Below are 458,442 nucleotides of genomic sequence, written 5' to 3'. Positions count from 1 at the left end.
TCGATGCCGAACTGCGATGCCGTCTTCGCGGACACCGCGGCGATCTCACCGAGCTGCTGCGCAGTCGGGTTCGGGTTGACGGCACAGTCGCCGAATGCCCACAGGCGATCACGCATAACCATGAGGAAGATCGAGGAGACAACCGATGCGCCCGGCACTGTCTTGATGATCTGGAAAGAAGGCTTGATCGTGTGCGCGGTGGTGTGGGCCGCCCCGGAGACCATGCCGTCGGCGATGCCCTTGTGCACCATCATGGTGCCGAAGTAGGAGATGTCCTTCATCGTCTCGCGGGCGTCGTCAAGCGAAATGCCCTTCTTTTTGCGCAGCTCGGCGAAGTCGGCTGCGAACTCCTCGAGCAGGTCGGACTCGAGGTGGTTGAGGATCTGCGCAGCGGACAGGTCGAGGCCGAGGTCGGCGGCGCGGCGGTCGATGTCGGCCTGGTCGCCGAGGATGGTCAGGTCGACGACCTCGTCCTCAAGCAGCTGCGCGGCGGCCTGCAGGATGCGGTCGTCCTCGCCCTCGGGCAGCACGATGTGGGCACGCTTTTCCTTCGCGCGCTCGATCAGCCACGACTCGAACACCACCGGGGACATGACCTGGCGCGCCTCGACTGCGGCGATCTCGGCGTCGGCAAGCTGCTCAGCGGAGAAAACTCCGGCGACAATCGCGCCGAGCTCCTCCAGGCGTCGCTCCGCGAGTTCGACGTTGGCATCTTCAGCGGTGACCAGCACAACCGGAATCCCCAACGCGGCGGCAAGCTCGCCGTCAAAGCTCACATCGCCCGTACCAACAACCAGCGCCGGCTCCTCGGCCAGCAGGTGCGCGTCGTACATCTCCTGGAGATCCGTGCCGTACGAGTCGAGCCGAACGACGCGCAAGCCCCGCTTGGAAGCGAAACCTTCCACGTCGATGCCGTCGTAGTTGCGGTTAGCGAGTGTGATGAGCAGCGATTGGTCCGCCATTGTGCACCTTTCGTAGCCGAGTAAAGAATTCGTCGGAAGCAAAACAGTGCCCAGTGTAGCGATCAGGAAAGAAAATGCGCCGCCCGTTCGGCTTGCACACGTGCTTGCTGCACATCTTCAGCCGTCGAGCGCACCACCGTTGTCTCCTCAAGAACGTGGATCGTCGTCTCCTCGACCGTGAGCGCGCGTGCCAGCGCCTCGCCCGAGTGCGCCTTGCCCGCCACGTAGCAAGCTGCGCCCGGGGTCATCAACGTGACGTCGATAGGCAAGCCTGCCACCGCACGGGCATGCAGGTCGAACTGGTCGATGCGCTGCGTCGCGAGTGTGACCATCCCATCCGGGCTGGGGCGCGGGTTAACGTCGGAGAAGTAAACCTCGTCCCCGTCGACAAACAACTCGATAGAGTACACGCCCTGCGCCCCGATCCGACCAGTGATTCGCGCGGCGATCGAACGCGCGTTGTCCATCGCGGCCTCCGACAGCGGCGCCGGCTGCCAGGCCTCGACTAACCGCCCCGCCTCGTGGCGGGTGCCGATCGGTTCGCAGAACCATGTGGCCAGCTCGCCCGTCTCCGGGTCCACCGAACGCGCGGTGATGATCGTGACCTCGAAGTCGAAATCGACGTAGCGCTCCACAGCCACGGAGCCCTCCGGGTTAGTCTCGCGGGCGCGCCGCCACGCGGCGTCGAGGTCATCCGGCCCGTGCACCACCGTGTGCCCGCGGCCGCCTGCGCTAATCGACGGCTTGACCACGCACGGATACCCCACGGCCTCGGCACAACCGGCTAGCTCATCAACACTTTTGGCGAACTCGTAGGCCATCGTGGGCAGGCCCAGTTCCTCAGCGGCGGTGCGGCGAATCCCCTCGCGGGTCCGCGTGATACTGCATGCGTCGAGCGAGGGCACCAGGTACGTCCCGGTCTCCGCGACAAGCTTCTCCAACTGCTGCGTCGTGGCGACCTGCTCGTCGCATACCACCGTGATCTCCGGGCGGGCCCACTGCGGCAACCCCTCCTCCAAGGTGCCCACGTAGGCGTCGAAACCGAGGTCGGCAAACGCGGATGCGGAGGACTGCGCCACTGGGCCTGTGCCGAGCACGAACACCTGGCGCTGAGTCAGAGAATCCATGTTCCGCTAGCGCTCCATCACGTCGTTGCGCACGATCGTCTGATCGCGGCCCGGGCCGACGCCGATATAGCTCATCGGCGCACCGGAAAGCTCCTCGAGGCGCAGCACATAATCCTTCGCCTTCTGCGGCAGGTCGTCGAAGTCCGTGATCCCGGTGATGTCCTCATCCCAGGCGGGCATCGTCTCAAAGATCGGCTCCGCGTGGTGGAACTGGGTCTGGGTCAAGGGCATTTCGTCGAAGCGCTCGCCGTCGACGTCGTAAGCCACGCAAATCGGGATTTCACCGATGCCGGTGAGTACGTCGAGCTTGGTCAGGAAGTAATCGGTAAAGCCGTTGACGCGGCTGGCGTAGCGCGCAATCACTGAATCGTACCAACCGCAGCGGCGTTTGCGGCCTGTGTTCACCCCGACCTCCCCGCCGACGGTTTGCAAGTAGTCGCCCCACTTATCAAAGAGCTCGGTCGGGAACGGGCCCGCGCCCACGCGCGTGGTGTAGGCCTTGATAATGCCCAGGCTCGCCGTGATGCGCGTCGGGCCGATGCCGGTGCCCACACACGCCCCTCCCGCGGTCGGGTTCGAGGAGGTAACAAAGGGGTAGGTTCCGTGGTCGACGTCCAGCATGGTGGCCTGTCCCCCCTCCATGAGCACGTGTTTCCCCTCGTCGAGCGCCTTGTTCAGGGTGTACTCCGCATCGATCACCATCGGCTTGAGGCGCTCTGCGTAGCCCATGAAGTAGTCCATCATCTCGTCGACCTCGATGGCTTTGCGGTTGTACATCTTCACCAGCATCTGGTTCTTCACGTCGAGGGCCGACTCAATTTTCTGCCGCAGGATCGACTCGTCGAAAATGTCCTGGACGCGAAGCCCCACGCGCGCGACCTTGTCGGCGTAGGTCGGGCCGATGCCGCGGCCGGTGGTGCCGATCGCGCGTTTGCCTAAGAAGCGCTCCTGCACGCGGTCGAGCGTCTGGTGGTACGGCGCGACCAGGTGCGCGTTGCTGGAGATACGCAACCGGGTGGCGTCGGCACCGCGAGCAACCAGCCCGTCAATCTCCTCGAACAGCGCCTCGAGGTTGACCACCACGCCGTTGCCGAGGATGGGCACGGCGTTTTCCGACAGCACGCCGGCCGGCAGAAGCTTGAGCTCGTACTTCTCACCGCCAACAACGACGGTGTGCCCCGCGTTGTTGCCGCCGTTGGGCTTGACCACGTAATCGACTTTGCCGCCGAGAATATCCGTGGCCTTACCCTTACCTTCGTCGCCCCATTGGGCACCAACGATGACGATGGCGGACATGCTTACTCCTTATATAGGGGGGATTACTCGGGTTATTGTAGCGTGATCGCATGCGGCTTCTTCATTGCCAGTGTGGCGAGGGCGCGCCAGCAAACGCCCCCACCCTGTCGCTTCCGCCCATTCCCTCGCGGGCGGACTTGCGCCCCTTGGACGAATTGGCCAAGGAGCTTTTGCTTGTCGACGACACCCCCTCCCTCGCCGAGATCCAAGCTTCGCCGAACGTGCCCCACATGGGCGAGCCGCAGTTTGCCTCGCAGCGCCCTGTAGAGCGTCTGCGAGTGATTGTCTCCGGCTCCGACGCCGCGCTCGGCGCCGTGCTGACCCGCATGATGCGCGGCGACTACCTGTGGGCGGAGGTAGCGTACGTACCCACCGACCCGACCTCCCCGGCAGCCGCGTTATGGGGAACACCGACCTTCGAGGAGGCCGCCACCGCGCCCGTGGTGCCTTCGCCGTGCATCCGCAACGATTTCGGCCAGGTCGTGGCGGGCTCGGCGACGCTGACGCACATCAACCCGGCCTCCGAGTTCGTCGGCGAGATCGTCGTCGACTCCTCCGTGTTGCTGTTTCGCTCCGGCGAAGAGGCATCGGCGAGGTTTTTTGGCTCCTTCGGCGCGAAACTCGTTCCCGCCGCTTCGGCCCCCGGAATTGCGGCCGCGCCGCTCGTCACCCCTTTGGACACCTCCGGTACGCCGTCGCGGCGCTCGCCCGAGTTGTTGGAGCGCCTCCGCTCTCTGCCCGGCGGGCGGTTCCTCACACGAAACGCGAGCGTTTTCCCAGGTCTTGCCGACGGTTCACGAGTTCTTACCGGACGGGCGCTGCAGGCGGGCGGCCACGAGATCGCGGTGACGGTGGACGGGGTGCGGCGCCGCCGAGGCGTCGACAAGGCAACCTTCTACAGGCATCTGCGCGACATCCAAAGCGTGCGAATCACCGAGAACTAGCCGGGTGTGATTTTTATCACATTCGCCGTTCCTTAAGCGTTACATCAGGGGTTCTTAACCGATCTGAGACTTCGCCGCTACCGCCGCTGTCGTTCTAACAGCACTTTTGCGCAGGTCATCGGGAAAGGATTGGCAATGATACCGATAAACCTGAGCATACACCTCCAACTTTCGGATGATCCCGACTTCCCGGACACATGTTCCGGCGCCACCTCCGAGAGCGTGGCTACATTCGGAATTGTTCAAGCGAACGACCGGCACGGGCCTTGTCACGGGAATTATCCTAAAGGCAGACGGGCCGAAGCAAATTACCAAAGGAGAATCAGACTGATGGCTGACTACAACCGTATTGAAGACCTTGCAAACGCAACCGCATTCGACGTTGATGGCGACAAGGTAGGCGGCGTCAAGGACGTTTACGTTAACGACACCACCGGCCAGCCGGACTTCGTGTCCGTCAACCACGGCCTCTTCGGCGGCGGCGACTCCATCGTTCCTCTGCGCGGCCACACCCTGCGCGACGGCGAGCTGCACCTCGCATTCCCGAAGGAGCGCATCGACAACGCTCCGAACTTGGACGAGGACGGCCACCTGACCAACGAGGACCAGGAAGCGTTCTACCGCCACTACGGCCTCGAGGGCACCCAGGATGTAACCGCCTACGAGACCGACGCACGCCACGCTGCACCGGTTGCTGGTGTCGCCACCGACCGCGCAGCCGTTGATGTTGATCGCGCAGACGTTGACAACGACGCCATCGTCCGCTCCGAGGAGCAGCTCAACGTTGGCAAGGAGCGCGTCGAGTCCGGCCAGGTCCGCCTGCGCAAGTACGTTGTCAACGAGACCGAGACTGTGGAGGTTCCGGTTCAGCGTGAAGAGGTTCGCGTTGTCCGCGAGCCCATCACCGAGGCCGACCGCGCAAACGTTGACTCCCGCATCGGCGAGGCTGAGGCTTCCGTGACCCTCTCCGAGGAGCGCGTCACCGTGAACAAGGAGACCGTCCCGGTGGAGAAGGTTTCCCTGGACAAGGAGACCGTCCAGTCCACCGAGCGCGTCACCGAGGAGCTCCAGAAGGAGCGCATCGAGACCGACGGTGTCGTCGTCGACGAGAACCGCCCGGACACCGACTTCGGTGCTAACCGCTAAATCGCCACTCCCCGCTTAACAGCCCCAGCCCTTCCGGCTGGGGCTTTTCGCGTGCCTGCGCAAAGCCCTGTGCGCTTCCGCGGGTACGATGGCCTCCGAACTAGCGCTAGCATCTCTTGCGGAAAGGACCCGCCCATGACCACCTACCTGGAGAACCTCACGCGGGAGTCAGGAGTTTGGCAGGGCGTAGAGCCCGACGAGGAGTGGGCGCGCGAGATCGCACGACTCAAGCACGAGCGCAACGCGGTGATCCTGGCGCACAACTATCAGATCCCCGCCATCCAGGACACCGCCGACTTCACGGGGGACTCGCTCGCCCTGTCGCGCAAAGCCGCAGAGACTGACGCCGACGTCATCGTGTTCTGCGGTGTGCACTTCATGGCCGAGAGCGCGAAGATCCTCTCCCCCACCAAAACCGTGCTCATCCCCGACAAAGACGCCGGGTGCTCGTTGGCGGATTCCATCACCGCCGACCAGCTGCGCCAGTGGCGCAGTGAGCACCCCGACGCCGTGGTGGTTTCCTACGTCAACACCACCGCCGAAGTCAAAGCACTCACCGACATCTGCTGCACCTCCTCCAACGCCGTCGACGTCGTCGCGTCCATCGACCCGGGCACGGAGGTGCTGTTCTGCCCGGACCAGTTCCTCGGCGCGCACGTCAAGCGCGAGACGGGCCGCGACAACATCCGCATCTGGTCCGGTGAGTGCCACGTTCACGCCGGGATCAGCGCCACCAAACTCGCCGAGCAGGCCGAAGCCAACCCCGACGCCGACCTTTACATCCACCCCGAGTGCGGCTGCGCCAACTCCGCCATCTACCTCGCCGGCGAGGGCATCATCGACCCGGAGCGGGTGCACATGCTCTCAACCGGCGGAATGCTCGATCTGGCACACACCGCCAGCCCGGAGCGCACCGTGCTCGTTGCCACGGAGATCGGCATGCTGCACCAGCTGCGCGGCGCCGCGCCCGAGGTCAACTTCCAACCGGTCAACGACCGCGCCTCCTGCCGCTACATGAAGATGATCACCCCGGCCGCCCTGCTGCGCTGCCTGGCCGAGGGCAAGGACGAGGTCGACGTGCCCACCGACATCGCGGATAAGGCGCGCGCCTCACTCGAGGCGATGATCTCCATCGGCGAGCCCGGCGGCGGGGAGTAAGCCCGTGGAGCCGCTTAGCGAGTCCTACCTGCGCTCCCTGATCGCCGCGTCGCTGGAGGAGGACCTGGCGTTCGGGCCCGACGTGACCACGCTCGCAACCATCAGCGCCGACGCCACCTCGCGCGCCCGCTTCGTCTCGCGCGCCGAGGGTGTGACCGCTGGTCTCGACGTGATCCGCTATGCCCTGGACACGCCCGGCTGCGAGGTCACGCAGCGCGTCGACGACGGCGAACGCGTGGCCCCCGGAAACGTCCTCGCCGAGGTCACCGCGCCGACGCGCACGCTGCTCACTACCGAGCGCACGATGCTGAACATCCTCAGCCACGCCAGCGGCATCGCCACCGCTACTCGACGCTGGGTCGACGCCGTCGAGGGCACCGGGGCGCGGATCCGCGATACGCGCAAAACCCTGCCCGGCCTGCGCGAACTGCAGAAGTACGCGGTGCGCGCCGGCGGCGGCGTCAACCACCGCATGGGGCTTGGCGACGCCGCCATGATCAAAGACAACCACGTTGCGGCGGTGTCGCGCGGCGTCGTCGCGGCTCTCGCGGCGGTGCGCGCCCACGCCCCGGATTTGCCCTGCGAGGTGGAGGTGGACACCCTCGATCAGCTCGATGCGCTTTTGCGCTTAAGCGAGCCCCCGCAGCTGGTGTTGCTGGATAACTTCAGCGTCGCCGATACCGCCGAGGCCGTGCGCCGCCGTGACCAGGTTGCCCCGGGCTGCGAGCTCGAGTCCTCCGGCGGGTTGACGCTCGAGCGCGCCCGCGCGTATGCGGAGACGGGAGTGGCCTACCTCGCCGTTGGGGCCCTGACCCACTCGGTGTCCGCGCTCGACATCGGGCTGGACTACTTGGGCGACTAGCTGTATTGCTCCGGCGGGTACTTCGGGCTGGTTGAGGTCGGTACGAGCACCGCTGCTGCGGACACGCGGGACATCCCGCACACCTGCAGCAGGTCCACGATGAGCGAGCGCGTCTGCGCGAGGATGGCGTAGGCGGACAGCACGCCGTTGTCACCGACCACGTCCATCCCGGCGCGGCCACCGAGGACGCGCAGGTCGTTGACGATGCGCGGGATCGCCACAGACTGCAGCTTGCGCGAATCCACCTCGTAGACGTCGGAGATCTCGAGGGATGCCTTGGCGAGGGCGTCGATAAGCTCAATTTGCTCCGGCGTAACCCGGTCGTTGTCGCCGCAGAGGATGTGGGCGCGGCGGGCGAGGACGCGGGTCGTGCGCACCGCGGTGTCCACTGGCGGGATCACCATCTCCAGGGAGTGGACGTAGCGGCGCGAGCCCCACAGAAACGGCGAGAGGCGGGCGGATTCCGCGCCGGAGGCGACGGCCGAGGACATCGCGTCGATGTCGGTCTGGGAGCTGCGGATTAGGTCGAGTGCCTCGTCGATGACGTCGGCGTTGCCGGAACGCAGGCCGTCGGCGACGTCGTCAAGCACCGAGGACATCAGCTCCATGACCTTGGAAATCTCCTGGCGTGCCTTGCCCACTGGGCCCTGCGGGATCAGTGCCAGGGTGACCAGTGCAACCGCCGCGCCGACGAAGGCATCGATGGTGCGGTCGATGCCGGTGACTTCGGCGCCCGGGGGCATGATCGTGGCGATGAGCACCGAGCCAATCGCGACCTGGTTGTTCACCAACTGAGAGCGCGAGAAGAACGACGCAATGAGCAGCGCGCAGGCCACAATTACCGCGATCTGCCACCCGCCCGAACCCAGCCGATAAAACAGCAGGTCGCCGACCGCGACGCCGATGACGCAGCCGAGTGAAATGTCCAGCGCCTTGGAAATGCGCTCGCCGCCGGTCATGCCGACGATGATGATCACCGAAATCGGCGCGAAGAACGGCTGCGCGTGCCCGAAGACCTCGCTGGCGATCCAGAACGCGACACCAGCGGCGATCGCCGTTTGCAAAATCGGCAAAAGGCGCTTGCGCACCCGCGTCACGCGGGCGGACAGGGATTCGTTGACCGCGAGCAAACGCGCCCTTGTCCCCATCCTCTCCTTAGCCATACCCCCAGCCTAGCGTGCACAAAGGCACCCCGGAGCCGGGACGCCTTGACGCTTTTTCTTACTTGGACAGGGTCTTGCCCACGGAGTGCAGGTCCTCGCACGCCTCGATGACGCGCTCGGACATGGACTGCTCCGCCTTCTTCAAGTAGGAGCGCGGGTCGTAGACCTTCTTGTTGCCCACCTCACCGTCGATCTTGAGCACGCCGTCGAAGTTGGAGAACATGTGGCCGGCGATCGGGCGGGTGAACGCGTACTGGGTATCGGTGTCCACGTTCATCTTCACCACACCGTAGGACAGGGCCTCCTCGATCTTCTCCTTCTCGGAGCCGGAGCCGCCGTGGAAGACGAAGTCGAAGGGCTTGGAGCCCTCCTCGAGGCCGAGCTTGGCAATCGCGGCCTTCTGGCCCATGTCCAGCACGTCCGGGCGCAGCTTGACGTTGCCCGGCTTGTACACGCCGTGGACGTTGCCGAAGGTGGCGGCCAGCAGGTAGCGGCCGTGCTCGCCAATGGCCAGCGCGTCGATGGTCTTCTCAAAGTCCTCCGCGACGGTGTAGAGGTTCGCGCCGGACTTCGCCTCGACGCCGTCCTCCTCGCCGCCGACAACGCCGATCTCGACCTCGAGGATGATGTTCGCCGCGTGCGCCTTGGCCAGCAGCTCCTTGGCAATCTCGAGGTTCTCATCGATCGGGATGGCGGAGCCGTCCCACATGTGGGACTGGAACAGCGGCAGCTCGCCGCGGTCGACGCGCTCCTGGGAGATCGCGATCAGCGGGCGGACGAACTCGTCGAGCACTTCCTTCTGGCAGTGGTCGGTGTGCAGGGCGATGTTGACGTCGTAGTGCTTGGCAATCTCGTGCGCGAAGGCAGCCAGCGCGGTCGCGCCAGCGACCTTGTTCTTCACGCCCAGGCCCGAGCCGAACTCGGCGCCGCCGGTAGAGAACTGGATGATGCCGTCGGACTCAGCCTCGGCAAAACCCTTGATGGCCGCGTTGATCGTTTCGGACGAGGTGCAGTTGATGGCGGGGAAAGCGAAGCCGTTCGCCTTCGCCCGGTCGAACATCTCGTTGTAGACCTCGGGGGTTGCGATGGGCATGGAATAAACCTCCAGGATGGTTGTTCGTGTGCACCCCCAGTATGCCCGTTTTGGACCGTCGTCGCAGTCGCTGCCGCCCTTATTCGGAGTCCTCCGGCTCCCCGCCCGCGATCCGCGCCGCCGCCTCAAGCAGCATCCAGCCGGAGAGCTGCACGGAGAGGTCGCGCTCGTCGATACGCACAAGCCCCACCGCCTCGCTTATCGACGACGGCCCCAACCCGTAGTTGTGCGGCAAGCGAGCGTCGTCAGACCACTCGGAGGCGAAGATGGGCAATCCGTCGACCTCGAGCCGGTGGTTCCACAGCGACTCCGCCGACGCCATCACCATGCGCGCGGCGACTTTGCGTGTCGCGATGTTCTCGCGCGAATCCTCCGGCAGGCGCAGCGCAACATCGGCAAGGTAGCGCGCGAGGATCCCCTTGAACAATGCGCCGTCACCGTCGCGCGTTTCATGCGGCGGGCAGAGAATCACACCCTGCGGGGTGGCCAGGTGCAGGGCGATCGCCTTGACCAGTTCGCGAATGTGGGTGATGTAGAACACCGAGGCATCAGCGCGGTGGGAGTGGTCGAAGGAATCAATGGGGTCTGTGTTGCCCAGGCCGACGTCGTCACGCAGCGCAAGCGCGATCTCGAGGGAGGCACCGAGCACGGTGCCCTGGTTGTAGGTGTAGATCTTGTCCACCACCTCGGGCCCATGCATGCGCATGCGGATTCCGTCGTTGACCAAGCCGGAGTCGGCGCTGAGATTGTCGTAGATCCAGTCCGTCATCGCGCGCGCCTTGTCCAGGCGGCCCGTGCGGGCGAACAGGATCGATGCCGGCCCGTTCGACGGCACGTTGTAGTAGGTCTCCCCGGCGCGCCACGGCAGGACCCCGGTGACGGGGTCGATGCCGGCGAGGATGTTGAACTCGAGGGCGTCAAGTGCCTTGGTCCGCTCAATGCCCTCAAGCGCTGTTGCGCGGTTCCAGGCGAGCGCGAGCCACGACTTGTCGTCGTAGTACTTGTTGCTGGCCAGGTCGCCGCGGCTGCGCAGGCGCATCGCGCGCAGGGTGTCGCCTATGCGCTTGCGGCGCGTTTTGGTGGGGCGTCGGCACGCGGCGTCGATCTGGCAGTCGAGATAGTGGGCCTGCCACCAGTAATGCCAGTGCACGAAACCGCGCTCCGGGGAGCGTGGCGGCCAGGCGACGACGGCGAGGTTGGTTCCGGGCAGGCTCCACAGGCGGGAGGCGTGGCGCTCATTAATCGCTGATTCCGCCAAGTCAGCGCGATGAGACCACTTCTCGGCCATCAGAGCACCTCATTTCAGTTGGACACCCACAAAGATATAAGACGAATCTACCAGGATTGCTCAAGGTCTCCGTGCTGCCGGATCCAGGCGTGCATGGCGATGCCCGCCGCCACGCCCGCGTTGATCGAGCGCGTCGAACCGAACTGGGCAATCGAGCAGGTCATCGCCGCGGCACTTGCCGCGTCGTCGGTGATCCCGGGGCCCTCCTGGCCGAACACCAGCACGCACTCGCGCGGCAGATGCGCCGTTTCCAAGGGGACCGAGCCGGGCGTGTTGTCTATGGCCACGATCGCCAGATCCCGCTGCGCAGCCCACTGCGCCAGATCCGCCACGGTGTCGTGGTGGATGATGTGCTGGTAGCGGTCGGTGACCATCGCGCCGCGCCGGTTCCAGCGCCGCCGCCCGACGATGTGCACCGCTGCGGCGAGGAAGGCGTTGGCGGTGCGCACGACGGTGCCGATGTTCATGTCGTTCTCGAAATTCTCGATCGCCACGTGGAACGGGTGGCGGCGCTTGTCCAGCTCGGCGCGGATCGCCTCGAGCGAGAGGTAGCGGTAGGCGTCGACCACGTTGCGGCGATCGCCGTGTTCGAGAAACTCCGGGTCGTAGCGCGGATCCTCCGGCCACGGGCCCTGCCACGGCCCGACGCCGTGGCGGCCCTCGCCCCATTCGGTGGGGCCTTTAGCTGAGTCCAAGGTCCTCGAGTCCGAGCAGGTAGCGATACTCTAGGCCTGCCTCGCGCAGCACTTCGGCGGCCCCGGTGGCGCGGTCGACGACGGTGGCCACGGCAACGACCTCCGCGCCCTCCGCGCGGCACGCCTCGACCGCGGTCAGCGGCGAGTTGCCCGTAGTCGTGGTGTCCTCCACGACGAGCACGCGCTTTCCGCTAATCGACGGCCCCTCCACGCGCCGCTGCATCCCATGCTTTTTCGCCTCCTTGCGCACCACGAAGGCGTCGATGTCGCGGCCCGGCGCGTGCATGATCGCCGCGGCCACCGGGTCGGCGCCGAGGGTGAGCCCGCCGACGGCGTCGAAGGTGAGGTCGTCGGTAAGCTCGCGCAGAAGCTGCCCGATGAGCGCGGACGCGCGGTGGTGCAGCGTCGCGCGACGCAGGTCCACGTAGTAGTCGGCCTCGCGCCCGGACGACAAGGTGACCTTGCCGTGCACGACGGCGAGGTCTTTGACCAGCTGGGCAAGCTCGTTTGTGGCATCGTTCATGGGATTAAACCTTACTCGTTAGCCGAAAATGGACGGCGGGGTCTGGTCGCGGCGCACACGCGTGAGGTCGGCGCCGGTCGGGCTTTCAAGCTCCTCGGCGATCGGCGCGACCTCATCTGCGCCCACCGCACGCGGCTGAACCGTCCCGCGCACCGCACCGGTCGTGCGCGTCGGCATCGCCCGCGGCTCCTCGGGCCGCGTCACGCGGGTCGAACCCGACGCCTGCTGCTTCTCGACGCCCTCACCAACGACCCCACTTACCGCCATCTCGCGCGTCGGGTGCGCGAACTCGACCGCCGCCCAGCTGCGCGGCGGCAGGACGCGGGCGGCGTCGGCAAGCAGGGCGAGCGGGGCGAGCATGGCGTCCCAATCCTGCGGGGTGGAGTTCTTCGCGGTCTGGGCGAGCACCCACTCCGATTCGCACCACGCGGCCAGCACTGCGTCGGGGAACTGCTCGAGCGCGGTGCGCACGCGGATGTCGAGGAAGCGCTGCACTGGCGCGACCTCCGTGGCGAAGACGCTGAAGTCTTCAACGCGCTCGACCTCCATCAGGTCGGCGGAGGAGTCGGCCACGAAGCCGTCGCGGCGGAAATCGACCACGATATCGCTGACCTCGCCTGTGCGCATCGCCATCACGGTCACCCCGCCGAGGTCCATGACGTGGGTGTCGTGGCCGAACACAGTGCCGGACGCGATGTCCTTCGGCGTCGCGCCGGAGGCCGCGGCCCCGCGGGTCCACTCCCCGCCGAGCAGCTCGTCGCTGCGGGAAAACTCCAGGCCCTTCGCCTGCGCCCACGCGCGGCGCTCCCGCCGGCCGCGGCGACCCGAGCCCGGGAGCTGGAGCCCCGAGCTGCGGTGCGGGGTGGCCAGTTTCACCGGCTCCGAGGCGGGTTCGGGTGCGGGTTCTAGCTGGGGCTCCGGCAGCGCTTCGGGCTCGGACTGCGGGGCTTCTAGCGCTGCGGGCGGTTCTGGGGCACGCCGCGGCTCCGGCTCAGCGGGGCGCTGCCGCGAGTCCGCGTACCACAAAGCGCCGGCGGCGAGAAGCGCCACCACAGCGAGGAAGATCAATACGTAGGCCATCGCATGATGATGTTACTGCGTGGCTGTGCCAATTAGAGGTTGCGGGCCACCGGGTTTGTCGGATCCCCGCTCCACTGCGACCACCCCGCCACGTAGTGCGAGGCCACCGGCAACCCGGCGTGGGCCATCGCCGCGATCAGCAGCGCGGAGTGGTTGCCCGAGCCCGAGTACACCACGACGTCCTCCGGCGCGGTGTTCTGCGTGACCCCGAGCTGGGCGAACCGGTCCCGAATCGTGTCGATGCCGACCACCTGGCGCGTCTGCTCATCCAACAGGTCGCCCACGGGGAGGTTGAGCGCCCCCGGGATGTGGCCCGCTTTGAGGTCGAGCAGCTCGCGGCGGCCTTCGTAGCGCGCGGCGTCGCGGGCGTCGATGAGCAATCCTGCGAAATCGCGGACCTGGTCGATCTCCACCATCGGCAAGCTGCCCGGCCGCGCGGTATAGGAGGCGCGCACGGTGACGTTGCCGGGGCCCGCAACGGTGTCGAAATCGGCGGCGTCCCAGGCGCGGAAACCGCCGTCGACGATGAAGACGTCCTCCACTCCCATCCAGCGCAGCGTCCACCACGCGCGCGCGGAGAAAACCCCGGCACCCGTGTCGTAGATGTAGACCGGACGGCCCTGCTCAATGCCCCACTCGGCGAGGAATTGCTCCAGCGACTCCAGCGTCGGGTGCGGGTTGCGGCCTGACTCGCGGCCCGGCATGCCCGCCAAGGTCACGGCGGGGTCGCAGAACATGGCGGTGGGAATGTGCTCGGATTGGAACTTGGACCACGCTTTGCCCTCAACCGGCTCCCACAAGACGGCGAGGATAGTTTGCTTTTGACCGGACCGGATACGCTCGTTGAGCTCGCTGGCGGAGACAAATACCGTCATGGGCCCCAAGCATAGGGAACCGATGCTGATCCCGCCGGGTAAGTTACGCCGTGTAACCAGGCGCCTGCTCGATCACGCCCTCGGCCTCGAGGCCATCGAGCCACTCCATAATTCCCTCGCGCGGGCAGTCCGGGCCGATGCTGGCGGCCAACATCCCGCCGGGTCCGAGCTCCACGCGACACCCCAGAGCTAGAAGCGTCTCGGCGATGTCGTCGTTGGAGTACTCGTTCGTGGGCATGATCCGCACGGTCGACGAGCCGCCGCGCACAACCACGCGATCAACGTGGTAGCACCGGTTGACCAGCACACATTCCACAATGTCGCCGAGCGCCAGCGTCGTATCCACGAAGGGGACGCTGGCCACGACAAAGATATTCGGCCCCAGCTGGTGTGCAGCCAATTGCTCGTTCTCCACTCCCGGAACGGCCACTCGGGTGATGATCATCGTCGTCGGCTGCATGGTTGGCAGTGTAGTGCCTCGGCGGGTCGCTGGTGGAGCCAACCCATCGCGCCCGCCGCGCGTGTCTACTTCACAGCGTCGACGCTCAAGGCTTCGCCGCCCTCGGCCACATCCACTGCCACGGTGTCACCGTCGCGGACGTAGCCTGCCAGCAACTCCTTGGCCAGGCGATCGCCGATGGCCTGCTGGATCAGGCGGCGCAGCGGGCGCGCGCCATAGGCCGGGTCGTAACCGCGCTCGGCCAGCCACGCCTTGGCCGCATCCGACACCTGCAAGGTCAGGCGGCGAGAGGCGAGGCGCTCTGCGAGCTGCTCGAGCTGGATGTCGACGATGCCCACGAGCTGGTCGGCGGACAGCGGCTCGAACACGACGACGTCGTCAAGGCGGTTGATGAACTCCGGCTTGAAGTGGTGGCGCACCGCCTCCATAATCTGCTCCTGCGAACCGCCCGCACCCAGGTTCGAGGTCAGGATGATCACGGTGTTACGGAAGTCCACCGTGCGGCCCTGGCCGTCAGTCAGCCGGCCCTCGTCGAGCACCTGGAGGAGGACGTCGAAGACATCCTGGTGTGCTTTCTCCACCTCGTCGAAAAGCACGAGCGAGTACGGGCGACGCCGCACGGCCTCGGTGAGCTGACCGCCCGCGTCGAAGCCGACGTATCCCGGAGGGGCACCGACCAGGCGTGCCACGGAGTGCTTCTCGCCGTACTCCGACATGTCGATGCGCACCATCGCGGTCTCGTCGTCGAAGAGGAACTCGGCCAGCGCCTTCGCCAGCTCCGTCTTACCCACGCCTGTGGGCCCGAGGAAGAGGAAGGAGCCGATTGGGCGGTTCGGGTCGGCCACCCCAGCGCGCGAGCGGCGCACCGCATCGGACACCGCGGTGACCGCGTCGCCCTGGCCGACGACGCGCTCGCCCAGCACGGACTCCATGTTGAGCAGCTTCTCGGTCTCGCCCTGCATCATCTTGCCTGCCGGGATACCCGTCCAGCTCGAGACGACATCGGCGATCACATCCGGGGTGACCTCCTCGGTGAGCATCGTGCGCGACGCGTCGTTCGCCTGGCCCTCGGCCTCGGCGACCTCCTGCTCAAGCTCGGGAATCCGGCCGTAGCGCAGCTCGGAGACCTTGGCGTAGTTGCCCTCGCGCTCGGCGATCTCGGACTCATTGCGCAGGCGCTCGAGCTCCTCCTTCGCGGACTGGACGCGGTCGATCTCGCTCTTCTCGTTCGCCCAGCGCGCCTTCATCTCGCCCAGAGTCTCGCGCTGGTCCGCGAGCTCCTGGCGCAGTGCGCTCAGGCGTTCCTGCGACGCGGCGTCTGACTCCTTGGCCAGCGCGATCTCCTCGATCTCAAGGCGGCGCACGATGCGCTCGAGCTCATCGATCTCCTGCGGGGAGGAGTCGATCTCCATGCGCAGGCGCGAGCCGGCCTCGTCGACCAGGTCGATGGCCTTGTCCGGCAGGAAGCGGTTAGTGATGTAGCGGTTCGACAGCTCCGCGGCGGCGACCAGGGCGGAATCCTGGATGCGCACGCCGTGGTGCACCTCGTAGCGCTCCTTCAGGCCGCGCAGAATTCCGATCGTGTCTTCTACCGTCGGCTCACCCACGTACACCTGCTGGAAGCGGCGCTCCAGCGCGGCGTCCTTCTCGATGTACTTGCGGTACTCATCCAGGGTGGTCGCGCCGACGAGGCGCAGCTCACCGCGGGCGAGCATCGGCTTAATCATATTGCCGGCATCCATCGCACCCTCACCGGACGCTCCGGCGCCGACGATGGTGTGCAGCTCATCGATAAAGGTGATGATCTCGCCCTCGGAGGAAGTGATTTCCTCCAGCACGGCCTTGAGTCGCTCCTCGAACTCGCCACGGAACTTCGCGCCCGCGACCATCGAGCTTAAGTCGAGCGAGATCAGCGTCTTGCCCTTCAGCGACTCGGGAACGTCGCCAGCGACGATGCGCCGCGCCAGGCCCTCGACGATGGCGGTCTTGCCCACGCCGGGCTCTCCGATGAGCACCGGGTTGTTCTTGGTGCGGCGGCTGAGCACCTGCACCACGCGGCGGATCTCGGAATCGCGTCCGATCACGGGGTCGATCTTGCCTTCGCGGGCACGCTTGGTCAGGTCCGTGGAGTACTTCTCCAGGGCCTGGAACTGGTCCTCCGGGGACTCGGAGGTGACCTTTTTGTTGCCGCGCACGGAGGGGAAGGCCCCCTTGAGCACGTCGAAGGTAGCGCCGCGCTTTTTCAGCAGCTCGGCGGCCTCGTCGCTGCCGCGCGCAATCCCGGCGAGGAGTACCTCGGTGGAGACGTACTCGTCGCCAAGCTCGCCGGCGAGCTCCTGGGCGGTGTTAATCGCGGTGAGCGCGTCGCGGTTAAAGTTCGGGTTGGCCATGTTCTGGCCCTCCGCCTTGGGGTAACCCGCGACGATCTCACCCGCCTCACGGGCGACGACCTCCGGATCGACGCCCGTGGCCTTCAGCACCGGCGCGGCGATGCCGTCTTCTTGGGTAAGAATCGCCTCGAGCAGGTGCGCGGGGCGGATATCGGGGTTACCGGCAGACGACGCCTTCTGCAGCGCCTGCTGGATTGCCTCCTGAGTTTTGGTGGTGGGGTTAAACGATGCCAATGTGGCCACGTTCCTTTCGTTCTAGTTTTTGTTATCCACCATCTCCAACGCCACAGAAGTTGAGTCTGTTCCACTCAAGGTGAAAATTTTCCCGCGGCGACGGACCTAGTCCGCCTTCGTCACCGTTTGAATCCGCGTCGACCTGCCTTGAAGACCCCCATTTCCTTTGCCATGTTTCTTCGCGGGCACCCACTTCAGCGCGAAGCTCATGATGAGCACACCAACCGCAATGGCGAAGGAAGCCCACCCGAAACCAGTTGTGAATCCCGCAATCACCGCGATCGGCGCGAGGATGGTCATGCCGATTTCAAAGGGCGCGAAGCCGACGTAGGCCACGCCGTACTCGTTGAGCGTGCCGGATTTCAGCTTCGGGTCGACCATCTTCAGCAGCGCGATACCTGTTGCGACTGCGGCGGTGGCCCAGCCCCAGCCGAAGATGCCACGCTCGAGCCAGTTCTCGCCGAAGAACAAGGGCCCCGCCCACAGCATCCACACCACACAGAAGAGAGTGCCCAGAACGAACATGAGCACGAGCGCCTGCCAGTAATCGGCGAGCGCCGCGGGAACGATCGAGGCGATACCGAAGGCGATCATGTAATCGGTGGCCGCGCCCGAAATCGAGCTGACAGTGTCGCGGTCAAGGTAGTTTTCGCGACCGGCAACGCGCAGCAGCATGCGACCAATCAGCCCCACGACGAAGGACATGGCAAACAGCGGGATGGACACGTTTGGCCACTGGTCCTTGATAAGTCCGTTGAGCAGGTAGGCAATTAGCACCGTAAACACGATGAAACCGCCGTGCAGCGCAAGCGGCTCAATCGACGAGGGGTTGGTGGTTGCCTTGCCGATGGACGGGCGATCCACCTCGTTCTCGATATATCCTGTGCGCAGGTCCGCCGGGAGCTCGCCTTTGAGCTCGGTGGCCCGGCCCGCGCGGATGCCCAAGTTGGCCACGATGACACCGCCCACAATCGCCACCAGCGTGCCCACGGTCGCGGAGGTAAAGCCCAGCGAGGAAGCCTCCGCAATACCGATGCCCTCCAGCGAGGACCCCACTGCCGCGGCGGTGCCGAAACCGCCGACGAAGCCGACGGGCAGCATCATCCCGAACCAGGGCTCGGTGCCGAACAGCGGCGCGAACAGGTACAGCCCGAGAAGTATGAATATGCCCCACTGCCCCATGAACATCGCGGTGGAGTAGGCCCACATATTGCGGGCCCCGGAAGCAATGGAGCCACCGAGATCCATGGAGAAGGCCATAGAGGCGAACACCACAGCGATAAGCAGCGTGGTGTAGGTGCCCACCTGGTCGGACCAGTTGATCAGTCCGAGTACTTCGGGGCCGATCAGGAGCCCGATCAACCCAGCGGTGATCGGTGCGGGTAGAAGCAGTGCCTGAAGAACCTTGAGTCGGTTGCGCAGGACGTTGCCGACGATGAGCAGGATGGAGATCCAGCCGATATCCGTAAGCAGTGTGTAAGGGGTGTATTCCACAGCTACGACGATATCCGAGCCACAGCACTTGTGAAGCATTAGTAGGCTAAAAACTATGGATCGGTTCTCACAGGAAGTGCGCACGCTGCGCAGCGAGCGCGAGCGCGTGCGCGAGCAGCTTTTCAGCGCCATCATCGCCGAGCTGCCGCAGGGCGCCGGCATGTTTCCGCGGGATTCGAACAAGGTCTCGCACGAGCTTATCGACGCTCTGACCTACATTTTCCTGACCTCAAGCCGTACGGCGACCCTGCCCGAATCCACCCTTCACACGCTGCGCGCATGGGCCCTGGACCTGCGCCGCTACGGCTTCCCTCCCACCGCCTACGCGGTGTTCGCACGCCTGATCCGCCAGGTACTTTCGGCGGGCATCGAGGCGCGCTTCGTGCTCGAGGACGCCGCAGCCGAGATGGCGCGTACCGCCCACGCCGCCGATGTGGAGGGGGTCCCGGCGGCCGCCGCGGCGCGGGTGACGGCGGTGCGCCCTGAAGGGGGCATACACGTGGTTCGCCTCGAAGCGGGGTTTCCCCTGGGCTACCGTCCGGGCCAGTTCATGCCGGTGTTGCAGGTTGGCCGCCAGGGTGTGTGGCGCAACCTCGCCCCGGCGCTGCCGGCGAACCCGTTTAGCCAGTTGGAGTTCCATGTCACGTGCGAGATCGAGGTACAGGTCGGCGATTACGTCACGCTCGGCGCGGCGCGAGGCATGTGGCCGAGCTTCGCGCGCAGCGAGCTCAGCGTCACCGCGGTGGGCTCAGGCACGGCCGCGGCGAAGGCGATCGTGTTTCACGCCCTGGAGATGCCGCAGCCGCCGCGGGTCCGCCTTGCGCTGCTCGGCGAGGTCGCGCAGCGCTCGACCTTCGAACGTCTGGCCGCGGTGTGCGAGTGGTTCAGCATTGTCGAGACCCCCTCGACGTCCGGGGAGGTTGTCTACTGCGGCCCGGAGGTCGACATCGCCGCCTTGAACCCCCCTCCCGGGGTGCTGCGGGTCTGCCCCGATGCCCCGGAGAAGTGGTCGGTGCCGGCTTCCTAGCTGGCGTGGTGAAGCAGCGGCAGGCTGGCGCGGGCCTCGGCGACTGCCGCGATGTCAATGTCGGCGTAGACGATTTCGGGCCCGTAACCTGCCTCGGCGATGCGCTGCCCGTTTGGTGCGACGACGACCGAGTGACCGATGCCGGTCGGCCCGCTGGCCTGGCCCGCGTGGGCCTCTCCCCCGGGCCTAGCCTGGTCGGCCGCGACGATGAACACCCCGGTGTCCAGTGCGCGCGCGACAGTGAGGGTGCGCCACTGCTCGCGCTTGTTCTTCCCGTCGGCCCAGCTCGTGGGCACGACGATCACCTCCGCACCGAGCCGGGCGAGGTTTTTGAACTGCTCCGGGTAGCGGATGTCAAAGCACGTGGCCACGCCCACCACGGCACCCTCGTGGACGAAGGTGACCAGCTCGCCCCCGGGCTTGACCGTGGCGGATTCTGTGTAGTCGGCCACGTCGAAGGTGTGGATCTTGTCGTAGCCCTTGTGCACCCCATCGCCGGTGATCAGCGCAGTGTTGTAGACGCGGTTGAGCCCGTCCATTTCATCGGCGGGGCGGAACATTCCGGCGACGATGGTCACGCCAAGCTCCTCGGCCAGCTCGCGCAGCCCGGTGGAAAACGGGCCGTCGAGCTCTTCAGCCTGGGTGTCCAAGCGCCCCTCGTCGAAGCCCTGGCTGGTGGCCTCGGGCGTGACAATCAGCGTCGCCCCGTTCGCGGCCGCCTCCCGAATGCCGACGGACACGTTGGTCAGGTTCTCGCCTTTATCAGGCCCGGTGGTCACTTGCAATAGCGCGATTTTCATAAGCTCAAGAGTATGTGGATAACCCGGGGTTATCCACAGCCGGGCGCATGCGCGGTTGTGCTTCGACCTACCGCCGGTATATCTGCGCCTATGAATTACATCGAACTCAACACCGACACCGCCGACACCGCACGCACCGCACTCCCGCCGTTCACTCCCCTGCCCCGCACGAGCCTGCCTGCAGGCCTCACCGCGGTGGCCCTTGAGCGCTTCCAAGCAAGCGCCCACATGCTTATCGACGCCCACCTCAACGCCGCCGCAACCCGCTGCAGCGCGATCGCCACCTTCGCCGACCGGGTCCATGCCGTCGACGCCGATACCGCCACCACGTTGAAGGCCACGTTGAAGGAGGCGCGCGATGTATAACCCACGCCTCAACCCGGCCGCCCTGCGCGCGGCGGCGATGGTGCTCGGGCACGCAGCGGCGCAGAGCCGGGACCGGGCAGCCCGCGTCGAGGCGGCGCCCGGGGCGATCGCGGCCACGGGATTCGCCGGGGCCACCGCCGTCCTCGGCCTAGCCGGCTTCCCGATCTGGGCGCTTCGGCTGTTCTCCGTGGCGGCGCTATTTGAGCACGCCGTGGTGATCCTGGAGTCGTCGGCAAGCGCGCAGGAGAAGCTCGACGCCCTGGCGCACGTTGCGCTCAACCTCCACTTCGCCGAGCTGGTCTACCAGCTCAACGTCATTGCCCACCTGCTTGACCTGCACACCGCGCGGGCGTTGCGCGGCCTGCTCGCCGGGGAGGATGGCCCCGCCGACACGCTGGCAGACCACCTCGGTGAGCCGATCGAGGTCATCGACGCCCGGCTCGCCCCGACGCTTCCCGCGGCCACGCTGCGCGATATCCGCGACGCCGGCGGGATGGTGCTGGAGACGGGCCCTGGTGGGACGACGGTGGTCATCGGCGACACCGTGGACCCGGCGCGGGTGACCACGATGGTTGCCGGGGTATCCACGGGAGCGCCCGAGGAACTCGGCGCTGAACTGGCCAATGCGCGTTCCATCGCCTCCGCCACGGGAGGCGCCGTCGTGGTCTGGCAGGGGTATAAACCCCCGCCGAGCGTAATCCACGGCATCGACCCCTCGGCTGCGCGCACCGGCGGGGTGGCGCTCGCCGAGTTCCAGGCCGCGCTGCGCGAGCGCTACCCCGACGCGCGGCTGACCGTGCTGTCGCACAGCTACGGCACTGTCGTGGCGACCCGCGCGGCCCAGGGTCCGGGGCTTGCGGTGGACGACCTGTGGCTGTTGGGCTCCCCGGGCGTTGGGGTGTCGAGCGTCGATAAGCTTGAGCTCGTGGGGCCCGACCCGCAGGTGTTTGTGGCCGACGCCGACAACGACCCGATCATTGCCACGCGGTTTCGCCACGACGCGGCCCACGGGTACTCCCCCTCCGCCGAGTCGTTCGGGGCAACCCGCGTCGACGGCGTGCGCGGCGACCACGGCGCATACTTCACGGACCCGGCGCTGCTCAGGGCCCTTTCCCAGCCCAGCTAAGCGTGCGCGGCCGTATCATCAGACCATGGTTACCAACTTTGTCCAGCAGCTTGTTGAAACCCTCGAACGCCTCGGTGTTAAACGCATTTACGGGCTCGTCGGGGACTCCCTGAACCCGCTGTCCAATGCCGTGCGTACCTCCAGCATCGAATGGATCCACGTCCGCAACGAGGAGGCCGCCGCCTTCGCCGCCGCCGCAGACTCCCTCTCCACCGGCGAGCTCGCGGTGTGCGGTGCCTCCTGCGGGCCGGGCAACACCCACCTCATCCAGGGTCTGTACGAGGCGCACCGCAACGGGGCGAAGGTCCTCGCGATCGCCTCCCACATCCCGTCGTTGGAAATCGGGTCCGAGTTTTTCCAGGCCACCCACCCCGAATACATCTTCCAGGAATGCTCGGGCTACCGGGAGGTCGTGCACTCGGGCACCCAGGGCGCGCGCGTGTTGCACAACGCGCTGCAGTCCACCCTCGCGGGCGGCGGGGTATCCGTCATGGTGGTGCCAGGCGACGTGTTTAACGACGAGGTCGTCGACTCCACCACGGTGAGCTCGACGTATGCCACCGGTACAGCCAAGCGCGTCTTCCCTGACCCCGCCGAGGCCGCAGCGCTCGTGCGCGCGATCAACGAGGCCGATACCGTCACCATGTTCTGCGGCTACGGCGCCCGCGACGCCCGCGAGCAGGTCTTCGCGCTGGCAGAGAAGATCAAGTCCCCCATCGGGCACTCGTTTCGCGGCAAGATGTTCATCGCGCACGACAACCCCTTCGACGTGGGCATGTCGGGCCTGCTCGGCTACGGGGCCTGCTACGAGGCGTCGAAAGAAGCTGACCTCTTCATTATGGTCGGCACCGATTTCCCGTACACCGAGTGGCTGCCACACAAAAACGTCGCCCAGATCGACATCGACGGCACGCACATCGGTCGGCGCACGAAGGTAGCGGTGCCCGTGGTGGGCGATGTGGCCAGCGTGATTGACAACATCCTGCCCCACATCGAGGAGAAGGAGGACCGCTCCTTCCTCGATCGCATGCTCACCCGCCACGCGGCACTGCTCGAGGACGTGGTGAGCAAGTACACCACCCCGGCGCGCGAATCGCGCACCCCGATCCACCCGGAGTTCGCCGCGTCCGTACTCGACGAGGTCGCCGCCGACGACGCGATCATCACCGTCGATACCGGCATGTGCAACGTGTGGTCCTCGCGCTACTTCACCCCCAACGGCCGCCGCGCGGAGCACGCCTCCTACCTGCACGGCACCATGGCTAACGCGCTGCCCATGGCGATCGGTATCCAGGCGGCCAACCCGGACAGGCAGGTGATCTCCTGGTCGGGCGACGGCGGCTTGAGCATGCTGCTCGGCGAGCTTCTGACCGTGAAGCTGCACAACCTGCCGATTAAAACGGTTGTGTTCAACAACTCCTCGCTCGGCATGGTGAAACTCGAGATGATCGTCGAAGGCTTCCCCGATTTCCAGACCGACCACGAACAGGTCAACTTCGCCGCCATCGCCGAAGGCGTTGGCATAAAGTCCTTCCGGGTCGAAGACCCCTCCGACCTCAAGCAAGCGCTTGTCAACGCCCTCACCCACGACGGCCCCGCGCTGGTCGACATCGTCACAGACCCCGACGCGCTGTCTCTGCCGCCGGACATCAGCTGGGACATGCTCAAGGGATTCACAACGGCCAGCGTGAAGACCGTCCTCGACGGCGGCGTGGGCCGCATGGTGAACCTGGCCCGGCGCAACATTCGTCAGATTGGCGCGGCGACCGCGATTGTTAAGCCGTAGAGGTTACGTAACCACAATATGAATGTTTTGTTATCCAATCGGAACACGTGCGCCTGTGGTTTGCCTGTAACTTAATTAAAGGACGCATTTTGTTCACAATTGAAATGAAAGGTTGTTTTCAACATGACTACACCGCAGAACCCGAACGAGACCGGTCGCGTCGCACGCGTGCGCCAGACCACCACTCGCCGCGCTACCGGCCAGGCACCGGCTGGCTCCGAGTCTCACGCATACGAGACCGAGACCACCGCAGCTGATAACGACACCACCGGCCAGGAGGCCTGGATCGGCACCGACGCCACCGACGTCTCCAACGGCAACGTGTCCTGGGGCGCGATCTTCGCTGGCGTGGTGACCTTCCTCGGCCTCATGATCCTGCTCGGCGTCGGCGCCGCAGCAATGGGTCTGCAGGGCTCCTCCGCTGCAGCAACCGGCGTCTTCACCGTGATCTCCCTGGCCATCGCCTTCGCTGCAGCTGGCTACGTCGCCGGTGCACTCGGCGTGCGCGCTGGCTTCTTCCACGGCTTCGCCGCATGGGCCACCTCCCTTATCGCCGCTCTGGTTCTCACCGGCTGGCTCGGTGCTTCCGTCGTCGGCGGCCTCGGTTCCGCACTCGGCACCGTTGCTCAGTCCGCTGGCAACGCCGTGAGCGTTAACTCCCAGGACGCTCAGGCAGCTCAGGATGCTGTCGACCCGCAGGAGGCTCAGAACGCTGCACAGCAGGCTCAGCAGACCGCACAGGAGGCTGCACAGCAGGCTCAGCAGACCGTTCAGGAAGTTGCCCCCGAGGTTGCCGCTGGCTCCTGGTGGACCTTCGCCGGCCTGATCATCGGCGCACTGATCTCCGCTTTCGCTGGTGCCGCTGGTGCTCGCTCCGTGCTCAACCGCGACGAGAAGCAGGTTGTTCGCCCTGCAAACCGCTAAGCACTAACACAAAAAACTGCACCGGGATCATCCCGGTGCAGTTTTTTTATGCCCTTAACGCCGGCGGCGGCGCATCGACGGATCCCACGCCACGATCGCGGTTGAGCGCGGCACGTGAACGAGTTCCCCGCCGCGTCGAGAAGCAAACTCGGCGCGCTTGCGCAGCTCGTCGTTTTCCTCCTGCAGCTGCTCGATCTGGCTGGTGAGCTCGATGATTGTCTTGATACCCGCGAGGTTCACGCCTTTTTCCTGCGACAAGTACTGGATGCGGCGCAGCAGGGTGATGTCGCGGCGCGAGTAGCGCCGGCCACCACCGCTGGTGCGCATCGGCGTCACCAACCCCATCCGGTCGTAGGTGCGCAGCGTTTGCGCGTGCATCCCGGTCAGCTCCGCGGCGACCGAGATGACGTAATACTCCTGGTCATTGTTGTGGTAAGCCACCGTAGATTGACACCCCCCTTCCGCTTACTTCAGCCCGGCCCACCCGGCGCGCGGGTCGAAGCCGGAATCCTTCTCGGCTTGCGCGTAGGCGCGCAGGGCGGAGGTTGCGGCCGCATCCAGAGTGGACGGGACCGCCACTTCCACGGTCACCAGCAAATCCCCCGCGGTGCCCGACTTCTTGGGCACCCCGCGGCCCTTGACCCTCAGCGTCCGGCCGTTCGGAGTGTTGCCCGGCACCTTGACCTTCACCGGGTTGTCGAGCGTCGGTACGGTGACGGTTCCGCCGAGCGCGAGCTCGCTGAAACTTACCGGCACGGTGACCTCAAGGTCGTCGCCGGTGCGCGTGAACACGGGATCCGGGCGCACGTTGACGGAGACGAACAGGTCTCCCGCCGGCGTGCCGTTCGGGCCCGCCTCGCCCTGGCCGGCGAGGCGCACCTTTTGGCCGTCGATAACCCCCGGCGGGATGCGTACCGTAATGGACCTGGTGCGGCGCACGGTTCCCGTGCCCGCGCATGTGGTGCACGGGTCCTCGATGATCTCGCCCGTACCGCCGCAGTGCGGGCAGGGCCGCGCCATGCCGAATGCTCCGCTGTTCTCGCGGAGGTAACCGGAGCCCGAGCACTGCGAACACGTCGTTGTCGTGCCCGACTTCGAACCGGAGCCGTGGCAGGTGGTGCAGGGCGCGTCGCCGGTGAGCTCCACCGGGATGGTGGTGCCCTTCGCCGCCTCGCGGAAGTCGAGGGTTATTTCCGTTTCGACGTCGGCCCCCCGCGTCGGCCGAGCATTCCTGCCAGCAGCGCCGCCGCGGTTAAAGAAGCCACCGAAGATATCACCAAGGCCGCTGTCTCCAGCTTGTCCACGAGATGCGGCTGATCCGAAGATGTCGCCGAGGTCGAAGTCTTGCGTCGACGTGGAGCGAAACCCGCCCGGGAAGCCCGAGCCTCCTGCCCCTCCGAAGCGGCCGAAGCCGCCGGAGTTCACCATAGATTTCAACTCGTCGTACTCTTTGCGCTTCGCCTCGTCGCCGATGACGTCGTACGCCTCGGCTACGCGCTTGAATTTTTCCTCCGCTGACTTGTTACCGGGGTTGCTGTCAGGGTGGTTCTCGCGCGCGAGCTTGCGGTACGCCTTTTTAATGTCAGCGGCGCTCGCCGTCGATGAGACGCCGAGGTCGCCGTAGTAGTCCTTGTTCACCCAGTCCTGCTGCATCGCCATGTCACACCCTCCTTTCACGTGATCAGTTTGTGTGTGTTGGGGCTAAGTAGTTTTCGTTGAATCTAATCGTGATGAAGGCCGGGGATAAGGCCCCGCGTTGGCGTGTCCTCAGTCCCCGGCCATCTCAACCCTTTAAGTGGAGGGGTTAAACTCCAGTGCCGCTAGCTGGGTCGGCCGGGTCGGTGATGATGACCATGGCGTTGCGCACGAGCCGGTCGCCGACGCGGTATCCCCTGCGCAGCACGGTCCCGAGAACCTTCGTGTCGCCCTCGGAGAGGTCCTGTACCGCCTCGTGGATTTCCGGGTCGAAGTCCTCGCCTTCCTCTCCGAAGGCGACGACCTTGTGGCTGCCGAGCGCGGAGCGGAACTTGTCCGCGAACACTTTCAGCGGACCTTCATTGAGGTCGCCGTGCTGCTCGGCGAGGTCGAGGTCATCGAGAAGCGGCAGCATGTCGGAGAGCACGCGCGCTTTCGCCTGCTCGGCGATCTGGCCACGCTCGCGCTCGGTGCGGCGCCGGTAGTTCGCGTACTCGGCGCTCACCCGCTGCAAGTCTTCGGTGCGCTCCGCGAGCTTGAGCTCGGTTTCCGAGATCACTCCGTCACCGTCGGCATCCGGGTTGACCTCGCTCGCCAGAGCGTCCTCGATCTCGGCGTCGGTGATGTCCTCGAGGGGGTCCTCGTCCGCATCGAGCGCCGCGGACTCAGCCGCCTCGTCCGCCAGGGTCTCAGCCTGGTCGGGGGAGACGTACTGCTCGTCCGTGTTCTCTGGAGCGCCGGGGTCATCCGGCATCTGAGAGTTGGTCGGGTTCGTCATCAGTTACGTCCTTCACTTGTTGTCGGAGTCGCCGGTGGTGCCGGTCTCCTCGGCGTCGTCCTCGACGACCTCTGCATCGACGACGTTGTCGTCGGCCGGGACGTCAGCCTGGGTGGCACCGGAGTTGGCCTCGGCCTCGTAGAGAGCCTTGCCCAGCTCCTGGGACTCGGTGGTGAGCTTCTCCACCGCGGACTTGATTGCCTCCAGGTCGTCGCCCTTGAGCGCCTCGTCGACCTCGTCGGCTGCGGCGCTGACGCGGGTCTTGAGGTCCTCCGGCAGCTTGTCGGTGTTCTCGTCCATGAACTTGCGGGTCTGGTACGCCATGGTCTCCGCGTTGTTGCGGGTCTCCTGCTCCTCGCGGCGCTTGCGGTCCTCGTCGGCGTGAGCCTCGGCGTCCTTGATCATGCGATCAATGTCCTCCTGGGACAGCTTGGAACCATCCTGGATGGTAATGGTGTTTTCCTTGCCGGTTCCCTTGTCCTTGGCGGACACGGAGACGATGCCGTTGGCGTCGATATCGAAGGTGACCTCGATCTGCGGCACGCCGCGCGGTGCCGGTGCGATGCCACCGAGCTCGAAGGAGCCGAGCAGCGTGTTCGCGGAGGCGATTTCACGCTCGCCCTGGAAGACCTGGATCTGCACCGAGGGCTGGTTGTCCTCAGCGGTGGTGAAGGTCTCCGAGCGCTTCGTCGGGATCGTGGTGTTGCGCTCGATGAGCTTGGTCATCACGCCACCCTTGGTCTCGATGCCGAGCGAGAGCGGGGTGACGTCGAGAAGCAGCACGTCCTTGACATCGCCGCGCAGGACGCCGGCCTGCAGGGCAGCGCCGACAGCGACGACCTCGTCCGGGTTAACACCCTTGTTGGCGTCCTTGCCGGAGAGCTCCTTAACCAGGTCAGCGACGGCGGGCATACGGGTCGAGCCGCCGACGAGGACCACCTGATCAATGTCGCCGACGGACATGCCGGCGTCCTTAATCACCTGGTTGAACGGCGCCTTCGTGCGGTCGAGCAGGTCAGAAGTGATCTTCTGGAACTCGGTGCGCGTGAGCGTCTCGTCGAGGAACAGCGGGTTCTTCTCCGCGTCGACGGTGATGTAAGGCAGGTTGATGGAGGACTGCTGCTGCGAGGACAGCTCGATCTTGGCCTTCTCCGCGGCCTCGCGCAGGCGCTGCAGGGCCATCTTGTCCTTGGTCAGGTCAATGCCGTTTTGGGCCTTGAACTTATCGACGAGCCAGTCAACGATGCGCTGATCCCAGTCATCGCCACCGAGCTCGTTGTCACCGGCGGTGGCGAGCACCTCGACGACGCCGTCACCGATCTCGAGCAGGGACACGTCGAAGGTGCCGCCGCCCAGGTCGAAGACGAGGATGGTCTGTTCCTTGTCGGACTTCTCCAGGCCGTAGGCCAGAGCCGCTGCGGTGGGCTCGTTGACGATGCGCAGGACGTTGAGGCCCGCGATCTGGCCGGCTTCCTTCGTGGCCTGGCGCTGGGCGTCCTCGAAGTACGCCGGGACGGTAATGACGGCGTCGGTCACCTCATCGCCGAGGTAGGCCTCCGCGTCGCGCTTGAGCTTCATCAGCGTGCGGGCGGAAATCTCCTGCGGGGTGTACTTCTTGTCGTCGATGTCAACCGTCCAGTCCTCGCCCATGTGGCGCTTGACGGAACGGATGGTGCGATCGACGTTGGTCACAGCCTGGTTCTTTGCCGACTGGCCAACGAGCACCTCGCCGTTCTTGGCAAAAGCGACAACCGACGGGGTGGTACGCGAACCCTCGGAGTTGGCGATGACGACGGGGTCGCCGCCCTCAAGTACCGCGACGACGGAGTTGGTGGTACCGAGGTCGATGCCTACTGCACGTGACATGTAAGTCTCCTTGTTAGATAGAGTTTGTTCCTAAGTTGAATGCGCTTGACTCAACTTCTGACCCCAGTATACATACCAGACTCAGAACCTTGAGTTGATCACACTCAAGCTATCTAACAGGGCGCCCAGAGGATTTGTTCCCGCAGCCGGAAAAATCTTTATTGCCGGCGCCCAACGGACCGAACGGCTCGGCGGTTAGAGGCGTTTAGAACAGTCCCGTCGGCTGGTCCGCGTAGCTAACAAGCAGGTTTTTCGTCTGCTGGTAGTGGTTCAGCATCATCAGGTGGTTCTCCCGGCCGATACCAGACTGCTTGTACCCGCCGAATGCCGCGTGCGCCGGGTAGGAGTGGTACTGGTTCACCCACACGCGACCGGCCTTGATCGCGCGCCCGGCGCGGTACGCCACCGTACCGTTGCGCGACCACACACCCGCACCGAGGCCGTAGATCGTGTCGTTCGCAATCCGGATCGCCTCGTCGAAATCGAAGAACGTAGCCACCGACAACACCGGCCCGAAGATTTCTTCCTGGAAGATGGTCATGTCGTTGGTGCCCTTGAACACCGTCGGCTCAATATAGAAGCCTCCTTCCAGGCCCTCGATGCGGTTGATGTTGCCCCCGGTGAGCGTCTCCGCACCCTCCTCCGGACCGAGCTTGAGGTAGCTGGTGATCTTGCCCATCTGCTCCTGCGACGCCTGAGCGCCCATTTGCACGTCCGTATCCAGGGGGTTGCCGGTCTTGATCTGCTTGACCCGCTCTACCCCGAGGGCGAGAAACTCGTCGGCGATGGATTCGTGCACCAGCGCCCGTGACGGGCAGGTGCACACCTCCCCCTGGTTGAGGGCGAACATGGCGAAACCTTCGACCGCTTTGGCCCGAAACGCGTCATCGGCATCCATGACGTCGGCGAAGAAGATCGACGGGGATTTGCCACCGAGCTCGAGCGTGACCGGAATAATCTTGTCCGCGGCCGCTTTGTTGATGATCTTGCCCACTTCGGTGGAGCCCGTGAACGCGATTTTGGCAATCCGGTCGGAACCGGACAAGGCGGCGCCGGCCTCGTCACCATAGCCGTTGACGATATTGACCACGCCGGCCGGGATGAGGTCTCCGATGAGGTCCATCAGGTACAGGATCGACGCCGGGGTTTGCTCCGCCGGCTTCATCACCACGGCGTTGCCGGCGGCGAGTGCCGGCGCGAGCTTCCACACCGCCATCAGCAGCGGAAAGTTCCACGGGATGATTTGGCCCACCACGCCCAGAGGCTCATTGAAGTGGTACGCGACCATGTCGTCGTCAATTTGCGACAGCCTGCCCTCCTGGGCGCGGATCGCGCCCGCGAAGTAGCGGAAGTGGTCGATGGCCAGGGGGATATCCGCCGCCAACGTCTCTCGGATGGCCTTTCCGTTCTCCCACGTTTCCGCGACGGCGAGCTCTTCGAGGTGCTCCTCCATCCGGTCGGCGATCCTGTTCAACAGCCGCGCCCGCTCCGCCGGGGTCGTCGCGCCGAAGGCGGGGGCAGCGGCGTGCGCGGCATCCAGCGCCTTGTCGACGTCGGCGGCCGTGCCTCGTGCAACCTGGCAGAACACCTCCCCGGTGACCGGGGTGATGTTGTCGAAGTACTGCCCCATTGCGGGCGCGGCCCACTCACCGTTGATGTAGTTGTCGTAGCGCTTTTTGAAGCTGACCTTTGAACCCTGGGTACCCGGGTTGGGATAGACAGTCACTCCCGCCTCCTTTTTCTAGCAAAACTATGGACTGTGACCGAGGTTACATGCGCGGGCTGAGAGTGCGCTACCCACTTATTCTCGGAAACTCGTTTGACACCACCTTGTGGCAAGATGACTATCCGTGAATACCGAAGAGACGAATGAGAGGCCCCACCAGGGCTCATCGGGCGACAACAGTCGCGACCCACAGGCAGTGAAAAACGACCGAGATTTCGTCGGCGCGCTAGACACGCCAGCCGACGAGCCGGAAATGTTCCCCACCCCGGCGGACGCCGCCCAAGAGCTCTCCGGCCAGGAGATCGACCGCGGCGACGTCATCGCAGCGGACGGTCGCGCCGCAGCAGCGTGGGCACTGCGCTTTATCATCATCGTCGCAGCCACAGCGCTTCTGTTCTACCTGCTGCGTTACGTCTGGTTCGGCCTGCTTCCCATCCTGCTCGGGCTGATTATCTGTACGGTGCTGTGGCCCCCGGTGCGCGCGCTGCGACGCGTCGGCCTGCCCTCAGCACTGGCCGTGTTCATCGTCCTCGTCGCGTCCTTTGCCATCTTCGGCGGCGTTATTGCTGCGATGGCGCCGATTGTGCGCGATCAAGGCAGCACGCTTATCCTCCAAGCCCAAGCAGGTTTCAACGAACTTCTGCGCCTGGCCGAGGAGAACCTCCAATTTATCGAGGCGGAGCGGGTCCAAGAGGGAGTTGCACAGTTCACCAACTTCGTCCGCGGTCAGGCCTCGACCATCGCCTCGGGCGTGTTTAGCGGCCTCGGCGCCGTCGCCAGCGTGGGCACCACCTTGGTGCTCACCCTGATTCTGACCTTCTTCTTCCTTAAGGACGGCGACCAGTTCCTGCCGTTCGTGCGCAAGTACGCAGGCGTGCGCGCCGGCTGGCACCTCACCGAGGTGCTGATGCGCTCCTGGAACACCCTCGCCGGATTCATCCGCACCCAGGCGATCGTGTCCGCGGTCGACGCCGTGTTCATCGGTATCGGCCTCATCCTGCTCGGCGTCCCGCTGTGGCCAGTGCTCGCGGTGATCACCTTCTTCGCTGGCTTCATCCCCATCATCGGCGCGTTTACCGCTGGTGCCCTGGCCGTCGTGGTCGCCCTGGTGTCCAACGGTTTCACGAACGCGATCCTGGTCCTGCTGCTCGTCGTCGCTGTCCAGCAGTTCGAGGGCAACGTACTGCAGCCAATCCTGCAGTCCCGCGCCATGGGCCTCCACGCAGCCGTCGTCCTGCTCTCCGTCGCTCTTGGCGGCACACTGTTCGGAATCATCGGTGCCTTCCTCGCCGTGCCGGTCGCAGCGGTGGCCGCTGTGTTCCTCGGTTACTGGGCGGAGATGGTCTCGCTGCGCGCGGGCCACATCTCAGCAGACGACATTAAGATAGCGACGCAACAAAGCCAGACACTGGACTCCAAGGAGGCCTTCCTGGCCGTTCGTGAGCGGATGCGCACCCTCGCGCGCCCAGGCTTTAGCAAGAAGGACAAGAAGGCAACCAAGTCCGGTTCGACTCGTATCCCTTCCGACAAGAAGGTGCCGTCCAAGAAGTACGACCGCCAGGTCCCAGGCAAGTCGCGTGCGACAGAGCCCGTGGATAAGGACTCCGAGAAGTAGGGGCCCTCGCGCATATAAAACCCGGTGGCGCGCCCCATTAATGCGCGCCACCGGGTTTTTGCCTACTGTGGGAAGAAGAAATCAGAAGAAAGGATTCATGTAATGGCTGATCTCAACGGCAAGCGCATCGCAATCATTGCAACGGACCGATTCGAGGACTCCGAGCTGACCTCCCCGAAGGAGGCGGTCGAGGCTGCGGGTGCAACGACCCACGTCATCTCCACCGAATCCGGTGAGATCGAGGGCAAGAACGGAACGAAGGTTTCCGTCGACATCATCAGCGCTGAAGCGAAAGCTGACGATTACGACGCACTCATTCTCCCGGGCGGCACCAGCAACGCCGATACCATCCGCACCGACGCGAACGCGGTCGAGCTGGTGAAGACGCTGCGCGAGGCGGGCAAGCCCGTTGGCGTGATCTGCCACGGCGGTTGGATCCTTACCGACGCTGACGTGATCAAGGGCGTTAAGCTGACCTCCTTCAAATCGCTGCAGACTGACCTGCGAAACGCAGGTGCGACCTGGGTTGACGAGGAGGTCGTGGTCGATTCCGGCTTCGTCTCCTCCCGCACACCGAAGGACCTGCCAGCGTTCAACAGCGCGATCGTCAAAGAGTTCGCGGGCTAGAGCACTTTCGCTTATCGACGCCCACCCCAACGCCTCGACCCACTAGAAAAAGGCCAGCCCCCTTTTAAGGGGACTGGCCTTCGTTTTTCGCGCCTAGCTGCTCAAACTCGCCGAGCTTCCCGCGACTGCTCCGGCGATGCCTTCACCCGCCGAGCTGAAGCGCTCACTGGAGCCCTCGGTGAGCTCGTCTGATTTGAGGGGGTTCGCCACGTCAGCCTGGGCGTAGCTCGGCAGCGGTGGCTGGGAGGCGTAGCGCGGCTCGCCGAGCGCGGCAAGGTATTCCCCGATCAGGGTTGCTACCCAAGATCCCCACATGTCCCACTAGGTGGGTGGGGCAGACATCCTGCACGGCGATGTTCGCGGCGCTAGCAATCGAGCTCACCTGGGTGGCCGGCTGAATCCCCTCGTCGGTCAGGCTGTAGACGCTGGTGACGTCGATCGAGTCCGGCAGCGGCTTTGCGTGGAGCGCCTGGACGAAATCCGAATTCGGGTGCATCTGCCACGCGATCACGGGGCAGTTGCCCACGGCCTTGCACGCGGGCTCGACCAGGTCGGTGCCCCGGTTTGCACCGGCCACGGAGATGAAGTCGTCCACAAGCGAGGCGGCCTCGGTGTCGTAGCGCAGCGCCCACATGATCGCGGGCGAGCCCGCGCTGTGACCGATCGCGGCGACCTTCTTGTCCAGCCGCTGGTGCGCCAACTTGATGCCGTTAGCCACGTACAACGCGGTCTGCGTGAGGTCGCCGCGGCCGCTGTGCGGGGGCTGAACCCAGCAGACGTCGTAACCCTGAGCGCTCAGCTGCGGGATGTAACCCCAAGCATACGTTGCTTCGACCGACAGGCCCACACCGGGCACTAGGACCACGGTCTTCTTCGCGGCCGGGTCTGCCGTGGGCTGCGTGCACCCGAACGCCGCGTCGAGCTCCGCCTGCGGCGGGACGTTGTCGCCCATCACGCGGGCATCGAGCCCGTACTGCGTCAACGGCGCCACTAGACCCGAACTGCCGTTCGCTACCTCTTGGGCGCGCGCTGTGCCACCCATGTTTGCCATGAGTAGCGCCGCTGCCGCGGCACTGCCGCGACGCGCCGTGAAAGTGTGCTCAATGGTCTCTCCTATCGCCCGTGGATATTTGCTTATACATCGGGCGGTGTTACCCAACCGTTACGGTAAGTGGGCGGCTGAAGAGGTGTCGATAGTTAAAGTTCCCTTGTTAGCGCGACTTCGCGTGGTCCTCCACGTCCTCGGGCGCGTGCAGGGCATGGCCGATCTGCTCGCGGTCCGAGGCAGCCTTCGAGTGCTGGCGCGCCTTGACCACACCGCGCCACGACAGCACCAGGCCGATGCCCAAGATCAGCAGACGGGGGATCCACAGGTGGCTGTCCAGGCCGATCGCCTTGAGCACGACGGGCAGGTTCAACATCACAATGAGCGTGCCCACGATCCCGCCGAGCAGGATCGGGTTGAGGCGGGTGACCAACCACGCGGCCAGGGGGGCGGCGATGACGCCGCCGATAAGCAGCGCGATCACGGCGGCCAAGTTGGCCACGAGGTCATCCCACATGCCGATGACGAAGCCCAAGGTCGCGGCGAAGGTGACGAAGAACTCCGCGGTGTTAACGGTGCCGATGATGCGGCGCGGCTCCGAGCGGCCTGCGGACAGCAGCGTCGATGTGGTCACCGGGCCCCAGCCGCCGCCACCGGTGGCGTCGACGAAGCCGCCGAAGAGTCCCAGGCTGCCGAGGAAACCGCGGGAGTGCGGCTTGACGTCAAGCTTGCGCCTGGTCAGGCCGCGGGAGAAGCGCAGCATCAGGTTCGCGCCGATCAGCGCGAGGATCAGGGACATGATCGGCTTCGCCGCCTCCGTCGAGAGGTTCGACAGCACCGTCGCGCCGGCGAAGGCGCCGACCGCGCCGGGGATGCCGATGGAGGCAACAACCTTCCAGTCGACGTTGCCGAAGCGCCAGTGGGAGAAGCCGGAGACAAACGTCGTGCCCAGCTCTGCGGTGTGGACAACCGCAGACGCCTGGGCCGGGCCGAGGCCGGCGAGCATGACCAGGATGGTGGTGGAGGTTACGCCGAAGCCCATGCCGAGACCACCGTCGACAAGCTGGGCCGCGAGACCGGCGAGCGCAATGAGTGTCAGCGTCGTGAGGTTTTTCATGAGAGATCTGAGCTTTCGCCTAGGGCTTCGCGGTAGCGCGAAGCGACAATGTCCGACAGATCTGTGGTCAGAGGTGCCGAGTGGGTCAGGATTGAACCGGTTGCGTCCTGGATGCGCCCCAGGTCGCGCGTTGCGCGGTCGAGCAGGAGTCCGTCAGTGACGAACAACGGAAGCAGGTGCATTCGCTCCCGATCCCGCGCGGCCGCCTCGATGCCGGAATTGCCGATGAGGTCGCCAGCACCGGTCGCCGGAACGACGGTGACGTCGCGGTCGATCTTCTCCGCCAGCGCTGCGCCAAGCGCCCGGGTGCGCGCCGCCGCCTCGAGGTTGGACGTACCCACCGGGTAGAGAACAACCGGCACCGATGGCAGCGAATCGCGCAACACCCGCCGGGCGAGCACATCGACAATGTCGGCGCCCTGGCCGAGGCCGTTCGCCAACGTGAGCTGCACGCCGGTCGCGGCGCGGGCTTGGCTTAGCGCGGCCGGAACGTCGACGGTGGCGTGGAAGGCGCGGGTGAACAACAGCGGCACGACGACGGCGCTTGTGTAGCCCGCATCCGCCGCGACCTGGGCGGCACCGGCCAGGTCGGGGGTGTTGAACTCGAGGTGCGCGTCGACGGCCTCGACACCGAGCGTGATCGCCGCTGCCGCGGTGAGGCGTTCGACACCGCGCTGGGCGACGTCGTGCCTCGAGCCGTGTGACAGGGTGATCAGTGCCTGCATCGCGCTTACCTCAGCCGCGTTCCCACAAGACCCGCGGCAAGTGTGCTGCCCGAGGCTTGGTCGATCAGCAGGAAGTTGCCCACGGCGCCGCGCGCGGCGTAATCCTCCACCGGCAGCTCCTGCGCGGTGTGGATGGTGACGTGGGCGATGTCGTTGAGGCCGAAGGCGTCCGGGTAGTCGACATCGCCATCGGCTGAATCAATGTCGATCACCTTATCGACGCTTGCGACACGCGCCCGCACGATCGAGGTGCCCAGCCGCAGTTTCACAGCCTGGCCCGCGGAAATGTTCTTCTCCGTCAGGCCCACGACGGTGGCCGCGAACTCTCGCACCGGCTCGGGCGGGTTCGCCCCGGCAATCAGCTCGCCGCGCACCAGGTCGATTTCGTCGGCCAGGCGCAGGGCCACGGAGTCGCCGGCCTGGGCCGTTTCCTGCTCTCCGTCGGCGGTGTCGATGTGGGTGACGGTGGTGCTGCGCCCGCCGGCGTGGACGGTGTCGCCGACTGCCACGCTGCCCGCGTTGACCCGCCCGGCGTACGCGCGGTAGTCGGTGGCGTGCTCGCGCAGCACGTACTGGATGTTGAAACGGAAGTCGAGCTCGAGCGCGCGGCCGGAGGTGACGGGGATGGATTCAAGGAGCTCCAGCACCGTCGGGCCGGTGTAGAAGTCCATGTGCGCGGAGCGCTCGACCACGTTGTCGCCCTTGAGCGCCGAGATGGGAACCACGTGCGGGTCCTCGATGCCGAGCTCGGCGGCCTTGGCTTCGAACTCAGTCTTGATGGTGTTGTAGATCTCCTCGGAGTAGTCGACCAGGTCGATCTTGTTCACGCCGAGGATCACGGTTTTCACGCCGAGCAGGGCGGCGACGTTGAGGTGGCGCACGGTTTGTTCGACCACGCCGTTTCGGGCGTCGACAAGCAAGACCACGACCTGGGAGGTGGACATGCCCGTGACCGTGTTGCGCGTGTACTGCACATGGCCCGGGGTATCGGCGAGGATGAAGGTGCGCTTGTCGGTGGCGAAGTAGCGGTAGGCGACGTCGATGGTGATGCCTTGCTCGCGCTCGGCGCGCAGACCGTCGACAAGCAGGGAGAGGTCGAGCCCGTCGAAGCCGCGGTCTGCGGAGGTGCGCTCCACCGACGCGAGCTGGTCAGCGAGCACGCTTTTGGTGTCGTGCAGCAAGCGGCCGACGAAGGTGGACTTGCCGTCGTCGACGGAGCCGGCGGTGCACAGGCGCAGCGTCTGGCGCTGGGCGAGCAGTTCAGTGGCGCTCATCAGAAGTACCCCTCTTTCTTGCGGTCTTCCATGGAGGACTCGCTCAGTCGGTCGTCGGCACGCGTGGCTCCGCGCTCCGTCAAGGTGGAGTTGGCGATCTCCGCGAGCACGGCGCTAATCGACGTCGCGTCCGACTCAACCGCGCCGGTGCACGACATGTCGCCCACCGTGCGGTAGCGCACGCGGCGCACCTCGAGCTTCTCGCCCTCGCGCGGCCCGCCCCACTCGCCCGCCGTCAGCCACATGCCGTCGCGGTTGAACACCTCGCGCTCGTGCGCGAAGTAGATCTCCGGCAGGCGGATCCCGCGCGCGCCGATGTATTCCCACACATCGGCCTCGGTCCAGTTGGAAATGGGGAACACGCGCACGTTTTCACCCGGGAGCTTCTCGCCGTTGTAGAGATCCCACAGCTCGGGGCGCTGGCGGCGCGGATCCCAGCCACCGAAGGTGTCGCGGATGGAAAAGACCCGCTCCTTCGCGCGCGCCCGCTCCTCGTCGCGGCGCGCCCCGCCAAGCACGGCGTCGTAGCCGACCTCGGCGATGGTCTCCACCAGTGGGACGGTCTGCAGGGGGTTGCGGGTGCCGTCTGGGCGCTCCACGAGGTCCCCGCGGTCGATCCAGTCCTGCACCTCGGCGACGCGCAGCCGCACCCCGTACTCGGCGACGATGGAGTCGCGGAACTCGATGACCTCCGGGAAGTTGTGGCCCGTGTCAACGTGCAGCAGCTCAATCGGCATCGCCGCGGGCGCGAACGCGCGGCGCGCCAGCTCCAGCACCACGCAGGAGTCCTTGCCGCCGGAGAACAGCAGCCCGATCTTGTCAAACTGCCCCGCCACCTCGCGCAGGATATGGATGGACTCGTCTTCCAAGTCCTTGAGGTGGGGCGAGATGCCGCCCGCGTATGCAGAAATATTCATGTTCATAGCAACAGTCATCTATAGCCTTTATTCGTGGAGTCCGCATTCGGTCTTGGCGCTAAACGCCCAGCGCCCCGCGCGCGGGTCGTTGCCCTCGGCCACAGGAAGCGTGCAGGTGGCGCAACCGATGGAGGGATACCCCTGCCTGGTCAGCGGGTGAATGATTAAGTTGTTGCTTTCCTCGAACGCGTCGGTGTCATCCAACGACCACGTCACCAGCGGAGAAATCTTCAGCCGCCCGGTGGCGTCCAGCGACAGTGCCGGCGCGTTCGCGCGCGTCGGGCCGTCGGCGCGGCGCAGGCCCGTGATCCATCCCACGTAGGGGCTCATGTGGACAGCCAGGGTCTCAACCTTGCGCATGCGGCAACAAGCCTGCGGGTGGGAGCGGTACAGGTTCGGGCCGTAGGTCTCGTCCTGCTCCTCGCGCGAGAGCACGGCCGTGGCGCGCACCAGCTCGTGGTTGGGGTAGCGTTGCTCCACTTCGTCGGCCACCTCGAGGGTTTCCGGGAAGTGGTACTCGGTGTCGAGGAAGAGGAAGTCCGCATCCGGCAGGTGGCGCTCGGCGAGCTCCGCGAGCACGGTATTTTCCATGGACAGGGTCACCACGAGCGGGCCCGGGGCGTGCTCGTGGGCCCAGTCGAGGATGACGTCGGCGGGGGCGTCGTAAAGCTCGCGCGCGTGCTTATCGACGAGCTCCTCGTTGCGCTTTCTCACCTCGAGCGCAAGCGGTGTCGTCTCGCGCGGGCCGTCGGGGCTGACCTCGGGGTCTGCGAAGTTGCCGGAGGATCCTGAGAGCAGGTTAATCATTGCTAATCCCTTTCAAACGTTTCTCTCCAGTGTTACCTACTTCGCGCAAGACCGCAGCGTGACCGTGCTTGCGCAACGACGCCTGGAAGGCCTCCTCGGTAGACGGCGCTGGAGCGGGGGCGGTGTGCGGGTCGTCCTGGCCGAAAAACTTCACCTCGAAGATGCGCAGGCATTCCCCGCACTTCCAGGCGAAATCGGTCTCCTCGTTGGGGTAGAGATCCTCCCCCGCGCAGTAGGGGCAGTGCGTGGGGAAATTCCGGTTCGGATTCGGGGCCCGGCGCACACTCACCTCAGGTCCTCCTCATCGGCGCGCAGTAGCCAGTCGCGGAAGATCTCGCCGTCGTGGCGCCGATCCACGTAGTTCTGCACGACGCGGCTGACGTAATCGGTCAGCTCGCTGGAGAGCACCTTGTGCCCGCGCAGTTTGCGGCCGAAGTTCGCGCCCTCGCCGATGGTGCCGCCGAGGTGCACCTGGAAGCCCTCGACCTTCTCGCCCTCGGAGTTGACCACCATCTGGCCTTTGAGCCCGATGTCGGAGATGTGGTGGCGGGCGCACGCGTTCGGGCAGCCGTTGAGCGAGATGGACACGGGCGAGTCGAGGTCACCGAAGCGTTCCTCGAGCTCGTCGGCAAGCTCGATGGCGCGGGACTTGGTGGTGACGTGCGCGAGCTTGCAGTACTCCAGGCCCGTGCACGAGAGCAGGCCGCGGCGGAACTCGCTCGGCTGCGAATACAGGCCCATCTGCTCTAGGTCGCCGCGTAGCTTATCGACGTCCTGTTCACGCACGTCCAAAAAGAGCATCTCCTTGAACGGCGTAAACCTCAGGCGGGTTAGCCCGTAGGATTCCGCCAGCTCGGCAGCGGCGATGAGCTGCTCGCCGGACATGTGGCCGAGCGTCGGCTTGACCCCGATGTAGAAGTTGCCGTCCTTTTGCTCGTGGACCCCGATGTGGTCGCGGTCCACGAGGTTGTTCGGCGCCTTCGGGCCGTCGGGAAGCTGGTAACCGAGGTAGTCGCGCTCGAGGATCTCGCGGAACTTCTCGACACCCCACTCGGCGACGAGGAACTTCAGCCGCGCGCGGTTACGCAAGCGGCGGTAGCCGTAATCGCGGAAAATGCGCACCACGTTCGCCCATACCTCGGGCACCTGCTCGAGGGTGACAAACGCGCCAAGCGACTGAGCGAGCATCGGGTTGGTGGACAGGCCGCCACCGACGTAGCACTCGAAGCCAGGGCCGAGCTCGGGGTGCTCGACGCCGATGAAGGCGAGGTCGTTGACCTCGTGGACGACGTCTTGGCGCGAGTTGCCGGAGATTGCCGACTTGAACTTACGCGGCAGGTTCTGGAACTCCTCGTCGGTGACAATCTGCTGGATCTTCTCGATCGCCTCGGTGGCGTCGACGATCTCGTCCTTCGCAATGCCGGCGACCGGGGAGCCCAGCACGACGCGCGGCACGTCGCCGCAGGCGTCCCAGGTGTTCAGGCCGACCGATTCGAGCTTCTCCCAAATCGCTGGGACGTCCTCGATGGCCACCCAGTGCAACTGGATGTTCTGGCGGTCGGTCAGGTCCACTGTGGAGCGGGCCCAGTCCCGCGAGATCTCGCCGACGGCGCGGGCCTGCTCGGTGGAGCAGCGGCCGCCGTCGAAGCGGATGCGCATCATGAAGTACTCGTCCTGGAGCACCGAGTTGTCCTGGCCGGTGAACTCGCCGCCGAGGTTCTGCTTGCGCTGGGTGTACATGCCCAGCCACTTGAAGCGCGGCGCGAGGTCCTCCGGCGGGATGGAGGCGAAGCCCTGCTTCGAGTAGGTGTCGATGACGCGCTGCTTGACCTGCATCACGGGCTCGAGCTGCTTGAGTTCCTCGTCGTGGTTCAGGGGCGCGGTGCCGTCGATAAGCCACTGCCCTTCGGGCTTTTTGGCCCGGGCCTTGACTGCTCGCGTTTTCGCGGTGGGGGCTGTCATAACACTCCTTAAATATAGACCGGATGGTCTATTAGATAGCCAGATTTCGGCGCTGCCACGGCAGTTTGCCGGACTACTTTGTCTATTGCAACAGCAGAGGGGGGCTAACCGGGTTTGAACAGGGATTTTTGAGATGAATTTAAAAGATTACCCTGGCCCGATGAATGTATTTATACGTTGAAACTTGACATGCTGGGGATCGTAGGTAAATTTTCAGACCAAGCGGTCTATGGTTTACCATGGATGAATATAAAACATTGAAACCCCGAAAGGACCCACCCTCTATGAGTCTGCGCGTCGCCGTCATCGGCGCCGGCCCCGCCGGTATCTACGCCTCCGACCTGCTAATCCGCAACGAAGAGCTCGACATCTCCGTCGACCTGTTCGAGCAGATGCCTGCGCCGTTCGGACTGATCCGTTACGGCGTGGCGCCCGACCACCCGCGCATCAAGGGCATCGTCACCTCCCTGCACAACGTGCTGGACAAGCCCCACCTGCGGCTGCTCGGCAACATCGAGGTGGGCAAGGACGTCACCATCGAGGAGCTGCGCGATTACTACGACGCGATTGTCATCTCCACCGGCGCGGTCCGCGACCGCGAGCTGCTCATCCCCGGCGGAGACAAGTCGATCGGCGCCGGCGAATTCGTGGGCTTCTACGACGGCAACCCCCGCTTCGAGCGCGACTGGGACCTCTCCGCCCGCGAGGTCGCCGTCATCGGCGTCGGCAACGTCGCCCTCGACGTCTCCCGCATCCTGGCCAAGACCGGCGACGAGCTGCTGGTCACCGAGATCCCGGACAACGTCTACGACTCGCTGAAAGACAACAAGGCCGAGGTGGTGCACATGTTCGGCCGCCGCGGCCCCGCCCAGGCGAAGTTCACCCCGAAGGAGCTGCGCGAACTCGACCTCTCCGACACCATCCAGGTGCTCGTCGACCCCGAGGACATCGACTACGACCAGCTCTCCGAAGAACTTCGCCGCGCCGACAAGTCCATCGACCTCAACTGCCAGGTGCTCGAGCAGTACGCGATGCGCGAGCCGGATGACGCGCCGCACAAGATACACATCCACTTCTTCGAAGAGCCCGTCGAGGTACTCACCGAAGGTGACGCCATCGTCGGCGTGCGCACGGAGCGCCAGGAACTCGACGGCGAAGGCGGCATCCGCGGCACCGGCACGTTCACCGACTGGCCGGTGCAGCAGGTCTACCACGCGATCGGCTACCGCTCCGAGCCCGTCATCGGCGTACCCTTCGACCACGACCGCAACGTTATCCCCAACGACGGCGGCCACGTCCTCAACGAAGAGGGCATCGAGAACTCCCTCTACGTCACCGGCTGGATCAAGCGCGGGCCCGTCGGCCTGATCGGCAACACCAAGTCCGACGCCAAGGAAACCACGGACATGCTCTTCGAGGACGCCGCCGCCGGCAAGCTGCACGCCCCGAAGTACCCCGACCCCGACGCTATCATCGCCCTGCTGCACGAGCGCGGCATTGCCTACACCACCTGGGACGGCTGGTACCGCCTCGACGCCGAGGAACGACGCCTCGGCGAGACCAGCGATCTTTTGCCGCGCGAGCGCCGCAAGATCGTCGAGTGGGAAGAGATGGTCGCCCACGCCCGCGCCGTGCCGCAGGTGCCCTGACTGCAGCCCTTAGCCCTGGCGCTCCAGCGCGGCGGCGATGAGGCCGTCGAAAAGCGGGTGCGCCTTGGTCGGGCGCGACTTCAGCTCGGGGTGAGCCTGGGTTGCCACCAGGTACGGGTGGACCGACTTCGGGTACTCGACGAACTCGACCAGCGTGCCGTCGGGTGAGGTGCCGGAGATGACCAGCCCAGCTTCCGCGAGCTTGTCGCGGTAAGCATTGTTGACCTCGTAGCGGTGGCGGTGGCGCTCGGTGACGTCGGTGGTGCCGTAGACGTCCGCGACAACGGAGCCCTCCAACAGTGTCGCCGGGTAGGACCCGAGGCGCATGGTGCCACCCAGGTCGGCCTCCCCGGAGACCGCGCGCAGCTGCTCCTCCATCGTCGCGATGACCGGATCGGCGGTGGTCTCGTCGAACTCGGTGGAGGACGCACCCTCCACACCCGCCGCGCGCGCGGCTTCAATCACGATGCACTGCATGCCCAGGCAGATCCCCAAAAGCGGTGTGCCGGTCTGCTTTGCGTAGCGAACCGTCGCGATCTTGCCCTCGATGCCGCGGCCGCCAAATCCGCCCGGGATGATGATCGCGTCGATGCCCTCCATGTTCTTAGCCAGGCCCGCCTCGGTTTCGCATTCGTCGGAGCCGACCCAGCGGATGTTCGCCTTCACGCGGTGGGCGAAACCGGCCGCGCGGACGGCCTCGGCGACGGAGAGGTAGGCATCCGGCAGGTCGATATATTTGCCCACGAGAGCGACGTTGACCTCACCTTCCGGGTTGTGCACGCGGTCGAGCAGGTCACCCCACACGGTCCAGTCGATGTCCTGGAACGGCAGATTCAAACGGCGGATGATGAAGGTATCCAGGCGCTGGTCGTAGAGGACTTTGGGGATGTCGTAGATGCTTGGCGCGTCCGGGCAGGACACCACGCCTTCGCGGTCGATGTCGCACATCAGCGCGATCTTGTCTTTAAGGCCATCGCCCACCTCGCGGTCGCTACGCAGCACCACCGAGTCCGGGACGAGGCCGATGGAACGCAGTTCCGCCACGGAGTGCTGGGTGGGCTTGGTCTTCAATTCCTTCGACGGCCCGAGGTACGGAACCAAGGAAACGTGCAGGTAAAAAACGTTTTCTCGGCCGACATCGTGGCGGATCTGGCGGGCGGCCTCCAAGAAAGGCTGGGATTCGATATCGCCGACAGTGCCGCCGATCTCGGTGATGACGACATCCGGCTTTTCACCGTGTGCGTCCGGGTTTCCCATCGCGATGATGCGGGACTTGATTTCGTCCGTGATGTGCGGGATGACCTGCACGGTCTGGCCGAGGTACTCGCCGCGGCGCTCCTTGGCGATGACCGAGGAGTACACCTTTCCGGTGGTGACGTTGCCGCCGGCCGAGAGGTTGCGGTCCAAGAAGCGCTCGTAGTGCCCCAGGTCGAGGTCGGTCTCGGCACCGTCCTCGGTGACGAAGACTTCCCCGTGCTGGAAGGGGTTCATGGTGCCCGGATCCACGTTCAGGTAGGGATCGAGCTTCTGCATGGTCACCTTCAGACCACGAGAGGTGAGCAAGCGGCCGAGCGATGCCGCGGTCAGGCCCTTTCCGAGGGAGGAGGCGACGCCTCCGGTAACCATGATGTATTTCGTGACCATGGAACTTCAGACTATCAAGTGACAGGCTGCACTGGCAATACGAATGCGGCATCCACCGAGCCTGCGCGCACGCACGACGAAATGCCTGTCCGCCCCGGCGTGTAGGCTGATAGAGCCTTACTCCCGCTCACGGAAGGGCCATCCCCCAGTGGACCTCGTCAGAATCCTCGCCCGCAGTTCGAAACCCTACGCGGGCTACATCGTCACCGTGGTGGTGCTCCAGCTGATTACCACGCTGGCCACCCTCTACCTGCCCGACCTCAACGCGAGAATCATCGACAACGGCGTGGCCCGCGCCGACATCCCCTACATCTGGCGCGTCGGCGGTGTCATGCTCGTCGTCGCGCTGGTCCAGGTCATCGCCGCGGTCGTCGCCGTCTATTTCGCCTCCCGCACGGCGATGGGAGTCGGACGCGACGTGCGCCGCGCTGTGTTCCGGCACGTCAGCCGGTTCTCCGCCGAAGATATGAGCTACTTCGGCACCCCGACGCTGATCACCCGCGGCACCAACGACGTGCAGCAGGTGCAGATGGTCTACCTGCTCTTCCTCAACTTCATGGTCGCCGCGCCGATTATGGCCGTCGGAGGCATCATCATGGCGGTGCGTCAGGACCCAGGGATGAGCTGGCTGGTCGTCGCGGCCGTCGGCGCGCTCGCCGTCGTCGTCAGCGTGCTCATCGCCCTGCTCATGCCGCTGTTTCGCAGCATGCAGGACAAGCTCGACAACGTCAACGGGGTGCTGCGCGAGCAGATCACTGGCATCCGCGTCGTGCGCGCCTTCGGGCGCAAGGAGTACGAGACGCAGCGCTTCACCGCCGCCAACGACGACATCACCCGGGTTTCGCTGAACATCGGCCGCATCTTCGTCATGCTCTTCCCGGTGATCATGCTCATCCTCAACGTCGCCACCGCCGCCGTGCTGTGGTTCGGCGGCCACCGGGTCGACGCCGGGCAGGTCGAGGTCGGCTCGCTCACCGCGTTCATGCAGTACTTGATGCAGATCCTCATGGCGGTGATGATGGGAACCTTCATGGCGATGATGCTGCCGCGTGCCATCATCTGCGCGCGCCGCATCGAGGAACTGCTGGACCGCCGCCCGACGATCGAGGAACCTAGCGTGCCCGCAAAGGCGCCGTCGCGCGCGGGCGTCGTCGAGCTCGAGGGAGTCTCCTACACCTACCCCGGCGCCGAGGAACCCGTGCTCAAGGAGGTATCGCTGAGAGCTGTGCCGGGGCAAACGACGGCGATCATCGGCTCCACCGGGGCGGGCAAGTCGACGCTGCTCTCCCTCATCCCGCGCCTTACGGCGGCCACGTCCGGGCGCGTGCTTCTCGACGGCGTCGACGTGACCGACATGGCGCGCGCCGAGATCGTCGAACGCGTCAGCATGGTCCCGCAAAAGCCCTACCTGTTTTCCGGCACGGTGGCGTCCAACCTGCGCATGGCCAAGCCGGATGCCACCGACGCCGAGATGTGGGAGGCGCTGCGCACCGCTCAGGCGCACTTCGTCACCGACTTGGACATGCCCATTTCCCAGGGCGGCACCAACGTCTCCGGCGGGCAGCGCCAGCGGCTGTCCATCGCCCGCATGCTGATCAGCCGGCCGAGGATCTACCTCTTCGACGATTCCTTCTCCGCCCTGGACGCCATCACCGACGCCAAGGTACGCGACGCGATGCGCGCCTACACCGCCGACGCGACAACCATCATCGTCGCCCAGCGGGTTGCCTCCATCGAACAGGCCGACCAGATCATCGTCATGGAAGCCGGGGAGATCGTCGCCCGCGGCAGCCACGCGGAGCTGCTCGAGAGCTCGGAAACCTACCGCGAAATTGTCGAGTCCCAAAGAACGGTGGACGCCTAACATGTCTGAGACACGCACAACCACCCCGGCCGACCCCGCCGATATGACCGATGAGGAGCTCGCCGCCCTCGAGGCGAGCATGGCCGGTGACGACTTCTCCGGCAGCGCACCGCGCCAGGCGAAGCAGTTCTGGCCCAGCGCCAAGCGACTGATCGGGCTGCTCATGTCCCATCGGTTCAAGCTCGTCCTGGTGCTGGCAATGAACATCGGCTCCGTCGTCCTCGCGGTCTACGCCCCGCGCGTGCTGGGCCACGCGATGGACGTCATCTTTTCCGGCGTCATCTCGCGCGATCTCCCCGCGGGGGCGAGCAAGCAGCAGGTGATCGACGGCCTGCGCGCCTCCGGGCAGGAACGCTTCGCCGACATGGCCGAGGCGATGGACCTGCGCCCCGGCTTCGGCATCGACTTTGACCGGCTCGCGCAGCTGATCACCTTCGTCATCGTCCTCTACGTCGTCTCCTCCCTGCTCATGTGGGCCCAGGGTGCGATTTTGAACCGGCTGACCATGGCGACCGTCTTCGACCTGCGCCAGTCCGTGGAACGCAAGGTCAACCGCCTGCCGCTGAACTACTTCGATTCCCGCCAGCGCGGTGACCTGCTCTCGCGCACCACCAACGACGTGGACAACGTCCAGCAGGCCCTGCAGCAGGCGATGTCGCAGATCCTCAACGCCGTGATGATGGTCCTGGGCATCATCGTGATGATGTTCTGGATCTCCTGGCAGCTCGCTCTGCTGGCGCTGGTGGCGATCCCGCTGACCGGCGCGGTGATGGGGATCATCGGAACCCGCTCGCAAAAGCATTTCGCCGCGCAGTGGAAGTCCACGGGTGAACTCAACGGGCACGTCGAGGAGTCCTTCTCCGGCCACGAGCTGGCGCTGATCTTCGGCCGCACCGAGGAGCTCAACCGCGTCTTCGACGAGCGAAACTCCGCGCTCTACGGCGCCGCCTCGCGCGCGCAGTTCCTCGCCAATTCGATGCACCCCATCATGCAGTTCATCTCCTACCTGTCGTATGTGGCCATCGCCGTCGCCGGCGGGCTGCGCGTGGCCTCCGGGCACATGACGCTGGGAGATGCGACGGCATTTATTCAATACTCGCGTCAGTTCAACCAGCCGCTCGGCGAGATCGCCGGCATGGCGCAGATGGTGCAGTCGGGTGTGGCCTCGGCCGAGCGCATCTTCGAGTTCCTCGACGCCGAGGAGGAGGTCACCGACACGTCCGCGGACGCAACCCTGCCCGGGCGCGCCCGCGGCCTGGTCGAGTTCGACAACGTCGACTTCTCCTACTCCCCCGACACCCCGCTGATCCAGGATCTCTCGCTGCGCGTGGAGCCGGGGCGCACAGCCGCGATCGTCGGGCCCACCGGCGCGGGCAAAACCACTCTCGTCAACCTCATCATGCGCTTCTACGAAATCGACGCCGGGGCGATCCGCATCGACGGCGTGGACACGCGCGCGATGACCCGCAGCGAGCTGCGCTCCAACATGGGCATGGTGCTGCAGGACGCGGTGCTGTTCAAGGGCACCATCATGGACAACATCCGCTACGGCCGCCTCGACGCCACCGACGAGGAGGTCATCGCCGCGGCCAAGGCCACCTACGTCGACCGCTTCGTCCACGCCCTGCCCGAGGGTTACGACACCGTCATCGACCAGGACTCCGGGGCGATCTCCGCGGGTGAGCGCCAGCTGATCACCATTGCGCGGGCGTTTCTTTCCCAGCCAACGATTCTGATTCTGGACGAGGCCACGTCGAGCGTCGATACGCGAACTGAAGTGCTGGTCCAGGAGGCGATGAACGCGCTGCGCGCCGAGCGCACCTCGTTCGTGATCGCGCACCGGCTGTCCACGATCCGCGGCGCCGACTTGATCATCGTGATGGAGCAGGGTCGCATCGTCGAGCAAGGCACGCACGCTGAGCTTCTCGACGCCCGCGGCGCGTATTGGAGGCTCAACCAGTCGCAGTTCTCCGCGCAGGACTAAACCGACGCGCTACTTCGCTTAAACTTCACCCTCTTTTTACTGGCAGTTTCCTTGGCGCGGGTTAAGTAGGCCGTATACCGCGCGCAGCTGCGCTTTAAGGGAAAGAGGCGACGATGCAGAAGGAAGAGCAACCCGGTGTGCGCACGCTCGATGAGGCCGAGGGGTACGAGGAGCGCAACCGGTGGAACGAGGAGGCCGAGCCGAAGGACTCGGAGGATTCCGATGACACCGTAGACGGCGACGATTCCGACGACAGCGACAAGAAGGACCCGCTCGGGTTTTTGCCGCTGAGCGGCCAGGCCAAGAAGATCGCCGAGTGGCTCAGCGTCGTCATCGCGATCTGGCTGCTGCTCAACGCCGTGGGCATGATCGGCTCCGGCTTCAACATGGCGGCAGGCGACCGCGCGGAAGAGCTCTTCTCCTTCGCCGAGAACCCGTTTGTGGGCTTGGCCATCGGTATCCTCGCCACCGCTATCCTGCAATCCTCCTCCACCACGACCTCCATCGTGGTGGGCATGCTCGCCGGCGGCCTGCCGCTCGAAGTCGCAGTGCCCATGCTCTTCGGCGCGAACATCGGCACCACGGTGACCTCCACGCTGGTGGCGCTGGGCCTGTCCGGCAACAAGAAGCAGTTCCAGCGCGCGTTCTCCATGGCTACCGTGCACGACTTCTACAACCTGCTGGCGCTGTTGATCTTCTTCCCGCTGGAGCTGTTCACCGGGTTCCTCTCCCGCGTTGCCGGGGCCATGGCGGGAGCCTTCACCGGCCAGGGTGACGGAGTACTCGATAGCATCTTCAGCGCCATCGGCGACTTCGTCGACGCGGTGACGGAACCGCTCGTCGGTGTGGCCGAAGGCCTTGCCGAAAACATCGGCGGTGTCTGGGGCGGCATCGCCCTGACGATCGCCGGCGTCGTACTGATCTTGCTGGTGATCGGCTTCATCGGCCGCATGCTGTCGCGACTGCTCGTCGGCCGCGCGAAGGAAATCCTGCACAATGCGCTGGGCAAGGGCACCCTGAGCGGGATCGTCTCGGGCGCGGTAATCACCACGGCCGTGCAGTCCTCTTCGACCACGACATCGCTTACCGTCCCGCTCGCCGCTTCCGGCAAGTTCGAGATGCGCCGGCTCTTCCCCTTCGTCGTGGGCGCGAACATCGGCACCACGGTGACCGGTTTGATCGCCGCATTCTCCGCCTCCGGGGTGGAAGCGGAAGCCGCCATGACCGGCGCCCTGGTGCACACCATGTTCAACACCTTCGCCGCAATCCTGATCATGTCCATACCGCTGCTCCGCGCACTCCCGCCGCGCGGCGCGGAGTGGCTGGCTGCGCTCGCGACGAAGAACAAGATCTACGTCTTCATCTGGGTCGGCGGGGTCTTCTTCATCGTGCCGCTGCTCGCTGTCTTTGCTACCAATTCTCTGTTCTAAAGGATGGATCACCCCGTGACTACCTCTCTCCCCGACGACGACTTCAACGCCCGCGCAGACGAGCTAATCCTGTCGTCCGCGCCCGATGCCGAGCTCCGAGAACTGCTCGCTGAGCTCGACGAGACCTCCACGCTGCTGCGCGCCGAGCTGGACAAGCGCCGCACAACGGGAGGGTTGACCCCGGAGCAGCACGCCGAGATCGAGCGCATTCCGGAATATCTCGAACTCACCCGCGCACGCTGGTCCAGCGCCGTGACATTGTGGCGCGAGTTCCGCGATGAGTTGCGCAAGGAGGGGCGCCGATGAAACGACTTACGCTCTGCCTTGCCGCAACAGTTGCGCTTGCTGGCTGCGCGGCGGAATCAGAGGAACCGAACACGCCGGCAGCAGATGGTGCGATTCGGGTGACGGGCTCGGCCACCGTGGAGCCGATCACGTCGCTCATCGCCTCACGAACCGGGCATAACGTGGAAATCAGCGCCGACGGCTCGACCGACGGGTTTGAGGCGTTCTGCGCCGGCGAATCCGACATCAACGATTCCTCGGTTCCCATCCCCGGCGAGGGCGAGGACATCGACTACCAGACACAGTGCGCGGACAACGGTGTCGAGTTCATCGAGCTGCCGATCGCACTCGACGCCATCACGTTCGTGAAAAACGACGCCAACGATTGGGCCAGTGACCTAACGATCGAGCAACTGCACGACATCTGGACCTCGGAATCGCCCGTGAGCACGTGGTCCGACCTCAGCCCGCAGTGGCCGGGGTCCGAAATCACCCTTTACGGCCGCCCGCCGGGCTCCGGCACGCTTGGGGTGTTCCAAAAGATCGTGCTTGACGACGACCCGATCCGCGACGACTACGCCGCTACCGACGACATGGACGAACTCACCGAGTGGATCGCCAACGACCCCGACGCGCTCGGCTTTATGGGCGTGGGCAACTACCTTGCCGCCGAGGGCGAGGTCCGCAGCTCGATGGACAATATCGCCGTCGACGGCATCTTGCCCAGCTTCGAGCAGACACGCGATGGTCAATACCCGCTGTCCCGCCCGCTGTTTCTCTACGTCAACGTCGAGTCGCTCGACAAACCCGAGGTGGACAGCTTTGTTACGGAGTACCTCGATCGCGTCGAGGCAGTGCTGCCGCGCGTGTACTTCTACCCCTTGCCGGAGCAGGAGTACGACGCCGCGCGCGAGCGGCTGAAATCACGGACAATGGGCACCGACGACCGCTGGACGTCGTAAAAACCAGCGCGGTGGCGCGTGTCCGCACTGCCACTAGGATAAGAACCGTGACCTATGATCCGGGAATGTTTCGCCTCAGCGACGAGGAGCGCCACGCCGCCCTCGGTGCGCTGAGTTCTGCTCTGGCGGAGGGCAGGCTCACCATGGACGAGTTCGACTCGCGTTGCCAGGCGGTAACCACCGCGGAGTTCCACAGCGACCTCGACCCGCTGTTTCGAGACATCCCGCACAACCCGGCCACGTTTGTGCAGCAGGGTGGCGCAGTCGAGATGTACAGCGCACGGGAGATCACTGCAGCGCGCCGCGACGGACAGAAGATGCGCGCGGGAACGTTTTGGCTGGGCACCTTCGGCACGCTGGCCGCCGCCCCCGCCGTGGCGGTGGCAACCGGAAGCGGGTTCGGGTTCCTCCTGCTCTTGCTCATCCCCACCTTGTTCGTATTGCTCTACGTGATGAAGGTCGGCCCCGATTCCTGGTATACCCCGAGCGTGCGCCAGCTCGAGCGCAGGCGCCGCGAGCTCGTGCGCATCCGCCAGCTCGAGATCGAATCCGCCCGCGCCCACGAGGAGGCCGCGCGGCGCGCCGCACGCAAGCAGCAGATGAGCCAACTCACCGACGAAGCCTTGAACGTGGCCCAGCAGACCGTGAAACGCTTCAAGGGCAAGTAGAAGTAGGATTGCCTCCATGAGCAAGAAGACTGAGCAGGACGAAACGCCCACGACGAAAAGCGGGACGGAGACGTCGGCGGGGGCATCGACAAGCAAGAAGCCCCCGAAGAAGCACCGCCATTTCGACGAAGCGGACAAGCTCAAGAACGTCTTTTACGACATCCGCGGCCCGGTGAGCACCACGGCCGAGGAGATGGAGCGCGACGGGCACACCATTCTCAAGCTCAACACCGGCAACCCGGCGATCTTCGGCTTCGAGGCGCCCGACGTGATCATGCGCGACATGATCGCCGCGCTGCCGACATCGCAGGGCTACACCACCTCGAAGGGCATCATCCCGGCGCGCCGCGCGATTGTCACGCGCTACGAGATGGTGGACGACTTCCCGCCCTTCGACATCGACGACGTCTTCCTCGGCAACGGTGTCTCCGAGCTGATCAGCATGGTCACCCAGGCCCTGCTTAACGACGGCGACGAGATCCTCATCCCCGCCCCCGACTACCCGCTGTGGACCGCCGCGTCCACGCTGGCCGGCGGCAAGGTCGTGCACTACCTGTGCGACGAGGAAGACAACTGGAACCCCTCGCTCGAGGACATCCGCTCCAAGGTCACCGAGCGCACGAAGGCCATCGTGGTGATCAACCCGAACAACCCCACCGGCGCGGTGTACTCGCGGGAGGTGCTCGAGGGCATCGCCGACATCGCCCGCGAGCACGAGCTGATGGTGCTTGCCGACGAAATCTACGACCGCGTCCTCTACGACGGCGCGCAGCACATCTCCATGGCCGAGGTCGCGCCCGACCTGATCACGGTGACTTTCAACGGGTTGTCCAAGACGTACCGCGTGTGCGGCTACCGCGCCGGCTGGATGATCATCACCGGCCCGCGTCGCCGCGCCACCGGGTTCATCGAGGGGCTCAACCTGCTGGCGGGAACCCGCCTGTGCGCGAACGTGCCCGGCCAGCACGCCATCCAGGTTGCCCTCGGCGGGCGACAGTCCATCTACGAGCTCACCGGCGAGGGCGGGCGCCTGCGCGAGCAGCGCGATGTGACGGTACGCAAGTTGCGCGAGATCCCCGGCGTGTCCGTCGTCGAGCCGAAGGGGGCGCTGTACTGCTTCCCCAAGATCGACACCGAGATGTACAACATCCATGATGACGAGCGCTTCATGCTGGACCTGCTCAAGTCGGAGAAGATCCTCATGGTGCAAGGCACCGGGTTCAACTACCCCACCCCCGACCACTTCCGCGTGGTCACGCTGCCGTGGGCCTCGCAGCTGGAAAACGCCATCGAGCGCCTGGGTAACTTCCTGGCCGATTACCACCAGCACTAGTTTGCTTGACGACGAAGCGCTGCCTGCCTGAAGGCGCTGGGTGAGATCCCGACGCTGCGGGCGAACGCTTTGGAGAAGGCGGATTCGGAAGAATACGACACCGAAGAACCAACTACTGCGATCGGCTCGTTGGTCTCAATCAACCGGGTTTTTGCGACCTCCATGCGCCAGTTCGTCACGTACGCTGCCGGCGCTACTCCGACGACCTCGCGGAACTTCTCGATAAACGATGTGCGTGACATGGCGGAAATTTTTACCATATCTGCGATCGCCCACGGTTTTTCTGGCTCATCATGGATTGCGTGTAGGACTCTCCCGATCGCAGGATCAGCTAATCCCGCGATGAGCCCAGGTTCGAAGGAGCTTTCCTCGTAGAACCATTTTCGAATGATCTGCACCACGATGATGTCGGCCAGCCGAACCGCTACGGCCTCCCCACCCAACCTGTCTGCGGAAAGTTCGTCTGCCAAGAGGCCGACTAGCTTCACGACGGACGAAGCGTCGTTCAAATTCATACCTCTTGCGGAGACCACAGGGGGAAGGGCTTGCACGATGTTGTGAACATCTGGAGCGTCAAAACTCACCATCCCGCAGAGCAACCGTGTGAATGATCCGTCGCAACCTACGTTGACGATTGAGTAGTTCTCGCTGAGATACCTCTGGGGCAATTGATCGACCCGGGGAGCTACCGTTCTATCCGGGCTGGCGGAGAGCATGTGCTCCCTTCCGAGCTGCACGAGAGCAACATCCCCTTCCCGGAGTTGGAGCTTCGGTATGCCGTCCGAAATCAACCAGCATGAGCCCTCGGTGACCACATGAAAACTCAGACATTGGGGATCAACTGGCATCCGCAGACCCCAATCACCGCGGGCAGTCGTATCGCAGTAGAACACACCGCTCATACGCAACTGCCTCAGGAAGTGCGCTACCTCCGGTTTCACATTCATAGAACTATGATCGCACCCTCGGAGTTGTCAACTCCACATATCCGGACGATCGGCAAAGAAAAATGGACTGACGGGCCTACTGACGGTCGCTGGCGATTCCTAACGTGAATTGAGCCAGTCTCCGTAACCCTCCCTACTTTGAGAAAAGAGGCCCCGATGTTTGCTATTTCCGGTTCGACGGGACGCGTTGGATCCAACGTTGTCGCCGAACTACTCAAGCACGACCAACCCGTTCGAGCTCTCGCGAGATCGGAAGAATCCTTGAAACAGTGGTCAGCGCAAGGCGTCGAGACTGCAGCGGTTGACCTGCTCGACAGCGCGGCATTGTCCGAGGCGCTGAAGGGTGCGGAGGGATTCTTCGCATTGCTCCCGTTCCACTTCGGTGCAGACGACCTTGACCGCTACGCAGATGCAGTCATCGCATCAGTGCGCTCTGCGGTCGAATCCGCAAACGTTCCTCACGTCGTCATGCTCTCGTCGGGAGGCGCCCAACACGAGCATTCAACGGGCCCAATCACAGGACTGCACCGAATGGAGCAGGCACTCCTGTCCGCTACTCCCCTGCTCACCGCCCTTCGGCCGGGACATTTTCAAGAGAAGTTTCAGGATGTGCTGCCCGCAATTCTCCAGGAGGGCGTGTACCCCGTTTTCGGCGCAGCTGATGAGCCGAAGCCGATGGTCGCGACCAAGGATATCGGTGTTTTCGCCGCACACAACTTGATGAATCCTCCCGTCTCTCAAGAGCCGGTTGACATCATCGGTCCGAGCTACACCGAACGGGACGTGGCCGGTGTGATTGCGGAGCAGCTTCACAAAGACGTGGCGGTCGTCGAAATTCCCGATGAGGCGTGGGAGTCCGAGCTCGAGCGGGCTGGTTTTTCAACCGGCGTCGCTCACAGCCTTGCCCAGATGTACCGGGCGGACAGTGATGGGTTGCTTGCACCTTGCGCGTCGAAATCGATCTCGGCCCCGACGCCGCTTACCGAGACGGTCAGCACCGTCCTGCAGAATCGGGAGGGCGCGTAGATGAATCTTCCCATCATCACCAGTGCAGTGGCGCTTTGCGCAACCGTCACCGGCGGGCTGCTCAGCGGTCTCTATTTTGCCTTTGAGGTCAGTACTCGGAAGAGCTTCGCACGTTTACCCGATGATCAGTACGTCGAGGTCTTCGCAGGCATCAACCAGGCGATCCTCAACCCCCGATTCCTGACAGTATTCGCGCTTGCACCACTGTCCTCAGTATTACTGGCCATCCTCGTACCGACCAGATGGACGATTCTCGCTGCAACAGCGTCGCTCGTCGCACTGGGCATCACCGTCGCGGGAAATGTCCCACTGAACAACTACCTCGACAATGCGTTCACAAGTCAGAATGCGGTGTCCGAGATTCGCGCGAACTTCGAGTCCCGGTGGAACTCGCTCAACGCTGCCCGATGCGTAGCGCAGACGGTCGCTGTTGGAGCGACGCTGCTCTTTGCGCTGAACACGAAGGGATAAAAACCCCTTACAGGCTGCGCCCCAAGGCGTGGATCTCCCAGCCTGCGGCCTGCCACGCGTCGACGGGCAGGACGTTGCGGCCGTCGATAATGCGCTGCTCGGCCACTAGCTCGGCGGCATGCTTCGGATCGAGCTTCTTGAATTCGGTCCATTCGGTAGCGAGGATGACAAGTTCCGCGCCACGGAGAGCGTCGTCAAGCGAGGTGGCGTAATCCAGCGTCGGGAAGACCTTCTTCGCGTTGTCCATCGCCTCCGGGTCGAACACGCGCACCGCCGCGCCCGCCAGGGACAGCTGACCCGCGACAGCGAGGGCCGGCGAATCACGCACGTCGTCGGAGTTCGGCTTGAACGCCGCACCGAGGACGGTGACGCGACGGCCGATCAACGACCTCAGCTCCTCGCGCGCCAGATCGACGACTCGCTGGCGGCGGCGCATGTTAATCGCGTCGACCTCGCGCAAGAATGTGAGGGCCTGGTCGGCGCCGAGTTCGCCCGCGCGGGCCATGAACGCGCGGATGTCCTTGGGCAGGCAGCCGCCGCCGAAACCCAGGCCCGCGCCGAGGAACTTGCGGCCAATGCGGTCGTCGTAGCCGATGGCGTCGGCAAGCTGGGTGACATCCGCCCCGACGATCTCGCAGACCTCGCTGACGGCGTTGATGAAGGAGATCTTGGTGGCCAAGAACGCGTTGGCGGAGACTTTCACCAGCTCCGCGGTTTGCAAATCGGTGACGATGAACGGCGTGCCCTTGTCAAGCGGGGTGGCGTAAACCTCACGGGCGATTTCCTCGGCCCGGGTGTCCTCGGCGCGGCTGCCCAGCACGATGCGGTCCGGCTCGATGGTGTCCTGCACCGCGTATCCCTCGCGGAGGAACTCCGGGTTCCAGGCGATCTCTACCTCTGTACCCTCGGTGGCGAGCGTGTTCGCGCGCTCCTGCAGCGCGGCCGCCGTGCCCACGGGAACGGTGGACTTGCCGTAGATGATGTGGCGGCCACGTAGCTGCGGCACTAGGTCGTCGATCACCGCCTCCACGTAGCGGGTATCGGCGGCGTAGGAACCACGCTGCTGCGGCGTGCCCACGCCAATGAAGTGGACGTCGGCGAACTCGGCGGCGCGGGCGTAATCGGTGGTGAAGTCAAGGCGGCCGGCGGCGATGTTACGTTCAAGGACCTCCGGCAGGCCCGGCTCATAAAACGGGACCTTGCCCGCCTTGAGTTGCTCGATTTTTCTCTCGTCCACGTCCACGCCCAGCACCTCGTGGCCCAACTCCGCCATGCAGGCGGCATGCGTTGCCCCGAGGTAGCCGGTCCCGATCACCGTCATTCGCATGGGCGCTACTCTAGTCGCGGAAGTTCAAGTACGCGCGGGATGGAGTGGGGCCGCGCTGCCCCTGGTACTTAGAACCGAGCGCGCCCGAGCCGTAAGGGGTCTGTGCCGGCGAGGACATGCGGAACAGCGCGAGCTGACCGACCTTCATGCCGGGCCACAGAGTGATCGGCAGGTTGGCCACGTTCGACAGCTCTAGCGTGATGTGTCCGGAAAAGCCGGGGTCGATAAAACCGGCGGTGGAGTGGGTGAGCAGGCCCAGGCGGCCCAGCGAGGACTTCCCCTCGAGCCGGCCCGCGAGGTCGGCTGGCAGCGTGAACGTCTCCAAGGTGGAGGCGAGCACGAACTCGCCGGGGTGCAGGACGAACGCGTCGCCGTCTGCCACCTCGACCAGCGTGGTCAGGTCCGGCATCTCCTGCTTCGGGTCGATGTGCGTGTAGCGCGAGTTGTTGAACACGCGGAAGAACTTGTCCATACGCACGTCAATCGACGACGGCTGCACGAGCTCCGAGTCGTACGGCTCAATGGCCAAGCGGCCCGAATCGATGGCGGCGCGGATGTCATGGTCGGATAAAAGCACGCCTGCAAGTCTAGCTGTCAGCGGTTTTACGTTCGGGGTTTGACCGGTGCTACAGTGTTTTCCACTGTGTTTTACGTTTTACGCTGCCGGCGTAGTTTAGTGGTAGAACATCAGCTTCCCAAGCTGAGAGTGCGAGTTCGATTCTCGTCGCCGGCTCCAATTTTCTGAGTACACGGGCAAAAGTGGTAAACCGGCCCCCTGGCTGTTTAAGCTGGGGCGCCGGTTTTCTTCAGTCGGTGGCGGTTTTTGCCGCGACCCCCTCACCACACCAGCCCCGACTTAAAAGTTTTCTGTACCAGTGGCGGTGAGATTGGTGACCCAACCCCCCGACATGACCACAGGCTGCGGCCGACAGCTTTAGAGCTAGCCAAGCGTTTCCATCCACTCCTTGACCTGCTGCTCAGACTCCTCGTCACTCAAGTCTTCGACGCGCGTCATGATCGTCCACCGAACCCCGAAGGGGTCACGAATACTGCCATAGCGATCGCCGGAGGCGAAGTAGGCCACTGGCTCGCGAAGTGTGGCTCCATGGGCAATGGCCAGTTCAACTACCCGATCCACGTTCGTGCAGTACAAAGCTAGGGAGAATGCCACCGTATCCGACTCTGGTTCAGAAGCAACGGTGTTGTAGTCAGAGGACGCTTCGCCCAGCTCGAGTCGCCCATTGTCGAATTGGATTTCTGCATGGACCACTGCCTCGTTGTTTGTCATGGCGGTGATGATCTTCGCGTCGAAGACTGAAGCGTAGAAATCCAGTGCCGCTTTCGCGTCTGTGACGGTCAAGAAGGGGGTGATAGTGGAGTATCCGTGTGGCACGCCGTTTGTGGTGTGCGCGCCATCGGCTGGCGTGGTGTTATCGGTCATGAAAATCAAAGTAGAGGGCCCAAGCGACGCTCGCTTGTATATTTGTGCCATGAATGATCCGCTATCTCGCGCGGAGCGGGGAGTACTCAGGCCGGACTTGCTGCCGGTTGCTTTCCGACGACTCGCTCCCGCCGAGAGCATTTCCGGGCTCGTTCGCTGGTGGTGGTTCTCTTCGTGGGACCTTCCACATGGGCAATCGGCGACGCAACAAATTTTGGCCTTTCCATCTTCAAACGTGGTGGTTGAGCCCCACATGGTTGGAATATCCGGGCCCACAACGAAGAGCTCCACCCGAACGTTGGAAGGCAGTGGCTGGGCCGTCGCCGCGCTTTTGCAACCCGCGGCAGTTCCCGCAGTGGTCGGAGATCCCGCACGATACCGCGATAGCTACCGTGCATTGGCCGCCCCGGGACTACTCAAGGATGTGGGGGAAAGCGTCGCAAAGCTTGACGTGGAGGCAGCCTTCTGCGCGTTTGAACATTGGCTGACCAGCACAGTTGGGCCCGTAAGTAGCAATGGCTTGTTGGCCAACGCAGTGATGGAGCGAGTTGAGTCTGATCCCCCGATCCGCAACGTCACGGAGTGGGCAGGCGCCGCGCATGTGTCAGTGCGCACGCTGCACCGGCTCACTGCGAAGCATGTAGGGTTAACGCCCCTAGCCATAATCCGGCGCCGGCGGCTTCAAGATGCCGCCCATGAGCTGCGCGCAACCCCGGCGCCGGTGGGAGCCATCGCCGTTCGCATGGGATACGCGGATCAATCGCATTTCACGCGCGAGTTCCGCGCTACGTTCGGGACCACACCATCCGACTACCGGAGGACGGCGCATACCCTCTAGGAAGCAGACGCCACCGTATGCCCTTCCATCACCTGAACCTGGTCACAGGACAGAGTCGGGTACTTCTGCGGCGCGGTGCACGGCGCGATCGGCGTCGGCGAGACCCAGAAAATTGCGTGGCTGCCGTTGGGCCGCTTCTTACCTTGCAACAAACTGAACCGCGGGTGGTACGCGACAGCATCATCGTGGTCCAGCACGAAGTGGTTGTAGACATCGAGTGTTTCCTCTGGGGTGCTAAGCGTGACCCGGTTGCCATCCACTTCGATGATCTCGACCGGTACCCAATCGGCGGCCGGGACTCGGGAAGCGCCTCGGATGCCGGCGATGGAGGGGAGATGGCCCCGGGAAGGCAGGTCGCATTCGCGGGGTGTGACCTGCACACGTTCGCCATTTGGCTGCGGCAGGAGGACAACCTCGCCATCGTCGAACCGCACGGCGTTTCGGGCGGGAGAATAGTCAAACTTTCGCGTGAGTGAGGTGGCGAAGTTCAGCGCGGCCGGTTCAGTAGCAAACGCCCTCGCCACAACTTCGATCTCTGAAGAGAACGTCACCTCTGTTGAGTTGAGGTTTTCCATCCTCACTGGCACCTAATCTTCGGGCAGGTCATCGGGAAAGAACATGGACATGTCGTCGGACATGGAAATCTCCTAGAAATATCGCACTTCCGGCGCGCGGTCGCGTCGCCGGCCGATCTTCCCCCGGGAGCACCGTGCGCGATTGCGCGGTTGCTAGTCGACGGGCCGGGAGACCCGAAAATGCGTCGAACTTCTTGATCGCACCGACCACCCTAACAGACAGCTCGGTCTAGTGCAGCTTAACCCAGGCACCCACGCTCAACCAGCCACTGGTGCGCGTCGCGCTCGGGGCCGTCGTTAAGCAGCGGCGACAATTACCCCAAAAACCTTCGCTACCGTCTTTGCCATACGCCCTCCCTTACGCGCGTCAGAGTCTAGCGCCTTCGCGGAACCCGCATCATTAACGACTACGGTTATCAGCATGGGAAAGCACGCAACAATAATGCCGCCGCGCACACGCTCTACCGCCCGGCTCATCCTCGCCGGGGTCCTCGTCGCAGCCTTCGTCGCGACACTTGTCGCGCTCGCCGTCCTCTGACCGACCGGGCCCGCCCCCACCCCCGGGCCGGGTTTCAAGCAGTCCCAATCCATGGCCGCCGACGCGGTCAACGGCACCGTCATCGACCACCGCCAGGGCCCCTGCTCCTCCCCCGACGTGGGGCGCGTCTTCGAGGGCGAACCTCGCCCCGCCACCCCGCAGCCCGTGCCGCTGGGCACCATCGCCGACGAGCCGGTGTGCGAGCTCTCCATCGTCGAGCTGACATCCGGCCCTGACGTGGGCAAACGCACACTTCTTTCAAGCTCCGGGCTGCCCGGGGAATCCACCCTAGCCACCGGCGACGCGATCACCCTGGCAACCAACACCGACGGCGACACCACCACCTACACGCTTTTGGACATGGAGCGCAGCCAGGCAATCTGGCTGTGGATCGCCGTGGCGGTGATACTCATCGTGGCCATCGGCGCCCTGCGCGGCCTGCTGGGCCTCGTCGGGCTGGTGCTGACCGGGTTGGTCGTGTTCGGCTTCCTCATCCCCGCGCTGCTGCGCGGCACCGACCCCACGGCGGTGGCGATGGCCGCCGGCGCCGCGATCCTCTTCCCCGTGCTGTTTTTGGTTCACGGCGTCAATTGGAAATCAGCGTCAGCGCTCGCCGGAACACTGGCCGCGATGGCGCTGGCGGCGGTACTAGGCAACGTCGCGGTGGACACCTCTCAACTGCGCGGCCTGGGCAACGAGGACAACCTGCTCATCCACCTCTACCTGCCTGAGGTATCCGTCCCCGGGCTGCTCATGGCGGGTTTCATCATTGGAGCGCTCGGCGTGCTTAACGACGTCACCATCGCGCAATCCTCCACCGTCCACGAACTCTTCCTCGCCTCCCCGGAGTCCTCGGCGCGCTCCACCTTCGCCGCGGCATTGCGCGTCGGCCGCGACCACATCGCCTCGATGGTCTACACCCTCGTGCTGGCGTACCTGGGCACCGCGCTGCCGCTGGCCATGCTGCTGAGCGTCTCCGACCGCCCGCTGATGCAGGCGCTGTCCTCCGACGTGGTTGCCACCGAGCTGATCCGCTCGGCGATCGGCGCGATTTCGCTGGTCCTGGCGGTTCCGATCACCACCTTCATCGCCGCGCACACCGTCCGCGCACACAAGCCCCAATTAGCAGCGAAAATTTGAAAACGCTATGGTTGAGTGTCGGCCTGGAACACGAGACATGTAGCGCACCACGCGCGTAAACCTGATGACGCCACCGAAGCCACTGGTCAGTAACTCGTCTTCTCACGTCACAAGAGGTTCCATGTCTGCTTCGGTTCCCCACCGCCACACCGGCGGTTCGCGCTTCATCATGGTGGCGGCCGCGCTCGCCGCGTTCATCGCCACTTTCAACGAAACATTCCTCAACGTCGGGTTCACCCCGATCATGACTGATCTCGGCGTCACCGTGCCCACCGTGCAGTGGCTCGCCACCGCCTGCATGCTCGGCGCCGCCGTGATGACGCCCACCGCCGGGTTCTTTATCACCCGCTTCGGCACCAAACCACTCTTCCTCGCCACCACATCCACACTGGTGATCGGCGGTATCGTCACCGCGCTGGCACCGAACTTCCCCTTCTTGCTCGCCGGGCGCATCATCCAGTCCATCGGCACCGGCTTGTTGGTCCCGATCGGCATGATGATCGCGCTCACGGTCTCCCCGAAGCCGAAGATCGGCAAGTACATGGGAATCATGGGCTCCATGACCACCCTCGGGCCGTCGATAGCTATCTTGGCCTCGGGCTTCATTTTGGAGCTGACCGACAGCAACTGGCGCGCCCTGTGCTGGGCCTTCACCGCGCTATCCGCGCTGGTCTTCGTTGTCGGCGCAGCCACGGTGTACAACATTTCCGAGTCCGAGAAGGCGCGCCTGGATTACCCCTCGCTCGTACTCGTCGCGATCGGCCTGATCGGCCTGCTCTACGGCATTTCCACCATCTTCGGCCCGGCGAAGCTCACCGCGGCCGCCGCATTCTTCGTCGGCGCGGTGGCGCTGGGGCTGTTCGTTAAGCGCCAGGGCACGATTGCCAACCCGCTGATCAACCTCGCCCCGCTGAGGGTCTTCCCGTTTACCGCGGGCGTGGTCATCAACGTCGTCGCGCTGATCATCGTGTTCTCCATGAACATCCTCGTGCCCACGCACCTGCAAAGCGTGCAGGGCACCTCGGGGCTCACCGCCTCGCTCGTGCTTTTCCCCGCGATTTTGTGCGCGGCCGTGTTCGGCCCCATCGCCGGTAACATCTACGACGCGCGCGGCGCGCGCTGGCTGCTGCCCGCCGGCATGACGCTGATGGCCATCTTCGCGCTCGCCACCGCGTACACCATACGTGTCGACGCCCTGTGGATGATCACTCTGGTCTACATCCCCGCGATCGTGGGTTCTGCCCTGACCATCGGCCCAGTGCAGTCCTTCGCGCTGGGCTCGCTGCCCCGCCAGCTCAACCCGGACGGCGTAACGATCTTCTCGACCAGCTTCCAGATCGCCGGCTTCCTCGGTACCGGGCTGTCCACCGGAATCTACGGCGCGGTTCTTGCCCGCGGTGAGGGCACTGACACCGCCAACACCGGGTTCTTTCTCGTCGGCGCGGTTCTGTTCGCCCTGGCCCTTGCCGCAGCCGTGCTCGGCTACACCGGCACGCGCGCCACCGCGGACGCCCCGCGCACGGAAGCAACGCCGGTCGCTCCGGACTCCCTGGTCAGCCGCCTAATGAAGACTGACGTCTACCACCTCGCACCCGACGCCACGATCCGCGAGGCCCTGCACCTGTTCGTGTCCAACCGCATCTCCGGCGCCCCGCTGATCACGAACGGGACGCTGCGAGGCTTCGTCTCCGACGGTGACGTGCTCAACGCCATTAGCGATTCGGTGCCCGCCTTCACCACCCCGTACGCACTGTTGAAGAACGAGGACTCCCCCGAGTTCTCCACGGATGTTTCCACCGTGCTGGACCGGAGGGTTGCGAGCATTGCCACGGAACCGGTCATCACCGTCAACGTCAACGACGATCTCGGCCACATCTCCGCAGCGCTCGCGGACCGGCATCTGAAGAAGGCCCCCGTGGTCGACGACGCAGGCCATGTCGTCGGCGTGATCAACCGCTCCGACATCAACCGCTTCCTGGTGAGCACCTACATCGACGCCTAGCTCATCGCGCCCCCGCGGCACTAGGCTTTAGGTATGAAGCTCACCCACCTCGCGCTCCTCGGAATGTACGCCGCTGGCGTCTACATCGGCGCCACGCGGCGACCCGAGCTACCGTTTAATGACTCGGACTTCTCACCTTCCCACCCGACCCCGGTGCTGTATGTCCACGGGTTCACCAGCGCCACGAACACGTTCACCGTCAACGCCCTGTACCTGCGCGAACACGGTTATTGGACGTGGGGCTTCGACTACGGCACCAACGATCGCGCGAGTCTGGCCGCGATCATCCCCGTGCTGCACGGCTTCGGCGACCTCAACGACCTCGTTCGCGAGCTCGCCGACAACGTGGAAAGGGTCAAAGCCGCGACAGGCTCAGACAAGGTCGACATTGTTGCCCACTCCCAGGGCGGGCTGCTGACCAAGCTCTACATCGCCGGCGGCGGCGCCGAGAACGTCCGCCGCGTCGTGGCCATCGGGGCGAATTTCCACGGCACCGACATCGGCGGGTTGGCCGAGCGCGTCATCCCGTTTATCCAGCGCCGCCCCGGCATCGCCGAGGCCGTCGCCAGCACGAGCGCGCTGCAGCAGCTGGCGGGCTCGCCGTTTTTCGAGGAGATCGGGGACCTGCCCGATTCCGACCCGCGGGTGGTCTACACCTCGATCTACACCCCGGCCGACCGCACGGTCACCCCAAACGAGGCGTCCATCCTCGACAGCGTCGACGGGGCGGACGTGATCAACATCGACCTGGAAAAGGCCTACCCGGGCTTCGCCCCGGTGATCCACTCGCTGCTTCCGCGCGACCCGAACGTCGCCGAGCTGACGCGGTGGGGACTCGAGCGCGAGGCCCACACCCCGCAGTAACACCGGCACTTACGCCGCGCAGCGGAACCCGATATGCGTGGTCGCAGAGTCCCCCGACTGGCCTTGGCGCGCGGGCGGGCGGTAGCGGTGGCAGTACTCGGGCGCACACAGGTGCGAGCCGCCCTTGACCACCCGGCGCGGGTAGGTCTCGCCCGGAGCCGTCGCCACGCGGCGCGCCTCATCCAGGGCTGACGACGGCGCACAGCACGAGCCGGCTCGCTCGACGACACCGCGCGCCGCACCGGACGCGTAGTAGGTCGAGCTCCACTGCCACACGTTGCCAATCAGGTCAGAAAAACCCCACGGGTTACGGCCGAACTGGCCCATCGGCGACGTCGTACCCCATCCCTGGTTGTCGTAGGGGAAGCGACCCTGCCAGGTGTTGGCGCGGACGATCCCGTCCGGCGCGTACTCCTCACCCCAGGCGTAGGTGGTTGCCGCGCGCCCGGCGCGGGCAGCGCACTCGAGTTCCAGCTCGGTCGGCAGCCGGCGCCCCGCCCACCGCGCGTACGCCACGGCATCCGGGTAGGCCACCTGGACCACCGGGTGATCCGGAATGTCCTCGTGGCTCACGCCGGACGGCCCGTACGGCGCGCGCCACGACGCCCCAGGCTCGAAGCGCCACCACTGCCGCCAGTCGCGCAGGTCCACCGGGCCCGTGGTGGGCTGAAACACCAGCGCGCCCGCGACCAGCAGCTCCAGGTCGACGCCGGGGAATTCCTCCGCGGATGGCACCCGCTCGGCCACGGTGACGTAGCCCGTCTCTTGGACGAACCGTGCGAATCGGGCATTGGTGACGGGGTCGGCCTCCAGCGCAAACGCGTCGACGCGGACTGTTCGCTGCGGGGACTCCTCAGGGTAGAAATCGTTAGACCCGGCCGTAAAGGTGGTCGGCGCGACGTCGATTAGCTTTGTCAGCCTGGCCATGTCAGCGACCCTACCAGTGGCGAGGTCAGCCCATGTTTGAGTTCTTCCAATCCTTAGCGAGTACGCTCACCACGCTCTTCGTACTCACCAGCATGTTCAACGTGGGCCTTACCCAGCACCCGGCGCGCATTGCCAAGCACCTGCGCGACTGGCAGTTTCTCACCCGCATGGTTGTGGCTAACTTCCTAGTCGTGCCCGGTGTGATGCTGTTGTTCATCATCATCACCGGCATCGGCGCGCCGTACTCGACGGCGCTGATCCTGTTCGCCTGCGCCGCCGGGGCCCCGCTGCTGATCAAGCTAACGCAGGAAAGCGATAACGACATCGCTGCCGGCGCGACCATACAGATGGTACTCATGGTCTCCACCGTCGGCTTTTTGCCTTTCCTGTTGCCCCGCCTTATCGACGGCATCGAGGTCGACGTGTGGCAGATCGCCCAGCCGCTACTTCTGCAGATGATCCTCCCGCTGGCGCTCGGCATGGTCTGCCACGTTGGCGTCGAAAAGCTCGCGGCGACCGTGCAGCCCTGGGTGGCGAAGATTTCTAACCTGGCGCTCTACGGGCTGCTCATCTTCACCATCATTGGCTACCTGCCCGAGATGGCGGACGTTGACCTGTGGATCGCGATCATCATCGGTGTCGTCGTGCTTCTGATCGCCTTCTACATGGGATACGGTACTGGCCAGGGCAACACGAACCACGCTCAGCTCGGTGCATTGGGCACCGCGCAGCGCAACACTGCCGCAGCAATGATCACGGCGCAGAGTTTCGACGACCCGCTGGTGTTTGTCACCATCGCGCTGCTCAACACGTTGATGATGTTTGTGCTGCTCAAGCTCGCTACTCGCTTGGGCAACGACTCCGCCATTGCGTTCTTAGAACCCCTTGAAGCGGACATGCCCGGCGGCATCACCCGCCCCTATGCCCAAAACTAGCCACGTAAAGGTCGATACTATGGGGTGGCATAACACAATCCAACATTCTCATTCTCTGCATGGACCAGTGAGACATGCGCATGGAACTTCCCGACGACGTCGAGCTTCCCGCACTGCAGTCGCTGATGGACAAAGGCGTCACCCTCGATCAACACTATTGCACGGTTCCGCAGTGCACACCGTCTCGTACCGCGATGTGGACCGGCCAGCACGCGAAAACGCTGGGCACGTGGGACAACACGGACTTCGCCTGGATCAAGCCACTGACACCGGACACCCCCACGCTCGGGCACATGATGCGCGAACAGGGCTATTACACCGCGTTCAAGGGCAAGTGGCACCTCTCGGACACCGGCTTTGGCACCTCGGAGGTGCTCGAGAAGTTCAGCTTCTCCGACTACCAGCTCTGGGGTGACAACTGGGGCCGCCCGCTCGAGGGCCAGGTCAAGGACGGCACGGTTGCGATGGAGACAGTCGATTGGCTGCGATACAAAGCACCGAAGGACCAGCCCTGGCTGCTGATCTCATCCATGGTCAACCCCCACGACATTATGTACTACCTGGCGGATCAGGACGAGCTGGGCCACGAAAATGGCGTGATGCGCCCGAAGCTGCACGGTTTGCCCTCCATGGCGGAGCTCGAGCGCTGGTGGGACCCTGCCCTTCCGGAATCGGTCGACGACGACATGGCGCAGCAACCGCTAGGCCCGCACAACTACAAGGAGTTCGCGCAGCTCAACTACACCGACGTGCCGAAGGGCCGCGCCGATATTTGGAAGCAGCGTCGCAACTACCTGATTAACTGCATGCGACTTGTCGATGCCGAGTTCGGCAAGATCCTCGACGAGCTCACCGCCCAGGGCCTGTGGGACAACACGGTGGTCATCTTCACGTCCGACCACGGCGAGATGAACGGCGCCCACGGCATGACGCAGAAGGGTGGCATCCACTTCGACGAGGCGACCGTGGTGAATATGACAGCCGTGGTCCCCGGCGGGGCGCAGGGCGTCGAGAGCACCGCTGTCGGTTCGCACATCGATCTCGTGCCCACCGCCCTCGCTTTTGCCGGGCTTGACGACGCCACCCGCACTAAACGCTACCCCGCTCTACCGGGCCGCAACCTCTCCGCAGTGCTGACCAACCCAACCTCGACGGTACCGCCGCGCGGCAGCGCCAGCGAGCCCGGTGACGGTGCGCTGTTGATGTGGGAAGGATTGCACCAACTCGACCCGGCGTGGGCTGTGACAGGCGCACTCGGCGAGTTGGTGGACCTGCCGCTGGACACAGAGTTGCGCGAGGAAAAGATGCGCGAAGCGGGTGAGAAGTTCGGCGCGCCCGACTTCACGCGCCGATCCTTCTTCCGCGCGGTCGTCGATGGCGCTACAAACTGGTGCGTTGGTTCTCACCGGAAGAGTACTGCACCCCGTCCACGGTTGAGGAGCTCTACGCCACCTCGGATGTGTCCCTGCACGATCTGGTGGAGGACCCTAATGAGCTGGAAAACCTGGGCAACCCGGAGCACCCTCGCTACGACGAAGAGCTAGTCGCCACGCTGTTGGCCAAGCTCAACGCGCTGATCGAACGTGAGCTTGGCGACGACACGTGCCCGATGGACCTCGACATGTTCGGCACCCGCGACGTGACCTACTAGCGCGGCGCGCTACCCGCAGCGCACGATGGGCTGCGGGTCGTAGACCGTGGTGGAGGTGTTGCGACTGATCTCATTGCCGCTGAGGTCACGCACAATCCGGGTATCGGAGGTGGTAAAGCCCTGCGCCCCGCCCGAGGGAATGCAGTCACCGCTCGTCACCGTCACGGGCTTCGGCGAGGTGTAGGCCCAGCGCCCTCCGTTGATGGACTCCACCTCGACGGTCTTGGTGCCCATCAGGCTCACCGTCACCTCGCCGCCCCCGACGCTCGTGGAAATCTTGACCGGGTGGGGCGAATCGTTGCGGAATTGCAGGTCAATCGCCCCTTCATACACGGTCGCCTCCCTGCCAGCCGGGTAGCGTGAGATGTAGTAGGAGTGCGGGGTGGAGGCGACATCCGTCATGCCGGCAAAGTAAGCCGCGTTGTACAAGGTCGTGGCAAATTGGGAGATTCCGCCACCCACTGCCTTGCCGGGGCGTCCATTTTCGATGATGACCGACTCGACGTAACCCTGCGCGGCACCGCGCGCGCCGGTGTAGCCGTTGAGCGAGAAGGTTTCACCGGGGTTGACAATTGCGCCGTTGACAACGCGGGCCACCGTAGCGATGTTCGTGCCGGATGCGCCCCTGTACCCGCCGGTGGTGAAACTTCCCACCACCTGGTCGAAGGTGGCACGTTGGGCTTCCTCTGTAGTGAAGTCTGCCGGGCGGGCCTTGTATTGCGCGTCCCAGGTGCGCTCGGCGGAACCGATCAACCGCTCGTCGAAACCGTCCATCGCGGCCTCCCAGTCGATAATGGAGCCGTCGACGGACGGTTCCACCCCGCCGCCGGGCAGCACGCGCGCGTTTTTCATCTGCGTCTCGGTCGCAGCGAGCTGCTCGCCCAAGATGCCCTGGGCGCTTTCCACGTTCACCTCGGGGGCGATTTTGCCGTCGACGTTGGGGAACTGGACGACCTCGCCGATGCGCTCTTGGGCAATGACACCGTCGACGCCGTCGCGACCGTGCAGTGTCAACGCTCCGGACAGCGCCGCCTTAACCGGCCCGTCTAAGGCTTCCTTGATCGCCTGGTCGCCGATAGCGGGTTCGATCTCGCGCGGCTCGACCTCCACACCGTCGGGGTTGAGCCAGCCGGTGGTGACACGTTCGAACAGCTCGGTTTTGTCAACCTCCTGGCCCGGCACCGGTTCGGTCACTTTCGCCTCGCCGCCTTCGATGGCGATCGCGCCGTCGGCGGGGTCGAGGTGCAACTCGCCGGCCACTCGCTCAAGCTGCGGGGTGAGAGCGGCCTCGTTCACGGTCGACACAATGTCGACTTCGCGTGTGCGAAACAACCCGGCGAGGCGAGTGAACGGGTTCGCGGACTCTTCGCCCGCGCTTGCTACGGTCGCCTCCCAGTCGATGCCGAGGCCGGATTCGGCGGGCACGAGCTGCGAGCTTTGCGTCGCCGCCTTCACCGTCACCGGGTTACTCGCCGTCTCGCCGAGCTCTGCTTCGAGCTTCGCGGTGGCCTCGTCCTGGCTCATGCCGCCGATCTCGACACCGCCGACGGCGGTGCCACGCGGCACGTTCCCGCGGTTCATTGCGAGGTCGGCGAGGTAGATCGCGAGCAGCACCGCGAGCACACCGAGCAGCACACCGAGGAGAATCTTCCCGGTGCTGACCCCGCGCCCACCACGGGCACCTGTTGCATTTACCGTAGTCACCTCAACAAGATTACCTTAGAGCCCGACATCGATTAACTGCTGCTGCGTGCGCACCGCGGCGGCGTCGATGCGCTCGGGCGCGATTGTCCCGTCCGCGGCGGCCGAGGTAACCAGGTCGATAATTGCCACGAGGTCCTCCCCCGATGACCACAGTGCCTGATCCGCCCCGGCGGCGATCGCGTCGCGCACCGACTCCGGGGTGGGGCGGTAGTCCGTGATGCCGCGCATCCCCGACAGGTCATCGGTGACGATCACCCCGTCGAAGGGCTCGCCGCCCGGGTAATCGCCCTCGCGCAGGATGCGGTAGGCCTCCGGGTTCAAGGAGCTGGGCACGTCGCCGCCGCCAAGGCCCGGCACGATCATGTGGCCCATCATCACCGACGCCGTCGGGCGGGAAGGCAGCACCTCTGCGTAAGGCTGCATGTCCGAGCCCTCCAGCACGTCGAGGGGAGGTGTCGTGGCCAGCGTCAGGTGCGTGTCCCCCGTGGCGCGGCCGTGGCCGGGGAAGTGCTTGAAGGTGGGGGTCACGCCGGCGTCGACAAGCCCTTGCGAGAACAGCCCGCCGACGCGCGCCACGTCGCCCGGCTCCGCGCCGAAGGAGCGGTCGCCGATGATGTTGAGGCCGGTGACGTCGAGGTCAAGCAGCGGGGCGTAGTCGACGTTGACGCCGCGCTCGCGCAGCGAGCGGCCGATGTCGTAGCCGGAGCCCTGGATTACTTCGTCCGGTTGCCCGGCCAGCGCGCGCGGCGGCATCCACTGCCCGAAGACCTGCGTGTGGCGCTGCACTCGCCCGCCCTCGAAATCCACGGCGACGGAGAACGGCCGGTCGTACTCGGCGCGCAGGGCGTTGATGTCGCGGCCCGGCTCGACAAGCAGCGCCGGGTCCGCCCACGAGGGGATGAACAACCCGCCGGCGCCCTGATCGAGGGCGAAACGAGCCTGGTCGTAATTGGCTACACCGACGACCATCAACGAGGCGACCTTCGCGCGCAGGTCGTCCGGGACGCGCTGCGCGGCGCTCGGCGGGGGCGGCGGGGCCGTGCTGGTTACAGTCTGCGTGGAGGTCACCGTCAGCGTCGTCTCCACCACGTGCGGCGCCGGCGCACACGCCAACACCGTGCTGACCAGGGCCGAAGACGTCACCGTGGCCACAGCGATGCGCACTCGGCCCATCCGCGGCCTCCTTTCCTCCCGTGACGCGCACTTACTCTACCTGCCACGGCAAGGCTGCTACGATTGGTCACCATGTCTAGCGCAGTTGCCATTGACGCCACAGGGGCCGCCTCCGCTCCGCGCCGCGCCGCCACCAGTGTGCTTGCCAGCGCCGTGGTGGGTATCGTGCTCGGCGCCATCGGTGTGATCGGCATCGCCGCGTTCTCGGGGCAGTCCACGGTCCCGGCGGGCAACGCGGTCACCGCCGACCAAGCCGTGCTGGGTGGCCCGGAGTACGGCTCCCGCCAGTAGGCGCTCCGCGTGCGCGCCCACCTGCAACACCCGCTCGCCGCCCACCTGCTCGGCTGGTTGGCGCTGGCACTCGTTTCCTTCGCCCAGCCGCCGGGCCAAGTCGCGGCGGACACCAAGTTCAACCTCACCCACAACCCCGGCGCGTTCCTCGCCTCGGCGACGCGCGCGTGGACGGATCACTTCACGCTCGGCCAGATTCAGAACCAGGCCTACGGCTACCTCTTTCCGCAGGGACCGTTCTTCCTGCTGCCACTGCCTGATTGGGTGCTGCAGAGACTGTGGTGGGTGCTTGTGCTGTGCATCGCGTACTCCGGCACGCTCGCCGTGGCGCGGCGCATGGGTGTGCCGGGGGTGATACCCGCGCTGCTCTACGCGCTGAGCCCGCGCATCGTGACGACGCTGACGGCGATTTCCTCCGAGGCGTGGCCGGTGGCGTTGGTGCCGTGGACCATTTTGCCGCTGCTCAACCGGCGCCCGCAGGTCGCGCCGGCTCTCGTGGCGGTGGCCCTGATGGGCGCGGTCAACGCCACGGCCACCATCGCGGCGTGCCTGCCGGCGTTCGTGCTGCTTGTGTGGCGCCGCGAGTTCTCGCGCGCGGCGCTCTACGTCGCGGGCTGCGTCCTTGTCAGCGCCTGGTGGCTCGGGCCGCTGCTGGTGCTGGGGCGCTACTCCCCGCCGTTTACCGAGTTCATCGAGTCGGCGTTTGTCACCTCTTACTGGCTCAACCTGGCCGAGGTGCTGCGCGGCACGACGAGCTGGGCGCCGTTTGTGGATACCGAGCGCACTGCCGGGTTCCTGCTGGTCTCGGAGCCGGTCTTTATCCTGGCGACCATGGCCGTCGCCGCGCTCGGGCTGGCCGGGCTCGCGCGCGCGGACATGCCCTGGCGCGGCTTTCTCGTGGTTGTGTTCTCGCTTGGGGTGGCCATCTTGGCCACCGCGCACTTTCTGCCTTCGCTTTACGACGGCCCCCTGGCCCCGTTTCGCAACCTGCACAAGTTTGATCCGCTGGTGCGCCTGCCGCTAGTGCTGGGCGTGGGCTGGGTTGTTTCGAAGGTGCGCGCCCCCGGTGTGGTGGCGGTGTCTCTGGTGGTTGCCGCCGCCGTGGCCCCGGCGTGGTCGCTGCGGCTGTTGCCGACCGGCACGTGGTCTAAGGTGTCCCCGGACTGGGTTGCCGCGGGGCACTGGCTTGACCAGCACGTCGGCGCAACCCGCACCGTGGTCATCCCGCCGGCGTCGTTCGCGCGGCAGACGTGGGGGTGGACACGCGACGAGCCGATCCAGGCCGTGGCACACGTTCCCTTTGCCGTGCGCGACGCGATCCCCCTGGTGGATCCGGAGGCGATCCGCGGCCTCGACGGCCAGATGGAGGCCCTGGATACCGACGCGCTGCGCTCCATCGGCGTTGGCGCGGTGGTCGTGCGCGGTGATCTCGACTCCGGCGCGCGCGCCGAGTGGCCGGGTGAGCCGGACGCGACGTTCGGCGAGCTGGAGATCCACCTCATCTCCCCCGAGCGCGGCATGATGGCGACCTCGGATGCGCCCGTGCGCGTCGATGGCGGTGGCGAGGTGCTGGCCCTGTTGTGGCAGCGCTACGGCTACTTCCCCGCCCAGCTGGTGGATTCGGAGGCGCAGATTGTCACCGACACCCCGGCCGCCGCGGTGCGCAACTACGGCACCCTCGATTCGGCCGTCTCGGCGCACCTCGCCTCGCCCGAGGAGGGTGCGGACGTGCGCAACCGCCTGCCGGACTACCCCTCCGCCGGCACGCGCGTCGGGGTGGACATGTCGGGCGGCACCGCTTCGGCGTCGAGTTCGGCCGCTGACGCCACCGCTTTCGGCGGGGCGAACCCGTCGCGCTCGCTCACGGCCGCCTTCGACGGCCTGGAGGACACGGCCTGGTGGCCCGCGCCGGGCGATACCGGCTGGATTTCCTCGACCGTTGCCGACGGGAACGTCACGATAACCGCGACCGACTCCACGGTGGTGCGCGTGGTCTCCGACGGTCAGTCTCGGGATCTTTCCCTGGTGGCGGAGCAGCCGCGCACGGTCAGCGTCCCCGGCGACACGGTGCGCATCGAGCTGACGGAACCGGTCGGGATCGCCGAGCTGGACACCGGGGTGCGCCGCATTGTCGACGTCCCCGGCACGGCCGACACCTACTTCTTCCAACGCCTGCTCCCCCACACCGACGTGTTGCAGCGCCGGTTCACCACCGCCGCCGACGCGCGCTGGAAGCTCAGCGCCCCCGCCACCATCAACGGCGAGGCGGTCGAGGGCGAGGTGTTCCTCCCCGCCGGGGCGCACGAGCTAGTCACCGACGCCGAGACCATCACCATCACGCGCGGCGAGGTGCCCACGGCTCGCGCGGAGGCTTTCGGGGGCGTGGTGGGGGCGTCGGCACGCGAGCAGCTCATCCTCACCGCGCGCGGCTTCAACGAGGGGTTGCGCGCGAGCGTCGGCGGAGTCGAGCTGGAGCCGGTGCGTATCGACGCCGGCATGCAGGCGTTTCGCGTGCCAGCGGGCGTGAGCGGAACGTTTGAGATGCGCTTTGCCGGCGACGCTCCGTACCGGTGGAGCCTGCTGCTCGGCGCCGTGGTCTCTCTACTCACCGTGGCGTTGTGCCTGTGGGTGCGGTGGCGCAACATCTCGCGCTTCACTCCGTCTTCCGCGTCGACGCCGATATCCCCGCTGCTCACGGCGCTGGCGGTGGGCCTTGTTCCCGGCGCGGTTGCGGTGGCGCTGGCGTGGGCTGTGCGGCGCTTCACCGCCATCCCGGCGTGGGGCTTAAGCGCCGGCGCCGCCGGTTTCATGGGGCTGTGGCTGGCGCGCGCCCCGTGGCCGGGGGAGAACTACGCGGGTTCTTCCGTGCTGGTGCTCTTCGCCGGGTGCGTGGCCGTGGCGGCGCTGGCGTTTCCCGACGACTAGCGCTGCCCTCCCCTTCCCCCTAAACCCGGACGCCTAAGAGTGCGCCGGTTCCACCGAAACTCGGACCAGGTTAGGGGTGTCCGAGTTTCGGTGGAACCGGGAGGTGACCCAGCGCGCACCCGGCACCTCCACGAGCTCGTAAGAGACGTAGGACACGGCCACGCTAAACGCCACCGTAAGTACCAGCACCGCGGCGAAATGCCCGCCAAAGACGGGCACCCCGAGCAGCGGGAAGGCAAACGACAGCACCCAGACGTGCCACAGGAAGATCGAGTACGACCACCTCCCGAGACGTCGCATCGCGCTCGAAGCCAGTACGCCATCCTCGCGCGGCGAGAGGGCAAACGGCGCAACCACCAGCGCCGCGAACAGGGCGCCCAGGATCACGCGCGCGTTGAACTCCGCCGGCGAGGGGTGCTCCAACCCCGCCGGCCCCACGACACCCGCGAACCACGCAACGGGTAGCGCCACAAGTGCGAATGGCAGGCGGGGGCCGCGGTAGCTCACCCCGATCCGCTCCAGCTCCGCCAGGATGAGACCGACGGCGAACCACAGCACGTACGACGGCGGCCAGATCTGCATGTTCACTGCCGTAACACCCGCAATAGCCCACGGCCACGCCAGTGACAGGGGGATCGTCACGGCGAGGGTGAGCGTGCGGTGGGGCGTCGATAAGCGCAGGTACAGGGGCAAAACCAGGTAGAAGGCCACTTCCACGCAGAGCGACCAGATCTGCGTCAACCCGGCGACGAGGCCGTCGGGAAGGTAGATCTGCACCATGAAGACCTGCGCCAGAACCTGCGGCGGCGAGATGTGCGCCAGCTCCGGCAGCGTCGCCAGAACCACTGCGACGCAGACGAGATAGGCAGGCGCGAGCCGCGCTAGGCGACGACGGTAGTACCCCGAGCGCTGTCCCCCGCGCGTCAGCAGGAACGCCGACAAAGCGTAAAACACCGCGACGAAGTAATCGAAGCGCTCCAGCACCGGGTGGTACGTCGCGGTCTGGAAGGCGACGTGCGTGACGACGATGCCGAGGGCGGCGACAGCGCGCAAGCCCTCGAGCTCGGGAAGTAGAGTGTTAGCGATATGAACAGTGTAGGAGTCAGGCGGACGTTAGCGAAGTGCCTCGTGGTGCTCGTCGCCGGCTTCGTCCTGAACTTGATCTCGCCGGTGGTGATCGCGCAGCAGCGCACGATCCACCCCGGGGAGACCTCCGTGGTCACTTTCGATGGACCGGCGGAGCTGACGAAAAGGTTCTCGACGTCCGAGGGCCCCGAGTCCGGCCAGGTTGTCATCAACGCCATGACCGTGCTCGGCGGGAACGAGTTGGCTGACTCCTACACCGTCCACGCCAGCACCGCCCTGCCCGTCGATGGCCGGGCGGGGCTGACCTACGTGTTTCCCTACCGCCCAGAGCGGATCTCCTACCCCTATTCCGACCCGTTCGCGCCCGGGACGTTCGACACCCCGGCGCGGCTCGACTACCTCGGCCCGGGCAGCGTCGGCGGACTGGACACGTACAAGTACCGCGCCAACATCACCGCGCCGGGCTACGAGGCGCAGCGGATCATCGACCTGCAGGTCAGGACGGGTGAGGTCCTGGACGAGACGTGGACGGTACGCGAGGGCCCCGTTGCGGGGCTGTACCGCATGTCGGAGCAATCCCGCGATGTGGCGTGGCAGCGGGCCGCGGCGGAGGTGCATGTGCTGCGGGGACTGCAGGTACTTGCGTGGGTGACGCGCTTTATTGCGGTAGTCGCGCTCGCGTGGGCGGCGGTGGCCGTTGCGCGCCGGTAGCTGGCTGGGCGCGTGGGCCGCTGTCCTCGTTGTACCCGCACGGTGCCGCCGTTCCAAAAAGTCGAACGTTCACTTTTGTTAAACGTTCGTCAATAGCAAACGACTGCTACCATGAGCACCATGGACCACGTGAACTGGGAGAAGTGGAATGACAACTTCGCCAGCGCTTCCGTGCCACTCCGGATAATCCTCTCCGAGGGCAAGCCGCTGCTGGAAATCAGCGGAGAAGGCGCAACTTTCCACATCCGGTATGAAGAAAACCCCGACCAGCAACCCTCTTCCCAAACCAGGGTAGCCTCCCACGAAATTCTCCTCGCACCTGCAATTACGCCCCGGGTTGCGGAGCGATTTCGCGAACTCGACCAGGCTTTCGCCGATGGCCGCGGAAATTGCTACATCAACCGGCCAAACCTCTATATCGATGTCAGGGGAAGAACGACCGCCGGCAACAGCCAGGTGAGCTCATCGCGGCGGCGCCGGGGAACGGCCTCCCTCTTCACGCCCCAACGAGCGCAAGTCAGCGCGGCCCTGATTACCACACCAGAACTGCTTCGAGCCCCCATCCGGGAGCTCGCCTCGGCAGCGTGCACGTCCGTCGCAACAGCCCATAAGACTCTTTCCCTATTGGTGGATTCGGGCTACCTCGAAGGCGAACCAGCTTTCTACCGTTTCGCCAACGTGAGGGGCCTCATTGACGCCTGGGTACACTCCTACGCCGGCGGCCTCGGTGCACGCCGGGAGTTGTTTCGAGGGTCGGGAGATACCGAGCTGTTCAAACAAGGTCCGCCGCTTGGGTGGATAAGTGGAGAACCAGCCGTCTCAACTGAAATCCTGGGAGGGCAGAGCGCGCACTTCTACGTCGAGAACCCCGCTGAAATGGCCCGCATTGTTAAAAGCGCCCGGCTGCGCGCTGATCCACAAGGAAATGTGGTGATCAGGAGTTCTTTCTGGAGCCCACGGACTCGTAACACCTCCGCGTTGACGCAGTCCACTTGGTCGTGGCCTGTCGCCCCTGCGATCGTGGTACTGGCAGATCTTCGGTCAGTCGGCGACCCGCGGGTATCGGAAATCGCTGGAGAGCTGGAGACGAGGATCGCCGGGGACCTCGGAGGGTCAGATGACATCTGACGCTGATGATGTCCGCCGGGTGCTGAAGGGAATCTCCGGTGTGGTCGATGTGGACAATTTCATGCTGATCGGGGCGAAATGCCGCGATATCCTCCACGCGGATTTTTCCTGCGAGACCCCGCTGCGGATGACGCGCGATGTCGATCTGGCCATGGCGGCGCAAGGCTTAGAATCCTTCGCCAGGTTGAAGGAGCATTTCTCCACCAAGGACCGACCCTGGCAGGAGATTTGCGTCGACGGCATGCGTTCAGATGTCGTTCCCTTCGGTGCTGTGGAGAATCCTCCTGGTGAAGTTTCACCAGTCGATGGCATACGCTTCAACGTCAGCTGCTTCAAGGAGGTTTTTGATTCCGCTGAGCACAGGGACTTCGGTGATGGACTGTGTATCCGGGTACCGTCCTATCCCGGTTTCGCGGCGCTTAAACTCCACGCCTGGTTCGACCGTGCGCCCGGAGGTGTTTACAAGGACGCATCCGATCTCGCACTGGTGCTAACTTGGTACGAATCCAGGCAAGACCTGTGGGATCTGTTTCCCGATGATGACGAAAACTTCGGGGTTGTCGCCGTTATGACGGCATGGGTATTGGGCAGTGAGATCGCGAAGACTTTGGGGCAAGAGAGAACCGCGGAGCTTCTGCAGCGTTTTGCACAGCACCAGGGGCCGCACCTCGCGGACAAGCTCTTCGAAGGCCGCGGCCCAAGCGCCCCGCTGCAGAGCCGAATTGAGAAGGTCGATGCACTACAAGATGGGTTAAGGCAGGGGTTGGACTGTGAGTGAGCTATACACTCGGTGTGCGGACAGTTCTAAGAACTCTCACCCGCAACGTAGCGCGGTCGCGCTCGCGTGGGCGGCGGTGGCCGTTGCGCGCCGGTAGCTGGCTGGGCGCGTGGGCCGCTGTCCTCGTTGTAGCGGTGACCTGGCCTTTCATGGTGCCCGGCGAGGCGTTCGCGCTGCGCGACATGGTGGTGCTGCCCGAGATGGCGCTCACCCACGCGTCCTTGGGGTTCGGGGACCTACCGGCGCGCAACGTGCCCCAAGACGCGGTGCTGTCGCAGTTGGTCTTTCCCGTCCTTGCGGTGCGCCTGATCGTTGTCGGGGCGGCGTGCGCGGCGGCATGGGCGGGATACCGGCTCGGCACGTCGCCCTTCGCCCGCGCCGCCGCGATGACGGTGGCGGTGTGGAACCCCTTTGTCATCGAGAGGCTTCTACAGGGCCAGTGGTCGCTGGCGGTGGCGGCCTGGCTCATGCCGTTCATCGCGGTCACTGGATCAGTGACAGCAATGTGGGTGGCCTCGCTGACACCGACCGGGGCGCTGGCGGCTGCGAGCCTGTCCACGCGGCCGCGCCACCTCGTCGCCACCGCGTTGTTCTGCGCCCCATGGGTCGTCGCCGGGTGGGCGGCCGCGGGCGCGGGCACGGCGAGCGCGGCGTCGGCAATGGCGTTCGCGCCGCGTGCCGAACAGTGGGTGGGCACCCTGGGCGCGCTGGTTGGCCTCGGCGGCATCTGGAATGCCGCGGCGGTGCCACCCTCGCGTTCGATCGGTTTTGCTTTGTTCGGCGTGCTGCTCGCCGTGGTGCTGGCCTGCGGGTGGCGCGCTGTGCCACGGCGCCTGCTCATCCTCGCCGCGGTCGGGTTCACCGTGGCGGTGGCGTCCTGGCTCGGTGGGATCGCCGCCGTGGTCGAGTGGCTTCCCGGTGCGGGCCTGCTTCGCGACGGCCAGAAGTGGGTGATCCTGGCCGTTCCCGCCTACGTTTCTGCCGCCGGCGGCCTCACCCCGCGGCTCGCTGCGGCCGCGTGCGCGTTCGCGATGCTGCAGGTTCCCGACGCCCCCGCGGCCCTGTCGCCGCTGACTCCCTCCGTGGTCGACGTGCCGCGTATCGACGCCCGGGGCCGCGACATCCTCTTCGTCGACCGGCCGACCCTGCTCACGCGCTCCGACGGAATCCCCGTGGTCGACCCGGCAACCAAGGTGGTCAACGTTGTGGAGTCCGGTGAGTTGCGTATCGGCGGCCACGTGGTCGACGAGGCGTCGACACGCTGGGCGCTCGCCCAATCCAACCCGGACGACACCGCGCTACTCGCCTCCCTCGGCATCGGTCTCGTGGTTCATCCCGACGGCACCGTGGTGGACACCGGTGCGCCGGCGCGCGAGCCGTCGGTGCTGGGGCGAATCCTGTTGTTGGGTTGGTTCGCGGTGCCGCTTGTCGCCTGGTGCGGGTGGGTCCGACGGGCCGGGGTCGAATGTTCGCCGCGAGTGGCGGAGCACCGACCTGTTGTTAACTCAACGTTAACTCTCCCAGCAACACGGAAATAGCTCCCGCCAAGCTGATGTGATATAAATCACAGTTTGACTTTCTCCCAGATTAGAACCTTGTTTACCTGCATCTTTACGCAATTTAGTAGGCTTTCACCCATTACTTGATCGCGCCAATTGAACGGCGCCTTGACCCCGCAGCACCCTACCTCTAAAGTTAACAGCAGTTGAACAACAGGTTACTAAAACCAGTTTCACGAGATTCACTTCCAGACCGGCAGAAAGGACAAGGATCAATGACCGAAGCTCTCATCGACAAGGCCGCATCCGCGCCTCGCACTGCCCGAGCCGTTCACACAGCCCTGGCGAAATGGCCCGAGGATCCGGCCCCGGAACCCGACACACCATTTCTCGAATCCACCACCCCGCTCATTACTGCCATCGCAATGGCAAACATGCGCAGCTAAACATCCATTCACCAAACTTTCGAAACAAGGAGAAAGACCATGACCAACAAGACCACCAAGACCAACGACATCGACTTCAGCATCATCCGCGAGCGCGCACTGCGCAACATCCGCGAGGACCTCATCACTGAATGGTCCAGTGTGTACCCGAGCGAGCTCATCGAAGAGTCCTTCGACGCCGTCAAGGCCCAGCACAAGGACCGGGCAAACATCGAGGACTTCATCCCCGTCCTCGTCGAGGCGGAAATGAAGGAACGTCTCCGCTCCCGGGACCTCGACGTCCCCGCATAACCGCGTAACCTACTGTTCAACGCATTCCAACGCCCGCCCCACCCGCGCAACCGCGCCACCGGGGGCGGGCGTTGGCCTGTGCACACCCCGGGCGCGCCTACCGGGATCCTTCGCTCCCCGCAATGAGCTCAGAGAACCTGCGGCCCGTCTCCTCCCAGGAGAAGCGGCCCGCCCACTGTCTCGCGTTTTCTCCGAGGCGGGCACGCAGGACGGCGTCGTCAAGCAGGCGCTCAATAGCACTGCGGAACTCGTCCTCGGACTCCACCAACAGGCCGGTTGTACCGTGGACAATTGAATCGCCTAAACCCCCGGCCTCGACGTAACCGACGGTGGGCACGCCATGCTGCGCTGCCTCGATGACCGCGATCCCCCAGCCCTCCTTGACGCTCGGCATCAAGTGCAGTGCCGCGCGTGCGAGCACGGCGTGCTTGTACTCGTCGCTGACGTGTCCGTGGAAGATCACGCGCCCCTCGAGCCCCGCAGCGTAGGTGCGCAGCTCGTCCTCCCACCAGCCGGAACCAAGCACGTCGAGCACCACGCCGTCGAGCTCGCGCACGACGTCGATCGCCTGCTCAATGCGCTTGTGCGGCACTAGCCGCGACAGGGTGACCAGGTGCGTTAGCCCGTCATCAGGCAGGTAGGGCACGACCTGCGGCACCGGATCGACCCCGTTGTGCACCACCGCGATGTCGGCGTCGCGCACGCCCAGGGCGATGAGGTCCTCGCGCGAGGCGTCGGACACGGTGACGTACTGCGCGCCGCGGTAAACGCGCGGGGCGACGCGGCGCTCCAGAAACGACCCGAGCCGCCCAATAAAAGGCCCCGCGACTGGCCATTGCCGCAGGTGACTGTGGTGGGTGAGCAGCACCGTCTCCGCCCGCGAGTACAACCGCGCGAAAAACGGGATGCCGTTTTGAGTATCCACAATCACGTCCGGGCGGTGCCGCCACGCCGCCAGCGGCGCGAGCAGGTAAACGCCGTACTTGCCGCCGGAGCGCTCGATGCGCACCCCGTTTTTGACGCTGCGGCGCGGCGCGTCAGTGTACGCGGCCGTGCGCAGCACCACGTCGTGGCCCTGGCGCGCGAGATACTCACCGACGCGCTCGATGTAGGCTTCCGATCCACCCCCCTGAGGGTGGGACATGTCGCGCCAACACAGCAGCAGTATCTTCATACGTGTGTACCGTACCCGCCGCCTCGCCACCTGGAACCGCTCAGTGCGCCTTCTCCGCTCCTTTGTGTACGAGCAGTTCCGGCCAGCCATTTTCTACGGCGGCCTCGCCCGCGACACCGCGCTGCTTATCGACGCCCTCTCCAACGACCTGACCCACTCACCGCTGAAGGCCAAGAACGTCCTCGACGTCGGGGGCGGCCCGGGCTACTTCGCCGCGGAGTTCGCCCGCGTCGGCGCGCACTACGTCGGCCTTGAGCCGGACGTGTCCGAGATGTCGGCGGCGGGCCTCAGCGGCTACGGCGCGGTGCGCGGCGACGGCGCCGCACTGCCCTTTGCCGACGCATCTTTCGACGTGGTGTATTCCTCCAACGTCGCCGAACACATCCCGAACTGGCGCGACATGGCCGATGAGATGATCCGGGTGTGCGCCCCGGGCGGGCTGGTCGTGCTCAGCTACACCGTGTGGCTCGGCCCGTTCGGCGGCCACGAGACCGGCCTGTGGCCGCATTATGTGGGCGGCGAGTACGCGAGGCGTCGTTACGCGCGCAAACATGGCCGCCAGCCGAAGAACGTCTGGGGCATGTCGCTTTTCGACGTCTCCGCAACCGACGGCCTGAGGTGGGCGCGCGAGCAAAACCTTGAGTTCGTGGCGTTCCCACGCTATCACCCGTCGTGGGCGTGGTGGGTGGCGCAGGTGCCGCTGCTGCGCGAGTTCGCGACCTCCAACCTGGTGGTGGCGCTGCGCGTGCCACCCGAAGTCGACCGGTGAACTACTTCGCGGCCTTGACGCGGTCGGAGAGCTTGTCCAGCTGGTCGAAGATTTCGCTCGGGACCCGCTCGCCGAGGCGCTCAAAGTAGCGGCGCGAATCCTCGATGTCGCCGGACCACAGCTTCGGGTCGGCGTGGAGGGCCTCCTCCACATCGGCGAGCGGGGTGTCCAGGCCGGTCAGGTCGAGGTCCTCGGCGCGGGCGGTATGGCCCACGACGGTTTCGTCGGCGCCGACCTTGCCCTCGATGCGGTCGATGATCCACTTCAGCACGCGGGAGTTCTCGCCGAAGCCCGGCCACAGGAAGCGACCGTCGTCGCCGCGGCGGAACCAGTTGACCAGGAAGATCTCCGGCATGCGCTCTCCGCCGCGGTTGCCCATGTCGATCCAGTGCTGGAAGTAGTCGCCCACGGCGTAACCCATGAACGGCAGCATGGCCATCGGGTCGTGGCGCAGGCTACCGACCTTCGCCTCGGAGGAGGCGGCGGTCTGCCCGGAGGAGAGCATCGCACCGATCATGGTGCCGTGCTCCCAGTCGAGCGCCTGGGTCACCAGCGGCACGGTGTCGGGGCGGCGGCCACCGAAGAGAATGGCATCGATCTTCACACCGTTCGGGTCGTTGAACTCCGGCGCGGCGGTCGGGCACTGCTCGATCGGCACGCAGTAGCGCGAGTTCGGGTGGGCGGCGTCCTGGCCGGAATCCGGGGTCCAGTCGGCACCGCGCCAGTCGATCAGGTGCGCGGGCTCTTCACCGTCCATGCCCTCCCACCAAATATCGCCGTCGTCGGTGAGCGCGACGTTGGTGAACAGGGTGTTGCCCGGCTCCATGGTGCGCATCGCGATCGGGTTGGAGGCGTAGTTTGTGCCCGGCGCGACGCCGAAGAATCCGTTCTCCGGGTTCACCGCGTACAGGCCGTCCTCCTTGAGGTGCATCCAGGCGATATCGTCGCCGACGACCTCGGCGCTCCAACCCTCGAGCGTCGGGGTGATCATCGCGAGGTTGGTCTTGCCGCAAGCCGAGGGGAATGCGCCGGTGATGTGGTAGCTCTTGCCCTCCGGCGAGGTCAGCTTGAGGATGAGCATGTGCTCCGCCATCCAGCCTTCCTCCTTGGCCATAACGGAAGCGATGCGCAGCGCGTAGCACTTCTTCGCCAGAATTGCGTTACCGCCGTAGCCGGAGCCGAAGGACCAGATCTCCTTGGTCTCCGGGAACTGGGAAATGTATTTCGTGGAGTTGCAGGGCCACGCCACGTCCCGCTCACCCTCGGCCAGCGGGGCGCCGACGGAGTGGAGGCAGTGCACGAAGTTGTCGCCCTCGATCTTGTCCAGCGCTTCCTGGCCCATGCGGGTCATGATGCGCATGGACATGACAACGTACTCCGAGTCCGTGAGCTGCACGCCCAGCTTCGGGTCGGGGTCGGTGATGGGGCCCATGCAGAACGGCACGACGTACATGGTGCGCCCCTTCATGGAGCCGCGGAAGTGCTCGCGCATCTCGTCTTTGAGGGCCTCGGGCTTCATCCAATTGTTGGTGGGGCCGGCGTCCGCCTCAGCCTCGGTGGCGATAAAGGTGCGCGACTCGACTCGTGCGACGTCGGACGGGTTGGAGCGCGCCAGGTAGGAGTTCGGGCGCTTTTCCTCGTTGAGCTTGATCAAGGTGCCCTTCTCAACCAGGTCGGCAGCAAAGGCGTCCCACTCCTCTTGGGAACCGTCTACGAAGACCACGCGCTCCGGCTGGAATAGATCCACAGCCTCGTTAACCCAAGCGATGAGGTGTTCGTTGTCGGTGGGCGCTTCCTGCGCCATCCCCTTGATTGCGGTGGTCATGTACTCTCCTGTGCCTTCGTTGTCGTCGGGTTGTCGTGGAGTTTGATCAGCGTGATGCACTTGCACTCGCTCTCCCCGGAAACGTTTCCGCGAAGAACTTTCGTGTAGGCTACTAGCCTATCGAAAACCAGCGTCTACGGGCACTAACGCTACAATTCGCGCCGACATTCCACCGCCGCCCAGTGACCCATAACACGCAAAACCCGCGCCGACATGCCCGTTTGCCACCCCCGTTTTAGGGCGCCCAAAACCCCCGCCCACCCCGCAAAACGGCGCACATCCTGCACAAACGCCACGCGCTACCCAGTCAAACATTTCGACACTCGTCGGTTGACCGATTCCCTACCCCGTTCGGGGGTGGAGAGGTGGCGGGGGGACGGGCGTCGATAAGCAGTGGCGAGAAACTTGCATTTGCGCATGTCATGTGCACAATTGACGTGATGAATAATTCTGATTTTTCCCAAACCGAACGCTCAGGCACGGGTGAACTTCCAGCCGGGCGCCCGCCCCAAACCGAGTTCACCACCGGGCTCGATTACCCGCGCCTCGGTTCCGTCACCTTCCGCCGCGGCACGCTCACCGACAACCAGGAAGCCCTCTTCGACGAGCACTGGCCTCGGCTGGGCCGCCTGCTTGACGACGCCCCCCTCAACGTCGACGAATGGTTCGGCCGCGCCGGGCACCCGACGATCGTGGAAATCGGCTCCGGCACCGGCACCTCCACCGCCGCGATGGCGCCGCTTGAGGCGGACACCAACATCGTCGCCGTCGAGCTGTACAAGCCGGGGCTGGCGAAGCTGCTCGGCGCGGTCGTGCGCAATGACATCGACAACGTGCGCATGATCCGCGGCGACGGCGTTGAGGTCCTGGCCCGCATGTTCGAGCCGGAATCGCTCGACGGCGTGCGCATCTTCTTCCCCGACCCGTGGCCGAAGGCGCGCCACCACAAGCGCCGCATCATCCAATCGGGCACACTGAACTTAATCGCGACCCGGCTGAAACCTTCCGGGGTGTTGCACGTGGCCACCGACCACGCCGATTACGCTGAATGGATCGACGAGCTGGTGGACGTCGAGCCAATGCTGGAGTTTAAGGGGTGGCCCTGGCCCGAAGCGCCGCTTCTGACCGACCGCCAAGTGATTACCAAGTTCGAGGGCAAGGGCCTGGACAAGGACCATGTCATCCGCGAGTACCTCTGGGTAAAGAAATAGAACCGGGAAGCAGGACGAGAATGCACGACCTCCACGAGATGACCCACCCGTACACCCCGGGCGCGCAGGCCGGCCCCGACAGCTTCCTGCTGGTCTGGGATGCGCCGAACCTTGACATGGGCCTCGGCGCCATCCTCGGCGGGCGCCCCACCGCCGCCTACCGCCCCCGCTTCGACGCGATCGGCCGCTGGCTCATCTCGCGTGCGGAAGACGCCACAGCCGAAACCGGCGAGCGCGTCGAGCCCGAGGCGACCGTGTTCACCAACATCGCAGCCCAGGGCGCCGACGTCGTGCGGCCCTGGGTCGAGGCGCTGCGCAACGTCGGCTTCGCCGTGTTTGCCAAGCCGAAGAACGGCGACGACTCTGACGTGGACCAAGACATGCTGGCCCACATTGAGCGCCGCCGCGACGAAGGTGTGCTGCGCGGGCTCGTCGTCGCCTCGGCGGATGGCCAGAACTTCATGTCCACCATCGAGGACCTGCTCAGCGAGGGCGTCCCGGTGACCGTCCTCGGCTTCCACGAGCACGCCTCGTGGGCGGTGATCAACGAGGAGATCGACTTCGTCGACCTCGAGGACATCCCGGGAGTCTTCCGCGAGCCGCTGCCGCGCGTCAACCTGGACCAGCTCCCGGAAGAGGGCGCCTGGCTGCAGCCCTTCCGCCCGCTCACGGCGCTGCTGCACAGCTCGCGCGGCGAGCGTACAGAGCGCAGCAACGCGCACTCGGCCCAGGCGTAAGGAGAAGCACGCGTGTTTTACAACTGGGGCGCTTTCGCGTACCGCCACCGCAAGATCATCCCCGTGGTGATCATCGCGATCATCATCGCGATGCAGGTGCTCTTCGGCTCAAAGCTCGCCGACCGCCTCTCGCAGGAGGGCTGGGAGGACCCGGGCGCCGACTCCACCGCCGCCGCTGTGATCGAGCAGGACACCTTCGGCCGCGACAACTCCGGTGACGTCATCCTCCTGGTGACCTCGCCTAACGGGGTCGCCGAAGGTGAGGTGTTCGACGCCGCGAACCGCCAGATCGAGGCGCTGCGGGACCAGTTCCCGGAGGAAATCGAAAGCATAAGCAGCTACTTCGCCACCCCCAACCCGCAGCAGATCACCGAGGACGGCACCAAGGCGTTCGCAGCGATCGGGCTTGCCGGCGACGGGGAGCAAACCCTGCGCGACTTCCGGACCATTCAACCGGCACTTGAAGCCATTGAGCTTCCCGGCGGCGCGGAGATCGAGATCGCCGGCGCCACCGCGGTCGCCGACGCCCTGGACAAGGGCATGGCCGACGACATCGCCCGCGCCGAGAAGATCGGCCTGATCTTCGTCGCGCTGATCCTCCTGTGGGTCTTCGGCAGCGTCGTCGCCGCGGCGATGCCGCTGATCGTGGGCGTGCTCTCCATCGCCGGGTCGCTGTCGCTTCTGGCTATCCTGGCGCAGTTCCAGCAGGTCAACGTGTTCTCCCAGTCGGTGATCACGCTGCTGGGCCTCGGCCTGGCGATCGACTACGGACTGTTTATGGTCTCGCGCTTCCGCGAGGAGCTGGACAAGGGCCTCGACGTCGACGAGGCGGTCGCGGTCACCACAGCCACCGCCGGCAAAACGGTGTTCTTCTCGGCGCTCATGGTCGGCGTTGCGCTTTCGGGCCTGCTTATGTTCCCGCAGGCGTTTTTGAAGTCGGTCGCCTACGGCGCGATCGCCGCGGTGGTGCTCGCCGCGGTCATCTCCGTCACCGTGCTGCCCTCCCTGTTCGGTCTCCTCGGCCGGCGCATCGACCTGTGGTCGGTGCGCAAAACCGCGCGCGTGGGCCGGCGCATCGAAGACACCGTCTGGTACCGCATCCCGCGGTGGTCAATGCGCCACGCTAAGGGCGTTGTCGTGAGCACCACGGCGCTGCTGATCCTGCTCACCGTGCCGGTGGTCGGCATCACCTTCGGCGGCATCAACGAAACCTACCTGCCTCCGAGCCAGGAAACCCGCCAGGCCCAGGACGATTTCAACACCTCCTTCCCCGCCTTCCGCACCGACCCCGTCAAGATCGTGGTCACCGGTGCGGATAACCAGCAACTTGTCGACGTCGTCATGCAGGCGCGCCAGATCACCGGCCTGGCAAAACCGCTTGCTCCCTCGCACCCGACGCAGGACGGGACGACGATCCTGTCGGCGCCGCTTGAGGACCGCAACGGTGGGGCGGACGTCGTCAAGCAAATGCGCGCGATTGAAGCCCCGGAGGGCGTTGAGCTGTACGTCTCGGGCACACCCGCGATGGAGGTCGAGTCCATCGAGGCGCTGCTCGCGCGCCTGCCGTGGATGGCGCTTTATATGGTCGCCGCGACGTTTATCCTCATGGCGCTGCTGTTCGGCTCGATGATCCTGCCGGCGAAGGCCGTGATCATGAACCTGCTCGGCATCGGCGCGACCCTGGGCTTCCTCACCCTCGTCTTCGTCGACGGCGTCGGCGCGGGGCTGCTCGACTTCACCCCGGGGCCGTTGATGAGCCCGGTGCTGGTGCTCATCATTGCCATCCTCTACGGCCTGTCCACCGACTACGAGGTCTTCCTGCTCTCGCGCATGGTCGAGGCCCGCCACAACAACGCCTCGACCGACGGCGCGATCGCCTACGGCACAGCGCGCACCGGCGGGATCATCACCGCCGCGGCTGCCATCATGATCGTCGTCGCCGCCGCATTTGCCATGAGCGAGATCGTGATGATGAAGTACATCGCCTTCGGCATGATCTTCTCCCTCGCGCTCGACGCCACCGTGATCCGCCTGCTCCTCGTGCCCGCCGTGATGCACCTGCTGCGCGAGGACAACTGGTGGGCCCCGCGCTGGGTCAAGCGCGTCTACGCACGGATCGGCGAACACTCCGAGCACGTCCCCGCCGGCGCGAACGCCCTTTCCCCGGCCCTCGCGCCCCTCGCGCTGGAGGCCGCGCACACCGAGCTGCACAATGGTGACATCGCAGTCGCCGACACCGTGGTGGACAACCAACCCGCGCGCGGCGGCAGGTCCGTTGCAGACGACCGCGAGCTCATCCCCTTCCAGGAGCTGATGAGGCGGCTTAACGACGAACACGGCGACGGTCGCTAACCCGTGCGCTCGCAAGTGTGGCGGTGGGTCAGGTGGCTGGCCCCGCTCGCGGTGCTCGTGCTCCTCGCGTTGGTGTTCCGCGACGAGCTTTCGTTTATCGGCGAGGCGGCCCGCGCGCTTGCCGACGCCCCTGCCGCCCCCGTCGCCGTCGCCATCGCGTGCGCGCTGCTGTCGATCGTGTGCATGGCCGCCGTCATGCAGTTGCTGATCAACGTGGAGCGGCCCGTCGCACACCTCCCCCAGGCCAGCGCCATCACTTTAGCCTCAAACGCCTGGTCCACCTCCATCCCGGGAGGCCCCGCCGTCTCGGCGTGGCTGACGTTTCGGGTGCAGCGCTCCTGGGGCGCGAGCGCGGGTGTGTGCGGCTGGTTCTTCGTCGTCTCTGGGGCCCTGTCCACGGTCTGGCTCGTCCTCATCGGCATCGCCGCGGTGATTTTTCTCGGGGCCTCTCTCTCGCTGGCGGCGCTAGGAGTCTCACTCGCCGTCGCGGTCGGTACGACGCTGGCCCTCTACTGGGCAACCCGCAACCCCGAGCTTCTAAAAAAGTGGGTGCGCTACGTTCCCGAGCGCGTGCGCGGCAAGCTCATCTCCGTGATCGACGAGGTCTCGCGCATCCGCATGTCCGCCGGGCGCTTCGCTCTGACCGCCCTGCTCACTCTGCTCAACCGCCTTTTCGACCTCGCGGTGCTGTACTTCTCCGTCTGGGCCACCAGCGGGGAGGTACCGCTGAGCAACCCCGGACTGAACCAAACCACGCTGGCAGGGGTCACCCTCGCATTCGTCATGACCAAACTCGTCGGCGCCGCCCAGGTCACCCCCGGCGGAGTGGGCACCGTCGAAGCAATCGCCGCGGGCACCCTGGTGGCCGGCGGGCTCCCGCTTGTCGACGCCACCGCGGCCACACTCATCTACCGCGGAGTATCCTTCGCCCTGATCACCGCGATCGGGTGGGTGGTTTACCTCGCCACCTACGCCGGGCGCGGGTTCATGATCGGCGCACCGCAGCCCGACGCGGCGCCCCGCGTAAGCTCGTGAGCATGATTCGCAAGAGCTACGCCATCGCAGCAGATTTCGTCGCCATCGCCGCCTTCGCACTCCTGGCCCGCGCCGCCCACCAGACGGAGGAGATGAAGTTCAACTTCGCAGGTTGGCTGGAGACTTTCCTCCCCTTCGCCGTCGGCGTCGCCCTCGCCTGGCTGATTACCCGCGAAAACCGCGGCTGGCTGATCTGGCTGATCACCCTCGTCGTCGGCCTGATCATCTGGGGCTTCTACCGCGATAAGCTCCCCCACTGGTCCTTCGTCATCGTGGCGTCGTCCATGTCGGCGCTGCTCATGCTGGGCTGGCGCGGCGTCGTCGCCCTCGCGCAGAAGCGCCGGTAGGTGTTAGCCCCATTTTTCAGCGCAGCCGATTACGGTGAGGTTCCACACCGCGCTCGCCCCAATGAAACCCAAAGCGGGGCACCAACGGGCGGTAGCCGCCGTCAGTGCCCCGCTTTCGAGGGTCGTAACCTGGCTTACTTGAAGCTGGAGCCCCACGCGTATAGCGGGTCACCCGAGGACAGGCCGGATAGGAACCACACGACGTAGTTGAGAGCTTCGCCGGCGATGTCAAGTGCGCTAGAAATCATGATTAACCTTTCGTTTTTCTTTACAGAGGGCTGATTGCGTGCTTCTTGGGTAGGTCAAATACCTGTTTCGAAGCAAGCTGGCGTAACGCCCGTCGGAGAGCAAGTCTAGTCTCCGACGGCTGGATCATGGAATCGATGAACCCGCGTTCGGCGGCGACGTAGGGAGAAGTCATGGTTTCGTCGTAGAAATCCATGAACATCTTCTTCATCGCGGCGCGCTGTGCCGGGTCCTCCACGGCGGCGAGCTGCTTGCCCTGGATCATCACTACCGCGGCCGCTGAACCCATCACCGCGATCTGTGCGGTGGGCCAGGCCAGGTTGATGTCGCCGGTGAGGTTCTTCGAGCCCATCACAGCGTAGGCGCCGCCGTAGGCCTTGCGCACGATCAGCGCGACCTTGGGCACGGTGGACCCGGCCACGGCGAAGCCAAACTTGGCGCCGCGGTGGATCAGACCCACCTTCTCCTGCTCCACACCTGGCAGGTAGCCGGGGGTGTCCACCACGAACACGAGCGGGATGTTGTAAGCGTCGCAGATGTGGATAAACCGCGCGCCCTTGTCCGCGGCGTCGGCGTCGATGCAGCCGGCGTAGTGCATGGGGTTGTTCGCCACGAAACCGACCGTGCGGCCGTCGATACGCCCAAAGGCGCAGATGAGGTTCTCGGCGTAGTTGGCCTGGATCTCCACGACGTCCTCGTCATCGCCAAGCTGGACCAGCAGGTCCATCATGTCGTAGCCGGCGTTGGTGTCGTCCGGCATGAAGGTGTCGAGGTCGGAGTCGTCGAGCTCGTCGTCGGCGGGCGCCCACGCCACCGGGGCCTCGTCGAAAGTTGAGGTGGGCAACAGCGCCAGCAGCTCGCGGACGTAGTCGAAGGCCTCCTCCTCGCTGCCGACAACCGCGGAGACGTTGCCGTTGAGCTCCTGCTGGGAGGCTCCGCCGAGCTCGGCAGAGCTGATGTTTTCCCCCGTAACCTCGCGGATCACGGCGGGGCCCGTGACGTACATCTCGGCCTGGCCCTCGACAGCGACGACGAAGTCGGTGGTCACCGGCGCGTACACGGCGCCCCCGGCGGACTTGCCCAGCATGATCGAGATCTGCGGGGAGCGACCACTCAGCGGGAACTGGCGCCGCGCGATCTCCGAGTACATCGCCAGCGACGTCACCGCGTCCTGGATGCGCGCACCGCCGGAGTCTTGGATACCGATCACCGGGCAGCCGATCTTGATGGCCATGTCCATGATCTCGGTGACTTTGCGTCCGAAGGTGACGCCGACGGAACCGCCGTAGACGGTTTTGTCGTGGGCGTAAATGGCCACGGGGCGGCCGTCGATACGCCCGTAGCCGGTGACCACACCGTCGGAGTAGACGGCGTCCGGGTCGCCGGGGGTGCGAGCGAGCGCGCCGACTTCGACGAAGGTGCCTTCGTCCAAAAGCGCGTTGATGCGCTGGCGCGGCGTGGTTTGGCCAGCGTCGTCGCGCCTCTTGCGTGATTTCTCCGAGCCCGGGTCCTGCGCCTTGTCCAGGCGCGAACGCAGGTCGGCGAGCTTAGCGGCGGTTGACATTATCAATCCAATCGTTCATGTGCTTGCCGACGATCCCCACCGCCGGCTCGTCGACTACCGCGAGGTGGTCTCCGGGTAGATGCACGATTTCCAGGTCGTCGACGATGGCCCCCCAGCCACCGTCCTCGTCAATGTGGGCGTAGGCCGGCTCGAGGATGATCGCGCCCTCGTGCATCCGCTCCGCGCGGAACAGCAGCACCGGCACCTTCACCCCAGCCCAGCGGGCGAAGTCGAGGTTGCCCAGGATCTGGTTGTCCACGAACGATGCCCGCTGGTGCTCCAGCACACCGGCAGCCAACCCGTGGGCGGAGGCGTCGGTGGTGGCGAGGAACTCGCCGAGCATGTTCAACACGGCGTCCTCACCCGCGCTGTCGAGCAGGTCGTAGGGCACCGGGAAGTCGAGCCCGTAGGTGTCCTTGGCAAACTGCGCGTAGCGTTCCCAGCGCTTGCGCGTCTCCTCCTTCGTCTTCGGCGCGGGATTAGACGGCCGCGTGGTGTCCAGCAGCGCGATGAAGGCGACCTTGTCGTCGCCGAGCTGGTGGGCGACCTCATAGGCCAAAGCACCGCCGAAGGACCAGCCGGCGAGGACGACCGGGCGCCCGTCGGAAAGCCGCTCAATGTCCTCGACGTAGGCCGCGGCGCGCTCCTCGAGCGTGCCCTCAAGCCGCTCAATGCCGTAGACGGGCACGTCGCTGGCCAGCCGGCGCGACAAGGGCTCGTAGACCGAGCTCGATCCCCCGGCCGGGTGGAAGACGAACACGCTTGGCTTATCGACGCCCTGACCACGCTCCCGGAACACCCGCACGTTGCCATCCACGGGCGTTTCCAGGCCCTCGCGGACCTTGTTGGCCAGGGTCTCGAGCGTTTCCGCAGCGCTGACCTCGGCCGCGGTGACCTCGATGCCGGAGCGCTCGAACAGGTGCGCGGCGATCTCGGCGGCGACGGCGTCGTCGATTGCCGGCAGCGGGGAGGTCACACCGGCAGCAGCTGCGCCGGCGTACTTCGCCCAGGCGCCGAACACCATGCGCTCGGAGGCGTCGCGCGGAGCAACGCCCACCCCAGTTGTCCCGGCGGCCTCGGCCTTGGCCACCTCGGAAGCGACGTCGCGGGTCGGCGAGTTGTCGGGGCGCGGCTGCGGGGCGTCGCTGTTGCCGGCGACGGCCTGCTCGACGATGCGGACCACGTCGGCCACGGAGGCGTCGCGAAGCGTCTGCACCTGCAGCGGTGGAATCTGGAAGTCGTTTTCGACGCGGTTTTTAATGCGCATGCCCATGAGCGAATCCAACCCGAGGTCGATCAGCGGCAGCTCGTCGGGCAGGTCATCGGCGTCGTAGCCCATCGTCTCGGAGACGATCGCGCGCAGGCGCTGCGCCACCGTTTCACCCGAGCTCGGGTCCCAGCGCACGGCGTCGACCTCCTCGACGCTGCGCAGCGGTGCTGCCTCGGCGGGCTCGGCGACCTCGGCCACACCCTGCGGCGAGCGCGGGCCCGCCAGATCGAGCGTGGTAGCGAAGCCTTCTACGAGCAGCGTGTCACCGCTGTAGACGGAAACGCTGGTGCCGCCGAGGGAGTGCGCCGCGATCGTGGTCAGCTCGCCGTGCGCGGGCAGGACCCCGTGCTCCTGGGTGGCCACAACGCTCGCGCCCGGGCTGACCTGCTCCGCCACGGCCTCGATGAGCTGGTGCGGGCTGTAGACCTGGTCGGCCTGCACCGCGTACGCCACCTTGCCGTCGGGCAGTGCGACCTTGGTGCCCAACAGCGACGCGCTGCCGGACAGCGGGCGCGCGGAGGTCCACAGGCGGTTGCGCTTCATCGTCGTCGCGGGTGCGGCAAGAAGCGGACCCGGACCGTAGAAGCCGGTGAAGTCCACGGGCACGCCCTGGACGTAGAGCTTGGCCGCTAGATCACGCAGCGACTCAACCTCATCGACCTTGCGTTTGGTGGAGAACAGAAGCTGAACGTCCGGCTTGCCCGCGCTAAACGCGGTGTTCATCATGCCTATCACGGCCACCGGGTTCGGGGCGATTTCAACAAACGTGGTGTGCCCGGCGCGCAGGGCCGCTTCCGTGGCGTCCTGGAAGAAGACGGGTTGGCGGGTCATGCGCAGGAAGTACTCGTCGTTGTGCACCGTCTCGCCGGCGGCGTACACCACGCCGCGGTCCACGGAGGAGTACAGGGGCACGCGCAGCGGCTGGCCGGTCAACCCGGCGAGCTCACCGGCGAGTTCGCCCATAATGGGATCAAGCATGCTTGTGTGTCCCGCGCCCTTGACCTGCAGTTTGCGGACGAACTTCTCCTCGGCCTCAAGTGCACCAACCAGCACGTCGACCGCCTTTGCGGGCCCGCCCACAGTGGTCATGCCGGGTCCGGCATAGACCGCGGGCTCCACGCCCTCGGCCTCGGGGTGGGTGCGCACGAACTCGGCAAGCTCCTCGCACCCGAGCTCGACGACGGCCATCGCACCCTCGGCATCGGTGCCGGCGATCTGCTCCACGCCCTCGTTCATCAAACGGGCACGGTGGCACGCGATGCGCACGGCCTCTTCACCCGTTAACCCGCCCGCGCCATAGGCCGCGGCCATCTCGCCCATTGACATGCCCATCGTGGCGGCCGGGGTGATACCAAAGCTGGCCAAAAGGTCCGTCTGCGCGACCTGGATCGCGGTGATCGCCACCTGGCCGGTTTCGGTGTCGTAGGTCTTTTCGTCGTCGGTGATCAGGTCCATCAGGGACCAGCCGGACTCGAACGTGACCACCTGGTCGAGCTGCTCCAGACGGCGGCGGAACAGCGGGGAGATCTCCACGAGCTTCTTCGCCATCAGCCTGTGCTGCGAGCCGAATCCGGAGTAGACGAACACCGGGCCGACGGGCGCCGGGGAATCGGCCACAGCGATGCCCGGCCCGGTCTTGCCCTCCGCCACCTGGCGCAGCCGCTTGACGGCTTCTGCGATGCTCGCCGCCTGCACGACCGCGGCGGAGCGAGCGTGGTTGCGCTTTGCCAGCGAGCGCGCCACGGGCACGAGGTCCGCGTCCTTGCGGCCCTCAAGATAGTCAGCCAGAGCGGCCGCAGCATCTTTGCGTCGCGACGGCAGGTGGCCGGAGACCGGCAGGGCGACCGCGGCGCTGTCGCTGTGGGCGCCGACAAGCTCAGCTGGCGTCGAAACAGGTTCCGAGGAGTAATCGGCGGGGTCGAAGTCACTCACCACAACGTGGGCGTTTGTACCGCCGAAGCCGAAGCCGGACACGCCCGCGATGCGGCGGCCCGAGTAGCGCGGCCACTCGCGCGGGTCCTGGACCACCTCGATGTGGGCGGCGTCGAAATCGACGTACTCGTTCGGGGCGGTGTAGTTCACCGACGCCGGGATGGCGTCGTTCTTGAGTGCTTCGACCACCTTGATCAGGGCGGCTGCGCCCGCGGCGGACTCGGAGTGGCCGATGTTCGATTTCGCGGAGCCGAGCAGCAGCGGGGCGGCGTTCGTGCGCTTTTGCCCGAGCACGGCTCCGAGGGCGGTGGCCTCAATCGGGTCGCCGAGGATTGTGCCGGTGCCGTGCGCCTCGACGAGATCGACCGTGGCCGGGTCGATGCCCGCATCCGCGTACGCGCGGCGCAGGACATCGACCTGGGCCTCCGGGTTCGGTGCGGTCAGCCCGTTGGAGTGCCCGTCGGAGTTGGTGGCCGAGCCCTTGATCACACCGTAGATTGTGTCGCCGTCGTTCATCGCGTCGTCAACGCGCTTGAGCACGAGGAACCCGGCGGCCTCCGAGCGCACGATGCCATCGGCATCGGCGGAAAACGCGTGGATGCGCTCGGTCGGGGAAATCACCCCGAGCTCGGAGAACATTAGCGACGCGTGCGGGCTGGCCATGATGTTGACACCACCGGCAAGGGCGACGTCGCACTCCCCGTCGCGCAGCGCGCGGACCGCGTGGTGGGTGGACACCAACGACGCCGAGCAGGCCGTGTCCACGCTGACAGAGGGTCCGCGGAAATCAAAGGCGTAGGAGATACGGTTCGGGATGATCGCCGAGGACGCGCCCGTCAGTCCGTAGGGGTGCGCCGTGGTGGGGTCCGAGGACATGAGAAGGCCGTAATCGTTGTTCGAGGAACCGACGAACACCCCGACGGGGGCACCCCGCAGGGAGCTGGCGGGAATGTGCGCGTCCTCGAGCGCCTCGAACGCCAGCTCCAGCATGATGCGCTGCTGCGGGTCCATGTTCTCGGCCTCGAGCGGGCTGAGACCGAACATTTCGTTGTCGAAGGACGCGATGTCGCTCAAATACCCGCCGGCGGTGCTTTCGTCCTCCAGCTTGGTGCGCATGAGGGGGTCGGCCAGGTACTCCGACCAGCGCCCCTCGGGCAGGGGTCCGGTGGTCACCTGGCCGTCGATAAGCAGCTGCCAAAACTCGCTGACGCTGTCCGCGCCGGGGAAGCGGCCCGCGGTGCCGACGATGGCGATGTCGCGGGTGCCCGGTGAATGATCCGCGCGATTGCGCGCGGCCTGATACTGCGGAGCGTCCGGGGTCTTCTGCGCGGTCAGCGCGGCAGCCAACGAAGCGATCGTCGGGTACTGGTAAGCGATCGTCGGATCGATCCGCGTGCCAAGCAGATTCTCCAGCTCACCCGACATGATCACAGCGTCGCGCGAGGACAAGCCGAACGTTTGCATGGGCTTGGCCGGGTCGATGTCGGCGATGTCGGCTCCCGTGGTCTGGGCAACCCACTCGCGCAACCAGGTGATCAGCTCAGTTTCGTTCATAAGCATTGAGCCTATCGCTCCTCGCTTCTTTCTATCGGTTGAGGTACTTCTGCATGTTCACGCGGCGGGCAATCTTGCCGGAGGACGAGCGCGCAATCTCATTCGGGGCGTAAAACTCCACCACATCGGGCGACACACCATGCTTGGTGGTCACCGCGGCGCGAATGGAGTCTTCCGCAGCGAGGTCGCCTTCGGGTGAGGCGCCGTCGGCGCGCTCGACGAACAGCACCAGGCGCTCAACGTCCTCGCCCGGAACCGCGAAGGCCGCGACCGAGTCCGCCCGGACGTGGTCGGTGGCCTCCATCACGGTGGCTTCGATGTCCTGCGGGTAGTGGTTGCGCCCGGCGACAACCACCAGCTCCTTGAGACGGCCGGTGATGTAGACCTCGCCGTCGTAGATGGTGCCCAGGTCACCGGTGGCAAGCCACGAGTCGCGCAGCAGGCCCTCGCGCAGCGTCTCGTTGATGGAGTTGTCGAAGGAATCCTTGGTTTCTTCCTCGCGGTCGAGGTAGCCCCCGGCAACGTTGGCGCCGTGGATCCAGATCTCGCCGATGGAGCCGTCCTCGAGCTCGTTGCGGGTTTCCGGGTCGACGATCGCAAAGTCCATCCAGCGCACCGGGTGGCCGGTCGAGGCCATGGCCAGGCCATCTTCGGCTTCCACGGCGCGGCCCAGGGCGAGCTGCTCGCGGTCAAACCTGGTAAACCGCGGCTCGTCGGCGAGCGTGACAATCAGCGTCGCCTCGGCCAGGCCGTAGCCGGGACGAAGCGAGTCGCGGCGCATACCGGCAGGCTCGAAGGCCGCCATGAACGTGTCCACACCGGCCTGGGTGACGGACTCGGAGCCGATGATCAGCCCCTCGACGCCGGACAGGTCAATGTCGTCCGATTCGGTGACCGGGGCGTAGCGTGCGGCGACGTCGAGGGCGAAGTTTGGGATCACCGAGTAGACGTGCATGTCGTTGGGCTCGTCTGCGCGGCGTGCCAGCTGTTTGATGAAGCGCTTCGGCTGCTGGATGAAGTCACGCGGGGCCATTAGTTCAACCTCGTTGCCCAGCACGACGAGCAGCATCGACACGATAATGCCCATGTCGTGGTGCAAAGGCAGCCAGATCGCGCCACGCAGCGGCTGCTTGAGCTTGCCGGCGGTGTAAATCTGGATCACGTTGGTGACAATTGACTCATTAGTCAACACCACGCCCGCCGGCATGCGGGTTGACCCCGAGGTGTACTGCAAAAACGAAGTATCCAGCGCGGTATCGGTGCCCTCCGCCGTCTCCAGCGGCTCCCACGACTCGGCGAGCGAGTCCGGCAACGAATCCACCAAGAGAATTCGGGGGCGTTCGGCCGCCGGCAGGTCCGCAAAAAAGGCGCGCACGGCAGGCGCGCCCGCCTTGTTCGTCAGGACGGTTTTCGCAGCCGAATCCGCGAGCACGGCCTTGAGGTGCTCGCCATGTCCCGGCTCGTTGGGGTCATAGAGCGGGATCGGGACCTGGCTGGCGTACATCGCCCCCATGAAGCCGAACAGGTACTCCGGGGAGTTCGACGCCAGGATGGCGACGCGATCGCCGGGCTCGCCGACCTGCATGAGACGCGCGGCCACGGCCTTGATGCGAGTGTTGACCTCGCGGCGGGAGTATTCAACAACCGTGCCCTCCGCACTCTCGGAGTAATCCCAGTAGCGGATGTTGGTGTCATCGATGTTGCCCATCTGGGCACCCATGAAGTACAGCATCTCGGTCAGTGCCGGGATGGTGAAGTTTTGGGGGAGGACGATGTTTCCGTCTTCGTCGATGAAGCGCTGGATGATGACTCCGAGATCCATGGGACTCCTTTGCGTGAGTTTCGGCGGGCGGGGTGTGTAGACCCATTACTATATAGTTTCGTTATCAAAATTGTTACCTTGAGCGCAACTCCTCGTCGATCACGCCACGCGCCCAATCTACCGTCCATTGCGGAGCCGTAGTGCCGTCGATCACATTGGGGTTGGACGCGTACATCGCGTGCGTGCCGTTAGCCAGCATCAAGTCGCCCGCGCGGGCAATCAAAGTGCCGATATCCTGGGGCGCGTCGCAGATGGAGTCGTCGGGCGCGCAGATCTGAAACGCCCAGTCGGAGACCTCGCCGAAGCCGCCCGGGCGCGGCCCGCGCATCGTCGCACCCGGGGTCACCGCCCCGACAACCCCCTGGACGGGTTGCAGCGCGATCTCCGCGCCAACGCCCGGAAGCTCGCCGCCGGGATTTATGCCCACACCGTTTTCCCGGCGCCCGTCAGCGATCATCACCGCACCGAGCAGCTTCTCCGGCGGCACCGGGTGGTTACGCGTGCCAATCTGGTTAGCAATGTCGCCGGCGATCACCGCGCCCTGGGAGAACCCGGCGATGATGAACTTCGTGCTGGGGCAGGTGGCGTTGACGAACTCGAGCTCGCCGTTGGTGCGCACCGTGCCTTCCTCGCGGGACTGGTCGTAGGTCATCTCCTGGCGGCCCTGTTTCGACTGGATGTTGCGGAACTGCGCGGTGTACGGGGTCGTCCACACGCGCACCTGCCCGATGTCGTAGGCCTCCTGGAGAGGTCGGCTGATCGAGAGCATGAAGCTGTAGGGGTTCGCCTGCGGGTTGAACGGGTCGTCGTCAGGCGAGCTCTCCCACGTGCCCGGAATCGAGACGAACTGCACCGCGGGGCACCACTCGGGTTCCGCGGGTGGCTCCGGCGAGTCGTCGGTCGGCAACGCAATCGGCGGCTCCGGCAAGGTCGGCCCCTCACCGGAGCGCCACTGGGCGATGCCCATCGCGATGAGGATCACCACAATGACGACGGAGACGACGATTAACAGCTTGCGCACAAATGCTCCTTAAAAGAGGCGGCTAGCGTGAGCTAGCACAGGTGCTCGTGCGCGGAGTCGTCGATAAGCGTAGAGACGTCGTCGGGGGCGAGCTCGGTGCGACGCTGCTCGATGAGCTGCCCGGCTACCGCGTCACGAGTGATGGTACTTCCGTCGCAGACACTAACCCCAGTGGCTGTGAGTTGGGCTTCAACCCCGTGGACGTTGATGCCCTGGTTCCTGAGCGCTTCCAGGTAGGCGTCTTCCTCAGGGGTGAACGCCGGGCCCTGCTCCGGCACAGACTCAACTTCCTGGGCGGGCACGTCTGCACCCGGGGCCGGCGCGGCGGGGCGCGGGGCAGCAGAGGTGGTCGTCGTCGACGTGGTCGCCGTCGTTTCGGTGGACTCGGTCGTCGTCGCAGGCATGCTTGACGACGTCTGCACCGACGTCACCTCCGAGCTGTCCACGGTGCTGGACCCGCACGCGGTAAGGGCACAAGCCGCCGAGATCGCGGCGGCTGCAAGAAGATGTTTCATGCCCTAGCGCATCCGCTCTACAACGCGGCCGTTGATCTCATCGAGCGACCCGTTCTGGAAGTCGATGGTGCGCCCGCCGGCGGGGATGTCGCGCTGGTCGGAGACCGGCCAGCCGAAGCGGCCCTGCTCCCAGCTGTTCTTGCCCCACTCGTCGAAGATCGCGCCGTAGTAGATCACGTGTGCGCCGGTTTCCGGCGACCAGTAGAAGTTGCCGTTCTGGAACTCCTGGTAGACGCCGCCGTTGATCTTCCTCTCGTTGCTCCTCGGGTACCCGAGCGGGGAGGCGGCGGTGTTCATCTTGCCGTACTTCGCGCCGATCGCACCGTGGAGAATGTTGTGGCTGCCATCCGGGTTCCGGGTGAGGTAGCCATTTTGGAACTTCTGCACGTAGCCGTCGCCGATCTGCTGGGACTCCGCGACCGGGTAACCCAGGTCGCCGCGCTCGTAGCCGTTCTCGCCCCACGCGGTGAACATGTCGCCAGGGATGGCGTACGCACCGGTGGACGGGGTCCAGTAGATCGAGCCGTTCTGGAAGTGGACGTAGCGCCCCACCCCGTCCGGGGTGGTCATCTCGCCGGTCTTGGGGAAGCCGAGCCAGCCCTGCGGGCCACCGAGGCTGTTGTACTTGGCCAGGATAGCGCCGAAAAGCGCGTGCGCCCCGGTGTCCGGAGTCCAGTACGCGGTACCGCCGCGGAAGTCCTCGGCCTTACCGCCGGCGATGTCGTACTCGTTGTTGACGCACGAGCCGATGACGCCGGACTTGGTGGCCTCGGCGATCGCGCCGATGGGCGCGCAGTCTGCGCCGCGATCGTCCTTGGACAACCCGAGCGAATCCGCGATGTACGGCCACGCCTGGACCATCTCGAACTGCCAATACTCCCAAGAGTGAACGCCCGAGGGACGGAAGTGGACGATCGGCTTGACTGAGGTGCGCGCCGCGTAGTCAAGGAAGGTCTGCGTGGACATGCGCGAGATCACCTCGAGGCCGACGCCCGCCAAGTTCGCCGGGCCGTTGGCCACGGAATCCGGCTGGCCGTAGTCGTCACGGCCGTTGCCCGCCGAGACATAGACCGTCATGTCCTTGAGGTTCTCGATGCCCAGCTTGGGATCGTGGTCGATCCAGTCCTGGGAGCCGGGAGGGCCCCACATGGCCAGGGAGTCGTACCCGCCGGCATCCATCTGTGCCGCCTGAATGGCCTGGGGCATGCCCGCCGTGGTGGTGTCCAGGTAGCCGGAGAAGGAGCCGACGAAGTCGAACAGGTGGGGGTTGCGCTCCGCGAGGTTCATCGCGGCGGTGCCGCCCATGGAGAGGCCGACCACGGCTCGCTTGCCGTTGGAGCGGAACTCGTTGTCGAGGATCGGAACGAGTTCCTTCGTCAGGAAGGTCTCCCACTTGTAGTTCTTGCCGTTGTTCGGGCGCTGCCAGTCGGAGTAGAAGGAGGATTCGCCGCCGACAGGAAGGACGACGTTGACGTTCTTATCGGCGTAGAACTGCTCGATGTTCGTCTCGATGGTCCATCCGTTTTCGTCGTCACGCGCGCGCAGCCCGTCGAGCGCCCAAACCTCGGGGAACGTCGCCTCCGGGTTGGAGTGCCAGTCGCGGGCGAGCAGGATCTGCACCTGCATGAGCTGCTCCGGCATCGCCGCCGACTTGATAAAGACGGCGACGCGGCGGTTGGTCAGCCACTCGATGCGGTCGACCGACACCCCGGCGGGAAGGCCCGGGATCTGCGGATTCCTGTCCACCTCGATGGGGGTGCGCTGCGGCGGGTCGGACGGGCGGATGTTGTCGGAGAATCCCGAGCTCGACAGCCCCGGCAGGCTGTTTTGGGCGACAGCGGGAGCCGCGGATGCGCCGACCACCAGCGCGGTGGGGATTGCGGCCGCGATGAGCCAGTTGCGGCTCTGAGTGAGACGCGGGGAACGAAGTTCACGCATGAATATCCTGCCTTTTCCTGTTTGTGGGTCCGTGAAAGGTACGTCATGCGCCCGTTCCGGGGGTTCCCCTCCCCCGGTACGCATGCACAACGAGTTAATCGGTCGCACCGGTGTACTTGTTACGGTACTCGAAAGCTTAAGTTTTACTTGAGAGTTTATACGTGTGACACGCCGCAACCAATGTGACTAAAGCGCATGTTTGCGAGAGATGAGGTTGAGCATCCACTGTCGAGGCACAAGCCGCGACACCGGAAACGCCAGCCACGCTGCCGATCCGCACGCATAGAACGGCTTCGGCTTATCCGCCTCAACTACCTGAGCAATTTGCTTGGCGACGCGCTCGGCACTGATCCCGGAGCGCTCATTGGTGTCAAGCTTGTGCAGCATCCTGGCAAATTCCTGGGCAAACGGCCCGCCCTCGTCGACGTACTTCGTGCGCCGCGCGGACAGGCCCGTGGCGATGGAGCCGGGCTCGACGACGCTAAACCACACCCCGAACGGCGAGTACTCGCGCCGCGCCGCAAGCGCGAAACCCTTGATCGCGGCCTTGGAGGCGACGTAGCTGGAACGGTACGCCAGCGGGAAGCTGCCCAGCATCGAACCGACCATAACCACTCGACCGCGCCCGGCGTCGCGCATTGCGGGCGCGAGGCGCTGGGTAAGGTCCACGTGCCCGATCACGTTGACTTGGAACAATCGCTCGAGCGCTTCGCGCGGCAGCTCCTCGAACGGCCCCGACTGCGACTCCCCCGCGTTGTTGGCCACAACCTCGGGCGTGCCCACAGCGAGGATCTCTTCCGCGCAGCGCTCGATCGAGTCAGGGTCTTGCAGGTCAAGGCCGAGGTAGGTCACCCCGGCAATCGCGTCGGAGACCGACTCCGGATTCCGGGTTGTGCCAATGACGTGGTAGTCAGCGCAAAGCCGCTGCGCTGTGGCGCGGCCGATTCCTGAGGTGGCACCGGTGACTACAGCGAGCGGCTTCATGGCGTGATCTGGGTCCTTCTTACCAGGCGTTCATGACATCGAGGACGCGAGGCTTCGTCGCCTCGAGCTGGCTGCCGAACTGCACCCAGTTGTGCACACCGGTCGGGGTGTAGACCTCGGTGAAGTTGATGCCGGAGGCGCGGGCTTTCAGCCCCCACAGGCGGGTGGTGAAGTTCGAGTACGCCTCCAGCGCAACGCCCGAGGCGATGTGCTGCGGCAGGTAACCCGCGTCACCCGGGCCCGGCACGGCCGCGCCCGCGGAAACGTAGACGTCCGAGTTACGCAGGCCATCCATGTTCAGGAACGGGTCGTTCTCAAAGCGCTCCGGGCTCAGGATCGAGCCGTACATCGCGTTGATGTTGAAGCCGCCACCGTCGAGAAGCGCCAGGCGCAGGGCGGTCTGGCCACCCGGGATCGTTGTGGCGAGGTAGCCCGAGAAGGACAGGACCTGGCGGAACTGATCCGGGTGCTTCGCCGCGAGGTTCATCGCGGCTGTGCCACCCATGGACAGGCCGAGGATGGAGTTGTTGTTCGGCGCGACCCCGAAGTGCTGCTGCAGATAGCCGGGCAGCTCGGAGGTGAGGAAGGTCTCCCACTTGTACACGACCGGGTTGTTGAAGTCGTACGTCGCCGGGGCCCTCCAGTCGGCGTAGAAGGAGGACTTGCCGCCGACGGGCATCACCAGGGTGATGTTGGAGTCGACGTAGGTCTGCGCGGCGTTGACGTCGCTCAACCACGCGTTGGTGTAATCCGTCGCGCGCAGCCCGTCGAGCAGGTAAAGACCGGCGTTGCCGCCGCGTGCCGCCGGCTGGATCTGGACCGGGATGTTGCGACCCATCGAGTCGGACCACACGTCGCAGCGCTGCACCCAGAAAGCGACTGGGTCCCAGTCGCAGGTGCCGGTTGCGTCGGGGCGCAGCCAATCCCGGTTAGCCGCGTGGGCTTTCGGGGCGGCGACAACCATCGACGCTGCCATCGTCGCGATGACGAGCAGCGCCATCATGGCGCGCTTGATGGAAATGCTTGCGTACACAGGAGCCCCCTAAGGCGTTGACACTAGATAGTGACGTTGACGTTATCAACTTGTTGCGTTTGGCGCCAATAGTAAAGTTGCCCTGCCCTCTCATCGAGGGGTAGGCCACGCGATTTGCGGGCCGTGCAGGCCGACGTCTTCCCCGGCCTTTATCCTGCTCAGCGTTTCCTCATCGAGATAGGTCGCGGGGTCGTCGTCAAGCTGCAGGCTCCTCCCCCCGCTTAATGCGAAGGCGATGTTCTTCGCAAACCTGCCCGGGCTCATCGGCTCGCGGGAGGACGCCAGCAGCTCCCGGATCTCGGGTGTGCGCAGCGCCGCGCGCGCCTGAAGCACGCCTTGCTTATCGACGCCCTCCGGCAGCGCATCAACATCCACAGCGGTGTCCGCGATCTGCCACGTAAACGGCAGCCACTTGTCGTGGCCGATGCGCCCCTCCGGGTCGCGGGGCATGCGTGCGGCCAGCGGCGTGGCCAGTCCCACGGTGTCGAGCACGCGCGTGTCAAGGCCCGAGTTCATGCTGGTCATACCAAGGTTGAGCAGGTAGAGGCTCAGCGGCAGGTTGTTCAGATCGGTTTGCGCCTGCGTGCGCGGGCGGGGGTACCAGAAGAAGGTTGCCGGCTCCTCGTCGGTTTGCCCAATTTCCATCTGCGCCGCGTTGAGTCGGTGTGACTCCTCGAGGGCCTGCGGCCAGTTCGACATCAGCTCCCAGGCAAGGAAGTCCTCGGCGTACTTGGGCGCGTCGCCAGGATCGTGTTTCGTGGCCCAGGCCCAAAATCCCCGTTCGTCCACAATCCAGGTCCCGTCTGGGGCGAGCGAGTCCGGGTCGTACGGGTGCGACTTTGCCACGATTGCGCCCGCCCACAGCGCCACAACCAGCACCACCGCACCGATGCGGCGCGTCAGTGGGACAACCATCACCGGCAGCAGAAGGGCAAACAGCGGCAGCAGCAGCATGCGGCCGTGCATGAAGTCGCCGCCGACACGCAGTACGTAAAGGACGTGGACCACACCGCACCCCAGCGTGAGGAGCACGATCGTGCGCTCGCGACCGTGGGCGCCGCGCATCAACACGATGCCGATCGCCAGCACAGCGGCAATGACCAGCCACAGAGCGTACGGACCGACGAAATCCCACAGGTAGACAAACCCCTGCCCCCAGGCGGAGTCAGACGCCGACTTGGCCACCGCGGTGTGCGGGGTGAGAAGGCCGTAGTAGCCCATCCGGAAAATTTGGTAGGCCGCCGGAAGCGGAATCGCCACCAACAAAATCCTCCACCACTTGCCTGGACTCGCGGCCAAAAGCACGATGCCCGTCACACCGCCGTAGAGTGCTAGTTCGGGCCTGACCAGCCACGACAGCCCGCACCAGAAGGCAAGGAAGTAGCCCACCTGCGTGGACTGCACCCCGCCGACCGGGCGCGCCCACCGGACCAACAACGCCCACCACACCGCGAACCAGAAGATGGATAGGCCCCACTCCAGCCCGGAGGTGGCAAAGTCGCGCGCCGGGGGCAGGGCGAGGTAGATGATGACGCCAAAAGGCAACACCGTATCCGCCCAGAAGCGGCCCGTTGCCCAGGTCGCTACTGCGCAGGCGGCGACGGTGAAGGCGAGTGCGAGCCACATAGCGACGGCTTCCAACCGCGCGCCCGTTAACCAGGCGGCGGCGCTGATCGCGTACTGCCACAGCGTCGACGTGTTCGCTTCCACCCGCTCGCCGACGTTGAAGACGGGGCCGTTGCCAACGAGGATGTTGCGCACGGTGCGCAGCACGATCAGGCCGTCGTCGCTGATCCAACGTCGCGTCCATCCGCCCCAGAACGCGAAAACACCCGCCACCACGGTGGACGCGATAAGTGAGAGGCGGACGTTGTGAGTCATTGCTGAAAGTCTAGTGGGTCTTTGGCCATGGAAAGTGAATGCTGCGGCCTTGGGCGTGGCAGAAGATATCACGGCCAGGGTTGGTGGGTTGGTGTGATGTTTCGGGGGGTGAGATGTCACGGTGGACGGTGTCGGTTAATCCGTGACCCGCTGTTTTGCTCCTGGGTGTTGGTTGAGTGTGACACTTCGGCGGTTGAGATGTCACAGTCAACGCCCTGGGGCGATGGGTGACCTGCGGTTTTGCGGCCGGCCGCTCGCTGACCGTGACATTCCGAAGCCCGAGATGTCACAGTCAACGGCGTTGGCCGATCGGCGACCTGCGGTTTTGCACCCCATAACCCGCTGACCGTGACATTCCACAGCCCGAGATGTCACAGTCAACGCCATACGGCAATCCGTGACCTGCGGTTTTGCGCCCTGTAACCCGCTGACCGTGACATTCCACAGCCCGAGATGTCACAGTCAACGGCGTTGGCCGATCGGCGACCTGCGGTTTTGCACCCCGTAACCCACTGACCGTGACATTCCACCGCCCCAAAAATCACGGTCAACGCCGTTGGCTGTTAAGCAACCCCGGGAGCAACTACCTCAGAGCAGGGATGACGTAAACGGCCATCACAATGCAGAGGATCCACGCCAGGGCGAGCAGCTGGAGCACGCGGTCTTCCAGCGCGATCTCGTCCGGGGCGCCGCCGTGGCCGGAGTCGACCTTCGCGGCGTAGCGCAGGATCGCGATGACGAACGGCACCATCGAAATCTGGTACCAGATCGACGCGGCGCCGTTGATCGCGTTGGCGAGTTGGAAACCCCACAGCCCGTACGACATCACCACGGCGGTCGCGGACAGAGTCCACACAAACCGCAGGTAGGTCGGCGTGTAGCCTTCAAGTGCCTTGCGGATCTTCACGCCAGTCTCCTGCGCGAGCAGCATCTCCGCGTAGCGCTTGCCGGAGGCCATGAACAGCGAACCGAAGGCGGCGACCAGCAGGAACCACTGCGACAGGTCAATCCCTGCCGCGACGCCGCCGGCCATGGTGCGCAGCATGAAGCCGGAGGACACCAGCGCGATGTCGATCACGGGGATGTGTTTCCAGCCGAAGCAGTAGCCAAGCTGCAGCACGATATAAATGCCAATCACCCACGCCAGGGCGGGGTCGGTGGCGAGGAAAGACAGTCCGATCGCCGCGACGATGAGCACGACAGCCATCGAGTACGCGAGGTTGATCGGCAGCATGCCCGAGGCGATCGGGCGGAACCGCTTGGTGGGGTGCTCGCGGTCGGAATCGACGTCGCGCGCGTCGTTGACCAGGTAGATCGCGGAGGCGCCAAAGCAGAACACCACGAACGCGATGAGGACGTCGATAAGCGAGCGCGAGGTCAAGCCGTCGAGGCCAGCGGCGAGCGGGGCCGCGAGGACGAGGACGTTTTTGACCCACTGCTTGGGCCGCAGGCCCTTGATCATCGCGTCGGCGAGGTTCTTCGGCGGCGTCTTTTGGCGCGCGATGTCGACGCCCTCGGTGTGGGGTTCGGACTTCAGAAACGGCTCTTCATGGCCAGGCGTCGGGTTGACAGTGCTCACCGTGTCTCCTTCTCCAGGCCAATGGCCACTTTCGCTACCCTGGCCCCGATGAGGGACCCGATCAAGGTGTCTGTCGGGTAATGCACGCCAAGCACCATACGCGAAAGCATCATGATCGGAATGCCGACATACGGCACCTTCGAGCCAGAAATGTCCGCCAGGTGCACCATCGCGGCGGCCGTCGAGGTGGAGTGCGAGGACGGGAAGCTGAGCCGCGATGGGGTGGACACCCCGATTGTGATGCGCGGATCGCTCGGCCGCGCGCGGCGCACGATGCGCTTGAGCACCACCGATACCGCGTGCGCGGTGAAGGTGCCCGCGGCCATCGCTGCCCACTTACGGCGGTTTCGCTTATCGACGCCCGCCCCAACGCCGGCCGTAGCCAGCCAGCCCAGATCGTGCTCGCCGAAATGGCTCAACGCCCGTGCCCCAGCGGCGACGCGGTCGCTGAGCAGCGCCTTTTGAACGGCGACGAGGATGTCAGCCTCACGCTTGCTCATCGAAAATCCTCCCCCAGTTGTCGTGGCTGGTCAGCTCAGCTTTGGCGGCGGTGTACTCGCGCTGTAGCTCGGCCCAGCGGCGCCGGATCTCCTTGTGCAGCTGCCGGGTCTGCGCCACCAGGTCGTCGGCAAGCTGCTTGTCGCGCTTGCGGAAGGCGACCCCGGTGCCGCCGGCGGTAGACACGGTCGCGGAGTCCACGCGCGAGAGGGTGAACCAGCGCGCCTCCCCGGCGGTGAGGTTGAGCTGCGGCGCCTCCCAGTGCTCACGGTCCTCGCTGTGCGCCAGGTGCACCAGCGACTTCGCCACCCACGGCAGCTTCTTCAGCTTCCCCAGCCGGCCGCCGATGTTGGCGGTGGGCACGCCCGGCGCGCCGGTGGCGGCGGGCAGGTCGGCCGCGGACGCGACGACCTGGGCATCGGAATAGTTGCTGCGCACGCCCTGGATGCGCGGCAGGGAGCTCTCCAAGATGTCGAACAGCTGGTCGGGGCCGGCGAGGAAGTCCTTCATCGCCTCGATCTGGATCGCCATGGTGGAGTACTCCATGCACATAGCGTGCTTGGCGGTGGCCTTCAACATGTTGCGCTGGATGCCGCGCGGGTCGTCGGGGCCGTAGATGGCGGCGACGATCAGGCGGTTGCGGACGTGGAAGTAGGCCTGCCAGTCAATCGCGTCGTCCTTGTCGGCCCAGGCCATGTGCCAGATCGCCGCCCCCGGCCACGTCACCGTGGGGTAGCCGGCGGCCTTGGCGCGCAGGGCGTACTCGGTGTCGTCCCACTTGATGAACAACGGCAGGGGCAGCCCGAGCTCCTCTGCGACGACGCGGGGGAAGAGGTTCATCCACCAGCCGTTGTAGTCCACGTCGACGCGCCGGTGCAGTGCGCGCGAGGTGATCTTGCGCGGGTTGGCCTGCTCCTCCGGGGTGCCGAGGTACCCCAGCGGGTAGGCGGCGAAGTCGTGGTCGTAGACGGCGTGGGGGGCGGCGCCCCACATGAAAGTCGCGCGGTCCACCGCCTCGCCCGTGGTGCGCAGCTGGGCACGGTTCTGCAGGTTGAGCATCTGCCCACCCACCAGGATCGGGCTCTTCGCGTAGCGGGCGGCCTGGACGGCTCGCAGGATGGAGTCCGGCTCAATCGCGATGTCGTCGTCCATGTACAGGATGTAGGGCGCATCCGTGCTGCCCACCCCCTCGTACATGATGCGCGAGTAGCCGCCGGAGCCGCCCAGGTTGCCCTGCGGGAAAATCCGCAGCCGGCCGCCGAGTTTCTCCTCGGCCTCGGCGAAGTCCGGTTCATCCGACGGGTGCTGGTTTCCCTGGTCCGGCATGAGCACGTCGGTGATGGCTGCCAGAACCACCGGGTCCTCCGCGAGCGCGTGGAGCGCGTTGACGGCGTCGCGCGGGCGGTTGAACGTGGGGATTCCGACGGCGACTTTCTTGTCTTCGGGGCCCGTGGTGGAGCCGTCGGCAAGCAGCTGCGGCCCGGGAAGGTGCGGCGCGCACCAGGCGGCGTCGGTGATGGTGACATCGGTTTCGGCGGTGACGTCGAACCACAGCCAGCCGCCGTCCTCGAAGTTGCGCAGCTCCAGCGGAATTTCGACGCGGCCACCCGGCGCCTCGACGCTGGTGACGGCGATGCGCTGGCCGTCCTCCTTCGAGCGGTAGACCGAGAGGGTGGCGCGGCCGTCGACCTCCATGGCCAGGACGACGCTGCCGAGCTGTGACCAGCGGCGCCAGTAGGAGGCGGGGAAGGCGTTGAAATACGTCTGCAGGGAGACCTCGGCGCCCTCCGGCACGGTCAGCGTCGTGCGGTCGGGCCACGTGACGCGGGCTTTGTTCAGCTCGCCCTCGAGAAGGTAGAGCATGCGCACGTCATGCGGCTCGCCTTTGCGAGGCATGAGGATGCGTTGGAGGACGTCGACTGCCAGTGTGTCGCTCACAAATCTCACTTTCGACTCATTGATAACGAGATACGTAGTTCAACACTACTGGCACGGCCGGACAAGACGGCGCCTCGACGCGACGGTAGCTACCTGTTCGACCGGAACGCGTTTTCGCGGCCCGAAAAACGGATTTCCGGCGTTCCGGTCGAACACGCGGGCGCGGATGCGCCGCGGCGGCATCTCCGATACGCCGCATCGCGACCCGATACCCTAGAAACTATGCCCACAACACACTTCGCTATCGGCGGCGCGCTCATTGTGGTGGCCGTCGGCTCCTTCGTCTTCCTCGACGGCTCGACCGCCGTGTTCATCGGCATCGCTTCCGCCATCGCGGGCGCGCTCTTCCTTGTCATGGGCGCGCAGGGCCCGAAACAAGACCCGGACGTCGGGCTGCCCTCGCTCGACGGGACGGTCGTTGAGCCCGATCTCTGGGCGCAGTTCGACCGCGAGCACGGCCTGGGACAGGATTTGCCCGATTTCCCCGATATCGACGACGAGCCGCGCCGCAACACGTAACTTTCGCTAGTGCCCGCGCGCCTGCTCCAGCGGCTCGCCGTTTTCAAAGTGGGGGCGCAGGTGGTTGTCGAACAGCGACAGCGCCGCGCCGATGGCCATGTGCATGTCCAGGTACTGGTAGGTGCCCAGGCGCCCGCCGAACAGGACGCCGTTGTCGCGGGACTCGGCGGCGGCGAGGCGTCGATACGCGAGCAGCTTCTCGCGGTCCTCGGGCGTGTTGATCGGGTAGTAGACCTCGTCATCCTCGCCGGCGAAGCGGGAGTACTCCTTGACAATGACGGTCTTGTCGGCCGGGTACTCGCTGCGCTCCGGGTGGAAGTGGCGGAACTCGTGGATGCGGGTGTACGGCACGTCCGCGTCGTTGTAGTTCATCACCGGGGTGCCCTGGAAGTCGCCGGTGGCAAGCACCTCGCGCTCGAAATCGAGGGTGCGCCAGCCCAGCCTGCCCTCCGCATAGTCGAAGTAGCGGTCCAGCGGGCCGGTGTAAACGGTGGGGATGCCCTCGTATTCGTCGCGCATGTCAAAGTAGTCGGTGCCCAGTTGCACGTCGATCAGCTCGTGGTCGGCCATCTTTTCCAACCAGGCCGCGTAGCCGTCAACGGGCAGGCCCTCATAGGTGTCGTTGAAGTAGCGGTTGTTGAACGTGTAGCGCACGGGCAGCCGCGAGATGATCTCCGGCGGCAGGTCGGTGGGGTCGGTTTGCCATTGTTTGGCGGTGTAGTGCTTGACGAAGGCGTGGTACAGCGGTTTGCCGATCAGCGCGATGCCCCGTCCTCCAGAGTGTCGCGATAGGCAAGGAATCTCTTTAGGTTGCGAATGTAGGTGATGTCGAGGAGCTCGGCACCACCGTACCGACCGGAGTCAGCGTTGAAGTCCTTAATGACGCGGACGCAATGAGGGCACTGGTGGTGGACGAAAATTTCATCAGCATGCGTCTGCATGTGCCCGACGATACAAGGAAGTTAAACGCCGAAAATCAACCGCAGGCCGTCGCGGAGGTCCCCGACAACACGATCCGCCTCCGAAGCGGGTGCCCCCAAATTGTCGATCGTCAAGCCGTTCACCAACGCCGTGACCAGTCGCGCCTTTCGCTCAGCTTGGTCCACGTCGCCCAGTGCCTCTACGACCGTTTGCTGGAAGCCGCGGAGCACCTGACTGTAAAGGTCGGCAATCCACTCGCGCGTTGCTGACGCGGAGCCGTAGGTAACCCACATCGCCGCGTCCTCGAGACGCTCGCCGCCAAGGGGGAGAAGTTCAGACAGCCGCACCACCCAGGCCTCGTATTCATCGTCGGGCACTTCTGCCCCGACCACGCGGGCGTTCTGCCGCTGAATGGAGCGGATGAACGCGTGAGCAAGCAGGGTCTCTTTGTTCGGGGCGTGGTACTGCACGGATCCCGCCGCGAATCCGGATTGTTTGGCCACTTCGCGCACGCTGACTGCGTCAAGGCCCCGCGACGCGATGATGCGGATGGTCGCATTCGCAACGGCAGCGGACGATTCCGAGAACTGGTGGTCCAACGAGAACTTGTTCATGGTTGCACACCAGCCTAGCCCGCCGTACATTCGTAAGGGTCCCTTACGTTCGTACGACAAAGAAGGCGCCCGCTATGCAGTCCCTCCTTCCGCTCGTCGGTCTGGCCCTGCTCGACAGTTTGAGCATCGGCACCCTGGTCATCCCGTTGGCACTCATTCTCCTATGGCGAAACGTGCGCGTGCCCGCGCTCGCTGCGTACCTCCTCACCGTCGCGGCAGTGTACTTCGCCCTTGGAGTGGCCATGCTCCTGGGGTTCACCGGCCTCAGCTCGTACGTAGAACGAATCACCGACACCCCCGCTTTTCCCTGGATCACGTTGATCCTCGGCGCGATTCTGGCCGCCTATGGAATCTTCGGACCCGATCCAGTCAAACCTACGCCGGGTGAACTGCCGAAACAGCTGAACAAGCCCATTCAAACCAGCCTGCCCAAGATGGTCCTCTTGGGCTTAGGCGCTTCGCTGACAGAAGCGGCGACGATGCTGCCCTACATCGCAGCGATGGGAATCATCAGCGACTGGGATGCGCCGATGGCGGGACAAGTAGCAGCCATCGCCACATACTGCGGCGTCATGATTGTGCCGACGGTGATTCTGGCGGCGATCGCTCTCGTGGCCGGGCAGAAATTCTTCCCCCGCCTCGAGAAGGCCGTTCCCCGCCTTCAGTACGAGGCCAAGGTGACTCTGCTCTGGATCGCGGCGATCGTCGGCATCTACATGGTCGTCAACAGCGTGGGCGCGCTCCGCTAACCGCTAGTGCCCGCGCAGCTGGTCGATGGGCTTGCCGCCCTCGAAGTAGAGGCGGACATGGTTGTCGAAGACGGAGAGGGCGACGCCAATGGCCATGTGCATCTCCAGGTACTGGTAGGTGCCCAGACGGCCACCGAAGAGGACCTTGTTGTCGCGAAATTCGGCGGCGGCGAGGCGTCGATAAGCTTCTAGCTTCGCGCGGTGGGCTGTTGGTGGCGTACGCGCCGCTCATCGATAACCTCCAGGCGGCCATCGCCGAGTTCACCAAGAGCTCGTCCACCGGGGATGAAAAGGTGATCGGCCAAAACATCGAGGAAGCGCTGGTGATCGTGCGTGGGTTCGTCGAGAAGCTCAACGCCCTCGCAGGCGAGGAATGGCGCAAGCTCGAAGCCATCGGCGAGCAACGCCAAGCGCGCCTGCGGTTGCTGGCCAAATTGCGCAACCCGCACACGGTTGATGAGAACGGGCGCTACCCGCTGGCGAAGGAGTTCAACTCGACCGCCGGCAAGTTGGCCAGGGCGTGGGCGCTTGCGTCCGGGAGCCCGAATGCAGCCGAGTACCGCTCAGACGTTCGGTTTTACTCGGACGTGCGCAACCAGCTCATCAAGATGGAAGCCGCCGATCGCCGGGCTAGCGGGGAGCCGCTGAGCGAGGAGATCATCACCTTGCTCAGCCAACTCGTCGTGGAGTCCACTGCGTCCTCTCAGGTGATCGACGTTTACGGTGAGATTGGCCGCGAGCTACCCAACTTGCAGGACCTGAACATCGAGGCACTCAATCTCAGGTCCAGGGACGAATCCGAGACCGCATTGCTTATCGACGCCCTCCGGCGCGCCCTCCTCCAAGAATCCCGCAACGCCACCGGAAATAACGAGGTACGAGCCAAGCAGTTCTCCGAGCGCATCCGCGAGCTGATGAACCGGTACACCAACCAGCAACTCACCTCCGCGGAAGTGATCGCCGAACTCATCGAGCTGTCCAAGGAAATCGTCGCGGAGAGCAATCGCGGTGAACAGTTCAGCCCACCCTTAAGCAACGACGAGCTCGCGTTCTACGACGTGATGGCCACCAACGGGTCTGCCGGCGAATTGCTCGAAGACGACGTTCTGGCGCAGATCGCCCGCGAACTGGTGACCGCCCTTCGGCGCGACGCTAAAACGGACTGGACAGTACGCGACGACGTCCGCGCCAAACTGCGCCGCTCCATCAGAACCCTCCTGCGCAAGCACAAGTACCCGCCGGAACAGCGCAACGAAGCCGTCGTGCTAGTGCTCGAACAGATGGAGCGGTTTGCTCCACGGTGGTCGGAGGCAGCGTGATGGATAGAATAGAACCGATTCCTCCCGCGCCAAAGGCACAAGCTGAAGAAATCATCACTCTGCGCCAGATTGAAGCCATCAGAGTGAAACTCCGACTTTTTGACGGTCAGTTGGAAGCTAGCGCTCAAGCAGCAGCATCAGGAACCCCCCAGGAGTTAGCTTTTAAGACAGCCTGCACAAAATTTCTGGATGATCTTTCGAGCATTCGTTTCGGATTGCGCAGCGAAGAGATTCGCAACCAAGTTAAAAAGTCCCTGCCTAATTCCGACCCAGCTTCCGAGAGAGAGCCCATCGTCCACCTAACAGCGCCGGGCGGGCAACAGAAGAAAAATAACCCCGCGAAAAAGGTCAGTGGCGGGTCGCCCAGAAGCGATTACGCAGAGCAACCCGCGCCTCCGAAACGCGTGAAACCTTCACCCGACTCAGACACCCCAGCAGGTGAGAGCTCAAAGAAAACTGCGAAGTTTACACCGCTAGATCGTGCTCAGCTCCTAGTGGATCGAGAAGCCGTCGATGCGCGCCTCGCCTATGAAGAGGAACGCACGGTTTTACTCGAAAAGCTCAAGGCAATCCGAGACGGAGATCTCGATGCTGGTCTGAAACCGGAAGTTCTCAGCCAGCTTGATGAGGTCGAGAAGAATTACTCCAGCATCTGGCGCCGGCTGGAATCGGGTGTCCGGGGTGCGGAGATCCTCGCTTCTATCACCAAGACGAAACGCAAAACCGGAAAGAAACGCGGAGGCAGAAACCAGCAAGCGCCCCCTCCAAGAACGCGAATCAAAAGGAACTCGTCCTCAAACGATTTCGTGCGGGCGATTCGAGCACTCGATCGCGAAGCGAGGGAGCAGGCCCGACTCGCGGCCCAACATCGAGAATTCAAATCGATGGTCCAATCCCATCCCTACCGGCCGAATAGCGTTGCCGCAGACAGGGTCTACTTAACATCGGGATTCAAAAATCCACGCGCCCGCAAGTAGGCTCTAGTCAGCCCGGGCATCCTGGCTTAGCCAAGTTTTGCACTCTAGCTAAACCTACGGACCCAGAGCCCCAATAGGAATTACTGCAACCCCGTCGCTCCGGCGTAGTGCGGGTCCTCCCGAGGTGATGACCACCAAGGCTGGGTCGTCCTCAAGGTGCCCTGCAAACCGCTTGAGTGTGCCGGCTGCATGCTCAATCACCTCCGGGGTGTAGCCCAATTTCACTTCAACAAGCACGTCTCGGCCGCCAACGTTCGCGACAGCGTCGACCTCTAGTTTCGTGTTTAGCCGAGCGTGGTGCACCGTTCTTCCAGTTAGCGCACGAAGTTCGTGCACCACTAATGACTCAAAGAGTTGGCCGAAGTAAGCGGGATCCCGAAGTAGATGCTCAGGCCCTCGGTCCAACGCTGCCATAGCAAAGGAGGGATCAGCGAGATGGCGTTTCGGTGCCTTCCTCAACGTCGCCTTGGAACGTAAGTGCGTGAACCAAGCAGGCTGATCCACGGAGACGAAAATGCTCGCAAGAGCGTCGAGATAGTCGCGTGTTGTTTCCCGTGAGGTATCTGAATCTGTGGCGATGGTTTGCAGCTCCAGTTCGGTGCCCACACCACGAGCTAACGAACGGATCATTCTCCGCACTCGCTCTGAATCACGATTCACGCCGCCAACTGTGTGGATGTCCACGTTCGCAACGGTTTGTACGTAGTCCCGGACGTTCTCCAACGAATCATCAGTCGGGAGACCAACGTTGTAAGGAAGGCCGCCCCGGCACACGCGTTCCGCCAATTGAGGCAGTGTTAAGTCCGGTGTCGAAAACGGCAATGGGTCACCTGCAACCGCAGCGGCAAGTGAAACCGACCCATCCGATTCCCCGGTTTCAAAGAGGGTCATAGTCGACATCGTCATTCGCGCGAACCGGCCCGCACCCGAGTGGCTCGTCGCGTCCGCCCCAGGGGCCGTGGACCCGGTGAAGATGAACTGCCCCTTCGCCTGACGTTCATCAATAACGTGCCGCGCGAAATCCCACAATCTCGGCTGCAACTGCCATTCGTCGATGAGTCTCGGTGTGGCACCTTCAAGCAGTAGCCGCGGGTCATTATCCATAGCGAGGGTGACTCCGGGATCAGTCTCTACATTAAGAAAACTCGCTGCTTGCTGTTTCGCCGTCTCTGTTTTCCCACAGCCTTTCGGCCCCTGTATAAGGACACCACCCTGTCTGCGGAGCGATCGCTCCAATTCGGCATCCGCCAATCGTGGAATATACCCGTTCACCATACGGCAGCATAGTAGCAGCTACGAGCATCTACTTGGCGTTTTGAAAGGGGCTTGCTTGGCGTTTTGAAAACAGACCACTTGGCGTTTTGAAAGCGGTTTACTTGACATTTGGGAAACGGGGCGGGCCAGAGGCTCGTCGATAGGCAAAGGCCCCTTACTTCTCCCACATCGAACTCGGCGCGGCGCGGGCCTTGCGGTCGCGCGCGAGGATGAGGCGGTCCAGGTCCGCGATCACCGCATCAACGTCCGCGGGGTTGTACTTGCGCTCGCGGCGCGCCTGCTGCAGTTCGCGGCTGGCAGCGCGCAACGCGACCTCCTGCAACTGCGCAGCCCCCGCGCGGGCACGGTCGAAGGCAGCCTTGCGTTCCTCCGAACCCTCGGGGTCCTGCAGGCGCTGCTCCGCGATCGAGTCGAGGCGCTCCTGCATCATCGCGTACGCCTCCGGCGCGTACTCCTCGCCGTGGTCGCGGACCGCCTTGCGCGCCGCGTCGAAGGCGCGCTGGTTCAGCTCCTCGAGCGCCTTGTCGCCGGCGGGGCCGTTTTGCAGGTCAAGCTTATCGACGAGCCACGGCAGCAACAGCCCCGGCACCACCATCGTGCAGGTGAGCACGGTCAACGCGATGACAGAGAGCTCGTGGTGGTAGCTCGTCGCCGACGCCGGGACGCCAGCACGACCGCCAGCGTGACCAGCCCGCGCATGCCCGCCCACGCCATGAGCAAGACCTCCTGCAGGCGCAGCGGGGAGACGTTTGTGTGGTGCTTTTTCTGGTTGATCTTGTACAGCACCCACATCCAGACAAAGCGCACCGCGAACGCGACGACGGACAGGACCACGCCCACCTTCACCGCCTGCCAGATGTGCGTGCCGGCGGTGTCGATGGCGTCGCGCACGCTCATGCCAATCAGGCCGAACGCCACGCCGGTGAACAGCAGTTCCACCGTCTCCCAGAAAGAGTGTCCGGTAAGGCGGTCCTCGGCGGTCATGGCCGAGCGCGAGGACATCTCCACCGCGGCGATGACGATCGCGATGACGCCGGAGGCGTGAATGGCCTCGCAGCCGGCATAGATGGCGAATGGGAGCACCTAGGTAAACGCGGTGCGGATCACGGAATCGGGTACGGAGTTGGCGAACATGGCGGCCAACCTGCCCACGACCAGGCCGATCAGCACCGCGGCGATGGCGGCGTAAAAGAACTGCAGGGCGCCTTTGCCGAAGTCGACCTCGCCGTGCGCGACCGCGGCTGCCATGGCGACATTGAAGGTCACGATGGAGGCGGCGTCGTTGAACAGCCCCTCCGTCTGCAGCGTGCCGGTGATGCGCTTCGGGATGCCCGCCGGGCCCGCCACTGCGTCCACCGCCACCGGATCCGGCGGGGCGATCGCGGCGGCGAGCACCATCGCGGTAGTTAGGCTCAGCCCCGGCAGCATCAACATCGCCGTGGCGGTCAGCGCCGCGACGGTGAGGAACACCAGGATGATCGACATGGTCAGCACCACGTTGATCTGGGAGCCGATTTGCCCCCAGCTCGTGCGCCGGGCCAGCGACCACAGCAGCGGCGGCAGGAAGATCGGCAGGATCAGGTGCGGATCGATGGACACCGTGTCGATGCCGGGGATAAAGATCACCGGCACGACCACCACGGTCAGAAGCGCCGGCCACGGCAGGCCGGTGCGCTCACCTACGGCGGCGACGAGGACGGTGGCCAGCAGCAGGCAGATTAGTGCTATGAAAGTTCCCACGGTGGGTCAGTTTACGGTTTCCGATATACACCCCGCTGCTCTAGTTGACTCGGCCCGCTTGCGTTATTATCCTTGTGTTCATCAGCTGGCTAGGAGGCGTGGTTATTTTCCACAACCTGGTCGGCGTCTTGCTTTACATGGGGAAATAGGTTTTGGATCCAGCGGAGTTGGAACTCGACGTTCTTTTCGGGGACGGTCGCATGGATCCGTTCATGCTTCACACCGAAAACGATGTGATTAAGGCGCAGCGCGCTTACATGTGGAACGCCGCGGTCGCATCGCGCTACCTGACACGAACCGGATTCGTCGAGGTCGGTCTGCGAAATATTCTTGACGGGTCCCTCACTCACATCACGGGTTCCGACCACTGGTGGGAGGACTGCTACACGGAGTTTTCTCCGCATTGCCAGAAGAGCATCGATAAAACACTGTCGCACAAGGTCTTCGAGGGCGACTACCCGCGCGACCGCTTTGTCGCCAAATCTGAGTTTGGGCTTTGGACCTCGCTGCTGCACAAGAACAACGCCACGAACTTCCACCAGCTGGCCAACCACGCGTTTGAGGCAAAACGCGGGGAGATCTACCACTGCATGAACAGCGTGCGCCTGCTCCGGAACCGTGCTGCGCACCAAGTCTGCCTCCTTGGAGATGACCACCAGGCAAACCTTCAGAAAATTGATGTCGCTTTGGAGTACATCGATCTGGACCTTCGCCGGTTTGTCGGTCAAGCGGACGACCTACAAAAGCTGTTGAATAGTTACGGCGCTTTCCTCGCCGGCAACTGTCATCTTTAGAAGCGAAGAACTAACGAAAGCGGCCTTCTGGGCGACGGCACTCAGTAACCCATTTGGAAAAATGCAGGTCAGCCTCTCTGAGGCTCAGGCTCCGCAGTCCTTTCAATATCTTTGCAACCTCGCCACGGTCGCCCCAGGCATACGCAATCGTTCCCGGCGCCACTAAACCGTGAAATGCTAGGTGCCTGATGCCCGTTGCCAGCGGCCGCACTTCAGAACCGCCTTCGACCAAGTCAGACAGCTGTTTCTTCAGCTCATCCCTCTTCAAAAAATCGTCCAGGGCCTTGCGCAACTTGATCGCCTCATCCAGGCGGTACCAGTGCGCGATTTCCGGTGAGTCCAGTCGCACCTTCAAGTATCGCTGTCGAGCTCGTTTGCTGCGGATTCGCCGAATCCGTTGGTCCTCATCCAGTGCCGCTTCGAGCGACTCCACGGTGGAATAGGACATAGCAACCTGCAGCAGGTCGCTGTACCCCTGTGCTGTGTCGGACGTAAACCCGAACGAAACTTCCATTGTGGAGGCTGCTCGATACCGGTTCGCAAAACGCGACACCTTCGTAGGGAGATCGTTTTTCCACGGCTTGCCGGGAAAGGAATCTACATAAGTCCTATAGGCTCCCCATGCAGACGGATACCCAACTGGATAGTCGGGTTTCACCGATTCCACCCCCTAGTGGCCGCGGGGCTGCGACAAAAGCTCGCCGTCCTCGTAGTGCGGGCGCAGGTGGTTGTCAAAGAGTGACAGCGCCGCACCGATGGCCATGTGCATGTCCAGGTATTGGTAGGTACCCAGGCGCCCGCCGAAGAGCACGCCCTTGTCCTGGGACTCGGCGGCGGCGAGGCGTCGATACGCGAGCAGCTTCTCGCGGTCCTCAGGGGTGTTGATCGGGTAGTAGACCTCGTCGTCCTCGCCGGCGAAGCGGGAGTACTCCTTGACAATGACGGTCTTGTCGGCCGGGTACTCGCTGCGCTCGGGGTGGAAGTGGCGGAACTCGTGGATGCGGGTGTACGGCACGTCCGCGTCGTTGTAGTTCATCACCGGGGTGCCCTGGAAGTCGCCGGTGGCAAGCACCTCGCGCTCGAAATCGAGGGTGCGCCAGCCCAGCCTGCCCTCCGCATAGTCGAAGTAGCGGTCCAGCGGGCCGGTGTAAACGGTGGGGATGCCCTCGTATTCGTCGCGCATGTCAAAGTAGTCGGTGCCCAGTTGCACGTCGATCAGCTCGTGGTCGGCCATCTTTTCCAACCAGGCCGCGTAGCCGTCAACGGGCAGGCCCTCATAGGTGTCGTTGAAGTAGCGGTTGTTGAACGTGTAGCGCACGGGCAGCCGCGAGATGATCTCGGGCGGCAGCTCGGTGGGGTCGGTCTGCCACTGCTTGGCGGTGTAGTGCTTGACAAAGGCGTCGTAGAGCGGCTTTCCGATCAGTGCGATGCCGCGTTCCTCCAAGTTCGTAGCGGCTTCGGGGTCCTTGCCCTCGCGCTGCTGCTCAATCAGCGCGCGCGCCTCGTCCGGCGAGTAGTACTTGCCGAAGAACTGGTTGATCAGGCCCAGGCCCATCGGGAACTGGTAGGCCGTGCCGTCGTGCATGGCGAAGACGCGGTGCTGGTAGTCGGTGAAATCCGTAAAGCGGTTGACGTAGTCCCACACGCGCTTGTTGGAGGTGTGGAACAGGTGCGCGCCGTAGGTGTGCACCTCGATGCCGGTGTCCGGGTCCTTTTCCGAGTAAGCATTACCGCCGATGTGGCCGCGTTTTTCGATGACGAGCACGCGCTTGCCCAGCTCGCTCGCGGCTTGTTCCGCGACGGTGAGGCCGAAGAACCCGGATCCAACAACGATGAGGTCGTAAGTCATGGCGCCCATTTTCGCACATTCGCGTATCTACGCCTCACGGCCCGACACACCCAAAAGTCTCAATACTTCCTTTAGAGTTCTTTCTCCCCTAGAATGCACTTTGATTAACTTTATCCCCATACGTAACAGGAGCCTTACCGTGCAACAACGTCGACGTCTCACCCGGCCCGCGCCGGGGAAGAACCCGGTCCTGGCCGCCCTGACGACCCTGACAACACTGGCGCTCGTCGCCGCGGCCGCGTTTGGCGGCAGCAACATTGTCAACGTCCAATCCCTCGGACCTGGCGGCGGCGTTTCTGTCAACCTCGCCAGCGAATCCCTCGCTGCCGGTGACAACGTCGCCGTCGACGACGCGGCTGTCATGACGCAGGGCGGTGAGCAGGTCGAGCACCGCGTGGTCAAGGAATTCACTCGCGAAAAGCCCTTCTCCGTTGTCGGCCTGACCTGGGAAGATGAGCGCGACATTGTCGCCTACGTCCGCGCCCAGCGCGCCGACGGCACCTGGTCCGAGTGGTACCAGATGGATACGGCCGCCAACGCCGCCGGCGACACCACGTCTGGCACCAAGCACGGCACCGACCCCATCTACGTCGAGCCGACCACCCGCATTCAGGTCTCCACCGCGAACGTCGATTTGCTTGAGGACGGCCGCACCGAGTCCGAGGCGGCGACCACCGCCAACGAGATCGAGGCAGTCTTCGTCGACGGTGGCGAAGGCACCGTCGGTGGCGACATCGCACCGGTGGCCGAGTCCTATGCCGCCGGCATGCCCAAGGTCGTTTCCCGCGCCGCGTGGGGTGCCCAGGGGTCACGCCAGAACCCGTACTACACCGAGCCGACCAAGGCGATCACCGTCCACCACACCGCCGGTTCTAACAACTACACGGCGGCGCAAGCACCCGGTATCGTGCGCAGCATCCAGGCCTACCACCAGGGCCAGGGCTGGGGTGACATCGGCTACAACGCCCTGGTGGATAAGTACGGCAACATCTACGAAGGCCGCGCCGGCGGTCTCGACCGCGGGCCCATGGGCGCCCACGTCGGTTCCTTCAACAGCAACACCTGGGGAATTTCCATGCTGGGCAACTACGAGACCGCACAGCCTAGCGCGGCAGGCGTGAAGGCGATGGGCGACATCATCGGCTGGAAGTCCGCGCAGTCGAAGATCAACCCGCTGGGTTCGACCCAGCTCACAGCCTCCGGAAACTTCACGGGAAGCAAGTACGCCGCCGGCCAGACCGCGACCTTCCCCACGATTAACGCGCACCGCGACTTCCACTACAACGCGTGCCCGGGGCAGTACCTCTACGCTCAGATGGGCGCGATCCGCACCGCGGCCGCCGCCAAGGCAACGCAGATCACCTCGGGCCAGGTTGTCGCTCCTTCCTCACCGAGCGCCAAGAGTGAGACCACGACCGGCGCGAACAACGTCACCACGACGGTAACCAACCGGGTCAACGGTGCGTTGTCCAACATCTCCCTGTCCAAGCTCGCCGAGGGCGACCCCACCGCAATCGCCACGGCGGCGGGCACGGTTGCCGGCGTTGTCATCCTTTACATGCTCCAGTCTGGGACGCTGTCCGACGGCGTGGAGAAGGTCGCGGATGTTGAGCTCGTTCCGGGTCTGACGCTGTCCGCCCTGACCCCGCAGATTGGCAAGATCCTGCAGTTCGTCGGCGGCGATCAGGCGGCCGACACGTGGAAACAGTTCGAGCCGATCCTCGGCACCCTGCAGGGAGCTGCCACCGGTATTGGCGGCAACAATTTCGCCTTCTACTCCAACGGCATCGCCGTGCAGAACAACCAGGGCGACATCTACACCCTGGTTGGCGAACTCGCCGACGCCTGGCTGCAGCAGGGCCTCGACGCCGGCCTGCTCGGCTTGCCGACGTCCCAGCAGTACAACCCGGTTGAGGACGAAGTGAAGGTCGACTTCGAAGGCGGCTCGATCTCCTTCAACCCGACCACCAGGGAAGTCAACATCGACGTCAGCTCCCTGCGCTAACGCCTAGCCCAAACCGTAGGAGCGCTGAACCGCGTCCTCCCACGCCGCAATGAGCCGGTCCCGATCGGGGCCGGCCATTGTGCTGTGCCAGGTCGTAGTATCGCCCAGCGTAAGCGGCGCAGTGAGCAGCCCCGCCCCGATGCCGGCCGCCGACGCCGCGCCCATCACGGTGGTCTCGATGTTGTCCGGGCGGGAGACACGGGAGTTGAGCAGATCTGCCTGCATCTGCATAAGGAGCTTATTGTCGGTCATTCCGCCGTCGACACGCAGCTCGGCGATGGTCGTTCCGGAGTCTTGCTCCATCGCGCGCACGACCTCGCACGTTTGAAAACATGTCGCCTCCAGCGCGGCGCGCGCCACGTGACGACGATCCGCGAAACGCGTCAGGCCCGTAATCACCCCCCGCGCATCCGCACGCCACCGCGGCGCGAACAAGCCCGAGAACGCGGGCACGATGACGACGCCTGCACTGTCGTCGACCTCGGAGGCGAGCTTCTCGCTTTCCGCGGCCGTGCGCAGCACCCCAAGCTGGTCGCGCAGCCACTGGATAAGGGAACCACCCACCGCGACCGAGCCCTCCAACGCGTAGACGGGATCCCCCCCGGCGCGCTGGTACGCCACCGTCGTGAGCATCCCGTTCTCGCTGTGCTGCGGGGTCGCGCCCGTGTTGAGCAACATGAACAGGCCAGTTCCGTAGGTCATCTTGGCGTCCCCGTGGTCGAGGCACCCCTGACCAAACAGTGCGGCCTGCTGGTCACCCAGCACCCCCGTGATGGGCACGCCTGAGAGCTGGCCGCGGCGGCGCACGACACCGAACTCGCCCACCGACGGGCGGATCTCGGGCAGCATCGCCCGCGGCACCCCGAGCTCCTCGCACAGCGTGTCGTCCCAGGTAGCGTCTCAAGGTTCATCAGCAGCGTCCGGCTGGCATTCGTCACATCGGTGACGTGAACCGCCTCGTGCCCTTCATCACCGCGGGCGCCACCAGTGAGGTTCCAAATCAGCCACGAATCAATCGTGCCGGCCAGCAACTCGCCGTTTTCTGCCCGCTGCCTGGCCCCGGGAACATTGTCCAGGATCCAGGCCCATTTCGGCGCAGCCGGGTACGAGTTGTGCAACAGGCCAGTGACTTTCTTGTAGCGTGCGGGGTCGCCCTCGTGGTGGGTACGGGTGTCCTGCCACACGATCGCGTTGTAAATCGGCTTACCAGTGGATTTCTCCCACACCACCGCCGTTTCACGCTGATTGGTCACCCCGAGCGCCGCGATGTCTTCCTCTGTGATGTCATGGCTGGCCATCGCCTCACCTGCGGCCCGGCGCGCGTTCCGCCAGATTTCCATCGGATCGTGCTCGACCCAGCCCTGGCGCGGCATGATCTGCTTGTGCTCGTATTGAGCGTGGGCGACAACCTTGCCTTCTACGGTGGTCAAGATAAAACGGGTCGTCGTGGTCCCCTGATCGATCGCGGCGATAAACGGCATGCCGACAGTGTAGTGGTGGCTCCGGCGGTGACGTGACGGGTTTGAGGTATAGCTCTAGGCCGGGAAATCCAGTTCACCTGTGGCGCCTCGCCCGCTGAGGTATAGCTGCTAGACCTCAGCGCGCCCCAAAGTTATCCACAATCCCGAGTTATCCACAGCCCGACCCCGCAAAACCGGAAAATCAACAGCCCGGGGCACAATCAGGGCCATGAACTCGGGGGAGGAAATGGCACTAACCACGTCGGTGGCACAACGCTGCCGCACGTCAGTCATCACGGGCCCGGCAGCGCTGCGCCTGCACGGGATCAACACATTTCAGTGGGTATCCAGGGTAGACGTCGCGCTTCGTGGACGCGCCCGGGCATTCGAGAAACCGAGCCCCCGCCAAAAGTGGGTCTACCGCAGTGGCGTCCTGCACCCTAAGACAATCGTCCAAATCAACGGGATCGACACGGTCGACGGGATCCGCGCGCTGTTCGACACCTACCGCTACCACGGCCGCACCGATGCACTCGTCGCGATTGAGTCCGCCCGAAACTCCCTGGACCTCACCGCCGCCGACCTGCTCCAACGCGCCGGGTCACTGCCCCGAGCCAAGGGCCTGCGCGGCTTCCGCCAGCTCATCGAGTATTCCGCAGCGACCTCCGAAAGCCCGCTGGAAACCCTCGGCCGGGATCGAATCCTCCGGGCAATCGAGTCCGGGGCCTTAACCAACGTGGGATCGGTGGCGTTTCAGGTCGAGCGCCGAATCATCTCCAGGTTCGGCGAGTACCGCAAGGCGCTTATCGACGCCATGCTCACCAACGTCATCGGAATCGAGTTCGACGGCAAGATCAAACAATCGGGCACGTTCGGAGACCCAGATTTCATCACCGAGGAAGAGCGCTGGCGCGAGAAGCAACTGCAAAACCAGGGCCTCGTGATCTGCCGTTTCGGCTGGTCCGAGGTGATATCAGGACAGTTCATCCGCACCGTCCAAAACCTGCTGGGCGCCTACCCGCGTGATCCCTAGAACCACCGCTCCAGAACCGCGGCCACACCATCTTCGTCGTTGCTCAGGGTCACGGCGTCCGCGGCGTCGGTGACGACGGGGCTGGCGTTGCCCATCGCCACCCCGAGGCCAGACCAGGCGAGCATCTCACAATCATTTGGCATGTCACCGAACGTCACCACTTCCTCGGCGCTCACCCCGTAGCGCGCCGCGAGGAGCGAAGCGCCGGTGGCCTTGTTCACCCCGGGGCAGGAAATTTCGATCAATCCCTCGTCCATGGAGTACGTGACGTGCGCATCCGAGGCATCCACCACAGGCGCGATGATGTCGAACATCTCGGCCGAGTACATTGTGGGGCACCGCACCAAAAGCTTCGCGGCGGGCTGCGAAATCAGCTCCGCAACCGGGGCAACGCCGAAGCGGGAGTCCCACGCGTCGGGGTTGTAGTCCGGGGTGACCAGGAATACCTCATTCTCGGGGTCGAGGGCCGATTGCCCGACGCGCTCGACACCGTAGCCCCACGCCACACCGAGGGCGCGAAAAGCCGCGTCAACATCCGCGACGACCTGATCCATCAGCTCGGGCTCGAGCTCAAAGGAGCGCAGGACCTCGTCGCGGGCGGGGTCGTAGAGCACCGCACCGTTCGCGCACACGCAGATCGGGGTGATCGGCAGTTGGTCCAGCACCGGCATGAGCCAGCGGTGCGGCCGCCCCGTAGCCAGCCCAAAGTGCGCGCCGGAGCGCACGGCCCGCATCACGACCTCGCGCAGACGCGGCGTCACGCGCCCCGCACTGGTTATGAAGGTTCCGTCGATGTCGCTGATGATAAGCCGGGGTGCCATAGCACCTTAGCTTATCGACGCCCCCGACACGCGGCTCACTTTTCGCGCTTAGCTGCGGCCTTGGCGGCCTTACGCTCCGCGCGCTCCGCCTTCTCGCGCTGGTAGATCTCCTCCGCCTCCTCCAGGGTCGGCGCGGATCCGCCGAGCGATGCCGGCATCCACCGCTCCCCTTCCGGGAAGGGGCCGTACTTCTCCTCGTACTCAGCACGGTTGGCGTCGAGAAGCTCCTGAACCGCAAGCTTGAGTCGAGCGGTGACCTCTTCGGGGGTGCCCTCCAGGGATACTGGAGCACCGTAGCGGATGATCACGGGGGTGTGGGTGCGGCCCAGGCGACGCGGCAGTTCCTTTGTCCAGATCCGCTGGGAGCCCCAGATTGCGCAGGGGATCAGGGGGGCGTCGGCACGCTGCGCGATGCGTGCGGCACCTGTCTTGAAATCGGAGAGCTCGAAGGCGCGGGAGATGGTGCCCTCGGGGAAGATTCCCACGAGGCTTCCCTTTTTGATCCAGTCGACGGCCGAGTCGATGCTGTCGGCGCCGGCGGCGCGGTCGACGGGCACGTGCCGCATGCCGCGCATCATCGCACCGATCACGGGCGCGGAGAACACCTCTTTCTTGGCCATGAAGCGCACGAGCCTGCGGCCAGCAATGTGGGGGCCCATCCCAGTGAAGATGAAGTCGAGCCAACCGGTGTGGTTCGCCGCGATGAGCGCGCCGCCTTCGGCAGGGATGTGCTCTAGTCCGTGAGAAACGGCGACGGTGCCCTGAGCACGGAAAACCGTCTTAATCACGCGGATCACGTTGTGGTAGAACGGGTCCCGCTTCGCCTCCTCGTGGACTGGAGGGATGACGTAATCCGAGGGGATCTCGAACAGACCTTGAATCTTTTTCATGTTTAGGGCTCCAGAATCTCTTTGCCGACCCACGGGCGCAGCGCTTCTGGCACCACGACGGAACCGTCCGCGCGTTGGTTGTTCTCAAGAATAGCGACAAGCCAGCGCGTCGTGGCCAAAGTTCCGTTGAGCGTTGCCGCGATCTGGGTTTTGCCGTCCGCGTCGCGGTAACGCGTGGCCAGGCGCCGGGCCTGGAAGGTGGTGCAGTTCGACGTCGAGGTCAGTTCGCGGTACGTGCCTTGCGACGGCACCCACGCCTCGGTGTCGAACTTGCGGGCCGCCGAGGACCCGAGGTCGCCAGCGGCGACGTCGATAATGCGGTACGGCACCTCGACAGCGGAGAGCATGTCGCGCTCAAGCTGCAGCAACCTGCGGTGCATCTCCTCGGCGTCCTCGGGCGCGCAGTAGACGAACATCTCCAGCTTGTCGAACTGGTGCACGCGCAAGATGCCCTTCGTGTCCTTGCCGTAGGAGCCCGCTTCTCGACGGAAGCACGACGACCAGCCGGCGTAGAGCAACGGCCCGTCGGATAGGTCGATGATTTCGCCGGCATGGTAGCCGGCCAGGGCGACCTCGGAGGTGCCCACCAGGTACATGTCGTCGCGCTCGAGGTAGTAGATCTCCTCGTCGTGCGCGTCCAAAAAACCGGTGCCGGCCATGATCTCGGGGCGCACGAGCACTGGCGGGATGACCACTTTAAAACCGGCCTCGCGCGCTTTTTGGGCGGCGAGCATGAGCATGCCGAGCTGCATCCACGCGCCGTCATCGACGAGGTAGTAGAAGCGCGCGCCGCTGACCTTCGTGCCGCGCTTGACGTCGATAATGCCCAGGCCCTCGGCCAGGTCGAGGTGGTCGCGCACCTCGAAATCGAACTCGGGGATCTCGCCGGCGTGCTCGAGCACCACGAAGTCTTCCTCCCCGCCGGCCGGGGCGCCCTCGATGACGTTGGAAATGCGGTACTGCAGCTTAGCCACCGCTTCCTCGGCCTGCGCCTGCGCGGCTTCGGCCTCCTTGACGCGGGCCTTGAGCTCGTTGGAACCCTCGAGCAGCGCCGGGCGGTCCTCGGGGGCGGCCTGGCCGATCTTCTTGCCAAAGGCCTTCTGCTCGCTGCGCAGCTCGTCCGCCGCCTGGATGGATGAGCGGCGGGCTTCGTCCGCCTCCAGCAGCTGATCCACCAGGGTCGGGTCTTCGCCGCGGGCTCGTTGAGACTCGCGCACGACGTCGGCATTTTCACGCAGGAATTTGAGATCAATCACGCTGAGCTATCCTACCGTGCGCACTGAGCTGGGCAGCGCCAACTGCTTAAAAACGTGGCCACCAACCGGGACTCTAAAGCGCTGTAAGGCACAATAGGCCACATGGTCTCGACAACATCAGCAACGCGCAGCGTTCTCGTCGCCGTGGTGGCGGGCGCCGTGGCGGCAGGGTCCTACTCGTTCGTTTCCGAGTCGGACGCGGCCTCCTCCGCCGCGTCAACCCCGTCCGCTTCGACGACGGCGGCGTCACCCAGCACGCCCAACTCAACCTCGAGCGTTGCCTCGTTCACCACCGCTGACCAGGGCGCTTGCCTGACCTGGGACGTGGTCGAGGGCGGCTCGATCGCGGGATTCGAGCAGACCCCGTGCGAGCAGGAGCACCGCTTCGAGGTGTCCGCGCGAGAGGACCTCGCGGCTTTCCCCTCCTCCGAGTTCGGCCCCAACGCGGAGATCCCCAGCCAGACGCGCCAGGCCCAGCTTCGCGAGGAGCTGTGCGGGGCCTCGACGCTGAACTACCTCGCCGGGGTCTACGACCCGAACGGTCGCTACTCCATCGCGTCCATCCTGCCGCCTGCCGACGCGTGGGAGCGCGGGGATCGCACGATGCTGTGCGGGCTGCAGGTCACCGACGCCTCCGGCACCCCGACCCTGACAACCGGGCGCGCGGCCGAGCAGGATCAGGCTCGCGTCCTTGCCGCCGGCCAGTGCGCGGCAGCGGACGCATCGAACACGCTGCGAGTCGTCGACTGTGCCGAGCCGCACCAGCTGGAGGTGACCTCGGTGGTCTCCATGGCGGAGGTCTTCCCCGACCACACCCCGAGCGTAGAGGAGCAGAACAATTACCTTGGTGATGTGTGCACCACCGCCGCTCACGATTACCTCGGTGGGGAGGAAAACCTCTACCAGGTCGCGCTGCAGCCGTTTTGGACCACCCACTCGCCCGCCGCCTGGGAGGGCGGCAGCAAGAGCGTCAACTGCGGGTTGGTGTTTGCCAACAACGGGCAGTTCGCCACACTCACCGGGTCAGCAACCGCCGGCCGCGACGGGCTGCGTATCGACGGCAACCCCCCACCCGAGCGCCCCGAGCGCCGCCCGCTGCGCCAAAACCCCGATGCGAACGCTCCCGCCGCGTCCGCGAACCAGGAACCCGGCGCGCAGTAACACCATGCTGGCCAGCTACGACGAGTTCGAGGAGATGATCAACGACGCCCTCGACCTCATCCCGGAGCCGTTTGCCCGCGCCATGACCAACCTGGTCATCCTGGCGCGCGACTTCAACCCGGACGAGCCGACCATGCTCGGGTTGTTCGAGGGCGTGCCGCTGACCGAGCAGTACTCCAACCACACAGGTTTTCTGCCCGACACCATCTTTGTTTACAAGGACGCCCACGAGGCGGTGTGCTCAAGCGTCGCTGAGCTGCGCGAACAGGTCAAGGTCACGGTCTTTCACGAGGTGGGCCACTACTTCGGTATGGAGGAAGACCAACTTCACGCCCTTGGTTGGGGCTGAGGTCTAGTAGCTATACCTCAGTGCCCCGGCCGCCACACCTGCAGCACGTGAACCGCCCTAGTCCAGCGGGTACTTGCCCCACTTCACAACCCGCCACGAACCGAACTCTCCGACCGGGTCAATGACCACGTAGTGGCAGTTGGGAAGGTACGACGCCTCCGCGAAGGCCGGGTCGACGTCGGTGGCGTTGGCGGCGAAGGCACGGATCGCGCCGCCATGGGAGACCACCACGGTGTCGCCACCTGCCTCGACGAGGGGGTCGATCGCCGCGCGGTAGCGGGTGAGGAAGATTTCGAGGGAGTCACCGCCGTCGATAAGCGAATCAAGCTGCCGCCGGTAGAAGCCGCGAAACGCGCCGTGGTAGGCCGTGTGCGCCTCGCGGGTGTTGAGCATTTCAAAGCGCCCGGCCTGGACCTCGTGGAGGCCATCGAGTGCGGGGATGGAATCGAAGTGCTCCCCGAAACCGATCTCGCCGGTCTGCTGAGCACGCAGCGCCTTGGATGTGACCACCCGCGCCGGCGCATAGGTGTCCATGATGTCGCGCCCCGCCGCGGCGGCCTGGGTGCGCCCCAGCTCTGTGAGCTCCGCGCCCGGCAGGGCGGTGTCGAGGTGGCGGCCGACGTTCGAGGTGGTTTGCCCGTGCCTGAGCAAAATGAGCATTTACTTGCCTTCCCGGGCCCTGTCGACCCACTCTTCCGCGGCGCGCAGGCGCGCGGCGTCCGCGTCTGCGTCCGTTCCCGGCTCGCATCCTAGCTGATCCGCGCGCGGCCAGGAGCCGAGGAAGGTAATCGAGCTCGCCCGTAGGTAGAGGTTGCGCAGCGCCTCGGCAAGCGCGACGTCGTCAATGTGGCCGACGAGGTCGACGAAGAAGTTGTAGGTGTTGCGCGTCGCTTTCGTCGGGCGCGACTCGATTCGGCTGAGATCCACGCCGCGGTATGCGAACTCCTGCAGCGCACCGACCAGGGTGCCCGGCTCGTTCGGCAGTTGAAACACGACGAAGGTGCGGTCGTTTCCGGTGCGGGGTGTCGGCGTACCCGCCGGGCCGACGAGCACGAAGCGGGTGCGCGCTGCCTCGATGTCAGCGATCCCCTCGGCGTGGATCTCAAGGCCGAACAGGTCCGCGGCCCGGCGCGGGGCCGCCGCCACATCGACCTCGCCCGAAGCGACGAGCTCGGCGGCGGCCGCGTTCGACGACGCCGCGCGGAACTGCGCGGCCGGCACCTGCGTCGCCATCCAGCGGCGAACCTGCTGGTAGCCGACGGGGTGCGTGGCAAAGCTCGTTGCGCTGGCGAGCGTTTCGCCGGGCCGGGTCATAATCGCGAACGAGATCTCGAGTTCCGTCTCACCGTAGATCTGCACCCCGGGGGCCTCAATCAGCGCGTCGGTGGTGGAGGTCACGGCGCCGTCGACGGAGTTCTCGATGGCAACCACGGCCCACTCGACCTCGCCGGAGCGCACCGCGGCGAGCGCCTGGGAGGGTGAATCGACGGGAACCAGGTGGGCGTCGTCAAGCTCGAAATCCCACACTGCTTGCTCAGTAAACGTGCCGTGCGGGCCAAGGAATGCGACGCGGTTCATGCCTTAAAGTTACTGCATGCGCACTCGTGGAGAGCGGATCCGTGTGGAGATCCTCATCGTGCTCGCCGTCACGTTCGGCTTGTCCGGCGTGCGCTCGCTGTTGAGGCTTGTCGACGCCCTGCTGGCCGAACCCGCCCTCAACGAACAACAGGTGACGCTCAACGACGCCGCCTCCGACGTCTCCTGGCTCGACCTCGCCCTGCAGCTGTGCTCCGCGGCCTCGCTTCTGGCGTGGGGCGCGCTCGCGCTGTTCCTGCTGGATAAGTCGCTGCCGCGGCTGCGGTGGCGCGACTGGCTGCACGGCGCGGGGCTCGCCGCGCTGATCGGGCTGCCGGGGCTTGTCCTCTACGTCACTGCGCTGAACATGGGCTTGTCGAAGCAGGTCATCCCCACCACCGAGGCCGTGCAGGTGCCCACGCTGTTGCTGTGGTCCTTCGCCAACGCCTTCGGCGAGGAGACCGTGGTGGTGATGTGGCTGATCACGCGGCTGCGCCAGCTTGGGTGGGGGCCGTGGCCCGCCATCGCCGCGTCCTCGGTGCTGCGCGGTAGCTACCACCTTTACCAGGGAGTTTCGGCGGGGTTTGGCAACATCGTGATGGGCGTCGTCTTCGGCTACTTCTACCACCGCACCGGGAAGGTGTGGCCGTTGATCCTGGCGCACTTTCTTATCGACGCCGTCGCGTTCGTCGGCTACCTGCTCGTGCCCGGGTCGCTACTTTCCTCGTTGGGTATAGCGGCGGGTTAAACTGCTGCACATGCCGACCACACCTCACTCGAACGACCCCAGGGACAACCTGGGCGACTACGTGCTGGGCAAGGACGGGAAGCCCATCGTGGACCGCTACGGTCGCCCCGTACGCCGCCGCGTCGAACGCGCCCCCCGGCCCGAGCCCCGCCCGCGCGAGGAGGTGCCCCGCTTCGAGCGGGTGCAGCGCCCGCCGATGGACCACACGCGCCAGTACCAGCCGCGGCGCACCCCGCAGCTGCCCGAGCGCGACAGGCCCGCACCGCAACCGCGGCCTGTGCAGCAGCCGCCGCGGCGCGTCAGCCGGCCGGTAGAGCCGGCGCCCATGGCCGTGTCGCGCTCGCGCGTGCGCCAAGCGCCGCCCGCGGCGGCGCAGGCTCCGGTGCGTGCGCGGAGGCGTCGAAAAGCACCCGGCTGCTTCTCCGTATTCGCACTCGTTGTCGTGCTCCTCATCGCCGGGGTCCTCTTCACCGACGCGCGCCTGAACCGCGTCGACGCGCTTCCCGACGAGCGCATCGCCAACACCGCCGGCACGAACTGGCTGCTCGTCGGCTCCGATTCGCGCCAGGGCCTCAGCGAGGACGACATCGCGCGCTACGGCACCGGCGGCGACCTCGGCGTCGGCCGCACCGACACGGTGATGCTGCTGCACCTACCGCGCACGGGGCCGGCGACCCTGGTGTCCATCCCGCGCGACTCGTACGTCTCCATCCCAGGCTACGGCATGGACAAGATCAACGCCGCCTTCGCCTACGGCGGGCCGAAACTGCTGGCGACGACCGTGGAGCAGAACACGGGGCTGCGCGTGGACCGCTACGCGGAGATCGGCATGGGCGGGTTTGCAGGCGTGGTCGACGCCATTGGTGGCGTCGAGATCTGCGTCGCCGAGCCGATCCAAGACCCCCTGGCTAACCTGGACGTCCAGCCCGGCTGCCAGAAGATGGACGGCGCGACGGGCCTGGGCTACGTGCGCACCCGCGCGACAGCGCTGGGCGATCTGGACCGGGTGAACCGCCAGCGCGAGTTCCTCTCAGCGATTGTCAACGAGGTCACGTCGCCTGCCGTGCTTCTCAACCCGTTCCGGCTCATCCCGCTCATGTGGGCTGTGCCGGGGATGTTCACCGTCAACACGGGCGACCACGTGTGGAACTTGGCGCGTATCCCGCTCGCGATGCGCGGCGGGCTGAAAACGGAAACGGTGCCGCTCGGTGGCTTTTTAGACACCGAGGTCGGCAACGTTATGTTGTGGGACGAGGCTGGCGCCGAGGCGCTGTTCTCGTCGCTGCGTTAAACCGTCTTCTCAGTCTTTACCGCAGCGGCAGGCAACTCGGTCCACGTGCCGGCCGCGACCATGTCGGCCTTTCGCTTGACCCAGAAGTCCGCGCCCTTGATGCCCAGCGCCTCGGGGTCGAACTGCGGGTCGAGCCCGGCCTTCTTCTGGCGGCGGTAATCCCACAGGCACTTCAGGGCCGGGCCCTGGATGACCAGGATGGCCAGGATGTTCAGCCACGCGGTCGCGCCGACGCCGATGTCACCCAGCGCCCAGGCGGCACCCGGCGTGCTGGTCGCACCGATGTAGACAGAGATGAGGATGAGCACTCGCAGCACCCAGATAATGACCCGGCGGGCGGTCTCGTTGTTCACCCAGCGGTTGAGGTAGGTGAAGTTCACCTCGGCGAGGTAGTAGTAAGCAAGCACGGTGGTAAACGCGAAGAACATAATCGCGATAGCCACGAACGACGGTCCGATGCCCGGCGCGAGGGTGTTCAGGCCCTCCTGGACAAACCCGGGTCCGACCTCGACGCCGTCGGGAAGCGAGCCTGCGTAGCGCACGGGGCCGTCCTCAGACTGGCCGTCGAACACCTTGTACATGTCGGTGGAGATGATGATGAACGCCGTCGCGGAGCAGACGAACAGCGTATCGACGTACACCGCAAAGGCCTGCACAAAGCCCTGCTTGGCGGGGTGGGAAACCTCGGCCGCAGCCGCGGACTGCGGGCCCGTGCCCTGGCCAGCCTCGTTGGAGTAGATGCCGCGCTTGACGCCCCAGAGGATCGCGGCGCCGAGCATGCCGGAGAACATTGCCTCCTGGTCGAAAGCGGAGCGGAAGATCAGGCCGAAGACCTCGGGGATCTGCCCGGCGTTGACCGCAAGGATAACGATGGCCGCGATGATGTACAAAACCGCCATCACCGGAACGACGAGGGAGGCGAACATCGCGATGCGCTTGACACCACCGATGACGATGATGCCGAGCAGAACCACCATGGCCACGCCTGAGATCCAGGTCGGCACGGTCCAGGCGTTTTCAACCGCTGCGGCAACGCCGTTGGCCTGGATGCCGGGGAGGAAGTAGGAGGTGGCCAGAATCATGCTGATAGCGAAGATCACAGCGTAGACCAGGGCAAACGGCCGGGCGGCGGTGTGCGCTGCGGCCTTTTCAATGTAGAAGGCCGGGCCGCCGCGGTACTCGCCGGTGTCGCGGTCCTTCTCCTTGTAGATCTGCGCCAGGGTGCACTCCACGAACGAGGTTGCAGATCCCAGCAGCGCAACAAGCCACATCCAAAACACCGCGCCAGGCCCACCGAACGCAATGGCGGTGGCGACACCTGCGATGTTGCCCACGCCCACACGTCCGGCGAGCGAAATCATCAGCGATTGGAACGAGGAAATGCCAGATTCCGATTTTTCACCCTGCGTGATTTGCTTCAGCATGTCGGGAATGCAGCGAATTTGCAGGAACAGCGTGACGATGGTGAAGTACGCGCCGGCACCGAGGCACAGGTACACCAGCCAGTTCGACCAGATCAGGCCGTTAAGCGTGTCGATAAACCCCTCCATAGCGGGTTCCTCCCAGTATCCGAGTATTAGGTTGGCAACATCCTGTGTGAATGTTGGGGTTAAGAATAGACTTTTCGCCTATTAAGCGATAGGTTTTTGCCGAAAAAATTTCGCTTGCTTGTCGACGCCCACCTCAACGCCCACTTCTACACCGCACGTGCGCCGCCACGATGTCGTGGATCAGCCGCGCCGCGGTGCGCGCCGTGCGCGCGTCAATGTCGTAGCGTGGATTGAGTTCGACCACGTCGACGAGCACCAACCGCCCTGTGCCGGCCACGGCGGTGGCGATGGCCCGGATTTTTTCCAGGGCGACCCCGAACCCGGCCGGCGCGGAGACCCCCGGGGCGGTCGAGGCGGGCAGAACGTCTAGGTCGATGCTCAGGTGGATCGGCCGCTGCCCAGCAACGCAGTCGAGCGCCACGCGTGCGCACTCGGCCGGGCTCAGCTGCGCGAGCTCGGTGTCGAGCACGGTGCGCACCCCGAGCCGCGCGGCGGTATGAAACAGCGTTGCGGTGTTGTTCGGCTCGGAGACGCCCAGCACCGAGTAGTTGAACTGATCTCCGCACAGCTGCGCGATCTGGGCAAACGGGGTGCCCGACGTGGGGTATGGGGCATCGCGCAGGTCGAAGTGGGCGTCGAGGTTGATGATGCTCATCTCCCCGCGCGCCTCACGCACCCCGCGGTGGGTGGCAAACGAGGTTTCGTGGCCTCCGCCGAGCACGACGACCAGGTTGCCCGTGGCAGCGAGGTCGCGCACGCGCTCGGAAAGCTCGCGCTGCGCGGATTCCAGGTCCTCGCCCTGGGTGGTGACCGTGCCGACGTCGAAACGCAGGGCCTCGTCGTGGATGGCCAGGTCCGCCAGGGCGTGTCGCAGCGCGGCGGGGCCTTCGGCGGCGCCGGCGCGACCGCCGTTTCGCTGCACGCCCTCGTCGGATGAGAAACCAATCAGTGCAACCCCGCCCGCGGCCGCCTCCCGGCGGATCACGCTGTGCCAGCGGGCGTGGTCGGGCCCGGGGCCGTCGTCACGCCCACTCCACGGCTCGGCGGGGCTGTAGAGGGGAGCGCAGACCGTGTTCATGAGGCTGATCCTCCAGTGGTGTTGCGGACAAAGCCGCCGGGGACGGGGTTGTTCACGCCCTCGACCCGGTAGCGGCCGGTGGCGTAGTAGGTGGCGATGCAGGCGACGGAGAACACCACACCGACGGCGAGCGGCATGCGGAACTCCGGCAGCCACGCCATCACGCCGAAGGTGAACAGGATGAACGCCAGCGCGAAGTACTGGCCGAGCGGCCACAGCGGCACGCGGTAGCCCAGGGTCTGCGCCTCGGCGGATGGCATGTGGCGTCGAGAAGCAAGGTGGGCGAGCAGGATCATCATCCACACGAAGATGGTGGCGAAGGTGGCCAGGGCGGCGATGATGGCGAAGACCGACTCCGGGATCAGCGCGTTGAGCACCACGCCAATGATCAGGACGCCGAGCAGGATAAAGGTGGTCATGACCGGCACCCCGCGCACCGTTTTCGCCATGGCCTGCGGCGCGAGGTGCTGGTTGGCCAGGCCCGCGAGCACGCGGCCGGCGCCGAAGATGTCGGCGTTGATGGCGGACAGCGCTGCAGTGATCACGATGACGTTGAGCAGCGCGGCGGCCCAGTTCACACCGAGTGCGGTGAAGATCTGCACGAACGGCGACTCATCGCCCGTGATCGTGTGCCAGGGGTTGATCATCAAAATCACGAGGATCGCCAGCACGTAGAACAGCAGGATGCGGGCGGGCACGGTGTTAATCGCCTTCGGGATCGCGCGCGAGGGGTCCTCGGCCTCGGTACCGGCCACGCCGATGATCTCCGTGCCGCCGAAAGCGAAGAGCACGAGGATGAAGGATGCCGCCATACCGGAAATACCGTTGGGGAAGAACCCGCCCTGAATGACTAGGTTGGCCGGGCCGGTGGTCTCCGCTGAGGACAGGCCAAGGATGAGCACGGCCGCGCCCGCGACGATCATCGCCACCACGGCGCCGACCTTGACGATGGTGAACCAGAACTCCAGCTCGCCAAAGACACGTGTCGACGCCACATTCGCCGCGCCGACGATCAGCAGCGCCACGACGATCCACACCCAGCGCGACACGTCCGGAAACCAAAAGCCCATGTAGATGCCAATCGCGGTGAGGTCGGCCATGGCGACGATGACCATCTCAAACGCGAACATCCAGCCAGTGAGGAAACCCGCCGAGCCGCCCAGGTGGGCTCGCGTGTACTCGGCAAAGGAGCCGCGCACGGGGTGGCGCACGGCCATCTCACCGAGGGCGCGCAGCACGAAGTACACCACCGCGCCGCCGAGGAGGTAGACAAGCAGCACCGCAGGCCCCGCGGCCTGGATCGCCCCAGCCGAGCCGTAGAACAGGCCGGTGCCGATCGCGGAGCCCAGCGCGATGAAGTGGAGGTGGCGCGAGGTCAGTCCGCGGCCCTGCGATTGGCCGGCCGCGCCACTGGGGTGAATGGTCGTCATAGGTATCGAAGTTTAAATCCCCCGATCACGTCGCCGCGAAACTCTCTCGCCGCCTAGTCTCGTATGCCAGACTTTAAGGGTATGGCCACACCACATGTTCCCGCCGCGCGCAACGCCCTGCGCATCCTGTCGCTGCTGTCGCAGTCCGACGCCCCCTTGTCCGCAGCGCGGATCCAACGAGAGCTTGAGCTGCCCCGCTCGTCGACCTACCACCTGCTGCGCGAGCTCGAGCGCTGCGGGTTTGTGGTGCACCTCGCCAACCCGGGTACCTACGGCCTGGGACCTGCGGCGTATGAAATGGCCGCCGCCTACACCACGCAGCAGCCGCTTGTGCGCCTCGCCGCGAAAGACCTCGAGGCCATCGCCGCGCACATCGGCGGGTCCACCCACCTCTCGCGCATGGCGGGCTCCGAGATCGTCTACGTCCACGAGGCCCGCGCACCCAAGGCAGTCTCCCTGGTCACCGAGGTTGGGGTTCGCCTGCCCGCCTTATCGACGGCCTCCGGACGCGCCATGGTCGCCCACCTCCCGGACACCGAGGTCAAGGCGGTGTTTTCCACCTCGGGCGAGCACGGCACATTCCGCGCGGTCAGGGCGCGGCTAAAACTTGTGCGCGAGCGCGGCTGGGACGAGGAGCGCGAGGAGGTCTCGCGCGGGCAGGAATCCGTCGCCGTGGCGGTACTCGACCACCTGGGCAGGCCCGCAGCGGCGCTCGCAGCGACGTTCGCGGTAGGCAGCCGTGACGAGGAGCAGCGCGCGGAAGTGATCCGGCGCTTGAGCACGGCGGCGGGGCGGGTGTCGGAGCGGTTCTTTGGTGGGGTGTGAGTCAGCGCGAAGCGGTGCACCGCATGACAAAACCCCTCCGCAGCCAGTCCGCTGAACGGGTGACTTATCGCAAGAGGGGATTACATGGATTATTCTATCTACAAACGGGGATTCTTTCAACACGCTGGGGGGAGGCACTTTTCGGTTGATTAAAATCGAATGGGTGTCGGAGGACCGTCTGACACCATACATCGATAGAACTTGGGGTTGTCCGGATCGGGCACGCGAGCTCTACGAGCTAGACCGCCGACTCAGCGCACTATTATTCGAGGCGATTTCGTATATAGAAGTTGCCCTGCGAAACTCGATTAATGCTTATTTAACCGAGACGTATGGCGATGATTGGTACACGCAGGTCGAAGTTGGTTTCGACAATCGAGTACGAGCGAACATCACCGAATCCTGGGAGAGTTTACCTAAGAGATTCACTTCGGTAAACGCGGATCGGAACAGGAAATTGGGCGGCCGGGTTGTTGCTGCGTCAATGTTCCGAACCTGGACAAACATGCTGGATAAGGGAGACGTCTCGGCGCTTCCCGCTCCGTTCGATCGGGCTGACCACGATAGAATCTGGGACGCTATGGCCCTAAATCGCGTGTTTCCCGGAGCACGGCAACTTGCGCGGCAACAAGATCCCGATTTCGAGCATCACGGCCTTACTCGCCAGTGGGTCTACACGAAAGTATTTCCGGTAAGGCAAATAAGAAACAGAATTGCTCACCACGAATCCTTAACCCCGAAAGGCGTTCCAATTACAGGGACGAATACCCGGCTGACTCCGCGCGAATGCCATCACGCTTGTCTCGAACTCGGTGCCATGATTGACCGAGACCTGCGTTCTTTCCTGGAAAATCTTGCAGTCACTAATGCTCTGAATGAGCTGGATTCCTTCACCGGATCGCTGCAAACGTAGACCCAACCCCGAGCACCCGCTACACTATCCCTCGTCGCGTCTGGCTGTCGCGCGTTGAACTATCCCGCGCCCTGCTTAGAGGGCGGGTTTCCCACGCAATCATAAAGAGGACAGCCATGACCACCACTTACCCCTCCACCGTGACCGTCGGCATCGGCGCGCTGACCATCGATGAGGTCGTCGCCGTCGCCCGCTATGGCGCGACAGTTGAGGTCGACCCCGCCGCGTTGACAGAGGTCGCCGCCACGCGCGATCGCATCGAGGAGCTCGCAAACGACCCCACCCCCGTCTACGGTATTTCCACCGGCTTCGGCGCGTTGGCGCGGCGCCACATCCCCGAGGCGATGCGCGCCCAGCTGCAGCTTTCGCTCGTCCGCTCCCACGCCGCCGGCTCCGGGCCCGAGGTCGAGCAGGAAGTCATCCGCGCGCTGATGCTGCTGCGCCTGTCCACCCTGTGCACGGGCCGCACCGGGGTGCGCCCGGTCGTCGTCGAAACGTACGCGGCCGTGCTCAACGCGGGCATCACCCCGGTCGTGCGCGAGTATGGCTCCCTGGGTTGCTCGGGCGACCTCGCACCCCTGGCCCACTGCGCGCTGGCCTTGCTCGGCGAGGGCGAGGTGCGTGTCGACGGCGGCGCTATCACCCCTGCCGCCGACGCGCTTTCCGCCGCCGGGATCGAGCCGCTCGCCCTGCGGGAGAAGGAGGGGTTGGCGCTGATCAACGGCACCGACGGCATGCTCGGACAGCTCTGCCTGGCCATCACGGATCTGCGCGAGGCCGCCAAGGTCGCCGATATCGCCACCGCGATGACGGTCGAGGGGCTCACCGGCACGCTGACCGTATTCGCCGACGACCTGCAAAAACTGCGCCCGCATCCGGGTCAGGCCGACTCGGCCGCCAACATCCGCGCGGTGGCCGCAGGTTCCGAGATCCTCGGGGCGGCGGCGGCCGAGTTCAAGCAGAAGCAGGTCCAAGACGCCTACTCGGTGCGCTGCGCCCCGCAGGTCGCGGGCGGCTTCCGCGACACGCTGGCGCACGCCCAGCTGGTGGCGGGCCGCGAGCTCGCCTCGGCGGTGGACAACCCCGTCGTCGCCCTCGACGGCCGAGTGACCTCGAACGGCAACTTCCACGGTGCGCCGGTGGCCTACGCGCTCGACTTTTTGGCGATTGTCGCCGCCGATCTGGCGTCGATTAGCGAGCGCCGCACGGACCGCTTCTTGGATACCGCCCGCAACCGCGGCCTTAACGCCTTCCTGGCCGACGACCCAGGCGTCGATTCCGGGCACATGATCGCGCAGTACACGCAGGCAGGCATCGTCAGCGAGCTCAAGCGCAACGCGAACCCGGCGTCGGCGGATTCGATCCCGTCGTCGGCGATGCAGGAGGATCACGTCTCGCTCGGCTGGTCCGCCGCGCGCAAGCTGCGCCGCAGCGTCGATGGGCTGCAGCGCGTGCTCGCGATCGAGATCCTCACCGCGGCGCGCGCGATCGAGATGCGCGGAGCCGCCCCCGCTTCGGGCACGAAGGCCGCGATTGACGTGCTACGCGAACGTGTCGACGGCCCCGGCACCGACCGCTACCTCTCCCCCGAGATCGAGTACTCGGTGGCCCTGGTGAAGGACGGATCCTACGTCGAGGCGGTGGAGGCGGTCGTCGGCGCGCTGCGCTAGCCCACCCCAACCACTCCGCGCCGGTGTCTCGCATGTGAGACACCTGCCCAGTTTTTGCCCTTAACCGCCACGATCGCGCCCGCTACCGTCGATCCCAGACATGACCAATGTCACGCAATGTGTGGCGCGATTCGCTTTGCTGTGGCGGGGACAGCCCCGGGACTCCGGCCCGACGCAACAAGGCGAGCAGCGCTGCAGCGTAGCCACGCACAGAAGGGAAGCGCGATGAGCGAAAAGAACTGGGCCGAGGGCGCACGTGAGGTGCGCGCGCCGCGCGGCACCGACATCTCCGCCAAGAGTTGGCAGACCGAAGCGCCGCTGCGCATGCTGCACAATAACCTCGACCCCGAAGTCGCGGAGCACCCCGACACCCTCGTCGTGTACGGCGGAACGGGGCGCGCCGCGCGCAGCTGGGAGGCGTTTGATGCGATCGTCGATACGCTGCGCGAGCTTGAGCCCGACGAGACGCTGCTGGTGCAGTCCGGCAAGCCCGTTGGCGTGTGGCGGACCAACGAGTGGGCCCCGCGCGTGCTCATCGCCAACTCCAACCTCGTCGGCGACTGGGCCAACTGGGAGCACTTCCGCGCACTCGAGGACGAGGGTCTGATGATGTACGGCCAGATGACCGCCGGTTCCTGGATCTACATCGCCACCCAGGGCATCCTGCAGGGAACCTTTGAAACCTTCTACGCGGTGGCGAAGAAGCTTTACGACGGCACGCTGGCCGGCACTCTGACGCTGACTGGCGGCTGTGGCGGCATGGGCGGGGCGCAGCCGCTCGCCGTCACCCTCAACGGCGGCGTCTGCCTCATCGTTGATGTCGACGAGTCCCGCCTGCGCCGCCGCCAGGAAAAACGCTACCTCGATACCGTCACCGCGGACCTTGAGGAGGCAATCCGCCTGGTCACCGAGGCCAAGAAAGAGCGGCGCGCATTGTCCGTCGGTCTCGTCGGCAACGCCGCCGAGGTCTTCCCCGAGATGCTGCGCCGCCACCGCGCCGGCGAGCTCACCGTGGACATCGTCACCGACCAGACCTCCGCCCACGACCCGCTGGCGTACCTTCCCACCGAGATCACCGTGGATCAATGGCACGCCGAGGCGGCCGCCGACCCGGTGACCTTCACCAAGAAGGCACGCGAGGCGATGGCCACCCAGGTCCAGGCGATGGTCGAGTTCAAGGACTCAGGCGCCGAGGTCTTCGACTACGGCAACTCCATCCGCGACGAGGCCCGCAAGGCCGGCTACACGCGCGCCTTCGAGTTCCCCGGCTTCGTGCCCGCCTACATCCGCCCGCTGTTCTGCGAGGGCCTCGGCCCCTTCCGCTGGGTGGCGCTGTCCGGCGACCCGGAAGACATCAAGGTCACCGACCAGGCGATCAAGGACGCCTTCCCCGACAACGAGCACCTGCACCACTGGCTTGACGCTGCCGAGGAGTACGTCGAGTTCGAGGGCCTTCCCGCGCGCATCTGCTGGCTCGGCTACGGCGAGCGCGCCAAGGCCGGGGTGATCTTTAACAACCTGGTCAAGGAGGGCAAGGTCAAAGCGCCGATCGTCATCGGCCGCGACCACCTCGATTCCGGCTCCGTGGCCTCGCCCTACCGCGAGACGGAGGCGATGTTGGATGGCACTGACGCCGTGGCCGACTGGCCGCTGCTCAACGCCATGACCGCCGTCGCCGGCGGGGCGACCTGGGTGTCCATCCACCACGGCGGCGGCGTCGGGATGGGCCGCTCCATCCACACCGGGCAGGTCACGGTGGCCGACGGCACGCAGCTCGCCGAGGCGAAGCTGAAGGCTGTGCTCACCAACGACCCGGGCATGGGTGTGATCCGCCACGTTGACGCCGGCTACACCCGCGCGCACGGGGTGGCCGAAGAGCGCGGCGTGCGCATCCCGATGAAGTTCACGGCACGCGACTAGGGTGCGCACCATGGCTACCCTCCTTACCGGAATCTCGGAGCTGCGCACCGTCTCTGAGCTCGGCACGGTTCACGACGCCGCCCTTCTCACCCGCGGCGGTCTCATCGAGTGGGTCGGCCCCGCTGACCAGGCCCCGCCCGCCGACGAGACAGTCGACCTCGGCGGGCGCGCGGTGCTACCCGGTTGGGTGGATTCCCATACCCACATGGTCTTCGACGGCAACCGCGCGGACGAATTCGAGGCCCGCATGGCGGGAAAGTCCTACGCCGCCGGCGGCATCGCGGTAACCATGGAGGCCACCCGACAGGCGAGCACGGCGCGTCTCGACGCCCTGGTGGCCGAGCGCGTCGCCGCAGGCCACGCCGGTGGAACCACCAGCTTCGAGACGAAAACCGGCTACGGCCTCGACGTCGCCTCCGAGGCCGAGGCCGCGAAGGTGGCCGCGCGCCACGTCGGCGACGTCACCTTCCTCGGCGCGCATCTCGTCCCGCCAGGTGCCGACCCGGAGACCTACGTCGGCGAAGTCGTCGGCCCCATGCTCGAAGCGGTGCGCGAACACGTGCAGTGGATCGACGTGTTCTGCGAGCGCGGCGCGTTCACCGAGGCGCAGTCGCGCCGCGTGCTCGAGGCCGGCCGTGCCGCGGGCCTGGGCCTGCGCGTGCACGGCAACCAGCTCGGCGAGGGCCCGGGCGTGCGCCTGGCAGTGGAGCTCGGCGCGGCCAGCGTCGACCACGTCAACCACCTCACCGAGTCCGACATCGAGCTGCTCGCCGGCTCGGAGACGGTGGCAACCATCCTGCCCGCCTGCGACTTGTCCACCCGCGAAAAGCTCGCGCCTGCGCGCACGCTTCTCGACGCCGGCGTGACCGTCGCCATCGCCTCCAACTTGAACCCCGGCACCTCGTTCACCTCGTCGATGAACTTCTGCGTCACCACCGCGGTGCTGCAGCAGCACTTGAGCCTCGACGAGGCGATCACCGCTGCGACCACCGGAGGCGCCAAGGCCCTGCGCCGCCATGACGTCGGCGGCGGCAAGGACCCATCAGGCCGCCCCGCCAAAGGCACCCTGGTGCCCGGCGCGGCAGCGGACCTGCACGTTCTGAACACCACGAGCGCAATCGACCTCGCCTACCGCCCCGGTATGCCGCTGACGTGGCAGACGTGGGTGGGGGGTGATTTGGTGTTCAGCGCCTAGGGCTCAGAGGTAGTCGTAGTTGATCTCGGTCTCTGGGTGGAAGAACAACGCCCCGCCTGCCGCAGGCCGGAGATAGATTGTGTCCCCCTTCTCAATCTCAACCCCGCGCGGGACCTCCACGGTGATATTTTCGCCGCGCACGCTCACGCCAGCATCCGCAGCACAGGTCCCGTAAACGTACTGTTGCGCGCCGAGGTGCTCGATAATGTTAACCACGACCGGCACTGCCCGGCCCGCAGCGCCGGCACCTACTCCAACAATCTCCCAATTCTCTGGGCGCACACCGACTAGCACATTCGCCTCATTGATCTTGGACGCGATCGCGCTCGGGATGTTGTACTGCACGCTTCCAATGGTCGCGGTCGCGTTGTTGACCTCGACGGCGTCGATAAGCGTAATGGCCGGTGTGCCAATGAAACCGGCCACGAAGGAATTGCCGGGGTTGGTGTACAGGGTGCGCGGAGTATCAACCTGCTGGACCACGCCCTGCTTGAGCACGCACACACGATCGCCCATCGTCATCGCTTCCGTTTGATCGTGAGTGACGTATACGGTTGTGGTTCCCAGGCTGCGCTGCAGCTCTAGGATCTGTGCTCGCGTGGACACACGCAACTTCGCATCCAAGTTGCTCAAGGGCTCGTCCATGAGGAATACCTTGGGCTGGCGCACAATCGCGCGACCCATTGCCACTCGCTGTCGCTGACCGCCAGACATCGCCGCGGGCTTCTTGTCAAGCAGGTCCTCGAGTTCGAGCATGCGAGCCGCGAACGCGACGCGTTCTTCGATGACTGCCCGATCCACTTTCGCGTTCTTCAACGCAAAGGCCATGTTCTGGCGTGCGGTCATATTCGGGTAAAGAGCATAGGATTGGAAAACCATGGCGACGTCGCGGTCACGCGGTTGAGTCCGCGCGACATCCTCTCCGTCGATCAGAATCTCGCCCTCGTCGACTGGTTCAAGACCTGCGAGCATCCTCAGTGTCGTTGACTTGCCGCAACCGGAGGGGCCGACCAGAACCAAGAATTCCCCGTCAGCAATTTCGAGGTTGATACGGTTTGCAGCGGATGGCCGCTCCGGATCGAAGATCCGCGAGGCCTGCCGAAAAACTACTGTCGCCATGGTTTTTCCCTTGTTAGAGCTTCGGCTCGATGTCGCGCTTGACGACTTGCTCGGTTTCTTTGTTCAGCTCGTCAAAGACCGTCTCGACGTCCTCGTTGCCGATGGTGATGCGGTCCAACGCCGCTCCAATGCGCTGGCCGCCGCCAGGAACAAAGACGCGGGCGTAGTCCTGGGGCTGGGTGTTTTCCCCGAGCTGCTCAATCGCGGTGCGCGCATTCGGGTTTTCGTTCAGGAATTGCTCCTCACGCGGGTTGGTGACCGCATCCTTGCGCACGGGCATGTACCCGGTCGCCTGCGAGAAGGTGATCGTGTTCTCCTCGTTGGTCATGAAGTCCGCAAACTTCACCGCGTTGGCTTTGCGTTCATCGGAGATACCGTTCGGGATTGCCAGGCCAGCACCACCAGTTGCCGCAGACGGGCTGGGGCCAGGAAGGAACGTCGTGATAAACGGGACCGTGGCGGACTTGTTCAGCCCCCCTAGCGAGCCGGTGGACTGGAGCAAGCCCGAGACGTTGCCGTTGCCGAAAGCAACGGTCGGATCTGTCGAAATTTCCACGTGGCCCTTTCGCACCTGATCCTGCAGGAACTTGCCAGCCTCAATCGTCCCTGGCGAGGTAAACGTCGGCGTCCACTCATCCGAGTACGCACCGTCGAATGCCCAGACCATGCCCTGGAAGTACCAGTCCAAGTAGTTCGAGCCATCCGGGATCGTCAGCGCAGGCTTGTTCAGATCAGCCTTGATTTTTTGCGCCCACTTATCGAACTCCTGCCAGGTTTCGGGGCCACGGTCCGTGGGCAGACCTGCGGCCTGAAGATCGTCGGTGTTCCAGTACATCAAGTTCGTCGAGCGCGCGTAGGGCACGCCGTAGTGCTTGCCGTTGTACTCGTAGTCGTCACGAAGCGTATCCACGTAGGACTCGGCGTCAATGTTGTTTTCCTGCCACAGATCTTCCAGCGGGGTCGTCGCCTCGTTGAGTGCGAAGTTGAACCAGGTGACATCGGACGCGACAACGACGTCCGGAAGGTCGCCACCCGCGAGAGCGGCGTTGAAGCGCTGAGCAACTTCCTCGTAGTTGGAGCCCGCCGTCACGAGCTCGACGTCGAGGTCGGGATTCTGTTTCTCAAACTCTTCAATAAGAGCGAGCTCCGTGTCGCGAGAAGAACCCGGGTGGTTCGACCAGAAGGTGATGGTAGAGGGGTCGCCTTCCTGGCCAGCAGAACCAGCGGACATGCTGCCTCCGGCGCAGGCGGTCAATCCCGCAGTGGCGACAAGCGCCATGCCGAGCCCGATGAGGCGTGATCGAAGTGGTGTGCGTGACATGTGAACTCCTTGTTCGTGTTGGTGAGGGCTAACCTTTAACGGCGCCCGCTGTGAGGCCCTTGATCATCTGTCTCTGTAGGACGAGGAAGATGATGATCATGGGCAAGGTGGTCAGGACCGTTCCCGCCATCACAGGCGCCCAGTTCGTCAGACCTTCCGCGTCCTGCAGACGCGTCAGCCCGACAGGCAGCGTGGCTGCCCGTGGGGTATCCGTGATGAGGAACGGCCACAGGTACTGGTTCCATTCGGTGACGACTGTGATCAGGACGAACGCCGAGAGGGTCGGCCATGACAACGGCAACACCACCCGGAACATGGTGGTGAAGAAGTTCGCCCCGTCCATCTTGGATGCTTCGAGGATCTCCCTCGGCAACGATTGGAAGTGGTTGCGCATCAAGAACGCGCCGAAGGCTACGCCCGCCAGCGGCACAATGACGCCGAGGTACGAATCGCGCCAGCCCAGGGAGGCCACCAGCGCGTAGTTGGAGATGATGGTGATCTCGTTCGGCACCATGAGAGCCGCGATGACCAGCAGGAAGAGCAGGTCGCGGCCAGGGAAGCGAAGGAAGGCGAAAGCGTAGGCCGACATCACCCCGAGAATGACCTCAACGACAGTGAGCACGAGGGTGATAATCACCGAGTTACGCAGGTACTGCGCGAAGCCCGAGCTTTGCCACACATAAGAGTAATTCTCGGGTGCAACCGGATCGGGCCAGAATGTGATCGGGTCGGAGTACACGTCCTGGAACGTCTTGAAGCTCGTCACCACGATGAAGTACAGGGGGACGAGAATCAAGAGCACGGCGACTGCGAGCACGATGTAGCCGAAGACACGCAAGGCGAGATTGGGGGTAGAGGACGATCCTGGCGAGTGCCGAACCGGTTCACCCACGCCTTGGGTACCGGGAACCGGGGGCAGTTCGTGCCCTCCGAGGGGCTGCACCACGTGCGACATCTACCTCTCCATCCTTTGCTGGATCTTCAACTGCAGCACCGTAATGGCGAGCACCGCCAGGAACATGATCGTGGCGATCGCCGCTCCGTAGCCGGCCCTGTTATTGATGAAGGTCTCCTGGTACACCTGGTACACCATCGTCGACGTTCCGTATCCGAACGGGCCACCGTTGGTCATCGCGCTGATGATGTCGAATACCTGGAAGGAGTTCAGAAGAACGGTGATAAGCAGGAAAAATGTTGTCCCCCGCAGCTGCGGGGCGATCACCCTGAAAAAGTGCCGCACTGGAGGGGTGCCGTCGATTTCGGAAGCCTCATCCAAATCCTTGCGCCGAGCTTGCAGCGCAGCGAGGTAAATGACGAACGTATATCCCGTGTTTTTCCAAATGTAGGTCGTGGTGACCATAAACAGAGCCCAATTGGAGTTCTGGTAAAAATTCGGCACCGGCAACCCGAAGATCCCGAGCACGTACTGAATGAGCCCGTAGCTCGGGTCAAAAACAAACTGGAAGGCGACACCGATTGCCGCACCGGAGATCACATAGGGGGCGAAGACTGTCGATCGAGCTGCCGAACGCCCGAATAGCTTCTGGTCCAGCAACAGTGCCAACGTTAGGCCGAGCACCATCGAGCCCACGACCGCAGAAAAAGTGAAGACGGCAGTATTGAAAACAACTCGACCTGTCTCCGGCGCCTGGAACCATTGGATGTAGTTGTCCAACCCAACGAAATTCATGGTCGGCGACGCGATGTTCCAGTTAAAGAACGACACCCGGATGTTGTCCACCAGTGGGCGGTAGGTGAAGAGGATCAGCAGAATGAGGTTGGGACCAATGAGCAAGGCAGCAAGTCCAACTTGCTTCCAGTCGGTCCGCGCGGAATTGCGTTGCCGCGATGCCCCCGCACCCACCGGGCGGGGGACGTCGTTGACTGCCGGAATAGCCGCGCCCCTCGAGGTCATGACGTGCAGCGTATGGGGCAACGCTGAACGGTTAGTTCATTCCAGCGAAAGACTTGGTGAACAGGCGGTAACGAGGGACTAGATTGTCACCTGCCGCGACTTGATGTTGTCCAGCTGCTTGCGCTCGTCGGCGCTGAGCTGGGCGTCATTGTCGTACTCGGCAGCGATCTTCGTCTCCAGCTCCTGGAGCGCACCGGCGTAGGAGGCCACATCGACGGCCGGGTCGACATCCCACACCGGCACGACCACGCCGTGGGTGCGAAACGCCCCGGCGAACTTGCTTCCCTCGCCGACGGTGAGCTCCCCGCGCGCGGCGATGCGCGCCAGGGCAGACAAGATCTGGTTTTCGTTGTCGTCGGTGCGCACCCAGCGGATGTGGCCCTTGCCGCCGCCCGGGTTAACCCACCAGATTGAGCCCGGCACGTCCGCCTTGACCTGGGTCGATGGGATAACTGCGTCGTTGGCGCGCGACAGGGCCTGCTGCACCTCGGCCGGTATGTTTGCTCCCTTGGGGAACCACCAGGTGAAGTCCTGGTGTTCGGTGATGGTGGGCGTGGTCGAGGCGTCGATAAGCGATGAAAGCTCAGGTTGGGTGCCGTCGGCGACCGTCGACTGCAGCGACTCGCCCGGCTCAGCGCTCAAGACCCAGTTCAGCGCGTAGGCGAGATCGCGGCCGGGGTTCTGCGAGTGGGAGCCGACCTGCAGCGCCACAAAACGCTCGCCGCCCTCGGATTCGGCGCGGCGCAGCGCGGCCCCCGTCCCGGGCAGCACCGTCACAACGTTGACGGTCTCGCCGGCGACCTCGAGGGCCGCCACCGCGGAGGGGACGAACTCCTGAAGCGCAATCAAGTCCGCCTCCGCGGCCAATCCGGCGTACGGGCGGGGGTCTTTTTGCAGCGCCTCGCGCTCGGCGGCACGCGCGGCGAGCTTCGCCTGCCTGCGGCTCATCCCTTCCGGCAAATTCTCAGGGGTCGCTTTCTTACGGTTCTTCTTAGCCATGGGGCCCAATGCTACCGGGGGCTAGCTCGTTGAGGACTGCGAAACCGGTGCAACGGTGCCGCGGGAAAGAGTTTCCACGGCCAAGTGCGGCAGATCGGTGGCAAACACGTCAACGCCGTTGTCGCGGCACCACAGCATCTGCTTCGGCAGGTTGACCGTCCACGTGTAGGTCTTCAAACCCTTGAACCCCAAAAGCTCGGGCTTGGCCTGCAGGTGCGCAAGCGCCGGGCCGACGCCGTACGGGCGCGAGAGCATGTGGTTTTTCTTGTTCCACTTCTTCTCGCGCAGACGGAATAGGTAGTAGGTTTCCAGTTCCGGGGCGAACTCGGTGAAGTAGCGCATCGCCCGGTGGGAAAACGAAATCAGGTGCACTCGCTCGGATTCGCGCAATCCCGCGTAGTGCAGGACGCGCAGCGTCTGCTCGTCGACTTCGGGGCCGTAGCGGGTGGGGTGCTTCGTTTCCACGTAAATGTGCTTGTCCGGGTAGTCCTGCATGAGCTCAAGCAGCTCGGCAAGCCGCATGATGCGCTGCGGGTTGTCGGGCGTTCCCGCGTTGAGGGTGCGCAGATCCGACCAGTCGGTGACGGACACCCTGCCGCTGCCGTTCGTGGTTCGGTTCAGGATCGGGTCGTGGAAGACAACCAGCTGCCCGTCACGGGAGAGCCGGACGTCGCACTCGATGCCGTGGATCGGCAGGCGTAACGCCTCGTCGAAGGCCTGGAACGTCTGCTCCGGGTAGAGCCCCGATGCGCCGCGGTGCGCGACGATTCCGGGATCAGTGCTGGTCTCACGCTCTCGAGCTGCGTTACTGCTCGTCAGGATGGTCACGTCTGTTTAACCTACAACCGCTTGGCCAATTGCGCGACCGGAGCGAAGTCCGTCCTGCGAGATGTAGCTCTTTTTGCAACAATGCTGGTTATGCTTTCGCCTCTGAAGCGTCTGCCGCGCTTCCCCCTCGCAGCCGTCCTCCGCAACCGTGCTGCGGACGCGCCGACGCTTGATGAAGCGATCGAAAACGCTAAGCAGCGCTACACCTTCGGGAGCCACGGCATCCTGGCCGCGCCGCTGATGGTGGCTGAGGTCTGGGCCGATCTCACCCCTGGCCTGCGGCTGAGGGGACTGCGGCGCCTTCCGAAAAATTTCGGCCCAGGTGTTCTGGGCGCGGAAATAGCGACCTGGGGTGCGATTTCACCGTCGCTTCTGCCCCACCGTTGGTGGGCGGTAGCGGCCAACGTCGCGATCTGCCAAGGCGTGGGCCACATCGCGGGCAACGTGGTCAATCAGACCGTCGCGCGCGGTGTGCGCTCGAGTGGGATTGTGCGCGACGAGCGCGTCGGAAAGTGGTCCAATACCGCGCTGCATTGGGGAATGAGCGCGGTAACCGTCATCACTTTCATCCAGTCGGCGCGGCGCCACGTTAAGCAGGTCGATTTGGTGGGCGGCGAGGACGAATTCAGCGTCGCAGAGTCCTTCGTCGGGATCACGCTGGGCACGCTCGGTTACGGGGTACTGCTCGCCACGGGCGAGGCGCTGCAATCGATCGTCGATACCGCGGCAGGGCTGCTGGGCCGGCGCCTGCCGCCGGTGACGTCCTGGCCGCTGGCGATCATCGCCGCCGGAACGGTCGTGGGCGTGTTCACCGACAGGCTCGTCGTGCGCCGCTTCCTCTCGCGCGCGTACAAGAGTGCCGAGGAGCTCGACCGCCAGTTCATGCAGGGCGCGGATCGGCCGACCGAGCCGGAGCGTTCGGGCTCGCCGCATTCTGAGGAGCGTTGGGCGACGATGGGCCGCCAGGGCCGCGCGGTTGTCGCCGGCGGGCCCCGCAAACGCGATATCGAAAGGATCATGGGGTCTGCCACCGCCGAACCGATCCGCATCTTCATCGGGCTTGACGACGGCCGCTCCTACGACGACATGGTAGCCGCGGCGCTGCGCGAGCTGGACCGCACCGACGCCTGGTCACGCACCCACCTCGCCGTGATGTCGGCGGCCGGGACGGGCTGGATCAACGACTTTCTCACCTCCGGGTTCGAGTTCGTCGGCCGCGGCGACACCGCGATCGTGGCCATGCAGTACTCCTACCTGCCCTCCGCCTACTCCTACCTCGCGGACCGCGACTCCCCCGTGCGCTCATCGCGCCTGCTTATCGACGCCATTCGCAAACGCTTGGGGGAACTTCCCGAAGACTCGCGCCCGAAGCTCTACGTCGCAGGCGAGTCCCTGGGCGCCTACGGCGTCACCGACGCCTTCGACACCATCGACGAGTTCCTCGACGGTGTCGCCGGTGGCGTGTTCACCGGCGTACCGGGATTCTCGCGCAGCCACAGAGAACTGACCGAGAACCGCGACGCTTCAAGCCCGCAGCGCCTCCCCATCGTCGACGGCGGTCGCCACATCCGGTTCGCCGCGCACCCGAGCCACATCCGCCACGACTTCGAGGGCAAGCCTTTTGCCAACGAGTGGGAAGAGCCGCGGGCCGTGTTTGCGCAGCACGCCTCCGACCCGGTGGTGTGGTGGGATTGGAAGCTGATCTACCAGGTGCCGGACTGGCTGAAAGAGCCCGGCTCCCGCGGAGTCGAGGCCCCCCGCGCGCAGCGCCTCGACGTTCCCGCCACGCTGCGCTGGGCGCCGTTTATCACGTTCTGGCAGGTCGGGATGGACCAGCTGGCCTCAAAGGAGTACCCCTCACCACACGGGCATAACTACCACGATGAGACGCTGGCCTACTGGGCGGCGGTGATGGACGTCGACGAGCCGGAGGAAACCCTCGAAGACGCCGCGGGCTGGATCCACAGGGACGCCACCAAGCTGCGCCGCCCACCGGGCGGGTTTCCCAACCGCCACGGGTACTAAATGCCGCAGGCGATTCCCGTGGAGTGGTGCGGGCAGTAACCGCCCGGCACCTTGTGCAGGTACTGCTGGTGGTCGTCCTCGGCGAGGTAGTAGTCGGCGCCTGAGCGCACCTCGGTGGTGATCGGCCCCAGGCCCGCCTGGGCAAGCTGCTCGCCGTACTGGTCCACCCAGCCGCGGATCAGCTCGGCCTCCTCCTCGGTGTCGGTGTAGAAGGCGGAGCGGTACTGGGTGCCCACGTCGTTGCCCTGGCGAAAGCCCTGGGTGGGGTCGTGGGCCTCGAGCCCGGCGCGGACGAGCTCCTTGAGTGTGATGCGCTGCGGGTCGTAGACCACCTCGACCAGCTCGGTGTGGTTGGTTCCTCCGGAGCAGACCTCGCGGTAGGTCGGGTTCGGGGTGACCCCGCCGCCGTAACCGACGGAGGTGGATTCGACACCGTCTAGCTGCCAGTACATTTTTTCCACTCCCCAGAAACAGCCCAGTCCGATGAGCAGCCTCTTTTGCCCCTCGCGCCAGGGGCCCGTAATCGGGGTGCCCAACACAGCGTGGGGTCGGGGCCGGGCCAGCACCGGCTCCTCCCGGCCGGGCAGGGCGTTGCGCGGATCGACGAGTTCAGGTGTGCGTCCAAAAAGAAATCCCATACTCGAGCCAACGCGGCCGGTCGCGGGAATGTTCCCTGAGCATGCGACCCGGGAACACGTCCCCAGGATTTTCCCTATCATGGGATGCGGACCATAAAAACAACCGAAAGGAATTTGAGGAATCATGGCTGTTTACGAGCTTCCTGACCTGCCCTACGCTTACGACGCGCTGGAGCCCCACATCTCCGCCGAGATCATGGAGCTTCACCACTCCAAGCACCACGCCAACTACGTCAAGGGCGCTAACGCTGCCCTCGAGGCACTCGAGGCTGAGCGGGGCGGTGAGGCTAACCCCGATACCCTGCGCGCCCTGACCAAGAACTTGGCGTTTAACTTGGGTGGCCACACCAACCACTCCATCTTCTGGAAGAACATGGCGCCGAACGCTGGTGGCGCGCCGACCGGTGAGGTCGCCGAGGCCATCAACCGCGATTTCGGCTCCTTCGAAAAGTTCCAGGCGCACTTCGAGGGTATCGCTAACGGCCTTCAGGGCTCCGGCTGGGCTGTGCTTGGCTACGATCACATTGCTGGTCGCCTTATCATCCAGCAGATGACTGACCAGCAGGGCAACATCTCCGTTGACTTCACCCCGCTGCTCATGCTCGACATGTGGGAGCACGCATTCTACTTGCAGTACAAGAACGTCAAGGCGGACTACGTCAAGGCGTTCTGGAACGTCGTCAACTGGGCGGACGTCAACGAACGTTACGCGGCTGCTGCCAAGTAAGCACGCTCACTCGATTCTTTGGGCCCCCTCCCCGCGCCCTCCCGCGCGGCGAGGGGGTCTATCGTTGCACACTGTGAGAAGGGGTACACGCGAGTACGCGAGGGCTTCGCTGGCCATGATTGCCCTGGGCCTGGCCATCTTCAACTCCCTCCATTCCACTCAAGCGCTGCTGCCGACGCTGAGCCAGCAGCTTGAGGTATCGCCCTCGGTTGCGGCGCTGAGCGTGTCCGCCGCCACCGGGGTGTTGGCGTTATGCGTGGTACCTTTCTCCATCCTCTCGGAGAGGTACGGCCGTGGCCGCATCCTGATCATCTCGGCGCTCGCCGCGACCCTGGTCGGCTTGGCGCTGCCGCTGGCGCAGAGTGCGCCGCAGCTCACCGCGTTGCGCGCGGTGCAGGGCGCGATGATCGCCGGGGCCCCTGCGGTGGCGATGACGTGGCTGGCGGAGGAAGTCGACGATGCGGACGTGCCCGCGACCATGGGACTCTACGTCGCGGGGACGTCGATAGGCGGGCTCAGCGGGCGCCTGATTCCCTCGCTCGTGCTCGAGTTCGCGTCGTGGCGCGTCGCGCTCGTGGCCACGTCGGCCTTCGCCCTCGTTCTCGCCGTCGCGGTGGCGCTGTTGCTGCCGCCGCAACGCAACTTCCTCCCGAAGGAGTCCATCCGCCCCAGCGCGGAGATCCGGGCCATGGCGCGCCACCTGAAAAACCCGCGCCTTGTTGCGCTCTACCTCACTGCGTTTATCGGCATGGGCGTGTTCGTGTCCATGTACAACTTCTTCGGCTACCGCGCCGTTGACCACTTCCGCCTGCCGCCGGCGCTAGCTGGCCTGGTGTTCGTGATGTACCTCTCGGGCACGTGGTCGTCGGCACGCGCGGGCTCGATGGTGCACCGATTCGGGCGCGGCCGCGTGGTCGGGGCGGGCGCAACGCTGATGCTCCTCGGCGCGCTGGCCGCGGGCAGCGGCGCGTTGTGGCTCGCGCTCGCCGGCCTGCTCGTGTTTACCGCGAGCTTCTTCGCCATGCACTCCACGGCCTCTGGGTGGGTCGGCCAGATCGCGCAGCGCGACCGCGCGGAGGCGTCGAGTATGTACGTGCTGTGCTACTACCTGGGCTCGTCGATCCTGGGCGCGGCCACCGGCGCCGCCTTCGAGGGTCTGGCCTGGTGGGGCTTTACCGCGGTGCTCGCCGCCCTGCTCGCGGTGCTCGTCGGCGTCGGGCTCGCGCTGGCGCTTAACCAGCGACGTTGCTCATAAGCGGAACCCCCGGCGCGCCGTCGCTGAGAAACTGCCGCACCGCCCGCGTCGCGCGGCAGTCGTCCTCGTTGTAGCGCAGCAGCATGTCGCGCGCCGCGGCGTCGCCAAGCCGGGCCGCGCGCCGCAGCGCGACGGAGCGCTCGCCGTCGACGTCGTCGTCCTCCCACTCGAAACCGACGACAGGCCCGAGCGCTTTGAGCCCCAGCCCATCGGTTCCCACCAGGTACGTGCGCACATGCGCGAACACGTCGACCCACAGCGCGGAGGCGATGAACTCGCGCACCTGCTCCTCATCCACGGACCCGAAGCGCCGCGCCGAGGACTTCAGCCAGTGGTTTTCCCCGCCCGCCGCGTAGCAGTACGCCGCGAACGTCTTGCCCGCGGCGAGCGCCTGCTCGCGCTGCTCCATCAGCCACGTCCAAAAGTCGAGGAAATTCGCTTCCTCCCACTCCCCGCCGACTTCGTCCCAGGTCACGAACGCCCGGTACGCCTCGCCGTCAAAGGTGCCCCACAGGTAGGCGCCCTGATCAAGGTAGGCCTCCATGTCGATGTCGATCTCCACGTCGGCGCGCGGCACGCTTATCTCGGTGGTGCGCTTGAGCACGGGGATCCCCTCGCGCCAGGCGCGCGCGATGGTGGAGGGCTCGCCGGCGCGGGCGTCGATAAGCGATTGCACCGTGGTGATCCCTTGGGCGCGGAAACCATCGGCGCGCCCGCCCGGCAGGACCAGTGAAATATCATCCGCGTCTTTCAGCTGCGGTTCGCACAAGGGCCAGAAGCGGCAGGAGGCGCACTGCTTCAGCCTGCGCGGTTCGGTGGGCGTCGGCGCGCGCAGGGCGGCAAGCAGCGGGGGGATGAAGCGCTGAACGTCGGTGAGGTAGGCGCGCGAGCGGTCCTGGCCGATCAGCGCGGTGCGGGCGTCGGCACGCTCACCGAGCAGAAGGTGGGCCAGCGCAAGCCGGTAGCCGTCGACGGTGTGGTGGCGCAGCTTCGCCCCCGTTGCCAGCGGCGCACCCAAGGACAGCCGGTACGCGGGCACGAATTTGAGCTTTTCGCTTGTCGACGCCCTAGCCACGCGGTGGTTTGAAATCATCACCGGCATGTACGTGCGCTGCCCCGCCTCGTTGCGCGCGAGGATGTCGATCTCCGCGACCACACCGACACCTGCGACCTCGCCGGTAAGAACAGCGTTGGTAATGATGCTCGCGCCGGCCTGAATCGCCGCGCGGGTGCGGGCCTCGGCCTCTTCGATGCCACTCACTGGGTCCAGGTCAACGCGGGTAAACGCCCGTGAGCTGCCGTCGCCGAGGGCGCGTTTGACGGGTAGGGCGGCGAACACGGCGGCGCGGCCCGCGTCGATTTGCGGCTGGCGGGCGAGCGCCTCGGGCAGCGGCGGGATGTCCGGGTGCGCGTGGCGCTGGCGCAGCCGGTAGCGGCAGCCCACGAGGTCGGAGGCCCGGATGAGTTGAAAGTCGCTCACAGCGACCCCCATCCTATCGGCCCATTGGCAGGTAAGGTATGTCACATGGGAATTATTGAAACGATCCGGAAGAACCGGGCAAAGACCAAGGCCGAGATCAAGGCCGCTGAAGTTCGCGCCCGCCAACTTGCCATGAACGAAGCGAAGCAGGAACACCGCACCGCCAAGCTGCTCGACAAGGCGGAAAAGCGCCTGCTTACCGAAGAAAAGAAGGGCCTGAAGCGCAAGCGCAAGCACGAGAAGAAGCTTGCCGAGGCTCACCTCAAGCGCGTTGAGGAGTCCGGGCTGACCAAGAAGAAGGCGAAGAACTGGGTCGGCGCCGCGCGCGTTTTAATTCCCGTTCTGCTTCCGCTCGCGTACAAGGCGATGACCTCGTACCAGCAAAACCGCATCGAGTCGCGCGCCAACTCGATGGGCCTGAGCTCCCAGGACCTCGCTCGCCACTCCGGCCGCGGCGCGGAGCTCAAGGCGCGCATCGAGGCGCTGCGCGGCCAGACCAACAACCTGCACAACACCCCGTCGCTGTCGTCTAGCTTTATCAAGGACGTTGAAGTGCGTCTCGACGAGCTCGAACAGGCAGTGAGCAACGCAGAGCGCCTGGATACCGAGCAGCAGCGCCTCGCCCACGTCGCCATCGAGCGCGACCTCGACGAGGTCACCGGCGAGATCCAGAAGAAGTCGGGCCGCTAGAGCATGCCCTGTTCCCGCGCCGACGCCACGGCCGAGGTGCGGGAACGAACACCCAGCTTGTCGTAGATGTGCACGAGGTGGGACTTCACGGTTGCCTCCGACAGCATCAGCTCGTGGCCGATTTCCCGGTTCGACGAGCCCCCGGCGACGAGCTGCAGCACCTCCAGCTCGCGCGGCGTGAGCGAGAAGCGCGGGGTGCTTTCGCGCGTCTCTAAGCGGGTGCGCACGACTTGGGACAGCGCGGCGTCGCCTCGCGCGGCGGAGCGCACCGCCGCCACGAGCTCGGCCGGCGGGGCGTCTTTGAGCAGGTAGCCCACCGCGCCCGCCTCTATTGCGCCGAGGATGTCGGCGTCGGTGTCGTAGTTGGTCACCACCAGCACCTGCGGCGGGGACTCCATCGTGCGGCGGATCTCGGCGGTGGCCTCGGCCCCGGTGGTGACCTTCGCGCCCTCCGCCCCGGCGCCGAAGCGCAGGTCCATCAGGATGACGTCGATGCCGCCGGCCTGGGCCGTCGAGATCGCGCCCTCGGCGGTAGCGACCTCGCCGACCACCATGATGTCGTCGGCTTCTTCCAACACGGCGCGCAATCCCAGCCTGACAATCTGGTGGTCATCCGCCAGCAGCACCCGAATCATTTACATCTCCTCCATCTTTTGATTGATGTTACCGGGTACCGCGGCGGTCACGGCCGTCGGCCCGCCCGGCGCCGACTCCACGATCAGTTCCCCACCGAGCTCTTCGGCGCGCGAGCGCATCGCGGAGAGCCCGAGGTGGCCGAGCCCCGTCGGCGCGCTGCTCAGCGCCAGCGGGTCGAACCCGCGCCCGTTATCCACCACGTCGAGCCGGACTTCCTCGGGGCTGTACGTCAGGGTGACGCGTATGCGCGTTGCGCCAGAGTGCTGCACCGCGTTCGATACCGCGCCCTGGGCGATGCGCAGCAGACCCGCCTCGCACCGCATCGGCAGAAGCGTGTGCTCCCCGTCCGCGTCGACCTCGATGTCGATGCCGCTGGCCTGCGAGAAGTCGCGCGCGATCCGTTCGAGTGCTTGGTGTAACGACGCCTCCGTCAACGGCGCGGGCGTCAAAGCGGCGATCATCGCGCGCGTCTCCGCCAAATTGTTCGACGCGGCCCGGCGCGCCGTCTCAATCCGCGACTTCGCCCGGGAAAGCTCGTCGGGCCTCAAGCCGGTGGCGTCGAGGTCGCGGTCCGCGGCGTGCAGCAGCATCTGGATGCTGGACAGGCCCTGGGCGACGGTGTCGTGGATCTCGTGGGCGAGGCGTTCGCGCTCCTGGGACACGCCCGCTTCGCGCTCTGTGGCCGCGAGCTGCTGGCGCGTGGCCAAGAGCTCGTCGATAAGCGACTCGCGCTCCTTGCTCACGCGGGCAATGGTGGTAAACGCGTAGTTGGTGGCGATGACCACCAGGGCGGACAAGACGGGCCCGATCACACCGCCGAACGTCAACCCGGTGGGCACCTGCGCGCCGACCGCGATGCCCAGGCCGAGGGCAACCCAGACCACGCCCCGCCAGTCGTTGAACGTGCGTAGGTAGACGAAGAAGAGGATGAACACCCAGTAGACGGCAAGCGGGGTGACCATCATGTCGGCGATCCACATGCCTGTCAGCGCCATCAGCCAGCCTGCCTGCCCGGCGCGGCCCCAGCGCGGCATTTCGACGAGGCCGTAGAACAGCAGGAACGCGAAGATGGAGACCAAGACGATGTGCAGCAGCGCCGAGTTCAGCGGCATCTGCACGAGCGCCAGCAGGGAAACCACCAGCAACGATGCCGACAGCACCGTGATCCCGGTGTCCAGCGCCTTGTTGTCGGGGACCTCGCGGGGTTCGCTGTCCAACTTCACTAGTCTGGAGGCCATGCGCTTTACCCTACCCACCCCCGGCCGGCGCCTTACCGGGCCTGGCGTGGCGCTTGCGATCGCCGGACTCGCGGTACTCGGCGCCGGCTGCGCGCCGGAGCCCTCGGCGGAACCCAGCGCTACTCCCAGCGCGGCACCGCAGCCGGTCAGCGACTCTGGACTGGGCGTGACCGAGCTGCCCGCCGTGGAGAAGGACCCAGCCGGAACCTGCCCCTATTTAGATACGCAGTGGGTGGCCGAGGCGAACGGCCAGAAGGTCACGGCCATCGGGGTTGACAATCGCTTCGACACCCCGGCGTGCGTTTTCTGGTCGTACCCGGAAGAACCCCAGCTCACGGTCATGGTGCGGCACATGGCCAGCCCCGAGGAAGCGATGGCGGTGGTCGATTGGGCGGCACCCATTGACTACACCGACCCCGCCAGCGAGCCTGAGGGGTGGAACGGCGGCCGCCACGGCGGCGGCGCTGTGCCCGAGCGCATCGGCGCGGCGTACTCGGTGGCGAAGGGGCCCGTGGCGGTGACGGTGTTTACCAACCAGAACGAGTCGGTCAAGGCTCAGGTTGTGGCCGAGCAGGGTATCGCTAACCTAAACCTGTGACCCTCCCCCAGCCCATCCGCGTAGCCGCGCTCGTGATCCGCGACGACGCTGGCCGCGTGTTGTGCGTGCGCAAAGTGGGCAGCCCCCGGTTCCAGCTGCCGGGCGGCAAACCCGAGGGCGATGAGCCCCTGATTAACTGCGCGCTGCGCGAGACGCGCGAGGAGGTCGGGCTTAACATCGATGCCTCCGAGCTGGGTTTTGTCGGCGTCTTTACCGCCGCGGCCTCCAACGAGCCGGGCTTTATGGTCACCGGCACGGTGTTCATCCGCAAGCCCGCGCCCGGCGCGCTGCACCCAGTCGCCAGCGGCGAGATCGACGAGGTCCGCTGGGTCGACCCGCACCACCCCGGCTCCACGCCGCTAGCGCCGCTGCTCGCCGGGGAGATTTTCCCCGCCCTGCGCGCGCGTGAGATCAACGCCATCGCCGTTTTCGCGGGCGCGAACTTGGGCAGCGACCCCGCCAACGCGAAGCTTGCCGACGCCCTCGGCGCCGCCCTGGCCCGCCGCGGAATCGCTTTGGTCTACGGTGGCTCGCGCCTCGGCATCATGGGCCGGGTCGCGGAGGCGACGACGTCCCACGACGGCAACGTGATTGGTGTGCTGACCAACCATTTGGCCGGCCACGAACTGCGCTACGAGGGCCTAACCAGGCTGGAGATGGTGGACACCTTGGCGCAGCGCAAGGCGCGGATGGCGCAGCTGTCCGACGCCGTCGTAGCGCTGCCCGGCGGCACGGGCACCCTTGATGAGCTCTTCGACCAGTGGACCAGCCAGCAATTGGGCTACCATAGCCGGCCTATTGGCTTGCTCGGGGTGCAATTCTGGAGCCCATTCGTGTCTATGATTGATCACATGGTTGCTCAAGGTTTCATCCGCCCGACTGATCGGGCGTCGCTTGTCCTCGCTGATGACGCGGACATGCTTATCGACGGCCTACGCCGCTGGGTTCGACCCGTTCCGAGGTGGACATGAGGCGTGTCGCGGCATTCGCCGCCACCGCCGTCACCTCCGCGTTCCTGCTTACGGGGTGTCAATCCACACCGATCGACAACGTGAGCACGCACACGTCGGTCGCCCCGCCCCTAGGCGTGACCCCGACTGTCGACCCGAACCCCACCCGCGAGCAGGCCACCGCGATGATGCCAATCGCCGACCTTGAGCCCTCCGACATCGACGTCTACGTCGCCATGGGCGATTCGTATGCGTCGATGGGCTCGGCAACGGGCGAGAAGGCAGACTCCAGCTTCTGTGCGAAGTCGAAGGACAACTACCCGAACGAGCTCGCGAATCGCCTCGGCCGCTCGGTCGAGTTCACGGACGCCACGTGCCAGGGCTCGACGACGGAAAACATTATGGGCCCGCGCATCGAGGAGGACGAGAACGTCAACATCGCCCCGCAGATCGAAAGCCTGCCGCGCGACGCTGACCTGGTCACGATCTCCATCGGCGGCAACGACATGGACTTCGCCAACATCGCCCGCTGCATTAACGAGATGATGGAGGGCTCGGACCGCAACTGCGCCCAGGAGTTCGCCCTGCCCACCGCCCAGCGCCTCGCGGAGCTACCGTCCAAGTTGACCGCGGTTCACGATGAGATCCGCAAGCAGGCCCCGACCGCGATCGTGATCGCCACCGGCTACACCCCGTTGGTGTCGGTGGAACAGCAGTGCGAGCTGACGGAGCAGGTGGGGCGTGAGGGCGTCGAGTGGGCCGTGTGGCTCACCGCTGCGATCAACAACGCGGTGAAACAGTCCGCGGAGGCCAGCGGCGCGATCTTTGTGCTGCCTGACGACGTCGAGCACCACACCTCATGCGCCGTGCCCAAGGAGCGCTGGGCCGACATCGACGGCTCCGACACGAATTCCTACCCCGCGCACCCGACGCCGAACGGCCAAGAGACGATGGCGAAGACCGTCGCAGAGGTGCTGGGCCGCTAGACGCTACACAACGACGTCGTTGTACGGCATCTGAGTGGAAACCCACGGGAAGACCACTTCCATGAGCAGGAAGAACACGGCGACGGCCAGCGCAAGGGCGAGCAGCACCTTGACGGGCTTCGGTCCGGGCAGCAGGTGCCACATGGCCTCGTACATTTAACTCACCTCCGTCATTGCCGCCGGAATTCCGGCGGCTTTGTCCGTTGCTTCGGTCTGCACCGCGTGGATGATCATGCGCTCCGCGTTGGAGAACTGCGGGTGGCACGTTGTCAGCGTTAGGATGCCGACGGCGCCCGGCGCGACGGCCACGGTGGCCGTTCCCGGCACAGGGTTGAGAACGCTGACGTCGTTAGGCAGCGTGATGTGGCGGCCTTGAACCTGGGAGTAGTCGCCGCCGATGACCCTCTGCGCGATGTCGCCCGGCAGGCAACCGGAGGCCTCGGCGGAGCGGGTGCCCGCGTCGGTAGCCATGGGCAGCACCCTGTAGGTAACCCACTGCGTTTGCGTTTCCACCACGATTGCGTCGCACGCGCGAAGGGCACCCAGGTCGTTGAAGGGAGCGCCCTTGCCCACGCGGTGCCCGGCGACGGCGAAGTTACCTGGCTCCCCGGGCAACTGGGTATCGGGGTAGCGGCCGGGCCCGGCCAAAAGGTCCTGCTCGTCGACGCCCTCGATAATCGCGAACTGGTAGTCGGAGCCGAACGCCGGGATGTACATGCGGGCGAACGCCTCGCCCAGCTCGCGCGTCGATGCGGTGCGGGGGTTGACCCACTGCTGCTCAAGGGAGTTTTCGGCATTGTTTTGCAGTTTCGCCGAGGCGAGGTTTGTCCAAAACGCTTCGTAGAACGCGAAGAGCAGGAGCAACACGCCAAAGGTGAGCAGCGCTTCGCCAACGACCTGGCTCGCGCTGGTGCGCCGTCGCGGCGGGGCGACGGGTGGCGGCTGGGTGGAGAGCATGGCCTAACATTAACCTAGTTGCCCAGTCGACCCAATAGGTGGTATTTGCCCGATGATTGATGCCTTTGTCTACCCCGTATCGGCGGTGATGAAGTTCTGGCACTGGCTCCTCGCCGGAGTTTTCGGAATGGAAAGCTCGAACTCTTGGGTCGCGTCGGTGGTTTTGCTGGTGGTGACAATCCGCATCGTCATCGTTCCTTTGCAGTGGTACACGTACAAGACTGCCCGCGTGGTTGTGTTGATGCGCCCCCGCTTGGCGGAGATTGAGGCGCAGTACGCCGATGAGATCACCCCCGAGAGCATCCAGGCGCACGAGCGCGCGAAGAAGGAGCTGCACAAGGAGTACAACTACAACCCGCTGGCGGGGTGCCTACCTGCGCTGATTCAGATTCCGTTCTTCCTCGGCCTGTACCGCTTGTTGCTGCGGATGGCGGTGCCCTCTTCCTCAGCGGGCCACTCGCTGGGCGTGCTCAGCCCGGCCGAGGTGGAGTCCTTCCGCGCTTCGACGCTCCTCGGTGTGCCTTTGCCCGCGTACGTCTCAATGACGCCCGAGCAGTTCGCCCATCTGGGCACAACGCTTGCCGACGTCCGCGCCCTCGCGATCCCGATGCTCCTCGCCGCAGTCTGCTTCACGACGCTCAACCTGGCGATCTCGCAGATTCGCTCGCGATCCACGCTGGACTGGGGAAGCGCACTGGCGCACCGCTCCTACGTGTTCATCTGGGCACTGGTACCCGTCGCCGGCCTTGGCCTGGCGTTCGCCGGGCTGACGGGCTTGGTCCCCATCGCCCTGCTGCTGTACTGGGTTAGCGGAAACTTCTTCACCTTTATTCAGACGATCGTGCTGTGGTATCTGATGGTCAAGCTTTATCCGCTTGCCGACGACCACCGCGCCCACATCTTGGAGAAGAAAAGCGTGGAGCTCTCCCACCGCCGCGAGGCACGCGACAAGAAGCGATCGCGCCGGCGCAGGAAGCTCTCGGCCATGTCCAACCCCTCGGCTTACGCGCAGGTGCGCACCGAGATCAGGGCTGAGAAGGACGCGGACAAGGCCGCCGCCGAAGAGGCGAAGGCGGAGAAGAAGCGCGCGAACGCCCAGCGTCGTGAAGCAATGCGGGAGATTAGGAGAAAACGTATCGCGGAGAGGAAGCAGCGCGGCTCGTCTGACGATTCTCAGATGGAGTAGTCGATCGCCGGCGCCGCGAGCAGTTCAACCGCGAGCTCGCGGCCCGTTTCCAAGGGCCCGGTGTTGCGCAAAATCCGTGCGCCGGACAGCCCACCCTCTAAGAAAATGAGCAGCTGGTCTGCTTGCTGGTCGGACGCGTAGCCGTTTTTCGCGGTGAGAAGCTGGGTCATGGTCGAGTGCAGCCACTCCCGGTGCGCCGTAGCCGCCGCGACGATGCGTCGCTCGGAGTCGGTTTCCGGGCGGGGGTATTCATTGGCGGCGTTGAGGAAGGGGGACCCGCGGAACTCCTTTTGGGGTTCTTCCTCGATCGCCATGTCAAAGAAGGCGAGGATCTTCTGGTCGGTATCGCGGGTCTTCTCTGTCCGCGCCTGCCAGCGGCTGCGGTAGCCCTTGTCGAGCTCTTCGAGGTACGCGATGACGAGGTTGTCTTTCGAGCCGAGCAGCGAGTAGAGCGACGCCTTAGCGACGTCTGCCTCACGGAGGATGCGGTCAATGCCGATGACGCGGATGCCCTCTTCGGTGAAGAGCTTCGTCGCTGCGTCGAGAAGCCGGTCCCGCGGTGTTGGCCGATTTCGGCGCCGCGCGGGTGCCTTCTTCTTGCCCGGCGATCCGGTCGTCACCTCTACCCCTTGTCTGTCACCCTAAATCGTTCCCTACTCAATATAGACAAACCGGTACGTTCACACCAGCCCGGGTAGGCAAAAAGCGGCCCCCACCGCACCTTAAGGCACAGTGGTGGCCGCTTGGCAGCGGTCGAAGCGCTTAGCGGCGCGAACCGCTGAACATGTTCACGATGGTCAGCAGGATCACTGCACCAAACAGGCAGGTGATGAAGCTCATGAAGATGTTGCTCATCGGGTCGTCCATGAACAGGCCGAGCAGCCAGCCGCCGAGCAGGCCGCCGATGATGCCGACGATAATGTTCAGCGGGATGCCCATCTGAGCGTCGCGGCCCTTAATCATCGAAGCAACCCAACCAGCGATGCCACCGATGATGATCCAACCAATCCAACCCCAGGTCATAGTTCAAGTTCCTTTCAAGTAGCGATCAATGTCTTCTCTATTGTGCATCATTGCCGCACGCTTCTCTGCACCAAACTACCCAATTTCGGTTACGAGTCGGAAACGATTCAGATTCCGCGAACAACCATCATGGGGCACGGTGCGGACTGCAAGAGCGCACGCGACGTAGATCCTAGCAGCATTCCCTTGAAACCACCGCGCCCGTGGGAGCCCGTGATCAGTAGCTGCGCGCCTCGCGCCGCCTCCGTCAGAGCCCGGACGGGACGATCGCGGGTGATGATCTTGCGCACCGGGACATCGCCGTACTGCTCCTGCAGCCCGCTCAGGTAGGTGGACAGCTTCTCTTCCTTCTCCTGCTGCATGGCGTACCAGTAATCTTCGGTGATCGCGTAACCGGAGCCGGGGCCTTGGATGGGGGCGTCGATCCAGGTGTGGACGGCGACGAGTTCCGCGTCGCGGGCGACGGCCTCCTCGAAGGCGACCTCGGTCGCTCGCTTGGACACCTCGGAGCCGTCGACGCCAACCACCACAGGACCGTACTTGTTGTCCTCGGTGACGTTGTTGTCCTCGCGGACTACTACGACGGGGCAGGAGGCGTGCGACACCACAGCGCCGGAAACGGAGCCCAGGACCATGCCCGAGAGCCCGCCGAGGCCGCGCGAGCCCATGACGATCATGGTCGCGTCGTTCGACATCTCAAGGAGCATGTCAATCGGCGAGCCCTCCGCGACCGCGTGACCGATCCGGATGTCAGGGGCGATGCTCAGCGCGAGCTCACGGGCGGCATCAATCTTGGCCGTGGTCTCGCGCTGGAGGTCGTCGAAAAGCTCTTGTGGCGGAACCATGCCTTCCGCGTACAAGAACTGGGGCATGGTGTAGCTGGCCGCGAGCTTCAGGGAGATGTCGCGCTTTGCGGCGGTGTTCGCCGCCCATCGCACTGCGTTGTCGGACGCGGGGGAGCCGTCAACGGCAACGACCACAATGTCTTCGCGGTTTGCGCTAGTCATGGGAAACACCCTTTCGGTTGTCGGTGCGTTCCGGCCCTAACCTGACTGTGATTCGTGCTCGAACCGGATCGCTTCTACACCCTTATTCTAGCGCCCCGCGGTGGGCTGAGTCTGTGGTCGCTAGTGCTTATTTCGGGATCTCGATGGGGTACGCCGCGTCAGCGTTCGACGGGTACAGGAAGCCGTAGATCGCCTGCAGTACGTCGAAGATGATCTTGCCAATACCGTCAGAGAAGAACGCCACGAGCGGCGTGAGAATAGCGTTAAAATCCATGCAGTAAACTTAGCGCAATTATGGTGCGGAGGAAGAAAAACGGGGCAATTCCTTTGCCCCCTCGAAGTGGTTTGGGCGCGAGCCGCGTGCGGCTTCCCGACGGCGACCCGGTCACAGCATTCGATTTCATCGCCCGCGTCATCGCTGAGCAGCGGCATCGGCACCCGGATGACGATGACTCCGCGGTTCTGGAACGCTTCGATTCCGGGGAAGTTGTCCTCCGCGACGGCACCGCGCTGCACCCAGATCAGCTCGTGCAGCCAGGCACGGACGTCTTCTTTTACCGCCGGCCGGCCCCCGAAAAGCCCGTTCCCTACGACATCGAGACGGTTTACGAGGACGACACCATCCTCGTGGTGGACAAGCCACCATTCTTAGCGACGATGCCACGCGCCGCGCACATCACCGAATCCGCCACCGTGCGGCTGCGCCGCGCAACCGGCAACGAAGACCTCACGCCCGCCCACCGCCTCGACCGCATGACCTCGGGGCTACTCCTGCTGACGAAGCAAAGACAGCACCGCGGCGCCTACCAGGAGCTCTTCGCCGCCCGGCAGGTTCGCAAGCACTATGAAGCGATAGCCGAAGACATCGGCATCACCGCGCCCACATCATGGCACCACCACATTGACAAACAGCATGGCGAGATCGCCTCCACCGTGATCGAGGGCAGGGAACCCAACGCGCTCACTCACGTGCGCGAGGCACTGCGTATCGACGCCCCCACCATGCAATCCCTCCACAGCGTTACATTCCCCCTCGCGCGCTACCTCCTCGAGCCCGTCACCGGTCGCACCCACCAGCTGCGGGTGCAGATGAACGAGGCTGAAGCACCCATTCTCGGAGACCCCGTGTACCCCACCGTCAACCCCTTCGGGGAGGAGGACTTCGCGGTGCCCATGCGGTTGAAGTCGGTTTACCTCGGCTTCCGCGATCCCCTTACGGGCGCGGAGCGTGAGTTCGGTGTCCCCGGGTTCTTGGAGGTGTCCTAAGGGGAGTCCGCAGTGCGGACTGGCGTGGGGAGTGCACACTTTACGACGCTCGGACTCTGCCGTGGCGGAGTTAATGGGGCACGCCCTGCGAGTGGCCATGGGCGGAGCATTATCAGCTTGACCGAGGCGGTGGCTCGAGTAATCTAACTCTGCAGCTGCGGAGTCTACTGTGCGCGCTCATCGAAGACGAGGCGCTTTGGCTTCACCGTATAAGCCGGCACGTCCTTCGACTCTGCCGTGGCGGAGTTGGCGGAGTCCGCGATGCGGAGTGGCCGGGGGTGGAGCGCTCGTGGATCGAGCGATGCGTTGGTTCGAGCATCATCTCACTCTGCCGTGGCAGAGTCCGCAGTGTGGACGAGCCGAGAGCGAAGTATGTTGGCGCACCACGAAACGGCTTCGGGAAACGCCACCTAACTCTGCCGCTGCAGAGTTGTGAATACTTCGTGCTCGCTTTACTGAGCCGGCTCGATGAATTTGTTCCCGACTCTGCCGTGGCGCAGTCCGCAATACGGACCATAGCGCCATCCTGACTCTGTGGTGGCGGAGTTGGTGGTGTGCGCCATGCGGACTGGAGTGCTCGAGGCGTCGTTCGACTCTGCCGTGGCGGAGTGGGTGGTGTGCACAATTCGGACTGGGGGCGATTGTGAAAGCAGCCTCAACAAGGAAGTCAAGGCGCGCGTTGACTCTTCGCGTGTCTTTCGGTGCGCGCAGTTCAACTGGCTCTCGTTGGGTGGCGCACGCAAAAGCAGCCGCACCCCCCTGTGTTTTTGGGGGTGCGGCTGCTTGTGTGTTGTTAAGTTGTTGGGTCGGCGGTAACTTACTCTCCCACCCCCTCCCGGGGGCAGTACCATCAGCGCGGGCGGGCTTAGCTTCCGGGTTCGGAATGGGTCCGGGCGTTTCCCCGCCGCCATCAACCACCGACACAATCGTGGGGTACACATATTTTATTGTTGTTGTGACACTGCCACCGTGCTGTTAACGGTGGTGGGGGGGTGTGGTGTGTCAGATACTGCATAGTGGACGCGTCGCACACACACTTTTGGTGTGGTGTTTGTGTTTTTTGTTGGTGTATTAGTACCAGTCACCTTCAACGGTTGCCCGTCTTCTAGATCTGGCCTATCAACCCCATAGTCTGTGGGGAACCTCAAAAGAAACCTCATCTTAAAACAGGCTTCCCGCTTAGATGCTTTCAGCGGTTATCCCTTCCGTACGTAGCCAACCAGCCGTGCTCCTGGCGGAACAACTGGCACACCAGAGGTACGTCCGTCCCGGTCCTCTCGTACTAGGGACAGCCTTCTTCAAGTTTCAACGCGCGCGGCGGATAGAGACCGAACTGTCTCACGACGTTCTGAACCCAGCTCGCGTGCCGCTTTAATGGGCGAACAGCCCAACCCTTGGGACCTACTCCAGCCCCAGGATGCGACGAGCCGACATCGAGGTGCCAAACCATCCCGTCGATATGGACTCTTGGGGAAGATCAGCCTGTTATCCCCGGGGTACCTTTTATCCGTTGAGCGACACCACTTCCACACGTTGGTGCCGGATCACTAGTCCCGACTTTCGTCCCTGCTCGACATGTACGTCTCACAGTCAAGCTCCCTTGTGCACTTACACTCTTACACCTGATTGCCAACCAGGCTGAGGGAACCTTTGGGCGCCTCCGTTACTCTTTGGGAGGCAACCGCCCCAGTTAAACTACCCACCAGGCACTGTCCCCAACCCAGATCATGGGCCAAGGTTAAGGTATCCACTACGGTCAGAGTGGTATTTCAACAACGACTCCACCACCACTAGCGTGACGGCTTCACAGTCTCCCACCTATCCTACACAAACCGCACCGAACACCAATACCAAGCTATAGTGAAGGTCCCGGGGTCTTTTCGTCCTGCCGCGCGAAACGAGCATCTTTACTCGTACTGCAATTTCACCGGGCCTGTGGTTGAGACAGCAGGGGAGTCGTTACGCCATTCGTGCAGGTCGGAACTTACCCGACAAGGAATTTCGCTACCTTAGGATGGTTATAGTTACCACCGCCGTTTACTGGGGCTTAAATTCTCCGCTTCGAACCACAAGGGCTCTAACAGGTCCTCTTAACCTTCCAGCACCGGGCAGGCGTCAGTCCGTATACATCAACATCACGTCTTCGCACGGACCTGTGTTTTTGATAAACAGTCGCTCCCCTCTATTCTCTGCGACCCCCACCAGCACAACAACCGTAAAAGCTGCGCACCGGTAGAGGTCCCCCTTCTCCCGAAGTTACGGGGGTATTTTGCCGAGTTCCTTAACCACAGTTCACCCGACCGCCTTAGTATTCTCTACCTGACTACCTGTGTCGGTTTCGGGTACGGGCCGTGTACACACTCGCTAGAGGCTTTTCTCGGCAGTACAGGATCACCTACATCACCCCTTAAGGGGCTACGCATCACGCCTCACACTTTGTGACAACAAGCATTTCACTCATCGTCGTGCCACACGCTTACACCACAATCCAATAAGTGGCTAGGCTACCTCACTGCGTCACCCCATCACTGGGCTACTACGGTTCAGGCCCCACGCATCACACACCACCGACCAACCCCCGAAGGGATCATCATATGGTGCGGTCAGGGTGGTTAGTATCACCGATTCACCCTTGGGCGCATATACACGGGTACGGGAATATCAACCCGTTAACCATCGACTACGCCTGTCGGCCTCGCCTTAGGACCCGACTCACCCTGGGAAGACGAACTTGACCCAGGAACCCTTAGTCATCCGGCGGATAAGATTCTCACTTATCACTCGTTACTCATGCCTGCATTCTCACTCGTGTACAGTCCACAACCCCTTACAGTATTGCTTCACCCCATACACGACGCTCCCCTACCCACACAAAAATAGTGTGCCGCGGCTTCGGCGGTGTACTTGAGCCCCACTGAATTGTCGGCGCAGAACCACTCGACCAGTGAGCTATTACGCACTCTTTCAAGGATGGCTGCTTCTAAGCCAACCTCCTGGCTGTCTTCGCGATCCCACATCCTTTTCCACTTAGTACACCCTTAGGGGCCTTAACCGGCGATCTGGGCTGTTTCCCTCTCGACTATGAAGCTTATCCCCCACAGTCTCACTGCCATAGAACACTTAAACCGGCATTCGGAGTTTGGCTGACATTGCTAAGATGATAGTCCCGCTCAACCAACCAGTAGCTCTACCTCCGGCAAGTTACTACAACGCTGCACCTAAATGCATTTCGGGGAGAACCAGCTATCACGGAGTTTGATTGGCCTTTCACCCCTACCCACAACTCATCCCCTCAGTTTTCAACCTAAGTGGGTTCGCGCCTCCACAACCTCTTACAGCTGCTTCACACTGGCCATGGGTAGATCACCCCGCTTCGGGTCCAGGACATGCCACTAACACACCCTTATTAGGATTCGCTTTCGCTACGGCTACCCCACACAACGGGTTAACCTCGCGACATGCCGCTGACTCGCAGGCTCATTCTTCAAAAGGCACGCCATCACACACACGAGGTGCTCTGACGGATTGTAAGCGCACGGTTTCAGGAACTATTTCACTCCCCTCCCGGGGTACTTTTCACCATTCCCTCACGGTACTATTCACTATCGGTCACACTGAGTATTTAGGCTTACCGGGTGGTCCCGGCAGATTCACAGCAGATTCCACGAGCCCGCTGCTACTCGGGACACAATCAACGCACACATTGCATGTTTTCACGTACAGGGGCTCTCACCCACTACGGCGCACCATCCCAAGTGACTTCCGCTAACACACAACACACACGCACCAAGTCGACAGCCCTGGTAACAATCACATCCCACAACCCCACACACGCAACCCCTGCCAGGTATCACACGCACATGGTTTAGCCTCATCCACGTTCGCTCGCCGCTACTAGCAGAATCATTATTATTTTCCTCTCCTGCGGGTACTGAGATGTTTCACTTCCCCGCGTACACCCCCACACAAGCTATGAATTCACCTGCGGGTAACACCACACAACTGGTGCTGGGTTTCCCCATTCGGACATCCTCGGATCAACGCTTAGTTGGCAACTCCCCGAGGCATAACGCAGCCTCACACGTCCTTCATCGGCTCAGCATGCCAAGGCATCCACCGTACGCCCTTGATAAAAAACACTACAAAACACACACACAAAAAATAAAGATGCTCGCGTCCACTATACAGTTCTCACACACCACACCCCAACCCCCCCACCCGTGCACACACGCACACAAGCAAGAGACACCAGGATCACAAGGAAACAACACACGTGCTGCCCCAGACACCCAACAGCATGCCAACAACTTCCCACACAACCACACCCAACCACCACAAAAAACAGCAGAGTAGGTGCCAGCCGTACGCGTTTTTGTTTGCTTCACACGGTTCATCACATTCAGTGCACACCAACACGTGGCGCACCCACACACCACCAACACGCATCACAGGCCCACCATCGAAGTAGCACCCCACGTGCCAGTAGCGGGTGTCTCCACAACTGGACATTTCAATTAAAAAACAGGTGGCAGGCACACACTCGGCACCTCAACCACCACACCACACACCCCAACACAGTCAGAATAAGTGTGGTGTGTAAAAAATATAAGCTCCTTAGAAAGGAGGTGATCCAGCCGCACCTTCCGGTACGGCTACCTTGTTACGACTTCGTCCCAATCGCCGATCCCACCTTCGACAGCTCCCTAACAGGTTTAGGCCACTGGCTTCGGGTGTTACCAACTTTCATGACGTGACGGGCGGTGTGTACAAGGCCCGGGAACGTATTCACCGCAGCGTTGCTGATCTGCGATTACTAGCGACTCCGACTTCATGGGGTCGAGTTGCAGACCCCAATCCGAACTACGACCGGCTTTAGAGCGATTAGCTTCACCTCACAGTGTCGCACACGCGTTGTACCGACCATTGTAGCATGTGTGAAGCCCTGGACATAAGGGGCATGATGATTTGACGTCATCCCCACCTTCCTCCGAGTTAACCCCGGCAGTCTCTCATGAGTCCCCACCATCACGTGCTGGCAACATAAGACAAGGGTTGCGCTCGTTGCGGGACTTAACCCAACATCTCACGACACGAGCTGACGACAACCATGCACCACCTGTACACCAACCACAAGGGAAAACGCATCTCTGCGCCGATCTGGTGTATGTCAAGCCCAGGTAAGGTTCTTCGCGTTGCATCGAATTAATCCACATGCTCCGCCGCTTGTGCGGGCCCCCGTCAATTCCTTTGAGTTTTAGCCTTGCGGCCGTACTCCCCAGGCGGGGCGCTTAATGCGTTAGCTACGGCACGAACCCCGTGGAAGGGACTCACACCTAGCGCCCACCGTTTACGGCATGGACTACCAGGGTATCTAATCCTGTTCGCTACCCATGCTTTCGCTCCTCAGCGTCAGTTACTGCCCAGAGACCTGCCTTCGCCATCGGTGTTCCTCCTGATATCTGCGCATTTCACCGCTACACCAGGAATTCCAGTCTCCCCTACAGCACTCAAGTTATGCCCGTATCGCCTGCCATCCCACAGTTAAGCCGTGGACTTACACAAACGACGCGACAAACCACCTACGAGCTCTTTACGCCCAGTAATTCCGGACAACGCTCGCACCCTACGTATTACCGCGGCTGCTGGCACGTAGTTAGCCGGTGCTTCTTATCCAGGTACCGTCACTTTCGCTTCGTCCCTGACGAAAGGAGTTTACAACCCGAAGGCCGTCATCCCCCACGCGGCGTCGCTGCATCAGGCTTGCGCCCATTGTGCAATATTCCCCACTGCTGCCTCCCGTAGGAGTCTGGGCCGTATCTCAGTCCCAATGTGGCCGTACACCCTCTCAGGCCGGCTACCCGTCGACGCCTTGGTAGGCCATTACCCCACCAACAAGCTGATAGGCCGCGAGCTCATCCCATACCGCAAAAGCTTTCCAACCACACACCCACATGTGATTCCTATCCGGTATTAGACCCAGTTTCCCAAGCTTATCCCGAAGTACAGGGCAGATCACCCACGTGTTACTCACCCGTTCGCCACTCGAGTACCACAGCAAGCTGTGGCCTTTCCGTTCGACTTGCATGTGTTAAGCACGCCGCCAGCGTTCATCCTGAGCCAGGATCAAACTCTCCACAAAAAAGAAGAAATTCAGAACTCGTGAAAAGCCCAAACCCAACAAAAACAAACCACACCACCCCACAAGAAAAACCCGCGAGGCAGTACTGGCAAAACCTTCAATTCAAAAAATATTTACCGTGCAACCCCAACACAGACCATGCGCATCCGACGAGGAAAACCACACAACCCACGCACCAAACAGGGCCACACCCGCGATTCATTACGATCAAACCGCACACCATGACACAAAACATGCGCCACAGGGTGACATCGCCATCAAAGGTTCACGACACCACCACCAGCACACACCCACCCACACCACAGTGCAGGCCAGGCACGCCACAATGCACACCACAACAAACCACAAACAAAAACAAAAAAGTACATTGGCACACTATCGAGTTCTCACACAACACACGCACACCCAACCAGCCGCGACACTAATCGCAACCAATCAAAGGAGGCACCAGCGGTAGTTTTCCTGTCCGCCATCTCACCAGAACTCACTCCGGCGGGGCGTTGTCGGTCTCGCTGACTCACACAAAGTTACACACCCCCACAACCAAACACAAACCCCCAGGCAAAACAGGGTTTTAACGATACATGCCACGGCTTGCAGCAACGCGGCCAACGAGGTCTCTCAAGTCGTGGGCGGAGTACCCCAGGCGCAGCGCTTCATCAATCATGGGCGCGATGAAATCGCCGGCGAATCCCTCGCGACGCTGCGCAAGGATCACCTCCCGAGCCTGCGGAGTGACAAACATTCCTATGCCCCGTCGCTTCTCCAACACGCCGTCGTCGACAAGCAAGCTCAAGCCTTTTCGCGCGGTGGCGGGATTGATTTCGTGAAACGTTGCGAGCTCGTTGGTAGAGGGCGCTCGCTGTCCGGGCTTTACAGAGCCCTCCATGATGAGGTCTTGAATGAAGGTGGCCACCTGCGCGTAAAGCGGCTCGATATCCAGGTTCACAAGCACCTCGCTTCGCCCAAGGTTAGTTAGTTGACTAACTAACCATACCGCGTTGGAACGAATCCGCTCGGTTATTCGTTGAGAAGGTACAACCAGCTGCAAATTCCACATCCGCCCAGTTCACGGCATGCGCCGTGACTAGTGGGACATGGATAAGGCACACTGGGAGTGGACAAATACAGATTTAGAACCAAAGATTCAGAATTTAGGAGCCATGCTTGAACGCACACTCGTGTTCGTCGACACTTCATATTTACTCGCGAGCTTTTACAACTCGTGGGAAATCGGCGCCCGCGCACAGTTAGAAATCGACCTCCCGGAGGTGGTGGCCACCCTCGGTGGCATGATCTCGCACCAGCTCCACCAACCAGTTCACCGCCAATACTGGTACGACGGCATCCCCGATTCGGGCCCGCACCGCTACCAGCGCGCTCTGCGCACATGCGATGGCGTGCAACTGCGGACCGGGCAGCTCATCGAGTGGGGTGAGCGACGTACGCAAAAGGGCGTCGACACGCGCCTCGTCGCAGACCTCGTCGTCAACGCTTCTCGCCAGCAGTTCACGGACTTCGTCCTGCTTTCGGGCGACGCGGACATGATCCCGGGGGTGGAGGAAGCGACGGGCTTCGGTGTCCGCGTGCACCTCTACGGGTTCGGCTGGGATTCGATGTCGACCGCGCTGCGCCATTCCTGCGACTCGACAACCATCCTCGATCCCCGCGAAGATTTCGCGGACGCCATGCAGCTTCAGGTCCTCGAGGGCCCGTTGCCGCCCATCATCCGTGAGCGCCCGCTTAACGACGCCGAGCCGATCGACGGCGACCTCGGCCCCACGGTCGTCCCCGGATTCGCGCCAGACCCCTTGCAACACGACGAGGAGATGCCCGAAGAGCAGGCCAAACCCGTCGAACAGCCGGTGGAGACGCCGGCCACTGAAGTCGAGGAGCCGACCGACCGCTCCGCACCGGACCCTTGCGACGAGCCCTCCGAGGCCGAGGTCGAGGCAACCAACGAGGCCAACAAGCCCGGTGGCCGCAGGCAGCCGGACGGCCCGTCGCCGCTCGACGTCGCGAGCAGCTCGCCGAAACCCACCCCGAAGCCGTCGATGATGGCGCCACGTCGCAAGCTGCGGTCGCGCTACGTCCCGCTCCCTGAGGAGGTGTGGACGTCCGCCGGGTTCCAAACGCCGTTTGAGGTGGGCCAACAGTACGCGACGTGGTGGTACGACAACGCCGCTTCCGCCGAGCAGCGCGACAAAGCCCACGTCCTATCCGGCGGCGGTCTGCCGCCCGAGATCGACCGGCCACTTCTGCAGTTCGCGTGCGAAACCCTGCACGAATACACGCTCAGCGAACACCAGCGCGTCAACCTGCGCGATGGTTTTCACTCCGGAATACGCGGAGTGCTGCTGAGCATTCACCGCCGCTAGGGCACTAGGGCACGAAAAAGCGGGTCTGACGGAAGAAATCACCGCCAGGCCCGCTTTTCGCTCTATTTCGGCTCGTCGCCCTTTTCGACGTCGCCCTTATCGGCATCAACTTCGTCCGCTGGCGCCTCGATCTCCGGCGTGCCCATAGAGGCGCGGATTTCTGCGAGACGGCTGGAGGCGGCGATGTCGCTGCCGGCGGATTCGATTTCCGCGACGCGATCCGTCATGGAGCCCTTCGCCAGCTCCTGGGCGCCGAGCGCGTCCGCGTAACGACGCTCAATCTTGTCGCGCACCCCATCGAGCGTCGGCACGTTATCGCTGCCGCCGAACTGGTTCATCGAATCCATGGCGGAGACGGTCTGCTCCTGCATCTTCGCCTGGTTCAGCTGCGACTCAAGCTGCGAAACCTGTCCTAGCTGCTCCTGGAGCCGCGCCTCCGATTCCTTCTGCTTCTGCTGCGCCTCGGACGCGGCCTGCTCGGCGGCGGCGTGGGCCTGCTTCGTCTGCTCCAGATCCTGCTCGACGGAAACCAGCTGGGAGGCGATGACCTCCGCGGTGTCGTTGTACTGCTGGGCCTTCTCGGCGTCACCCTCGGCGGATGCCTTGTCCGCAGCCTGAAGCGCGGTGCGCGCCTTCTGCTGCAGGTCCTCCTGAGATTTGAGCAGGCGTTCAAGCTTCATCTGCAGCTGGTTGCGGTTGCCGATAATGTTCGCCGCGTGCTGGCTCAGCTCCGCGTGCTGCTTCTTCGCACCCTCGACGGCCTGCTGGATCTGGACCTTCGGATCCGCGTTCTCATCAATCTTGGTGTCGAAGGACTGCATCAAGTACTTCCAGCCCTTGCTGAACGGGTTTGCCATGGCTATCAATCCTTTCATCGGTAGCTAACAGGGTCCTAGTCTACGCAAAAAAGCGCACCCACCACGTTGTCGGTGGGTGCGCTCGGGCTTGCAGGTGGCCGCTTGGCAGTTACGCCTGATTGATGTTCTGCTCGGCGATCTGGCGGCGGACCTCGTCCATATCAAGAGCCTGCACCTGGCTGACAAGGTCCTCGAACGCTGCCGGGGGCAGAGCACCGGACTGGCGGAAGACCATGATGCCGTCACGAAACGCCATCAGGGTGGGGATCGCCTGGATCTCCAGCGCTGCCGCGATCTGCGGGTTTGCCTCAGTGTCCAGCTTGGCAAAGGTGGCGTCCGGGTGCGCCTCGGAGACCTTCTCGAAGGTCGGGGCGAACGCCTTGCAGGGCCCGCACCATTCCGCCCACGCGTCGACGATAACGGTTCCCTCAGCGGAAACGGTCTGCTCGAAAGTGTCCTCGGTGACGTCGATGGTTGCCATGAAAGTGTCTCCTTAAAAGGTTGGTTTGTCTGAACGTGTCAGTTCACTTGGTTCCAACCCTAACAACCTCGTCGGTATTCCCGGTTACCATGGCAGTCACGTAACACCGATGCAGGATCAGCGAAAGGGTTTAAGAGCAATGGCAGTTCGCCAGTTCAACGTAGAGGGAATGACCTGTGGCCACTGCGAGGCCAGCGTTAAGGAAGAAGTGCTTGAGGTCGCCGGCGTCACCGGCGCCACGGTGGATCACTCCACCGGGGTGCTCGAGGTGACGGGCGAGGGTTTTTCTGCGGAGGAGATCTCCAAGGCCGTGCACGAGGCCGGGTATTCGCTGGCCTAGTCCTTGAGTCATACCCCCCAGGGGTATAGGGTAAGTGGTATGACCGCCCCGAATCTCCCAGCCCTCGAGCACCTCCAGCTCGGCGTAACAGGCATGACCTGCACGTCGTGCTCCTCGCGCGTGCAGCGCAAGCTGAACAAGCTCGACGGCGTCGAGGCGACAGTCAACTACTCCACCGAAACCGCCACGGTCGACTTCGACCCCTCCAAGGCCGATACGGAGACGCTGATCAGCACCATCCGCGGCGCAGGCTACGACGCGTTCGCGATGAGCGCCGAGGCGAGCTCCGATGAGGTCGAGGGGGCGTCGTCAAGCGATGCCCGCGATGACGCGCGCGAGCGCTCGGCGGCCCAGCTGCGGTTTACCGTGATTTGGTGCGCGATCATCTCGCTGCCGGTGATGCTCGTCTCCATGATCCCGGCCTGGCAGTTTCTCAACTGGCAGTGGGCGGCGCTTGCCGCGACAACGCTGGTGTTTTTCGCAGGTGGCGCGGTCTTCCACCGCAACACCCTGATCAACCTGCGCCACGGCACGACGACAATGGACACGCTGATCACGCTCGGCACCTCGGCGGCGTACCTGTGGTCGGTGTGGGCGCTTTTCATCGGCAACGCCGGCGAGCCCGGGATGACCATGGAGATGAGCCTGCTTCCGGGCGAGGCGCACTCGGCGATGGACGAGATTTACTTAGAGACCGTCTGCGTTGTCATCACGTTCCTCCTGCTCGGGCGGTGGTTCGAGGTCAGGGCGAAGGGGCGGTCCTCGCAGGCGCTGCGCGACCTTCTGAGCATGGGCGCAAAGGAAGCGGCCGTGCTCAAAGACGGCGCTGAGGTGCGTATCCCCGCCGACCAGCTCGCCGTCGGCGACCGCTTCGTGGTCCGGCCCGGCGAGAAGATTCCCACGGACGGCCGGGTCATTTCCGGGCGCTCGGCCGTGGACGAATCCATGCTCACCGGCGAATCCGTCCCCGTTGAGGTCGCCGAGGGCGACGCCGTCACCGGGGCCACCGTCAACACGTCCGGGCGCCTCATCGTCGAGGCGACCCGCGTCGGCTCGGAGACGGTGCTCGCGCACATCGCCAAGCTTGTCACCGACGCCCAGGCCGGCAAGGCCCCGGTCGAGCGGCTCGTTGATCGCATCTCGCGCGTCTTCATACCCACGGTCATCGCCATCGCCGTGATCTCGCTGATCGTCCACCTCGTTGCCGGCCGCGACACGGTGGAGGCCTTCACCGCCGCGGTGGCCGTGCTCATCATCGCCTGCCCCTGCGCGCTCGGCCTGGCCACGCCCACGGCGATCCTCGTCGGCACCGGCCGCGGTGCTCAGCTGGGCCTGCTGATCAAGGGCCCCGAGGTGTTGGAATCCACCCGCCAGGTGGACACCATCGTGCTGGATAAAACTGGCACGATCACCACCGGCGACATGGGGCTGGACCGCGTCACCGCCGCACCTGGGTGGGAGGAAGCGGATGTGCTCTCGCTCGCCGCGGCGGTGGAGGCGGGCTCCGAGCACCCCATCGCCCGCGCGATTGTCGACGCCGCCAGCAACGTGCCCGTGGCGACGTCGTTTAGCAACGAGGCTGGGTACGGGGTGAGCGCACGTATCGATGCCCGCACCGTGCGCGTAGGACGCCCCGCCAGCGCGCTGGGCACCCTGGATCCGGCGTTTCGCGCCGCGCAAGAAGCGGGGGCAACCGCCGTGGTCGTCGAGGTTGACGGGGACATTGCCGGGATTATCTCGGTGCGCGACACCGTCAAGCCCAGCTCCGCCGCCGCGATCGCGCAGTTGCGCGAGCTCGGCTTAGAGCCGCACATGCTCACCGGTGACAACGCCGGCGCTGCCCGCGCCGTGGCCGCGGAGGTCGGCATCGCCCCCGGCTCCGTGACCGCCGGAGTGATGCCAGAGGGCAAGGTCACCGCCGTCAAGGAGCTCCAAGACGCCGGACGGCGCGTGGCTATGGTGGGCGACGGCGTCAACGACGCGGCGGCGCTCGCACAAGCCGACCTCGGCCTGTCCATGGGCGCCGGGGCCGACGTGGCGATCGAGGCCTCCGACATCACCGTCATGCACGACTCGCTCGTCGCCATCGTCGACGCCATCAGGCTTTCCCGGCGCACACTGGGCACGATCAAGGGCAACCTCTTCTGGGCGTTCGCCTACAACGTGGTGCTCATCCCCGTCGCCGCGGCCGGGTTCCTCAACCCGATGCTCGCTGGAATCGCGATGGCGTTTTCCTCCGTGTTCGTCGTGGCAAACTCGCTGCGCTTGCGCACCTTCCGCTCTGTATCGGTCAAGTAGCGCCCGGCAGGCTTTAAGCGTGAGCGACAGACTCAGGGACTGCCCCGTGCGCGTGTAGCATGACCGTCTGTGAGTTCAACGACCCCAGACCACGCTACCCCGGCCGACGTGACGCGCGCTGAGCGGCTCGACCGCCTGCCCGTCACGCCAAAGCACCGACGCCTGCTGTTCGGATCCGGCATCGGCTGGGCGCTCGACGCGATGGACATCGGGTTAGTTTCCTTCATCATCGCAGCACTTGCCGTGCACTGGGACCTAGACAGGACCACGACGTCGTGGATCGCGTCCATCGGCTTCATCGGGATGGCCATCGGTGCCACCCTCGGGGGCCTGCTCGCTGACAAGTTTGGGCGTCGCCAAGTTTTCGCCGCAACCCTGCTCATCTACGGCATCGCTACGGGTGCGTCCGCCCTCGCCACATCGGTGGGCGTGCTTATGGTGTTGCGCTTCGTTGTCGGGCTCGGCCTCGGCGGGGAACTGCCCGTGGCCTCGACGCTGGTCAGCGAGTTCTCACCGCGGCGCGTGCGCGGACGCATGGTGGTGTTGCTCGAGGCCTTCTGGGCCGTGGGCTGGATCGCCGCAGCGATCATCGGCACCTTCGTCGTCGCCCGCGGGGAAGACGGCTGGCGCTGGGGCCTCGCCTTGGGCGCGGTCCCCGCGGTCTACGCCATCGTCGTGCGCCTGGGCCTGCCAGAGTCCGTCCGGTTCCTCGAGTCGCGCGGTCGCCACGACGAGGCGGAAGCTACCGTTCAGTCTTTCGAAGCGCAGACCACGCCCGAACACTACGACACCGCGCCCGCCACCGCCCCGGAGACGGTGCACGGTGGGATCTGGGGCCCGACGCTGCGCGGGCGCACCCTGTCGTTCTGGATCGTCTGGTTCTGCGTCTCGCTCGCCTACTACGGCGCGTTCATCTGGATCCCCTCGCTCCTGGTAGCGCAGGGCTTCACCCTAGTGAAATCCTTCACCTTCACGCTGATCATCACCATCGCCCAGCTACCCGGCTACGCTGCCGCTGCCTGGCTGATCGAAGTGTGGGGACGACGCAAAACGCTGGCAGGGTTCCTTGCAGGCTCGGCGGTCTCGGCGGTGCTCTACGGGCTCGCATCAGCCGAGTGGCAGATCATCGCCGCCGGCTGCATGCTATCGTTCTTCAACCTCGGCGCTTGGGGCGCGCTCTACGCCATCGGCCCGGAGCTCTACCCCACGGCGGTACGCGCCACGGGCACCGGCGCAGGCGCCGCCTTCGGGCGCATCGGTTCGATCATTGCCCCCCTGATCGTTCCGCTGCTTTTAGATTTCCGCGGGCCGATCGCGGTGTTCAGCGTGTTCGCGGCGGCGTTTGCGATCGCGTGCGTCGCGGCTTTTACGCTGCCGGAGCAGCGCGGCCGAGCGTTGAACTAGCTGAACAGGCCCTTGAGACGCTTGCCCAGGCCACGGCGGCTCGGCACGGCCTCATCGAGCGCGTCGATGTCACGGGGCAAGTTGTAGAGCACCGTGGAGTTGCCGGTGTCGGCCACCGTGATGGCGTCGTCGAGGCTAGCGACCGTGCGCGCGCACGGTTCGGAGGCGTTGATGCGGCGCACAGTCATTGCTTTCTCCTTCGCGTGAGTTCTTCTTGTAGAACACTTGTAGGACTCCGAGAATAATCCAGTTCCCCGCCCCTGTCACCGCAGGTTAGCCTTTGCTTAGTAGCCCGATGACCCCACCACGCCCGAGGCCATGTTGACGAACCTGGAGTAGTGGAGCTGGTGCGCCACCGTGATCGTGGCAATCGGCCCGCCGCGGTGCTTGGCCACGATGATGTCGGCTTCGCCCTGGCGCTCGTCGTCAGGCGATTGCGAGTCGGGCCGGTAGAGCAGGAACACCATGTCCGCGTCCTGCTCGAGCGAGCCAGATTCGCGCAGGTCCGCGAGCTGGGGGCGCTTATCCGTGCGCGCCTCCGGGCCGCGGTTGAGCTGCGAGATCGCGATCACGGGGACCTCAAGTTCTTTTGCTAGCAGCTTGAGCTGTCGGGAGAACTCTGAAACCTCCTGCTGGCGCGACTCCACCTTGCGCCCGGAGCTCATCAGCTGCAGGTAGTCCAGCACGACGAGGTCAAGGCCGTGCTGCTGTTTCAACTTGCGGGCTTTGGTGCGGATCTCCATCATCGTCAGGTTCGGGGAGTCGTCGATAAACAGCGGGGCATCCTGGATCTCGGAAAGCCGGGTGGTCAGCTTCTCCCAGTGGGCTTCCTCCATCCGCCCGGAACGCATGGCGGCCAGCGGGATTTCGGTCTCCGCGGACAGCATGCGCATGATTATCTCGGAGGCGCTCATCTCCAGAGAGAAGATCACGGACGTCTTGCCCTGGTTGATCGAGCAGGAACGCATGAAGTCCAGCGCCAGGGTTGACTTACCCACGCCGGGGCGCGCGGCGACGATCACCATCTGCCCTCCGTGCAAGCCGTTGGTCAGCTCGTCGAGGTCGATGAAGCCGGTGGGCACGCCCAGCTCCAGCCCGCCCCCGCTGGCGATCGAGGTCAGCTCGTCGATCGTCGGCTTCAGCAGGTCGGAGAGCACGCGATAGTCCGCGGAGGCTTCCTTGCGGGACACGTTGAAGATCTCCTGCTGGGCGCGGTCGACGAGGGCTTCGACCTCCATGCCCTCCTCGCCCTCGTAGCCGAGCTGGACGACGTTCGTACCAGCGTTGACCAGCTGCCGCAGCAGCGACTTCTCGGCGACAATTTCGGCATAGTAGCGGGCGTTCGCCGCCGTGGGCACCTCGGAGATCAAGGTGTGCAGGTAGGGTGCGCCGCCGACGCGCTCGAGCTGGTTGAGCCTGTCGAGCTGCCCCGCGACAATGAGGACGTCGACGTTGGCGCCGCCTGAGAAGAGCTGCAGGATTGCGCTGAAAATCAGCTGGTGGGAGGGGAAGTAGAAGTCCTCGGCCCGCAGCTCGTTGGAGACTTCGATGATGGTGTCGGGGCTGAGCAGCATCGCGCCGATCACGCCGCGCTCGGCGCGCTCATCGTGCGGCGGCTGACGGTACTCGCGCAGGTCATCGCGCGAGCGGTTGAAGTTCGACCCGCCGCGGTAACGGCTTGACCCGCTGCGGGAAGAATCCGCGACATCGTCTTCGGGCTCTGGGGGAACCACGTAATCATCGTCGAAGCTCGCGGCCCCGTCACCTGCTGCCATCGCGCACCTTCCCTACCGTTTGGTTGAACCGGCCCTGATCTTACAGGCCGCCTCCGACGCCCCTGACCGCGTTCGGGCCCAGACATTTAGTTATCCACAGGGTCTGTGCACAAACTACCCGTCGGACGGGTCGGGATCCACACCTAGGCACAACACCTGTGGACAACGTGTGGATAGACCGCAGCCTATCCTGCGGTTTCTTCCCAAACGCGCACGTTAAACGTTTTATATTCACCGTGCTACGGGAGTGCGGTAATAGTGGATAACCCCGTCCACCTGCTGGTTTGACAGAGCGTTGAAAAGCAGCTAACTGCCCTGAAGCGAGTGCGCGATGGGCGCTTATCCACAGGTTTTCGGGCTGGGGCAGCCATTGAGAACAACCGCTTTCACCTGCGGTTTTTCGGTAGCCTGGCAAGTGGGCAAAAGATTTTGTCCACAAACACAGACAGGAGCCAGACATGAAAGCCGTCCGCCACATCGGGTACCACACCTTCCCCGAATTTAAAGACGTAGACAAGCCCACCCCGGGCCCCGGAGAGGTCCTGTTGAAGGTCGCCGGCGCAGGAGCCTGTCACTCCGACGTGGCCATCTTCAACGAGTTCGACGAGGGCCTTAACCCGCAGATGGACCCGGAATTCACCCTTGGGCACGAGAACACCGGCTGGGCCGAGGAGCTCGGCGAGGGTGTTGCCGGCATCGAGCTCGGCGCCGCCTACCTCGTCTACGGCCCCGTTGGCTGCGGCATCTGCCGCGCCTGCACCCGCGGCCAGGACACCTACTGCGAGAACGCGGCCGAAATGGACTACGCCGGAATCGGCCTCGGGCGCGACGGCGGCATGGCCGAGTACGTCGTCGTCCCGGCGCGCAACCTCGTGCCGCTCGGCGACGCCGACCCGATTAACGCCGCGCCGCTTGCCGACGCTGCGCTGACGCCCTACCACGCCATCAAGCTCGCCTTGCCGCACCTCAACGGCGGTGGAAAGTACGCGCTCGTCATCGGCCTCGGCGGCCTGGGGTTGATCGGCGTGCAGATCCTTAAGGCACTCACCGGCGCCACCATCATCGCCACCGATATGAAGGAAGACGCGATGGCACAGGCTGAGAAGCGCGGCGCCATCCCCGTTGCTGGTGGCGAGGGCCAGGTCGAGCGGATCCGTGAGATCACGGGCGGCAATGGCGTCAACGCCGCGTTCGACTTCGTCGGCATCGGCGCGACCGTGACCACGGCGATGCGCTCGGTGGCGCGCCAGGGACGCGTCACCATCGTCGGCATCGGCAACCAATCGCCCTACGAGTGGGCGTTTCTGAGCACGCCGTACGAGGCGGAGCTGGTGAACACCTACTGGGGCACCGTCGAGGAGCTCCACGAAGTCGTGGATATGTACAAGGCGGGCCAGATCGAGCCGCAGGTGACCACCTACCCGCTGGATAAAGCGCTCGAGGCCTACCAGGCGCTGGTGGACGGCGAGATCTCCGGCCGCGCCGTGATCGTCCCGCACGCCGAGTAAGCCACGCGCCCTACAATGGGCCCCATGTTTGTGGACAAGGTACGCATCGCCGGCGAGCCCGGCGGCTACCTGTCCTCGCTCGATGTGGTGCGCTCGCTTATCGACGCCCCCTTGCAGCTGACCACCCCCATCACCATCATCACCGGTGAGAACGGCGCTGGGAAATCCACCCTCATCGAGGCAATCGCGGCAGCGGTGGGGGCCAACCCGGAGGGCGGGTCGCGCAACGCGCGGTTTTCCAGCGTGTCGAACTCCGTCTCCTCCCTCTGGGAGCACCTGGTGATCACCCGGTCACGAAACCCCAAGGACGTCTACTTCCTGCGCGGTGAGACCTACGCGCAGCTTGCGGAATATCACGCATCGCTTGCTGGCGACCCGCTTTCTAAAATCACCCGGCTCAGCCACGGGCAGGGGCTGATGGAGATCTTCCGCAACCGCTTCGGCCCGGAATCCCTGCTCATCCTCGACGAGCCCGAGGACGGGTTGTCCGTGTTCGCCCAGCTCGAGCTGCTCGGCATGGTGTACCACCTCGCAGCGTCGGGCGCGCAGATCCTCATGTCGACCCACTCGCCTGTGCTGCTCGGCATTCCCGGCGCGAGCCTGCGCGAAGTCGGCCCCGGGGGCATCACCTCCGCCGTTTTCGACGAAACCGAGGCCGTGCGCGCGTGGGAGGAATTCATCGCCGACCCCGTCGGCACAGCGAAGTTCATGGTGCAGCCATGAGCGACGGCCCCTTCATTCGGGCGCTGTGCATGCGCGCCGACCCCATAGCGCCACCCTGGCTCTTCGACGCCGCCGCCGTCCGGCACCTGCGCGAGCGTGGGCGCCTCGAGCTATCGCACCCCATCACGGTGATCACCGGCGACAACGGCGTGGGCAAGTCCACGCTGCTCAACGCCATTGCGCGCGGATACGGCTTCGACGTAACCGGCGGCGCCTACGGCGACGGGCTGCCCGGCGAGCGCGACGTGCTCTTTCACGCGGTGCGCGTCGAATGCTCGACGAGGCCCAAGCAGGGCTACTTCCTGCGCGGGGACATGCACTTTGCCCAGGCAACCAGGCTCGGCAGCGACGGCCCGGGAGTGAAAAACCTGCACCACATGTCGCACGGTGAATCCATCCTGGAGATGGTCCAAGCCTTCATCCCCGACGGGGTGTACTTGCTCGACGAGCCCGAGGCGGGCCTGTCCGCCGTGCGTCAGCTCGCGCTGCTGTCTTACCTGCACGCCCTGGCTGAGCAGGGTGCGCAGATCATCGTGGTCACCCACTCGCCCATCCTGCTGGCCATCCCGGGCGCGCACCTGATCGAGATCAAGCACGACGAGCTTGTCGACGGCGCCGAGCTCGAACGCACCGACGCGCTGCGCGCCATGCGAGATTGGCTGGCGGACCCGGTCGGTGTGGCCCAGTTCATGATTGACGTCACGGCGGCGTCGTAAAGCAAAAAAGCGCGGGCCCCACTCCTCACAAGTGGGACCCGCGCTTAAAATGCTGTTGTCGTTGGACCGCTGGTTGGGCGGTCGTCGTCAAGCTGCGTGCTAGGCGCTGACGACCTCGAAGTTCACCTTGCCCTCCACGTCATCGTGGAGCTTGACCTTGACCTGGTAGCCACCGGTCTTGGTCACAAGACCCTTCGGCACCTCGATGCGGCGCTTGTCCAGGTCCGGGCCGCCGGCAGCCTTAACTGCGTCGGCGATGTCGGCGGGCTGCACGGAACCGAACAGCTTGCCGGCCTCGGAGGTACGAACCTTGACCTGCACGCCGGTGAGCTGGTCGAGGGTGTCGCGCAGCTCCTTCGCGTGGTCCAGGTCGCGCACCTGGCGGGCAGCCTGTGCGCGCTTGATGTCTTCGATCTGCTTCTCTGCGCCGCGGGTGGCGGGGATAGCCAATCCGCGCGGAAGCAGGAAGTTGCGTCCGTAGCCGCCCTTGACCTCGACGATATCGCCGGGCTCGCCAAGCTTGTCAACGGCAGCGGTGAGGATCAGTTTCATGAATCCTAACCTTCCTAAAGTTGAAAATGGGGATGTGTGTAAACGGGGTTCAAGCGTTTAGAACGGGGGCTCGTCGTCCATCCCACCGAAGCCACCTGCCGGCGGCGCGGAGTTCCACGGATCATTCTGCGGCGGCTGGTTGCCGCCCCTGTTGGCCTGGCCCTGCTGGGAGTTCCCGCCGGAGAAACCGCCTTGGTTTCCACCCTGGTTGCCGCCTTGATTTCCGCCGCCGAAGCCTCCTTGGTTGCCGCCGCCCTGGTTGCCGCCGCCGTATCCGCCGGAGCCGCCCTCACGCGGTGTCCGGTTGACGCTAGCTGTCGCGTACTTCAGGGAGGGGCCGACCTCGTCGACTTCGACCTCGAAAACGGTACGGTTTTCGCCCTCGCGGGTCTGGTAGGAACGCTGCTTCAGGCGGCCGTTGACAATCACGCGCATGCCCTTGGTCAGGGACTCGGCGACGTTTTCGGCTGCTTGACGCCAGACGTTGCAGGTCAAGAACAGCGCCTCGCCGTCCTCCCACTGGTTTGTGTCACGGTTGTACGTGCGCGGGGTGGACGCGATGCGGAAGTTTGCCACTGCGGCACCGCTGGGGGTGAAGCGTAGTTCCGGGTCGGCAACAAGGTTGCCGACAACGGTGATGGGGGTGTCTCCCTGCGCCATGTTCTTGAGCCTTTCGAAGAAGTGACTGTTTGGGTAACGAGCCTATCCGCTCTTACTTGTCGGTGCGCAGAACCTTCGTGCGCATGACACCTTCGTTGAGGTTCAGAACGCGGTCGAGCTCTGCAACTGTCTCGGCAGAGCAGTCGAGGTCAACGACGGCGTAGACGCCCTCTTCCTTCTTGTTGATCGGGTAGGCAAGACGGCGCTTACCCCACACATCAACTCTTTCAACCGTGCCGTTGTCCTTGCGGACGATCTCCAGGAACTTATCCAGGGACGGGGCAACGGTGCGTTCATCCTGCTGCGGATCGAGGATAATCATTACTTCGTAGTGACGCACGGACCTCATCACCTCCTATGGTCTGTTTATGGTTTCGGCCATCGCCGATTAGCGATGGCAGGAGGGTCGTTGCGTCAAGCAACCCCCCCAGCCTACAACACGCAGGTGGAGGGGCAAAATGCGTAACGACGCCCTAACGGTCGACGTTGGTCACCGTTCCATCGGGCAGGATATAGATCTCGATGCCCTGGAACTCGATCTCGTAGTAGCCGTCGTCGTCGTAGTCGACCTCGACGCCAGCCTCGTTGTTGTTCGCGGCCTGCAGGACGCGGTCAACCTCGGCTTCGGTCACGCCTTCGTCGGCAAGCTCCTGGCGAGCCTCGTCCGTGTAGCCGGAAACGCTCGCGGGAAGCTGCGCGGCGCGCTGCTCGGCAGCCTGGTTGCTGTCCGCGCCGGCCGGGGTGGCGGGCGCCGGGGAGGAGACGACCTCGGTGTTCTGCTCCGGGGTGGCGGTCACGGTGACCGTGGAGTCCTCAGCGGGCGTGCCGCACGCGACGAGCGCGGCGGAGGCGACGGTGGCAAGTGCTGCTGTGAAAGTGCGTTTCATTGGTGTCCTCTTTCTCTCGGGGGCACGTTCATCAACCCCCCTTATGTATAAACTCTAGTAAATACCAGGATTGGGGGCGGCGACGAACACCGCGAGGATCACCGGAATAACCGTGACGAAGACGAAAGCGGCGATGCCCAGGCCCACCGCGAGCCCGGTGCGACGGCCCTTTACTACCGCCAGAAACGCGGCTGCGATCAGGGCGAATCCGATCACGATGGACGCGATGCCGAGAACAGTTGGTGTGGTCACGATGCCACCTTCTCACGGTCCCACTGCTCTGGCGTCGTCAAGAGCGGGTCGTGCCCGTTGTGTGCCTCGAGGACCTTGTCGCGGCGCCGGCCCAGCATCTGCATCACGACAAGCACCATCATCGCGATGATCAGTCCGTCTCGGGCGAGGACGACGATGTTGAGGAACTCCCCAGGCAGGCCCTTGTTATCGGTGCCGAGCATGTGCCACATGAGGATCGGCCAGACCAGCATGTCCACCGTCATCCACGTCGCCAGCAACCGCCAGTGCGGCAGGGCAAGCACCGCCGGCACGACCAGCCACAGCGAGTACTGCGGGCTCCACACCTTGTTGAACAGCAGGAAGAACGCGACGGTGAGAAACAGGATCTGCGCCACCCGGGGATCACGCGGGGCGAGCAGCCCGATCACTGCGGTGGCGACGCACCCGGCGATAAAAAGCACCAGCGTCACGGTGTTGAGGATGGTGGGAGTGCCGTCGCCCGAATCGAACCCAGACCAGCCGAACGCCCGCGAGGCGACGGCGTAGATGGTGGTCCATTCCCAGGAGCGCTCGGTGTTGAGGCGCTGGAACTCGCCCCACGCGTCGGGGTTGCGCAGGTACACGGGCAGGTTCACCACGACCCAGCTCACAACCGCCGCGGTGATCATCTTCGCCAACGGCACCCACTGCCGCTTACGTATTGCGAGGACCAAGTAGGCGCCAAGGACGAACAGGGGCCACAGCTTAAACGCGGTGCCGAACCCGATGAGCGCCCCGGCCAGCCAGAACCTCTTATTGCGGGCGGCGAGCAGCGCCGCGACGAGGAAGAAGATCGACGGGATGTCCCAGTTGGTAAACGCGTGCATGATCACCAGCGGGGAGGCGGCGACGAGCAGGGTGTCCCACACTCGGTTGCCGGCGAGCTCCGCGACGATGCGGGCCGTGATCACCCAGATCACCGCCAAGACCAGCGCCGTGAGGTAGAAGTACCAGCCAGCCTCGGGCAAAACGCGCTGGGCAATGAAGTAGGTGGTGCGCGCGATAAACCCCATGATGTTCTGGAAAATACCGGCGAGCACGGGGTACTCCATGTAGCGCGTTAAGTCGCCCTCGGTCCAGGAAAAGTCGTAAACAAACCCGGGTTGATCGAGGCCGCGCCCAGCGTACAAGGGGACGATGTCGTTGTAACAAAACGAGGTGTACTGGCGGTTTCCACTCCAGTTGAGCTCGAGCCCCCCTGACTCGCCCGGTCGACCCCAGGCGCAGTTTGCCTTCGCCAGCGCGGCGAACCCGAGAAAGACCCAGGCGACGGCCACGATAGCGCGCAGCGGCGACCAAAACTGCGCCCGGCCGAGCGGCGTGTGAGCACCCATCGGCCCGCCGAGAAACCCCACCCAACCGTGGGCGAGGGGTTCACTGCGCCCAGGTTGGACGCGGCCATCAGGCAAGGGCCAGCGACCCCGAGAGGGCGTACGGGTTGTGGTTTGTGTCTGGTATCCCACGGTGCGGCGCTACCCCAGGACGTCGTTGAGGAAGTCCTGGACCGGTTCCGGTAGGGCGGGCGGCGGCGGCAACGGCGCCGGCGCGGGTGCGGGTGCGGGAGCCGGCTCGGGCGCCGGTGCTGGGGCGGGGGCGGGCGCGGGTGCAGGGGCCCGCTGGACCGCTCCCCCGCCAGTGCCGTAACCAGAGCCATAGCCGCTGGAACTACCACCCGACCAGCGGGAGCCACCTAGGCCCACGCCGCCGCTGTACGGGTTAATGCCCCAGTACACCGGCGTGGCTTCGGGGAAGTCGACAACCTCACGGTTTTGCAGCGCGGAATCCATGACGTCTTTCCAGATCTTTGCTGGAGTGTTGGAGCCGTACATGTTGCCGCCCCACTCGTTGAAGATCGCCGAGGTGTTGTCGGCGGTACCGACCCAGACTGCGGTCGCCAGCTGCGGGGTCGCGCCAACCATCCAGGCGTCCTTGTTGTTGCCGGTGTCACCCAGCTGGGCGGTGCCGGTCTTCGCAGCGGCCGGACGGCCGCCAGCCAGGGTGGCGTTTGAGTAACCCACGACGGTCTGCAGCGCCTCGTTGACGTTGTCCGCCACCTGCTGCGCCACGCCACGCTCCACATAGCTGTTGTCCATCTCAAACAGCACGTCGCCCTGCGCGTCCACGACGCGCTCGACAAAGTAGGTCGGGTGGTGCGAACCGCGGTTCGCCAGCGTCGCCATCGCCGTCGCCATGTCGAGCACGCGCGACTGGTACTGGCCCAGCACGATGCCCTCGTACGGCTGGCCGCCGTTTTCGCGCAGCGTCACCGGAATACCCGGGATGGAACGAGCGACACCGAGCGCGTGGGCCATATCGGCGGTGTCCTGGGTGGTGTTGTCCAGCTCGTCTTGGATACGCAGGTAGGCGGTATTGGATGAGGTCCGAGTCGCCTCAGTCATGGAGATGATTCCCCCGCCGCCGCCGTGCCAGTTGGTAACAACGTTGTTGCCCGGCAGGGTCACCGGCGAGGAATCGAAGGTGGCCGTCAGCGGGATGCCCTGCTGCAACGCCGCGGCGAGCGCGAAGATCTTAAACGTCGAACCGGTCTGCAACCCGGCGTTGGCGTAGTCCCAACCGCTGGGGTCGTCGCCGCCGTAGTAAGCACGCACCGCACCGGTAGCCGGTTCGATCGAGACTAGGGCCGCGCGGGCGTCGTCCTGCAAGCTGGCAAGCCGGTCGCGGGAGACCTGTTCTGCCTGGGCCTGGATCGCGGCGTCAATCGTGGTGGTGATCTGCAGGCCTCGGTTGGTCACATCGTCTTCGGTGATGCCGATCTCTTTCAGCTCTTCCATCACCTGGTTCTTGATCAGGCCGTTCGCGCCGGTGGCCTCGGTGTAAGCAGAGTAGGTCGCGGGATCGCGGGTCCGAGGGTACTCCAAGGTGGCGCGCTCCTGGGGCATCATCTCCCCCATCTCGACCATGCCGTCCATCACGTAGTTCCAGCGGGACTCGGCACCCTCGGGGTTGTTCCAGGGGTCGAGTTGGCTCGGAAGCTGAATGGATGCGGCGAGAACACCCGCCTCTTCGACGGTGAGCTCGCTCGCCGGCTTGTCAAAGAAGGCGTGCGCAGCCGCCTCGATGCCGTAGGCGTTGCGTCCGAAGTAGACCGTATTCAGGTAGGCGGCGAGGATGTCCTCTTTCTCCCACTGGTTGGTCATCTTGATGGAGTAAACAAGTTCTTTGGCCTTGCGCTCGTAGGAATGCTCGTTGCCCACTAGGGCGTTTTTCACGTACTGCTGGGTAATGGTGGAGCCGCCGCCAGCGGACGAGTTGCCGGTGAGCTGGCCAATCGCGGCGCGGGCGAAGCCTGTGAACGAGAAGCCGGAGTTGGTCCAGAAGTCACGGTCCTCGGCGGCGAGGACGGCGTTCTGCACGTGCTCGGGAACTTCCTCCAGCGGGATCTGCACGCGGTTGCCTTCCGCGGGCACCGTGCGCGCAAGCTCGGTAACCCCGTCGGAGAAGTAGATCGTCGAGATCTGGGCGGTGTCGATCTCCCCGGGCTGGGGGATGTCGACCTTCGCGTACTGCCACGCGAACCAGGTGGCCGGAATCGCCGCGAGCAGCAGCACAAAGAGAAGAGCTGCGAGGAGCCACTGCTGTGTGCGGGAGCGCTTAATGCTATCGAGCGATACTCGACGGCTCGATCCGGCCTTGACGTCGCCCTCGTTGCCAGTTCCCCCGGTCACACCATCTTCGATTTTTGACACGTGAATTCCCTGCGCGTTTCCTCCCTCATGCGCCCGTGGTGCAGACGAATGGGGGAACTTACCTTGAACCGTTTATTTGTTAGGGGACAGATTACTGGCTTTGTCGCCAAATCACATTACTGGGAAAGCTGTGACTTCCCTCAGCAGGTGGTTCCAGCGGCAGTGCGGGCACACTTCCACAACGTGGACAGACACCGGGCCGACCTCGCTGACGATGCGATCGATCTCCTCCGAACTGCGCGCGGTCCCAGACCTGCGACCCAAGTTTTCGCCGTGAATCCATTTCACTTCGCGCATATCTCTAGCGCAGATGGGGCACGGACGCGCGGCATCGACACCGTGGTGCTCGGCAGCGGCACGCAGCAGAAAGTCGGCGTCACAGACCTCCTCAAGCGTCAAACGCCCTGCCGCATAATCTTTGAGTATTGTGCGCCGGCGCCACTCGTGAGATACTTCTCGGCTATAGACGAACACGCTTTTCATCGTACTCGGCGGGAGAAGTGTTACGATCTCCACATAATTGGTTTCCCCTACATAAACTGAGGAACGTATGGCACAAAACGACTCTGCGGAGAACGACGACCAAAACACACTGGACGCGTACGACATTGCCGAGCGAATCCGCCCCGCTATGACGAGCTTGTACATCATGTACTTCCGCAACTCACAGCAGTCCGACCTCACCGGGCCCCAGCTGTCCATTATGACCAGGCTCAAAGAGGGCGGGCCGAGCCGCATCAACCGTCTCGCCGAGTCCGAGGGCGTGCGCATGCCTACTGCCTCGAACACCGTGAACCAGCTGGAGAAGCGCGGGCTCGTCCGGCGCAACCGCGACGAGGCAGACCGCCGTGGCGTGAGCGTCGAGCTCACCGCCGAGGGGGAGGCGGAGCTGCTCCGCGTGGGTGATGAGCGCACCAAGTACCTCAGCGAGATGCTGAGTTCCCTTCCGGAAGAACACCTGCGCAAGCTCGACGAGCTCGCAGACATTGTCAACATTCTGGCCGAGAACTACGTTAACGGGCCAAATTCGGGTTCTGATTAACCCCCACCTATGATGAAGGTCACCTTTACTTCAACTCAAGGTCACCTTCATGTCACTGACGCCCAATCCACCGCAAGGTTCGTGGACTGTTGACTCCGACAGTCCACTGCGTGTCATCGCTGGGTGGAGCGACAAAGACACCGAGGCACTTCAGCTCGCCAATTGGATAGGCAATTCCGTTCCCATCACCGTCCAGGTTGTTGCACCTTCGCCGGCTACGTGGAAGGCTCCTGGAGCGCCCAACGGTAAGAAATTTCGCAAGTGGTTGCAACGCGAGAAAGATAAGTTTTCCGACCGGGCCCACTCAGCTCTTAAAGCGACTGTCGCCAGGCAACAGTGGGCGGATGTGCCGGTGCGCATGGCGGCGTCGTCAAGCGATAGCTCCTCGCTGATCGAGGTCGCGCGCGACTTTGGCGCCGATGTCGTCGTGCTCGGCTCGCGCTCGGCAAGGCCGAAGGGCACCTTCCTCGTCTCCACAGTCGCCGATTCGCTTCTCGACGCCAACTCCCTGCCTCTGGTCGTGGCCCCGCGCCACCCGAAGCTGTCCAGAAAGGGCATCACCCGCATCACGTACGTCTACCTCGGCTACGACGGCTTCGACTACCCCGCTGGCCTGCAGCAGGCGGCGCGGATCGCGGCGCGCCTCGGGGTGCCCATCCGGCTGCTCGCCATGTCGCCTGACAACCTCTCGGGCGCGGATTTCGACGCCAACATCAACACCCCGAGCGACTCCGCCGAGTGGTATGAAGCCGCCCTCGGGCACCTCGATGTGGCCCGCGACACCGTCTTCGAGGCAGCGTCGCAGGCGCCGGGGGCGACCGTGGTCGAGGTCGACGTCGCCGTCGACCATGGGTGGAAGCGCGCGATGCACTCCGTGAAGTGGAAGAAGGGCGACCTGGCCTGCTTCGCTTTCCGGCGCCAAAGCCAGTTCAAACGCGTCTTCTTCTCCGGCCCCACGTCGGAGTTTCTGCGGCACTGCCCCGCCCCCTCCCTTATTTTTCCGCCGTCGACTGCGTAAGGTCGTACCCATGAAGGACGAGGACTACGTGGAGCACCCGGAGAATTTCCCCTCTTCCCCCACTGATCGCTACAACCGCGTGCGGCCCGAGCCGCGCTCGTTCGACGAGCTCGCGGCGGGGCCTGACCCGGTCGCGGTGAAGGAGCGCAACAGGGCGTCGACACGCCAGGCGATTTTTTACGCCGCGGGGGTCGTGATTGCGACCTTCGCCGTCGCTTTCGTGTTGGCGCTGATCTCGCGCCTGCAAGGCGGCCCGCTTTGCGACGCCGGGCAGGCAACGTGGCTGTGCACCCCGAGCTGGCGCATGTGGTGGGCGCTCGGCTCCTCCGTCGTCCCGATCGCGGGGCTGCTCGGGTGCGCGGTGATTATGGTGCGCAAGCTCAACCGCTACGAGCGCTGGGTGCCGTGGATGGGCGTGTTCTGGCTGCCGATCGTGCCCTTCACCATGTGGTGGCTGACGGTGACCGTCGGCATTATTGCGCTCGATTCGGCCTAGGTACTAGCGCTGCAGTTTTCGCAGTAGGGATTCTCCGCGCGGCAGGCCTCGCAGCTTAGGTACTGGCTGCGGCAGTCCGGCTCGGCGGCGCAGTTGTAGAACTGATTGGTCGGCTCCGCGCAGTGCCCACAGTGGCCGAGCTGCACGTACGCCGGGTCGTCGGGGGCGCCGAACTCGGTGTGCATCCGCTTGTCAAAAACATAGAGGGAACCTTCCCATAGGCCGGTGTTGCCGTACTTCTCGCCGTAGCGGACGATGCCGCCGTCGATTTGGTACACCTCCTTGAACCCGCGGTTGACCATGAGGCTCGATAGGATCTCGCAGCGAATCCCGCCGGTGCAGTAGGACACCACCGGCTTATCCTTCATCCAGTCGTACTTGCCGGAGTCAAGTTCGTTAATGAAATCGTGGGTGGTCTCCACGTCCGGCACGACGGCGTTTTTAAACCGGCCGATCTCCGCCTCACGGGCGTTGCGCCCGTCGAAGAAGACGACCTCGTCGCCGCGCTGCGCGACCAGCTCGTTGACCTCCTCCGGCGCGAGGTGTTTACCCCCGCCGACGACGCCGCGGGAGTCGACCTTCAGCTCCCCCGGCACGCCGAAGGCCACGATCTCATCGCGCGCCTTGACGCTGAGCTTAGGGAAGTCCTCCTTGCCCCCCTCGGACCACTTGAACTCAATGCCGCGGAAGTACTCCTTGGTCTTGCGCGCGTACGCCTTGCAGGCATCAATGTCGCCGCCGACCGTGCCGTTGATCCCATCCTTGGAAATGATGATCCGCCCGTGCAGACCCAACCCCGCGCACAGGTCCCGCTGCCACAGCCGAACCGCCTCAGGGTCGGCGATGGGCTGGAACTTGTAGTACAGGAGGATCTTGCTGGTCATGACTTTGGAGTCTAAACCCGCACGCGGACTTAGCGCGAAACGCGGTTGCCCTCCTCGTCGTAGGCGAAGAACCCCTGGCCGGATTCCTTACCGATGCGCCCTTCAGCGATCATTTCCTCCAAAATCTTGTGGAATGCGCTCTCTGAGGCGCTGGGGTTGGGCTTGAGCGAGCCGACGGCGTGAACCGTGCGCAGCCCCACCATGTCCATGATCTCGAAGGGCCCCATCGGCGCACCCGTGGAGTTTCGCCAGTTCTTATCGACGTCCTCCGGCGAGGCAACGCCGTTGGCAAGCAGGTACTGCGCCGCGTTCAAAAAAGGCACGAGAAGCGTGTTGAGTACGTAGCCGGGTTGTTCCTTCTGCAGCTTGACCGGCAGCATCTTAATGTCGGTGGCGAAGCGCTCGAGGATGTCGACGTACTTCGGATCGGTCCCGGCGTGCGGCATGATCTCCGCGGTGTTGTTCAACCAGATGTGGTTGGCAAAGTGCAGGGCGAGGAAGCGCTCGGGGTGCCCCGTCGCGTCGGCGAATTCGCTCGGCAACAGGGTGGAGGTGTTAGTGGCCAAGATGGTGTGCTCGCCCGCGGCGGCGCCCGCCTTGGACCACACGTCGCGCTTGATCTCGAGGTTTTCCGGGACGGCCTCGATGATCAAGTCGGCGTTCGCCGCGGCTGCTTCGATGTCGGTGGTTTGGGTTAAGCGTGCTCGCCCTGCGGCGAGGTCGTCGGCGCTGACGTCGTCAAGCTCGCGCACCATCTGGGCGCCGAAGGTATCGAAGCGCTTCGCGGCGCTCGCGCACGCTTCGTCGTTGATATCCCACGCGGCGACTTCGAACCCGCGCACGGATGTGACCAGCGCAATTTGGGCTCCGAGCACGCCGGAGCCGAGAACCGTGACCTTGTTGATCTCCGTGCCTACAAATCGTAGACCGCAAACGCGATCGCGTCATCCACTCCGAGGAATTCCCCGCCGCCACGGGCAGCACCCCCGACGATCTCCTCCGGCGCCGGGTGGTCCGGCAGCGCGCGCAGGTAGTCGCGATGCTGGGTGAGGCTGGCGACGCCGCGTTGCAGGTCGCCCTCGCCGATGCGTACCGCGCAGTTCGGCTCGGCCGGGTTGGCGATCAGCAGCTTCGTCGCCTGGTGCTTCTCGCCGAGCTCGGGGTAGAGCCACTCGTTGGCGGCGTCGCGCGCGGCGTCGATGGTGGCCAGGCCCGTGACGCGGTGGTCGGCCTGGTTGATGCCCCAGGGAGCGAACACGTCGAAGTTCTGCGTCAGAAGCACCGTGGGCTTCAGGCGGCGGATGTGCGCTGCGATCGCCTTGCGCAGCTCGAGGGTGTGCTCAAGCAGGCCGTCGGTGAACTCGAGCAGGGTCAAGTCGCCGACACCTACCTGGTCGCAGGCGTCGCGCTGCTCCTTCGCGCGCACCCGGGCAGTCTCCTGCGGGTCAAGGCCAGAGATCCCGGCCTCGCCGTGGGTGAGCAGCAGGTAGTTGACCTCCACCCCTTCGGAGGTCCACTTCGCCACGGCCGCCGAGGTGCCGTATTCCATGTCGTCGGGGTGGGCAACGACGGCGAGCACGCTGTCGGTGGGCTCGAGCTTCAGTTCCATAGGCCCGAGCCTACCTGCGTGGTCGCTCTACTTCTTGTGGTAGAGGGCCTTCTTCCAGTACTTCGGCTCGGAGGTGACAAGCACGCCGAGGCTGCGGAAGATGCCCTCGTCCACGGAGCCGAGGATGGTCGTGGTGTGCGCGTCGCAACCGCGCAGCTGAGGCAGCTGTTCGAGAGCGCGGGCAGCCGACGGGTTGTGCGTCGCGGAGGCCGACAGCGCGATGAGCACTTCGTCGGTGTGCAGGCGCGGGTTCGCCGAGCCCAGGTAGGTGGTTTTCAGCGATTGAATCGGTTCGATCGAATCCGGCGACAACAGGTGCAGCTCGGGCGGGATGCCGGCGAGCTCTTTCAACGCGTTGAGCAGCACAGCCGCAGACGGGCCGAGCAGGTCTGAGGTCTTGCCGGTGACGATGCGGCCGTTCGGCAGCTCCAGCGCGGCCCCGGGCTGCCCGGTCACCTCGGCGACCTCGAGCGCCGGGGCGACGACGGTGCGCATCGACACCGCCAGATCCGCCTTGCGCACGACGTTGGAGATACGGTCGGAGAAGGCGGAGTCGCGGTCGGTGCGGCGCTCGTCGACACGCTCCTTGAGATAGCGGCGAATGATCTCCTGTTCGGCGGCGTGGCGGCAAGCGGTGTCGTCGGAGATGCAGTAGCCGGCCATGTTGACGCCCATGTCCGTCGGCGACTGGTAGGGCTCTTCGCCGGTGACTTCCTTGAGCAGCGACTTTAAGAGAGGGAACACCTCGACGTCGCGGTTGTAGCTGGAGACCTGCTCGCCGTAGGCCTCGAGGTGGTACTGGTCGATGACGTTGATGTCGTCGAGATCCGCAGTGGCGGCCTCGTAGGCCAGGTTCACCGGGTGCGACAGCGGGAGGTTCCAGATGGGGAAGGTCTCGAACTTGGCGTATCCTGCGGGGATGCCGCGCTTGTGCGCGTGGTAAATCTGGGACAGGCAGGTCGCGAGCTTGCCGGAACCGGGCCCCGGGGCCGTCATGACGATGAGGTCGCGCGTGGTTTCGGCGTACTCGTTGAGCCCGAAGCCCTCATCGGAGACGATTCGGGCGGTGTCGTTGGGGTAGCCCGGGATAACGCGGTGGCGCGATACCTTCAGGCCGAGGCGCTCGAGGCGCTCCACGAAAGCTTCGGCCGGGGCGTTGCCCGGCTCAAGCTGCGTGACTACCACGTTGTCCACCAGGAATCCCCTTTCGCGGAAGACGTCGACAAGGCGCAGCACGTCGTCTTCGTAGGTGATGCCCAGATCCGCGCGGATCTTCTGGCGCAGGATGTCCTGGGCGTTGACGCACACCATGATCTCAACCTCATCATTAATGCGCTCGAGCATGGCGATCTTGTTGTCCGGGGTGAATCCGGGCAGGACGCGGGAGGCGTGGTGATCGTCGAAAAGCTTGCCCCCCATTTCCAGATACAACTTTCCACCTATATCTGCACGCCGGGCACTGATGTGTTCCGACTGCATCTCGATGTACTTGTCTCGGTCAAAACCAATGGTGTACGGCATATACCAGTCCTTTCGCGTGGCAACGACAGAAGTCTAGCGCGCACGCGTGACGACGCCCGCACCCGACGACCAGGATATTGGTCGCCTTACAGGTGCGGGCGTTGGCCTAGGCGTCGAGAAGCGGGTGCTTAAGCGATACCGTGAATGGCCTTGAACTCGCGGCGCTTTGCGTGCAGGATCGGCTCGGTGTAGCCCGACGGCGACTCGGTGCCCTTCAGGATCAGGTCCTTTGCGGCCTGGAAGCCCACGGACTGATCGAAGTCAGCGGCCATCGGCAGGTAGTTTGCATCCCCAGCGTTCTGCTCGTCGACGACCTTCGCCATGCGCTCAAGAGACTCGATGACCTGGTCCTCGGTGACCACGCCGTGGACCAACCAGTTAGCCAGGATCTGCGAGGAGATACGCAGCGTGGCGCGGTCCTCCATCAGGTCGACGTTGTGGATGTCCGGGACCTTGGAGCAGCCGACGCCCTGTTCAACCCAGCGCACCACGTAGCCGAGGATGGACTGGCAGTTGTTGTCCAGCTCCTCGCGCTTTTCCTCATCGGACCAGTTGTCACCCTCGGCGACCGGCACCGTCAAGATGTCGCGCAAGCTGTCGCGGCGGCCGGCGGCGCGCAGCTCCTCCTGCACGTCAAACACATCAACCTGGTGGTAGTGAGTGGCGTGCAGGGTCGCACCCGTCGGGGACGGAACCCACGCGGTGTTCGCACCCTCCTTGGGCTGGCCGATCTTCTTCTCCACCATCGCGGCCATGTGCTCGGTCTCGGCCCACATGCCCTTGCCGATCTGGGCGCGGCCCGGCAGGCCGTGCTCGATGCCGGCATCGACGTTGTTGTTCTCGTAAGCCTGCTTCCATGCGGCGGTCTGCAAACCGGCCTTGCGCACGAACGGGCCCGCGTACATGGAGGTGTGGATCTCATCGCCGGTGCGGTCCAGGAAGCCGGTGTTGATAAACACCAGGCGGTCTGCCGCGGCGTTGATGCAGGCATCGAGGTTGACGGAGGTGCGGCGCTCCTCATCCATCACGCCGACCTTGACCGTAAAGCGCGGCAGTCCGAGGATCTGCTCGACGCGGTCGAAGATCTCGTTGGTGAAGGCGACTTCCTCCGGGCCGTGCTGCTTCGGCTTGACGATGTACATCGAGCCGGTGCGCGAGTTGCGGTGCGGGTTGTCCTCGCGCAGGCCAGGAATGGCGGACGCGACGGTGATGATGCCGTCGAGCAGGCCCTCCGGCACCTCCTCGCCGTCGACGAGGATCGCCGGGGTGGTCATCAGGTGGCCGACGTTGCGGCACAGCATCATCGCGCGGCCGTGGAGGCGAACCTCCTCGCCGTCCTTGGATGTGTAGAAAAGGTCGTCTTCCTGGGTGCGCTCGAAGGACTTGTCGCCCTTGGCGACGGTCTCCGAAATGTCGCCCTTGTTCAGGCCGAACCAAGTGGCGTAGGCCGCGGCCTTGTCCGAGCCGTCGACCGCGGCGGAAGAGTCCTCGAAGTCCATGATCGAGCTCACGGCTGCCTCAAGCACAACGTCCTTGACATGAGCTTTATCGCCCTTGCCCACCGGGTGCTCGGAGTCGATCTGGATCAGGATGTGCAGGCCGTTGTTGCGCAGCACGATCGCCTCGGGGTTCTCAACATCGCCCTGGAAGCCGACGTAGACCTCGGGGGCAGCCAGCGCAACCGCGCGGCCGTCGACCGTGGCGGAGAAACTGCCGCCGGAGACGGAGTACTTCTCCACATCGGCGTGGCTTGCACCGTCAAGCGGGACGGCCTTGTCCAGGAAGTCGCGGGCCCACGCGATGACCTTGTCGCCGCGCACCGGGTTGTAGCCCTTGCCCGGCTCTGCGCCACCGTCCTCAGAAATAACGTCGGTGCCGTAAAGGGCGTCGTACAGCGAGCCGAAGCGGGCGTTGGCCGCGTTGATGGCGAAACGCGGGTTGGTAATCGGCACAACGAGCTGCGGGCCGGCGACCTCGGCGAACTCGGGGTCGACGTTTTTGGTGCGGATCTGGGTCTCGCGCGGCTGGTCGACGAGGTAGCCGATCTCACGCAGGAACTGCTCGTGCTGCTTCGGATCTGGCTGGCCGGGGTTAGCGCGGTAGTACTCATCAAGCTGGCGCTGCAAGTCATCGCGGCGCTCGAGGAGGGCCTTGTTCTTCGGGGTCAGGTCCGCGAAGTAACGCGCGGTCTCAGCCCAGAAAGTGTCGGCGTCCATCCCGATCTCCGGCAGGAGAGAGTTGTTGACGAAATCGTGCAGGGGCTTAGCCACCTGGAGGCCGGCGACCTCGACACGTTCGGTGCGGTCTTCGTGGGCGCTAAACGTAGGCGTAGTCATAAAATGCGCATTCCTTTCGGCAGTGTTGCTGCAGTGTTGCGTAGGACTTTCTACCCGAGGTTAGTGAGGCGGGTCACGGAAGTAAACGAGATGCTTGGCTTCGCAACCCTCTACTACCCCCGTTCGGTTTTTGGTTTACCCCGCGCCCGTTACCGCTACGGCCATTTACACCCCCTGAGGCTTTGCGCTGTAAACAGTTTGAAAAAGCGCGCAACCAGCAGAACTCTCATTGGGAGGCCAGAAGATGCGGGGGTGGAACTTCGCAAACTTAACAGATCTGGCCCGTCCCCCCGTGCGAAAGCTAACACAGGAGAGATATTGACGAAGATCACCCCCACAGCAATACTGGTTACAACGTCACCCGCTTAGTGTCTCAATTCACAGACGGCGGGATCGGCTCGCAGAAACACAATCTTTCCCATTGAAAGGGGCAAGTATGACCACCAACACCGGCAAGGCACGTACCGCAGCAGAGATCCAGAAGGACTGGGACGAGAACCCCCGTTGGGCCGGCGTCCAGCGCGACTACACCGCCGAGCAGGTTGAGAAGCTGCAGGGCACCGTCGTCGAGGAGCACACGCTGGCAAAGCGCGGCGCTGAGATCCTCTGGGAGGGTGTCAACCAGGGCGATGGCAAGTACATCCACGCTCTCGGCGCTCTGACCGGTAACCAGGCTGTGCAGCAGGTCCGCGGTGGCCTCAAGGCCATCTACCTTTCCGGCTGGCAGGTCGCAGGTGACGCCAACCTCTCCGGCCACACCTACCCGGACCAGTCCCTGTACCCGGCCAACTCCGTTCCGAACGTCGTTCGCCGCGTTAACAACGCAATGCTGCGCGCCGACGAGATCGCCCGCGTCGAGGGCGACGACTCCGTCGACAACTGGGTTGTCCCGGTCGTCGCCGACGGCGAGGCCGGCTTCGGTGGCGCTCTGAACGTTTACGAGCTGCAGAAGGCCATGATCGCAGCGGGTGCCGCTGGTACCCACTGGGAGGACCAGCTCGCTTCCGAGAAGAAGTGCGGCCACCTCGGTGGCAAGGTTCTCATCCCGACGCAGCAGCACATCCGCACCTTGACCTCCGCTCGCCTGGCTGCCGACGTTGCCAACACCCCGACGGTTGTCATCGCCCGTACCGACGCTGAGGCCGCAACCCTGATCACCTCCGACGTTGACGAGCGTGACCAGCAGTTCCTGACCGGTGAGAAGTCCGCTGAGGGTTACTACTACGTCAAGAACGGCATCGAGCCCTGCATCGCCCGTGCGAAGAGCTACGCTCCCTACGCTGACCTGATTTGGATGGAAACCGGCACCCCGGATCTCGAGCTGGCCAAGAAGTTCTCCGAGGCTGTCAAGGCCGAGTTCCCGGATCAGCTGCTCGCCTACAACTGCTCCCCGTCCTTCAACTGGTCCGCGCACCTCTCCCCGGAGGAGATCGCGAAGTTCCAGAAGGAGCTCGGCGCCATGGGCTTCGCCTTCCAGTTCATCACCCTGGCTGGCTTCCACTCCCTCAACTACGGCATGTTCGACCTGGCTCACGGCTACGCACGCGAGGGCATGACCGCCTTCGTCGACCTGCAGAACCGCGAGTTCAAGGCTGCCGAGGAGCGCGGCTTCACCGCCGTCAAGCACCAGCGCGAGGTTGGCGCTGGCTACTTCGACTCCATCGCCACCACGGTCGACCCGAACACCTCCACCGCAGCCCTGAAGGGCTCCACCGAGGAGTCTCAGTTCTAGTCATCCGCTAGGAAAGAGCACGTAAGAGAGGGGAAGCCTGGACAAGGGCTTCCCCTCTTTTGCTTTCCCGCAACGATTGAAAGGAGAGTTTTCCAATGCCCTCATGCATGGCAACAGCAGATATCGCCGATCTCTACGGCGACCAGGAGCAGCTCGCAAGCTGCGACACCCAATTCACCAACTACGGCGGCCACACCGAGTTCTGTGGAGAGATCGTCACCATTAAGTGCTTCCAGGACAACGGACTGGTGAAGAAGACGCTGAACTCCCCCGGCAACGGCCGCGTCCTCGTCGTTGACGGCCACGGCGGGCTGCACACCGCGCTGATGGGTGACATGATCGCCCAGGCTGGCGTGGACAACGGCTGGGCGGGCGTTGTCATCAACGGCGCAATCCGCGACTCTGCTGAGGTTGCGAAGATGCCGTTCGGCTGCAAGGCGCTGGGCACGAACCCGCGCAAGTCGAACAAGGATGGCGCGGGCGAGGTCAACGTCCAGGTCACCTTCGGCGGCGTCGTGTTCCACCCGGGGCACTTCCTCTACGCCGACGCCGACGGCGTCGTGGTCACGGCGGAGCCCATCGACCACTAAACTGGCTCGAATGCCCGAAGGCCACGTCATACACCGGCTCGCCGCGCACCTGAACTCCGGGTTCCGCGGCGGGCCGCTGTCTGTGTCCTCCCCGCAGGGCCGCTTCGATGCCTCGCCTATCGACGCCTCCTCGCTCACCCTGGCCGAAGCCCACGGCAAGCACCTGTTTATCTGCTTCTCGACCGGGCACATTGTCTACATTCACCTGGGCCTGATCGGCAGCTTGCGCTTCGAGCCGGCGCGTGACGTGTGGGGCCAGATCCGCCTGCGCATCGTCGCAGGCGACGTGGCCGCGAACCTTCGCGGACCACAATTTTGCCGCTACGTCTCCCCCGCCGAAATGCAGGCAATCCTCGATCGCACAGGAGAGGACCCGCTGCGTGACGACGCCTCACCCGACGCCCTATTCGCACGCGTGGGGGCGTCGAAACGCACGATTGGCTCGCTCATGATGGACCAAAAGCTCTTCGCCGGTGTGGGCAACATCTACCGCGCCGAGGCCCTCTTCCGCCAGGGCGTCTCCCCCTTTGTGCCGGGATGTCAGCTGGCCCGCGAGGACTTCGACGCGGTCTGGGCGGATCTGGTTTCGCTGATGCGCTACGGCGTCGAGCATGGCCGGATCGATACCGTGCGCGACGAACATACCCCCGAAGCGATGGGGCGCGACCCGCGCAAGGACGACCACGGCGGGGAAGTGTACGTCTACCGACGCACGGGCGAGCCCTGTTTTGTGTGCGGCGAGCCGATCGCGGTGCGCAAAGTGGAGGGGCGCAACCTGTTCTGGTGCCCCAAATGCCAGGGGTAGGTGACGCTATTGTCCCTGCTTGTAGATTCTGTAGAGCAGCACCGCGATGGCGATGGGCAGCGCAGGGATCGCGATGACGGCGGCGATGGTGAGAAGGATGATGAGAACTTCCGAAATACCCATGGGTTCGACTGTACGCCCCCCTTGGGTGTGACAGATGTTGCTCGCCCCGGAATCTGACCTGGGGAAACTCCCCAATGATGCGCCATCTTTGCAACTATTGTCACTACGCCACCTCCGAGTGTGACAGATGTTGCTCGCCCCGGAATCTGACCTGGGGGAACACCGAAACAGAGTGCGATCCCTGCAACATTTGTCACTACCCCACCTACAGTGGCCTCATGAGCAACCTCGCCTACACCGCTGACCAGATCCGCGCCGCGGAAGCGCCCCTGCTCGACGCGCAGGAGCACCCCAACCAGCTGATGCAAGCCGCCGCGCACCAGGTGTTCAGGGTCGCGCGGGAGTTAGCTGCCAAGGGCAGGGTTGTGCTGCTCGTAGGCAAGGGCGGCAACGGCGGCGACGCACTCTACGCCGGCGCCGAGCTCGCGATGTCCGGGTGCAAGGTCGACGCATGGCTAGCTTTCGATACCGCCCAGTCACGCGCGCTGGAGGCATTCCGCAACGCCGGCGGCGCCCTCGTCGACAGTTTAGAAGGCGACTACGACCTGGTCATCGACGGCATCCTCGGACTCGGTGGCGCCGGCGACCTGCCGTGGACGCTGTCTTTTAATGCCCCGATCCTCTCCATCGACGTGCCCAGCGGGATCAGCGCCGACACCGGTGAGCGCGGCGCCAATCACCTCACCGCCGATTACACAATCACCTTCGGCGGGTGGCGCCTCGCCCACGCACTGGCACCAGAGTGCGGCGTCCAGCTCCTCGCCGACATCGGCGGTCTCGCCGCGCAGCTCGCGACCTCCCCCGGCACACCGATCTACCGCGCGAGCGGCCCCGAAACTGCCTGGCCAGACGGCATCACCCAGCTCGGCGCCCCAACTCTCGGAACCTCCGAGCCCGGCTTCTACGACGACAAGTACACCGGCGGGGTTGTCGGTATCCGGGCGGGCAGCGGCACCTACCCCGGCGCGGCGATCCTGTGCACCGCCGGCGCTGTCGCTGCCACGCCGGGCATGGTGCGCTACGCGGGCCCGCAGGCGCTGGAAGTCGTGCGCGCACACCCTGAGGTCGTCGCCACGGACTCGATCGACAGCGCCGGGCGCGTCCAGGCCTGGGTGTTCGGCCCCGGCGCAGGCACCGACGCCGAGGCCGCGCGCGACCTCGAGCACATTCTGGGCACGCAGCTGCCGGTGCTTATCGACGCCGACGGGCTGACACTGCTGGAAAAGCACGCCCACCTGCGACAACATGTACTCTCAAGGGGGAACCCTACAGTTGTGACCCCCCACGATGGCGAGTTCGCACGACTGCGACAGACACTAGAACTGAACGAGACAGACCGCCTCCACGGGACCCGAGAGCTCGCCGAAGCGATGGGCTGCACTGTGGTTCGCAAGGGTCGCGCCACCATCATTGCGTACCCCGACGGCCCAGCCGAGGTCGTTGATACCGGCTCGTCCTGGGCCGCGACCCCCGGCTCCGGCGATGTGCTCGCCGGCATCATGGGCGCGCGGATTGCACGCGACGGGGTCGAGCGCCTGCACGAGTCCGTGCTCGTGCACGGGGAGGCTGCGGCGCTCGCTGCTCGGACGGAGTTTGGCGTCGCGCAGACGTCGGCAAGCGACATTGCTCGCCGCATTCGGGCGGCGACGGCGAAGTTAAGCTAGCTTTTCCCAGGTCGCATCGTCGATGTCAAGCTCGGCGGGAGCGGGACGGGTGCGGCCCGGGATGTAGACCTCGTGCTCGTCGGCGAGCGTCGCGAGGTGTGCCTGCAGGCGTCCGAGGGCACCCGCTCCGAAAAAGTCCGGGTCGATGACCAGCGCGAACAGCCCCACGCGCGGTGGCTCATCACCCCTATTCGCAGCGCTTTTCGACGACTCCCCGCCCGCCAACATCGCCAGCATTTCAAACACGAGCGCGAGGTTCCCGCCGCGGTGGCCCCCATTGGGCAGCAGCGCACCCTCGTCGACAGCGACACTGGCATCGTCCGTTGGCCGGCCCGCGGCGTCAACGGCCCACCCCTGCGGCAGCGGCTCCCCGCGCTCGGCGTGCTGGCGCACCCGCATAAACGCCGCCGGCGTCGCGGCCTGATCCACCACCATGGCCTCGGGGATTCCGAATGTCACAGGGTTTGTGCCGACGACGCGCTCGCCCGAGGCGTTGAGCGTGACCAGGGCGGGTGAGTTCGTCGTGGTCAAGCTGATCAGCCCGTGGCGAGCAAAAAAGCGCGCATACCACCCGAGCTCCCCGGTGGTATAGGTCTTACCAACCGCGGCGACGGCGACACCGTTCGTGCGCGCGATGTCGAGGAGCTGGTCGCGGTGCTTTTCCAGCGCGAACTGTGCCAGCCCGTCGTCGGCGTCAATGGCTAGCACGCTGCCGCACGCCGTCGCAGTGGGGTTAGCTTGGCCGTTGATGCTGCTGTTATCCAGCGCGGAGAGGTACGTGAGCAGGTGAAACGCGCCGTGGCTTGGCTTGCCAGCGAGTTCGGCGTCGAGAAACACGCCAGCCGAGGACTCTGCCTGCTCCTCGCTCATGCCGTGGGCGCGCAGGGCGTCGAAGAAGGTGGTGCGGACCGTGTCGATGTCGAGCTTCATAGCCTCCAAGGTAGTGGGTTCGCGTGGGTGGAGATTGCGAGATGCATTTGCGGCGACTTACAGAGTGAAATGCAATGCAAATGCAATCTACGTGAAATCAACCAGAGCATAAAGGAAAGCGCGCTTGTCTGCGGGATCCTTCTCGGACGTTACTTCACCCTCTTGGATCAATTGTTGCAATGCTCGGTACGTTTGGTTTTCCGTAACACCGACTGCTTGGGCGATCGCGGATCGACGACTCGGCTCACGCAACTCCTGTAATGCCGCGCGCACCGCCTCCCGATCCTTAGGCCGAGCGTGCGCGGCCGTTTCGGCCCTCGAGACTATACCTCGCTGCTCATTCAACTGTCTCCCTAGAACGTACTTGGTTCCTCGCCCAGAGCCGGTCACGTGCGCCAAGCCGAAACGCACGAGCTCCTGCAGCTCATCGCGTGCCTCGACCGAATCCATCGGGAAGCGCGACCGGTAATCCGAGTTTGAGACGTCCTCGCCGTTTCGCATCGCCACAAGAGCGTGTTTCTGCGCCACTGAGAGGGACTCTACGGCGGGCAGAGTGTTCAACCATTCAATGTCGGTGGTAGGAAGCACACTCGAATCCAAAGTGACAGCTGGCGAAGTGACACTAACACGCACCTACTTCCTCGCACGGAAAGAAGACCTGCGACGCTGCTACGAGCGCTACCTGGAGCGCATCGAACGCGTCAAACAGTTCACGCGGGTCTACCTCATCGCCAACGAAGAAGTGCCAGAATCGAGCGAACTCGCCCGTGAAAACCTCCTGTCCGATTTGCGTGCTCAGAGCGATGATTCGCTCGTCGAAGACGAGTGGGGCCTCTACAGCTACGCCACCGCGCTACGCAGCCTCGACGAACCCATCGCCCCCCAACCTCCGTCTCGCGCCTGTGGGAAGACCTCCTACTTGCAGACGAGGAAGAACTCCCCCGCTCATTCATTAGCCAGGTCAGCTTCGCCTTCATGTCGCGGCCCGATTAGCTTGTCGGGAAGCTGCATTTTACAAGCGCCTGCTACCAATGAAGCTGGAGGCCGATAACCTCGGCGCACCTTGAAGATCTCAGCGCAATATGGGTGCCTCACACGACACGGATTCCGGATCTTCACCCTGCCACCTGACCGCACTAACGCCCACACGGGTCGACAACCCGAATGTGCCTCCACCCCGGCACACCACAGCGCGCTGCGTTAGTGTGTGCGGGTGAGAAATATCGTGCCCCTGTCAGCAATGGGCTTTGCGGCGTTCGTCTACGTGACCTTCGAGACCTTCACTGTCGGCCTGATCACCCCGATGGCCGCCGACCTGCGCGTCTCCGAAGGCCAGATCGGGCTGCTCATGTCGGTCTACGCAGGCATCGTGGCCGTAGTGACCATTCCGCTGATGCACTACACGCGCCGCTTCAACCGCCGCCCGCTCTACATCGCCACCCTCGGATTCCTGCTCACGGGCGTGGTCCTGCAGGCCATCGCGCCGAACTACGCCGTGTTGGTCATCGCGCGCGTGACGGCGGCACTAACGCACGGGTTGTTCTGGTCGCTGGTCAACCCGATGGCCGCGCGCCTCGGCGGCAAGGGCCACACCGGCCAAGCCGTGGCCGTGGTGTCGATGGGGTCGACGATGGCGCTGGTTGCGGGTTCACCGTCGGTGGCGTTCATCGGCGATCTCATCGGGTGGCGCGGGGCGACCTGGTCGCTGGGATCGCTCGTCATCGCCTCTTTTGTGGTGCTTGTCGCCACGCTGCCGTCCATGCCCGCGATTGAGCCGGATACCACGGCGGAGAAACCCTCGCGCTCGGCGATCCCCTCGCTGATTGCGTATTTGGGCCTCGCGGTCACCGCGCTGTTTACCACCTACACCTACCTCGGACTGTTCGTGGAGACCACCTCGGGACGCCAGTGGGTGCCTGTCGGTTTGGCGATTTACGGGCTCATCGGCATCGTGGGGGTGCTGTGGGCGGGCCGGCGCGTTGACTTGCGCCCAATTCGGCTCAACGTCGTACCGACGGTGCTCATGGTCCTTGCCGCGGCACTCGGCCTTATCGCCCTTTCCACTGCCGGGCCAGGCTCTGTCACTGCGGCGTTTAGCTCGATCGCTTTTCTGGGCCTTGCCGCAGGCGCCTTGCCGACGGTCGCTACCACCGTGTTCCTCATCGCCGGCGGGCCGAACCAGGACCGAGCCTCCGCGATCTACGTGGTCACGTTCCAGGTCGGCATCGCCGCCGGGTCCGCGCTGGGAGCCGCGGCCGTCGATGCCGGAGTGCTCGCTGGAACGCTCGTTGTCACCGCAGTCTCGGCCAGCTTGGCCGGCCTCACCGTCTCCCTGTGGTCCCGACCGATCTTGCGGTAGCATTCACGCTCGAGGAAGCACACGGAAAGGTCCTGAGATGTCACGTCGCGCTTGCGTTGCCGGAGCATTTAGTGCCCTTGTCGCCCTCGGCGTGGCTGCATGCTCCTCACCCACTCCAGCTGATCCGCAACCTTCGACTTTGGTTGTGACGTCGACCCTGGTCACCTCGGCATCAGTCCCTACAGCGGTGCACACCGTCCCCGCGGAGCCCTCCCCTGAAGCTTCCGCCGACCGGGGGTTCTCTGAGCAACCCGGGACCCCCGCGAATTTCAACGGCCAAGCCGTCACCGTCTGCAGTTCGGGTGATGGGTGGGGAATCTCCGAATTGGCGGTGAATGAGAATACCAGCTGCCCATTCGGCTTTAGCGTCCTCGACGCCATGACAAAGGGGGTCCCCAGCACCGAAAACATTCGGGATTATCTTCCGCGGTCCGTCGAGGCCCACAGCCCCACCACCGGCCAAACGTATTCCATGAGCTGTCGGGATAACGGCGCAGGCATCATCACCTGCACGGGCGGCAACAACGCTGAGGTTATCCTCCACTAATTCGCCGGCACACCCGCAAGGTCCACGATTCGCCCGTCCTTGACCTCGACAACGCGGTCGCGCTCCGAGATGAGGGAGCGGTCGTGGGTGACAAACGCGCAGGCGATGTTGTTTTGCTCCACGAGGGTGCGCAGGAGGGTGACAATCTCGTGGCTGCGCTCGGAGTCGAGCGCGGCGGTGGGTTCGTCGGCAAGCACGAGCTCCGGCTCACCCATTAGGGCGCGGGCGATGCCCACGCGCTGGCGTTGACCGCCGGAGAGCTGCTCCATGCGGCGGCCGCCCAGGCCCTCGAGGCCGACGACGGCAAGGAGCTCTTCGGCGCGATCGGCGCGCGGGGAGATCCCCCGCATGTGGTCGGTGACCAGCAGCTGCTCGCGGACGTTGAGTGCCTTGATCAGGTTGGCCTGCTGGAAGATCATGCCAATCTTCTCCAGACGGATCTTGTCGGAGACCGGGGAGCCGCTCACCAACACCGTGCCCGAATCGGGCGTGATCAGGCCGGCCGCAGCAGAGAGCAGCGTGGACTTGCCGGAGCCAGACTCGCCGACGATGAAGGTGAGTTCTCCTGGCTGGGCGCTGAAGGATACGTTGTCCAGTGCGGTGAGCGTGCGCTCACCGTCGGGGAAAGTAACGGTTACGTTTTCGATGGTGAGCATTTAAGCGATACCTCCAAGTGCTTGCTGCGGGTCAATTTTGGTGATGGAGCGAGTGGCCAGCCAGGCGCCGGCCATGCCGAGCACCCACAGAGCCAGCTGCGGGCCGATGATGCTGAGCACGCTCAGGCTGAACGGGGCGACCTGCGCGGCGGCCAGCCCGAGCCCCAGGGCGATGATCCCGCCGCCGATGACACCGACCGCGAGGATGAGCGCGGCCTGGCCGAGGGCGTCTTTACGCAGGTAGGCGCTCGATGCGCCGAGTGCGCGCAGGATCGACAGGTCGCGGGTGCGCTGGATGGTCCACACCGTGAGGAAGGCCACCGTGACCAGCGCTGCAATGGCGTAGAGGAAGCCCTGGATCAGTTTCAGGGAGCCCTGCTCGGAACCGTACGCCGGAAGCGCGTTGAAGGACTCCCTCACGCTCATGCCCGAATCATCGCTGTTGAGCAGCACCGTGCCAGCGGCCTCGGTGTGCATCGCCGCCTGCCAGGTCTCAGTGGGCACCCACAGCACCGGCGAGTGCGAATAGTACAGGTCATCTGCGGTTTCGTCGACGCTAATCGACGCCCCGCCGACGCCAATCTCCTCCCCCTCGGTCAGACCAAGGGAGCTGGAGGCGACGGCGGTGTCGCCCAGGGTCACGCCGGTGGGCAGCACCGTTCCCTTGGGCAGTCCGAGCACCGCGGCGGAGATTTCAGTGCCGTCTTCGGTTGTGAGCATCGTCTGCCCGGTGCCCAGCGGCGTGGAGCCGGCCGGGACCTCGTCGGCGGGGATACGGGAGGTGGAGTAGGACGGTTCGTCCATGTCGTTGAAGGTGACGGATTGGGGGTCGAGCGCTTCGAGCGCGGATGTGTTTTGCTTGCCCAGGCCCGCGGTGAGCCCCGTCAGCATGACGACGAGCAACGTAATCAGTCCGACCACACCGACGATGAGGCTGAAGCGGCCAAGGGCGCCTTTGATTTCTCTGATTCCTACGAACATGGCTCAAGTATGGCCTTGAACAGGGCTTTTACACATCGTCAGCGCGGTTGAACCTTGAATCAACCGATCGGTTGATTGCGGTTAGGCAGCTTGGTGACTTGTGGGTGGGTTGTGGAGGACACGGCTTACAGGCTCTGCCCTAGTACGCGACGTGACGGCGGTGTATCCGTGGCCTCGCCCTACCCATGTCCTGCGACATAACAGCGCAGTTTGGACTGCGCAATTTAGCGAGTTGAGACGGCAAAACCCCAGGTCGCGAAAAGCCTGTGCGCGTAAATTGCGCAGTGCATAGTGCGCGGTGGCCTGGCAGGGCGCCGCGGCGATGGTGAACGGGCGGGTACTTCCGAAAACTCGACGCTATCCGAACAACCATGGATTCTTTGCAACAGCCGAGCCCGGACCACGGCCTACTCCCCCGTTCTCGCAGCACCCGCGCAGGCTACTGTGGGAAACCGTGAGCAACACCAACCGGATCCTCGTCTTTTTGCGCGTCAGCCTGCACGTGCTGGTCGCGGTGCTGCTGGCGGTCGGGCTCGCCGGTGCGCTGCAGGAGGGCATGAACGTCGCTGCGCTGTGCTTGGGCGCGCTGTTTGCCGTGGTCTACCTTGTGGGCACCGTCTACCACAACGAGGGCAAGCCCTACCCGCTGGCGGCTGCGTGGGCATGGCTGGCCGTGATTACCGCCCTGTGGGTGGCTCTAACGTGGGTCTCCCCCACCTTCGTCTGGCTGGAATTTCCGCTGGTCATCCTGGTGAGCTACCTGTTTCCCGTCGTTCCAGGGTTGCTCATCTCCGCGGTGATCCTGGGCTGCACGCTCACTGTCACCGCCCCGGAAAGCGGCGTCGGTGGCATCGTCGGGCCGACGATCGGCACTGCCATGGCGCTGCTGATATACCATTCCTACTCCGCACTGCGTCGCGAGGCGGACCACTACAAGCAGCTGGTAGTGGACCTGCAGGCCGCGCAGATGGAGCTCGCCGCCGCGGAGCACTCCGCGGGTGTTTCCGCCGAGCGCGCCCGGATGTCGAGGGAGGTCCACGACACCATCGCTCAGGGTCTAAGCTCGATCGTCCTGCTCGGCAGGGCGTTGGACAAGCAGCTCGGGGATACCGCCTCGGCGCGCGAGACGCTCAACACTATCCGCTCCACGGCCGCCGACAGCCTGACGGAGGCGCGGCGCATCGTCGCGGGCGACGCTGGCCCGCTCGAGCCGCTGCCGGTACGCGTCGAGCGGCTCGCTGATGCTGCGCAGCAACGCCAGCGCGCGCTCGGATCGCACATTGAGGTGCGCGTCAACGTGGTTGACCTGCCCGAACCCGCCGCGAACGTCGTCGAGCGCGTTGTGCGCGAGGGCTTGAGCAACATCGTGCGCCACGCAGGCGCGACCCAGGCCGTGGTCACGGTGGATAGGCTGGGCGACCAGGCCACCGTCGACGTCTACGACAACGGCCGCGGCATCACCGGCGAAGAGGGCTTCGGCCTGCGTGGGCTGCGCGAACGCCTGCGCGAAGCCGGGGGAAAGCTCACCATCGAGGGCAACGTGCTTGCCGCCACGCTGCCGGTTAAGGAGCGCTAGCCATGATCAGGGTCATGCTTATCGACGACCACCCCATCGTCCGCGCCGGCCTTCGCGCGGTGCTCGACTCCTTCGGCGACGTCCACGTCGTAGCCGAGGGCGCGTCCGGTGCCGCGATCGACGAAATGCCCGAGGGCGTCGACCTCGTAGTCACCGACATCCAGATGCCCGAAATCGACGGCATCGAGGTCACCCGCCGCCTCGTCGCCGCGGGCGGGCCCCCGGTGCTCATCCTGACCACCTACGACGCCCAGGCTGACGTGCTGGCCGCTGTGGAGGCCGGGGCGCTCGGTTACATGCTCAAGGATGCCCCCGAAGCGGAGCTGCACGCCGCGATCCTGCAAGCGGCGGCCGGCCAGCGGGTTCTTTCGCCGCAAATCGCCGGCGTGCTCGCCGAGCGCGTCATGCACCCCGACGAGGCACTGTCCACCCGCGAGATCGAGATTTTGCAGGCGCTGCAAACGGGCGCGCCGAACAGGGAAATCGCCAGCTCACTGTTTATTTCCGAGGCGACGGTGAAGACGCACCTGATCCACATCTATTCCAAGTTGGGGGTGGACAACCGCACTGCGGCCGTCGATAAGGCTCGCGAGCGGCGAATTATCTAAGTTGGCGGGCATGGCAACTGTCACTGTCGTAGGATCGATCAACGCCGATCTGGTCGTTGAGGTCGACCGCCACCCGCGCCCCGGTGAGACTCTGCTGGGCAGCGGTGGGGAGGTCTCGGCGGGCGGCAAGGGGGCCAACCAGGCCGTGGCCTGCGCCAAACTGGGCACGCAGGTGTGCATGGTTGGAGCGGTCGGCACCGACGCCTACGCCGAGGAAGCACTCAAGTACCTGCGCACGTCGGGGGTGGAGCTCAGCGACGTGTCCGCGGTCGACGGGCCGACGGGCCTTGCCGTGATCACCGTCGACAGCAGCGGCGAGAACACCATCGTCGTCGTCAGCGGGGCAAACGCGCAGGTAGACGGAGGCTTTGTCGACGCCCGGCGCGGTGCAGTCGAGGGTGCCGAGGTGGTCGTCGTACAGGGCGAGATCCCGGCGAGCGGGTTTTCCGCCGCGGTCCAACTCGCCACCGGCCGCGTGGTGGTCAACCTCGCGCCCGTCATCGACGTCGAGCGCGCCGACCTGCTGCGGGCCGATCCCTTGGTGGCCAACGAGCACGAAGCGGGGCTGATTCTCACCCAGCTCGGCGAGCTGCAGCCTCCCGCCACGGAGGAGGAGAAGGCGGCGGTGCTGCTCGCGCAGGGTTTTGCCTCCGTCGTGATCACCCGCGGCGCGGGAGGTGCCGTTGTCGGCCACGGCGACACGATCACGCCGATCCCCGCCCCGCGGGTCGAGGCCATCGATACCACCGGCGCGGGCGACGCCTTCGTCGGCGCGATCGCCGCCCGCCTCGCCCACGGAGCTTCGCTTGTCGACGCCTCCGCGTACGCATCCCGCGTCGCAGCGCTGTCTACCACCCGCCGCGGCACACAAAGCGCCTATCCCACCGCGGCCGACGAGCTACCCTAACTACTCCGCCCGGCGCGTCAGGGTCGCCAGCGCCACCAGCGCGATGCCGGAGCACGCGATGATGGAAATACCCATCGCCAGCATGGGGTTTGTTCCCAGCGCGACCAGCGGCGGGATCGCACCGGCCACCACGTACTGGAAGAACCCCATCGCGCCGCTCCCCGCGCCCGCGCCGATGTCGCGCACCGAGTCCACGCCCAGCGCCGTGGCGTTGGCCATGATAAACCCGGCCATGAGCGACAGAACCGCCAGCGTGGGGACGACGAGGACCAGCGTCGGGTTGGACAGCGCCTGGGGGACGAGGAGGGCGCCGGCGAGGGCGTCGATAAGCAACGCGGCGATGAGAGCCCGGCGCGGGTCGGTGCGCGTGACCACGCGCATGTTCATCGCGTTCGACAGCGGGATCAGCATGGCCATGGAGCCGAAGATCACCGCGAAGGCCGTGGGGGAGACGCCGAGCTGGCGCTGCATCACCAGCGGCGAGCCCGAAATGTAGGAAAACAGCGCGCCGAAGCCCAGGCCCGAGGCCAGCATGTAGCCGACGAACGCGGGGCGGGCCAGGCAGCGCGCGATGCGGGGAAACAACCCGCGCAACGCCCTGGACGAGCGCATCTGCGGCGGCAGGGTTTCCGGCACGACGCGGAAGGCCACGAGCGTTTGCACGGCGTTGAGGACCACTAAGGCCCAGAAAATGCCGCGCCACCCCACGGCCGGCAGCAGCACACCACCGATCACTGGCGCGATCGCCGGCACGAAACCGGTAATCGCCATGAGCGCGGAGAACATCCGCGCAGCTTCGCGGCCGCGCGCGATATCGGGAACCACGGCGCGCGCGACCACCATCATCGAACCGCCGGCAAGGCCCTGGATCACACGGGCGGCGACGAGCAGCTCGATAGACGGGGCGATAGCGCACAGCACCGACGCCGCGAAGAAACACACCGAGGCGATCATGATCGGGCGTTTGCGGCCCGTGCTGTCGGATAAGGCTCCGAATAGCAGGTTGCCCACCGCCATACCCAGCATGAAGCCGGTGATGGTCAACTGCGCCATCGCCGGGGTCGTTCCCAGGTCCTCCTGTAGGGTCGGCAACCCCGGCAGGTACATGTCGATGCCGAAGGGGCCGACCGCGGACAACAACGCGAGGGCGACAAGAAGGCTACGGCTAATGGAGTTCACTGATTCATCTCTACCCGGATTAAAGCACCCTGGCAAAAGGTAACCTTGGGCCATGAGCAACCTCGAGACAGCGCCATCCGAGTACCAGCTGACAACCGGCGGTGGAGCGGTGCCGGACGGGCAATGCCCTGGTGTGGACGTGGAAATCATCACCGCCCGCGAGGTGCCCCTCGGCGGACCCCGCGCGCTGACCGTGCGCCGCACTCTGCCGCAGCGCAAGCGCTCCCTGATCGGCGCGTGGTGCTTCGTGGACCACTACGGCCCCGACGACGTTGCAGCCACCGGCGGCATGGACGTCGCCCCGCACCCGCACACCGGTTTGCAGACCGTGTCCTGGCTGTTTTCCGGTGAGATCCAGCACATCGACTCCGGCGGCAACCGCGGGATCGTCCGCCCCGCCGAGATCAACCTCATGACCTCCGGCTACGGCATCTGTCACTCCGAGACGTCCACGCCCGAAACCACCACGCTTCACGGCGTGCAGCTTTGGCTCGCCCTGCCCGAAACGGCGCGCAGCACCGCGCCGCGCCAGTTCGAGCACTACGCGCCCAACGCACTTTCGCTTGACGACGCCTCCAGCTCCACAGCACACGTATTCATCGGCAATCTGCTCGGGCAGAGAAGCCCGATTGAGACGTTTACCTCGCTCGTCGGCGCGCAGTTCCGCCTCGCGCCGGGCGACAGCGTGACCTTCGCCGTCGATCCCGCCTTCGAGCACGGCGTCCTGGCGGACGTTGACGGCCTGGCTCTGGAGGGCGTAAGCCTGCCGCGCGGTGCGATCGGCTACACCGGAGTCGGCGCCACCGAGCTGAACCTGACCAACACCACCGACGCCGAGGCGCTGGCCGTGCTGATCGGCGGCGAGCCATTTACCGAGGACATCCTTATGTGGTGGAACTTCGTCGGCCGCGACCACGCCGAGATCGTCGAAGCACGCAACCAGTGGCAGGAGCGCTCCGAGCGCTTCGGGGTTGTAGAGGGCTACGTTGGCCGTGGCGGGCCCGACGCCAACGCCGACGGGATGGCGTGGCTGCCGGCGCCGGAGCTGCCCAACGCCGAGATCAGGCCGCGGGTCAACCCCGCGCCCGTCGCGCGCGGGGAGGACGAAAACTAGCTGCACGTGTACACGTCATTGCGCAAGGCCCCTTCGCCGCCGAGCGAGATCCGCCGAGCGCAGTATCCTTAGGAACCATGATCGTCTCGCTGCTGATGACTATCGAGGGCTCGCAACCGAAGGTCTCCCGCCTGGTTAACGTGGAGAACTCCATGCACCTCGGCGCGCTTTCGCACGTCATCGACGCGGCCTTCGGCTTCTCCGGCGGCGAGAGCCACATATACATGTCCGCCGGGCCCGGCGCGCGAGAGGTGTTCACAACCCACCCGAGCGAAGGGGAGCTCGCCGAGGACGGCATCACCGTCGCCGAGATGAAGCCCATGATCTACGTTTACGATCCCTCGGCGAATTGGAACATTTACGTCGAAGTACTCGGCACCTCGCGTCTCGACGGCCCCACGCCTTTGCTTATCGACGCCCTCGGGCCCGACGTCGTCGAAGCCTGCAACGGCCCCACCATGATGAGCAAGTTCCACGCCGAGGCGCGCCGTATCGCCGCTGGCCTCGACCCCGACATGGAGGTCGCGCCCCTGCTGTTGAGCTTCTTGCCGGTGATGACACCGGATCGGCTCCTGCAGCGCCTCACCCAGGCTGACCCGGTGACGGTCTCGGAGCGCATCAGCTTCGTCGCAGAAGATCTAATGATCGATTCCGCCAGCTCCATTGCCGAGGACCCGCTGACGCAGCAGCTCGCCACCGAGTTCGAGGACTTTCTGGAAACGCGCCCCGACTTGATGGAAATCATGTCGATCGACCCCAGTCCGGAACACAATCCGGCACTGATCGCCGCGATGGCGGGATTCTTCGAAGACAGGCTCGGCGAGGAACCGCTCGTCCCAGAGTACCCGAACCTGTTCAGGGAAACTGTCGAGGCGATCCTCGGCTACTTCGCGGAACCGGTCAAGCTCACCGCGACAGGTGCGCTGCCGTCGCGCGTGGTGCGTGCGGTCGGGCAGGTGCTGGGCTACGACACGCGCTCGCAGCGCCCGCGCGAGACCTCGCTGCCCCTGTTGGCCACCACCCGTGAAATCCTCACCGAGGCGGGGCTTTTGAAGAACACCCAGGGCCGGGTGCGGCTCGGGGAAAGCGGCGCGCGGCTGCTTTCCGGCGGCGCGAGCCTGGACGAGCTTCACCTCGCCATGAGCCACGGCTTCGAGGAAACCTTCGGCGCCCGCGAGTGGCGGGCTGTGGTGAAGTGGATCGCCAATGAAAACGGCATCATCGCCTCCGGCCCGCAGCGTGTCCCGGAGGACCTTGCCGGCACATACGACCTGCTCAGGGCGCTGGGTGTGGTGGAGGAGTCGGTGTACCCACCCGGGCACTACCTCACCCACGGCGGCCACCTGCTCATCCAGCGGATGCTAGAGCTGGGTGAGCACTAGCGCGAAACCGATGCCCCCGAGCACGACGAGCATGAGCGTCAGCAGCGCGACCCCGACGGCGTTGGGGGTGGCGTGTTCGTGCGACAGCTCCGTCGCTTGGCCGCGGTACATCCGCCGGTTGAACACGATGAGAACCACCGCGAGGACGGCGAGCAACACTATCGCCATAAACACGACATCGGGGTAGGAGTCGGACCAGCGCAGCAGCGTCATCGAGCACACCATCATGGCCAGCGCCGTGCGCGTCCAGCTCATCGCGGTGCGCTCGGGCTGCAGCCCGGCGTCGGTGACGGGGATGCTCACAGTAGACCCAGGAACACGACGACGGAGGCGATGAAGATGCCAATGCCGAGTACGGGGATGATCGCCGGCGCGGGTAGCGGGCGGCCGTGGCGCATCGCGCGCTCGACGCGCACCCAGCGCAGCGCCGCGCCGACTGAAATCGTCATGCCGAGCAGGATCACAACCGCGGCGACGAGGGTGCGTAGTGACGGCGCGATACCCGGAATGGCGAACGCTTCGAGCGCGATGCCCGAGGCCAAAAACGCCAGCGCGGTTCGCGTCCACGCGAGGAACGTGCGTTCGTTGGCGAGAGTGAAACGCGGGTCCGGCTCGTCGCCGTCGGGGAAGACGGCGCGTGTAAACCAGGCGCGTTGCTCACTCATGTCTCCTAACTGTAGCCCAGATGCGCATCACGGCCGAGAACGTATGGTGGGGCGTATGGATAAGACGTTGCTTGTTACTGAAACCGGGCCCGAGATCGTGGAAACGCGCGATGACTACGCAGGAGAGGGCGATACTCTGATCGACGTGACGCACTCGTCGGTCAATTACAAAGACGCGATGGCCTTGGGCGGGCTCAAGGGCATTTTGCGCGAACCGAACATGGTCCCCGGCATCGACGCGGTAGGCACCATCATCGAATCGCCGACCGTCGCGCCGGGCACGTTAGTTACCGTCAACGGCTGGGGGATCGGCGAGCGTCGTCACGGCGGCTACACCCCGCGACTGCGTATCGACGCCTCCAAGGTGACCCGGGTACCAGAGCGTTTCGACGCCCACACTGCGGCCGCCCTCGGCACCGCCGGCTACACCGCAGCCCTCTCAGTCGCCGCTTTCGAGCGCGCCACCGACGGTACCGAGCTCGACGGCCCCGTCCTGGTCACCGGGGCGACCGGTGGCGTCGGCTCCGTCGCCGTGTCGCTGCTCGCCGCGCGGGGGTACGAGGTCCACGCCATGACGGGACGCGTCGACACGCACGCAGACTACCTCAGCGCGCTCGGCGCGAAGGCGATCGTCGACCGCGGCGAGTACGACGAGCCCGGCAAACCACTGCAGAAATCGCGTTACGCCGGTGCGATAGACACCGTCGGATCCGCCGTTCTAGCCAACGTGTTGTCGCAGCTCACCTGGGGCGGGGTGGCCACCGCCTGCGGCATGGCCGCGGGCAACGACCTACCCGCCTCGGTGCTGCCTTTCATCCTGCGCGGGGTGCACCTGGTCGGCATCAACTCGGTGGACGCGCCAAACGGCCTGCGCGTTCAGGCGTGGGACCTTCTCGCGCAGGCCGTCGATGTGGAGCAATTGCTCTCGTACACCTCAACCGTCGACCTTCACGGCGCGATTGAGGTGGGGGACAAGCTCCTAGCCGGTGAGCACCAGGGGCGCACCGTGGTCACCCTTTAACGCTAGATCTGGGCCTCGGTGGGAACGGGGCCGCCGGAGACCTGGCGGTAGGCGTAGGCCAAAGCCAGGTAGTAGGCCGGAACGACGATGAGGGCGCCGAGACCCAAAGTCAACGCCACCGGGATCATGAGCAGCATGTAGATGATGGTGGCCAGAAGCAGCTGGAGGTAGTTGCGCGCGCCGGCGGAGAAGCCCTCCTTGAACGCGTCACCAAAGCTGCAGGCGTTATCGGCGGCGTACCAGACCTGGAAGACCAGGAATGGGGTGACAAAGAGCATCAGGAACGCCGTCAGGGCAACGATGCCAAAGAACGCGCCAATGAGCGGCAGAGCCGCCATCGGATCGCCTTCAAGCTGAGCCGGATCAACCGTGGACAGGGTTGCCATGATAGAACCGCCGAAGATCATCGCGGAGATGACGATGAAAATCAGTGAGATCAGTGTAGAGATCAGACCGACGAGCAAAGCCATGCCCAGCGTCGACCCGTAGGTGGGGGCCTTCATCCCGTCAAACTTCCAGTGCTTCGACAGGGTCTGCGCCAAGGCGAAGGAGTACAGGAACGGGGCGAGGAAGAGCATCGCCAGGCCGAAGAGGAACCCGACGAACGGGATGAATGCGCTGGCCAAGGTAGGAAGAAGTATCAGGAGCAGGGCAATGACAATCCAGGTCTGCCAGTTAGCAAACGTCTGGCGGAAACCGTAGCCCCACGCCTCAAGCGCGTTCATCTTGCCGGTGCCCTTGATGTGGGTGTAGCCGTTGATAGCCGGGTTGTTGATCGGGTGGGGTTGCGTGCCGTCGCCGTAGGTGCCGTCGACAAGCGTGGTGCCGTTAAGCTGTGCCGCTCCCTGGTTCACGGAGGCGGCGTTGACGTCGTACGGGTCGTAGCCGGCGGCCTGTTCGCTGCCGTAACCGTTGTAGCCGTAGTTGTAGGAACCGGTGACGTTATCCGGGGTGCCGTAAACGGAGGAACCGCCCTGCGCACCCGCACCGCTGTCGGGGGAGTTGTTGGCGGAGGAGCCAGTGCCGAACTCATTGTTGTTGAAGGGATCCTGCGAGGAGGGACCACCGTTATAAGGAGTGGACATTACGCCAGCCTTTCGTTGAACCAAGGGGTCATTGAACTGTTATGACCTTACCAGCGTCCGCGGAAACCGCACCCGCAGAATCCGCCCAAAGGTCTAGTACACGTCACGTACTTTGACGGGGTCAGCGTGGTTTTTCCCCGCCGTGACTAGACCGTTGGGACCAGCAGCCGGCGCAGCACGCCACCGGGGCGACGCGAGCGCAACCTACTTCACCACGAGGTTGACCATCCGACCCGGCACCACGATCGTCTTGACAACGTTCTTCCCGGCGACCAGCTGGCTAACGCGGGCGTCGGCAAGCGCGGCGGCCTCGATGGTGTCCTTGTCGGCATCGGTGGGGACATCGACACGCGCCTTGACCTTGCCGTTGATCTGGACCGGGATCTCGACGGTGTCGTCGACAAGCAGCGAATCATCGAAGGTGGGGAAGGGCTCGAACGTGATCGTGCCGGCACCTCCGAGACGCGACCAGAGTTCCTCGGCGACGTGCGGAGCAAGTGGGGAGACCATTTGCACCAGGGGCACGACGGCGCCGCGCGGCACCTGGCCGGAATAGGTCTTGGTCAGGTAGTTGACGTACTCGATGAGCTTGGCCACCACGGTGTTGTCGCGCAGATTCTCGTAGTCCTCGCGCACGCCGGCGATGGTGCGGTGCAGCGCCTTCGCGTCGTCTCCGGTCAGTTCAAGCTCCGCCGCACGCAGCTCACCGGTCTCCTCGTTGACCACGAGGCGCCACAGACGCTGCAGGAAGCGGTGCGCGCCGACGACGTCCTTGGTGGCCCAGGGGCGCGAGGTGTCGAGCGGGCCCATGGACATCTCATACACGCGCAGGGTATCGGCGCCGTACTCGCGACCGATCTCATCCGGTGCGACCGCGTTCTTCAGCGACTTGCCCATCTTGCCGTACTCCTGCGTGACCTCCTGGTCCTGGTAGAAGTACTTCCCGTCGCGCTCGACCACCTCAGCGGCCGGGACGTAGACGCCGCGGGAATCCGTGTAGGCGTAGGCCTGGATGTAACCCTGGTTAAACAGGCGGCGGTAGGGCTCGCGGGAGGTGACAAAACCGAGGTCAAAGAGCACCTTGTGCCAGAAGCGCGCGTAGAGCAGGTGCAGCACGGCGTGCTCCACGCCACCGACGTAGAGGTCCACGCCGCCCGGGTCGTTCTCGCCGCGCGGGCCCGTCCAGTAACGCTCGTTGTCCAGCGCGCAGAACTCCTCGTCGTTCGTCGGGTCGATGTAGCGCAGCTGGTACCAGGAAGAGCCGGCCCACTGCGGCATCACGTTGGTGTCGCGGTAGTAGGTCTTCTCACCCTCGCCGAGGTCGAGGGTGACTTCCACCCAGTCAGTCGCCTTCGCCAGTGGGGGAGCAGGCTCGGAATCCGCATCGTCCGGGTCGAAAGACACCGGGTTGTAGTCCTCCACCTGTGGCAACTCAACCGGCAGCATGTCCTCCGGCAGGGAGTGCGCCTGGCCGTTCTCGTCGTAGACGATGGGGAAGGGCTCGCCCCAGTACCGCTGGCGCGCGAAGAGCCAGTCGCGCAGCTTGTACTGGATCCGCTCCTCGCCGTGGCCGTGGGCGACGAGCCAGCTTATCGACGCCTCAATCGCCGCGTCCTTACCCATCCCGTTGACGTCCAGGCCCTCCTCGTTCGCGGAGTTGATGTGCGGCGCGTCACCCGTGAAGGCCTGGTCGGAAACGTCCGAATCCAGCACCGGGGTAATGGGCAGGGAGAAGACCTGGGCGAACTCGTAGTCGCGCTCGTCGTGAGCGGGAACCGCCATGATCGCGCCGGTGCCGTAGCCGGTGAGCACGTAATCAGCGATGAACACCGGCACCTGCTCGCCGTTGACCGGGTTGGTGGCGTAGGAACCGAGGAACACACCCGTCTTTTCCTTGTTCTCCTGGCGCTCCACATCGCTCTTGGCAGCGATCGCGCGCTTGTAGGCGGCGACGGCCTCGGCGGGGGTGGAGGCCCCGTACGTCCAGGTGGGGTTGGTGTTGTCGGGGTAGGAGGTGGTGGTCAGGGCGTCGACAAGCTCATGCTCGGGCGCGAGCACGACGTAGCTGGCGCCGAACAGGGTGTCCGGGCGGGTGGTGAACACCGTGATCGGGCCGGCGGGCGACACGAACGCGACCTCTGCGCCGCGGGAGCGGCCGATCCAGTTGCGCTGCATGGACTTGACCTTCTCCGGCCAATCCAGCAGGTCAAGGTCGTCGAGCAGGCGATCCGAGTAGGCGGTGATGCGCATCATCCACTGGCGCAGTCGCTTGCGGAAGACGGGGTAGTTGCCGCGTTCGGAGCGACCGTCGGCGGTGACCTCCTCGTTGGCCAGCACCGTGCCCAGGCCCGGGCACCAGTTGACCATGGAATCCGAGAGGTAGACGAGGCGGAACTCATCGATCGCGGCATGCTTCTCCGCGGTGGTGAGATCGCGGAAGTTGCGGCCGTCCTTTGTGGTGCGAGCGCCCGTCATCAAATCGCGCACCAGGTCCTCGATCGGGCGGGCCTTGCCCTGCTCCTCGTCGAACCATGCGTTGTAAATCTGCAGGAAGATCCACTGCGTCCAGCGGTAAAACTCCGGGTCCGTTGTGGCGACGGCGCGGCGGCGATCGTGGCCCAAGCCCAGCGAGTCGAGCTGGCGGGTCATGTTCGCGATGTTCGACTCGGTGGTCGTTCGCGGGTGGGTGCCGGTTTGGATCGCGTACTGCTCCGCCGGCAACCCAAAGGCGTCGTAGCCCAGGGTATGCAGGACGTTCTTGCCCAGCATGCGGTTGTAGCGGGCGAAGACGTCCGTGGCGATGTAGCCCAGCGGATGGCCGACGTGCAGGCCTGCGCCAGAGGGGTAGGGGAACATGTCCTGGACATTGAGCTTGTCGGCGGGCAGTTCCCCGCCCGTGGCGAGGTCCCCCACGGGGTTCGGTGCATTGAACGTACCGTTGTCCACCCAGTAGCGCTGCCATTTCTGCTCAATCTCGTTGGCCACAGCCGCCGTATATCGGAATGCCGGCCCCTCAGTCGCGTTGGTCATGGTTAGACAGTGTAACGGGCTGGTGGACAGGGTGGGTTTCCGACCGCTGACCCGCCCTCACGCCGAGGGTGACGGCATCGGACGGCCGCGGGCGCACACCTCATGCACACCATGGACATATCGCTGGCCGGCGCATTACCTCGGCGTTTCGTGCCTGCTACCTGGAAAGCGACAAGAAAGTCTGCATTCCTGCACGTTGTTGGATTATTGGCGCCCTACCGGAACGATTCGACTGATCCCGCGTCCCCGAAGAACCAGGTGGTCAAGATGGCGCCGGGATCCGGCACGTCCTTGGCTGTCTCACCGAGATAGGAGGCGCGGCCCTTCTTCGCCGTCAGTTCCCGGGTTCGCCGCACTCCATCGGCAGCGGCCTGGCAGGCGGTGTCGAGCGCTTGCCAGGCGGGGGTGGAGTCGGCGAGCTGTGCCACGGCCTGTGCGGCAGGGAACAATGCATCGACCATGGTCTTGTCGCCGTATTCCGCACCGCCGAGTTGGTGGATCGCCTCAAAGGAGTTCTTCAACCCCGCAGCCAGTGACGCCGTGGTGAGTTGGGTGTCGATTGCACGTGCGAGTTCGGTAAACAAAGTGCCGAAAACCGCGCCCGAGGTTCCGCCTGCGCGCACGAGGAAACGGTGGGCAAGTCCGTTGAGGATGTCCTGATCAGAGCCGCGCAGAGGCAGCTCGATGTCACCGATCGCAGCGTCGATATTGGCACCAAAGTCACCGTCACCGGCGATGCGGTCGAGCTCGGTGAGCTCATCGGTACCCCGCTGGGCCCGCTCAACGAACCCCGTAAGCCAAGGGTTTTCCTCGCCTGTTTCAGGGAGCTTGTCCGTAAAGCGAATCTCGGACGGCGTGAAGGTCGCCTCGCGCCCGAGAACGCGGGGCCAAGCGGGTGCGGAGGTGGGGGCGTCGAGAAGTTCAATGACCTCATCTGTGCAACGGGTGAGGGTGACGGACACACCGTGCATGTTCACCGAGGTAACAAAGGTCCCCGTGAGACTGCGGCGCACCGTAATCCCGCGTTTTTCCAACCACGCGAGGACCTCACCGAAGATGAGGTGGATCTCCAGCAGTGTTGAGCCACCAAGACCGTTGGTCAGGCAGATAACCTCATCGCCGTCCTTCAGGCCGAGGGAGTCGACGACCGGGGGCAGGATCCTGTCAACAACCTCGCGTGCTTCCGTAACTGTTTCGCGCGCCACCCCGCGCTCACCGTGGATGCCGACACCGACTTCCATCTCACCGGCGCCCAAATCGAAGGTGTCGCGGCCTGAGGTAGGAAGATATCCCGGCGCGACGGCGACCGCCATGCTGCGGGAGTTGTCGGCCACCCATTGGGCGATCGCGCGCACCGCCTCGAGGTCGTCACCGCGTTTGGCGGCTGCACCGGCGACCTTTTCCACCAGGATTGTCGCGGCGGTGCCGCGGCGGCCGGGACCGCCGTTATCGCTGGTGCCGGTGGCCACGTCCTCAGCCACGACGACGGTAGCTGTCTGGATCTTGGGATCCATCCGCGCACCAACGGAGAAGTTCATGATGTCTCCGGTGTAGTTCTTCACCACATGCAAAACACCTCGACCCTGATCAGCCCACTGGGTCGACTCCGCAACCTGCACCGCGTTCGGGGAGGTGAAGAGGTGGCCGGGACATGCCGCGGCGAGCATCCCGGCGCCTACAAAACCGCCGTGCATCGGTTCGTGGCCTGACCCGCCACCGGAGATGACGGCCACGGCGGGCTCACCGCTGTCCGCCACCACATCCGAGATGCGGTGGATGAACCCGGCGGGATTCCACGCTGCATCGGGGTGGGAGGCGATCATTCCCCCGAGCGCCTCTGCAGGAAAGTCTTGCGGTTTGTTGCGGAAAGAGCGGAGGGTACGGGCGGCGGTGTCATTGTCGTCGTGCGTCATGAGTTACATGGTATGACGTGAGTGCCCAACGCGAGAGGCTGGGCTCTTACTGAACGCTGCGCCCACGTGAACTAGTGACAATGGTAGGATAAAACGCATGAATACCTTCACTCAGGACAAGATGTACACCGGCCCCTCACGCTATGTGCAGGGCATCGATCTGATTGACCGTGCCGCCCACTATCTCAAGCCACTCGGTTCGGCGCCGCTGATCATCGCCGACGACGTCGTGTGGGGCATTGCCGGCGAGAAGCTGCAGAACAGCCTGCGCGGTGACGGTATGGAAGCCACCCGCGAGGTCTTCGGCGGTGAGGCCTCCATGAACGAAATCGGTCACATTGTGGAGACAGCCGGAAACGGCTCGACTGACGTAATCATCGGCCTCGGTGGCGGAAAAACCATCGACACCGCGCGCGCTGTAGCCGATAAACTCGGTTTGCCCGTAGCTATTTTCCCCACCGCCGTTTCCGCGGACGCGCCGACTGCCCGTGTTTCGGTGATCTACAGCGACGAGGGTGTCTTCGAGTCTTACCTGTTCTACGACCGCAACCCCGATCTCGTCGCGGTGGATACCCGCGTCATTGCTAATGCTCCGGTTAGAACGCTGCGTTCCGGCCTTGGCGACGCCCTGGCCACCCTGGTCGAAGCCCGTGCGGTTCATCGTGCCAACGGCCGCCGCATGGATGACTCCTCCCGCCCGACACTCGCCGGCCTGGCCTTGGCAGAAAAGTGCGAGGAGACCCTCTTCGCTTACGCTCACCAGGCACTAAAGGACAACGAGGAACACATTGTCTCGCCCGCCCTCGAGGCCATCTGTGAAGCCAACACCCTGCTGTCCGGCTTGGGCTTTGAAAACGGTGGTCTCGCGGCCGTGCATGCCATCCACAACGGTTTCACGGCTCTCGACGGCGACATCCACCACATGACGCACGGTGAGAAAGTGGCCTTCGGTGTCGGTGTGCAGCTCATGCTCAGCGGTGCGACCAACGATGAAGCTGACCGCTACTTCGGCTTCCTCCAGTCCGTCGGCCTGCCGACAACACTCGAGGAGATTCACCTTGGCGACGCGACGGAAGAGGATCTGTACAAGATCGCCGAGTTGGCGTGCTCCAGCGAGGAGACCCTGAAGCAGATGCCGGGTGAGCACACCACTACCGATGTCGTGCAGGCAATCCGTGCCGCTGACCGTTACGCCCGCTCATTCCGCGAGCGCAACAGCAAGTAGAGAGGTGACCTGCAGGTAGGTGGTGACCAACCGGGGTTCCTACCGCGGTGGGGATTACTCCAGCCGTGGTGTGTAATCCCCACCTACTTGTCCGGTTTCCACCCTGTCGCACAACCCGAGCCTGTCAAGCCCCGGGTTTTGTAGAGGGTCATTTCGTTGTCGATCAGGCAGCTTGGGCCTGAAGTATTTTCCATTCCTGATGGACTTCCCTCGGTGGTCGGTAATCCAATGATGAGTGCAGCCGGCGGTTGTTGTACCATCCGATCCACTTCGAGGACTCCACCAGAACATCAGCCAACGACGGCCAGGACCGCCGGTCGATCAGCTCGGCCTTGAACAGCGAATTCAACGCCTCCGCCATCGCATTGTCATAGGAATCACCTCGGGAACCGACTGAGGCCACCACCTTCGATTCGGCGAGGGATTCACCATAGACGACCGAGCGGTACTGGGCAGGTTCAACCGGTGGTTGCAACACCGGCCTGTTTCAGGGATTGTAGTGCTTCACCGAAGACTTCGGCGGGGGTCTTCCAGCCGAGGGTCTTGCGGGGTCTGTTGTTGAGGGTGTGGGCCACCGCTTCGAGGTCGTCTGCGCTCCAGCGGGACAGGTCGGTGCCCTTGGGGAAGTACTGACGTAGCAGGCCGTTGGTGTTCTCGTTGGTGGGCCGTTGCCACGGGGAGTGCGGATCAGCGAAGAACACCTTGGTGCCAGTCTCAAGAGTGAACGCGGCATGTCCTGATAGTTCCTTGCCGCGGTCCCAGGTGATCGTCTTGCGTAACTGCTGGGGCAGGGTCGTGATCGCAGCGGCCAGAGCCGCGTTCATCGCGACTGCACCGTAGCCGCCCAGCGCGGGGCCGTTCTTAACCGGAGGGTGCTCGCCCCAGCCGTCGAGGCGGGGCAAGCGGACCAGGATCGTCGCGCGGCTGCGACGCTCGACCAAGGTCCCGATCGCAGAGCGGCCGGTCCCGATGACCAGGTCACCTTCCCAGTGTCCTGGAACAGCGCGATCAGCGGCTTCTGCGGGGCGTTGGCTGATCACGACCTCGGCGCCGACATGACCGCCGGGTTTGTTCCGGGAACGCTCACGGGGCTGTCGCAACGCCCTGCCCGTTCGCAGGCAAGCCACCAGCTCACGCTTCAGCGCGCCGCGGCCTTCGATGAACAACGCCTGGTAGATCGCCTCATGACTGATACGCATTGACTCATCATCAGGGAAATCCAGCTTCAAGCGGTGACTGATCTGCTCCGGGCTCCAACTGGTGGCCCACCGTCGATCTTGCCGACGAGGCTTGTTCAACCCCTTCCACGTCGGCGTGACCGGCCCTTCCACCGGCGTCCCGTCCGGGCCAGTGACCTTCCCAGAGAGTCTGTCCTGGACATAGTCGCGAAGCCGCAGGTTGGCCACCAGCTTCGCGGTCTTGGGTCGTTTCGCGGCCTCTTGGGCTTTCCATTGGGCCACCGTGGCGCGATACTCCAGCTTCCCGCTGCGGGTAGCAGCGTTGCGGCGCAACTCCCGACTGATCGTGCCCGGATCCCGCCCAAGGGTACGCGCGATCGACCGGACACCGCGTCCCTGAGCACGCAAGATCGCGATCTCCTCTCGCTCCTCGAAACTGAGATAACGACCAGTTGGCTCCGTCAACGTCAGCGGTGGCATACCGCCAGCGTGACGGAACCACCGTGATCCGACCGGCACCGACACCCCCACCGCCAGCGCTGCCTCCGCTGTCGTGACCCCGGCCGCGATCAGGCGCCAGAATTGTCGCTGCACCGCCCTCGATGGCTGCGGTCTGCCCGGAGAGCGCATTGCTGGCCGCAACGCCCGGTCCGCGCGCCACTGCCGCCGCATCCCCTCCGGGACCTCGCTGGTCTTCATGCTCCAGTCCTTGGTCGCCATCCTTGAACACCTTTCTCACCTCAAGGTGTTGCGACGACCAGTTGAATCCGCCCTGCACTCCCCGGTCCGAGTGGTGAATCAACCCGGAGATGTCTTCACCAGCGCGAAGACGAGCTGACAAGGCCATATCCAGGGCGTCCCGGGCCAGGGAGGCCCGCAGATGATTGGTGATCTGCCAGCCGACGATCTCACGTGAGTAGGCGTCCATCACGAACGCCGCGTACGCCCACCCCTGCGCGGTGGGGATGTAGGTGATGTCAGCAACCCAGAGCAGGTTCGGCGCAGTGACACAGAAGTCCCGGTCGACCAGGTCAGTAGGGCACTCATCGGCGTCTGCGCTGCGGGTCGAGGGGCGCTTCTTCCTCCGGGTGATCCCTTTGAGTCCTTCGGCGGCCATGAGGCGCTCGACGGTGCAGCGGGCGACGTGACCGACGTTGCCTTCCCGGTTGATCTCGGCCCACATCTTGCGGGCACCGTAACAGGAGTTGTTCTCTTTGTAGAGCCGGTGGATTTCTGCCGTGAGCTGCTTATCCCGGATGGATCTGGCTGCTGGGGGCCGGGATTTGTGGGCGTAGTAGGTGCTCAGGGCAATCTTCGCGCTGGTGGTGGCCAGGACGCGGATGATGGGCTCGACCCCGAACTCGTCGCGGTAGGTATCGATGAACCGGACGACTATTTCTGTGGGCGGTCGAGCTCCGCCGCGAAGAAAGCCGAGGCCTTCTTGAGGATGTCGTTGGCGCGTTTTACTTCCGCGAGTTCGACTCGTAGTCTGCGGTTTTCTGCTTCCAGGTCGAGGGATTCAGCGGGGCTGTCGGCGCCGGATTGTTTGTGGTTGCGGACCCAGACGCGCAGGGATTCTTTGCTGAGGCCGAGCTCATTGGCGATGCGGGTGACCGCGCCGTGGGCGGTTGCCGGATCGGCTTGGGCGCGGAGCACGAGTTCTACAGCACGCTGCTTGAGCTCCGGGGTGTACTTGACGGGCATGTGAAGGTTTCCTTTTCCAATTTCTTACCCTCCATTAAACCCGGGGCGAACCAGAGACCCTATTCTTACGGCGTTGGCCACTGCGACACCCGTGGCTGCCGACGGTTACCGTCAGGATTATGGAACCGCCCAGTTACCAGGGGTGATCGGCACGAAGTGGGGATGGTCTGACGACCGCACCTCCCTGCACGCCAGCGCCTCGTACGGCGAAGATTTCTCGGTTTCAGCCCATACCTTCGGGCCCGCCGCCCAGCTCACCGCCGACGTGCTCGGCGCCTTTGCACACCAGAACCCGGCGCTGCACCGCGCGATCGACGATGCTGCCACCGCGGTGCACCAGGCGGTTGATACGGTCACCAGCTCTGCCGCGCCCGGTGATGTGCACCGCGCGATTGACGACGCCGCCTGGCGCGCGCACGAGATCGTGCCTTAGCGCTGTTTCGCTTCGACTCAACCCAAAAGACTCCTCACACGTTCTTCTGGGAGCGCACGTTGTTCGCGATGTCCTCGGCAACCCGCTTTGCGTACGGCGCCACTCCGGTGATGGTCGCTGCACCGGGGCCCACCCAGTCGCCATATCCAACAAGGTACATGCCGCGCGGGGCAGCGTCGGCAAGCGAGCGCACAGGCCCCAGTGCTGGCCTAAAGCCGGTACACCAGATGAGGTGATCGGCGTCGACCTGGTCGAGCGATGTGAAAATCGGCGTCGCTCGAAGTGTTCCTGAATCGCGGGCTTCGCGAACCTGGGGGAGAACCACGATGTCGCCAAGGTCGGAATCGGCACCGGGGTCGGGCTCACCGCGCAGAATGGCAAGCATCCGCTCGCGGTTACGTTGAAACAAAACACGCCCATCCACGTCATCGGGCATCCAGCGCGGTTCATGGCGGGTGTACCAGGTGACATCAGCCACGCTTGATAACTCGGCTGCAATCTGCACTCCGGAGTTGGCAGCGCCGACAACGGCTACTCGACTGCCGCGGAAGGGATCCGGCCCGGGGTAGTTCGCGGAATGCCGTTGCTTCCCGCCGAACGCGCCAGGGTAGTGGGGCACAAATGGAGCGGACCACGTCCCCGTTGCAGCGACCACATTGTCGGCTGTCCATTCACCGGCATCGGACCGCACACGGAAAACGCCGTCGTAGTCAACGCTCGTGACGCGCACCGGCCGAACGACGGGGATCGCGTAGCGCCTCTCGTATTCTGCAAAGTACTTGACGACGTGATCCGCGGGCGGAAACCCCGTGTAGTGGGGCATTGGCCACCCGGGCAGATTGGAAAAATCCGACGTGGAAAACAATGTCATCGACGGCCAAACGTGGCGCCACGCCCCTCCCGGCGCGGGTTGGTCGTCCACGACGACGTAGTCCACACCCGCGCGACGCAAGTAAAACGCAGTCGCCAGCCCTGCCTGACCGCCTCCGATCACAACGGCCTCGTGGTGTTTCCCCCTACCCAATGTCCAGCACACCCCGCAGCTCCTGGAACACCTCCGGGCGCACCGTGTGAAACACGCTGCGGCCCCGTTGGTGGCGGGCGAGCAGGCCCGCGTCGGTGAGCTTCTTCAAGTGGTGCGACACGGTCGGCTGGCTCAGGCCGAGGATGTCCGTAAGTTCGCCGACCGTGGTGGGGCCGCAACCCTCGGCGGCGAGGTGGGACACGATCTGGAGGCGCACGGGTTCGGCAAGCACCTTGAACAACGTGGCGTACCGTGCCGCGTCGTGGTCGGAAAAGCGCCCCGTGGAAAGCGGGCAGCAGGTGGTGGCGTCGGCAAGCACGGGCGAAATCATGAGGACAGCATATATTGACGGCGGTCTATATTGGAAGTATATTTCCATCGATAGATGTCAATATGACCCGAAAGCGAGCCATGTCACTCCTCGATCGCCTCCTCCCCCTGTGGATCCTGCTCGCCATGGTCACAGGCCTTCTGCTTGGCCGCCTCATTCCCGGCCTCGACACCTTCCTCGATTCGATGAGCGCCGGCGGAATCTCTTTGCCCATCGCACTGGGACTTCTCATCATGATGTACCCGCCACTGGCCAAAGTGCGCTACGACAAGACGAAGGAAATCGCCGCTAACAAGCGACTCATGGTGATCTCGCTTGTGTTGAACTGGATCGTCGGTCCCGCGCTGATGTTTGCGCTGGCCTGGATCTTCCTTCCCGACGCCCCCGAACTGCGCACCGGCCTGATCATCGTCGGCCTCGCGCGGTGTATCGCCATGGTGCTGGTGTGGACCGACCTGTCGTGCTCGGATCGGGAGGCCACCGCAGTCCTTGTGGCGATCAACTCACTCTTCCAGGTCCTCATGTTCGGTGTTCTCGGGTGGTTTTACCTGCAGATTCTTCCGTCCTGGCTCGGACTGCCCACCACAACGGTGAACTTCTCCTTCTGGGCGATTGTCGGTTCAGTCCTCGTCTTCCTCGGCATCCCGCTGCTCCTAGGCGCACTCTCGCGCGTGGTGGGGGAGCGGCTGCGCGGGCGAGCGTGGTACGAGAACACATTCCTGCCGGCGATCTCACCCCTCGCGCTTGTGGGTCTGCTCTACACAATCGTGCTGCTGTTTTCCCTACAGGGAGAGCAGATCACCTCCCAACCGCTCACCATCGCGCGCATGGCGGTGCCCCTCCTGATCTACTTCGTGGGCATGTTCTTCATCGCCCTGTTTGTTTCCAAGGCCGCAGGGCTGAACTACGCGCAATCCGGTGCCGTTTCCTTCACCGCCGCGGGCAACAACTTTGAGCTGGCCATCGCGGTCTCCATCGGCACCTTCGGCGCCGCCTCAGGTGAGGCGCTCGCCGGTACGATTGGACCCATGATCGAGATCCCGGTCCTCGTCGGACTCGTCTACACCATGCTCTGGCTTGGACCCCGCCTCTTTCCCAACGATCCCACTCTGCCCGAAAGGACCACCGCATGACATCCATACTGTTCGTCTGCGTCGGCAACGGCGGCAAATCTCAGATGGCGGCAGCACTCGCCGAGAAGTACGCCGCTGGCAGCCTGGACATCCACTCCGCCGGCACCAAGCCCGGCACCAAACTCAATTCGGAATCCGTCGAGGCTATCTCCGAGGTCGGTGCGGACATGTCCCAAGGCACTCCGAAACCCATCGACCCTGAGCTGCTATCCACCGTCGACCGGGTGGTTATCCTCGGCGAGGACGCGCAGCTAAACATGCCTGACGACGCCCAAGGCGCGCTCGAGCGCTGGGTCACCGACGAGCCTTCCCAGCGCGGCATCGAGGGAATGGAACGCATGCGACTAGTACGCGACGACATCGACGCGCGCGTGCGGGGTTTGCTTACTGAGCTTGGTGTTGGGGCGGAATAGGGGTTTGGAGAGGGTCAACAACCTGCCCAGGAAAGGTTCCCAGCCTTTCTGAGAACATCTACCTCCTAGTTAGAGACGCATCGGCGAGGGGAAATGAGAAGTACTGGTACTCGCGGTTCATCCAAGTGCGCGAGTCACACTCTGGGAGACTGCGGAGGCGGGGTTCGGTAGCCTGGAATTTATCGTCGCAGGTAGCGGAAAACGTTTTTAAGGGAGAGAAACCGTGGAGGCTGACACCAAACCGCTTAAGAGGATCATGTCCGTCGAAGGGAGGTACGTGATCCCCACTTTTCAGCGTGATTATGAATGGACAAAGGACGGGCAGTGGGAGCTCCTCTTTGAGGATCTTGACTCTTTAGCCGGCCGACTAGGATCCGCCAGGGCAGAAGCAGAAGCCACCGGTTCTTCACGAGCCAGGGCAGAAGAAAGTGTTGCCCCCCACTTTCTGGGTGCGGTGGTGTGTGACCAGCTTCCCTCTCCGACCGGTGGTCTCACTCTGTCAGCGGTTATTGATGGACAGCAGCGCCTGACGACTCTGCAGTTGCTTCTACGCGGGGTGCTCGACGTTCTACAGGAGACAGGATCTTCACGACTGCGGCAGGTCAAGCGCCTACTTGAAAATCCTGAAGATGTTATTGATCACGACCATGAGCGCTACAAGCTATGGCCCCGGCGAAAAGACCGCGACGTTTGGCCGGTGGCCATGTCTGATACCGTGCCGGCCTACGGCCCTGAGGACCATCTATATCTGCAAGCCCGCCAGTATTTTGCGGATTCCGTGCGTAACGCGTTAGTGGATGACCACGGGAGGGATCGTACTGATGATTTTGTTGATGCCTTACTTGATTTATTTAAGCTGGTGGTCATTGATTTGGACGATAATGACGACGCCCAGGTCATTTTCGAGGTTCTCAACGGTCGCCAAACTCCGCTATCCGCTTCGGATCTGGTTAAGAACCTCTTGTTCCTGCGCGGAGAATTAGCCGATGAACAGGAGCTTGACGAGCTCTATGACGCTTATTGGGCCGAGTTTGATGAGCCGTGGTGGAAGGGGAAGATTGGTGTCGGCCACGCAGCTCGTGCCCGACGCGATGTCCTTCTGTCCGTATGGCTAACTGCTGCTTCTGGGAAAGAAGCAAATGTGGGCCACCTTTATGGCGAGATCCGTCAGTTTCTGGCTGGGGGCAACTATAAAACTAAGGACATCTTGATGGAGCTGTCTGAGTACAGACAGGCCTACAAAGCCATCTACGGAGTCGCCGACGCGGGTTCGACCCGTCTAGCCCAGTCCTATCGCAACCTGGTGGCTCTCAAGCTACTGACCGCGGTCCCTCTGTTGGCATGGATGCGGACACTGCCCGCAAGCAGGTTGTCCCTCGCGGACCACGAAAAGGCTGTTGGGGCGGTGGAGTCCTGGGTAGTACGGCGAATGATGCGGGGAGACAATACCCGTGGTTATGGCGCAGCTTTCCAAGGCGTGCTTAAAAATGCACAAGCTGCTGCGTGTGATCCAGAAGCTGATATCGCTGCTACCGTCGTTGCGACTCTAATGGCGAGCCCCAACTCATTGGCCTGGCCTTCCGATGCCGAGATCACGTCAGCTTTCACTCAGGATCGTTTTTATGATCGGTTCACCCAGGAGCGTATCCGTCTCATACTAGGTGCCATTGACATGCAGATGCGTTCCGAAAACCCGAAGACGGAACCAGCTGTATTCGACTATTCACGGTTGCAGATTGAACACCTTATGCCCCAAAGCTGGAAGACGCACTGGCCATTGCCATCGAGTGTGAATGAGAATTCCGCCCGGCGGGATCTCGCCACCGCTGAACGCGCGCTGGCGGTGGACCGTATCGGCAACCTAACGTTAGTCACCTCCGCGTTCAACCAGGGTGTTTCAAATCTCGGGTGGGAGCAGAAGCGCCCTGAATTAGCTGCTCAATCCGCCCTACAGTTGAACATTCCTATTGCCGCTGCCCAGCACTGGGATGAGGCGACGATCACTGCGCGAGGGGCTGACTTGGCGGAAATCGTCTGTAGGATTTGGCCCCGCTAGGACGGGGAGAAGCCAATTCAGCGTTGGGTAAAGGCGCGCCAGAACTGCCACTTGGTTTATCCCATTTGAGCCGCCACGAACGCCCCCCATGTTTCACGTGAACCATATGCTTGGAGTGACCGGCGGAACGCCCCCGCCAAGCCCACCACTCGGAGGATTTCACCATGAAGTTTGACCGGTTACCCCTCGCAGCCAGTGCAGCACTCGCAGCCCTCGCGCTCACGGCTTGTGGCCCCATTGACACCCGAGACCCGGCGACGCACACAGTGACGTCCAGCGTCACCATGACAACCGCGACCTCCACGACCGCGGCCACCCAGCCGAGCCCCACCACCTCAGCCCGCACCCCGAAGCCCGCCGCGCCGCCGATCACCGAGCTTCAGACGGACATCGGCGGAAAGATCACCGTGAACGGGGAGCCAGCCGTGGTCTGCGTATTCGGGGACGGCTTCGGCATCAACACCGTCGCAGCTGGGGCCAATACCTCCTGCGAATTCGCCACGGCCACCCTCAACGCTGCTACCTCCAGTCTCAACGCCACCTACGACAACGTCAGGGACATCCTGCCCGCGACTGTCACCGCGCACAGCCCCGTCACCGGGCAGGACTACCGGATGCAGTGTGCCGTCGACCAAGACAAAGTCATCACCTGCCGCGGCGGCGACAATGCCGCGGTGTTCATGTACTAGCCTTTGCGACGCACCGCGGCAGCGTTAATCCCCGCCACCGCCACCAATAGCAGCGCGTCAACGCCAAACCCAAGGACCGGAGTGACGCCGTAGAGAGGCAGCAGTGTTAGCGGTGTCAGCGCGTTACCGAAGAATCGGAACGCCTGAACGGTGGAGAGGAGCTGCCCGCCAGCGGGTGAGGCAAGCACCAACATGTTCACGGCAACCTGCGCGCCCTGCGCCGCGAGCACCGCGACGCCCCACAGCACCGCCAGCACCAGCATGGACGGACTGAACGCGATACCCAACACGGCCGCAGCCGCAACGAGGAGTGAGACGACCATGACGGGGCGCGGGCCGAAGCGGTCAGCCAGCCCGCCCACAGGCCGCGCCAACACGAACGCGGTCAGTCCGCCGGCCATCACAATGAAGCCACGTGTGAGAGGTGGGGCGTCGAGAAGCGAACCAGCGTGAAGCGCGATCATGAAAGACAGCCCGATCACACCCGTCCCTACGGCGAGCAGCGTGAGGCAGGCACGGATGACGGGCCACCCCAGTACCCGGGAGACGTTGCTGCCGCCCGGCGCGGGCACGGCGGGTAGGCCCACGAGCACGATGATGACCGCGAAGACCAGCAGCACGACGTACATCCAACGCCACGAACCGAGCGTGACGGTCGCGCCCCCGACGAGCGGGGCGGAAAACAGCCCGAAGGATTGCATCGCCGCGTACGTGCCCAGCGCCTTACCCAGCTGCTCCGGCGGGGTGATGTGGCGCAGGATGAGCTGCAGCAGGGGAGCGGTGAACGCGTTCGCGATACCCGCGGAGATATAGGCCGCGAGGAACAGCCACCACACCGGGGAGAACACCAGAACCACCGAGGCGCAGGCGATGACGACGTACGCGGTGCGCACCACCCGCGTGGGCTGGAGGTTTCTCACTATGTAGGTGGAAAAGAGCATAGTCACGGCGAACGGCAGCATGTACGCCGTCATCGTCAGCGAGGCCAGGTGCAGGGAGATGCCGAAGTCGGAGGCGAACTCAGGCAGGACCACCGACAGTGACTGGCCGGCGAACGGCCCCAGAAAGCCGCCGATCATGATGCAGAGGTAGCGCAGTCGGTGAAGATTCGGCATGGGCAAGATTATGCCCCGCTGGCCGATTTCGCCCGCCGCGTAATCGGCCAGCAGAGAAGCTTAGGCGAAAGCCCCGATCCCGGTCATCTTCTCACCGAGGATCAACGTGTGCATCTCGTCGGTTCCCTCGTAGGTGCGCACGGATTCAAGATTCGCCGCGTGGCGCAGCGGGGAGTAGTCGTGGACGATGCCGTTGCCGCCGAAGATGGTCCTCGCCTCGCGGCAGATGTCGATGGCGGTGCGGCAGTTGGCTAGCTTGGCCACCGAAATCATGGGAATTTCCAGCGTCCCGGCGTCCTTGGCGCGCCCCACGTGGAGAGCGAGCAGCTGCCCCTGGTTCAGCGCCACGGCCATCTCCACCAGCTTCTTCTGCGTCAACTGGAACGAGGAGATCGGCCGGCCGAACTGGGTGCGCTCACCGGCGTACGCGACCGCCTGCTCAAGGCTGTCGCGCGCGGCACCCAGCACGCCCCAGCCGATGCCGTAGCGGGCCTCGTTAAGGCACATGAGCGGGACCTTTAATCCGAAGCACCCAGCCAGGAGGTTCTCCTCGGGCACGAGGACGTTCTCGAGCACGATGTGCGACTGCGTGGACACGCGCATGGACAGCTTGTTGTCGATCGGCTGCGGGTTGAACCCCTGCGCGCCCTTGGGCACGAGGAATCCCGCGACCGTTTCCTCCCGGTCCGGCCTCGCCGCGTCTTCGTGGCCGGCCTCGATCAGGTCAGCGGTGCTCACCTTCGCCCACACCACAGTGATGTCGGCGAGGTGGGCGAGCCCGATCCAGCGCTTCTCACCGTTGAGCAACCAGCCCTCGCCCTTCTTCAGCTCGGCTCGGGTGATCATGGACGCGGGATCGGACCCAGCGGTCGGCTCGGTCAGACCAAAGGCGCCGATCAGCTCACCCGCGGCCATCTGCGGCAGGTACTTCTGCTTCTGCTCCTCGGTACCGTGCTTGTGAATAGAGGTCATCGCCAGCGAACCAAGCACAGACAAGATGGTACGCAGCCCCGAATCGGCGGCCTCAACCTCCATCATGGCCAAGCCGTATTCCACCGCGCTGCGCCCCGGGCAGCCGTAGCCCTCGAGGCGCGCGCCGATCATGCCCATCTCCGCGAAACGGGGGACGAGCTCGAGGGGGACGTAAGCGTCCTCGAACCACTGGCCCACGTGCGGTTTGACATTTGACTCGATAAAGCTGGCGATGTCGTCGCGCCACTCGATCTCCTGGGCCGAGAGCAACGAGTCGAAGTTGATGAGGTCAGAAGCGTACGTGTTATCTGCCACGATGTCTCTCCTTAGCGAACCGTAAGTTTCTGACCCCACGATACGCCGTATTCTTGCCACCCCTAGTAGCTGCTCGAACCACCCCCGCCTGAGAAGCCAGAGCTAAACGACGTGTTCGTGCCCGACGAGGAGGAGGATTGAGCGGCCTGGACGTTGGACGAGTGCCAGCTGCTCATAACCACGAAGGGCACGTACCCGGAGTAGTAGTAGTTGGAGTCGTACAGGGCGGGGCGCTGCAGCTCGTTGTGCTCCTCGACGTCGCTGAACTTTGTGCGCTTCACGACCTCGAGGAGCGTGCGGTAGTCGCCCAGCACGCGCACGAAGGAATCCATGAAGTCGGGCGCGGTGGGGTTGCGGTCGAGCTCGTTGACCCGGGCCTCGAGCTGGGCGATCTCGGCCTCGATCTCCGCATCGTCGATCTCAAGCCTGGCCTGCATCAGGTCCTCGCGGATGGCGGTCAGGTCCGAGCGGCGCGCCGCAGCGTCGCCGTTTTCCACCTTGAACATGCGGTTGATGTTGTCCTCGGCGTTGTTGGTGTGGCGCACGGCCTCGGCGGCGTCGGCAAGCTGCTCCTTGTTCGCCAGGACCTGCTTGTCGTCGCCGATGTCGATGCTGCCGATCCCGCCCGCGCCGGACACCGCGTCGTGCATATTCAGGAAGCGGTCCCGCACCTCGGCCCACTGTTTGCGCATCTCATTGTCGGCAAAAGCGCTGGTCAGGGAGTTAGCACGCACGTCGATCTCGTTGAGTCGCTGGGCGAGCTGCGAGTACTCGCGGGTGACCAGCTCGTAGTCCTCGCGGCCCTGTGCAAGCGTATTCCTGCGGCTGTTGGTCATGGCGACGGCAATCGATCCCACTGCCAAAGAGAGCCCGCCAGCGGCGGCGCCAGCGCCGATACCGGACATGACACGATCTCCCTGCGCGTCGTTGAGCTCGTACTGCTGGATATCATGCGCATCCATCGCGGCCCGAGCGCCGGCGAGCAACGCCCCCGGGATGTTGTTGTCGCGCATCCCGGGCTTGATCTCCTCGTTGACGGCCTCGAGCCGCTCTCCCTCTTTCAGGTGGAGCTGCTCTAAAACGTCCAACCCGGCAAATGTGAACACTTTGCGGTTCTGCGTCCCGGCACCGATGATGAGCACCCCGTCCGCGAAGTGATCTGCACCGATCTCATCGGGGTAGTTGTCGCGCATGAAGTTCTCAACGGTGTCGTTGATGTTTTCGTCGCTCTCGTTGAACACTATCCAGTGCAGGGTGCGCACGGTGTCGGGGGCGTCGAGAAGCTGAGCGTCGCGCGTTAGCCGCGCTTCGTCGTCGGGGGTAAGGAGGTCGTGGGGGTCGTCGATAACAACAGTGGGCGCGCCGACGGTGTTGACCACCACCGCCTCGGGGGAGGGGACATTTATCTGGCTCATGGTGGCACCCGCCGCACCCAACCCAAGCAGCGCGGAGACCGCCACGACGGCACCGATTTGACCGAAGTTCGCCATGGCGCTGATTTTACTAGAACGGCTCCGCTACAACCCGCCCAATAACGACCATGCCTGGCTCGATAATCTCGGTCAGGTTCGCTTCGACGGTCTCTGGAGAGTCGCCGGTGAGGAACCACCCCGACCAGGCCTCCTTGCCGGGGGAGTAGAAGCGGTCACCCTTGCCGATGATGTTCAGCGTTGCGTCGCGCAGCCAGAGCGGTCCGACGAGGGAGGAATGCTCAGTGCCCTCAAGCAGCACGAGCTCCGGTTGGTAGGCGATGACGTGGGAGCGCGTGATCAGGGCGTCGAAAAGCGAATGCACGTGGGGGACAGCCGCCTCGGTGCCGAGGTAGACGACGGTGATGAGCGAGAGCTCCGCCGTGCCGACTCCGTCGCGCGTGCTCAGGCTGGTCAGGCCGCCCAGGGCGGAGGGGAAGCGGGTGGTGGCGAGGTTGTCGTCGATGAAGAAGGCCTCGATGCGGTCGTCGCGGTCGATGCCGTGGAAGTCGACCAGCGCGTTGAGCTCGTAGAGCCCCATCGAGGCGGGGTCGCGGAGGTTGCCATAGGCGGCCTCGGTGCGCAGGTCCCAGAGGATGAAGTCGTCGTCGATCGGGTGCGGGCGCGGGGAGAACGCGAGGATCTCGGCCCCGCTGGCCTCCGTGCTGGCGCGCCACGCCTCGTATGCGGCGCCGAGGTCCTCATCGTGCGCGATGAAGTGCGTGGTGACGATCTCGGCGGCCATGGTCCAGAGGATAGCGCCGCCGGCGATGTTTCACGTGAAACATCGCAATCCCTACCTCTAGGCAGGCCCCTCAGGCGCCGCTTTCCGTCCCCCGAGCGCGTGTACGCTGGCGCGTGTCAACCACCCACACAAAGAGAACGCCATGAACACAATCACCACCACCGACGGTGAACGCCTCGCCGTGTACGCCTACGGCGATAGCAGCCGCACGCCCCTCGTCCTCGTGCACGGTTATCCCGACGACCACTCCGTATGGCAGCGGGTTATTCCGCACCTCACCGACGACTTTTACGTCGTTGCTTACGACGTCCGCGGGGCGGGCGAGTCCACGACTCCCGCCTCCAGCGATGCCTACACGCTCAGCCAGCTCAGCCACGACCTCGCGACGTTTATCGACGAGGTTCTCGAGGGCCGCCCCTTCCACCTCGTCGGCCACGATTGGGGCTCGATTCAGAGCTGGGAATCCGTGACCTCGCAGGAATTCGAAGGCAAGATCCTCAGCTACACGTCGATTTCTGGGCCGAACCTTGATTACTCGGCGCTGGTGATGCGCCAAAGGGCGTCCCGCCCGCTCGATCTTGCGCGGGCGTTCGCGCCGCAGTGGTACGTCGGTGTGCTCTACGTCCCGTTTCTTCCGACGCTGCTGTGGAACTCGATTACGCCGGAGAAGTGGCAGAAGCGCGTTGCGGCGGAGGAGAACGACGACACGATCCCCGTCAACCCGAACGTCTCCGACAACGGCCGCAACGGGTCCCACCTCTACCGCGCCAACTTTGGCAGCCGCTTCTCCTCGCCCCAACCCCGTAAGCCCATCTGCCCCGTGCAGGCCATCGTGGCCGTGGACGACAAGATCGTCCACCCGTCGCTGATCAACGAAATGCGCCGCTGGAGCGACGACTACACCCAGACCTACGTCGACGGTGGGCACTGGGCCGCACTGGGCAACCCCGAGGGAGTCGCCGAAGCAATCGCGTCCTTCGCCAAAAAGGTGTAGCGCCGCTGGCGATGTTTCACGTGAAACATCGCGTGTAGGTTAGGGGGACACCCGCCACTAAGGATCGTTCGGCGCGTACCCGCCGATGGAGGAGAACCACACATGGCTACCGTCAGCTTTGACAACGCAACGCGCGTCTACCCGGGGGCGGACACACCCTCGGTCGACGCGCTCAACCTCGATATCGCGGACGGGGAGTTCCTTGTCCTCGTCGGCCCGTCCGGCTCGGGCAAGTCCACGGCCCTGCGCATGCTCGCCGGCTTGGAGGAGACCAACAGCGGCCGCATCCTGATCGGCGGCCGCGACGTCACCGCCCTGGAGCCGAGGGACCGCGACATCGCCATGGTGTTTCAGAACTACGCGCTCTACCCGCACATGTCCGTGCGCGAGAACATGGGCTTCGCGCTCAAGCTCGCCGGCATGGACAAGAATCAGATGAACGAGCGCGTCGAAGAGGCCGCCCGCACCCTCGACCTGACCGAGTACCTCGACCGCAAGCCGAAGGCGCTCTCCGGCGGCCAGCGCCAGCGCGTGGCCATGGGCCGCGCAATCGTCCGCGAGCCGCAGGTCTTCCTCATGGACGAGCCGCTGTCCAACCTCGACGCTAAGCTGCGCGTGCAAACCCGCACCCAGATCGCCAGCCTGCAGCGCCGCATGGGCGTAACCACCGTCTACGTCACGCACGACCAAACCGAAGCCCTGACCATGGGCGACCGCATCGCCGTGCTCAACTTCGGCGTCCTACAGCAAGTGGGCACCCCGCGCGAGCTTTACGATGCCCCCCACAACGTCTTCGTCGCCGGCTTCATCGGCTCCCCGGCCATGAACCTGGCCACCTTCACCATCGATCGAGCCTCCCGCACCGCCCGCGCCGGCGCCGCGAGCATCCCGCTTGACGACGCCCACCTCAACGCCGCCGAAGACAGCATCGTCCTGGGGTTCCGCCCCGAGGCCCTCGAGCTCGTCGGCGCCAGCGAGGCCGGCACCCTGCCGATCCGGATCGACTTCGTCGAGGAGCTCGGCTCCGATTCCTACCTCTACGGCCACCTCGACGGCGGCGGCTGGATCCCCGAGGGCCAGGCCGACGACTCCACCGGCAGCATCGTCGTGCGCACCCCGCCGCGCAGTGACGTGCGCGAGGGCGAACTCATCCACGCGCGCGTCACCCCGGGCGGTCTGCACGCGTTCAGCGCGTCAACGGGGGAGCGCATCTAAGCCCGGCTCTCCACAGCGGTGGGGGCGTCGTCAAGCTTGTAGCCCTCGATGCGACCGGCCGCGAAGCGGTTGAGGATCATCGCGATCGCGCCGTCGCCCGTGACGTTCGCCGCGGTGCCGAAGGAGTCGACCACGATGTACGCGGCGATCATCAGCGAGATCGCGGATTCGTCGAAACCGAGGTTGGCCTGCAGGAGGCCGACCGCCGCCATGATCGCGCCGCCCGGCACGCCCGGCGCGGCGACCATCATGATGCCGAGCAGCAGGAGGAAGCCGAGGATCTGCGCGGGCGCGACATCCATTTGCCCCATGTAGACGATCGCGAGCGCGTACAGGGTGATCTTCATCATCGACCCCGACAGGTGGATCGTCGCGCACAGCGGGACGACGAAGCCGGCGACGTTCTCGTCCACCTTGTTCTTCAGCGCAGAGGCGTAGGTCACCGGGATCGTCGCGGCGGACGAGGACGTGCCCAGTGCCGTGAAGTAGGCCGGCAGCATGTTACCCAGCGCGGTCAGCGGGTTGCGGCCGGCCACGACGCCCGCGACGACGTAGAGCAGAAAGATGATCACGAGGGTCATCACCACGGACAGCAGCAGGACGGTCCCGAAGGCGGCCATGGTGGAGCCGAGGTTGTCGTTCATGCCCAGGTTCAGGAAGGTGCCGAAGATGTAGATCGGCAGCAGCGGGATCACGAACGAGGTGACCACCTTCATAATCACCGCCTGCAGCTCGTCGAGCACGCGGTACATGGTGGTGGATTTCACCGAGGTCATGGCGATGCCGATGACGAACGCGAGCAGAAGCGCCGACATGACGGCCAGCGGCGCGGGCATCTCCACCTCGAAGTAGGGCGCGAGGCCGCCGGCCTCGGGGTCGGTGACGTCGGTGTTCAGCGTGCGGCCGCCGAGCAGAGTGGGGTAGAGGGCCGTGGCCGTCGCCCACGCGATGAGGCCCGAGACGATGGTGGACACGTAGGCGATCCCGGCGGTAACGCCAAGCCACTTGCCCGCGCCGCGGCCCAGGCCCGCGATCGCCGGGGCGATGAGCGCGAAGATGAGCACGGGCACGAAGAAGCCGAGGAAGTTGGCAAACAGTCCGTTGAAGGTGACAAAGACGCGAGCCAGCCACTCGGGGAAGAAGAGGCTGCACACAATGCCCAGGAGGATCGCGATGACGATCCAGAGCAGCAGCGAGCTGAGGATTTTTGTTTTCATGCATGATATTCTTGCTGATTACTTTGGTGCACCACAACTATCCGCGCCACGGGCGGGGATTTATGCTGGGTGTATGACAGCAAACTTGGTCGTTGGCATCATTTATCTCGTTCTCGCCGTGGTACTCGCCGTCGTCGGCGCGGTGGCGACGGCGGGCAAGCTGCCCGGCAATTCCATCTTCGGGCTGCGCATCGCCGCGGTGCGTAAGGACAAATCGATCTGGGACCAGGCGCACAAGGTCTCCGGCCCCTTCGTCCTGTTCGCCGGAGTGGCCCTCGCGTTCGGCGCGGCGTTCGCGTTCATCGCCTCCGGATGGCTGTGGGTCGCGCCCGTTATCGCCCTCATCATTGCGGTGATCGCCCTGTCCGTCGCGGGAAACTTCGGCGCGAGAGCCGCCACGCTAATCGACGCCGCCCGCAACCACACCGCACCCCAAGAACAGCCCGCGCCGCAGGTCAACCTCGACGCGCTGCGCAACGCCGCGTCCAAGGCGGACGAGGGCAAGGGCGCCTAGAAGCGGTTGCACCGTCTCACAGCTTGGACTAACATTCCATTGCATGACATCAACGATCTCCTCCACCCAGTGGTGGTGGCGCGCGTAACCGGCGTGCCAGATGTGTAGATGTACCCTTTCGGCCCGCCGGCTTGGATAACCCCAGCACCGCGGGTCTTTTGCTACCAGTACCCTCGGTGCAGAGAACTCGAACCAAGGATGAACTGATGAGCAACCCCCCACCCAAGGTGGCGCGCGTGGACGTCAAGTACCATGCCAACGCCTCAGCCCTCTTCGCCTACCTCGACGGCACAACAGCGACCGATTCGGTGCTTTTAGAGTCCGCTGATATCTCCACCAAGTCGGGGTTGCAGTCCGTGGCGGTGCTGCGGGCGTCGTTACGCGTGACCTGCGACGGCTCCCGCGTCCACGCCGAGCCCCTGACCGCCTCGGGCGAGGTGCTGGCCGCGCGGCTGCGCAAGCAGCTTGCTGAGTTTTACGTCGGCGACGGCGTGTTCGACTTTCCCACCTCCGACGCCGCTGACGAGCGCGAGCGGCTCACCGCCGTGTCCAACGCGGAGGTGCTGCGCGCGCTGTCTACTGACGCGGGCTACCGCCACGGCGACTTCCCCTTCCTCGCCGGGGGGATGGCCTTCGACTACCTGGAGACCTTCGAGCGGTTGCCCGAGGTCGCGGACTCCACCAACGCGTACCCCGACTACCAGTTCGTCGTCGCGGAGACGCTGTTGCGCATCGACCACGAGTCCGGCACCGCTTACCTCACGGGCATCACCCACGACGGTTCCGCCCCGCAGCTCGGCGAGCTGGCTGAGCGCATCCGCGTGGCCGACCCCGACGACGAGCACGCCTACGAGCCGGCGGAGCACCCGGGGGCGACGATCACCGTGACAGCGGATATTACGGACGAGCAGTTTCGTGCGGACGTCGACAAGCTCAAAGGCGATATTTACAACGGCGACATCTACCAGGTCGTTCCCGCCAGGACGTTCAGCACCACCTGCGTCGACGCGTTTGCCGCGTACCGCGCGCTGCGCGAGACCAACCCCTCGCCGTACATGTTCTACGTGCGCGGCACCGGCCGAAACGGCGAGCCCTACGAGCTCTTCGGCGCCTCGCCCGAATCCAACCTGCAGTTCAACGCGGTGACCAGGGAGATCCAGCTTTACCCGATCGCGGGCACCCGGCCGCGCGGGCTCAACCCCGACGGTAGCGTCAACCACGAGCTGGACACGCGCATGGAGCTGCAGCTGCGCACCGACGCCAAGGAGGTCGCGGAGCACACCATGCTCGTCGACCTGGCGCGCAACGACCTCGCCCGCGTCGCCGAGCCCGGCAGCCGCCGCGTGGCGGACCTGCTGCAGGTCGACCGCTACTCGCGCGTGATGCACCTCGTCTCGCGCGTCACTGCGACGCTGGCCGACGACCTCGACGCGCTCGACGCGTACCGCGCGTGCATGAACATGGGCACCCTGACCGGCGCCCCGAAGCTGCGCGCCACGGAGCTGCTGCGCCAGCTCGAGGGCGCCCGGCGCGGGTCCTACGGCGGGGCGATTGGCTACCTCACCGGCAGCGGCGACATGGATAACTGTATTGTCATCCGCAGTGCCTACGTCTCGGGCGGCGTCGCGGCGGTGCAGGCCGGCGCGGGCGTTGTGCGCGACTCGAACCCGCAGGCCGAGGCCGACGAGACCCTGCACAAGGCGTACGCGGTACTCAACGCCATCGCGCTTGCGGCGGGAGCCACATTGGAGGTAGTGAAATGAGCGGGGTCGTTCTCCTCGATAACCAGGACTCCTTTGTCTACAACCTGGTTGACGCGATGCGCCAGTTCGACGCCACCGTCTACCGCAACACTGTGCCCGCCGAGCTCATCCTCGCCACCGAGCCGGACCTCATCGTGCTCTCGCCAGGCCCCGGCTACCCGGTTGAGGCCGGTTCCATGATGGACCTCATCGCCGCCGCCCAGGGCCGCATCCCGATCCTCGGCATCTGCCTCGGCTTCCAGGCCCTCGTCGAGCACTTCGGCGGCCACGTGCAGCCTTGCGGGCCCGTCCACGGTCAGCAAATTGGCATGCAGCTCGACGAGGCAGGCATCGCCAGCGGGCTTTTCGACGGCCTCACCAGCGACGATACCCCCGGAACCCCGGGGCGCACCGTGCCGGTGGCGCGCTACCACTCGCTCGGCACCGTCGACCTCCCCGACGGCCTGCACTCCCTGGCGCGGACGCAGACCCGGCTTGGCGACGTCGTCATGGCCGCGCGCAGCGACGATCGCATGTCGATTGGTTTGCAGTTCCACCCCGAATCCATCCTCACCCCCGCAGGTCCGATCATGATTGAGCGCTGCGTGGCCGAACTTATGAAAGGGCGCTAGAAACATGGCCAGCGACAAATCCCTCGAAATCCTGCGGCGGTTCCTCGACAACAAAGCCCCCACCCTCGACGAGGCGATCGAGGCGTTTACTCCCCTGACCATCGGCGATTACGACGACGTGCACATCGCAGCGCTTCTGGCCACGGTGCGCACGCGTGGCGAGACCTTCGCGGATGTCGCCGGGGCGGCGCGCGCCTTCCTCGCGGCGGGCCGGCCGTTCCCCGTCACCGGCAAGGGCATCATGGACTCCGCCGGCACGGGTGGCGACGGGGCGAACACGATCAACATCTCCACCGCGGCGTCGTTAACCGCCGCGGCTGGGGGAGTGAAGATGATCAAGTGCGGCAACCGCTCGGTGTCCTCGAAGTCCGGCTCGGCGGACGTGCTGGAGGCGCTCAACATCCCGCTAGACCTCGACCCGGAGCGCGCGGTGCGCCAGTTCGAAGCATCGAACTTCACCTTCCTGTTCGCGCCCGCGTACAACCCGGCGATCGCGCACGTCCAGCCGGTGCGCAAGTCACTCGGAGTGTCCACGCTGTTCAACACGATGGGCCCGCTGCTCAGCCCGGCTCGCCCGGAGTTCCAAATAATGGGTATCGCTAAACCGTCGATGGGCCCCATCATTGCGGAGACCATGAAGGAACTGGGCAGGTCACGCGCCCTTGTGGTCCACGGCGCGGGTACCGACGAGATCGCCGTCCACGGTGAAACCGAGGTGTGGGAGCTGCGCGACGGAGAGATCACGAACTTCCGCATCAGCCCCGCCGAACTCGGCGTGTCCACCCACGCGCTCGAGGACCTGCGCGGCGGCGACGGGGTAGAGAACGCCCGGTTCATGCGCGCGACCTTCGCCGGGCGAGGCCCCGCGGCGCACCGTGACGCGGTGGCGGTGAACGCCGGCGCGATGTTCTACCTCGCCGGCATTTCCAACACGATGCGCGAGGGCACCGAGCGCGCTCTGAGCATGCTTACCGACGGCTCCGTGGAAACGTGGCAGCGGACTCACGAGGAGGCCGATTACCGTGACTAAATTACCCACCGTTCTCGAGGGGATTGTCCAGCAGCGTTTTCGTCACCTTGACGCAATTAAAGCGCGTCTCAGTGGCGTCGACCTGAGCGCACTACCGCGCTCCACGCGCTCCCTGTACGACTCGCTCGCCCGCGAGGGCACGCAGTTCATCATGGAGTGCAAATCCTCCTCGCCGTCTCTCGGGATGATCCGCGAGCACTACGAGCCCGGTGAGATCGCCTCCATCTACTCGCGCTACGCCGCCGGCATCTCCGTGCTCTGCGAACCGGACAAGTTCGGGGGAGACTACGACCACCTGGCCACGGTCGCCTCGATCACCCACCTGCCGGTGCTGTGCAAGGACTTCATCGTCGACGAGATCCAGGTGTACGCCGCGCGCTACTTCGGTGCCGACGCGATCCTGCTCATGCTGAGCGTGCTTGACGACGCGCAGTACCGCGCTCTCTCAGACCTCGCCGCGCGCCTGGGCATGGACGTCCTCACCGAGGTCATCGACGAAGAGGAAGCCGAGCGCTCCAGCCGTCTCGGCGCCAAGATTTTCGGTGTCAACCACCGCAACCTGCACGACCTGTCGATCGACCTTGAGCGTTCCGCACGCCTCGCGCCGCTCGCGCCGGAGGGCGCCCTGATCGTTTCCGAGTCCGGCATCCGCGACGTCGCAACCGTGCGCCGGCTGGGCGGGCACTCGGACGCGTTCCTCGTCGGGTCCCAGCTCACCAGCCAGCCCGACGTGGATTGGGCAGCGCGGATGCTGGTCCACGGCCCGAACAAGGTGTGCGGCCTCACCACCTCCTCGGCCGCCCAGGCCGCCCGCGCGGCCGGCGCGGTCTACGGCGGGCTCATCTTCGAGGACGCCTCCCCGCGCAATGTTTCACGTGAAACATCCGCCGAAATCATGGCGCACGAGCCGCACCTGAAGTACGTGGCCGTCTCCCGCCGCGCCCAGGGCTGGGCCGAGCTCACCGTCGACGGCATCCACGCCGTCCAGGTCCACGCCTCCTACCAGGGCAGCATCGAGGCGGAGCTCGAGCTTGTCGACGCCATCCGTGCCGAGGTCGGCGATGGGGTAGAGGTCTGGCGCGCGGTCTCCATGACCACCCCTGAGGGCGCCCAGGTGGCAACGGCGCTGCTGGGGAGCGTCGATAAGCTCGTGCTCGATGCCCACGACGGCGGCACGGGCGAATCCTTCGATTGGGCGGAGATCCCCGAAGAGGTCAAGAACCACGCGCTGCTCGCCGGCGGGATCGGGCCCGATAACGTCGCCGATGCGCTGAGTGCCGGTTGCCTCGGCGTGGACCTCAACTCCGGCGTTGAGTACCCCAGCACGGCGGGGCAGTGGGCCGGGCACAAGGACGCAGGCGCTTTGCGACGCGCGTTTACCACCATCCGAAACTTCCATACGTAAGGAACTGACCATGACGCAGACCAACAAGGACGGCGGACGCACCATCCTGCCCGCCTACTACGGCGAGTTCGGCGGCCAGTACGTGCCCGAATCGCTGCTGCCCGCCCTCGACGAGCTTGAGCGCGCCTTCGTCGCCGCGTTCAACGACGAGGAGTTCATGGCCGAGTACCGCGCGCTGCTGCGCGACTACCTCGGCCGGCCCACCCCGCTCACCGAGTGCCGCAACCTGCCGCTCGACGGCGCGAACGCGCGGATCTTCCTTAAGCGCGAAGACCTCGTCCACGGCGGTGCCCACAAGACCAACCAGGTCATCGGCCAGGCACTGCTGGCGAAAAAGATGGGCAAGACCCGCATCATCGCCGAGACCGGGGCGGGGCAGCACGGCACCGCGACAGCCCTTGCCTGCGCGCTGCTCGACCTAGATTGTGTCGTCTACATGGGTGTCGAGGACATGGCCCGCCAGGAGCCGAACGTCTACCGCATGCGCCTGATGGGTGCGAAGGTCGTCGGCGTGGACTCGGGCTCCGGCACGCTGAAAGACGCCGTCAACGAGGCGCTGCGCGACTGGACGGCCACCTTCCACGATTCGCACTACCTGCTGGGCACCGCCGCGGGCCCGCACCCGTTCCCGAAGATGGTCAAGGAGTTCCACCGCGTCATCTCCACCGAGGCGCGCGCCCAGATGCTCGAGCGCGTCGGCGCGCTGCCCGATGTCGTCGTCGCGTGCGTCGGTGGCGGGTCCAACGCCATCGGCATGTTCGCGGACTTCATTGACGATGAGGGCGTGGAGCTCATCGGCACCGAGCCGGGCGGCGAGGGCGTCGGCGTGGGCAAGCACGGCGCGGCCATCGCCGCCGGCACGATCGGTATCCTCCACGGCACGAAGTCCTACCTGATGCGCAACACCGACGGGCAGGTGGAGGAGTCCTACTCCATCTCCGCGGGCCTGGATTACCCCGCCGTCGGCCCGGAGCACGCCTACCTCGCCAAAACGGGCCGCGCCACGTACGTGCCCGTCACCGACGGCGACGCGCTCAAGGCGTTCCAGCTCTTAAGCAAGTACGAGGGCATCATCCCGGCGCTGGAGTCCTCGCACGCCTTCGCCTACGCTCTCGGGCGCGCCGCCGAGGCCCCGGCCGAAGGCGAGCCGCTGAACATCCTGGTGTCGCTCTCGGGCCGCGGGGACAAGGACATCGCGCACGTGCGCAACAACCTAGAGCAGCACCTCGAGTTCCGCATCGACACCGCAAGGGAGCATTAAAAGATGAGCCGCTACACCACCACGTTCGCCGCGCTCAAGCAAAAGAACGAGGGCGCCTTCGTCCCGTTTATCATGCTGTGCGACCCCACGCCCGCAGACTCCATCGAGATCATCGTCGCCGCCGTCGAGGCCGGCGCCGACGCGCTCGAGCTGGGCGTTCCCTTCTCCGACCCGGGCGCCGACGGCCCCGCGATCCAGCGCGCCCATGTCCGCGCTCTCGACGGCGGTTCCACCGTGCAGGACGCCCTCGACGTCGTGCGCGAGATCCGCGCGCGCTACCCAGAGCTACCCATCGGCATGCTCATCTACGCCAACGTCGCCTACGTCCGCGGCCTGGACCGCTTCTACCGCGAGTTCGCCGAGGCGGGAGCGGACAGCATCTTGCTTCCCGACGTCCCCGTGCGCGAGGGCCGCCCCTTCGACGCGGCGGCCGCAGAGGCCGGGATCGAGACCATCTACATCGCCCCCGCCAAGGCCTCGCCGGCAACGCTCGAAGGGGTGGCGCAGCACTCAAAGGGCTACATCTACGCCATCTCACGCGACGGTGTGACCGGCACCGAGCGCGAATCCTCCGTCGACGGGCTGCACGAGGTCGTGGAGAACATCAACAGCTACGGCGGCGCCGACGTCCTCCTCGGGTTCGGCATCTCCTCGCCCGAGCACGTCCGCGCGGCCATCGAGGCGGGTGCCGCGGGCGCGATCTCCGGCTCGGCGCTGACGCGCATTATCGACGCCCACACCGAGGGCGAGCACCCCAATCCGGGGCGGATCACCGACATGGACACGCTGAAAAAGGAGCTCGCCTCCTTCGTCGCGGCGATGAAACGGGCTACGATTCACTCATGACCTGCTCTCGACGCCTCTTCCTCCTCGGCACCGCGACCACCTTCGCTGGCGCCTTCCTCGCCGCGTGCGGCCAGGAGCCAACCGACGACGTGGCCAAGACCGCTGTCCCGGTCGGCGGCTCCGTGATCCTGGACAAGTTCATCATCGCCCAACCCACCGCGGGCAACTACGTGGCGTACTCCTCGACCTGCCCGCACGAGTTCAAGAAGATCACCGTCGCTCAGGGCGACACCGTGCGCTGCACGGCGCATGGCTCGACCTTCAGCATCGCCGACGGCTCCGTCGTCTCCGGGCCCGCGGTGCGCGGGCTGCGCGAGGTTGCCCTGGAGGATCAGGAGGAGCGCCTCGTCGCCTCCGACCCGCAGTCCTAGACTGTCGGCATGTTCTCCTTCCTTAAAGACCCCCTGATCCAGGGAATCATCCTCGCCTCGCTGCTCGCGTTCTTACTCCCGGCGAGCGGAACCTTCGCCGACGTCTTCGACGTACTAACGAAGCTCGCGATCGCCTTCTTGTTCTTCCTCTACGGCGCGCGGCTGTCGACCTCCGAGGCGATGCGGGGGTTGACGCACTGGCGCCTGCACCTGATCATCCTGGCCTTCACCTTCGTGGTGTACCCGCTGATCGGCCTCGCCGTCCGGCCCACCACGGCGTTTGTCAGCGAGGGCATGTACCAGGGCATCCTCTACGCCATGCTCGTGCCGTCGACGGTGCAGTCCTCGGTGGCGCTGACGGGGATCGCGCGCGGCAACGTCTCCGGCGCTGTCGTCGCGGCGAGCGTGTCCAGCCTCGTGGGTGTCGTCGCCACGCCGCTGCTGGTGATGCTGCTGATGGGCACGGGGGAGGGGATTGCGGTGAACGCCGGGGTGTTCATCGACATCGCGCTCCAGCTGCTCCTGCCGTTCGTCCTGGGCCAGCTCGCGCACAACTTCGCGCCCGCTGTGCGCGCTTTTGCGGCGAAGAAAGCCACCAAGCAGGTGGACCGAATCTCCATCTGGATGGTGGTCTACGCGGCGTTCTCCAAGGCCATGGTCGCCGGTGTGTGGAGCGAGGTCTCGGGGTGGGAGATCCTCTTCCTCGTCGTCTTCTCGCTCGTCCTCGTAGGCGCCATGCTGTGGCTGACGAGGGCGGTGCCTCGGGCGCTGAAGTTCAGCTACGAGGACACCGTCGCCATCCAGATGTGCGGCACGCAGAAGTCCCTGGCCGCCGGCCTTCCCATGGCCTCGGTGATCTTCGGCGGCGCCGCGCTGGGCCTGCTCATCGTGCCGCTGATGATTTACCACATGATCCAGCTCATGATCTGTTCCTCGCTGGCGGCCCGCTACGCAGCCGCATAGGAGAAGGTTTCACGTGAAACACTACGTCCGCCTCGCGTACACCGTCCCGGAGCTCGGCGGCGAGCTGCTCACTGTCGCGGAGCTGGAGGAAATCTCCGCGACGCAGTGCACGATGCTGCGCATGATCGAGTTCGACCCGGCGGAGGCGATCACGGGCGTGTACGTCGACGGCCGCGTCATCGGCCAGGCGAACACCCCCATGGACACCGTCGGCCACCCCGACACCTACAACGCCTACGACGGCTTGCGCTCGACGCGCATCTCCCAGCCCGAGTTCGAGGGGCTGTGGCAAGAGGCGCTACAGATACTCCGGCCCTAGTTTCACGTGGAACATCGCCTTAGTTGTCGTCGAGGTTCGCAGGGAAGGTCGCGTACAGCGGCAGAGGCATTGCTTGACGACGCATCACGTCGCCCCACAAATCCGCCGCCGCGGGAGCAACGACGTCCGAGGGGAGCGCGGGCGCGATGAACCAGTCGCCTCGCTCAATCTCCTCGTCGAGCTGGCCCGGAGCCCACTCCGCGTAGCCCAGGAAAAGCCGCATGGAGTCGACCGCCGGCGCCACCTCTTGCGGTTCGGCGCGCAGGTCCACCTGGGCGAGGCGGTTGGCCAGGCGCGTGAGCACCGGCTGGTCGTCGATAAGCACACCGCTGCTGGTGACGCCGATACCGACGACGGACGTCGCACCGACGGGGCCGCCGCGATACATCGCCTGCGGTGCGGCGACGAGGTCAACCCACTCCGGCATCGCGTTGTGCACCGCGATCTCGCTGCGGGAATTCAGGATCACCCCGAGGGTGGAGTCGAGACCGTGGTCGACGATGAGCACGACCCTGCGGGCGAACTCCGGCGAGAGCATCCCGGGCGCGGCGAGAAGCAGCATGCCGGGAGCGGGCTCGCCGCGCTCCAACCCGTTAAATAGGCGGTCAGCGTAGAAGAATTCAGGCATTTTCGCGCTCCCACCAGGCCTTCAGCTCGGCGACGGCCTCGTCGTGTTCCAGTGTGCCGCGCTCTAAGCGCAGCTCCTTCATAAAATTCCACGCCTTGCCCACGTCCGGGCCCGGCGGCAGGCCGAGGATGGACATGATCTCGTTGCCGTCGAGGTCGGGGCGCACGCGCGCCAAATCCTCCTTCGCGGCGATCTCCTCGATGCGCTCCTCCAAGTGATCGTAGGTGCGCTGCAGGCGCTTGGCCTTCTTCGCGTTGCGCGTGGTCGAATCCGCGCGCACCAGCTTGTGCAGCTTGGGCAACAGCTCGCCGGCGTCGGTGACGTAGCGGCGCACTGCGGAATCCGTCCACTGCCCCTCGCCGAAGCCGTGGAACCGCATGTGCAGGTAGACGAGCTGGCCGACGTCCTCGATGACGTGCTTGGGGTACTTTAAAGCGCGCATCCGCTTGCGCGTCATCTTCGCCCCGACGACCTCGTGGTGATGAAACGACACCCCTCCGCCCTCCTTGACGGCGCGGGTGGCGGGCTTGCCGATGTCGTGCATCAGCGCCGCCCAGCGCAGCTCCAAGTCTGGACCGGAATCCTCCAGCTCGGTCGCCTGGCGCAGCACGGTCAGCGAGTGGCGGTAGACGTCCTTGTGCTGCATGTGCTCGTCCGTCTCCAGCTGCAGCGCCGGCACCTCCGGCAGGATATGCTGGGCAATGCCGGTCTCGACGAGCAGGTCGATGCCCTCCCAGGGCAGCGCGCCGAGCATCAGCTTGTCCAGCTCGGCCTGCACGCGCTCGACGGTGATGCGGTTAATCTCTCCCGCCATCTCGCGCATCGCGTCGAAGACGCGATCAGCAACGGAGAACCCGAGCTGGGAGACGAACCGGGCGGCGCGCAGCATGCGCAGGGGATCGTCGCGGAAGGAGACCTCCGGGGCCTGGGGCGTGTCCAGGACTCGGTGCAAAATGTCGTCGAGGCCGCCCACGGGGTCGTGGAACGTGGGGGAGAGGGAGCCGTCGACAAGCGAAAGCTCGATGGCCATCGCGTTGCAGGCGAAATCGCGTCGCACCAGGTCGCCCTCGAGCGTGTCGCCGAAGGTGACCTCGGGGTTGCGCGTCACGCCGTCGTACAGGTCCGAACGAAACGTGGTGATCTCGACCTGCTGGCCGCGCTTGATGCTCGAGACCGTGCCGAACTCGATGCCGGTGTCCCAGGTCTTCTCGCCCCAGATGCCGAGGATCTCCGCGATCACCTCCGGGCGGGCCGAGGTGGTGAAGTCGAGGTCGTTGCCCAACCGCCCGAGCATGGCATCGCGCACCGGCCCACCGACGAGGTAGAGCGACTCGTCGCGCTGCGCGAACAGCGCCGCCAACGGCTCAAGGAACCCAGATAGCTCACCGACCGCCGCCTGCGCCCGAGCCAGCAGCGCCGCGGCGGCGTGCGGGTCGTCGGGAGAGGGCAGTCCGAAAAGCGGTGGGCGGTTCACATCAGTTGTCACCCGCCCAACGATACCCGGCACGCACACGCACCTATAAATACCGAAAACCCCGTGCAGGCGGATACGATAAAGCGGATGACTGACAACTCCCGCGCCACGCCGGGCCAAGGCCCGAAGGAGGCCGGCTCCGGCGGTGGCGGTGACCACGGCTCACGCCCGCGCAAACGGCGCCGGCGTGGCTCCCGCCCTGCCTCAAGCGCAACGGGCAAGTCGGAGAATACGTCTGCTGAGGGCGGCGACAAGTCCCAGCCCACCCGCTCGAACCGGCGCAGGCGGGGCAAGTCCCAGAAGCAGCAGCCCCAGAAGTCTCAAAAATCCCAGAAGGGCCAGTCCAGCAGGCGGCGCAACCAGCGCCCCAACACCACCCGGTATAGGCAGAACCAGCGCTACCCGCAGCGCTCTGACTCAACGATTGAGACGCGCGACGAGACGTCGGCAGGCGGCCTCGTGGTCTCCGGCATGGCCGAGGCCGTGCGCCCCGGCGGCGAGGTTGACCTCTCGCGCATCTACGTCGCGCTGATCGGCCGGCTCGACCGCCGCGGCAGGCTGCTGTGGTCCATGCCGAAGGGCCACGTCGAAAATGGCGAGCACCAGTGGGCCACCGCCGAGCGCGAGGTGTGGGAGGAAACCGGCATCAAGGGCGAGGCCTTCGAGGAACTCGGCGTGATTGACTACTGGTTCGTCTCGGAGGGCGTGCGCATCCACAAGACAGTGCACCACAACCTCCTGCGTTTCGTCGACGGCATCCTCAACGACGAGGACCCCGAGGTCACCGAGGTCACCTGGGTGCCCATGAGCGAGCTGATCGAGCACCTCGCCTACGCCGACGAGCGCAAGCTGGCCCGAATCGCCTACGACCGAATGCCGGACCTGGCCAGAAAGGAAGCCGACGCCGGAAGGGCAACCCCGCGATGAGGCGCCTGAACGCCATGGCGCTCGCGGCCAGCGTCGTCGCCTGCGCCAACCCACCGCTTGGCACCGCGCAGCAGCCCACGATGCCCATCCCGCTGCACCCGACCAACCCCGCCGTCTCCGAAGCGTGGGTCAACCCTGCCGTCCGGCCCGGGGAGGGCGAAAAAGCGCAAATTTCGCTTCTCGACGCCCCCACCACGCTCAACACCCACGAGCCTCTCGCCGTGACCCTGCTCGTGACCAACACCTCCAGCGAGCGTCTCGACGGCCTCACCGTCACCCCCCGGCGCGGCCCGGCAACCGGCTCCGTTCTGGACCAGCGGATCGCCACCGTGGCCAGCCCGCTCGACTACGAGGTCGCTGGCCCGGAGGTGGGCGTCGATACGCAGCTGCGACCAGGGGAAAGCACCAAGCTGAAGCTGACTTTTAGCGAGTCCGTGCTGCCCCTGCCGGGCGTGTCCACCTACCCGCTGATGTTCGTGCTCAGCGCCGCCAGCGGCGAGCTGCTCGACACCGAACGCTTCCACCTGTCCATCCGTGGCACCCCGGACGGCGTCCAACCCGCGGGCCTAAGCGCGCTGTTTCCGCTGTCCGCGCCCGTCGACATCGTCCCCGGCGAGACCGGCGCCGCGCCCGGCGAACCGCCATTGATCCTCGCCAGCGAGCAGCTTGCCGACCAGCTCGCGCCGGACGGGCGCTTGAGCTCGCTTCTCGACGTCTACACCAACGCCACCGCCAACCCGTCCGTCGCCGGTGCCACCTGCCTTGCCGTCGACCCCGCCGTGGTCCACACCGTCGCCCGCATGGCCGAGGGTTACACCGTCGCCAGCGATCGCCCGGACCTCGTCGAGCCGCCGCAGCGCCTGCGCGATTCGTGGGGAGGCTCCACCAAGGACGCGCTGGGGGAGCCGGGGCGCGGCGCTGACGACGCGCGGGCCTGGCTGCAGCACATCACAGAGATCGCCGCGACGCAGTGCATCATCGCGTTGCCGTGGGCTAATACCGACCTCAACGCCGTGGCGCGCACCGGCGACGTCTGGCTGATGCGCGAGGCCATCGAGCGCGGGCCCGCCACCCTCGCCGACCTATTAGGCACCGCGGGGGTGAGCAACGCCGTTATCCCGCCCGCTGGGTACCTCGTGCCCGGTGCGCCCGCCGCGCTCGGCTGGGCCGACCACTCGCGCTCCACCATCGCCACCGAGGGCATGCAGGGGTCCTGGGAGCGAGCCCAAAGCGCCGATGCTGTCCAGGTCTCTGGGCCGGTGGGTGCGGACGCGCTGCCCTCGCTAGACCGCGGCGACGTTCCCTCCATCGCCGCCGCAGGCGCGCCCGAGCCGGCGCGACCCGTGCGCGTGCTCGTCAGCGACAACACCGTAAACGCCCCGGACCGCTTCGCCTGGACCGCCCCCGGGGTCATGGCCGTGACCTTCCAGGACTCGCTGGCCACCGTGCTCGCCACCGTGGGCGAGCACCCCGAGACCACCGGGTATTCCGCCCCGAACCTGCGCTTCGACTACACACAGGACTCCGCCAAGGCGCGCTCCGTCAACGCCGCGAGCGCGGTGCACCTCGCCGCCCAGGCCGCGTGGACGCCCCAGGAGCAGCCGGAGGGCCAACCCGTGCTTGTCAACCCCCCGGCCACCTGGGACGACGCCGCCGCGGCCGATATCATGGGCGCCGTCAAGGATGTCCTGGACACCAAGGTGGCGCGCCCGCTCACGTTCGAGGACTACCTCACCACCCCTGACGAGGTCCCCGCGGCTGACTCGGTCGGCACACCTTTCGCCGACCCGACCGTGTTTAGCGACACCGAGATCCTCACCGCCAGCCAGCAGGGCCGCTTCATCAACGAACTGTCCAGCCTGCTCGTCGCCGACCCAGCGATTGCGCTGTCGCGCTACGGGTTCACGCTTCCGCTGCGGCGCGACCTGCTCATCGCCCTGACTATGAGCGGGCGCCGCTCCTACACGTTCTACCCGGTCGCCGAGGAAGCCACCCGCCGCCGCCTTGCGGGCAGCCGCGACACACTCAACGCGCTGCGCTCCGCGATCGCCCTGATCCCCCCGGGCAATGTCTACACCCGCACCTCGCCCTCGTCGCCGCTGGTAATCGTCGCGCGCAACGGCCTGCCGCTGCCGGTAGACACCACCATCCGCTACCACGGCCCCGACGGCGCGCGGCTCAACGTGCCCTCGACCTTGCGCATCCCCGCCTACGGCTCGCTGACCGTATCCATGACGGCGGACCTGCCGGAACAAAGCGGCGGCACGGACCTGCGCCTCTTCCTCGCCTCACCCCAGGGTGGGCAGATCTCCGAGCCCGTCGACATCACGGTGCGTACCTCCGGCGTCGCTCTGCGCGGCGGGGTCATCCTCACCGCGCTCGCCGGCGCGCTCGCTCTGATGCTCCTGATCACCGTCGGCAGGCGACGCAGGCACCCACCGCCGCACGAACTTCACAACCCCAGGCCCTAACGCACCACCTTGAACAGGAGAACACCCCCAGTGACTCAGCAGGACCCGACCCAGCACCAGTCTGGACTGCGCCGGCGCATTGTCACCCCGGCGCCACCAGCGCCCGTGCCAGCGCCTCGGTCGGCCTCGCCCGCGCAGAGCACAGACACCCTGGACCGAGACCGCTCGGCGCTCACCATCAGCCCCTCCGGCGAAGCGCTTGACGTCCCGCGCGCGCCCAAGGTCGCGGAATCAACCGCCGACGGGGAGCAGGCGCAGTCCTCTTCAAACGACGTGGTGCGCTCCACCGGGTCGATGGCGATTGCCACCCTGTTGTCACGCATCACGGGCTTTATCCGCACCGTGCTCATCGGCGCAGCGCTCGGTGCGCCGGTGGCCTCGGCGTTCAACACCGCGAACACCCTGCCCAACTTGATTACCGAGATCGTTCTGGGTTCGGTGCTCACCGCGCTCGTCGTCCCGGTGCTGGTGCGCGCGGAAAAAGAAGACCCCGATAGGGGAGCGCGGTTCATCCGCCAGCTGTTTACCCTCGCGCTGACCCTGCTCACCGTTGTCACCATCGCGGCGGTCGCGGCCGCGCCGTGGCTGACGCGCACCATGCTTGAGGACGACGGCAAAGTCAACGTCGTCCAGTCCACCTCGTTCGCCTACCTGCTTCTGCCGCAGATCTTCTTCTACGGCATGTTCGCGCTGTTCATGGCCATCTTGAACACCAAGGAGCACTTCCGCCCCGGCGCGTGGGCCCCGGTGGCCAACAACATTGTCTCCATCGTGGTGCTGGCACTCTACATGGCTGTGCCTGGGGCGTTGGACCCGGCCACGCCGGCGTCGGTAAGCAATCCGCACGTGATGCTGCTGGGCGTGGGCACGACCCTCGGCGTGGTCGTGCAATGCGCGATCATGCTGCCCGCGATACGCAGGCTCGGCATTGACCTGCGGCCGCTGTGGGGCATCGACGAACGGCTCAAGTCCTTCGGCGGGATGGCCGCGGCGATCATCGCGTACGTCGCCGTCAGTCAGCTCGGCTACGTAGTCACCACCCGCATCGCGTCTGCCGCCGACAGTGCCGCGCCGTTTATCTACCAGCAGCACTGGATGCTGCTGCAGGTGCCCTACGGCGTGATCGGGGTGACCCTGCTGACCGCGATCATGCCCAGGCTGTCGCGCAACGCCGCCGACGGCGACGACCGCGCCGTGGTGCGGGATCTGACCCTGGCCACCAAGCTCACCTTCATCGCGCTGATCCCCATCATCGTGTTCATGACCGCGCTGGGGCCCGACATCGGCCACGGCCTGTTCGCCTACCGCGACTTCAACGTCGAACACGCCCGCATCCTCGGCCTGGCGATCAGCTTCTCCGCCTTCACGCTCATCCCGTACGCGCTGGTCATGCTGCACCTGCGCGTATTCTACGCGCGCGAGGAGGCGTGGACGCCGACGTTTATCATCGCCGGCATCACCGCGACGAAGGTCGTGCTCTCGCTCGTCGCGCCGATGATCGCGGTGAGCACCTCCTCGGTGGTGATCCTGCTCGCGGCGGCCAACGGCTTCGGCTTCATCGCCGGTGCGGTGATCGGCGCGTTTCTGCTGCGGCGCAAGCTGGGCACGCTCGAGATGGCCTCGGTGATCCGCACCTCCTCCTGGGCGCTGGGCTCGGCGATCGTCGGCATCGCGGTCGTGCTCGGCCTCAAGCTGCTGTTCAAGGAGGTCCTCGGCATCAATGTGCCCGTGCTTCTGGGCTCGGTGTTCGGCAGCACCGGGCTGGAGTCGATCGGCTACCTCATCGAAATCGCGCTCCAGGGCGTGCTCTTCCTCGTCATCACCGGCCTGGTCCTGTCGCGTTCGGGGCTGCCCGAGGTGCAAAACCTCGGCCGCGCCCTGACCCGCGTGCCGGGCCTGGGCCGCTTCATCCGCCCCGACGAGGACAAAGCACTCGAGGTCGGCGAGGTCGACCCACGCGACGTCTCCGCCCAGTTCCTCGCCACCGACTCCTTCAACGCCTCCCCAGTCCCGCCGCCGATGTCCGCCGGTGTGGTGCGCGGCCCGCGGCTCGTGCCGGGCGCTGCCGTGTCCGACGGGCGCTTCCGCCTGCTGCGCGACCACGGCTCGACCCAGTCCGCGCGCTTCTGGCAGGCCCGCGAGCTGGCAACGGGGCGGATGGTGGCGCTGACCTTCGTCGACACCTCCGGCACCGCCCCGATGGCTCCACCGACCCCGCGCGAGGCCGCCATCAACGCCGCGGGCGTGGTGCGCCGCACCCGCAAGCTGGCCAAGCTCAAACACCCCGCGGTGGCGGACAACATCCAGATCCTGTCCTACCGCTCGGGCGCGCTCGTCGTGGCGGACTGGATCACCGGCTCCAGCGTCAAGGCTGTCGTTGAGGCCGGCCAGACCCTGCACACCGAGGCCGTCGCCCACGCCCTCGCCCCGCTCTCGAGCGCGCTCGGCGCCGCCCACGAGGCTGGTGTGCCGCTCGGTTTGGACAACCGCAACCGCCTGCGCGTCTCCTCCGACGGCGTGGTGCGCCTGGCGTTCCCCGCCGTTCTCCCCGACGCCTCGCCGGAGGAAGACGCGGACTCGTTTGCCTCCGCGCTGACGCTTTTGTCCAGCAACGTCAACTCCTCCGGCTTAGAGGAAGTCACCGCCACCGCCCGCTCGCTTGCCGACGCCCCCGCCACCGCCCCGGACGACTTCCGCGCCATGGCCCAGACGCTGGCGAAGCTGAGCCACTCTCCGGGTGATGAGGACGTGGCTGACACTGATACCGCACAAGAGGAGCCGGGTGCGGAGCCCGTCGTGGAACCCGCGCCCGAGCCCCAGGTAGAGCCAGCTGCCCTCAGCGGCGGCTTCGGCCGCCGTGACTACCGCCCGATTACGCTGCTTGTGATCTTGTTTTCGGTAATCACCGCGATCGTGCTCATCGCCGCGCTGACGGCGTACGTCGTGCGCACCATCGGCGGCGACGGCGCCACCACCCCGATTGCCCAGCAGACGACGTCAGCGCCCTCGGCAACGAGCGAGCTCGGCGGCCTCGACGTAGTCATCCGTGACCTCAACACCGAGCTCACGGGCACCAGCCCCGCCGCCGAGGCGGAGCTGGCCTTCGACGGCGACACCTCGACGGTGTGGACAGGATCTCGCGGCTCCGGGCTCGTCGCCACGGCGCAGCCTGGCTTGACCTTCGTGCTCACCCAGGTCATTGTCGCGGGCCCCACCGCGGGCTCTGATTACGAGGTCTATGGAATTCCCGCCGACGCACCTGATTCTCCCGATAGCGAGCGCATCAAGCTCACCACGGGGCGCTTCCAACAGGGCCGAAACACCATCGAGATCGACGCTGACCAGCGGCTGCGCGGGGTGGTCATGCTGTTCCCGAACTCGGGCGCCCCATCCGCCCCGGAAGAGATCGCGCTGCGCGAAATTTCCCTGGTGGGCAAGACCTACTTCTAGGCCAGCGGGGCGCAGTGTCACTGAAATGTACCTCGATGCGCTGTGCGGGCGGCGCGCATCGGCCACACTAGGCAGGGCAGGTATTACGGGGGACTTTTTTCGGGGGGTAAGTCATGGAGCTTTCAGATCAGCAGTTGGTCGAGGCCTACAAAGCGGGGGATCCGCAGGCGTTCGCGGCAATTGTGCGCAGGCATAAGCCGCGGCTTGCTTACATTGCGCGTCGATACGCGCGCAACGAGCAGGACACGCAGGACATTTTGCAGGAGGCGCTGTTCAAGGCGTCGCGGAACATGCACACGTATCGCTCCGAGGCGACGCTGTCGACGTGGTTGCACCGGCTGGTGATGAACTCCGGCTACGACTACATGGCCGCGGGGCAAAAGCGGATGCGCGACGTCAGCATCGACGACACCGAGCGCGTCTCGGCCGACGCGAACCCCATGCTCGCGCACGATCCCACGCCCGCGGTCGACCGCGCCATCGTGATGCGCCAGGCCATTGAGGCCCTGCCCGCGGCCCAGCGCACCGCTCTTTTGCTTATCGACGTCGCCGGCCTCACCGTAGAAAACGCCGCCCGCGAAATGGGCGTCAAACCTGGCACGGTGAAATCGCGACGCTCCCGAGCTCGCGACGCCGTGCTCAAGGCCGTCAACGAGCGCGGATCCACGGCGGTCTAACCGCTTAGCACACGTGTGTCACTATAGTGTGCATACAACCACGCCCGAACCATTGCGCACGAATGCCTGTGCGATTATAATGGGAGGTGTTGAAAGGGGGGCGCACATGGATGCGACGCACACGGGGGATGACCATTTCTTCCGCACACAACGACCAAACGACACGTTGGCACGCCTGGGCCAGCACAAACGCGACATCGAATACGAGATCTTCTCCACCTGGGCGAGGGTGTCCGATTGTTTGTGTGCGGGGGCTTGGTTTACAAGTAGTCCGCGAATCGGTCGGGGTATGCCACGGCTAGTTGGTTGATGGCTTGTTTCCACCCGGTGGCTTTCGCTCCTTCAATATAGCCGCTGCATTCGATGGCGCGCTTCGCTTTCTTCGCTCGCTGGGCAGCGCGCTTGTCCTCGATGTTGCAGATCATCAGCCACAGCGTTTTCAGCGCCGCGGTATCGTTCGGGAACTGGCCGCGGTTGCGGGTGGCTTTCCGCAGTTCAGCATTCAGCGATTCGATCGAATTCGTGGTGTAGAGCACCCTGCGGGCCGCCGGCGGGAACTGCAGAAACGGCACAAACCGGTCCCAGGCGTCGCGCCAGACTTTGACCGATTGCGGATACTTCCGTCCCAGCTCGGACGCCTCGAAAGCGTCCAGGGCGGCGCGGGCGGTGTCCTCGTTCGGTGCGGTGTAGACCTCCCGCAACGCGCTGGATACGGGTTTGCGGTCTTGGTAGGACACCCACCTGTTCGCCGCCCGGATCAGGTGCACGATACAGGTTTGCACCATGGAATTCGGCCAGGTTGCCTCCACGGCGTCCGGCAGGCCTTTGAGCCCGTCGCAGCAGACGATGAACACGTCTTGGACCCCACGGTTGGCAAGGTCAGCGCACACGGATGCCCAAAAACTGGCGCCTTCATTGTCTGCGATCCACAATCCCAGGATGTGCTTGATGCCGTCCATGTCGACGCCTACCGCCATGTAGCAAGACTTGTTGACCACGCGGTGGCCATCGCGGATTTTTACGCGTAGCGCGTCGAGGAAGATCACCGGGTAGAACTCGTCCAACTGGCGGTTCTGCCACAGCATCACCTCATCAAGCACCGCGTCAGTAATCGTGCTGATGGTATCCGGGCTCATGTCCACCCCGAGGGTGGTGGCGAGGTGGTGCTGAATATCGCGCACGGTCATCCCACCGGCGTACAGCGAGATGATCATGTCGTCGAGCTCGGTCAAACGGCGCGACCCCTTCGGCACCATCTGCGGGGTGAACGTGCCGGCACGATCCCTGGGCATGGTGACCTCTAGTCGGCCGTAGCCGGAATCGACGGTCTTGGTGTACGACCCGTTGCGGTGATTGCTCTCCTGTGCGGTTTCCAACCGGGCTTTCGCCTTACGGTCGGCATGGCCGTAGCCCAAATGTGCATCCATCTCCGCCTGCAGACCGGCGTTGATCGATGCCTGCAACAGGCCTTTGACCAGATCGCTTGCATCATCTGCAGAGGTCGACAGTTCGCTGATCAAGCTGGCGAGCTCAGGATTTTCCATCAGCTTCTCGCTGATCTCATTGACCCTTGCCGGGTCGTGGCCTTTCTTCGGTGACACCTTAGTCATTATCGGTGAAACTCCTTCTAGATCAGAGCCTCACACACAAACTTCCTGACACCCTCACCTGGGCCGAGACGGCACATGTGGTCGACGACTTCGAAGTAGAGATCACCCACATCCAACACGCGATCGGGGAGAGCAAAGCAGCAGTCGAAAAAGCCATCTTCGCCTACCGACGCCTGATCGACCTGCCCGGGCTGCGCCAGATTCAACACACCACACGACTGTTAGACATCAAACGCCTTGCCAGCATTGATACCGCCATTGCGGAACTTGGCCCCGACGTCGACACCGAGGTCTACGCCCACATTGACGCGTACCTAGTGGAGGTGTTTACCGCCACGAAACCCAACCAACCGTTGCTGACACCCAAAGCAATCGTGCACCGGCTTAGACGGCTCATCGCCCAGCTCGACAACACCGTGGGCTACGACGCGGCTAAACGCAAACGCCGCACCCGCCCACAAGACGCGTTCGTCATCCACGACTATGAGCTCGGTGCACGCTCCGGCACCACAATTGAGTGCGACAACACCACCCACGCCCTGATCCGGCAATACCGCACACACGTGGCACAAGAGAACAACATCACCGAAGACGAAGCAGCACGCCTGATCCTCACCGGTGAACTCACCGCACAACCCACGGTGACTATTTTCGGGTTCGCACCCCTGGGCCCCGATGGTGACATCGTCGACGGTGCATCAGTGTTTTTCCCCGGTACGGGGTGGACCGATGCTGAGGGCAGTGCTGTGGCCGAACAGTACGCCTCGCGCATCGTGGACCTTGGTGATGTTGCCGGCCACGAGATCGACGGCTATGTTCCCTCGGCCCGGATCAAAGCGTTCGCTATTGCCCGCGACGGCACCTGCGTCTGGCCGGGCTGTACCCGCGATGCACAGCACTGCCAGCTTGATCACCGCGTCCCCTACGCCGACGGGGGAAGCACAACCCCAGCGAATTTGTTCTCGTTGTGTCAACGTCACCACAACGTGAAAACGGATCGTCGTGCCTACTACATTCCCGACCCCACCACCGGCGACATCGTCTGGCTATTCCCCGACGGCACCTACGCCTTAACCGAGCCCGATGGGTTTATCACCACCCAGCTCGGGGCGGACAACCCCCGGTGGAACCACAGCCTCGACCAGCGACGTGTCCTGCGTGACCGCGTCGCGACGTTTCTGGCGAAAGGGCACACAATCCTCGACGCCTACGACACCACCGGCAACTACAACACCTGCATCGAAGCCCTGACACGCCTCGAGCAGGAATACCGCATGACCTTCCCCCACAAACCCGACACCAACCCAGACGCCAACTCCGGGTAAGAAACCACCACCACACTCCTGCGCCACTGATCAAAGTCGCTCCCGTCGAGGCGGGCAGTAGACTGGCATCCGAGATATCCGCGAATGCTGAAAAGAGATCTACCGCTATGACCAACCCAGGCTTCAACTTCGTCGTGCCCTCCGCCGGCGACGCACCTGCCGAGGACACCACCGCCCAGCCAACGACAACGCAGGCCGTGCCGGGCGAGGTGCGCGACCTCATCGTCGTCGGCTCTGGGCCGGCCGGTTACACCGCCGCGCTCTACGCCGCGCGCGCCGAGCTCAAGCCGCTCGTCTTCGAGGGCTACGAGTTCGGCGGCGAGCTGATGAACACCACCGAGGTGGAGAACTACCCTGGGTTCCAAAACGGCATCATGGGCCCGGAACTGATGATGGAGATGCGCTCGCAGGCCGAGCGCTTCGGCGCCGAGCTCACCCCCGAGCTCGTCGACCGCGTTGACCTTAGCGGCGACGTGAAGAAGGTGTACGTCGGCGAGACGGAGTACCGCGCCCGCGCGGTCATCCTGGCCACCGGCGCAGCACCCCGCCACCTCGGAGTGCCGGGGGAGACCGAGCTGACCGGGCACGGCGTGTCCACCTGCGCCACCTGCGACGGGTTCTTCTTCAAAGACCAGCACATCGCCGTTGTCGGCGGTGGCGACTCCGCGATGGAGGAGGCAAACTTCCTCACCCGCTTCGGTTCGAAGGTGTCCCTGATCCACCGCTCGGAGAACTTCCGCGCCTCGCAGATCATGCTCGAGCGCGCCCGCGCCAACGAGAAGATCGAGTTTGTCACCCACACCATCGTCGAAGAAGTGATGGAGAACGCCGGCAAGGTTGCCGGGCTCAAAATCAAGAACGTCCAGACCGGCGAAAGCTCCGTGTTTGATGCCACCGCAATGTTCGTCGCCATCGGCCACGACCCGCGCTCCGGATTCCTCGAAGGCCAGGTCGCCACGGACGAGGCGGGCTACGTTGAGGTGCGCCAGCCGTCGACAGTGACGTCGCTGCCGGGTGTGTTTGCCTGTGGCGATCTGGTGGACAACTACTACCGCCAGGCGATCACGGCGGCTGGCTCGGGCTGCCGCGCGGCCATCGACGCTGAACACTACTTGGCCGGTCTAGAATGACGGGTATGAATACGCCGATTGACGTCACCCAGTCCACCTTCAAGTCCGAGGTCGTGGACTCCGAGACCCCGGTTGTCGTGGACTTCTGGGCCGAGTGGTGCGGGCCGTGCAAGAAGCTTAGCCCGATCCTCGAGCAGATAGCTGAGGAGATGAGCGGCCAGGTCAAGGTGGCCAAGGTCGACGTGGATGCCGAGCGCACGCTCGGCGCGATGTTCCAGGTTATGTCTCTTCCGACCGTGATGATCTTCAAGGACGGCGCCGCCGTCGACACCCTGATCGGCGCGCAGCCGAAGAGCGAGATCGTTTCGCGGATACATCAACACATCTAGGCCACCCGCTAGGTAATATAAGCTTTTTGTTGTCCCATACTCGATGAGCTCCCCGAAGGAAGGCGCGAAGTGACTGACGTTTACCGTGTTGGCGATTCGAGCGCGCGCGTCGCTGAGGTGCGGTCGACTCTCGCACGACTCGGCATGCTCGACGGTTACGACGGCAAGGTCGGGGAGTGGAACTCGCGCCAGTTTTCGCACCAAGAGCTGCTTTTCGACGCCCAACTGGCGGAGTCCCTCAAAGCCTTCCAGCAGTCCCGCGGCATCGTGCCCACCGGTGAAATCGACACCGTGACCCTGCGCGAGCTGCGCGAGGCCTCCTACACCCTCGGGGCGCGCGTGCTGTCGTTCCAGCCGAACCAGATCATGGTCGGCGACGACGTGCGCCAGCTACAGGAACAGCTCCAGGAGCTCGGCTTTTACTCCCACCGAGTGGACGGCCACTTTAACAAGCAGACGCACAAGGCGCTGGTGAACTACCAAATTAACTCCGGCTTGGAAGGCGACGGCGTCTGCGGCTCCGACACCCTGCACGCGCTGAGCCTTCTGGGCCGGCGCATCACGGGTGGGTCCGCCCACGCGATCCGCGAGCGCGAGCGGGTGCGCCAGGCCGGCCCCCGCCTGTCCGGCAAGCGCGTCGTCATCGACCCGAGCGTGCACTGCTCAGCGCACGGCACCTCGGTCCGGGGTCCCTACGGTGACATCAGCGAGGAGGAGATCCTCTGGGATCTTGCCCAAAGGGTAGAGGGGCGCATGGTCGCCGCTGGTATGGAAACCATCTTCTCGCGCCCGCGCGGGGATAACCCTTCGGCGAAGGAGCGCGCGGAGCTGGCCAACAGCTTCAACGCCGACCTGATCATCTCGCTGCAGCTCGATCGCTACCACAACGAGCTGGCCAACGGGGTGGCCACCTTCTACTTCGGCTCTCAATCCGGCGCGTCCTCGCTCACGGGTGAGACCCTTTCCGGTTACATCCAGCGCGAGATCGCGGCGCGCACCGACCTGCGCAACTGCTACAACCACGGGCGCACGTGGGACCTGCTGCGCCTGTCGAAAATGCCGGCGGTCGAGGTCGTGGCTGGCTACGTGACCAACCCGCACGACGTGAAGATCGTCGCGAACCCGCGCGAGCGAGACTGCATCGCCGAGGCGATCGTCGTCGCCGTCAAGCGTCTCTACCTGCTCGAAGAGGACGACAAGCCGACCGGCACCTACTCTTTCACCGAGCTTTTGCGCCACGAACACGCCATGTAAGGCGCTTAGCCACCGACCGGAACCTCGGCGAGCAGCTCTGCAATTTCCGCGGCACTGAGTAAATCGTGGGCGGGCGGCAGGTCCAGACGCAGCCGGGGGATCACCGGGTGGTCGCGGACCACTGTGAACCCCGCGGACTCGAGGACGGGGACCTCGACAATCCCGATGAGCGCCGCCTCGCGGATGATCCCGCGGCACAGGTCCGACGTCGGTTGAGCGCCGGGGCGCAGACCGAACACCTCGAGCGCCGCAGCGCCGCGCTCGGTGGCGGCGATGATGACGGCGTCGAGAAGTACGGATTCCCAACCGCGACCCCGCGAGGCGGTGTCAGTGTGCAGGCTGGTGACCAGCCACGCGTCGCGGCTCGGCGGGGCTGTCGGCATCCGCACCGCGCCAGGAGCGTCGGCGACGGGGCAAAACAGCACCGTCGCGAACGCTCCCACCGTCGAGGTTGCCTCGGCGATGCTGAACCCCACCGTGGACTGGCGCAGGGCGCGCTGCACGAGCCAGGCGCCCTTGTCGGCCTCCGACTGCGCCCCCGTGTACGCGCTGTGCAGCGGGTCGAGCTCCCAGAAGGTCGAGGTCGCCGTGTGGCGGTGGATGCGCTCGAGGCTGTGGTAGGTCAGAGCCACCAGGCTGGCTTTGGGCGCCGCCACGTCTGCCCGCTAGCGGTCCCGGATGAGCGACAGGATGCGCTCCAGGTCGTCGCGGTCGCCGAACTCGACGACGATCTTGCCCTTGCGCTTGCCCATGGTCACGGAGACTTTGGTGTCCCATTCGTCGGCAAGCCGCTCGGCCGCGTGGGAAAGGAATTCCGGCTGGGGGGCGGGCTCGCGCTTGGGTTTGTCTTCCGCGGCTCCGTGCCTATTCAACAGGGTCACGGCTTCCTCCGTCGCGCGCACGCTCAAGCCCTCGGCCACGACCCGGTCGGCGAGCTTCTCCTGCTGCTCCGCGCCGGCCTTGACACCAAGCAACGCGCGCGCGTGCCCGGCGCTGAGCACGCCGGCGGCGACGCGGCGCTGCACCGTGACGGGAAGGTTCAGGAGGCGAATAGAGTTGGTGATGCGCGGCCGGGAGCGTCCGAGGCGATCGGCCAGTTGCTCCTGCGTCACCCCGAACTCCTGCAGAAGCTGCTGGTAGGCGGCCGCTTCCTCCAGCGGGTTGAGCTGAACGCGGTGGATGTTTTCCAAGAGCGCGTCGCGAAGCATGTCGGCGTCGTTCGTTTCGCGCACGATCGCGGGGATGTGCTTCAGACCCGCCTTTGACGACGCCCGCCAGCGGCGCTCGCCCATGATCAGCTCGTAGCCCTGATCGCTTTCGCGGACGACGATGGGCTGCAGCAGCCCGAACTCCTTGATCGAGTGCACCAGCTCGGCGAGCTCGTCTTCATCGAAGACCTGGCGCGGCTGCTTCGGGTTAGGGAAGATCTCACCGACAGGAATTTCCTGGTAGCGCGCCCCCATGCCGATGGGCTGCTTCGGCCGCTCGGCCTGGGGCACGACCGTCGGGGCGCCCGGGATGCCGCCCAGGATGACGTCGGCGGCGCCGTCGCCAAGCCGGCCGGTCTTGCCCGTCTTATCGGCGGATTCGGTGCTAGATGGGATCAGCGCGGCGAGACCGCGACCCAGCCCGCCCTTGCGTTCCTGTGCCATGTGCTTAGTCTCCATCCTGTCCGGTATTTTGGGCCTTGTCGAACTGTGCCGCCACCTCGGGGCTCACGCCAATGGGGCCGGTGGTGGGGTGCGGCTGGAAGTCCCCGCGGGTAGCCAGCTCGCGCGCCGCGTCGAAGTAGGCGAGAGCCCCGCGGGAACCCGGGTCGTAGTCGATCACTGTCTGCCCGTACCCCGGCGCCTCGGACACCTTCACGGAGCGCGGGATGACGTTGCGTAGTACTACTTCGCCGAACTGGGAACGCACCTCGCCGGCGACCTCCTCGGACAGCCGCGTGCGGGCGTCGAACATGGTGAGCAGGATCGCGGAAATGTGCAGGTTGTTGTTCAGGTGTTCGCGGATCATCCCGATGTTGCCCAGAAGCTGGCCCACGCCCTCAAGCGCGTAGTACTCGCACTGGATGGGGATGAGAACCTCATCAACAGCGGTCATCGCGTTGATGGTGAGCAGGCCAAGGGACGGCGGGCAGTCGATGAAGACGTAGTCGAACCCGTTGTCCTGAATGAACCCGCGACGGATCGCGTCGCGCAGGCGGTACTCACGGCGCACCAGGCTGACCAGCTCAATCTCCGCGCCAGCCAGGTCGATGGTGGCCGGGATGCAGAACAGGTTGTCGTTGCCGGGCGAAGGTGCCATTGCCTCGTCCGCCTGGGCCTCGCCGATGAGCAGCTCGTAGGTCGAGGTCGTTCCGGCACGGTGCTCCACGCCCAGCGCGGTCGACGCGTTGCCCTGGGGGTCGAGGTCGATCACGAGCACTTTTAGGCCCTGGCGCGCGAGCGCTGCGGCGAGGTTCACCGAGGTCGTGGTTTTGCCCACGCCGCCCTTCTGGTTGGCCACGGTGAACACGCGCGGCTGCTCGGGGCGCAACAGGGTGGTGCGGCCCGACACCACCTGGGCAGCGCGACGCGCCGCCGCCGCGATGGGAGTGTCATCCCACTGCTGGTCGTCGTTGTGATCTTCGATCATGGCCGCGCCTTCCCGGTTCATATCCCTGCCAACTCTAGCGCGTGCGCGGGATCCTGATCAGCGTTGTGGGTTGCTCGAGCAAACCATCGCCAACCGTGAAAATCTCGGCCTTGCCGCCCTTGGCGCGCCGGATCTCCTCGGCGTCGCGCTCGAGCTCTTCCGCCACAGATTCGCCCTTCATCGCGATCATCGCCCCACCCGGTTTGACCAGGGGAAGCGACCAGCCAGCCAGCTTGCCCAAGGGAGCGACGGCGCGCGAGGTGACGACATCGAAAAGCGAGCTGCTCTGCTCCTCCGCGCGGCCGCGCACCACGGTGACGTTGCTCAGGCCGAGCTCGTCGACGACCTCGGTAAGGTAGGTCGAGCGCTTTAGCAGCGGCTCAATGAGCGTGACGCTGAGGTCCGGGCGGGCGATCGCGAGCGGGATGCCGGGCAGGCCCGCGCCGGAGCCGATGTCGGCGACGTCCAGGCCCTCATCGAACGCCTCCGAGATCACCGCGCAGTTGAGCAGGTGGCGCGACCACAGGCGGTCGACCTCCTTCGGCCCGATGAAGCCGCGCGCGGCGGCGACGGTGGCCAGCGACTCGTGGTAGGCCTTCGCAATCGGGAGGCGATCGCCGAAAACGGCCTGCGCGGTGGGATCTGGGTTGGGCTGCGACATGTTACCGACTCTAGTAAACGGCCCCGACATGCACTAAACCGCCGTCCCAACGGGCGGCGGTTTAGTAAGAGGCGATCTAGCTTTCGTTCTTGCGCTGCTTCTTGGTGCGCTTGTCCACCTTGCGGGCGGCAACCTGGGGAGCGGAGGCGCGCTTGGCGTCGCGCTTGGCCTGCTCCTCGATCGCCTCCTCCTTATCCATTTTGTCGAACACGATGCGGGTCTGGAAGAAGGTCCACACGTTGTTGGCCAGCATGTAGAACAGAAGGCCCACGTGCCAGAGGAAGCCGGAGGCCAAGATCATGATCGGGAAGACCCAGAGCATCATTTTGTTCATGATCTGCATCTGCTGCTGCATCATCTCCGCCTGCTCACCCACGGGGGCGGCGACCTTGCCGGACAGCCGGCGCTCGTTCTGGCGCTCAATGGACAGCCGGGCGTTGAGGTGCGTAAACACTGCCGAGATGATCACCAGCGGCATACAGACCATGATGATGTCGAGGCGGGTGAAGTCCAAGCCCGTGAACGCCGAGAACGCGTCGGCCGGCATAGACATGTACGCCGAGAGCGGCACACCGAAGAAGTCGGCGTCGAGGAAAGAGCGGACGTCTTCCGGGGAAAAGATATAGTTCGCCGTGTTGCGGTTTTGCTCGACGCTCATCCCGAGCTGGCCGGGGCCGGTGCCCGTTCGGTTAAAGGAGCGCAGCACGTGGAACAGGCCGATGAACACCGGCATCTGCACGAGCGGGACGATGCAGGAGGCCAGCGGGTTGGTGCCCATCTCCTTGTAGAGCTTCTGGGTCTCCTGCGCCATCTTCTGCTGGTCGCCTTTATACTTGGCGCGCAGTTCCTGCAGCTTGGGCTGCATTTCTTGCATGCGACGCATGGAGCGCATCTGGTTGACCATCGGCTTGACCAGCAGCACGCGGATGGTGAAGGTGAGGAAGATGATCGACAGGATCCAGGCGATGCCGGAGTCAGGCGAAAAGATAAAACCGAAGATTTTGTGCCAGAACCACAGCACCGCTGAGATTGGCCAGTAAACGAAATTCAGCACTTGAGGACGTAACTCCTAGCTTGTCGCGGGTTCGGCCGGCTCGACGCTGCCCGGCACGGGGTCATATCCACCTGGGTGCCACGGCCCGCACTTGCACACGCGGGCGCCAGCCATCAGGCTTCCCTTCACTGCCCCGTGGCGGGAAACTGCTTCCAGCGCGTAAGCGCTGCACACAGGCACGAAGCGGCAGGTTCCCCCCATCTTAAGGGGCGAGACGTATTTTTGGTAAAGGCGCACCACTTTCACCAGCGCTTTGGCCGGCGCGGACGGGGCCTGGGGAATCTCCCCGCCGAGGAAGTTGTAGTAGGCCACTTACTTCCCCTTGGCGCGAAGCTTCTTTAGCGCGGCCGCCAGCGCCTGCTCGTAGTCGCGGGCCAGCTCGGCGCTCGACGCGGCCGCCGCGGGCGGCAGGGCGCGCACGACAACGTCGGTATCGCGCGCGAGCGTATCGACGCCCGCCGCAACCACGTGCCGCAACTTACGCGAGACACTGTGGCGGGTGACAGCGTTGCCTACCGCCTTAGACACGATCAGCCCGAACCGGGGCCCGCCGGAGAAGGCGAGTTCGGTTCGGGCTGCGACGTGCACCACCAGGGTGCGCGAGCCTGCTCGGGTGCGCGCTGCCATCGTGCGGCGAAACTGCGCCGGCGATGGCAGCTTGTGCGCTTTCGGGAGCACGGGCGTGGTGGTGTGCGGGGCGCTGTTACGCCGTGAGGTTGGAGCGGCCCTTGCGGCGGCGCGCGGAAACGATGGCGCGGCCGGCGCGGGTGCGCATGCGGGCGCGGAAGCCGTGCTTACGAGCGCGGCGGCGGTTATTCGGCTGGAAAGTCCGCTTAGACACGGAAAACTCCTTGAGTTAGGTGCGACGGCCAGCGGCGGCGCTTCCCCGGTGCCGGGACTGCACAACCTCCCGGGGCAGAGGCCGTCCCGGCGAGAATGGTGTAGCTGAGATGCGGCAGTGGCTCCGCGTTAAAAGGCGGAGTCGTTATCGCGTGCCCCACCCGCGCTGACTCACCACGATTCTCGTGGTGGCCCGGTGCACTGCTCGGGTGGTGCTCTCAAGCACATCGGTGTGAAACCAATGTGACAGACCATGCCAGACTACGTGACTTTTCGGGGTAGGTACAAATCGCCGCGCGGCGCGGTTTCGCGGGCGTTTAACGGGTGCCCCCGAAATAACACAACTGTGTTTTTGCGCAGTTCACGGTGCGAATCGCCGACGCATCCTGCGGGACAGCTGGCAGAGCGTTATCGACATGTGTCTAATTAGCGTTATCCACAGAAACAGGGTTCGCGAAAGTTTGGACACGCAGCGCGTCGACGGGGTAACAATGGTTCCCTAGACAAGCAAACTCACAGCTATACACATAGCGACTGTGGATAAGTCTTAACAACCAGTTGAGACTTTTCGCTTTGGGAGTATTAAACCCCATGTGAAAGGGCATATTTTATGCTCGCATTCTATCCACAGCTCCGCTCCACACCTGTGGATAGAACCCGGTTGGGGAACTATCCACAGGTGTGGATAAAGTTGTGGAACACAAGGTAGTGGGCGCCCCACAGGCGTTCCGGGGGTGTGGAAGACTCCGCCGGCACGCTCCACAGGCGCAACACGACATCGGCAACAAGGAACCAAAGGCAACTGTGGCAGACCAGCAACTCGCAGCGCTCTGGAGCGACATCGTCTCGGAGCTACTCACACTCTCCGAGCGCCCCAACTCGAACGTTCCCACGCTCACGCACCAGCAACGCGCCTACTTGCAACTGGTCACGCCCGTCATGCATGTCGACGGCTACGTCATCCTCGCCGCACCGCACCCCACCGCGAAAGCCGTGATAGAAAACTCCTTGGGCACCCACATCACCGCGCTGTTGTCCCGAAAGCTCAACACGACGTGCACCCTGGCCGTGTCCATCCAGCAGCCCGCGCCCGCGGAGGTCCCCAGCGAGCAGCCCCGCCCGCTCGATGACAAGCCGGAGCAGACGTCCGTGCCGGACTGGTTTTCAACCTCGAGCCGGCCACCCGCGTTTACCGAGGACTCCACCCAGGCGGCGGTCGGGGAGCAAATCCCCATGGGCCTCGACGAGCTAGCGCGTCTGCACTCCCAGCAGCAGGCGGAGGGCAAGGGCGCGTCAGGGGGGCGTCGACAAGCAAGCGCTCACCCCACGGTGCCGCAGCGACTCCCGCGAGAAACGCCCGCGCACAACCCGGACCGCGAGGCGAGCCTGAACCCGAAGTACACCTTCGAAAACTTCGTCATCGGCTCGTCGAACCGGTTTGCCAACGGCGCCGCGGTCGCGGTCGCGGAAAACCCCGCGCGCGCCTACAACCCGCTGTTCATCTGGGGCGGATCCGGGCTGGGCAAGACGCACCTGTTGCACGCCGCGGGAAACTACGCCAAGCTGCTGCAACCGAACCTGCGTATCAGCTACGTGTCGTCGGAGGAATTCACCAACGACTACATCAACTCGGTGCGCGACGACCGCCAGGAATCGTTTAAGCGCCGCTACCGGAACCTGGACATCCTGATGGTCGACGACATCCAGTTTTTGGAGGGCAAGGAAGGAACGCAGGAGGAGTTTTTCCACACGTTTAATGCCCTGCACCAGCAGAACAAGCAGATCATTTTGTCGTCCGATCGCCCGCCGCGGCAGCTGACCACGCTTGAGGACAGGCTGCGCACCCGCTTCGAGGGCGGGCTGATCACCGACGTGCAGCCGCCGGATCTAGAGACCCGAATTGCAATTTTGCTGAAGAAGGCCGCCGCCGACGGCACCCACGTCGACCACGCCGTGCTCGAGCTCATCGCCTCGCAATTCGAGTCCTCCATCCGCGAGCTCGAAGGCGCCCTGATCAGGGTTTCCGCCTACTCCTCGCTGATCAACGAGCCAATTACGCTCGAGGTCGCCCAGGTCGCGCTGCGCGACCTGCTGCCCAACGGCGGCGAAGTGACAATCAGCGCGGCGGCGATCAAAGACGCAGCCGCTGAGTACTTTGATATAACGCTGGACCAGCTCACCGGCGCCGGCAAGACCAGGCAGGTCGCGCACGCGCGCCAGCTCGCGATGTACCTCTGCCGGGAGCTGACCGATCTGTCCCTGCCCAAGATTGGCGACGAGTTCGGCGGCAAGGACCACACGACCGTGATGTACGCCGACCGCAAGATTCGCAAGGAAATGACTGAAAACCGCGGCACGTACGACGAGATCCAGGTGCTGACCCAAATGATCAAGAACCAGGCGCGCACGCGCTAAGAACGTGAGCCGGGGTTTGTCCACAGACTTTCTCACAGCTGTGTAATTTCACCGATGTAACTTCGTGTTATTGGACACACGTGAGCCATGTCACCAGAAATTAGGCCATGTGGATAACCCCCGAAAACGTGTGAAATCCCAGTGTGCAACGGGTGCAAACGTGTGGATGCTTTGCCCGCCCTAAAGGTTATCCACAAGGACCGCTTGTTGTCCACATCTTCTCCACAGCGATTGGCACAACCCGTTTTCCCGCCACGACCGGCGCGGACGGGCCCCAATCCACAGAGTGCACAGAACTTACTGCTACTACCAAACATTTCCTTTTGTAATTACTAGGGAGAAATGGGGATGTGGACAGCGCACCGAGGACGGAGTTTCTAAGACCAGGGTTTTAATGACAAAGAATGGGTGCCCGCCTAAGGTAGAGCGAAGTTATATGTAATTCGGGGGCCAACGCGCTAAGGAGTGCTGCCATGGATGACAATTCGATGGACGCCACCGCTGGCAACGCCAGCACGAATGTGTCATTTCGCGTCCACAAGGAAGATCTCTCCGACGCCGTGGCCTGGGTCGCGCGCAGCTTGCCGACGAAGAACACGCAGCCGGTGCTGCGCGCCGTGGTGATCACCACCGACGATTCAGGATTGGAATTCGCCGGATTCGACTACGAAGTTTCCTCCCGCGTCCGCATCGGCGCCGAGGTGTCCCAGCCCGGACGCGTGGCTGTCGCGGGCAAGCTCATGGCTGACATTGTCGCCAACATGCCGGCCAAGCCGATGGAGGTCTCCACCGACGGCTCGAAGATGCTGCTCCAGGGCGGCTCCGCCCGCTTCGAGCTACCGCTGATGCCTCTCGACGACTACCCGCAGCTGCCGACGCTTCCCGAGGTCACAGGCCGGATCTCCCCGTCGGCATTTGTCGGGGCGGTCACCCAGGTGGCCTCGGCGGCCGGACGCGACGACACCCTGCCCATGCTCACCGGCGTGCACATGGAAATCACGGGCAACGCCGTGCAGCTCACGGCGACCGACCGCTTCCGCCTCGCTATTCGACGCCTCCAGTGGGAGCCCGCCTCCGACGATGTTGAAGCGAAGCTGCTGGTTCCGGCGAAAACCCTGTTGGACAACGCCCGCACCTTGGACACCCACGTTGAAGAACCCGTCGAGATCGCGGTCGGCGCCGCTGGCAACGTCGGAGGCGATGGCCTTTTCGGCCTGCACTCCGGCAACCGGGAAACCACAACCCGCATGCTCGATGCTGACTTCCCGAACATCCAGCCGCTGCTGCCGAAGACCCACACGTCGATGGCGAGCGTTGAAATCGCCCCGCTCGTCGAGGCGATCCGCCGCGTCAGCCTAGTCGCGGACCGCAACGCGCAGGTGCGCATGCACTTCCGCCACGGCGAGGTCACCCTGCATGCCTCCGGCGCGGACTCGGGCGAGGCGAGCGAAACTGTCGACGCCGCGTTCTCCGGCGCCGAGGAGCTGCTCATCGCATTTAACTCCGGCTACCTCAAGGACGGCCTGGCCGTGATCGGCACCAACCGGGTCGTCTTCGGATTTACCGAGGCCTCGCGCCCGGCGATCATGATCCCGGAGCCCGAGGAGCTTCCGGAGGCAGAGGCCGACGGTACGTTTCCGACCCCGTCGACGGACTTCACCTACCTGCTGATGCCCGTGCGCCTGCCGGGTTAGGCCCGTGTACGTACGCGATCTCGACCTGCGCGACTTTCGCTCCTGGCCTGAACTCACCCTCACCCTTGAGCCGGGGGCGACGGTGTTTTCTGGGCGCAACGGCCACGGCAAAACGAATATCGTCGAGGCGCTGCACTACACCAGCACGCTCGGCAGCCATCGGGTGTCAACGGACGCCCCGCTAATCCGCTCCGGGTGCGGGGATGCCCGCGTGTCCGTCACCACCGTCAACGACGACCGGGAGCTGACAACCCATCTGTTGATCAAGGTCAACGGAGCCAACCAGGCCCAAATCAACCGCACCAGGCTGAAATCGGCGCGAGAGGTGCTCGGTGTGTTGCGCACCGTGATGTTTTCGCCCGAAGACCTCAAGCTGGTAGCGGGCGAGCCTGCGGAGCGGCGCCGGTTCCTCGACGAGCTCGCGGCATCGCGCGCCCCGCGCCTCGGCGGGGCGAAGGCAGATTACGACAAGGTGCTGCGACAGCGCAACGCCTTGCTGCGCAGCTCCTCTCACGAGCTGCGCCGCGGCTACAGCGACGACACCGGCGCGAGCGCCCTGGCCACCCTGGACGTGTGGGATCTCCAGCTCGCGCGGCTCGGCGCGGAAGTCACCGCGGGCAGGCTTGAGCTTCTCGACGTCCTCACCCCGCACATCGCCGAGTCCTACGCGGCGGTCGCGCCCGAATCGCGCCCCGCATCCGTGTCCTATTCCTCTACCGTCGACGACGCGGTGCGCGCTCTTTCCGGCGAGCCCAGCCGCGAGCCGGGTGTTATCGAGGCCGCGATGCTCACCGAACTCGCGCGGCGGCGCAGGGAGGAAATCGAGCGCGCCACCACGCTTGTTGGCCCGCACCGCGACGACATGGTGCTCATGCTCGGGGACACCCCGGCCAAGGGTTACGCCAGCCACGGCGAGACCTGGTCCTACGCGCTTTCGCTGCACCTGGCCGAGTACGCGCTGCTCGCCTCCGAGGGCTCGCACCCCGTGCTTATCCTCGACGACGTGTTCGCCGAGCTGGATGCGCTTCGCCGCCAGCGCCTCGTCGCCGTGGCGCAAAGCGCCGAGCAGGTGTTGATCACTGCGGCGGTGGGTGACGATTTGCCCGGCAACCTCGCCGACGCGGTGTCGGCCCGCTACCTTGTCACCATGAATGACGGGGTCTCAACACTGGAGGCCAGCAATGGCTGACCTCGTGAGCTCCACCTTTGAAACCCTGCGCGCCACGGCTCGGCAGCGGGGCGGCAGTGTTCCTGACCTGCGGCGCCAGGGTCGGTCGGAGGTTCCGCGGCGGGCGCGCGCGGTGTCGTTGAGTGACGGCGTGGAGGGGGCGTCCATACGCGTGCCGGGCCTGAAACTGGACGACGCCGAGCGGAAAACCTGGTCAGGACCGGGAAGGCCCACCGGGCCGGACGGCCGGGCGCTGCCGCGCGGTGTACCGGTCAAGGGGTTCGGCTCGCTGGTTCGCACGGAGATCAAAAAGCGCGCCTGGACGGAGAAGATGGCGTTCGGCTGGGTGATGGGCAACTGGGCGGGCCTCGTCGGCGAGAAGATCGCCCAGCACACCGAAGTACAAATGATCAAAGATGGCGAGGTGTTCATCAGCTGCGACCAGACGGCCTGGGCGACGGAGCTGAAGTACATGCAGGCCACGGTGCTGTCTGCGATTGCGGACAAGATCGGGCCCGGGGTGATTACGAAGCTGCACGTCTACCCGCCGAAGACCAAAAGTTGGCGCAAGGGACCGCTGCACGTCAAGGGCCGCGGGCCGCGCGACACGTACGGGTAAAAGGGGCGCACCCCGAAATTCGCGCGTGAAACGCCCTCTCGCAGGATTGGCTGGTGCGGGCAATTACCCCTACAGGGTGTAGGATTGGACGGGTTAAAACCCCCTTAGCGCGACAGGAGACTCCCACATCGTGGCTACCAACGAACCGCACTATGATGCGTCATCGATCACCATTCTCGAGGGGCTTGAAGCTGTACGCAAGCGCCCCGGAATGTACATCGGCTCCACCGGCGCACGCGGCCTCCACCACCTTGTTTGGGAAGTGGTGGACAACTCCGTCGACGAGGCCATGGCAGGTTACGCTGACCGCGTCGACGCCACCTTGCTTGCCGACGGCGGCATCCAGGTCATCGACAACGGCCGCGGCATTCCGGTGGAGATGCACCCCTCCGGTGCGCCCACCGTCCAGGTCGTCATGACCCAGCTCCACGCCGGCGGCAAGTTCGACTCCGAGTCCTACGCCGTCTCCGGCGGCCTGCACGGCGTCGGCATCTCCGTGGTCAACGCGCTGTCCACCCGCGTCGAGGCCGACATCAAGCGCGACGGCAAGCACTGGTACCAAAACTTCAACGGTGCAGTCCCCGACGAGCTCGAGGAGGGCGGCAACGCCCGTGGCACCGGCACCACCATTCGCTTCTGGCCTGACGCTGAGATTTTCGAGACCGTCGAGTTCGATTACGACACCATCTCGCGTCGCCTGCAGGAAATGGCGTTTCTGAACAAGGGCCTGACGATCACGCTAAAGGACGAGCGTGTTACCGAGGAAGAGCTTGAGCTTGAGGCGATCGTCGAGGAAGGCGACACCGCAGCGCTTGTCGACGGCGATTCTTTTGACGACACCGTTGTCGAGGAATCCGGCAGCGACGAGGTCGCCCCGGCCGTGCAGAAGAAGCGCGAGAAGAAGGTCACCTACCACTACCCGAACGGGTTGATGGACTACGTCGACTACCTCAACAAGTCGAAGACCCCGATCCACCCCTCCGTGATCGGGTTCGAGGCCAAGGGCACTGACCACGAGGCGGAGGTGGCGATGCAGTGGAACAACGGCTTCAAGGAGTCCGTCCACACCTTCGCCAACACGATTAACACCCACGAGGGCGGCACGCACGAGGAGGGCTTCCGCGCCGCGCTGACCTCGATCATGAACCGCTACGCCCGCGAGCACAAGCTGCTGCGCGAGAAGGAACCGAACCTGACCGGCGAGGACTGCCGCGAGGGGTTGGCCGCGATCGTGTCCGTGCGCGTCGGCGACCCGCAGTTTGAGGGCCAGACCAAGACCAAGCTCGGCAACACCGAGATCAAGGGCTTCGTGCAGCGCGCCGTCAACGAGCACCTCTCCGACTGGTTCGACGCGAACCCGGCCGAGGCGAAGGTGATCATCAACAAGGCCGTGTCGTCTTCCCAGGCGCGCCAGGCCGCCCGCAAGGCTCGCGACCTCGTGCGCCGCAAGTCCGCCGGCGACATGGGCGGGCTGCCCGGCAAGCTCGCCGACTGCCGCTCGAAGGATCCGAAGGCTTCTGAGCTGTTCATCGTGGAGGGCGACTCCGCAGGCGGTTCCGCGAAGCAGGGCCGCGACTCGATGTACCAGGCAATCCTGCCGCTGCGCGGCAAGATCCTCAACGTGGAAAAGGCCCGCATGGACCGCGTGCTGAAAAACGCCGAGGTCCAGGCCATCATCACCGCGCTCGGCACCGGCATCCACGACGAGTTCGACATCTCGCGCCTGCGCTACCACAAGATCGTGCTCATGGCCGACGCCGACGTTGACGGCCAGCACATCGCCACCCTGCTGCTAACGCTGCTGTTCCGCTTCATGCCCGAGCTCATCGAGCAGGGCCACGTCTACCTGGCTAACCCGCCGTTGTACAAGCTGAAGTGGGCGAAGGGCGAGCCCGGGTACGCGTTCTCCGACCGCGAGCGCGACGCGCAGCTTGCCGAGGGCCGCGAGGCCGGCCGCAAGATCAACACCGATGACGGCATCCAGCGCTACAAGGGCCTGGGCGAGATGAACCCGAGCGAGCTGTGGGAAACCACGCTCGACCCGGAGCACCGCATCCTGCGGCGTGTCGACGTCGAGGACGCGCAGCACGCCGACGAGCTGTTTTCCATTCTCATGGGCGACGACGTCGCCGCGCGCCGGTCGTTTATCACCCGCAAGGCGAAAGACGTGCGCTTCCTCGATGTCTAAGAGTCGTCACGCGGGTGTGGATCCTGCTGGCCGATCGGCGCAGACAGGGCAGCGTTGTCTACACTTTTGCCATGGCAAACAACGTAGATATCACCCTTCCTGACAACTCGACGAGCACCGTTGCGCTGTACCCGGCGCCGAACAGCGGAAAGCCTCTCGTGGTTATCTGGCCAGGGTTCGGAATGGGCGCGCGTTACTACCGCCCCATCGCGGAGTGGCTGGCGGAGAGGGGTTTTCCCGCTGCTGTCGGTGAGCTTCGCGGGCAGGGAACAAGCACTGCGGTTGCGAGCCGGAGCCAATCGTGGAGCTACCACACCATGGCGACGGAGGATTACCCGCTGACAATCACGGCGGCAAAAGACAGCCTCGGCCTGCCCCACGACCACCCGGTGATTTTCTTGACCCACTCGATGGGTGGGCAGATTGGAACCCTGTTCTTCGCCAATAGTGTGGCACAGGAGCTCAACGTTTTAGGTCTGATGGGCGTGGGCACGGGCAGCCCGTACTTCAAAACCTTCAACCCGGCGACCAAGCGCCGCCTCTTTATTGGCGCGGGGTTCATGGCCGCGGTGTCGCGCGTGTTGGGGTACTGGCCGGACGGTCGGCTCGACATCGCCGGCTACGGGCGTCAGTCGGGCAAGCACGTGGGGGAGTGGGCGAGGCTGTCGCGCACCAACTTGGTCGACCACATCGACGGTAACGACTACACGAGCGCGCTGCTCAATGTCACCGCGCCGGTGCTCTACACCCGGTTCAATAACGACGAGGACTGCACCATTGCGTCTGCCGAGGCGTTGGCCGAGCACATCCCGACGGCTCACCCCAAGGTCGAGGAGCTTCAGGGCGACCTCGGGCACAATCGCTGGGCGCGCGAGCCCGAGATCGTGGGCCGGCGGTTCATCCGGTTCTACGAGGAGAACTTCGCCTAAGCGCTACTTGGCGTGGCGCTCGATGATATCGCCGAACTCGGGCAGAGCGGGAGCGATGATCTTGCCGGCCTTGCCGCGCAGGCTGGAGTACACCTTCTGCGCCGCCGCGGGGCCCTGCTGGGCGAAGCGGTCGCCGAGAGAGAGAACGTCGCGGGTGATCTCCTCTTCGCGCGAGGCGAGGTAGTTGCCAAACCCGGCTGAGTTCTCTGGGGTGTAGTCGTTCCAGTAGGGGGTGAGCGATTCGATGATGGAGGGCAGGGCGCGGTCGACGCCCTTGGAGATCGCATCGGCGTTCGCCTTCTTGATGCCCGCAACAGCGGACTTAATCGCTATCCCGGTCAGGCCAGACTGGGATTCGATTGTGCGGTTGGCCAAGTCGGCGAGGTCGTTGACCACGGTCGGTCGGGTGGTGTCGTCGAGGAGTTTTGTCAGGTCGCTCATTTCATCGAGCATAGACGGATTGCGCGAACCTGCGGTGGCAACGGGGTTTGGTGGGCGGGCTAGGCAGCCAGGCGGATCAGGGAGCTTACCCCGGCGACGGGCGCGCTCGAGGTGACGATGTTGTAGATGGCGAGGGCCGCGGAGATGCCCTTTCCGCCGTAGACGACGGAGCCGGCGGCGATCTTCAGGGACTGCTCGGTCTCCTCGCGGGACACCGGAGAGATGCCGGCGGCGAAGTCGGTGACGAAAGCGGGGATCTCCACGTCGGAAGAGGGCTCGGGGGCAACGACGTTGCGAACTTTCATGGGGCTCTCTTTGACACGGGTTATGTCTAAGCCAATCATAAGGTAGACCACAGATAACCGCCGTACGACGATGAATGCGCTGCACAACACAGCAAAGGGAGCGCGTGCGCCGCTCAATGATCCCGTCGGAAGCAGGCGGCGCACGCGCAGGTTGCAGCTCTTCCGCCACAGCGCCCAGCGGAAATCACACAAGCAACTGCAGCCACAACAGTAACAAAATTAACATGCGTAACGCGGCGGCGCCAGCGCCACTCCTTAGTGTTGTTCCACCCAGTCCAAGTAGACCCGGTGGGCAACCTCGGCGAAGCCGTCGTTAGACCCGGTCAGGGGGTGCAAGCGCGAGATCGTGGCGCGAAGGGCCTCTGCGGCGGCGGGTGCCGAATCAAAAACCGGCACCCCGTGCACCCGCGCGCCCGGTACCGCGGCCGCAGCGCACAGGGCAGAAAACGACCGCACGCGCATGCCCGCCACCACGCAGTACTCGTCGGCAATGGCGAGGAGCTGCTCCGGGTTAAGAGGTCTCATCGCCGCGTGCCTGCCGGATTCGCGCCTCGGTCGCGGCGTAGGCCGCCGAATGGGTGCGTGCGAGGGCGGTGACGTGGGCGTCGTCAAGCAAGCGCGCAGCGGCGGTGACCACCGACCGCCGCGCCGCCTCCTGCTTCGAGCAACCCCACGCGGAGGCGAGGAGAACCAGCGCGTGATCCTCGTCTGTGGTGAGTCTAAGTGTCATAGCCATACCACTTTGATACCGCACGCCGGCGCCGAAAGCCCGCACAACGCGGTAGAATGCCCCGAGTAACCAAATAGAAAGGTAAGCCTTTGAGCGACGACACCCTCACTGGTGACGGCTACGACCACATCCAACCCATTGACATCAATGATGAGATGCAGACCAGCTACATCGACTACGCCATGAGCGTCATCGTCGGGCGCGCCCTGCCCGACGTGCGCGACGGTCTCAAGCCGGTGCACAGGCGAGTTCTGTACACCATGTTCGACAGCGGTTACCGCCCCGAGCGCTCCTACGTGAAGTCGGCCAAGCCGGTGGGTGAGACGATGGCTAACCTGCACCCGCACGGTGACTCCGCGATCTACGACACCCTGGTGCGCATGGCCCAGCCCTGGTCCATGCGCTACCCGCTTGTTGACGGCCAGGGCAACTTCGGCTCCCCGGGCAACGACGGCCCCGCCGCAATGCGCTACACGGAGTGCAAGCTGACCCCGTTGGCGATGGAGATGGTGCGCGACATCCGCGAAAACACGGTCAACTTCTCGCCGAACTACGACGGCAAGACCAAAGAGCCGGACATCCTGCCCTCGCGCGTGCCTAACCTGCTGATGAACGGCTCCGGCGGCATCGCCGTCGGCATGGCCACAAACATCCCGCCGCACAACCTGCGCGAGCTAGCCGAGGCCATCTACTGGATCCTGGACAACCACAACGCGGACGAGAAAACCACCCTCGAGGCCGTGATGGAGCGCGTCAAGGGCCCCGATTTCCCCACCTCCGGCCTGATCGTCGGCGACACCGGCATCAAGGACGCCTACACCACCGGCCGCGGCTCGATCCGCATGCGCGGAGTCACCGAGATCGAGGAGATCGGCTCGCGCCAGGTCATCGTGATCACGGAACTGCCCTACCAGGTCAACCCCGATAACTTCATCGCGAACATCGCCGACCACATCGCCAACGGCAAGCTGCCGGGCGCCTCGCGTATCGACGACGAGTCCTCCGACCGCGTGGGCATGCGCATCGTCGTCTCGCTGAAGCGCGACGCCGTGCCGCGCGTGGTGCTCAACAACCTGTACAAGCACTCGCAGCTGGAGACGAACTTCTCGGCGAACATGCTCTCCATCGTCGATGGCGTGCCGCGCACCCTGCGGCTTGACCAGATGCTGCGCTACTACGTCAAGCACCAGATCGAGGTCATCGTCCGGCGCACCCAGTACCGCCTCGACGAGGCCGAAAAGCGCGCCCACATTCTGCGCGGCCTGGTCAAGGCCCTCGATATGCTCGACGAGGTCATCGCGCTGATTCGCCGCTCACCGACGGTCGACGAGGCGCGCACGGGCCTGATGGAGCTTCTCGACGTCGACGAGATCCAGGCCAACGAAATCCTCTCCATGCAGCTGCGCCGACTCGCAGCGCTCGAGCGCCAGAAGATCGTCGACGACCTCGCCGAGATCGAGCTTCAGATCGCCGACCTCAAGGACATCCTGGCCAGCCCGGAGCGCCAGCGCGCCATCGTGGCCGACGAGCTCGCCGAGATTGTCGAGCGCTACGGCGACGACCGCCGCACCCGGCTCATCGCCGCCACCGGTGACGTCTCCGAGGAAGACCTGATCGCCCGCGAGAACGTCGTGGTCACCATTACCTCCACCGGCTACGCCAAGCGCACCAAGGTCGACGCGTACAAGGCGCAGAAGCGCGGCGGTAAGGGCGTGCGCGGCGCCGAGCTGAAGCAGGACGACGTGGTGAAGAACTTCTTCATCTGCTCCACGCATGACTGGATCCTGTTCTTCACCAACTTCGGCCGTGTCTACCGGCTTAAGGCCTACGAGCTGCCGGAGGCGGGGCGTACCGCGCGCGGCCAGCACGTGGCTAACCTGCTGGAGTTCCAGCCGGAGGAGCGCATCGCCCAGGTGATCCAGATCCAGTCCTACGAGGACGCTCCCTACCTGGTCCTGGCCACCCGCGAAGGCCGCGTGAAGAAGTCGCGCCTGACCGACTACGAGTCCGCGCGCTCCGCCGGGCTGATTGCGATCAACCTCAACGAGGGCGACCAGCTCATCGGAGCTGTGCTGGCCAGCGACGACGACGACGTCCTGCTCGTCTCCGAGCAGGGACAGGCGATCCGCTTCACCGCCGACGACGAGCAGCTGCGCCCGATGGGCCGCGCCACCGCCGGTGTCAAGGGAATGCGCTTCCGCGGCGACGACCAGCTGCTGGCCATGACGGTCGTGCACGACAACGACTTCCTGCTCGTGGCCACCTCCGGCGGCTACGGCAAGCGCACCGCGATTGGTGAGTACGCCACCCAGGGCCGCGGCGGCCTGGGCGTGATGACGTTCAAGTACACCCCGAAGCGCGGCAAACTCATCGGCGCCCTGGCCGTGGAGGAGGAAGACCAGATCTTCGCCATCACGTCCGCCGGCGGTGTGATCCGCACCGAGGTCGCGCAGATCCGCCCGAGCTCGCGCGCCACCATGGGCGTGCGCCTCGTGGACCTGGCCGAGGACGTGGAGCTGCTGGCGATCGACAAGAACGTCGAGGACGAGGGCGAGGAGGAAGCGACCGCCGTGGCGAAGGGCGAGAAGACCCTCGCCGAGGCCCAGGAAGTGACCTCGAGCGCCTCCCCGGTCAACGTCAACAGCGTGGAGACGGACCCGGTCGGCCCGACCCACGATTACGAGGATGAGGAGTAATCCATGGCCGCACGAAAACTGACCGTGTCCCACATCAATCCGGCCTCCGCGTTCCGGGTCGTCTCGCTGATGGCGCTGGCGGGGTTCGTCGCCTGGATGATCGGCGCGGCGCTGGTCTACTTCTTCCTCGCTCAAACGGGAGTGGTCGAATCGGTGAACTCGCTGATCGCGGGCGTCGGCGGCGAGCCCGTCGTGGATGCGGCGCTCGCGCTCTCCACCGCCGCCCTGTTCGGGCTAGTCGGCGTCGTGGTCGCCGCGGTGCTCGCGCCGCTGGCGGCGGTGATCTACAACGCGATCGCCAACCTCACCGGCGGAATCACGGTCACACTGACTAACCGCTAGCTCGCTTATCGACGCTCAACCCAGCGTGGCGCCAAAAGTTACGGGGAAACGGTGGCAAGAGCGTCGATAAGCAGGCGATTTGTCGTTCGCGATACCGGTTGGGTAATGTTCTAACTCGTTCCCAGGGCCTATAGCTCAGTCGGTTAGAGCGCATCGCTGATAACGATGAGGTCGCAAGTTCGATTCTTGCTAGGCCCACAGGAACGAAAAGGGGCATTAGCTCAGTTGGTAGAGCACCTGCTTTGCAAGCAGGATGTCAGGAGTTCGATTCTCCTATGCTCCACGCAATAGCGTAAACGCGAAAACCGGTCTCCGCGCATGGAGGCCGGTTTTTGTCGTTTGGGTTTGCCTCTCTTGGCCGTTTTTAAGTGATAGTCTCCGTTCCAAAATGGGCGACTGCGCTTGCACTGGTTCCGACGGTCGCTGACCCAGCTGTTCGGATCTACTATGCGGGTGCCAACCCCTTGAATGTCCCCGAGCTTGCAAACGTGTGGCAGAAGCTTCCCGAATGCGTCTCCGACTTCTATTCGCACCGGCACTCTGGTTCTAGAGGCCGGTTTCGTCGTTGTGGGGTTCGGGACGATTCGGCACCGAGCTGGTTGATTAAGCGGGATGTGATCGTGACCGCTTCTGTCGGCCTACTTCTGTTTTTGACGTTTGGGTTTGTTTTCCTTGTCCGTTTTCTCAGATCGTGGAAGCCGCTCTGAGACTTGCGTGATAGTTTCCGTGCCAAAACGGGCGGCTGCGCTTGCACCGGTTCCGACCGCTTGGACGGCTTTGCTCCGCACATCACCAACTGCTTGAGTCCACTTTCTCGCCTCGAGCTCAGCCCGTTCTTGCTGGACGCCGAGCAGCTCGTTGAAGGCAACGACCTCCGTACTGACCTCGTTGCCTGACGCTACGATCGCTTTAGCTCTTTGCGGGTGAGTAAGAACTTTGCTGTTTGCAACACCAGCAACTGCTTCGATTCTCTCCAAAAGCCGTTGAGTTGTCGCAGAGATGAGATCACGCCGGCGCCCACGCGCGGCGCGTATTGCCTCCCGGTGGCGGTCTAAATCGCGGGGGTCAGAATCCATGACACGGTCCAGTTCCAAAACGTTAAGGCTGTCCTGCAATTGGAAACAGCGTGCCAAGACCGCCAGCCATTCTTCGACCTCCGTTTCGGCGCGAGCTGAAACTTTAGCTAGGTCGGCGACTTTACTTTTCTTCTCCAGCTTCTCCGCCACGGCGTCGAGCTGGCGCAGGGCGTAGGACTGGGTTGCTGCAATCGTCTGACTGGCTCCGTGCAGGTTGGACCAGGTGACCTCGGAGACGCGGCCAACGTGCTCTCGCTTCAGCATCGCATCGTCGATCACTAGTCCGATTCCGATCATCTCGGCGAGTGCGGCATCCTTGTGAGCCCGTAGGATTTCATCAACCTTCTCATCAATGACCTTTAAATGCTCTGTGATCTCATCAATGGACTGTTGCATGGCCATCTGGGACATGATTGATGCGGCTCCAGCTAGCGCTAACGGACTAGTCAGGAACATGCCGGCGGAGCCCGGTTTCGAAAATTCCAAGATCTTCGTGATCTTGCCGCCTTTGGTGGTGGCGATGGCCCTGCTGAGACCGTCTGATGAACCCTTCATGGCCCTGCCTAGTTTGAGCGCTTTCGCTGACTCTTCGGTCAGTTTGACCCAGCGCCCTGAATTTGCCGCAAGCTCCGAACCTACCTGGGTTGCACCGGCAGCCGTCCTGAACGCGTTTCCGAGGAACCGGCCCATGTCGAGCTCCTTCGAGGCGATCCCGTTCGAAGTGAGGAAGTTCTCAACCTCGCGCGGGTCACCAAAAACTGCGACGCCGTCTCCGTCGGTAATGAGTTGGATTTCAGTACTCACGTTGTCCCTTTCAGTCGCTGCTGAGCCACATGAAGGACTCACCGCGGAATCTTAACCAGTGTTCGGGCACAAGGCGGGCCTTTGCGTCAATAACCGCTAGAGGGAGAACCTCCAGCAGATGCACGGACGCGATTTTAAGTTCCACGGGGACAGGAGTACCGTTTTTCGGTGCGAGGGGCATTAGCTCAGTTGGTAGAGCGTCGCGTTCGCAATGCGAAGGTCAGGGGTTCGATTCCCCTATGCTCCACTTAAGAAAAAACTGCCCCGGCGAAAGCTGGGGCAGTTCCGTTTCACTAAGTGGCTGGAGCGTGTACCTACTTCCTCGGCATCGCGGTCAGCGCGGCGCCGATGCCGGCCAGCCAGGAGTCCTTAGCCAGCGACAGGCCGTCCTGGCTCGGGCGGATGCCGTCGTCCTCGGTCATGTTGTCATCGCCGAAGTACATGGACAGCAAGCCGGCAGCGAACGCGGTCAGGCCTACGCCAGCGAGGCGGTTGGATACGAACGGAAGCAGCAGCGCAACGCCGAGGCCGGTCTCAGCGGAGGCGAGGAGCTTGGCGAAGTTCTCGGCGTCCATCTCCTTGACAAACGGCAGGCCGGTCGAGGCAGCGTTGCGCAGCCACTCGGCGGTGCCCTTGTCAGCCTGGAACTTGCCCAGGCCGGAGTTCAGGACGAACAGGCCGGTCGGGATACGCAGGGCCGCCGAGGCGAAGCCTAAGTTGGTCTCGTCCTGCTTGGTAAAGATGCCGGTCGGGATCACTTTGAGGGGGTTAAACATTGACTCTCCTTGAGAATATTCGTGTGGTCGTCGCGCGTACGCTAACGTGCGCGACAACATCCATGGTAGTGAGATTTGCTAATTGGCCGGCTGGATCTCACTTTCGACGACCCACTTGTGGTTGGTCATTTCCATCCCGTCGGCGTGGACATCGACCACGTAGACCGTCTCTGTCGTGGAGGAGTCGATGGTGGCTTGCGCGCCCTGCATGCCGTCCATGTGGTCGGCCTCGAGCACCACGGCGGTGCCGTCGGCGAGGCGCTCACTACCGGCGTCCTTGATCTCTTCCTGCACCACCCACTTGTGGTTGCGCACCGGCTCGCCGCCGCCGGCGGGCGTGTAGGTCACCTCGTAGGCCGTGGTGTCGTAGGCGCCCACGATCGTTGCCGGCGCGCCCTCCATGCCCGGCATGTGGTCGGCGGTGAGAGTCACGTTTGATCCGACCGCGTACGTGGGGTTTGCGGCCTCGACCATCCCGGCGGGAACGGGCCCGCCGTCGGCCGGGTGCTGGTGTTGAGCGTGATCCGCGGGCTGGGTTGCCGCGGGCTTGCTTTCGCTGCCGCACGCCGCCAACGGCGCGAGCAGGGAAGCGGCGAGAGCAATAGAGAAGTATTTGCGCATGGACCCCAGTTTACGAGCCTGACGTCGTGCTAGATCTCTAGCTCCGGGTGGATGTCCTTGCGCATGATCACGCGGTGCTTCCACAGCCCAAGCGAGGAGATCACCCAGGCGGCCAGGGCGAAGAGCGTGAGCACCATGATCGCGGTCATCAGGCGCTGGTGGCCAGGGCTGTGACCGAAGAGGCTGTAGCGCAGCATATCGACGCTAAAACGCATCGGGTCGACGACGTGCACCCATTGGATGAACCGCGGCTGCACCTCCGGCGGGTAGAGGCCGTTGGAGGCCACAAGCTGCAGCGCCATCAGCGCCATGGTGACCAGTCGGCCCGCGGCTACGCCGAGGATGACGTTGATCGCCAAGATGATGGAGATGAACACCCAGGACACGAACCACAGGGACAGGAACATCGCGCCGGGGTGGGCGGGGGAGACGTTGATGAACACGATCTGCACCAGCCACAACAAGGCGGCCTGAGCGAAGCCGATGATGAAGGCGGGGATCAAGGTGGTCAGCAGCGCCCTGAAGGGGGTGACGCCGGAGTCGACGGCGCGCCGGGACATCGGCCGCATCACCATGAACATCACCAGGCCGCCGAACCAGAGTGCCAGCGAGAGGAAGAAGGGGGACAGACCCTTGCCGAAGTAGGTCACCGCGTCGCCGATCGAGTTCGCGGTGACGGGCTGGCCCGCGGCCTGGGAGGCGGCGTCAAGGCGCGCGTCGTACCAGCGCGGAGCCTGGGTGGCGCCGTCGCCAAGCCGCATGGCCAGCTCGCCCGAGCCGCCGTCGAGCTGGACAAGCCCATCGCTTAAGGCCCGCGCGCCGACAACGAGCTGGTCGGTGCCGGCGGCGAGCTGGGAGGAGCCGTCGGCGGCGGCGCGGGCGCCTACCACCAGCTGCGAGGAGCCATCTTTGAGCGTTGCGACGCCCGCCACAAGCGTCCCGGAACCGTCCTTGAGCAGCGACAGACCGTCCGCCAGGGCCTGGGCGCCGGCGGTCGCCTCGTCCACGCCCGCGCGATATTCGGCGTTCGGGTCGTTGAGCTGACGGGACACCTCGTGCGCGCCGGCTTGCAGGGCCTTGAGCTTGGTCAGCGTCGAGGGGTCCATGGCGGTGGCCAGATCGCCCGAGCGCAGCTGCGCGGCGATCGCGTGCGCCTGCTGGGCGAGCCCCTCGGTGCCCGGCACCGTCGAGGCGTCGAGGTCGGCGGCGACCTTGTCAACCGCGCCGAGGATGTCGCCGTAGACTTTCTGGGCCTGGGAGAGCTGCGGGGCGACGGAGGCGATGGTGTCCACGCCGCCGGCGATCTGCTCGGCGCCATCGCCGAGCTGGCTGGTGCCGTCGGAAAGCTTCACCATGCCGTCCGCCAGGCGGTCTGCGCCGGCCGAGGCCGCGCCGATGCCCTCGTCCAGCCGGGTGGCGCCGTTTTGGAGTCGGCTGACACCGTCGTCGAGCTGGGTGGCGCCGTCGCTGAGCTTGCCGAGGCCGTCGTTGAGGGTGCGCGCGCCGTCGTTAAGCTGCACCGCGCCGCTGTCAAGCTGCTGGCCACCGTCGGAGGCTTCGGCGGCGCCCTCGTTGAGCCGTTTGGCGCCGTCCGCGGCCTCGGTGAGGCCCTCGCCGACGGTGTTGAAGCCGATGAAGAGCTGGTTGGCCACCTGCTCACCCACCGTGTTGGACACGGTGTACGTCATGATGGTTGCGGCCTGGTTGCCCAGCATCGTCGGGATGAAACCGTTGGTTTCGTTCAGCGTGACGTTGAGCTTCGCCTGGTGCGGGTCGGGCGTGTTTACCGAGGTCACGGACTGCGTGAAGTCCTTCGGGATCTCCACGCCCATGTAGTACGTGCCGTCGGCGATGCCTTGGCGGGCCTCGTCGGCGTCGACGACATAGAAGTCCAAAGGCTTGCGCTCCAGCAGGCCGTCGACAACGCGCTGGCCCGCGTCACCCTCGTCGGAGTTGACCAACGCCACGGGCATGCGGTTCAGGTTGCCGATCGGGTCGTAGTAGGACCAGACGAACAGGCCACCGAAGATGAGCGGGATCAGCATCACGACCGCGATGGCGGCCGGGGGCAAGAAACCGTGGGCGAAGCGGCGGAAGTTGCTGCCAATGTGGAAGCCGGAGATCATAGCGTGGCCCCTTCTCGCAGATCGATGACGTGCTCGGCGTGGTCGCCGATGTCCGGGTTGACGGAGGCGACCACCACGGGCAGCGTCTGCGCAACGCCCCGCAGGCTCTCAAGCAGCGCGCCGCGCAGCTCAATGTTGCGCAGCTGGTCCGGGTCGTCGACGACGAGCAGCGACGCGTTGGGGCGCGACGTCAAAGCTAGGAGCACGCGCAGCCTCAGCCGCGTCAGCGTGTCCAGCTCGGCGACGCTTAAGGAGGGGTCGAGCTCGCTCAAGTCCATCGGCTCGAGCCACGGTTCAACCAGCGGGTGGGTCAGGATGTCCTTGGGCACGCGCTTGTATCAGGGCTGTGCCCACGCGACTTGCTCGCGGATAACTTCGCGCACGGTCACCGAGCGCGACCGCGCGGAAGCGCTCGCGGGTGGTGCGGGCCCCGGAGATGTCAATGTCGCCGGAGGCGGGTGTGAAGCGCCCGGCCAGCGTCATGCTTAGGGTGGAGGCACCGGATTCACGCGCGCAGACAAGCAGAGTCAACCCAGCGGCGCACTCGAAGGTGAGCTGCGGGTCCTCGGGTCGCACAATGAGATCGTTGACGCGGAGGATAGGGGAGGTCATTCGGGTCCTTAAGCGTAGGAAGGACTATCACTTAGCCGAAAATGCTGCCTTTACCGTCGTCGAATGTCAAGTGTTAGCATGAGCGATCATGCGAGCCGACGCGCAGCGCAAGCGCCAACTAGTCATAGATGCCGCCAGCCACACTTTCCGCACTGTTCCCGATGCTTCCATCACGCTCGAGGGCATCGCCAAGGACGCGGGGGTCGGGATCGCCACCCTGTACCGGCACTTCCCGACGCGCCGCGACCTCCACATCGCCTGCGCCGTCGACCTGCTGGATTCGCTCGAGGCGGGGCTCAATGAGAGCCTGGCCACCTTTGAGGAGGACCCCGAGCACCACTGGGAGGAACTCATCTGGCGCATGGTGGAACAGGGCACGGGTATGCTCGTCGCAGCGCTTGCCCAGCAGCGCTCAGGCGACATTTCCCCGCTGCTTCTGACCAAGCTCGAGCAGGTAATCGAGCAGTTCCAGCTCCTGGTGCGCAAGGCCTCGCATCACGGCTTGGTCGACCCGAACTTAACGGCACGCGAGATCGCCGCGGAGCTCATGGTGATCACCCGCCCGCAAACGCGCACGATTAATGAGCTGTTCCCGGACGTGCGCAACAGGCTGGTCCAGCACCTTCTGACGGCGTGGAAGCGCCCGAGAACAGCTCGCCCTTAGCGGGTGGCGTCGCGCTGGTCGTCGTCAAGCGTGTCCAGCGTGGTCAGCTGCTCGTCGATGGAGCTGAGAAGCTGCTCGTCGCGCTCCGCCGGCTCCTCGCCGAGCGGGCCGGCGGCCTTCTCGCGGTCGTCCTCCGTGCGGGTGGAGTAGACCAAGGTGGTCTTGCCGCTCGGAGAGGTTTCCTTGCGCGGCGCGACGTGGGTGTAGGTGACGTCCTTCTTGTCGGCGCCGGTCACCTTGCCCTTGAGCCAGAACTCCCACGCAGCCCAGGCGGCGGCCACGGCGGCGCCGATGCCGAGGATCGCCTTGAGCGGCGAGCGCTTCGACTTCTTCTTTGACTCCTTGGCCTGCTTCTTCAGTGCTTTACGACGCTCCGCCCGCTCCGGTCCCGCGGCGGCGAACTGCGCGCGGTGGCGGTCGAGGCGGTCGTGGGAGTCGCGGGTGAGGATTCCGGCCTCGCGCCGGGCGACGTCGTAAAGCCCGTCGAGCTTGTCGTCGACCTTGTCCTTCTTTACGGCGTCGACAACGGAGTCGTAGATCTCGCGCTTCTTTTCGTCGTCGAGCTTGCGGTAGTAGTTCATCGCCGAGCGTGCGCCCTTGTAAGCGAGGCGGATGGTGAACGGGTTCATGGTGGATCCTTTCGTTTGGGTTTTCTCGCCTACCAGCGTAGCGATTTCGCCACCGGCTGATTTAAATTCATACCCGCGCAGGCGGATGACCTGCTGCGAAAGCACCACCCGAGTGAACAGAGTTGTCTATACCGTGGTGCGTAAATACATTCTTGAGTCAACGACAAACCGTAAGCGCCGAGCCCGGCCAGGCAACCCGTGTCAACATGAAAGGTATGTTCTGGTGTACCAGAGACTTACTTCGACGCGGCTTTCTGCCTCCGCCCCGCTAGATCGCCTCGACGAAGACGTAAACCCCAGCGCAGCAGCGCCGCGTCGCTCCACGCGCACCGCGCTGAGCTTCGAGCTCATCCCGCCGCGCCACGACGCCGACACCGCGCTGCTGGACAACCTCATCGCCGGACTTGCCGAGTACAACCCGGACTACGTCTCCGTGACGTCGTCACGCCGCTCCGACTGGCTCGAGGGGACTGCGGCGCTGATCAAGCGCATCGCGGAAACCACCGACCTGAAACCGATCGCCCACCTCGCGTGCACGGCCGGCACCCGCGACGAGCTCACCGAGTGGATCCGCACGCTTATCGACGCCGGCGTGCGCGGCTTCCTCGCCCTGCGCGGTGACCTCCCCGAGGGCGAAACGAGCCTGCCCGAGGGTTACCTGCCGTACGCCACCGACCTGCTCAACCTCATCCAGGAAGTCCAGGACGAGCAGGCGTTTCGCCTCGCGGCGGGCAAACTCGCCCTGTCCGTGGCGTGCTACCCCTCGGGCCACGCGGAATCGAAAAACGCGGACATGGATCTCGACGTGCTGCTGGCCAAGCAGCGCCTCGGCGCCGACTTCGCGATTACCCAGCTGTTCTTCGAGGCCCAGGACTACCTCGACTTTGTCGAGCGGTCCCGCCTGGCCGGCGTGCGCATCCCCCTGATCCCGGGCATCATGCCCATGACCAGCCTGCGCAGGGTTGAGCGCATGGGTGTGCTGTCCGGGATCACGGTGCCGCAGCGCGTCACCGACAGACTGGCAAAGGCTTCAACCCCCGACGAGGAGTACGAGATCGGCATGGCGATGTCGGCCGAGCTCACACGAGAAATCCTCGACGCGGGCACGGGCGGGCTACACATCTACACGCACAACAACCTCGCGGTGACCCGCGACCTACTTTCCAGAATCAACCTTTAGAAAAAGGACACCTCTATGAACTTCCCCAAGGCAACGATCGAAGGCTACCCGCGCATCGGCGCGAACCGCGAGCTCAAGCGCGCGCTTGAGTCCTACTGGGCGGGTCGCATCGACGCCGACACCTTCCGCTCCACCACCCACGCGCTGCGCGTGGACACCTACAACCACCTGCGCGACCTGGGCCTGACCGAGGACTACGCCATCCCGGCCGATGTCGCCTACTACGACCAGGTGCTCGAGACCGCATTGACGGTCGGCCTGATCCCCGGCGGCACCGACCTCGATGAGGAGTTCGCCCTTGCCCGCGGCAACGATACGCGCGTGCCGCTGGAAATGACCAAGTGGTTCGATACCAACTACCACTACCTCGTGCCCGAGGTCGCCGCCGGCCAGGAGATCACCCCCGCCCCGGAGCGCATCCTGCGCTTGGTCGAGGAGGCCCGTGAGGCTGGCCACGTTGTGCGCCCCGCGCTCGTCGGCCCGGTCACCCTGCTCGCGCTGTCCAAGCCAGTCGAGTTCTCGCTTCTCGACACCCTGACCGACGCCTACGCCGAAATTCTCGCGGCCCTGAAGGGCGCGGGCGTGGAGTGGGTCCAGCTCGCCGAGCCGGCCCTGGTCGCCGACCTGTCCACCACCGACGAGGAGCTCGCCGTCTACCTCGAGCAGGCCTGGTCGAAGCTTCTGGCCATCGACACCGCCGAGCGCCCGAACCTGTACTTGACCACGCCTTACGGCGCGACGCGCAAGGCGTTGTCCGTGCTCGGTGCGCTCGAGCCCGAGGCCCTGCACGTGGACTTGTCCCCGTGGACCCTGGATTCGGATGCGGACTACCCGAAGCGCGTCGCCGACATGATCGGCCCGAAGGTGCAGCTGGTTGCCGGTATCATTGACGGCCGAAACGTGTGGGCCGCGAACCTGCGCGAGCGCACCGAGGTACTTGAGGTCCTGCGCTCGGGCGGGCGCGAGGTGGCACTGTCGACCTCGACATCGCTGCAGCACGTGCCGCACACCCTGAACGCGGAGAAGAACCTGCCGATCGACGTGGCCAACTGGCTGTCCTTCGCCGATGAAAAGATCGCCGAGATTCAGGCGCTCGTTGCGGGTGAGGAGGCTGCCGCGGAGGCGTTCGCACGCTCCGACCGCGCGGTGCGCACCCGCACCGAGTCGGATCACATCCACAACTCTGCCGTGGCGGATCGCGTTGCGCAGCTGCCGGCGGGCGAGGTCAAGCGCGCTCCCGAGTTCGCTGAGCGCAAGCGCATCCAGGGTGAGGCGCTCGGCCTACCGGACCTGCCGACCACCACGATCGGCTCCTTCCCGCAGACCACCGAGATCCGCAAGGCGCGCGCCGACCACAAGAACGGCGCACTGACCGACGCCGAGTACACCGAGGCGCTGAAGAAGGAGATCAAGGGCGTCATCGAGTTGCAGGAGGAGATCGGCCTGGACGTCCTCGTCCACGGCGAGCCCGAGCGCAACGACATGGTGCAGTACTTCGCGGAGCTTCTCGACGGCTTCGTCGCCACCGAAAACGGCTGGGTCCAGTCGTACGGCTCGCGCTGCACCCGCCCGCCGATCGTCTTCGGCGACGTCTCCCGCCCGGAGCCGATGACGGTGGAGTGGGCCAAGTACGCCCAGTCGCTGTCCGACAAGCCGGTCAAGGGCATGCTCACCGGCCCGGTCACGATCCTCGCGTGGTCCTTCAAGCGCGACGATGTGCCCCTGTCCGTCTCCGCTGACCAGATCGCACTCGCGCTTGCCGACGAGGTCAGCGACCTCGAGGCCGCAGGCATCAAGGTGATCCAGATCGACGAGCCGGCCCTGCGCGAGCTACTGCCGCTGCGTGCCGACGAGCGCCCCGCCTACCTCGACTGGGCCGTTCGCGCCTTCCGCCTCGTTGCCCTCGAGGCGCAGCCGGAGACCCAGATCCACACCCACCTGTGCTACTCCGAGTTCGGTCAGATCATCGACGCCGTCGCCGGCCTCGACGCCGACGTCACCTCCATCGAGGCGGCGCGCTCGAAGATGGAGCTGCTCGAAGACATCGACGAGACCTTCCACTCCGAGATCGGCCCGGGCGTGTGGGACATTCACTCCCCGCGCGTGCCGTCCACCGAGGAGATGGTCGAGCTGATCCGCGCCGCACTCGCAAACGTGCCCACCGACCGCCTCTGGGTGAACCCGGACTGCGGCCTGAAGACCCGCGGCTACGCCGAGGTCGAGCCGTCGCTGAAGAACCTGGTCGCCGCGCGTGACGAGGTTGCGGCTTCGCTGTAGTTGTTCCGGGTCGGGTCAGTTCTCTGTTCCCGACCTGGGGTTTTGCCGGTTGGTTAGCGCTGGCCGTGACATCTGACCGGGTTACTGCGCAGATTGGTCTGCGCAATGTCACGGTCAACTGTTGTGCGCCAGCACTGACCTGCGGTTTTGCCGCCTAGGAACCGTTGGCCGTGACATCTGACCGGGCCTTGGAGACCTCAAACGACTACCGGTGTCCCACCAGCCCCTGGCTGCACAGCTGTTGCTTCGCAAAGTCACGGTCAACGGTTTTGCGCCACCGACGACCTGGGATTTTACTGGTCAATCGGCGCTGACCGTGACATCTCACCCGGCACTGCGCAGTTTGATCTGCGCAATGTCACGATCAACAACCCCCAACCCGCAAAAGCACCAACCCCCCGGATGCATCTACAATGGTCACCATGACTGATTCAACTGCGAAAGCAACTCTGCACACCAACCACGGCGACATTGTCATTGATCTGTTTGGCAACCACGCCCCGCAGACCGTCGAGAACTTCATCGGCCTGGCCACTGGTGAGGCGAACTACTCTGCGCAGAACGCGTCGGGTAGCAACGAGGGCCCGTTCTACAACGGTGCGATCTTCCACCGCATCATCCCGGGCTTCATGATCCAGGGCGGCGACCCGACCGGCACCGGCACCGGCGGCCCGGGCTACCAGTTCGCTGACGAGTTCCACCCGGAGCTGCAGTTCGATCGCCCGTTCCTCCTGGCTATGGCGAACGCCGGCCCGGGCACCAACGGTTCGCAGTTCTTCATCACCGTGGACAAGACGCCGCACCTGAACAATCGCCACACGATTTTCGGCGAGGTCACGGACGAGGCGTCGCAGAAGGTTGTCACCGAGATCTCCAACGTGCGCACCGGCCGGATGGATCGCCCGGTCGAGGACGTTGTGATCGAGTCCATCGACATCCAGAAGTAGCCCCGCAAACACTGCCTACCCCCGCGCACGTAACGTGCCGGGGGTTTTCGCTTATGAACCTTCGCACGATCTTTTACCGCGCCCCCGCCACCGCCGCCATTGCCGCGCTGTGCATCGCCGTCTTCGCCATCGCCGCGGCGCAGTCCTCCTCCCTGAGCAACACGGTCTGGGGCTCACCGCTGGGCATCCGCATGGTGCTCTACGGTCCCTTCGTCGCCGAGGGCCCGCTCGGCTGGCTGCGCCTGCTCACCGCTGGCTTTCTGCACCTCGACCTGTCGCACCTGTTCGTTAACATGCTGATGCTGGTGCTGATCGGTGGCGAGATCGAGCGCTCTATTGGCACCGCCCGCTTCGTTGTTGCTTGGGTCGTCGGCACGCTCGCGTCGTCGGCGGCGGTGCTCGCGATGGCTTTTGGCACGCCCACGGCCGGGGCCTCGGGCGCCCTGTTCGCCCTGCTTGCGGTACTGGTCGCCATTGCTTATCGACGCTCCTCCGACCTGCGCGCCCCCATCGCCTTACTGGTGCTCAACGTCGCGTTCACCTTTATCGCGCCCGGTGTGAGCGTGTGGGGGCACTTGGGTGGCCTTGCGGCGGGTGTCCTGTTGGCGTGGCCACTGACCTTTTCACCGCCTATCCCCAGGCACTAGTTATCCCCAGAGTTGTGCACACTGTAGATAACTACAGAGATGTAATTTCTAGAACGCCGCGCCGAAGAAAAACTCTAAGGACCAGTTCAACGCACCTGCAGTAGGCACAAAATCGAGTGTGGAAATAGTGCACAGAGTTATCCACAAGTGTGGACAAGCGGATAATCCACACAGCTATGCACAGCCTGTGGATAAAACTAACCCCACCCCGGTGGAGAACCGGATGGGGCTAGATGGAGGGAGTCTTAGAAGAGACCCGGGTTCTTGCGGCCGCCGTCGCTCCGGGTCACCTGGCGGGAGTCGACGTTCTGGTCGTTTCCGGTAGACGAGTCACCGGAGATACGTCCGGTCTGGGTGACGGTCATGTAGTTGATCAAGCGGCCCTCGCGGGTCTTGCCGTCGCCGAAGCTGAAGGCGACGAGCAGCATGTCGTCGCCGACGTTGACCGGGTTGGACAGGGTCACCTCGAAGACGCGGGCGTTGGTGTCGAAGTTGTAACCCAGGTCGCGGACGTGGGAGCCGTTGGCACCGAAGGAGGTCATCAGCCTATCGACGCCCTCCGGACCAACCTCGCGCTTGACCTCAACGCGGAAGGTGACCACCGGGAACTCAGCCCAGTAACGCTTGGTGCCGACGTTCTTCACGCGCAGGGCCACGGAGCCGACGAAGCCGGGGGCCTTAAGGTTCGAGGTGGTGAAGTACGGCTGCAAATCGTACTCGGGGGCGATGACCTTGACGGTCTCGTCGGAAACGGCGTCGAAGTTTGTGGCTGCGGCACCGTCGGTGATGTCTGCCTTGACGTCGTCGGCGACGGGGGCGACGTCGTTAAGCGGCTCGCCCTCGGTAACCTTCTCCAGGTCGCTCGCGTAGGCCGGGTTCGGATTGTCCTTGGTCTCGGTGATCTGTGCGCCCTTGTTCGGCGCCCAGGAGTCGGCCGGGGTGGCGTAGTTCCTCACGCGCACCTCGTTCTTCACCGGCATGTTGGCGATCCAGGCGGTCGGGGTTGCCCAGGTGCCGTTGGGGCGGCAGCGCTGCTGGGTGCCGGTCATGGTCACGGTGCGGAAGCCGTAGGTAGCCTCGCCGGTGTGGCCGGCGGGAACCTCGTAGGGGCCGATCTTCTGGCCGACGTTCCAGGACAGGGTGCCGGAGACGGAGAAGCCGAGGGTCTTGGCCATCGCGTAGCCGATGGTGCCCTGCAGGCCCTCGCGCGACGCCTGGCCGCCGAGGTTGAGCGTTTCAGTCTTGGAGCCATTGACGGACGCGGTGATCGACTGGGTGCGCGACAGGTCCTGGGTCAGCGGCACGGTATTGTTCGACAGGTTTGTCGTGGAGATGGTGCCCACCGGCAGGAAGTTGTCGGTGACCTTGTACACGATGGTGCGGTAGTCCTCGGTGGAGTTGCACACCGGGCGCGGGTTGAGGATGTTCGCCTTGATGTGGTCGGAGCCACGGTAGGTGTGAACGATCGGCAGGGCGTCGTTGGTGGCGGGGGTCTCCGGCGCGGATTCTTCCAGGGTTTGCGCGAAAGCCGGGGCAGCGCCGACGGTCAGCGTGGCAACAGCAGACAGCGCTGCCACAGAGCGCGAAACGCGTGTGAACTTCATGGTCTTCGGGGCCTTTCTCAAGCGGGGCGGAGCAGTGATTTCGTCAGGTAGAAATACGCCGGCAGCGCCGCGTTGAGCGAGGGGGGAACGAAAGGGTACACCCGTCGTTCATCTTTTTCCCAGGTTGCTGGAAATGCGCAACACCCCCGTTTCGTTGACGAGGTCATGAAACGGGGGTGTTTAGCTGTGCAAAATTATACTTTTGTCTCTTTAGCGCCATCCCATGGTCATCAGGAGCCCGGCGATGATGGCGGAGAATCCGATCAGGTAGTTCCACGGGCCGAGCTGAGCGAGGAACGGGACTTGATCACCCGCGACATAGAAGGCGATAAGCCAAGCAAGGCCCAGGATGAGCAGGCCAAACATGATCACCTTATACCACATGGGCGTGCCGCCCGTGTTGATCTTGACAGGCGTGCGGGAGGTAGCGGTCGACGCGGACTGTACCGGGAGGTTGTCCTTGGTAATTTTCGCCTTGGGCATGGTGCCTACTTCCTTCGTTGTGTTCTGCTTGCCCGGAACTCTACCACCGGCGCAACCTACCTCAGCGGGTTGAGCTCGGCGACATCGAAGCGCCAGATGTTGTATCCGATTTCCTGGTCCTTGCGTATGTCTTGATCCGGTGGAACGCTCTGGCCGGCGACAAGTCCCTGGTCCACCAGCGCTCCGGTGGGCACCGCGGGCCCGGTGACGAACTTGCCGTTCCACCCCGTGCCGCGCAGCACGCGCTCCGCCTCTGCCGGGGTCATGCGGGTCAGATCAGGCATCTCCACGAGCATGCCGTTGGAGACGCGGAGCTCCACCGTGGTACCCGTCTCCACTTCGGTGTTCTCACCGGCGACGGCGAGGACCTCGTCGGTCGGCCGGCGCGAATCCACGGGAGTGACCGTCGAATTGAGCCCCAGCGAGTTCAGCGTCGCCGCGGCCTGGTTGGCGTTCATGCCCACCAGCGAAGGGATCTGCACCTTCTCGCGACCCTCGGACACAACCACCGAAACCTGCGAGCCCTTCGACAGCTGCGATCCGGCGGCCGGGTTCTGCGAGATGATCATCCCCTCCGGGACCTCGTCGCTGTTCTCGCGGCGGATCTCGGGGTCGAGCTCCAGATCCGCACCTGCCAGTACTTCGGCGGCCTCCTGCGGCCGGATGCCCGTGACATCCGGCACGTCCGTGATTTCGCGGCCCGACGACACCGCAACTGTCACCATCGTCCCCGGCTGCAACTGCGATCCGGCCACGGGGTTGGTGCCCAGCACCTCTCCGCGGGGGCGATCGGGGCTTGGGACGTCGTTCACCGCAACCTGGAAGCCGAGGCGCTCAAGCTCGGCGACGGCCTCCTCGCGGACTTTGCCCGTGACATCGGGCACCGTGAGCATTGTCGGGGTAGTCGTGGACTCATCCGTGTCAGCGGGGGTGAAGTAGTTGTAGGCGAGCACGCCTGCGGACGCGAGCAACACCAGGCCGAGCAAGGCCGCGACCCACTTCATCCAATTGTTCGGTTGTTTCTCGTTGGCGCGTCGGTGCTGGGTGTAGCGGTTGGCGGCAGGCGCAGCGACAGCAACCGGGGCAACGGGCGTGGCGGGTTCCACCACGACCGTCGGGTCCTCGTCGTACGTCGCGAGGTAACTGCGGGCCGCGGTGGTCACCGCCCCACGCCCGAGACGCTCCAGGTCCGCGCCCATCTCCGCTGCGGACTGGTAGCGGTCGGCCGGGTGTTTGGCCATGGCCGTCAAGATCACCGAATCCACGTTGACAGCCTCGGTATCCGTCATAGCGTCGGCGAAAACGTCGGCGTTGTCCAGAGCGTCGATAAGCGTGCTCGGCGCTTCGGGCTCCTCCTGAACGTGCTGGTAGGCAACCGCGAACGGGGTCTCACCCTCGAACGGCGGGCGGCCTGTGACCGCTTCGTACATGACGCAGCCGAGGGCGTAGACGTCGCTGCGACCGTCCGCGGGTTTCCCACGCGCCTGCTCCGGGGAGAGGTACTGCGCCGTTCCAATCACCGCGGAGGTCTGGGTCATCGCTGAGGTGGCGTCATCAAGCGCACGAGCGATGCCGAAGTCCATGACCTTGACCGCGCCGGTGTTGGTGACCATGATGTTCGCGGGCTTGACATCGCGGTGGATGATACCGGCGTCGTGGCTGGCCTGCAGCGCACGGGTCACCGGAATCAGCAGCTCAGCGGCCTGCTGTGGGCTCAAAGGGCCGTCCTCGCGCACGATGTCGCGCAGGTTGCGGCCGTGGACGCGCTCCATCACGATGTAGGGCACCGCAAGCCCGTCGATGTCCACGTCACCGGTGTCGTAGACCGACACGATGTTCGGGTGGTTCAGGCGCGCGGAGTTTTGGGCCTCGCGGCGAAACCGCTCGCGGAAACTTTCGTCGCGCGCCATGTCTGTCTTGAGCATCTTCAGCGCGACATCGCGCCCGAGCACGGTATCGGTCGCGGCGTAGACGTCGGACATGCCTCCGGTTCCAATGGTGGAACCGAGCTGGTAACGGTTACCGATCAGCATTATCTCAGGCACCTCCGCCAAGCTGGTTTACAAAGTCATCAATCGGGTTCGCTGGGTCGTTCGGTGCTTCAGTGGGCTGAGGAGCCTCTGTTGGAACGACGGGCGACGGAGCCGGAGCCGGGGTATTCGGCGGCGGAGCCAGGCTCGACGGGGGTTCTACGAAACTCACCGTGCCGGGCGCGGAGCTAGGCGGCTGCTGCGGCCTCGTCTGGGGGCGAGACGTGGTGGTCGTCACCGTCGGAGTGACCACCTGGGTCTGAGTGATCACCGTCGGGGTTGGCTGAGGCTCCGGCGTGGTTGTCGGCGAAGAGCCGCCGAAGGCGCCGCTGGCGAAAGCCCACACCACGCCGCCGCCGAGCAGCATGAGCAGAAGGGCGATGAGGAGACCTAACCCAAAGCCGCCTTTCTTCTTCTCGCGCACCGGAGCCGGAGGGGCAGCGACGGGAGCAACCGGTGCGACCCGCGCAGCCGCCGGGCGCACGGTGGTGGGCTGGGCCACCGAGGCGAGCATCTGCGTGGACTCGGTGGGCGACGGTTCCATCGCCACCTTCGTCGAGGCCACCCCCACCGGTTGCGTCGGGCGACGGCCATCGCGCACCTGGGCGACGGCCAGTTGCATCGCGTTTCCGTCGCTAAACCGCATGCCCGGATCCTTGCGCAGCGCGATGCCGATCAGCTCGCGCGCCGGGGCGGATACCGCAGTCGACAGCGCCGGCGGCTCCGCAGAGACGTGTGCCAAAGCGACCGACACCGAGGAGTCCCCGGTAAAGGGGCGCCGGCCCGCGAGCATCTCGTAGCCGACCACGCCGAGGGAGTACACGTCGGACGCGGCGCTGACCGCGTGACCCTGAGCCTGTTCCGGCGAGACGTACTGGGCGGTTCCCACCACCATGCCGGTGCGGGTCAACGGCACCGCGGCGGCGGCCTTGGCGATACCGAAGTCGGTGATCTTGACTTGGCCGTTCTGGGTGATCATGAGGTTGCCGGGCTTGATGTCGCGGTGGACAAGACCCATGAGATGAATCGCGGCCAGGCCATGGGCGGCCTGTTCGAGGACGTCGAGCGCCAGCGCCTCGTCGAGCCGGTGTTCGCGGGCGATGAGGTCTGCCAGGGACTCGCCGCGTATGTATTCCATGGCGATGAAGCACATGGTGTACCCGGCCGGGGAGTCCACCTCGCGGTAATCGAAGGTGGCGACGACGTTGGGAGAGTCGATTCCTTCAGCGGCGTGGGCCTCGTTGCGGAAGCGGGTGAGGAACTCCTCGTTGTTGGAAAATTCCGGACGCAGAACCTTGATGGCCACTTCGCGGTCGGCGACGTTGTCGTCGGCAAGCCACACGGTGGACATGCCACCGTGGCCGATGATCCACTGCAGCGTGTAATCGTCGCCGATGAGGCGCTGCAGGTCTTCGCGGTTGTCGGTGTTCATTAGTTTCCCTCTCCGTTGGCTGCAGCGGCGCCGAGCACCGCGCGCCCGATCGGGGCGGCCACCTGGCCGCCGGTCGCGCTAGCTCCGAGCTGCCCACCATTTTTGACCACCACGGCGACTGCCACGTCGTTTTGGGGGTCGAAGGCGACGTACCAGACGTGCGGGGCGGCGTCCTCTGCGTGCTCCGCGGTACCCGTCTTGGACGCATACCCGTTGCCGTCGTAGCCGGAGGTGGAGCGCTCCGAGGCGTACATCAGCTCGGTTATGGTCTGGGATTCTTCCGGCGTGAGCGCCTCGCCGACCTGGCGCGGCTGCGTCTCCGAGACCACGTTGAGGTCGGGTGTGACCACGCGATCGACCACGTAGGGTGCCATGCGCTTGCCCTCGTTGGCGACGCTCGCCGCCATCACGGCTGCCTGCAGGGCGGTCATGGTCACGTCGCGCTGCCCGATCGCGGACTGGCCCAGCTCCGCGGCCCCTGGCAGATCGCCCAGCGAGCCAGAGGCGGTGGGCAGGCCGGGGTCGTAGTCTTCTCCGATGCCGAAACGCGCCGCCGCGTCGCGCAGCGCGTCCGCACCGATGTCGATGCCCATCTGCACGAAGGCGGTGTTGCACGACAGCGCGAACGCGGTGCGCAGCGTGGTTACGGTAGAGCCGCCGCAGGCCTGGCCGCCGTAGTTGGGCACGAACGCGTCGGTGCCGGGAAGCGGGATGCGTGCTTCGCCGGTGAGTTGGGAGTCGGGGGTGTAGCCGTTGCGCAGACCGGCGGCGGTGGTGACGATTTTGAAGATGGACCCGGGCGGAAGCTGGTCCTGGCTGGCGTGGTTGAGCAGCGGGTTTTGCGGATCGTTGCTCAGGCTGTCCCAGGTTTGCTGCGCGGTGTCGGGGTTGACCAGCAGGTTCGGGTCGTAGGAGGGCGACGACGCCATGGCCAGCACCTCGCCTGTCGACGGCCGAATCGCCACCACGGCCCCCTCGTAGCCGCGGTTGGACAGGTTCTCGTATGCCAGGGCCTGTAGCTGCGGGTTGATGGTCAGCTCCACGGCGTCGCCTGCGCGGTCGCGCTCTAACCCGGTGCGCAAAAACCTGCTGCCGCTCGCGCTGCCTTCGCCGTTGAGCACCGAGTTGTACTCGGCTTCGAGCCCGCCGACGCCGAACTGATCGGAGACGTAGCCCAGCACCGGTCCGAAAGAGTAGGGCATGTTCGGGTAGACGCGCTGGTAGAAGCCGTTGGTGTCTTGCGTGGAGTCGGCGACGATCTGTCCGCCCGCGTTGATCGGGCCGCGGTCGACCTGCTTCATCTCGATGAAGTTGCGGGAGTTCAGCGGGTTTTGCGCGTACTTGTCCTCGCGCAGGGTTTGCACGACGGTGAGGTTGATCAGCAGCACGACCGTCAACAGGAGAGACAGGACGGCACCGAGGCGGATGGATTTGTTCATCGCGCTGCCTCCGCCCCGACGAGATCGAGTGCCGACGCCCCTTTATCGATGTCGGCCGGCCGGTTAGCGCTGTTGGAGATGCGCAGAAGCAGGCCGAGCAGGATGTAGTTCGCCATAATCGCTGAGCCACCCGCGGACATGAACGGGGTGGTCAGGCCGGTCATCGGCATGAGAGCGGAAATTCCGCCGATGACCACGAAGATCTGGATGATGATCGTGGTTGCAAGGCCGGCCGCCAGCAGCTTGCCGTAGGAATCGCGGACCTGCATGGCGGCGCGGAAACCGCGGTTGACAAAGATGAGGAACAGGCACAAAACCGCCGCGAGCCCAGCGAACCCGAGCTCCTCGCCAATGGCGGCGAGGATGTAGTCGGAGTGGGCGACGGGCACGAGCTCGGGGTGGCCGTGGCCGAGGCCGACGCCCGTGACCCCGCCCCAGCTGAGCCCGAACAGGGCCTGGGATGGTTGGTAGCCGGTGGTGTCGTAGTTGGCCAGGGGGTCGAGGAAGTTGGTGACGCGTTCCTGGATCTTGTCGGAGACCTGGTAGACGGCGTACCCGCCGACGGCGAGGAGCCCGATCCCGATGAGCAACCAGCTGGTGCGGCCGGTGGCGTAGTAGACCATCGCCAGCACGGTGGCAAAGAGAAGTAGCGCGGGGCCGAAGTCGTTGGAGATCGCCATGATCAAAATGGCGATGGCCCACACCACCATGATCGGTGCGAGGTCGCGCAGGCGGGGGAAGACGAGTCCTGCGAAGCGTTTGCCGGCCACGGTGAAAAGGGAGCGCTTCTGTGCCAGGAGCTGGGCGAAGAAGATCAGCAGCAGGATCTTCGAGAACTCGCCCGGCTGGATGGAGAACGGGCCGATCCAAATCCAGATGCGCGCGTCGGCGAACTCGGCGGGCTGTGGCCATACCAGAGGCAGGGCGAGGAAGAACAACCCGAGCAACCCGAGGATGTAGGAGTAGCGCGAGAGCGACTTGTGGTCGCGCACGATCACGAGGGTGAGAACGAGCAGCACGACGCCGGCGAAAGACCACAGAACCTGCCGGTCGGCCAGTGCACCGTAACCGGCGCGCTCGGCGAGATCAAGGCGGTAGATGATCACCAGACCGATCGCGTTGAGCGTGGCCACCACGGGCAAAAGCACCTGGTCAGCGTAGGGGGCGGTGAGGCGGATCGCGAGGTGGGCGATGGCGTAGACACCGATGAACCCGCCGACGAGCCACAGCATCTCGCCCGTGAGGGTGCGTCCCTGCGACAATTCGAGCCCGAACAGCATGAGCAGTAGCAGCAGGGCGGAGCACACGAGGAGACCAAGCTCCCGGGTGCGGGAGAAAATTCTGCTCACGTTAGTTCACCGTCCTGCAGTCGTTGGTGGCTTCCGGTTTGTCGTCAACACACGCTGGCAGCGCCTCGTCGGCCAGCCTGTTGAGCTGGGCGACGACGTCGTCGTAGCTGCCCTCGCTCAGCCCCTCAATCGCGCCTTGTTGCGATGGGGGCAAGTCGTCTACGGAAAAGACCGTGCAGTCGGGCGGCGTGTCGTCGATCGGGGAAATTTGCAGCTCGTTACGGGCATTGATGCAGGCGACCTGGATCGGCGTGTGCCTGACCTCGCCGAACAGGGCGTTACGGCTGCCGTTCTCGATGACAATTTCGTTGTTCTCGTTGGTGGCGAGGAAGTACGTCGCGTCGTCGCGGCTGATAAAGAACGCGAAACCGAGCGTCGCTACGAGTGCGATTGCCAGCGCGCCGACGATCCAGAGCCAGACTGTGCGGCGGGGGTGATCCTCCTCGTCGCTGACGGTCTCAGTGTCCTCGGGGGAGGCGGCTTCGCTTGTCGACGCCCTCGTGGCGCGCTCGCCGGCGTCCGCGGGGCGCATCAATGCGGCGGCGCGGCTCGCCGCCGAGTTCGGGTGCGTCGATTCAAAGTCCGGGGTCAGCGCGCCGGCGAGCACGGCCTTGCGCGGCAGCACCGGCGCGTCGGCGGCTTCCGCGTCAACGACCTCGCCGATGACGACCGTGATGTTGTCCGGCCCGCCGGAGCGCAGCGCAAGCTCGATGAGCCGTTGCGCGGCGACCTCGGGCGTGCCGGTGCCGAGCGTCGTGGCGATGGTTTCCGCAGTCACGGGGTCGGACAGGCCGTCGGAGCACAGCAGGTAGCGATCGCCCGGCTGGGCGTCGAGAAGCTCGAGGTGCGGCTCGACCGGGCGGCCAGTGTAGGCCTTGAGAATCAGCGATTTCTGCGGGTGGGAGGACACCTCGCTGGCGTCGAGCTTGCCCTCGTTGACCAGCGATTGGACGAACGTGTCGTCCTCGGTGATCTGGGCGAGGGTTCCCTCCCGCAGTCGGTAGCCGCGCGAGTCGCCGACGTGGATCAGGCCGAGTTGGGAGCCGTTGAACATCAGGCCCGTCAGGGTCGTCCCCATGCCGTCCTGCTCGGGGTTTTCCTCCACGGAGGATTCGATGGCGGCGTTGGCGTCGTCGGCTGCCGCGCCGAGGAGGGCGAGCATGTCGGCATCACCGGGATCGGCGTCGAGGTGCTCCATATGCCTGACCATCAGCTGCGAGGCGACTTCGCCGGCAGCGTGGCCGCCCATGCCGTCGGCAAGCACGAGCAGGTGAGGGCCCGCGTAGGCGGAGTCCTCATTGTTGGTGCGTACCAGGCCGCGGTCGGAGGCCGCGACGAAATTCAGCTTCAAGTTGGTCATGGCATCAACCTCAGGGTCGTGCGCCCCATCTTCATGTCAGTGCCCACGGTGACGCGTTCCGGCTGGTCGATGCGCAACCCTTGGACGAAGGTGCCGTTGCGCGAGTCCAGGTCCTCGATGAACCACTCGCTGCCGCGGCGGAACAGGCGGGCATGCGTGCTGGAGGCGAAGTCGTCGCCGAGCACGAAGTCGGAAGAGTTTGCACGCCCCAGAGTTAAGTCCTCCACGCTGGCAATTTCCATGTGGGAACCTTTGAGCGGGCCCTCAACCACCACAAGCTCGCGTGCTTTCTCGCGCCTGATGGGGGTTGCGGAGACTGCTTGTCGACGCACACCTGCCGCCGCGACCACATCCTTGCGAACGACCCAGAGCACGAACAGAATGAATACCCACAAAAGGATGAGCAGGCCGAAGCGTGCGCCGAGAATGATGGCTGAATCCATGAACGCTCCTTATCGCGGACGGTGATCCGTTTGCGGGCCCCGGAAGTACTCAGTGCTGGGGTGGGCAATCTCTTCGGGGTTATGGCCGGCATCGTGGAGGGGGCGTTCGCTGCGCGGCTCCACGATCCGCACCTCGATGTGGGAGTGCCCGACGGTGATCACGTCACCGTCGGCAAGCATCCAGTTATCCACGGGCTCGTCGTTGACGGTGGTGCCGTTGGTGGATTCGAGGTCAACCAGGACGGCAACCTGGCCGTCCCAGGTGATCTCCGCGTGCTGGCGCGACACACCCGTGTCCGGAAGGCGGAAATCAGCGTCATTGGAGCGGCCCAGAATGTTAGAGCCTTGGCGCACCAGGTAGGTGCGCGAGGAACCGTCCTGCAGAAGCAGGCTCACGGTGGGTTCGCCGGTGGCGGTGGTGGGCTCGGACATTGCATCCTCCTGGTTGCTGGTGCGCTTCGCGCGGTCAGTGGTGTTCGAGGGCTCGGCCACGATTGCGTCGAAGCCGCTTGCCACGTCCGGTTGCTGGTCAATGTACGAGGACACCCGAAGCTGCCCGGTGCGCAATCCCGATTCCTCGGCGATGCGCACCACGGCGGGGCCCTCAAAGCGCCAGCCTTGGTTACGAACGAAGCGGGTTAGCTGGTCGGCGAAAAGTGCGGGCAGCAACCGGTCCTGGGAGAGGTTCTCCAAATCCTTGCTGGACACGCCCACGGCGAACACGTTCGGCGCAATCAGCTCGTCGCGGTCCGTCATAATCAGGCTGTCTTGCGTTTCCTGCTTGAGCAGTTCCTCAACCTCGGCTGGGACAACTTTGCCGCCGAACAGCGCCGCCATCGAATTGTCAAGGCCGCGCTGCATCGACGAATCGAGCTTCGCCAGCCTGTCCATAATTGACATCTACCCGCACCTCCTTTCCAGCTCCGGTTGCGAATACGTTGAGATAACTAGGACAGTATAAATGTGTGACCGCCATGAACCTAGACGCGAACGTGGGAAACGGGCGTCGATAAGCGAATAAATAATGGTTCAGCTGCGGATTTGTATTTTGATTGCGGCCGGGTGATATATTAAGTCAGTCGCCCGCCCGGGTGGCGGAATTGGCAGACGCGCTGGCTTCAGGTGCCAGTGTTCGCAAGAACGTGGGGGTTCAAGTCCCCCCCCGGGCACAGTGTGCGGTTCTCGAACTGCAAGCACCGGAGGTCACAAACTCGAAAGAGGGTGTGACCTCCGGTTTTTCGCGTTTTCCGGGGGAGGTGGAGGTGGATTGTGTGGGCGGGGACTTGTGGGGGAGAGTTCTGGCTTGTCTTGAAGCGGATGAAACTTTAATCACTGGATTGCGTTTCGAGGTATGTGTCCTCCGCTCAGGTAAACGGGCCCGACCCCTGGAAAGTGGACACAGGGAATTGAACTTATGCGGTCAAGGTGAGTTTACCGCAGGTGCGGTTTTCGAACTCGAGGGGCGACAGATAATCGCACCATGAGTGTCTGCGCTTCTGGTTGTAGCGCACACACCACGCGAAGACGTCCCGTCTGGCGTGCAGCAGTGAGTCGAAGCATTTCCGGTTTTGCAGCACCTCGCGTTTCAATGTCGCGTTGAACGACTCCGCTAGCGCGTTGTCTGCGCTGGTTCCCACCGCTGCCATCGATTGGGTCACCCCTAGCATCGTGCATCGTGAGCTAAATGCCTTCGAGGTATAGACGGCAGGTTCAACCGGTGGTTGCAACACCGGCCTGTTTCAGGGATTGTAGTGCTTCACCGAAGACTTCGGCGGGGGTCTTCCAGCCGAGGGTCTTGCGGGGTCTGTTGTTGAGGGTGTGGGCCACCGCTTCGAGGTCGTCTGCGCTCCAGCGGGACAGGTCGGTGCCCTTGGGGAAGTACTGACGTAGCAGGCCGTTGGTGTTCTCGTTGGTGGGCCGTTGCCACGGGGAGTGCGGATCAGCGAAGAACACCTTGGTGCCAGTCTCAAGAGTGAACGCGGCATGTCCTGATAGTTCCTTGCCGCGGTCCCAGGTGATCGTCTTGCGTAACTGCTGGGGCAGGGTCGTGATCGCAGCGGCCAGAGCCGCGTTCATCGCGACTGCACCGTAGCCGCCCAGCGCGGGGCCGTTCTTAACCGGAGGGTGCTCGCCCCAGCCGTCGAGGCGGGGCAAGCGGACCAGGATCGTCGCGCGGCTGCGACGCTCGACCAAGGTCCCGATCGCAGAGCGGCCGGTCCCGATGACCAGGTCACCTTCCCAGTGTCCTGGAACAGCGCGATCAGCGGCTTCTGCGGGGCGTTGGCTGATCACGACCTCGGCGCCGACATGACCGCCGGGTTTGTTCCGGGAACGCTCACGGGGCTGTCGCAACGCCCTGCCCGTTCGCAGGCAAGCCACCAGCTCACGCTTCAGCGCGCCGCGGCCTTCGATGAACAACGCCTGGTAGATCGCCTCATGACTGATACGCATTGACTCATCATCAGGGAAATCCAGCTTCAAGCGGTGACTGATCTGCTCCGGGCTCCAACTGGTGGCCCACCGTCGATCTTGCCGACGAGGCTTGTTCAACCCCTTCCACGTCGGCGTGACCGGCCCTTCCACCGGCGTCCCGTCCGGGCCAGTGACCTTCCCAGAGAGTCTGTCCTGGACATAGTCGCGAAGCCGCAGGTTGGCCACCAGCTTCGCGGTCTTGGGTCGTTTCGCGGCCTCTTGGGCTTTCCATTGGGCCACCGTGGCGCGATACTCCAGCTTCCCGCTGCGGGTAGCAGCGTTGCGGCGCAACTCCCGACTGATCGTGCCCGGATCCCGCCCAAGGGTACGCGCGATCGACCGGACACCGCGTCCCTGAGCACGCAAGATCGCGATCTCCTCTCGCTCCTCGAAACTGAGATAACGACCAGTTGGCTCCGTCAACGTCAGCGGTGGCATACCGCCAGCGTGACGGAACCACCGTGATCCGACCGGCACCGACACCCCCACCGCCAGCGCTGCCTCCGCTGTCGTGACCCCGGCCGCGATCAGGCGCCAGAATTGTCGCTGCACCGCCCTCGATGGCTGCGGTCTGCCCGGAGAGCGCATTGCTGGCCGCAACGCCCGGTCCGCGCGCCACTGCCGCCGCATCCCCTCCGGGACCTCGCTGGTCTTCATGCTCCAGTCCTTGGTCGCCATCCTTGAACACCTTTCTCACCTCAAGGTGTTGCGACGACCAGTTGAATCCGCCGACACTGCCGTGATCTGAATGAAAAATCGCTCCTTTCAGACTGCCTCGGGCGCGCTGTGCTGAGTCCAGCGCATCGATAACCAGATCGACGCGCATGTGGTCAGCAATAGAAAATCCCACCAGCCTGCGGGAATAACAATCGATCACGGTGGCAAGATACATATTGCCGCCACCGGATACCGGCAGGTAGGTAATGTCGCCGACGAGCACGCGATTCGGCGCCGGGGCATGAAACTGCCTGCAAACAAGATCTGGAAAGACACCACGGCCAGCATCTGCCACGGTGGTGCGCACGCGACGTTTCTTCGTGAACCCCTGGATGCCCATAGTCTTCATGATGCGTGCAACGCGTTTGTGATTGACCACCGCATGCGCCCCCGAATCAGGATCGTTCAACGCCGCGGCGATGCGCTTAGCTCCGTAGAGTCCGTGTTCCTCACGGAACACAGTGCGGATACGAGCACCGAGAACAGCATCGTCAAGAACCTTCTGGCGGCGCGCGGCCTGTGTGTTTTTCCACTTGTAATAGGAAGATCGCCGCACCTTCAGCACGTGGCACATCCGCTTGACCGGATACTCGGTGCGATGGTCCCGGATGAACTTGAAGCGGATCACAAGCCCATCTCTTTCGCAAAATACTGCGCCGCCTTGCGAAGGATGTCTCGCTCTTCTTGAAGAAGCCGGTTCTGCTTCTCGAGTTGTCGGATCCGCTCTAAATCCGATGATGTCCGGGCTCGAGCTGCAGCATCAATCGCGCGGGCTTTTTTGCCCGTGCCATAGCGCTTGACCCAGGCAGCGAGACTGCCACGGTTAACACCGAGATCATGAGCAACCGAATTAAGAGACACACCGTCTGTGTCTTCATACATCGCGACCGCGTCGCGCTTGAACTCCTCAGTATAGGACTTACGAGGCATGAACTGAGACTACCCTCCTCCGGCTGTCAACCGGGGCTAGCCTATGTCCACCAACAAGGGGTCAGGTCCCTTCGCCAGATTCCGTTAGGATTGGCATCGTGCGCGCGCTTTTCGCCCTTGCCTGCATCGCGGGGCTAACCCACGCCGCTTTCAGTGCTTACTGGGCGGCTGGGGGAACCTGGTCGTTGGCCACCGCAGGTCAGACAATGGTGGAGCAGTTTGAATCGATGACCTGGGTGTTGTGGATCGTCGCGGGTATCAAGGCGCTCGCGGCCGTGATTCCGTTGCTCGCTCCGGACAACCCGCTTATCCGCGGTGTGAGTTGGGTGGGCGGTTTCGTGCTGGTGGTGTGGGGCGGACTGAGCACCGTCATTGCGCTCGCCGTCTTCGCGGGGGTATACATCCCGAAGGGTGGTATCGACCGCGCTGGAATGATCGGGCACGCCTTCCTCTGGGATCCGCTGTTCGTCCTGTGGGGTGTGGCGCTGCTCGGTGCGCTGGCCACGTCGCGTCCGCGTCGCCTCCGCGACGTGAACGAAGTTGCCGATGCGTAACCACTGTCCCAGCGCGTAGACAACCACGGCTGACACGAATCGCTCCGTTTTCGGCAGTATAGTTGCCCACCGCAGCGGGTACGTCTCCGAGGATGCTGGAGGAGTCGGGCTCCTGGTAGCACCACTCTTTGGCCCTGGCGCGATGCAGAGTAGCTAACGGCTCACCGCCCCGCCCGATCCTGCCGCCCAGAACGACTCCAGCTCGGCACTGAGCTCCTGCGGGACTTGGAACGGCAGTGAATGAGTCGTGTTTGGCCAGACGTGGACGATGGCGTCGGGAATCGCTTGCCGTGCCCTTTCCGCGGCGACCTCCCCGCCAGCGAGCGAATCAGTGTCTGCGATAGCCACGTAGACGGGCATGCTCAGGCGCTCTAGCTGGGCACTGTTCAGAGGCTTCGGGGTAGGGAGGGCGGCGCTAAAGTGCCGAGATCCGAGGTCGATCATGGTGGAGACGGGATCGTCCTGGCGGACTTCCTCCGCCGTCGTGCCTCCGATCTCGGCGAGCGCTCGGTCTTTCAGTGATTGGGGCACAGGGAGCAAGATCACCGTGCCCCAGAAGAATGTGGCGGGTGGCGGGTAGACGAGGGTGAACGCGGGCTCGATCAACGCAATGGAGGCTACGAGGTCGGGGCGCTCGACTGCGAGGGCTGCACTCGTTGCCCCGCCGAATGAGTGTCCCACGACGTGGGCTGAGTCAACTCCCAAGCCTTCCAGGGTCTCCGACAGCCATTGCGCTTGGTCGGTGCTCGAGGTGATCGGCGAGCTTTGTGCGGATAACCCGGCATCTCCGATCGCGTCGACGGCGTAGACGGTGCGGGCGTTTCCGATATAGGGGAGCAGCTCGTTCCACATCGGCGCGCCCGAAGCACGCCCCGGGGTGAGAAGAACTGGCGTTTCACCGTGGTCGACATCCGGTTCCCAGACGACGACATGTGCCGTGCCGAATCGGGTGGGCACGTAAACGCTCCGATACGGGGTGGGTCCCACTGCCAAGGCAGCGTCGTACGCATCCGTATAGGTGTCGCGGCCTGTGCTCGAGCGCCAGTGGCCGACGTCGGGAGGTGTGGTCCACGCCAGAAAGACGCGATGCGCTACGAGGAGGGCAAGCAGAAGGGCAAGGGTTTTAGGGGCAGAGCGAAGTGTCACAGTGATCTCCAATACGTTTGTATTGCCGCCAACGATACGGTCGTATTGGTATGCTTGCAACATGACTTTCGACAGCCGCACAGAAATCATCTACGCGGTTTTGCAAACAATTGCGGAGGAGGGAATTTCTGGACTGTCCATGCGCAACGTCGCCGCCGAAGCCGGGGTCTCACTCGGCCGGGTTCAGCACCACTTCCGCAGCAAAGACGAGTTGCTCGTGGAGACGTGCCGAGCACTCGTCGCAGCCGCCGAGCATCGCTATAACGAGCAGGCCGGAACCGCCTGCGAGCAGCTCGAGTACGCCATCGGACACGTTATTCCGCGCGATGACAATGCGCGCCGTGGCGCAGCTATTTGGAGTGCGTTCGTTGCCTACGGTTTAGTGGAGCCCACCATCAGCGCCATCATCACCGACGCAAAGCGCGGTCAGGAAGCCGAGGTAGCTCGGCTGATGGCTCAGGCGGGATTCAGCGATGCTGGTACTCGCGCGAGGGCACTCATTGCGCTTGCCGACGGCCTCGTCCAACGCGTCCTCACCGGCGACCTCAGCGCCACTCAAGCCCAAATAGTGGTCGATTCGTACATAGCGTCCCACCACTAATTAGGATTTTCACAGTGTGCAGAGACATCGAACTCAATCCCGTGCCAGCGGCTTCGCCAATCATTCTCTACAGCACGGTTGCCCTCTACGCTGCGTTGCTCGTCGCCGGTGCGCCCGACGCTTTCACCTCCAAGACTCCCGGAGCGGTGTTCGGCATGCTCGCAATCGGTGCGGTACCGCTCGGTCTGCTCACGCCCTTGGTGCTCTACGCCACCCACAGCCAAGCGGAACACGGAGACGACCACGCCCGCGCGACCGCGAACGAGATGATGCCGCTGATCGCTTAGCTGATGGCCGGAATCACGGTCGTCTCCCTCGGCGGCATCACCGCCAGTTTGCTCGGGTTTCTCGGCGGGGGCTCGTCGACGCTGATCGTCATCTCCGCGCTCGTCCTCTTGCTCATCTGGTTTGTTGCCCGGATGCGGGTGGCGCAGCGCCGCATAGCGGCCGCGGCCGGACCCGGCGAGCTCGACGGGCACCTGCGCTGGGGCATGTTCTACGCTAACCCCGACGACGAACGCGTCCTAGTGGAACACGGGATGGGCACCACCCTTAACTTCGCCCGGCCTGAAGCGTGGCTGCTTCTGGCGGCGCTTCTGTCACCGGCCGTGGTCCTCATTGCCGTGGCCATCCCGCTCGAGTAAGTTAGCGCCCGATGTCTCACCTCCCAACGCTAACGGCCTACGGTGACCGAGCCGACGAATACGCCGCTCTCCTCGGATCGATCAAAACAACTCACCTGACGGACCGAAAACTTATCGCTGGCTGGGCTGAAGGCGTATGCGGTGAAATCCTTGATGTTGGGTGCGGCCCCGGGCACTGGTCCGCTTTCCTACACGGGCGCGGGGCAGTCATCCGCGGAATAGACCCCGTTAAGCGCTTCATTGAGATAGCTTCCGGTCTGTATCCCGATGTCGAATACAGCCAGGGTTCATTCAGCGACCTTGAGCCGGAATCCGCCGATGGAATCCTCGCCTGGTACTCGCTCATCCACATGGAAGAGTACGAGGTAGTAGAAGCTCTCCAGCAGTGCCACACGGCACTATGCCCGGAAGGAACTTTGTTAGTCGGGTTCTTTGAGGGGCCCCAACACGAGAAATTCGGCCACGCAGTTTGCCCCGCCTTCTTCTGGCCCGTCTCACAGATGTGCTTGCTCTTAGATCGTTCCGGTTTCGTTGTCGAGCAGACAAGTAGAAGGCATGATTCGGGTGCCCGGCCTCACGGCGCGATCGTCGCTCGACGGCGTTGACATGCAACCGCTGTCCCTCAAGAGCCCGCCGGACTGCAGAGCACAGTATTATCCGCTGTGTAAATACCCACTTATGACAGAAGCGGTGCGGGATGCGTTGGTTAGTTCACATTGTAGGGGCGGCGCTTCTGAGCGCCTCGCTTGTGGCGGGGTGCGGTGCGTTGCCCCGCGATGTTGAGGGAACCTACGACCGCGCGGTGGGCGGAACGCTCGTCGTCGGCGTGTCCGAGCACGAGCCGTGGACCAGCGTGAATGATGCGACCGGCGAGGTCTCGGGCTCGGAGGCCGAGCTCATTCGCGGGTTCGCGGATTCGATAGATGCGGACGTGGAGTACAAGGTGGCGTCGGAAAGCGTGCTGGCGGGTTGGATCGAGGACGGTGAGATTGACGTCATGATCGGCGGGCTCACCGCAACCTCGCCCTGGGTGAGCCACATGGCCCTGACGCGCCCGTATACGACCGTGACCAGCGAAAGCGGCAGCGACGAGAAGATGGTCATGGGCGTGCCAATGGGGGAGAACAAGCTGATGGTGGAACTCGAGCGCTACCTGGCGCGCGCGGAGGGAGAGATCTGATGTCCGGCGTGGATGAAGCAAGCACCGGCTCCGGAATCGATGCCTTGCCGGAGAAGCAGGGTGAGCTACTGCGCAAGGCGGTGCGCCTGGAGTGGATCACCATCGGCGTGCTCGTGGTCACGATCGCCCTGGTCGGTATCGTGTCCGGCCAGTCCCAGGCGATGAAGGCGGCGTGGTACGAGGACCTGCTCTCCCTGCTGCCGCCGATCGCGTTTCTGGTGGCCACGCGCATCATCAGGAGAAACCCGGACGCGAAGCACCCCTACGGCCACCACCGGGCGATTGGAGTCGGGCACGTCGTGGCGGGCTCGGCGCTGCTGGCAATGGGCAGTTTCCTGCTCATCTCCTCTGCGATCGGCCTGTTCAATCAGGAAAAGCCCCCCATCGGCACCGTGGTACTGTTCGGCCACAGCATCTGGCTGGGCTGGCTCATGGTCGCGGTGATGGCCCTGTCCGTCATTGGCCCGGTGATCCTCGGCCGAATGAAGCTGAAGCTCGCCGAGCCGCTGCAAGACAAGGTGCTTTACGCCGACGCGGACATGAACAAAGCGGATTGGATGACCGGCGTGGCCACCATCGTCGGCGTGCTCGGCGTCGGGCTCGGCATCTGGTGGACGGATGCCGTGGCGGCCATCGTGGTGTCCTTCTCTATTGTTGCCGACGGCATCAGCAACCTGCGCACCGCAATCCGCGACCTCACCGACGCGCGCCCGACCGACCTCGACGGCAATGTTCACCCCATCCTGGACACGGCCGTTGATGCGGTCAAGGGCGTGGACTGGGTGCACGACGCGGCGGCGCGGTTCCGCGATTTGGGTCACGTGCTGCATGTGGAGGTGTTCGTGGTGCCGCGGTCGGGGCATGAGGTGAGTGTCGATAAGCTGCGCGAGATTGAAACGCTGCTGGAAGACCTCGACTTCCAGCTCCACGACATCGTGGTCGTGCCCACCACGACGATCCCGGAATTCCTGGTCAAAGAGGACCGCTGATTCTAGGCCCACCATTCTTGCTGGAGGGTGTGTTGTCCCTGGTAAAACCATGTGTCACCTCTGCTCGCCACTGGGTAATCGGTGTAGGGTGGAGGAGCACTTTCTGTTTAGTGCGCTGATACGCGTCCCACCAACGGAGGATCCTCGTGGCCCTGAAGCTCACCGGAACGATGCACACCTACGAGTGGGGCCACGAGGAACTCATCGCGGGCCTGCAGGGGCGCACACCTTCCGGTCAGCCCGAGGCGGAGCTGTGGTTTGGCGCGCACCCGAGCGCCCCTGCGCTGACGAGCGAGGGCCCACTCGACGAGGTTATTGAGCGCGAGTCCGGTAAGCAGCTGCCATTTTTGGTGAAGCTCCTCGCGGCAAAAAGGCCGCTGTCGTTGCAGGCGCACCCGTCGCTCGAGCAGGCCCGCGAGGGCTTCGCGCGCGAGAACGCCGCCGGCATCCCGCTCGATGCGCCCCACCGTAATTACAAGGACGACAACCACAAGCCGGAGCTGCTCATCGCCCTGACTCCGTTTCGCGCGATTGCCGGTTTCCAGCCCATCGAGCGCACCCTCACGCTGCTGCGCACCTTCGACCTGCCGCAGCTCGCCGAGTTGGAGCGCACGCTTGACGACGCCTCCCTCAACACCGCCGATCGCCTCGCCCGCGCGTTGAAGCTAGCGCTGACCGTGGATGCCGCCGAGGCGGTGGCGCAGCGCGCGGCCGAGCTCGCGGCGGGGGACTCGGAGTGTAAAGGCACCGCCGCCAACCTGGCGTTCATCGCGCGGGAGTACCCCGGCGACAACGGCGTGGTTGCCGCGCTGCTGCTCAACCACGTTTCCCTCGAGCCCGGTGAGGCACTGTTTCTCGCTGCCGGCAACCTGCACGCCTACCTGTGCGGGATGGGCGTGGAGGTCATGGCCAACTCGAACAACGTGTTGCGCGGCGGGATGACCAGCAAGCACATTGACTCCGACGAGCTGTTTTCGGTCCTTAAGTTCGTCACCCTGGATAACCCGACGGCGCAGCTTGTCGACGGCTCCTTCAACGTCCCGGTCGACGATTTCAGCGTCTCCCCGACATCTGGCGGCGAACCCGTCGCCGGCCCGGCCATCGTGATCAATACTGCGGGTGAGCTGGCGGTTGGCGACGTTAGGCTCGGCCCCGGCGAGGCGTCGTGGGTTGGCGCGCACGAGGGGTGCGTGCCGGTCGAGGGCGTCGCCGCGGCAGGTTTTGTGGTGAGGTAGCAGGAACGCAAAAACCGCGCCCCGTTAGCGGGGCGCGGTTGAAGCTGTAGCTAGCTGAGCTTACTGAGCAGCAGCGGTGGTGGTTGCAGCTTCCTTAGCGGAGCTGCCAGCCTCGATCTTGGAGGACAGGCCCTCGAGGGCGGAGGAGCCCTTGGAGGAAGCGGTTTCCAGGAGAGCCTGGAAGTCGATGGATGAGGAGAGCTGCTTGAGGCTGGACTCGAAGAGGCCAACGATGAGATCTGCGATGAAGGACATGGTGTGTTTCCTTTCGGGAGGGTGTCGGTTGAACGCTTGCAAAGATATAACGAGACTTCGCCGTAACACTATGTACTTTCGTACCCTCTTTGACCTGCATGTGGATCCGCGCAGGGAACTAAAGTATAAACGCGCAGATAAGGGCCCAAGCGGCATGAAAAAACCGCAACCAAAAGGTTGCGGTTTTTAGCTCTCAGCCAGCCTTAGAGGATGGTGGAGGAGAGGTTGGAAGACAGGTCAACCGGAAGGTTGACGAGGGTCTTGAGGGTGGTGTTGAGGAACTCGATGAGGTTCTGGAAGATCTCGATCATGATGATTTCTCTTTCTGTGTATTGCTTGTTCGGACGCTTTTCAATTTAGGAAAGTTTTGGCCCTACAAGAAATAGGCAAACCAAATTAGTGAGTAAAAAATGTTAGAGGCACCTTAGTATGCGGCGTTACATAATTTCCGAAATTGACAGAATTGTTGGATAGTTCCTGTACGTAGCCCGCGTGCGGGGGCACCCGCTCTCAGGTTTGCTGTCAGAATTTTCCCAGAAATAGCCGCTGTACAGGTATTATCTCTTTCCGGAACTTCCTCGAAACCTACCCCATTCCGGGGGTATTTGGTCCTCCCGTGCCCCGCCGGGAACCGCTCATTCGCGCGTACCATGGCGACATGCCGACACCTGTACCCGAGTACCTCAACAGAATCCTTGACCTCGTCCGCAACGAAGACGGCGGCGAGGTAGCTGACTACATCGAGGACTTAAGCAACGCCGACCCAGACAAGCTCGGCCTGGCGCTGTGCACGACTTCCGGCCACCTCTACTCGGTCGGCGACGACGACTGCGAGTTCTCGATCCAGTCCATCTCCAAGCCGTTTGCCTACGCGCTCGCCTTGGAAGAGCTTGGCCCCGAGGAGGTCCACCGGATTGTGGGCGTTGAACCCTCGGGTGACGCGTACAACGCGATCTCCCTCGACGAACACAACCGCCCCTCGAACCCGATGATCAACGCCGGTGCCATCGCGGTGAACCAGCTCATCAACGGCGCCGACTCCTGCGTCGAGGATCGAGTGGAGAAGATCCGCGCGTTCTTCTCCCAGCTCGCCGGCCGCGATCTGCGTATCGACGAAGACCTAGTCGAGCACGAGCTGGAGACGGCCGACCGCAACATGGCGATTGCGCACCTGCTCAGCGAGTTCGACGTTGTCAACGACGTGCCCTACGATGCCGTGAACTCGTACACGCAACAGTGCTCGATCATGGTCACGGTCAAAGACCTCGCCCTCATGGCCGCGACGCTGGCCAACGGCGGGGTGCAGCCGATCACGGGCGAGCGCGTGCTGTCCTCCACGGCAAGCCAGGTCACCCAGGCGGTGATGACCTCGGCCGGGATGTACGACGGGTCCGGGCGCTGGATGGTGGACGTTGGTATTCCGGCGAAGTCGGGCGTCGCGGGAGGGCTCATCGGCACGATGCCGGGGCAGTTGGGCATAGCGTCGTTAAGCCCAAGGCTCAATGAGCAGGGAAACTCGGTGCGAGGGGTGAAGATCTTCAAGGAGATCTCCACCACCCTCGGGCTCAACTTGATGGGCTCGGACTACTACTCCGCGCCCGGCATCAAGGCCGTGCTGCGGCGTAAGGACGCGACGGTGGTGCAGCTTCAGGGCATGATCAACTTCGCGGCCGCTGAGAAGATCCTCCACGACTTGGAGGAGTACCGCCTCGTGGGTTCTGCGCTCGTGCTTGATGTGTCGCACGTGACCTCGTTCAATAAGGCGGGCCGCCTGCTGATCAAGGAGGGCGTGCGTTCCATCCGCGACAACGGCTACGACGTGTCCATCTACGACCCGGATTCCGCGATGCCGGACTACGAGTTCTCCGACGGCACGCATCTCGAAGCGGTCAAGGACTTCTCCACCTCGTTCACTATCGACGTACCGCGCGACAAGGTCTACAAGGCGATTACCCAGCCGAACCAGTGGTGGGAGGAAACCATCGAAACCACCGACGGCTCCGCTGGCGAGAAGGGCGGGGAGTTCCGCTTCGACAACGATGAGCAGTACGCGGAGTTCAGCGTCGCCGAGGCCCGCGCCGGGGACCGCCTGGTGTGGCACGTGGAGCCGTCGGGAAGCGACCGCGAGGACAAGCAGTGGAGCGACACCGACCTCATCTTCGACCTCGAAGATGCCGACGACGGCTCGACCAAGGTCACGTTTACCCACCGCGGCATGCACGAGCAGGAGGAAAACTACGACAAGATCGCTAAGGCGTGGGAAAAGCGCCTGTCTGACCAGCTCGAACCGCTGATCCGCGACAGCTAAGGAGTGCTGATGACCACCGCTGACACCATCTGGTGGCACGTCTACCCGCTGGGGGCCACCGGCGCGCCGATCCGCAACAGGGTCGAGGGGGACGCGGACCACCGCCTGCGCACACTCGGCCCCTGGCTCGACTACCTCATCGAGCTCGGTTGCAACGGCCTGCTCCTCGGGCCGATCTTCGAGTCCGTCGGGCACGGCTACGACACGCTTGACCACTACGCCATCGACGCGCGCTTGGGTACCGACGAGGACTTCGACTGGCTGATCGAGCAGTGCCAGGCCCGTGGGATCAACGTCATGCTCGACGGGGTATTCAACCATGTGGCGCGAACGCACCCGGCGGTTCAAGACGGCCTAGCCGGCGACACCGATTGGGAGGGCCACGGCGAGCTCGCCACCCTGCACCACGACGATCCGCGCGTGCGCGACATGGTCACCGACATCATGTGCCACTGGCTGCGCCGCGGCATCACCGGCTGGCGCCTCGACGTCGCCTACTCGGTGCCGGCAGATTTCTGGGCGGATGTCCTCGCCCGAGTTCGTGCTGAGTTCCCGGACGCGATGTTCCTCGGCGAGGTCATCCACGGCGACTACGCCGGGATCGCGACCGCGGGCACGATGGACTCCGTTACGCAGTACGAGCTGTGGAAAGCACTCTGGTCCTCGCTGCATGACGCGAACTTCTTCGAGCTCGACCACGCCCTTGGCCGCCACCAGGACATCGCGCAGCGGGTCCTGCCCAACACGTTCGTGGGCAATCACGACGTCGACCGCATCGCCTCGAAGATCGGCCAGGACAAGGCGGTCATCGCGACGGCCCTGCTGCTCACGCTGCCGGGCATGCCGTCGATCTACTACGGCGACGAGCAGGGCTTCGTGGGCCTGCGCACGGAAGGCTTCGAGGCCGACGATGCGGTACGCCCCGAGCTGCCGGCCACCCCGGCGGAGCTCTCCGAGCTCGGGTGCTGGATCTACGCCGAGCACCAGGCGCTCATCGGGCTGCGCCGCCGCCACCCCTGGCTAACGCGCGCGAGCGTAGAAGTCACCGACTTAAGCAACGAGACCATCTCGCTGCGCTGCTTCACCGACGAGCACGAGCTGCTTGTCGACGCCTGGCTGACGTCCCCGGTCGGCGTGCGCGTGCACTCAGGCGGCGAGACGCTCTACGAGTTCTCTGGCTCTTAGGCGCCGATAAAGCGCTTCACCAGCGAGCGGTACGCCTTGACCGTGAGCTCCACGTCGGCGACCTCGACGTACTCGTCGTGGGAGTGGAGCAGGTCGAGGACGTCGCCAAGCGTGCGCCCGCGGTGGTGGAGGGCGAAGCCGTAGCCCACGCCGCCTTTGCGACGCCCAAAGCGCAGGTCGGAGCCGCCGGCGGCGATGGTGGGAACCACGGGCGCGTCGTCGAAGAACCCGCCGATGGTGTCCACGATGGCGTCGTAAAGCGGGCCGGAGGCGGGCGAGACGGTGGCGTCCTCGGTGATGAGATGCTCGATGGTGACGTGCTCGGCCAGGTCGCCGAGCGCCTCGCGCAACGCGGCGTCGATGTCCTCCTGGGTCTGACCCGGTAGCGGCCGGATATCGAGCTCGAGGTAGGCCTCTGAAGGCAGGACGTTGATGGCGCGGCCGGCGCGCAGCACCGTCGGTGCGATGGTTAGGTGGCTCATCGCGTGCGAGTAGCGGGCGAGATCGCCCAGTGAGTCGAACGATGAGCCGCCGATGAGCGCCTGCTGCGTGGCGTCGTCGAAGCGGAAGGCGCGCACGTAGCCCTCCCACAGCTCGTCGCTGATCACGTCGGGTTCCATCGCCGCGATACGCCGCGCGACCTCAGCGATGAGCCCGACGGTGAGTTCGCGGCCGTAGGGCGTAGACCCGTGGCCGGCATCTCCGTGGACGGTCAACCTGCGCTGCGCTGCGCCCTTCTCGCCGACGACGACGACCACGGCGTCGCTGCCGTCGGCCACGGGCAGGTGGCTGCCGCCCTCTTCGGAGAGGCAGTTGCGCCAGCTAAACGTGTCCGGTTCGTGCTCGGCGATCCACCCGGCGCCGAGCCCGCCGCGGGCCTCCTCGTCCGCGCAGCCGACGAACGTCAGGGTGCCTTTCGGGCGGTTTGCCGATGTGGCAACCTCGCGTGTGACGGCCGCCATCGCGGCGGTGATGTAGAGCATGTCCGTGGCCCCGCGGCCGTAGATCCGCCCGTCGACCTCCTCGGCGCCGAAGGGGTCGCGCGTCCACTTGGCCGGGTCGACGGGCACGACGTCGGTGTGGCCGAGCAGCGTGAGCGGCTCCGCGTCTGCGTCGGTGCCTTCAACCGTGAAGGCGATGGAGACGCGGGACGGGTGCGGCTCGAAGCGCTGCACCCGCACGCCTGTGCCCTCGAAAAAACGTTCCAGCGTGTTGGCGTTGCGGACTTCGTTTCCGGAATCGGCGGTGAGGTCGTTGACGCAGGCGTTGCGGATGAGCTCTTTGAGCAAAGTGACAGTTGTCTCAACAAGGGGGGTGTCTTGATTCATTGCAACGAGTGTAGTTTCGATGGGTGGCGGATTCTTTATATGCGTAACGGTGCATTTAAAATCGTTGATTACGAGCAACTGGAAGGTAGGAACGTGGCGAGACGCGAAATGAGCACCGATCCGCGAGCAGTGCGCACCCGCGCGACGCTGATTCAGGCAACGATCGTTTTGCTGAAGACGCACCGCGCGGAGACGCTGTCGGTGTCTCAGATTGTCAAGACCGGCAACCTGAGCCGACAGGTGTTCTACGAGCACTTTGCCGACCGCGACGCACTTTTGTTCGCGGCGGCGGAGAAGATGATCGAGCCGGCCCTCGAGTGGACCTACACCGCGTCGAATGAGACGAAGCTGCTGCAAAAGATCGTGGAAGCCCTGAATCAGACCGCGCGCTCCTACGGCGATTCGTTGCGCAACCTATGCGACGGCCCGATCCACTGGCAGGTCCATTCGCTCGCCGTGCAGCGCATGTGGCCGATCATGGAAAGCGAGATTGCGCAGCGGTTGAATGAGACGGGCCACCAGAAGCCTGACGAGCACATCCGCTGCACGGCGGAGTTCGTGGCCAGTGGCGTCGTCGAGCGCCTCACCGCGGCGGTGCGCGACCAGAAGAGCCTGGAGGACGTGCGCAGGGACTTAGCGATGGTTCGCGATACGCTCAGTGCCTTGGATTACGGCACTCCGTAGCCGATTCTTGAACACCGTTTAATGAGTTTGGGATATAGTGTTGCCAACCTAATTGAACGGAGTTCAACCATGAGCGCACCCAGCACCCTCGACACCGCACGCACGAAAGTCCTCGAGCGCGGCGAGAGCCTTAGCGAGGCCGAAATCCTCGAGGTCTTAAGCATTGACGACGAGCACCTCACCGAGCTCCTCGAGCTCGCCCACGAGGTGCGCATCAAGCACTGCGGTGTCGAGGTCAGCTTGGAAGGCATCATCTCGCTCAAAACCGGCGGCTGCCCCGAGGACTGTCACTTCTGCTCCCAGTCCGGCTTGTTCGAATCTCCCGTGCGCGCGGTGAGGCTCAACATCGAAGAACTTGTCGAGGGCGCGCGCCAGTCCGCCAAGATGGGCGCGAGCGAGTTCTGCATTGTCGCGGCGGTGAAGGGCCCCACGGAGCGCCTCCTCGACCAGGTCAAAGACGCTATCGCGGCGATCAACGCAGAGGTAGACATCTCCATTTCCGCCTCCCTGGGCATCCTGAGCCGCGACCAGGCCCGCCAGCTGCGCGAGATGGGGGTGAGCCGCTACAACCACAACTTCGAAACGGCGCGTTCCTTCTTCCCCAACGTGGTCACCACCCACACCTGGGACGAGCGCAAAAACACCCTCGAGTTCGTCCGCGCCGAGGGCATGGAGGTCTGCTGCGGCGGCATCATCGGCCTCGGCGAGACGCTCGAGCAGCGCGCGGAGTTCGCCGCCCAGCTCGCCGAGGTTACACCCCACGAGGTGCCGATGAACTTCCTCGACCCCCGCCCCGGCACCCCCTTCGCCGACCGCCCCTTGGTGCCTCAGGGCGAGGCGCTGCGCGCGGTCGCCGCGTTCCGGCTTGCCATGCCCACCGCGCAGCTGCGCTTCGCCGGCGGCACTGAGCTCGCGCTCGGCGACGACGGCACCGAGAAAGGCCTGCTCGGAGGCGCCAACGCGATTATCGGCGGCAACTACCTCACCACCGCCGGCCGGCCAATCGAGGCCGACCGTGACGCCGTGGACCGCGTGACCAGCCTCGGTATCCCCGCGGTCTACGACACCATCAAGGCCCTCTAGCGTGCGAGCGCCCGAGAGCACCGAGCTTGCCGACGCCATCCTGTCCGGCGCGGCGCACTTCACCCACCCACAGGGACGCGACTGGGACGTGCCGCGCATCTGCCCGCTGTGCCAGCGCCGCATGGTGGTCAAGCTCAACCCCGTCGGCTGGGAAGCAACGTGCTCGCGCCACGGGTTGTTCCGCTCGGAGTGGCTGCAGCGCTAACACGCAAAAACCGCCGCACCCCTTTTTCAAAAGGTGCGGCGGTGGTTCGTGAGCTCTTAGAGGGCTACGACCTGCTGGGCCTGAGGGCCCTTGGCGCCCTCGCCGACCACGTACTCGACCTGCTGGTTCTCCTCAAGGTTGCGGTAGCCGCTGCCCTGGATCTCGGAGAAGTGGACGAACACGTCCGCGGAGCCGTCGTTGGGAGCGATGAAGCCGAAGCCCTTGTCGCCGTTGAACCATTTCACAGTACCCTGTGCCATATTTTTACCTTCAAGTTTCTTCTGGTGATGCTACGAGTGGCAACATGATTCACTGCCACTGCGAGTCGAAAACGACTGTTAAATCCTTGCGAGCACGTGAATCTAGGGTTCAGCACTGTACAATAAATTGCGACTGCGCTTAAGCCTGTCACACTTTCGTCCCGGGGGAGCTATCGGGGGTGAATCTCTACCCCCAGCTGTTTGGCCAAAGCGGCCGTGAGCTGGTCCAGCGCCTCGATGGTGTCGGTGTCGGAACCGTCCGGTGAGCGCGCGGCGATGGCGACGCCGAGCGCGGTGTCGTCGACAGGCACGAAACCGAACTGGCGCGAATGCCACGACCCGTCTCGCCGGTCACCGCTCCAGCCGCCCTTAAACGCCGCGTTGTCGAACGCGCCAAGACCCCACTGCTGCTCGTCGACCACGTTGTACATCGCGACGATTACCTCGTTGTCTTCGTCGCGGGTGGACAGGTACCAGCCGTAGCGCGCCGCTGAGGCCAACGGCCACTCGGAGCGGCCAAACGCGGCATTCGCATTGATGGAGGCACCGGCCTCGGCGACCTCCTCTTCGACGTGCTCCGTGCCCACGCAGTCCAGGAGCGTGCTTGCAGAGTCGTTGTCCGACCACTCAATCGCGGCCTTGATCAAGGTGTGCAAAGCCTCGTCGCTGACGTCGCAGTGTTCCTGGGCGGCCAACGCGATAGGCACTTTAACTGTGGACCACGACGGGAGGGTAGCGACGGTGCCGGTGTAGCCGTTGACGTGGCCGTTGTAAAGCGAAATGCCCAGCTCTGTGCCCGTTTCCTCCTCGATGGCATCAATGTCGTCGCGCAGGGCGCGCAGGGTGCCGGTGACGTCCAACACCTCGGGGGTAGCGGCCGTAGCGTAGGCGGGGGTAGGGGCGGGCACCGCCGCCGGGGTGCAGCCAGTGGCGAACACCAGTAGAAGAAGCGGGCTCACCCGAAGCGCCGCGCGCGTTATCACGGCGAAAATCCTAAACCGTGCTGCGCAGTTTGTCCCACTCAGATACGAGCGCGTAGCCATCGGTGCCGGAAATCGAGGGCGTGCCTTGGTAATTGCCGGGCTGCTGGATGGTGGTGGTGCTGCCGTGGGCAAGTATGTGCTCCGAGGGCGAGAGCTCGCGGATCGCCACCAGCTCCACCTTGTCGGGGTGCTCGAAGACGACATCGGAGTAGATCATCGGGTCGTGCTGGCCGTCGTCGCCCACCAACGTCCAGGTGATGTTGGGGAAATCGATGATCAGGTTGCGCAGCTGGACGCGCTTGTGTTCCGGGCCCGAGCGGAACAGGCCGGTCTGGGTCGGTCCCCAATCCGTCAGCAGGAGCGGGCCCCGCGGAAGACTGTGGCGGTCGATGAAGTCCACCAGGGTGTCGTAGGTGTTCCACGCACCCGTGGAGAGGTAAAACACTGGCTCCGACGACTCGCGCAGCGCCTCGAAAAACTGCGCCATGCCGGGCACGGGCTGGCGGGTGTTGGTCTTTTTCACCCATGAGTTCCACGCCGCGAGCGCCGCGCGTGGCAGCATCGTGACCATGATGGTGTCATCTACATCGGAAATGATCGCGCGGGTGACCTCGTCGGAAATGATGTGCACCGGTGCGGCCTCGTGGCTCTCGCCGAGGGCGACGCTGACCGTGGCGTCGTGCCAGCCGGGTTCTAGCCCGTGGCCGAGGATGAGAACCTCGAAGTAACCCTCGTCGTTGGTGCGGGCGTCGATACGCTGGCTGCCAAGCTCGACCGTGACGGGGGCGTCGGGCACCGGGGTAGTAACAAACTGCCGCCAGCCGCGCTGCACCGTGCTGTGTTCGTGGCTGTCTGCGGGATTGTGCATCAGCACCCTGCCCACCACGCGTGCGCGCTCTGGGCTGCCGTAGCCCGTAAACCCCGTGGCGCGCGGTTGCCAACCCGCGCGCGCGTGACGACGCACCTGGGAACGCACCAGGCGCCTTTCAGCTGACCACACAACATCCGCTAAACCCATGAGCACCAAGAATACTGGGGAGGGTCCACAGCGCGGGTTTTGAGTACGCTGGCGCCCATGGAGAGGGTCGAAAGCGTTGAAGAGAGCGTCGAGAAGCTAATCGAGCTCTATGAAGCGTCGTGCGATCTCGCGCGCGAGGTCATCGCATCGGGCGATTACTCGGGCTACGACGCCGTGCGGTACCCGAAGATCGCCGTTGAGGTCACGCAGTGGGTCCCGGTGGATCGCCGCGAGCCGTTTGGCTACGTCGACGAGGCGGGAACGTACAGCGCAACGCTGTCGCGCCCAGACCTGATGGCCTCCTACCTGACCAACCAGCTGCGCGCCCTGTGCTCCAACTACCCCTGCGAGATCCGCGTCGGCTACTCGGATACCCGCATCCCACCGGAGTACATCCGCGGCATCAAGGGCTTGAGCGAGGTGCGCGCCTCCTACGCCGATTCCGTCCCGCGCCCCACGCTTGACGACGTCCACGACGGCATCATCGACGGCGAGTGGGACTCTTTCCACGGCGCGGAGAAACCGCTGTTCCACTTCGGGCCGCAACGCTTCGACATCGCGTGCGCGCGCATCGAGCACTACACGGGCATCCCGGTAGATACGGTGCAGCGCTACATTCTGTTTACCAACTACGCCATGCACACCCGCGAGTTCGTCGCGTTCGGGCTGCGCGCGATGGAAAAGCCCGATTCCCGCTACACCCGCCTGGTGCTGCCCTCGGGCGAGGTGGAGCCGGGGGAGAACCCCGGCGACGTGGACCTCGGCTCTCCGCGCCAAATGCCGCGCTACGACCTGGTCACCGAGGACGGCGACGGTATCACCATGATCAACATCGGGGTCGGGCCGTCGAACGCGAAGACGATCACCGACTGCCTCGCCGTGCTGCGCCCGGAGGCGTGGATCATGATCGGCCACTGCGCCGGCATGGACGGGCGGATGCGCATCGGGGACCTGATTCTGGGCAACGCCTACGAGCGCCACGACAACCTTCTCGACGCCCACATCCGCCGCGACCAGCCCATTCCCGCCGTCCCCGAGATCCAGCGCACCCTGGAAAAGACCGTGGAGAGGATCTACGGCGAGGACCCCTCGCTGATGCGCACCGGCACCGTGCTGTCCACCGGGGACCGCAACTGGGAGTGGAAGTCGCCGCAGGAGCTGTGGAACTGGCTGCGCGGCTCCACCGCGGCCGCCGTGGACATGGAATCGTGCACCATCGCCGCCAACGGCTACCGCTACCGCGTTCCGTATGGCACCCTGCTCGCGGTGTCGGACCTGCCGCTGCACGCCGTGCCCAAGTTGCCGGCCGCCGCCCAGGCCTTCTACTCCAACTCGAAGGAGGCGCATGTGATGTGCGCGGTCAAGGCGATGGAGAAGCTGGCGAAGAACCCCGAGCGCCTGCGCACGCGCAAGCTGCGCCGCACGATCGGCGAAGTGCCGTTTCGCTAATGGAGTTTTCCGACCCCGCGGTGCAGATGGCGCACCGCAGCGCGATCCGTTCCATTGAGCGCGTCGTCGCCGAAACGGTCACGCCCACCGACCCGGTGCAGGCCCTGAGCCGGGTGGTGGGCATGCTGCGCGACTCGCAGGTCCTCGTGCTCACGGGCGCGGGCATGTCCACCGAGTCAGGCATCCCCGACTACCGCTCACCGGGCGGGCGGCTGACCAAGGGGCGCCCGATGACCTACCAGGAGTTCGCGCACTCGCCGACAGCGGTGCGCCGCTACTGGGCCCGCGCTTTCGTCGGCATCCGCTTCATGCGGGCAGCCGCCCCCAACCGCGCCCACTTCGCGCTGGTGGAGCTGGAGCGCGCCGGGCTGATCAGCGGCATTGTCACCCAGAACGTCGACGGGCTGCACGTCGAGGCCGGCAGTGAGCGCGTCATCGCGCTGCACGGCGACATGGACTGCGTCGTCTGCCTCGACTGCTCCGCGCGCGAGCAGCGCGAGCTTTTCGACGCCCGCCTGACCGCCGCGAACCCCGGCTACGTTGAATCGGTCGTCGTCACGGGCTCGATGCTCAACCCCGACGGCGACGTCGAGCTGCGCGACAGCGACGTCGAGCGCTTCCGCATGATCGCGTGCAGCTCGTGCGGCTCGACGCGCGTCAAGCCCGACGTGGTCTACTTCGGCGAGAACGTGCCGCGTGAGCGCCGCGCGCGGGCGGCCGAGATGCTCGAGCACTCCACCGGGGTGATCGCCATGGGCACCTCGTTGGCCGTGATGAGCGGCTACCGGTTGGTACTCGACGCGCTTACCGCGGGCAAGAAGGTCGCCGTGATCAACGCTGGGCCGGGCCGCGCCGACCCGAAGGTCGACGTGGTGTGGCGGGCAAACGTCGGTGACGCGCTCGAGCTGATTGTCGACGCCCTCGGCTACGCTTAAGAGGCATGGACGCTCTACTTTTCGGGCTCTCCGGCGTTGCGTTGGAGCTCAGGACGCCCGCCGCGCTGGCGCGGGTGGAACAGGCGGCGGGTGCGTTGGACCCGGAGCGGTTCTGGGCGGTGTACAGAGACCTCCGGCCCTCCTACAACGTCGGCGACGTCTCCGATGTCCGCTGGTGGCAGCAGGTGGCCCTGCGCGCCGGGATCGATGACATCGACGTCCACGAGGCCGTCGCGGCGGATGTGGACACCCTTTTGGAACCGCGCCGTGCCGTGGTGGAGTGCCTGCTTGAGCTTGTCGACGACGGCTGGACGTGCGGGATCGTCGACAACGCCCCGCCCGTCGTCGCGTCCCACCTGCGCAGCACCCACCCGTGGTTGGGCGAGCTCGACGCGGTGACCTTCTCCTGCGATATCGGCGTGGACAAGCCGGACGCGGCCGCCTACCGGGTGGCGGTCGACGCGATGGGCGCGAAACTGACCTCGACCGTGTACTTCGACCACCGCGAGCAGTGGGTCGAGGCGGCAGCGGAGCTCGGGATGCGTGCGATCCTGTTCACCGACCCGGATGACGTAAGAAAGGCACTGGCGTGATTTACCGCTTCGAGTCGAAGACCCCGTCGATCCACCCGAGCGCGTACATCGCGCCGGAGGCAACGATCATCGGTGACGTCACCATCGGTGAGGACGTCAGCGTGTGGCCGGGGGCGGTGATTCGCGGGGACGTGGGCCCGATCCGGATCGGGGCGCGCTCCAACATTCAGGACGGCAGCGTCATCCACGTTGATACGGGCGGTGAGACGGTGCTTGAGGAGGACGTCACGGTCGGCCACCTCGCCATGGTCCACTCCTGTCGCATCGAGTCGGCCTGCCTGATCGGGATGAGCGCGACGGTGCTGTCACGCTCGCGCGTCGGCGAGGGCAGCATCGTTGGCGGGGGAGCGGTGGTGCTAGAGGGCCAGGACATTCCCCGCTTCAGCGTGGCGGCCGGGGTGCCAGCGAAGGTGCGTAAACAACTGGACGAGGCTTCGCGAGACGACCGGGTGCGCCACGCCGCGTCCTACGTGGAGCTAGGGCGACGCCACCGCGAGGGGCTCGCGGAGCACGAAGTCTAGGGCCACGGCGCGGGCGATGTCGCGCACCACCTCGCGGTGGGTCGGGATCATCCGCAGCTCGACGTCGATGCCTGCGCCGCGTACGCTGCGGGCGAAGGGCGCGGGGGCCAGTGGGTCGTCGATAAACGCGCTGCCGGCGACGACGATGGTCGACGGCGCGTGCTGCGAGCTGAGCTGCGCGGCGAGCTCGCCGAGCTGGTGGGCGCGGTCGTCGAGAGCGCCGCGCGTGGTGTGCTTGTGCGCGGAGTCGGTCACGGCGTCGCGAAGCGTGCGGATGCTCGGCTCCCCGATGGCGTCGATTAGCCCCTGCGTGGTCAGGTCGTCGCGGGTAACCGCGATGGGCAGCACGCCTTCCTCGGTGGCCAGCGCGCAGCCGATAGAGTCGTCGGCGAATAGCGCCAGGACGGCCTCGTCGTTAAGCGAGGGCGAGGACTGGATCTCGGAGCCGACGATCGCCGCGGCGGCCGAGGTGACCACGACGGGTACGGAGAATTGCTCGCGCAGCTGCGCGCCGATCTCCGCGTCGCGCCACCCGAGGTTCGGGGCGTAGACCTCGCCGTCGCCGGTGACGCTGCCGGAGGTGGTCACGCCCACGGTGGCCAGCGGGCGGCTTACGCCTGTGGTCAGCCGGTTGAGCGTGGCCATGATGCGCTGGATGAAGTCGTCTTGGCTTTCGTCGGCGACCTCAACGTCGATGTCGACGCTGCGCACCGTGCGCCCCTTGAGGTCGAACAGCGCGATGTAGGTCGACAGGGTGCCCACGGCGATCCCGGCGTGCAGGGCGCGCGGTTCGGACAGCTCTAGCGGCACGGTGGGGCGGCCGCGCCCTGCGGCGCGGGTGAGGTCGGTGCGCTCGGTGACGTAGCCCGCTTTGACCAGGGCGGCGACGGCGCGGGTTATCGTGGGCTGGCTCAGGTGCGTGTCTTTAACGAGCTCGCTTCTCGACGTCAGCTCCCGCAGCCTGATCAGGTGCAGGCATTTTGCCGCCGGGCTCGGCGGTCGGGAGAATGGAAACGAGCTCATAGTGAATATAATAGCAACGCTATAGACCGCTTTGTCCACTTGGGGTAGACCAAGCGTGGCAGAGCTGCTCTGGCCTTTACGGATAGAAGAATTCTGCGTTAGACTTTGCCCTCATGACGTCTGCTCAAACTGGAAGGAGTCCCTCTCTGCTCGACGCGACCTGTGAGGATTTCGTCTACGACCTCGTCGCGCTCTCCCCAACCCTGGGTTCGAGAATCGGTATTGAGGGCCACGACCACGAACTCCAGGACTTCAGCCCGGCCTACTGGGAAGACCTTGCGAACCGCATCCGCGACCTCCTCGCCGACGTCGATGCGCTCAACGATTCCACCGACGATTCCGACGACGACGACGATTTCGACCCGGTAGACACGCTCACCGCAGCGATCCTGCGCGACCGCATGACCCAAGAGCTTGACTTGCACCACCGTGGCGAAGACCTGCGGATGCTCAACAACATCGACTCGCCTGTCCAGCGCATCCGGGACAGCTTGCGTTTGATGCCGAAGCAGAGCGCTGACGACATCGCCAACGTGGAATCCCGCCTGTCCAAGGTGGCCGACGCGCTGGCCGGCTACCGCGAGTCGCTGGCCGAGGCGGCCAGCCAGGGTGATGTAGCCACCCACCGCCAGATCGACGCCGTGATCAGCCAGTGTGAAGCGCTCGGGGATGAGGGCTCGATGCTCGAGCACCTCGGTGTATCCGCTGAAGCGGCGGTGGTCAGTGACGCCAAGAACGCCTTCCAGGACATGGCAGACTGGCTGTCCACCGAGCTCTCGCCGATGGCGCCGCACGACGACGGTGTGGGCCGCGAACGCTACGAGTTCCTCTCCCAGTTCTTTCTCGGCCGCAAGGTCGACCTCGATGAAACCTATGAGTGGGCCATTGAGAGTCTGCGCGAGTTAGTCGAGCAGCAGTCGAAGCTGACCAACTCCATGTTCGATGCACCCACCACGATCCACGCGGCGTACCGCAAGCTCAACGAGGACGAGCGCTACACGCTTCGCTCCTCCGACGAGCTGCTCGACTGGATGGTCGAGACCACCCGCCAGGCCTACGACGTGCTGCGTGACAACTGCTTCACCATCCCCCGGGGCGTGGAGCGGCTGGACTGCGCGATCGACCAGACGGGCAGCGGCGGGCTGTACTACACCCCGCCGAGCGACGACATGGTCCGCCCCGGCACCCTGTGGTGGTCCATGCCGGAGGGCAGTCAAGCGCTGCACACCTGGCACGAGCTGACCCACATCTTCCACCAGGGTGCGCCCGGCCACCACGTGCAGTCCGCGACGGCGCTGACCGAGCGCAGCAACCTGAACCTGTGGCGCCGCAGCGTCTACGTCAACGCCGCGCACTCCGAGGGCTGGGCGCTCTACGCCGAGCACCTGATGGATTCCTACGGCTTCTTCGAGGACCCGGCCATGCGGCTTGGCCACCTCGACTCGAGGCGACTGCAGCTCGCCCGCGTTATCGTTGACATCGGTGTCCATCTGCACAAGAAGACGCCGGACAAGACCGGCGTGTGGGATGCCCAGTACGCCAAGGCGTTCCTGCGCGACAACACCGCCATGGCTGAGACCCGCCGCAGCTTCGAGCTGGACCGCTACATGGGCTGGCCGGGGCAGGCGGCCGCCTGCGCCGTGGGCTACCGCGCCTGGCTCGAGCTTCGCGACGAAGCGCTTGCCCAGGGCGCCACGCTGCGCGAGTTCCACGGCCGCGCCCTGCGTCTCGGCTCAATGCCGATGGACCTTCTGGCCCAGGAACTGCTATAGCCGCTTGAGCAGCTTCGGCAGGTAGGCGGCGAACATCAGTACCCCGCACAATCGGATGAGCTGGATCGCGATCACGGCCGGCCCCGCGCCGCCTTCCGCCGACAGCGCCAGCACTGTCTCGATCGCGCCGGGGCTGGTGGCGAGGTAGCCCTCGTAGTAGGTGATATCCAGCCACGCCGAGACCACCAGGCCCACAGCGGCGCACGCCCCCATCAGCGCCACGATGTAGGTCACGGTGACCGGCAGCAGGCGCGCGAAGAGCTTGAGAGCGGGAACGTTGAGGCCGCCGCCGCAGAGCCACCCGATCGCGAGGAAGGCCACAATCGAGATGGCCGGTGGCGGGGTCAGGGGGGCGTCGATAACCGAGGCGACAACCGCGGTGAGTACGAGCGGGCCGAACACCTTCGAGTTCGGCATGTGGAGCAGTGTGCCCAGCGGCTGGCCCACCGCGACGAGCGCGGGGATGAGCAGCCACACCCACCACGCGCTGGCCTCAGGGGCGTGGCCCGTCCCGCCGGGCGCGGTGAGAAACGCGGCAACCAGCGGCAGGGTCACCGAGACGGCCAGTAGCCGCAGGTACTGCGACAGCGCCACATACCGCGGGTCCCCGCCGACGTCTTCGGCGACCGCGGGCATCATCGACGCCCCGCCTGCGAGCAGGGAAAGTATCCCCGTCTCGCGCGACACGCCGTGCCTGGCCAAAAACAGGCCTCCGGCAAACGCGAGGCCCACCGTCACCACCGCGACCATCACGCCCGGGGCGAGGTAGCTGAGCAGCTCGCGCGGGGGCACGTTGGCCAGCGGCAGCGCTGCGATGACCCCGATGATGCCACGGGCGGCTGAGAGGATACGTGGGTCGACGGGCAGATCCCGTCCGCTGGCCAGCGCCATTGCGCCGGAGGCGAGGATGGCGCCGAGGATCCAGGCCGCCGGGACTCCGAGGTGAGAGAGCACGAAGCCGAGTGCGACCGATGTGGGAGCGACGATCAGCCATCTGAGCCATGTGTGCACTCGGGCGATGATACTCAAGCAGCAAATTTTCCTATATCTAAGTTTTCGCTCCTATGGATGTGTCATTATTAGCCAATGACCAACACTGAGACGCCGGTTCGAGGTCAGCGGCCAAAGCGCCGGGCAGCGACCGAGGAGAAGATTGTCCGCTCCGTGCTCAAACTCGCGCGCGAAAAAGGGTTCCCGGCGGTGACCATTGACGCCGTCGTGGCAGATTCTGGAGTGGCCAAGACCACCATCTACAGGCGCTACAACGATCGCATCGACATGCTTATCGACGCCCTTCGCCGGGTGACGCTGGAAATCCCCACGGAGTACCCCACCACGCAGAAGGGGTTCGAACAGTACCTGGCCAGCGTGCAGGATCACCTAGAGAACAAGATCGGCATCCGCCTGATCGGCGCCACGGTGTCGAGCTCGGACGAGTTTATCGGCGAGTGGCGCGAGCGCGTCGTCTCCGAACTGCTCGATGGTTTCGCACGCTACTACCGCAAGGGTGTTGAGGTGGGCAGCTTCTCGGCCGACGTCAACGGCGGAGTCATCGCCACCATGGTGGTGGGCAGCGTGGTCATGCGCACGGCGTTCGACCTACGCGACAAAAGGGCCCACGCCCGCGCGATGGCGGAGATGCTGTGGCCGATTGTCGCGTCAGCCAAAAGCAAGGGTGCCATTGAGTAAGCCGGTGACGGCGACGATTGCGCCGGCGACGACGATCACCACGACGGCCCACTCGAAACCGTTGAACAGCTTCTCGCGCCTGCTCAGCCGCGTTAGCACGTAAGGGACAAGCCCGGGAATGACGGCGAGCGCGCCGAAGAGCACGTAAACGGGGTCGGCGGCGTAGATCAGCCACAGCGAGTAGATGACGCCGAGGACGCCGATGAGGAGGTGCCTCTGGTTTTCTTGGGCACCGACTATGGGCCCGGAGTCGTCGAAACGCGTGCCCGCGTGCGGGTGGGTGAGCCCCTTGCCGCGCACGGCGAGGAGCACCAAGTAGAGCGAAGAGAAGATATACGGCAGCAGGTACATGATGGTCGCGAGCTGCACCATGGAGGTGTACGAGGCCTCGCTGACGTAGAAGATAATCACGAAGGCCTGGATCACCGCGGTGGAGATGAGCTGGGCGATCACCGGTGCGCCGGCCGAGTTGGTGCGGCCGAGGCGGGTGGGCAGCAGACCGTCGTTGGCCATCATCACGATCGGCTCCGCGCACAGCATCTGCCACGACACGTAGGCGCCCAGCACGGACAGGCACAGACCGATTGAAATCAGCGCGCCTCCGGCCGGGCCGATGACCGCCTCGAGGACCGCGCCCATGGAGTTCTCCGGCAGCGCGGCGAGTTCCTCGCGGCTGAGCACGCCGTAGGACAGAGTGGACACGGCGACGAGGAGACCGAGCACGGAGAGGAAGCCGATGACGGTGGCGCGGCCGACGTCGCCACGCGTGCGCGCCTGCTTGGAGTACACGCTCGCTCCCTCGATGCCGATGAATACCCACACCGTAAACAGCATGATGCCCTGGAGCTGCTCGCTAAACGACGCCCCCGAGCGCTCGCCCCAGAAGTCGAGGGTGAAGGTGTCCCAGCTGAAACCGAGGAAGGCGACTAGGACGATGAAGGCTACGATGGGCACCAGTTTGGCCACCGTGGTCACCAGGTTCATCAGCGCGGCCTGCTTCACGCCGCGGGTGAGAGCGGCGAAGATCACCCACGTCAGCGCGGATGTCGCCACCGCGAGCACCAAGTTGTTCCTCAGTACCGGCACGTAATGGCCGATGGTGGAGAAGAACAGGTTGGCGTAGCCCACCTGCGCAATCACCGAGCCCAACCAGTACCCCCAGCCCGAGGTGAAGCCGATGAAGTCGCCCAGGCCCGCGCGGACGTAGGAGTACACCCCGGAATCCAGGTTCGGCTTGCGCAGGGCGAGGATCTGGAAGACAAAGGCGATGGAAAGCATGCCCACGCCGGCGATTGCCCACCCGACGAGCATCGCGCCGGGGCTGGCCACCGAGGCGATGTTTTGGGGCAGGGCGAAGATCCCGGACCCGATGGTGGAGCCGATGATCAGCGAGACCAGGGCCCACTGCGTGACAGTGTGGGTCTTCGAGTCCGTCGTCATGTCCGTCGACAATAGTGGGGGCAACTCAATTAAAGAAAATGGATGCGGTGGAACGGCTGCGGCAGATTATCCGACCCGTGGCACAACCTCACGGTGCCTGACGGCGCCCACCGCGGGCAGCGAACTCGTCGAGCAGGTCGAGGACCTCGACAGCCCGCCATGCTCGCGTCCGTTTATCCAGCATCGCCGATGCGAGGATTCCCGTGCCCTCCAGTGTATCCAGTGCCTTGCGCGCACTGACCGGCGTAGTGTTCAACTCCTCGGCGACAATCCTCGAAGTCACCATAGGGCGCCGCAGCAATAAAGGTATGAGCTGCCACACGAGCGCATCACCACGGGCGCTTACTTCCCCCTCCCACTCACCTCGTAAGACGTTGAGCTCGGCCGCAAGCCATGTGCCGCGCTCCACAGCGCTGATGGCCGAGTGAATGAAGACGTCAATGATCTCCTGTGGCCGGCCTTCCCTGTAGGAGTCGAGCGCCGTGAAATAGGAGTCGATTTCGGTCAGGAGGCCCGCAGAGAGGGGCAGTGATGCTTCCCTGGTGAGACCACGCTGTCGTAGCAGCACATGCACGAGGGCGCGCCCTGTGCGGCCGTTGCCGTCGGCAAATGGGTGGATAGTCTCGAACTGCGCGTGTGCAAGAGCGGCGTGAACGAGGATTGGGAGGTCTCGCCTTGCCACGAATGCCTCGAGATCCTCCATGAGGGCGGGAAGGTGACCGTGGTGCGGGGGCACGAACAGTGCGTCGCGAGGGTAGAAGTCGTGGCCCCCGATCCACACCGGTTGTTGGCGTAGGACGCCGGTGATTTCCGGGGCAGAATCCCGCAGCAAGACGTCATGCATATAAAGGAGCGTGCTTGTCGACGCCCCTTCGATCGACGCTGCCTCCTGCATTTGCCGTGTGTTCGCCACAATCAACCGCGCGTTGGTGCCAGCGAGTTCGGTGAGCTCTGCTTCCAGGATCCGCCGAGCCGATGAGGTGAGCTGTTCGATCTGGCTGGATGCAAACGACTCGCTGCGCAGCAAAAGGGGGGTGAACGGGACGATGCAGTGAGCGTGACTGAGGTCGAATTCCTTGACCGCGAGAGTCGCTGTTTCTAGCAGCGTTGTGGTCTCCGCATCGAGATTGACCTGCGCATCTGCGATGCGGGGCACTACTGCGCTTTTGTACGTCAACGGAGCGTTGCGCGCAGTGCGGCGAGACATCCCCCGCGACGATGAATGCCACGGCAGTTCCTCGTACTCGACAGACGGCCACACCATACGGCGATCATATCAGTCGATGTTTTCGCAGAAGCGAAAACGCACAATTTTACTGGCTCATAGTTTCGTGTCTGCGTAAAGAGAAAAGCTTAGGATTCAGTTGCGTCGGGTAACTCCCCTTGTCGACTCTATGGTGTTGCCCGCCTGCTCAACACGAACTGAAGGAAGGGCAGTGGATTGATTTCGGTGGCGTGACGTGCGCGAAGCCGGACAGCGAGTCACCGGTGTGCGATCCGCGGTTTGGGTAAGGGTTCCAGGAAGGGTCTAGTCCCTCACATCTTCCTCTTCGTCCGCGCCGTCGCCGTCGCCGTCCACGGGTCCTCCGGCCAGGGGTGTTTGGGGTAGCGCCCGCGCATCTCCTTGCGCACTTCTTGGTAGGGCCCATCCCAGAAACTCACCAGGTCATCCGTCACGGCCAGCTCGCGCCCGGCTGGGGACAACAAATGGAACAGCACCTTCACCCCGGCGCACGTCGGAGACTGCGCCAGCCCGAAGCATTCCTGCAGCTTGACGCGCACAACTGGCCGCCCCGTAGCGTAGTCCACCCGCGGGTGCGAGCCGCTGGGCACCTCGAGGCGCTCCGGGGCGAGCTCGTCCAGCTTCGCGGCCTCCGGCCAGGGCAGCTGCCGCATCAGCGCTGCGCGCATGTCGAGCCTGCTTATCGACGCCCCCCTGGCGAGCTCCGCGATCTCCGGGGCGTAATCCCCGCACGCGACGTCAGGCCACGGCTTTCCGACGGTGGCGTTAAGGAAATCGAGGCGGTCCTTGAGACGCTGCGCGCCCTCGTCCAACCGGAATGCCTCAAAGTTGACGCCGGAGAGAGCCTCCATTGCCTCCTCCGGGCTCAGCTTCACCGGTGTGGAGCTCAGCTCGATTGCGCCGATGGCGGTGACTTTCCGGCCGCGCACCGCGCCGTCGATAAGCGATGCCCTGGTTTCCTCCGCTATGCGCTCGGTGGGCAGGGCGTAGGGTGCCGCGGAGCGGATCACGGCGCCGCCCTTTGTCAGCTGGACCTCGGCGGCGGCGATCCATTCAGGTTGTCCCATCTGGGCGTCCAGAGTCGCGCGGGTGCCGCTGGCCAGCAGGTAGGCACCCCCCACGTTCTTGGCCACCCAGCCCGGGTAGGCCGTGGCGACGACCTCACCGGGGTCGACCGGGGCCGACTTGTGGACAAGCCGCTCGAGGCGCCGCACCTGGTTGCGCGGGGCACGCGCCCGCGATAGGTCGCCGCCCATCCCCTCCGCGAGCCCCGCGACGGTCTCCGCCGCTCCGCTTCCGTGGCGCAAAAGCGCCGCACCGAGCCGGGGATCCAGCGGCAGCGACGCGAGCTTCCGCCCGAACTCGGTGATGCCCGAACCATCCAGCGCACCGAGCTCTGTGAGGGTGGCCTTCGCATCCTCCATCGCCTGCGCCGGTGGGGCATCGAGCAGAGGTAGGTCGGGCGAGCCCCACGCCGCCATCGCCAGCGCGGCCGAGGTGAGGTCGCTGGTGGTGATCTCCGGGGCGATGTCGGGCGCGAAGTGCTGGTAGTCGGACTGAGAGTAGGCGCGCACGACGGTGCCGGGGCCGAGGCGGCCGGCGCGGCCCGCGCGCTGGTCGGCGCTGGTTTTTGCCGCCGAGACCGTGACCAGCCCCGTCATGCCGCGCGCGGCGTCGCGACGCGGCACCCGTGACAGGCCGGAGTCGACGACGCGGCGCACGCGCGGGACCGTGATGGAGGATTCCGCGATGCTCGTGGCCACGACCACGCGGGCATCGCCGTAAAGCGCCCGGTCCTGCTCGGCGGAACTGAGCCGGCCGTGCAGCGGGGCGCAGTCGTTGAGGTGCGAGCAAACGAGCTCCACCTCGCGGACCCCGGGCACGAAGACGAGGGTGCGCTCGGGAGAATCGCACAGCGATGCGACGTGGCGGTAGAAGTCGCGGCTGCCCTGGGCGCGCTCGGGGTGCGGGGCGTATTCGATGCGCAGCGGGTGCGTGAACGCCTCGGTGCTTACAATCCGCGCGCCCAGATGAGAGGCGAACCTTTCCGCGTCGAGGGTGGCGGACATCGCGGCGAGGTAGAAGTCGTCGCGCAGCACGGCCACCTCCGCGCACATTGCCAGCACGAGATCGGTGTCCAGCTGGCGTTCGTGGACCTCGTCGATGATGACGGCGCCGACGCCTTCGAGGCCGGGGTCCTTGAGCAACCGGTTGAGCAGGACACCGGGGGTGACAAACTCGACCCGTTCGCCGGGGTGGTGCTCGCCGCGGACGGAAAACCCGACGCGGTCGCCGAGTTCACTTCCGTCGAGCTGTGCTAATCGACGCGCCGCCGCCCGCACCGCCACCCTCCTCGGCGCGGTGACCAGCGCTTTGCCCGCGACCTTGGAGAGAGCCGGCGGGATCAGCGTGGTCTTGCCGGTGCCGGGTGGGGCCTCCACGACAAGCGGCCCGGTGGCGGGCAGCTGGTCGATCACACCCGCAATGGGCAGGCCTTTTCCGATCTCGGGCAGGTTGAACATGAACCCAGACTAGACAAGATATACCCCCCGGGGTATCTTGCGGTTCATGTGTTACCCAACGACAGGCAACAAGTGCCACAAGACCACCTGGGCCGGCTGCGGCCAGCACATCGACAGCGTTAAGGCCAACGTCCCCGCCAGACAATGGTGCACCTGCCCCCGCGACCAGCAGAGCCAGGGCGGAATCTTCTCCCGCCTCTTCGGATAGGAGAAAAGTCCCATGACAATCACAGTCATCATCGGCGGCGTCGCCGGCGGCATGTCCGCCGCCACCCGCCTCCGCCGCCGCGACGAGGACATGGAGATCATCGTCCTCGAGGCCTCCGGCTACGTTTCGTTCGCCAACTGCGGCCTGCCCTACCACCTCTCCGGCACCATCGAGCAGCGGCAGTCCCTGCTCCTGCAGACCCCCGAATCCCTCAACTCCCGCTTCAACCTCGACGTCCGCGTCAACACCCGGGCGACGAAGATCGACCGCGAGGCCCAGACCGTCACCACCGAGGCGGGCGACACCATCGCCTACGACTACCTCGTTCTCTCCCCGGGTGCCACCCCCGTGCGCCCGCCGCTGCCCGGCATCGAGCGAGCACTCAGCCTGCGCACCGTCGAGGACCTCGACGCCATCAAGTCCGCCGTCGAGGGCGCGAAGAAGGCCGCCATCATCGGGGGCGGCTTCATCGGACTCGAGGTCGCCGAAAACCTGGCCCACCGCGGAATCGCCACCACCATCATCGAGGCCAGCCCCCAGATCATGGGCCCGTTGGATCCCGAGATGGCCGCGATCGTGAAAAAGCACCTCGAAGACAACGGCGTGACCGTCCTGACCGATTCGGCGGCGTCCGAGATCACCGAGCAGGGTGTGACGTTAAATGACGGAACCACCATCGACGCCGACGTCGTCATCGCCGCGATTGGCGTGAAACCCGCCAGCACGCTCGCCTCCGACGCCGGCCTCGAGGTCGGCGAGCGCGGCGGAATCGTCGTCGACGACGCCATGCGCACCTCCGATCCGCGCATCTTCGCCGTCGGTGACGCCACCCAGAAACGCGACGCTGTCAGCGATGAGCCGACCTTGGTGCCGCTCGCGCAGACCGCCAACCGCCACGGCCGCTTGGTCGCAGACGTGATCACCGGCCGTGACACCGCCGCCCGCCCCGTGCTCGGCACGGCCGTTGTCGGCCTGTTCGGCCTGGCCGCCGCATCCGTCGGCTGGAACGAGAAGCGCGCCCGCGCCGCTGGCCGCAACGTGCGCACCGTCTACCTGCACCCCTCCAACCACGCCGGCTACTACCCGGGAGCGAGCCAGATCCACCTCAAGCTCGTCGTCGACGCGGACACGGATGCCATCCTCGGCGCCCAGGCAATCGGTGAGGACGGCGCCGACAAGCGCATCGACGTCATCGCCACCGCGATGCGCGCCCGTCTGACCGCCTCCGACCTGGCGGACCTCGAGCTCGCTTACGCGCCGCAGTTCGGTTCCGCGAAGGACCCGGTCAACATGGCCGGCTTCATCAACGACAACATCGCTGGCGGCGAGCGCACCGTGGCCTACCACGAGATCGAGCGCTACGTCGACGAGGGCTGGACGCTTATCGACGTCCGCACCCCCGGCGAGCACGCCAACGGCACCATCACCGGCGCTATCAACATCGAGCTCGACTCCCTGCGCGACCGCATCGACGAGCTCGCCGACGAGAAGGCGCTCGTGTTCTGCCAGGTTGGCCAGCGCGGCCACACGGCCGCCTCCCTGTTTGCCAACCGCGGCATCGAGGTCGCTAACGTGGGTGGCGGGTACCTCACCTGGAAGTTCGCTCAGGAGGCTTAGAATGAAATTGACCGAGGGGGAGATTAAGCCGTCGATAAGCAGGCTCAAGCGCGCCCGCGGCCAGCTCGACGCCGTCATCCGCATGATGGAGGAGGGGCGCGACTGCGAGGAAATTGTCACCCAGCTCTCCGCGGCGGACAAGGCGGTGAGCCGCGCGAGCTACCAGGTGCTGGTGACGATGATGAAGCGCTGCCTGGCGAGCGACGATCCGGACGCGCCGAACGTCGCCGACATGGAGAAAATGTTCCTCTCTTTCGCCTAGCGGCGGGTTAGGATAGGCGTCGTCATGAGACGTCTATTCGCCGCCGTGCTGCCTCCGGACGAGGTCCGGGAGCACCTTGTCCGCGCGCTCCGCCCAATCAGGGACCTGTCCTCAGAACTGAGGTGGACGGACCCGGACACGTGGCACCTCACAACGGCGTTCTACGGCAACCAACCAAATGACGCCGCCGCGGTGTCCGACCACCTCGCCCAAGCCACAGCTTTTCGACGCCCCTTGCGCCTCCACCTGAGAGGAGCGGGGGCGTTTGATCGTCGTACCCTCTGGATCGGGGTCGGCGGGGACAAGCCGCAGCTGCGCGAGCTCATGAGCGAGTGTTCGCTCGAGGAGGACCGCCGCCAGCGCGCGCACCTGACGGTGGCCAAGAAGTGCCACCGCACTCGCGACGCCTGGCTTATCGACGACCACTCCCACGCCCTCTCCGTCTACTGCGGGCCGGACTTCACCGTCGACGAGGTCCACCTCATGGAGTCGCACCTGGGTAAGGGGCGCGGTGGTGGACCGCGCTACGACATCGTGGACACCTTCTACTTGCGCTAGGAGGTTCGTGTGAACAGTTTTAGGGTGAAGTGCCCCGATGGGGCAGTAGCGGACGGAGATGGCCCGGGAACTGTCTTGCTGACGATGCTCCGAAATGCCGGATTGTGTTCGTCGAGGATCGTGCGCGCGCTGAATAAGATCACCGCCACTGCAACCCCGAACTGAAACCCGAGCATGTCCGCTTGCACGAATAAGCAGCCGATTGATCTCGCCCCGTCGGGTAGTGCGTACATCGACTACACGGCGCCCACCCGGGCGTGGAGCAGGACGGCGAAGGGAAGGTGCATGATCACCATGGGAAGTGCCGTTGAAGTTGATGGCCGCAGTCACACGTTTCGGCCCGTAGCAACCGTTCTCGGCGGTGAAGGTGGTTTTGATCTGCGCTGCCAGCACCGCATCGGCGACAAGGCGTTTCTGGCGAGCAGGGGCCGCCGATTTCCACTTGTAGTAGGAAGACCGGTTGATCTTGATTACCTCACATAACCGCTTGACCTCGTAGAGGTGCCGGTTGTCATCGACAAATCGGAAGCGGTTGACCAATTCTTCTCTTCCGCGAAATATTTAGCCGCCTTACGTAGGATCTCTCGTTCCTGCCTAAGCGTGGTGTTGTCGCATTCCAGCATACGGATACGCTCAGCATCGGACAGCCCTTCAGCACAAGTGCGTTCACTGTTGGCCGCAGCGACGGGACTGGCGACTTTCTCACCGTTGGCATCGGTCTTGGTACCGGTACCGAAAGTGTCAAGCCAGGTGCGCAACGAATTGCGGTTAACCCCGAGATCGGAAGCGATCGCGTTGATCGTGGCTCCAGGAGTCGACTCGTACAACGAGACCGCGTCACGCTTGAACGCCTCAGAATAAGTCTTGCGTGGCATGGTAGGAAACTACCTCACTTCCCCAGCAGAATGCTGGTTTCAGCGTGTCCACCACCAGGGGGTCAGGTCCGACAGGTTGATCAAATCGAAGTAAGCGCGCTAATCGTTTTCCCCGCAGGTGGGCTCCTTGGAGCTATCAGCTTGAAGCTACGGCGCTGTCGATCGTGGCGTCTCTGGTATCGGAAACGCGGCGGCACAACAGGTTGTGGTGCGCTGCGCGTGGACGTCGACAAGCATTAATGCCCCCCTGACGCCGCCTACTCGAGCGAACTTTCTCTTGCATGTGAGGGGGTTTAAGTTCATAGCGAACGCTTCACCACGGCCGGTACGCCCGCCACGAGGGAGTTCGCGGGCACATCGGCAGTGACCACGGCCCCCGCCGCGATCACGCAATTGTCGCCGATAGTCACCCTCGGCATCACCATCGCACCGGCGCCGAACCAGCAGTTATCGCCGATCGTGATCGGGTGGGCGATCTCCCATCCTGCGGCGCGCTTGGCGTGGTCGTCCACGGGGTGGCCCACGGTGATCAGTTGACACCCGGGTCCGAAAAGCGTTCCAGCCCCGATGGTCACCGGCGCGATGTCGAGGATGACGCAGTTGAAGTTGAGAAAGCAGTCCTTCCCGAACCTCGTGTTTACCCCGAACTCGAGGTGCAGCGCTGCCCACACCTCGGGGACATGCTCGCTATTGGGAAAGATGCGGCGCAGCAGGTCGTTGGCGGGGGAAGTGTTGGCCTGCGCATTGAACTCGCGGAGAAGCTCCCGCATGGCCTGGTGCTGGGCGCTCGCCTCTGAGTCGTCGGGCAGGTACCAGCTACCGGTGGGGTACATGCTCAGCGCCGGGTGAAGATTGCGAGCATCGATGCCGCAAGCACCACCAGCGGGGCAGCCCACGTGCCCTCGGAGAGGATGTACGCCGCAACCACCACGGCGACCACGACAGCGGCGACGACGGCCACGTTGAAATCTCTGGTCATGCGGCTCACGCTACCAGTAGCGGTAGGTTGAGGGCATGCTTATCGACGCCTCCGCCCTGCCCCGGCCCCCTAAGCGTCTCATGCCGGGGGTGGTGCACCTGCCGAACTTCCTGCAGCTCGAGCAGCAGGCGGAGTTGGTTGTGCAGACGCGCGAGATCGCGCGCAGCGTCGCCGGAACCCCGGTGGCGATGCGACGCCCGATGGTTGGAAAGGGCCAGATGAAGGCGCACCTGCTCTCCTTGGGGTGGTTCTGGGCGACGAACCCCTACCGGTTGGTCCGACAGGTGGATGGCTACGCCGTGCCGCCGGTCCCGGACAACTTCCAGGACATCGCCGATCAAGTTCTCGCCGCCGCCCGCGAGGTCGATGAGGCGGTGGGGGAGACGATCCGCGTAGAGACGGCTCTGGTGAACTTCTACCCGCCGGGCGCCGGCATGGGCGAGCACGTCGACGCCGAGGAAGAGGCCGAAAACGCGGTGGTGAGCCTGTCCATCGGCGACGACACCCTGTTTCGGATCGAGGGCCGCGAGGTGTTGCTCATGTCGGGCGACGCCCTGGTCTTCGGCGGACCCGCGCGCCGGGCCCGCCACGGCGTTGCCGGGGCGCGAGCAGGCACCGGTCCGAACGAAACGGGCCTGAAGGAGGGCAGGATCAACATCACGATGCGCCAGGTGCACAGATAAGGTGAGAGAGTATGGAACGCATTGCGGTAGTCACGGGCGGATCGGCGGGAATCGGCGAGGCGAGCGCACGCGCGCTGGCGGCGGACGGGTGGAAGGTCTACGTCGCGGCGCGGCGCTATGAGCGCTGCCAACGCATCGCCGAGGAGATCGGGGGTGTGGCGGTTGAGTTGGACGTGACTGATCAGGGCAGCGTCGACAAGCTGGCGGCGAAGCTGGAGCGCGTTGACCTGCTGGTCAACAACGCGGGCGGTGCGAAGGGGGTCGACTACCTGCGCGACGCCGACGAAGAGCGCTGGCGCTGGATGTACGAAACCAACGTCTACGGCACCGTGCGGGTGATCAAGGCGCTCTACCCGGCGCTGCTTGAGGCCAGCGGACTGATCATCAACATCGGCTCGGTTGCCGGCACCGACGCCTACAAGGGAGGCTCCGGCTACAACGCCGCCAAGTTCGGGCTGCGCGGCCTCACCCGTGCCCTGCGCCGCGAGGAGGCGGACAACCTGATCCGCGTCACCGAAATAGACCCCGGCCGGGTGGAGACGGACTTCGCGCTCAACCGGCTCGAGGATGAAGAGGGCGCCGCCGCCGTCTACGAGGGCAAGCTCAACCTCACGGCCGAGGACATCGCGGAGACGGTGCGCTGGGTCGCCAGTATGCCGACGCACGTCAACATTGACACGCTCAGCATCATGCCGCTGGACCAGGCGGAACGCTAGTTGCTCGCACTGGTTGGAGTATGGCTGGCGGCGATCGCCAGCCCGGGGCCCGACCTGTTCCAGATCATCCGGCTGGGCTCGAAGTCGCGCGCTGCGGGCGTGGCGTGCGCGATCGGCATCATGATCGGCAACGCAATCTGGATCATCGCCTCGCTGGTCGGCCTGAGTGCGCTGCTGCAGGCGGTGCCGGACATCCTGGCCGTGTTGCAGATCGTCGGCGGCGCCTACCTCGTGTGGATGGGCCTCGGGGGCGCGACGCTACCGCACCGGGTGGTCAACACCTCCGGGGCGCTGCGCACGGGGATACTCACCAATCTGTCCAACCCCAAGGCCGTGCTGTTCTTCGGTGCGGTCTTCGCCCAGTTCGTGCGCCCCGGCATGGGGGCTGGGGCGATGGTGGCCATCGCGCTCACGCTGATCCTCATCGGACTCGCGTGGTTCGTGTTCTTCGCGCTCGCCGTGCGATGGCTGGTGCGGCCCATTGAAAAGTACGGCCACATCATCGACATCGTCAGCGGCATCATCTTCGTCGCGCTGGGCGTATGGATGCTGTGGGAGGGATTTGTCGGATTGAGCAGCTAAGCTACATGCTCATGGACGTCGACATCAGTTCGGACTCGATCAAGCTCGGGCAATTCCTCAAGCTGGCCAACCTCGCCGAATCAGGCGGCCACGCCAAGGAGCTCATCGCCTCCGGCGAGGTCTCCGTCAACGGTGAGGTTGTCACATCGCGGGGGCATTCGCTTGGCGACGCCGACGTGGTCTCCGTCGCCGGTACCACCGCCACAGTCATCGCCGGCGGCGGTGGCGACGACGACTACTTCGACGAGCGCACCGCCAACGACGATTTCGACCCGGAGAAGTGGAGGAACCTGTAGATGCCCGCTTTCCAGGCGCTCGAGGGAATGCCGTACTGGCAGGACCTGCTCACCTCTGATCTGCGCAAATCCAGCTACTTTTACTCAAAGCTGCTCGACTGGGAGGTCTCGCAAGACTCCTACGCCGTAGCACGCATGCAGGGCCTGCCCATCGCGGGTTTCGTGCCCCAGGAGGAAAACGGCTGGGTGGTGTACTTCCTCACCCGAGACGTCGACGGGATCACTCGCGCGGTGCAGCAACGCGGCGGGACCGTGCTCGCCACCGCTGAGGTTTCCTTGGGCCGGATGGCGCTGTGCGCGGACCCCGCGGGCGCGGTGTTCGGCGTGATCCACCCGGCCGGCGAGGACCAGTTCGTCGCCGCCGGCGAGCCCGGCACCCCGGTCTGGTACGAGTACATCGGCGCGGAGGAAAGCCTCATCGACTTCTACGCGGACCTGTTTGATTGGCAGGTCAACCGCTCCGAGGGCTACTACACGGCCACGGTAGAGGGCGCCGCCGTGCTCGGCATGCGCGTCGACGACATCGAGCAGGGCTTCTGGGGTGTCTACCTCGGGGTGGACAACGTTGCCCGCGCCAGCCGCGGCGTTGCCGAGCTCGGCGGCGAGGTACTCATCGCGCCACACATGTCCCCGTTTGGCCCGCTGACGGTGATCGCCGACTCCACCGGCGCCACCGTGACCCTGTGCGAGATCGATCCGCCGGTCGCCGACGACGAGGTGGGCGAGGCCGACTCCGTTCTGGACCTCTAGTCAAGGAAAAATGCACGTGAAAAAGCTTGTGGCGGCGCTGGTCGTGATGTGCCTCGCCGCGGCGCCGGCCCACGCCTATCAGGTCGACCCGAGCTACTCCAGCGACCGCACCGCCCTGGCGGTGGTGCGCCCGGCCGGGAGCTGGTCGGGCTCCGACAACGCGCTCGAGGAGCGCCCGGCACTGTCGCTGTCGAAGCTCTACCTGGGGTATTGGGTGCTCTACAACGGCACGGAGGAGGACAAGGAGCTGGTCCAGGACATGATTGCTGTCTCCCACGACGGCTACGCCCAGCGCCTGGACCGGAAGTACCCAGAGGCGATCGATGAGATCGCGGAAGATTTCGATCTGACCGAAACCGCCCGCTACGGGTCGTGGGGCCGGACGGTGACTTCGGCCTACGACGTGGCAAAGTTCGTCACCGACATCCTCTGGGACCCGCGCGCCAAGCCGCTTCTCGACGGCATGATCGACAAACCGGAGACAGCCCGCGACGGTTTCGAGCAGCTCTTCGGCGTGGCCGATCTGGATAACGTGGGGGGGATTAAGTCGGGGTGGTCCGACGACAGGGTATCGCAAACCGGCAGCGTCGGCTTCGGTGAAACCGACGGTGATGTCTGGGTGGTCGCCGCCTTGACCTGGGGCGACGCCAGCGACAACACCGAGGACGTCCGCGCAGGAATAATCGAGCGCGAAGATCCGGAGTCGCAGTTCCAGCTCACACGGGAGAGCTGGACTCCCGGCGAGCCGGCACCGGTGGAAATTACGAAGCTGGACCTGACGTAAGGAAGTCGGCGACGTCGCTGATCCTGCGCCGTGCCTCGGCAGGTGTGGAGATCTCGCCGGTGGAAAAGTACTCGCGGCCCGGCCCAGTTCCTTTGGGCACCTGCACCAGTGCGCCCTCGGGCGCGTCCGACGAATCTCGCGGGAAGCTGACAATCGTGCGACCCGCGCTGGTGGCGAACACGTCGAGGTGCAGCCACGCCACCACTTCGGTCGCACCCTGGCTCCGCGCGAACTCGATGGCCGGCTCGACGAGCTCGCGGCTGTCGACATCGACGATTACCGCCCCGGACAGCTCCGCCGCGCCCGCGACCTCCGGCTGCCACGCAAACTCGCGGGCGCGCGGCCCGAGCGGGGTGCGCGCGACAACCCACACGCCCGACGAGTGGCTCGGGCGCAGCAGCGGCCCGAATTCGGTGCTCTCGAGGCCGACCTCGCCGGCAAAGGCGACGCCCGGCATCGCATGGTCGACGGCGGAGCCCAGCATCAGCATCGCCGCGTGGGTCAACCGGTCGGGAAGGAGCGCGAGGTAGCGGTCCAGCTCTCCCGCATCCGAGGGGCGCGGGTACGTCGCGTCCATGTAGGAGACGATCTGCTCGAGCTGCAGCTCATCTGGAAGGGTGCGCTTGACGCCGCCGACGTTGAAGTCGGGGTTGGACTGGTCGTTGATGGGGTAGTCGTCGTCAAGCGAGCCCTGCTCAAGCTTCGATGTCACCAAATCTGCACCCGATCATTCGGCGCCACCCACACCGCGGAATCCTGCGGCACGTCGAAGGCCTCGTAGAACTCGGCGATGTTGCCGGCAATGACGTTGCAGCGGAACTCGTTGGGCGAGTGCGGGTCGATGGCGAGCAGCTGGGCCGCCATTTCCGGGCGCACCTTCGAGCGCCACACGCGCGCCCACGCCAAGAAAAGGCGCTGGAAGCCGGTGAACTCGCCGTCGAGGTCGTCGAAGGCGAGCGCGGGGCCGTCGTCAAGCCCGTGCTCGGCGAGGTACATCTTGTAGGCCACCACCGCGATGCCGAGACCGCCGAGGTCGCCGATGTTCTCGCCGAGGGTGAAGTCGCCCTTGACCCCCGAGACGCCCTCGCGGCCCTGCAGAACGGAGGGCACGAGCCCGTCGAACTGTTTGACCAGCTTCGACGTGAGCTCCTCGAAGCGCTCGCGGTCGGCGTCGGTCCACCAGGAGTTGAGGTTGCCCAGGCCGTCGTAGCGCGAGCCCTGGTCGTCGAAGCCGTGGCCGATCTCGTGGCCGATCACCGCACCAATCGCGCCGAAGTTCTCCGCCGCGTCGGCCTTCGGGTCGAAGAACGGGGGTTGCAGGATCGCCGCAGGGAAGGTGATGTCGTTGACAACCGGGTTGTAGAACGCGTTGACCGTTTGCGGAGTGGTCACCCACTGGTCGCGGTTGGCGGGCTTGCCCAGCTTGGCCACGTGGAAATCGTGCTCGAAAGCCGCGCCCGTGCGCACGTTGTCCACGAGGGCAGCGCCCGAGGGGTCAAACTCGAGCTCCTCAAAGCTGCGCCACTTGTCCGGGTAGCCGATCTTGGAGGAAAACTGCGCGAGCTTCTCCAGCGCGCGCGTGCGCGTCTCCTCGCTCATCCACTCGAGCTGGCTAATCCGATCGCGGTACGCCTGAATCAGGTAGTTAACCAGCTCCAGCATCATCTCCTTCGACTCGGGCGGGAAATGCTTGGCGACGTACTTTTGACCGATCTCCTCACCCACGAGCGACTCTGCAAGGCTGACTCCGCGCTTCCAGCGGTCGCGCTGCTCCGGCGCGCCGGAGAGCTTCGTGCCGTAGAAAGCGAAGTTCGTCTCCCCGATCTCTTCCGTGAGCACACCAGCGCGGGAGCGCAAGATAGTCCACGCGCCCCACAACTGCCAATCCGCCAGCGTCTCCGGGCGCAGCATTCCGGCCAACGCCTCGGTGTAGGAGGGCATCATGTTGATGATGGTTCCGCCATCGACACGCGCGCCGCGCAGAATCTCCTGGATCAGCGGCGGCAAGTCCGCGAAATCGACCGGGTTGTAGGTGGCGATTGCGTCGCGCGAGCGCACCACATCCCAGTGGCTCGCCGCGATCTGGATCTCCATGTTGACGATCCGCTCCGCCGCCACCACAGCCGGCAACCCGAGCAGGTGGGCGGGGCCGAGAAACTCGAGCATGGTGGCCACGTGCTTGCGGTACTGCGTGAGCAGCTTCGCGTGCTGGGGCTCGCGGTAGTACGCCTCATCCGGAAGCCCGAGACCGCTTTGCACCAGGTAAGCCACTGACTCTTCGCTGCGGGAGTCCTTCTCCACCCAGAACGAGATCGGGCCTCCGGTGCCCTCGCGCTCAAGCACGCCGAAATTGCGCGCCAGTTCCGCGATGTCGGCGACCTCGAGGCGCTCGAGATCCCGGTTCAGCGGTTCGATGCCGGCCGCATTGACCGCGGCGGTGTCCATGAAGGACTGGAAGATGTCGCCGCCGCGGCCGGCGCCGTCGCTCAGCAACGCACGCACGTCTTCTTCGGCCTTGTCGCGCAGGGCGTAGAAGGCGCCGTCGATGCCGCGGTCCGCAGGGATCTCGTGGTCTTTCACCCACTGGCCGTTGACTAGCTCAAAGAGGTCGTTCATACCACCACTCTATTCCTTCTCCTCCTCGGGATCACGGATCTTCATCTCTCCCGGGCTCCACCAGCCCCACCGCGAGTGCACGCTGTAGTCGATATCGGCTTCTTCCGGCGCATCACCCTGCGAATTCGTCCGCAGCTCGTACTTGGCAATGGAACCCCAGTCGCGGGCCCAATCGTTGGCCAGGTAGCCGGGGATCTCGTAGGAGTAGTTCACCGCCTCCGCGGTGGCCAGGGCACCGCCGCCGAGGAAGTCCATGAACCCGGAGAGCTGCTGCTTGCCCGGCGCGTCCGGCATGACGCGGAACTCGGGGATCTCGGTCACGCCCGCGTAGTGGTTGAACGTGCGCTGGCAGGGGTACTGCAGGGCCACCGACCAGTCCAACAGGCCCGGGGTATCGGCGTCGAACACGTCACCGAGCGGGGCGAGAGTCGGCACGCGCAGCGGGGTGACCGCCATCCAGTCGCGCTCGGCCAGCGAGTCGTCCTCGCCGACGAGACGGACCACGTCGGCGTCCTCCGGCAGGTCCTCAATGGGGTAGCGCAGGTTGCGCCACGCGAGCTTCGGGCCCTGGTCGAGCATGACCACATCGCCGAGCTTCTCGACGCCCCCATCAGCGCGCCTCTTTCCGTACTCGAGAACCAGGTCGGTGCCGTCCTGCTCGACCCCGTTGATGTCCTTGTGCGCGATACGCCCCGCCACCGAGGTGACCAGAAGCGGGGCGTCCTCGGTTGCCTCGGGCAGCTCGAACCAGGCGGATTCGAGGTACGCCGAGCCAGTGGCATCATCGGCGTAGGAACCCATCACGGGGACCCTGTTGTAATCCAGGTTGAACGGCAGGCGCACAGTCGAATCGTTCACGCCGCGCAGGGAATCGGCGCGGTTGCCCTGCGTGTTTGTGCGGCTGGTCGACTGCTCCCTGTCCGTTTGGTCATTCTGCGTGTTCTGGTTTCCGGTCTGCGTGTCGATGGAAGCCGCCGTGGCGTTGTCGTTGGCGTCCGTGCGCGCGTCCGTATTCGCCGCGATCGAGTTCTCGGGCACGATCGACGACGGCACGCCGTCGGGGTAAAAACCACGGTTGTCGTCGGAATCGAGCGATTCAGCAAGCGGCACTCCCAGCGGGGTGAGGAAGGAGTCGTTCGTGTCGGTCTCCAGCAACACATCCGCGCCGAGCGCGCAGTGGTTGCCGCCGAACGTGCGCACGTTGCCCATCCCCACCGAGTAGGCGGGCGCCTGGTCCACGAAGGCCTTGATAAACGTCAGGCAAGAAAACGCAACCATCAGCACCGCGAAGACAGCGATCGGTGCGGACACCACCCCGGCGAAGCGCCCGCCGTCGACACGTTGCTGGTTGCGGGTAAAGGACTGGAAGATGCCGATCACGAACAGCAGCAGGGTGATCAGCAGCATGATCGTATTCGCCTCGACGCCCTTGAGCTGCACCGTCTTGTCCCACCACGGCACGCCGAAGGAGGACACGTACCACCAGGCGTTCCAGCCGGCGAGCGTGAGCGACATGATGAACGCCACCGCCGCGAGCGCCAGCGTGCGGTTGCGCGCCGAGCGCAGCGCAACCTGCGACAGCACGACCGCCCCGAGCGCCGCCGCGGCGCCGCCCAGGCCCGCGTAGATACCGAAGTGGTGGGTCCACTTCGTCGGGGTGAACATGAGGAAGAACGTCGACAAGCCGACGATGAGCAGCAGGCGCTGGGTCGGGCCGGGTGCCGCGCCGGGGATCTTGTTGAAGCGGAACAGCGCCCACAGGATCAGGCCGATGCTGAACAGGAAGATGAAGGTGGGGAAGCGGCGCGTCATCGAGCCGTCGACAGTCTGCTCGAACAAGGTGCCGTAGCGCACCCACTCCGAATACCACTCTAGCGCCGGGCCCACCGCCGAGCGCACCGAGGTGGCCTCGAGCACGGTTGCCAGGGTCTGGTCATGAAACACCGGCACCATCACGGCGAAGCCCGCGCCCAGGAAGGGGGCGATGTACGCCAGGCGCGGCGCGGCATCGAGGCGGCTGTGCATGATGCGCAGCATCGACGGCAGCGAGACCAGAAACACGCCCACCGCCGAGAGGCCCGTCGGGCCGCAGGCCAGCGTAAACGCGGCGAAAATCGTGCCGATCGCCGCGGGGAACAGGCGATTCGTGGCAATCGCGCGCTCGAACGATGCCCACGTGGCGATCAGTCCAAGGGCGATGATCGGCTCGGGGCGGGTGCCGTTGTTGTAGGGCAGCCAGAACGCGAGGAAGACAAACGCCGCTGTCCAGAAGCTCGCGCGCCGGGACTGGCCCAGGCGAGGCAGGATCTCGCGCGAGAGGATCCACCACGTCAGCACTCCGGCGATCAGCGTCGGCAGGCGCATCCACATCGACGCGGTCGAGACCAGGGAAAGCCACGACAAGATGTCGTAGAAAGGCGAGCCGAACGGTGATTCCGGCACGCCGTACCAGCGGTAGTAGTTGGCCATGTAGTCCGACTCGTTGGCCACCCGCGCCATCGTGAGCAGGTAACCGTCGTCGGAGGTGTTCGCGCCGAAGACGTGCCAGAAACCAAGGATGGTCAGCACCAAGGCGTCGAGCGGCTTGAACGTGCGCCACTCGCGGCTAAAGAAGGGGAAGCGCTTGCCGTCGAGGCCGTCGAGGCGCCACAGCGCCCACAGCGCGACCGCGGTCGAGGCCAGGCCGATCAGCATCGCCGCGAGCTTTGCTACCGACGGCGTGGAGGTGAAGCGCGAGTTGATGTCTACCTGGGCGCCCAGGCCGGCGTCGACAAGCGCCTGCGTATCGCCCTCGAGCTCGGTGTAGAGCCCGGTGACCTGGGGGCGCAGGTCGTCCTCGGTGTCTTCCGCGAACTTTGTGCCGGGGATCTCCGCGGCCGTGCCGTCGGGTGTTGCGCGCACCACGAGTTGCGCGCCCGCCGGCAGGTCTGCGACCTGCTCCGGCGTGAGCTCTAAGATCACCTCGTTGACCGAGGTGACCACAATCCCGCCCTCCGGCGAGGTGACAAACAGGCCCCTGTCCGTCGCCTTCGTCGAGGAGGTCGGCAGCGTGCCCACGATCAGTGACTCGCCCTCGCGCAGGGCATCGATGGACTCGGCGACCGGGACGGTCACCTCTAGCTGATCCGGCGCCAGCGAAATCAGCGGGGCGTTGACCGAGGACAACGAGGCGTTCTGCGGCCAGTTCAACTGCGACTGCACCTGGTTGACCGGCAGGAACGGCGTGAGCAGGAAGCTCACGAACGCGAGCAGGCCGGACACGATGGTAATGCGGGAGTAAACGAGGGCAGAGGTTTTCACGTCGTTGGACCTTACTGTGCTAGTCATCGGTTGCGGACCACCACCACAAAGGGGCCGATCTGTTCCGAGTCCCACGCGGGGGAATCAAATGACGCCGGGTTGAAGTACAGTCGCTCGTAAACCATGTTCGGTTCGTTGGGGAAAATGTCGTGCCCGACGTGGGTCTTGAGTGGTTCTTCCGGGTCGTCGAGGTTGCCGCGGAAGACGAACACGTCGGGGGCGCGCCACCGGGCGGAATCGAGGGCCTCGAGCATGGCGTCCGGGTCTTCGAGGTCGTCGTAGGATCCCTCCGCCCAGCGCGTCAGCTCGTCGACGCGCAGGTCGTACTCGCCGAGTGGGTTGGCGTAGTGGCTGGTGAAAGCGTTGAACCCGTAGTAGGGGTGAATGGCCATGAAGTTAATCTCGTCGGTTTGCACCACCGCGTCCTCAGGCTCGTAGCCGTGCTCGGAGATGTAGGCACTGATGTCGGCGTAGTAGCGGCCCGCATCCGGCGGGAAGCGGTCGGCGCGCTCGCCGTTGCCGTCGGTGTCGGCGTACGCTTGGTCGATGTGGGCCTGGTTCTGCCCCGGGATCTGCTGGACATAGGCCAGCCCAGCAGCCACAGCCAAGATGGTCGCGGCTGCCGCCGCGCCCGGCGACGGCATCTCAAGCAAGTGCAACGCGAGAATGCCGGCGGTAGCGAACAACAGCACAATAAGCACCTCGAGGCGGAACCCCAGCAGCGTCGTTCCCACCAGGGGCGTCACCATCGAGGCCAGCGCCCACGCGTAGCACACGGCGATGGTCACTGTGAGGCCGGTGGCGAAGAAAGTGCGGATCTTGATGCACAGGTAGAAAAGGCCCAGCAGGCTGAGCAGCCCGATGAGGGAGAAAGTGAAAAACGGCAGTGGGAACGCAGTGCCCCAGACGGGCAAAAAGTGGTTCGCCGTGGAACGGGCCTGGTAGTCGCCGAAAACGAGGGCGTACAAGTACGGGCCCCACGCGATCAGCGCGATGAGGATCGAGCCAACGCCCATCACCACCAGGTGCTTGATCGGCTCCCACGAGCGCTTGTTTACCACGTAGTACACCACCGCCAGCACCACGACGGACAACGCGGTAATCGCGGTGAACAGCGTGTAGAACGTTGCCGACAGGCCGAGGTACACGGAAAGCGCCGCCGTGGTTGCCCACGAACCGTTCAGCGCCGTGCCCGCGGCGACCGCGGCTGCCGGCACAAACATGGCGACGATCGCCGCGTACGGCTCATCTGGTGTTTCGGTCAGAACGATCGCCGTGGTGGCCAGCGCGATCGCGGCAGCGACGGGAAGCGAGCCAGTCAGCGCGCGCCACACAGGGGTTAGCGCCGCCGCAGCCGCGGCCAGCGACACCAACGCCCACGGCTGGTACACCGCCCAGCCATCCATGCCCACCGCGTTCGCCATTCGTCCACCCAGCCAAAACCACCCGATGGGGTAGAAGGTGGGCAATCCGAAGTAGTTCATGTCCTGGTTGGACATGGTTTCGGTCATCCGCGACAAGAACTGTGTGCGAAATCCCTGGTCAACCTGGATGCCGTCGAGATAGAGACGCGTGGCCGCGAGCGGGATACCGAGGGAGGTGACCACGAGGCCTGCCGGTGCGAGCGTGGCGACGGCTTCTGTCAGCACCGTCCGCCAACGGGGGCGCACGCGTGACGACGCTCCGTCCCGCCACCAGGCCCACAGCAACACCGCCGTGATGGCGAGGAGCACCATTGAAGATGCGGTGGCCAGAGCCCGGGTGACCATGGAGGTGTTAAACGCGGGCAGCGACATCCTGTGGAGCGCTACCCACGCGAGAAAGGTGGCCAGTGCCCCGGCGACCACCGCTGCCGCCACCCGCCACGTCACCGCGGGTGCTGGCAGTGCGTCGGGCCGGTGGCCTGCACCTACACTGCGAGTGTCTGTCATGGGTAACAGTGTGTCATACCCACGCGACGCTTTAGCTCAGGGCGAACACTCCCACTCCTGTGAGCGACCGGCCCAGCGTCAGCTGGTGCACTTCGTCAGTGCCCTCGTAAGTGCGCACAGCCTCGAGGTTGGCGGCGTGGCGGAAGGGGGAATAGTCCAGGGTCGCGCCGTTGCCGCCGAGCATGGCGCGGGCGCCGCGGGCGACGTCGATGGCCATGCGAGTGTTGTCGAGCTTGCCCGCGGAGATGATTTCCGGGGTGAGCTTGCCCTGATCCGCGAGACGGCCGATGTGGATGGCCGTGTGAAATCCCTTGTTGATGCCCACGGCCATGTCGGCGAGCTTGACCTGGGTGATCTGAGAGTGGGTCAGGGGCGCGCCGAACTGGGTGCGCTCGGAGGTGTAGTCGAGGGCTGCGTTGAAGCTGTCGCGTGCGGCGCCCAGCACACCCCAGGCGATTCCATAGCGTGCCTCGTTAAGGCACTTCAGCGGGCCCTTCAGTCCCACCGCGGAGTCGGCCGGAAGGAGCGCGGACTCCGGAAGGCGGACGTTGTTAAGGTCAATGTCACACTGGACGGACGCGCGCATGGCAAGCTTTTGCGTGATCGGGGTCGCGACAAAACCCGGGGTATCGGTGGGAACGACAAAACCGCGCACTCCGCGTGCGTCGCCCACTTCGCCCGTCTGCGCCCAGATGATGGCCACGTCGGCGAGGTTGGCTAGGCCAATCCACCGCTTCATGCCGTTGAGCACCCAGTCCCCGCCGGGTTCCTGGATGGCGCGGGTGGTCATGCGCGCCGGGTCAGAACCGGCGGTCGGCTCAGTCAGTCCGAAGCAACCGACTGCTTCACCGGAGGCGAGGCGCGGCAGCCACTCGCTCTTTTGTTCCTCGGAACCGTGCTTGTCAATCGCGCTCATGGCGAGAGAGCCCTGAACCGAAACAAAGGTGCGCAGCCCGGAGTCACCGGCCTCGAGCTCCTGAGCGGCCAGGCCGTACTCGACCCGCGAGCGCCCCGGGCAGCCATGGCCCTTGATGTACATCCCCAGCACACCGAGTTTGCCGAGCTCGTCAATGATCTCGCGCGGGAAGTGCGCGCTGTCGAACCATTCGGCAATGTTCGGCCGGATCTCGGAGTCAACGAACGCACGCACCTTCAGGGCGGTCTGTTTTTCTTCCTCGCTAAATGAGCTGTGAAGGTTGGTCACGTCCACTCGCCCGAGAAAAGAATCCGAGGTGCGGGATAGTCCCTCGAGGTAGGCAACGGATCCGGGTGTGTTTGCTGCAGACAAGGGAAATGCCATCCTTTCGCACTCGAAAACAATTGGGTTAGAAGCTAAGCCTACGCATTATCGGGGCGGGGATGTGCTGCAGCACGAACGAGATCGGACCGAAGGCCTTGTGCACGAAGACGCTCCGCTGCCCTTCGAGCGCGGCGGACACCGCCGCTTGGGCGACGTCCTCCTTGTTCACGGTTAGCGGGGCCTCGCCTAAGCCCTCGGTCATCTTGGTGCGCACTTGGCCCGGGCGCACGACAGTGACGCGCACTCCGGAGTCGCGTAGTGCCTCGCCGAGCTGGAGGTAGAAGTTGTCCATCCCGGCCTTGGAGGCGCCGTAGACGAAGTTCGAGCGGCGCACCTTCTGTCCCGCCACCGAGCTCAGCGCGATGATCGTGCCATGGCCCTGAGCCTTGAGGTGCTGGCCGAGCAGCACGCCGACGGACAGGGCCGCGGTGTAATTGATCTGGGCGGACTCCACGGCTGCGGCGTGGTCCTGCCACAGTTGCTCCTGGTCGCCGAGGGTGCCGAAGGCGACGACGGCCACATCCACGTCTCCGTCCTGGAAGGCGGCGTCGATGACGTCCGGGTGCGAGGAGACATCAAGCGCGTCGAAGTCGACCAGGCGCACCTGGCCCGCGCCGGCGGCCGTGACGTCGGCCACGGCGGCGTCGATACGCGGCGAATCTTGGCGCGCGGCGAGGGTGACGGTGGGGCTGCCGCCGCGGGAGGCGAGCTCGCCCACGATCGCTAGCCCGATCTCCGAGGTGCCGCCGAGAAGAAGAATGTGCTGTGCTTGTCCTACTGCGTTGAGCATGAAAGTGACTCCTTTAGTTGAGCTCGAGGCGGCGCGACATGTCGGACGCGAAGACGCCATTCGGGTCGATGTTGCGGCGGGTCTCAAGCCAGCCGGCGATCCCCGGGTACATCGCGTGGAACTTCTCAGCCGAGGTGCGCGACTCCTTGGCCAGGTAAAGGCGGCCGCCGAACTCCATGACCTGCTCATCCAAGCGGTCGAGGAAGTCGCCCAGGCCGGAACGGATGGGGAAGTCCACGCACACATTCCAGCCCTTCATCGGGTACGACAGAGGGGCGCGGTTGCCCTCGCCGAACAGCTTGAACACATTCAGCGCGGTGTAATGGCCGGAGGATTGGATCTGGTAGATGATGTCCTTGAACGGCTCGACGGCGTCGGTGGGCACCACGAACTGGTACTGCAGGAAGCCCTTGGAGCCGTAGCCGCGGTTCCACTCGCCGATCAGATCCAGCGGCTGGTAGAACTGCGTCAGGTTCTTCACCTGGTTCTTCGCCGGCGCGCCCATGCGGTAGTAGGCCTCGCCGATGGCCATCAGGGACAGCTTGTTCATCGTCCACGAGGGGAAGATGTCCGGCACCGTCATTAGCTGCGGCGCGTTGAACTTCAACGGGTCCTTCGCCAGCTTCGGGGCGTACTCCTCGAGCTGCGCCAGGGTGGCCAGCGAGCCGCGGGAAATAGTAGAGCGGCCCGTCTTCGGCGGCGCGGAGATCGCGTCGAACCACGCGGAGGAGTAGGTGTAGTTGACCTCGGAGCCGTCGGAGTGCGCCGCGATCGTCTCGTCCAGGGTGTCGGTTCGCGCGGTGTCGGCGATGAAGTAGGCCGTCTCCGTGCGCGTCATCAGGATCCGCGCGCGCAGGATGATGCCGGTCAGGCCCATCCCGCCGACGGTGGCCCAAAATAGGGTGCCGTCCGGGTCGTCGGTGCTGCCGTGCGGCTCGAGGTGCAGCACGCGCCCGTCGGCGACGAGCAGCTCCATGGAGACGACGTGGTTGCCGAAGGAGCCCGCGGAGTGGTGGTTCTTGCCGTGGATGTCCGGCCCGATCGCACCGCCGATGGTGACCTGACGGGTGCCCGGCAAAACGGGGACCCACAGGCCGTACGGCAGGGCGGCCTTCATCAGCTGGTCGAGGGTCACGCCCGCGTCGACGTCGACAATCGCGGTCGACGGGTCGATGGAGTGGATGCGGTTCAGCGGCTGCATGTCAATCACGAGGCCGCCGCCGTTTTGGGCGGGGTCGCCGTAGGAGCGGCCCATGCCGCGCGCGATGATGCCGCGGCTCGCGGCGGCCTTGTCGTCAGCGACCTGCGCAACGGCGCGCTTGATCACCTCGACGTCCGGGGTGGACAGCACATGGGCGGTCGACGGTGCGGTGCGCCCCCACCCGTAGAGCGATTCAACGTCTGTGTGTAGTTGCATGCGCTCAAGCCTAGTCGCCCGCTAGAGGTCCATGAGTTCACGAATCTCCGCGGGAAGCTCCTCCTGGGACGAGATCACACCGCGGCCCGCCGCCTTGTGCTCGCGCAGGATGTCGTAGACGCGGGTGCGCGAAGCGCTGTCGAGAAACGGCAGCTCTTCGGCGAAGAGGCGGATCATGAAGTCGGACAGGGGCGCCTCGACCCGCTGCGCGGCCTCGTGGATTGCGTGCGGATCATCGCCCTTGTAGTGCTTCCTCATGGTGGCCAAGTCTACGCCAGCGCTAAGCTGGGGCGACATGAGAGGCAGCGAGCACAGCGAGTACAGAGCGCCCGTGTTCGACCTCGCTCTGCTGCGCCCGCGCTCGGGCAGCCGCTCGACGTTCATGCTGCGCGTCTCCGTGCACGTCGGCGACGAGGAGGCCTACCGCTACCTTGGCATCGACGAGGCGAGCTCGCTTCACGACGTCTCCCGCGCCGTCGCCACCGCCTTCGGCCTCAGCGCGCAACCCGCGGGTTTTACCACCGAGCCAGCCGAGCCGCGGCCGGATACAGTCATCGACCCCGCCACCACGCTTAGCGACGCCCTCACCGGCGCCCGCACCACCATCTACTACCACTGGGGCCTGTGGCGCTTCGACCTCGAGCTCGTCGAGGCCTACCCGCGTGACGACGCTACCCCGCCCGCCGTGTGCATCGCCGGCTCCGGCGCCTTCGGGACGGAGGGGCTGAACATCTCCGAAATCAACCGCGACCTGATCGGCGAGGACATCGCCGCCGACGTGCTCAAGCTCACCCGCGCCGAGGTGCGCGATGTCGTCGCCCGGACCTCGATGTACGACTTCGTGCTCCTGCTCAAAGCTCTTGACTTGGGGCGCGAGACGGACCTGCCGGCGTCGGTGAGGGCGTCGACAAGCAAGCTCCCGCGCGAGCGGACCGCGGCGGGGCGAGACGCGTTTTGGGCCGTGGTGCTGGCGCTGGCTTGCTTCGCCGATGCCGAGACGACCGATAGCATCATCACCAGCACATATGCCTCGCTCGGCCACCCCAAGCTGCCCGCGCGGAAGGTGCGCCACAAATGCGCCGGATCGCTCGTGCGTCTCGCCGCGATCGGGGCCTATGGGGCGTCCGAAGTGGCGCCGGTGGAACGGCTGGATACCTTCCGCGCGCTGCTTCGTGGGTAGGATTGTTGCCCGTGTCTATGGAAGAAGCCCCGGCCAGTTACCTGACTTCAGTGAGAAGGCAGCTCGTGCCGTTTCTCATCATTGGCGTCGGTTGCGCCGTGGTCGACTTCGGCATTACCTACGGGCTGACCGAGCTCTCGCCGCTGTCGCGCGACTTGTCCAAGGTGGTGGGCTGGTGTTTTGGCACGCTGATCGCGTACGTGCTCAACTCGCGCTTCGCCTTCCAGGCCGCGGTGACGGTGAAGAAGGCGGGGGCTGTTCTGCTTCTCTACGCCTCCACGTTCGCGGTGCAGGTGCTGCTCTACAACATCACTGAGGGCCCGCTGATCGCGCTCGGTTTTGTCAACCCGTGGAAGGACGCGACCTCGTTTGTCATTGCCCAGGGCGTAGCGACGGTGACCAACTTCGTGCTCCAGCGCCGGGTGATTTTCAAGGAGGAGACGAAGATCGTCGCCTCCGCCGAGCCGCGCCGGTTTACGGACGACGGAAATCCTCCCGTGCCCCCATCCGCAGTAACCTAAGCCACTGGGCAAACTCGCGCGGGTTTTTGCGCTGCAGCAGGAAGAACCAGCCGAAACGCACCACTTCCTGCAGCTTCATCTTCCGCATCCCGCGCTGGTTGATGATGTATCCGCGGTTGCGGAACGTGAAGTAGCGCTTCGTCGGGTTGTCCGGCCACTGCGCGTGGGCCCTGCCGCCCATGATCGGGTGGAACTCGCCCGAGCCGTCCGGGTGCAGGTAGGACGCGGTCAGCGCGGTGCCGTAGCGCAGCCCCGACTGGGCCAGCCTGCGGTGGTACTCCACCTCGTCGCCGCGGATGAATAGGCGGTAGTCGGGCACGCCGATGCGCTCCATTGCTTGCGAGCTGATCAGCGCGCCGTTGAACAGCGAGGCGTACTGGGGGAGGAAATCGCCCTCCAGCTCGCTTGTGTGTCGCTTCCAGCTCAGGCCCTGGCGCAGCGGGAACGCTAGTTTTTCGGGGTCGTCCAGGTTGGCGACGATCGGGCTGACCTGGTGTAGGTCGTGGGTGGCCGCGACGCGGTAGAGCTCGGCGAGGACGTTTTCGTCGGCTGGGCGGCCGTCGTCGTCCGCGCACCACACGGCGTCCGCGCCCAGCGCCAGGGCATGCAGGAAGCCGTAGGCGAACCCGCCGGCGCCGCCGAGGTTGGTGCGCGACGGCAGGTATACGCCCTTGTCGGGGCTGACCTCGTGCAATAACTCCTCCACGGCGGGCTCGGCCCCGTTGTCGACCACGATGATCCACTCCACCGGATGGGTCTGCGCGGCGACCTGGCGCAGCGAATGGCGCAGCAGGTCGACGCGCTTATGCGTCACGATCACAGCCGCAGTCGTTCCATCCGCGCTCAAGCTCGAAGTCATAGATTCTATTGTGCACCAGGGAACCCGCGCCGGGCCCGTCGGACTCTAATAGGGCATGACGCTTTTCGACGGCATGACCAACGCCACCCCCTGGCCCATCAAGAGCACGCCGGGCTCGGGCTGCGAGCAGATCTCGGCGCGCCACTTCCTGCCTACCAGCGCGCTTCGCCCGACGTGGACAGTGCTTGCCGACGCCCGCACCCACCCGCGCTCGATCGAGTACGGCGCGCCCGCCGCCGCCCGCGCCTTGGCGCTGGCGGTGGAGCACCCGGAGTCCATCATCGTGGGCCACAGCGCGCTCGCCGTCTACGGCCTGCCGCACCTCGTGAAGGGCTGGGACACCACGCTCTGCTTCCCCGGGCGGCGAACGCGACGGGCGACGCGCTGAGCGCGACCATCACACGGCGCGGCTGCCGCGACAGCGAGGCGTGGGCGCTGATCATTAACGGCTACCCCTTCCGCGTCGCAAACCCAGCCGTCGCCACCTGCGGCGCGCTCAAAGCTATCGGTGGCGATGAGCTGGAGAGCATTCAGCTTGTCGACGCCGCCATGCGCCACCTCTCGGTGACCGCAGTCGAACTCCGCGACGCTGCGCGCTACCGCGTCAACGGCCGGTGGCTGGAAAAGATCCTTTCCCAGTCCAGCCCTCTCGCAGACTCGCCGAAGGAGACAGAGATGCGGCTGCTCACCGTGCAGATTGCTCAGCGTTTCGGCCTTAGTTTGCAGCAGCAAATGCCCCTCTACAGTGGTTCGCGCCTGGTCACGATCTTCGACCTCGCGCTTGTGGAGCCGAAGATCGGCCTCATGTACGACGGCTCACACCACTGGGAGTACGACCAGCGGCAAAAGGACTCTCTAATCAACCTCGATGCCACCGCGCTCGGGTGGACGCCGCTGCGATTCTCCTCGGGGACGTTGCCTCAACTGCCCGAGAGGCTGAGCGCGCTGCTTCGCGCGAATGGTTTTAGGGGTTAGGTTGTGGGGTTTGGGGTGGTGAGTGCCAAATGTTGCAGAGGGCGGGTTTGCCACCTGGGGAAATGACAAATGTTGCACCTGCTTTGCAAGATTTGTCACTCATGATTCTTGGCCAGTGACAAAAGTTGCACGCCCTCGCTCAGCGACCTGCGAAAATGACAAATGTTGCACCGATCTCGCAACATTTGTCACTACACCGCCCCAGGATGAAACCGTTCGACCAAATCGGCGACGTACTTGCCCGCCTCGGGCCCTTCGTAGGCTTCGACGACGTCGGAGACCAGCCCGGCCTGCCGAATTTCGCCCTTGTCCACCCACAAAGCGGTGGTGCACAGCTGCGCGAGGAAGTCGTTGGAGTGGGAGGCGAAGACGAGGATTCCTGACCTGGCGACGAGTTCCGCCAGACGCACCCGTGCCTTGGCCATGAAGGCAGCGTCGACAGCGCCGATGCCCTCGTCGAGAAGCAAAATCTCTGGCTCAATGGAGGTGACCACGCCGAGAGCGAGGCGGACGCGCATGCCTGTGGAATAGGTGCGCAGGGGCATGTTGAGGTAGTCGCCGAGCTCGGAGAATTCGGCGATTTCGTCGATTTTGGCGCGCATTTGTTTGCGCGACTGCCCGAGGAACAACCCCCTGATGATGATGTTTTCGTACCCCGAGATTTCGGGGTCCATGCCCACGCCGAGGTCGAAGACGGGGGCGACGCGGCCGCGCACGTCGGCGACACCGCGGGTCGGCTCGTAGATGCCGGAGAGCAACCGCAGCAGGGTGGATTTGCCGGCACCGTTGTGTCCGACGAGGCCGACGCGGTCGCCTTCGCGCAGGTGGAGGTTGATGTCGCGAAGCGCCTCGACGACGACGGTGTTGGAGGCGTTTTTGCCGATCGCGCCGCCCGCGGAGGACACGACCGCCTTCTTCAGGGAGCGCGACTTGGCGTCGAAGATGGGGAAGTCGACGCAGGCATCATAGGTGTCGATGGAAACCACGTGTTTTCTCCTTATACCCAGTAGGGGACGCGGAAGCGCCACTGCCGCATGACGAGGAGCGCGAGCAACAGCCCCACGACGGTGCAAGCGCCGACGATGCCCCAGTGGTAGAGGGCAACCTCCCTGCCGACGAGCGGAGCGCGCACGATCTCGAGGTAGTGGTAGAGCGGGTTGAGCTCAGCGATCCGGGCGCGCTGAGCAACCTCGCCGCCCTGGTCACGCAGCGTCTGGGTCGTCCAGACGATGGGGGTGACGTAGAACAACAGCTGCACCAGGGACTCGAGAAGCGGCGCGACGTCGCGGAAGCGCGTGGCGATGATGCCGAACAGCATGGTCACCCACACGCCGTTGATCACCAGCAGCGCGAGCGCAGGAATCGCGAGCAGGGTATTAAGCGACAGCGGGATGCGGAACACGATGACAAGCAGCACCCAAATCACCATGTTGTGGGCCAAAAACAGCACCTGGCGCCACACCAAGCGGTAGACGTGCACCGACAGCGCCGAGGGCAGCTGCTTGATCAGGCCCTCGTTTTCAATGAAAATGTCCGAGCCGTCTTTGATGCAGCCGGCGATGAACCCCCAGATGATGAAGCCGACGGTGACGTGGGGCAGAAACTCGCGCACCGAGATCTGGAACAGCATGGAGTACAAAAGCCCCAGCGCCAGGGCCATCACGCCGGTGGCGACGGTGATCCACAGCGGGCCGAGTGTGCTGCGGCGGTAGCGCTGCTTGATGTCCTGCCAACCGAGCTGGAGCCACAGTTCGTTTTGGCGCCAGCCGCTGACGAGGTCGCGAAACGCCATGGACAGCGTCGTGGACTTTGACGCGGGCGGTTCGCTCGATGCGTTGGTGGTCATGCGCGAGACGTCGCTTCGCAAGCGGTCCCGCAACTTCTGGTTCTCCTGCACATCAAACACCCTAGCTGCGAGTGTGCGTTGCAAGGTCATGGTGTGCATAATTGGTTTGGTTAATAGGCATCGATCAGGGTCGAGGAGGTGTGTGCGTGGCCTACGACATTGCCAGCGTTCGTGGCCTCTACACCTCACTGTCCGACGGCTGGATTTACCTCAACGCGCACGACTGCCCGCAGGTTCCGGAGCGGGTGTCGTCCGCGGTTGCACGCTCATTTCGCGTGGCTACGTCGGTTTCGCGGCCCGAGCCCGCCGCCGGTTCGCACTCCAAGCCGACCTCAGGCTCGCCCGAGGCAGCCATCTTGCTTCACGACGCCTCCGTGGCCGTCGCGGACCTCGTCGGAGCCACCCCCGAACGCGTCGTGCTCGGCCCCGGCCTGGTGTACCTTTACGCCTCTCTGGTCGCGTCGATGCGCCCGCTGCTGGGCAAGAATTCCTCGGTGGTGCTCAACAACGTCGACCGCGTGGAGCTGACCGCGGCGCTCGGGCGCACCGAAGCGGACGTGCGGTGGGCTGCCGCTGACCTGGCGACCGGGTCGCTGCCGGGCTGGCAGTACATGGACCTTGTCGACGGCGCCACCCGCCTCGTTTCCGTGCCCGCGGCGCACCCCTACCTGGGCTCTGTCGCGCCGGTCGCGGAGATCGCAGAGACGGTCCGCGCCGCCTCGCGAGCCTGGGTGCTTGTCGACGCCTCCGCCTACGCCCCGTACCGCCCCATCACTTTCGACGACTGGGGCGCAGACATTGTGGCGGTGGACCTGAAGGAAATGGGTGGTCCGGAAATCGCCGCGCTGGTGTTCCGCGACGAGAGCATGTTCGGCCGCCTGGCCGCCGTGGGCGACCCCGCGGCCAACGGCGCCGCGCGCCTGGATCTGGGGGTGTCCCCGGGCCTGGCCGGAGCGGTCGCACCGACGATCGGCCACTACGCCTCGCTTGTCGACGCCCCCACCGGCCGCTCCACCCGCCGCTCACGCCTCGTCGCCTCCATGTCGGAGACCTCCGGCTACCTGGAACGGCTGCGCGACGAGCTGCACACCTTCCTAGGCACCCTGCCAGCGGTGCACATCGTGGGCGTTTCGGGCGAGGCCGCTGCGGAGTCCGACGCGGAAGTTGACCGCATCCCGCGGCTGTCGTTCGGTGTCAAGGGCGTGCCCGCGCTGACGGTACAGCAGCGCCTCTTTGCTCACGGCATCGTGGCGTCGCTGATGCCAGAGGGGCCGCTGACCGACGAGATGGGCGTCGGCGAGCTCGGCGGCGCCGTGACCGTGTCGCTGAGTCCGTTTAACACCACGGCCGACATCGAGCACCTCATCCGCACCGTGGCGTCGCTGGCGTAGTTCGGCTTAGTCGAGCGTTAGAACAACCTTGCCGGTGTGATCGCCGGAGTCGAGGTAGTCGTGGGCGGCGGAGGCGTCGGCAAGCGGGAAAGTCTTGGACACGTTCGCCTTGATGGCGCCGCTTTCCAGCAGCGGCCAGATGTTTTTCACCATGCTGTCGACGATCTCCGCCTTCATCGGGCGCGGGCGGGCGCGCAGCGTGGTGGCGTGCACGGACTGGCGGCGGGTGAGCATGCGGCCCAGGTTGAGGGTGCCCTTGGGCCCGCCCTGCAGCGCGATGACGACGAGGCGGCCGTCGACGGCCAGGCTGGCAACGTTGGGCTCGAGGTAGGACCCGCCCATGATGTCGAGGATGGCGTCGCAGCTGCCCTTGAGCTCCTCGGAAAAGTCCTGCTCGTTGTAGTTGATCGTGATGTCCGCGCCGAGGTCGCGGCAGTACTCGAGCTTCTCCGCGCTGCCCGCGGTCACGGCGACCTCGCAGCCGAGCGCCTTGCACAGCTGGATGGCAAACGAGCCGATTCCGCCGGCGCCGCCGTGGATGAGGACGCGGTCGCCGCGGGAGACGTCGGCAATCATGCCCAAGTTCGACCAGACGGTGGCAGCGACCTCCACAACGCCGGCGGTGTCGACCAGGTCGAAACCCTTCGGGATCGGGGTGAGCTGGCCCTCCGGGACGGCGACGTACTCGGCGTAGCCGCCGCCGGCGAGAAGGCAGCCGACCTCCTCGCCGGTGTCGGTGCGCACACCCGCGCACTCCAAGCCGATGATGTCGGACTCGCCCTTCGGCGGCGGATACATGCCCTTGGCCTGCATCAGGTCGCCGCGGTTCACGCCGGCGGCGGCAACCTTGACCAAGACCTCGCCGTCACCCGGGCTGGGATCAGCGACGTCGACGAGTTCGAGGGAGCGGGGGTTGTCGGGGTCAGTGAGCTGGATCGCTTTCATGCCACCCCAGATTAACGGAACTACCCGGGCCGTAGGTTACAATCGCGGCACTGGAGACGTGGCAGAGCGGCCGAATGCACCGGTCTTGAAAACCGGCGAGGGTTAAACCTCCGGGGGTTCAAATCCCCCCGTCTCCGCCAGGATTTTCTACGAGTCAAGATTGATCCCTGAACGTGGCTTTTCTTACCTGCTCGAGCCTTTTTCTGTTGAGATCAGACATGGTCTGCGGCGACAGAGTATCGAAAAGCGGACGGTTGGTGTGCATAATCTGCGAGTGGTGTAAGTCTCTGAGGTCCCTCTTGTACAGACGCAACTTTGACTCGCGCGTGAATGCGCCTCTCGCTGAAGTTAGAGCCCGTTGTTCAGCCACCCATGCGTAACGAGAATTCTCGACCAGTTGGTACTCGATCGCTCGCTTCACCAGAGCAGCAATCCAATCAGCAAACTGGATATTGGACGAAAGCTGGCTATCGATGTGCATAGGCGGCTCTACGATGCGCCTCATCTCACCGTGCTCCGCAGCGCGGCCAAGGATATGGGAGTACATCACGGGGAGTCGTTGTTTCCTCGACTTCTCATTGATCTGGTCCATCATGACGAGAACATTTTGATCATTGCTGTCTGCGAATCGGGCGATCCGGTTTAGCGTTTCTCGCATCGCAGTCTCCTCGCGAAGCTTAAATTCCCTGGGACCACAGTTTGTTTGCTTAGGCGTGCCGATGGGCTTTTCTTCCGCATAGTAAAAGAGGTTCCCGCCAAGCGTACGAAGTTGATTAATGAGGTAGCCCAAGACCCTGAGATTCTGTGGGCGATCCAGTGGTGCCCTCGCAAAAAGAAGATCCGAGCCCTTTCGCTCCCAACGCCCTTCATGCTCGGCATTGCTCGTCTCGGTTGGAAACAAATTTCTTCTTTCGCGTGTAAAGCTCGCCCCGAATTTGCGCGCATTTCCCTCTGGGATAACGAATCCGCCGTACCCGAACGCGGGGCCATCATGGAATCTGTTGTCGTCGGTACTTACGAAAGCCCCCGGCTGACTGATCTCATCGATGTATGCGAGAAGCACGACCTTCCCTTCCGCTACCAGGAACGCGAAAACCCGTGCACAGGACACGGGTCTTCGGAATTGCTGCCCGAGATCTTCTTGCCTAACGGCTCAACCTTGGCTTACACCTGTGACTATATATCATGCGAACTTTGCTGTCACTGGGGGGAAATTTCTACCCGCGCGCCGCATCGAGGGCGTCGATAAGCTTCTGCGCCGCGGCCTGCGGATCCTCCCACTTGTCCAGGCCGAACAGGCCGATGCGGAAGGTGGAGAAGCCGTCGCCCTCGCCGATCTTGAGCGGCACGCCCGCGGCGATCTGCACGCCGAAGGGCTTCAGCGCCGCGCCGGACTGCAGCTCGGGGGTGTCGGAGTAGAGCACGACAACGCCGTTGGACTCGTAGCCCTCGGCGGCGACGGAGACGTAGCCGCGGTCGCGTGCGGCCTCGCGTACGGCGCGGCCGAGTTCGACCTGGCGCGCGGCCAGAACGTCGAGCCCGACTGCCAGGGACTCCTTCATCACCTCGAGGTTGTGCACGATCGTGTCGGTCGGCAGCGTGGCGTGGTAGGCGGCCTTGCCCTCGCGGTAGCCCTCGAAGATCTCGAGCCACCGCGCCAGGTCGAGGGTGAAGGAGGTGGATTCGCTCGTGACGACGGCCTCACGGGCGCGCGAGTTGAGCATCACGTAGCCGGTCGCCGGCGAGCCGGACCAGGACTTTTGAGGCGCGGAGATGAGCACGTCGACCTTCGAGGCGCCCATGTCAGTGAAGTCGGCGCCGGCGGCGATGCAGTCGAGGACGAACAGGGCGTCGGCCTCGCGAGCGGCCGCGCCGAGCTCGGCGATGTAGTCCGCGCCGAGTGAGGTGCCGGAGGCGGTTTCGGTGTGGGCGGTGACCACGAGGTCGGGGCCGAACTCGGCGATGGCCTCGCGCACGCTATCCAAAGCCGGCGGCGCGTACGAGGGGGTGTCGGAGTCATCGGTGGCAACCGCGTTGAGGACCTTGACCTGGTCGGTGATGGCGCCTTTCTCAATGATCTGCGTCCACCTAAACGTGAAGTTGCCCTGCCGGATAATCAGCACTTTCTTGCCGGTCGCGAGCTGGCGTGCCACAGCCTCCATCGCCGCGGTGCCGCCCCCGGGGACAAGCGCGGCGGTATCGGCGTTGTAGGTGTCGGTGAGAATGCCGAGCAGCTCCTGCGTCGAGGTAATGAACTTCTGCGACATGTGGTTCAAGGAGCGGTCGGTGAACACCACCGAGTACTCGAGCAGGCCGTTGGGGTCGATGTCAGTGCGGGGCAGTTGAGTCATGCCCTCAAGATTAGCCCTGCACCGCGTCCCAGGCGCGCATGAACTGCTCGGCCTCCTCGCGGTTGGTCACGGTCACGCGCAGGCCCTCGGGGAAGGCGCGGGTTAAGACACCGTGGGCGGCGAGCGCGGCGCTGATGCGCTGCGCGTCGACGCCTGGCAGCCAGACGAAGTTGGACTGGGTGCGCGCCGCCTGAACGTGGTCGGCCACCTCGTCGCGCACCGCCACCGTCTCGTCGGTGCGGGCCCGCATCGCGTCGGTGGCCTCGAGCGAGGCGATCGCTCCGGCCTGGGCGACCGCGCTGACTTGGAAGGGAATCGCCACCGCGTTGAGCGCGGCGATGATCTCGCGCGGGCCGAAGGCGTAGCCGACGCGAACCCCGGCCAGGCCGTAGGCCTTGGAAAACGTGCGCAGCGCCACCACGTTGGGGTAGCGGGCAATCGCGTCGGTGCCCTCCACGGCATCCTCGTCGCGGTTGTACTCGAAGTACGCCTCGTCGAGCGCAACGGTCACGTGGGCGGGCACTTTCGCCATGAACTCGTCGAATTCCGCGTTGGTGATGACCTGCCCGGAGGGGTTGTTCGGGGTGCAGAGGAACACCAGGGACGTGGAGGCGTCGATAAGCGAAGCCATGCGATCAAGGTCGTGCTTGCCGTCGCGGGTCACGGGCACGGCGCGGGCCTGCGCGCCGACGACCTGCAGGAAGATGGGGTAGGCCTCGAAGCTGCGCCACGCGTAGATGACGTTGTTTTCGGTCGTGCATGTGGCCTGCACGAGCTGCTGCAGAAGCGCCGAGGAGCCGTTTCCCACCGCAACCTGATCGACACTCACGCCCAGGTGCTCCGCCAAGGTCTCGCGCAGCTCGACGGCGAACATGTCGGGGTAGCGGTTGGCACCGCGCGCCGCGAGCTCCATCGCCTCCGCGGCGGCCGGCAGCGGCTTCTCGCTCGACTCGTTGGACGACAGCTTCAGTGCGTTGTCGTTTCGGGTGCCGGGAACGTAGGGCGGGATGGCTTCGAGGTCGGGGCGAATCATGGCGCTTAGTCTATTTGGTCGTTAGAGCGATGGTTCGGTAGTATGCGAAAAGGTCTGGAGACGTGCCAGAGTGGCCGAATGGGGCTCCCTGCTAAGGAGTTGCCCTCTTGACGAGGGCCGCAGGTTCAAATCCTGTCGTCTCCGCCAAAAAGCGTTACCCCCATCTGAGGAAACCTCAGGTGGGGGTTTCTTCATTTTCCGCGCGAAACCGGGTCTAAGATATTCGCTCGTGGATAAATCCCGCCCTGTCGGCCTCTTCGAGCCTGCGCGGCTCACCGCCGTGGTCTTCCTCGCGCTCATTCTGACCGGGACCGTTCTACTCATGATGCCGTTTTCCACCGCGGGTCCGCAGTGGGCGCCGTTTCTGCCGTCTCTGTTCACCGCGACTTCTGCAGTCTCCCTGACAGGGCTGACTGTGGTGGACACCGGTACCTACTGGACACCACTGGGTCAAGGGATCATCCTCGCGCTGATACAGCTCGGTGGCTTGGGCATCATGTCGCTCGCCTCGCTGTCCGGCCTGTTGATTACCGGCCGCGTGAGCTTTCGCGCGCGCCAGACGGGTGCTGCCGAGGGCCGTCCTGTCACCCAGGGCGGGATCCGTCGCACGTTGATCTTCACCGTGGCGTTCACACTGCTCGTCGAGCTGCTCGTTGCGGTAATTCTGACGCTGCGCTTCATGGTTTCCTACGACCACTCGTTTAGCCGCGCGGTGTGGGAGGGCGTCTTCCACTCCGTGTCGGCGTTTAACAACGCGGGGTTTAGTACGAACACCGATAACCTCGTCCCGTTCACCGCCGACGCATGGGTGCTCATGCCGCTGGCCGCGGCTCTCATCGGCGGCGGGTTGGGCTTCCCCGTGTGGGCGGAGTTGGTGCGTCTGACGCGGCGTTCGCGGGTGCGCGTTCATCGAATCTCGATCACAGCCCGCATGACTCTGACAGCCACCGCGTTCCTCCTTCTTACCGGTACGATCTTCATGGCGTTTGCCGAGTGGAACGGGGTGTTCGGCGACATGCCCGTCTGGCAGAGGGTGCTCAACGCCTTTTTCGCCTCGGCGACGTCGCGCACGGCGGGGTTCAACACCTTTGACTACGGCGAAGCACACCCGATCACCTTGATGGGCACCGACATCCTGATGTTCATCGGTGGCGGCTCTGCGGGTACCGCCGGCGGCGTCAAGGTGACCACCGCGTGCGTGCTCATTGCGGCGATGGCCGCGGAGTTCCTCGGGCGCGAGGACACGTCGATCGGTCACCGCACGCTGCCGCGTTCGGTGACGCGTCAATCGCTGGCGCTGGCGTTTGCAGGAGTCGCGGTGGTCACCGCCGGTATTGGCGCGCTGCGCATCTTCGATCCGCAGTTCAGCGGCGACGAGGTGTCGTTTGAGGTGATGTCCGCCTTTGCCACGGTGGGTCTGTCGACGGGTATCACCCCCGAGCTGTCAGCCCCGTCGCAGGTTATCCTGTGTCTCATCATGTACCTGGGCCGCGTCGGCCCCACAACACTGATTGCGGCGCTGGCTGCCACGGCCGTCAGTCGCCGCTTCCGGTACCCAGAGGAAAGGCCCTTCATTGGCTAACATGTTCAAGGCGTTCGGCGGATCGAAACCCACGATTGACATTCCCCCGGTCGTAGTCATTGGGTTGGGCCGTTTCGGCGAGGCACTCGCGCGTGAATTGATGGTCCACGGCGTCGAGGTTCTCGGCATCGACACCAGCGAAAAGTTGGTTCGCGAACAAGCCCCGTATCTGACTGAGGCGGTGTGCGCCGACACGACCGACCCCGAGGCGCTGCGCCAGCTGGGCGTCGATGACGTCGACCGCGTCGTGTTGGCTATCGGCAGCCACCTCGAGGCATCCATCCTCACCGCCTCGAACCTTATGGAGATGGGCACCAAGGACATCTGGGCGAAGGCAACGTCCGAGGCCCACGAGCGCATCCTGCGCCAGATCGGCGTGCACCACGTGATTCGCCCCGAGCGCGACACCGGCCGCCGTGTCGCCCACCTGCTCGGCGGCCGGTTCCGCGACTTCGCCGAGATTGCGCCCGACTATGGCATTACCCGGTTGGCCCCGCCCGCCGCGTTGGTGGGTCGCCCACTCGTGCTTGGCGACGTCTGGCGCACGCACAACGTCCAGCTCATATCGGTGCGCGTCAGCGACGGCCGCTGGATTCCCCTCGAAGACGGCATCAGCCTCGCTTCAACTGACTACATCGTCGCCGCTGGCAGCCCCGGCGACCTCGAGAGGTTTTCAAAGTGAAGGCTCTGGAGCGGCGTTTGAGTGGGCGTCGAGAAGCAAGCCTCGAAGAGCTCGAAGAGGTGCAGAGCGAGCTCGCCACCCTGAGCCTGCGGGAACTGACAAGCCTGCTCGGGCGCACCAGCGCCTCGCGCGGGGCGAAGATTTTGCGGTTGCTGCCGCCGGAGCGATCGGCCGCGCTTTTCGACGCCCTCACCGCGGCGCACCAGGCCGACCTCATCCGCGCGCTCGGCGACGACAAAGTGGTCAACTACTTCGGCGCAATCGGCGCAGAGGACCGCGTGGCGCTGCTCGATCACTTGCCGGTGGAGATCGCGGAGCGGCTCGTGCGCCAACTCGACGAGGACGACCAGCGCGTCACCAGCGTCGTGCTCGGCTACCGCAAGGGCACTGTGGGCCGGCGCATGTCGCCGAAGGTGCCGAACGTCACCCCCGAGATGACGGTGCGCGAGGTCGTGGGGCTGCTGCACGATCACGTTGACGAGCTGGAGACGATCTACACCATCCCGGTCGTCGACGCCGACCGCTCAGTCTGTGGGGTGCTGCGCCTGCGCTCGCTGTTTCGGGCCGCCGATGACGATCGCGTCGCGGAGATGATGGAAGACGCCAGCGTGTTCCACGCCGGCGACGACCTGGAGGACTCCGCGCGATGGCTGCTTTCCTCCGGCCGGCTCGCCGTGCCCGTGGTCGACGACGACAACCGGCTGATCGGCATCTTCACCTACGACGAAGCTCACGACGTCGCCGAAGGTGCCAACAGCGAAGACTCCGCCCGCATGGGGGCCTCCGAGGCGCTTCGCACGCCCTACCTGTCCACGCCTGTGCTGCGCCTGGTGCGCAGCCGAATCGTCTGGCTGCTGGTGCTCGCGCTGTCGGCGATCCTCACCGTCCAGGTGCTCGACATCTTCCAGGCGACGCTGGAGCAGGTCGTCGTGCTTTCTCTGTTCATCCCGCTTCTCACCGGCACCGGCGGAAACACCGGCAACCAGGCGGCAACGACGGTGACGAGGGCGCTTGCGCTTAACGACGTCCGCAAGAGCGACATCCTCAGCGTCTTGTGGCGGGAGCTGCGGGTGGGCATGCTGCTCGGCGCCGTCCTCGGCTCACTGGGCTTCCTTCTGGCCACAGCATTTTTCGGGCTGGGGATCGGAACGGTGATTGGTTCGACGCTGTTAATCATCTGCACCATCTCCGCCACGGTTGGCGGGATGATGCCGATCACCGCCAAGGCGGTGGGGGCGGACCCGGCGGTGTTTTCCAACCCCTTCATCTCCACCTTCTGCGACGCGACCGGGCTGGTGGTGTACTTCCTCATCGCGAAGTCCGTGCTCGGAATTTAGCCGTGAGCAGGCGTTTTGGCGCCTCTGCGCGTGCGGTGTAATGTTTGTCTTCGTTGCCAGCGCCCGTAGCTCAACGGATAGAGCATCTGACTACGGATCAGAAGGTTGGGGGTTCGAATCCCTCCGGGCGCACCACTGTCAGACCCTCGGGAACCCCCCCGGGGGTCTTTGTTTTTTTAAAACACCTCGACGCGCCCGCCCAACGCCTCAATCTGCTTGAGCTGGGCCACCCAGCCCGGTCCTCCGGGGTGGACGCGCATGACGGGCCGCGAGGAGATCTTCACCGGCGAGACGGACTCGCGCCGGGCGCCCGAACGCGCCCCGATGCGCACATAGGAACGGTTGCCGGCCTCGGCGAGTTCCTGCATGGAGGGGTTTTCTCCGGAGAGCCCGTCGCGGGCCGAGGAGAGCAAGGCGATGTACTCGTCAAGAACCGGAACGAGCGCATCCGCGTTGGTTTCGCACATGTTGCGCACCAGCGATGGATCGGTTCCGGCGACACGGGTGGCTCCCTTGAAGGAGCCGGCGGCGAGTGACTGGGCGAGCGTTCCGCCGTGGTCCCCGACTATGGCCAGTGCCTCCGCAATCACGTGGGGCAGGTGCGAGACACGCGCGACGGCCTCGTCGTGCCGCGCGACAGAGACCGGCACCGCCTCCGCACCGGTCAGCGCCGCGAGGGCGCACACGTTTGTGAACAGCCTCGACCACGACTCGGGCACAGCCTCGCCGGCAGCGTCGAGCTCGTAGGCGAAGTCGTAGGTGACGGCCCACGCGGCGCGGTGGAACAGTCCCTCGTGGGAGGCGCCCCACCCGGAGTTCTCGGTGCCCGCCATCGGATGGCCTCCGACGTAGCGCGCCTGGAACCCGTGAGCGCGCACGAGGTCGTAAACGGGCTTCTTCACGCTGACAACGTCAGTGATTCCGCAGTGTCCGGCGTGTTCGGCAATGGCGTCGAACACGCCGGACACGGCGTCCATCGGGACGGCGACGACGAGCAGGGCATCGCTTTCTGCAGCCCGCGTCAGGGTCTGCGCCAGATCGGAGGAGACGTCGAAGCCGTCCTTTTGCGCGGCGCGTGTCGCCGAGCGTGAACGCGTGTATCCGAAGACCTGCTCGCCGTGACCGGCGAGGTCGCGCATGAGGGAGCCCCCGATAAGTCCGAGGCCAAGGATGCAGACGGGTGGCAGCTGGTTATGTGGGATGGTCACGCTGACAAGTCTTACACAATTCGCCCCCCTCCGACTACGCTGACTACCCATGAGCCAAGGCAGAAGTAAGGACGGTTTCGCGGAGGGGTACGCGGTCACCATCGCGCAGCACAACGGAGGTTGGCTGGTCCGAGAATTCGACGATTCCTTCCGTCGCCTGGCCACCTCCGTCGGCGCGGTGCGTGCCCTGCGCGCAGAGGGCGCCGCGTTCGCGTTGCTCAACGTGGAGGAGGACTTTTTCGTCATCGTGCGCCCGGGCCCCTCGCGCATCAGGCTTTTGCTTTCCGACGCCACGATGGCCGTCGACGACGACTTCGCGGCGGAGATCGCCGAGGAGGCGGGCATCGAGATCCCCGACATCGACCCCGCTGAGCTTGACGACGTCGACGGTTACGCGGATGGGGATTTCGCGATCTTGGCCGACCTCGGCCTCGGCGAAGAGTCGCTGAGCGTTCTCGTCGACCCGGACGACGACCCGCACGCCGTGATCGAGAGCATCGCGGCGCACCTCGGATTCGCGGACGAGCTTGATGATGCCCTTGGCTGATCGGCGCATGGCGCGTGCACTCGAGGTCGCGCGCACGACTCCGCCCGGTGATGTCCCGGTAGGCGCCGTTATCTACGACGCGCTGGGCCGTGAAGTGGGGCATGGGGTGAACCGTCGAGAAGCGAGCGGCGATCCCACCGCCCACGCCGAGGTGGAGGCGCTGCGGGCCGCTGCCCGCACACTGGGCGCCTGGCGTCTCGACGGCTGCGAGCTGGTGGTCACGCTCGAGCCGTGCACCATGTGCGCGGGAGCGATTCTCGGCGCCCGGGTCAGAAGCCTCGTCTTCGGCGCGTTCGAGCCGAAGACCGGGGCGGTGGGCTCGCTTTTCGACGCCCTGCGCGACCCGCGCCACCTCCATATTGTCGAGGTGCGCGCCGGGGTGCGGGAAGCGGAGTGCGCGGCGCTTCTCACCGAATTCTTTGCGGATTTGCGGTCTCCCGAGACGCAATTGTTATCCCCGCCCGAGGCAGGCGGTGGTAGTTTGGGCACTACAAAGTTCACCGACCGAATAATTTAAAGGAGTCAACCATGGCACTTGAAGGCAAGGGCGACCAGCTCAAGGGAAACATCAAGGAAGGCCTCGGCGAGGTCACCGATAACAAGTCCTTGGAGAACGAGGGCAAGGCAGATCAGCTCGGCGGCGACATCCGCGAGAAGGCTTCCGAGGCGGGCAACGCGATCAAGGACAAGTTCAACGACGCCGCCGCCAAGATCCAGGATGCGCGCGAGAATAAGTAATTTGGTGTCGCGGACACGCACCCGTTAATCTGTTCCTCGGTAGCGTGTCCGAGCGGCCGAAGGTGCTCGCCTCGAAAGCGAGTGTGGGTAAAACCACCGCGGGTTCAAATCCCGCCGCTACCGCCACATCGTTAAAAGAAGCCTCCGACCTGCGGGTCGGGGGCTCTTTGTTGTCATGCCTATATGATGGGCGAAACCGAGATCTCAATGCGTAAGGACGCTGATAGTGGCGAAGTTTCTCTTTCAAGTGGGGCGCTGGTCGTACCTGCACAAGTGGCAGGTCATCATCGCTTGGCTGCTCATCTTGGCCGGCACCGCCGGGGCCGCGTTCACCCTGTCGAAACCCTTCACTTCAGAGTTCGCGATTTCCGGTACCCCGGCGATTGAGGCTCTGAACACGCTGGACGCGAACTTTCCCGGCACTGGTGATATCGCGAACGCCCCAACGGTGAACCTGGTCTTCGCCGCACCCGAGGGCGAGCGGCTGGACTCGCCGGAGAACATGGAGGCGATCGATGCCACAGTGGGCTACATCGCCGACAACCTCGAGGGCATCACCGCAACGGAGCGGTTCGGAAACCCGGTTGAGGTCAACGAGGAACTGACGCGCACCATCGTGGGGCAGATGACCGAGATGGGGTTGCCCGCCGAGGCCGCGAAGGCCGACGCCTACAACGTGCGCACGTTGTCCGACGACGCAAGAATCGGGTTCACCACCTTCAATTTCGGTGCCGAATCCGCGATGACGGTGACGCAGGAGGAACGCGATGTGGTCAACGCGGCCATGGACATTGGCCGCGACGCCGGCTTGCAGGTGGAGGCCGGCGGGCCAGGTTTCGGCGAACCGATTGAGATCAAGACGACCAGCGAGTTGATCGGATTGGGCGTGGCGTTCATCGTCCTGCTGCTCACTTTTGGATCTTTGGTGGCGGCATCGATGCCCGTGGTTACGGCCGTGATCGGCGTTGGCATTGGCGCGCTTCTCATCCTCGTGGCCACCCGATTTGCCGAACTCAATGAAATCACCCCGGTGCTCGCCGTCATGATCGGCCTGGCGGTGGGGATCGATTACGCGCTATTCATCCTGTCGCGCTACCGGCAGGAGCGAAAACACCTGCCGGCCGCAGACGCCGCGGGTTTGGCCACCGGCACCGCGGGATCTTCCGTGGTGTTTGCCGGGTTGACCGTCTTTACTGCGCTGATCGCGCTGGCGCTGGCGCAGATTGAATTTCTCACGTGGATGGGTTTGGCCGCTGCGGTCACCGTCGCCATTTCCGTTCTCATCGCCCTCACCCTTATCCCGGCGCTTCTCGGCGCGTGGGGGGACCGGTCCTTCGGCGTCAAGCTCCCAGGTGTGGCGGGCAACCCCGGTCCGGGGAAGCGCCCGGCAAAGGACTTGACTGAGCGCTCCATGGGCCGCAGCTGGGTGTCACTGGTCCAGCGGTTCCCGGCGTTGGTCATGGCAGTCGTCGTCCTCGGCTTGGGTGCGCTGTCAATCCCGGTGCTCAGCCTGCAGATGGCCCTGCCTTCTGATACCACTTCAAATCTCGACACCACGCAGCGCAAGTCGGCTGAATTGATCGCGGAGGGTTTCGGGCCGGGAGTCAACGGGCAGTTCCTTGTCGTTGTGGATGCGCACAACGTCAATCCGGACGCCGCCATTCTTCAACCCTTCATGGATTCGATGCCGGATGAGGTGGGCGGGGACGCGGAGAAGGCGGCGCTGGCGTCCTTCTTGTACACCGTCAGCGAGGCGAAGAGCGTCAACGGCATCCGCCACGCCCAGCTCGTCGCGGTGAACGATGATCTCACCGCGGCGCAGATCGCGGCGACCCCGACAGCCGGTCCGGAGCAGGAGTTCACTCTTGACGTCGCCCACGGCCTGCGCGAGACCAACAACCGAGTCGAAGACGCTACTGGGGTGACTATCGGGTTGACGGGGCTGACCGCGGTGCAGATGGACATCACGGAGGAGTTGGCCACCACGATGCCGCTCTACCTCGGCATCGTGGTGGGGTTGGCCATTATCCTGCTCATCCTGGTCTTCCGCTCCATCATGGTTCCACTGGTCGCGGGCCTGGGGTTCTTGTTGTCGGTGGGCGCCGCGTTCGGTGTGACCATCGCGGTATTCCAGATGGGATTCTTGGATTTGGTCAACACTGCCGCCCCGATTATTTCGTTCATGCCGATCTTCCTCATTGGCGTCACCTTCGGGCTGGCGATGGACTACCAGGTGTTCTTGGTCACCCGCATTCGTGAGCGCTACCTCAAGGAGCGTGACAAGGGCCCCGGTGCGGAACTGCGCGCGGTCGAGAGCGCCACGGTGGAGGGTTTTGCGCAGGGCGCACGCGTGGTCACCGCTGCGGCCGTGATCATGATCGCCGTGTTCGTTGCTTTCGTGGACCAACCTCTGCCATTCATCCAGATTTTCGGGTTCGCGCTGGCGGCGGCGGTGTTCTTCGACGCCTTCTTCATCCGCATGACGCTCGTCCCCGCCACCATGTTCATCCTCGGCCGCGCAACCTGGTGGATGCCGCGGTGGCTGGACCGCATCCTGCCCGAGGTCGACGTCGAGGGCACGGAGCTGGAGAAGGAGTTCGAGCGTGGATGATTTGAGCTTTGAGGTAGGCACTGAGGTGGGCACTGAGGTGGGCACAGCCCGCACTGGTGTGATCCATACACCCCACGGCGACATCGCCACGCCTGCGTTCATCCCGGTGGCCACCAAGGCGACGGTGAAGACGCTGACGCCGGAGCAGATCCGCCAGGTTGGCGCGCAGGCTATTTTGTCCAACGCCTACCACCTCTACCTGCAGCCCGGCCCCGAGATTGTGGACGAAGCAGGGGGAGTGGCCGCGTTTGAGAACTGGCACGGGCCCACCTACACCGACTCGGGCGGGTTCCAGGTGATGAGCCTGGGCGTGGGGTACAAGAAAGTACTGGCGATGGACACCGTCCACCACAACCGCAACGACATCCGCGCGGGTGAGAAGGAGCGCCTCGCCAAGGTGGACGAGGACGGCGTGGACTTCAAGAGCTTCATCGACGGCTCCCTGCACCGCTTCACACCGGAAGTGTCCATGCAGATTCAACATCAGTTGGGCGCCGACATTATCTTCGCGTTCGACGAGCTGACCACCCTGGCGGATACCCGGATTTACCAGGAAAAGTCTGTCGAGCGCACCCACCGGTGGGCAAAGCGCTGCCTGGATGAGCACGACCGGTTGACCCGTCAGCGTGTGGGCAAGCCGCCGCAATCCCTGTGGGGCGTGGTGCAGGGCGCGCAGTACGAGGACCTGCGCCGCCAGGCCACGCGCGGCCTTCTGGAACTGGACCGGCAGGCGCGCGGCGAGGGCAAGCGCGGCTTCGGCGGCTTCGGCATTGGCGGCGCGTTGGAAAAGGAGAACCTGGGCACCATCGTCGGCTGGGTCACCGACGAACTTCCCACCGACAAACCGCGCCACCTGCTGGGCATTTCAGAGCCGGACGACATCTTTGCCGCGGTTGAAGCCGGCGCGGACACCTTCGACTGCGTCGCGCCGACGCGCCTGGGCCGCCGCGGTGGTGTGTACACCCTCGACGGGCGCCTCAATTTGACCGGGGCGCGTTTCAAACGCGACTTTGCGGGCGTCGATGAGGAGTTCGGCGGCTACGTCTCCGAGAACTACTCGCGTGCGTACATCCACCACCTGCTCAAGGCGAAAGAGTTCCTCGCCGGCACGCTGTGCACGATGCACAACCTGGAGTTCATGATCCGGCTCGTGGATAACATCCGCGCCGCCATCCAGGACGGGACCTACCCGGAGTTCAAGGCCGAGTTTCTGGGACGGTATTACGCTCCAGCCGCTTCACCCACGCAATGACCTGGTAAGTGACGGGCACGAGCACAGCCTCCATGAGCGTCTTCCACGCGAAGCCGACGACGACGTAGTTGATGAACTGCCCCGGTGTCTCAATGCCGATAACGCCGGCGGCGATGGCGCAGAAAATCAGCGTGTCAAAGAACTGACCGACGATGGTGGAACCGATCAGGCGCGCCCACAGGTGGCTCGGGCCGTAGCGGTCTTTCATCTTCTGCAGCACCCACGCGTTGAGCAGCTGGCCGACAACGTAGCCCGCCAGCCCGGCGATGAGGATCCGGGGCAGCGTGCCCAAAATCGAGGCGAAGGTCTCCTGCGCCTCGTAGAAGGGCGCGGGAGGAAGGGCGATGGCGATGCTGAATGATGCCACCGCTAGCAGGGTGACACCAAACCCGATGAAGACGGTGCGACGCGCCGCCTTGAAGCCGTAGACTTCTGCGATGACGTCGCCGATGATGTAGGAGATCGGAAAGAGGAAGAAGGCTCCATCGGTGATCAGGGGCCCGAGCTGCACGCCCTTTTGCGCGGTGATATTCGAGATGATGAACACCGCGCAAAACACGGCGACAAGAATGGGGTACGGGGAGCGGGTAGTGGGATGATTCACGCGTAATATCTTAAGGCCATGACGGCCGGACGCTATGCACCCTCCCCGAGCGGGGACCTCCACTTTGGCAACCTGCGCACTGCTGTCTTGGCGTGGCTCTTCGCGCGGCACAGCGGCCGCGCCTTCTACCTGCGTGTCGAGGATATTGACTCGGAGCGGTCTTCCCCGGAGTCCGCCCGCCGCCAAATCGAGGATCTGCAGGCGATCGGCTTGGATTTCGACCCGCCCGTGGTGTACCAATCGCAGCGCACGGCGCTGTACGAGGCTGCTTTGAACAAGTTACCTGTGTACGAATGCTATTGCACGCGCCGAGACATCCGTGAGGCGGCCGGTGCGCCCCACGCCCAGCCCGGGATGTACCTGGGGACCTGCCGGGACCTGTCGGATGAGCAGCGCGCTTATCGACGCTTACAGCTGGCGAAGCAGGGACGACTGCCGGCCCTGCGCCTGCGCGCCGGGGTGGTCGAGTGGACGGTGCGGGATTTCTACCGCGGCGAGGTAAAGGGTGTGGTCGATGACGTCGTGCTCAAACGTGGAGGCAACGTCTACCAGGCGCAGGCGGGCGACTGGGCTTACAACCTCGCGGTCGTTGTCGACGATGGCGCGCAGGGCGTCGACCAGGTCGTGCGCGGCGACGACCTTCTAGACTCCGCTCCGGCCCAGGCCTACCTGTCCTCGCTGCTGGGCTACGTGGAACCGGAGTACGTCCACGTTCCGTTGGTGGTCAACCGGGAGGGGCGGCGCCTGGCCAAGCGCGATGGGGCGGTGACGCTGCGCGAGATGGGACCCGCGCAGGATGTGGTTGTCCGCATTGCGGACTCGCTCGGGTGCGCGGGTGTGGCATCGATCAGCGAACTGCTCGCCGCCTTTGATCCGGAGCGTTTGCCGCGCGAGCCGTGGGTGTGGGCTTAGGCGAGGGGCGCGCAATCCTCGGCGCTGGGCAGAACCTCATCCGTGGGGCGCTCTAATCCCCACTTCGTCAACGCCACGATGGTCGGATGCGCCGGCATGTCGGGATGCGTGATGGGGGTGTCCGGCGAACACGCTGCCTCGGCGTCGAGGTTAACGACGTTCGCGCCGGGCACCGGGGAGAAATAGGATGCCGAGTTCGGGGTGACGGTGGTGTCGTTGGGGGAGAAGAGGGACGTGTACGTCACGCCCGCGGCCGTGTCGGGGAACGAGTTTGCCTCGGCCATCGTGGCGGAGCCGGCGAGTTGCTGGATCGCGGCGGTCGACGCGAAGAACGCGGTAAGTGACGGCATCGCGGTGACCAGTTTTAACAGGAAGTCACCGCTGCCGTTGAGCGTCGTGCCGTGCAGGCTGGCGCACATGGTGACAACGCGGTCGACCTTGTCGGCGTTGCCGAAACGTGAGATGTAGTTCTTGGCCTGCAGCGCGCCCTGGGGGTGGGCGACGATGTCGACCTTTTCCGCGCCCGTCTGTTCCAGCACGTTGTCGATAAATCCAGCGACTTCCTCCGAACTGGAGTTGAGGTCCGCCGTACCGTAGAGCGAAGGCACGATAGCCTGGGCGGTGAGCAGTTCCTTGCCGTAGTTGATGCCATACGAGCAGTACCCCTCATCCTTGAGGTAGCGCGCGAGCTTGTTGAATTCCCACATGTTCGCCGAGGTCCCGTGGAGGATCACGACCGGGTGGGGGTGTGCGGACGAGGGGAGACACGAGGGATCGTTAATCACGCTCCCACTTGCCAAGCTCGAGATGGCCGAACCGAGAGAGGGTGAACTCGATGACGCGCCGGCGACTGCGCCACCGGCCAGTAGGGTGACCGCGGCAAGCGTTGCCACAAATGTGGGGTGTGGGGGAGTGGTCCTCATAATCGCTCATCGTATGGGCGCATATTATGCACCGGTAGTGCAATTGAAAGTTGGTACGAAAACAGACTTTTGGCGGGGGTTATACCGGGGAGTCATTAGAATCGTCCTCAGCGGAAGAAGGGCGAACAATGCACACAGAAAACCGGGCCATAGGAATTGCCACCCAAGGCGTTGATGTTTTCTCAGCTAAAGCGCTTGAGCTTGTGGTGAAAGGGTTCATTCCCACTTTCACCGCCGATGCCGCGGATTTCCGTTTGGCGGCGGAGGCGCTGCGTATTAACTATGCGGGGCTCTACGACCCCATGGCCGCCGTCCACTCCTCCGCGGTGGATCCCTTGCCCCACCAGATTCGTGCAGTCTATGGCGAGCTGCTGCCGCGTATCCCGCTGAGGTTCCTCCTCGCGGACGACCCCGGCGCGGGCAAAACCATCATGGCGGGCCTCTATCTCAAGGAGCTGCTTCTGCGCTCGGCTCTCAAGCGCGCGCTCATCATCGCGCCGGGTGGGCTGGTGGATCAGTGGTGCGCCGAACTGGAGGAGAAGTTCGGGCTCCGCTTCGATGTGTTCGATCCGGCGATGGTCCATCAGCACGGATGGCCGGACACGCACCCTTTTCTCGTGGCCAAAATGGACCAGGTGGCGCGGCGGGAGGACCTCGTCGGTGCGGTGGCGCAGGTGGACTGGGATGTCGTTGTAGTCGACGAGGCGCACCGCATGTCCGCGCACTATAGCTCGTGGGCGGGCGGGGTGAAGGCAACGAGGAGATTCGAATTGGGGCGCGCCTTGGTGAGCTCGGCGAGCAACGCCCTGCTGATGACGGCAACCCCGCATGCTGGCAAGGAGGAGGACTTCCAGCTGTTCATGTCGTTGCTAGACCCTGATCGGTTCGAAGGTGAGTTCCGCAGCGGCGTCCACACCACGGACACCGAAGGGCTGATGCGCCGGATGGTCAAGGAAGACCTTCTCACCTTCGAGGGCAAGCCGCTCTTCCCGGAGAGGCGAGCGTACACGGTGGTCTACGACCTCACTGATGCAGAACGTGCCTTGTACGACGACGTTACGGACTATGTGCGCACGCAGATGGGTCGCGCGGAACGCATTAAGGATAGGAAGCGCGGTAACGCGGTTGGGTTCGCGCTCATGGTCCTGCAGCGGCGCTTAGCCTCGAGCCCGGAGGCGATTGTGCTCTCTCTCAAGCGGCGGCGCGATCGGCTTGATGAGCGCGCGAGGCTGCTCGAGCAGGGTTACCTGGACCCGGTCGTAGATCCCAGGTTAAGCGAAGACGATGTGGAGCGGTTGAGCTCCTACGACGAGGAATATTCCGCCGCCGAGGTGGAGGATGTCGAGCAGGAAGTTCTCGACGCTGCGACGGCCTCGCAGACTGTAGAGGAGCTCCGCGCGGAGATCGCCGCGCTTGACGCGCTTGTTGCCCAGGCCCAGAGTGTGCGCAATGCGGAGGAGGACTCCAAGTGGGTGCAACTGCGCTCGATCTTGAACACCCGCGTGCTCGGCACGCCGACGGCCGACGGTGCACCGCGCAAGCTCATCGTCTTTACGGAGCACAGGGACACTCTCGACTACCTGAATCGGCGAATCACCGCGCTGCTTGGGAGCCAAGATGCCGTGGTGGCGATACACGGCGGGGTAGCCCGTAAGGAGCGCACGCGGATCCAGGAAGAGTTCACGCGCAACCCCAACGTGGTCGTCCTCGTGGCCACCGATGCGGCAGGGGAGGGTCTTAACCTCCAGCGCGCGCACCTCATGGTCAACTATGACCTTCCCTGGAACCCGAACCGTATTGAGCAGCGGTTCGGGCGCATCCACCGCATCGGTCAGAGGGAAGTGTGCCACCTGTGGAACTTGGTCGCCGGCGGTACTCGGGAGGGTGACGTGTTTGCGGCGCTTTTGGGCAAGATTGAGGTCATGGGACAGGCCTACAACGGCAGCCTATTCAACGTGTTGGGAAACGGCGACGCCTTCGAAAACGAGTCGCTCAAAGACCTGCTTGTCAAGGCAATCCGGTACGGTGATGATCCCGCCACAAGGCGCCGCATGAACGAGGTTATCGATGCAGGTATCACGCTGGGCCTGCGCGAGCTCGTGGAGGAAACCGCCTTGGACCACGACACGCTCGGTGAGGCAGACGTCGCTGAGATTAAGCGAGCGATGGAGGTCGCACGCGAGCGCAAACTACAGCCTGGCGCCATCGATGCCTTCGTCAGGTCCGCGCTAGAGCGCTTTGGGGGTGGAATTTTCGAGCGGGAGCAGGGCCGCTACGAGGTGACGCATGTGCCCGCCGCGGTTTGTGCCAGGGCGCGGGCTGCAGGGGGTGCGGTGGCCCGCAGCTACGAGCGCGTGACGTTTTCGCCTCAGCGGGTCTCGGTGGAGGGCGCGCCCGAGGCGGTGCTGCTCGCGCCAGGGCACCCGCTTCTCGACGCCTTGGTTAACCACACCATCGACCAGCTCTCCGAGACGCTTACCACCGGTACAGTGCTGGTGGATCGCAGGGATACCCCTGTGACCGTCCCGCACCTGCTCTACATCGTTGAGCAGACCATTCACACGGCTGAGGCGGAGAATGACGTGGTCTCGCACCACTTCGACTACGTGGTCATCCCGGCTGACCCGCAGGAGACCGACATCGCGGTGGAGACGGGATCGAGCCCAGCCCACCTGTCGTTTGATGCCGCGTCGGAGGAGGAGTACGCCTATGCGCTCGCGCATGGCCTGACGAAGAAGCCTGCTGCCGAGGTGACGGTTACGGCGCTTCGCGAGGCCTACGAGGACGGTGCGCTCCCGCGCCTGGGCGAGCTGGTGCGGCGCAGGAACGCGGAGCTCGATCGCACTGCCCAGCAGGTGCGTGAGCGGCTCACCGCGGAATCCAATCGCTGGTACAGCCAGGCCATGCGCCTTGCCGGTGACGGCGACAAACACGATGAGGAGATCTCGGAGGCGGCAGCCCGGCGCAAGGGCGAGGAGTTACGGGAGCGGCTGGGTAGACGCCTCGCCGACATCGAGCGGCAGCGCCGCCTCGTGGCGGCTCCTGGGGTAATCCGCGGGGTAGCGCTCGTCCTCCCGCCCGGTATCGTCGGCCCTAGAAAAGAAGACAAAGATCCGGATACCTTTGCAATTAGCACCGAGGAATCGGAGCGCCGCGGAGTTGACCTGACGATGGCGGCGGAACGCGCGCTCGGGCGCGCACCCGAGGAGATGCCGCACAACAACAAGGGTTTTGATATTCGCTCCACCGATGCGAACGGGGATGTTTACTTCATCGAGGTTAAGGCTCGTACTCGCGGCGCCGATTTGTTCACAGTGACGGTGAGCGAGATTCAGTTTGCGCAAAACCAGAGTGAGGACAACCGCCATATTTTGTCGCTGGTGAGCCTGTCTCCCGACGGGGCTGCACATGATGACATCCGCTATGTGTACCGCGCCTTCGACACCTACCGCCCCGGCCTGGGGACGGACTCCTCTAACGAAAAGTGGGCCTACCACTGGAACAGGGGGATCGATCCGCGGGCCTAGTGAGCAGCGTTGATACCCTGATGCAGTGACTGACACCCCGCGCAAGAAGCTCATCGAGGTCGCCCTGCCGCTCGAGGTTATCAACGCCGAGTCCGCCCGCGAGAAATCCATTCGCCATGGCCACCCCTCGACGCTGCACCTCTACTGGGCGCGCCGCCCGCTCGCGGCCGCACGCGCGGTGCTCTTCGCGCAGCTTGTCGACGACCCCTCCTCCCACCCCGAGCTCTTCCCCACGGAGGAGGAACAAGACGCCGAGCGCGCCCGCCTGCACGGGCTGCTGGAAAAGCTCGTGGTGTGGGAGAACTCCAACGACGAGAAGCTCCTTGCACAGGCGCGCAAGGAGATTAGAAAATCCAACGGCGGTGAACTTCCCGCCGTGGTGGATCCCTTCGCCGGTGGTGGTGCGATCCCGCTCGAGGCGCAGCGCCTCGGGCTCGAGGCACATGCCAGTGACCTTAACCCGCTGGCGGTGCTTATCAACAAGGCCATGATTGAGATCCCGCCGAAGTTTGCCGGCCAAGCCCCTGTGAACCCGGACGCTCCCGCGCCTACGAACGGCTGGTCGCGCGCGGAGGGGCTCGCAGAGGACGTCCGCTTCTACGGCGAGTGGATGCGCGACGAGGCGGAAAAGCGCATCGGCCACCTCTACCCGAAGGTCACGGCGCCAGGCGGCACCGAGCACACGGTAATCGCGTGGATCTGGGCGCGCACGGTGAAAAACCCGAACCCCGCCAACCCCATCGAGGTGCCGCTGGTGCGTTCGTGGTGGTTGAGCAAGAAGAAGGGCAAGGAAGCCTGGGTCGAGGCCAAGGTCGTCGACGGCGAGGTGCGCTACGAGGTCCGCCACGACGCCGAGGGGCCGAAGGGCGATGCGGATGGGACGGTGTCGCGCAAGGGGGCGGTATCGATTGCCGACGGCACGCCGATCGACCTCAAGTACATCCGGTCAGAGGGGAAGGCCGGACGGATGGGGGCGCACTTGATTGCAGTAGTCGGAGAGGATTCTCGCGGCAGGATCTATATTTCTCCTTCTAGCAAGCATGTTTTGGCGTCTGAGACAGAGCGCCCTGGAACAATTCCAACTGCTAAACTGCCCCCTGTCGCTCCGTCGTTCCGGGTACAAGCATATGGCTTCAAGCTTTGGGCAGACCTCTTCACCAACCGCCAGCTCGTCGCGCTGACCACGCTGAGTGACCTGGTCTCCGAGGCGCGTGAGAAGGTGCTTAGCGATGCCCTCACGTCGGGTATGGAGCGCGGTGCCCGACTCGACGCCGGCGGCAGCGGTGCGGAGGCTTACGCGGATGCGGTGGCGACGTACCTCGGTCTCAGTATTGGGCGTATGGCGGACTATTCGTCAAGTCTCTGCAGCTGGCACAACACCGGCGAGAAGATGCGAAATGTGTTCGGGAGGCAAGCTATCCCGATGGTGTGGGATTACGCTGAGGTTAATCCTTTTTCGGCTTCTAGCGGGAATTTCATCGGCCAGCTCACTTGGATCACCAAGGTGATATCCACCTCGCCAGCTCGGTCAATAGCAGAAGCTTGTCAGGCAGACGCGGCGGAGGGGGAGTACTCGGGGCTAGTTGTTTCTACCGATCCCCCTTATTACGACAACATCGGGTACTCCGACCTGTCGGACTTCTTCTACGTGTGGTTGCGGCGCTCACTGAGGGTGATCCTCCCTAGCGTCTTTGACACCATGCTTACGCCTAAAACTGAGGAGTTGGTCGCCAACCCGTATCGCCACGGCGGGAGGGAGGGTGCGGAGCAGTTCTTCGTTGAAGGCTTCAACAAGGTCTTCAAGCGGATGCGCGACGGCGCTAGGAGCGATGTTCCGCTGACCGTCTATTACGCGTACAAGCAGCAGGACGTTCGCGATGCCGGCACGTCTTCGACGGGCTGGCACACGTTGCTCGATGGGCTGATGAATGCCGGTTGGGAGATCACCGCGACCTGGCCAATGAGAACGGAGGGTTCGGTTCGCATGATTGCATCCGGCACGAACGCGTTGGCGTCCTCAATCGTGCTCGCCTGCCGTCCGCGCCACGAAGACGCGCCGACAACCACGCGCCGGGCGTTCGTCCGCGAACTCAAGCGCGAGCTGCCGGAGTCGCTGCGCGCACTCATGCAGGCGACCATCGCGCCGGTGGACCTTGCTCAGGCCGCGATCGGCCCGGGCATCGCGGTGTATTCCCGCTACTCGCTCGTGCGCGAGCCCGACGGGTCCAACATGGGCGTGCGTGATGCGCTCATCCTTATCAACCAGGTGCTCGACGAGGTCCTCGGGGAGCAGGAGGCAGACCTCGACCCGGACTCGAGGTTCGCGCTGCGCTGGTACCGCACCTACGCGTGGGGCAAGGAGAGCTCAGGCATCGCCGACCAGCTTGCCCGCTCCTCCGACACATCGCTCGGCGGGCTGGTGCGCGGCGGCATCCTCGAGGCCAGCGGCGGCAAGGCGCGCCTCATCCCGCCGGAGGAACTCGCCGAGGCATGGGACGTGGCCAGCGACGAATCCGTGAGCATCTGGGAAGCCACCGTGCGGCTAACGGGTGCGCTCAGCGTCGACGGCATCGACAGGGTCGCCGGCATGCTCAACGACATCGAAGGCCACGTCGATGAAGACGCCGTCAAGGAGCTCGGGTTCCTGCTCTACCACGAGGCAGAAAAGAACGGTGATACCTCCCACGGTGTCATGTTCAACGCGCTGGTGACCTCGTGGAACGACCTCACAGAAAAGGCACGCCAGCTCGCCGCGGAGCTTCCTGTAGGTGCCCAGGGCCACCTGGAGTTTTAAAAGCTTTTGTGACGGAATCCCACCGCAAGAGCGCGGCGTTGCGTAGATTGATTCCATAAGGAATGAAAACTACCCCGCCAAACGGGGCTTATTGGCTTGCCTGGGAGATGTCATGGCGAAAAGCAACAGGGAGCGGCTGACCGCAGCCTTCGAGTACCTTGTCGAAGGCTTGCAGGACCCCGTCGACGAGGTGATGCAGACAGTTCCGGAGCTTCAGGACGGGACAAATACCCCCTGGAACGAGGTGTGGGCACGGCGCATGGCGCAAAAGACCGGCAGGTCATCCTATTCAATGGAATTGGACGACCCGCAGACGCTGCTGAAGGCCATCACTGAGTACGGCTACAACTTCAAAGATGTTCTGTCCCGTCCCCAGCAGTCCTACGCCTCCGAGCTGAGGGAAGTGCGCGACAATTGGGCGCACGGCAAAACCCTCAGCTCGGACGACACAATCCGCGCCCTCGACACAATTGAGCGCCTGCTTCGCGCCGTCGACGCATCGGACTCTGCGGATGACGTAGCCAGAGAGCGCCAGACGCTACAGCGTCAGGTCTTCCAGGAGCAGACGCGGAGCGATACCCGCACGAGGGCCGTCTCCGTGGAACCTAGCGCGGGCATGAAACCCTGGCGTGAGGTGATCCTGCCGCACGACGACGTGCTGAATGGCAACTTTACCGCCGCGGAGTTCGCCGCCGACCTGCACAAAGTGCACAAGCGAGAGACACACGCCGCCGAATACGCCGACCCGGTCGAATTCTTCACTCGCACTTACCTCACGGAAGGGTTGAGCGATCTTCTGTCCCGCGCGCTCAAGCGCTTCGGCGGAGACGATAACGCTAGCCCCGTGGTGAACCTGCAGACGAATTTCGGCGGCGGCAAAACCCACTCCATGCTGGCCCTCTACCACCTGTTTAGCGGACTCCCCGCGAAGGATTACCCCCAGGACGTCCAGGAGCTCGTGGCTAGCAACGGCAACGTGGACCTGGAAGGCCTCGGGTTGCGCCGCGTCGTGCTCGTTGGCACGTACCTGCACCCGGGGAGTGTTGATACAAAGCCCGATGGCACGCAGGTGCACACGCTCTGGGGCGAACTCGCCTGGCAGCTCGGCGGGCCTGAGGCGTACGAGATCGTCGCGGAGGCCGACCGCACCGGCACGAACCCGGGCGAGTCTCTGCACAGGGTTTTGCGCGAGTATTCCCCGTCGCTCATCCTTATCGACGAATGGGTGGCCTACGCCCGCCAGCTCGTCGATGCAACGGGGCTGCACGCGGGCAGCTTTGAAACGCAATTTACCTTTGCGCAAACGCTCACGGAGGCAGTTCGTACGACCCCGCGTACGATGCTGTTGGTCTCCATCCCGGCGTCCGAGGAGGCCGCCGACGGTGAGGCCAGGGATAACGAGGTCGGTGGTGCCCGCGGCAAGGCGGCACTGCAGAACCTACAGAACGTCATCGGGCGTGTGGCTGACCAGTGGCGCCCCTCGACGAAGGAGGAGTCCTTCGAAATCGTCCGGCGCCGAGTATTCCGGGACCCCGATGCCGATCAGCTGCGCCAAATAAGCGCGACGGCGCGCCTGTTCGCGGAGATGTACCGGAAAGATTCCCCGCTCTTCCCCAGCGAGGCGGCCACCGCAAGCAACGACTATGAGACCCGCATCAAGCGCTCGTACCCGATCCACCCGGAGCTTTTGGACAGGCTCTACGAGGATTGGTCGGCTCTCGAGCGGTTTCAGCGCACCCGCGGCGTGCTCAAGCTCGTCTCCACCATCGTCTCCACGCTGTGGGCCACGAACGACACATCGCCGATGATCATGCCGGGGACCGTGCCCGTGGGATCGAACGCTGTCGGCACCGAACTCACGCAGTACTTGGAGGATTCCTGGAAGCCTATTATCGACGCCGACATTGACGGGGAAGGATCGACAGCGGCGGTCGTCGATAAACAAAAGCCCGTGCTCGGCGCGCGATCGGTGACCCAGCGCATCGCGCGCACAATCTTTATGGGGGCTGCCCCCCGCACCTCCCGAAAGGGCCTGGATAAGCAGTACGTCTGGTTGGGCGTGGCAGTTCCGGGGGACCAGCTGGGCAACTTCGGCAGCGCCCTCGAGCAGCTCTCCCAGCGCTCGACCTTCTTCTACGAGGAAAACGGCCACTACTGGTTCGATACCCAGCCCTCGGTGGCCAAGACAGCCGCGGACTACGCCGAAAGGTTGCGCGAAGACCCCGACACCGTGTGGAACGAAGTGGTCACCAGGCTGCAGCGCACCGCCAAGCCGGACAACCACTTCCAGCGGATTCACGCGGCTCCGACGGCCAGCGGTGACGTTCCAGACCAAGACACCGTCGCCCTCGTCATCGTCCACCCCAAGTACCCGTATTCGCGCAGCGGGAAGGTTAACCCCGCGCGCGCTTGGGTCCATGACACGATCGAGCAGCGGGGGTCAACTCCGCGAGTGTTCCGCAATACCTTGGTCTTCGCCGCGGCCGACAGCGCCGAGCTCGAGAGCCTGGATGCCGCAGTGCGCAACTTCCTCGCGTGGGATTCTGTTGTCGAAGACGCGGACGCGCTCAACCTCTCGGCGCAGCAGACGCGCCAGGCCGTTGAGAACCGGCGGAGATTCAACGAATCCGTCGACGATAAGATCATCTCGGCCTACTCGCACCTGCTCTACCCCGAGATGGATGACGCCACGCAGCCCTTCACGGTGGAGCACGACAAAATGGGATCCGGCGCCGGGACAATCCCGGAGCGCGCTGCTGCCCAGCTGATTCGCGGTGGGCAGCTCGTTGCGGACCTCGGCGCGGAGACCCTCGGGATGACCATGCGCGACCAGCTTGGCGCGATCTGGGATGAACAGGGGGAAATCACGGTCGGTGAGCTGTGGGGATACTTCACGCGCTTCCCCTATATGATGCGGCTTGCACGCAGGGAGGTTCTCGATTCCGCCATCGCGGGTGCGACCCAACGCATTATGGTCGATTCTGAGAAGTTTGCCATTGCGGCACGCAAAGACCCAGACTCAGGCAGGTACCTCGATATGGTGATTCCGCCGGCGGGGACGGGCTCCTTCAACGTCACGGACTCGACTGTGTTGCTCTCTATTGAGCTCGCGCAGCAGCAGGTCGTTGAACCGGAGCCGGTCGCGCCGACGCCCTCGCCGGATCCTGACCTGGATGTGGACACTCCGATTACCCCCGCGCCCTCGGCGCCTGAGGTGTTGGTGAAAACACGATACCGTGGTGCGGCACCAGTGGACGGTGAATCGTACGCATCGGGCTTCTACACCATCGGCAACGAGATTTTGGAAATGCTCAGAGCTTCAGGTGCCAGCATGCGCGTGACGGTTGAGATTGAAGCGGAGCTTCCGGCAGGCTTTCCCGATTCCACGATCCGGGTGATCAAGGAAAACGCGGCGCAGCTCGGGTTTAAGTTCTCGGAGTTTAGCTGAGGCTTGTAGCCTTTCGGTGCCAGATGTCAGGTTTGCACGAATCGACCTAGAAAGTCTGCATACCTCGACCTAGAAAGTCTGCAGAAATCCGAATAGGCTGGTGGGCGTGGATACGGGAGTAGTTCTCGGGCGGGAGTACCGTCCGCGGTTCGTCGATAAGCAGGTGGAGGAAGCACTCGCCGCACACGGAGCCGTCGTGCTTGAAGGGCCGCGCGGTTGTGGGAAGACAATGACTGGTGTCGCGCATGCGGCCTCGGCCGTGTTTATGGACGATCCTGCGACGGTTACGCTTGCCGATATTGACGCCGACTACCCGTTGATAGGGGAAAGGCCGCGCCTGATTGATGAATGGCAGCTGAGGCCCGAAGTATGGAATCAGGTGCGCCGGCAGGTGGACCGAGCGGAGGGCTTCGGCAACTACATCCTCACAGGCTCTGCCATTCCGAGCGATGACATTACGCGGCACAGCGGTGCCGCTCGTTTTCTCCGCATTCGGCAGCGCACCCTCACGTGGGCGGAGAAGGGGAAATCGCAGCCGCGCGTCGCGCTCAATGAGCTCTTTAGCGGGGCAGATGTTCCAACCGATCCAACCCAGTTCAGCCTTGATGACAACCTCGAGGCACTCTTAACCTCCGGTTTTCCCGCTCACATTTCGCTTTCGCCCGAACAATCGCGAGGTCCACTTCGTGCTTACCTTTCTGAGACGGCGCGCACGGACGTCTACCGTCTCCACGACTTCCGGCACGATCCGATTGTCCTCGACCAGCTCCTGGCATCCCTCGCGCGTGTGACCGCCTCAGAGGTAACCCAGGCCACCATTCGCAAGGACCTCAAGTCGGTGGCGCCCTCGATAAGTGTTGAGTCGGTCGCGATGCTCGTCGATACCTTAGAAAGGATATTTGTCCTCGAATCGGTCCCTGCGTGGGCCCCCCGGTTGCGCTCAAAGGCGCGACTGAGGACCAGTAGGAAATACCACCTCGCCGACGCATCCCTGGCTGCAGCCGCTCTAGGAGCGACGGCGGAGAGCCTGCGCCGCGATCCTGAAACGCTTGGCTTTTTGTTCGAGTCGGCCGTGGTTCACGACCTTTCGGTCATGGCGGAAGCCCTCGGGGGTCGCGTGTACCACTACCGCGACTCTAACGGGTATGAGATTGATGCTGTCATCGTGCTTGACGACGCCCGCTGGGGTGCCGTCGAAGTCAAGCTTGGCTACGGCCAGGTCGATGAGGGGGTCCGCCGCCTGCGCAAGGCACTCGACCAAATCGATGCCGGCACGCCCCCATCCTTCGCAGCCGTTATCACCGCGACTGGGATGAGTTACACCACCGAAGACAAGATCTGCACGTTTCCCTTCCTCGCCCTGGGCCTCTAGGGTGCCGCCTGGCAACAAGAAACCCCCGGCAAGCGCCGGGGGTTGACATTGGCGGAGGATGTGGGATTTGAACCCACGAGGGTATTGCTACCCGCACGCGTTCCAGGCGTGTGACATAGGCCGCTAGTCGAATCCTCCAAAAGAAACGCCTGAGGCGTCGGGGCATAACTTTAGCCGATTCCGAATTGTGGGCCAAAACGCCAGGTCACTTCACAGGCGGGGAGGACTTTTGAGGTTGCTGGGGCGACCGGCTAGAGTGAGGTGCAGGATCCCACGCGGTGCTTATCTTGTGAACTCCCCCAGGGCGGGAACGCAGCAAGGGTCAGCGAGCTCTGGCAGGTGCGTGGGGTCCCTTTATTGTGCCGTGGGGCCAAGCGCAATCCCTGTTCGACCGGAAGCGCCGTGAACCCCTCCTGAACACACCTGCAGCCCGTTCCGGTCGAACTCGCCCTGCCGGCCCAGAAGTACCTGTTCGACCGGAAGCGCTGAATGAGGCCTTCGCAGCCCCGGAATAACCGTTCCGGTCGAACACGCAGTGCGCGAGCCCCTGGAGACACGCGCCGACCACGTACCATGGGCACAGATTGTCCGCCGACGAAAGTGACGCACCCGATGTCTCTCCTGGATCTTGAGAAGAACGAACTTGACCAGCTCGCCGCCGACGTCCGAGCACGCTACGAGGACCTGAAGGCCAAAGACCTGAAGCTGGACCTGACCCGCGGCAAGCCCTCGAGCGAGCAGCTCGACTTCTCCAACGCGCTGCTCGAGCTTCCGGGTGCCGGGGACTACGTGGACAACACCGGCGCGGACGTGCGCAACTACGGCAACCTCGCTGGTATCGCGGACATCCGCGAGCTCTGGGCCGAAGTCCTCGGCATCGACCACGCGAACCTCATCGCGGGTGATTCATCCTCGCTCAACATCATGTTCGACCTCATCTCCTTTTCCTACGCTTTCGGCAACAACGACTCGCAGCGTCCGTGGAAGGACGAGGACAACGTCAAGTGGGTCTGCCCGGTGCCCGGATACGACCGCCACTTCACCATCACCGAGCAGTTCGGCTTCGAGATGGTCCAGGTGCCCATGCTGGAAAACGGCCCGGACATTGACGCCATCGAGCAGTTGGTGCAGGATCCGCAGGTCAAGGGAATGTGGTCGGTGCCCATCTTCGGAAACCCCACCGGCATCTCCTACTCCCGCGAGGCGGTCGAGCGTCTCGCAGCGATGGAAACAGCCGCCCCGGACTTCCGCATCGTGTGGGACAACGCCTACGCCGTGCACTCGTTGACGGATGAGTTCCCGGACAACCCGGACGTTATTTCCATTGCCGCGGAAAAGGGAAACCCCAACCGGTTCTGGTACATGAGCTCAACATCCAAGATCACCTTCGCGGGCGCCGGGGTGTCCTTCTTCGCGTCGTCGAAGGAGAACCTGAACTGGTACTCCCAGATCGCAGGGACCCGCGGGATCGGCCCGAACAAGGTCAACCAGCTCGCGCACGCGCGCTACTTCGGCGACGCCGAGGGCGTGCGCGCACTGATGCGCAAGCACGCCGGCTCCCTGGCGCCGAAGTTTGCGGCGGTGCTGGAGATTCTCGACGAGCGCCTCGGCGAGTACGACGTTGCGAGGTGGACGAAGCCTGAAGGCGGCTACTTCATTTCCCTCGACGTCATCGACGGCACCGCCGATCGGGTGTGGGAACTGGCGAAGCAGGCAGGCATCACCTTGACCAAGGCAGGTGCCTCCTTCCCGCACGGCAAGGATCCACGTAACCGCAACATCCGCCTCGCGCCCTCTCTGCCTCCGCTCGAGGAGGTCCGGGAGGCGATGGACGGCGTGGCCACCTGCGTGCTGCTCGCGGCCGTCGAGAAGCTGGGCGCGTGACGGGCGACGAGGCAGCCGCCTGGATTGCGACGTTTCTGCCGGGCATGAGCTTGTCGCTTGCCGACGCCCGCCCTGTCGCCCTGGGCATCATCGACGGCCTCCCCACGGCTGTGACCGCCGGGTTTTCCACCGTGGACACCGGTCTTGTGATGCAGGATGACCAGGCCACGTCCGTGCGCTGCGAGCTGATCTGCCGTGCCGACGCGCAGCCGCACGCGGTAGCTGGTGCCGTGGTGGCCGCGACCCGAATGCTGGAAACGCTCGGCGTCCCCGCGCAGCCCGGTGTGCTGTTGGACGACCTGCAACCGCAGCACGCGCTGCAGCACGGATACCTGCGGGAACCCGAGATTTTCTCCCGGGGCACCCCGCTTTATAATGAGCCGGGTGTTATGACGCTGCTGCTCGAGTTGATCCTGCTCAGCGACGAGGAGCTCGCGATTCTGCGCGAGCGCGGTTACCCGGCTCTTCAGACGCGCCTGCGCCGCCGCGGCACGAGCGTTGGGGACTGGGGCCGCGAGGTGGATTAAGAAGGAAGTGGGCAGATGAGTTTTCGCGCGCGGGTCAGCACCGCCGTTTGTGTGGTGCTTGCGTTGCTGTTCGGCTCCGCACCGGTGCAGGCGGCGTCATCGCAGGTCGCGCTGCCGCAGTTCGACGGCCACGCGGGTGCGGTCCAGCGCCAGGGCAGCACCATGATGGCACCGGAGGGGAGCAACGACCCGCGGTGCACAGCCGACGAGATCTTCGTGCTCGTGCACGGTACCGACGCGACCTTCTACGCGGACTACGCGCTCATTGGCGAAACGCTCGTCAGGTCCGGGTGGTGCGTTTACGGAATCGACTACGGCTACGGCGAAAACTCATACGGGTGGGCCCCGCTTGTCGACTCCGCCGCGCAGATCGACAGGTTGGTGAGCAGCGCGATGGCCACCTCGGGTGCGACGCGCGTGCACATGGTGGGGTATTCCCAGGGCGCAACCGTGACACGGTACTGGATCAACGAGATGTCTCACGGCAGGGCCGCGTCCTGGTTCGGGCTCGGCTCGCCCACCAATGGTGTGAACCTGCCCGGGATTGACCAGCAGCTGCACACGAGTTCGGCGCAGCAATCCGTCATCGCCCCGTCCTTGGTCGACCACGTGGGCGGCAGTGAGGTCATGCGCTCGCTGGCGCAGACGCCAATCATCGAGGGCGTGCGCTACGCCACCTTCGGAAGCCGATTTGACGGTGTGCTGGTTGCCATTGACCAGCGATTGCCCGGGGCGACGAACATCGTGTTGCAAGACGTTTGCCCGGCAGATCTTTCCGGGCATTTCTTCCTCCCGTACAACCCCACCGTTATCGAGGCGATTGTGCAGTGGCTTCGCGACGGCGAGATCGGGACGTTGCCGTGCCAGCCCAGGGCTCTCGGCCACGGCGTGGCGGACCTGGCCATCGTGAGCAACTTCGGCAATGGGCAGCTCCCGCCGCCGGTGGTCTACCCGCCGTCGCCCTGATAGCTGTCACCCCACTCGGCTAAGCTGACTGCCGTGGCTTTGTACCGGAAATACCGTCCCGCGTCATTCGGCGAGGTGATCGGCCAGGAGCAGGTGACCAGGCCGCTGTCAACGGCGCTGGACAACGGGCGGATCAACCATGCGTACCTGTTTTCCGGGCCGAGGGGCTGCGGCAAGACGTCGTCGGCACGCATCCTCGCGCGCTCGCTTAACTGCGTCGAGGGCCCGACGTCGACGCCGTGCGGCAAGTGCCCTTCGTGCGTCTCGCTTGCGCCGGGCGGGCCGGGCAACCTGGATGTGATGGAACTTGACGCCGCGTCGAACGGCAGCGTCGATGACATGCGCGAGCTGCGTGAGCGCGCACTGTTCGCCCCAGCCGAGTTCCGCTACCGTGTCTTCATCATCGACGAGGCGCACATGATCTCCACGCAGGGCAACAACGCCCTGCTCAAGGTGGTCGAAGAGCCGCCGGAGCACCTCATCTTCGTCTTCGCCACCACCGAGCCGGAGAAAATGCTGGGCACGATCCGCTCGCGCACCCACAACTACCCGTTCCGTCTGCTCACTCCGCAGGCAATGCGCCAGCTGCTGGAAAACGTGGTACGCGAGGAAGGTGTGGCGGTCGAAGACGCCGTGTATCCGCTGGTCATCCAGGCCGGCGGGGGCTCGCCGCGCGACACCCTGTCCATTTTGGACCAGCTGCTCGCCGGCTCCGGGCCCGAGGGCCTGACGTACGAGCTCGCGATCCCGCTGCTGGGGGTCACGGAGCTTTCGCTTATCGACGCCACCGTTGACGCCCTGGCATCCCGCGACGCGGCCGCGATGTTCGCCACGATCGACGACGTCATCGAGGCCGGCCACGAGCCGCGCCGCTTCGCTTCCGACTTGCTCGATCGCCTGCGCGACCTGATGATCATCCGCACCGTGCCCGACGCCTTTGGCCAGGGCCTAGTCAACGCGCCGACGGAGCGGGAGGAGGTGCTGCGCGGGCAGGCGCAGCGCTTCTCCGGAAACGAGCTGGCTACCCTCGCCTCCGAGGTCAATGAGCGGATGGTGTCGCTGCGTGGCGCGACCAGCCCGCGCCTGCTGCTCGAAGTGATGATGGCGCACCTGATCACCACCCCCACGGTTTCCGCGCCCGCGCAGTTGCCGGGTCCGGACCTGCCCTCGCAGCCGGCCCAGCTGGCACCGGGTTCGCCGGCACCCGTGACCAAGGGTGGCGCTTCCGGTGCCAGCGCTGCGGCGGCCGCAGCGGCTGCGGCGGGGGAGAGACGCGCGCCCAAGACCTCGTCGACACCGGGCCCGCAACGCCCGCCACAGCCCAAGCCCGAACCACAGCCGCGCTCGGAAGAAAAACCGGCCGAGAAGCCGGCGAGGCGACCTGATTCGCAGACCTCCGATCAACCCTCTGAACAGCAGGCGGAGGGCATCTTTGAGAAGGTTCGTGCCGACTGGACGCGGATGCGGCAAGCCGTGGGCGGGCGCAACAAGGTCGCAGAGATCATGCTCACTGAGGCCACCCCGCTCGGGATGGACGGAAACACGCTGGTGGTGGGGCACAACACCGGCGCCTTGGCGGAGCGGATCAATGCCGCGTCGAACAACTCCGACATCGCGGCAGTGTTTTCCGAGCAGCTGGGCAGCACTGTGGAGGTGCGCTGCGTGGTGGGCACCGATCCGGGGAAGGCCGGCTTCAGCGCGCCCACCGCGCCGGCCCAGCGCGTGTGGAACCCGAACGCCGGCAAAGGTCCGCGCGAGCCGGAGCCAGAGGAGCCTGCCCCGGCAGCTGCCACCACTCCGTCGACCCCACCGGCGCCCGTGCAGGAGCAGCACAACGATTGGCGTGCCGCGGCGGAGGCGGCAAAGCGCGCCCACCGCGCCAATGGCGCAGTTGCCGGCAACGCCCAGCGCAGCGAGGTGCCCTTGCCCCCTGAACCCGAGGAGCCCGAAGATGCCCCGCCGGAGGATGAGCACACCCCCGAGCAGCCATACAGCCGCGAGGATGAGGAGCGTGACATGGCTGACCAGGCGCGCGAGGAAGGGACCAGGGACCGTCGAGACGCGACAGCCGTGGCCATGGATCTTCTCGCTGCTGAGCTCGGGGCCCGACCGCTGTAGGGCAGGTACACCACAAACACTCTCGCCGACCTGGGCTGTACTATCCGGGGCCTACCCAACCGGGCACACGTTCTCGCCATGTCGGCATGAGATGCCACCCGCAACCTCACTACCTGCACTGGGTTACTTTTCAAAGAGCGCCTGCACAGGAGACGCTTCGCGAATCGAGCTGTCAAAGTTGCGGTTCGCGTGTGGTGACCGCATGTGAGTGGCAGGAAGTGAATCCCGGGAGATCCCGCCGGACGATGGGGCTCGGGATCCCCGCAATGTCAGCACTCTTTGAAAAGTTGCCCACCTGAGAAAATAGTGGATGGGTGATTTCATTGGGGGAAGGGGCGCAGATCCGATACCTGCGCGGGCAGGGTCGGTTGTGCGCGCACCATGTTGAGCGCCGGGGCGAAATGAGCCAGGGCGGGACGTGGGGGCTTCGCGCAAGCCATGCGGCGTCATTGCCTCGCTGTTGTCGTCGGTGCACGTTCATGTGATGCGGGGAATGAGGTGACGATCCCCCGTTGTCACTCGGCCTCGCTGTAGCGCCTTAAGCGCACGAAACGTACACTGGCGGTCAAATTTCCAACGAACCTACATTGCGAAAGGGTGCAACTCACCGTGACCCAGCCCAACATGCCCAACGACATGCAGGAACTCATCCGCCAGGCCGCCGAGATGCAGGCTCACCTGCAGCGCGCGCAGCAGGAACTACTCAGCACCACCGTTGAAGGCAGCGCAGGCGGCGGGCTGGTCACCGTCACCATGACCGGCGGCGCGGAGATCACCGACCTCTCCATCAAGCCCGAGGCCGTCGACCCGGAGGACGTCGAAACGCTGCAGGACCTCATCCTCGCCGCCTACCGCGACGCGCACACCAAGGCCGGCCGCCTCGCCGAGGATAAGATCGGCCCGCTGGCCAACCCGGGTGGCGCCCAGCAGGGCCCCGGGGAGATCCCGTTCGGCGGCCTTATCTAAGCTGAAGCGAACACGGTTTTTACATTAAGGCGCCTGGCATGACTGCCGGGCGCTTTTTCAAGCGTTTGAGAAAGGTGCGCTGATGTTTGAAGGCCCGTTGCAGGACCTTATCGACGAACTGTCCCGCCTGCCGGGTGTCGGCCCGAAAAGCGCGCAGCGCATCGCGTTCTACCTGCTCAAGCAGGACCCCGATGATGTCGACCGCCTGGTCGGCGCGCTCAACGCTGTGCGCGACGGGGTGGCGTTCTGCCGCATCTGCTCTAACGTCTCGCGCGAGGAGGTCTGCCGGATCTGCGCCGACTCGTCCCGGGACGCGGGCCTGGTGTGCGTGGTCGAGGACGCCAAGGATATCCAGGTCATCGAGCGCACCGGCGAGTTCCGCGGACGCTACCACGTGCTCGGCGGCGCGCTCGACCCTTTGGCCAACGTCGGGCCGAAAGACCTGTCCATCGCCTCGCTTTTACAGCGCATCGGCGCGGTGCTACCCGACGTCGACGACGCCGAGGCGCCTAACGTGCACGAGGTCATCATCGCCACCGACCCGGACACTGAGGGCGAAGCCACCGCCTCCTACCTGGCGCGCCTGCTCAAGGACTTCCCAGACCTGGTGGTCTCCCGGCTGGCCTCGGGCATGCCTCTCGGCGGCGACTTGGAATTCGTCGACGAGCTGACGCTGTCGCGTGCCCTGACCGGCCGGCTGACTCTGTAGGAAAAGCTAGCGCAGGCGCTCGAGGCGCAGCCGGTCGATCTCGGCGAGCTCCAACGGCTCCAAATCGCCCATCGGGATCCCGAGTGCGTAGGCCAGCAAAAGGTCCGCCAGCTGCGGATTGCGTGCCAGCGCGGGCCCGTGCATGTAGGTGGCGATCACGCTTCCCTGCACAACGCCCTCGACGTTGGTCTCCTCGGCATTGCCCACGCCGCGCTTGGCGGTACCCAGGGCTTCGGCCTCGGGCCCAAGGGTCGTGCCGCCCATGTGGTTTTCGAACCCCGTCAGTGTCTCCGTTAAACCAGCGGTGATTCCGGCACGGGTGGGGGTTGAGGAGACCTCCCCGATCGCACGGGTGCGCATGGGGGAGGTGGTGACGTCGATAAGCCCGAGGCCATCGACGGTATCGCCGTGGGCGGTAAAGGTGCGGCCGAGCACCTGCATGCCCGCGCAGACCGCGAAGATGGGGCGGCCATCTGCCGCGGCGGACTGCAGCCCCGGCGAGGCGGCAAGCCGTGCGGCGGCGATGACCTGGGCGGAGTCCTCGCCGCCGCCGATGGTGTAGATGTCGCAGTCGTCGGGGATGGCGTCGTCAAGCCCGATCCGCTCGACCTCGGCGCTCATCCCGCGCATCCGCGCGCGCTGGCGCAGCACCAGCGCGTTGCCGTCGTCGCCGTAGGTGCCCAGCACGTCCGGCAAGACCAATCCGATGCGCACGCTTTTCGACGCTCTAGCCACGGTAATCCTCCTGCTTAGCCAGGTCCTTTTTCAGATCGCGAAACGCGGTGTAGTTGGCCAGGACCTCTACTCGCCCCGGGGGGCAGGCGCGGATCGCATCAATGGGGTCGTGGATCAGCGAATGCTCTATGCCTGCGTACAACAAACGCACCGCAAGATCCGTGCCGCGCTCGCCGGCGGCGACCACCTTGAGCCCCTCGAAGTCCTCGAACTTGACGTCCCACAGCCAGGAGAGGTCCTCTCCGTCGGCGACCTGGCCGTTGGTGGCGATCACCAGCCCGTCTGCGCTGCGGTCGACCATGCTTAAGGCCTCCTGCCACCCGGCGGGGTTCTTCGCCAGCAACAGGTGCACCTCCCGTTCGCCCAGGTGGACGCTGGAGTAGCGGCCCGCCACGTTGTCGACGGCCTCTGTGGCGCGTACGGCCTTGTCAAAGGGCACGCCGAACGCCTCGACGGCGGCAGCGATCGCCTGGGCGGCGTTGCCCAGGTTCGCCCGGCCGGGGATGCTCAGCTTCAGTTCGGTGCTGCCGTGGGGGGTGTGCAGCGTGGCGCCCTCTAGCCAATAGGCGGGCTCCGGGCGGCGGAACTCGCGGCCGTCGGCGAGCTTTTCTACCCCGTACCAATCGCCGTCGGCCTGCACGACGTGGCCGCCGGAGCGCGGGTTGGTCACCGAATCGCCCAGCCAGCCGGCCCCGGCAGCAACCCACACCACGTTGGGGTGATCGTAGGCCACGGACGTCATCAGGACGTCGTCGCAGTTGGCGATCACCGTCATGTCCGGGTGGGCGTTCACGGCCCCGCGAAGCGCACGCTCGATTTTGTTGATCTCGCCGACCCGGTCGAGCTGGTCGCGCGAGAGGTTGAGCAAGACGAGCGCCTGCGGAGCAAGGCGATCCGCGACCTTCGGCACGTGCAACTCGTCGACCTCCAGTACGACATGGGACGCGTTCCTGCCGGCGAGTAGGGCAGAGATGATGCCGGCGTCCATGTTGTCGCCGCCGTCGTTGGTCGCCACCGTGTGACTTACCGCGAGTGCCCCGGCGAGCATCCGCGTGGTGGTGGACTTGCCGTTGGTGCCCGTGACCAGGACCGCCGGGCGTTCGCCGGAAAGCGATTGCATGATGGTGGGGTCGATCGCGCCGGCGACGAGCCCGCCGATCATGCCGCCGGCCCCGCGGCCGGTCGCCCGCGAGGCAGTGGTGGCTAGCCTGGCTGCGGTGACCGCGGCACGCGAGCGCAGCCGGGAAAGTGGGCCTCTTTTCATGCGCTCCACCCTACGCCTAACGGCCTCTAATCCAGGCGCGCCACGGCGCGCTGGAACTGCTCGGCGGATAACACCGGGATGCCCTTGCGGTCGGCGTGCATCGCTTTGCCGAGCAGCGGCGTGCCCGTGGCCTTGGCGTCCGAGACCACGAGCGAGGTTTGGCGAGAGAGTTTTTCCACGTAGCTTAAGCCGTGGTCGAGGGCTGCGGAGATGATCTCGTCCGGGTCCACCGCGACGTCATCGGTGACGACGATCTCCATGCCCTTCTTCAATCCGCCGGAGACGGTGTACGGCCCGGGGTTGTCGGAAACTGCCGCGTCGTTTTCGGCGTCGACACGCACGATCGAGCGCTGCAGCCCGAAGCGATCGGAGACGAGGTCGTCCGGCGCCACCTGCGCCAGCCCCCCACGCTCGCGCAGCGCGAAGAACAAATCCTTGAGCAGCAGCGTCTGCTCGCGCGAGGTGTCTTCCTCCGTGCGCAGCGCCCGCTCAACCGAGGCCACAGGGTCCTCGGCACTCACCCCGATCAGCCGCGCTACAGCGGCGGGGCGGATATCGAGCGGGATTTCGCCTTGACGACGCGCACTCGCCAGCGTGTCCACAATCGCGCCCGGACGCGGCACATGCCCGACGCGCTGGCGTCGCCTGCCGCCGCGCTTCGCGCGCGACCGGTTGGCCCGGGCGGCGGCGGTCATCGCGCGCCGGGCCTCAGAGACGATGAACCCCCACGCCAGGGGGGCGTCATGAAGCACGAGCGTGCGATCGTCGATAAGCCGGTCCAGCGTCTTCAAGTGCCGAGAAAAGCGCGGCGCTTGAGCGAAGTCACCCGGCTCAAGCCCATGGTTGTGGCGCGGGCCCGGATCGGAGCCGGTGCTAAAGACCGAGTGAAACTCCTCGCCGATCGCGCCGTCGTCATCGAAGGTGACGGCGTCGATCGTGAGCAGCCGGCCGGTCGAGGGGTGAATGCCCGTGGTGACAACACTGACCGCCACGTACGGGAAATTATCCGGCACGGGTTTACACCCCGCCGGTCGGCGCGGCGGTCAGGCCGCGGTTGACCGCCGAGACAATCGCCTTCAGTGACGCCCGAGTGGTCGAGCCCGCGATACCCACACCCCACACGGTCGCGCCGTTGACCTCTGCGCGGATGTAGCAGGCGGCGTCGGCGTCGTCACCGGCCGAGCGCGAGCGCTGGGTGTAGTCCTGGACCTCGAAGTCAATGCCGATGGATTCCAGGGCTTGCGCGAACGCGGCGACGGGGCCGTTGCCGGATCCGCGCAGTGAGTGGCGTTCGCCGCCGTAGTCCACGTCGACCTCGATGGAAGAGTCCTCGTCCTCGTTAACCGCGCCGGTGACCTCGTAGCTGACCAAGTCCAGCGGCGAATCCAGGTCCAGGTAGGTTGCGGCGAAGATGTCCCACATGTTCTTGGAGTTGACTTCGCCACCTTCGGTGTCAGTGATGTTCTGGACGATGGCGGAGAACTCCGGCTGCATCGGCTTGGGCATGTTGATGCCGTGGTCCGTCTTCATGATATAGGCCACCCCGCCCTTGCCGGACTGGGAGTTGACGCGGATCACGGCCTCGTAGGTGCGGCCGACGTCCTTGGGGTCGATCGGCAGGTACGGCACCTCCCACACGGTCTCGCGCAGCTCCTCCCAGCGCACGTCGGTGGACGACGCCCCGGGGCGCACCTTCTGCGCCAGTGCGTCGAGGCCCTTGTTCACGGCGTCCTGGTGGGAGCCGGAGAACGCCGTGAACACGAGGTCGCCGCCATAGGGGTGGCGCTCGGGAACGCGCAGCTGGTTGCAGTACTCCACGATCTCGCGGATGCGGTTGATGTCGGAGAAGTCGATCTGCGGGTCAACACCCTGGGTGAGCATGTTCAGGCCCAGGGTGACCAGGTCGACGTTGCCGGTGCGCTCGCCGTTGCCGAACAGGCAGCCCTCGATGCGGTCCGCACCGGCGAGGTAGCCCAGCTCGGCAGCCGCGACGCCCTCGCCGCGGTCGTTGTGCGGGTGCAGGGACAGGATGATGGAGTCGCGCTTGGCAAAGTTGCGGTGCATCCACTCGATGGAGTCGGCGTAGACATTCGGGGTGATCATCTCCACCGTGGACGGCAGGTTGATGATCATCGGGTTATCCGGGGTGGCGCCCATGATGTCGACTACGGCGTCGCAGACCTCCAGCGCGAAGTCCAGTTCGGTGCCGGTGTAGGACTCCGGCGAGTACTCCCAGCGCCAGTGCGTGTCGGGGTAGTCGGCGGCAATGGTCTTGATCAGCTCGGCAGCGTCGGTGGCCAGCTTCTTGATCTCCGGGCGGTCTTTGCGGAACACCACCTCGCGCTGCAGTTTGGAGGTGGAGTTGTAGAAATGCACGATGACGTTCTTGGCTCCCGCGCAGGCCTCGAAGGTGCGGCGGATCAGGTGCTCGCGCGCCTGGACCAGAACCTGGATGGTGACATCCTCGGGGATCATGTCGTTCTCGATGATCTCTCGCACGAAGTCGAAGTCCGTCTGCGACGCCGAGGGGAAGCCGACCTCGATCTCCTTGTAGCCCATCTGCACGAGCAGGTTGAACATGCGGCGCTTGCGCTCGGGGCTCATCGGGTCGATCAGCGCCTGGTTGCCGTCGCGCAGGTCCACGGCGCACCACTGCGGCGCTGACGTGATCTTCTTGTCGGGCCACGTGCGGTCCGGCAGGATGATGTCCTCCACCTCTTGGGCAAACGGCAGGTAGCGCTTCACCGGCATGTGGGAGCCGCGCTGCTTGTTCCAGGCGGGCTGTCCCTCCCGGCGGGGCCCGGAGGGGGTGCGGATGTCGTTCGGGGCGCTAAATTGGGGGTTCAGGGGGCTCATGGTGGGTCAAATCCTCGTTCTCGGGTGGTTTTTCCACGGCCGGCAACGACAATCTCCGCGGCGGGGTGCCGGCCGTGCTAGATCGTGGTGGCCTGATTCCCGCCGCGGCATAGAAGGAGAAGAGCCTTCGCCGATGACATGGGCCACATCTTACACCCTGCCCACTGTTACGTCACTACGTCACCGGTTTGCGCGCCAGCATGCCGGTGGCCACGAGCATGCCGCCTATCGACGCCCCCATCACAGCCCACCCCAAAGCTGAATCCACCTGCAGGTTTTCGCCCAGGATGGACAAGCCGAGGAAAAGCGCGATGAGGGGTTCGACAATCTTCATGGCGGGCAGCGAGCGCGAGAGCACCCCGGCGCCGAAAGCGTATTGCTGCACGACCGTGCCGATCAGCGAGGTGGCGACCATCGCCCAAAACTGCCACGTGGCCAGCATTGCGGGCAACCCGCCGGCGGCGAAGGCGTCCACCGCCACCTTGGAAAACACGGCGAGGTAGCCGAAGACGGCGCCACAGACGATGCCGTAGAGAAGGGCCTGGGCTGCAGGGGAGCGTCGATAAGCAATGGCGAAGATGGTGGCGCACGCGACGACACCAGCGCCGATGGCCGCCGCCCACTCCCAGGCGGGGGCCAGGCGCTCGCCCGGCAGCGGGCGGCCGAGGACGACAACGACACCGACGCAGGCGGTGAGTACGAAGGCCCACAACGTCTCCGCTGGCTCCATCGGCCGGCGCTCGACGCGCGCGGCGAGAACGAGCGTGAACATCAGCGACAGCACCAAAATCGGCTGCACCACCAGCAGTGACCCGAACGCCAGCGCGACGGCCTGCAGGCCGTAGGCCACAAAGGCGAGCAGTATCGACAGCCACCACTGCGGGCGGCGCATCGCGCCCAAAGGAGAACTGTTTGCCTCCGTGTGATGGAGGCCCGCCCGCAAGATGTGGTGGCGCCAGACGGTGCCCACCGCAATCGTCACCGCGGACAGAAGCGCGAAGGAGACGGCGAGGGCGTTGTTATGCACGGGCATCCACAGTAGAGGGCAACAGACACGATGGGTATTATCGGTGTGCGCATTTTATACAACCGCGAACCGGAAGGTGACTGAAGAAGGCATGGCTCTGATTGTGCAGAAGTACGGGGGGTCCTCCCTCGAAAGTGCCGAGCGCATCCGTGCGGTCGCCGAACGCGTCGTGGCCACCCGCAACGCTGGCAATGACGTTGTGGTTGTCTGCTCCGCGATGGGGGACACCACCGACGAGTTGCTGGATCTGGCCAGCCAGGTCAACCCCACGCCGCCGCTGCGTGAGATGGACATGCTGCTGACCGCCGGCGAGCGCATCTCCAACTCCCTTGTCGCCATGGCGGTGGCGGCCCACGGCGTGGACGTGCAATCGTTCACCGGCTCGCAGGCGGGCGTGCTCACCACCGAGCGCCACGGCAACGCCCGCATCATCGAGGTCACCCCGGGCCGCGTCCAGGAGGCGGTGCAGCAGGGCAAGATCGCGATCGTCGCCGGGTTCCAGGGGGTCAACCGCGACACCCGCGACATCACCACGCTCGGGCGTGGCGGTTCCGACACCACCGCTGTGGCCTTGGCCGCGGCGATGGGCGCCGATGAGTGCGAGATTTACTCGGACGTCGACGGCGTCTACACAGCTGACCCGCGCATCGTGCCCGATGCTCGCAAGCTGGACCGACTCTGCTTCGAGGAGATGCTCGAGCTCGCGGCGAGTGGTTCGAAGATTTTGGTTCTGCGCAGCGTCGAGTACGCCCGCGCCTTCAACGTGCCCCTGCGGGTACGCTCGTCATACAGCAACGACACCGGCACGCTGGTTGCCGGAGCATTGGAGGATATCCCCGTGGAAGAAGCAGTTCTGTCCGGTGTGGCCACCGACAACTCCGAGGCGAAGATCACTATCCTCGGCATCCCGGACACCCCCGGCGAGGCGGCCAAGGTGTTCCGCGCGCTCGCGGACGCCGAGATCAACATCGACATGGTGCTGCAGAACATCTCCTCCGCCGTGGACAACAAGACCGACATCACGTTCACGCTCCCGCTTGCCGACGGCCAGCGCGGCGTCGAGCTGCTGCGCGCACTGGCAGATGCAGAAGGGTGGGACGAGGTGAGCTACAACGACAACATCGGCAAGGTCTCCCTCGTCGGCGCCGGCATGAAGTCCCACCCGGGCGTTACCGCCGACTTCACCGAGGCGCTGCGCGACGCGGGCATCAACATTGAAATGATCACCACCTCCGAAATCCGCATCACCGCCGTGGTGCGCCAGGAGGACCTGCCCGAGGCCGCGCGTGCGCTGCACACCAAGTTCGAGCTTGGCGGCGACGAGCCCGCCGTGGTCTACGCCGGAACCGGCCGCTAACACTCCACCAGGAAGGGCAACACCCATGACCACCATCGCAGTCGTAGGAGCTACCGGCCAGGTCGGCCGTGTCATGCGAGAGATCCTCGTCAGCCGTTCGTTCCCCGCGGACAAGGTGCGCTTCTTCGCGTCCCCGCGCTCCGCGGGAACCAAGCTGGACTTCAACGGCGTCGAGGTCGTGGTGGAGGACCTCACCCAGGTCACCGCCGAGTCCGTCTCCGACGTGGACATTGCGCTGTTCTCCGCCGGGGGGAGCACCTCGAAGCAGTGGGCGCCCGTCTTCGCCGAGGCGGGTGCCACCGTGGTGGACAACTCGTCGGCATGGCGCAAGGACGACGACGTGCCACTGGTGGTCTCCGAGGTCAACCCTGACGCGGCGGCCAACCCGGTAAAGGGCATCATCGCCAACCCGAACTGCACCACGATGGCGGCGATGCCCGTGGCCAAGGCGCTCCACGACGCGGCCGGGCTGGTCGCGCTGCGGGTGGCGTCCTACCAGGCTGTCTCCGGTTCGGGTCTGGCGGGCGTCGATACGCTTGCGCGCCAGGTCGCCGAGATCGGCGAGCGGGCGGCGGAGCTGACGCGCGACGGGTCGGTCATGGAGCCGAGCGACCTCGGGCCGTATACGGCGCCGATCGCGTTCAACGTGCTGCCTCTGGCCGGAAACCTCGTCGACGACGGCACCAACGAGACCGACGAGGAGCAAAAGCTGCGCAACGAGTCGCGCAAGATCCTCGGCATTCCGGATCTCAAGGTGTCGGGGACGTGCGTGCGCGTGCCGGTTTTTACCGGCCACACCATGGTCGTCCACGCCGAGTTCGCCAACCCGATTACGCCCGCTGAGGCGCAGGAGGCTCTCGCGGAGGCGCCGGGAGTCAAGCTTGTCGACGTCCCCACGCCCCTCCAGGCCGCCGGCATCGACGAATCGCTGGTCGGGCGCATCCGCCAAGACCAGGCCGTGGAGGGTAACCGGGGCTTGGTGTTCGTCGTCTCCGGCGACAACCTGCGCAAGGGGGCGGCACTGAACACCATTCAGATTGCGGAGCTGCTCGTCCCCGCGGCGAATTAGTTGCAGTCCTGTAAAGAATGCCTGTGATCCCTTGAACCCGCCGCTGGGGCGAGGACAATGGAGCGTATGGCTTTTCCCGATCGCGCGCAGCTCAGCGCCGTTGCCCTCGCAGCGGCGCTCACTCTGGGCCACCCGGGGCTGGCTCAGGCAGCGCAGCCGACCGCGGTTGCGGACATAGCCCAGCACCACGAGATTTCGGTCGAGCCGGGCCAAACCCTGACCTTGGAGCCTGACGAGGGCCAAGACATCTCCTATGCGGTGGATGCCCAGGAAGAGTCCGCGCTTCCCGCTGGGTGGAGCGTTCTGACCAGCGGAGATGGGCTCCGCATTACCGCCTCCGCAACTGCAGCGGACGGTGAGTACGCCGCAGTAAAAGTTAGCGACTCCGCGGACCACGTGCGCGAGCTGCGCATCGTGGTCGATCGCCCCGATGCTGACGCAGATGCTCCAGGCGGCAAGTCCCAGCCATCCTCCAGCTGGATCGACAGCGTCCTCGGCAAAATCGCCGCCTTCCTCGCTTCTTAACGCACCCTCCTTACACCAGTTTCACCGCATCGCGGGCACCCCGCTTTGCGGTGACATTGGAATTTTCTCCGCCAAACCTTGCGGAGACCTGTCAACCATGGTTTATTGTTGTTGTCAAACAATCGCGGTCAGCGGGCCCCGGCTCGTTGGAGGGAGAAGCTTTACATGAAGAGGATGAAGTCAATCGCGAGCGCGGTCACCGCGCTCGCGCTGGGCATGGGGGTGCTGACGGCTCCGCAGGCAGCTGCGGACCCCGTCGCAGAGAACGTCACCCAGCAGGAGGCGCAGCTGGAGCAGGTCCAGCAGGCCCCCGCAGCGCAGGACACCACACCTGCTCCGGCGGCCACCGCCGCTAACGGCGACTACTCGGAGAATTGCTCCGTGGACTGGAACGCGCAAACCGTGTTCCCCGGGCCCACTCACGTCAGCGGCGTCACCAACCCGCTGAAGGTCGGCGGCGAGAACTCCGAATCGGCGGGCTTCCTGACCGTGCACGGCTGGGGAGACAACCGGCGCGTCATCGCCGGCACCGTGTACCCGGTCAAGGGTGCCACGCTCACCATCACCTCCGAGAATGGCTTCACGGGCACCCCGTCCGTGACCACCGCCCAGGACTTCCTCTGGTCGAACAATCCCATGTTCGGCCAGTACGGCGAGAAGTACCCGAACAAGATCGCCCTGGGCCCGGTCACCACGAACGGCAACACCATCACCATCGCGCTCGGCGATCTGCGCGCGTACTCCGCCATCGACGTGCGCGTGACGGGCGTGAACACCGGTTCCGTGACCGCCAAGCTCAACGGCACATGGAACCCCGTGGACGTCGCGGGCCAGAACGGTCGCCTCGAAAATGGCACACCTCGCTACTCCCCGGACTGCTTCCGCCCGACCGAGGAATCCACGGACGGAGACCTGTCCCAGGTCTGCAACGTGAACTGGAACGCCGGGGTGATTGTGGATCGCCGCTACCAGGACTGGACCAACAACGGATACACCCAGAAGGTCGCGCCGAAGCTGTGGACTGACCACCTCGGCAACCTCGAGGTCCAGCACTACATCGCCGGCGACCTGCGTGTGCGCGTCCCCGTCGTCACCAACGTCGACATCAACGACGCCGTGTTCACCGTCGACCTTCCCAACGTCGGCTCCGACTGGGTGTTCGAGCAGTACATCAATAAGACTTTCGGCGTGATCAACGAGGCTGACTACACCGTGCAAAGGGTGCCGCTGCCGACCATCACGAAGTTCTCCGATGGAACCGCCCGCGCCACCGTCAACATCGGCGACATGCCGGCGAAATCCTACTTCACCCTGATCCTGCGCAACCCGGGGGTCAACGAGGCCAAGCTCGACGAGCTGACCAAGCCCGTCAACGGCGACTACAGCAACGCTGTCGAGGTCAAGGCGCAGCTGACCGGTACCTACGACTACGGCACCGAGGGCACGGACTGCGTGCCGAACGTCGCCAACGTCGCGTACGACGACTCCTACACCAACCCCGGAGACGCCGTCAACGTCAACCTGAACAACGAGGCGAGCGCACCGCGCGGAACCAAGTACGAGGTCACGAACAAGCCCGATGGTTGGGCTGTCGAGATCAACCCGACCACCGGTGCTCTGAAGATCACGCCGCCGGCGGGCACCGACAAGGGTATCTACGACATCACCGTCACGGGCACCACTCCGCAGGGGTACACGTTCGACGTCCCGGCACGCGTCCACGTCGACTGCGGCTGCCAGCCCGGTAAGGACGGCGTCGACGGCAAGGACGGCAAGGACGGCAAGGATGCCTTCGGAAGCTCCGAGCGCTGCACGGCCGCTGCCCTGACTGTCGGCCTGCCCCTGCTCCTCCTGATCCCGTTCGGCCTGGCTTCCCAGCTCAACATCCCGGGCCTGACCGCTGTGTCCGACCAGTTCGGTGCGCAGCTGGCAGAAGCTAACACCCGACTGCAGCAGCAGCTCGGCATCTACGACGAGCAGACTGCGCAGTTCGTGGCTCAGTTCAACGCTCAATTCGGTGGGCTGGGCGCAAACCTCGCCCCGCTCGCGGGTGGCCTGGCGCTCGTCGCCGCCGGCCTGCTGGCCGCGAACCACATCGCCGACAACTGCCGCCCCGGCGCTGACGACGAGGACGCCGCTGAGCCGTCCTCCTTCGGCAGCACCGAGTCCGGCATGAGCTCCCAGCTCAGCTAGTGCGCTAGTTCGGTATTGCGCCTAACGGCCCGCGGGGTATGACTCGGCGGGCCGTTGCCGCGCCCTCAGTCCCGAGATGCTCCGCCGCGGTCTAGCTGTCCGCGTCGCGGGGATCTTCCGTCGCGGCGAGAAGGTCGCGCCGAGCGCGTGCGACGCGTGAGCGGATCGTGCCGATGCGCACGCCCGCGATCCGGGCCGCCTCCTCGTAGGTGTAGCCCAAGACCTGGGTGAGCACGATAGCTTCCCGACGCTCGGCGGGCAGGGCGTCGAGAAGCGTGCGCGCGTCGATGACCTCGGACCAGGTGTTGGGGTTGTCCGGGCTGGGTTTTTGCGCCGCGACATCGTCGTACTGCGTGATTGACTTCCGCGGGCGCGCCAAGTCGTGGCGAATCGAATCGATCCACACCCGTCGCGCGAGCGTGAGCAGCCACGTGCGTGCCGACGAGCGCCCGGCGAACCTGGGCAGCGCTCCCAGCACGCGCAGGTACGTTTCCTGGGTCAGGTCGTCGGCCTGCTCGCGGCCCGCGAGGTGGGCCAGAAAGCGCCACACGTCGCCCTGCGTGGCCTCGATGAACTGAGTCAGCGCGCTTTTATCCCCCCGGCCGGCTCGCAGGGCCAGCTCAGTGACGGTATCGACAGGGTCGACAGAGTCCCGGCTGCTCACAGCAGAAAACCATACCAGCAGCAGAATCGGGCCCATGATTAGGTGAAACCGCACAGAATCCTGGTCTTCGTTGCCGAGGCAGGGGAGCCCACGTACCATGGTTGTGGATATAGAAAGTCCGCTTTTAATAGCTTCACCCAAACGCTAGGAGGCCAATAACAATGGCAGAGCAATCAAAGGCAGAGGACATCGTCGCACGCGGCGAGCGCCCCGCCGGTAAAGGCAAGACCACCCGCCCGAGCGGCCAGCCGGTCGCGTCCGAAAACATCTCGATCACGGCCGGCCCGCAGGGCCCGAATGTCCTCAACGACATTCACCTGATTGAGAAGCTCGCGCACTTCAACCGCGAGAACGTTCCGGAGCGCATCCCCCACGCCAAGGGCCACGGAGCTTTCGGTGAGCTCCACATCACCGAGGACGTTTCCCAGTACACTAAGGCGAAGCTGTTCCAGCCGGGCACGGTCACTCCGATGGCTGCTCGCTTCTCCACCGTTGCCGGTGAAGCCGGCTCCCCGGACACCTGGCGCGACGTCCACGGCTTCGCGCTGCGTTTCTACACCGAGGACGGCAACTACGACATCGTGGGCAACAACACCCCGACGTTCTTCCTCCGCGACGGCATGAAGTTCGCCGACTTCATCCACTCCCAGAAGCGCCAGCCCCACACCGGCCTGCGCGACGACGAGATGCAGTGGGATTTCTGGTCCCGCACCCCGGAGTCCGCTCACCAGGTGACCTACCTGATGGGTGACCGTGGCACCCCGAAGACCTCCCGCCACCAGGACGGCTTCGGCTCCCACACCTTCCAGTGGGTCAACGAAGAGGGCAAGGCCGTGTGGATCAAGTACCACTTCAAGACCCGCCAGGGTTGGGAGACCTTCACCGACGAGGAAGCCACGGAGATGGCCGGCAAGAACGCCGACCACCACCGCCAGGACCTCTTCGACGCGATTGAGCGCGGCGACTACCCGATCTGGGACGTCAAGGTTCAGATCATGCCGTTCGAGGAGGCGGAGAACTACCGCTTCAACCCGTTCGACCTGACCAAGATCTGGTCCCAGAAGGACTACCCGCTGGTCGAGGTGGGCTACTTCGTGCTCAACCGCAACCCGAAGAACTTCCACGCACAGATCGAGCAGATCGCGCTCGATCCGGGCAACCTGGTGCCGGGCGTCGGCCTGTCCCCGGACCGCATGCTTCAGGCACGCGCGTGGGCGTACGCTGACCAGCACCGCTACCGCATCGGCCCGAACTACAAGGACCTGCCGGTCAACCGCCCGATCAACGAGGTCAACACCTACGCGGAGCGCGGCCCGATGGCGTACTTCTTCAACAACGAGGGTGAGCAAAACTACACTCCGAACAACACGGAGAAGGGTGCAGGCTACCTGGACAACAACGAGGACTCCTCCTCGAACCACACCACCTACGGGCAGGCCAGCGACCTCTACGTCAACCCGGACCCGCACGGCACCGACCTGACCCGCGCGGCGTACGTCAAGCACGCCGAGGACGACGACTTCGGCCAGGCACGTACCCTCTACACCGAGGTGTTCGACGACGCAGCGCGCGAGCGTTTCGTGCACAACGTCTCCAACAAGATGCTTCCGATCCAGAACAAGGACATCGAGGAGCGCACCTTCGCTTACTGGGGCAACGTCGATGCAGACCTCGAGCAGAAGCTTCGCTCCGAGGTTGCGCGCAAGCGCCAGGATGCCGATAAGCAGGAGAAGGAAGAGCAGTCCTCCGTCTTCTAAACCGGTCTAGCTAAAGGCCCGCCACCCTCACCGCACGTAAGAAGGGGGGCGGGCTTTTTGCGGTGCAGCTGCTACGATGGCAGGGTGATCTTGCCCACATGCCAGCGAAATGCCACCTCAGCATGGCCGGCTGCGCCTGGGACGAACGGGTACACGACATCGTGGGGTCCGCATCTTTCCGGACCCGGCCACGGCGCGGGTAGTGTTTAGTTTGCTCATTCCCATCCAATTACCGATAGGCGCGGTGGTGTAGACGTGGCTTAGTCACAAGCTGCGGCTGCTATCTACCTCGGCGTCAAACGAGGCTCCTATGTTATTTCTCCTCCTCGCAGTACTCGTCGCAACCGTCGTCTCGGCGCCCTTTGTGGGGCGCATCCTCGGCAGGAACGCGGGCTGGCTACTCTCCTTGCCCCTACTGGGCGCGGCCGTTATCGGAGCTATGGGCTACGTCTCACCGGGCGCAGGCGACGTCCATTCCGAAACGGTCGCATGGATCCCGTCGCTGAACGTGGATTTCGCGCTGCGCATCGACGGACTCTCGGTTGTTTTTCTCATGCTGGTGTTGCTTATCGGCGCAGGGGTGCTCGCCTACTCAGCCCGGTACCTGCATGACAGCAAGCCATCTTTCTACCTCCTCATGTGCGGCTTCGCCGCGGCGATGAGCACGCTCGTGCTCACCGACAACCTCGTGGTGTTCTACATCGCGTGGGAGATGACCACGCTCTGTTCCTTCTTCCTCATCGCGAACGGGGGAGAAAAGGGCTACGCGCCCGCGATCCGCACGCTGCTGGTCACAGTAGGGGGCGGTCTTCTCCTGCTCACCGCGACGGTGATCATGTGCGTCATAACTGGCAGCACCCAACTCTCCGTCGTGCTCGCGGATGAGACGTGGACGCAGCGGCCCGGTCTGACCACGCTCGTCGCCCTGCTGGTGGCCGGTGCCGCGTTTACAAAATCAGCCCAGTTTCCCTTCCAAGCCTGGCTGCCCGACTCGATGGTCGCCATCGCCCCGGTCTCTGCGTACCTGCACGCCGCAGCCATGGTCAAGGCCGGGATCTACTTGATCTTGCGCTACTCGCCGATGTTCGCGGGAGTGGACGCGTGGCACATCGCTTTGGTCACGGCAGGCCTCATCACCTCGCTGTTCGGCGCGGTGACGGCAGTGAAGCAGTCGGACCTCAAAGCGCTGCTGGCGTACTCGACCATGTCCCAGCTCGGCCTCCTAGTCGCTGTCGTGGGGATCGGTACGCAGGAATCTCTTACCGCGGCCATTGTGCATACCATCGCACACGCCGTATTCAAGGCAGCACTGTTCATGTCGATCGGCATCGTCGAGCACGAAACAGGAACACGCAACTTCCACGAGCTACGTAATCTACGCGTGCGCATGCCGGTGACGCAGGCAATCGTGGTCATCTCCGCCGCCTCGATGGCGGGTGTGCCTCCGTTTGCCGGGTTTGTCTCCAAGGAAATGCTCCTCGCCGCAGGGCTCTCCGCGCCCCACAAGGAGGCGCTGGTGACCCTGGTTACCGGCGGGATCGTGGTTACCTCCATCTTCACCTTCGCCTACTCCTACCGTTACGTGCTCGGTGTGTTGGGGGACCGGCGCAACCAACTGTCCGGCACGACCAAGACAGTGGGGGAGGCGTCGCCAAGCTTTTTTGCGGTGCCCGCGATCCTGGCGGCCGCGACGGTCGCGATTGGCATCTACCCGCACATGCTCAATGGCCCGGTTGCCGACGCCGTGCTCGCGACCACCGGCGAATTTGAGGACCCGCACCTCGCGCTCTGGCACGGGTTCAACCTGCCGCTCGCGCTCTCGGCCCTGGTCATCGCGTGTGGTGCCGTCCTCGCGTGGCGACGCTGGGCCGTCAGCGCCTTCCTCGACGATTTCCGGGCGCCGATCACCGGAGTCGAAGTGATTGAATCCTTCCGCAGCGGGACGATCGCGCTCGGTGAGTGCTTCACCGCGGCCACCGGAACCACGTCCCAGCGCCGCCACCTCTCCGCCCCGCTATTGGGACTCGTCGCGATTGGCCTCGTGGGGGTGTTCACGCTAGGCGATGTTCCGGAGGTTGTAGGCGACCGCTACGACCCGGCGGACTGGATGCTGCTGTTCATCGTGACCATCGGCACCGCCTCGGCGCTGAAGGCGCGCTCGCGCGTTACCGTGGCAATTGTCGTGGGAACTGTCGGTTTCGGAGTGACGCTGTGGTTCTACCAGCTCGGTGCCGCCGATGTCGCCACGACGCAGCTCATGGTTGAAATCCTCACCGCTGTGGTGATCGTGATGATCCTCAACCGGTTGCCCGACCGATTCCCCCGTGAGAAGCGCTCCAACATCCTGTCCTCCGGCGTTCTCGCCATCGCCGTGGGAGTCGTCTCCACCCTCGGTGTCCTGGCGCTGACGGGCCGGCGCGAGAAATCCGAGGCCGCGCAGTGGTTCCTGCGCGAGGGGCCCATCGCCACCGGCGGCGATAACATTGTCAATGTCATCCTGGTTGAATTCCGCGCCTTCGACACACTCGGTGAGCTCACCGTGCTCGGAGTTGCGGGCATCACAGTGGCCGTGATGCTGCGCTCGCGGCCGCTGCAGCCGCGAGGCAAGGCGCGCCTGAACAAGCTGTCTGCGGTATCAAGCCCGGAAAACAACGTGGTCTTCTTGCGCTCGGCCGCGCGCGTGATCTTGCCGCTGATCGCGATCATCTCCGTCGTGCTGTTCTTCCGCGGGCACAACTCATCCGGCGGTGGCTTTGTCGCCGCTCTCGTGGGTGCGGGCGGGTTCGCACTGCTCTACCTCATGGCCCCCAGCGACAAGGCAGCCAAGGTCCGGTGGCCGTACATGACCCTCATCGGAGCGGGCATCACCATCGGCGCAGCCACCGGTCTGCTCGGCTACTTTGAGGGTTCCTACCTCACCCCGTTGCACGCCTACGTTTTCGGCATCCACCTGACTACCGCGTTGATCTTTGACCTCGGCGTCTACCTCGCGGTCCTCGGTGTCATCCTCGCGGCAATCAACCTCGCCGGAATCCCCGCCGATGACCCAGGTGAACCCGAGGACGGGATCGCCGAGGCCGGCCAAGGCGACGTCGGGCTCATCATCGACGGAGAGCACCAGCCAATACCCGCCGGCGCTGACCCCGTCGCAGAGGACGAAAGGACAAACGCATGATCCTGGCACTGTCAGTGGGCATACTCATGGCGGGGGCCGTCTACCTCATGATGCGGCCCGACATGTTCCGCATAACCATCGGTTTCGTCATGCTCAGCCACGCCGCCAATCTGGTGATTATGTCTGCGGGGGGCGTGTCGTGGCGGGGTGAACCTTTCGGGGCACACGACGACACGACAACGGCCGCCGATCCGCTGCCTCAGGCATTCGTGCTCACCGCCATTGTCATCTCCTTTTCCATCACCATCGTCATGCTCGTTTCATCCGTCGTGGGCAAACCGGGAGACGCAACTCGGGCGGATGACGACGTTTCCCGCGAATCGCCCCGGCGCCCCGATGCGGACGATGTCGACGAGCTCTATCACGAGCTCGCACCCGATGCCCGCGCAACGCCCGAGGTAGGGGAGAAGACGCGATGATTCTCACCTACGACTTCGTCAGCACCTACCTCACGCTCTTCGTCGCTGTTCCCCTCATTTCCGCCGGCGTGCTCGTTCTCGCCGCGCGAGTGCAGTGGCTGCAGTACGTTGTCATGTTTGCCACGCTCACGGTCAGCCTTGCGGCCTCGGCGGGATTGATCGCTGGCACTTCTGACGGCACCACCTACGCCAAGGGCACCGGAAGTTGGCCGTTCGGCATCGCGATCCCTTTTGCCGCCGACATGTTCTCGGCGCTCATGTTGACAACGACGGGCATCCTGGCTCTGGCGTGCGCCTGGTTCGCGGTCGCCAGCGGGTATGCGCGCCAGCGCTACTTCGCCCCGCTCGTGCTGGTGCTCATGACGGGTGTCAACGGCGCGATCCTGACCGCGGATATCTTCAACTTCTTTGTCTTCCTCGAAGTGATGCTCCTGCCCTCCTACGGACTGTACGCCTACACAATTCACCGCCGCGGCGGCAACATCATGGTCGGTGGCGTGCGCTTGTTCATCACCGCCAATCTGCTGGCATCTACCATGTTCCTCACCGGCGTGGCGCTAATCTACGGGACCGCGGGGTCGGTCAACCTCGCGCAGCTGAAAGGCGCGGCGGCGCAAGACCCGGCGGTGGCGATCGCGACGAGCGTGGTCATGTTTTCCATGCTGACCAAGGCTTCGGTCGTCCCGGTCCATTCTTGGCTGGCGCGCTCCTACCCGTACACGTCGCCGGCGGTGACAGCGCTGTTCTCGGGTTTGCATACCAAGGTCGCGGTGTACATCTTGTACCGCATCTACGCGGTGCTTTTCGACGGCGATGAGCGCTTCCTCTGGATCCTTGTCGCCCTCTTCTCCCTGACCATGCTGATCGGCGTGCTCGGCGCAGTGGGTGAGAAAGACGCCCGCTCCATTTTGACCTTCCACATGGTTTCCCAGCTCGGTTACATTCTGCTGGGACTGGCCATTTTCACTGAGATCGGGCTTGCGGCAGGCATCTTCTACCTGGTGCACCACATGCTTGTGAAGGCCTCGCTGTTCATGTCTACCGGCGCCATTGAGGTGAGGTACGGGACCGGCAAGATCGGAGCCTTGGCGGGGACGGCCCGGCGCGAGCCGTGGATGGGCGTTGCGTTTTTCGCGGCCGCCTTGTCCCTTGCGGGCATCCCGCCGTTCTCCGGTTTCGTGGCGAAGTTCTCGCTCATGCTCGCGGCGTACGAAAAGGGCGAGTTCTACGCCCTGGTAGTCATGGTTGTGGTGTCGCTGATCACGCTGTTGTCGATGCTCAAGATCTGGGACGGCATGTTCTGGGGGAGGGCAGAAAAGGCTGAGGTCGCGTCAGCTGACGACGGCCGAGCTCGTGTCGGATTCTGGCTGGGTGCCCCAGCCGTTATTCTCGCGGCGCTGACGCTGGCGATCGGACTGGGTGCGCAAGTCCTCATGGGATGGTCTGAAGTAGCGGCGCAGAATCTGTTGGACACTTCCGGTTACGTGAATGCGGTGATGAACGGATGAAAGATTTTCTAACGTGGCCGTTTAGGATCCTCGGGTTCTGGGCCTGGTACGCAAAAGAGTTCGCCGTGGCGAATGTTGCGGTGATTAAGGACGTGGTCACTGTCGGCAACGACGCGACGCCCTCGATCGTGCGGCTTGAGTGCTTAAGCTTCACGGAGGGGTTCTACACCCTGCTGGCGTCGCTGATCACGATCACACCCGGCACGCTTGTGGTGGGAGCCGGTGACAATACGAGCAAGGGAGTGCGCGTGATGTACGTTCATGCGTTGTACTACACCGACATGGATGAACTACGCGCGGACCTTCGCGAAATGGAGGAGCGCATGCTCAAGGGCCTGATGCTTCGGCCCAAGCTGAACAAGGAGGCCACGTTGTGATAGCGGTTGACATCGCGATCGTGATTTTCGGGTTGTGCGCCATGCCGGCCGGGTACCGGATGCTCGTCGGCCCGTCGCGGGCGGATCGGGCGACGGCAGCGGACTTGATGGTGTTCTTGCTCATCGGCATGGTTGCCTTGATCGGTTTCCGCAACAACTCCGGCTACACCCTAGATATCGTGCTGGTTGCGGCGCTCGTGGCGTTCTTGTCCACGGTGTCGTACGCTCGCGTGCTGCTACGGGGTGATCGCTGATGGACATCATGGACGTCATTGGTGATGTGTTGGTCATCTTCGGGGCACTCAACTTCGCGATTTGCGCCATTGGCTTGATCACGTTCCACGACTTCTATGCGCGCGTCTCCGCTGTGGGCACGGCGGCTGGGTTCGGGATCTCCTTCGTCGTTCTCGGCGTGTGGTTCAAGAATCCTTCGCTGGCGAGTTTTTTCGTCGCCCTGGTTGCGATTTTGTTGCTGTTGGGAACCTCCGCGCTGGGGTCGATGTTCATTGCGAGGTCCGCGGCGCTGCGGGGAACCCAGATGACGAATCCCGTGGCCGATGAACTTGGAGTGCTCACCCCGGAGCAGTTCGAAGCGCGCATGAACGGCCGAGGTGTCCCGGCGGAGGAGTCTTAACGGCCCCCAACGGTGCGCCTGATTCGTTTTCGCTGTTCGCGGCGTTATATTGCCTTGCATGAAATGGCGTCTTTTCGTGGCCCTGATTGTCCTGATTGCGGGGGCTTTTTTGCCGATGTCTCCGGTAAGCACGTGGTCGTCGGGCGATGAGGCGACGGGCGCGCCACAGGTTACCCCTGGCCCCGATGGGCTTATCGACGCCCGCCGCGCCGCCGGTGAGGCTGCCGCGAATGCTAGCTTGTTGACCAGCGGCACCGGCCAGCTCAAAGACGGCGTCGTCACGCTCGACGAGGGCTCGACTGCGCTTATCGACGGCATCGCCGCCGCAAGCACGGGCGCCACGGAGCTCTCCAACGGGATGGTGGAACTGCAGGCGGGCACGGGTCAGCTTGCCGCAGGTGCGACGCGGGTGGCCGATAGCGTCGGTGGCGTGGTCGACCAGGTTGTCGGGTTCGAGGCGGTCCGCGGCCAGGTGCTGTCCACGATCGACTCAACGCTGGAGCGGATGAAAGACTCCAGGGACCCCGACGTCGTCCAGGCCCGAGAGGCGCTTGAAGGGTTGCGCGAACAGGCGCAGACCGCGCAGCTGCCGGCGGACGCGGTGTCGCAGCTCACCGAGCTGAAAAACGGCTCGCGCGAAGTGGCCAACCAGCTCTCAGTGCCTGGTTACGCATACCACGACGGTGTATACTCGGCGACCAACGGCGTCGCGGAGTTGGCGAGCGGGTTAAGCGAACTCAACAACGGCGCCGCCCCGGCTCAAGAGGGCATCAAGCAGCTTCGCGACGGCTCCGAAAAGCTCGACGAGATGGCGGCAAAGACGTCGGACTCCATCGACAGCGTGCGCCGGGCGATTCCAGCCCCGGCACCCGCTGCGGCGTCGGCAGGCCAGGCGGAGCAGGGTGCGCCGACCTCGGCGCTGGCGCCGTTGGCGGCGATGCTGATCGCCGCGCTGGTCACCATCGGTGGGCTGGCGCTCGCCGTCGCGGTAGCTTTCCTGCCGGGGCGGAAGTGGTGGGCCATCGCCGCGGGCACCGGTTTTCTCACGCTCATCGGTCTCGTTTTGGTTGTGGTCGTGGGCGTGTCCCTGTCCCCGCTCGCGGTTGCTACCGTGGCGCTTTCGCTTGCCGTGTCCACGCTTGCTGTGGCCGGTTTGAGCTGGATGCTGATGTCGGCCTTCGGGGCTAGGGCGGGACTGGGCAGCGCTGCCGTCCTCGCCGTGGCCCAGATCGGCATTGTTGGCTGGGTGTGGAAGTCTGCCGCGGCTGGGGCAGTGTCCTCCATCGCGGCCGCGGTGTCCAGCGCGATGCCAATGCACTGGCTCACGGCCGCGCTTTCAGCGGCCGGCAACGGGGGGTCCACCACCGCCCTGTGGGTCGGCATCGGCCTGAGTACGGTACTAGCGGCGCTGGGCCTGATCGGCCTGAACCGAACCAGGGCGTAAATTCCAGCCACGCTCCCCTTGAACGTGATATACGTTACATAACAATTTCGTGTATCTAAGGAGACAGTGGTGTGGACCAGAGCCCATTTATCGAAATCGGACTGCCGATCGCCCTTTTCGTCATCATGATCGGCATCGGGCTGAGCCTCACCAGCGCCGATTTCGTCGCCCACGCACGACGCCCGCGGGCGTCGATAGTTGGGCTCATCGGCCAGCTCACACTGCCGCCGCTGTTGGCGCTGGGTATCGCGTGGGCGTTCGGCCTCACCCCGCTGATGGCGCTCGGGGTCGTGCTCGTCGCTGCCGCGCCCGGCGGAGCAACGTCCAACCTCGCGACCTACCTGGCGCGCGGCTCCGTGGCACTGTCGATCATCCTCACCGTCGCCGCCTCGCTTGCCGCGATCATCACCCTGCCACTGTGGATGGACTTTGCCACCCGCATCATCCCCGGTGTCGAGAGCCTGGATGTGCGCATGCCGCTGGGCGAGACCTTTGCACTGCTCATCGGGGTGGTGCTCGCCCCGGTCGCGATCGGTATGGTCCTGCGCGCGAAGAGGCCGCAGCTGGCGGAGAAGATGGAGCGGTTCGTCGGCCTAGTGGGAATGATCGTCCTGGTACTGCTCATCGTGTTTATCGTCATCGATGTACGCGGCCAGATCGTGGAGCTGCTCATCGCGGTCGCACCCGTCGCCGCCGTGTTCAACCTCTGCCTGATCCTCATCGGTGGGCTCGTCGGCTGGCTCGGCAGACTAGACGTCACAGACCAACTCGCGATCGCCATCGAATACAGCATCCGCAACACGACACTCGCCATGGTGCTGGCGTTTGCGGTGATGCAGAAACCGGAGGTTGGCGTCGTCTCTGCGGTGTACTCGATTGTCATGTACGTAACCATGTTCCTCGTCATCGCGGCGGGAAGGCGGATGGTGGCGCGAGACGTCGCGACGCAAGCCGCGCACAGCGATACAGTGGGCGGCGAGAGGAGCCTCGCGCATGGATCAGCAAAGACCGACGTCATACTGGGATAACCACCCCCGCTTCCAGGAGCAACCCGAGGTTGAGCCTGGGTAGGCGGAATCGCAGCGGAGCCCGACCGCCCACGAGACGATCGTGATGGCCTGTACGTTCTCAGGGTTCGGCCCGGCTTACAGCATTGACGACGACCGCGGCCAGCGTATCGGCGAGATTATGAGTTAATCAACTGCCGGTTCACCCCTGCTGAATACGCGATCACCGATGACGGCGGCGACTCGCTCACCCTGGTGCGCAGCGGCAGCAACTACAGCGTCACCGGCTGCGGCGGCACCGAGATCGCGACCGCGAGGCACGGGTTCTTCCGCCCCAAAATGGACGCGACGATTTCCGGTGCGCCGTGCAGCATTGAATTCTCCAATTCGCCGCTCACTGCGCGATTGACGCGTGGTACCCAACCCGCCGCCACCTTGCAGCGGCAGTGGGACGGGATGTTTCAAGAATTCGGACGCCCGCACAGGTACACCCCGAGCATTAAGCGCCACACCGGCGAACGGCCACGCGCCGCGATCCTCGGCATCGCCGTCGCGGTCGACATGATGGTCCTTGCCGCGCAGCAAGCCGGCTCAACGAAAAAAAGATCCGCACTGATGGCAAAAGGTGCCTTTTTCAGTGCGGATGCGGTTGGTCGGGATAACAGGATTTGAACCTGCGACCTCTTCGTCCCGAACGAAGCGCGCTACCAAGCTGCGCCATATCCCGGTGTACGTCAAGTACTCGGGATACTTTACTCGAGTGCCAACTTAGAGCCAAAACGCCAGCTCGGACGTTTTAGGCGCGCCGCTCGGTAATGCGGATCAGCGCGGCGGAAGGGCGGCAGAAGATGCGCACCGGGGCGTACTTCGAGGTGCCGAGCCCGCCTGTGACCTCCATCCACATCGACCCGTAGCGGTGCAGCCCGGAGGCACGCTCCCTGTCAATGTCGGAGTTGGCCACGATCACGCGCTCGCCGGGCAGGCAGATCTGGCCGCCGTGGGTGTGGCCCGCCAACGCTAGGTCGTAGCCGTCGGCCTCGAACGCGGAGAGCACGCGCCGGTAGGGGGCGTGCAGCAAGCCGATGGCCAGATCGGCGTCCGCGTTCGGGGCTCCGGCGATCTCTTCGTAGCGGTCGAGGTCGTGGTGCGGGTCGTCGACGCCGGCGAGCGCGAGCTTGACCCCGGAGGCCTTGAACTCCAGGCGCTGGTGCGTGGCGTCGCGCCAGCCGCGTTCCACGAATGCAGCGCGCATGCCCTCCCAGGGCAGGTCCACGTATGAGGGCTCGCGCTTGGCGTTAACGAGATACTTCAGCGGGTTGACCGGCCGCGGCGCCCAGTAGTCGTTGGTGCCGAAGACGAACGCGCCGGGGCGGTTGAGCAGCGGCTCGAGGGCGTCGAGGACGTAAGGCACCCCGCGCAGGTCCGAGAGGTTATCGCCGGTGTTGATCACGAGGTCCGGCTGTAGGGCGTCGAGGGCGCGGACCCACGCGATCTTGGTGTCTTGTCCCGGGATCATGTGCAGATCGGAGATGTGCAGGACCTTAAACGCGTCCGCGCCGCGCAGCGTGCCTGGTGGGAGCAGGGGCAGCTCGTAGGTTTTGAGCTGGAAGTTGGTCAACTCGGAGATGCCGAACGCGAGCGTCGTCAAGCCAGCTGCTGTTCCAGTTGCGAGGGTGGCCGCAAGAATATGTCGAAGCTTCATCCCACCCAAGGTTACAGGTCGCGTAACCTTAAATTCATGAGTGAGCTGAAAGACAAAATTCGCGCCGACCTGAAAGAGGCCATGAAGGCCAGGGAGAAGGAGCGCACGGGCACGATCCGCATGCTGCTGGCCGCGATCCAGGCCGCAGAGACCGAGGGCACCAAGCACGAGGTTGGTGACGACGAGATCATCGCGATCATCGCCCGCGAGATCAAGAAGCGGCGCGAGTCCGCGGAGATTTACCGCACCAACGACCGCGCGGACCTCGCCGACACCGAGCTTGCCGAGGTTGATGTGCTCGAGGGCTACCAGCCGAAGCAGCTTGACGACGCCGAGCTTAACGCCCTAGTCGACGAGGCGATTGCCGAGACCGGCGCGGACTCCATGGCCCAGATGGGTGCCGTGATGAAGGCGGCGACGGCCAAGGCCGCCGGCCGCGCCGACGGAAAGCGCCTCTCCGCCGCGGTCAAAGACCGTCTGGGCAGCTAAAGGGGACTAGCCGAAGATCTCGTTGAGTTGGCTGCGGGCGTCGTCAATCTGGCGCTGCAGCTCCTCGAGCTCCGGCGAGGGCCGCGACGGCGCACGCGGCGGGGTCGGCTCGGTCCGCGACTCCGTCTGACGCGGTGCGGAGCCATCGGATACGTTGAGCTTGACCAGAGACCCCGGGGCGAGGTTCGGGTCCATCGGCTCTGCGGCGATAACAGTGCCGCGCGGCGCGCCGTCGCCGAAGACGGTCTGCAGAACTACGCGCAGGCCCTGCTCCTCGAGCCTGGAGCGCGCAGCCTCCGTGTCCATCCCCACGACCGAATCAAGTGCCGCCTGGCGCGTGCCGCGTTCGTACACCGCGCTCGACTCGGGTAGGCCAGCGTTCCGCGCCCCCGGCACGCCGTTTGCCATGCGGAACCAAGCATCGGCGGCCTCGTTGCCGCCAAACAAGGTGCCCTCAGAGCACTGGCGCACAGGACTGGTGCACAGCGGGGTGGTCTGCGTCCCGTCATTGTAAATGTAGGGGGCGCCCGCCAACGCCCGGTTGAACCCGAAGAACGCCGAGGACTGGTGCGATTCGGTCGTACCCGTCTTCGCGGCGACCGGAGCGTCCCACCCAGCCGCTGCGGCGGCGCGTTTCGCCGTTCCGGACTTGATGTCTTCCGACATGCCCTGCGCCAAGGCGGCGGCGACTTCCTTGTCCACGGCCTGCTCGCAGGCGGGGCGGTCGATGTAGACCTCTTGGCCGAATCTGTCCGTCACCTTTGCGATCGGGTTCGGCTCGCACCAGCGCCCGTTAGAGGCCAGGGTTGCGCCGACGTTGGACAGCTCCAGCGCGTTGACCGCGAGCGGGCCGAGGACAAACGAGCCCATGTTGCCCTCGGCGGCGGCCTGCTCAATCGAGCGCTCGCCGTCGTAGGTGCCGTCGGCGGCATAAGACCGCAGCCCGAGGCGGACGGCCATGTCTACCGTGGGCTCCACGCCGACCTTTTGGATGAGCTCAATGAAGGTGGTGTTGGGCGACTGCGCGAGGGCGTCGCGAAGCGAGAGCTTGGGCGCGTACGTGCCGGCGTTTTCGACGCAGTAAGCACCGGGTGGGCAGTTGTCGGCGCCGCCGGCGCCCATGCCGTAAACGACGGAGCGCTCCGGGGTATCTAGCATGGTGTCCAGGCCCATTCCCTGCTCAAGGGCGGCACCGGCGGCGAAGATCTTGAACACTGAGCCGGCACCGTTGCCCACCAGGGACGACGGCTGCGGCATGATCGTCTGGTTCGCTTCCAAGTCGAGCCCGTAGAAGCGTGACGACGCCATCGCGGCGATGTCGCGCGAATCCTCGCCCGGGCGCACGACGTTGAGGACACCGGCAACGCCGGGGGTGGACGGGTCAACACTGCTGCGAATCGCGTTGACCGCGCTCATTTGAACCGTCGGGTCGAGGGTGGTCGTAATCGTGTACGCACCCTTTTCCAACTCCTCCTGAGGCAGGCCCTTGCTGGCCAGGTAGGTCAGGGCGTAATCGCACATGAACCCGTTGTCGCCGGCCGCAAGGCAGCCGTCGGGAAGCAAAATGGGCTGCGGGAGGGTATCCAGCGGCTCGGCGGACAGGGCGTCGGCCTCCTCCTGCGTGATCGACCCGTAGGCGGCCATGTTGTTGAGCACCGTGTTGCGGCGCTCGATCGCGCCCTCGGGGTTGGTGTACGGGTTGAGGTATTCGACGGACTGCAGCAGGCCGATCAGCAGTGCGGCCTGCTTGGGGCCCAGGTCGCGCGCGGGCACGTCGAAATAGGTGCGCGAGGCCGCTTCGATGCCAAACGAGTGGTTGCCGAAGGATACGAGGTTGAGGTAGCGGGCGAGAATCGTGTCCTTGTCCAGCGTCTTGTCCAGGTCCGAGGCCATGCGCATCTCGCGCAGCTTGCGGGGGATGGACTGCTCGGTGGCGGCGATGGCATCCTCGGCGGATTCGGCGTCGACAAGCCACAGGTAGTTCTTTACGTACTGCTGGTTGATGGTGGACGCGCCCTGCTCCACCCCGCCGGCGAGCAGGTTGGTCACCATCGCGCGGGCGAAGCCCTGCATGTCCACCCCGTCGTGCTGGTAGAAGCGCCGGTCCTCGGTGGAGACGAGGGCGTCCTTGGCGTACTGGGAAATTTCCTCGCTGGGCACCTCGTAGCGGCGCTGGTTGAACAGCCACGCCATCGGCTGGCCGTTGACGTCGGTGATCGTAGTCACGCCGGGGACGTGGCCGTCGGTGAGGTCGGAGAGGTTCGTCTGCATTGTCTGCGATGTGCGCGCGACAGCGACACCGCCGAGCCCCGCGATGGGGGCGAGGGCGGCCGCGATGACGAGGCCCGCCGCGAGTATGGCGACGAGCAGTTTTCCGAGCGAAGAGAGAGCTGACACCCCCTTACCCTAAACCACCGCGACGCGTGGGGGAACTCGCAATCCCCCCAATCCGTGTGACTCATTCGACAATTCGGCGAAGGTGTGAATACACTTACAGACACCAGTTAGTTCGGTTAAGAAAACCATTCTCGCATCGAAGGACCTCGAAGGAGACGCCATGACGGCAACGTTGGGCCGAGAAGCCCTCCAAGCGGCATCCGTGCCGCACCGCACCGCTACTACAGGGACGTCGAGGAATTACGATTCAAACGGCCAGCTTGTGTTCGACCGTGGCGAATGGGTCACCCTGGCGACGTGCCGTTCCGGCGACCCCGATGCGTTGTTCGTCCGTGGCGCTGAGCAGCGCAAAGCGGCCGCGATTTGCCGTCGCTGCCCGGTGCAGATGGAGTGCCTCGCAGACGCGCTGGACAACCGCATCGAGTTCGGCGTATGGGGCGGGCTCACCGAACGCCAGCGCCGCGCCGTGCTGCGCCAAAACAAGCACGTCACCGACTGGGTGGAGCACCTCGCCTCCGGCAGCGAGGTCGCGGGGCTCTAAGCCGGCGCGTTCACGGTAGAATCGCCCCATGACTAAATGGGAATACGCCACCGTGCCGCTTCTGACCCACGCCACCAAGCAGATCCTGGATACCTGGGGCGAGGACGGCTGGGAACTCGTCACCGTCACTCCCGGCCCGACGCCGGAGAACCTCGTCGCCTACATGAAGCGCGAGGTCTAGGCCGTGGCTGCGTCGTTCACCGAGAAGCTGTCCGCCCTCGGCCTCGAGCTGCCTGAGGCCGTCGCGCCTCTTGCCGCCTACGTCCCCGCCACCCGCGTGGGAAACCAGGTGTGGACCTCGGGGCAGCTGCCGCTTATCGACGGCTCCCTGCCAACAACAGGCAAGGTCGGAGCCGAGGTTTCGGAGGATGAGGGCTACGAGCTGGCGCGCCGCGCTTGCCTCAACGCGCTTGCCGCGATCGACGCGCTGGTCGGGCTCGACAACGTTACCCGCGTGCTCAAGGTCGTAGGCTTCGTCGCCTCCGCGCCGGACTTCACCGGCCAGCCGAAGGTAATCAACGGTGTCAGCGAGCTCATCGGGGAGGTCTTCGGCGATGCCAGTGCCCACGCCCGCTCCGCGGTCGGCGTCGCCGTGCTGCCGCTGGACTCGCCCGTTGAGGTGGAGATCATCGTCGAGGTAGCGGACGCGGCTGCATAACAGCTGTAGTCTTAGACGTATGCAGCATCCCGCTTACAGCCAACTGCGGCCGGTTACCCCTTCTGCTTCCGTCGTGCTCTGCCCGAACCCGAGCTACGCGGCGTTGGAGGGCACAAACTCCTGGGTTGTCAGGGTGCCCGAGGACGAGTTCAGCATCGTCGTCGACCCGGGGCCCGAGGACGAGGGCCACCTCAACGTGCTCAGCGCGAAGGGCGAGAAGGTGGCGCTGATCCTGCTCACCCACCGCCACCACGACCACGCGGACGGCGCGCAGCGCTTCCGCCAGCTCACCGGCGCGCCAATCCGCGCCGTTGACCCGCAGTACTGTGCGGGCGCCGAGCCGCTTGTCGACGGCGAAGTGATCTCCATCGACGGCATCTCCCCACAATTGAAGGTCGTGGCCACCCCGGGCCACACCCGCGATTCGGTGAGCTTCTTCGTCTACTCGGCAGCGGCCGGCGAATCTGAGCTCGAGGGCATTATCACCGGAGATACGATCGCGGGTCGCCACACCACGATGATTTCCGAAACCGACGGAGACCTCGGTGACTACCTCGATTCCCTGACCCTGCTGGAGGAGCAGGGCGAGGGCGTGCGCTTGCTGCCCGGCCATGGCCCAGAGGGCGATGACGTTTCGGAGTTCGCGCGCAAGTACCTAGAGCGCCGCACCCAGCGCCTCGAGCAGATCCGCGAGGTGATCCGTGAGCATGGGGTGGACGCGGACATTAACACCTTCGTCGACGCGATCTACGACGACGTCGACCCGGTCCTGCGCGGCGCCGCCGAGCAGTCCACCCGCGTCGCGCTGCGCTACATCCGCAACCAGGGCTAACTCGGGGGCTAGCGCGCGCGCCGGGCGAGGTGCTCGGTGTCGACAATGAGCACGCTCTTGCCCTCCAAGCGGATCCACCCGCGGTGCGCGAAGGTGGCCAGCGCCTTGTTTACCGTCTCGCGCGACGCTCCGACAAGCTGCGCGATCTCCTCTTGGGTCAGGTCGTGGTTGACCCGCAGCGCGCCACCCTCCTGGGTGCCGAAGCGGTTGGCCAGCTGCAGCAGCGTCTTGGCGACGCGGCCCGGAACGTCGGTGAAGATTAGGTCCGCCAGGGAGGCGTTGGTGCGGCGCAGCCTGCGCGCGAGCACCCGCAGGAGCTGCTGGGAGATGTCCGGGTAGTCGCTGATCCACTTCTTCAACGACTCGGAGTTCATCGTCGCGGCCGAAACCTCGGTGACGCACACGGCGGAGGAGGTGCGCGGGCCCGGGTCGAAGATGGACAGCTCGCCGAACATGTCGGACGGGCCCATCACAGACAGAAGGTTCTCGCGGCCGTCGGAGGCGTGGCGCGCGAGCTTCACCTTGCCCTCAATGATGATGTAGAGCCGGTCGCCGGGTTCACCCTCATCGAAGATCGTGGTGCCACGCGGGAAGTGGACGCTTTCCATCTCCCCGATCAGCGCCGTCACGGCATCCGGCTCGACACCCTGAAAAATCCCCGCGCGCGCGAGAATGTCGTGGTCGCCCTGCATGTATGCCTCCTTAGCTCAACGGCGCTATTCCACCCGTTAGGGTATCACTGCCGTGGGAGGTTCGTCACAAAAGGGCGAAATTGTGGCCAGTTACGAAAACAGGCTGGATTCCAGCTTTTCCATGCCGGCGGCGAAGAGGCCGAGAATCACGGGGGCTAGGGCTACGAGGACAACTGTCATGGGTGAGATTCTACCGGCCTGATTGCAGCGGTCACTATAGTTGCGCCTATGACTGGACCCACCGGCTCTTCTCACACGGCAGCGTCGCTGACTCCCCAGAGGCACCGCCGGCCCGGTTCCCACCCGGCGGCCAAGGGCGAGGAGACAGCCATCGGGCGCACCCGCCGCGCGCGCCGCATCAACCGCACGCTCGCGGCGGTGTTCCCCGACGCGCACGCGGAGCTCGACTTCACCAACCCGCTGGAGCTGCTCGTCGCCACCGTGCTCAGTGCCCAAACCACCGACGTGCGCGTCAACCAGGTCACCCCTGCGCTTTTCGCCCGCTTTCCGACGCCCTCCGCATACGCCTCGGCAAAACAGGAGGAGGTAGAGGAGATCATCCGTCCCACCGGCTTCTACCGCGCGAAGGCGGCAAACCTCATCGGGTTGGGCCGCACGCTGGTCACCGACTTCGGTGGCGAGGTCCCGACCGCACTCGAGGACCTGGTCAGCCTGCCGGGGGTGGGCCGGAAAACGGCGCACGTTGTGCGCGGCAACGCCTTCGACATGCCCGGACTGACCGTGGACACGCACTTCCAGCGGCTCGTCCACCGGCTCAAGCTCACCGAGGAAAAAGACCCGGTGGCCATCGAGCACGCGATCGCCGCGATTATTGAGAAGAAAGAGTGGACGATGTTTTCGCACCGGATCATCTTCCACGGCAGGCGCGTGTGCCACGCCCGCACCCCCGCCTGCGGAGCGTGCCCGCTGGCGTTCGACTGCCCCAGCTTCGGGGAGGGGCCGACCGACCCGGCCCAGGCCGCGGCGAAGGTGACCGGCCCCGAGCGCGACCACATCCTCGCCTTTGTGGGCAGCGGCGAAGGAGAAGCACATGAATAGGACAGCAGTACTGGGTGTGGCCGCCGCGGTGGTGGCGACCATCGTCGTGCTGGCCGGGGCCCTGGTCCTGCTGCGCCCGACCCCGGGCGGTTCTCAGGGGCAGGGGACGCCGGTGGAGGCGTCGACAAGCAGCGCGGCGGCGGTTCCCGCGCGGCCCGATTGCCCCGGGCGCGAGGTCGGCGGGGTGGCGCTTGATTGCCTCGGCGGCGGGTATGTCGATCCCGCCAGCGACGTCACTGTGGTCAACGTCTGGGCGTGGTGGTGCGAGCCGTGCCGCGAGGAGCTGCCGGTGATCGAGCAGTTCGCCGCCGAAAACCCGCAGTTCAGCGTGGTCGGCGTGCACGCTGATGCGGCCGCCGCGAACGGTGCGGCGATGCTCAACGAGCTCGGTGTCGGGCTGCCGAGCTACCAGGACAGTGACAACACTTTAGCGGGCACCCTGGGGCTGCCCGGGGTGATCCCGCTGACCGTGGTGTTTCGCGGTGATGAGCAGCTCGCCGTGTTCCCGAAGGTGTTCGGCAGCGCCGCCGAGCTCGACGCCGCTGTGACAGGGGTGCTCTAAGTGGCAGACGTTGCACTCGCGCCTGAGCTCGCGCCGGGCTGGCTGACCTCGATGATCGCCGGGATGGAGACGTCGCAACGCTCCAAGCGGGCGCAGGAGCTGCTGTCGGGCCGCACCGTGCAGCGCCCCGAGCGCGACGACGCCGCCGTGCTCATGCTGCTGACCGGCGCTAACGCCGCCGAGGCGGAGATCTTAATCACGCACCGCACGCCGACGATGCGCAGCCACTCCGGGCAGATGGCGTTTCCCGGCGGGCGTATCGACGACACCGACCTCGGGCCCGTCGACGCCGCGCTGCGCGAGGCGTGGGAGGAAACGGGCCTGGAGCGCGAGCGCGTCACGCCGCTGGCCGTGATGCCCTCGCTGACCACCGCCGGAGGGCGCCGCCGCGCGGTACGCCCCGTGCTCGCCTACTCGGCCGACCCGGGAAGCCCGTACGTGGCCAGCCCGGTGGAAACGGACGACGTTTTCTTCGCCCCGGTCACGGAGCTCCTCGCCCCCGAAAACCGCCTGGACGTCGGCTTTTTCGGGTTCACCGGGCCGGCGTTTTGGGTCAACGACTACCTCGTCTGGGGCTTTACGGGCGTGCTTCTCGACGTCCTCTTCGACGCTGCCGGATGGGCCACACCCTACGACCCCACGGTCGTGCCGCTGCGCCGGGCGCTGAAGCGTTCGCGCAACGGGGAGCGCCACTTTTAGCCCCACCCGGAGTAACATCAACTCGCACGAAGTAGGCCCGTACCGAAAAACCGAGGGAGAACCGACGCGTTGGACGCCGCTGTCATCGTCGATGTAATCCTTGTTGCCGTGATCATCGCCGCGTTCGTCAGCGGCTGGCGCCAAGGCGCGCTCAGGGCGGTGTTGTCGATGGTGGGTGTCGTCGCCGGGCTGATCGTCGGCCTGGCCATCGCGCCGCTGCTGGTCAACCTCGCCGAAACCCGGGCGGTCAAGCTCGTGATTCTGCTCGCCGTGGTGGTGCTGTTTGTGGGCATGGGCAACATGGTCGGCCTCGTCGTCGGCTCCAGGGTGCGCGAGCGGGCCCGGTTCCGCTCCACCCACGTGCTCGATTCGGTGGTGGGGTCGGTGTTCCAGGCGCTGGTGGTGGCGCTGGTCACCTGGTTCATCTCGATTCCCCTGGCCACGTCGGTCCCAGGCGCCGTCGGCGACGGCATCCGCAACTCCGCCGTCCTCGGCGCGATCGACTCGGCCGCACCCGCCGGGCTGGAGTCGCTTCCCGGGCGGCTCGCGGCGCTGCTCAACGATTCGGGCCTGCCGCCGCTGGTCTCACCCTTTGCCACGCCCGGCGGCCAGCAGGTCGACGCCCCCGACGCGGCAGCGGTCGACCCGGAGGTGGTCGACCGCGTCAGCCCGAGCGTGGTGCACGTTATGGGTGACGCCGGGGTGTGCGGGCGCAAGCTGATGGGCTCCGGCTTCGTGGCCGCCGAGGACTATGTGATCACCAACGCCCATGTGGTGGCGGGCACCGAAGCCGTCAACCTAGACACTGTGTTGGGCGTGAAACCTGCCGAGGTCGTTTACTACCGCCCGGACGTGGACATTGCGGTGCTGTACAGCGAGAGGCTGGGCCTCGACCCCATCCCGCTGGCGCAGGAAGGCCTGGCCCGCGGTGACAACGCGGTGGTGATGGGCTACCCGCGTTCCGGGCCGTTCGAGGCCGCTCCGGCGCGCGTGCGCAGCCGGATCAACATCTCGGGCCCGGACATTTACTCCACCGGGCGCTTTGAGCGCGAGGCGTACACCCTGCGCGGCAACGTCAGGCAGGGCAACTCGGGCGGGCCGCTTCTCACACCCGAGGGCGAGGTCGCGGGCGTGATCTTCGGCGCCTCCGTCGACTCCAGCGACACCGGCTACGCGCTCACCCTTGACCAGGTGCTCAGCGCGGTGGGCCCCCTGCAGTCACATACCACGCCGGCCGACACGCAAAGCTGCGTGGTCGGTTAGCCCGCCGGCGAACTCAGCGATCGCGTCGACGAACGCCCCTGGGTTCTCGATGTGCGGCAGGTTCTTCGCGCCCGGGAGGGTGAGCGTGCGGTAGTCGCCGGTGACGCGGTCGCGCTGGCGCGCGGCGAGGCGCCGCCACAGGCTTTGGTTGGGGTGGATTAACAGGGTCGGCGCACTCACGCTCGCCCGCCGGGGCGTTGAGCTGGTGAGAAGGCGGGAGTTGTGGACGCTATGGATGAAAGCGTTGTCGATCGCGGCGGCGGTGCGTCGTAAAGCAAGCACCTCGGCGAAGCGGTCGCTGCGCTGGAACGAGGCCGTGGTGTTGATGGCCAGGTTGGCGCGGTAGGCACGCGCGCGGGCGCGGGCGAAGCGCTCGAGCAGGCGCGAGGGCAGGTGGGCGAGCGCACTGCGGCCGAGCATGGGCATGAAATCCCACGGCCGCGAGGCCATCGCCGCGCGCAGGTCCGCCGGGTGCGATGCGGAAACGGACACCAGCCCCGCGACCGTTTCCGGGTGTGTGGCAGCGCTCACCCAGGCGACCGCGCCCCCCGTGTCGACGCCGACGAGCACGGCGCGTTTATGCCCGAGGGTGGCTATCGCGCCCTTGACGTCGCCGACGGCGAGCAGCATGTCGCTGCCGGGCCGGGGCGGGGGCTTGTCCGACATGCCGTAGCCGCGCATGTCCAGCGCGGCGACGTGAAAGCCCCGCTGCGCGAGCGGGGCAACAACGTCGGAAAAATCGAACCACCCACCGAACGTGCCGTGGAGCAGCACGATCAGCGGGCAGTCCGCGTCGCCCGCGGTCACCGCGTGGAGGCGGGTGCCGCGGGTGTGGAGCATGCGGTGGGTGAAATCGCCCTCAAGCTCGACTACCGACGGGGGGAGTCGGCGTCCGGGGGTGGCCACCGCGTTACTACGCTCGAGCTAGTCGACGTTCGCGACGGTGGAGCCGCCGCGCGGCGGGACGGGGCGACCGGTCGGCGCGGGTCCGCCGGTGTAGAGGGCGCTGTCGTCCTCGGCGAGGTTCTTCTTCGCCTGGCCCGGGACGAGGTTCTTCAGCTCGTTAACCGACTCAATGGTGCGCTCGGGGGACTTGATCTTCTTGAACTTGCGCAGACCGACGAAGGCGAGGATGCCGGCGACGGCGAGCATGACAAGGAAGACGATGAGGAAGGCTGCCCACCACGGCACCCACAGCTGGAGCAGCGCGGCGAGGAAGAAGAAGAAAAAGAAGGTGGAGTAAAGCGCGATGACGCCGGCGCCGGCGAAGAGGCCGCCGCCGATGGCGCCCTTCTTTACCTCGCCGATGACCTCGGTCTTGGCAAGCTCGATCTCGTTGCGCACCAGGCGGGAAACCTGCTCGGTGGCGTTGGAGACCAGATCACCAATGGAGTCCTGTCCCGGCTGCGTGACGTCGGTGTCGCGCAGCGGGATGGAGTCCACCTTCGCGGAGATGGCTGTCGAACCGTTCGTGTAGAGACCCTTATTGCTCACGTTGAATACCTTCCTCGGTGGCGCTAGCCAAGTTTTTCATTAGAACATACCCAATCCTAGAGGATTATGTGTTGTTACTGTCCTTCATGATGCGCTGGGCGACCCACACGCCCGCCGCGGCGAGGGCCGTGACTCCAGCGAGCACGCCTGCGCCAATGCCGAACTCGCGCGCGTTGGGCATCTGGATCAGCGGCACGGGGTGCTTGAAAATGCGCACCTCCCACCCGTTGTCCTGGGCGTGTTTGCGCAGCGCGCGGTCCGGGTTGACCGCCACGGCGTGGCCCACCATCTCCAGCATCGGGATGTCGGTGGCGGAGTCGGAGTAGGCGTAGCAGAGCTCGAGGTCGTAGCTGTGGGAGTCGGCGAATTCGGCCACCGCCTCGGCCTTGGCGTCGCCTTTGAGGAAGCGGGTGATGTTGCCGGTGAGTTTGCCGTCGACAATCTCAAGCTCGGTGGCGACGATCATGTCCACCCCGAGCTCGCGCGCGATCGGCTCGACGAGGATGTCGGCCGAGGCGGAAATGATGATGATGTCGCGGCCGTGGCGCTTGTGGTAATCGATCAGCTCGCGGGCCTCGGCGTAGATCGCGGGCGTGACCACGCTGCGCATCGTCTCGGTGGTGATGCGGTTGATGTCCTCGACCGACCAGCCGGCGACGAGCTGGGAGAGGTAGTCCCGCGTCGAGTCCATTTGCTCGCTGGAGTGCCCGGTAAGCATGTAGGAGGCCTTGGTCATGTAGATCTCCACGGCCTCTTGGCGCGAGATCAGCCCGTTGTTGAGGAACTCCTTGCCAAAAGCAAACGCAGACGAGGTCGCGATGATGGTCTTGTCCAGGTCGAAGAAGGCGGCGGTCCGCGGTGTCGCGGCGCCCGCGCTTCCTCCGCTTAAACCATCGCGGCACTCGTCGCCAGTCATGCCCTACATTGTAGCCCCGCGCCGCGTGTGCCGAGGTAGAAAGCTACTTCGAAAAAGTTTACGAAAATTTGCGCCGAGGTGCTTGCAACTTGTTCGGGGTGTGTGTCATAATCATTCCTGCGAGGCCCCGATATACAGTGTGGCCTGCCCCGGTCCACCCCCCGAGACCGGGTTACTGACGGCCCGCGCACACCCCCCCGAGGCGCGGGCCGTCTCTTATGTCCTCAGCCGCGCGGGGTTATCCACAGCGAAGTGCGTGAAGCGTCACCCAGTCACGATGGTTATCCACAGGTTTGCGCGGGTGGTCTTGTGCAGGTCAAGCGCGTGCGCAACAGTCGGAGCTATGCCGCAGCCAACACCCATCCTCATCGCGATTGACGACGCCGCCACGCACTCCGAAGCCGTCCACCTCGCTGCCGCCTCGGGCCGCGCACTTATCGACGCCACCGCCTCGCCCGCCGCGCTCGAGCGCCACCTCGACTCGGCCTTCGCCGTGCTTATCGACGCCCCCCAGCACCTCACCGAGCTCTCGCGCACCCCACACCGGGCAGGGATCTTCGTCGTCGGACCCGACGTGGGCGCCGTCGCGGAAGCGCACGCCGCCTACCCCGCGGCCGAGGCCGCCTTCGTCCTGCCGGCCCAGGCCGCAGAGCTTTTGCGTGCCCTCGGGGCGCTCGAGCGCACCCCGCGCTTGCGCCGCGTGGAGGGCAAGGTCATCGCCGTAATCGGCGCGGCCGGAGGGGTGGGGGCGTCGACGCTGTGCGCGTCGATAAGCCGCGCGGCGGCGCGCGAGAGCGAACCCACTGTGATCGACGCCCACCGCTACTCCGGCGGCTTCGACCTGCTCGTCGGCATTGAGGAGCGTGGTGGCGCGCGGTGGGGCGAGATCTCGTTCGGGGAGGGCAGTGTCGAGCGCGGTGACGTGCGGCGCGCGCTGCCGAGCACCCCTGACGGGATCGCGGTGCTGACCTGCTCGCGTACCACGATCGCCGACCCCTTCGTGCTCGACCCATTGATGCTCGAGCGCACCGTGGCGGCGCTGGGCTCCGCGGGGCTTACCGTGGTGGATTGCCCCGTGGGGCTCGTGCCGCAGCGCTGCGACCTAGCGCTCGTGGTCACCCCCGGCGAGGTGCGCGCGGCGGCCGCGGCCGCGCGGATCTGCGCCGAGCTCGCCGCGAACAGCATCGGGTGCGCGATCGTGGCGCGGCGGCGCTCCTGGACGGGGCTGTCGGCGCGCGAGATCGAGCGCGTGACCAAGCTCGACGTCATCGCGGACGTGCCCGAAGTCGCCGGGCTGACCCGCAAGGTCGAAACCGCAGGCCTGCCGCTGCGCCTGCCCCGCCCGCTCGCACGCGCCGCCGCGAAGGTGATCGCGGAGGTCGGGGTATGAGCGCGCGGGCGACGGAGGAGATCATCACCCGCGTCAAGCGCCGGCTCGCCGCCGAGGCCGACGTCGACCCGGCGCGCCTGTCGGCCCTGATCCGCGAGGAATCGGCCGTGCTCAGCGACGTCGACGTCCTCACCATCATGCGCAGGCTGCGCGACGACACCACCGGCGCCGGGCCGCTGGAGCAGCTCCTGGCAGATCCGACGGTAACCGACATCTGCGTCAACGGCCCGCACGGCGTCTACGTCGATCGCGGCAGCGGGCTCGAGGCCACCCCGGTGCGCTTTGCCGCGGACGCGGACGTGCGCCGCCTCGCCTCCCGCCTCGCCGCTGGTTGCGGGCGCAGGCTTGACGACGCCCACCCGTTCTGCGACGGCCACCTCACCCGCGACAACGGCACCCTCCTGCGCTTCCACGCGGTCCTGCACCCCACCGCGCACGTCGGCACGTGCATTTCGCTGCGCGTGCTGCGCTCCACCACGGCCACGCTCGACGACCTCGCCGCGCGCGGGGCCTTCGACGCCGAGCGCGGCGCGGCGCTGCGCCGCATTGTGCGCGACCGGCGCGCGTTTTTGGTGCTTGGCGGCACGGGCGCCGGCAAGACAACGCTTCTGTCCGCCATGCTGGCAGAGGTCGACGCCACCGAGCGCATCGTGGTTATCGAGGACACCTTGGAGCTCACGCCGAGCCACCCGCACGTGCTCAACCTGACGTCGCGGGGCGCCAACGCTGAGGGCGCCGGTGAGATCACGTTGTCCGACCTGTTGCGGCAGTCCCTGCGGATGCGCCCGGACCGGATCGTCGTTGGCGAGATCCGCGGCGCTGAGGTGGTTGACCTGCTCGCCGCGCTGAACACGGGCCACGACGGCGGCGCCGGCACCCTGCACGCGAACTCGATCCACGAGGTGCCCGCGCGCATGGAGGCGCTCGCCGCGCTAGGCGGGCTCGACCGGCCAAGCCTGCACTCCCAGCTCGCGGCGGCCGTCGAGGTGATCCTCGTGGTCAAGCGGCGCCCCGACGGCTCCCGCGTGCTGCACCAGCTCGGGGTGCTCGAGGGCAACCCGGTGCGCGCGAAGGTGCTGTGGGACTCAGTTGCGGGCGAGGCGGACGGTTACCGGGAGGTGTTCGGGCCATGAACGTAACCGCAGCGCTTCTCGTCAGCGCCGTGATCGCGAGCCGCCCGCCTCGCCCGGCCGCGCGTCTCGACGGGGCGGCGACCCGCGCGCGGATCCACCCCGCCGCCCTGCCCGTGGCGGTGTTCGCGGCCACCCTCGCCGTCATCATGGCGGAGCGGTTCTCGCTGGTTATCGCCGTCTCGATTGCCGCGGCGACGCTGTGGCGGGTGCTCAGCGCGCGGCAGCGGGCGCGTTGGGCGGGGCGTCGACAAGCAATAGTGGCGCTGTTTTTGGGCCACGTTGTCACCAACGTGCAGGCCGGGTCCACCCTCGAGGCCGCCTGCAGCCGCGCCGCAGACCACCTGCCGGAGGACTGCCCGGCGCCCCTGGCCAACAACGTGCGCCAGCTTGTCGCCGCCGCGCGTACCGGCACCGCCCCGCACGACGTGTTCGCCACCGCGCCGGCACCGGAGCTTGCCGACGTCGCCGCATTGTGGTCGCTCGCGATCCACCGGGGCCTGCCTGTCGCCGACCTGCTAGCGCGCGCCCGCGAGCGCATCGACACCGCCCAGCGCCACCGGGCGGCGACCGAGGCGGCGCTCGCGGGCCCGAAAACCACCGCCGCCGTCTTATCGCTGCTCCCGCTCGCCGGGGTGGCGATGGGGTCGGCGATGGGGGCCAACCCGCTCGGCCTGCTGCTCGGCGGCGGTCTCGGCGGGTGGCTGCTCGTCGGCGGGACCGCGCTGATCAGCGCCGGGTTTCTCACCTGCCAGCACATCATCGCGAGGGCCGCCGCATGACCGTCCTCGCCGCACTACTCATCGCCGGCGCCCTGTGCGCCTCCCCGCCGCGCCCCGCGCAGCGCCTCCACCCGGGTGACGGCGACCGCGTCCCGAAAACACCCCGCGACGGGCCGCGCACCGCCCGCTCGCCGACGTTCGACCGGCACCGAGTCGCCTCGGACATCTCGCTGTTCGCCGCGTGTTTTAGCGCCGGCCTGCCCGTCAGCGCGGCGGCGGCAGCGGTCGCCGACTCCTACGGCCCCGACAGCCCGGAGCCGCTCGCGCAGCAGTGGCGCACCGTCGCGGCTCTGTCCGTGCTCGGCGTCGAGCCGGACAAGGCGTGGGCCGACTTCCACCGCGTGCCTGGCGGCGCCGAACTGGCCAGTCTCGTCGGGCTGTCGCACTCCTCCGGTACCGCCGTCGCCGCTGGCTGCGAGCGCATCGCCTCGCGCCTGCGCGACGCGGCCGCCGATGACGCGACAGCCAGAGCCGAACGCGCGGGCGTGCTCATCAGCATCCCGCTTACCGCATTTTTCCTACCCGCCTTCTTCGTCCTCGGACTCATCCCCACGGCAATCAGCCTGGGGACCCACCTCACTCAAGGAGTACAACCATGAACCGTCTTGCAGCATCACTTTTCACCCACATCCACACGAAACTGTCCAATGACAAGGGCATGAGCACCATCGAGTACGCCTTTGGCAGCCTCGCGGCCGCAGCCCTCGCCGGTGTTCTATACATGGTGGTCAACGGCAACGGTGTGACCTCGGCCATCGAGCGCGTCATCACCGACGCACTCAGTAACACCCCGGGCTAGGACTGCGCCCATGCTTTCCGACGACCGCGGCTCCGTCACCGTCGAAGCCGCACTCTCGCTCGCGGTGCTGGTGACGCTCGCGGCCGCGATTGTCGCAGGCATTGCCACCCTGGCCGCCTACATCTCCGCCGTCGACATTGCGGGCGCGGCGGCGCGCTCCCACGCCATCGGGGTCGATTTCACCCCGGGGCGCGGCACCGTCGAGGTGCACGAATCGGCGGGATTGGTGCACGTTACCGCGGTGGTCGACGCCCCGCTTACCCCGATGTCGGCCACGGCGACGTTCCCGGTGGAGTTCCGGTGAAGGCCCGGCGCCTCGCTGGCGACGAGGGCTACGCCACGGTCACCTCCGCCGGGATCATCGCCGCCGTGACCAGTCTTATGGTCCTCGTCGTGGGTGTCGGCGCGCGCGTTGCGGACAGCCACCGCGCCCAGCTCGCCGCTGACCTCGCCGCCACGGCGGGCGCGACCGCCCACTACAGCGGGGTCGACGCCTGCCGGGTGGCGGCGGAGACGGCAGCGCACAACTCCGCGCGCCTGCGCACGTGCGAGCTTATCGACGGCGACGTGACTGTCAACGTCAGCGTGTCCATGGCCACGGCGACGGCCCGCGCCGGGCCGCTATAGCGCCGACATGGTCACCAGCGCGCCGAGCAGCTTGATCGCCGCGGCCTTGTCCAGCGGCTGGTTGCCGTTGCCGCACTTCGGCGACTGCACGCAGGAGGGGCAGCCGGTGTCGCAGCCACAGGCGCGCACCGCCTCGTAGGTGGCGGTGATCCACTCGTGGAAGCGGGTGAAGCCTTCGTCGGCAAACCCGGCCCCGCCGGGGTGTCCGTCGTAGACGAACACCGTCGGCAAAAGGGTGTCCTGGTGCAAGGCGGTGGACACGCCGCCGATGTCCCACCGGTCGCAGGTCGCCAGCAGGGGCAACAGCCCGATCGCCGCGTGTTCCGCGGCGTGCAGCGCCCCGGGGATCTCAGCGGGGGTGATGCCGAGCTTGTCCAACACCAGCGGGTCGATGGTGTAGGCGACCGCGCGGGTGATCAGGCGCTGCTCGGGCAAATCGAGCGGGATGTGTTCGGAGACCGTGCCATCCGACAGGCGCACCACGTAGCCGGTGACGCGGTCAACCACCTCGACGTCAACGCTGGCCAGCCACAACCCCGGCGAGAGCTGGCGCGGCTCGCTGGCCTGTGCCAGGATGCTGATCTCCGTGGTTGAGCGCGCGTGGGTGGAGTAGTCCGGCGTGGCCGGGGAGGCCAGCGCGACGTAATCGTGCAGGTCGAGGGTGTCGATGACGTAGTACTCGCCCTGGTGGATGTACACCGCCCCGTCGTGGACCTGGCTCATTGCGCGCGATGCGTCAATGGTGCCCAGCAGGCGGCCGTCGGAGGTATCGACGATCATCACCTGCTCCCCGGCGCCACCGCGCAGGCTCACCGCGGCGTGCGCGGTCTCCGGGCTGAGCTCACCCTCGAGCCGCGGCACCGCGAACCACCCGGAATTTCTACGGCGCAACAAGCCGGCCGCGACGAGCTCGTTGACGACACCGGCGGCGTCGAACTCCTCAACGTCGGCCTCGGTCAACGGCTTTTCCACGGCGGCGCAGTAAACGTGGTCGCGCAGGATGAAGGGGTTAGCGGGGTTGAACACGCTGTTTTCCACGGGCCTGCCCAGCAGCGCGGCCGGGTGGTTGACCAGGTAGGTGTCCATCGGCTCGTCGCGGGCGATCATCACCACCGCCGCCGACTGCCCGCGGCGCCCCGCGCGGCCCGCCTGCTGCCGGAAGGAAGCGACAGTGCCGGGAAAACCGGCCATGACCACGGCGTCGAGCCCGCCGACGTCGATACCCAGCTCGAGCGCGTTCGTGGTGGCCACGCCGAGCAAGTCCCCGTTGTCCAGCGCCCGTTCGAGCGCGCGGCGGTCCTCGGCAAGGTAGCCCGCGCGATACGACGCGATGCGCTCGGCGAAGTCTGCGCGGCCCGCGACCACCAGGTCTTCGGCCGTGCGCATGGCGACGAGCTCCGCGGCGCGCCGGGAGCGCACGAAGGTAAGCGTCCGCGCGCCCTGCTCAACCAGGGTGGCCATCACGCCCGCGGCCTCGGTGGTGGCGGCGCGGCGCACGTTGTCCTCGATAAACCCCGGCTCCCACAAGATCAGCGTTTTGTCGCCGGTGGGTGCACCGTCGTCCGTCACGGCCGTGACCTCGCGACCGCACAAACGCCCCGCCTGGCCAGCGGGATCCGCGGTTGTGGCCGAGGCGAAGATCAGCGTCGGGGAGCTACCGTAGGCACGGCACATCCGCAGCAGCCGGCGCAGCACGAGCGAGACGTGCGCGCCGAACACCCCGCGGTAGGTGTGGCACTCGTCGACGACGATAAAACGCAGGTGACGCAGCAGGCGCGCCCACCTGACGTGGTTCGACAGGATGCCCGCGTGCAGCATGTCGGGGTTGGTGAACACGAAGCGGGTCTGCTCGCGGATCCCGGAGCGCGCCTCGACGGGAGTGTCCCCGTCATAGGGGGCGGGGTTGACGCCGCGCAGGCCCGGCACCTCGCGCACCAGCCTGGAGGCGGACTGCAGCTGGTCGGAGCCGAGCGCCTTCGTCGGTGTGAGGTACATCGCGCAGGCCTGCGGGTCGGCGGCCAGCGTGGTCAGGACGGGGAGCTGGTAGCATAGCGATTTGCCTGACGACGTCCCCGTGGCGACGACGACATCGCGGCCCGCAAACGCCAGGTCCGCGGCCTCGCGTTGATGGGAATAGAGGTGCGTTATGGAGGCGTCGATAAGCGAGCTCTTAAGCTCGGGCGCAACCCAGCGCGGCCACGGCGCAGTGCGCGCTAAGGAGGCGGGGACCTGCTCGACGTGGGTGATGGTGGCGGACGGAAAACGCTCGCGGAGCTGGGCGAGGATCTCGGCGCCGAAGGAAAGAGACATCGGGGCAAAAGAGTACGCCACAACATTCGACGGGGCGAACAATTCATGGCATAATGGTTGTTGGTCGCAGATTCTGTGCGCGCCTAGCTAGGTGCTCGCGAGTGTTTGTACGCGGGCACCAGGTCCATTCTTGGCCTGGTGGTTCCTCGACCGAGTTTCAACCACAATTTTTTGAAAGGCACATCAATGGCTACCGGAACTGTCAAATGGTTCAACGCTGAAAAGGGCTTCGGCTTCATCGCTCCCGACGACGGCTCTGCCGACGTCTTCGTTCACTACTCCGAGATCCAGGGCAACGGCTTCCGTACCCTCGAGGAGAACCAGCAGGTCGAGTTCGAGATCGGCGACGGCGCCAAGGGCCCGCAGGCCCAGGCTGTTCGCCCGCTCTAAGCGCTAGGCGCCTCTAACCCCCTCCGCGTGAGGGGGTTTTGCATGTCAGAGCTTGGACACCCCGCGGCGCACGTCCAGCCACTCGAACAGGCGCACCTGGAGCTTCTGGATACCGAAGCCGACGAGCGAGCCGAGGGTCACGCCTACGATCAAGGCCAGCAGCGGCCAGTCGGCGAACAGGGAACCGCCCAGGTAGCCCACGCCGACGCTGAGCAGGGCCCAGATGATCACGCCGATGGTGTCGTAGAAGAAGAAGGCGAACCAGTTGTAGCCCACCGAGCCGAGCACAATGGTGGCCACCCAGCGCGCCCAGGGAATAAACCGCGCGACGATGATCGTGGCGCCGGCGCGGCGCTTCATGTTCCTGCGTACCCACGTGATCGCGGTGCCGGCCTTCGAGTCTGGGTCGAGGCGGTTGACCACTTTGATCAGACGACTGCCGAGCAGGAAGCAGATGTTATCGCCGATGATCGCGCCGATGATCGCGGCGATGATCACCCCCATGGGGTTGGGCACGCCCACGGAGGCGGAAAACGCGCCCGCGAGGTTGAGCACCGTCTCCGAGGGGATGATCGGCGCGAGCGCGTCGCCGATGATAAGGAGCGTGACCAGCGGATAAAAGATGGGCATCTGCATCAGGTTCTCGAGGAAGCTGATGAGGGAATCGATCACCGGGGTTCTCCTTGTCGTACGCGTTCACGCTGCGGGCTCGGCGCAACTTCCCAGCGATTCTAGTGCTCCGAGTTTCCGTGCGCCTGGGAGGTTGCACCGAAGTCCCAATTTCTCTGATACAACTAAGAGAGTTTTACTCCTGCACCCGGCGCGGCCTGCCCGCCAACTCGCAAGAGACGTAATTAATAAGGTGTAGGTCGAGAAAGTGAGGTGTCACCCAGCGTGGCGGATAACGGTAAGACCCTCGTCATCGTCGAGTCGGCGACGAAGGCCAAGAAGATCCAGAAGTACCTGGGCAACGATTTCATCGTCGAAGCCTCCGTGGGCCACATCCGTGATCTCCCCGGCCGCGCGGCCGACATCCCGGCGAAGTACAAGAACGAGCCCTGGGCGAAGCTGGGCGTCAACCCGGAGGACGGGTTCGAGGCGATCTACGTGGTCAGCCCCGACAAGAAGAAGAAGGTCGCGGACCTCAAGGCCAAGCTGAAGGAGTCCGACAAGCTCCTGCTCGCCACAGACCCGGACCGTGAGGGCGAGGCGATTGCCTGGCACCTTTTGGAAACGCTCAAGCCGCAGGTCCCCGTCGAGCGCATGGTGTTTAACGAGATCACCGAGTCCGCGATCCGCGACGCGGCCGAGAACACCCGCGAGCTCGACCACAACCTGGTCGACGCCCAGGAGACCCGCCGTATCCTGGACCGCCTCTACGGTTACGAAGTCAGCCCGGTGCTGTGGAAAAAGGTCATGCCGCGCCTGTCGGCGGGGCGCGTGCAGTCGGTGGCGACCCGCGTCATCGTCGAGCGCGAGCGCGAGCGCATGGCGTTTATCTCCGCCGAGTACTGGGACCTCACCGCGACGCTGAAGGGCGCTAGCGAGTTCGACGCGAAGCTGGTGAGCGTCGATACGCGCCGTGTTGCTCAGGGCCGCGACTTCGACGACCGCGGCCGCGTGAAGTCCGCGGACGTGTACGTGGTTGACCAGGCCGCCGCCGAGGCGCTGGCCGAGGGGCTGGAAAACCGGGATATGAGCGTTGCGGACGTCGAGGAGAAGCCGTATTCGCGCAGGCCATACGCCCCGTTTATGACCTCGACGCTGCAGCAGGAGGCGGGCCGGAAGCTGCACTTCACCTCCGCCCGCACGATGCGTATCGCGCAGCGCCTGTACGAAAACGGCCACATCACCTACATGCGTACGGACTCCACCGCGCTGTCGGCCCAGGGCCTGGAAGCGGCGCGCACGGCCGCCACAGAGCTCTACGACGCGAACTACGTCACCGCGCAGCCGCGCACGTATGCGCGCAAGGCGAAGAACTCCCAGGAGGCGCACGAGGCGATTCGCCCTGCTGGCGAGCGCTTTTCCACCCCCGGGCAGCTGGCCAACTCGCTCGACGCCGAGGAGTTCAAGCTCTACGAGCTGATTTGGCAGCGCACCGTCGCCTCCCAGATGGAAGACGCCCGCGGCACCTCGATGAAGGTCACGGTCGCGGGCGAGGCGGCCACGGGCGAGAAGGTCGAGTTCGCCGCCACCGGCCGCACGATCACGTTCCCGGGCTGGTTGCGCGCCTACTCCGATACCCAGGACAACGAGACGCACCTGCCGCAGATGAGCAAGGGAGACGTCCTGTCCACGGTGAAGATCACTGCCGACGGCCACTCCACCAACCCGCCGGCGCGCTACAACGAGGCCAGCCTGGTCAAGAAGATGGAGGACCTCGGCATCGGGCGCCCGTCGACGTACGCCTCGATTATCAAGACCATTCAGGACCGCGGTTACGTGGTGGCCCGCGGCAACGCCTTGGTGCCTACGTGGGTGGCGTTTTCGGTCATCGGGCTGATGGAGAACAACTTCGACGCGCTGGTGGATTACGACTTCACCTCCTCGATGGAGGACGAGCTCGACGAGATCGCTCAGGGCAACGAGAACCGCACGCAGTGGCTCACCGGCTTCTACTTTGGCGATGCCTCCGCCGACGACAATATGGCCGACGCGATCGCCCGCCGCGGTGGCCTCAAGCACATCATTGAGGACAACCTCGAGTCCATCGACGCCCGCCAGGTCAACTCGCTGAAGCTTTTCGACGACTCCGAGGGACGCCCCATCAACGTTCGTGTCGGCAGGTACGGCCCGTACATCGAGCGGGAGGTGGGCACGACCGCCGACGGCGAGCCCGAGTACCAGCGCGCGAACCTGCCGGAGTCCGCCACCCCGGACGAGATCACCCTGGAGATGGCGGAGAAGCTGTTCGCGATTCCGCAGTCGGGCCGCGAGCTGGGTGTCAACCCCGGCAACGGCCGCACGGTGGTGGCCAAGGAGGGCCGTTACGGCCCGTACGTCACTGAGCTCGTGCGTGACGATGAGCGCGCGACCGCCGAAGCCAACGCCGAGGAGGTCGTGGCGCAGGAGCGGGCGGAGGAAGACGCGCAGCGCGCCGCGGAGGGAAAGCGGGCGAAGAACTGGGAGACCAAGACCGCTGCCGCGCAGAAGGAAAAGCGCATCAACACGCTCGTCGACGAGCAGCTCAAGCCCGCCACCGCGTCGCTGTTTTCCACCATGGAGCCCGCCGAGGTCACCCTCGAGCAGGCGTTGCAGCTGCTCAGCTTGCCGCGAGAGGTGGGCGTGGACCCGGCGGATGGGGAGATGATCACCGCCCAGAACGGCCGCTACGGCCCGTACCTGAAGAAGGGCAGCGACTCGCGCTCGCTGGCGAACGAGGAACAGATCTTCAGCATCACGCTGGAGGAGGCCCGCCGGATCTACGCCGAGCCGAAGCGCCGGGGCCGCGCCGCGGCGAAGCCCCCGCTGAAGATGCTGGGCGATAACGACGTTTCCGGCAAGCCGATGAGCATCAAGGACGGCCGCTTCGGCCCGTACGTCACCGACGGTGAAACCAACGCCTCGCTGCAGCGCGGCGACACCCCGGAAACCATGACGGACGAGCGCGCCAACGAGTTGCTGTCAGCGCGTCGAGCCCGCGAGGCGGACGAGGGGGCGGCGACCAAGACAACTGCCAAGAAGGCGGCCAAGAAGGCGGCCAAGAAGGCAGTGAAGAAGCCCGCGAAAACCACCAAGCGCGTAGTCAAGGCGAAGCGGAGGAGCTAGCTAGTACCTGTCCGCCAGCGTGGAGCGCACGGGGCGGGCAAGCTGCGTCATCTTGTTGCGCCCGCGCAGCTCGATCGACTTCATCAGCGTCCAGCGCTGCTGCTCAACCTCGTTGGCGGCGCGCAGGGTCGCGGCGTTGGTGAGCACGCGGCCCGGGGAGTTTTTGGCCAGGTCCGTTAGGCGCGCCGCGGCGTTTACGGCATCGCCGATGACGGTGTACTCAAACCGGTCGGAGCCGCCGATGTGGCCGGCGACGACGTGGCCGGAGGCCACCCCGATCCCGGCCTGGAGCTTGAGCCCGCGCAGTTCTTGGCGCAGTTCGCGCGCGGTTTGCAGGGCGTGGGAGGTGGCGTCGTGAAGCGCTGTGGGCGCGCCGTAGACCGCGAGCGCCGCGTCGCCCTGGAACTTGTTGATCACTCCCTTGTTGCGGTGCACGACCTCGACGACGATGGCGAAGAACTCGTTGAGCGCGGCGACGACCTCCTCGGGGGAGTGGTTCACGGCGAAGGTCGTAGAGCCGATGACGTCGATGAACACAACCGCGGCCTTGCGGTCCTCGCCTCCGAGCTCGGGTTTTTCCTCGAGCGCGCGTTGCGCGACCTCGGAACCGACGTAGTGGCCGAAGATGTCGCGCACCCGCTGGCGCTCGTTGAGCCCGCGCATCATTTCGTTGAAGCCGGCTTGCAGGACGCCGATCTCGGAGCCGTCGTAGATGTCAACCTGGGTGTCCGATTCGCCGCGGCGGACCCGGTTGATCGCCTCCTGGAGCTCCTTGATCGGGTCGACCACGCCCATGATGGCGAAGATGGTGCCGATGCTGCCGGTGGCGAGCGCGGTGAGCGAGAGTGCGGAGACGGCCGGCATGAGTTCACCGGGGGTGTTGGTGAAAAACCCGCTGCGCTGCGCCCACACCAACAGGAGGATTCCGATCAGCGGGATCGCGGTGGTGGTGAACCACGTCATGTACAGACGCGTCTTGATGGGCGGCTCGAGTGTGGAGTCCTCGAAGCGCCGCGCCAGCGCGGAGGCCGCGATGGGGCGCACCAGGCGCGCGGCCTGGACGTAGGTCAACAGGGCGACCACGAGGCAGGCCATGAGCGTGGAGATGAGAACCACGATGGTCAGGCGGGCGTCGATACGCGATGTGGCGATGGTGGCGATCGCGATGCCGATCAGCCACACCCCGACCACAATCACCGTCTGCAGCATCGGGATGCGCAAAACCAGGTTTCTGACCATGTTGGGGTCGTGGCCCTCCGGCGCGCGCTGCCACTCCAAGACGGGCCTGAACAGGAAGAACGTGACCACCACGCCCACTAAAACCGCGAACGCGACGTAAGCGATGCCCAGCACCCCGAGCCCGCCGCCGGTGATGGACAGCTGCTCGACCTCGGCCATGGGGATGAAGTAGCGGATGAACGTCATGATCGCGATCCCGCCGAGCACGTTGGTGCCCAGCACGGTCAGGGCGTACAGGGGCCACGATGTGCCCCAGAGCCACTTGAAGCCGCGCCAAATTCTGTCCACGTCGACCTACTTTAGTGGGATCGCTGTTGGCGGGGGGCAGGTAGTACTGTGGCAGTCGTGACTAGGGCAAGCGTGAGCGAGCGCCTCGCGGACATTCCCCGGGTGCGCGAGACGATCCTGCGCGCGGCCGAGGCGGCGCGCGGCGCGGGGGAGAGCTACGCCATGTCGCACGCCTGGCTGTTCACGGGTCCTCCCGGCGCGGGCCGCTCCACCACGGCTGTCGCCTTCGCCGCCGCGCTGGTGTGCACGGACCCCGATGTGGTCGGCTGCGGCCGCTGCGACAACTGCCGCGCCGTATTCGCCGGTGCCCACACCGATGTCGTGCACATCGTGCCCAAGGAGCTAGTGATTTCCGTGGAAACGGTGCGCGGGATCGTCAACCAGGCATCGCGCTTGCCGACGGTCGGCGCGTGGCGCGTCATCATCATCGACGAGGCAGATCGCTTCTCGACGGCCGCAGCCGACGCATTCCTCAAAACCGTCGAGGAACCCCCCGCGTCGACCGTGATCATCTTGTCGGCGCCATCGACCGACCCCGAGGACTTTTCCACTACGCTGCGCTCGCGCTGCCGCCACCTTTACGTCCCGGCGCCGTCGGAAAGTGAAATCGTGCGGTTGCTGACCCAGGAGGAGGGGGCGAGCGAGGAGGTCGCGCGCCTGGCTGCCGCGGCCTCGCTGCGCCACATCGGCCGGGCTCGCCGGCTCGTGCGCGAGTCCGGCGCGCAGACCCACCGCGCGCAGGTGATCAACCTGGCGGAGCTGGTCTTCCACGGCGATGCCGCGTTCAAGGCCGTGGGCGCACTGGTCGCCGCCGCCGATAAGGAGGCCGTCGCCGCGCACGCGGAGGCCGACAGCGAGGAACGCGCCGCTTTAGAACGCGCCCTCGGCATGGGCGCGAAAGGCAAAGGCGCGGCGAAAGCGCTGCGGGGGGGCGCCTCAAGCGTCAAGCAGCTGGAGACGCAGCAGAAAGCGCGCGGCACGCGGCGCACCCGCGACGTCCTCGATCTCGCACTGGTGGACCTGGCCGGCATCTACCGCGACGCGCTCGTCCTGGCCAGCGGCGCGCGGGTCGGGCTGACCCACCCCGACTTCGAGGGGCTGTCCCATGAAATCGCGGAACGGGTGAGTGTGGAGGGCCTCGTCGCCTGCCAGGATGCCATCGCGCGGTGCCGGCAGAGCCTAGACCAGAACGTCACTCCGGTGATTGCGTTCAACGGCATGATCGGCCGCATTCGCCAGGCCTGCAACGTGAAGTGACCTGCGGGTTTTCTGGGAAGGGCGACCTGGGTTAAGCTGTTGTACCGGTGCGACTGCTCCATGCAATCGCCCGGCCACCTTAGCTCAGTCGGTAGAGCATCTCACTCGTAATGAGAAGGTCGCGAGTTCGATTCTCGCAGGTGGCTCCAATGAAGAAGCAGGTCAGCCCCACATTGCACTACCGGAAGGTGGGGCTGACTTTTTGGTGAGTACACTCTGGGTACACTATGCGCTCTTAAACTGCTGATTCATCCTCTGGGCTACCGAATCAAGGTCTGACTCGTAGAGATGGCCGTACACATCCAGCGTCATGTCGGCGGAAGCATGGCCAAGCATCCTCTGGATCACTTTGATATTTGCCCCAGAAGAGATGGCAAGGGACGCCGCAGTGTGCCTCAGGTCATGGACGGTGACTGGGGGGAGCGGAGTACCGAGAATTTCGCCGGCTTCCTTTACTGCACCAAGGAAGACTCTTCTTCGGAAGTTCTCGTTGCGTATGGGATACCCCTCGGCGGTAGTGAACACCAGGTCGGTAGGATCCTTGTGCCTCATTGAGTGTTCAATATCGTCTCTAAGGAAGGCCGGGATAAGTACTGTGCGGGAAGCATGGGATTTCGGGGACTTCTCGATTAGTCGGCCCCCGACGCTCGTGAAGGCTCTCTGGATGCGTATCCGAGAACCATTCAGGTCGACGTCTGAGACCCGTAGGGCGGTAGCCTCACCGAAGCGGATGCCCGTCGTCGACAGGACCTGGATGAATAGCGAATAGTGCTCTCCGGCCGCCTGCGCCAAGGCTTTGACCTGCTGAACATTTAGAAAGCTGTGAGCGCTCTTCGAAATGTAGCCCACTGGCGCTCTTTGAAATGTAGCCCAGTGTGGTCGTTGTTATTGTGCCTGATGTGGGGTTGGTGAGGGGGTTGTTGGTGCGGGTATTTCGCGTCCTTTGATGCGGTGGCTTACTCCTCGGTGTTGAAAGATTTTGGCGTGGTGGACGATGCGGTCGACCATGGCGGTGGCTACTGTGATGTCGCCGAAGCATTGCGCCCATTGGGAAAACGCTAGGTTTGAGGTCACGATGATGGAGCCGTGTTCGTAGCGTCTGGAGACGAGTTGGAAAAACAGGTTCGCCGCGTCAGCTTCGACGGGAATGTAGCCGAGTTCGTCGATGATGAGCAGGTGGTAGCGGTTTAATCGTTTCAGCAGCGTTTCGAGTTTGCCGGTGTTGTGGGCTTCGGTGAGGGTGTTTATCCACCCGGCGGCGGTGTCGAAGAGGACGCGATAGCCTTGCTGCGCTGCTGTGATGCCAAGTGCGGTGGCGAGGTGGGTTTTGCCGGTTCCGGGTGGGCCGAGCAGGACGACGTTTTCAGCTGTGGCGACCCAGGCCCCGGTTTCAAGGCGTGCGATTTCAGTGCGGTCAATACTGGGTTGTGCGGTGAAGTCGAAGTCGGCGATGGTTTTCACGGCCGGAAAGCCGGCGCGTTTGACGCGTAATGATGCTCCGGATTCCGCGCGGGCGGCCGCTTCGACGGATAGCACGGCGGCGAGGTACTCCTCGAATGTCCAGGATTGGCTACGTGCTTGATTGGCGATGGTTGAGTAGACGTTGTCGATGCGTGGGGCTTTCAACTCCCGTGCGAGGTGACTAATTGCCGCCGCGGTGTCGTGGGCGCTGGTGCGGGTCATAGGAAAGAGCTCTCCTTGAAGTTTGTGGGGCGTTGAGGCCGTGTTAGGCGATGTGGTCGTAGATGGATAGGTCAGCGATGTCAGCAGCGGTATCTGGCTGGAATCTCTCGCCCGCCGTAGCTAGGTCGCGGCGCATGGCGCGGGCAGTTTGGGCGTGGGCGGGGTCGGTGATGACCTTGTGCTGGCCCCAGTGGCGTGGGTGCACCGCGGCGGGTTCACCGTGTGGCCCGGTCACGGCGATTTCATCAAGCGTGCTGCGCACAGTGACTAGTCGGTCAATGAATGTCGGATCCACGCTGTACTGGTTGGTGTCAACGGTGACGTAGTAGTTACGCGGTAGGCGCACCGCGGGCCTGACACCGAACACCGGTGGATACGGTGGCAAGGGGCGCATCGCTCGCTGATCAGCTGCGAACAAGTCCGCCGGTGTGGCCTTCAACGTGGTGTGAACGCGTGCGTTGGCGATTGTGGTGAACCACTCATCAAGTTGGGCTTGCACATCCACCGGGTCGCTGAACCGGCGCCCGGGGAAGAAGGAACGCTTCATGTACCCGTTGGTGCGCTCGACGATGCCTTTAGATTCCGGGTCCCGCGGTGGGGTCTGAACGATTCTGCAGGAGCGTGTCAAGTTGTTTGTGTGTGGGGCGTGATTATTAGAGGTAGGGCTCGAAGCGGTCAGGGTAAGCCACAGACATCTGGTTGATGGCCTGCTTCCAGTTCGTCACCCGCCTGCCCTCGATCAGCCGGCCGCTGGTCGCCGCGACCCGTTTGCCCTGCTTAGCACGCTTGGCGGCCCGTTTGTCCTCAATGTTGCAGATCATCAACCACACGGTTTTGATCGCAGACTCATCGTTGGTGAACTGCACCCGATTCCGGGTGGCTTTACGCAGCTCGTTGTTCATCGACTCAATCGAGTTCGTGGTGTAGATCACCTTCCTAGCCATCGGTGGGAACTCAAGGAACGGGATGAACCGGTCCCACGCATCGCGCCACACCTTGACTGACTGCGGATACTTTTCCCCCAGCTCGGAGGCCTCGAACTCCGTCAACGCCGCCAGAGCGGTTTGCTCGGTGGGGGCGGTGTAGATCTTCTTCAACTCGGCGGACACCGCCTTACGATCTCCATAGGCCACCCACCGGTTTGCTGCCCTGATCAGGTGGACGACACAGGTCTGGACCATCGAATCCGGCCAGGTGGCTTCCACAGCCTCCGGCAGACCCTTGAGCCCGTCACAGCACACGATGAACACATCGTGCACTCCGCGGGTAGCGAGGTTGGCACACACCTGCGCCCAGAACGAGGCTCCTTCCTCTTTAGCCAGCCAGATACCCAGGATGTGTTTGATCCCCTCCATGTCCACCCCGATAGCCAGGTACGCGGATTTGTTGACCACCCGGCCCCCGTCACGGACTTTGATCCGTAACGCATCGAGGAAGACCACGGGGTAGAACTCATCAAGTTGGCGGTTCTGCCAGATCATGACCTCCTCGAGGACCGCATCGGTGATCGCGGAGATTGTTTCATGGGAGATGTCCACGCCCATGGCGGTGGCCATGTGGTGCTGGATGTCTCGGACGGTCATGCCACCGGCATAGAGACTGATGATCATGTCGTCGACGTCGGTCAGCCGGCGGGATCCTTTGGGCACCATTGTCGGCAGGAAGGATCCGTCACGGTCCCGGGGAACAGCGACATCGACCGGTCCGTAGTTCGAATCGACCCGCTTGGGGTAGGAACCGTTACGGGAATTGTTCTGACCAGCGGCTTCCTTGCTGTTCCGGTCGCCGTGCTGGTAGCCGAGGTGGGCATCCATCTCGGCGTTGAGGCCCCGGTTGATCGAGGCCTGGAGCAGGCCCCGGACGAGATCGTTGGCATCCGTGGTGGAGGTGCCGAGCTCGTCGATCAGCTTCGCCATCTCAGGATTGGCGAGGAGCTTTTCCTCGATCGCTTTGATCTTTGCGGAGTCCTCTGGGTTTCGTCGTGCCACGGTAGTCATTCTGGTTCATCTCCTTGGTGTGAGGGGAATCCCTCACACACAAACCATCTGACACCCTCTTCTGCAGCCCAGCGCCCCGCCGAATGCGGCAACAGGCTCGCACAGCTTCGCCTTGCCAATCCCGGACTCGTGATCCCACACGAGCCGATCTGGTACCGCTTGGAAATCACGTGTTATCAACTGCCACATCCCGGCGATCAAGTCATCAGTCGTGCGCGAGGGAAGCACACACGCCGCAGCGAAACGAGAATGCGAGGCTGCCATCACCAACACCGGCAACGCGCGGTAGACCCCATCAGCATCAGGTAGTCCACCCGGTGCAAAAGTGAGATCACATTGGATCTCACGCCCCGGGGCGTGAGTAAGGGTATCGACTGGGTCGGCGGGCATATACTCAGGCCGGATCCTGGCAACGTGTTTGCGAAACCATGAATCCGAGCCTGTCCAGCCCACTCGCTGAGCCAACACCTTGGCATTGAGCTGCGGTGTTTCCGCGAGAAGTTCCCTGACCTGCGGTTCAAACGGATCGAAACTCGTGCCTTTGGCATCCCGTGGCTTGTAACAAGGCGGCGAATCTGAAGCCAAAGCCTTCTCCACCGTCTTCTTCGCACAGCCCACTTCGGCCGCGATCTTCCTCAATGACAGACCCTGCCCACGCAGGTATCGGATCTGCGCCCATTCCTCCAATGAAATCACCCATCCAATCTTTTCCGGGTGGGCTACTTTTCGAGGAGCGTTTTGGGCTACTTTTCAAAGAGCGCTGACAAAAGCAGCGGTCTGACGGCTGCTTGGGCGGGAGTTTGGCACCAGAGGCAGCGTTAGACATAGTCCGTCCCGTCTTGACCGCGTATCCAAGAAGGAGGCGGAACAGGGCCAAAGCCTGCTGGAGTACTGCCCGACTTGTTCCCGAACGGAACTCCTCCGCCACCCAAGCCTGTACCTCCACGTCTTTGATCGTCGACACTGGACGGTCTCCCCACTTGTCAAGCAGGTGATTCTTCCAAGTCGATTTTCGGGTGTACCGGGTCTTGTCGCTGACACTCGTCGTGGGCTCCCACTCCTCGTAGATCTCGAGAACAGTCGTCCGACCTTGCCTTGCATCGATGTACTCATTCCGGAGTGAACCCTTCCTGGCGTTGGCTAGCAACAACGCCACCAAGGACGACAGTAAAAGACCAGATCAGAGAAGCAATACCGCCAATGAGAAACGGTTAGCGCTCAGAGCGGTGTGTATTTTGTGTGTACTCGCCCGTTACTTTGATGGTGTCCCCATAATGGGGATAGTCGCGTCTGGACACAGGAGCTTTCCCCTTTCCTCAGTGGTGCGACCAGAGGGAGAAGAAACATCCACCCCGGTGCACCCGCTGCGGTGACAACGACCCATCGCCCGCAGCAGGTGGCAATCGTCACGGTTATCCCTCTTTTTCAGATTCCTGTCCTCGGGATCAGAAAAAGACGGGGGCCTGTCATAGGTCAGTGAGCATCTGCTGCATCTGGGCGATCTCGGCCTCCTGGTCGTTGATAATTTGTTCGGCCAGGGTGATTGCATGGGGATTCTGGCCGTCAGCAACCTCGTCACGGGCCATGTCGACCGCACCTTCGTGGTGGGCGGTCATCTGCTCCAGGTAGAGGCGGGCAGCCTCGGTGCCCTGGGCTTCCTCAAGGGCTGTCATGTCCTCCTGGCTCATCATCCCGCTCATGCCACCCATCTCGCCGTGATCCATTCCACCCATCTCGTCCATGGTCCCCATGCCCCCAGAGTCGGTGACCGGCTGCTGGCCCCAGGCCTCGAGCATGGCGTTCATCCGGTCAATCTCCGGTCCCTGGGCGTCAATAACCCCCTGGGCAAACTCCACGACCTGGGCGGGGATACCCTCCTTGGCCAGGAGCATCTCACTCATCTCCACGGCCTGCTGGTGATGGGGGATCATCATCTGGGCAAACATGATGTCCGCGTCGTTGTGATCGGCGGAGATCTCCCCGTCCGCCTCAGTCGTCGCCGTGGTGGTCTCGGTCGTCTCAGCGGTAGTCGTCGCAGTGCTGGTGGCCGAGGTGGTGGCGTCGGTGTTGCCTGACTCGGTGGCCTCACCGCAGGCGGCCAGCGCCAGGGTGGAGGCCACGGCGAGAGCGGAAAGAACAAGGGTGCGCTTCATGGTGGAGCCTTTCAGGGTCATATGGGGGCAGTGGAGAGAAGTGGTGGATCAGTGGACGGCGGTGGATACCGGAGTAGGCGTGGTGTGTTCCTCCTTCGGACTGGTGGGAGCCAGGTGGGCCGGGTCCAGATCAATCCGGCGCAGCAGCTGAGCGTTAAGCGCCACCACAATCGTCGACAGCGACATCAACACCGCAGCAGCAGCCGGGGGAAGCAGAAAAGGGCAGAAACACCACTTCCCAGGACTTGACCCCGCGGGATCCGACCGAGGCCATCGTTGAACACCTCCGCGATCAAGGTGTTGCGACGACCACTTGAATCCGCCTTGGGCCCCGCGATCTGAGTGCATCACCGCGCCTTCGCGCAGGTGGCCGTGGTCCCGGGCCATCGCCAGCGCATCGACGACAGCGAGGTGCGCATGTGCTCGGCCATCTGCCAGCCGAGGTGCTGTTGCAAAGTTGGGGGAGAACAGCGAAGACTCAGTTTCTCATTCTCTGATGGCCGCTGCGTGTGGGCGTTCTCAGGCCGTCTCGAAGACCCGGTTGACGTTCACCGCGTCCGGGTTCGGTTGCCCGTAGGCAAACATCGTGCCTTGCCCTTTCCGCAATGAGTGCATCGCCTCCATCCCTTTCAACGTCCGATATGCAGATGTCCGGTTCTTAAACGCGCCTTTCGGCCCGAGGATCCGCTTCAGCCGACCATGGTCGCCTTCCAGGATGTTGTTGAGGTATTTCACCTGCCGGTGTTCCACTGTTGGCGGGCAGATTCCCTCTGACTTCAACTCGGCGATTGCCCTGGCTAGGGAGGGTGCTTTATCGGTGTTGATCACTCTGGGATACCCGGCTGACGCATTGGATCTGAGGGCCTTGGCCAGGAAACGCTTCGCTGCGGCCACGTTCCGTTTCGGAGAGAGGTAAAAGTCCAGGGTCTGGCCACCGGCGGTGATCGCCCGATAGAGGTAGCACCACCTGCCGCCGACCCGGATATAGGTCTCATCCACCCGCCAGGAACTGGCCTGCCAATCAGGTACCTGCCGGTACCACCGTGTTTGCTTGCCCAGCTCAGGGGCGTATTTCTGGACCCAGCGGTGAGAATCGTG

General features: G+C 64.9%; 413 protein-coding genes, 12 tRNA genes, 3 rRNA genes, 1 other RNA gene, 13 pseudogenes, 1 riboswitch and 1 other annotated feature (2 of these 444 only partly in view). Of the genes and pseudogenes, 225 read left to right on the top strand and 217 right to left on the bottom strand.

Annotated elements, in window-relative coordinates; translation table 11 throughout:
* From pta to E3227_RS05280, 3 genes are all read right to left on the bottom strand, one after another.
* Window positions 1-962, bottom strand: partial view of a phosphate acetyltransferase gene (pta, locus tag E3227_RS05290; protein ID WP_144317795.1) — the 5' portion only. Its footprint begins 397 nt before the window's first position; the window shows 962 of its 1,359 coding nt (coding positions 1-962); the start codon lies at window positions 960-962; its stop codon lies off the left edge, out of view.
* 62 nt (window positions 963-1,024) lie between these two features.
* Window positions 1,025-2,089, bottom strand: coding sequence for an ATP-grasp domain-containing protein (locus E3227_RS05285; protein ID WP_144317794.1), 1,065 nt, complete (start codon window positions 2,087-2,089; stop codon window positions 1,025-1,027).
* Window positions 2,090-2,095: 6 nt separating this feature from the next.
* Entirely contained in the window at window positions 2,096-3,385 is a 1,290-nt protein-coding gene (locus E3227_RS05280; protein WP_144317793.1) for an adenylosuccinate synthase, read from the bottom strand.
* A 50-nt stretch (window positions 3,386-3,435) separates the two neighbouring features.
* Between E3227_RS05280 and E3227_RS05275 the strand changes: the two genes are divergently transcribed.
* From E3227_RS05275 to nadC, 4 genes are all read left to right on the top strand, one after another.
* A complete protein-coding gene (locus tag E3227_RS05275) occupies window positions 3,436-4,329 on the top strand; it encodes a hypothetical protein (RefSeq protein WP_144317792.1) in 894 nt (297 codons plus the stop codon).
* 330 nt (window positions 4,330-4,659) lie between these two features.
* The gene (locus E3227_RS05270; RefSeq protein ID WP_144317791.1) at window positions 4,660-5,475 is read left to right on the top strand and encodes a PRC and DUF2382 domain-containing protein; all 816 of its coding nucleotides are present in this window, start codon (window positions 4,660-4,662) and stop codon (window positions 5,473-5,475) included.
* A gap of 135 nt (window positions 5,476-5,610) precedes the next feature.
* Window positions 5,611-6,633, top strand: coding sequence for a quinolinate synthase NadA (gene nadA / locus E3227_RS05265; RefSeq protein ID WP_144317790.1), 1,023 nt, complete (start codon window positions 5,611-5,613; stop codon window positions 6,631-6,633).
* 4 nt (window positions 6,634-6,637) lie between these two features.
* A complete protein-coding gene (nadC, locus tag E3227_RS05260; RefSeq protein ID WP_144317789.1) occupies window positions 6,638-7,495 on the top strand; it encodes a carboxylating nicotinate-nucleotide diphosphorylase in 858 nt (285 codons plus the stop codon).
* Here the strand turns inward: nadC and E3227_RS05255 are convergent.
* The 10 genes from E3227_RS05255 to E3227_RS05210 all read right to left on the bottom strand — a co-directional run bounded on the left by E3227_RS05255 (window position 7,492) and on the right by E3227_RS05210 (window position 18,790).
* Window positions 7,492-8,658 carry an FUSC family protein gene (locus E3227_RS05255; protein ID WP_144317788.1) on the bottom strand — a complete coding sequence of 389 codons (1,167 nt, stop codon included), beginning with the start codon at window positions 8,656-8,658 and terminating at the stop codon, window positions 7,492-7,494. The genes nadC and E3227_RS05255 overlap by 4 nt on opposite strands.
* 58 nt (window positions 8,659-8,716) lie before the next feature.
* A complete protein-coding gene (gene fbaA / locus E3227_RS05250) occupies window positions 8,717-9,751 on the bottom strand; it encodes a class II fructose-bisphosphate aldolase (protein WP_144317787.1) in 1,035 nt (344 codons plus the stop codon).
* A 79-nt stretch (window positions 9,752-9,830) separates the two neighbouring features.
* Window positions 9,831-11,039 carry a glycoside hydrolase family 76 protein gene (locus E3227_RS05245; protein WP_144317786.1) on the bottom strand — a complete coding sequence of 403 codons (1,209 nt, stop codon included), beginning with the start codon at window positions 11,037-11,039 and terminating at the stop codon, window positions 9,831-9,833.
* Between the two features lie 47 nt (window positions 11,040-11,086).
* The gene (locus E3227_RS05240) at window positions 11,087-11,734 is read right to left on the bottom strand and encodes a TrmH family RNA methyltransferase (RefSeq protein ID WP_144317785.1); all 648 of its coding nucleotides are present in this window, start codon (window positions 11,732-11,734) and stop codon (window positions 11,087-11,089) included.
* Window positions 11,721-12,257 (bottom strand): orotate phosphoribosyltransferase, encoded by a 537-nt coding sequence (gene pyrE, locus E3227_RS05235; RefSeq protein ID WP_136648989.1) that lies wholly within the window; start codon window positions 12,255-12,257, stop codon window positions 11,721-11,723. The genes E3227_RS05240 and pyrE overlap by 14 nt, the downstream gene beginning before the upstream one ends.
* A gap of 18 nt (window positions 12,258-12,275) precedes the next feature.
* Window positions 12,276-13,337, bottom strand: a complete 1,062-nt coding sequence (locus E3227_RS05230; protein WP_144317784.1) for a type III secretion system chaperone family protein — start codon at window positions 13,335-13,337, stop codon at window positions 12,276-12,278.
* A gap of 32 nt (window positions 13,338-13,369) precedes the next feature.
* Entirely contained in the window at window positions 13,370-14,212 is an 843-nt protein-coding gene (locus E3227_RS05225; protein WP_144317783.1) for a sulfurtransferase, read from the bottom strand.
* 43 nt (window positions 14,213-14,255) lie between these two features.
* Window positions 14,256-14,672, bottom strand: a complete 417-nt coding sequence (locus E3227_RS05220; protein WP_136648993.1) for a DUF4265 domain-containing protein — start codon at window positions 14,670-14,672, stop codon at window positions 14,256-14,258.
* Between the two features lie 65 nt (window positions 14,673-14,737).
* The gene (gene clpB, locus E3227_RS05215; RefSeq protein ID WP_144318599.1) at window positions 14,738-17,296 is read right to left on the bottom strand and encodes an ATP-dependent chaperone ClpB; all 2,559 of its coding nucleotides are present in this window, start codon (window positions 17,294-17,296) and stop codon (window positions 14,738-14,740) included.
* Between the two features lie 105 nt (window positions 17,297-17,401).
* A complete protein-coding gene (locus tag E3227_RS05210) occupies window positions 17,402-18,790 on the bottom strand; it encodes a sodium/glutamate symporter (RefSeq protein ID WP_170228634.1) in 1,389 nt (462 codons plus the stop codon).
* Between the two features lie 55 nt (window positions 18,791-18,845).
* Between E3227_RS05210 and E3227_RS05205 the strand changes: the two genes are divergently transcribed.
* Window positions 18,846-19,817, top strand: a complete 972-nt coding sequence (locus E3227_RS05205) for a ferredoxin reductase domain-containing protein (protein WP_144317781.1) — start codon at window positions 18,846-18,848, stop codon at window positions 19,815-19,817.
* Here E3227_RS05205 and E3227_RS05200 read toward each other — a convergent pair.
* Window positions 19,814-20,617 (bottom strand): carbon-nitrogen hydrolase family protein, encoded by an 804-nt coding sequence (locus E3227_RS05200; RefSeq protein WP_144317780.1) that lies wholly within the window; start codon window positions 20,615-20,617, stop codon window positions 19,814-19,816. The genes E3227_RS05205 and E3227_RS05200 overlap by 4 nt on opposite strands.
* Before the next feature lie 90 nt (window positions 20,618-20,707).
* On the opposite strand from E3227_RS05200, the gene E3227_RS11450 reads away from it, so the two are divergent.
* From E3227_RS11450 to E3227_RS05185, 4 genes are all read left to right on the top strand, one after another.
* On the top strand, window positions 20,708-20,983 hold the full coding sequence (locus tag E3227_RS11450; RefSeq protein ID WP_136648996.1) for a hypothetical protein: 276 nt from the start codon (window positions 20,708-20,710) through the stop codon (window positions 20,981-20,983).
* Window positions 20,976-22,109: an alpha/beta hydrolase gene (locus E3227_RS05195; RefSeq protein WP_144317779.1), complete on the top strand. Its 1,134-nt coding sequence runs from the start codon at window positions 20,976-20,978 to the stop codon at window positions 22,107-22,109. Before E3227_RS11450 ends, E3227_RS05195 begins: the two co-directional genes overlap by 8 nt.
* A gap of 25 nt (window positions 22,110-22,134) precedes the next feature.
* The gene (locus E3227_RS05190) at window positions 22,135-23,895 is read left to right on the top strand and encodes a pyruvate dehydrogenase (protein ID WP_144317778.1); all 1,761 of its coding nucleotides are present in this window, start codon (window positions 22,135-22,137) and stop codon (window positions 23,893-23,895) included.
* Between the two features lie 123 nt (window positions 23,896-24,018).
* Complete coding sequence (locus tag E3227_RS05185; protein WP_144317777.1) at window positions 24,019-24,819, top strand: hypothetical protein; 801 nt, start codon at window positions 24,019-24,021, stop codon at window positions 24,817-24,819.
* 54 nt (window positions 24,820-24,873) lie between these two features.
* Here the strand turns inward: E3227_RS05185 and E3227_RS05180 are convergent, their stop codons facing one another.
* From E3227_RS05180 to exaC, 5 genes are all read right to left on the bottom strand, one after another.
* Window positions 24,874-25,260: a heat shock protein transcriptional repressor HspR gene (locus E3227_RS05180; RefSeq protein WP_144317776.1), complete on the bottom strand. Its 387-nt coding sequence runs from the start codon at window positions 25,258-25,260 to the stop codon at window positions 24,874-24,876.
* Window positions 25,261-25,284: 24 nt separating this feature from the next.
* Window positions 25,285-26,478: a molecular chaperone DnaJ gene (dnaJ, locus tag E3227_RS05175; RefSeq protein ID WP_144317775.1), complete on the bottom strand. Its 1,194-nt coding sequence runs from the start codon at window positions 26,476-26,478 to the stop codon at window positions 25,285-25,287.
* A gap of 145 nt (window positions 26,479-26,623) precedes the next feature.
* Complete coding sequence (grpE, locus tag E3227_RS05170) at window positions 26,624-27,292, bottom strand: nucleotide exchange factor GrpE (RefSeq protein ID WP_144317774.1); 669 nt, start codon at window positions 27,290-27,292, stop codon at window positions 26,624-26,626.
* A 12-nt stretch (window positions 27,293-27,304) separates the two neighbouring features.
* Window positions 27,305-29,158, bottom strand: coding sequence for a molecular chaperone DnaK (dnaK, locus tag E3227_RS05165; RefSeq protein ID WP_144317773.1), 1,854 nt, complete (start codon window positions 29,156-29,158; stop codon window positions 27,305-27,307).
* 205 nt (window positions 29,159-29,363) lie between these two features.
* A complete protein-coding gene (gene exaC, locus E3227_RS05160) occupies window positions 29,364-30,884 on the bottom strand; it encodes an acetaldehyde dehydrogenase ExaC (RefSeq protein ID WP_144317772.1) in 1,521 nt (506 codons plus the stop codon).
* Between the two features lie 253 nt (window positions 30,885-31,137).
* Here exaC and E3227_RS05155 point away from each other — a divergent pair, with 253 nt between their 5' ends.
* Together E3227_RS05155 and E3227_RS05150 are read left to right on the top strand one after the other, a co-directional pair.
* Window positions 31,138-32,499: an AI-2E family transporter gene (locus tag E3227_RS05155; protein ID WP_186309945.1), complete on the top strand. Its 1,362-nt coding sequence runs from the start codon at window positions 31,138-31,140 to the stop codon at window positions 32,497-32,499.
* A 102-nt stretch (window positions 32,500-32,601) separates the two neighbouring features.
* Window positions 32,602-33,126, top strand: coding sequence for a type 1 glutamine amidotransferase domain-containing protein (locus tag E3227_RS05150; protein ID WP_144317770.1), 525 nt, complete (start codon window positions 32,602-32,604; stop codon window positions 33,124-33,126).
* A gap of 211 nt (window positions 33,127-33,337) precedes the next feature.
* On the opposite strand, the gene E3227_RS05145 is transcribed toward E3227_RS05150, so the two are convergent.
* The 8 genes from E3227_RS05145 to E3227_RS05110 all read right to left on the bottom strand — a co-directional run bounded on the left by E3227_RS05145 (window position 33,338) and on the right by E3227_RS05110 (window position 40,973).
* Complete coding sequence (locus E3227_RS05145; RefSeq protein ID WP_246062812.1) at window positions 33,338-34,177, bottom strand: alpha/beta hydrolase family protein; 840 nt, start codon at window positions 34,175-34,177, stop codon at window positions 33,338-33,340.
* A 160-nt stretch (window positions 34,178-34,337) separates the two neighbouring features.
* A complete protein-coding gene (locus E3227_RS05140; RefSeq protein WP_144317769.1) occupies window positions 34,338-35,288 on the bottom strand; it encodes a sulfite exporter TauE/SafE family protein in 951 nt (316 codons plus the stop codon).
* Window positions 35,285-36,013: a sirohydrochlorin chelatase gene (locus tag E3227_RS05135; RefSeq protein ID WP_136649008.1), complete on the bottom strand. Its 729-nt coding sequence runs from the start codon at window positions 36,011-36,013 to the stop codon at window positions 35,285-35,287. Before E3227_RS05135 ends, E3227_RS05140 begins: the two co-directional genes overlap by 4 nt.
* 5 nt (window positions 36,014-36,018) lie before the next feature.
* Window positions 36,019-37,287 carry a sulfate adenylyltransferase subunit 1 gene (locus E3227_RS05130; protein WP_144317768.1) on the bottom strand — a complete coding sequence of 423 codons (1,269 nt, stop codon included), beginning with the start codon at window positions 37,285-37,287 and terminating at the stop codon, window positions 36,019-36,021.
* A complete protein-coding gene (cysD, locus tag E3227_RS05125) occupies window positions 37,287-38,210 on the bottom strand; it encodes a sulfate adenylyltransferase subunit CysD (protein ID WP_186365404.1) in 924 nt (307 codons plus the stop codon). Before cysD ends, E3227_RS05130 begins: the two co-directional genes overlap by 1 nt.
* Before the next feature lie 21 nt (window positions 38,211-38,231).
* Entirely contained in the window at window positions 38,232-39,011 is a 780-nt protein-coding gene (locus E3227_RS05120) for a phosphoadenylyl-sulfate reductase (protein ID WP_144317767.1), read from the bottom strand.
* A complete protein-coding gene (locus tag E3227_RS05115) occupies window positions 39,004-39,300 on the bottom strand; it encodes a hypothetical protein (protein WP_006840487.1) in 297 nt (98 codons plus the stop codon). Before E3227_RS05115 ends, E3227_RS05120 begins: the two co-directional genes overlap by 8 nt.
* Window positions 39,297-40,973, bottom strand: coding sequence for a nitrite/sulfite reductase (locus E3227_RS05110; protein ID WP_144317766.1), 1,677 nt, complete (start codon window positions 40,971-40,973; stop codon window positions 39,297-39,299). The genes E3227_RS05115 and E3227_RS05110 overlap by 4 nt, the downstream gene beginning before the upstream one ends.
* A 284-nt stretch (window positions 40,974-41,257) precedes the next feature.
* Here E3227_RS05110 and E3227_RS05105 point away from each other — a divergent pair, with 284 nt between their 5' ends.
* Window positions 41,258-42,622 carry an FAD-dependent oxidoreductase gene (locus E3227_RS05105; protein WP_144317765.1) on the top strand — a complete coding sequence of 455 codons (1,365 nt, stop codon included), beginning with the start codon at window positions 41,258-41,260 and terminating at the stop codon, window positions 42,620-42,622.
* Between the two features lie 9 nt (window positions 42,623-42,631).
* On the opposite strand, the gene E3227_RS05100 is transcribed toward E3227_RS05105, so the two are convergent.
* Window positions 42,632-44,266 carry a CTP synthase gene (locus tag E3227_RS05100; RefSeq protein ID WP_144317764.1) on the bottom strand — a complete coding sequence of 545 codons (1,635 nt, stop codon included), beginning with the start codon at window positions 44,264-44,266 and terminating at the stop codon, window positions 42,632-42,634.
* Window positions 44,267-44,414: 148 nt separating this feature from the next.
* Here E3227_RS05100 and E3227_RS05095 point away from each other — a divergent pair, with 148 nt between their 5' ends.
* The 7 genes from E3227_RS05095 (at window position 44,415) to E3227_RS05065 (ending at window position 52,792) form a co-directional block, all read left to right on the top strand.
* On the top strand, window positions 44,415-46,130 hold the full coding sequence (locus E3227_RS05095; protein ID WP_144317763.1) for an ABC transporter ATP-binding protein: 1,716 nt from the start codon (window positions 44,415-44,417) through the stop codon (window positions 46,128-46,130).
* A 1-nt stretch (window position 46,131) separates the two neighbouring features.
* Entirely contained in the window at window positions 46,132-48,114 is a 1,983-nt protein-coding gene (locus E3227_RS05090; RefSeq protein WP_144317762.1) for an ABC transporter ATP-binding protein, read from the top strand.
* Window positions 48,115-48,227: 113 nt separating this feature from the next.
* A complete protein-coding gene (locus tag E3227_RS05085; protein ID WP_144317761.1) occupies window positions 48,228-49,544 on the top strand; it encodes a Na/Pi symporter in 1,317 nt (438 codons plus the stop codon).
* A gap of 15 nt (window positions 49,545-49,559) precedes the next feature.
* Window positions 49,560-49,850 carry a hypothetical protein gene (locus E3227_RS05080; protein WP_144317760.1) on the top strand — a complete coding sequence of 97 codons (291 nt, stop codon included), beginning with the start codon at window positions 49,560-49,562 and terminating at the stop codon, window positions 49,848-49,850.
* Window positions 49,847-50,791, top strand: a complete 945-nt coding sequence (locus E3227_RS05075) for a substrate-binding domain-containing protein (protein ID WP_144317759.1) — start codon at window positions 49,847-49,849, stop codon at window positions 50,789-50,791. Before E3227_RS05080 ends, E3227_RS05075 begins: the two co-directional genes overlap by 4 nt.
* 65 nt (window positions 50,792-50,856) lie before the next feature.
* Window positions 50,857-51,459, top strand: a complete 603-nt coding sequence (locus E3227_RS05070; RefSeq protein ID WP_246062801.1) for a DUF1707 SHOCT-like domain-containing protein — start codon at window positions 50,857-50,859, stop codon at window positions 51,457-51,459.
* A 16-nt stretch (window positions 51,460-51,475) separates the two neighbouring features.
* Window positions 51,476-52,792 carry a pyridoxal phosphate-dependent aminotransferase gene (locus E3227_RS05065; RefSeq protein ID WP_144317757.1) on the top strand — a complete coding sequence of 439 codons (1,317 nt, stop codon included), beginning with the start codon at window positions 51,476-51,478 and terminating at the stop codon, window positions 52,790-52,792.
* On the opposite strand, the gene E3227_RS05060 is transcribed toward E3227_RS05065, so the two are convergent.
* On the bottom strand, window positions 52,789-53,694 hold the full coding sequence (locus E3227_RS05060; RefSeq protein ID WP_170228633.1) for an AraC family transcriptional regulator: 906 nt from the start codon (window positions 53,692-53,694) through the stop codon (window positions 52,789-52,791). The genes E3227_RS05065 and E3227_RS05060 overlap by 4 nt on opposite strands.
* Before the next feature lie 201 nt (window positions 53,695-53,895).
* Between E3227_RS05060 and E3227_RS05055 the strand changes: the two genes are divergently transcribed.
* Entirely contained in the window at window positions 53,896-54,765 is an 870-nt protein-coding gene (locus E3227_RS05055) for an NmrA family NAD(P)-binding protein (protein ID WP_136649018.1), read from the top strand.
* Entirely contained in the window at window positions 54,766-55,236 is a 471-nt protein-coding gene (locus tag E3227_RS05050; protein WP_006840477.1) for an anthrone oxygenase family protein, read from the top strand.
* 7 nt (window positions 55,237-55,243) lie between these two features.
* On the opposite strand, the gene E3227_RS05045 is transcribed toward E3227_RS05050, so the two are convergent.
* Both E3227_RS05045 and dcd read right to left on the bottom strand, forming a co-directional pair.
* Complete coding sequence (locus E3227_RS05045; RefSeq protein WP_144317755.1) at window positions 55,244-56,563, bottom strand: UDP-glucose dehydrogenase family protein; 1,320 nt, start codon at window positions 56,561-56,563, stop codon at window positions 55,244-55,246.
* A gap of 10 nt (window positions 56,564-56,573) precedes the next feature.
* Complete coding sequence (gene dcd, locus E3227_RS05040; RefSeq protein ID WP_144317754.1) at window positions 56,574-57,140, bottom strand: dCTP deaminase; 567 nt, start codon at window positions 57,138-57,140, stop codon at window positions 56,574-56,576.
* 85 nt (window positions 57,141-57,225) lie between these two features.
* Between dcd and E3227_RS05035 the strand changes: the two genes are divergently transcribed.
* Window positions 57,226-57,299: transfer RNA gene (locus tag E3227_RS05035), tRNA-Gly, on the top strand.
* A 204-nt stretch (window positions 57,300-57,503) separates the two neighbouring features.
* On the opposite strand, the gene E3227_RS05030 is transcribed toward E3227_RS05035, so the two are convergent.
* Window positions 57,504-58,004: a VOC family protein gene (locus tag E3227_RS05030; protein WP_246062800.1), complete on the bottom strand. Its 501-nt coding sequence runs from the start codon at window positions 58,002-58,004 to the stop codon at window positions 57,504-57,506.
* On the opposite strand from E3227_RS05030, the gene E3227_RS11935 reads away from it, so the two are divergent.
* Entirely contained in the window at window positions 58,003-58,842 is an 840-nt protein-coding gene (locus tag E3227_RS11935) for a helix-turn-helix transcriptional regulator (protein WP_136649022.1), read from the top strand. The two genes, E3227_RS05030 and E3227_RS11935, sit on opposite strands and share 2 nt — an antisense overlap.
* Here the strand turns inward: E3227_RS11935 and E3227_RS05020 are convergent.
* The gene (locus E3227_RS05020) at window positions 58,839-59,417 is read right to left on the bottom strand and encodes a hypothetical protein (protein WP_144317753.1); all 579 of its coding nucleotides are present in this window, start codon (window positions 59,415-59,417) and stop codon (window positions 58,839-58,841) included. The genes E3227_RS11935 and E3227_RS05020 overlap by 4 nt on opposite strands.
* Before the next feature lie 78 nt (window positions 59,418-59,495).
* Window positions 59,496-59,617: riboswitch (SAM riboswitch) on the bottom strand.
* A 389-nt stretch (window positions 59,618-60,006) separates the two neighbouring features.
* On the opposite strand from E3227_RS05020, the gene E3227_RS05015 reads away from it, so the two are divergent.
* The 3 genes from E3227_RS05015 to E3227_RS05005 all read left to right on the top strand — a co-directional run bounded on the left by E3227_RS05015 (window position 60,007) and on the right by E3227_RS05005 (window position 63,961).
* Window positions 60,007-61,095: a YibE/F family protein gene (locus E3227_RS05015; protein ID WP_144317752.1), complete on the top strand. Its 1,089-nt coding sequence runs from the start codon at window positions 60,007-60,009 to the stop codon at window positions 61,093-61,095.
* Between the two features lie 121 nt (window positions 61,096-61,216).
* A complete protein-coding gene (locus tag E3227_RS05010; RefSeq protein ID WP_144317751.1) occupies window positions 61,217-63,097 on the top strand; it encodes an MFS transporter in 1,881 nt (626 codons plus the stop codon).
* A gap of 33 nt (window positions 63,098-63,130) precedes the next feature.
* Window positions 63,131-63,961: an esterase/lipase family protein gene (locus tag E3227_RS05005; RefSeq protein WP_144317750.1), complete on the top strand. Its 831-nt coding sequence runs from the start codon at window positions 63,131-63,133 to the stop codon at window positions 63,959-63,961.
* 9 nt (window positions 63,962-63,970) lie between these two features.
* Here E3227_RS05005 and E3227_RS05000 read toward each other — a convergent pair whose 3' ends face one another.
* Window positions 63,971-64,888 carry an SUMF1/EgtB/PvdO family nonheme iron enzyme gene (locus E3227_RS05000; RefSeq protein WP_144317749.1) on the bottom strand — a complete coding sequence of 306 codons (918 nt, stop codon included), beginning with the start codon at window positions 64,886-64,888 and terminating at the stop codon, window positions 63,971-63,973.
* A 32-nt stretch (window positions 64,889-64,920) separates the two neighbouring features.
* On the opposite strand from E3227_RS05000, the gene E3227_RS04995 reads away from it, so the two are divergent.
* From E3227_RS04995 to E3227_RS11620, 3 genes are all read left to right on the top strand, one after another.
* Window positions 64,921-65,823, top strand: coding sequence for a bile acid:sodium symporter family protein (locus tag E3227_RS04995; RefSeq protein ID WP_144317748.1), 903 nt, complete (start codon window positions 64,921-64,923; stop codon window positions 65,821-65,823).
* 80 nt (window positions 65,824-65,903) lie between these two features.
* The gene (locus E3227_RS04990; protein WP_211346256.1) at window positions 65,904-67,367 is read left to right on the top strand and encodes a sulfatase-like hydrolase/transferase; all 1,464 of its coding nucleotides are present in this window, start codon (window positions 65,904-65,906) and stop codon (window positions 67,365-67,367) included.
* A complete protein-coding gene (locus E3227_RS11620) occupies window positions 67,301-67,474 on the top strand; it encodes a hypothetical protein (RefSeq protein WP_211346255.1) in 174 nt (57 codons plus the stop codon). Before E3227_RS04990 ends, E3227_RS11620 begins: the two co-directional genes overlap by 67 nt.
* Before the next feature lie 9 nt (window positions 67,475-67,483).
* Here the strand turns inward: E3227_RS11620 and E3227_RS04985 are convergent, their stop codons facing one another.
* Together E3227_RS04985 and E3227_RS04980 are read right to left on the bottom strand one after the other, a co-directional pair.
* Window positions 67,484-69,055: a VanW family protein gene (locus E3227_RS04985; protein WP_220184694.1), complete on the bottom strand. Its 1,572-nt coding sequence runs from the start codon at window positions 69,053-69,055 to the stop codon at window positions 67,484-67,486.
* Between the two features lie 138 nt (window positions 69,056-69,193).
* The gene (locus tag E3227_RS04980; protein ID WP_144317747.1) at window positions 69,194-70,351 is read right to left on the bottom strand and encodes a glycoside hydrolase family 3 N-terminal domain-containing protein; all 1,158 of its coding nucleotides are present in this window, start codon (window positions 70,349-70,351) and stop codon (window positions 69,194-69,196) included.
* Between the two features lie 72 nt (window positions 70,352-70,423).
* Between E3227_RS04980 and E3227_RS04975 the strand changes: the two genes are divergently transcribed.
* Together E3227_RS04975 and E3227_RS04970 are read left to right on the top strand one after the other, a co-directional pair.
* Complete coding sequence (locus E3227_RS04975; protein ID WP_220184692.1) at window positions 70,424-70,642, top strand: DUF2613 domain-containing protein; 219 nt, start codon at window positions 70,424-70,426, stop codon at window positions 70,640-70,642.
* A 9-nt stretch (window positions 70,643-70,651) separates the two neighbouring features.
* Window positions 70,652-73,567: an alpha-(1->3)-arabinofuranosyltransferase domain-containing protein gene (locus tag E3227_RS04970; protein ID WP_144317746.1), complete on the top strand. Its 2,916-nt coding sequence runs from the start codon at window positions 70,652-70,654 to the stop codon at window positions 73,565-73,567.
* Window positions 73,568-73,600: 33 nt separating this feature from the next.
* On the opposite strand, the gene E3227_RS04965 is transcribed toward E3227_RS04970, so the two are convergent.
* Window positions 73,601-74,620, bottom strand: coding sequence for an acyltransferase family protein (locus E3227_RS04965; protein ID WP_144317745.1), 1,020 nt, complete (start codon window positions 74,618-74,620; stop codon window positions 73,601-73,603).
* A gap of 33 nt (window positions 74,621-74,653) precedes the next feature.
* Between E3227_RS04965 and E3227_RS04960 the strand changes: the two genes are divergently transcribed.
* The 6 genes from E3227_RS04960 to E3227_RS04940 all read left to right on the top strand — a co-directional run bounded on the left by E3227_RS04960 (window position 74,654) and on the right by E3227_RS04940 (window position 79,506).
* A complete protein-coding gene (locus E3227_RS04960) occupies window positions 74,654-75,364 on the top strand; it encodes a DUF3068 domain-containing protein (protein WP_006840457.1) in 711 nt (236 codons plus the stop codon).
* 120 nt (window positions 75,365-75,484) lie between these two features.
* Entirely contained in the window at window positions 75,485-76,492 is a 1,008-nt protein-coding gene (locus tag E3227_RS04955; protein ID WP_169304967.1) for a type IV toxin-antitoxin system AbiEi family antitoxin, read from the top strand.
* A complete protein-coding gene (locus E3227_RS04950) occupies window positions 76,482-77,270 on the top strand; it encodes a hypothetical protein (RefSeq protein WP_006840455.1) in 789 nt (262 codons plus the stop codon). Before E3227_RS04955 ends, E3227_RS04950 begins: the two co-directional genes overlap by 11 nt.
* A 134-nt stretch (window positions 77,271-77,404) precedes the next feature.
* A complete protein-coding gene (locus E3227_RS04945) occupies window positions 77,405-78,808 on the top strand; it encodes an MmpA family trehalose lipid delivery protein (protein WP_211346254.1) in 1,404 nt (467 codons plus the stop codon).
* A 236-nt stretch (window positions 78,809-79,044) separates the two neighbouring features.
* The gene (locus E3227_RS11445) at window positions 79,045-79,215 is read left to right on the top strand and encodes a hypothetical protein (protein WP_153257535.1); all 171 of its coding nucleotides are present in this window, start codon (window positions 79,045-79,047) and stop codon (window positions 79,213-79,215) included.
* A 39-nt stretch (window positions 79,216-79,254) separates the two neighbouring features.
* The gene (locus E3227_RS04940; RefSeq protein WP_144317744.1) at window positions 79,255-79,506 is read left to right on the top strand and encodes a three-helix bundle dimerization domain-containing protein; all 252 of its coding nucleotides are present in this window, start codon (window positions 79,255-79,257) and stop codon (window positions 79,504-79,506) included.
* 97 nt (window positions 79,507-79,603) lie between these two features.
* Here the strand turns inward: E3227_RS04940 and E3227_RS04935 are convergent, their stop codons facing one another.
* Window positions 79,604-80,680, bottom strand: a complete 1,077-nt coding sequence (locus E3227_RS04935; protein WP_144317743.1) for a glycosyltransferase family 4 protein — start codon at window positions 80,678-80,680, stop codon at window positions 79,604-79,606.
* 4 nt (window positions 80,681-80,684) lie between these two features.
* Here E3227_RS04935 and E3227_RS04930 point away from each other — a divergent pair, with 4 nt between their 5' ends.
* Complete coding sequence (locus tag E3227_RS04930) at window positions 80,685-81,449, top strand: class I SAM-dependent methyltransferase (RefSeq protein WP_144317742.1); 765 nt, start codon at window positions 80,685-80,687, stop codon at window positions 81,447-81,449.
* A 1-nt stretch (window position 81,450) separates the two neighbouring features.
* Here E3227_RS04930 and E3227_RS04925 read toward each other — a convergent pair whose 3' ends face one another.
* Window positions 81,451-83,274 (bottom strand): phosphoenolpyruvate carboxykinase (GTP), encoded by a 1,824-nt coding sequence (locus tag E3227_RS04925; RefSeq protein WP_144317741.1) that lies wholly within the window; start codon window positions 83,272-83,274, stop codon window positions 81,451-81,453.
* 440 nt (window positions 83,275-83,714) lie between these two features.
* Here E3227_RS04925 and trmB point away from each other — a divergent pair, with 440 nt between their 5' ends.
* The 5 genes from trmB to E3227_RS04900 are packed head-to-tail and all read left to right on the top strand — an operon-like array spanning window position 83,715 to window position 88,956.
* The gene (gene trmB, locus E3227_RS04920; RefSeq protein ID WP_144317740.1) at window positions 83,715-84,485 is read left to right on the top strand and encodes a tRNA (guanosine(46)-N7)-methyltransferase TrmB; all 771 of its coding nucleotides are present in this window, start codon (window positions 83,715-83,717) and stop codon (window positions 84,483-84,485) included.
* A 20-nt stretch (window positions 84,486-84,505) separates the two neighbouring features.
* The gene (locus E3227_RS04915) at window positions 84,506-85,222 is read left to right on the top strand and encodes an NYN domain-containing protein (protein WP_144317739.1); all 717 of its coding nucleotides are present in this window, start codon (window positions 84,506-84,508) and stop codon (window positions 85,220-85,222) included.
* 12 nt (window positions 85,223-85,234) lie between these two features.
* A complete protein-coding gene (locus E3227_RS04910; protein ID WP_144317738.1) occupies window positions 85,235-87,574 on the top strand; it encodes an MMPL family transporter in 2,340 nt (779 codons plus the stop codon).
* A 3-nt stretch (window positions 87,575-87,577) separates the two neighbouring features.
* Complete coding sequence (locus E3227_RS04905; protein ID WP_144317737.1) at window positions 87,578-88,609, top strand: lysylphosphatidylglycerol synthase transmembrane domain-containing protein; 1,032 nt, start codon at window positions 87,578-87,580, stop codon at window positions 88,607-88,609.
* A gap of 2 nt (window positions 88,610-88,611) precedes the next feature.
* Complete coding sequence (locus E3227_RS04900; protein WP_181729992.1) at window positions 88,612-88,956, top strand: DUF3054 domain-containing protein; 345 nt, start codon at window positions 88,612-88,614, stop codon at window positions 88,954-88,956.
* 268 nt (window positions 88,957-89,224) lie between these two features.
* On the opposite strand, the gene E3227_RS04895 is transcribed toward E3227_RS04900, so the two are convergent.
* The 12 genes from E3227_RS04895 to E3227_RS04840 all read right to left on the bottom strand — a co-directional run bounded on the left by E3227_RS04895 (window position 89,225) and on the right by E3227_RS04840 (window position 108,689).
* Window positions 89,225-90,766: an acyl-CoA carboxylase subunit beta gene (locus tag E3227_RS04895; protein ID WP_136649042.1), complete on the bottom strand. Its 1,542-nt coding sequence runs from the start codon at window positions 90,764-90,766 to the stop codon at window positions 89,225-89,227.
* Window positions 90,750-95,522 (bottom strand): polyketide synthase Pks13, encoded by a 4,773-nt coding sequence (gene pks13, locus E3227_RS04890; RefSeq protein WP_246062798.1) that lies wholly within the window; start codon window positions 95,520-95,522, stop codon window positions 90,750-90,752. Before pks13 ends, E3227_RS04895 begins: the two co-directional genes overlap by 17 nt.
* 31 nt (window positions 95,523-95,553) lie before the next feature.
* On the bottom strand, window positions 95,554-97,344 hold the full coding sequence (locus tag E3227_RS04885; RefSeq protein ID WP_144317735.1) for a FadD32-like long-chain-fatty-acid--AMP ligase: 1,791 nt from the start codon (window positions 97,342-97,344) through the stop codon (window positions 95,554-95,556).
* A 73-nt stretch (window positions 97,345-97,417) separates the two neighbouring features.
* The gene (locus E3227_RS04880) at window positions 97,418-98,365 is read right to left on the bottom strand and encodes a cutinase family protein (RefSeq protein ID WP_144317734.1); all 948 of its coding nucleotides are present in this window, start codon (window positions 98,363-98,365) and stop codon (window positions 97,418-97,420) included.
* Window positions 98,366-98,397: 32 nt separating this feature from the next.
* Window positions 98,398-98,880, bottom strand: coding sequence for a DUF732 domain-containing protein (locus E3227_RS04875; RefSeq protein WP_144317733.1), 483 nt, complete (start codon window positions 98,878-98,880; stop codon window positions 98,398-98,400).
* Between the two features lie 3 nt (window positions 98,881-98,883).
* Complete coding sequence (locus E3227_RS04870; protein WP_144317732.1) at window positions 98,884-100,818, bottom strand: alpha/beta hydrolase-fold protein; 1,935 nt, start codon at window positions 100,816-100,818, stop codon at window positions 98,884-98,886.
* A gap of 186 nt (window positions 100,819-101,004) precedes the next feature.
* Window positions 101,005-101,802, bottom strand: a complete 798-nt coding sequence (locus E3227_RS04865; protein WP_144317731.1) for an SDR family oxidoreductase — start codon at window positions 101,800-101,802, stop codon at window positions 101,005-101,007.
* A 19-nt stretch (window positions 101,803-101,821) separates the two neighbouring features.
* Window positions 101,822-102,805 carry an alpha/beta hydrolase gene (locus tag E3227_RS04860; protein ID WP_006840434.1) on the bottom strand — a complete coding sequence of 328 codons (984 nt, stop codon included), beginning with the start codon at window positions 102,803-102,805 and terminating at the stop codon, window positions 101,822-101,824.
* A 120-nt stretch (window positions 102,806-102,925) separates the two neighbouring features.
* Window positions 102,926-104,716 carry an arabinofuranosyltransferase AftB family protein gene (locus E3227_RS04855; RefSeq protein ID WP_144317730.1) on the bottom strand — a complete coding sequence of 597 codons (1,791 nt, stop codon included), beginning with the start codon at window positions 104,714-104,716 and terminating at the stop codon, window positions 102,926-102,928.
* Between the two features lie 583 nt (window positions 104,717-105,299).
* Window positions 105,300-106,295 carry a decaprenyl-phosphate phosphoribosyltransferase gene (locus E3227_RS04850; protein ID WP_144317729.1) on the bottom strand — a complete coding sequence of 332 codons (996 nt, stop codon included), beginning with the start codon at window positions 106,293-106,295 and terminating at the stop codon, window positions 105,300-105,302.
* A complete protein-coding gene (locus E3227_RS04845; protein WP_144317728.1) occupies window positions 106,292-106,795 on the bottom strand; it encodes a phosphatase PAP2 family protein in 504 nt (167 codons plus the stop codon). The genes E3227_RS04850 and E3227_RS04845 overlap by 4 nt, the downstream gene beginning before the upstream one ends.
* A complete protein-coding gene (locus E3227_RS04840) occupies window positions 106,782-108,689 on the bottom strand; it encodes a glycosyltransferase (protein ID WP_144318597.1) in 1,908 nt (635 codons plus the stop codon). The genes E3227_RS04845 and E3227_RS04840 overlap by 14 nt, the downstream gene beginning before the upstream one ends.
* Before the next feature lie 264 nt (window positions 108,690-108,953).
* Between E3227_RS04840 and E3227_RS04835 the strand changes: the two genes are divergently transcribed.
* Window positions 108,954-109,250, top strand: a complete 297-nt coding sequence (locus tag E3227_RS04835; protein ID WP_006840429.1) for a hypothetical protein — start codon at window positions 108,954-108,956, stop codon at window positions 109,248-109,250.
* A 6-nt stretch (window positions 109,251-109,256) separates the two neighbouring features.
* Here E3227_RS04835 and E3227_RS04830 read toward each other — a convergent pair.
* Together E3227_RS04830 and E3227_RS04825 are read right to left on the bottom strand one after the other, a co-directional pair.
* Window positions 109,257-110,021: pseudogene (locus E3227_RS04830) on the bottom strand (UDP-galactopyranose mutase); the annotation flags it as partial.
* A gap of 191 nt (window positions 110,022-110,212) precedes the next feature.
* Complete coding sequence (locus tag E3227_RS04825; protein ID WP_144317727.1) at window positions 110,213-110,785, bottom strand: TetR/AcrR family transcriptional regulator; 573 nt, start codon at window positions 110,783-110,785, stop codon at window positions 110,213-110,215.
* Window positions 110,786-110,859: 74 nt separating this feature from the next.
* On the opposite strand from E3227_RS04825, the gene E3227_RS04820 reads away from it, so the two are divergent.
* Window positions 110,860-111,534: a GAP family protein gene (locus tag E3227_RS04820; protein ID WP_092150622.1), complete on the top strand. Its 675-nt coding sequence runs from the start codon at window positions 110,860-110,862 to the stop codon at window positions 111,532-111,534.
* Window positions 111,535-111,537: 3 nt separating this feature from the next.
* On the opposite strand, the pseudogene E3227_RS11705 reads toward E3227_RS04820, so the two are convergent.
* Window positions 111,538-111,735 (bottom strand): annotated as a pseudogene (locus tag E3227_RS11705) (UDP-galactopyranose mutase); the annotation flags it as partial.
* Between E3227_RS11705 and E3227_RS04810 the strand changes: the two are divergent.
* Window positions 111,735-112,853 (top strand): annotated as a pseudogene (locus tag E3227_RS04810) (DUF3387 domain-containing protein); the annotation flags it as partial. The pseudogenes E3227_RS11705 and E3227_RS04810 sit on opposite strands and share 1 nt — an antisense overlap.
* Window positions 112,853-113,830, top strand: a complete 978-nt coding sequence (locus tag E3227_RS04805) for a hypothetical protein (protein ID WP_144317726.1) — start codon at window positions 112,853-112,855, stop codon at window positions 113,828-113,830. The pseudogene E3227_RS04810 and the gene E3227_RS04805, both read left to right, overlap by 1 nt.
* A 54-nt stretch (window positions 113,831-113,884) precedes the next feature.
* On the opposite strand, the gene E3227_RS04800 is transcribed toward E3227_RS04805, so the two are convergent.
* On the bottom strand, window positions 113,885-115,105 hold the full coding sequence (locus E3227_RS04800; protein WP_144317725.1) for an ATP-binding protein: 1,221 nt from the start codon (window positions 115,103-115,105) through the stop codon (window positions 113,885-113,887).
* A 154-nt stretch (window positions 115,106-115,259) separates the two neighbouring features.
* Window positions 115,260-116,845: pseudogene (locus E3227_RS11540) on the bottom strand (cation:proton antiporter).
* Between the two features lie 200 nt (window positions 116,846-117,045).
* Here E3227_RS11540 and E3227_RS04785 point away from each other — a divergent pair.
* Window positions 117,046-117,639, top strand: a complete 594-nt coding sequence (locus tag E3227_RS04785) for a hypothetical protein (protein WP_144317723.1) — start codon at window positions 117,046-117,048, stop codon at window positions 117,637-117,639.
* Window positions 117,640-117,649: 10 nt separating this feature from the next.
* Here the strand turns inward: E3227_RS04785 and E3227_RS04780 are convergent, their stop codons facing one another.
* Together E3227_RS04780 and glf are read right to left on the bottom strand one after the other, a co-directional pair.
* Window positions 117,650-118,153, bottom strand: coding sequence for a hypothetical protein (locus tag E3227_RS04780; RefSeq protein WP_144317722.1), 504 nt, complete (start codon window positions 118,151-118,153; stop codon window positions 117,650-117,652).
* A gap of 156 nt (window positions 118,154-118,309) precedes the next feature.
* Complete coding sequence (gene glf, locus E3227_RS04775; protein WP_144317721.1) at window positions 118,310-119,488, bottom strand: UDP-galactopyranose mutase; 1,179 nt, start codon at window positions 119,486-119,488, stop codon at window positions 118,310-118,312.
* Between the two features lie 139 nt (window positions 119,489-119,627).
* On the opposite strand from glf, the gene E3227_RS04770 reads away from it, so the two are divergent.
* Window positions 119,628-121,493 (top strand): N-acetylmuramoyl-L-alanine amidase, encoded by a 1,866-nt coding sequence (locus E3227_RS04770; protein ID WP_246062790.1) that lies wholly within the window; start codon window positions 119,628-119,630, stop codon window positions 121,491-121,493.
* 3 nt (window positions 121,494-121,496) lie between these two features.
* Here the strand turns inward: E3227_RS04770 and glpK are convergent.
* Window positions 121,497-122,974, bottom strand: a pseudogene (gene glpK, locus E3227_RS04765) (glycerol kinase GlpK).
* 226 nt (window positions 122,975-123,200) lie between these two features.
* Here glpK and E3227_RS04760 point away from each other — a divergent pair.
* A complete protein-coding gene (locus E3227_RS04760; RefSeq protein ID WP_144317719.1) occupies window positions 123,201-123,986 on the top strand; it encodes a hypothetical protein in 786 nt (261 codons plus the stop codon).
* On the opposite strand, the gene E3227_RS04755 is transcribed toward E3227_RS04760, so the two are convergent.
* From E3227_RS04755 to serS, 3 genes are read right to left on the bottom strand one after another with little or no spacing between them, the layout of a single operon-like run.
* A complete protein-coding gene (locus tag E3227_RS04755; RefSeq protein WP_144317718.1) occupies window positions 123,983-124,807 on the bottom strand; it encodes an HAD family hydrolase in 825 nt (274 codons plus the stop codon). The two genes, E3227_RS04760 and E3227_RS04755, sit on opposite strands and share 4 nt — an antisense overlap.
* Window positions 124,808-124,842: 35 nt before the next feature.
* Window positions 124,843-125,697: a lysophospholipid acyltransferase family protein gene (locus tag E3227_RS04750; protein ID WP_144317717.1), complete on the bottom strand. Its 855-nt coding sequence runs from the start codon at window positions 125,695-125,697 to the stop codon at window positions 124,843-124,845.
* A gap of 2 nt (window positions 125,698-125,699) precedes the next feature.
* Complete coding sequence (serS, locus tag E3227_RS04745; RefSeq protein WP_144317716.1) at window positions 125,700-126,953, bottom strand: serine--tRNA ligase; 1,254 nt, start codon at window positions 126,951-126,953, stop codon at window positions 125,700-125,702.
* 102 nt (window positions 126,954-127,055) lie between these two features.
* On the opposite strand from serS, the gene E3227_RS04740 reads away from it, so the two are divergent.
* Both E3227_RS04740 and E3227_RS04735 read left to right on the top strand, forming a co-directional pair.
* Window positions 127,056-128,114 carry a septum formation family protein gene (locus E3227_RS04740; RefSeq protein ID WP_246062781.1) on the top strand — a complete coding sequence of 353 codons (1,059 nt, stop codon included), beginning with the start codon at window positions 127,056-127,058 and terminating at the stop codon, window positions 128,112-128,114.
* Between the two features lie 4 nt (window positions 128,115-128,118).
* Complete coding sequence (locus tag E3227_RS04735; RefSeq protein WP_136650938.1) at window positions 128,119-128,463, top strand: metallopeptidase family protein; 345 nt, start codon at window positions 128,119-128,121, stop codon at window positions 128,461-128,463.
* Between the two features lie 57 nt (window positions 128,464-128,520).
* Here the strand turns inward: E3227_RS04735 and E3227_RS04730 are convergent, their stop codons facing one another.
* On the bottom strand, window positions 128,521-129,123 hold the full coding sequence (locus tag E3227_RS04730) for a histidine phosphatase family protein (RefSeq protein WP_136650939.1): 603 nt from the start codon (window positions 129,121-129,123) through the stop codon (window positions 128,521-128,523).
* A complete protein-coding gene (pheA, locus tag E3227_RS04725; RefSeq protein WP_144317715.1) occupies window positions 129,124-130,041 on the bottom strand; it encodes a prephenate dehydratase in 918 nt (305 codons plus the stop codon).
* Between the two features lie 16 nt (window positions 130,042-130,057).
* On the opposite strand from pheA, the gene E3227_RS04720 reads away from it, so the two are divergent.
* Both E3227_RS04720 and E3227_RS04715 read left to right on the top strand, forming a co-directional pair.
* Complete coding sequence (locus tag E3227_RS04720; RefSeq protein WP_144317714.1) at window positions 130,058-130,786, top strand: CPBP family intramembrane glutamic endopeptidase; 729 nt, start codon at window positions 130,058-130,060, stop codon at window positions 130,784-130,786.
* A 10-nt stretch (window positions 130,787-130,796) separates the two neighbouring features.
* Entirely contained in the window at window positions 130,797-132,077 is a 1,281-nt protein-coding gene (locus tag E3227_RS04715; RefSeq protein WP_144317713.1) for an LCP family protein, read from the top strand.
* Here E3227_RS04715 and E3227_RS04710 read toward each other — a convergent pair.
* From E3227_RS04710 to E3227_RS04700, 3 genes are all read right to left on the bottom strand, one after another.
* The gene (locus E3227_RS04710) at window positions 132,074-133,627 is read right to left on the bottom strand and encodes an alanine/glycine:cation symporter family protein (protein ID WP_144317712.1); all 1,554 of its coding nucleotides are present in this window, start codon (window positions 133,625-133,627) and stop codon (window positions 132,074-132,076) included. The genes E3227_RS04715 and E3227_RS04710 overlap by 4 nt on opposite strands.
* A gap of 133 nt (window positions 133,628-133,760) precedes the next feature.
* Window positions 133,761-134,705, bottom strand: a complete 945-nt coding sequence (gene hutG / locus E3227_RS04705) for a formimidoylglutamase (protein WP_144317711.1) — start codon at window positions 134,703-134,705, stop codon at window positions 133,761-133,763.
* Window positions 134,702-136,135, bottom strand: coding sequence for an amino acid permease (locus tag E3227_RS04700; RefSeq protein WP_144317710.1), 1,434 nt, complete (start codon window positions 136,133-136,135; stop codon window positions 134,702-134,704). The genes hutG and E3227_RS04700 overlap by 4 nt, the downstream gene beginning before the upstream one ends.
* A gap of 81 nt (window positions 136,136-136,216) precedes the next feature.
* Between E3227_RS04700 and E3227_RS04695 the strand changes: the two genes are divergently transcribed.
* The 5 genes from E3227_RS04695 (at window position 136,217) to hutI (ending at window position 142,658) form a co-directional block, all read left to right on the top strand.
* Window positions 136,217-136,960, top strand: a complete 744-nt coding sequence (locus E3227_RS04695) for an IclR family transcriptional regulator (protein ID WP_144317709.1) — start codon at window positions 136,217-136,219, stop codon at window positions 136,958-136,960.
* Window positions 136,961-137,105: 145 nt separating this feature from the next.
* Window positions 137,106-137,873, top strand: coding sequence for an Abi family protein (locus tag E3227_RS04690; RefSeq protein ID WP_170228631.1), 768 nt, complete (start codon window positions 137,106-137,108; stop codon window positions 137,871-137,873).
* Window positions 137,874-137,989: 116 nt separating this feature from the next.
* Window positions 137,990-139,543, top strand: coding sequence for a histidine ammonia-lyase (gene hutH, locus E3227_RS04685; RefSeq protein ID WP_144317707.1), 1,554 nt, complete (start codon window positions 137,990-137,992; stop codon window positions 139,541-139,543).
* 225 nt (window positions 139,544-139,768) lie between these two features.
* Entirely contained in the window at window positions 139,769-141,463 is a 1,695-nt protein-coding gene (locus E3227_RS04680; RefSeq protein ID WP_144317706.1) for a urocanate hydratase, read from the top strand.
* Window positions 141,464-141,473: 10 nt separating this feature from the next.
* Window positions 141,474-142,658: an imidazolonepropionase gene (hutI, locus tag E3227_RS04675; RefSeq protein WP_144317705.1), complete on the top strand. Its 1,185-nt coding sequence runs from the start codon at window positions 141,474-141,476 to the stop codon at window positions 142,656-142,658.
* A 3-nt stretch (window positions 142,659-142,661) separates the two neighbouring features.
* Here the strand turns inward: hutI and E3227_RS04670 are convergent, their stop codons facing one another.
* The 6 genes from E3227_RS04670 to E3227_RS04645 all read right to left on the bottom strand — a co-directional run bounded on the left by E3227_RS04670 (window position 142,662) and on the right by E3227_RS04645 (window position 148,840).
* Window positions 142,662-143,777 carry an ABC transporter ATP-binding protein gene (locus E3227_RS04670; protein ID WP_144317704.1) on the bottom strand — a complete coding sequence of 372 codons (1,116 nt, stop codon included), beginning with the start codon at window positions 143,775-143,777 and terminating at the stop codon, window positions 142,662-142,664.
* A gap of 13 nt (window positions 143,778-143,790) precedes the next feature.
* Window positions 143,791-145,098: an ABC transporter substrate-binding protein gene (locus E3227_RS04665; RefSeq protein WP_211346252.1), complete on the bottom strand. Its 1,308-nt coding sequence runs from the start codon at window positions 145,096-145,098 to the stop codon at window positions 143,791-143,793.
* Between the two features lie 28 nt (window positions 145,099-145,126).
* Window positions 145,127-146,053, bottom strand: a complete 927-nt coding sequence (locus E3227_RS04660; RefSeq protein ID WP_083789528.1) for a carbohydrate ABC transporter permease — start codon at window positions 146,051-146,053, stop codon at window positions 145,127-145,129.
* The gene (locus E3227_RS04655; RefSeq protein WP_136651308.1) at window positions 146,054-147,013 is read right to left on the bottom strand and encodes a carbohydrate ABC transporter permease; all 960 of its coding nucleotides are present in this window, start codon (window positions 147,011-147,013) and stop codon (window positions 146,054-146,056) included.
* 78 nt (window positions 147,014-147,091) lie between these two features.
* Window positions 147,092-148,012, bottom strand: a complete 921-nt coding sequence (locus E3227_RS04650) for a DUF5926 family protein (RefSeq protein ID WP_144317703.1) — start codon at window positions 148,010-148,012, stop codon at window positions 147,092-147,094.
* 21 nt (window positions 148,013-148,033) lie between these two features.
* Window positions 148,034-148,840, bottom strand: a complete 807-nt coding sequence (locus tag E3227_RS04645; protein WP_144317702.1) for a glycerophosphodiester phosphodiesterase — start codon at window positions 148,838-148,840, stop codon at window positions 148,034-148,036.
* Window positions 148,841-148,930: 90 nt separating this feature from the next.
* Between E3227_RS04645 and E3227_RS04640 the strand changes: the two genes are divergently transcribed.
* Window positions 148,931-150,865 (top strand): alpha/beta-hydrolase family protein, encoded by a 1,935-nt coding sequence (locus E3227_RS04640; RefSeq protein WP_245527462.1) that lies wholly within the window; start codon window positions 148,931-148,933, stop codon window positions 150,863-150,865.
* Here the strand turns inward: E3227_RS04640 and msrA are convergent.
* The gene (gene msrA, locus E3227_RS04635; RefSeq protein WP_136651312.1) at window positions 150,862-151,503 is read right to left on the bottom strand and encodes a peptide-methionine (S)-S-oxide reductase MsrA; all 642 of its coding nucleotides are present in this window, start codon (window positions 151,501-151,503) and stop codon (window positions 150,862-150,864) included. The genes E3227_RS04640 and msrA overlap by 4 nt on opposite strands.
* Window positions 151,504-151,627: 124 nt before the next feature.
* On the opposite strand from msrA, the gene E3227_RS04630 reads away from it, so the two are divergent.
* Complete coding sequence (locus E3227_RS04630) at window positions 151,628-152,230, top strand: superoxide dismutase (protein WP_006840378.1); 603 nt, start codon at window positions 151,628-151,630, stop codon at window positions 152,228-152,230.
* 115 nt (window positions 152,231-152,345) lie between these two features.
* Window positions 152,346-153,485 (top strand): MFS transporter, encoded by a 1,140-nt coding sequence (locus E3227_RS04625; protein WP_144318594.1) that lies wholly within the window; start codon window positions 152,346-152,348, stop codon window positions 153,483-153,485.
* Here E3227_RS04625 and E3227_RS04620 read toward each other — a convergent pair.
* Window positions 153,463-154,977, bottom strand: coding sequence for a TM0106 family RecB-like putative nuclease (locus E3227_RS04620; RefSeq protein ID WP_144317700.1), 1,515 nt, complete (start codon window positions 154,975-154,977; stop codon window positions 153,463-153,465). The two genes, E3227_RS04625 and E3227_RS04620, sit on opposite strands and share 23 nt — an antisense overlap.
* A gap of 33 nt (window positions 154,978-155,010) precedes the next feature.
* Between E3227_RS04620 and E3227_RS04615 the strand changes: the two genes are divergently transcribed.
* Entirely contained in the window at window positions 155,011-155,655 is a 645-nt protein-coding gene (locus E3227_RS04615; RefSeq protein ID WP_144317699.1) for a DUF6474 family protein, read from the top strand.
* Here the strand turns inward: E3227_RS04615 and E3227_RS04610 are convergent.
* Both E3227_RS04610 and E3227_RS04605 read right to left on the bottom strand, forming a co-directional pair.
* Window positions 155,652-156,290, bottom strand: a complete 639-nt coding sequence (locus E3227_RS04610; RefSeq protein WP_136651315.1) for a response regulator — start codon at window positions 156,288-156,290, stop codon at window positions 155,652-155,654. The two genes, E3227_RS04615 and E3227_RS04610, sit on opposite strands and share 4 nt — an antisense overlap.
* Window positions 156,291-157,529, bottom strand: coding sequence for a sensor histidine kinase (locus E3227_RS04605; protein WP_144317698.1), 1,239 nt, complete (start codon window positions 157,527-157,529; stop codon window positions 156,291-156,293).
* Here E3227_RS04605 and E3227_RS04600 point away from each other — a divergent pair.
* Genes E3227_RS04600 through E3227_RS04590 form a run of 3 tightly spaced genes read left to right on the top strand, consistent with a single transcriptional unit; the run spans window position 157,528 to window position 160,063 of the window.
* Window positions 157,528-158,127 (top strand): DUF2020 domain-containing protein, encoded by a 600-nt coding sequence (locus E3227_RS04600; protein ID WP_170228630.1) that lies wholly within the window; start codon window positions 157,528-157,530, stop codon window positions 158,125-158,127. The genes E3227_RS04605 and E3227_RS04600 overlap by 2 nt on opposite strands.
* Window positions 158,124-159,098 carry a TIGR00730 family Rossman fold protein gene (locus E3227_RS04595; RefSeq protein WP_144317697.1) on the top strand — a complete coding sequence of 325 codons (975 nt, stop codon included), beginning with the start codon at window positions 158,124-158,126 and terminating at the stop codon, window positions 159,096-159,098. The genes E3227_RS04600 and E3227_RS04595 overlap by 4 nt, the downstream gene beginning before the upstream one ends.
* Window positions 159,095-160,063 (top strand): SGNH/GDSL hydrolase family protein, encoded by a 969-nt coding sequence (locus E3227_RS04590; RefSeq protein WP_136651318.1) that lies wholly within the window; start codon window positions 159,095-159,097, stop codon window positions 160,061-160,063. The genes E3227_RS04595 and E3227_RS04590 overlap by 4 nt, the downstream gene beginning before the upstream one ends.
* Window positions 160,064-160,066: 3 nt before the next feature.
* Here E3227_RS04590 and E3227_RS11535 read toward each other — a convergent pair whose 3' ends face one another.
* Together E3227_RS11535 and E3227_RS04585 are read right to left on the bottom strand one after the other, a co-directional pair.
* Window positions 160,067-160,219 carry a hypothetical protein gene (locus tag E3227_RS11535; RefSeq protein ID WP_170228629.1) on the bottom strand — a complete coding sequence of 51 codons (153 nt, stop codon included), beginning with the start codon at window positions 160,217-160,219 and terminating at the stop codon, window positions 160,067-160,069.
* A complete protein-coding gene (locus tag E3227_RS04585) occupies window positions 160,220-161,020 on the bottom strand; it encodes a class E sortase (RefSeq protein WP_136651320.1) in 801 nt (266 codons plus the stop codon).
* 52 nt (window positions 161,021-161,072) lie between these two features.
* Here E3227_RS04585 and yidC (E3227_RS04580) point away from each other — a divergent pair, with 52 nt between their 5' ends.
* Window positions 161,073-162,206: a membrane protein insertase YidC gene (gene yidC / locus E3227_RS04580; protein ID WP_136651321.1), complete on the top strand. Its 1,134-nt coding sequence runs from the start codon at window positions 161,073-161,075 to the stop codon at window positions 162,204-162,206.
* Here yidC (E3227_RS04580) and E3227_RS04575 read toward each other — a convergent pair.
* From E3227_RS04575 to E3227_RS11530, 4 genes are all read right to left on the bottom strand, one after another.
* Window positions 162,194-162,826: a TetR/AcrR family transcriptional regulator gene (locus tag E3227_RS04575; RefSeq protein WP_136651322.1), complete on the bottom strand. Its 633-nt coding sequence runs from the start codon at window positions 162,824-162,826 to the stop codon at window positions 162,194-162,196. The two genes, yidC (E3227_RS04580) and E3227_RS04575, sit on opposite strands and share 13 nt — an antisense overlap.
* 142 nt (window positions 162,827-162,968) lie before the next feature.
* Window positions 162,969-163,229, bottom strand: coding sequence for a GlsB/YeaQ/YmgE family stress response membrane protein (locus E3227_RS04570; protein WP_136651323.1), 261 nt, complete (start codon window positions 163,227-163,229; stop codon window positions 162,969-162,971).
* 107 nt (window positions 163,230-163,336) lie between these two features.
* On the bottom strand, window positions 163,337-164,236 hold the full coding sequence (locus tag E3227_RS04565) for a universal stress protein (protein WP_136651324.1): 900 nt from the start codon (window positions 164,234-164,236) through the stop codon (window positions 163,337-163,339).
* Window positions 164,237-164,363: 127 nt separating this feature from the next.
* Window positions 164,364-164,510 carry a hypothetical protein gene (locus tag E3227_RS11530; protein WP_170228628.1) on the bottom strand — a complete coding sequence of 49 codons (147 nt, stop codon included), beginning with the start codon at window positions 164,508-164,510 and terminating at the stop codon, window positions 164,364-164,366.
* Window positions 164,511-164,530: 20 nt separating this feature from the next.
* On the opposite strand from E3227_RS11530, the gene E3227_RS04560 reads away from it, so the two are divergent.
* Window positions 164,531-165,502: a pseudouridine synthase gene (locus E3227_RS04560; protein WP_144317696.1), complete on the top strand. Its 972-nt coding sequence runs from the start codon at window positions 164,531-164,533 to the stop codon at window positions 165,500-165,502.
* A gap of 804 nt (window positions 165,503-166,306) precedes the next feature.
* Here the strand turns inward: E3227_RS04560 and rrf are convergent.
* The 4 genes from rrf to E3227_RS04540 form a co-directional block, all read right to left on the bottom strand.
* Window positions 166,307-166,424, bottom strand: a 5S ribosomal RNA gene (gene rrf / locus E3227_RS04555).
* Window positions 166,425-166,553: 129 nt separating this feature from the next.
* Window positions 166,554-169,642: ribosomal RNA gene (locus E3227_RS04550) — 23S ribosomal RNA — on the bottom strand.
* Between the two features lie 478 nt (window positions 169,643-170,120).
* Window positions 170,121-171,641 (bottom strand): 16S ribosomal RNA (locus E3227_RS04545).
* The 16S, 23S and 5S rRNA genes sit together here, the layout of an rRNA operon.
* A gap of 574 nt (window positions 171,642-172,215) precedes the next feature.
* Window positions 172,216-172,590 carry a GntR family transcriptional regulator gene (locus E3227_RS04540; protein ID WP_144317695.1) on the bottom strand — a complete coding sequence of 125 codons (375 nt, stop codon included), beginning with the start codon at window positions 172,588-172,590 and terminating at the stop codon, window positions 172,216-172,218.
* A gap of 214 nt (window positions 172,591-172,804) precedes the next feature.
* On the opposite strand from E3227_RS04540, the gene E3227_RS04535 reads away from it, so the two are divergent.
* Window positions 172,805-174,019, top strand: a complete 1,215-nt coding sequence (locus E3227_RS04535; protein WP_144317694.1) for an NYN domain-containing protein — start codon at window positions 172,805-172,807, stop codon at window positions 174,017-174,019.
* Window positions 174,020-174,081: 62 nt separating this feature from the next.
* Here E3227_RS04535 and E3227_RS04530 read toward each other — a convergent pair whose 3' ends face one another.
* Entirely contained in the window at window positions 174,082-174,876 is a 795-nt protein-coding gene (locus E3227_RS04530) for a PspA/IM30 family protein (RefSeq protein WP_170228627.1), read from the bottom strand.
* Between the two features lie 109 nt (window positions 174,877-174,985).
* Window positions 174,986-175,357 (bottom strand): thioredoxin, encoded by a 372-nt coding sequence (gene trxA, locus E3227_RS04525; protein WP_144317692.1) that lies wholly within the window; start codon window positions 175,355-175,357, stop codon window positions 174,986-174,988.
* 139 nt (window positions 175,358-175,496) lie between these two features.
* Here trxA (E3227_RS04525) and E3227_RS04520 point away from each other — a divergent pair, with 139 nt between their 5' ends.
* From E3227_RS04520 to E3227_RS04510, 3 genes are all read left to right on the top strand, one after another.
* Entirely contained in the window at window positions 175,497-175,697 is a 201-nt protein-coding gene (locus E3227_RS04520) for a heavy-metal-associated domain-containing protein (protein WP_006841241.1), read from the top strand.
* A gap of 39 nt (window positions 175,698-175,736) precedes the next feature.
* Complete coding sequence (locus E3227_RS04515; RefSeq protein ID WP_144317691.1) at window positions 175,737-177,995, top strand: heavy metal translocating P-type ATPase; 2,259 nt, start codon at window positions 175,737-175,739, stop codon at window positions 177,993-177,995.
* Window positions 177,996-178,064: 69 nt separating this feature from the next.
* Window positions 178,065-179,399 carry an MFS transporter gene (locus E3227_RS04510; RefSeq protein WP_144317690.1) on the top strand — a complete coding sequence of 445 codons (1,335 nt, stop codon included), beginning with the start codon at window positions 178,065-178,067 and terminating at the stop codon, window positions 179,397-179,399.
* On the opposite strand, the gene E3227_RS04505 is transcribed toward E3227_RS04510, so the two are convergent.
* On the bottom strand, window positions 179,396-179,587 hold the full coding sequence (locus E3227_RS04505) for a hypothetical protein (protein ID WP_136649656.1): 192 nt from the start codon (window positions 179,585-179,587) through the stop codon (window positions 179,396-179,398). The genes E3227_RS04510 and E3227_RS04505 overlap by 4 nt on opposite strands.
* A 96-nt stretch (window positions 179,588-179,683) precedes the next feature.
* Complete coding sequence (gene dnaB / locus E3227_RS04500; protein ID WP_136649657.1) at window positions 179,684-181,174, bottom strand: replicative DNA helicase; 1,491 nt, start codon at window positions 181,172-181,174, stop codon at window positions 179,684-179,686.
* Window positions 181,175-181,632: 458 nt separating this feature from the next.
* Between dnaB and E3227_RS04495 the strand changes: the two genes are divergently transcribed.
* The 3 genes from E3227_RS04495 to E3227_RS04485 are packed head-to-tail and all read left to right on the top strand — an operon-like array spanning window position 181,633 to window position 184,121.
* Entirely contained in the window at window positions 181,633-182,682 is a 1,050-nt protein-coding gene (locus E3227_RS04495; protein ID WP_136649658.1) for an NAD(P)-dependent alcohol dehydrogenase, read from the top strand.
* 24 nt (window positions 182,683-182,706) lie between these two features.
* Complete coding sequence (locus tag E3227_RS04490; protein WP_136649659.1) at window positions 182,707-183,405, top strand: AAA family ATPase; 699 nt, start codon at window positions 182,707-182,709, stop codon at window positions 183,403-183,405.
* Window positions 183,402-184,121, top strand: coding sequence for an AAA family ATPase (locus E3227_RS04485; RefSeq protein WP_136649660.1), 720 nt, complete (start codon window positions 183,402-183,404; stop codon window positions 184,119-184,121). Before E3227_RS04490 ends, E3227_RS04485 begins: the two co-directional genes overlap by 4 nt.
* Window positions 184,122-184,220: 99 nt before the next feature.
* Here the strand turns inward: E3227_RS04485 and rplI are convergent, their stop codons facing one another.
* From rplI to E3227_RS11525, 8 genes are all read right to left on the bottom strand, one after another.
* On the bottom strand, window positions 184,221-184,673 hold the full coding sequence (gene rplI, locus E3227_RS04480; RefSeq protein WP_136649661.1) for a 50S ribosomal protein L9: 453 nt from the start codon (window positions 184,671-184,673) through the stop codon (window positions 184,221-184,223).
* A 57-nt stretch (window positions 184,674-184,730) separates the two neighbouring features.
* Complete coding sequence (locus E3227_RS04475; protein ID WP_144317689.1) at window positions 184,731-185,333, bottom strand: single-stranded DNA-binding protein; 603 nt, start codon at window positions 185,331-185,333, stop codon at window positions 184,731-184,733.
* A 52-nt stretch (window positions 185,334-185,385) separates the two neighbouring features.
* Window positions 185,386-185,673, bottom strand: coding sequence for a 30S ribosomal protein S6 (gene rpsF / locus E3227_RS04470; RefSeq protein ID WP_186309930.1), 288 nt, complete (start codon window positions 185,671-185,673; stop codon window positions 185,386-185,388).
* A gap of 133 nt (window positions 185,674-185,806) precedes the next feature.
* Window positions 185,807-186,220, bottom strand: a complete 414-nt coding sequence (locus tag E3227_RS04465) for a hypothetical protein (RefSeq protein ID WP_144317687.1) — start codon at window positions 186,218-186,220, stop codon at window positions 185,807-185,809.
* Window positions 186,221-186,274: 54 nt separating this feature from the next.
* On the bottom strand, window positions 186,275-186,472 hold the full coding sequence (locus E3227_RS04460; protein ID WP_136649665.1) for a hypothetical protein: 198 nt from the start codon (window positions 186,470-186,472) through the stop codon (window positions 186,275-186,277).
* Window positions 186,469-187,827: a glycosyltransferase family 87 protein gene (locus tag E3227_RS04455; RefSeq protein ID WP_246062777.1), complete on the bottom strand. Its 1,359-nt coding sequence runs from the start codon at window positions 187,825-187,827 to the stop codon at window positions 186,469-186,471. Before E3227_RS04455 ends, E3227_RS04460 begins: the two co-directional genes overlap by 4 nt.
* A 138-nt stretch (window positions 187,828-187,965) precedes the next feature.
* Complete coding sequence (locus E3227_RS04450) at window positions 187,966-190,200, bottom strand: transglycosylase domain-containing protein (protein WP_144317685.1); 2,235 nt, start codon at window positions 190,198-190,200, stop codon at window positions 187,966-187,968.
* A 111-nt stretch (window positions 190,201-190,311) separates the two neighbouring features.
* Window positions 190,312-190,683 (bottom strand): DUF5318 family protein, encoded by a 372-nt coding sequence (locus E3227_RS11525; protein WP_144318592.1) that lies wholly within the window; start codon window positions 190,681-190,683, stop codon window positions 190,312-190,314.
* Between the two features lie 67 nt (window positions 190,684-190,750).
* Here E3227_RS11525 and E3227_RS04440 point away from each other — a divergent pair, with 67 nt between their 5' ends.
* Genes E3227_RS04440 through E3227_RS04430 form a run of 3 tightly spaced genes read left to right on the top strand, consistent with a single transcriptional unit; the run spans window position 190,751 to window position 192,756 of the window.
* Window positions 190,751-191,242, top strand: a complete 492-nt coding sequence (locus E3227_RS04440; protein ID WP_144317684.1) for a MarR family winged helix-turn-helix transcriptional regulator — start codon at window positions 190,751-190,753, stop codon at window positions 191,240-191,242.
* 49 nt (window positions 191,243-191,291) lie between these two features.
* Window positions 191,292-192,260 (top strand): universal stress protein, encoded by a 969-nt coding sequence (locus tag E3227_RS04435; RefSeq protein ID WP_144317683.1) that lies wholly within the window; start codon window positions 191,292-191,294, stop codon window positions 192,258-192,260.
* A 10-nt stretch (window positions 192,261-192,270) separates the two neighbouring features.
* Window positions 192,271-192,756 (top strand): hypothetical protein, encoded by a 486-nt coding sequence (locus E3227_RS04430; RefSeq protein WP_144317682.1) that lies wholly within the window; start codon window positions 192,271-192,273, stop codon window positions 192,754-192,756.
* On the opposite strand, the gene trhO is transcribed toward E3227_RS04430, so the two are convergent.
* The 5 genes from trhO to E3227_RS04405 all read right to left on the bottom strand — a co-directional run bounded on the left by trhO (window position 192,753) and on the right by E3227_RS04405 (window position 199,106).
* The gene (trhO, locus tag E3227_RS04425) at window positions 192,753-193,640 is read right to left on the bottom strand and encodes an oxygen-dependent tRNA uridine(34) hydroxylase TrhO (RefSeq protein WP_144317681.1); all 888 of its coding nucleotides are present in this window, start codon (window positions 193,638-193,640) and stop codon (window positions 192,753-192,755) included. The genes E3227_RS04430 and trhO overlap by 4 nt on opposite strands.
* A gap of 29 nt (window positions 193,641-193,669) precedes the next feature.
* Window positions 193,670-194,515, bottom strand: a complete 846-nt coding sequence (locus tag E3227_RS04420; protein ID WP_246062771.1) for a 3-hydroxyacyl-CoA dehydrogenase — start codon at window positions 194,513-194,515, stop codon at window positions 193,670-193,672.
* A 38-nt stretch (window positions 194,516-194,553) separates the two neighbouring features.
* Entirely contained in the window at window positions 194,554-195,249 is a 696-nt protein-coding gene (locus E3227_RS04415; RefSeq protein WP_144317679.1) for a PIG-L deacetylase family protein, read from the bottom strand.
* A 27-nt stretch (window positions 195,250-195,276) separates the two neighbouring features.
* Window positions 195,277-196,770 (bottom strand): DUF1846 domain-containing protein, encoded by a 1,494-nt coding sequence (locus E3227_RS04410; RefSeq protein WP_144317678.1) that lies wholly within the window; start codon window positions 196,768-196,770, stop codon window positions 195,277-195,279.
* A gap of 128 nt (window positions 196,771-196,898) precedes the next feature.
* Complete coding sequence (locus E3227_RS04405) at window positions 196,899-199,106, bottom strand: malate synthase G (RefSeq protein WP_144317677.1); 2,208 nt, start codon at window positions 199,104-199,106, stop codon at window positions 196,899-196,901.
* A gap of 436 nt (window positions 199,107-199,542) precedes the next feature.
* Between E3227_RS04405 and aceA the strand changes: the two genes are divergently transcribed.
* The 4 genes from aceA to E3227_RS04385 all read left to right on the top strand — a co-directional run bounded on the left by aceA (window position 199,543) and on the right by E3227_RS04385 (window position 204,020).
* A complete protein-coding gene (aceA, locus tag E3227_RS04400) occupies window positions 199,543-200,838 on the top strand; it encodes an isocitrate lyase (RefSeq protein ID WP_006841268.1) in 1,296 nt (431 codons plus the stop codon).
* A gap of 107 nt (window positions 200,839-200,945) precedes the next feature.
* Window positions 200,946-201,428, top strand: coding sequence for a ribonuclease E activity regulator RraA (gene rraA / locus E3227_RS04395; protein WP_006841269.1), 483 nt, complete (start codon window positions 200,946-200,948; stop codon window positions 201,426-201,428).
* A 10-nt stretch (window positions 201,429-201,438) separates the two neighbouring features.
* Window positions 201,439-202,233 (top strand): Fpg/Nei family DNA glycosylase, encoded by a 795-nt coding sequence (locus E3227_RS04390; RefSeq protein ID WP_144317676.1) that lies wholly within the window; start codon window positions 201,439-201,441, stop codon window positions 202,231-202,233.
* A gap of 341 nt (window positions 202,234-202,574) precedes the next feature.
* Entirely contained in the window at window positions 202,575-204,020 is a 1,446-nt protein-coding gene (locus E3227_RS04385) for a bifunctional ADP-dependent NAD(P)H-hydrate dehydratase/NAD(P)H-hydrate epimerase (RefSeq protein ID WP_144317675.1), read from the top strand.
* Here the strand turns inward: E3227_RS04385 and E3227_RS04380 are convergent.
* Both E3227_RS04380 and E3227_RS04375 read right to left on the bottom strand, forming a co-directional pair.
* A complete protein-coding gene (locus E3227_RS04380) occupies window positions 204,012-204,950 on the bottom strand; it encodes an Ldh family oxidoreductase (RefSeq protein ID WP_144317674.1) in 939 nt (312 codons plus the stop codon). The genes E3227_RS04385 and E3227_RS04380 overlap by 9 nt on opposite strands.
* An 87-nt stretch (window positions 204,951-205,037) precedes the next feature.
* The gene (locus tag E3227_RS04375) at window positions 205,038-205,478 is read right to left on the bottom strand and encodes a hypothetical protein (RefSeq protein ID WP_211346251.1); all 441 of its coding nucleotides are present in this window, start codon (window positions 205,476-205,478) and stop codon (window positions 205,038-205,040) included.
* Between the two features lie 73 nt (window positions 205,479-205,551).
* Here E3227_RS04375 and E3227_RS04370 point away from each other — a divergent pair, with 73 nt between their 5' ends.
* Together E3227_RS04370 and E3227_RS04365 are read left to right on the top strand one after the other, a co-directional pair.
* Entirely contained in the window at window positions 205,552-206,001 is a 450-nt protein-coding gene (locus tag E3227_RS04370; protein WP_144317673.1) for a hypothetical protein, read from the top strand.
* 189 nt (window positions 206,002-206,190) lie between these two features.
* Complete coding sequence (locus tag E3227_RS04365) at window positions 206,191-207,309, top strand: MFS transporter (RefSeq protein WP_144318591.1); 1,119 nt, start codon at window positions 206,191-206,193, stop codon at window positions 207,307-207,309.
* A 543-nt stretch (window positions 207,310-207,852) separates the two neighbouring features.
* Here E3227_RS04365 and E3227_RS04355 read toward each other — a convergent pair.
* Both E3227_RS04355 and E3227_RS04350 read right to left on the bottom strand, forming a co-directional pair.
* Window positions 207,853-208,512, bottom strand: coding sequence for an ABC transporter ATP-binding protein (locus tag E3227_RS04355; protein ID WP_144317672.1), 660 nt, complete (start codon window positions 208,510-208,512; stop codon window positions 207,853-207,855).
* Window positions 208,513-209,493: an FtsX-like permease family protein gene (locus tag E3227_RS04350; RefSeq protein ID WP_144317671.1), complete on the bottom strand. Its 981-nt coding sequence runs from the start codon at window positions 209,491-209,493 to the stop codon at window positions 208,513-208,515.
* A 454-nt stretch (window positions 209,494-209,947) separates the two neighbouring features.
* Between E3227_RS04350 and E3227_RS04345 the strand changes: the two genes are divergently transcribed.
* The 3 genes from E3227_RS04345 to E3227_RS04335 are packed head-to-tail and all read left to right on the top strand — an operon-like array spanning window position 209,948 to window position 212,584.
* Window positions 209,948-211,069, top strand: coding sequence for a sensor histidine kinase (locus tag E3227_RS04345; protein ID WP_144317670.1), 1,122 nt, complete (start codon window positions 209,948-209,950; stop codon window positions 211,067-211,069).
* 2 nt (window positions 211,070-211,071) lie between these two features.
* Window positions 211,072-211,677, top strand: a complete 606-nt coding sequence (locus tag E3227_RS04340) for a response regulator (RefSeq protein WP_144317669.1) — start codon at window positions 211,072-211,074, stop codon at window positions 211,675-211,677.
* Between the two features lie 10 nt (window positions 211,678-211,687).
* Window positions 211,688-212,584, top strand: a complete 897-nt coding sequence (locus E3227_RS04335; protein ID WP_144317668.1) for a ribokinase — start codon at window positions 211,688-211,690, stop codon at window positions 212,582-212,584.
* On the opposite strand, the gene E3227_RS04330 is transcribed toward E3227_RS04335, so the two are convergent.
* Complete coding sequence (locus tag E3227_RS04330) at window positions 212,585-213,763, bottom strand: multidrug effflux MFS transporter (protein ID WP_246062760.1); 1,179 nt, start codon at window positions 213,761-213,763, stop codon at window positions 212,585-212,587.
* Window positions 213,764-213,815: 52 nt separating this feature from the next.
* Between E3227_RS04330 and E3227_RS04325 the strand changes: the two genes are divergently transcribed.
* Window positions 213,816-214,877, top strand: a complete 1,062-nt coding sequence (locus E3227_RS04325) for a pirin family protein (RefSeq protein ID WP_144317666.1) — start codon at window positions 213,816-213,818, stop codon at window positions 214,875-214,877.
* Window positions 214,878-214,954: 77 nt separating this feature from the next.
* Window positions 214,955-216,259, top strand: coding sequence for an IS1096 element passenger TnpR family protein (locus tag E3227_RS04320; RefSeq protein ID WP_144317665.1), 1,305 nt, complete (start codon window positions 214,955-214,957; stop codon window positions 216,257-216,259).
* Here E3227_RS04320 and E3227_RS04315 read toward each other — a convergent pair.
* Window positions 216,239-216,562 carry a DUF202 domain-containing protein gene (locus E3227_RS04315; protein ID WP_144317664.1) on the bottom strand — a complete coding sequence of 108 codons (324 nt, stop codon included), beginning with the start codon at window positions 216,560-216,562 and terminating at the stop codon, window positions 216,239-216,241. The two genes, E3227_RS04320 and E3227_RS04315, sit on opposite strands and share 21 nt — an antisense overlap.
* The gene (locus tag E3227_RS04310) at window positions 216,559-216,924 is read right to left on the bottom strand and encodes a YidH family protein (RefSeq protein ID WP_144317663.1); all 366 of its coding nucleotides are present in this window, start codon (window positions 216,922-216,924) and stop codon (window positions 216,559-216,561) included. Before E3227_RS04310 ends, E3227_RS04315 begins: the two co-directional genes overlap by 4 nt.
* Before the next feature lie 55 nt (window positions 216,925-216,979).
* Between E3227_RS04310 and E3227_RS04305 the strand changes: the two genes are divergently transcribed.
* Window positions 216,980-217,945: an acrylyl-CoA reductase family protein gene (locus E3227_RS04305; protein WP_246062758.1), complete on the top strand. Its 966-nt coding sequence runs from the start codon at window positions 216,980-216,982 to the stop codon at window positions 217,943-217,945.
* A gap of 2 nt (window positions 217,946-217,947) precedes the next feature.
* On the opposite strand, the gene E3227_RS04300 is transcribed toward E3227_RS04305, so the two are convergent.
* The 3 genes from E3227_RS04300 to E3227_RS04290 all read right to left on the bottom strand — a co-directional run bounded on the left by E3227_RS04300 (window position 217,948) and on the right by E3227_RS04290 (window position 223,973).
* Window positions 217,948-219,030, bottom strand: coding sequence for a DUF2189 domain-containing protein (locus E3227_RS04300; RefSeq protein ID WP_144317661.1), 1,083 nt, complete (start codon window positions 219,028-219,030; stop codon window positions 217,948-217,950).
* A 204-nt stretch (window positions 219,031-219,234) separates the two neighbouring features.
* Window positions 219,235-222,060 carry a leucine--tRNA ligase gene (gene leuS / locus E3227_RS04295; protein WP_144317660.1) on the bottom strand — a complete coding sequence of 942 codons (2,826 nt, stop codon included), beginning with the start codon at window positions 222,058-222,060 and terminating at the stop codon, window positions 219,235-219,237.
* Between the two features lie 215 nt (window positions 222,061-222,275).
* Complete coding sequence (locus tag E3227_RS04290) at window positions 222,276-223,973, bottom strand: dihydroxyacetone kinase family protein (RefSeq protein ID WP_144317659.1); 1,698 nt, start codon at window positions 223,971-223,973, stop codon at window positions 222,276-222,278.
* A 97-nt stretch (window positions 223,974-224,070) separates the two neighbouring features.
* Between E3227_RS04290 and E3227_RS04285 the strand changes: the two genes are divergently transcribed.
* On the top strand, window positions 224,071-225,198 hold the full coding sequence (locus E3227_RS04285) for a glycerol dehydrogenase (RefSeq protein ID WP_144317658.1): 1,128 nt from the start codon (window positions 224,071-224,073) through the stop codon (window positions 225,196-225,198).
* A gap of 163 nt (window positions 225,199-225,361) precedes the next feature.
* On the opposite strand, the gene E3227_RS04280 is transcribed toward E3227_RS04285, so the two are convergent.
* From E3227_RS04280 to E3227_RS11925, 4 genes and pseudogenes are all read right to left on the bottom strand, one after another.
* Window positions 225,362-225,676, bottom strand: a complete 315-nt coding sequence (locus E3227_RS04280; RefSeq protein ID WP_136650925.1) for an integrase core domain-containing protein — start codon at window positions 225,674-225,676, stop codon at window positions 225,362-225,364.
* Window positions 225,657-227,075 carry an IS30 family transposase gene (locus E3227_RS04275; RefSeq protein ID WP_136653470.1) on the bottom strand — a complete coding sequence of 473 codons (1,419 nt, stop codon included), beginning with the start codon at window positions 227,073-227,075 and terminating at the stop codon, window positions 225,657-225,659. Before E3227_RS04275 ends, E3227_RS04280 begins: the two co-directional genes overlap by 20 nt.
* 133 nt (window positions 227,076-227,208) lie before the next feature.
* Window positions 227,209-227,721: pseudogene (locus E3227_RS11930) on the bottom strand (IS3 family transposase); the annotation flags it as partial.
* Window positions 227,680-227,808: a sequence feature (AL1L pseudoknot), on the bottom strand. It overlaps the preceding pseudogene by 42 nt.
* A 98-nt stretch (window positions 227,809-227,906) precedes the next feature.
* Window positions 227,907-228,080 (bottom strand): annotated as a pseudogene (locus E3227_RS11925) (transposase); the annotation flags it as partial.
* A 55-nt stretch (window positions 228,081-228,135) separates the two neighbouring features.
* On the opposite strand from E3227_RS11925, the pseudogene E3227_RS11920 reads away from it, so the two are divergent.
* A pseudogene (locus E3227_RS11920) lies at window positions 228,136-228,513 on the top strand (hypothetical protein); the annotation flags it as partial.
* 34 nt (window positions 228,514-228,547) lie between these two features.
* Here the strand turns inward: E3227_RS11920 and E3227_RS04255 are convergent.
* Complete coding sequence (locus E3227_RS04255; RefSeq protein ID WP_144317657.1) at window positions 228,548-229,507, bottom strand: NAD(P)-binding domain-containing protein; 960 nt, start codon at window positions 229,505-229,507, stop codon at window positions 228,548-228,550.
* Window positions 229,508-229,529: 22 nt separating this feature from the next.
* Complete coding sequence (locus E3227_RS04250) at window positions 229,530-229,868, bottom strand: ArsR/SmtB family transcription factor (RefSeq protein WP_144317656.1); 339 nt, start codon at window positions 229,866-229,868, stop codon at window positions 229,530-229,532.
* Window positions 229,869-229,948: 80 nt separating this feature from the next.
* Here E3227_RS04250 and arsB point away from each other — a divergent pair, with 80 nt between their 5' ends.
* From arsB to E3227_RS04230, 4 genes are all read left to right on the top strand, one after another.
* Window positions 229,949-231,001 carry an ACR3 family arsenite efflux transporter gene (arsB, locus tag E3227_RS04245; protein ID WP_211346249.1) on the top strand — a complete coding sequence of 351 codons (1,053 nt, stop codon included), beginning with the start codon at window positions 229,949-229,951 and terminating at the stop codon, window positions 230,999-231,001.
* Window positions 230,998-231,414 (top strand): arsenate-mycothiol transferase ArsC, encoded by a 417-nt coding sequence (locus E3227_RS04240; RefSeq protein WP_144317654.1) that lies wholly within the window; start codon window positions 230,998-231,000, stop codon window positions 231,412-231,414. The genes arsB and E3227_RS04240 overlap by 4 nt, the downstream gene beginning before the upstream one ends.
* A gap of 223 nt (window positions 231,415-231,637) precedes the next feature.
* Window positions 231,638-233,470 carry a DUF262 domain-containing protein gene (locus E3227_RS04235; protein ID WP_144317653.1) on the top strand — a complete coding sequence of 611 codons (1,833 nt, stop codon included), beginning with the start codon at window positions 231,638-231,640 and terminating at the stop codon, window positions 233,468-233,470.
* A 284-nt stretch (window positions 233,471-233,754) separates the two neighbouring features.
* A complete protein-coding gene (locus E3227_RS04230) occupies window positions 233,755-234,159 on the top strand; it encodes a hypothetical protein (protein ID WP_144317652.1) in 405 nt (134 codons plus the stop codon).
* On the opposite strand, the gene E3227_RS04225 is transcribed toward E3227_RS04230, so the two are convergent.
* The 4 genes from E3227_RS04225 to E3227_RS04210 all read right to left on the bottom strand — a co-directional run bounded on the left by E3227_RS04225 (window position 234,156) and on the right by E3227_RS04210 (window position 238,775).
* The gene (locus E3227_RS04225) at window positions 234,156-235,274 is read right to left on the bottom strand and encodes an MFS transporter (RefSeq protein WP_144317651.1); all 1,119 of its coding nucleotides are present in this window, start codon (window positions 235,272-235,274) and stop codon (window positions 234,156-234,158) included. The two genes, E3227_RS04230 and E3227_RS04225, sit on opposite strands and share 4 nt — an antisense overlap.
* 60 nt (window positions 235,275-235,334) lie before the next feature.
* Window positions 235,335-236,561, bottom strand: coding sequence for an acyl-CoA dehydrogenase family protein (locus E3227_RS04220; RefSeq protein ID WP_144317650.1), 1,227 nt, complete (start codon window positions 236,559-236,561; stop codon window positions 235,335-235,337).
* 62 nt (window positions 236,562-236,623) lie between these two features.
* The gene (locus tag E3227_RS04215; RefSeq protein WP_144317649.1) at window positions 236,624-238,051 is read right to left on the bottom strand and encodes a DUF5129 domain-containing protein; all 1,428 of its coding nucleotides are present in this window, start codon (window positions 238,049-238,051) and stop codon (window positions 236,624-236,626) included.
* 13 nt (window positions 238,052-238,064) lie between these two features.
* Window positions 238,065-238,775, bottom strand: coding sequence for a hypothetical protein (locus E3227_RS04210; RefSeq protein ID WP_144317648.1), 711 nt, complete (start codon window positions 238,773-238,775; stop codon window positions 238,065-238,067).
* Window positions 238,776-238,917: 142 nt separating this feature from the next.
* Here E3227_RS04210 and E3227_RS04205 point away from each other — a divergent pair, with 142 nt between their 5' ends.
* Both E3227_RS04205 and E3227_RS04200 read left to right on the top strand, forming a co-directional pair.
* Complete coding sequence (locus E3227_RS04205; protein ID WP_136652607.1) at window positions 238,918-239,769, top strand: alpha/beta fold hydrolase; 852 nt, start codon at window positions 238,918-238,920, stop codon at window positions 239,767-239,769.
* A gap of 102 nt (window positions 239,770-239,871) precedes the next feature.
* Window positions 239,872-240,984, top strand: coding sequence for an ABC transporter ATP-binding protein (locus E3227_RS04200; RefSeq protein ID WP_144317647.1), 1,113 nt, complete (start codon window positions 239,872-239,874; stop codon window positions 240,982-240,984).
* On the opposite strand, the gene E3227_RS04195 is transcribed toward E3227_RS04200, so the two are convergent.
* Window positions 240,981-242,201, bottom strand: a complete 1,221-nt coding sequence (locus E3227_RS04195; protein WP_144317646.1) for a dicarboxylate/amino acid:cation symporter — start codon at window positions 242,199-242,201, stop codon at window positions 240,981-240,983. The genes E3227_RS04200 and E3227_RS04195 overlap by 4 nt on opposite strands.
* 73 nt (window positions 242,202-242,274) lie before the next feature.
* On the opposite strand from E3227_RS04195, the gene E3227_RS04190 reads away from it, so the two are divergent.
* From E3227_RS04190 to E3227_RS04145, 10 genes are all read left to right on the top strand, one after another.
* A complete protein-coding gene (locus tag E3227_RS04190; RefSeq protein ID WP_144317645.1) occupies window positions 242,275-242,715 on the top strand; it encodes an SdpI family protein in 441 nt (146 codons plus the stop codon).
* A 206-nt stretch (window positions 242,716-242,921) separates the two neighbouring features.
* A complete protein-coding gene (locus tag E3227_RS04185) occupies window positions 242,922-244,478 on the top strand; it encodes an anthranilate synthase component 1 (RefSeq protein ID WP_144317644.1) in 1,557 nt (518 codons plus the stop codon).
* Window positions 244,475-245,089, top strand: a complete 615-nt coding sequence (locus E3227_RS04180) for a glutamine amidotransferase-related protein (protein WP_144317643.1) — start codon at window positions 244,475-244,477, stop codon at window positions 245,087-245,089. Before E3227_RS04185 ends, E3227_RS04180 begins: the two co-directional genes overlap by 4 nt.
* Window positions 245,090-245,093: 4 nt before the next feature.
* Window positions 245,094-246,119: an anthranilate phosphoribosyltransferase gene (trpD, locus tag E3227_RS04175; RefSeq protein WP_144317642.1), complete on the top strand. Its 1,026-nt coding sequence runs from the start codon at window positions 245,094-245,096 to the stop codon at window positions 246,117-246,119.
* Window positions 246,106-247,524 carry a bifunctional indole-3-glycerol-phosphate synthase TrpC/phosphoribosylanthranilate isomerase TrpF gene (trpCF, locus tag E3227_RS04170; RefSeq protein WP_144317641.1) on the top strand — a complete coding sequence of 473 codons (1,419 nt, stop codon included), beginning with the start codon at window positions 246,106-246,108 and terminating at the stop codon, window positions 247,522-247,524. The genes trpD and trpCF overlap by 14 nt, the downstream gene beginning before the upstream one ends.
* Before the next feature lie 10 nt (window positions 247,525-247,534).
* Window positions 247,535-248,785 (top strand): tryptophan synthase subunit beta, encoded by a 1,251-nt coding sequence (gene trpB / locus E3227_RS04165; RefSeq protein WP_144317640.1) that lies wholly within the window; start codon window positions 247,535-247,537, stop codon window positions 248,783-248,785.
* A 3-nt stretch (window positions 248,786-248,788) separates the two neighbouring features.
* A complete protein-coding gene (gene trpA / locus E3227_RS04160; RefSeq protein WP_144317639.1) occupies window positions 248,789-249,631 on the top strand; it encodes a tryptophan synthase subunit alpha in 843 nt (280 codons plus the stop codon).
* Window positions 249,628-250,002 (top strand): Rieske (2Fe-2S) protein, encoded by a 375-nt coding sequence (locus E3227_RS04155; RefSeq protein ID WP_136652617.1) that lies wholly within the window; start codon window positions 249,628-249,630, stop codon window positions 250,000-250,002. The genes trpA and E3227_RS04155 overlap by 4 nt, the downstream gene beginning before the upstream one ends.
* Window positions 250,003-250,011: 9 nt before the next feature.
* Window positions 250,012-250,965: a bile acid:sodium symporter family protein gene (locus E3227_RS04150; protein ID WP_144317638.1), complete on the top strand. Its 954-nt coding sequence runs from the start codon at window positions 250,012-250,014 to the stop codon at window positions 250,963-250,965.
* Between the two features lie 13 nt (window positions 250,966-250,978).
* Window positions 250,979-251,284: a hypothetical protein gene (locus E3227_RS04145; protein ID WP_136652619.1), complete on the top strand. Its 306-nt coding sequence runs from the start codon at window positions 250,979-250,981 to the stop codon at window positions 251,282-251,284.
* Window positions 251,285-251,303: 19 nt separating this feature from the next.
* On the opposite strand, the gene E3227_RS04140 is transcribed toward E3227_RS04145, so the two are convergent.
* Entirely contained in the window at window positions 251,304-251,912 is a 609-nt protein-coding gene (locus tag E3227_RS04140; protein ID WP_136652620.1) for a YqgE/AlgH family protein, read from the bottom strand.
* Entirely contained in the window at window positions 251,905-253,386 is a 1,482-nt protein-coding gene (locus E3227_RS04135; protein WP_211346263.1) for a CCA tRNA nucleotidyltransferase, read from the bottom strand. The genes E3227_RS04140 and E3227_RS04135 overlap by 8 nt, the downstream gene beginning before the upstream one ends.
* A gap of 87 nt (window positions 253,387-253,473) precedes the next feature.
* Between E3227_RS04135 and E3227_RS04130 the strand changes: the two genes are divergently transcribed.
* From E3227_RS04130 to E3227_RS04115, 4 genes are all read left to right on the top strand, one after another.
* Window positions 253,474-254,313, top strand: a complete 840-nt coding sequence (locus E3227_RS04130; protein WP_144317637.1) for an NUDIX hydrolase — start codon at window positions 253,474-253,476, stop codon at window positions 254,311-254,313.
* On the top strand, window positions 254,310-256,784 hold the full coding sequence (locus E3227_RS04125; protein WP_144317636.1) for a hypothetical protein: 2,475 nt from the start codon (window positions 254,310-254,312) through the stop codon (window positions 256,782-256,784). Before E3227_RS04130 ends, E3227_RS04125 begins: the two co-directional genes overlap by 4 nt.
* A 30-nt stretch (window positions 256,785-256,814) precedes the next feature.
* A complete protein-coding gene (locus tag E3227_RS04120; RefSeq protein WP_144317635.1) occupies window positions 256,815-260,234 on the top strand; it encodes a murein biosynthesis integral membrane protein MurJ in 3,420 nt (1,139 codons plus the stop codon).
* Window positions 260,235-260,347: 113 nt separating this feature from the next.
* Window positions 260,348-260,911: a sigma-70 family RNA polymerase sigma factor gene (locus E3227_RS04115; protein WP_144317634.1), complete on the top strand. Its 564-nt coding sequence runs from the start codon at window positions 260,348-260,350 to the stop codon at window positions 260,909-260,911.
* A gap of 260 nt (window positions 260,912-261,171) precedes the next feature.
* On the opposite strand, the gene E3227_RS04105 is transcribed toward E3227_RS04115, so the two are convergent.
* The gene (locus E3227_RS04105; protein ID WP_144317273.1) at window positions 261,172-262,521 is read right to left on the bottom strand and encodes an IS256 family transposase; all 1,350 of its coding nucleotides are present in this window, start codon (window positions 262,519-262,521) and stop codon (window positions 261,172-261,174) included.
* 5 nt (window positions 262,522-262,526) lie between these two features.
* Between E3227_RS04105 and E3227_RS04100 the strand changes: the two genes are divergently transcribed.
* From E3227_RS04100 to E3227_RS04085, 4 genes are all read left to right on the top strand, one after another.
* Window positions 262,527-263,846, top strand: coding sequence for an HNH endonuclease signature motif containing protein (locus E3227_RS04100; protein ID WP_246062747.1), 1,320 nt, complete (start codon window positions 262,527-262,529; stop codon window positions 263,844-263,846).
* Window positions 263,847-263,953: 107 nt separating this feature from the next.
* Entirely contained in the window at window positions 263,954-264,976 is a 1,023-nt protein-coding gene (gene trxB / locus E3227_RS04095) for a thioredoxin-disulfide reductase (protein WP_246062745.1), read from the top strand.
* 5 nt (window positions 264,977-264,981) lie between these two features.
* Entirely contained in the window at window positions 264,982-265,305 is a 324-nt protein-coding gene (gene trxA, locus E3227_RS04090) for a thioredoxin (RefSeq protein WP_136652522.1), read from the top strand.
* A 69-nt stretch (window positions 265,306-265,374) separates the two neighbouring features.
* Window positions 265,375-266,559, top strand: a complete 1,185-nt coding sequence (locus E3227_RS04085) for an N-acetylmuramoyl-L-alanine amidase (RefSeq protein ID WP_136652521.1) — start codon at window positions 265,375-265,377, stop codon at window positions 266,557-266,559.
* Between the two features lie 5 nt (window positions 266,560-266,564).
* Here the strand turns inward: E3227_RS04085 and E3227_RS04080 are convergent, their stop codons facing one another.
* From E3227_RS04080 to rpmH, 8 genes are all read right to left on the bottom strand, one after another.
* Window positions 266,565-267,215, bottom strand: a complete 651-nt coding sequence (locus tag E3227_RS04080; protein ID WP_246062741.1) for a hypothetical protein — start codon at window positions 267,213-267,215, stop codon at window positions 266,565-266,567.
* Between the two features lie 9 nt (window positions 267,216-267,224).
* Window positions 267,225-268,211 (bottom strand): ParB/RepB/Spo0J family partition protein, encoded by a 987-nt coding sequence (locus E3227_RS04075; RefSeq protein WP_136652520.1) that lies wholly within the window; start codon window positions 268,209-268,211, stop codon window positions 267,225-267,227.
* A gap of 4 nt (window positions 268,212-268,215) precedes the next feature.
* Window positions 268,216-269,196, bottom strand: coding sequence for a ParA family protein (locus E3227_RS04070; protein WP_144317633.1), 981 nt, complete (start codon window positions 269,194-269,196; stop codon window positions 268,216-268,218).
* Between the two features lie 34 nt (window positions 269,197-269,230).
* Window positions 269,231-269,857 carry a 16S rRNA (guanine(527)-N(7))-methyltransferase RsmG gene (gene rsmG / locus E3227_RS04065; RefSeq protein WP_144317632.1) on the bottom strand — a complete coding sequence of 209 codons (627 nt, stop codon included), beginning with the start codon at window positions 269,855-269,857 and terminating at the stop codon, window positions 269,231-269,233.
* A gap of 76 nt (window positions 269,858-269,933) precedes the next feature.
* Window positions 269,934-270,911 (bottom strand): membrane protein insertase YidC, encoded by a 978-nt coding sequence (gene yidC, locus E3227_RS04060; RefSeq protein ID WP_144317631.1) that lies wholly within the window; start codon window positions 270,909-270,911, stop codon window positions 269,934-269,936.
* 15 nt (window positions 270,912-270,926) lie between these two features.
* On the bottom strand, window positions 270,927-271,223 hold the full coding sequence (gene yidD, locus E3227_RS04055) for a membrane protein insertion efficiency factor YidD (RefSeq protein WP_211346248.1): 297 nt from the start codon (window positions 271,221-271,223) through the stop codon (window positions 270,927-270,929).
* The gene (gene rnpA, locus E3227_RS04050; RefSeq protein ID WP_144317630.1) at window positions 271,224-271,589 is read right to left on the bottom strand and encodes a ribonuclease P protein component; all 366 of its coding nucleotides are present in this window, start codon (window positions 271,587-271,589) and stop codon (window positions 271,224-271,226) included.
* Between the two features lie 25 nt (window positions 271,590-271,614).
* Entirely contained in the window at window positions 271,615-271,752 is a 138-nt protein-coding gene (rpmH, locus tag E3227_RS04045) for a 50S ribosomal protein L34 (RefSeq protein WP_136652515.1), read from the bottom strand.
* Window positions 271,753-272,555: 803 nt separating this feature from the next.
* Between rpmH and dnaA the strand changes: the two genes are divergently transcribed.
* The 6 genes from dnaA to E3227_RS04015 all read left to right on the top strand — a co-directional run bounded on the left by dnaA (window position 272,556) and on the right by E3227_RS04015 (window position 280,764).
* Window positions 272,556-274,166, top strand: a complete 1,611-nt coding sequence (dnaA, locus tag E3227_RS04040) for a chromosomal replication initiator protein DnaA (RefSeq protein WP_144317629.1) — start codon at window positions 272,556-272,558, stop codon at window positions 274,164-274,166.
* A gap of 488 nt (window positions 274,167-274,654) precedes the next feature.
* Window positions 274,655-275,860 carry a DNA polymerase III subunit beta gene (gene dnaN / locus E3227_RS04035; protein ID WP_170228691.1) on the top strand — a complete coding sequence of 402 codons (1,206 nt, stop codon included), beginning with the start codon at window positions 274,655-274,657 and terminating at the stop codon, window positions 275,858-275,860.
* A gap of 4 nt (window positions 275,861-275,864) precedes the next feature.
* Window positions 275,865-277,049 (top strand): DNA replication/repair protein RecF, encoded by a 1,185-nt coding sequence (gene recF / locus E3227_RS04030; RefSeq protein WP_144317627.1) that lies wholly within the window; start codon window positions 275,865-275,867, stop codon window positions 277,047-277,049.
* Complete coding sequence (locus tag E3227_RS04025) at window positions 277,042-277,647, top strand: DciA family protein (RefSeq protein ID WP_144317626.1); 606 nt, start codon at window positions 277,042-277,044, stop codon at window positions 277,645-277,647. Before recF ends, E3227_RS04025 begins: the two co-directional genes overlap by 8 nt.
* A gap of 130 nt (window positions 277,648-277,777) precedes the next feature.
* Window positions 277,778-279,835, top strand: coding sequence for a DNA topoisomerase (ATP-hydrolyzing) subunit B (gyrB, locus tag E3227_RS04020; RefSeq protein ID WP_144317625.1), 2,058 nt, complete (start codon window positions 277,778-277,780; stop codon window positions 279,833-279,835).
* Between the two features lie 71 nt (window positions 279,836-279,906).
* Window positions 279,907-280,764 carry an alpha/beta fold hydrolase gene (locus E3227_RS04015; RefSeq protein ID WP_144317624.1) on the top strand — a complete coding sequence of 286 codons (858 nt, stop codon included), beginning with the start codon at window positions 279,907-279,909 and terminating at the stop codon, window positions 280,762-280,764.
* 3 nt (window positions 280,765-280,767) lie between these two features.
* Here E3227_RS04015 and E3227_RS04010 read toward each other — a convergent pair whose 3' ends face one another.
* The 4 genes from E3227_RS04010 to E3227_RS03995 form a co-directional block, all read right to left on the bottom strand.
* On the bottom strand, window positions 280,768-281,205 hold the full coding sequence (locus tag E3227_RS04010; protein ID WP_246062740.1) for a DUF6918 family protein: 438 nt from the start codon (window positions 281,203-281,205) through the stop codon (window positions 280,768-280,770).
* Window positions 281,206-281,264: 59 nt separating this feature from the next.
* On the bottom strand, window positions 281,265-281,510 hold the full coding sequence (locus tag E3227_RS04005) for a hypothetical protein (protein ID WP_144317622.1): 246 nt from the start codon (window positions 281,508-281,510) through the stop codon (window positions 281,265-281,267).
* A 255-nt stretch (window positions 281,511-281,765) separates the two neighbouring features.
* On the bottom strand, window positions 281,766-282,035 hold the full coding sequence (locus E3227_RS04000; protein ID WP_144317621.1) for a TetR family transcriptional regulator: 270 nt from the start codon (window positions 282,033-282,035) through the stop codon (window positions 281,766-281,768).
* On the bottom strand, window positions 282,022-282,240 hold the full coding sequence (locus tag E3227_RS03995) for a CopG family transcriptional regulator (protein ID WP_375542979.1): 219 nt from the start codon (window positions 282,238-282,240) through the stop codon (window positions 282,022-282,024). Before E3227_RS03995 ends, E3227_RS04000 begins: the two co-directional genes overlap by 14 nt.
* A gap of 89 nt (window positions 282,241-282,329) precedes the next feature.
* On the opposite strand from E3227_RS03995, the gene gyrA reads away from it, so the two are divergent.
* The 4 genes from gyrA to E3227_RS03975 all read left to right on the top strand — a co-directional run bounded on the left by gyrA (window position 282,330) and on the right by E3227_RS03975 (window position 285,561).
* A complete protein-coding gene (gene gyrA, locus E3227_RS03990; RefSeq protein WP_144317619.1) occupies window positions 282,330-284,936 on the top strand; it encodes a DNA gyrase subunit A in 2,607 nt (868 codons plus the stop codon).
* A gap of 3 nt (window positions 284,937-284,939) precedes the next feature.
* A complete protein-coding gene (locus tag E3227_RS03985) occupies window positions 284,940-285,278 on the top strand; it encodes a DUF3566 domain-containing protein (RefSeq protein ID WP_144317618.1) in 339 nt (112 codons plus the stop codon).
* A 124-nt stretch (window positions 285,279-285,402) separates the two neighbouring features.
* Window positions 285,403-285,476: transfer RNA gene (locus tag E3227_RS03980), tRNA-Ile, on the top strand.
* A 12-nt stretch (window positions 285,477-285,488) separates the two neighbouring features.
* A tRNA-Ala gene (locus E3227_RS03975) sits at window positions 285,489-285,561 on the top strand.
* Between the two features lie 355 nt (window positions 285,562-285,916).
* On the opposite strand, the gene E3227_RS03970 is transcribed toward E3227_RS03975, so the two are convergent.
* Window positions 285,917-287,158 carry a hypothetical protein gene (locus tag E3227_RS03970; RefSeq protein ID WP_211346247.1) on the bottom strand — a complete coding sequence of 414 codons (1,242 nt, stop codon included), beginning with the start codon at window positions 287,156-287,158 and terminating at the stop codon, window positions 285,917-285,919.
* 174 nt (window positions 287,159-287,332) lie between these two features.
* On the opposite strand from E3227_RS03970, the gene E3227_RS03965 reads away from it, so the two are divergent.
* A tRNA-Ala gene (locus E3227_RS03965) sits at window positions 287,333-287,405 on the top strand.
* Window positions 287,406-287,472: 67 nt separating this feature from the next.
* Here E3227_RS03965 and E3227_RS03960 read toward each other — a convergent pair.
* The 5 genes from E3227_RS03960 to E3227_RS11690 form a co-directional block, all read right to left on the bottom strand.
* Window positions 287,473-287,934, bottom strand: coding sequence for a DoxX family membrane protein (locus tag E3227_RS03960; protein WP_144317616.1), 462 nt, complete (start codon window positions 287,932-287,934; stop codon window positions 287,473-287,475).
* Between the two features lie 78 nt (window positions 287,935-288,012).
* Entirely contained in the window at window positions 288,013-288,555 is a 543-nt protein-coding gene (locus E3227_RS03955; RefSeq protein WP_144317615.1) for a YdhK family protein, read from the bottom strand.
* A gap of 29 nt (window positions 288,556-288,584) precedes the next feature.
* Entirely contained in the window at window positions 288,585-290,681 is a 2,097-nt protein-coding gene (locus tag E3227_RS03950) for a YhgE/Pip family protein (protein WP_211346246.1), read from the bottom strand.
* A complete protein-coding gene (locus tag E3227_RS11695; protein ID WP_246062739.1) occupies window positions 290,678-291,010 on the bottom strand; it encodes a hypothetical protein in 333 nt (110 codons plus the stop codon). Before E3227_RS11695 ends, E3227_RS03950 begins: the two co-directional genes overlap by 4 nt.
* A complete protein-coding gene (locus E3227_RS11690; protein WP_246062738.1) occupies window positions 290,976-291,293 on the bottom strand; it encodes a hypothetical protein in 318 nt (105 codons plus the stop codon). Before E3227_RS11690 ends, E3227_RS11695 begins: the two co-directional genes overlap by 35 nt.
* Before the next feature lie 88 nt (window positions 291,294-291,381).
* On the opposite strand from E3227_RS11690, the gene E3227_RS03940 reads away from it, so the two are divergent.
* The gene (locus E3227_RS03940) at window positions 291,382-291,957 is read left to right on the top strand and encodes a TetR/AcrR family transcriptional regulator (protein ID WP_144317614.1); all 576 of its coding nucleotides are present in this window, start codon (window positions 291,382-291,384) and stop codon (window positions 291,955-291,957) included.
* Here E3227_RS03940 and E3227_RS03935 read toward each other — a convergent pair.
* The gene (locus E3227_RS03935) at window positions 291,954-292,586 is read right to left on the bottom strand and encodes a hypothetical protein (protein WP_144317613.1); all 633 of its coding nucleotides are present in this window, start codon (window positions 292,584-292,586) and stop codon (window positions 291,954-291,956) included. The genes E3227_RS03940 and E3227_RS03935 overlap by 4 nt on opposite strands.
* Window positions 292,587-292,809: 223 nt before the next feature.
* Here E3227_RS03935 and E3227_RS03930 point away from each other — a divergent pair, with 223 nt between their 5' ends.
* From E3227_RS03930 to E3227_RS03915, 4 genes are all read left to right on the top strand, one after another.
* Complete coding sequence (locus tag E3227_RS03930; protein WP_136651727.1) at window positions 292,810-293,766, top strand: methylenetetrahydrofolate reductase; 957 nt, start codon at window positions 292,810-292,812, stop codon at window positions 293,764-293,766.
* A gap of 15 nt (window positions 293,767-293,781) precedes the next feature.
* A complete protein-coding gene (metE, locus tag E3227_RS03925; protein ID WP_144317612.1) occupies window positions 293,782-296,043 on the top strand; it encodes a 5-methyltetrahydropteroyltriglutamate--homocysteine S-methyltransferase in 2,262 nt (753 codons plus the stop codon).
* A 422-nt stretch (window positions 296,044-296,465) separates the two neighbouring features.
* A complete protein-coding gene (locus E3227_RS03920; RefSeq protein WP_040422091.1) occupies window positions 296,466-296,990 on the top strand; it encodes a peptidylprolyl isomerase in 525 nt (174 codons plus the stop codon).
* A 53-nt stretch (window positions 296,991-297,043) separates the two neighbouring features.
* Window positions 297,044-297,637, top strand: a complete 594-nt coding sequence (locus E3227_RS03915) for a rhomboid family intramembrane serine protease (RefSeq protein ID WP_144317611.1) — start codon at window positions 297,044-297,046, stop codon at window positions 297,635-297,637.
* Between the two features lie 245 nt (window positions 297,638-297,882).
* Here E3227_RS03915 and E3227_RS03910 read toward each other — a convergent pair whose 3' ends face one another.
* The 9 genes from E3227_RS03910 to E3227_RS03870 form a co-directional block, all read right to left on the bottom strand.
* Complete coding sequence (locus E3227_RS03910) at window positions 297,883-299,241, bottom strand: hypothetical protein (RefSeq protein WP_144317610.1); 1,359 nt, start codon at window positions 299,239-299,241, stop codon at window positions 297,883-297,885.
* 210 nt (window positions 299,242-299,451) lie between these two features.
* Window positions 299,452-299,724, bottom strand: coding sequence for a cell division protein CrgA (crgA, locus tag E3227_RS03905; RefSeq protein ID WP_144317609.1), 273 nt, complete (start codon window positions 299,722-299,724; stop codon window positions 299,452-299,454).
* Between the two features lie 56 nt (window positions 299,725-299,780).
* Window positions 299,781-301,757: a Stk1 family PASTA domain-containing Ser/Thr kinase gene (gene pknB / locus E3227_RS03900; RefSeq protein ID WP_211346245.1), complete on the bottom strand. Its 1,977-nt coding sequence runs from the start codon at window positions 301,755-301,757 to the stop codon at window positions 299,781-299,783.
* A gap of 4 nt (window positions 301,758-301,761) precedes the next feature.
* Window positions 301,762-303,186, bottom strand: a complete 1,425-nt coding sequence (locus E3227_RS03895; protein ID WP_144317608.1) for a serine/threonine-protein kinase — start codon at window positions 303,184-303,186, stop codon at window positions 301,762-301,764.
* Window positions 303,186-304,625 carry a penicillin-binding transpeptidase domain-containing protein gene (locus E3227_RS03890; RefSeq protein WP_144317607.1) on the bottom strand — a complete coding sequence of 480 codons (1,440 nt, stop codon included), beginning with the start codon at window positions 304,623-304,625 and terminating at the stop codon, window positions 303,186-303,188. The genes E3227_RS03895 and E3227_RS03890 overlap by 1 nt, the downstream gene beginning before the upstream one ends.
* The gene (locus E3227_RS03885; protein WP_144317606.1) at window positions 304,622-305,974 is read right to left on the bottom strand and encodes an FtsW/RodA/SpoVE family cell cycle protein; all 1,353 of its coding nucleotides are present in this window, start codon (window positions 305,972-305,974) and stop codon (window positions 304,622-304,624) included. The genes E3227_RS03890 and E3227_RS03885 overlap by 4 nt, the downstream gene beginning before the upstream one ends.
* A gap of 1 nt (window position 305,975) precedes the next feature.
* Window positions 305,976-307,334 (bottom strand): PP2C family protein-serine/threonine phosphatase, encoded by a 1,359-nt coding sequence (locus E3227_RS03880; protein WP_144317605.1) that lies wholly within the window; start codon window positions 307,332-307,334, stop codon window positions 305,976-305,978.
* Complete coding sequence (locus tag E3227_RS03875) at window positions 307,331-307,777, bottom strand: FHA domain-containing protein FhaB/FipA (RefSeq protein WP_006839077.1); 447 nt, start codon at window positions 307,775-307,777, stop codon at window positions 307,331-307,333. Before E3227_RS03875 ends, E3227_RS03880 begins: the two co-directional genes overlap by 4 nt.
* A 9-nt stretch (window positions 307,778-307,786) precedes the next feature.
* On the bottom strand, window positions 307,787-308,677 hold the full coding sequence (locus tag E3227_RS03870) for an FHA domain-containing protein (protein ID WP_144317604.1): 891 nt from the start codon (window positions 308,675-308,677) through the stop codon (window positions 307,787-307,789).
* A gap of 185 nt (window positions 308,678-308,862) precedes the next feature.
* Here E3227_RS03870 and E3227_RS03865 point away from each other — a divergent pair.
* A tRNA-Leu gene (locus E3227_RS03865) sits at window positions 308,863-308,946 on the top strand.
* Between the two features lie 243 nt (window positions 308,947-309,189).
* Here E3227_RS03865 and E3227_RS03860 read toward each other — a convergent pair.
* From E3227_RS03860 to E3227_RS11685, 3 genes and pseudogenes are all read right to left on the bottom strand, one after another.
* Window positions 309,190-309,483: pseudogene (locus tag E3227_RS03860) on the bottom strand (integrase core domain-containing protein); the annotation flags it as partial.
* Window positions 309,484-309,487: 4 nt separating this feature from the next.
* On the bottom strand, window positions 309,488-310,906 hold the full coding sequence (locus E3227_RS03855; protein WP_136653470.1) for an IS30 family transposase: 1,419 nt from the start codon (window positions 310,904-310,906) through the stop codon (window positions 309,488-309,490).
* Between the two features lie 73 nt (window positions 310,907-310,979).
* Window positions 310,980-311,896: pseudogene (locus E3227_RS11685) on the bottom strand (IS3 family transposase); the annotation flags it as partial.
* A gap of 98 nt (window positions 311,897-311,994) precedes the next feature.
* Here E3227_RS11685 and E3227_RS03840 point away from each other — a divergent pair.
* Entirely contained in the window at window positions 311,995-312,450 is a 456-nt protein-coding gene (locus E3227_RS03840; protein ID WP_246062737.1) for a DUF3995 domain-containing protein, read from the top strand.
* A 153-nt stretch (window positions 312,451-312,603) separates the two neighbouring features.
* Here E3227_RS03840 and E3227_RS03835 read toward each other — a convergent pair whose 3' ends face one another.
* Window positions 312,604-313,596, bottom strand: coding sequence for an alpha/beta fold hydrolase (locus E3227_RS03835; RefSeq protein ID WP_246062736.1), 993 nt, complete (start codon window positions 313,594-313,596; stop codon window positions 312,604-312,606).
* Between the two features lie 61 nt (window positions 313,597-313,657).
* Between E3227_RS03835 and E3227_RS03830 the strand changes: the two genes are divergently transcribed.
* The 7 genes from E3227_RS03830 to manA all read left to right on the top strand — a co-directional run bounded on the left by E3227_RS03830 (window position 313,658) and on the right by manA (window position 318,245).
* A complete protein-coding gene (locus E3227_RS03830; protein WP_144317601.1) occupies window positions 313,658-314,197 on the top strand; it encodes a TetR/AcrR family transcriptional regulator in 540 nt (179 codons plus the stop codon).
* 14 nt (window positions 314,198-314,211) lie between these two features.
* The gene (locus E3227_RS03825) at window positions 314,212-314,484 is read left to right on the top strand and encodes a hypothetical protein (protein WP_144317600.1); all 273 of its coding nucleotides are present in this window, start codon (window positions 314,212-314,214) and stop codon (window positions 314,482-314,484) included.
* Between the two features lie 3 nt (window positions 314,485-314,487).
* Window positions 314,488-314,841, top strand: coding sequence for a hypothetical protein (locus E3227_RS03820; protein WP_144317599.1), 354 nt, complete (start codon window positions 314,488-314,490; stop codon window positions 314,839-314,841).
* Between the two features lie 11 nt (window positions 314,842-314,852).
* Complete coding sequence (locus E3227_RS11915; RefSeq protein ID WP_144317598.1) at window positions 314,853-315,446, top strand: class I SAM-dependent methyltransferase; 594 nt, start codon at window positions 314,853-314,855, stop codon at window positions 315,444-315,446.
* A gap of 161 nt (window positions 315,447-315,607) precedes the next feature.
* The gene (locus tag E3227_RS03810) at window positions 315,608-316,021 is read left to right on the top strand and encodes a transporter substrate-binding domain-containing protein (protein WP_375544002.1); all 414 of its coding nucleotides are present in this window, start codon (window positions 315,608-315,610) and stop codon (window positions 316,019-316,021) included.
* Complete coding sequence (locus tag E3227_RS03805) at window positions 316,021-317,010, top strand: cation diffusion facilitator family transporter (protein WP_144317596.1); 990 nt, start codon at window positions 316,021-316,023, stop codon at window positions 317,008-317,010. Before E3227_RS03810 ends, E3227_RS03805 begins: the two co-directional genes overlap by 1 nt.
* Window positions 317,011-317,156: 146 nt before the next feature.
* Complete coding sequence (gene manA / locus E3227_RS03800; RefSeq protein ID WP_246062735.1) at window positions 317,157-318,245, top strand: mannose-6-phosphate isomerase, class I; 1,089 nt, start codon at window positions 317,157-317,159, stop codon at window positions 318,243-318,245.
* Window positions 318,246-318,305: 60 nt separating this feature from the next.
* Here manA and E3227_RS03795 read toward each other — a convergent pair whose 3' ends face one another.
* A complete protein-coding gene (locus E3227_RS03795) occupies window positions 318,306-318,500 on the bottom strand; it encodes a hypothetical protein (RefSeq protein ID WP_144317595.1) in 195 nt (64 codons plus the stop codon).
* Window positions 318,501-319,158: 658 nt separating this feature from the next.
* Here E3227_RS03795 and E3227_RS03790 point away from each other — a divergent pair.
* Together E3227_RS03790 and E3227_RS03785 are read left to right on the top strand one after the other, a co-directional pair.
* The gene (locus tag E3227_RS03790) at window positions 319,159-320,808 is read left to right on the top strand and encodes a glutaminase (RefSeq protein WP_144317594.1); all 1,650 of its coding nucleotides are present in this window, start codon (window positions 319,159-319,161) and stop codon (window positions 320,806-320,808) included.
* Between the two features lie 9 nt (window positions 320,809-320,817).
* A complete protein-coding gene (locus tag E3227_RS03785; protein ID WP_144317593.1) occupies window positions 320,818-321,993 on the top strand; it encodes an alpha-amylase family protein in 1,176 nt (391 codons plus the stop codon).
* Here the strand turns inward: E3227_RS03785 and E3227_RS03780 are convergent.
* The gene (locus E3227_RS03780) at window positions 321,990-323,321 is read right to left on the bottom strand and encodes a M20/M25/M40 family metallo-hydrolase (protein WP_144317592.1); all 1,332 of its coding nucleotides are present in this window, start codon (window positions 323,319-323,321) and stop codon (window positions 321,990-321,992) included. The genes E3227_RS03785 and E3227_RS03780 overlap by 4 nt on opposite strands.
* A 93-nt stretch (window positions 323,322-323,414) precedes the next feature.
* On the opposite strand from E3227_RS03780, the gene E3227_RS03775 reads away from it, so the two are divergent.
* The 3 genes from E3227_RS03775 (at window position 323,415) to bsaP (ending at window position 325,293) form a co-directional block, all read left to right on the top strand.
* A complete protein-coding gene (locus E3227_RS03775) occupies window positions 323,415-324,005 on the top strand; it encodes a TetR/AcrR family transcriptional regulator (RefSeq protein WP_144317591.1) in 591 nt (196 codons plus the stop codon).
* A gap of 69 nt (window positions 324,006-324,074) precedes the next feature.
* A complete protein-coding gene (gene bioB / locus E3227_RS03770; protein WP_144317590.1) occupies window positions 324,075-325,088 on the top strand; it encodes a biotin synthase BioB in 1,014 nt (337 codons plus the stop codon).
* A 1-nt stretch (window position 325,089) separates the two neighbouring features.
* The gene (gene bsaP, locus E3227_RS03765) at window positions 325,090-325,293 is read left to right on the top strand and encodes a biotin synthase auxiliary protein BsaP (protein WP_136650209.1); all 204 of its coding nucleotides are present in this window, start codon (window positions 325,090-325,092) and stop codon (window positions 325,291-325,293) included.
* A 56-nt stretch (window positions 325,294-325,349) separates the two neighbouring features.
* Here bsaP and E3227_RS03760 read toward each other — a convergent pair whose 3' ends face one another.
* The 3 genes from E3227_RS03760 to E3227_RS03750 form a co-directional block, all read right to left on the bottom strand.
* Window positions 325,350-325,553 (bottom strand): cold-shock protein, encoded by a 204-nt coding sequence (locus E3227_RS03760; RefSeq protein ID WP_136650208.1) that lies wholly within the window; start codon window positions 325,551-325,553, stop codon window positions 325,350-325,352.
* 170 nt (window positions 325,554-325,723) lie between these two features.
* Complete coding sequence (locus E3227_RS03755) at window positions 325,724-326,536, bottom strand: hypothetical protein (RefSeq protein WP_144317589.1); 813 nt, start codon at window positions 326,534-326,536, stop codon at window positions 325,724-325,726.
* A 10-nt stretch (window positions 326,537-326,546) separates the two neighbouring features.
* Window positions 326,547-327,554 carry an App1 family protein phosphatidate phosphatase gene (locus tag E3227_RS03750; RefSeq protein WP_170228622.1) on the bottom strand — a complete coding sequence of 336 codons (1,008 nt, stop codon included), beginning with the start codon at window positions 327,552-327,554 and terminating at the stop codon, window positions 326,547-326,549.
* 57 nt (window positions 327,555-327,611) lie between these two features.
* Between E3227_RS03750 and amn the strand changes: the two genes are divergently transcribed.
* From amn to E3227_RS03730, 4 genes are read left to right on the top strand one after another with little or no spacing between them, the layout of a single operon-like run.
* The gene (amn, locus tag E3227_RS03745) at window positions 327,612-329,003 is read left to right on the top strand and encodes an AMP nucleosidase (RefSeq protein WP_186365386.1); all 1,392 of its coding nucleotides are present in this window, start codon (window positions 327,612-327,614) and stop codon (window positions 329,001-329,003) included.
* Window positions 329,003-329,938, top strand: coding sequence for a Sir2 family NAD-dependent protein deacetylase (locus tag E3227_RS03740; protein WP_144317588.1), 936 nt, complete (start codon window positions 329,003-329,005; stop codon window positions 329,936-329,938). Before amn ends, E3227_RS03740 begins: the two co-directional genes overlap by 1 nt.
* A gap of 5 nt (window positions 329,939-329,943) precedes the next feature.
* Complete coding sequence (locus E3227_RS03735; protein ID WP_144317587.1) at window positions 329,944-330,531, top strand: HAD family hydrolase; 588 nt, start codon at window positions 329,944-329,946, stop codon at window positions 330,529-330,531.
* Window positions 330,528-331,052 (top strand): gamma carbonic anhydrase family protein, encoded by a 525-nt coding sequence (locus E3227_RS03730; protein ID WP_136650203.1) that lies wholly within the window; start codon window positions 330,528-330,530, stop codon window positions 331,050-331,052. Before E3227_RS03735 ends, E3227_RS03730 begins: the two co-directional genes overlap by 4 nt.
* Here E3227_RS03730 and E3227_RS03725 read toward each other — a convergent pair.
* Window positions 331,008-332,075 carry an ROK family transcriptional regulator gene (locus tag E3227_RS03725; protein WP_144317586.1) on the bottom strand — a complete coding sequence of 356 codons (1,068 nt, stop codon included), beginning with the start codon at window positions 332,073-332,075 and terminating at the stop codon, window positions 331,008-331,010. The two genes, E3227_RS03730 and E3227_RS03725, sit on opposite strands and share 45 nt — an antisense overlap.
* Window positions 332,076-332,188: 113 nt before the next feature.
* On the opposite strand from E3227_RS03725, the gene E3227_RS03720 reads away from it, so the two are divergent.
* Window positions 332,189-333,847 carry a DUF885 domain-containing protein gene (locus E3227_RS03720; protein ID WP_144317585.1) on the top strand — a complete coding sequence of 553 codons (1,659 nt, stop codon included), beginning with the start codon at window positions 332,189-332,191 and terminating at the stop codon, window positions 333,845-333,847.
* Here E3227_RS03720 and E3227_RS03715 read toward each other — a convergent pair.
* On the bottom strand, window positions 333,842-334,876 hold the full coding sequence (locus E3227_RS03715; RefSeq protein ID WP_144317584.1) for an AbrB family transcriptional regulator: 1,035 nt from the start codon (window positions 334,874-334,876) through the stop codon (window positions 333,842-333,844). The two genes, E3227_RS03720 and E3227_RS03715, sit on opposite strands and share 6 nt — an antisense overlap.
* Before the next feature lie 57 nt (window positions 334,877-334,933).
* Between E3227_RS03715 and E3227_RS03710 the strand changes: the two genes are divergently transcribed.
* Complete coding sequence (locus E3227_RS03710) at window positions 334,934-335,536, top strand: TetR/AcrR family transcriptional regulator (RefSeq protein WP_144317583.1); 603 nt, start codon at window positions 334,934-334,936, stop codon at window positions 335,534-335,536.
* On the opposite strand, the gene E3227_RS03705 is transcribed toward E3227_RS03710, so the two are convergent.
* From E3227_RS03705 to E3227_RS03695, 3 genes are all read right to left on the bottom strand, one after another.
* Window positions 335,507-336,976, bottom strand: a complete 1,470-nt coding sequence (locus E3227_RS03705) for a basic amino acid/polyamine antiporter (RefSeq protein WP_144317582.1) — start codon at window positions 336,974-336,976, stop codon at window positions 335,507-335,509. The genes E3227_RS03710 and E3227_RS03705 overlap by 30 nt on opposite strands.
* A gap of 88 nt (window positions 336,977-337,064) precedes the next feature.
* On the bottom strand, window positions 337,065-338,240 hold the full coding sequence (locus tag E3227_RS03700; RefSeq protein WP_144317581.1) for a Fic family protein: 1,176 nt from the start codon (window positions 338,238-338,240) through the stop codon (window positions 337,065-337,067).
* A gap of 272 nt (window positions 338,241-338,512) precedes the next feature.
* A complete protein-coding gene (locus tag E3227_RS03695; protein ID WP_144317580.1) occupies window positions 338,513-340,741 on the bottom strand; it encodes an ATP-dependent RNA helicase in 2,229 nt (742 codons plus the stop codon).
* A gap of 46 nt (window positions 340,742-340,787) precedes the next feature.
* Between E3227_RS03695 and E3227_RS11520 the strand changes: the two genes are divergently transcribed.
* Genes E3227_RS11520 through thpR form a run of 4 tightly spaced genes read left to right on the top strand, consistent with a single transcriptional unit; the run spans window position 340,788 to window position 343,386 of the window.
* Window positions 340,788-340,949 carry a hypothetical protein gene (locus E3227_RS11520; RefSeq protein ID WP_170228621.1) on the top strand — a complete coding sequence of 54 codons (162 nt, stop codon included), beginning with the start codon at window positions 340,788-340,790 and terminating at the stop codon, window positions 340,947-340,949.
* Between the two features lie 12 nt (window positions 340,950-340,961).
* On the top strand, window positions 340,962-342,566 hold the full coding sequence (locus E3227_RS03690; RefSeq protein ID WP_144317579.1) for an FAD-dependent oxidoreductase: 1,605 nt from the start codon (window positions 340,962-340,964) through the stop codon (window positions 342,564-342,566).
* 1 nt (window position 342,567) lies between these two features.
* Window positions 342,568-342,828 carry a metal-sensitive transcriptional regulator gene (locus E3227_RS03685; protein ID WP_144317578.1) on the top strand — a complete coding sequence of 87 codons (261 nt, stop codon included), beginning with the start codon at window positions 342,568-342,570 and terminating at the stop codon, window positions 342,826-342,828.
* A 24-nt stretch (window positions 342,829-342,852) separates the two neighbouring features.
* Window positions 342,853-343,386, top strand: coding sequence for an RNA 2',3'-cyclic phosphodiesterase (gene thpR / locus E3227_RS03680; protein WP_144317577.1), 534 nt, complete (start codon window positions 342,853-342,855; stop codon window positions 343,384-343,386).
* Between the two features lie 279 nt (window positions 343,387-343,665).
* Here the strand turns inward: thpR and E3227_RS03670 are convergent.
* The 3 genes and pseudogenes from E3227_RS03670 to E3227_RS11440 all read right to left on the bottom strand — a co-directional run.
* Window positions 343,666-344,261, bottom strand: a pseudogene (locus E3227_RS03670) (transposase); the annotation flags it as partial.
* A 299-nt stretch (window positions 344,262-344,560) separates the two neighbouring features.
* Window positions 344,561-345,094 carry a sugar O-acetyltransferase gene (locus tag E3227_RS03665; protein ID WP_144317574.1) on the bottom strand — a complete coding sequence of 178 codons (534 nt, stop codon included), beginning with the start codon at window positions 345,092-345,094 and terminating at the stop codon, window positions 344,561-344,563.
* Between the two features lie 2 nt (window positions 345,095-345,096).
* Window positions 345,097-345,240, bottom strand: a complete 144-nt coding sequence (locus tag E3227_RS11440) for a hypothetical protein (RefSeq protein ID WP_006839161.1) — start codon at window positions 345,238-345,240, stop codon at window positions 345,097-345,099.
* A 35-nt stretch (window positions 345,241-345,275) separates the two neighbouring features.
* On the opposite strand from E3227_RS11440, the gene E3227_RS03660 reads away from it, so the two are divergent.
* Genes E3227_RS03660 through E3227_RS03635 form a run of 6 tightly spaced genes read left to right on the top strand, consistent with a single transcriptional unit; the run spans window position 345,276 to window position 349,051 of the window.
* On the top strand, window positions 345,276-345,923 hold the full coding sequence (locus E3227_RS03660) for an alpha-ketoglutarate-dependent dioxygenase AlkB (RefSeq protein WP_144317573.1): 648 nt from the start codon (window positions 345,276-345,278) through the stop codon (window positions 345,921-345,923).
* A gap of 11 nt (window positions 345,924-345,934) precedes the next feature.
* Complete coding sequence (locus E3227_RS03655) at window positions 345,935-346,639, top strand: SDR family oxidoreductase (protein WP_144317572.1); 705 nt, start codon at window positions 345,935-345,937, stop codon at window positions 346,637-346,639.
* Window positions 346,640-347,221, top strand: a complete 582-nt coding sequence (locus E3227_RS03650) for a LysE family translocator (RefSeq protein ID WP_144317571.1) — start codon at window positions 346,640-346,642, stop codon at window positions 347,219-347,221.
* A 5-nt stretch (window positions 347,222-347,226) separates the two neighbouring features.
* Window positions 347,227-347,517, top strand: a complete 291-nt coding sequence (locus E3227_RS03645) for an RNA-binding S4 domain-containing protein (protein WP_144318583.1) — start codon at window positions 347,227-347,229, stop codon at window positions 347,515-347,517.
* Window positions 347,518-348,267 carry a VOC family protein gene (locus tag E3227_RS03640; protein ID WP_144317570.1) on the top strand — a complete coding sequence of 250 codons (750 nt, stop codon included), beginning with the start codon at window positions 347,518-347,520 and terminating at the stop codon, window positions 348,265-348,267.
* 10 nt (window positions 348,268-348,277) lie between these two features.
* Window positions 348,278-349,051 (top strand): hypothetical protein, encoded by a 774-nt coding sequence (locus tag E3227_RS03635; RefSeq protein WP_144317569.1) that lies wholly within the window; start codon window positions 348,278-348,280, stop codon window positions 349,049-349,051.
* Here the strand turns inward: E3227_RS03635 and E3227_RS03630 are convergent.
* Genes E3227_RS03630 through E3227_RS03595 form a run of 8 tightly spaced genes read right to left on the bottom strand, consistent with a single transcriptional unit; the run spans window position 349,029 to window position 360,663 of the window.
* Window positions 349,029-349,763, bottom strand: a complete 735-nt coding sequence (locus tag E3227_RS03630; RefSeq protein ID WP_246062734.1) for an alpha/beta hydrolase — start codon at window positions 349,761-349,763, stop codon at window positions 349,029-349,031. The two genes, E3227_RS03635 and E3227_RS03630, sit on opposite strands and share 23 nt — an antisense overlap.
* Window positions 349,760-351,667, bottom strand: a complete 1,908-nt coding sequence (locus E3227_RS03625) for a M13 family metallopeptidase (RefSeq protein ID WP_144317567.1) — start codon at window positions 351,665-351,667, stop codon at window positions 349,760-349,762. Before E3227_RS03625 ends, E3227_RS03630 begins: the two co-directional genes overlap by 4 nt.
* A gap of 9 nt (window positions 351,668-351,676) precedes the next feature.
* Window positions 351,677-354,994, bottom strand: coding sequence for an arabinosyltransferase domain-containing protein (locus E3227_RS03620; protein ID WP_144317566.1), 3,318 nt, complete (start codon window positions 354,992-354,994; stop codon window positions 351,677-351,679).
* On the bottom strand, window positions 354,991-356,898 hold the full coding sequence (locus E3227_RS03615) for an arabinofuranosyltransferase (protein ID WP_246062733.1): 1,908 nt from the start codon (window positions 356,896-356,898) through the stop codon (window positions 354,991-354,993). Before E3227_RS03615 ends, E3227_RS03620 begins: the two co-directional genes overlap by 4 nt.
* Before the next feature lie 31 nt (window positions 356,899-356,929).
* Window positions 356,930-358,186 (bottom strand): acyl-CoA dehydrogenase family protein, encoded by a 1,257-nt coding sequence (locus E3227_RS03610; RefSeq protein ID WP_311197365.1) that lies wholly within the window; start codon window positions 358,184-358,186, stop codon window positions 356,930-356,932.
* 37 nt (window positions 358,187-358,223) lie between these two features.
* The gene (dprE2, locus tag E3227_RS03605; RefSeq protein WP_136649915.1) at window positions 358,224-358,988 is read right to left on the bottom strand and encodes a decaprenylphospho-beta-D-erythro-pentofuranosid-2-ulose 2-reductase; all 765 of its coding nucleotides are present in this window, start codon (window positions 358,986-358,988) and stop codon (window positions 358,224-358,226) included.
* Between the two features lie 13 nt (window positions 358,989-359,001).
* Complete coding sequence (dprE1, locus tag E3227_RS03600; RefSeq protein WP_144317564.1) at window positions 359,002-360,405, bottom strand: decaprenylphosphoryl-beta-D-ribose oxidase; 1,404 nt, start codon at window positions 360,403-360,405, stop codon at window positions 359,002-359,004.
* Between the two features lie 21 nt (window positions 360,406-360,426).
* Complete coding sequence (locus tag E3227_RS03595) at window positions 360,427-360,663, bottom strand: hypothetical protein (protein ID WP_144317563.1); 237 nt, start codon at window positions 360,661-360,663, stop codon at window positions 360,427-360,429.
* Window positions 360,664-360,700: 37 nt separating this feature from the next.
* On the opposite strand from E3227_RS03595, the gene E3227_RS03590 reads away from it, so the two are divergent.
* Window positions 360,701-361,585, top strand: coding sequence for a plasmid pRiA4b ORF-3 family protein (locus tag E3227_RS03590; RefSeq protein ID WP_144317562.1), 885 nt, complete (start codon window positions 360,701-360,703; stop codon window positions 361,583-361,585).
* A 17-nt stretch (window positions 361,586-361,602) separates the two neighbouring features.
* Window positions 361,603-362,106 (top strand): GtrA family protein, encoded by a 504-nt coding sequence (locus E3227_RS03585; RefSeq protein WP_136649929.1) that lies wholly within the window; start codon window positions 361,603-361,605, stop codon window positions 362,104-362,106.
* Here E3227_RS03585 and glfT1 read toward each other — a convergent pair.
* Entirely contained in the window at window positions 362,060-362,965 is a 906-nt protein-coding gene (gene glfT1 / locus E3227_RS03580) for a galactofuranosyltransferase GlfT1 (RefSeq protein WP_144317561.1), read from the bottom strand. The genes E3227_RS03585 and glfT1 overlap by 47 nt on opposite strands.
* Window positions 362,966-363,020: 55 nt before the next feature.
* On the opposite strand from glfT1, the gene E3227_RS03575 reads away from it, so the two are divergent.
* Entirely contained in the window at window positions 363,021-363,353 is a 333-nt protein-coding gene (locus E3227_RS03575) for a hypothetical protein (protein WP_144317560.1), read from the top strand.
* Window positions 363,354-363,514: 161 nt separating this feature from the next.
* Window positions 363,515-363,940 carry a hypothetical protein gene (locus E3227_RS03570; RefSeq protein ID WP_144317559.1) on the top strand — a complete coding sequence of 142 codons (426 nt, stop codon included), beginning with the start codon at window positions 363,515-363,517 and terminating at the stop codon, window positions 363,938-363,940.
* A gap of 191 nt (window positions 363,941-364,131) precedes the next feature.
* Here E3227_RS03570 and wzt read toward each other — a convergent pair whose 3' ends face one another.
* Complete coding sequence (gene wzt / locus E3227_RS03565) at window positions 364,132-364,926, bottom strand: galactan export ABC transporter ATP-binding subunit Wzt/RfbE (protein ID WP_144317558.1); 795 nt, start codon at window positions 364,924-364,926, stop codon at window positions 364,132-364,134.
* 11 nt (window positions 364,927-364,937) lie between these two features.
* Entirely contained in the window at window positions 364,938-365,837 is a 900-nt protein-coding gene (gene wzm / locus E3227_RS03560) for a galactan export ABC transporter permease subunit Wzm/RfbD (RefSeq protein WP_446002662.1), read from the bottom strand.
* A gap of 95 nt (window positions 365,838-365,932) precedes the next feature.
* Between wzm and E3227_RS03555 the strand changes: the two genes are divergently transcribed.
* A complete protein-coding gene (locus E3227_RS03555; RefSeq protein WP_211346244.1) occupies window positions 365,933-367,177 on the top strand; it encodes an aminotransferase class V-fold PLP-dependent enzyme in 1,245 nt (414 codons plus the stop codon).
* 6 nt (window positions 367,178-367,183) lie between these two features.
* Here E3227_RS03555 and E3227_RS03550 read toward each other — a convergent pair whose 3' ends face one another.
* Window positions 367,184-368,122, bottom strand: a complete 939-nt coding sequence (locus E3227_RS03550) for an NAD(P)H-quinone oxidoreductase (RefSeq protein ID WP_144317555.1) — start codon at window positions 368,120-368,122, stop codon at window positions 367,184-367,186.
* 52 nt (window positions 368,123-368,174) lie between these two features.
* Here E3227_RS03550 and E3227_RS03545 point away from each other — a divergent pair.
* A tRNA-Ser gene (locus E3227_RS03545) sits at window positions 368,175-368,262 on the top strand.
* A 14-nt stretch (window positions 368,263-368,276) separates the two neighbouring features.
* Here the strand turns inward: E3227_RS03545 and E3227_RS03540 are convergent.
* The 3 genes from E3227_RS03540 to E3227_RS03530 all read right to left on the bottom strand — a co-directional run bounded on the left by E3227_RS03540 (window position 368,277) and on the right by E3227_RS03530 (window position 371,506).
* Window positions 368,277-369,185, bottom strand: coding sequence for a DUF3800 domain-containing protein (locus tag E3227_RS03540; RefSeq protein WP_144317554.1), 909 nt, complete (start codon window positions 369,183-369,185; stop codon window positions 368,277-368,279).
* 154 nt (window positions 369,186-369,339) lie between these two features.
* A complete protein-coding gene (locus tag E3227_RS03535; RefSeq protein WP_144317553.1) occupies window positions 369,340-370,473 on the bottom strand; it encodes an aminotransferase class V-fold PLP-dependent enzyme in 1,134 nt (377 codons plus the stop codon).
* Window positions 370,474-370,483: 10 nt separating this feature from the next.
* Window positions 370,484-371,506: a histidinol-phosphate transaminase gene (locus E3227_RS03530; protein ID WP_144317552.1), complete on the bottom strand. Its 1,023-nt coding sequence runs from the start codon at window positions 371,504-371,506 to the stop codon at window positions 370,484-370,486.
* A gap of 56 nt (window positions 371,507-371,562) precedes the next feature.
* Between E3227_RS03530 and E3227_RS03525 the strand changes: the two genes are divergently transcribed.
* From E3227_RS03525 to E3227_RS03505, 5 genes are all read left to right on the top strand, one after another.
* Window positions 371,563-371,653 (top strand) — tRNA-Ser (locus E3227_RS03525).
* 82 nt (window positions 371,654-371,735) lie between these two features.
* Window positions 371,736-373,088 (top strand): TrkH family potassium uptake protein, encoded by a 1,353-nt coding sequence (locus E3227_RS03520; RefSeq protein WP_246062732.1) that lies wholly within the window; start codon window positions 371,736-371,738, stop codon window positions 373,086-373,088.
* Window position 373,089: 1 nt separating this feature from the next.
* On the top strand, window positions 373,090-373,770 hold the full coding sequence (locus tag E3227_RS03515) for a potassium channel family protein (protein WP_144318580.1): 681 nt from the start codon (window positions 373,090-373,092) through the stop codon (window positions 373,768-373,770).
* Window positions 373,767-375,107 (top strand): magnesium transporter, encoded by a 1,341-nt coding sequence (gene mgtE / locus E3227_RS03510; protein ID WP_144317551.1) that lies wholly within the window; start codon window positions 373,767-373,769, stop codon window positions 375,105-375,107. Before E3227_RS03515 ends, mgtE begins: the two co-directional genes overlap by 4 nt.
* A gap of 59 nt (window positions 375,108-375,166) precedes the next feature.
* Window positions 375,167-375,242 (top strand) — tRNA-Arg (locus E3227_RS03505).
* A 41-nt stretch (window positions 375,243-375,283) separates the two neighbouring features.
* Here the strand turns inward: E3227_RS03505 and E3227_RS03500 are convergent.
* On the bottom strand, window positions 375,284-376,246 hold the full coding sequence (locus tag E3227_RS03500) for a prephenate dehydrogenase (protein WP_006839242.1): 963 nt from the start codon (window positions 376,244-376,246) through the stop codon (window positions 375,284-375,286).
* 118 nt (window positions 376,247-376,364) lie between these two features.
* Here E3227_RS03500 and E3227_RS03495 point away from each other — a divergent pair, with 118 nt between their 5' ends.
* The 6 genes from E3227_RS03495 (at window position 376,365) to tgt (ending at window position 381,463) form a co-directional block, all read left to right on the top strand.
* The gene (locus E3227_RS03495; protein WP_006839243.1) at window positions 376,365-376,862 is read left to right on the top strand and encodes a tRNA adenosine deaminase-associated protein; all 498 of its coding nucleotides are present in this window, start codon (window positions 376,365-376,367) and stop codon (window positions 376,860-376,862) included.
* 7 nt (window positions 376,863-376,869) lie between these two features.
* Complete coding sequence (locus E3227_RS03490) at window positions 376,870-377,379, top strand: nucleoside deaminase (RefSeq protein WP_144317550.1); 510 nt, start codon at window positions 376,870-376,872, stop codon at window positions 377,377-377,379.
* A gap of 11 nt (window positions 377,380-377,390) precedes the next feature.
* The gene (locus tag E3227_RS03485) at window positions 377,391-377,600 is read left to right on the top strand and encodes a CsbD family protein (protein ID WP_006839245.1); all 210 of its coding nucleotides are present in this window, start codon (window positions 377,391-377,393) and stop codon (window positions 377,598-377,600) included.
* A 38-nt stretch (window positions 377,601-377,638) separates the two neighbouring features.
* Window positions 377,639-377,726 (top strand) — tRNA-Ser (locus E3227_RS03480).
* Between the two features lie 100 nt (window positions 377,727-377,826).
* The gene (locus tag E3227_RS03475) at window positions 377,827-380,211 is read left to right on the top strand and encodes an MMPL family transporter (RefSeq protein WP_006839246.1); all 2,385 of its coding nucleotides are present in this window, start codon (window positions 377,827-377,829) and stop codon (window positions 380,209-380,211) included.
* Window positions 380,204-381,463, top strand: a complete 1,260-nt coding sequence (gene tgt / locus E3227_RS03470) for a tRNA guanosine(34) transglycosylase Tgt (RefSeq protein ID WP_144317549.1) — start codon at window positions 380,204-380,206, stop codon at window positions 381,461-381,463. The genes E3227_RS03475 and tgt overlap by 8 nt, the downstream gene beginning before the upstream one ends.
* Here tgt and E3227_RS03465 read toward each other — a convergent pair.
* On the bottom strand, window positions 381,408-382,067 hold the full coding sequence (locus tag E3227_RS03465) for a queuosine precursor transporter (protein WP_050758234.1): 660 nt from the start codon (window positions 382,065-382,067) through the stop codon (window positions 381,408-381,410). The genes tgt and E3227_RS03465 overlap by 56 nt on opposite strands.
* 18 nt (window positions 382,068-382,085) lie before the next feature.
* Between E3227_RS03465 and gluQRS the strand changes: the two genes are divergently transcribed.
* Window positions 382,086-382,979 (top strand): tRNA glutamyl-Q(34) synthetase GluQRS, encoded by an 894-nt coding sequence (gene gluQRS, locus E3227_RS03460; RefSeq protein WP_144317547.1) that lies wholly within the window; start codon window positions 382,086-382,088, stop codon window positions 382,977-382,979.
* Here the strand turns inward: gluQRS and E3227_RS03455 are convergent.
* Window positions 382,976-383,764, bottom strand: coding sequence for an esterase/lipase family protein (locus E3227_RS03455; RefSeq protein WP_170228619.1), 789 nt, complete (start codon window positions 383,762-383,764; stop codon window positions 382,976-382,978). The genes gluQRS and E3227_RS03455 overlap by 4 nt on opposite strands.
* Window positions 383,765-384,030: 266 nt before the next feature.
* On the opposite strand from E3227_RS03455, the gene E3227_RS03450 reads away from it, so the two are divergent.
* From E3227_RS03450 to E3227_RS03435, 4 genes are all read left to right on the top strand, one after another.
* The gene (locus E3227_RS03450) at window positions 384,031-387,429 is read left to right on the top strand and encodes a helicase-related protein (RefSeq protein ID WP_144317545.1); all 3,399 of its coding nucleotides are present in this window, start codon (window positions 384,031-384,033) and stop codon (window positions 387,427-387,429) included.
* Window positions 387,430-387,454: 25 nt separating this feature from the next.
* Window positions 387,455-390,223 carry a DUF1156 domain-containing protein gene (locus E3227_RS03445; RefSeq protein ID WP_144317544.1) on the top strand — a complete coding sequence of 923 codons (2,769 nt, stop codon included), beginning with the start codon at window positions 387,455-387,457 and terminating at the stop codon, window positions 390,221-390,223.
* 112 nt (window positions 390,224-390,335) lie between these two features.
* Window positions 390,336-393,671 (top strand): DUF499 domain-containing protein, encoded by a 3,336-nt coding sequence (locus E3227_RS03440; RefSeq protein WP_144317543.1) that lies wholly within the window; start codon window positions 390,336-390,338, stop codon window positions 393,669-393,671.
* A 106-nt stretch (window positions 393,672-393,777) separates the two neighbouring features.
* Entirely contained in the window at window positions 393,778-395,043 is a 1,266-nt protein-coding gene (locus tag E3227_RS03435) for an ATP-binding protein (RefSeq protein ID WP_246062731.1), read from the top strand.
* Between the two features lie 49 nt (window positions 395,044-395,092).
* Here the strand turns inward: E3227_RS03435 and E3227_RS03430 are convergent.
* Window positions 395,093-395,181: transfer RNA gene (locus E3227_RS03430), tRNA-Ser, on the bottom strand.
* A gap of 124 nt (window positions 395,182-395,305) precedes the next feature.
* On the opposite strand from E3227_RS03430, the gene ffs reads away from it, so the two are divergent.
* The 7 genes from ffs (at window position 395,306) to recR (ending at window position 402,213) form a co-directional block, all read left to right on the top strand.
* Window positions 395,306-395,402: signal recognition particle sRNA small type (gene ffs / locus E3227_RS03425), an RNA gene on the top strand.
* 253 nt (window positions 395,403-395,655) lie between these two features.
* Window positions 395,656-396,927 (top strand): aspartate aminotransferase type Ic, encoded by a 1,272-nt coding sequence (locus tag E3227_RS03420; protein ID WP_006839254.1) that lies wholly within the window; start codon window positions 395,656-395,658, stop codon window positions 396,925-396,927.
* Window positions 396,924-397,454 (top strand): suppressor of fused domain protein, encoded by a 531-nt coding sequence (locus tag E3227_RS03415; RefSeq protein WP_144317542.1) that lies wholly within the window; start codon window positions 396,924-396,926, stop codon window positions 397,452-397,454. Before E3227_RS03420 ends, E3227_RS03415 begins: the two co-directional genes overlap by 4 nt.
* A 15-nt stretch (window positions 397,455-397,469) precedes the next feature.
* Entirely contained in the window at window positions 397,470-398,420 is a 951-nt protein-coding gene (locus E3227_RS03410; protein ID WP_144317541.1) for an esterase/lipase family protein, read from the top strand.
* Between the two features lie 33 nt (window positions 398,421-398,453).
* Window positions 398,454-400,538, top strand: coding sequence for a DNA polymerase III subunit gamma and tau (locus E3227_RS03405; protein ID WP_040422132.1), 2,085 nt, complete (start codon window positions 398,454-398,456; stop codon window positions 400,536-400,538).
* Window positions 400,539-401,147: 609 nt separating this feature from the next.
* A complete protein-coding gene (locus E3227_RS03400) occupies window positions 401,148-401,504 on the top strand; it encodes a YbaB/EbfC family nucleoid-associated protein (protein ID WP_309485213.1) in 357 nt (118 codons plus the stop codon).
* Window positions 401,505-401,586: 82 nt separating this feature from the next.
* Window positions 401,587-402,213, top strand: a complete 627-nt coding sequence (gene recR / locus E3227_RS03395) for a recombination mediator RecR (protein WP_006839259.1) — start codon at window positions 401,587-401,589, stop codon at window positions 402,211-402,213.
* Between the two features lie 6 nt (window positions 402,214-402,219).
* On the opposite strand, the gene E3227_RS03390 is transcribed toward recR, so the two are convergent.
* From E3227_RS03390 to E3227_RS03370, 5 genes are all read right to left on the bottom strand, one after another.
* Window positions 402,220-402,948 (bottom strand): type 1 glutamine amidotransferase, encoded by a 729-nt coding sequence (locus E3227_RS03390; protein WP_006839260.1) that lies wholly within the window; start codon window positions 402,946-402,948, stop codon window positions 402,220-402,222.
* Entirely contained in the window at window positions 402,941-404,212 is a 1,272-nt protein-coding gene (locus E3227_RS03385) for a Mur ligase family protein (RefSeq protein WP_144317540.1), read from the bottom strand. Before E3227_RS03385 ends, E3227_RS03390 begins: the two co-directional genes overlap by 8 nt.
* 26 nt (window positions 404,213-404,238) lie before the next feature.
* Window positions 404,239-405,225: a DNA polymerase III subunit epsilon gene (locus E3227_RS03380; protein ID WP_144317539.1), complete on the bottom strand. Its 987-nt coding sequence runs from the start codon at window positions 405,223-405,225 to the stop codon at window positions 404,239-404,241.
* A 4-nt stretch (window positions 405,226-405,229) separates the two neighbouring features.
* The gene (leuA, locus tag E3227_RS03375; RefSeq protein WP_144317538.1) at window positions 405,230-407,068 is read right to left on the bottom strand and encodes a 2-isopropylmalate synthase; all 1,839 of its coding nucleotides are present in this window, start codon (window positions 407,066-407,068) and stop codon (window positions 405,230-405,232) included.
* A gap of 175 nt (window positions 407,069-407,243) precedes the next feature.
* The gene (locus tag E3227_RS03370; RefSeq protein ID WP_144317537.1) at window positions 407,244-408,101 is read right to left on the bottom strand and encodes a DMT family transporter; all 858 of its coding nucleotides are present in this window, start codon (window positions 408,099-408,101) and stop codon (window positions 407,244-407,246) included.
* 85 nt (window positions 408,102-408,186) lie between these two features.
* Here E3227_RS03370 and E3227_RS03365 point away from each other — a divergent pair, with 85 nt between their 5' ends.
* From E3227_RS03365 to E3227_RS03350, 4 genes are all read left to right on the top strand, one after another.
* Window positions 408,187-409,452 carry an aspartate kinase gene (locus E3227_RS03365; RefSeq protein ID WP_144317536.1) on the top strand — a complete coding sequence of 422 codons (1,266 nt, stop codon included), beginning with the start codon at window positions 408,187-408,189 and terminating at the stop codon, window positions 409,450-409,452.
* Window positions 409,453-409,477: 25 nt separating this feature from the next.
* Window positions 409,478-410,521: an aspartate-semialdehyde dehydrogenase gene (locus E3227_RS03360; protein ID WP_144317535.1), complete on the top strand. Its 1,044-nt coding sequence runs from the start codon at window positions 409,478-409,480 to the stop codon at window positions 410,519-410,521.
* Between the two features lie 66 nt (window positions 410,522-410,587).
* Window positions 410,588-411,046, top strand: a complete 459-nt coding sequence (locus E3227_RS03355; protein WP_144317534.1) for a hypothetical protein — start codon at window positions 410,588-410,590, stop codon at window positions 411,044-411,046.
* Between the two features lie 165 nt (window positions 411,047-411,211).
* Window positions 411,212-413,239, top strand: a complete 2,028-nt coding sequence (locus tag E3227_RS03350) for a YPDG domain-containing protein (protein WP_144317533.1) — start codon at window positions 411,212-411,214, stop codon at window positions 413,237-413,239.
* A gap of 91 nt (window positions 413,240-413,330) precedes the next feature.
* On the opposite strand, the gene E3227_RS03345 is transcribed toward E3227_RS03350, so the two are convergent.
* Complete coding sequence (locus E3227_RS03345; RefSeq protein WP_375543041.1) at window positions 413,331-414,002, bottom strand: RNA polymerase sigma factor; 672 nt, start codon at window positions 414,000-414,002, stop codon at window positions 413,331-413,333.
* A gap of 62 nt (window positions 414,003-414,064) precedes the next feature.
* Here E3227_RS03345 and E3227_RS03340 point away from each other — a divergent pair, with 62 nt between their 5' ends.
* The 10 genes from E3227_RS03340 to E3227_RS03295 all read left to right on the top strand — a co-directional run bounded on the left by E3227_RS03340 (window position 414,065) and on the right by E3227_RS03295 (window position 424,896).
* Window positions 414,065-415,660 (top strand): catalase, encoded by a 1,596-nt coding sequence (locus E3227_RS03340; RefSeq protein ID WP_144317531.1) that lies wholly within the window; start codon window positions 414,065-414,067, stop codon window positions 415,658-415,660.
* A 310-nt stretch (window positions 415,661-415,970) separates the two neighbouring features.
* Window positions 415,971-418,835, top strand: a complete 2,865-nt coding sequence (locus E3227_RS03335; protein WP_144317530.1) for a DUF4040 family protein — start codon at window positions 415,971-415,973, stop codon at window positions 418,833-418,835.
* Window positions 418,832-419,254, top strand: a complete 423-nt coding sequence (locus E3227_RS03330) for a sodium:proton antiporter (RefSeq protein ID WP_144317529.1) — start codon at window positions 418,832-418,834, stop codon at window positions 419,252-419,254. Before E3227_RS03335 ends, E3227_RS03330 begins: the two co-directional genes overlap by 4 nt.
* Entirely contained in the window at window positions 419,251-420,762 is a 1,512-nt protein-coding gene (locus tag E3227_RS03325) for a monovalent cation/H+ antiporter subunit D family protein (RefSeq protein ID WP_144317528.1), read from the top strand. The genes E3227_RS03330 and E3227_RS03325 overlap by 4 nt, the downstream gene beginning before the upstream one ends.
* Window positions 420,759-421,139: a Na+/H+ antiporter subunit E gene (locus E3227_RS03320; RefSeq protein ID WP_144317527.1), complete on the top strand. Its 381-nt coding sequence runs from the start codon at window positions 420,759-420,761 to the stop codon at window positions 421,137-421,139. The genes E3227_RS03325 and E3227_RS03320 overlap by 4 nt, the downstream gene beginning before the upstream one ends.
* A complete protein-coding gene (locus E3227_RS03315) occupies window positions 421,136-421,393 on the top strand; it encodes an MrpF/PhaF family protein (protein WP_144317526.1) in 258 nt (85 codons plus the stop codon). Before E3227_RS03320 ends, E3227_RS03315 begins: the two co-directional genes overlap by 4 nt.
* Window positions 421,393-421,773, top strand: a complete 381-nt coding sequence (locus E3227_RS03310) for a cation:proton antiporter (RefSeq protein ID WP_144317525.1) — start codon at window positions 421,393-421,395, stop codon at window positions 421,771-421,773. Before E3227_RS03315 ends, E3227_RS03310 begins: the two co-directional genes overlap by 1 nt.
* A 58-nt stretch (window positions 421,774-421,831) precedes the next feature.
* Complete coding sequence (locus E3227_RS03305; protein WP_144317524.1) at window positions 421,832-423,217, top strand: hypothetical protein; 1,386 nt, start codon at window positions 421,832-421,834, stop codon at window positions 423,215-423,217.
* A 71-nt stretch (window positions 423,218-423,288) separates the two neighbouring features.
* Window positions 423,289-424,245 carry a bile acid:sodium symporter family protein gene (locus E3227_RS03300; protein WP_144317523.1) on the top strand — a complete coding sequence of 319 codons (957 nt, stop codon included), beginning with the start codon at window positions 423,289-423,291 and terminating at the stop codon, window positions 424,243-424,245.
* Window positions 424,246-424,479: 234 nt separating this feature from the next.
* Window positions 424,480-424,896 (top strand): hypothetical protein, encoded by a 417-nt coding sequence (locus E3227_RS03295; RefSeq protein WP_144317522.1) that lies wholly within the window; start codon window positions 424,480-424,482, stop codon window positions 424,894-424,896.
* On the opposite strand, the gene E3227_RS03290 is transcribed toward E3227_RS03295, so the two are convergent.
* Together E3227_RS03290 and E3227_RS03285 are read right to left on the bottom strand one after the other, a co-directional pair.
* A tRNA-Pro gene (locus E3227_RS03290) sits at window positions 424,875-424,951 on the bottom strand. The genes E3227_RS03295 and E3227_RS03290 overlap by 22 nt on opposite strands.
* A 69-nt stretch (window positions 424,952-425,020) precedes the next feature.
* On the bottom strand, window positions 425,021-425,926 hold the full coding sequence (locus E3227_RS03285; protein WP_144317521.1) for a metallophosphoesterase: 906 nt from the start codon (window positions 425,924-425,926) through the stop codon (window positions 425,021-425,023).
* A gap of 36 nt (window positions 425,927-425,962) precedes the next feature.
* Here E3227_RS03285 and E3227_RS03280 point away from each other — a divergent pair, with 36 nt between their 5' ends.
* On the top strand, window positions 425,963-426,415 hold the full coding sequence (locus E3227_RS03280) for a GatB/YqeY domain-containing protein (protein ID WP_144317520.1): 453 nt from the start codon (window positions 425,963-425,965) through the stop codon (window positions 426,413-426,415).
* A 6-nt stretch (window positions 426,416-426,421) separates the two neighbouring features.
* On the opposite strand, the gene E3227_RS03275 is transcribed toward E3227_RS03280, so the two are convergent.
* Window positions 426,422-428,812 carry a transglycosylase domain-containing protein gene (locus E3227_RS03275; RefSeq protein ID WP_144317519.1) on the bottom strand — a complete coding sequence of 797 codons (2,391 nt, stop codon included), beginning with the start codon at window positions 428,810-428,812 and terminating at the stop codon, window positions 426,422-426,424.
* Between the two features lie 160 nt (window positions 428,813-428,972).
* Between E3227_RS03275 and E3227_RS03270 the strand changes: the two genes are divergently transcribed.
* From E3227_RS03270 to E3227_RS03255, 4 genes are read left to right on the top strand one after another with little or no spacing between them, the layout of a single operon-like run.
* Window positions 428,973-429,353: a WhiB family transcriptional regulator gene (locus E3227_RS03270; protein ID WP_144317518.1), complete on the top strand. Its 381-nt coding sequence runs from the start codon at window positions 428,973-428,975 to the stop codon at window positions 429,351-429,353.
* A 28-nt stretch (window positions 429,354-429,381) separates the two neighbouring features.
* A complete protein-coding gene (sp36, locus tag E3227_RS03265; RefSeq protein WP_144317517.1) occupies window positions 429,382-429,534 on the top strand; it encodes a Sp36 family protein in 153 nt (50 codons plus the stop codon).
* A gap of 3 nt (window positions 429,535-429,537) precedes the next feature.
* Window positions 429,538-430,011, top strand: coding sequence for a RidA family protein (locus E3227_RS03260; RefSeq protein WP_144317516.1), 474 nt, complete (start codon window positions 429,538-429,540; stop codon window positions 430,009-430,011).
* Between the two features lie 19 nt (window positions 430,012-430,030).
* Window positions 430,031-430,843 carry an MBL fold metallo-hydrolase gene (locus E3227_RS03255; RefSeq protein WP_144317515.1) on the top strand — a complete coding sequence of 271 codons (813 nt, stop codon included), beginning with the start codon at window positions 430,031-430,033 and terminating at the stop codon, window positions 430,841-430,843.
* An 8-nt stretch (window positions 430,844-430,851) separates the two neighbouring features.
* Here the strand turns inward: E3227_RS03255 and glxR are convergent, their stop codons facing one another.
* The gene (gene glxR / locus E3227_RS03250) at window positions 430,852-431,535 is read right to left on the bottom strand and encodes a CRP-like cAMP-activated global transcriptional regulator GlxR (protein WP_144317514.1); all 684 of its coding nucleotides are present in this window, start codon (window positions 431,533-431,535) and stop codon (window positions 430,852-430,854) included.
* 228 nt (window positions 431,536-431,763) lie between these two features.
* Between glxR and nth the strand changes: the two genes are divergently transcribed.
* From nth to E3227_RS03230, 4 genes are all read left to right on the top strand, one after another.
* Complete coding sequence (gene nth / locus E3227_RS03245; protein WP_144317513.1) at window positions 431,764-432,594, top strand: endonuclease III; 831 nt, start codon at window positions 431,764-431,766, stop codon at window positions 432,592-432,594.
* Window positions 432,587-433,156: a TlpA family protein disulfide reductase gene (locus E3227_RS03240; RefSeq protein ID WP_170228618.1), complete on the top strand. Its 570-nt coding sequence runs from the start codon at window positions 432,587-432,589 to the stop codon at window positions 433,154-433,156. The genes nth and E3227_RS03240 overlap by 8 nt, the downstream gene beginning before the upstream one ends.
* Window positions 433,157-433,855 carry an NUDIX hydrolase gene (locus tag E3227_RS03235; protein ID WP_144317512.1) on the top strand — a complete coding sequence of 233 codons (699 nt, stop codon included), beginning with the start codon at window positions 433,157-433,159 and terminating at the stop codon, window positions 433,853-433,855.
* 69 nt (window positions 433,856-433,924) lie between these two features.
* Window positions 433,925-435,118 carry a MarP family serine protease gene (locus tag E3227_RS03230; protein WP_144317511.1) on the top strand — a complete coding sequence of 398 codons (1,194 nt, stop codon included), beginning with the start codon at window positions 433,925-433,927 and terminating at the stop codon, window positions 435,116-435,118.
* On the opposite strand, the gene E3227_RS03225 is transcribed toward E3227_RS03230, so the two are convergent.
* The 3 genes from E3227_RS03225 to E3227_RS03215 all read right to left on the bottom strand — a co-directional run bounded on the left by E3227_RS03225 (window position 435,074) and on the right by E3227_RS03215 (window position 437,528).
* Window positions 435,074-436,024 carry an alpha/beta fold hydrolase gene (locus tag E3227_RS03225; RefSeq protein ID WP_375542976.1) on the bottom strand — a complete coding sequence of 317 codons (951 nt, stop codon included), beginning with the start codon at window positions 436,022-436,024 and terminating at the stop codon, window positions 435,074-435,076. The genes E3227_RS03230 and E3227_RS03225 overlap by 45 nt on opposite strands.
* An 18-nt stretch (window positions 436,025-436,042) precedes the next feature.
* On the bottom strand, window positions 436,043-436,612 hold the full coding sequence (locus E3227_RS03220; protein ID WP_144317510.1) for a phage holin family protein: 570 nt from the start codon (window positions 436,610-436,612) through the stop codon (window positions 436,043-436,045).
* A 64-nt stretch (window positions 436,613-436,676) separates the two neighbouring features.
* Entirely contained in the window at window positions 436,677-437,528 is an 852-nt protein-coding gene (locus E3227_RS03215; protein WP_136651398.1) for an HAD family hydrolase, read from the bottom strand.
* Between the two features lie 343 nt (window positions 437,529-437,871).
* Here E3227_RS03215 and ssd point away from each other — a divergent pair, with 343 nt between their 5' ends.
* The 7 genes from ssd to E3227_RS03180 are packed head-to-tail and all read left to right on the top strand — an operon-like array spanning window position 437,872 to window position 442,256.
* The gene (ssd, locus tag E3227_RS03210) at window positions 437,872-438,918 is read left to right on the top strand and encodes a septum site-determining protein Ssd (RefSeq protein WP_144317509.1); all 1,047 of its coding nucleotides are present in this window, start codon (window positions 437,872-437,874) and stop codon (window positions 438,916-438,918) included.
* Entirely contained in the window at window positions 438,915-440,051 is a 1,137-nt protein-coding gene (locus E3227_RS03205) for a TadA family conjugal transfer-associated ATPase (RefSeq protein WP_136653487.1), read from the top strand. Before ssd ends, E3227_RS03205 begins: the two co-directional genes overlap by 4 nt.
* Window positions 440,048-440,830 carry a type II secretion system F family protein gene (locus E3227_RS03200; RefSeq protein ID WP_144317508.1) on the top strand — a complete coding sequence of 261 codons (783 nt, stop codon included), beginning with the start codon at window positions 440,048-440,050 and terminating at the stop codon, window positions 440,828-440,830. Before E3227_RS03205 ends, E3227_RS03200 begins: the two co-directional genes overlap by 4 nt.
* Window positions 440,827-441,429, top strand: coding sequence for a type II secretion system F family protein (locus E3227_RS03195; RefSeq protein WP_144317507.1), 603 nt, complete (start codon window positions 440,827-440,829; stop codon window positions 441,427-441,429). Before E3227_RS03200 ends, E3227_RS03195 begins: the two co-directional genes overlap by 4 nt.
* A complete protein-coding gene (locus E3227_RS03190) occupies window positions 441,426-441,629 on the top strand; it encodes a DUF4244 domain-containing protein (RefSeq protein WP_006839298.1) in 204 nt (67 codons plus the stop codon). The genes E3227_RS03195 and E3227_RS03190 overlap by 4 nt, the downstream gene beginning before the upstream one ends.
* Window positions 441,630-441,639: 10 nt before the next feature.
* A complete protein-coding gene (locus E3227_RS03185) occupies window positions 441,640-441,933 on the top strand; it encodes a hypothetical protein (RefSeq protein WP_006839299.1) in 294 nt (97 codons plus the stop codon).
* Window positions 441,930-442,256 (top strand): Rv3654c family TadE-like protein, encoded by a 327-nt coding sequence (locus E3227_RS03180; protein WP_144317506.1) that lies wholly within the window; start codon window positions 441,930-441,932, stop codon window positions 442,254-442,256. The genes E3227_RS03185 and E3227_RS03180 overlap by 4 nt, the downstream gene beginning before the upstream one ends.
* Here the strand turns inward: E3227_RS03180 and E3227_RS03175 are convergent.
* The gene (locus tag E3227_RS03175) at window positions 442,251-444,566 is read right to left on the bottom strand and encodes a DEAD/DEAH box helicase (protein ID WP_144317505.1); all 2,316 of its coding nucleotides are present in this window, start codon (window positions 444,564-444,566) and stop codon (window positions 442,251-442,253) included. The two genes, E3227_RS03180 and E3227_RS03175, sit on opposite strands and share 6 nt — an antisense overlap.
* Window positions 444,567-444,752: 186 nt before the next feature.
* On the opposite strand from E3227_RS03175, the gene E3227_RS03170 reads away from it, so the two are divergent.
* Complete coding sequence (locus E3227_RS03170) at window positions 444,753-444,956, top strand: cold-shock protein (RefSeq protein ID WP_006839303.1); 204 nt, start codon at window positions 444,753-444,755, stop codon at window positions 444,954-444,956.
* 45 nt (window positions 444,957-445,001) lie between these two features.
* On the opposite strand, the gene E3227_RS03165 is transcribed toward E3227_RS03170, so the two are convergent.
* Window positions 445,002-445,628, bottom strand: a complete 627-nt coding sequence (locus E3227_RS03165; RefSeq protein ID WP_144317504.1) for a DedA family protein — start codon at window positions 445,626-445,628, stop codon at window positions 445,002-445,004.
* A gap of 222 nt (window positions 445,629-445,850) precedes the next feature.
* On the opposite strand from E3227_RS03165, the gene topA reads away from it, so the two are divergent.
* Window positions 445,851-448,727, top strand: coding sequence for a type I DNA topoisomerase (gene topA / locus E3227_RS03160; RefSeq protein WP_144317503.1), 2,877 nt, complete (start codon window positions 445,851-445,853; stop codon window positions 448,725-448,727).
* Here topA and E3227_RS03155 read toward each other — a convergent pair whose 3' ends face one another.
* Window positions 448,728-450,254, bottom strand: coding sequence for an adenylate/guanylate cyclase domain-containing protein (locus E3227_RS03155; protein WP_144317502.1), 1,527 nt, complete (start codon window positions 450,252-450,254; stop codon window positions 448,728-448,730).
* Window positions 450,255-450,311: 57 nt separating this feature from the next.
* On the opposite strand from E3227_RS03155, the gene E3227_RS03150 reads away from it, so the two are divergent.
* Window positions 450,312-451,511 (top strand): DNA polymerase III subunit delta', encoded by a 1,200-nt coding sequence (locus tag E3227_RS03150; protein WP_144317501.1) that lies wholly within the window; start codon window positions 450,312-450,314, stop codon window positions 451,509-451,511.
* A gap of 73 nt (window positions 451,512-451,584) precedes the next feature.
* Window positions 451,585-451,660, top strand: a tRNA-Thr gene (locus tag E3227_RS03145).
* Between the two features lie 76 nt (window positions 451,661-451,736).
* On the opposite strand, the gene E3227_RS03140 is transcribed toward E3227_RS03145, so the two are convergent.
* The 9 genes and pseudogenes from E3227_RS03140 to E3227_RS03100 all read right to left on the bottom strand — a co-directional run.
* Window positions 451,737-452,360 carry a site-specific integrase gene (locus E3227_RS03140; RefSeq protein WP_144317500.1) on the bottom strand — a complete coding sequence of 208 codons (624 nt, stop codon included), beginning with the start codon at window positions 452,358-452,360 and terminating at the stop codon, window positions 451,737-451,739.
* A 36-nt stretch (window positions 452,361-452,396) separates the two neighbouring features.
* Window positions 452,397-453,194, bottom strand: coding sequence for an IS21-like element helper ATPase IstB (gene istB, locus E3227_RS03135; RefSeq protein ID WP_144317499.1), 798 nt, complete (start codon window positions 453,192-453,194; stop codon window positions 452,397-452,399).
* 43 nt (window positions 453,195-453,237) lie between these two features.
* Window positions 453,238-453,822, bottom strand: coding sequence for a Mu transposase domain-containing protein (locus E3227_RS03130; protein ID WP_170228617.1), 585 nt, complete (start codon window positions 453,820-453,822; stop codon window positions 453,238-453,240).
* Window positions 453,823-453,847: 25 nt separating this feature from the next.
* The gene (locus E3227_RS03125) at window positions 453,848-455,191 is read right to left on the bottom strand and encodes an IS256 family transposase (protein WP_144317347.1); all 1,344 of its coding nucleotides are present in this window, start codon (window positions 455,189-455,191) and stop codon (window positions 453,848-453,850) included.
* Window positions 455,192-455,224: 33 nt separating this feature from the next.
* Window positions 455,225-455,887 (bottom strand): DDE-type integrase/transposase/recombinase, encoded by a 663-nt coding sequence (locus tag E3227_RS11680; protein WP_144317497.1) that lies wholly within the window; start codon window positions 455,885-455,887, stop codon window positions 455,225-455,227.
* Window positions 455,888-456,173: 286 nt separating this feature from the next.
* Window positions 456,174-456,347, bottom strand: a pseudogene (locus E3227_RS11910) (hypothetical protein); the annotation flags it as partial.
* 310 nt (window positions 456,348-456,657) lie between these two features.
* The gene (locus tag E3227_RS03110; RefSeq protein ID WP_136648821.1) at window positions 456,658-457,344 is read right to left on the bottom strand and encodes a DUF305 domain-containing protein; all 687 of its coding nucleotides are present in this window, start codon (window positions 457,342-457,344) and stop codon (window positions 456,658-456,660) included.
* Window positions 457,345-457,392: 48 nt separating this feature from the next.
* The gene (locus E3227_RS11515) at window positions 457,393-457,530 is read right to left on the bottom strand and encodes a hypothetical protein (RefSeq protein ID WP_170228597.1); all 138 of its coding nucleotides are present in this window, start codon (window positions 457,528-457,530) and stop codon (window positions 457,393-457,395) included.
* 333 nt (window positions 457,531-457,863) lie between these two features.
* Window positions 457,864-458,442, bottom strand: a pseudogene (locus tag E3227_RS03100) (IS6 family transposase); it runs 134 nt beyond the window's last position.

Origin of the sequence: Corynebacterium sanguinis, from assembly GCF_007641235.1 — a bacterium.
Lineage (GTDB): Bacteria > Actinomycetota > Actinomycetes > Mycobacteriales > Mycobacteriaceae > Corynebacterium > Corynebacterium sanguinis.
The sequence above is the reverse complement of the archived record's forward strand: the minus strand, read 5'-3'. Positions and strand labels throughout refer to the sequence as shown.

Bases quoted from the DNA above. Each gene is read 5' to 3' on its own strand.
- E3227_RS03895 (WP_144317608.1), bottom strand. From the start codon at position 303,186: ATGAACACCGACAACCGCGAAGACCTGCAGCGCCTCATCGGCGACGAT.
- E3227_RS03795 (WP_144317595.1), bottom strand. From the start codon at position 318,500: ATGTCCTTCATCGCAGATCTCATCGTTGGCCTCTTCGAGTCCAGCCTC.
- E3227_RS05005 (WP_144317750.1), top strand. From the start codon at position 63,131: ATGAAGCTCACCCACCTCGCGCTCCTCGGAATGTACGCCGCTGGCGTC.
- E3227_RS04840 (WP_144318597.1), bottom strand. From the start codon at position 108,689: ATGCCTCGCAAAGGCGAGCCGCATGACGTGCGCATGCTCTACCTTCTC.
- E3227_RS03280 (WP_144317520.1), top strand. From the start codon at position 425,963: ATGAGTGAGCTGAAAGACAAAATTCGCGCCGACCTGAAAGAGGCCATG.
- E3227_RS05280 (WP_144317793.1), bottom strand. From the start codon at position 3,385: ATGTCCGCCATCGTCATCGTTGGTGCCCAATGGGGCGACGAAGGTAAG.
- E3227_RS03960 (WP_144317616.1), bottom strand. From the start codon at position 287,934: ATGTTTAACCCCCTCAAAGTGATCCCGACCGGCATCTTTACCAAGCAG.
- dnaK (WP_144317773.1), bottom strand. From the start codon at position 29,158: ATGTCACGTGCAGTAGGCATCGACCTCGGTACCACCAACTCCGTCGTC.
- E3227_RS04355 (WP_144317672.1), bottom strand. From the start codon at position 208,512: ATGCTCACCATCGAAAACGTAACCGTTACTTTCCCCGACGGTGAGCGC.
- E3227_RS04915 (WP_144317739.1), top strand. From the start codon at position 84,506: ATGCACGACCTCCACGAGATGACCCACCCGTACACCCCGGGCGCGCAG.
- E3227_RS03125 (WP_144317347.1), bottom strand. From the start codon at position 455,191: ATGACTACCGTGGCACGACGAAACCCAGAGGACTCCGCAAAGATCAAA.
- E3227_RS05190 (WP_144317778.1), top strand. From the start codon at position 22,135: ATGGTTACCAACTTTGTCCAGCAGCTTGTTGAAACCCTCGAACGCCTC.
- E3227_RS04590 (WP_136651318.1), top strand. From the start codon at position 159,095: ATGAGGCGTGTCGCGGCATTCGCCGCCACCGCCGTCACCTCCGCGTTC.
- yidC (WP_136651321.1), top strand. From the start codon at position 161,073: ATGATTGATGCCTTTGTCTACCCCGTATCGGCGGTGATGAAGTTCTGG.
- E3227_RS11445 (WP_153257535.1), top strand. From the start codon at position 79,045: ATGACCGAAGCTCTCATCGACAAGGCCGCATCCGCGCCTCGCACTGCC.
- E3227_RS04605 (WP_144317698.1), bottom strand. From the start codon at position 157,529: ATGGCCTCCAGACTAGTGAAGTTGGACAGCGAACCCCGCGAGGTCCCC.
- E3227_RS04585 (WP_136651320.1), bottom strand. From the start codon at position 161,020: ATGCTCTCCACCCAGCCGCCACCCGTCGCCCCGCCGCGACGGCGCACC.
- E3227_RS03170 (WP_006839303.1), top strand. From the start codon at position 444,753: ATGGCTACCGGAACTGTCAAATGGTTCAACGCTGAAAAGGGCTTCGGC.
- E3227_RS11520 (WP_170228621.1), top strand. From the start codon at position 340,788: ATGTGTTACCCAACGACAGGCAACAAGTGCCACAAGACCACCTGGGCC.
- E3227_RS03345 (WP_375543041.1), bottom strand. From the start codon at position 414,002: ATGGTACGTGGGCTCCCCTGCCTCGGCAACGAAGACCAGGATTCTGTG.
- E3227_RS05010 (WP_144317751.1), top strand. From the start codon at position 61,217: ATGTCTGCTTCGGTTCCCCACCGCCACACCGGCGGTTCGCGCTTCATC.
- E3227_RS04935 (WP_144317743.1), bottom strand. From the start codon at position 80,680: ATGAAGATACTGCTGCTGTGTTGGCGCGACATGTCCCACCCTCAGGGG.
- E3227_RS04800 (WP_144317725.1), bottom strand. From the start codon at position 115,105: ATGGTGAACGGGTATATTCCACGATTGGCGGATGCCGAATTGGAGCGA.
- E3227_RS04975 (WP_220184692.1), top strand. From the start codon at position 70,424: ATGTCTAGCGCAGTTGCCATTGACGCCACAGGGGCCGCCTCCGCTCCG.
- pheA (WP_144317715.1), bottom strand. From the start codon at position 130,041: ATGAACCGCGTCGCATTCCTTGGCCCGCACGGCACGTTTACTGAGCAA.
- E3227_RS03785 (WP_144317593.1), top strand. From the start codon at position 320,818: ATGACCACCGCTGACACCATCTGGTGGCACGTCTACCCGCTGGGGGCC.
- E3227_RS03420 (WP_006839254.1), top strand. From the start codon at position 395,656: ATGTCTCTCCTGGATCTTGAGAAGAACGAACTTGACCAGCTCGCCGCC.
- E3227_RS04610 (WP_136651315.1), bottom strand. From the start codon at position 156,290: ATGATTCGGGTGCTGCTGGCGGATGACCACCAGATTGTCAGGCTGGGA.
- E3227_RS05055 (WP_136649018.1), top strand. From the start codon at position 53,896: ATGTTTGCTATTTCCGGTTCGACGGGACGCGTTGGATCCAACGTTGTC.
- thpR (WP_144317577.1), top strand. From the start codon at position 342,853: ATGAGACGTCTATTCGCCGCCGTGCTGCCTCCGGACGAGGTCCGGGAG.
- E3227_RS03370 (WP_144317537.1), bottom strand. From the start codon at position 408,101: ATGCCCGTGCATAACAACGCCCTCGCCGTCTCCTTCGCGCTTCTGTCC.
- E3227_RS03720 (WP_144317585.1), top strand. From the start codon at position 332,189: ATGACGTCTGCTCAAACTGGAAGGAGTCCCTCTCTGCTCGACGCGACC.
- E3227_RS04520 (WP_006841241.1), top strand. From the start codon at position 175,497: ATGGCAGTTCGCCAGTTCAACGTAGAGGGAATGACCTGTGGCCACTGC.
- E3227_RS04985 (WP_220184694.1), bottom strand. From the start codon at position 69,055: ATGAACCGCGGGAACGTGCCGCGTGGCACCGCCGTCGGCGGTGTCGAG.
- E3227_RS04005 (WP_144317622.1), bottom strand. From the start codon at position 281,510: ATGAAAGTTCGCAACGTCGTTGCCCCCGAGCCCTCTTCCGACGTGGAG.
- E3227_RS04430 (WP_144317682.1), top strand. From the start codon at position 192,271: ATGAAGGACGAGGACTACGTGGAGCACCCGGAGAATTTCCCCTCTTCC.
- E3227_RS05070 (WP_246062801.1), top strand. From the start codon at position 50,857: ATGTTTCGCCTCAGCGACGAGGAGCGCCACGCCGCCCTCGGTGCGCTG.
- E3227_RS04855 (WP_144317730.1), bottom strand. From the start codon at position 104,716: ATGACTCACAACGTCCGCCTCTCACTTATCGCGTCCACCGTGGTGGCG.
- E3227_RS05270 (WP_144317791.1), top strand. From the start codon at position 4,660: ATGGCTGACTACAACCGTATTGAAGACCTTGCAAACGCAACCGCATTC.
- E3227_RS03880 (WP_144317605.1), bottom strand. From the start codon at position 307,334: ATGACCAACTTGAAGCTGAATTTCGTCGCGGCCTCCGACCGCGGCCTG.
- E3227_RS05050 (WP_006840477.1), top strand. From the start codon at position 54,766: ATGAATCTTCCCATCATCACCAGTGCAGTGGCGCTTTGCGCAACCGTC.
- E3227_RS05120 (WP_144317767.1), bottom strand. From the start codon at position 39,011: ATGATTAACCTGCTCTCAGGATCCTCCGGCAACTTCGCAGACCCCGAG.
- E3227_RS03830 (WP_144317601.1), top strand. From the start codon at position 313,658: ATGACTTTCGACAGCCGCACAGAAATCATCTACGCGGTTTTGCAAACA.
- pyrE (WP_136648989.1), bottom strand. From the start codon at position 12,257: ATGAACGATGCCACAAACGAGCTTGCCCAGCTGGTCAAAGACCTCGCC.
- E3227_RS05245 (WP_144317786.1), bottom strand. From the start codon at position 11,039: ATGGCCGAGAAGTGGTCTCATCGCGCTGACTTGGCGGAATCAGCGATT.
- E3227_RS03655 (WP_144317572.1), top strand. From the start codon at position 345,935: ATGGAACGCATTGCGGTAGTCACGGGCGGATCGGCGGGAATCGGCGAG.
- E3227_RS04860 (WP_006840434.1), bottom strand. From the start codon at position 102,805: ATGATGGCGCTGCTCGTCATCGCGACGATGGCAGCGTCGATGGTTGTC.
- E3227_RS05255 (WP_144317788.1), bottom strand. From the start codon at position 8,658: ATGGCTAAGGAGAGGATGGGGACAAGGGCGCGTTTGCTCGCGGTCAAC.
- E3227_RS03495 (WP_006839243.1), top strand. From the start codon at position 376,365: ATGAGCCAAGGCAGAAGTAAGGACGGTTTCGCGGAGGGGTACGCGGTC.
- E3227_RS04620 (WP_144317700.1), bottom strand. From the start codon at position 154,977: ATGGGGGTCGCTGTGAGCGACTTTCAACTCATCCGGGCCTCCGACCTC.
- E3227_RS04385 (WP_144317675.1), top strand. From the start codon at position 202,575: ATGAGCAACCTCGCCTACACCGCTGACCAGATCCGCGCCGCGGAAGCG.
- trpD (WP_144317642.1), top strand. From the start codon at position 245,094: ATGGCCAGCGACAAATCCCTCGAAATCCTGCGGCGGTTCCTCGACAAC.
- glf (WP_144317721.1), bottom strand. From the start codon at position 119,488: ATGACTTACGACCTCATCGTTGTTGGATCCGGGTTCTTCGGCCTCACC.
- trhO (WP_144317681.1), bottom strand. From the start codon at position 193,640: ATGACCAGCAAGATCCTCCTGTACTACAAGTTCCAGCCCATCGCCGAC.
- E3227_RS04680 (WP_144317706.1), top strand. From the start codon at position 139,769: ATGAGCGAAAAGAACTGGGCCGAGGGCGCACGTGAGGTGCGCGCGCCG.
- E3227_RS04885 (WP_144317735.1), bottom strand. From the start codon at position 97,344: ATGGATCTCGGAGTCATCATCCAGCGCTTCATCGACGAAGACGGAAAC.
- msrA (WP_136651312.1), bottom strand. From the start codon at position 151,503: ATGGGATTTCTTTTTGGACGCACACCTGAACTCGTCGATCCGCGCAAC.
- E3227_RS04505 (WP_136649656.1), bottom strand. From the start codon at position 179,587: ATGACTGTGCGCCGCATCAACGCCTCCGAACCGTGCGCGCGCACGGTC.
- E3227_RS03575 (WP_144317560.1), top strand. From the start codon at position 363,021: ATGACGCTTTTCGACGGCATGACCAACGCCACCCCCTGGCCCATCAAG.
- E3227_RS03335 (WP_144317530.1), top strand. From the start codon at position 415,971: ATGTTATTTCTCCTCCTCGCAGTACTCGTCGCAACCGTCGTCTCGGCG.
- E3227_RS03255 (WP_144317515.1), top strand. From the start codon at position 430,031: ATGCAGCATCCCGCTTACAGCCAACTGCGGCCGGTTACCCCTTCTGCT.
- E3227_RS04780 (WP_144317722.1), bottom strand. From the start codon at position 118,153: ATGGAAGTTTCGTTCGGGTTTACGTCCGACACAGCACAGGGGTACAGC.
- E3227_RS04485 (WP_136649660.1), top strand. From the start codon at position 183,402: ATGAGCGACGGCCCCTTCATTCGGGCGCTGTGCATGCGCGCCGACCCC.
- E3227_RS03640 (WP_144317570.1), top strand. From the start codon at position 347,518: ATGCCCGCTTTCCAGGCGCTCGAGGGAATGCCGTACTGGCAGGACCTG.
- E3227_RS05145 (WP_246062812.1), bottom strand. From the start codon at position 34,177: ATGGCAAACATGGGTGGCACAGCGCGCGCCCAAGAGGTAGCGAACGGC.
- E3227_RS05030 (WP_246062800.1), bottom strand. From the start codon at position 58,004: ATGACCGATAACACCACGCCAGCCGATGGCGCGCACACCACAAACGGC.
- E3227_RS04000 (WP_144317621.1), bottom strand. From the start codon at position 282,035: ATGAGACCTCTTAACCCGGAGCAGCTCCTCGCCATTGCCGACGAGTAC.
- E3227_RS04125 (WP_144317636.1), top strand. From the start codon at position 254,310: ATGAGGCGCCTGAACGCCATGGCGCTCGCGGCCAGCGTCGTCGCCTGC.
- E3227_RS04310 (WP_144317663.1), bottom strand. From the start codon at position 216,924: ATGAGTGAGCAACGCGCCTGGTTTACACGCGCCGTCTTCCCCGACGGC.
- E3227_RS04325 (WP_144317666.1), top strand. From the start codon at position 213,816: ATGAGCAACCTCGAGACAGCGCCATCCGAGTACCAGCTGACAACCGGC.
- E3227_RS03515 (WP_144318580.1), top strand. From the start codon at position 373,090: ATGTTCAAGGCGTTCGGCGGATCGAAACCCACGATTGACATTCCCCCG.
- E3227_RS04190 (WP_144317645.1), top strand. From the start codon at position 242,275: ATGACAGCAAACTTGGTCGTTGGCATCATTTATCTCGTTCTCGCCGTG.
- E3227_RS04900 (WP_181729992.1), top strand. From the start codon at position 88,612: ATGATTCGCAAGAGCTACGCCATCGCAGCAGATTTCGTCGCCATCGCC.
- E3227_RS03910 (WP_144317610.1), bottom strand. From the start codon at position 299,241: ATGAAGTTCACACGCGTTTCGCGCTCTGTGGCAGCGCTGTCTGCTGTT.
- E3227_RS03695 (WP_144317580.1), bottom strand. From the start codon at position 340,741: ATGTTCAACCTGCCCGAGATCGGAAAAGGCCTGCCCATTGCGGGTGTG.
- E3227_RS05020 (WP_144317753.1), bottom strand. From the start codon at position 59,417: ATGGAAAACCTCAACTCAACAGAGGTGACGTTCTCTTCAGAGATCGAA.
- E3227_RS04835 (WP_006840429.1), top strand. From the start codon at position 108,954: ATGCCCACAACACACTTCGCTATCGGCGGCGCGCTCATTGTGGTGGCC.
- E3227_RS03590 (WP_144317562.1), top strand. From the start codon at position 360,701: ATGAGAGGCAGCGAGCACAGCGAGTACAGAGCGCCCGTGTTCGACCTC.
- E3227_RS03360 (WP_144317535.1), top strand. From the start codon at position 409,478: ATGACCACCATCGCAGTCGTAGGAGCTACCGGCCAGGTCGGCCGTGTC.
- E3227_RS03645 (WP_144318583.1), top strand. From the start codon at position 347,227: ATGCTCATGGACGTCGACATCAGTTCGGACTCGATCAAGCTCGGGCAA.
- hutH (WP_144317707.1), top strand. From the start codon at position 137,990: ATGACCACCACTTACCCCTCCACCGTGACCGTCGGCATCGGCGCGCTG.
- E3227_RS05205 (WP_144317781.1), top strand. From the start codon at position 18,846: ATGGATCGGTTCTCACAGGAAGTGCGCACGCTGCGCAGCGAGCGCGAG.
- E3227_RS03940 (WP_144317614.1), top strand. From the start codon at position 291,382: ATGCGAGCCGACGCGCAGCGCAAGCGCCAACTAGTCATAGATGCCGCC.
- istB (WP_144317499.1), bottom strand. From the start codon at position 453,194: ATGACCCGCACCAGCGCCCACGACACCGCGGCGGCAATTAGTCACCTC.
- E3227_RS03440 (WP_144317543.1), top strand. From the start codon at position 390,336: ATGGCGAAAAGCAACAGGGAGCGGCTGACCGCAGCCTTCGAGTACCTT.
- E3227_RS04465 (WP_144317687.1), bottom strand. From the start codon at position 186,220: ATGAAACGCACTTTCACAGCAGCACTTGCCACCGTCGCCTCCGCCGCG.
- E3227_RS04335 (WP_144317668.1), top strand. From the start codon at position 211,688: ATGGCAACTGTCACTGTCGTAGGATCGATCAACGCCGATCTGGTCGTT.
- E3227_RS04560 (WP_144317696.1), top strand. From the start codon at position 164,531: ATGGTGCGGAGGAAGAAAAACGGGGCAATTCCTTTGCCCCCTCGAAGT.
- E3227_RS04820 (WP_092150622.1), top strand. From the start codon at position 110,860: ATGCAGTCCCTCCTTCCGCTCGTCGGTCTGGCCCTGCTCGACAGTTTG.
- E3227_RS05220 (WP_136648993.1), bottom strand. From the start codon at position 14,672: ATGCAGCCGACGACGATGATCATCACCCGAGTGGCCGTTCCGGGAGTG.
- E3227_RS03790 (WP_144317594.1), top strand. From the start codon at position 319,159: ATGCCGACACCTGTACCCGAGTACCTCAACAGAATCCTTGACCTCGTC.
- E3227_RS04195 (WP_144317646.1), bottom strand. From the start codon at position 242,201: ATGAAAACAAAAATCCTCAGCTCGCTGCTGCTCTGGATCGTCATCGCG.
- trpA (WP_144317639.1), top strand. From the start codon at position 248,789: ATGAGCCGCTACACCACCACGTTCGCCGCGCTCAAGCAAAAGAACGAG.
- E3227_RS04250 (WP_144317656.1), bottom strand. From the start codon at position 229,868: ATGATTTCGCCCGTGCTTGCCGACGCCACCACCTGCTGCCCGCTTTCC.
- E3227_RS04615 (WP_144317699.1), top strand. From the start codon at position 155,011: ATGGGAATTATTGAAACGATCCGGAAGAACCGGGCAAAGACCAAGGCC.
- E3227_RS04275 (WP_136653470.1), bottom strand. From the start codon at position 227,075: ATGAAGACCAGCGAGGTCCCGGAGGGGATGCGGCGGCAGTGGCGCGCG.
- E3227_RS03585 (WP_136649929.1), top strand. From the start codon at position 361,603: ATGGAAGAAGCCCCGGCCAGTTACCTGACTTCAGTGAGAAGGCAGCTC.
- E3227_RS05155 (WP_186309945.1), top strand. From the start codon at position 31,138: ATGTTCCCCACCCCGGCGGACGCCGCCCAAGAGCTCTCCGGCCAGGAG.
- E3227_RS05150 (WP_144317770.1), top strand. From the start codon at position 32,602: ATGGCTGATCTCAACGGCAAGCGCATCGCAATCATTGCAACGGACCGA.
- E3227_RS03200 (WP_144317508.1), top strand. From the start codon at position 440,048: ATGAACGTAACCGCAGCGCTTCTCGTCAGCGCCGTGATCGCGAGCCGC.
- aceA (WP_006841268.1), top strand. From the start codon at position 199,543: ATGACCACCAACACCGGCAAGGCACGTACCGCAGCAGAGATCCAGAAG.
- E3227_RS04870 (WP_144317732.1), bottom strand. From the start codon at position 100,818: ATGCGTGAACTTCGTTCCCCGCGTCTCACTCAGAGCCGCAACTGGCTC.
- E3227_RS03270 (WP_144317518.1), top strand. From the start codon at position 428,973: ATGACGGCAACGTTGGGCCGAGAAGCCCTCCAAGCGGCATCCGTGCCG.
- E3227_RS03760 (WP_136650208.1), bottom strand. From the start codon at position 325,553: ATGGCACAGGGTACTGTGAAATGGTTCAACGGCGACAAGGGCTTCGGC.
- E3227_RS04440 (WP_144317684.1), top strand. From the start codon at position 190,751: ATGGCACAAAACGACTCTGCGGAGAACGACGACCAAAACACACTGGAC.
- E3227_RS11935 (WP_136649022.1), top strand. From the start codon at position 58,003: ATGAAAATCAAAGTAGAGGGCCCAAGCGACGCTCGCTTGTATATTTGT.
- fbaA (WP_144317787.1), bottom strand. From the start codon at position 9,751: ATGCCCATCGCAACCCCCGAGGTCTACAACGAGATGTTCGACCGGGCG.
- E3227_RS11515 (WP_170228597.1), bottom strand. From the start codon at position 457,530: ATGTCGCTGTCGACGATTGTGGTGGCGCTTAACGCTCAGCTGCTGCGC.
- E3227_RS04655 (WP_136651308.1), bottom strand. From the start codon at position 147,013: ATGACCTCGAGGGGCGCGGCTATTCCGGCAGTCAACGACGTCCCCCGC.
- E3227_RS04805 (WP_144317726.1), top strand. From the start codon at position 112,853: ATGGATAGAATAGAACCGATTCCTCCCGCGCCAAAGGCACAAGCTGAA.
- E3227_RS03620 (WP_144317566.1), bottom strand. From the start codon at position 354,994: ATGACTAGCACAGTAAGGTCCAACGACGTGAAAACCTCTGCCCTCGTT.
- E3227_RS03310 (WP_144317525.1), top strand. From the start codon at position 421,393: ATGGACATCATGGACGTCATTGGTGATGTGTTGGTCATCTTCGGGGCA.
- rraA (WP_006841269.1), top strand. From the start codon at position 200,946: ATGGCAACAGCAGATATCGCCGATCTCTACGGCGACCAGGAGCAGCTC.
- E3227_RS04845 (WP_144317728.1), bottom strand. From the start codon at position 106,795: ATGAGCAAGCGTGAGGCTGACATCCTCGTCGCCGTTCAAAAGGCGCTG.
- E3227_RS03350 (WP_144317533.1), top strand. From the start codon at position 411,212: ATGAAGAGGATGAAGTCAATCGCGAGCGCGGTCACCGCGCTCGCGCTG.
- E3227_RS04995 (WP_144317748.1), top strand. From the start codon at position 64,921: ATGTTTGAGTTCTTCCAATCCTTAGCGAGTACGCTCACCACGCTCTTC.
- E3227_RS05195 (WP_144317779.1), top strand. From the start codon at position 20,976: ATGTATAACCCACGCCTCAACCCGGCCGCCCTGCGCGCGGCGGCGATG.
- E3227_RS04670 (WP_144317704.1), bottom strand. From the start codon at position 143,777: ATGGCGACAGTAGTTTTTCGGCAGGCCTCGCGGATCTTCGATCCGGAG.
- E3227_RS03215 (WP_136651398.1), bottom strand. From the start codon at position 437,528: ATGACTGGCGACGAGTGCCGCGATGGTTTAAGCGGAGGAAGCGCGGGC.
- E3227_RS03365 (WP_144317536.1), top strand. From the start codon at position 408,187: ATGGCTCTGATTGTGCAGAAGTACGGGGGGTCCTCCCTCGAAAGTGCC.
- E3227_RS04455 (WP_246062777.1), bottom strand. From the start codon at position 187,827: ATGGGTGCTCACACGCCGCTCGGCCGGGCGCAGTTTTGGTCGCCGCTG.
- leuS (WP_144317660.1), bottom strand. From the start codon at position 222,060: ATGACCAACGCGACTGAGGGGCCGGCATTCCGATATACGGCGGCTGTG.
- E3227_RS05285 (WP_144317794.1), bottom strand. From the start codon at position 2,089: ATGGATTCTCTGACTCAGCGCCAGGTGTTCGTGCTCGGCACAGGCCCA.
- E3227_RS04390 (WP_144317676.1), top strand. From the start codon at position 201,439: ATGCCCGAAGGCCACGTCATACACCGGCTCGCCGCGCACCTGAACTCC.
- E3227_RS03175 (WP_144317505.1), bottom strand. From the start codon at position 444,566: ATGTCTCTTTCCTTCGGCGCCGAGATCCTCGCCCAGCTCCGCGAGCGT.
- E3227_RS03535 (WP_144317553.1), bottom strand. From the start codon at position 370,473: ATGACTCAACTGCCCCGCACTGACATCGACCCCAACGGCCTGCTCGAG.
- hutI (WP_144317705.1), top strand. From the start codon at position 141,474: ATGGCTACCCTCCTTACCGGAATCTCGGAGCTGCGCACCGTCTCTGAG.
- E3227_RS04300 (WP_144317661.1), bottom strand. From the start codon at position 219,030: ATGTCCACTCCTTATAACGGTGGTCCCTCCTCGCAGGATCCCTTCAAC.
- E3227_RS04990 (WP_211346256.1), top strand. From the start codon at position 65,904: ATGGAACTTCCCGACGACGTCGAGCTTCCCGCACTGCAGTCGCTGATG.
- E3227_RS04340 (WP_144317669.1), top strand. From the start codon at position 211,072: ATGATCAGGGTCATGCTTATCGACGACCACCCCATCGTCCGCGCCGGC.
- E3227_RS05130 (WP_144317768.1), bottom strand. From the start codon at position 37,287: ATGAGCGCCACTGAACTGCTCGCCCAGCGCCAGACGCTGCGCCTGTGC.
- E3227_RS05090 (WP_144317762.1), top strand. From the start codon at position 46,132: ATGTCTGAGACACGCACAACCACCCCGGCCGACCCCGCCGATATGACC.
- E3227_RS03570 (WP_144317559.1), top strand. From the start codon at position 363,515: ATGCGCCACCTCTCGGTGACCGCAGTCGAACTCCGCGACGCTGCGCGC.
- E3227_RS04515 (WP_144317691.1), top strand. From the start codon at position 175,737: ATGACCGCCCCGAATCTCCCAGCCCTCGAGCACCTCCAGCTCGGCGTA.
- E3227_RS04405 (WP_144317677.1), bottom strand. From the start codon at position 199,106: ATGACTACGCCTACGTTTAGCGCCCACGAAGACCGCACCGAACGTGTC.
- E3227_RS03725 (WP_144317586.1), bottom strand. From the start codon at position 332,075: ATGAGCTCGTTTCCATTCTCCCGACCGCCGAGCCCGGCGGCAAAATGC.
- E3227_RS04720 (WP_144317714.1), top strand. From the start codon at position 130,058: ATGCGCACTCGTGGAGAGCGGATCCGTGTGGAGATCCTCATCGTGCTC.
- E3227_RS04760 (WP_144317719.1), top strand. From the start codon at position 123,201: ATGGCACTAACCACGTCGGTGGCACAACGCTGCCGCACGTCAGTCATC.
- E3227_RS05105 (WP_144317765.1), top strand. From the start codon at position 41,258: ATGAGTCTGCGCGTCGCCGTCATCGGCGCCGGCCCCGCCGGTATCTAC.
- E3227_RS03710 (WP_144317583.1), top strand. From the start codon at position 334,934: ATGACCAACACTGAGACGCCGGTTCGAGGTCAGCGGCCAAAGCGCCGG.
- trxA (WP_136652522.1), top strand. From the start codon at position 264,982: ATGAATACGCCGATTGACGTCACCCAGTCCACCTTCAAGTCCGAGGTC.
- E3227_RS03780 (WP_144317592.1), bottom strand. From the start codon at position 323,321: ATGAATCAAGACACCCCCCTTGTTGAGACAACTGTCACTTTGCTCAAA.
- E3227_RS04825 (WP_144317727.1), bottom strand. From the start codon at position 110,785: ATGAACAAGTTCTCGTTGGACCACCAGTTCTCGGAATCGTCCGCTGCC.
- E3227_RS03665 (WP_144317574.1), bottom strand. From the start codon at position 345,094: ATGTACCCCACCGGTAGCTGGTACCTGCCCGACGACTCAGAGGCGAGC.
- E3227_RS04105 (WP_144317273.1), bottom strand. From the start codon at position 262,521: ATGACTAAGGTGTCACCGAAGAAAGGCCACGACCCGGCAAGGGTCAAT.
- E3227_RS04925 (WP_144317741.1), bottom strand. From the start codon at position 83,274: ATGACCACCGCAATCAAGGGGATGGCGCAGGAAGCGCCCACCGACAAC.
- E3227_RS04010 (WP_246062740.1), bottom strand. From the start codon at position 281,205: ATGAGCGACCTGACAAAACTCCTCGACGACACCACCCGACCGACCGTG.
- E3227_RS04015 (WP_144317624.1), top strand. From the start codon at position 279,907: ATGGCAAACAACGTAGATATCACCCTTCCTGACAACTCGACGAGCACC.
- E3227_RS04650 (WP_144317703.1), bottom strand. From the start codon at position 148,012: ATGGCTAAGAAGAACCGTAAGAAAGCGACCCCTGAGAATTTGCCGGAA.
- E3227_RS03625 (WP_144317567.1), bottom strand. From the start codon at position 351,667: ATGAACGACCTCTTTGAGCTAGTCAACGGCCAGTGGGTGAAAGACCAC.
- E3227_RS04785 (WP_144317723.1), top strand. From the start codon at position 117,046: ATGGATCCGTTCATGCTTCACACCGAAAACGATGTGATTAAGGCGCAG.
- E3227_RS03320 (WP_144317527.1), top strand. From the start codon at position 420,759: ATGAAAGATTTTCTAACGTGGCCGTTTAGGATCCTCGGGTTCTGGGCC.
- E3227_RS05060 (WP_170228633.1), bottom strand. From the start codon at position 53,694: ATGAGCGGTGTGTTCTACTGCGATACGACTGCCCGCGGTGATTGGGGT.
- E3227_RS03110 (WP_136648821.1), bottom strand. From the start codon at position 457,344: ATGAAGCGCACCCTTGTTCTTTCCGCTCTCGCCGTGGCCTCCACCCTG.
- E3227_RS11450 (WP_136648996.1), top strand. From the start codon at position 20,708: ATGAATTACATCGAACTCAACACCGACACCGCCGACACCGCACGCACC.
- E3227_RS04285 (WP_144317658.1), top strand. From the start codon at position 224,071: ATGAATACCTTCACTCAGGACAAGATGTACACCGGCCCCTCACGCTAT.
- E3227_RS04940 (WP_144317744.1), top strand. From the start codon at position 79,255: ATGACCAACAAGACCACCAAGACCAACGACATCGACTTCAGCATCATC.
- E3227_RS04025 (WP_144317626.1), top strand. From the start codon at position 277,042: ATGGCTGACCTCGTGAGCTCCACCTTTGAAACCCTGCGCGCCACGGCT.
- leuA (WP_144317538.1), bottom strand. From the start codon at position 407,068: ATGAGCCCCCTGAACCCCCAATTTAGCGCCCCGAACGACATCCGCACC.
- E3227_RS04475 (WP_144317689.1), bottom strand. From the start codon at position 185,333: ATGGCGCAGGGAGACACCCCCATCACCGTTGTCGGCAACCTTGTTGCC.
- E3227_RS03240 (WP_170228618.1), top strand. From the start codon at position 432,587: ATGAATAGGACAGCAGTACTGGGTGTGGCCGCCGCGGTGGTGGCGACC.
- E3227_RS03915 (WP_144317611.1), top strand. From the start codon at position 297,044: ATGAACCTTCGCACGATCTTTTACCGCGCCCCCGCCACCGCCGCCATT.
- grpE (WP_144317774.1), bottom strand. From the start codon at position 27,292: ATGACGAACCCGACCAACTCTCAGATGCCGGATGACCCCGGCGCTCCA.
- dnaJ (WP_144317775.1), bottom strand. From the start codon at position 26,478: ATGGCGATGCAGCAGGACTGGGTGAACAAGGACTACTACGGCGACCTC.
- dnaN (WP_170228691.1), top strand. From the start codon at position 274,655: ATGGACGCCACCGCTGGCAACGCCAGCACGAATGTGTCATTTCGCGTC.
- E3227_RS04660 (WP_083789528.1), bottom strand. From the start codon at position 146,053: ATGTCGCACGTGGTGCAGCCCCTCGGAGGGCACGAACTGCCCCCGGTT.
- E3227_RS03410 (WP_144317541.1), top strand. From the start codon at position 397,470: ATGAGTTTTCGCGCGCGGGTCAGCACCGCCGTTTGTGTGGTGCTTGCG.
- E3227_RS04320 (WP_144317665.1), top strand. From the start codon at position 214,955: ATGATCGTCTCGCTGCTGATGACTATCGAGGGCTCGCAACCGAAGGTC.
- E3227_RS03190 (WP_006839298.1), top strand. From the start codon at position 441,426: ATGAACCGTCTTGCAGCATCACTTTTCACCCACATCCACACGAAACTG.
- E3227_RS03305 (WP_144317524.1), top strand. From the start codon at position 421,832: ATGAAATGGCGTCTTTTCGTGGCCCTGATTGTCCTGATTGCGGGGGCT.
- E3227_RS05045 (WP_144317755.1), bottom strand. From the start codon at position 56,563: ATGCGAATGACGGTGATCGGGACCGGCTACCTCGGGGCAACGCATGCC.
- E3227_RS03325 (WP_144317528.1), top strand. From the start codon at position 419,251: ATGATTCTCACCTACGACTTCGTCAGCACCTACCTCACGCTCTTCGTC.
- E3227_RS04230 (WP_144317652.1), top strand. From the start codon at position 233,755: ATGACAACCGCGACCTCCACGACCGCGGCCACCCAGCCGAGCCCCACC.
- E3227_RS03805 (WP_144317596.1), top strand. From the start codon at position 316,021: ATGTCCGGCGTGGATGAAGCAAGCACCGGCTCCGGAATCGATGCCTTG.
- E3227_RS04895 (WP_136649042.1), bottom strand. From the start codon at position 90,766: ATGTCAACCGCCGCTAAGCTCGCCGACCTGCGTTCGCGCCTGGACAAG.
- E3227_RS04535 (WP_144317694.1), top strand. From the start codon at position 172,805: ATGCTTGAACGCACACTCGTGTTCGTCGACACTTCATATTTACTCGCG.
- E3227_RS04380 (WP_144317674.1), bottom strand. From the start codon at position 204,950: ATGAAGCTCGACATCGACACGGTCCGCACCACCTTCTTCGACGCCCTG.
- gluQRS (WP_144317547.1), top strand. From the start codon at position 382,086: ATGACGGCCGGACGCTATGCACCCTCCCCGAGCGGGGACCTCCACTTT.
- E3227_RS04180 (WP_144317643.1), top strand. From the start codon at position 244,475: ATGAGCGGGGTCGTTCTCCTCGATAACCAGGACTCCTTTGTCTACAAC.
- E3227_RS03750 (WP_170228622.1), bottom strand. From the start codon at position 327,554: ATGGGTTTAGCGGATGTTGTGTGGTCAGCTGAAAGGCGCCTGGTGCGT.
- E3227_RS04290 (WP_144317659.1), bottom strand. From the start codon at position 223,973: ATGACGCACGACGACAATGACACCGCCGCCCGTACCCTCCGCTCTTTC.
- E3227_RS05065 (WP_144317757.1), top strand. From the start codon at position 51,476: ATGAGCAAGAAGACTGAGCAGGACGAAACGCCCACGACGAAAAGCGGG.
- E3227_RS04200 (WP_144317647.1), top strand. From the start codon at position 239,872: ATGGCTACCGTCAGCTTTGACAACGCAACGCGCGTCTACCCGGGGGCG.
- glxR (WP_144317514.1), bottom strand. From the start codon at position 431,535: ATGCAGGGCGACCACGACATTCTCGCGCGCGCGGGGATTTTTCAGGGT.
- crgA (WP_144317609.1), bottom strand. From the start codon at position 299,724: ATGCCCAAGGCGAAAATTACCAAGGACAACCTCCCGGTACAGTCCGCG.
- arsB (WP_211346249.1), top strand. From the start codon at position 229,949: ATGTCACTCCTCGATCGCCTCCTCCCCCTGTGGATCCTGCTCGCCATG.
- dprE2 (WP_136649915.1), bottom strand. From the start codon at position 358,988: ATGCTCAACGCAGTAGGACAAGCACAGCACATTCTTCTTCTCGGCGGC.
- E3227_RS11525 (WP_144318592.1), bottom strand. From the start codon at position 190,683: ATGAAAAGCGTGTTCGTCTATAGCCGAGAAGTATCTCACGAGTGGCGC.
- E3227_RS04240 (WP_144317654.1), top strand. From the start codon at position 230,998: ATGACATCCATACTGTTCGTCTGCGTCGGCAACGGCGGCAAATCTCAG.
- E3227_RS04490 (WP_136649659.1), top strand. From the start codon at position 182,707: ATGTTTGTGGACAAGGTACGCATCGCCGGCGAGCCCGGCGGCTACCTG.
- E3227_RS04730 (WP_136650939.1), bottom strand. From the start codon at position 129,123: ATGCTCATTTTGCTCAGGCACGGGCAAACCACCTCGAACGTCGGCCGC.
- E3227_RS03955 (WP_144317615.1), bottom strand. From the start codon at position 288,555: ATGCGCAAATACTTCTCTATTGCTCTCGCCGCTTCCCTGCTCGCGCCG.
- E3227_RS04150 (WP_144317638.1), top strand. From the start codon at position 250,012: ATGTTCTCCTTCCTTAAAGACCCCCTGATCCAGGGAATCATCCTCGCC.
- E3227_RS03285 (WP_144317521.1), bottom strand. From the start codon at position 425,926: ATGAAGCTTCGACATATTCTTGCGGCCACCCTCGCAACTGGAACAGCA.
- E3227_RS04715 (WP_144317713.1), top strand. From the start codon at position 130,797: ATGCCGACCACACCTCACTCGAACGACCCCAGGGACAACCTGGGCGAC.
- hutG (WP_144317711.1), bottom strand. From the start codon at position 134,705: ATGAACACGGTCTGCGCTCCCCTCTACAGCCCCGCCGAGCCGTGGAGT.
- E3227_RS04625 (WP_144318594.1), top strand. From the start codon at position 152,346: ATGATTGCCCTGGGCCTGGCCATCTTCAACTCCCTCCATTCCACTCAA.
- E3227_RS04365 (WP_144318591.1), top strand. From the start codon at position 206,191: ATGGGCTTTGCGGCGTTCGTCTACGTGACCTTCGAGACCTTCACTGTC.
- E3227_RS03950 (WP_211346246.1), bottom strand. From the start codon at position 290,681: ATGATCTCCGGCTTCCACATTGGCAGCAACTTCCGCCGCTTCGCCCAC.
- E3227_RS05225 (WP_144317783.1), bottom strand. From the start codon at position 14,212: ATGACGGTATTTGTCTCCGCCAGCGAGCTCAACGAGCGTATCCGGTCC.
- E3227_RS04185 (WP_144317644.1), top strand. From the start codon at position 242,922: ATGAGCAACCCCCCACCCAAGGTGGCGCGCGTGGACGTCAAGTACCAT.
- E3227_RS03740 (WP_144317588.1), top strand. From the start codon at position 329,003: ATGGAGTTTTCCGACCCCGCGGTGCAGATGGCGCACCGCAGCGCGATC.
- E3227_RS11440 (WP_006839161.1), bottom strand. From the start codon at position 345,240: ATGACCAGAGATTTCAACGTGGCCGTCGTCGCCGCTGTCGTGGTCGCC.
- E3227_RS04070 (WP_144317633.1), bottom strand. From the start codon at position 269,196: ATGATCGAAGATCACAACGACGACCAGCAGTGGGATGACACTCCCATC.
- E3227_RS03355 (WP_144317534.1), top strand. From the start codon at position 410,588: ATGGCTTTTCCCGATCGCGCGCAGCTCAGCGCCGTTGCCCTCGCAGCG.
- trxB (WP_246062745.1), top strand. From the start codon at position 263,954: ATGACCAACCCAGGCTTCAACTTCGTCGTGCCCTCCGCCGGCGACGCA.
- dprE1 (WP_144317564.1), bottom strand. From the start codon at position 360,405: ATGCAACTACACACAGACGTTGAATCGCTCTACGGGTGGGGGCGCACC.
- E3227_RS04875 (WP_144317733.1), bottom strand. From the start codon at position 98,880: ATGAAACATCTTCTTGCAGCCGCCGCGATCTCGGCGGCTTGTGCCCTT.
- pknB (WP_211346245.1), bottom strand. From the start codon at position 301,757: ATGCTGATCGGTAACCGTTACCAGCTCGGTTCCACCATTGGAACCGGA.
- E3227_RS04140 (WP_136652620.1), bottom strand. From the start codon at position 251,912: ATGCCTGAATTCTTCTACGCTGACCGCCTATTTAACGGGTTGGAGCGC.
- E3227_RS03920 (WP_040422091.1), top strand. From the start codon at position 296,466: ATGACTGATTCAACTGCGAAAGCAACTCTGCACACCAACCACGGCGAC.
- E3227_RS04155 (WP_136652617.1), top strand. From the start codon at position 249,628: ATGACCTGCTCTCGACGCCTCTTCCTCCTCGGCACCGCGACCACCTTC.
- E3227_RS04205 (WP_136652607.1), top strand. From the start codon at position 238,918: ATGAACACAATCACCACCACCGACGGTGAACGCCTCGCCGTGTACGCC.
- E3227_RS03330 (WP_144317529.1), top strand. From the start codon at position 418,832: ATGATCCTGGCACTGTCAGTGGGCATACTCATGGCGGGGGCCGTCTAC.
- E3227_RS04215 (WP_144317649.1), bottom strand. From the start codon at position 238,051: ATGGCGAACTTCGGTCAAATCGGTGCCGTCGTGGCGGTCTCCGCGCTG.
- E3227_RS04115 (WP_144317634.1), top strand. From the start codon at position 260,348: ATGGAGCTTTCAGATCAGCAGTTGGTCGAGGCCTACAAAGCGGGGGAT.
- E3227_RS04415 (WP_144317679.1), bottom strand. From the start codon at position 195,249: ATGGAACTGAAGCTCGAGCCCACCGACAGCGTGCTCGCCGTCGTTGCC.
- E3227_RS04755 (WP_144317718.1), bottom strand. From the start codon at position 124,807: ATGGCACCCCGGCTTATCATCAGCGACATCGACGGAACCTTCATAACC.
- E3227_RS05185 (WP_144317777.1), top strand. From the start codon at position 24,019: ATGACTACACCGCAGAACCCGAACGAGACCGGTCGCGTCGCACGCGTG.
- E3227_RS05000 (WP_144317749.1), bottom strand. From the start codon at position 64,888: ATGGCCAGGCTGACAAAGCTAATCGACGTCGCGCCGACCACCTTTACG.
- E3227_RS03690 (WP_144317579.1), top strand. From the start codon at position 340,962: ATGACAATCACAGTCATCATCGGCGGCGTCGCCGGCGGCATGTCCGCC.
- trxA (WP_144317692.1), bottom strand. From the start codon at position 175,357: ATGGCAACCATCGACGTCACCGAGGACACTTTCGAGCAGACCGTTTCC.
- E3227_RS03185 (WP_006839299.1), top strand. From the start codon at position 441,640: ATGCTTTCCGACGACCGCGGCTCCGTCACCGTCGAAGCCGCACTCTCG.
- trmB (WP_144317740.1), top strand. From the start codon at position 83,715: ATGAATAATTCTGATTTTTCCCAAACCGAACGCTCAGGCACGGGTGAA.
- E3227_RS11530 (WP_170228628.1), bottom strand. From the start codon at position 164,510: ATGGATTTTAACGCTATTCTCACGCCGCTCGTGGCGTTCTTCTCTGAC.
- E3227_RS04950 (WP_006840455.1), top strand. From the start codon at position 76,482: ATGACATCTGACGCTGATGATGTCCGCCGGGTGCTGAAGGGAATCTCC.
- E3227_RS03490 (WP_144317550.1), top strand. From the start codon at position 376,870: ATGGCGCGTGCACTCGAGGTCGCGCGCACGACTCCGCCCGGTGATGTC.
- E3227_RS04735 (WP_136650938.1), top strand. From the start codon at position 128,119: ATGCTGGCCAGCTACGACGAGTTCGAGGAGATGATCAACGACGCCCTC.
- E3227_RS04435 (WP_144317683.1), top strand. From the start codon at position 191,292: ATGTCACTGACGCCCAATCCACCGCAAGGTTCGTGGACTGTTGACTCC.
- amn (WP_186365386.1), top strand. From the start codon at position 327,612: ATGGAGAGGGTCGAAAGCGTTGAAGAGAGCGTCGAGAAGCTAATCGAG.
- E3227_RS03530 (WP_144317552.1), bottom strand. From the start codon at position 371,506: ATGATTCGCCCCGACCTCGAAGCCATCCCGCCCTACGTTCCCGGCACC.
- E3227_RS04700 (WP_144317710.1), bottom strand. From the start codon at position 136,135: ATGACGACCATTCACCCCAGTGGCGCGGCCGGCCAATCGCAGGGCCGC.
- E3227_RS04075 (WP_136652520.1), bottom strand. From the start codon at position 268,211: ATGGCACAGGAACGCAAGGGCGGGCTGGGTCGCGGTCTCGCCGCGCTG.
- trpB (WP_144317640.1), top strand. From the start codon at position 247,535: ATGACGCAGACCAACAAGGACGGCGGACGCACCATCCTGCCCGCCTAC.
- recR (WP_006839259.1), top strand. From the start codon at position 401,587: ATGTTTGAAGGCCCGTTGCAGGACCTTATCGACGAACTGTCCCGCCTG.
- E3227_RS04750 (WP_144317717.1), bottom strand. From the start codon at position 125,697: ATGAAAAAGATTCAAGGTCTGTTCGAGATCCCCTCGGATTACGTCATC.
- E3227_RS04350 (WP_144317671.1), bottom strand. From the start codon at position 209,493: ATGTTCGTAGGAATCAGAGAAATCAAAGGCGCCCTTGGCCGCTTCAGC.
- metE (WP_144317612.1), top strand. From the start codon at position 293,782: ATGAACTTCCCCAAGGCAACGATCGAAGGCTACCCGCGCATCGGCGCG.
- E3227_RS11535 (WP_170228629.1), bottom strand. From the start codon at position 160,219: ATGTACGAGGCCATGTGGCACCTGCTGCCCGGACCGAAGCCCGTCAAG.
- nth (WP_144317513.1), top strand. From the start codon at position 431,764: ATGACTGGACCCACCGGCTCTTCTCACACGGCAGCGTCGCTGACTCCC.
- E3227_RS04665 (WP_211346252.1), bottom strand. From the start codon at position 145,098: ATGTCACGCACACCACTTCGATCACGCCTCATCGGGCTCGGCATGGCG.
- E3227_RS04495 (WP_136649658.1), top strand. From the start codon at position 181,633: ATGAAAGCCGTCCGCCACATCGGGTACCACACCTTCCCCGAATTTAAA.
- bioB (WP_144317590.1), top strand. From the start codon at position 324,075: ATGAGCGCACCCAGCACCCTCGACACCGCACGCACGAAAGTCCTCGAG.
- E3227_RS05140 (WP_144317769.1), bottom strand. From the start codon at position 35,288: ATGAAAAACCTCACGACGCTGACACTCATTGCGCTCGCCGGTCTCGCG.
- E3227_RS03735 (WP_144317587.1), top strand. From the start codon at position 329,944: ATGGACGCTCTACTTTTCGGGCTCTCCGGCGTTGCGTTGGAGCTCAGG.
- E3227_RS04225 (WP_144317651.1), bottom strand. From the start codon at position 235,274: ATGCCGAATCTTCACCGACTGCGCTACCTCTGCATCATGATCGGCGGC.
- E3227_RS04955 (WP_169304967.1), top strand. From the start codon at position 75,485: ATGGACCACGTGAACTGGGAGAAGTGGAATGACAACTTCGCCAGCGCT.
- ssd (WP_144317509.1), top strand. From the start codon at position 437,872: ATGCCGCAGCCAACACCCATCCTCATCGCGATTGACGACGCCGCCACG.
- E3227_RS05015 (WP_144317752.1), top strand. From the start codon at position 60,007: ATGGCCGCCGACGCGGTCAACGGCACCGTCATCGACCACCGCCAGGGC.
- E3227_RS03855 (WP_136653470.1), bottom strand. From the start codon at position 310,906: ATGAAGACCAGCGAGGTCCCGGAGGGGATGCGGCGGCAGTGGCGCGCG.
- E3227_RS03660 (WP_144317573.1), top strand. From the start codon at position 345,276: ATGCTTATCGACGCCTCCGCCCTGCCCCGGCCCCCTAAGCGTCTCATG.
- E3227_RS04640 (WP_245527462.1), top strand. From the start codon at position 148,931: ATGCTTTCGCCTCTGAAGCGTCTGCCGCGCTTCCCCCTCGCAGCCGTC.
- E3227_RS03705 (WP_144317582.1), bottom strand. From the start codon at position 336,976: ATGACGACGGACTCGAAGACCCACACTGTCACGCAGTGGGCCCTGGTC.
- E3227_RS03340 (WP_144317531.1), top strand. From the start codon at position 414,065: ATGGCAGAGCAATCAAAGGCAGAGGACATCGTCGCACGCGGCGAGCGC.
- E3227_RS05085 (WP_144317761.1), top strand. From the start codon at position 48,228: ATGCAGAAGGAAGAGCAACCCGGTGTGCGCACGCTCGATGAGGCCGAG.
- E3227_RS04695 (WP_144317709.1), top strand. From the start codon at position 136,217: ATGGCCACACCACATGTTCCCGCCGCGCGCAACGCCCTGCGCATCCTG.
- sp36 (WP_144317517.1), top strand. From the start codon at position 429,382: ATGACTAAATGGGAATACGCCACCGTGCCGCTTCTGACCCACGCCACC.
- E3227_RS11915 (WP_144317598.1), top strand. From the start codon at position 314,853: ATGTCTCACCTCCCAACGCTAACGGCCTACGGTGACCGAGCCGACGAA.
- E3227_RS03595 (WP_144317563.1), bottom strand. From the start codon at position 360,663: ATGAGGAAGCACTACAAGGGCGATGATCCGCACGCAATCCACGAGGCC.
- E3227_RS03985 (WP_144317618.1), top strand. From the start codon at position 284,940: ATGGCCGCACGAAAACTGACCGTGTCCCACATCAATCCGGCCTCCGCG.
- E3227_RS05110 (WP_144317766.1), bottom strand. From the start codon at position 40,973: ATGACAGCCCCCACCGCGAAAACGCGAGCAGTCAAGGCCCGGGCCAAA.
- E3227_RS03205 (WP_136653487.1), top strand. From the start codon at position 438,915: ATGAGCGCGCGGGCGACGGAGGAGATCATCACCCGCGTCAAGCGCCGG.
- E3227_RS03995 (WP_375542979.1), bottom strand. From the start codon at position 282,240: ATGACACTTAGACTCACCACAGACGAGGATCACGCGCTGGTTCTCCTC.
- E3227_RS04305 (WP_246062758.1), top strand. From the start codon at position 216,980: ATGGATAAGACGTTGCTTGTTACTGAAACCGGGCCCGAGATCGTGGAA.
- E3227_RS05075 (WP_144317759.1), top strand. From the start codon at position 49,847: ATGAAACGACTTACGCTCTGCCTTGCCGCAACAGTTGCGCTTGCTGGC.
- rsmG (WP_144317632.1), bottom strand. From the start codon at position 269,857: ATGTCGCAGCCCAACCCAGATCCCACCGCGCAGGCCGTTTTCGGCGAT.
- E3227_RS03550 (WP_144317555.1), bottom strand. From the start codon at position 368,122: ATGAAAGCGATCCAGCTCACTGACCCCGACAACCCCCGCTCCCTCGAA.
- E3227_RS03935 (WP_144317613.1), bottom strand. From the start codon at position 292,586: ATGAACCCGTTCACCATCCGCCTCGCTTACAAGGGCGCACGCTCGGCG.
- glfT1 (WP_144317561.1), bottom strand. From the start codon at position 362,965: ATGACTTCGAGCTTGAGCGCGGATGGAACGACTGCGGCTGTGATCGTG.
- E3227_RS04710 (WP_144317712.1), bottom strand. From the start codon at position 133,627: ATGGAGGGGTTTATCGACACGCTTAACGGCCTGATCTGGTCGAACTGG.
- E3227_RS04410 (WP_144317678.1), bottom strand. From the start codon at position 196,770: ATGCCGTACACCATTGGTTTTGACCGAGACAAGTACATCGAGATGCAG.
- dnaB (WP_136649657.1), bottom strand. From the start codon at position 181,174: ATGGCAGCAGGTGACGGGGCCGCGAGCTTCGACGATGATTACGTGGTT.
- E3227_RS05100 (WP_144317764.1), bottom strand. From the start codon at position 44,266: ATGGTCACGAAATACATCATGGTTACCGGAGGCGTCGCCTCCTCCCTC.
- E3227_RS03700 (WP_144317581.1), bottom strand. From the start codon at position 338,240: ATGGTGTGGCCGTCTGTCGAGTACGAGGAACTGCCGTGGCATTCATCG.
- E3227_RS03195 (WP_144317507.1), top strand. From the start codon at position 440,827: ATGACCGTCCTCGCCGCACTACTCATCGCCGGCGCCCTGTGCGCCTCC.
- E3227_RS04980 (WP_144317747.1), bottom strand. From the start codon at position 70,351: ATGGGCCGAGTGCGCATCGCTGTGGCCACGGTGACGTCTTCGGCCCTG.
- E3227_RS11690 (WP_246062738.1), bottom strand. From the start codon at position 291,293: ATGACCTCCCCTATCCTCCGCGTCAACGATCTCATTGTGCGACCCGAG.
- nadA (WP_144317790.1), top strand. From the start codon at position 5,611: ATGACCACCTACCTGGAGAACCTCACGCGGGAGTCAGGAGTTTGGCAG.
- E3227_RS03870 (WP_144317604.1), bottom strand. From the start codon at position 308,677: ATGTCAATTATGGACAGGCTGGCGAAGCTCGATTCGTCGATGCAGCGC.
- E3227_RS03635 (WP_144317569.1), top strand. From the start codon at position 348,278: ATGCACGTGAAAAAGCTTGTGGCGGCGCTGGTCGTGATGTGCCTCGCC.
- E3227_RS04960 (WP_006840457.1), top strand. From the start codon at position 74,654: ATGAACAGTGTAGGAGTCAGGCGGACGTTAGCGAAGTGCCTCGTGGTG.
- E3227_RS04530 (WP_170228627.1), bottom strand. From the start codon at position 174,876: ATGGCAAACCCGTTCAGCAAGGGCTGGAAGTACTTGATGCAGTCCTTC.
- E3227_RS03685 (WP_144317578.1), top strand. From the start codon at position 342,568: ATGAAATTGACCGAGGGGGAGATTAAGCCGTCGATAAGCAGGCTCAAG.
- E3227_RS05230 (WP_144317784.1), bottom strand. From the start codon at position 13,337: ATGGCCTACGTATTGATCTTCCTCGCTGTGGTGGCGCTTCTCGCCGCC.
- E3227_RS04600 (WP_170228630.1), top strand. From the start codon at position 157,528: ATGCGCTTTACCCTACCCACCCCCGGCCGGCGCCTTACCGGGCCTGGC.
- E3227_RS05135 (WP_136649008.1), bottom strand. From the start codon at position 36,013: ATGCAGGCACTGATCACCCTGTCACACGGCTCGAGGCACGACGTCGCC.
- E3227_RS05200 (WP_144317780.1), bottom strand. From the start codon at position 20,617: ATGAAAATCGCGCTATTGCAAGTGACCACCGGGCCTGATAAAGGCGAG.
- E3227_RS05275 (WP_144317792.1), top strand. From the start codon at position 3,436: ATGCGGCTTCTTCATTGCCAGTGTGGCGAGGGCGCGCCAGCAAACGCC.
- E3227_RS03820 (WP_144317599.1), top strand. From the start codon at position 314,488: ATGGCCGGAATCACGGTCGTCTCCCTCGGCGGCATCACCGCCAGTTTG.
- E3227_RS03500 (WP_006839242.1), bottom strand. From the start codon at position 376,246: ATGCGCGACCTCGCCGGTCACGGCGAGCAGGTCTTCGGATACACGCGT.
- E3227_RS03385 (WP_144317540.1), bottom strand. From the start codon at position 404,212: ATGAAAAGAGGCCCACTTTCCCGGCTGCGCTCGCGTGCCGCGGTCACC.
- cysD (WP_186365404.1), bottom strand. From the start codon at position 38,210: ATGAACATGAATATTTCTGCATACGCGGGCGGCATCTCGCCCCACCTC.
- E3227_RS04630 (WP_006840378.1), top strand. From the start codon at position 151,628: ATGGCTGTTTACGAGCTTCCTGACCTGCCCTACGCTTACGACGCGCTG.
- E3227_RS04130 (WP_144317637.1), top strand. From the start codon at position 253,474: ATGACTGACAACTCCCGCGCCACGCCGGGCCAAGGCCCGAAGGAGGCC.
- E3227_RS04570 (WP_136651323.1), bottom strand. From the start codon at position 163,229: ATGACCTGGGGTTGGATTGGTTGGATCATCATCGGTGGCATCGCTGGT.
- E3227_RS03890 (WP_144317607.1), bottom strand. From the start codon at position 304,625: ATGAACAAATCCATCCGCCTCGGTGCCGTCCTGTCTCTCCTGTTGACG.
- E3227_RS03615 (WP_246062733.1), bottom strand. From the start codon at position 356,898: ATGACAGACACTCGCAGTGTAGGTGCAGGCCACCGGCCCGACGCACTG.
- E3227_RS04740 (WP_246062781.1), top strand. From the start codon at position 127,056: ATGGTCTCGACAACATCAGCAACGCGCAGCGTTCTCGTCGCCGTGGTG.
- E3227_RS04565 (WP_136651324.1), bottom strand. From the start codon at position 164,236: ATGACTAGCGCAAACCGCGAAGACATTGTGGTCGTTGCCGTTGACGGC.
- E3227_RS03485 (WP_006839245.1), top strand. From the start codon at position 377,391: ATGGCACTTGAAGGCAAGGGCGACCAGCTCAAGGGAAACATCAAGGAA.
- rplI (WP_136649661.1), bottom strand. From the start codon at position 184,673: ATGAAACTGATCCTCACCGCTGCCGTTGACAAGCTTGGCGAGCCCGGC.
- E3227_RS04865 (WP_144317731.1), bottom strand. From the start codon at position 101,802: ATGAAGCCGCTCGCTGTAGTCACCGGTGCCACCTCAGGAATCGGCCGC.
- E3227_RS03875 (WP_006839077.1), bottom strand. From the start codon at position 307,777: ATGGATTCAGCCATCATTCTCGGCGCACGCTTCGGCCTGCTCATCCTT.
- pks13 (WP_246062798.1), bottom strand. From the start codon at position 95,522: ATGAACGAAACTGAGCTGATCACCTGGTTGCGCGAGTGGGTTGCCCAG.
- E3227_RS03450 (WP_144317545.1), top strand. From the start codon at position 384,031: ATGCACACAGAAAACCGGGCCATAGGAATTGCCACCCAAGGCGTTGAT.
- E3227_RS04210 (WP_144317648.1), bottom strand. From the start codon at position 238,775: ATGGCCGCCGAGATCGTCACCACGCACTTCATCGCGCACGATGAGGAC.